Source organism: Gordonia aquimaris (genome assembly GCF_026262595.1).
Taxonomy (GTDB): Bacteria; Actinomycetota; Actinomycetes; order Mycobacteriales; family Mycobacteriaceae; genus Gordonia; species Gordonia tangerina.
Map to the genome: position 1 here is coordinate 57672 of NZ_JAPKFM010000001.1, position 372959 is coordinate 430630.

330 protein-coding genes, 4 tRNA genes and 3 pseudogenes (2 of these 337 cut by a window edge) are annotated in these 372959 nt (G+C 66.6%); 143 read left to right on the plus strand and 194 right to left on the minus strand.

Annotated elements, in window-relative coordinates:
• Position 1, minus strand: partial view of a tRNA (adenosine(37)-N6)-threonylcarbamoyltransferase complex ATPase subunit type 1 TsaE gene (gene tsaE / locus OSB52_RS00280; protein ID WP_266059592.1) — a 1-nt sliver only. 485 nt of this gene lie to the left of the window's left edge; a 1-nt sliver of its 486-nt coding sequence is all that appears in the window; the start codon is cut by the window's left edge — 1 of its three bases falls inside, at position 1; the stop codon falls past the left edge of the window.
• Positions 1-1104: the 5' portion of an alpha/beta fold hydrolase gene (locus OSB52_RS00285; protein WP_266059593.1), read on the minus strand. 27 nt of this gene lie to the left of the window's left edge; the window shows 1104 of its 1131 coding nt (coding positions 1-1104); it begins with the start codon at positions 1102-1104; its stop codon lies off the left edge, out of view. Before OSB52_RS00285 ends, tsaE begins: the two co-directional genes overlap by 28 nt.
• Positions 1097-2230, minus strand: coding sequence for an alanine racemase (alr, locus tag OSB52_RS00290; RefSeq protein WP_266059594.1), 1134 nt, complete (start codon positions 2228-2230; stop codon positions 1097-1099). Before alr ends, OSB52_RS00285 begins: the two co-directional genes overlap by 8 nt.
• Positions 2227-3687 (minus strand): NAD(P)H-hydrate dehydratase, encoded by a 1461-nt coding sequence (locus OSB52_RS00295; RefSeq protein WP_266059595.1) that lies wholly within the window; start codon positions 3685-3687, stop codon positions 2227-2229. Before OSB52_RS00295 ends, alr begins: the two co-directional genes overlap by 4 nt.
• A gap of 26 nt (positions 3688-3713) precedes the next feature.
• Positions 3714-5576: a glutamine--fructose-6-phosphate transaminase (isomerizing) gene (glmS, locus tag OSB52_RS00300; protein ID WP_235723693.1), complete on the minus strand. Its 1863-nt coding sequence runs from the start codon at positions 5574-5576 to the stop codon at positions 3714-3716.
• A gap of 23 nt (positions 5577-5599) precedes the next feature.
• Positions 5600-6547, minus strand: a complete 948-nt coding sequence (locus OSB52_RS00305; protein WP_266059596.1) for a dienelactone hydrolase family protein — start codon at positions 6545-6547, stop codon at positions 5600-5602.
• Between the two features lie 9 nt (positions 6548-6556).
• Positions 6557-6832, minus strand: coding sequence for a hypothetical protein (locus tag OSB52_RS00310; RefSeq protein WP_235723691.1), 276 nt, complete (start codon positions 6830-6832; stop codon positions 6557-6559).
• A 22-nt stretch (positions 6833-6854) separates the two neighbouring features.
• Complete coding sequence (locus OSB52_RS00315; protein ID WP_266059597.1) at positions 6855-7925, minus strand: hypothetical protein; 1071 nt, start codon at positions 7923-7925, stop codon at positions 6855-6857.
• Positions 7922-8251, minus strand: coding sequence for a hypothetical protein (locus OSB52_RS00320; protein ID WP_235723689.1), 330 nt, complete (start codon positions 8249-8251; stop codon positions 7922-7924). The genes OSB52_RS00315 and OSB52_RS00320 overlap by 4 nt, the downstream gene beginning before the upstream one ends.
• Before the next feature lie 157 nt (positions 8252-8408).
• Entirely contained in the window at positions 8409-9107 is a 699-nt protein-coding gene (locus tag OSB52_RS00325; RefSeq protein WP_235723688.1) for an HAD family hydrolase, read from the minus strand.
• Entirely contained in the window at positions 9104-10447 is a 1344-nt protein-coding gene (glmM, locus tag OSB52_RS00330; RefSeq protein WP_235723687.1) for a phosphoglucosamine mutase, read from the minus strand. Before glmM ends, OSB52_RS00325 begins: the two co-directional genes overlap by 4 nt.
• Positions 10448-10449: 2 nt before the next feature.
• Positions 10450-10998: a 30S ribosomal protein S9 gene (gene rpsI, locus OSB52_RS00335; protein ID WP_235723686.1), complete on the minus strand. Its 549-nt coding sequence runs from the start codon at positions 10996-10998 to the stop codon at positions 10450-10452.
• Positions 10995-11438, minus strand: coding sequence for a 50S ribosomal protein L13 (gene rplM, locus OSB52_RS00340; protein WP_235723685.1), 444 nt, complete (start codon positions 11436-11438; stop codon positions 10995-10997). Before rplM ends, rpsI begins: the two co-directional genes overlap by 4 nt.
• Before the next feature lie 190 nt (positions 11439-11628).
• On the minus strand, positions 11629-12936 hold the full coding sequence (locus OSB52_RS00345; RefSeq protein WP_308203645.1) for a type VII secretion-associated protein: 1308 nt from the start codon (positions 12934-12936) through the stop codon (positions 11629-11631).
• A gap of 6 nt (positions 12937-12942) precedes the next feature.
• Complete coding sequence (gene eccCa, locus OSB52_RS00350) at positions 12943-17019, minus strand: type VII secretion protein EccCa (RefSeq protein WP_266059600.1); 4077 nt, start codon at positions 17017-17019, stop codon at positions 12943-12945.
• Positions 17020-17134: 115 nt separating this feature from the next.
• On the opposite strand from eccCa, the gene eccD reads away from it, so the two are divergent.
• Positions 17135-18673, plus strand: a complete 1539-nt coding sequence (gene eccD, locus OSB52_RS00355; RefSeq protein WP_372475001.1) for a type VII secretion integral membrane protein EccD — start codon at positions 17135-17137, stop codon at positions 18671-18673.
• Between the two features lie 73 nt (positions 18674-18746).
• Positions 18747-20111, plus strand: a complete 1365-nt coding sequence (mycP, locus tag OSB52_RS00360) for a type VII secretion-associated serine protease mycosin (RefSeq protein ID WP_235723754.1) — start codon at positions 18747-18749, stop codon at positions 20109-20111.
• A 27-nt stretch (positions 20112-20138) separates the two neighbouring features.
• Here the strand turns inward: mycP and OSB52_RS00365 are convergent, their stop codons facing one another.
• Complete coding sequence (locus tag OSB52_RS00365; RefSeq protein WP_235723682.1) at positions 20139-21092, minus strand: 4-hydroxy-3-methylbut-2-enyl diphosphate reductase; 954 nt, start codon at positions 21090-21092, stop codon at positions 20139-20141.
• Between the two features lie 98 nt (positions 21093-21190).
• Here OSB52_RS00365 and OSB52_RS00370 point away from each other — a divergent pair, with 98 nt between their 5' ends.
• From OSB52_RS00370 to OSB52_RS00380, 3 genes are read left to right on the plus strand one after another with little or no spacing between them, the layout of a single operon-like run.
• The gene (locus OSB52_RS00370) at positions 21191-21970 is read left to right on the plus strand and encodes a lipid droplet-associated protein (RefSeq protein WP_266059601.1); all 780 of its coding nucleotides are present in this window, start codon (positions 21191-21193) and stop codon (positions 21968-21970) included.
• A gap of 13 nt (positions 21971-21983) precedes the next feature.
• Positions 21984-23246, plus strand: coding sequence for an exodeoxyribonuclease VII large subunit (gene xseA / locus OSB52_RS00375; RefSeq protein WP_266059602.1), 1263 nt, complete (start codon positions 21984-21986; stop codon positions 23244-23246).
• Positions 23247-23253: 7 nt separating this feature from the next.
• Complete coding sequence (locus OSB52_RS00380) at positions 23254-23496, plus strand: exodeoxyribonuclease VII small subunit (RefSeq protein WP_235723679.1); 243 nt, start codon at positions 23254-23256, stop codon at positions 23494-23496.
• Positions 23497-23505: 9 nt separating this feature from the next.
• Here the strand turns inward: OSB52_RS00380 and OSB52_RS00385 are convergent, their stop codons facing one another.
• Positions 23506-24066 (minus strand): DUF4245 domain-containing protein, encoded by a 561-nt coding sequence (locus OSB52_RS00385; RefSeq protein WP_266059603.1) that lies wholly within the window; start codon positions 24064-24066, stop codon positions 23506-23508.
• A gap of 113 nt (positions 24067-24179) precedes the next feature.
• On the opposite strand from OSB52_RS00385, the gene glpX reads away from it, so the two are divergent.
• Positions 24180-25172 carry a class II fructose-bisphosphatase gene (glpX, locus tag OSB52_RS00390; protein WP_235723677.1) on the plus strand — a complete coding sequence of 331 codons (993 nt, stop codon included), beginning with the start codon at positions 24180-24182 and terminating at the stop codon, positions 25170-25172.
• Between the two features lie 126 nt (positions 25173-25298).
• Positions 25299-26984 (plus strand): fumarate hydratase, encoded by a 1686-nt coding sequence (locus OSB52_RS00395; protein WP_266059604.1) that lies wholly within the window; start codon positions 25299-25301, stop codon positions 26982-26984.
• 55 nt (positions 26985-27039) lie between these two features.
• Here the strand turns inward: OSB52_RS00395 and OSB52_RS24930 are convergent, their stop codons facing one another.
• Positions 27040-27456, minus strand: a complete 417-nt coding sequence (locus tag OSB52_RS24930; RefSeq protein ID WP_308203646.1) for a putative endonuclease domain-containing protein — start codon at positions 27454-27456, stop codon at positions 27040-27042.
• A gap of 756 nt (positions 27457-28212) precedes the next feature.
• Between OSB52_RS24930 and OSB52_RS00405 the strand changes: the two genes are divergently transcribed.
• Positions 28213-29613, plus strand: a complete 1401-nt coding sequence (locus OSB52_RS00405; RefSeq protein WP_235723675.1) for a class II fumarate hydratase — start codon at positions 28213-28215, stop codon at positions 29611-29613.
• 8 nt (positions 29614-29621) lie between these two features.
• The gene (locus OSB52_RS00410) at positions 29622-30278 is read left to right on the plus strand and encodes a PIG-L deacetylase family protein (RefSeq protein WP_266059605.1); all 657 of its coding nucleotides are present in this window, start codon (positions 29622-29624) and stop codon (positions 30276-30278) included.
• Positions 30279-30366: 88 nt separating this feature from the next.
• On the opposite strand, the gene OSB52_RS00415 is transcribed toward OSB52_RS00410, so the two are convergent.
• The 5 genes from OSB52_RS00415 to OSB52_RS00435 form a co-directional block, all read right to left on the minus strand.
• On the minus strand, positions 30367-31350 hold the full coding sequence (locus OSB52_RS00415) for a L,D-transpeptidase family protein (protein WP_266059606.1): 984 nt from the start codon (positions 31348-31350) through the stop codon (positions 30367-30369).
• Between the two features lie 215 nt (positions 31351-31565).
• Positions 31566-32864, minus strand: coding sequence for an RNA 5'-3' helicase PhoH2 (gene phoH2 / locus OSB52_RS00420; RefSeq protein WP_235723672.1), 1299 nt, complete (start codon positions 32862-32864; stop codon positions 31566-31568).
• Positions 32865-33129: 265 nt separating this feature from the next.
• Positions 33130-34014 (minus strand): acyl-ACP desaturase, encoded by an 885-nt coding sequence (locus tag OSB52_RS00425; protein ID WP_235723671.1) that lies wholly within the window; start codon positions 34012-34014, stop codon positions 33130-33132.
• A gap of 87 nt (positions 34015-34101) precedes the next feature.
• Positions 34102-35379 (minus strand): serine hydroxymethyltransferase, encoded by a 1278-nt coding sequence (gene glyA, locus OSB52_RS00430; RefSeq protein WP_266059889.1) that lies wholly within the window; start codon positions 35377-35379, stop codon positions 34102-34104.
• 26 nt (positions 35380-35405) lie between these two features.
• Positions 35406-36638, minus strand: a complete 1233-nt coding sequence (locus tag OSB52_RS00435; protein WP_266059607.1) for a DUF885 domain-containing protein — start codon at positions 36636-36638, stop codon at positions 35406-35408.
• Positions 36639-36690: 52 nt separating this feature from the next.
• Between OSB52_RS00435 and coaA the strand changes: the two genes are divergently transcribed.
• A complete protein-coding gene (coaA, locus tag OSB52_RS00440; RefSeq protein ID WP_266059608.1) occupies positions 36691-37632 on the plus strand; it encodes a type I pantothenate kinase in 942 nt (313 codons plus the stop codon).
• A 20-nt stretch (positions 37633-37652) separates the two neighbouring features.
• Here the strand turns inward: coaA and OSB52_RS00445 are convergent, their stop codons facing one another.
• The gene (locus tag OSB52_RS00445) at positions 37653-38099 is read right to left on the minus strand and encodes a carboxymuconolactone decarboxylase family protein (protein ID WP_266059891.1); all 447 of its coding nucleotides are present in this window, start codon (positions 38097-38099) and stop codon (positions 37653-37655) included.
• A 35-nt stretch (positions 38100-38134) separates the two neighbouring features.
• Positions 38135-38890 carry an SDR family oxidoreductase gene (locus tag OSB52_RS00450; RefSeq protein ID WP_266059609.1) on the minus strand — a complete coding sequence of 252 codons (756 nt, stop codon included), beginning with the start codon at positions 38888-38890 and terminating at the stop codon, positions 38135-38137.
• A gap of 77 nt (positions 38891-38967) precedes the next feature.
• On the opposite strand from OSB52_RS00450, the gene pdxR reads away from it, so the two are divergent.
• Together pdxR and OSB52_RS00460 are read left to right on the plus strand one after the other, a co-directional pair.
• Positions 38968-40416 (plus strand): MocR-like pyridoxine biosynthesis transcription factor PdxR, encoded by a 1449-nt coding sequence (pdxR, locus tag OSB52_RS00455; protein ID WP_266059610.1) that lies wholly within the window; start codon positions 38968-38970, stop codon positions 40414-40416.
• Between the two features lie 549 nt (positions 40417-40965).
• On the plus strand, positions 40966-42897 hold the full coding sequence (locus tag OSB52_RS00460) for an HNH endonuclease signature motif containing protein (protein WP_266059611.1): 1932 nt from the start codon (positions 40966-40968) through the stop codon (positions 42895-42897).
• 44 nt (positions 42898-42941) lie between these two features.
• On the opposite strand, the gene OSB52_RS00465 is transcribed toward OSB52_RS00460, so the two are convergent.
• Positions 42942-43724 (minus strand): isoprenyl transferase, encoded by a 783-nt coding sequence (locus OSB52_RS00465; RefSeq protein WP_266059612.1) that lies wholly within the window; start codon positions 43722-43724, stop codon positions 42942-42944.
• A 92-nt stretch (positions 43725-43816) separates the two neighbouring features.
• Between OSB52_RS00465 and trhA the strand changes: the two genes are divergently transcribed.
• The 3 genes from trhA (at position 43817) to OSB52_RS00480 (ending at position 46428) form a co-directional block, all read left to right on the plus strand.
• Positions 43817-44443, plus strand: a complete 627-nt coding sequence (trhA, locus tag OSB52_RS00470; RefSeq protein ID WP_235723752.1) for a PAQR family membrane homeostasis protein TrhA — start codon at positions 43817-43819, stop codon at positions 44441-44443.
• Positions 44444-44546: 103 nt separating this feature from the next.
• Positions 44547-46163, plus strand: coding sequence for an alkaline phosphatase D family protein (locus tag OSB52_RS00475; RefSeq protein WP_235723663.1), 1617 nt, complete (start codon positions 44547-44549; stop codon positions 46161-46163).
• Positions 46164-46245: 82 nt separating this feature from the next.
• Positions 46246-46428 (plus strand): hypothetical protein, encoded by a 183-nt coding sequence (locus OSB52_RS00480; RefSeq protein WP_266059613.1) that lies wholly within the window; start codon positions 46246-46248, stop codon positions 46426-46428.
• A gap of 68 nt (positions 46429-46496) precedes the next feature.
• Here OSB52_RS00480 and OSB52_RS00485 read toward each other — a convergent pair whose 3' ends face one another.
• Together OSB52_RS00485 and OSB52_RS00490 are read right to left on the minus strand one after the other, a co-directional pair.
• On the minus strand, positions 46497-47570 hold the full coding sequence (locus OSB52_RS00485; RefSeq protein WP_266059614.1) for a 3-deoxy-7-phosphoheptulonate synthase: 1074 nt from the start codon (positions 47568-47570) through the stop codon (positions 46497-46499).
• Positions 47571-47817: 247 nt separating this feature from the next.
• A complete protein-coding gene (locus tag OSB52_RS00490; protein ID WP_266059616.1) occupies positions 47818-48264 on the minus strand; it encodes an Lrp/AsnC family transcriptional regulator in 447 nt (148 codons plus the stop codon).
• 97 nt (positions 48265-48361) lie between these two features.
• Between OSB52_RS00490 and rocD the strand changes: the two genes are divergently transcribed.
• Both rocD and OSB52_RS00500 read left to right on the plus strand, forming a co-directional pair.
• Positions 48362-50410 (plus strand): ornithine--oxo-acid transaminase, encoded by a 2049-nt coding sequence (rocD, locus tag OSB52_RS24745; RefSeq protein WP_277614775.1) that lies wholly within the window; start codon positions 48362-48364, stop codon positions 50408-50410.
• The gene (locus tag OSB52_RS00500) at positions 50407-51048 is read left to right on the plus strand and encodes a histidine phosphatase family protein (RefSeq protein ID WP_266059618.1); all 642 of its coding nucleotides are present in this window, start codon (positions 50407-50409) and stop codon (positions 51046-51048) included. Before rocD ends, OSB52_RS00500 begins: the two co-directional genes overlap by 4 nt.
• A gap of 71 nt (positions 51049-51119) precedes the next feature.
• Here the strand turns inward: OSB52_RS00500 and OSB52_RS00505 are convergent, their stop codons facing one another.
• The 5 genes from OSB52_RS00505 to mca form a co-directional block, all read right to left on the minus strand.
• On the minus strand, positions 51120-52094 hold the full coding sequence (locus OSB52_RS00505) for an SGNH/GDSL hydrolase family protein (protein ID WP_266059620.1): 975 nt from the start codon (positions 52092-52094) through the stop codon (positions 51120-51122).
• 64 nt (positions 52095-52158) lie between these two features.
• Positions 52159-52662, minus strand: a complete 504-nt coding sequence (locus OSB52_RS00510; RefSeq protein WP_266059621.1) for a GNAT family N-acetyltransferase — start codon at positions 52660-52662, stop codon at positions 52159-52161.
• 7 nt (positions 52663-52669) lie between these two features.
• Positions 52670-54682 (minus strand): thioredoxin domain-containing protein, encoded by a 2013-nt coding sequence (locus OSB52_RS00515; protein ID WP_266059622.1) that lies wholly within the window; start codon positions 54680-54682, stop codon positions 52670-52672.
• The gene (locus OSB52_RS00520; protein ID WP_266059895.1) at positions 54657-54983 is read right to left on the minus strand and encodes a hypothetical protein; all 327 of its coding nucleotides are present in this window, start codon (positions 54981-54983) and stop codon (positions 54657-54659) included. The genes OSB52_RS00515 and OSB52_RS00520 overlap by 26 nt, the downstream gene beginning before the upstream one ends.
• A 14-nt stretch (positions 54984-54997) precedes the next feature.
• Complete coding sequence (gene mca / locus OSB52_RS00525) at positions 54998-55900, minus strand: mycothiol conjugate amidase Mca (RefSeq protein WP_266059623.1); 903 nt, start codon at positions 55898-55900, stop codon at positions 54998-55000.
• 48 nt (positions 55901-55948) lie between these two features.
• On the opposite strand from mca, the gene OSB52_RS00530 reads away from it, so the two are divergent.
• The 4 genes from OSB52_RS00530 (at position 55949) to OSB52_RS00545 (ending at position 58446) form a co-directional block, all read left to right on the plus strand.
• The gene (locus OSB52_RS00530) at positions 55949-56419 is read left to right on the plus strand and encodes a DUF4307 domain-containing protein (protein WP_266059624.1); all 471 of its coding nucleotides are present in this window, start codon (positions 55949-55951) and stop codon (positions 56417-56419) included.
• Positions 56416-57171: a queuosine precursor transporter gene (locus OSB52_RS00535; RefSeq protein ID WP_235723653.1), complete on the plus strand. Its 756-nt coding sequence runs from the start codon at positions 56416-56418 to the stop codon at positions 57169-57171. Before OSB52_RS00530 ends, OSB52_RS00535 begins: the two co-directional genes overlap by 4 nt.
• 126 nt (positions 57172-57297) lie before the next feature.
• Positions 57298-57792 (plus strand): transcription elongation factor GreA, encoded by a 495-nt coding sequence (greA, locus tag OSB52_RS00540; RefSeq protein WP_160903146.1) that lies wholly within the window; start codon positions 57298-57300, stop codon positions 57790-57792.
• Between the two features lie 288 nt (positions 57793-58080).
• Positions 58081-58446: a hypothetical protein gene (locus tag OSB52_RS00545; protein WP_266059626.1), complete on the plus strand. Its 366-nt coding sequence runs from the start codon at positions 58081-58083 to the stop codon at positions 58444-58446.
• On the opposite strand, the gene OSB52_RS00550 is transcribed toward OSB52_RS00545, so the two are convergent.
• On the minus strand, positions 58344-59231 hold the full coding sequence (locus OSB52_RS00550) for a phosphatase PAP2 family protein (protein ID WP_235723651.1): 888 nt from the start codon (positions 59229-59231) through the stop codon (positions 58344-58346). The genes OSB52_RS00545 and OSB52_RS00550 overlap by 103 nt on opposite strands.
• Before the next feature lie 88 nt (positions 59232-59319).
• Here OSB52_RS00550 and OSB52_RS00555 point away from each other — a divergent pair, with 88 nt between their 5' ends.
• The 3 genes from OSB52_RS00555 to OSB52_RS00565 are packed head-to-tail and all read left to right on the plus strand — an operon-like array spanning position 59320 to position 62488.
• On the plus strand, positions 59320-60606 hold the full coding sequence (locus tag OSB52_RS00555; RefSeq protein WP_235723650.1) for a hypothetical protein: 1287 nt from the start codon (positions 59320-59322) through the stop codon (positions 60604-60606).
• Between the two features lie 56 nt (positions 60607-60662).
• Positions 60663-61655 carry an ATP-binding cassette domain-containing protein gene (locus OSB52_RS00560; protein ID WP_235723649.1) on the plus strand — a complete coding sequence of 331 codons (993 nt, stop codon included), beginning with the start codon at positions 60663-60665 and terminating at the stop codon, positions 61653-61655.
• Positions 61655-62488 carry an ABC transporter permease gene (locus OSB52_RS00565; RefSeq protein ID WP_266059628.1) on the plus strand — a complete coding sequence of 278 codons (834 nt, stop codon included), beginning with the start codon at positions 61655-61657 and terminating at the stop codon, positions 62486-62488. Before OSB52_RS00560 ends, OSB52_RS00565 begins: the two co-directional genes overlap by 1 nt.
• Before the next feature lie 13 nt (positions 62489-62501).
• Here OSB52_RS00565 and OSB52_RS00570 read toward each other — a convergent pair whose 3' ends face one another.
• A complete protein-coding gene (locus tag OSB52_RS00570) occupies positions 62502-65783 on the minus strand; it encodes an AfsR/SARP family transcriptional regulator (RefSeq protein ID WP_266059629.1) in 3282 nt (1093 codons plus the stop codon).
• A 103-nt stretch (positions 65784-65886) separates the two neighbouring features.
• Here OSB52_RS00570 and OSB52_RS00575 point away from each other — a divergent pair, with 103 nt between their 5' ends.
• Positions 65887-66405: an SRPBCC family protein gene (locus OSB52_RS00575; protein ID WP_266059897.1), complete on the plus strand. Its 519-nt coding sequence runs from the start codon at positions 65887-65889 to the stop codon at positions 66403-66405.
• Positions 66406-66409: 4 nt separating this feature from the next.
• On the opposite strand, the gene ilvA is transcribed toward OSB52_RS00575, so the two are convergent.
• Genes ilvA through OSB52_RS00590 form a run of 3 tightly spaced genes read right to left on the minus strand, consistent with a single transcriptional unit; the run spans position 66410 to position 70222 of the window.
• Positions 66410-67606, minus strand: a complete 1197-nt coding sequence (ilvA, locus tag OSB52_RS00580) for a threonine ammonia-lyase (protein WP_266059631.1) — start codon at positions 67604-67606, stop codon at positions 66410-66412.
• A 16-nt stretch (positions 67607-67622) separates the two neighbouring features.
• Positions 67623-68795 (minus strand): cystathionine gamma-synthase, encoded by a 1173-nt coding sequence (locus OSB52_RS00585; protein ID WP_266059632.1) that lies wholly within the window; start codon positions 68793-68795, stop codon positions 67623-67625.
• A 32-nt stretch (positions 68796-68827) separates the two neighbouring features.
• The gene (locus tag OSB52_RS00590) at positions 68828-70222 is read right to left on the minus strand and encodes a cystathionine beta-synthase (protein WP_266059633.1); all 1395 of its coding nucleotides are present in this window, start codon (positions 70220-70222) and stop codon (positions 68828-68830) included.
• A 123-nt stretch (positions 70223-70345) separates the two neighbouring features.
• On the opposite strand from OSB52_RS00590, the gene OSB52_RS00595 reads away from it, so the two are divergent.
• Both OSB52_RS00595 and OSB52_RS00600 read left to right on the plus strand, forming a co-directional pair.
• Complete coding sequence (locus OSB52_RS00595; RefSeq protein WP_266059898.1) at positions 70346-71284, plus strand: SGNH/GDSL hydrolase family protein; 939 nt, start codon at positions 70346-70348, stop codon at positions 71282-71284.
• Between the two features lie 10 nt (positions 71285-71294).
• Complete coding sequence (locus tag OSB52_RS00600) at positions 71295-72518, plus strand: acetyl-CoA C-acetyltransferase (protein WP_235723642.1); 1224 nt, start codon at positions 71295-71297, stop codon at positions 72516-72518.
• A 109-nt stretch (positions 72519-72627) separates the two neighbouring features.
• On the opposite strand, the gene OSB52_RS00605 is transcribed toward OSB52_RS00600, so the two are convergent.
• The 4 genes from OSB52_RS00605 to OSB52_RS00620 all read right to left on the minus strand — a co-directional run bounded on the left by OSB52_RS00605 (position 72628) and on the right by OSB52_RS00620 (position 78320).
• Entirely contained in the window at positions 72628-74148 is a 1521-nt protein-coding gene (locus tag OSB52_RS00605; protein ID WP_372475000.1) for an MDR family MFS transporter, read from the minus strand.
• 240 nt (positions 74149-74388) lie between these two features.
• On the minus strand, positions 74389-75246 hold the full coding sequence (locus OSB52_RS00610) for a Bax inhibitor-1/YccA family protein (protein WP_266059634.1): 858 nt from the start codon (positions 75244-75246) through the stop codon (positions 74389-74391).
• Between the two features lie 130 nt (positions 75247-75376).
• Entirely contained in the window at positions 75377-76063 is a 687-nt protein-coding gene (locus tag OSB52_RS00615; RefSeq protein WP_235723639.1) for a TetR/AcrR family transcriptional regulator, read from the minus strand.
• Positions 76017-78320, minus strand: a complete 2304-nt coding sequence (locus OSB52_RS00620) for an MMPL family transporter (protein WP_266059637.1) — start codon at positions 78318-78320, stop codon at positions 76017-76019. The genes OSB52_RS00615 and OSB52_RS00620 overlap by 47 nt, the downstream gene beginning before the upstream one ends.
• Before the next feature lie 179 nt (positions 78321-78499).
• Here OSB52_RS00620 and OSB52_RS00625 point away from each other — a divergent pair, with 179 nt between their 5' ends.
• Together OSB52_RS00625 and OSB52_RS00630 are read left to right on the plus strand one after the other, a co-directional pair.
• Positions 78500-79618, plus strand: a complete 1119-nt coding sequence (locus tag OSB52_RS00625) for a phosphotransferase family protein (RefSeq protein WP_266059638.1) — start codon at positions 78500-78502, stop codon at positions 79616-79618.
• Positions 79615-80739, plus strand: coding sequence for an Rv3169 family protein (locus OSB52_RS00630; RefSeq protein ID WP_266059639.1), 1125 nt, complete (start codon positions 79615-79617; stop codon positions 80737-80739). Before OSB52_RS00625 ends, OSB52_RS00630 begins: the two co-directional genes overlap by 4 nt.
• A 123-nt stretch (positions 80740-80862) precedes the next feature.
• Here OSB52_RS00630 and OSB52_RS00635 read toward each other — a convergent pair whose 3' ends face one another.
• The gene (locus OSB52_RS00635) at positions 80863-83130 is read right to left on the minus strand and encodes a hypothetical protein (protein WP_266059640.1); all 2268 of its coding nucleotides are present in this window, start codon (positions 83128-83130) and stop codon (positions 80863-80865) included.
• Positions 83131-83551: 421 nt separating this feature from the next.
• Here OSB52_RS00635 and OSB52_RS00640 point away from each other — a divergent pair.
• The 4 genes from OSB52_RS00640 (at position 83552) to OSB52_RS00655 (ending at position 85619) form a co-directional block, all read left to right on the plus strand.
• Positions 83552-83625: transfer RNA gene (locus OSB52_RS00640), tRNA-Leu, on the plus strand.
• 25 nt (positions 83626-83650) lie between these two features.
• Positions 83651-84280, plus strand: coding sequence for an amidohydrolase family protein (locus OSB52_RS00645; protein ID WP_266059641.1), 630 nt, complete (start codon positions 83651-83653; stop codon positions 84278-84280).
• 421 nt (positions 84281-84701) lie between these two features.
• Positions 84702-84872: a hypothetical protein gene (locus OSB52_RS00650; RefSeq protein ID WP_235723633.1), complete on the plus strand. Its 171-nt coding sequence runs from the start codon at positions 84702-84704 to the stop codon at positions 84870-84872.
• Between the two features lie 249 nt (positions 84873-85121).
• On the plus strand, positions 85122-85619 hold the full coding sequence (locus OSB52_RS00655; RefSeq protein ID WP_266059644.1) for a hypothetical protein: 498 nt from the start codon (positions 85122-85124) through the stop codon (positions 85617-85619).
• Between the two features lie 10 nt (positions 85620-85629).
• On the opposite strand, the pseudogene OSB52_RS25225 reads toward OSB52_RS00655, so the two are convergent.
• A pseudogene (locus OSB52_RS25225) lies at positions 85630-85764 on the minus strand (mycothiol transferase); the annotation flags it as partial.
• Positions 85765-86477: 713 nt separating this feature from the next.
• Here OSB52_RS25225 and OSB52_RS00665 point away from each other — a divergent pair.
• Entirely contained in the window at positions 86478-88034 is a 1557-nt protein-coding gene (locus OSB52_RS00665; protein ID WP_266059645.1) for a hypothetical protein, read from the plus strand.
• 379 nt (positions 88035-88413) lie between these two features.
• Positions 88414-89883, plus strand: a complete 1470-nt coding sequence (locus OSB52_RS00670) for an alpha/beta hydrolase family protein (protein ID WP_266059646.1) — start codon at positions 88414-88416, stop codon at positions 89881-89883.
• 29 nt (positions 89884-89912) lie between these two features.
• Here OSB52_RS00670 and OSB52_RS00675 read toward each other — a convergent pair whose 3' ends face one another.
• Positions 89913-90371, minus strand: coding sequence for a QcrA and Rieske domain-containing protein (locus OSB52_RS00675; RefSeq protein ID WP_266059648.1), 459 nt, complete (start codon positions 90369-90371; stop codon positions 89913-89915).
• 167 nt (positions 90372-90538) lie between these two features.
• Between OSB52_RS00675 and OSB52_RS00680 the strand changes: the two genes are divergently transcribed.
• The 8 genes from OSB52_RS00680 to OSB52_RS00715 all read left to right on the plus strand — a co-directional run bounded on the left by OSB52_RS00680 (position 90539) and on the right by OSB52_RS00715 (position 98681).
• Positions 90539-91429, plus strand: a complete 891-nt coding sequence (locus OSB52_RS00680; RefSeq protein ID WP_235723628.1) for an AAA family ATPase — start codon at positions 90539-90541, stop codon at positions 91427-91429.
• Positions 91426-92520 (plus strand): vWA domain-containing protein, encoded by a 1095-nt coding sequence (locus OSB52_RS00685; protein WP_235723627.1) that lies wholly within the window; start codon positions 91426-91428, stop codon positions 92518-92520. The genes OSB52_RS00680 and OSB52_RS00685 overlap by 4 nt, the downstream gene beginning before the upstream one ends.
• Positions 92521-92681: 161 nt before the next feature.
• On the plus strand, positions 92682-93161 hold the full coding sequence (locus tag OSB52_RS00690) for a (2Fe-2S)-binding protein (RefSeq protein ID WP_235723626.1): 480 nt from the start codon (positions 92682-92684) through the stop codon (positions 93159-93161).
• Positions 93158-95566: a xanthine dehydrogenase family protein molybdopterin-binding subunit gene (locus tag OSB52_RS00695; RefSeq protein ID WP_266059649.1), complete on the plus strand. Its 2409-nt coding sequence runs from the start codon at positions 93158-93160 to the stop codon at positions 95564-95566. Before OSB52_RS00690 ends, OSB52_RS00695 begins: the two co-directional genes overlap by 4 nt.
• Positions 95563-96417, plus strand: coding sequence for an FAD binding domain-containing protein (locus OSB52_RS00700; protein WP_266059651.1), 855 nt, complete (start codon positions 95563-95565; stop codon positions 96415-96417). The genes OSB52_RS00695 and OSB52_RS00700 overlap by 4 nt, the downstream gene beginning before the upstream one ends.
• 2 nt (positions 96418-96419) lie before the next feature.
• Positions 96420-97106, plus strand: a complete 687-nt coding sequence (locus tag OSB52_RS00705) for an SRPBCC family protein (RefSeq protein ID WP_235723623.1) — start codon at positions 96420-96422, stop codon at positions 97104-97106.
• A gap of 109 nt (positions 97107-97215) precedes the next feature.
• The gene (locus OSB52_RS00710) at positions 97216-98400 is read left to right on the plus strand and encodes an alpha/beta hydrolase (protein ID WP_266059652.1); all 1185 of its coding nucleotides are present in this window, start codon (positions 97216-97218) and stop codon (positions 98398-98400) included.
• Between the two features lie 50 nt (positions 98401-98450).
• Complete coding sequence (locus tag OSB52_RS00715) at positions 98451-98681, plus strand: hypothetical protein (protein ID WP_235723621.1); 231 nt, start codon at positions 98451-98453, stop codon at positions 98679-98681.
• A 24-nt stretch (positions 98682-98705) separates the two neighbouring features.
• Here the strand turns inward: OSB52_RS00715 and OSB52_RS00720 are convergent, their stop codons facing one another.
• Complete coding sequence (locus tag OSB52_RS00720) at positions 98706-99614, minus strand: alpha/beta hydrolase (protein WP_266059653.1); 909 nt, start codon at positions 99612-99614, stop codon at positions 98706-98708.
• A gap of 64 nt (positions 99615-99678) precedes the next feature.
• On the opposite strand from OSB52_RS00720, the gene OSB52_RS00725 reads away from it, so the two are divergent.
• A complete protein-coding gene (locus tag OSB52_RS00725; RefSeq protein WP_266059654.1) occupies positions 99679-100836 on the plus strand; it encodes an MFS transporter in 1158 nt (385 codons plus the stop codon).
• A gap of 18 nt (positions 100837-100854) precedes the next feature.
• On the opposite strand, the gene OSB52_RS00730 is transcribed toward OSB52_RS00725, so the two are convergent.
• Positions 100855-101991, minus strand: coding sequence for a TDT family transporter (locus tag OSB52_RS00730; protein ID WP_266059655.1), 1137 nt, complete (start codon positions 101989-101991; stop codon positions 100855-100857).
• 126 nt (positions 101992-102117) lie between these two features.
• A complete protein-coding gene (locus OSB52_RS00735; RefSeq protein ID WP_235723617.1) occupies positions 102118-102438 on the minus strand; it encodes a putative quinol monooxygenase in 321 nt (106 codons plus the stop codon).
• Between the two features lie 159 nt (positions 102439-102597).
• Between OSB52_RS00735 and OSB52_RS00740 the strand changes: the two genes are divergently transcribed.
• A complete protein-coding gene (locus OSB52_RS00740; RefSeq protein ID WP_266059900.1) occupies positions 102598-104022 on the plus strand; it encodes an aldehyde dehydrogenase family protein in 1425 nt (474 codons plus the stop codon).
• Positions 104023-104128: 106 nt separating this feature from the next.
• Here OSB52_RS00740 and OSB52_RS00745 read toward each other — a convergent pair whose 3' ends face one another.
• On the minus strand, positions 104129-105538 hold the full coding sequence (locus OSB52_RS00745) for a carotenoid oxygenase family protein (RefSeq protein WP_266059657.1): 1410 nt from the start codon (positions 105536-105538) through the stop codon (positions 104129-104131).
• A 304-nt stretch (positions 105539-105842) separates the two neighbouring features.
• On the opposite strand from OSB52_RS00745, the gene OSB52_RS00750 reads away from it, so the two are divergent.
• Positions 105843-107330 (plus strand): alpha/beta hydrolase, encoded by a 1488-nt coding sequence (locus OSB52_RS00750; protein WP_372512271.1) that lies wholly within the window; start codon positions 105843-105845, stop codon positions 107328-107330.
• Between the two features lie 18 nt (positions 107331-107348).
• On the opposite strand, the gene OSB52_RS00755 is transcribed toward OSB52_RS00750, so the two are convergent.
• Both OSB52_RS00755 and OSB52_RS00760 read right to left on the minus strand, forming a co-directional pair.
• A complete protein-coding gene (locus OSB52_RS00755) occupies positions 107349-108182 on the minus strand; it encodes an alpha/beta hydrolase (RefSeq protein ID WP_266059658.1) in 834 nt (277 codons plus the stop codon).
• A 13-nt stretch (positions 108183-108195) separates the two neighbouring features.
• Positions 108196-108612, minus strand: coding sequence for a hypothetical protein (locus OSB52_RS00760; protein ID WP_235723614.1), 417 nt, complete (start codon positions 108610-108612; stop codon positions 108196-108198).
• 136 nt (positions 108613-108748) lie between these two features.
• Here OSB52_RS00760 and OSB52_RS00765 point away from each other — a divergent pair, with 136 nt between their 5' ends.
• The 3 genes from OSB52_RS00765 to OSB52_RS00775 are packed head-to-tail and all read left to right on the plus strand — an operon-like array spanning position 108749 to position 110906.
• Positions 108749-109720: a pirin family protein gene (locus OSB52_RS00765; protein WP_266059660.1), complete on the plus strand. Its 972-nt coding sequence runs from the start codon at positions 108749-108751 to the stop codon at positions 109718-109720.
• Positions 109717-110169, plus strand: a complete 453-nt coding sequence (locus OSB52_RS00770) for a MarR family winged helix-turn-helix transcriptional regulator (protein WP_266059661.1) — start codon at positions 109717-109719, stop codon at positions 110167-110169. Before OSB52_RS00765 ends, OSB52_RS00770 begins: the two co-directional genes overlap by 4 nt.
• Entirely contained in the window at positions 110166-110906 is a 741-nt protein-coding gene (locus OSB52_RS00775) for a pirin family protein (RefSeq protein WP_266059662.1), read from the plus strand. Before OSB52_RS00770 ends, OSB52_RS00775 begins: the two co-directional genes overlap by 4 nt.
• 18 nt (positions 110907-110924) lie before the next feature.
• Here OSB52_RS00775 and OSB52_RS00780 read toward each other — a convergent pair whose 3' ends face one another.
• The 3 genes from OSB52_RS00780 to OSB52_RS00790 all read right to left on the minus strand — a co-directional run bounded on the left by OSB52_RS00780 (position 110925) and on the right by OSB52_RS00790 (position 113513).
• The gene (locus OSB52_RS00780; RefSeq protein ID WP_266059664.1) at positions 110925-111854 is read right to left on the minus strand and encodes an LLM class F420-dependent oxidoreductase; all 930 of its coding nucleotides are present in this window, start codon (positions 111852-111854) and stop codon (positions 110925-110927) included.
• Positions 111855-111881: 27 nt separating this feature from the next.
• A complete protein-coding gene (locus tag OSB52_RS00785; RefSeq protein ID WP_372474998.1) occupies positions 111882-112880 on the minus strand; it encodes a cation diffusion facilitator family transporter in 999 nt (332 codons plus the stop codon).
• Positions 112881-113012: 132 nt separating this feature from the next.
• Positions 113013-113513 carry a mycothiol transferase gene (locus tag OSB52_RS00790; protein WP_266059665.1) on the minus strand — a complete coding sequence of 167 codons (501 nt, stop codon included), beginning with the start codon at positions 113511-113513 and terminating at the stop codon, positions 113013-113015.
• Between the two features lie 82 nt (positions 113514-113595).
• Here OSB52_RS00790 and OSB52_RS00795 point away from each other — a divergent pair, with 82 nt between their 5' ends.
• Positions 113596-115005 (plus strand): YibE/F family protein, encoded by a 1410-nt coding sequence (locus tag OSB52_RS00795; protein ID WP_266059666.1) that lies wholly within the window; start codon positions 113596-113598, stop codon positions 115003-115005.
• 44 nt (positions 115006-115049) lie between these two features.
• Here OSB52_RS00795 and OSB52_RS00800 read toward each other — a convergent pair whose 3' ends face one another.
• Positions 115050-115910 carry a serine hydrolase gene (locus OSB52_RS00800; protein WP_372475003.1) on the minus strand — a complete coding sequence of 287 codons (861 nt, stop codon included), beginning with the start codon at positions 115908-115910 and terminating at the stop codon, positions 115050-115052.
• A 158-nt stretch (positions 115911-116068) separates the two neighbouring features.
• Positions 116069-116767 carry a TetR family transcriptional regulator gene (locus OSB52_RS00805; protein WP_372474997.1) on the minus strand — a complete coding sequence of 233 codons (699 nt, stop codon included), beginning with the start codon at positions 116765-116767 and terminating at the stop codon, positions 116069-116071.
• A 158-nt stretch (positions 116768-116925) separates the two neighbouring features.
• Between OSB52_RS00805 and OSB52_RS00810 the strand changes: the two genes are divergently transcribed.
• The 5 genes from OSB52_RS00810 to OSB52_RS00830 all read left to right on the plus strand — a co-directional run bounded on the left by OSB52_RS00810 (position 116926) and on the right by OSB52_RS00830 (position 122187).
• On the plus strand, positions 116926-118002 hold the full coding sequence (locus OSB52_RS00810) for a ferredoxin reductase (RefSeq protein WP_266059668.1): 1077 nt from the start codon (positions 116926-116928) through the stop codon (positions 118000-118002).
• A gap of 1 nt (position 118003) precedes the next feature.
• Positions 118004-119206, plus strand: coding sequence for a fatty acid desaturase family protein (locus OSB52_RS00815; protein ID WP_266059670.1), 1203 nt, complete (start codon positions 118004-118006; stop codon positions 119204-119206).
• Positions 119207-119243: 37 nt separating this feature from the next.
• Positions 119244-119732, plus strand: a complete 489-nt coding sequence (locus OSB52_RS00820; RefSeq protein WP_266059672.1) for a hypothetical protein — start codon at positions 119244-119246, stop codon at positions 119730-119732.
• Between the two features lie 57 nt (positions 119733-119789).
• The gene (gene recQ / locus OSB52_RS00825; RefSeq protein ID WP_266059903.1) at positions 119790-121622 is read left to right on the plus strand and encodes a DNA helicase RecQ; all 1833 of its coding nucleotides are present in this window, start codon (positions 119790-119792) and stop codon (positions 121620-121622) included.
• A 67-nt stretch (positions 121623-121689) separates the two neighbouring features.
• Positions 121690-122187, plus strand: coding sequence for a DUF4395 domain-containing protein (locus OSB52_RS00830; RefSeq protein ID WP_266059674.1), 498 nt, complete (start codon positions 121690-121692; stop codon positions 122185-122187).
• 1088 nt (positions 122188-123275) lie between these two features.
• Here the strand turns inward: OSB52_RS00830 and OSB52_RS00835 are convergent.
• From OSB52_RS00835 to OSB52_RS00865, 7 genes are all read right to left on the minus strand, one after another.
• Positions 123276-123833 carry an RES domain-containing protein gene (locus tag OSB52_RS00835; RefSeq protein WP_266059675.1) on the minus strand — a complete coding sequence of 186 codons (558 nt, stop codon included), beginning with the start codon at positions 123831-123833 and terminating at the stop codon, positions 123276-123278.
• The gene (locus OSB52_RS00840; protein ID WP_266059677.1) at positions 123834-124226 is read right to left on the minus strand and encodes an MbcA/ParS/Xre antitoxin family protein; all 393 of its coding nucleotides are present in this window, start codon (positions 124224-124226) and stop codon (positions 123834-123836) included.
• A 34-nt stretch (positions 124227-124260) separates the two neighbouring features.
• Positions 124261-125208, minus strand: a complete 948-nt coding sequence (locus OSB52_RS00845; protein WP_266059678.1) for a Ppx/GppA phosphatase family protein — start codon at positions 125206-125208, stop codon at positions 124261-124263.
• Positions 125205-125765, minus strand: coding sequence for a DUF501 domain-containing protein (locus OSB52_RS00850; RefSeq protein ID WP_266059679.1), 561 nt, complete (start codon positions 125763-125765; stop codon positions 125205-125207). The genes OSB52_RS00845 and OSB52_RS00850 overlap by 4 nt, the downstream gene beginning before the upstream one ends.
• Positions 125762-126442 (minus strand): FtsB family cell division protein, encoded by a 681-nt coding sequence (locus OSB52_RS00855; protein ID WP_372512274.1) that lies wholly within the window; start codon positions 126440-126442, stop codon positions 125762-125764. Before OSB52_RS00855 ends, OSB52_RS00850 begins: the two co-directional genes overlap by 4 nt.
• A gap of 13 nt (positions 126443-126455) precedes the next feature.
• A complete protein-coding gene (gene eno, locus OSB52_RS00860; protein ID WP_235725352.1) occupies positions 126456-127739 on the minus strand; it encodes a phosphopyruvate hydratase in 1284 nt (427 codons plus the stop codon).
• A 143-nt stretch (positions 127740-127882) separates the two neighbouring features.
• Positions 127883-128635 carry a lytic transglycosylase domain-containing protein gene (locus tag OSB52_RS00865; RefSeq protein WP_266059682.1) on the minus strand — a complete coding sequence of 251 codons (753 nt, stop codon included), beginning with the start codon at positions 128633-128635 and terminating at the stop codon, positions 127883-127885.
• 171 nt (positions 128636-128806) lie between these two features.
• On the opposite strand from OSB52_RS00865, the gene efeU reads away from it, so the two are divergent.
• The 3 genes from efeU to efeB are packed head-to-tail and all read left to right on the plus strand — an operon-like array spanning position 128807 to position 132269.
• A complete protein-coding gene (gene efeU, locus OSB52_RS00870) occupies positions 128807-129721 on the plus strand; it encodes an iron uptake transporter permease EfeU (RefSeq protein WP_266059683.1) in 915 nt (304 codons plus the stop codon).
• Positions 129718-130926: an iron uptake system protein EfeO gene (gene efeO / locus OSB52_RS00875; RefSeq protein WP_266059684.1), complete on the plus strand. Its 1209-nt coding sequence runs from the start codon at positions 129718-129720 to the stop codon at positions 130924-130926. The genes efeU and efeO overlap by 4 nt, the downstream gene beginning before the upstream one ends.
• The gene (gene efeB, locus OSB52_RS00880; protein WP_266059685.1) at positions 130926-132269 is read left to right on the plus strand and encodes an iron uptake transporter deferrochelatase/peroxidase subunit; all 1344 of its coding nucleotides are present in this window, start codon (positions 130926-130928) and stop codon (positions 132267-132269) included. The genes efeO and efeB overlap by 1 nt, the downstream gene beginning before the upstream one ends.
• 21 nt (positions 132270-132290) lie before the next feature.
• On the opposite strand, the gene OSB52_RS00885 is transcribed toward efeB, so the two are convergent.
• A complete protein-coding gene (locus OSB52_RS00885) occupies positions 132291-133229 on the minus strand; it encodes a nucleoside triphosphate pyrophosphohydrolase (RefSeq protein ID WP_266059687.1) in 939 nt (312 codons plus the stop codon).
• A gap of 222 nt (positions 133230-133451) precedes the next feature.
• Between OSB52_RS00885 and OSB52_RS00890 the strand changes: the two genes are divergently transcribed.
• Entirely contained in the window at positions 133452-133622 is a 171-nt protein-coding gene (locus OSB52_RS00890; protein WP_266059688.1) for a hypothetical protein, read from the plus strand.
• 57 nt (positions 133623-133679) lie between these two features.
• Positions 133680-133994, plus strand: coding sequence for a putative endonuclease domain-containing protein (locus tag OSB52_RS00895; protein WP_266059689.1), 315 nt, complete (start codon positions 133680-133682; stop codon positions 133992-133994).
• A gap of 213 nt (positions 133995-134207) precedes the next feature.
• On the opposite strand, the gene mfd is transcribed toward OSB52_RS00895, so the two are convergent.
• The 3 genes from mfd to OSB52_RS00910 are packed head-to-tail and all read right to left on the minus strand — an operon-like array spanning position 134208 to position 139138.
• Complete coding sequence (mfd, locus tag OSB52_RS00900; RefSeq protein WP_266059690.1) at positions 134208-137804, minus strand: transcription-repair coupling factor; 3597 nt, start codon at positions 137802-137804, stop codon at positions 134208-134210.
• Positions 137805-137858: 54 nt separating this feature from the next.
• Positions 137859-138392 (minus strand): GNAT family N-acetyltransferase, encoded by a 534-nt coding sequence (locus OSB52_RS00905; RefSeq protein ID WP_266059692.1) that lies wholly within the window; start codon positions 138390-138392, stop codon positions 137859-137861.
• Positions 138393-138436: 44 nt separating this feature from the next.
• A complete protein-coding gene (locus tag OSB52_RS00910; RefSeq protein ID WP_235725349.1) occupies positions 138437-139138 on the minus strand; it encodes a TetR/AcrR family transcriptional regulator in 702 nt (233 codons plus the stop codon).
• A gap of 46 nt (positions 139139-139184) precedes the next feature.
• On the opposite strand from OSB52_RS00910, the gene OSB52_RS00915 reads away from it, so the two are divergent.
• The 5 genes from OSB52_RS00915 (at position 139185) to OSB52_RS00935 (ending at position 143460) form a co-directional block, all read left to right on the plus strand.
• A complete protein-coding gene (locus OSB52_RS00915) occupies positions 139185-139598 on the plus strand; it encodes a nuclear transport factor 2 family protein (RefSeq protein WP_235725348.1) in 414 nt (137 codons plus the stop codon).
• Between the two features lie 235 nt (positions 139599-139833).
• Positions 139834-140478, plus strand: a complete 645-nt coding sequence (locus OSB52_RS00920; protein ID WP_235725347.1) for an ABC transporter permease — start codon at positions 139834-139836, stop codon at positions 140476-140478.
• Positions 140475-141746, plus strand: a complete 1272-nt coding sequence (locus tag OSB52_RS00925; RefSeq protein ID WP_235725346.1) for an ATP-binding cassette domain-containing protein — start codon at positions 140475-140477, stop codon at positions 141744-141746. Before OSB52_RS00920 ends, OSB52_RS00925 begins: the two co-directional genes overlap by 4 nt.
• Positions 141743-142480: an ABC transporter permease gene (locus OSB52_RS00930; protein ID WP_266059693.1), complete on the plus strand. Its 738-nt coding sequence runs from the start codon at positions 141743-141745 to the stop codon at positions 142478-142480. The genes OSB52_RS00925 and OSB52_RS00930 overlap by 4 nt, the downstream gene beginning before the upstream one ends.
• On the plus strand, positions 142477-143460 hold the full coding sequence (locus OSB52_RS00935; RefSeq protein ID WP_235725344.1) for a glycine betaine ABC transporter substrate-binding protein: 984 nt from the start codon (positions 142477-142479) through the stop codon (positions 143458-143460). Before OSB52_RS00930 ends, OSB52_RS00935 begins: the two co-directional genes overlap by 4 nt.
• Positions 143461-143466: 6 nt before the next feature.
• Here OSB52_RS00935 and OSB52_RS00940 read toward each other — a convergent pair whose 3' ends face one another.
• A complete protein-coding gene (locus tag OSB52_RS00940; protein ID WP_235725343.1) occupies positions 143467-144129 on the minus strand; it encodes a TetR/AcrR family transcriptional regulator in 663 nt (220 codons plus the stop codon).
• 96 nt (positions 144130-144225) lie between these two features.
• Here OSB52_RS00940 and OSB52_RS00945 point away from each other — a divergent pair, with 96 nt between their 5' ends.
• Positions 144226-145740: an MFS transporter gene (locus OSB52_RS00945; protein WP_266059694.1), complete on the plus strand. Its 1515-nt coding sequence runs from the start codon at positions 144226-144228 to the stop codon at positions 145738-145740.
• Positions 145741-145890: 150 nt separating this feature from the next.
• Here the strand turns inward: OSB52_RS00945 and OSB52_RS00950 are convergent, their stop codons facing one another.
• From OSB52_RS00950 to OSB52_RS00960, 3 genes are all read right to left on the minus strand, one after another.
• Entirely contained in the window at positions 145891-147864 is a 1974-nt protein-coding gene (locus tag OSB52_RS00950) for an HNH endonuclease signature motif containing protein (RefSeq protein ID WP_266059695.1), read from the minus strand.
• 413 nt (positions 147865-148277) lie between these two features.
• Positions 148278-149261, minus strand: coding sequence for a TauD/TfdA dioxygenase family protein (locus OSB52_RS00955; protein ID WP_266059696.1), 984 nt, complete (start codon positions 149259-149261; stop codon positions 148278-148280).
• Between the two features lie 101 nt (positions 149262-149362).
• Positions 149363-151708, minus strand: coding sequence for an arylsulfatase (locus OSB52_RS00960; RefSeq protein WP_266059697.1), 2346 nt, complete (start codon positions 151706-151708; stop codon positions 149363-149365).
• A gap of 240 nt (positions 151709-151948) precedes the next feature.
• Between OSB52_RS00960 and OSB52_RS00965 the strand changes: the two genes are divergently transcribed.
• The 4 genes from OSB52_RS00965 to OSB52_RS00980 are packed head-to-tail and all read left to right on the plus strand — an operon-like array spanning position 151949 to position 157094.
• Complete coding sequence (locus OSB52_RS00965) at positions 151949-153538, plus strand: ABC transporter substrate-binding protein (protein WP_266059698.1); 1590 nt, start codon at positions 151949-151951, stop codon at positions 153536-153538.
• A gap of 3 nt (positions 153539-153541) precedes the next feature.
• Positions 153542-154501 (plus strand): ABC transporter permease, encoded by a 960-nt coding sequence (locus OSB52_RS00970; protein ID WP_266059699.1) that lies wholly within the window; start codon positions 153542-153544, stop codon positions 154499-154501.
• Positions 154498-155442, plus strand: a complete 945-nt coding sequence (locus tag OSB52_RS00975; protein WP_235725336.1) for an ABC transporter permease — start codon at positions 154498-154500, stop codon at positions 155440-155442. The genes OSB52_RS00970 and OSB52_RS00975 overlap by 4 nt, the downstream gene beginning before the upstream one ends.
• Complete coding sequence (locus tag OSB52_RS00980) at positions 155439-157094, plus strand: dipeptide ABC transporter ATP-binding protein (RefSeq protein WP_266059700.1); 1656 nt, start codon at positions 155439-155441, stop codon at positions 157092-157094. The genes OSB52_RS00975 and OSB52_RS00980 overlap by 4 nt, the downstream gene beginning before the upstream one ends.
• Positions 157095-157115: 21 nt before the next feature.
• Here the strand turns inward: OSB52_RS00980 and OSB52_RS00985 are convergent, their stop codons facing one another.
• From OSB52_RS00985 to OSB52_RS00995, 3 genes are all read right to left on the minus strand, one after another.
• A complete protein-coding gene (locus tag OSB52_RS00985) occupies positions 157116-158750 on the minus strand; it encodes a cation:proton antiporter domain-containing protein (protein WP_266059702.1) in 1635 nt (544 codons plus the stop codon).
• 144 nt (positions 158751-158894) lie between these two features.
• Positions 158895-158966, minus strand: a tRNA-Gln gene (locus tag OSB52_RS00990).
• A gap of 112 nt (positions 158967-159078) precedes the next feature.
• Positions 159079-159834: an SDR family oxidoreductase gene (locus OSB52_RS00995; protein ID WP_266059703.1), complete on the minus strand. Its 756-nt coding sequence runs from the start codon at positions 159832-159834 to the stop codon at positions 159079-159081.
• A gap of 126 nt (positions 159835-159960) precedes the next feature.
• Here OSB52_RS00995 and glmU point away from each other — a divergent pair, with 126 nt between their 5' ends.
• The 3 genes from glmU to arsC are packed head-to-tail and all read left to right on the plus strand — an operon-like array spanning position 159961 to position 162841.
• Entirely contained in the window at positions 159961-161442 is a 1482-nt protein-coding gene (gene glmU / locus OSB52_RS01000; protein ID WP_266059704.1) for a bifunctional UDP-N-acetylglucosamine diphosphorylase/glucosamine-1-phosphate N-acetyltransferase GlmU, read from the plus strand.
• Between the two features lie 30 nt (positions 161443-161472).
• A complete protein-coding gene (locus OSB52_RS01005; RefSeq protein ID WP_266059705.1) occupies positions 161473-162450 on the plus strand; it encodes a ribose-phosphate diphosphokinase in 978 nt (325 codons plus the stop codon).
• A 49-nt stretch (positions 162451-162499) separates the two neighbouring features.
• On the plus strand, positions 162500-162841 hold the full coding sequence (gene arsC / locus OSB52_RS01010; RefSeq protein WP_266059707.1) for an arsenate reductase (glutaredoxin): 342 nt from the start codon (positions 162500-162502) through the stop codon (positions 162839-162841).
• An 8-nt stretch (positions 162842-162849) separates the two neighbouring features.
• Here arsC and OSB52_RS01015 read toward each other — a convergent pair whose 3' ends face one another.
• Genes OSB52_RS01015 through OSB52_RS01030 form a run of 4 tightly spaced genes read right to left on the minus strand, consistent with a single transcriptional unit; the run spans position 162850 to position 165397 of the window.
• Positions 162850-163293 (minus strand): limonene-1,2-epoxide hydrolase family protein, encoded by a 444-nt coding sequence (locus OSB52_RS01015; protein ID WP_266059709.1) that lies wholly within the window; start codon positions 163291-163293, stop codon positions 162850-162852.
• A 54-nt stretch (positions 163294-163347) separates the two neighbouring features.
• Positions 163348-163620, minus strand: coding sequence for a hypothetical protein (locus OSB52_RS01020; protein ID WP_266059710.1), 273 nt, complete (start codon positions 163618-163620; stop codon positions 163348-163350).
• On the minus strand, positions 163620-164135 hold the full coding sequence (locus OSB52_RS01025) for a hypothetical protein (RefSeq protein WP_266059711.1): 516 nt from the start codon (positions 164133-164135) through the stop codon (positions 163620-163622). The genes OSB52_RS01020 and OSB52_RS01025 overlap by 1 nt, the downstream gene beginning before the upstream one ends.
• Positions 164136-164149: 14 nt before the next feature.
• Positions 164150-165397 carry a WXG100 family type VII secretion target gene (locus OSB52_RS01030; protein ID WP_266059713.1) on the minus strand — a complete coding sequence of 416 codons (1248 nt, stop codon included), beginning with the start codon at positions 165395-165397 and terminating at the stop codon, positions 164150-164152.
• A gap of 524 nt (positions 165398-165921) precedes the next feature.
• Here OSB52_RS01030 and OSB52_RS01035 point away from each other — a divergent pair.
• The 7 genes from OSB52_RS01035 (at position 165922) to OSB52_RS01065 (ending at position 173954) form a co-directional block, all read left to right on the plus strand.
• Positions 165922-166554, plus strand: coding sequence for a 50S ribosomal protein L25/general stress protein Ctc (locus OSB52_RS01035; protein WP_235725326.1), 633 nt, complete (start codon positions 165922-165924; stop codon positions 166552-166554).
• A 19-nt stretch (positions 166555-166573) separates the two neighbouring features.
• Complete coding sequence (pth, locus tag OSB52_RS01040; RefSeq protein WP_266059715.1) at positions 166574-167140, plus strand: aminoacyl-tRNA hydrolase; 567 nt, start codon at positions 166574-166576, stop codon at positions 167138-167140.
• A gap of 61 nt (positions 167141-167201) precedes the next feature.
• Positions 167202-169016, plus strand: a complete 1815-nt coding sequence (locus OSB52_RS01045; protein WP_266059716.1) for an SLC13 family permease — start codon at positions 167202-167204, stop codon at positions 169014-169016.
• Positions 169017-169176: 160 nt separating this feature from the next.
• Positions 169177-170196: a beta-ketoacyl-ACP synthase 3 gene (locus OSB52_RS01050; protein ID WP_266059904.1), complete on the plus strand. Its 1020-nt coding sequence runs from the start codon at positions 169177-169179 to the stop codon at positions 170194-170196.
• Between the two features lie 284 nt (positions 170197-170480).
• Complete coding sequence (locus OSB52_RS01055; protein ID WP_235725323.1) at positions 170481-171497, plus strand: beta-ketoacyl-ACP synthase III; 1017 nt, start codon at positions 170481-170483, stop codon at positions 171495-171497.
• A gap of 143 nt (positions 171498-171640) precedes the next feature.
• Positions 171641-173254: a peptide chain release factor 3 gene (locus OSB52_RS01060; protein WP_235725322.1), complete on the plus strand. Its 1614-nt coding sequence runs from the start codon at positions 171641-171643 to the stop codon at positions 173252-173254.
• Positions 173255-173279: 25 nt separating this feature from the next.
• Positions 173280-173954: a hypothetical protein gene (locus OSB52_RS01065; RefSeq protein ID WP_235725321.1), complete on the plus strand. Its 675-nt coding sequence runs from the start codon at positions 173280-173282 to the stop codon at positions 173952-173954.
• Between the two features lie 9 nt (positions 173955-173963).
• Here OSB52_RS01065 and OSB52_RS01070 read toward each other — a convergent pair whose 3' ends face one another.
• Positions 173964-174968, minus strand: a complete 1005-nt coding sequence (locus tag OSB52_RS01070; RefSeq protein ID WP_266059719.1) for an enoyl-CoA hydratase/isomerase family protein — start codon at positions 174966-174968, stop codon at positions 173964-173966.
• Between the two features lie 199 nt (positions 174969-175167).
• On the opposite strand from OSB52_RS01070, the gene OSB52_RS01075 reads away from it, so the two are divergent.
• The 3 genes from OSB52_RS01075 to OSB52_RS01085 all read left to right on the plus strand — a co-directional run bounded on the left by OSB52_RS01075 (position 175168) and on the right by OSB52_RS01085 (position 178479).
• The gene (locus OSB52_RS01075) at positions 175168-176724 is read left to right on the plus strand and encodes an ABC-F family ATP-binding cassette domain-containing protein (protein WP_266059720.1); all 1557 of its coding nucleotides are present in this window, start codon (positions 175168-175170) and stop codon (positions 176722-176724) included.
• Between the two features lie 23 nt (positions 176725-176747).
• Positions 176748-177482, plus strand: coding sequence for an alpha/beta fold hydrolase (locus OSB52_RS01080; protein WP_266059722.1), 735 nt, complete (start codon positions 176748-176750; stop codon positions 177480-177482).
• A gap of 151 nt (positions 177483-177633) precedes the next feature.
• Complete coding sequence (locus OSB52_RS01085) at positions 177634-178479, plus strand: SGNH/GDSL hydrolase family protein (protein ID WP_235725363.1); 846 nt, start codon at positions 177634-177636, stop codon at positions 178477-178479.
• A gap of 10 nt (positions 178480-178489) precedes the next feature.
• Here OSB52_RS01085 and OSB52_RS01090 read toward each other — a convergent pair whose 3' ends face one another.
• Entirely contained in the window at positions 178490-180316 is a 1827-nt protein-coding gene (locus tag OSB52_RS01090; protein ID WP_266059723.1) for an ABC-F family ATP-binding cassette domain-containing protein, read from the minus strand.
• A gap of 109 nt (positions 180317-180425) precedes the next feature.
• Here OSB52_RS01090 and OSB52_RS01095 point away from each other — a divergent pair, with 109 nt between their 5' ends.
• The gene (locus tag OSB52_RS01095) at positions 180426-181166 is read left to right on the plus strand and encodes a glycoside hydrolase family 25 protein (RefSeq protein WP_372512275.1); all 741 of its coding nucleotides are present in this window, start codon (positions 180426-180428) and stop codon (positions 181164-181166) included.
• Between the two features lie 4 nt (positions 181167-181170).
• On the opposite strand, the gene OSB52_RS01100 is transcribed toward OSB52_RS01095, so the two are convergent.
• From OSB52_RS01100 to OSB52_RS01120, 5 genes are all read right to left on the minus strand, one after another.
• Positions 181171-182106, minus strand: a complete 936-nt coding sequence (locus tag OSB52_RS01100; RefSeq protein WP_235725316.1) for a 4-(cytidine 5'-diphospho)-2-C-methyl-D-erythritol kinase — start codon at positions 182104-182106, stop codon at positions 181171-181173.
• Positions 182107-182160: 54 nt separating this feature from the next.
• Entirely contained in the window at positions 182161-183054 is an 894-nt protein-coding gene (rsmA, locus tag OSB52_RS01105) for a 16S rRNA (adenine(1518)-N(6)/adenine(1519)-N(6))-dimethyltransferase RsmA (RefSeq protein WP_266059725.1), read from the minus strand.
• The gene (locus tag OSB52_RS01110) at positions 183018-184139 is read right to left on the minus strand and encodes a resuscitation-promoting factor (RefSeq protein WP_235725314.1); all 1122 of its coding nucleotides are present in this window, start codon (positions 184137-184139) and stop codon (positions 183018-183020) included. Before OSB52_RS01110 ends, rsmA begins: the two co-directional genes overlap by 37 nt.
• Positions 184140-184280: 141 nt before the next feature.
• Positions 184281-185192: a TatD family hydrolase gene (locus OSB52_RS01115; protein ID WP_266059727.1), complete on the minus strand. Its 912-nt coding sequence runs from the start codon at positions 185190-185192 to the stop codon at positions 184281-184283.
• Positions 185189-186034 carry a PhzF family phenazine biosynthesis protein gene (locus OSB52_RS01120; protein ID WP_266059729.1) on the minus strand — a complete coding sequence of 282 codons (846 nt, stop codon included), beginning with the start codon at positions 186032-186034 and terminating at the stop codon, positions 185189-185191. Before OSB52_RS01120 ends, OSB52_RS01115 begins: the two co-directional genes overlap by 4 nt.
• A gap of 178 nt (positions 186035-186212) precedes the next feature.
• Here OSB52_RS01120 and OSB52_RS01125 point away from each other — a divergent pair, with 178 nt between their 5' ends.
• The 7 genes from OSB52_RS01125 (at position 186213) to OSB52_RS01155 (ending at position 195361) form a co-directional block, all read left to right on the plus strand.
• Positions 186213-187127 carry an oxygenase MpaB family protein gene (locus OSB52_RS01125; RefSeq protein ID WP_266059907.1) on the plus strand — a complete coding sequence of 305 codons (915 nt, stop codon included), beginning with the start codon at positions 186213-186215 and terminating at the stop codon, positions 187125-187127.
• 228 nt (positions 187128-187355) lie between these two features.
• On the plus strand, positions 187356-188057 hold the full coding sequence (locus OSB52_RS01130) for a GntR family transcriptional regulator (protein ID WP_266059731.1): 702 nt from the start codon (positions 187356-187358) through the stop codon (positions 188055-188057).
• Positions 188058-188137: 80 nt separating this feature from the next.
• Entirely contained in the window at positions 188138-188848 is a 711-nt protein-coding gene (locus OSB52_RS01135) for an HAD family hydrolase (protein ID WP_235725309.1), read from the plus strand.
• A gap of 11 nt (positions 188849-188859) precedes the next feature.
• The gene (locus OSB52_RS01140) at positions 188860-191199 is read left to right on the plus strand and encodes a glycoside hydrolase family 65 protein (RefSeq protein ID WP_235725361.1); all 2340 of its coding nucleotides are present in this window, start codon (positions 188860-188862) and stop codon (positions 191197-191199) included.
• Positions 191200-191276: 77 nt separating this feature from the next.
• Positions 191277-192854: a methionine--tRNA ligase gene (metG, locus tag OSB52_RS01145; RefSeq protein ID WP_266059732.1), complete on the plus strand. Its 1578-nt coding sequence runs from the start codon at positions 191277-191279 to the stop codon at positions 192852-192854.
• The gene (locus tag OSB52_RS01150) at positions 192851-194056 is read left to right on the plus strand and encodes an aminodeoxychorismate synthase component I (RefSeq protein ID WP_266059734.1); all 1206 of its coding nucleotides are present in this window, start codon (positions 192851-192853) and stop codon (positions 194054-194056) included. Before metG ends, OSB52_RS01150 begins: the two co-directional genes overlap by 4 nt.
• A gap of 123 nt (positions 194057-194179) precedes the next feature.
• The gene (locus tag OSB52_RS01155; RefSeq protein WP_266059735.1) at positions 194180-195361 is read left to right on the plus strand and encodes a helix-turn-helix domain-containing protein; all 1182 of its coding nucleotides are present in this window, start codon (positions 194180-194182) and stop codon (positions 195359-195361) included.
• On the opposite strand, the gene rsmI is transcribed toward OSB52_RS01155, so the two are convergent.
• Positions 195261-196160, minus strand: coding sequence for a 16S rRNA (cytidine(1402)-2'-O)-methyltransferase (rsmI, locus tag OSB52_RS01160; protein ID WP_266059737.1), 900 nt, complete (start codon positions 196158-196160; stop codon positions 195261-195263). The two genes, OSB52_RS01155 and rsmI, sit on opposite strands and share 101 nt — an antisense overlap.
• 38 nt (positions 196161-196198) lie before the next feature.
• Here rsmI and OSB52_RS01165 point away from each other — a divergent pair, with 38 nt between their 5' ends.
• Positions 196199-197803 carry a dolichyl-phosphate-mannose--protein mannosyltransferase gene (locus OSB52_RS01165; protein WP_372475275.1) on the plus strand — a complete coding sequence of 535 codons (1605 nt, stop codon included), beginning with the start codon at positions 196199-196201 and terminating at the stop codon, positions 197801-197803.
• 30 nt (positions 197804-197833) lie between these two features.
• Here the strand turns inward: OSB52_RS01165 and OSB52_RS01170 are convergent, their stop codons facing one another.
• The 5 genes from OSB52_RS01170 to OSB52_RS01190 all read right to left on the minus strand — a co-directional run bounded on the left by OSB52_RS01170 (position 197834) and on the right by OSB52_RS01190 (position 202183).
• The gene (locus tag OSB52_RS01170; RefSeq protein ID WP_235725305.1) at positions 197834-198199 is read right to left on the minus strand and encodes a GntR family transcriptional regulator; all 366 of its coding nucleotides are present in this window, start codon (positions 198197-198199) and stop codon (positions 197834-197836) included.
• A 2-nt stretch (positions 198200-198201) separates the two neighbouring features.
• A complete protein-coding gene (locus OSB52_RS01175; protein ID WP_266059739.1) occupies positions 198202-199437 on the minus strand; it encodes an arginine deiminase in 1236 nt (411 codons plus the stop codon).
• Positions 199438-199475: 38 nt separating this feature from the next.
• Positions 199476-200702 carry an MFS transporter gene (locus tag OSB52_RS01180; protein ID WP_266059741.1) on the minus strand — a complete coding sequence of 409 codons (1227 nt, stop codon included), beginning with the start codon at positions 200700-200702 and terminating at the stop codon, positions 199476-199478.
• 109 nt (positions 200703-200811) lie between these two features.
• On the minus strand, positions 200812-201258 hold the full coding sequence (gene soxR / locus OSB52_RS01185) for a redox-sensitive transcriptional activator SoxR (RefSeq protein ID WP_266059742.1): 447 nt from the start codon (positions 201256-201258) through the stop codon (positions 200812-200814).
• A gap of 67 nt (positions 201259-201325) precedes the next feature.
• Complete coding sequence (locus OSB52_RS01190; RefSeq protein ID WP_266059743.1) at positions 201326-202183, minus strand: universal stress protein; 858 nt, start codon at positions 202181-202183, stop codon at positions 201326-201328.
• A 136-nt stretch (positions 202184-202319) separates the two neighbouring features.
• On the opposite strand from OSB52_RS01190, the gene OSB52_RS01195 reads away from it, so the two are divergent.
• A complete protein-coding gene (locus OSB52_RS01195) occupies positions 202320-202712 on the plus strand; it encodes a hypothetical protein (RefSeq protein WP_266059744.1) in 393 nt (130 codons plus the stop codon).
• A gap of 45 nt (positions 202713-202757) precedes the next feature.
• On the opposite strand, the gene OSB52_RS01200 is transcribed toward OSB52_RS01195, so the two are convergent.
• Together OSB52_RS01200 and mrf are read right to left on the minus strand one after the other, a co-directional pair.
• The gene (locus OSB52_RS01200; RefSeq protein WP_266059745.1) at positions 202758-203009 is read right to left on the minus strand and encodes a type B 50S ribosomal protein L31; all 252 of its coding nucleotides are present in this window, start codon (positions 203007-203009) and stop codon (positions 202758-202760) included.
• Between the two features lie 3 nt (positions 203010-203012).
• Complete coding sequence (gene mrf, locus OSB52_RS01205; protein WP_372512289.1) at positions 203013-204320, minus strand: ribosome hibernation factor-recruiting GTPase MRF; 1308 nt, start codon at positions 204318-204320, stop codon at positions 203013-203015.
• Positions 204321-204488: 168 nt separating this feature from the next.
• On the opposite strand from mrf, the gene rpmB reads away from it, so the two are divergent.
• From rpmB to rpsR, 4 genes are read left to right on the plus strand one after another with little or no spacing between them, the layout of a single operon-like run.
• Positions 204489-204725 (plus strand): 50S ribosomal protein L28, encoded by a 237-nt coding sequence (rpmB, locus tag OSB52_RS01210; RefSeq protein ID WP_235725297.1) that lies wholly within the window; start codon positions 204489-204491, stop codon positions 204723-204725.
• Positions 204725-204889 (plus strand): 50S ribosomal protein L33, encoded by a 165-nt coding sequence (gene rpmG / locus OSB52_RS01215; protein ID WP_235725296.1) that lies wholly within the window; start codon positions 204725-204727, stop codon positions 204887-204889. The genes rpmB and rpmG overlap by 1 nt, the downstream gene beginning before the upstream one ends.
• The gene (gene rpsN / locus OSB52_RS01220; RefSeq protein WP_235725295.1) at positions 204889-205194 is read left to right on the plus strand and encodes a 30S ribosomal protein S14; all 306 of its coding nucleotides are present in this window, start codon (positions 204889-204891) and stop codon (positions 205192-205194) included. Before rpmG ends, rpsN begins: the two co-directional genes overlap by 1 nt.
• A gap of 27 nt (positions 205195-205221) precedes the next feature.
• Positions 205222-205485, plus strand: a complete 264-nt coding sequence (rpsR, locus tag OSB52_RS01225) for a 30S ribosomal protein S18 (protein ID WP_372475271.1) — start codon at positions 205222-205224, stop codon at positions 205483-205485.
• An 8-nt stretch (positions 205486-205493) separates the two neighbouring features.
• Here rpsR and OSB52_RS01230 read toward each other — a convergent pair whose 3' ends face one another.
• Positions 205494-207302, minus strand: coding sequence for a cation:proton antiporter (locus OSB52_RS01230; protein WP_266059750.1), 1809 nt, complete (start codon positions 207300-207302; stop codon positions 205494-205496).
• A gap of 200 nt (positions 207303-207502) precedes the next feature.
• Between OSB52_RS01230 and OSB52_RS01235 the strand changes: the two genes are divergently transcribed.
• From OSB52_RS01235 to OSB52_RS01250, 4 genes are all read left to right on the plus strand, one after another.
• Positions 207503-208516, plus strand: coding sequence for an AurF N-oxygenase family protein (locus OSB52_RS01235; protein WP_235725293.1), 1014 nt, complete (start codon positions 207503-207505; stop codon positions 208514-208516).
• 34 nt (positions 208517-208550) lie between these two features.
• Positions 208551-210074, plus strand: coding sequence for a 4Fe-4S binding protein (locus OSB52_RS01240; RefSeq protein WP_266059751.1), 1524 nt, complete (start codon positions 208551-208553; stop codon positions 210072-210074).
• Positions 210075-210197: 123 nt separating this feature from the next.
• Positions 210198-211133, plus strand: coding sequence for an EamA family transporter (locus tag OSB52_RS01245; protein WP_266059753.1), 936 nt, complete (start codon positions 210198-210200; stop codon positions 211131-211133).
• A gap of 200 nt (positions 211134-211333) precedes the next feature.
• Positions 211334-212131, plus strand: coding sequence for a maleylpyruvate isomerase family mycothiol-dependent enzyme (locus OSB52_RS01250; RefSeq protein WP_235726209.1), 798 nt, complete (start codon positions 211334-211336; stop codon positions 212129-212131).
• A gap of 33 nt (positions 212132-212164) precedes the next feature.
• Here the strand turns inward: OSB52_RS01250 and OSB52_RS01255 are convergent, their stop codons facing one another.
• A complete protein-coding gene (locus OSB52_RS01255) occupies positions 212165-212776 on the minus strand; it encodes a helix-turn-helix domain-containing protein (protein WP_235726175.1) in 612 nt (203 codons plus the stop codon).
• 18 nt (positions 212777-212794) lie between these two features.
• On the opposite strand from OSB52_RS01255, the gene OSB52_RS01260 reads away from it, so the two are divergent.
• Entirely contained in the window at positions 212795-213529 is a 735-nt protein-coding gene (locus OSB52_RS01260) for an AzlC family ABC transporter permease (protein ID WP_266059757.1), read from the plus strand.
• Positions 213526-213846, plus strand: a complete 321-nt coding sequence (locus OSB52_RS01265) for an AzlD domain-containing protein (protein WP_235726177.1) — start codon at positions 213526-213528, stop codon at positions 213844-213846. Before OSB52_RS01260 ends, OSB52_RS01265 begins: the two co-directional genes overlap by 4 nt.
• 67 nt (positions 213847-213913) lie before the next feature.
• On the opposite strand, the gene OSB52_RS01270 is transcribed toward OSB52_RS01265, so the two are convergent.
• Positions 213914-215275, minus strand: a complete 1362-nt coding sequence (locus OSB52_RS01270) for a DEAD/DEAH box helicase (protein ID WP_266059759.1) — start codon at positions 215273-215275, stop codon at positions 213914-213916.
• A gap of 461 nt (positions 215276-215736) precedes the next feature.
• Between OSB52_RS01270 and OSB52_RS01275 the strand changes: the two genes are divergently transcribed.
• Complete coding sequence (locus OSB52_RS01275) at positions 215737-216225, plus strand: FBP domain-containing protein (RefSeq protein WP_266059760.1); 489 nt, start codon at positions 215737-215739, stop codon at positions 216223-216225.
• Between the two features lie 6 nt (positions 216226-216231).
• On the opposite strand, the gene OSB52_RS01280 is transcribed toward OSB52_RS01275, so the two are convergent.
• Both OSB52_RS01280 and OSB52_RS01285 read right to left on the minus strand, forming a co-directional pair.
• Positions 216232-217887, minus strand: coding sequence for a putative bifunctional diguanylate cyclase/phosphodiesterase (locus OSB52_RS01280; RefSeq protein ID WP_266059762.1), 1656 nt, complete (start codon positions 217885-217887; stop codon positions 216232-216234).
• A 353-nt stretch (positions 217888-218240) separates the two neighbouring features.
• Positions 218241-218313 (minus strand) — tRNA-Ala (locus tag OSB52_RS01285).
• Between the two features lie 139 nt (positions 218314-218452).
• Here OSB52_RS01285 and OSB52_RS01290 point away from each other — a divergent pair.
• Positions 218453-219211, plus strand: coding sequence for a hypothetical protein (locus OSB52_RS01290; RefSeq protein ID WP_266059763.1), 759 nt, complete (start codon positions 218453-218455; stop codon positions 219209-219211).
• On the opposite strand, the gene sepX is transcribed toward OSB52_RS01290, so the two are convergent.
• The 4 genes from sepX to OSB52_RS01310 form a co-directional block, all read right to left on the minus strand.
• On the minus strand, positions 219192-220640 hold the full coding sequence (gene sepX / locus OSB52_RS01295) for a divisome protein SepX/GlpR (RefSeq protein WP_266059764.1): 1449 nt from the start codon (positions 220638-220640) through the stop codon (positions 219192-219194). The two genes, OSB52_RS01290 and sepX, sit on opposite strands and share 20 nt — an antisense overlap.
• Positions 220641-220787: 147 nt before the next feature.
• On the minus strand, positions 220788-221444 hold the full coding sequence (locus OSB52_RS01300; RefSeq protein ID WP_235724691.1) for a GNAT family N-acetyltransferase: 657 nt from the start codon (positions 221442-221444) through the stop codon (positions 220788-220790).
• Between the two features lie 21 nt (positions 221445-221465).
• On the minus strand, positions 221466-222770 hold the full coding sequence (gene glp, locus OSB52_RS01305) for a molybdotransferase-like divisome protein Glp (RefSeq protein WP_235724692.1): 1305 nt from the start codon (positions 222768-222770) through the stop codon (positions 221466-221468).
• A 93-nt stretch (positions 222771-222863) separates the two neighbouring features.
• Positions 222864-223820: a UTP--glucose-1-phosphate uridylyltransferase gene (locus tag OSB52_RS01310; RefSeq protein WP_235724693.1), complete on the minus strand. Its 957-nt coding sequence runs from the start codon at positions 223818-223820 to the stop codon at positions 222864-222866.
• Between the two features lie 112 nt (positions 223821-223932).
• Between OSB52_RS01310 and OSB52_RS01315 the strand changes: the two genes are divergently transcribed.
• Complete coding sequence (locus OSB52_RS01315) at positions 223933-224511, plus strand: 5-formyltetrahydrofolate cyclo-ligase (protein ID WP_235724694.1); 579 nt, start codon at positions 223933-223935, stop codon at positions 224509-224511.
• Between the two features lie 43 nt (positions 224512-224554).
• Here the strand turns inward: OSB52_RS01315 and OSB52_RS01320 are convergent, their stop codons facing one another.
• Positions 224555-224866, minus strand: a complete 312-nt coding sequence (locus OSB52_RS01320; RefSeq protein ID WP_266059765.1) for an FmdB family zinc ribbon protein — start codon at positions 224864-224866, stop codon at positions 224555-224557.
• A gap of 188 nt (positions 224867-225054) precedes the next feature.
• Between OSB52_RS01320 and OSB52_RS01325 the strand changes: the two genes are divergently transcribed.
• Positions 225055-226602, plus strand: a complete 1548-nt coding sequence (locus OSB52_RS01325; RefSeq protein WP_266059766.1) for an alanine/glycine:cation symporter family protein — start codon at positions 225055-225057, stop codon at positions 226600-226602.
• A 130-nt stretch (positions 226603-226732) separates the two neighbouring features.
• Positions 226733-226924, plus strand: a complete 192-nt coding sequence (locus OSB52_RS01330) for a hypothetical protein (RefSeq protein WP_266059767.1) — start codon at positions 226733-226735, stop codon at positions 226922-226924.
• Here OSB52_RS01330 and nhaA read toward each other — a convergent pair.
• Entirely contained in the window at positions 226911-228161 is a 1251-nt protein-coding gene (gene nhaA / locus OSB52_RS01335) for a Na+/H+ antiporter NhaA (protein ID WP_266059768.1), read from the minus strand. The genes OSB52_RS01330 and nhaA overlap by 14 nt on opposite strands.
• Positions 228162-228450: 289 nt before the next feature.
• Between nhaA and OSB52_RS01340 the strand changes: the two genes are divergently transcribed.
• The 3 genes from OSB52_RS01340 (at position 228451) to OSB52_RS01350 (ending at position 230327) form a co-directional block, all read left to right on the plus strand.
• The gene (locus OSB52_RS01340; protein WP_235724699.1) at positions 228451-229128 is read left to right on the plus strand and encodes an SAF domain-containing protein; all 678 of its coding nucleotides are present in this window, start codon (positions 228451-228453) and stop codon (positions 229126-229128) included.
• Positions 229129-229291: 163 nt separating this feature from the next.
• Positions 229292-230008, plus strand: coding sequence for a large conductance mechanosensitive channel protein MscL (mscL, locus tag OSB52_RS01345; protein ID WP_266059770.1), 717 nt, complete (start codon positions 229292-229294; stop codon positions 230006-230008).
• A 193-nt stretch (positions 230009-230201) separates the two neighbouring features.
• A complete protein-coding gene (locus tag OSB52_RS01350; protein ID WP_266059771.1) occupies positions 230202-230327 on the plus strand; it encodes a hypothetical protein in 126 nt (41 codons plus the stop codon).
• A gap of 109 nt (positions 230328-230436) precedes the next feature.
• Here the strand turns inward: OSB52_RS01350 and OSB52_RS01355 are convergent, their stop codons facing one another.
• The 6 genes from OSB52_RS01355 to OSB52_RS01380 all read right to left on the minus strand — a co-directional run bounded on the left by OSB52_RS01355 (position 230437) and on the right by OSB52_RS01380 (position 236965).
• Entirely contained in the window at positions 230437-231105 is a 669-nt protein-coding gene (locus OSB52_RS01355) for an MspA family porin (RefSeq protein WP_266059773.1), read from the minus strand.
• Positions 231106-231179: 74 nt separating this feature from the next.
• Complete coding sequence (locus OSB52_RS01360; protein WP_266059775.1) at positions 231180-231839, minus strand: MspA family porin; 660 nt, start codon at positions 231837-231839, stop codon at positions 231180-231182.
• A 630-nt stretch (positions 231840-232469) separates the two neighbouring features.
• Positions 232470-233063: a MogA/MoaB family molybdenum cofactor biosynthesis protein gene (locus OSB52_RS01365; RefSeq protein ID WP_235724703.1), complete on the minus strand. Its 594-nt coding sequence runs from the start codon at positions 233061-233063 to the stop codon at positions 232470-232472.
• Positions 233064-233107: 44 nt separating this feature from the next.
• Positions 233108-234601 carry a S1C family serine protease gene (locus OSB52_RS01370; protein ID WP_266059778.1) on the minus strand — a complete coding sequence of 498 codons (1494 nt, stop codon included), beginning with the start codon at positions 234599-234601 and terminating at the stop codon, positions 233108-233110.
• A 160-nt stretch (positions 234602-234761) separates the two neighbouring features.
• Complete coding sequence (locus tag OSB52_RS01375; protein ID WP_266059779.1) at positions 234762-236231, minus strand: sensor histidine kinase; 1470 nt, start codon at positions 236229-236231, stop codon at positions 234762-234764.
• Positions 236232-236278: 47 nt separating this feature from the next.
• Positions 236279-236965, minus strand: a complete 687-nt coding sequence (locus OSB52_RS01380; protein ID WP_235724706.1) for a response regulator transcription factor — start codon at positions 236963-236965, stop codon at positions 236279-236281.
• Between the two features lie 279 nt (positions 236966-237244).
• Between OSB52_RS01380 and OSB52_RS01385 the strand changes: the two genes are divergently transcribed.
• Positions 237245-241363 (plus strand): bifunctional nitrate reductase/sulfite reductase flavoprotein subunit alpha, encoded by a 4119-nt coding sequence (locus OSB52_RS01385; protein WP_372512290.1) that lies wholly within the window; start codon positions 237245-237247, stop codon positions 241361-241363.
• Positions 241364-241830: 467 nt separating this feature from the next.
• On the plus strand, positions 241831-242709 hold the full coding sequence (locus OSB52_RS01390) for a type IV toxin-antitoxin system AbiEi family antitoxin domain-containing protein (protein ID WP_266059783.1): 879 nt from the start codon (positions 241831-241833) through the stop codon (positions 242707-242709).
• A gap of 59 nt (positions 242710-242768) precedes the next feature.
• Here OSB52_RS01390 and OSB52_RS01395 read toward each other — a convergent pair whose 3' ends face one another.
• The 5 genes from OSB52_RS01395 to OSB52_RS01415 all read right to left on the minus strand — a co-directional run bounded on the left by OSB52_RS01395 (position 242769) and on the right by OSB52_RS01415 (position 248765).
• Positions 242769-243086, minus strand: a complete 318-nt coding sequence (locus tag OSB52_RS01395) for a Rieske (2Fe-2S) protein (RefSeq protein ID WP_235724708.1) — start codon at positions 243084-243086, stop codon at positions 242769-242771.
• Positions 243083-245599 (minus strand): nitrite reductase large subunit NirB, encoded by a 2517-nt coding sequence (nirB, locus tag OSB52_RS01400; protein ID WP_266059784.1) that lies wholly within the window; start codon positions 245597-245599, stop codon positions 243083-243085. Before nirB ends, OSB52_RS01395 begins: the two co-directional genes overlap by 4 nt.
• The gene (locus OSB52_RS01405) at positions 245599-245946 is read right to left on the minus strand and encodes a molybdopterin oxidoreductase (RefSeq protein ID WP_235724710.1); all 348 of its coding nucleotides are present in this window, start codon (positions 245944-245946) and stop codon (positions 245599-245601) included. The genes nirB and OSB52_RS01405 overlap by 1 nt, the downstream gene beginning before the upstream one ends.
• Positions 245947-246234: 288 nt before the next feature.
• Positions 246235-247809, minus strand: coding sequence for an FAD-dependent oxidoreductase (locus OSB52_RS01410; protein WP_266059785.1), 1575 nt, complete (start codon positions 247807-247809; stop codon positions 246235-246237).
• Positions 247809-248765, minus strand: coding sequence for an AurF N-oxygenase family protein (locus tag OSB52_RS01415; RefSeq protein ID WP_235724712.1), 957 nt, complete (start codon positions 248763-248765; stop codon positions 247809-247811). Before OSB52_RS01415 ends, OSB52_RS01410 begins: the two co-directional genes overlap by 1 nt.
• Positions 248766-248945: 180 nt before the next feature.
• On the opposite strand from OSB52_RS01415, the gene OSB52_RS01420 reads away from it, so the two are divergent.
• Positions 248946-249716 (plus strand): SDR family oxidoreductase, encoded by a 771-nt coding sequence (locus OSB52_RS01420; RefSeq protein ID WP_235724713.1) that lies wholly within the window; start codon positions 248946-248948, stop codon positions 249714-249716.
• A gap of 80 nt (positions 249717-249796) precedes the next feature.
• Here the strand turns inward: OSB52_RS01420 and OSB52_RS01425 are convergent, their stop codons facing one another.
• From OSB52_RS01425 to OSB52_RS01440, 4 genes are all read right to left on the minus strand, one after another.
• Entirely contained in the window at positions 249797-251041 is a 1245-nt protein-coding gene (locus OSB52_RS01425; RefSeq protein ID WP_266059786.1) for a nucleotide disphospho-sugar-binding domain-containing protein, read from the minus strand.
• An 89-nt stretch (positions 251042-251130) separates the two neighbouring features.
• Positions 251131-252513 (minus strand): hypothetical protein, encoded by a 1383-nt coding sequence (locus OSB52_RS01430; RefSeq protein ID WP_266059787.1) that lies wholly within the window; start codon positions 252511-252513, stop codon positions 251131-251133.
• Between the two features lies 1 nt (position 252514).
• A complete protein-coding gene (locus OSB52_RS01435; RefSeq protein ID WP_266059788.1) occupies positions 252515-253969 on the minus strand; it encodes a hypothetical protein in 1455 nt (484 codons plus the stop codon).
• Positions 253966-255279: a glycosyltransferase gene (locus OSB52_RS01440; protein ID WP_266059789.1), complete on the minus strand. Its 1314-nt coding sequence runs from the start codon at positions 255277-255279 to the stop codon at positions 253966-253968. The genes OSB52_RS01435 and OSB52_RS01440 overlap by 4 nt, the downstream gene beginning before the upstream one ends.
• Positions 255280-255369: 90 nt before the next feature.
• Between OSB52_RS01440 and OSB52_RS01445 the strand changes: the two are divergent.
• Positions 255370-255462, plus strand: a pseudogene (locus OSB52_RS01445) (glycosyltransferase); the annotation flags it as partial.
• A gap of 183 nt (positions 255463-255645) precedes the next feature.
• Positions 255646-256656, plus strand: a complete 1011-nt coding sequence (locus tag OSB52_RS01450; RefSeq protein ID WP_266059912.1) for a glycosyltransferase — start codon at positions 255646-255648, stop codon at positions 256654-256656.
• Here OSB52_RS01450 and OSB52_RS01455 read toward each other — a convergent pair.
• From OSB52_RS01455 to OSB52_RS01465, 3 genes are read right to left on the minus strand one after another with little or no spacing between them, the layout of a single operon-like run.
• The gene (locus OSB52_RS01455; RefSeq protein WP_266059791.1) at positions 256636-257532 is read right to left on the minus strand and encodes a glycosyltransferase family 2 protein; all 897 of its coding nucleotides are present in this window, start codon (positions 257530-257532) and stop codon (positions 256636-256638) included. The genes OSB52_RS01450 and OSB52_RS01455 overlap by 21 nt on opposite strands.
• A gap of 1 nt (position 257533) precedes the next feature.
• The gene (locus OSB52_RS01460) at positions 257534-258349 is read right to left on the minus strand and encodes an ABC transporter permease (protein ID WP_235724720.1); all 816 of its coding nucleotides are present in this window, start codon (positions 258347-258349) and stop codon (positions 257534-257536) included.
• Positions 258346-259305, minus strand: a complete 960-nt coding sequence (locus OSB52_RS01465; protein ID WP_266059793.1) for an ATP-binding cassette domain-containing protein — start codon at positions 259303-259305, stop codon at positions 258346-258348. The genes OSB52_RS01460 and OSB52_RS01465 overlap by 4 nt, the downstream gene beginning before the upstream one ends.
• Positions 259306-260079: 774 nt before the next feature.
• Here OSB52_RS01465 and OSB52_RS01470 point away from each other — a divergent pair.
• The 3 genes from OSB52_RS01470 to OSB52_RS01480 are packed head-to-tail and all read left to right on the plus strand — an operon-like array spanning position 260080 to position 264502.
• Positions 260080-261564, plus strand: a complete 1485-nt coding sequence (locus tag OSB52_RS01470; protein ID WP_266059795.1) for a condensation domain-containing protein — start codon at positions 260080-260082, stop codon at positions 261562-261564.
• 15 nt (positions 261565-261579) lie between these two features.
• Positions 261580-263091 carry a condensation domain-containing protein gene (locus OSB52_RS01475; protein WP_266059796.1) on the plus strand — a complete coding sequence of 504 codons (1512 nt, stop codon included), beginning with the start codon at positions 261580-261582 and terminating at the stop codon, positions 263089-263091.
• Positions 263072-264502 carry a condensation domain-containing protein gene (locus OSB52_RS01480; RefSeq protein ID WP_266059797.1) on the plus strand — a complete coding sequence of 477 codons (1431 nt, stop codon included), beginning with the start codon at positions 263072-263074 and terminating at the stop codon, positions 264500-264502. Before OSB52_RS01475 ends, OSB52_RS01480 begins: the two co-directional genes overlap by 20 nt.
• Here OSB52_RS01480 and OSB52_RS01485 read toward each other — a convergent pair.
• From OSB52_RS01485 to OSB52_RS24750, 3 genes are all read right to left on the minus strand, one after another.
• Positions 264447-265073: a trimeric intracellular cation channel family protein gene (locus tag OSB52_RS01485; RefSeq protein ID WP_235724725.1), complete on the minus strand. Its 627-nt coding sequence runs from the start codon at positions 265071-265073 to the stop codon at positions 264447-264449. The two genes, OSB52_RS01480 and OSB52_RS01485, sit on opposite strands and share 56 nt — an antisense overlap.
• Positions 265074-265207: 134 nt before the next feature.
• Positions 265208-265381: a 50S ribosomal protein L32 gene (gene rpmF / locus OSB52_RS01490; protein ID WP_160903017.1), complete on the minus strand. Its 174-nt coding sequence runs from the start codon at positions 265379-265381 to the stop codon at positions 265208-265210.
• A 173-nt stretch (positions 265382-265554) separates the two neighbouring features.
• Positions 265555-266280: a DUF4190 domain-containing protein gene (locus OSB52_RS24750; protein ID WP_277614781.1), complete on the minus strand. Its 726-nt coding sequence runs from the start codon at positions 266278-266280 to the stop codon at positions 265555-265557.
• 153 nt (positions 266281-266433) lie between these two features.
• On the opposite strand from OSB52_RS24750, the gene OSB52_RS01500 reads away from it, so the two are divergent.
• Entirely contained in the window at positions 266434-267381 is a 948-nt protein-coding gene (locus tag OSB52_RS01500) for an AEC family transporter (protein WP_266059798.1), read from the plus strand.
• 3 nt (positions 267382-267384) lie between these two features.
• Here the strand turns inward: OSB52_RS01500 and OSB52_RS01505 are convergent, their stop codons facing one another.
• From OSB52_RS01505 to OSB52_RS01590, 18 genes are all read right to left on the minus strand, one after another.
• Positions 267385-268020, minus strand: coding sequence for a DUF1707 SHOCT-like domain-containing protein (locus OSB52_RS01505; RefSeq protein WP_266059799.1), 636 nt, complete (start codon positions 268018-268020; stop codon positions 267385-267387).
• A 99-nt stretch (positions 268021-268119) separates the two neighbouring features.
• A complete protein-coding gene (locus tag OSB52_RS01510; RefSeq protein ID WP_235724728.1) occupies positions 268120-270117 on the minus strand; it encodes a vWA domain-containing protein in 1998 nt (665 codons plus the stop codon).
• A 73-nt stretch (positions 270118-270190) separates the two neighbouring features.
• Complete coding sequence (locus tag OSB52_RS01515) at positions 270191-271636, minus strand: sigma 54-interacting transcriptional regulator (RefSeq protein ID WP_235724729.1); 1446 nt, start codon at positions 271634-271636, stop codon at positions 270191-270193.
• A gap of 60 nt (positions 271637-271696) precedes the next feature.
• Entirely contained in the window at positions 271697-272275 is a 579-nt protein-coding gene (locus OSB52_RS01520) for a DinB family protein (RefSeq protein ID WP_235724730.1), read from the minus strand.
• Between the two features lie 4 nt (positions 272276-272279).
• The gene (locus OSB52_RS01525) at positions 272280-272774 is read right to left on the minus strand and encodes an SRPBCC family protein (protein ID WP_235724731.1); all 495 of its coding nucleotides are present in this window, start codon (positions 272772-272774) and stop codon (positions 272280-272282) included.
• A complete protein-coding gene (locus OSB52_RS01530) occupies positions 272771-273148 on the minus strand; it encodes an ArsR/SmtB family transcription factor (RefSeq protein ID WP_235724732.1) in 378 nt (125 codons plus the stop codon). Before OSB52_RS01530 ends, OSB52_RS01525 begins: the two co-directional genes overlap by 4 nt.
• 206 nt (positions 273149-273354) lie before the next feature.
• Complete coding sequence (locus OSB52_RS01535) at positions 273355-274098, minus strand: sulfite exporter TauE/SafE family protein (protein ID WP_235724733.1); 744 nt, start codon at positions 274096-274098, stop codon at positions 273355-273357.
• Between the two features lie 12 nt (positions 274099-274110).
• Positions 274111-275688 (minus strand): bifunctional phosphoribosylaminoimidazolecarboxamide formyltransferase/IMP cyclohydrolase, encoded by a 1578-nt coding sequence (gene purH, locus OSB52_RS01540; protein ID WP_235724734.1) that lies wholly within the window; start codon positions 275686-275688, stop codon positions 274111-274113.
• The gene (gene purN, locus OSB52_RS01545; RefSeq protein ID WP_235724735.1) at positions 275685-276263 is read right to left on the minus strand and encodes a phosphoribosylglycinamide formyltransferase; all 579 of its coding nucleotides are present in this window, start codon (positions 276261-276263) and stop codon (positions 275685-275687) included. The genes purH and purN overlap by 4 nt, the downstream gene beginning before the upstream one ends.
• A gap of 134 nt (positions 276264-276397) precedes the next feature.
• Positions 276398-277894, minus strand: a complete 1497-nt coding sequence (locus OSB52_RS01550) for a cell division protein PerM (RefSeq protein ID WP_235724736.1) — start codon at positions 277892-277894, stop codon at positions 276398-276400.
• A 180-nt stretch (positions 277895-278074) separates the two neighbouring features.
• Complete coding sequence (locus OSB52_RS01555; protein ID WP_266059804.1) at positions 278075-279157, minus strand: RodZ family helix-turn-helix domain-containing protein; 1083 nt, start codon at positions 279155-279157, stop codon at positions 278075-278077.
• Between the two features lie 99 nt (positions 279158-279256).
• Complete coding sequence (locus OSB52_RS01560; RefSeq protein ID WP_372512291.1) at positions 279257-281200, minus strand: acetoacetate--CoA ligase; 1944 nt, start codon at positions 281198-281200, stop codon at positions 279257-279259.
• Between the two features lie 32 nt (positions 281201-281232).
• Positions 281233-282888: an AMP-binding protein gene (locus tag OSB52_RS01565; protein ID WP_266059807.1), complete on the minus strand. Its 1656-nt coding sequence runs from the start codon at positions 282886-282888 to the stop codon at positions 281233-281235.
• A 32-nt stretch (positions 282889-282920) separates the two neighbouring features.
• Positions 282921-283784 (minus strand): HpcH/HpaI aldolase/citrate lyase family protein, encoded by an 864-nt coding sequence (locus OSB52_RS01570; RefSeq protein ID WP_266059808.1) that lies wholly within the window; start codon positions 283782-283784, stop codon positions 282921-282923.
• Between the two features lie 2 nt (positions 283785-283786).
• Entirely contained in the window at positions 283787-284287 is a 501-nt protein-coding gene (locus OSB52_RS01575; protein WP_235724740.1) for a MaoC family dehydratase, read from the minus strand.
• Positions 284284-285429 (minus strand): acyl-CoA dehydrogenase family protein, encoded by a 1146-nt coding sequence (locus tag OSB52_RS01580; RefSeq protein ID WP_266059809.1) that lies wholly within the window; start codon positions 285427-285429, stop codon positions 284284-284286. Before OSB52_RS01580 ends, OSB52_RS01575 begins: the two co-directional genes overlap by 4 nt.
• Positions 285429-287477: an acetyl/propionyl/methylcrotonyl-CoA carboxylase subunit alpha gene (locus OSB52_RS01585; protein WP_266059811.1), complete on the minus strand. Its 2049-nt coding sequence runs from the start codon at positions 287475-287477 to the stop codon at positions 285429-285431. Before OSB52_RS01585 ends, OSB52_RS01580 begins: the two co-directional genes overlap by 1 nt.
• A 5-nt stretch (positions 287478-287482) precedes the next feature.
• Entirely contained in the window at positions 287483-289096 is a 1614-nt protein-coding gene (locus OSB52_RS01590) for a carboxyl transferase domain-containing protein (protein ID WP_266059812.1), read from the minus strand.
• 233 nt (positions 289097-289329) lie between these two features.
• Between OSB52_RS01590 and OSB52_RS01595 the strand changes: the two genes are divergently transcribed.
• Positions 289330-292908 carry an indolepyruvate ferredoxin oxidoreductase family protein gene (locus tag OSB52_RS01595; protein ID WP_266059813.1) on the plus strand — a complete coding sequence of 1193 codons (3579 nt, stop codon included), beginning with the start codon at positions 289330-289332 and terminating at the stop codon, positions 292906-292908.
• 113 nt (positions 292909-293021) lie between these two features.
• On the opposite strand, the gene OSB52_RS01600 is transcribed toward OSB52_RS01595, so the two are convergent.
• Positions 293022-293702 carry a TetR/AcrR family transcriptional regulator gene (locus tag OSB52_RS01600; protein ID WP_372512280.1) on the minus strand — a complete coding sequence of 227 codons (681 nt, stop codon included), beginning with the start codon at positions 293700-293702 and terminating at the stop codon, positions 293022-293024.
• A gap of 65 nt (positions 293703-293767) precedes the next feature.
• On the opposite strand from OSB52_RS01600, the gene OSB52_RS01605 reads away from it, so the two are divergent.
• Positions 293768-294538 (plus strand): NAD(P)-dependent oxidoreductase, encoded by a 771-nt coding sequence (locus OSB52_RS01605; RefSeq protein ID WP_266059816.1) that lies wholly within the window; start codon positions 293768-293770, stop codon positions 294536-294538.
• Here OSB52_RS01605 and OSB52_RS01610 read toward each other — a convergent pair.
• From OSB52_RS01610 to OSB52_RS01660, 11 genes are all read right to left on the minus strand, one after another.
• Positions 294486-295613: a LuxR C-terminal-related transcriptional regulator gene (locus OSB52_RS01610; protein WP_266059817.1), complete on the minus strand. Its 1128-nt coding sequence runs from the start codon at positions 295611-295613 to the stop codon at positions 294486-294488. The genes OSB52_RS01605 and OSB52_RS01610 overlap by 53 nt on opposite strands.
• Positions 295614-295841: 228 nt before the next feature.
• Positions 295842-296720, minus strand: a complete 879-nt coding sequence (locus tag OSB52_RS01615) for an alpha/beta fold hydrolase (protein ID WP_266059818.1) — start codon at positions 296718-296720, stop codon at positions 295842-295844.
• The gene (locus OSB52_RS01620) at positions 296717-297952 is read right to left on the minus strand and encodes an NAD(P)/FAD-dependent oxidoreductase (protein ID WP_266059819.1); all 1236 of its coding nucleotides are present in this window, start codon (positions 297950-297952) and stop codon (positions 296717-296719) included. The genes OSB52_RS01615 and OSB52_RS01620 overlap by 4 nt, the downstream gene beginning before the upstream one ends.
• 19 nt (positions 297953-297971) lie before the next feature.
• Positions 297972-298559 (minus strand): aromatic-ring-hydroxylating dioxygenase subunit beta, encoded by a 588-nt coding sequence (locus OSB52_RS01625; RefSeq protein WP_266059820.1) that lies wholly within the window; start codon positions 298557-298559, stop codon positions 297972-297974.
• Positions 298543-299919, minus strand: a complete 1377-nt coding sequence (locus OSB52_RS01630; protein ID WP_266059821.1) for an aromatic ring-hydroxylating dioxygenase subunit alpha — start codon at positions 299917-299919, stop codon at positions 298543-298545. Before OSB52_RS01630 ends, OSB52_RS01625 begins: the two co-directional genes overlap by 17 nt.
• A gap of 27 nt (positions 299920-299946) precedes the next feature.
• Positions 299947-300804 carry an alpha/beta fold hydrolase gene (locus tag OSB52_RS01635; RefSeq protein ID WP_266059823.1) on the minus strand — a complete coding sequence of 286 codons (858 nt, stop codon included), beginning with the start codon at positions 300802-300804 and terminating at the stop codon, positions 299947-299949.
• A gap of 12 nt (positions 300805-300816) precedes the next feature.
• Positions 300817-301827, minus strand: coding sequence for a sugar ABC transporter substrate-binding protein (locus OSB52_RS01640; RefSeq protein ID WP_266059825.1), 1011 nt, complete (start codon positions 301825-301827; stop codon positions 300817-300819).
• 30 nt (positions 301828-301857) lie between these two features.
• Entirely contained in the window at positions 301858-302208 is a 351-nt protein-coding gene (locus OSB52_RS01645; protein WP_266059826.1) for a bifunctional 3-phenylpropionate/cinnamic acid dioxygenase ferredoxin subunit, read from the minus strand.
• The gene (locus OSB52_RS01650; RefSeq protein ID WP_266059827.1) at positions 302201-303262 is read right to left on the minus strand and encodes an ABC transporter permease; all 1062 of its coding nucleotides are present in this window, start codon (positions 303260-303262) and stop codon (positions 302201-302203) included. Before OSB52_RS01650 ends, OSB52_RS01645 begins: the two co-directional genes overlap by 8 nt.
• A 107-nt stretch (positions 303263-303369) precedes the next feature.
• Positions 303370-304905: a sugar ABC transporter ATP-binding protein gene (locus OSB52_RS01655; RefSeq protein WP_266059828.1), complete on the minus strand. Its 1536-nt coding sequence runs from the start codon at positions 304903-304905 to the stop codon at positions 303370-303372.
• A 155-nt stretch (positions 304906-305060) separates the two neighbouring features.
• Positions 305061-306521 carry an MFS transporter gene (locus OSB52_RS01660; protein WP_266059830.1) on the minus strand — a complete coding sequence of 487 codons (1461 nt, stop codon included), beginning with the start codon at positions 306519-306521 and terminating at the stop codon, positions 305061-305063.
• A gap of 196 nt (positions 306522-306717) precedes the next feature.
• On the opposite strand from OSB52_RS01660, the gene OSB52_RS01665 reads away from it, so the two are divergent.
• Positions 306718-307719 (plus strand): aldo/keto reductase, encoded by a 1002-nt coding sequence (locus tag OSB52_RS01665; RefSeq protein ID WP_266059831.1) that lies wholly within the window; start codon positions 306718-306720, stop codon positions 307717-307719.
• A 108-nt stretch (positions 307720-307827) separates the two neighbouring features.
• On the opposite strand, the gene OSB52_RS01670 is transcribed toward OSB52_RS01665, so the two are convergent.
• The 5 genes from OSB52_RS01670 to OSB52_RS01690 all read right to left on the minus strand — a co-directional run bounded on the left by OSB52_RS01670 (position 307828) and on the right by OSB52_RS01690 (position 312188).
• Positions 307828-308883, minus strand: coding sequence for an alcohol dehydrogenase catalytic domain-containing protein (locus OSB52_RS01670; RefSeq protein WP_266059832.1), 1056 nt, complete (start codon positions 308881-308883; stop codon positions 307828-307830).
• Between the two features lie 177 nt (positions 308884-309060).
• Positions 309061-309675, minus strand: a complete 615-nt coding sequence (locus OSB52_RS01675; RefSeq protein WP_266059833.1) for a TetR/AcrR family transcriptional regulator — start codon at positions 309673-309675, stop codon at positions 309061-309063.
• A gap of 46 nt (positions 309676-309721) precedes the next feature.
• Positions 309722-310342, minus strand: a complete 621-nt coding sequence (locus OSB52_RS01680; protein WP_266059835.1) for a nitroreductase family protein — start codon at positions 310340-310342, stop codon at positions 309722-309724.
• Positions 310339-310761 carry an NUDIX hydrolase gene (locus OSB52_RS01685; RefSeq protein WP_266059836.1) on the minus strand — a complete coding sequence of 141 codons (423 nt, stop codon included), beginning with the start codon at positions 310759-310761 and terminating at the stop codon, positions 310339-310341. Before OSB52_RS01685 ends, OSB52_RS01680 begins: the two co-directional genes overlap by 4 nt.
• Positions 310758-312188 carry a carboxyl transferase domain-containing protein gene (locus OSB52_RS01690; protein WP_266059838.1) on the minus strand — a complete coding sequence of 477 codons (1431 nt, stop codon included), beginning with the start codon at positions 312186-312188 and terminating at the stop codon, positions 310758-310760. Before OSB52_RS01690 ends, OSB52_RS01685 begins: the two co-directional genes overlap by 4 nt.
• An 89-nt stretch (positions 312189-312277) precedes the next feature.
• Here OSB52_RS01690 and OSB52_RS01695 point away from each other — a divergent pair, with 89 nt between their 5' ends.
• On the plus strand, positions 312278-312754 hold the full coding sequence (locus OSB52_RS01695) for an SRPBCC family protein (RefSeq protein ID WP_235724754.1): 477 nt from the start codon (positions 312278-312280) through the stop codon (positions 312752-312754).
• Here the strand turns inward: OSB52_RS01695 and OSB52_RS01700 are convergent.
• The 4 genes from OSB52_RS01700 to sucC form a co-directional block, all read right to left on the minus strand.
• Positions 312742-313218 carry an RDD family protein gene (locus OSB52_RS01700; RefSeq protein ID WP_235724755.1) on the minus strand — a complete coding sequence of 159 codons (477 nt, stop codon included), beginning with the start codon at positions 313216-313218 and terminating at the stop codon, positions 312742-312744. The two genes, OSB52_RS01695 and OSB52_RS01700, sit on opposite strands and share 13 nt — an antisense overlap.
• Positions 313211-313906, minus strand: coding sequence for a hypothetical protein (locus tag OSB52_RS01705; RefSeq protein ID WP_266059841.1), 696 nt, complete (start codon positions 313904-313906; stop codon positions 313211-313213). Before OSB52_RS01705 ends, OSB52_RS01700 begins: the two co-directional genes overlap by 8 nt.
• Before the next feature lie 103 nt (positions 313907-314009).
• Positions 314010-314900: a succinate--CoA ligase subunit alpha gene (sucD, locus tag OSB52_RS01710; RefSeq protein WP_235724758.1), complete on the minus strand. Its 891-nt coding sequence runs from the start codon at positions 314898-314900 to the stop codon at positions 314010-314012.
• A 10-nt stretch (positions 314901-314910) separates the two neighbouring features.
• Positions 314911-316074, minus strand: coding sequence for an ADP-forming succinate--CoA ligase subunit beta (sucC, locus tag OSB52_RS01715; RefSeq protein ID WP_266059843.1), 1164 nt, complete (start codon positions 316072-316074; stop codon positions 314911-314913).
• Positions 316075-316491: 417 nt separating this feature from the next.
• Here sucC and OSB52_RS01720 point away from each other — a divergent pair, with 417 nt between their 5' ends.
• Positions 316492-317607, plus strand: a complete 1116-nt coding sequence (locus tag OSB52_RS01720; RefSeq protein ID WP_372475147.1) for a M23 family metallopeptidase — start codon at positions 316492-316494, stop codon at positions 317605-317607.
• Positions 317608-317828: 221 nt separating this feature from the next.
• Here OSB52_RS01720 and OSB52_RS01725 read toward each other — a convergent pair whose 3' ends face one another.
• Entirely contained in the window at positions 317829-320339 is a 2511-nt protein-coding gene (locus OSB52_RS01725; RefSeq protein ID WP_266059844.1) for a UvrD-helicase domain-containing protein, read from the minus strand.
• Between the two features lie 116 nt (positions 320340-320455).
• A complete protein-coding gene (locus OSB52_RS01730; protein WP_266059846.1) occupies positions 320456-322324 on the minus strand; it encodes a hypothetical protein in 1869 nt (622 codons plus the stop codon).
• On the opposite strand from OSB52_RS01730, the gene OSB52_RS01735 reads away from it, so the two are divergent.
• Entirely contained in the window at positions 322323-322706 is a 384-nt protein-coding gene (locus OSB52_RS01735) for a chorismate mutase (RefSeq protein ID WP_277614782.1), read from the plus strand. The two genes, OSB52_RS01730 and OSB52_RS01735, sit on opposite strands and share 2 nt — an antisense overlap.
• Positions 322707-322782: 76 nt before the next feature.
• Positions 322783-324474 carry a glucose-6-phosphate isomerase gene (gene pgi / locus OSB52_RS01740; protein WP_235725520.1) on the plus strand — a complete coding sequence of 564 codons (1692 nt, stop codon included), beginning with the start codon at positions 322783-322785 and terminating at the stop codon, positions 324472-324474.
• A gap of 90 nt (positions 324475-324564) precedes the next feature.
• Here the strand turns inward: pgi and OSB52_RS01745 are convergent, their stop codons facing one another.
• The gene (locus tag OSB52_RS01745; protein WP_235725518.1) at positions 324565-325116 is read right to left on the minus strand and encodes a hypothetical protein; all 552 of its coding nucleotides are present in this window, start codon (positions 325114-325116) and stop codon (positions 324565-324567) included.
• A 1-nt stretch (position 325117) separates the two neighbouring features.
• On the opposite strand from OSB52_RS01745, the gene OSB52_RS01750 reads away from it, so the two are divergent.
• Positions 325118-325783: a hypothetical protein gene (locus OSB52_RS01750; RefSeq protein WP_266059850.1), complete on the plus strand. Its 666-nt coding sequence runs from the start codon at positions 325118-325120 to the stop codon at positions 325781-325783.
• Between the two features lie 9 nt (positions 325784-325792).
• Here the strand turns inward: OSB52_RS01750 and OSB52_RS01755 are convergent, their stop codons facing one another.
• Together OSB52_RS01755 and OSB52_RS01760 are read right to left on the minus strand one after the other, a co-directional pair.
• Complete coding sequence (locus OSB52_RS01755) at positions 325793-326542, minus strand: SDR family oxidoreductase (RefSeq protein WP_235725514.1); 750 nt, start codon at positions 326540-326542, stop codon at positions 325793-325795.
• A gap of 106 nt (positions 326543-326648) precedes the next feature.
• Positions 326649-327542 (minus strand): Fpg/Nei family DNA glycosylase, encoded by an 894-nt coding sequence (locus tag OSB52_RS01760; protein ID WP_266059851.1) that lies wholly within the window; start codon positions 327540-327542, stop codon positions 326649-326651.
• Between the two features lie 25 nt (positions 327543-327567).
• Between OSB52_RS01760 and OSB52_RS01765 the strand changes: the two genes are divergently transcribed.
• A complete protein-coding gene (locus tag OSB52_RS01765; protein ID WP_235725511.1) occupies positions 327568-328308 on the plus strand; it encodes a 3'(2'),5'-bisphosphate nucleotidase CysQ in 741 nt (246 codons plus the stop codon).
• A gap of 18 nt (positions 328309-328326) precedes the next feature.
• Here OSB52_RS01765 and cobF read toward each other — a convergent pair whose 3' ends face one another.
• The 4 genes from cobF to OSB52_RS01785 form a co-directional block, all read right to left on the minus strand.
• A complete protein-coding gene (gene cobF / locus OSB52_RS01770) occupies positions 328327-329082 on the minus strand; it encodes a precorrin-6A synthase (deacetylating) (RefSeq protein WP_235725537.1) in 756 nt (251 codons plus the stop codon).
• 6 nt (positions 329083-329088) lie between these two features.
• Positions 329089-329907 (minus strand): SDR family oxidoreductase, encoded by an 819-nt coding sequence (locus OSB52_RS01775; RefSeq protein ID WP_372512283.1) that lies wholly within the window; start codon positions 329905-329907, stop codon positions 329089-329091.
• A gap of 35 nt (positions 329908-329942) precedes the next feature.
• Positions 329943-330875 carry a sunset domain-containing protein gene (locus OSB52_RS01780; RefSeq protein ID WP_266059853.1) on the minus strand — a complete coding sequence of 311 codons (933 nt, stop codon included), beginning with the start codon at positions 330873-330875 and terminating at the stop codon, positions 329943-329945.
• Positions 330876-331132: 257 nt separating this feature from the next.
• Positions 331133-331573: an SRPBCC family protein gene (locus tag OSB52_RS01785; protein WP_266059854.1), complete on the minus strand. Its 441-nt coding sequence runs from the start codon at positions 331571-331573 to the stop codon at positions 331133-331135.
• A gap of 56 nt (positions 331574-331629) precedes the next feature.
• Here OSB52_RS01785 and OSB52_RS01790 point away from each other — a divergent pair, with 56 nt between their 5' ends.
• Entirely contained in the window at positions 331630-333108 is a 1479-nt protein-coding gene (locus tag OSB52_RS01790; RefSeq protein ID WP_266059855.1) for an MFS transporter, read from the plus strand.
• Here OSB52_RS01790 and OSB52_RS01795 read toward each other — a convergent pair.
• Together OSB52_RS01795 and OSB52_RS01800 are read right to left on the minus strand one after the other, a co-directional pair.
• Positions 333068-333733, minus strand: coding sequence for a nitroreductase family protein (locus OSB52_RS01795; RefSeq protein WP_266059856.1), 666 nt, complete (start codon positions 333731-333733; stop codon positions 333068-333070). The two genes, OSB52_RS01790 and OSB52_RS01795, sit on opposite strands and share 41 nt — an antisense overlap.
• A gap of 43 nt (positions 333734-333776) precedes the next feature.
• Positions 333777-334274, minus strand: coding sequence for a MarR family winged helix-turn-helix transcriptional regulator (locus tag OSB52_RS01800; RefSeq protein WP_266059858.1), 498 nt, complete (start codon positions 334272-334274; stop codon positions 333777-333779).
• 70 nt (positions 334275-334344) lie between these two features.
• On the opposite strand from OSB52_RS01800, the gene OSB52_RS01805 reads away from it, so the two are divergent.
• Positions 334345-335463 carry an FUSC family protein gene (locus OSB52_RS01805; RefSeq protein ID WP_266059859.1) on the plus strand — a complete coding sequence of 373 codons (1119 nt, stop codon included), beginning with the start codon at positions 334345-334347 and terminating at the stop codon, positions 335461-335463.
• 72 nt (positions 335464-335535) lie between these two features.
• Here OSB52_RS01805 and OSB52_RS01810 read toward each other — a convergent pair.
• Positions 335536-335608, minus strand: a tRNA-Arg gene (locus tag OSB52_RS01810).
• 264 nt (positions 335609-335872) lie between these two features.
• Between OSB52_RS01810 and OSB52_RS01815 the strand changes: the two genes are divergently transcribed.
• Together OSB52_RS01815 and OSB52_RS01820 are read left to right on the plus strand one after the other, a co-directional pair.
• Complete coding sequence (locus OSB52_RS01815; protein WP_372512284.1) at positions 335873-337183, plus strand: acyltransferase; 1311 nt, start codon at positions 335873-335875, stop codon at positions 337181-337183.
• A 127-nt stretch (positions 337184-337310) separates the two neighbouring features.
• Entirely contained in the window at positions 337311-339482 is a 2172-nt protein-coding gene (locus OSB52_RS01820; RefSeq protein ID WP_235725498.1) for a glutamine synthetase III family protein, read from the plus strand.
• 186 nt (positions 339483-339668) lie between these two features.
• Here OSB52_RS01820 and OSB52_RS01825 read toward each other — a convergent pair whose 3' ends face one another.
• Complete coding sequence (locus OSB52_RS01825; protein ID WP_268900523.1) at positions 339669-340040, minus strand: TraR/DksA family transcriptional regulator; 372 nt, start codon at positions 340038-340040, stop codon at positions 339669-339671.
• A 10-nt stretch (positions 340041-340050) separates the two neighbouring features.
• Positions 340051-341652 (minus strand): PucR family transcriptional regulator, encoded by a 1602-nt coding sequence (locus OSB52_RS01830; protein WP_235725495.1) that lies wholly within the window; start codon positions 341650-341652, stop codon positions 340051-340053.
• A 105-nt stretch (positions 341653-341757) separates the two neighbouring features.
• Here OSB52_RS01830 and pruA point away from each other — a divergent pair, with 105 nt between their 5' ends.
• Positions 341758-343398 (plus strand): L-glutamate gamma-semialdehyde dehydrogenase, encoded by a 1641-nt coding sequence (gene pruA, locus OSB52_RS01835; protein WP_266059862.1) that lies wholly within the window; start codon positions 341758-341760, stop codon positions 343396-343398.
• The gene (locus OSB52_RS01840; RefSeq protein WP_266059864.1) at positions 343395-344348 is read left to right on the plus strand and encodes a proline dehydrogenase family protein; all 954 of its coding nucleotides are present in this window, start codon (positions 343395-343397) and stop codon (positions 344346-344348) included. Before pruA ends, OSB52_RS01840 begins: the two co-directional genes overlap by 4 nt.
• 23 nt (positions 344349-344371) lie before the next feature.
• Here the strand turns inward: OSB52_RS01840 and OSB52_RS01845 are convergent, their stop codons facing one another.
• Genes OSB52_RS01845 through OSB52_RS01870 form a run of 6 tightly spaced genes read right to left on the minus strand, consistent with a single transcriptional unit; the run spans position 344372 to position 349792 of the window.
• Complete coding sequence (locus OSB52_RS01845; RefSeq protein WP_235725490.1) at positions 344372-344917, minus strand: molybdenum cofactor biosysynthesis protein; 546 nt, start codon at positions 344915-344917, stop codon at positions 344372-344374.
• Between the two features lie 16 nt (positions 344918-344933).
• Entirely contained in the window at positions 344934-346529 is a 1596-nt protein-coding gene (locus tag OSB52_RS01850) for an AAA family ATPase (RefSeq protein WP_266059866.1), read from the minus strand.
• A gap of 4 nt (positions 346530-346533) precedes the next feature.
• Complete coding sequence (gene catA / locus OSB52_RS01855) at positions 346534-347409, minus strand: catechol 1,2-dioxygenase (protein WP_235725487.1); 876 nt, start codon at positions 347407-347409, stop codon at positions 346534-346536.
• A 57-nt stretch (positions 347410-347466) separates the two neighbouring features.
• Positions 347467-347751: a muconolactone Delta-isomerase gene (catC, locus tag OSB52_RS01860; RefSeq protein WP_235725486.1), complete on the minus strand. Its 285-nt coding sequence runs from the start codon at positions 347749-347751 to the stop codon at positions 347467-347469.
• A 2-nt stretch (positions 347752-347753) separates the two neighbouring features.
• The gene (locus tag OSB52_RS01865) at positions 347754-348860 is read right to left on the minus strand and encodes a mandelate racemase/muconate lactonizing enzyme family protein (protein ID WP_235725485.1); all 1107 of its coding nucleotides are present in this window, start codon (positions 348858-348860) and stop codon (positions 347754-347756) included.
• Positions 348857-349792, minus strand: coding sequence for a LysR family transcriptional regulator (locus tag OSB52_RS01870; protein WP_235725484.1), 936 nt, complete (start codon positions 349790-349792; stop codon positions 348857-348859). Before OSB52_RS01870 ends, OSB52_RS01865 begins: the two co-directional genes overlap by 4 nt.
• 231 nt (positions 349793-350023) lie before the next feature.
• Here OSB52_RS01870 and benA point away from each other — a divergent pair, with 231 nt between their 5' ends.
• The 4 genes from benA (at position 350024) to OSB52_RS01890 (ending at position 357669) form a co-directional block, all read left to right on the plus strand.
• A complete protein-coding gene (gene benA / locus OSB52_RS01875; protein WP_266059867.1) occupies positions 350024-351406 on the plus strand; it encodes a benzoate 1,2-dioxygenase large subunit in 1383 nt (460 codons plus the stop codon).
• Between the two features lie 238 nt (positions 351407-351644).
• Positions 351645-352178: a benzoate 1,2-dioxygenase small subunit gene (gene benB / locus OSB52_RS01880; RefSeq protein ID WP_272492746.1), complete on the plus strand. Its 534-nt coding sequence runs from the start codon at positions 351645-351647 to the stop codon at positions 352176-352178.
• 12 nt (positions 352179-352190) lie between these two features.
• The gene (benC, locus tag OSB52_RS01885) at positions 352191-354953 is read left to right on the plus strand and encodes a benzoate 1,2-dioxygenase electron transfer component BenC (RefSeq protein ID WP_266059868.1); all 2763 of its coding nucleotides are present in this window, start codon (positions 352191-352193) and stop codon (positions 354951-354953) included.
• A 46-nt stretch (positions 354954-354999) separates the two neighbouring features.
• On the plus strand, positions 355000-357669 hold the full coding sequence (locus tag OSB52_RS01890) for a helix-turn-helix transcriptional regulator (RefSeq protein ID WP_266059869.1): 2670 nt from the start codon (positions 355000-355002) through the stop codon (positions 357667-357669).
• A gap of 333 nt (positions 357670-358002) precedes the next feature.
• On the opposite strand, the gene OSB52_RS01895 is transcribed toward OSB52_RS01890, so the two are convergent.
• The 4 genes from OSB52_RS01895 to OSB52_RS01910 are packed head-to-tail and all read right to left on the minus strand — an operon-like array spanning position 358003 to position 361447.
• On the minus strand, positions 358003-358653 hold the full coding sequence (locus OSB52_RS01895) for a 3-oxoacid CoA-transferase subunit B (RefSeq protein ID WP_266059870.1): 651 nt from the start codon (positions 358651-358653) through the stop codon (positions 358003-358005).
• A gap of 9 nt (positions 358654-358662) precedes the next feature.
• The gene (locus tag OSB52_RS01900) at positions 358663-359460 is read right to left on the minus strand and encodes a CoA transferase subunit A (RefSeq protein WP_266059871.1); all 798 of its coding nucleotides are present in this window, start codon (positions 359458-359460) and stop codon (positions 358663-358665) included.
• Entirely contained in the window at positions 359457-360227 is a 771-nt protein-coding gene (pcaD, locus tag OSB52_RS01905) for a 3-oxoadipate enol-lactonase (RefSeq protein WP_266059872.1), read from the minus strand. The genes OSB52_RS01900 and pcaD overlap by 4 nt, the downstream gene beginning before the upstream one ends.
• Positions 360224-361447 carry an acetyl-CoA C-acetyltransferase gene (locus OSB52_RS01910; protein WP_266059873.1) on the minus strand — a complete coding sequence of 408 codons (1224 nt, stop codon included), beginning with the start codon at positions 361445-361447 and terminating at the stop codon, positions 360224-360226. Before OSB52_RS01910 ends, pcaD begins: the two co-directional genes overlap by 4 nt.
• Before the next feature lie 76 nt (positions 361448-361523).
• Here OSB52_RS01910 and OSB52_RS01915 point away from each other — a divergent pair, with 76 nt between their 5' ends.
• Positions 361524-362414 carry a LysR substrate-binding domain-containing protein gene (locus OSB52_RS01915; protein ID WP_266059875.1) on the plus strand — a complete coding sequence of 297 codons (891 nt, stop codon included), beginning with the start codon at positions 361524-361526 and terminating at the stop codon, positions 362412-362414.
• Between the two features lie 2 nt (positions 362415-362416).
• Here OSB52_RS01915 and OSB52_RS01920 read toward each other — a convergent pair whose 3' ends face one another.
• The gene (locus OSB52_RS01920) at positions 362417-364201 is read right to left on the minus strand and encodes a substrate-binding domain-containing protein (protein ID WP_372512285.1); all 1785 of its coding nucleotides are present in this window, start codon (positions 364199-364201) and stop codon (positions 362417-362419) included.
• A gap of 38 nt (positions 364202-364239) precedes the next feature.
• Positions 364240-364677 (minus strand): type II toxin-antitoxin system Rv0910 family toxin, encoded by a 438-nt coding sequence (locus tag OSB52_RS01925; protein WP_235725474.1) that lies wholly within the window; start codon positions 364675-364677, stop codon positions 364240-364242.
• On the opposite strand from OSB52_RS01925, the pseudogene OSB52_RS01930 reads away from it, so the two are divergent.
• A pseudogene (locus tag OSB52_RS01930) lies at positions 364655-365245 on the plus strand (DNA-3-methyladenine glycosylase); the annotation flags it as partial. The gene OSB52_RS01925 and the pseudogene OSB52_RS01930 sit on opposite strands and share 23 nt — an antisense overlap.
• A 22-nt stretch (positions 365246-365267) precedes the next feature.
• Here the strand turns inward: OSB52_RS01930 and OSB52_RS01935 are convergent.
• Genes OSB52_RS01935 through OSB52_RS01945 form a run of 3 tightly spaced genes read right to left on the minus strand, consistent with a single transcriptional unit; the run spans position 365268 to position 369215 of the window.
• The gene (locus tag OSB52_RS01935; RefSeq protein ID WP_266059878.1) at positions 365268-365528 is read right to left on the minus strand and encodes an antitoxin; all 261 of its coding nucleotides are present in this window, start codon (positions 365526-365528) and stop codon (positions 365268-365270) included.
• A gap of 10 nt (positions 365529-365538) precedes the next feature.
• Positions 365539-368043: an HAD-IC family P-type ATPase gene (locus tag OSB52_RS01940; protein WP_266059879.1), complete on the minus strand. Its 2505-nt coding sequence runs from the start codon at positions 368041-368043 to the stop codon at positions 365539-365541.
• Positions 368040-369215 carry an MBL fold metallo-hydrolase gene (locus OSB52_RS01945; protein WP_372475324.1) on the minus strand — a complete coding sequence of 392 codons (1176 nt, stop codon included), beginning with the start codon at positions 369213-369215 and terminating at the stop codon, positions 368040-368042. The genes OSB52_RS01940 and OSB52_RS01945 overlap by 4 nt, the downstream gene beginning before the upstream one ends.
• Before the next feature lie 195 nt (positions 369216-369410).
• Between OSB52_RS01945 and OSB52_RS01950 the strand changes: the two genes are divergently transcribed.
• The gene (locus tag OSB52_RS01950) at positions 369411-370034 is read left to right on the plus strand and encodes a TetR/AcrR family transcriptional regulator (protein ID WP_235725471.1); all 624 of its coding nucleotides are present in this window, start codon (positions 369411-369413) and stop codon (positions 370032-370034) included.
• 92 nt (positions 370035-370126) lie between these two features.
• Here the strand turns inward: OSB52_RS01950 and OSB52_RS01955 are convergent, their stop codons facing one another.
• Positions 370127-371839 (minus strand): purine-cytosine permease family protein, encoded by a 1713-nt coding sequence (locus OSB52_RS01955; RefSeq protein WP_266059882.1) that lies wholly within the window; start codon positions 371837-371839, stop codon positions 370127-370129.
• A gap of 406 nt (positions 371840-372245) precedes the next feature.
• On the opposite strand from OSB52_RS01955, the gene OSB52_RS01960 reads away from it, so the two are divergent.
• Positions 372246-372959, plus strand: a 714-nt coding sequence (locus tag OSB52_RS01960; protein ID WP_266059884.1) for a DUF222 domain-containing protein, incomplete at its 3' end; no start/stop codon positions are given.

Below are 372959 nucleotides of genomic sequence, written 5' to 3' on the forward strand. Positions count from 1 at the left end.
TCGGCGGTGCGGCTGCGGGGCGGCGGCCCGGGCCCGATCCACCAGGTCGGCGATGGCCTCGGTCACTTCCTCCGGGCGCTCCATCGGCACCATGTGCCCGGCCCCATCCACCACGACGAGGCGCGAATCGGGACCGAGCTCGGCGTACATGCGCACCGACCTCGGCAGCGGCGTGAGCCGATCCTGGTTGCCGCACACCACCACCGACGGAACATGCGCCAGAATCGGAAACGCCATCGTCTCGTCGTGGTCCTCCAGAGCGTGCAGAAAGTCCACGAGCGTTTCGATCGGTGTGTTCTGGATCATCTTCTCGACCGCACGACCCGCGTTCGGGCTGTAGAAGTCGGTGCCGAAACTCGCGGCGACCAGGACGGGTTCGAGCGCCTGCCGGGTGATTCCGCGACCCGCACGGACCAGGGCAGGGACGTGACGCACCGACATGCGGAAGGCGTCGACGAGCGGATTGTGCAAGCCCTCCCCGAGTCCCGCCTCGGTGATGCCGCGCGCCGCGGTCGCGATGAGCGCCACCCCGGTGACGCGGCCGTCCGGCCCGAATAGTGCCGGGTCACGGCGAGCCAGGCCCATCACAGACATACCGCCCATCGAGTGTCCGACCAGCACGATGGGCCCGCGCGGGGCCACCGATCGGATCACCGCGGCGATGTCGTCGGCGAGCTGGGTGATCGTGCACGTCTCCGACGGCGCCGGATCGCTACGCCCGTGTCCACGGTGATCGAAGAAGACCATGCGGACCGTCCGCTGCGACCACCATGCCTCCAGCGCATAGCGCTGGAAATGCCAACTCGCCATCCGCAGGCTGAAGCCGTGGACGAACACCACGGTGAGGTCGGGTTCGATCGAGGGGTCCTCGCGCCCCGGACCGGTGACGACGGTGCGCACGGCCAGCGATACGCCGTCGTCGGCGGTCACCGTGGTCGCGTCGTCGTCGTAGATCGTGGTGAAGTCCACGCCGGCAAATGGATCGACCCGCGCGGACCCACGTCGTCGTGCCGCGTTGCGGGCCACCCCACCGGCTGCGACCGCACCGATCGCCCCGACGCCGGTGACCCCGGCGAGCCAACCGAATCGCTCGGATCTACTCATCGACATCACCCACGTAGCGGCGTACGGCACGCGACCCGATACCGCTGACGATCTCGTAATCGATGGTGCCGATGGCGTCGGCCCAGTCGCCGGCCGTCGGCCCGCCGGTCCGTCCGGTGCCGAACAGCTCGGCCACGTCGCCCTCGCGCACCCCACCTCCGTCGGGTCCGAGGTCGATCACCAACTGGTCCATGCAGACTCGTCCGATGCCGGGGAAGAGCCGCCCGTTGATCGCGACCTGGAAGCGACCGGACAGCAGGCGGGGCACGCCGTCGGCATATCCGGCGGGTAGCACCGCGATCATCGTGTCGTGTTGCGCCACGAATGTGTGTCCGTAGGAAACACCTTGTCCGGCAGCGAGTTTCTTGACCAGCGCCACTTGAGCCGTCAGCGTCATCGCCGGCACGAGCCCGAAGTCACCGCGTTCGGGGATCGGGCTACGGCCGTAGAGGGCGATGCCCGGACGCACCAGATCCCGCGCGAGGTCCGGACGGGTCAGCGCCGCAGGAGAATTCGCGATATGGGTGACCTCGGGACCGGCGCCGAGCCGGCGCAGGTCGGCGGCTGCGTCGTCGAGTCGTCGTGCCTGCTCGGAATTGAGCGGATGTTCGGGCTCGTCGCCACGCGCGAGATGGCACATGATCGCACGCACCGCGACGGCCCCGCCGGCACGAGCTTTGCCGAGGACCTCACTGAAGTCCGGCCATTCATCGGCCGCCACCCCGCTGCGGTTGAGTCCGGTGTCGACCTTGACCGTGACGGTGGCCGGTTGCGACAGTCGTTCGGCTGCCGCCACCACCGAGTCCAGTTGACGCGTCGAGGACACCGCGATGTCGATGTCGTGCTCGATGGCAGATACGAAATCGGCGTCGGGTGCGTGTAGCCATGCGGTGAGGTGGGCGTCGACACCGGCACGGCGCAGCGCGAGGGCTTCGGTGATGTGGGCCACCCCGAGTTCGGCGGCGCCGGCGCCCAGCGCCGCCCGGGCGACGGGTACCGCCCCGTGTCCATAGGCGTCGGCTTTCACCACTGCCAGCACATCGGCGCCCGCGGCGGTACGCAGGACGTCGACGTTGTGGGCGATCGCGCCGAGATCGATGGTCGCGGTCAGGGCATGAGGGGTCATCGCGACCATTGTCCCAGACCGGCGCGCACATCCCTGACCGCGTCGCGGACCTCGGCCAGGAGGTCGGCGGCGCCGATCGGGGCTCCCCGGGCTGCCCGCGCGGCCGCCCGCGCATGCACCCGGGCCGCCGCGGCGCCCGCCAACTGCGGCGACAGGCCCGCCGCGAGCAACCCGCCGGCGATGCCGGTGAGCACGTCGCCGGCGCCGGCCGTCGCCGCCCACGACGATCCGGCGTCGTTGCCCAGGACCGTGCCGGTGGGATCGGCCACCAGCGTGATTCGGCCCTTGAGCAACACGGTCACCCGCCAGTCCCGGGCGAGGCCACGAACCGCACCGAGTCGGTCGGAACCGACGTCGGCGCCGGTCAGCCGGGCGAACTCACCGGCGTGTGGGGTCAACAGGGTCGGCGCGGCACGGTCGGCCACCAGTTCGGGGTGAGCGGCGAGGAGGGTGAGGCCGTCGGCGTCGACGAGGACCGGTAGATCGGTGGCCAGGATCTCACCCAACAGCGCCAGCGCGTCGTCGTCGGTACCCATCCCAGGCCCGACCGCCCACGCCTGCACGCGTCCGGCGTCGGCATAGCGCGCCACGGCGACCACCTCGGGGTGGTGGGAGACCACGTCCGCAGCGGCCGAACCGACGAATCGGGTCATCCCTGAGGTCGCGGTCACCGCGGCGCCGGAGGCGAGGATCGCCGCCCCCGGGTAGCGGGCCGACCCCGCGATCACCCCGACCACACCCTGGCTGTACTTGTCGTCGGACGGGCCGGGTACCGGCCACATCCGACCGACCTCGGCATCGGTCAGCTCCCACAGCGTGTCCACCTCGTCGGCACCCGAGGTGTCGATCCCGATGTCGACGAGTCGCACCCGACCGCACTGTGGGCCGGCCAGCAGATGCGCGAGACGCCGCACGCCGAACGTCACGGTGATGTCGGCGCGCACGGCCGGGTCGTGTACCTGTCCGGTGTCTGCGTCGACGCCGGACGGCACGTCGACAGCGACGACGATGGGTCCGCCCTGGTCGGCAGGCACCAGCGCGGCAAACACGGCAGCGGCCGCCGGACGCAGCGGACCCCGACCTCCGATGCCGACGACCCCGTCGAGCACCACGTCGAGTCCGGCGGGCAACTCGGCCACGACGCGACCGCCCGAGGCCCGGAATGCGGTGAGCCCCGCCGGGTGCGCCCGCTGCGGCGCGAGGAGCACCGCAACACACCGCACGCCGCGGCGGGCGAGCGCCGCGGCGGCATACAACGCGTCCCCGCCGTTGTCGCCGGCGCCCACGACGAGGCCGACATGACGGCCGTAGCAGCCGCCGGTGCGGCGCAACTCCTCGATCACCGTGGCTGCAACGCCCCCGGATGCGCGGCGCATCAAGGTTCCGTTCGCCAGCAGATCACCGGCCGCGTGTTCGGCGGTGCGGACGGCGTCGGCGGTGAGGTGGCGGATCGGCATCGGTGCTGCTCCTCCTCCGGGCCCGATTACTCGACGGTGACCGACTTGGCCAGGTTGCGAGGTTTGTCGACGTCATAGCCGCGGGCCTGTGCGACGGTGGCCGCGAACACCTGAAGCGGCACCGTGGACACCAGCGGCTGCAGCAGGGTCGGCGTCTTGGGGATTGGGATGAAGTGGTCGGCGACCACTGCGGCTGCGGTGTCGTCCTGCTCGGCGATCACGATGGTGCGTGCACCACGCGCCTGGATCTCGCGAATGTTACTGACCATCTTGGAATGCAGTACCGCCCGACCGTCGGCCGAGGGCATCACGATGATCACCGGCAGCCCGTCCTCGATCAGCGCGATCGGTCCGTGCTTGAGTTCACCCGCCGCGAAACCCTCGGCGTGCATGTAGGCGAGTTCCTTGAGTTTGAGCGCTCCTTCGAGTGCCACCGGATATCCCACATGGCGGCCGATGAACAGGACCGTGTTGTGGTCGGCCAACGAGCGGGCGAGCTGCTGGACCGGTTCCATCGTCTTGAGGACCTCGGTCACCGCACCGGACATCGCCTCCATCGCGGCGAACTCGCGCGAGACCTCGTCGGCGTATTTCGTGCCGCGCGCCTGCGCCAACGCGAGACCCACCAGGTAGGCGGCCACGATCTGCGCGAGGAAGCACTTGGTTGAGGCCACCCCGATCTCCGGGCCGGCATGGGTGTAGAGCACCGCGTCGGATTCCCGCGGGATCTGCGCCCCGTTGGTGTTGCAGATCGCCAGCACCCGGGCCTTCTGGTCCTTGGCGTGCCGGACAGCCTCGAGGGTGTCGGCGGTCTCGCCGGACTGGGAGATGGCGACCACCAGCGTCGATCGGTCCAGCACCGGGTCGCGGTAGCGGAATTCGCTGGCCAGTTCCACCTCGACCGGCAGTCGCGTCCAGTGCTCGATGGCGTACTTCGCGAGCAGTCCGGCGTGATATGCGGTGCCACACGCCACCACGAAGACCTTGTCCACGTCGCGCAGGTCGTCGTCGGTGAGACGTTGCTCGTCGAGCACGATGCGGCCACCGTCGAGATGACCGAGGAGGGTGTCGGCCAGCGCGGCCGGCTGCTCGGCGATCTCCTTGAGCATGAAGAAGTCGTAGCCGCTCTTCTCCGCCGCGGCGAGATCCCAGTCGATGTGGAACGGCTTCCCGGCCCGCGGGTCGCCGTCGAAATCGGTGATCCGGTAGTCGTCGGCGGTGATCACCACGACCTCGTCCTGACCGAGTTCCACCGCATCGCGGGTGTGCTCGATGAACGCCGTGACGTCGGAGCTGACGAACATCTCCCCCTCGCCGACACCGACCACCAGTGGGGTGGAACGGCGGGCGGCGACGATGGTATCCGGATGGTCGGAGTGAGTGAAGACGAGCGTGAAGGCGCCTTCGAGGCGCCGCAACGCGGCGTAGGCACTCGACACGAAGTCGCCGGCGGTAGGGCCGTCGGCGTAGAAGCTCTCGACGAGGTGCACGGCGGTCTCGGTGTCGGTCTCCGACGCGAACTCGATGCCGTCGGCCTCGAGTTCGTCACGAAGGGTGGCGTAATTCTCGATGATGCCGTTGTGCACCACCGCGAGCCGCCCGTCGGTACTCACATGCGGGTGGGCATTGCGATCGGTGGGCTTTCCGTGCGTCGCCCATCGGGTGTGCCCCATCCCGGTGGTGCCACTGAGCTTCTCCGGCCCCACGGTGGCGATCTGCTTGTCCAGGTTCTCCAGGCGACCGGCCTTCTTCTCGACCGCCGTGCCGCCCTTTCCGTCGAGGATGGCCACCCCGGCCGAGTCGTATCCGCGATACTCCATCCGCCGCAGCGCCTCGACCACGATGCCGAGCGCATCCCGCTGGCCGACGTATCCGACGATTCCACACATAGTCAGTCAGCGTACCTGTGAATTCAACGCTTCTTGAGCCGCCGCTTCCGTGGTTTGGCGCCGAGGAGGTGGGACACCGCGTCGACTGCCTGCACGGGCGGATCCGTGAGGTCGACAGCACTCAACTTGCCCACCGCACCGTCGGCGTCGGCGAATCCGCCGAACCCCTTCTCCCCGGCCACGCTGTGCAGGAGAAATCCGGTGCCAGCGGCGCGAATCATGGCGTGGAGCGCTCGGTCGGATCCGTTCATACCGACGAAGGACTTGATCGTGCGGCGCTCGAGCAGGTCGCGAGCCGCACCCCGAGGCACGGTGCGCAAGACCACATCTGCGCCGTAGGCCTGCGCCAGCGGAAGTGCGTTCGCATCCATCGTGTCGAGCTCACCCGCACCGGCGATGATCAGGCCCGGCGCACGGACAAGAGCCGCCGCGGGCAGCAGCGCCGACGTGGTCGGCGCCGGGAACGCCGCGACCACACCGCCCAACTCCGGCGCCCGGTGTCCGCGCAACGCCTGATCCGATGCGGCCAGCACCGCGGCCGACGCTCCGAAACCGTGCCCCACCAGGCCCAGACGATCGGGATCGACGGTCACCGCACCGTGCCCGAGTGGCACATGCGAGACGATGTCGAGTGCGGCCCGCAGATCAGCGGCCAGACCGATGTCGGAGGCGAAGAACCCGCTGTTGGCGTCGGGGGCGACCGTCACGAAACCCCAGGAAGCGAAGTGGTAGAGCAGGTCTCGATAGCGCTGGCTGTCGGCCATCCAGGTGTGTCCGACCGCGATCGCCGGCAATCGGCGCCCGCTGTCGGGCGAGAACACCTGCCCGCGCATACCCACGATCCCGAGATCACCGCGCAGCACACGGTAGGGGCCGCGACGCCCCAACTCCGACATCAGCTTGCCCGGCGAGCCCGATGGCAGCGGACGACGCGGTGCTGAACTGGACGGTCCTGGTTTGGTTGCCGGCACACCGACAGCCTATTCGCCCGAGACCGATTCGTCGGGGACCGGGGTGTGCGGACTCGCGGCGGCCTGGTCGGCGGGCAGCAGTATCCGGGGTATGGCCGTCTCGGCGACCTCGGACTCCCGATGCAGCTCGCCGCGCAACCGCTCGTCGGCTGTCGCGGTCGCCGCGCGGTGCTCGGCGCATGCCGCGACGAGCCGACGTTGCGTGGCAGAGAATTCGTTGGAGGCGGCGACCACGCGAGCGGTGGCCCGCCGTGCGATCGCCTCGATCTGATCGGCCAAATTCATCGCGCCTGCCCAGCGTCGGCCATCACTGCTCACCGGCCAGCGCGAGTTCGCCACCGGATGAGGGATGCGCCGGTGACGAACCCGACGGCGGAGAGGCAGGGGGCGGGGACTCGAGTGCCGGAGATGGCGGAGCCGGGGACTCTGCAGGTGCGAAATCTGCGGGCGGGGACTCGAGTGCCGGGGCGCCGGTGGCCACGGGCGACGGGTGCGAGGCGGCTTCCTCTGTCGTCGCCGACGGGACCTGATGAGGCTGCTCGGGATCGTCCTCGAGCGTCGGCGTAGTCGACGACCGCAACCGCAGCGGCACGTCGGTATCGCGGTCGGGGGTATCGCGGTCGGGGGTATCGCGGTCGGGGGTATCGCGGTCGGTCGACGCGGCAGTGTCTGTACCGGTGGGAGCGTTCGGTACTGACGCACGCGCGACAGAAACCGCACCGCTCGGCTGGTCCGTGTCACCCGGATAGGCGTCTGCCGCCAGGTCCTCGGTCGCGCGATCGAGGTGCTCAACGATCTCGTCGATCCCGGTGATCGTCGCCTCCGCTGTGGTGAAGTACAGGCCGACACGCGAGACGATGTCGTCGACGACCAGGTCGACGCGCAGGCGTCCGCTCGCCAGCGCCCCGGGCACCTCGCCGATCGGGACACCGGCGGCCAGCGGCACCGACAACCGCGCGACGGTGAGGTACCAGGTCCGCAACAATTGGTCGATTCCCGCCGCCGCAGCGGCAGTCGCCTCGGCCAGCGTCCGCAACACATGGAGGTCGGCCTCAGCTCGGCGTTGATGCTCGATCACCGCGATCACCGCACGCGAGCCGGTCTCGCCGGTCCACCCGCGGTCCAGGCGGACCTGCTGCTCGGGAAGTCGATGCAGCCGCTCGGCGACCGACCGATGTGCCGCCGACAGCCGCCTGCCCTCCGCCGCCATCAGGGCCGGGTCCACCCCACCGACCTGCCGGAACGGCCGCTGTATCGCCTCGGTTCCGGCCACTGCGGCACCTAGGCCGGCCGCCAACTCGAGCAGTTCACCGAGGTGCTCGAGTCCGCCGACGGCGTGGTCCCGCAGGGCGGGCAGGGAATCGGGCGATCGCGTCATCGGCGGCCTCTGCGCGCGATCGGATCGGCGATCTCGGTCGCGCCAATCTCGGTGTCGGTCGCCACCAACGCCGTCATCGCCTCGTGCAGCGCCTCGGCCAGGCGGTCGGCCGCGCGGGCCTGCGCACCGAGCCGCTCGGAGATGAGGCGACCCATCTCGCGGTAGCGCTCCCCGAGTTCGTGATACTCCTCGCCCACCGCCCAGTTGCCCAGATCATGACCGGCCAGATCTGTCGCGGCGGCATCGACCACGTCGGCCGCGGATCGATAGAACGCGATCACGCCGCTGATCTCGTCGACATCGACCGATGTCGGCACATCGACCATCCCGACCCCCTCGCCTCGTGTTCTCTCAGACCTTAGTGGCCCTGTCCGCAAATTCGTCGGGGGTCTTCGGCGTTCGATGAATACCCCGGACGAATTTACGAACAGCACCACTTAGACGCGCGACGACCCGATCAGGTTCCGTGGGGACACCGAGAAATCAGCGCGACAGGTCCACGCCGCGGGCTCGCACTGCGTCGATCAGAGCGGTCGACCGTTGCGCCGGTGGCACGTCGTGCACCAGAGCGAAGTCGCATCCGATGGCGCGTGCTCCCCCGTCGGCGTGCTCACTGTCGCCGACCATCAGTGCAGCCGCCGGCTCGATCCCCAGCGGGTCGAGCGCAGCGTGGAAGATCTCCGGGTTCGGCTTGATCGCGCCGACCTCGTACGACAGCGCATACTGCTCGACCAGGTCCTCGATGCCGTGCAGCGCGAGCACCTCACGCAGGTCGAAGGCGATGTTGCTCACCACGCCGACCCGGATGCCGGCCGCACGCACACCTTTGAGCACGGCGCAGGTGTCGTCGAAGATCCGCCACGAGTGCGGATCGAGTACTCGCGCATACAGCTGTTCAGCGTGATCGGCCACGCTGAGACCGGATGCGCGCAGCATCGACAGGTAGGCCTTGCGGTGTTGGGCCGGATCGAGATCACGCTGTTCCCAGGCGATCCGGTCCTCATCGGCCAACGCGGCGGGAATCCCCACCGGCTGCGTCATCCGGCGGATCAGTTCCGCCTGGGTGTCCAGATGCAGCGCGTTGCCGTCGGCGTCGTGCAGCTCCGCGAACCATTCGTCGCGCGCCTCGAAGCGGAAGAGCGTGCCGGAGAAGTCGAACAGCACCGCCTGTGGGCGGGTCATGTGCCCGCAGCCTCCACCACCGCGGCGATGCGCCGGGCCACGGTCTGCGCCGCGTCCGCCGTCGGTGCCTCGACCATCACCCGCACCAACTGCTCGGTGCCGGACGGGCGCAGCAGCACCCGGCCGTCCCCACCGAGCTCGGTCTCGGCGTCGACCACCGACTGTCGGACCTTCTCCGACCGTGCCACCATGTGTTTGTCGGCGACCCGTACATTGATCAGCTCTTGGGGCAGCACGGTCATGATCGCGGCGAGTTCGTCGAGGCGACGCCCCGTCGCCGCGATCTGCTCCATCAGCAGCAGGCCTGTGAGGACTCCGTCGCCGGTGGTTCCAGAAGCGGGGATGACGATGTGACCGGACTGCTCGCCGCCCAGCGAATACCCGCCGCGACGCAGCTCTTCGAGCACATACCGATCACCGACAGCGGTGGTGCGCAAGGTGATACCCGCATCGCGCATGGCGATGTGCAGACCCAGATTGCTCATCACCGTCGCGACGAGCACGTTGTCATGCAGCCGATCCCGGTCGCGCAGAGCGGTCGCAAGGACCGCCATGATCGCATCGCCGTCGACGATCTGGCCGGATGCGTCCACCGCGAGACAGCGATCGGCGTCGCCGTCGTGGGCCAAACCGAGGTCGGCGCCGTGCTCGAGAACCGCTGCCTGCAGCTTGCCCATGTGGGTGGAACCGCAGCCGTCGTTGATGTTGAGACCGTCGGGTTCGGCGTGGATCGCAATGACCCGGGCGCCGGCGGCGGCGTACGCACTCGGCGCGATATCCGAGGCCGCACCGTGCGCACAGTCGACGACCACGGTGAGGCCGTCGAGACGCTGGTCGATGGCGGCGGTCAGATGACGCAGGTACCGGTCACCGGCGTCGGCGGCGTCGATGATCCGGCCGACGGCCGCGCCGATCGGGCGGGCGAACTCGTCATCGGCCATCGCCGCCTCGATCCGGTCTTCGACCGCATCGGCGAGTTTGTGACCGCCACCCGAGAAGAATTTGATGCCGTTGTCGGGCATCGGATTGTGCGATGCGGAGATCATCACACCGAAGTCGGCGCCGTAGTCGGCGGTGAGGAACGCGACAGCCGGCGTCGGCACGACACCGACGCGGATCGCGTCCACTCCGGTGGCAGCGAGGCCCGCACAGACAGCGGCCTCCAGCATCTCACCGGATGCACGGGGATCACGACCGACGACCGCCCGCGGCCGGACGTCGGTGGTGGACTGGTGTTCGAAAACGACCGCGGCGGCCGAGGCCAGGCGCAACGCGAGCTCTGGGGTGAGCTCGTCGTTGGCCAGGCCCCGGACGCCGTCGGTACCGAAAAGGCGTGCCACTCTCAGCGCTTGGAGTACTGCGACGCCTTGCGGGCCTTCTTGAGGCCGTACTTCTTGCGCTCCACGGCGCGCGGGTCACGGGTGAGGAAGCCGGCCTTCTTCAGTGCCGGACGATCCTCGGGGGTGACCTCGATCAGCGCGCGGGCGATGCCCAGACGCAGCGCACCGGCCTGGCCCGAGGGGCCACCACCGACGAGCTTGGCGAAGATGTCGAACGACTCGGTGCGCTCGACGGTGACCAGCGGAGCCTTGATGAGCTGCTGGTGCACCTTGTTGGGGAAGTAGTTCTCGAGGGTCCGGCCGTTCAGGTTGAACTCGCCGGTGCCCGGCACGAGACGCACCCGCACCACGGCTTCCTTGCGGCGGCCGACGGTCTGGATGGGGCGATCGAGGACGACCGTCTCACGCACGTCGTCGCTCACAGCGACGGCGACATCGGTGTCGTAGTCGTCGGCGGCCTGCTCCACTGCCTCGACGCCGGTGTCGGCAGCAGCGGCCTGCACCTCGTCGTCGATCTCGACGGCCGGTTCGTTGATGTTCTCGTTGCTCACTGGGCCACCTGCTTGATCTCGAAGGACACGGGGCGCTGTGCCTCGTGGGGATGGTTCGGTCCGGCGTACACCTTCAGCTTTCCGGCCATCGCGCGACCCAGCTTGGTGGAGGGCAGCATGCCCTTGATCGCCTTCTCGACCACGCGCTCGGGGTGGGTCTCCAGGAGCTCGGCAGTCGTCTGGACCTTGAGCCCACCCGGATGCCCGGAGTGGCGGTAGTTCAGCTTGCGGTCGGCCTTGTTGCTGGTCAGCACGACCTTCTCGGCGTTGATGATGATGACGTAGTCACCACCATCGACATGGGGCGCATAGGTCGCCTTGTGCTTGCCGCGGAGCAGGTTCGCGCTCTGCACGGCGAGGCGGCCGAGCACCACGTCGGTGGCGTCGATGACATGCCACGCACGCGTGATGTCACCGGCCTTCGGGGTGTAGGTAGGCACAGTTGTCCTCAACTCTGTCGATGTGGGTGCTGGTCGGGCACGATGGCAGAGGTTGCTCCCGGCGACCAGTGGGGACCCGGGCCTCGACTATCCACATCCCTCACGGGGACCCAGATGCCATGCACCAGCGATCCAGGTTACGCGACCGCGCAGGTCAGGGTCAAAACGCTCCACCGCCCCAGGTGGTGGGCTACGTCGAGGGCTCGATTCTGATCGTCGAGACCGCCCGGGAACACTCGGCATCGACCGATTCACCGGCACTGCCGTCCTGACAGCCGACCGAGACCTGCAGACCGTCGGCGACCTGGACGTACCAGCGGATGGTGCTGCCCGACGCCGGCGTTTCCCGATAGCTGATCACATCGCGACCCATGAAACGTGTCGACGGCGAGAACTCGGTCACCACATCGTCACCGCGCTGCCGGATACGATTTCCCAGGCTGCGGGCCACCGAGTCCAGCGTCGAATCCGAGCGGACCTCGCTCTGCACCACCAGCAGGCGCCGGCCGGTGTCCGGGTCGGCGAACACCGTGCGTGTGGTCTGCACGCCGGCCTGTCCGTCGGAGGACTCCAGGTCGCTGCGCCGCCAGTCGGCCGGCACGACGATCGTGGTCCGCCCCAGGGCCACCGTGTTCTCCGCGGGATCGTCGGGGCCCACCTGCACCACCCCGACCGCGACCGCAACGATCGCGATCACCAGCGCGACGACACCCGAGGCCCACACCGCACGTCGTGAGGCTCGATCAGCGCCACCGGCGACCGGCTCCGGGGCGATCGGCCCGGCGGTGCCGTATCGACCGGTTTCGGACTGCGGACGACCGGTCCGCCACCCGTATCGGCCGATGAGGGCACGATCGACGTCGACCACGCGGCCGGCCAGGGCGTGCGTGCCGACGACCTCACGTGCGCGATCCCGCTCAGCCGGGTCGGCTCCATCGACGAAGACCGCCTCGACCGAGTCGTCGACGATCGACTCGGTCCGCTGCGCTATGTCATCGGCGTCGGGGGTGAGCACATCGGTGGCCTCGACCGACCAGCCGTTGACGGTCCGCCGCATCCGCGCGACATCCCAGTTCACGACGACCGATCGGGCGGGATCGTGCGGTGGCGCCGGCACGTGCGTGGTCTCTACCACCGCGCAGCGCTGCATCGCGCCGTCGCAGTGGCTGCGGGCGATCAGGACCGCACGCGCAACAAGTTCGACGGGCGCCGGCATCGGAGGCAGCGAGCGCGCCAACGCGGCGGTCCGCAGGCTGCCCCACGTGCTCGGATGTCCGACGACCATCGGCACCGGACCGTCCGGGCCGCGATCGGGTAGCCCCAGCTGCGCCCAGACGTCCCGCCATGCCTGCTCGGCGAAGATCCGCGATCCGCCGATCACCACCGTTGCGGAGTCGACCGCCTCGAGCAGCTCACCGACGTCGGCGCGACGACCGTCGGACAGCCGGAGATCGCCGTAGGCGAGATCGACCACGGTCGGGCGCGCAGCGGCGGTCACCAACCATCACTCCTGGGGTTCGACGTAGCCGACCTGGATCATCTCCTGGGGACGCGTCCGGGAGACGAGTTCGCCGCGGCCCGGGATGAGTTGTTGCATCCGCACCCGACCGGTGATGTAGCCCTCGTCCCGGTCGCCACTCATGAGCAGCATGTCGCAAGACAGGTCCTTCAGCCGACCGATGAGCGGATCGAACATCGCCCGTCCCACTCCGCCCGAGCGACGCGCGAGGATGATGTGGAATCCGATGTCGCGCGCGTGCGCGGCGAGTTCGACGATCGGGAACAGCGGATTGCCCGACGCCGTGGCCACCATGTCGTAGTCGTCGACGACGAGGTAGACATCGGCCCCCGTGTAGTAGGAGCGGTCCCGCAACTGTTGCGGCGTCACATCCTCCGGTGGGAGCCGGGCGGTCAGTATCTCCGCCAACTGCGTCATCATCGGACCGGCCTTGTTGGCCGAGCTCGCGTAGCCACCGAGGTGGTCACTGTCGATGATGCCGAGCATGGTGCGGCGGTAATCGACGAAGACGATCTTGACCTCGTCGGGCGTCGAGTTGCGCACCAGACCGCCGACGATGTTGCGCAACAGGGTCGTCTTGCCGTGCTCCACATCGGAGAACACCATGAAGTGCGGCTGGGTGGTGAAGTCCAGCACCACAGGCGCGAGCTCCAGTTCACCGACACCCACCGCGACCTGGTTGGCCACCAATTCGAGACCCGCGTCGGCCACGAGCGAGTCGACGTCGCGTTGGGCGATCTGCGCGCCGAGCTTGCGCACGGCCATCGCCTCCCGGCCGCGGTAGGCGGCGACCAGCTTGTCGACCGCATCCTGCACACCCGCCGGCAGCGTCTCGGCGACGCTGACCCCGTCGAGTCGGGGCAGGGCGATCAGCATGTGCAGCTCGTCGGGGGTCAAGCCGCGGCCGGGTCGATTGTGCGGCACCAGCGCAGCCGCACGCCGACCCATCTCCGAATCCATCGCGTCGCCGAGTTTCAATTCGATCCGGCTGCCCATCAGGTCCTTGACGGCGGGGCGGACCTCGGCCCAGCGGGTCGCGGTCACGATGACGTGCACGCCGTAGGACAGCCCCTGCGACACGATCGTGGTGACCTGCTCCTCGAGGAAGTCGAGTTCGTTGCGCAGCACACCGATACCGTCGATGACCAGGAACACGTCACCGTGGCGGTCGACGGCGAGCGGATCGTCGGCGCCACGCCCGGCGAACCAGTCCGCGCGACGCGCCCGGTAGTCACGCATCGACTCGATACCCATCCGGGAGAACAGCAGCTCCCGGTTGCGGACGATCGCGGCGACCTCGGCGACCGTGCGGCGCACCGCATCCATGTCCCCCCGCGAGGCGACCGAGCCGACGTGCGGCAGCCCCGCGATCGTCGACAGGCTGCCGCCACCGAAGTCCAGGCAGTAGAACTGCACCTGTTCGGGGGTGTGGGTGGCGGCGGCGGACATGATGATCGTGCGCACCGCGGTCGACTTACCCGACTGCGGTCCACCCACGACCGCGACGTTGCCCGCGGCTCCGGTGAGATCGAGTACCTGCATGTCGCGGCGCTGATCGTACGGACGGTCGACGTGACCCACCGCGAGCCGCAGGTTGCCGGCTCCCCCGGGCGTCGACCAATCCCGACGTCCGACGAGATGATCGACCGTCGGCGATTCGTTGAGCGGCTTGAGCCAGACCTCGTGTGCCGGCGGGCCGTGTCCGGTCATCCGGGCGACCAGCGTATCGAGCAACGTGGGCACGGAGGCGGCCGCCGGATCGTCGTAGGACGGGGTGTCGGGTTCTGCCGGCGGCTCTTCGTCCAGCAGTGCCTGCGCCTGATCCAGCACCGAGGCACTGGTGGCACCGTCGTCGAGCGGCACCGGCAGCGCGGTGAAGACCTTCATGCGCCCCCGCGGGCCGTTGTACACCGGCCCGTCGTCGATGACACCGTCGGCGGCGAGCGGCGGGTGATAGGGGCCCGACACGTAAGAGGTGTTGAAACGCACCGGCTCGGCCGAATCACACTTGAGATAGCCCGATCCCGGCACACTGGGCAGGTGATACGCGTCTGGCACACCCAACACGGAGCGGGATTCGTTGGCGGAGAAGGTTTTCAGACCAATGCGGTACGAGAGGTGACTGTCCAGGCCGCGGAGCTTGCCCTCCTCGAGGCGCTGGGAGGCGAGCAGCAGATGGATGTGCAACGAACGACCCAGCCGTCCGATCGCGACGAAGAGTTCGGCGAAATCGGGCTTCTGGGCCAGTAGTTCGGAGAACTCGTCGACGACGATGAACAGGGCGGGTAACGGTTCGAGCCGAACCCCTGACGCGCGGGCCCGCTCGTACTCGCTGACGTTGGCGAAATTGCCCGCCGACCGCAGCAGTTCCTGGCGGCGGTTCATCTCACCCGACAGCGCATCCTTCATGCGGTCGACCATCGACAGTTCCTGCTCGAGGTTGGTGATGATCGCCGCGACGTGCGGCGCCGACTCGAGCCCCAGGAATGTGGCGCCGCCTTTGAAGTCGACGAGGACGAAGTTCAACTCCGACGGTGAATGCGTGGCGAGCATCGCGAGCACCAGCGTGCGCAGGAACTCGGATTTACCGGAACCGGTTGCACCGATACACAATCCGTGCGGACCCATGCCACCGTGTGCGCTCTCCTTGATGTCGAGATCGACCGGTACCCCATCGGGCGTGATCCCGATCGGCACCCGCAGACGGTCGCGGCCGGTACGACCTCGCCAGCCGACCGCCGGATCGAACCGCGTGGCGTCGTGGATGCCGAGCAGCGCGGGCAATCCGGGATCGCTGGAGGTGGCCTCGCTCTCCAGGTTGGCCAACGCCGCCGCGGTGGCCAACCGGTACCGCGCCATCCGGCGCGCCAGCGTCTCCGCCTCCGGAATGCTCAGCGAGTCCATGTCGGCGATCTCCTCGACGCCGGCCGCACTGCGCGCGGACACCTTTGCGTTGCGGACCACCAGCTGCAGCCCGCGCCGGGCGGCCAGCCCGTCCGGGGGTGCGGTGAGGTCGAGGACGGTGACCCCCTCCATGCCGGCATCGTTGATCAACCGCTCATCGCCGGCGACATGACCGTCGTCGAGCACCACCACCAGGTGTGCGCGGCCGGGGGTCGGCGGGGCAGAACGGCTGAAGCGTCCTCGCTCGAGTAGATCGGTGGCCATGGAGTTCTCGAAATCCGCCAGCGTCGGATAGATCATCCGCATGGCGCCCACCCCGTCGCGCAGCGTCGGATGTCCCACGTGTGGAAGCCATTTGGCCCAGTCCCACGCCTCGCCGGCCGGATCGCCGGTGATGATCGCGACATGCAGGTGGTCAGGTCCGTGGAACGCGCACAACTCGACGATCATCGCGCGCACCAGATCTCGGGTCTCCTGCCGCGCGCCCTCGATGTTGACTGCCGGGAATCCGCGCAACGACACCGTCGTCGGCAGACGATGCACCGACGAGTACGTCCGGGAGAAGCGCCGCAGTGCCACCATCGACACCGGTTCGATGTCCTCGAGCGGGCCCGTCTCCGGCGGCATCAGCCGGGTCGCGAGTCGCTGCGTGCCCAGACCGATCCGGGCCCGGGCGAAATCGCTGTCGGTGGGGCGTCGTTCCCACATCCGCCGCGTCCCGATCACATCGAGCAACGATGTCGGGTCCGGGTGACTCCAGGTCGCCGCGGCCCGCTGGGCGGTCACCGTCTCGAGTACCTGTTGCCGGGTCTGGCCCAGATAGCGGAAGTAGTCCTTGCGTTCTTCGTTCAATTCCGCTGCACGCTTGCCGCCACCGCGCCCGCCGGCAGCGAACATGCCGAACATCGACATCAGCATCATCAGCGGAAACATCATGAACAGCGGGTTGGACAGGATGTTGCGTCCGCCGGTGACGAACATCAGCGCGATCATCCCGACGACGGCGACCACCATCACCACCGGCAGCAGTTTGAGCAGCATGTTGCCCGGCACCACCCGCGGCACATCCGGCGGCGGCTGCAGATTGAGTTCGCCGCCCGGCATCCGTGGCGGCGTGATCCGCGGACGGCGGACGAACCCCTCCGTAGTCGTCACCACGCGATCTCCCCCCGACCCCGATCCGGCTGCCCGAGTTCGTGCACTCGGGCGCCACTGGTACACAATTGACGCGGTTCGCATGGTAACCGCGAACCGGGCGGGGAGGATCCACCAGATGTCGACTCTGGATGCGCACACGAGGATGTCGCACGCGCCGAGCTTCGGGCCGACCGGAGGCGGACGCACCGATTCAGGTATCGAACCGGAACTGGTCCGGGTGTCGATCCTGGGCGGCAATACACAGCTGGATGTGGCTTTACCTGCGGCGATGCCAATCGCGGGACTCATCCCCGACCTCATCGCACAGATAGAGTCACGCAATCCGGCACGTCGGGATCCCGACGACCCGGACGGCGGGGACGACCGCCCGCATGACCGTCAGCAGCGCTGGACGCTGGCCCTGGTCGGACAGGAACCGATCGCCCCGAACCGCTGTCTCTCAGAGTCCGGAGTGCGCGACGGTGACCTGCTGGTTCTGCGTTCGACCCGCACCGGCGAGGCGCCCGCGCTGTTCGACGACGTGGTCGACGCTGTCGCTCGTTTGAATGAATCTCGCTTCGCCAGTTGGTCGGCCACGTCCGCCCGGATCGCGGGCTACACCGTCGCCGTGCTCGCGGCGATCGCGGCGGCCGTCGCCCTCGGCGCCTACCGATCCACCAGCGGGGCGGTGTGGGTGGCCGCATTGAGCGCGCTGGCCGGCATCGGCCTGATCACCGCGGGCAGTATCGTCGCGCGCTATTACCGTGACGAACTCAGCGCCACAGTGCTTGTCGCCGCCGCAACGCCACTCGTGTTCGTCACCGGCATACTGGTGACGCCGGGCAGCTACGGCGCCGCACACCTGACCTTCGGCTGCGCGCTGACTCTGGTCGCGACCGTGATCTCGTATCGACTCACCGCAGTAGGCGCCGCTGTCCACAGCGCGGTCACCACCGCGACGTTGCTGACCGGGGCCGGCTGTACCGCCGCCCTACTCCTCGACGCCGAGATCAGCGATGTCGCTGCCGTTCTCGCCGCCGTCGGCTTGCTGCTGGTGGCGTTGGCGCCGCGGTTGACCATTGTGCTGGCCAAATTGCCATTGCCTCCGGTACCGACCGCGGGCGCGCCGATCGACGTTGAGGATGTCGAGCCGAAACCGGCGATCGAAGGTATCGGCGCGATCGGCGCGATGGCGCTGCCCAAGGCCGATGCCCTGGAGCGACGGTCGTTCGTGGCCAATGCCTACCTCACCGGGATCGTTGCCGGCACGTCGCTGGTCACGGCGGTGTCGGCCTTCCTCGCGGCCGCCCCCCTGTCCGGATTCGCGCCGAAATCGGCCGCCTACGCGGCGATCGTCGCGGTGGTCCTGTGCCTGCGGGGACGCTCACACAGCGATCTGGCGCAGGCCGCCTTTCTGATCGGCTCGGGGGCACTCGCGCTCCTCGGACTGACCACCGGTCTGGCATTCGGCGCGGGCGGCTGGCCCATCACCGCCTTCGTGGTCGCGATGGGCATCATGGTCGCGGCGCTTGTGCTCGGTGTGGTGGCACCGAATCAGGAGTTCTCACCGGTCATGCGGCGCGCCGCGGAGATCGCCGAATATCTACTGGTCGCGATCATTGTGCCGCTGCTGCTGTGGATTCTCGATCTGTACCGGATCGTCCGGGAGATCTGACGTGCGCAGCAGCGCGCATTTCAGGACCTTCGGAGGCCGGGTTCGACAGCGGCACGTGGCGGTCGCCGCAGCGATGATCTCGACCGTCGTACTCACTCTCACGCTGTCGGGTGCACCCGCTGGCGCGATCACACCACCGACGGTGAACTCCTCAGCCCTCGTGCGTTCGGCCCCGGTTGCGCCACCGGAGCCGACCGAACAGCGCACGCTGTGCGCCAAACCGTTGGTAACGGGCAGCCACGACATCTCCAAACCAACTGCGGCACAGAAGATGATGAACCTTCCCGAGGCGTGGCGCTTCAGCCGGGGCAAGGGCCAGAAGGTGGCGGTGATCGACACCGGCGTCACACCTCATCCGCGCTTGGGCCGGGTTGCCGGCGGCGGTGACTACGTGTCGTCGGGCACCGGCCTGGCCGACTGCGACGCGCACGGCACCCTCGTGGCCGGGATCATCGCCGCACGGCCGAGCAGCCGCGACGCCTTCGCGGGGGTCGCCCCCGAGTCGTCACTCATCTCGATCCGACAGTCCAGCGGTGCCTACTCGGCCAAAGACCGCCGCAGCGCCGACGACACGGACCCCACGGTCGGCTCGGGCTACGGATCGGTGCGCACCCTGGCAAATGCGGTGGTCCGCGCCGTCGACCTCGGGGCCACGGTGATCAACATCTCCGAGGTCGCATGCGCACCCGCCGGCGACCGGCTCAACGACGCATCGCTGGGCGCGGCGGTGAAATACGCCTACGACCGCGACGTGGTGGTGGTCGTGGCGGCAGGCAACCTGTCGCAGAACTCCGGCTGCCAGCAGCAGAACGCGGAACCGACACCAGGTGGCACCGGCTGGGGATCGGTGAGCACCGTCGCCAGTCCGGCCTGGTTCACCCCGTATGTGCTCGCGGTCGGATCGGTGGACGCAGGCACCGGAGCCCCCAGTGGCTTCAGCCTGCACGGACCGTGGGTGGCGGTGGCCGCACCCGGCACCGACATCGTCAGCCTCGACAGCACGCGCGGCTCATCGAAACTGGTCGATGCACAACAGGGTCGCGACGGGCCGGTTCCCATCGGCGGAACGAGCTTCGCCACGCCCTATGTGGCCGGCACCGTGGCGTTGGTCCGCTCGCGCTATCCCGAGCTCAGCGCGAAGGAGGTCATGGCACGCATTGTGCGAACCGCTCATGGACCGGGGACCGGCCACGACACCGCGATCGGCTACGGGGTCCTCGACCCCGTAGCGGCGCTGACGAATCAGATTCCCCGCGACACGCCGGACGCGGCCCAGCCGAGGGCCATCGCCGCCCCCACACCGGAGGCACCCCCGGATCACACCGCGCGCAACGTGGCGATGATCGGAACCGGGGTGTGTGCCGCACTGATCGCCGCGGTGCTGGCGATCGCGCTACCCCATCGCCGTGTCACACGTCTCGATCCCGACGAGTTCTGACCGACACGCCGAGCGTTGCCGCGGGCCCTATCGCGCGGTGCGCGCGGGGCGCAACTCACGTGGCAGCGCGAAGGTGACCGTCTCGTTGGCGGTGGTGACCGACTCCACGGAGTCGAAACCGTGCTCGGCCAACAGGTCGATCACGCCACGCACCAGCACCTCCGGCACCGACGCGCCCGATGTGATCCCGACCGTGTCCACACCGTCGAGCCAGTCGAGGTCGATGTCGCGGGCGTAGTCGACGAGATGTGCGGCGCTCGCGCCTGCCTGCAACGCCACCTCGACCAGGCGGACCGAGTTCGACGAGTTCTTCGAGCCGACGACGATCACCAGGTCGCAGCGCGGCGCCATCGCCTTGACCGCGACCTGCCGGTTCTGCGTGGCATAGCAGATGTCGTCGCTGGGCGGGTCGTTGAGCAGCGGGAACTTCTCACGCAGCCGGTTGACCGTCTCCATCGTCTCGTCGACCGACAGCGTGGTCTGCGACAGCCAAACGATCTTCGACTCGTCGCGCACCGTCACGTTGTCGACACTGTCGGGGCCGTCCACGAGCTGCACGTGTTGCGGCGCCTCTCCCGCGGTGCCCTCCACCTCTTCATGACCCTCGTGCCCGATGAGCAGTATGTCGTAATCGTCGCGGGCGAACCGCTTGGCCTCCTGGTGGACCTTGGTCACCAGCGGACAGGTGGCGTCGATCGTTTTCAGGCTGCGTTCGGCGGCGGTGCGGTGCACCTCCGGGGACACGCCGTGCGCGGAGAACACCACAAGCGCCCCTTCGGGCACCTCGTCCGTCTCGCCGACGAAGATCGCGCCGCGCTCGCTGAGGGTCTCCACCACGTGCCGGTTGTGCACGATCTCCTTGCGCACGTACACCGGCGCACCGTGCTTGTCGAGCGCACGCTCGACGGTCTCCACGGCACGGTCCACCCCGGCGCAGTAGCCGCGCGGTTCGGCCAGCAGGACACGTTTGCGTTCAGACATGCCTCCCAGGGTACGGGGTCGGTCCGGGTCGGTTCGGTCCCCGACGCGACCGACTGGCGCCGGTGGACCCGTACCACCGGGAATGGCAGAGTATGGGCATGGTTCGCGCACCCTATCCGGCCCGCATCGCCGCCGGACTCGTCGTCACCGCGATCGAGGAGACCCGCAAACTGCCCACACTGGTTGTCACATTGCCCATGACGGCGGTGAGCCAAACCGTGCAGGCCGGCATGCGGATGCAGCAGAACATCGCCGAACTCGCGATCAAGGGCGACCTCGCCCTGGAGATGCTCTTCGACCGTCCGGTCGAGGAGCCCGAGTGGGCGCGCTTCGACGAGGACGACGACGCGCAGGCGGATGCCGAGGCCGCTCGCACCCCGATCGAGAGTGCCGCCCCACCGAAGAAGAAACCGGAACCCAGGAAGGCTGCGACGAAGACGACCGCGACCAAGAAGACCGCGGCGGAGAAGACTGCGGCGAAGAAGACTGCGGCCACTAAGTCGGCACCACAGCCCGCGAAGAGGTCGGTGACCGCGGCGGCGACCGACGCCGAGCAGACCGCCGGTCCGGACGCGTCCGCCGGTCGTTTCGCGCTCTACAGTGCCCCGCCGGAGGATCTGGTCGGTCGCGACGGCGACGGGACGTCGGATGGCGCAGTCGAGATGACCGGCGCCGGCGAGGTGCCCGAGATCGTCGAGTACATCGAGTACGACAACCTCACCCTGGCACAACTGCGCGCCAAACTGCGCGGGGTCGGCGTCGACGAACTCGAGGCCCTGGTCGCCTACGAACGGGCCACCAAGTCGCGGGCGCCGTTCGTCACCATGATCGACAACCGGATCGCCGCACAGAACAGCAAGCGGCAGCCGTCGACGTGACGCCCGCCGACTTGTGACCGACGCGAATTCGGCCGAGAACCCGTGGCCGGTCCGGACCGTCAACACGAAAATCGCCGACTGGATTCACCGCCTCGGGCAGATCTGGGTCGAGGGCCAGGTCACCCAGATCAACCGGCGTCCGGGCACCCGGGTCGCCTTCCTGACGCTGCGTGACCCCGCGGCAGACATCTCGATCTCGGTGACCTGCAGCCCAGACCTCTTGTACCGCACCGAAGTTCCCCTCACCGAGGGCAGTCGGGTCGTCATGCTGGGACGGCCGACATACTTCACCGGTCGCGGAACCGTCTCCCTGCGTGTCACCGACATCCGGCCGGTGGGGATCGGTGAACTTCTGCTCCGGATCGAACGTCTACGCCAGCTGCTGACCGCGGAAGGACTGTTCGATGCGCGGCTCAAGCGCCCACTGCCGTTTTTGCCGCGGTCGATCGGATTGATCAGCGGTCGGGCCAGCGCAGCGCAACGTGACGTGATGACGGTGGCCGCCGATCGGTGGGATGCTGTCCGATTCGTGGTACGCGACGCGCCGGTCCAGGGGCCGACGGCCGTTCCGCGAATACTGACACATCTCAGCGAGCTCGACGCCGAACCGGACGTGGAGGTCATCATCATCGCCCGCGGCGGCGGCAGCGTGGAGGATCTGCTGCCGTTCTCCGATGAGGCACTGTTGCGGGCGGTGGCCGCCTGCCGGACACCGGTGATCAGCGCCATCGGTCACGAACCCGACACCCCGCTGCTCGATCTGGTCGCCGACCTGCGCGCGGCGACGCCGACTGATGCGGCCAAGCGGGTGGTGCCCGATGTCGGCGCCGAACTCGAGGGGATCGACGAGCTGCGTCGGCGCAGCGCACACGCACTGCGCAACTGGGTGCGCCGCGAACAGCACGTGCTCGACGGATTGCGCGCCCGTCCGGTCCTGGCGCGGCCACTGACCATGCTCGACGCGCACGCGGAGACCATCGATCGGATGCGTCGTGACCTCCGCCGCGACATCCGCCGGCACATCGATGCCGAGGATCGCCGCCGTGATCATCTGTCCGCACGATTGGCCACCCTGGGTCCGGCACAGACGCTGGCCCGCGGGTATGCGGTGGTCCAGCGCACCGACGTCTCGCCCGCGCATGTCGTCGGGTCGGTCGCCGAGATGCCGGCCGGTGCACAACTACGCATCCGGGTCTCCGACGGGTCGGCCGCCGCGCAGGTGGCCGCCGCCCAAGCGCCACGGCAGGCGGAGTCGACGAACGCGAAGAAGGGATGACGAACACATGAGTCCGCAGAGTTCAGATACGCCCGATGACCAGACGCCGGTCTCGGAGCTGGGTTACGAGGCAGCCCGTGACGAGCTCGCCGAAGTCGTCGCGGCACTCGAACACGGCGGGCTCGACCTCGACGCGTCGTTGGCGCTCTGGGAGCGCGGGGAGGCGTTGGCAAAGCGATGTGAGGAGCATCTGGCCGGTGCTCGCGAACGGATCGAGGTCGCACTCAGCGAGGGCGAACCCGAGGACTGATCCCCTGCGTCAGCTCGTCGGCAACGGTTGCTTGGCCAGTACGCCGCGGGCGAATTCGGACATGTCCTCGTCGGGCCCACGCGACAGCACGGCGATTCGAACGTCACCGAGGTCGGTGATCCAGAACTTCTTGTCCCCGTTGGCATAGGTCACCCACTCGCGACCGCCTTCGGTGCGGGTACCCGTACCGAGCGCCTCTCCGTCGCCGAGGAACACCACCAGATCGTCCTCGGCGGCGTTCGTCTGGCTCAGCTGCACGTAGGCGCCCACATCTGAGATCCAGCCGACGTTGCTCACCGTCGTCCCGCCCACCGGAAGGGTCGAACCGGAGTTCGGCTTCCAACCGTCGGGGGTGTCGGGCAGACGGATCGGGAACGGCAGATCACGCGCGTCGGCCTGCAGTGCGTTCGACACATCGAACTCAGGTGTCTGGTCGTCGGAGGCCTGACCCGTCAAACCCACCGAGCAGTTCCCGGACGCGACCGCCACGATCGCGCAGATGATCAGCAGCGGGATCAAGGACCAGATCATGTCCTTGCTGCTGTGCAGGATACGGGGTTTGTCGGCCATGACGGCCAGTAAACCAGGCGGGGTGGCTGCTCAAACGCCGGGTGTGACATGCAAGGATGAGGACAATCGCTTTGTTGTCGAAGTGTCACCGCCGCCACGCCGAGGAGTCCGACATGTCCCCTTCCCCCCAGGCCCCCGACCGTAACCTCGCGATGGAATTGGTGCGGGTCACCGAAGCCGCCGCGCTCGCGGCCGGCCGGTGGGTGGGCCGCGGTGAGAAAAAGAAGGGCGACGGGGCGGCCGTCGACGCGATGCGCGAACTTCTCTCGACCGTTTCAATGCGCGGTGTCGTCGTGATCGGCGAGGGCGAGAAGGACGAGGCGCCGATGCTGTTCAACGGCGAGGAAGTCGGCAACGGTCAGGGCCCGGAATGCGACGTCGCGGTGGACCCGATCGATGGCACCACCCTGATGGCCGAGGGCCGACCGAACTCGATTGCCGTCATCGCGGTCAGCGAGCGCGGCACGATGTATGACCCATCTGCGGTGTTCTACATGGACAAGATCGCCGTCGGCCCGGAGGCCAAGGGCGCCATCAACATCGAAGAGTCCGTCGAGTGGAACATCAATTCGGTCGCCAAGGCCAAGGGCATCGACATCGCCGATCTGACCGTGGTGGTGCTCGACCGACCCCGCCACGCCGATCTGATCGGTGAGATCCGTCAGGCCGGCGCCAAGATCCGGCTGATCTCCGACGGCGACGTCGCCGGCGCGATCGCTGCAGCGGACAACTACAGCACCGTCGACATGCTGATGGGCGTCGGCGGCACCCCCGAGGGCATCATCACCGCCGTCGCGATGAAGTGCATGGGTGGCGAGATCCAAGGCAAGCTCTGGCCGCGTGACGACGCCGAGCGCCAGAAGGCCATCGACGCCGGCCACGATCTGGACCGCGTGCTCACCAACGACATCCTGGTCCGCGGCGAGAACTCCTTCTTCTGCGCGACCGGCGTCACCAACGGCGACATGCTGCGCGGCGTCACCTACCGCCCGAATGGCGCCACCACCCGCTCGCTGGTGATGCGCTCCAAGTCGGGCACCATTCGCCGCATCGAAGCCGTGCATCAGGTCACCAAGCTCCGCGAGTACGCGCGCCTGGACGTGTAGGTCCGGTGCAGCCGGAGCTGCACCGCGGGCCCCGTCGCCGGCCGCGGCCTCGGGCACCTGTGACTCAGGACACCGTCGGCACGGCAGCCGATCACCGCCGCTGACCGGCCACGATACGATTCGCGGGTGAGTACAGCCCCCACTCCTGAGTTCCGCTACAGCGACCTGCTGCCCACGGGCGCCGACGACACGCCCTATCGATTGATCACCACCGAAGGTGTGTCGACGATCGAGGTGGACGGTCAACGCTTCCTGAAGGTGACACCCGAGGCCATCACGAAGCTGACCGCCGAGGCGATGCACGACATCAGCCACTACCTGCGGCCGGCGCACCTCGCGCAGCTGCGCAAGATCATCGACGACCCGGAGGCGTCGAGCAACGATCGCTTCGTCGCGCTCGACCTGCTCAAGAACGTCAACATCTCCGCCGGAGGTGTCCTACCGATGTGCCAGGACACCGGTACCGCGATCGTCATGGGCAAGAAGTCAGAGGGTGTGCTGACCGGCGCCGACGACGCCGAGGCCATCTCGCGTGGTGTCTTCGACGCCTACACGAAGCTCAATCTGCGGTACTCGCAGCTGGCGCCGCTGACGACCTACGACGAGAAGAACACCGGCACCAATCTGCCTGCGCAGGTGGAGATCTACGCCACCGAGCAGGGGCCGAAGGGACCGGAGTACAAGTTCCTGTTCATGGCCAAGGGCGGCGGGTCGGCCAACAAGTCGTTCCTGTTCCAGGAGACCAAGGCCATCCTGAATCCCAAGCGAATGCTGGAGTTCCTCGACGAAAAGATCCGGTCGCTGGGCACCGCCGCCTGCCCGCCGTATCACCTGGCGGTGGTGATCGGCGGGACGTCGGCCGAATTCGCCTTGAAGACAGCGAAATACGCGTCGGCCCACTATCTCGATGCGTTGCCGACGGAAGGCTCTATGTCGGCGCACGGGTTCCGTGACACCGAGTTGGAAGACGAGGTCTTCAAGCTCACCCAGTCCTTCGGGATCGGCGCCCAATTCGGCGGCAAGTACTTCTGCCACGACGTCCGGGTGGTCCGCCTGCCGCGCCACGGCGCTTCCTGTCCGGTGGCCATCGCGGTCTCGTGTTCGGCCGACCGGCAGGCGCTCGGCAAGATCACCGCCGACGGTGTGTTCCTCGAGCAACTCGAGACCGACCCCGCCAAGTACATGCCCGCCGTCGGCGTCACCGAGGACATCGAGGGCGGCGAGGCGGTCGAGATCGATCTCAACCGCCCGATGCCCGAGATCCTGGCCGAACTGTCCAAGCACCCGGTCAAGACCCGGCTGTCGCTGACGGGCCCGCTCGTGGTCGCCCGCGACATCGCGCACGCCAAGATCAAAGAACGCCTCGACGCCGGCGAACCGATGCCCGACTACCTGCGCGACCATCCCGTCTACTACGCCGGCCCCGCGAAGACCCCGGAGGGGATGGCGTCGGGTTCGTTCGGTCCCACCACTGCCGGCCGCATGGACTCCTACGTGGAGCAGTTCCAGGCCGCCGGCGGCTCGATGGTGATGCTCGCCAAGGGGAATCGGTCCAAGCAGGTCACCCAGGCCTGCGGTTCGCACGGCGGGTTCTACCTGGGCTCGATCGGCGGCCCGGCCGCCCGCCTGGCACTCGACTGCATCAAGAGCCAGGAGGTCATCGAGTACCCCGAGCTCGGTATGGAAGCCGTGTGGAAGATCGAGGTGGAGAACTTCCCCGCGTTCATCGTCGTCGACGACAAGGGCAACGACTTCTTCACCGATCCGGGTGGCGCGGTCACCGTGCCGCTGGGGGTTCGCGTCCGGTCGTGAGGACAGTGCCGTAGATCGGTGTCGACATGTGGCCTCAAAGTACGGCGATATCGATCTACGACGCAGTCGGGCACGACGTACATGGAGTCACCGCGCCATCCCACCCACGGGCACGCAATACCTGTCCGATCTGGCGAGCCGTCTGACAAGGGCGGTCGAACACCTGCCCCCAACCGACGCGAAGCGTCTGGCGTTGAGCATCGACGGCGGCATCAAGGTCCCGCTGCAGGTCGAGATCTCGGTTCCGTGAGTCGTCATGGGCCGCACGACCATCGAGTTCGATCACCAACCCCCACTCCACATAGTCGACATCGCGGAACCCACGGCGACCGACTGTGGTCGCGGCCTGTCGCGCCGGCTCGGGCAGTCCATGCCTGCGTTCGACAGCCACCAGATATCCATGCTCGAGGACCGAGCACGTCCCGTTGGCCACATCGTCGAGAACGCCCGCCACAAACTCTCGACGGCGCATCCGTGGCCGACCCCAATCGCGCCTATCAGACGGTCCGCAGTCGTCTTCCGGGAGTTGACGGCGTCCGCCAGACATGCGATGACGTCAGTCTCCGACCGCGCTTCAGCGGCGACGTCGAGGACCGCCTGCTCCACTCGCATGCGCGGAGGATGCGTTTCCCACATCACCTTTGCTTCGAGTTGAGTCCCGTAGTGGACGACGACGCCGGGACGCCGTGTCACCCGACGTGAGCGATCCACGACGATGTGGATAGGACCGGAGTCGGGTGTGCCGTCGGAATTCAGTGCCGAGCGGTGGCTCAGCGCAGCAGGGTGAGCGTCGAGGACTGCACACCAGGCTCGCTGGCGCCACGTCAGCGGCCCGGTGTGGTTGACGTAGACGCCCGGATACACCCGAGCCCATTCCCGACAACGCACTTTGCGACGGATGAACGCGGCGGTGTACCCGCGCGCCGTCACCTGGTGCCGCGCGACAACGCCGTCTTGCTCGACAAGCAAGTCGTCGAGTTGCGACAGGGCGGGAGCGCAGGTCGGATCAATCACCCCCGAAGTCTGAGCGACTCACCCGCCGATATCCCCGTCCGCAGCGCCGCTGTGCATAACGTCCGTCGGCATCCCCAATCCGCCGACTGTTGCGCCGTACTTTTGTGTCAACTGACGACCCGAAAGTACGGCAGATCTCACAACACCATCCATGGCCCGGACGTATGGGGTGAGTACCGTGGTTATCACCGCCGATGAAGCTGGAGGAACACGAATGACCGAACAGCAGTACCGCATCGAGCACGACACGATGGGCGAGGTCAAGGTCCCGATCGATGCGCTCTGGCGCGCACAGACCCAGCGGGCAGTGGAGAACTTCCCGATCAGCCATCGACCGTTGGAGCGCACCCAGATTCGCGCGATGGGCTTGCTCAAGGCGGCGTGCGCCCAGGTGAACAAGGATCTCGGACTGCTGGACGCGGCACAGGCCGACGCGATCATCGCGGCTGCCAAGGAGATCGCCGACGGAGCGCACGACGACCAGTTCCCCATCGACGTGTTCCAGACCGGATCGGGCACCAGCTCCAACATGAACTCCAACGAGGTCATCGCCTCGATCGCCAAGGCCAACGGTGTCGAGGTGCATCCGAATGACCACGTGAACATGTCGCAGTCGTCGAACGACACCTTCCCCACGGCAACCCACGTCGCGGCAACCGAAGCCGTTGTCACCGACCTCGTCCCGGCACTCGATCATCTTCGCCTGGCCCTGCTCGACAAGTCCACACAGTGGCGCGAGGTGGTCAAGAGCGGCCGGACGCACCTGATGGATGCGGTACCAGTGACCCTCGGCCAGGAGTTCGGCGGTTACGCGCGCCAGGTGGAGGCCGGCATCGAGCGGGTCACCGCGACCCTGCCACGTGTCGGTGAACTGCCCATCGGCGGCACCGCCGTCGGCACCGGGCTCAACGCCCCGGAGGCCTTCGGCACCAAGGTCGTCACCGAACTGCGCCGGCTGACCGACGTCGACGCCCTCTCGCTGGCCACCGACAACTTCGAGGCGCAGGCAGCGCGCGACGGCCTCGTCGAACTGTCCGGAGCGCTGAAGACCGTCGCCGTCTCCCTCACCAAGATCGCCAACGACGTCCGCTGGATGGGATCGGGCCCGCTCACCGGACTCGGTGAGATCCTGCTCCCCGACCTGCAGCCCGGAAGCTCCATCATGCCCGGCAAGGTCAATCCTGTTCTCCCCGAGGCGGTCACCCAGGTGGCCGCACAGGTGATCGGCAACGATGCCGCGGTGACCTGGGGTGGCGGCAACGGCGCCTTCGAGTTGAACGTGTACATCCCGATGATGGCCCGCAACGTACTCGAGTCGCTGAAGTTGCTGGCCAACGTGTCTCGCCTGTTCGCCGACCGCTGCATCAGCGGACTGGTGGCCAACGAGGAGCGGTTGCGCACCCTCGCGGAGAGTTCGCCGTCCATCGTGACCCCGCTCAACAGTGCGATCGGGTACGAGGAGGCGGCCGCAGTTGCCAAACAGGCACTCAAGGAGGGCAAGACGATTCGCCAGACCGTGGTCGACCGCGGCCTGATCGGCGACAAGCTGTCGGAAGCAGAACTCGACGCACGCCTCGACGTGCTGAAGATGGCCAACCTCGATCGCGAACGCTGAGCACTGTCGTGGAGCAATTCCCCGAGAACTGGCAGACCGCACTCGTGCTGGTCGCCCATCCCGATGACCCCGAGTATGGGATGGCCGCGGCCGTCGCACGATGGACCGCGTCAGGCAAACGCGTCATCTACGCACTGGCGTCGAGCGGCGAGGCAGGCATCGAGGGCATGGACCCGGCCACGGCCGGGCCCGTCCGGGAAAACGAGCAGCGCACTTCCGCCGCCATCGTCGGGGTCGACGAGGTGGAGTTCTGGGGCTTCCCCGACAGCGAGATCCGCAATACCGCCGAACTCCGCGACCGTGTGCGCGACACCATCTGTCGCGTGCATCCCGACGTGGTCCTGTCGCTCTACGGCGGACCCGAGTGGGCTCCGGGGATGCCCAATCAGCGCGATCACATGGAGTTTTCCGCCGCCGTGCTCGATGCCTACGACAGCCTCGACGTCGAGCGGCCGCGGTGGCTCTTCGAAAACGGCCCCGCCGCCACGCACAGGGTCGACGTGGCCGATCAGATCGATCTCGCGGTGCGGTCATTGGCCGCACACGAGCAGTACCTCTCGGTGCTCGACCCCGACACCCCGGTGATCGAGCAGGCCCGCCGGCAGATCGACATGGTCACCGGTGGTGAATTCTGCGGCTTCGAACTCAAGCGTTCGCGACCCTGACCGAACCGGGACGTCGGTGGCGCTCTGAGTGCGCCCAGCGAAACGGGGACCGGCCGATCGCCGATCCCCGCCTCTGGTGTGCGGAGGCTCAGCCGCCCGCGGTGGTCTGCGACAGCGACGGCAGCAAGCTGACGAGCTGATTGAGCAATTGGGTCAGGGAATCCGCGCCGGGCATCGCCGACGTGCTCGGCAACGACGACTCCGGCACCGCCGACTGGGGTGTCGACGATTCGGGAGCCGACGATTCGGGCGTCTGAGGGTCGGATGCCCCCGATCCCGACGACGCAGATCCCGACGGTCCGGCCTGATTCACCCCGATCGCGATCTTTGGGTGCTTGGCCGGATCGAGCCAGGTCAACACCTTGCGCATCAGATCCTTGTCGATGGCGATGCACCCCATGGTCGGCTGGTTGTTGGTCACGTGCAGGAACATCGCCGACGCCTTACCCGGAATCCGCTGCGGGTTGTGCGCGATGTTGACCGCATAGTCGTACACCGGCCCGGAGTCGTAGAGGTTCTCACTGTCGCCGCCGGGACTCTGCACCTGTCGCACCATCGTGTTGTAGGTGGGCGACTTCATGTTCGAGTCCCACCAGTCCTGCCGATCGACCTGCTTGTAGGGCATCTTCGTGCCCGGGTTCGGCAGTCGACCGAAGGCCTGGTCCAGGTCGAAGGTGCCCTCTGGTGTGCGATAGACGTTGTCCTCGGGTTCACCCATCCCGAGCGATCCGAGGAAGGCCTTCGTGGGGCCGATGACCGGTTTCCACGCGTCGTCGGTGCCACGTTCGAAGGCGGTCAGGGTCGCCGTGGTGTCACTGGCCTCCGGCGCGGTGACGACGATCATCTGACTGCTGTCGACCTCGGAACTCCCGGCGCCCCCGAGCCCGAGGTTGCCGGCGAGGGTGTTCAATACCTCGTCGAGCATCGGGATACCGGTCTCGGGAATCGGCGATCCCGACGGCGCGGCCGGCGTCGTCGACGGTGTCGTTGTTGCGGGTGCGGCGAGTGCGCTACCGGCACCTCCGGCAACGGCGGCGACGACCGCGATCACCAGAAGTCCCAGAAACCTCATTCGTCTCATCAGTAACTTCAGCACCACACCAGTGTGCCAGCGAGTGCGAGCTTGTGAGTCTCGTGCCGGTCACGGTGCGATTGTGATCGGATCACTGCTGAACCCGATCGTTCGTGGACGCGGTATAGACGCCAACCGCGCACCCACCACGTTCACGCGCATGTCGGAGCATGCGCATGAACGCGACGAGTGCGCGGTTGGCGAAAGGGGCCCGGCTATGCGCCGGGGGCGAACTCCTCGAGCATGTCGGTCACCAAGGCCGCGATCGGCGAGCGCTCACTGCGAGTCAGTGTGACGTGCGCGAACAGCGGGTGGCCCTTCAGTTTCTCGATGACCGCCGCGACGCCGTCGTGGCGGCCGACCCGAAGGTTGTCGCGTTGGGCGACATCGTGCGTGAGCACCACGCGCGAGCCGGCTCCGAGCCGTGAGAGCACAGTCAGCAGCACGTTGCGTTCCAGCGATTGTGCCTCGTCGACGATCACGAAGGAGTCGTGCAACGAACGGCCGCGGATGTGGGTGAGCGGAAGCACCTCGAGCATGCCGCGGCTCAACACCTCCTCGATCACCTCGGGCGATGCGAGACCTTCGAGGGTGTCGAAGACAGCCTGCGCCCAGGGCCCCATCTTCTCCGCCTCACCGCCGGGCAGGTATCCCAACTGTTGGCCGCCGACCGCGTACAAGGGCCGGAAGACGACCACCTTTCGCTGGGTACGGCGTTCCAGAACTGCCTCGAGTCCAGCGCACAGCGCCAGCGCCGATTTGCCGGTGCCCGCCTTGCCGCCGAGCGACACGATCCCGACGCTGTCGTCGAGCAGGAGGTCGAGGGCCACACGCTGTTCTGCCGACCGGCCATGTAGACCAAAGGCCTCACGGTCGCCGCGGACAAGCTGCACCCGCTTGTCCGCATTGACCCGACCGAGCGCGCTGGACGAATGGCCGAGCAGCCGAATACCGGTGTGGCATGGCAATTCTCGCGCTTCGTCGATGTCCACGACGCCCTCGGCGAACAGGGTGTCGATACTCGTGCTCTCGACGTCCAACTCGGTCATCCCGGACCATCCGGACACCACCACGTCCTGTGCGTGGTACTCGTCGGCGGCAAGACCGACGGCGCCGGCCTTGACGCGCAGCGGGGTGTCCTTGGAGACCAGCGTGACGTCACTGCCTTCGGCGCGAAGATTCAACGCGCAGGCGAGGATTCGGGAGTCGTTGGTCTCGGTTCGGAAACCTGCCGGGAGCACCGCCGGATCGGTGTGGTTGAGCTCCACCTGGAGCGTGCCGCCCTCGTCACCGATCGGGAGCGGAATGTCGAGGCGGCCGTGCTCGAGTCGGAGGTCGTCGAGCAACCGGAGTGCCTCGCGAGCGAACCAGCCGAGTTCATGGTGGTGACGTTTGCCCTCGAGTTCGCCGATGACGACCAGCGGCAAGACCACATGGTGTTCGGCGAAACGCGTGACCGCCCAGGGATCGGAGAGCAGGACGGAGGTGTCGAGGACGTAGGTGCGTGTGGTCACGTAGGGCTCCTACGTTTGTGCGGGCCCCGCACAAACCAGTTGCGACGACCGGCGGGTTCTTGCCCGTCTTGGCTGGTCAGCCAAGGTGGACGAGGACCGGGGCCGGCCCTCTCGCGTTGCTGGTGCAAACCACGAATCGAACCTCCCGGACGAACCGCTTCCCCGCGGTCCGTCACTGGCCAACGTACGCCGAAACACCCCTGCCCGGCGCGGCGGACAGGGGTGTGTCGGCGTGAATTATGCGTTAACGCACGTTGCCTGGCGGCTACGTCGCGCTGGTTACACCGGCGCGATCAAGAACGCGACGTCGAGCCTCTTCTGCCTCGCCGTCGAGGCCTGCGACCGACGCGAGCTTGCATGCGTCGACGATGGCGGCTGCGACGCGAGTGCGGCTCTCGGCATCCTCGTAACCGGCGATGAGTGCGCGCTCGGCGTCGAAATCGGCGATGTCGGAGCCGATGGGCTCGGTCTCCAACCGGGCCAGCGCCTGGTCGACGGCGACCACCGTGGCGGCCGGATCGGCGACGAGTCCGGCGTTGAGGAAGGCGCCGAACGTGGCGGCCTGCACGGCGTCGTCGGCAGCGATCTTGTCGAGAATCTGTCCGAACACGTCGTCGGTGACCGCAGCACGGAGCTTCTCGATGTAGCCCACGCATTGGTTCTCGTGCACCGCCATCAGCGCGAGCACGTCGAGCGGTCCCAGATTCTCGATCGATTCGGGACGCTGACGGTAGCCGGCGGTCACGTGTATGCGGCGTCGCTCCTCGGCATCGACCGGGTCAATGGCGCGGGTAACGACAAGGAAGTCGCGCAGCACGATGGCGTGCCGGTTGTCCTCGGCGGTCCACACGCCCACCAACTGACGCCAGTCGGAGAACGCCGGGAAGTGCATGGCCAGCACCCGGTGGTAGGACGGCAGGTTGTCCTTGGTCAGCAGCAGTGCCAGGACACCCGCGCGGGCCTCGTCGGAGATCGTCGACTGCGTCGAATCCCAGTCCTCACCACCGAGGAAGGCGAAGTTGCGGCCCTGGTCCCACGGCACCCAGTCGTGCGGTTTCCAGGGACTGGCAGCCGCCTGATGGTCCTCGGCGATCTCCGGCAGCGCCTTGGAGAGCGCGATGATCAGCTCATCGGTGGTCAATGCATTCACCGGAGCAACAATAGAGAACCGCCCCGCAGTCTGGCCACCCTGGGTCCGGGGGCGCAGCGCCGTCGGCGCTGCGACGTCAGGTGGGATTCACCCGCGGCTCATCAGCCCCCAGTCCTCGAGTCCGTCGTAGAGCGGGAGGTCCAGCGCCAAGCGCGACACACGCCCACGCAGGGCGGAGACGTCGGCATCGGTACCGGCCGCCAGTGCGGTCGCGATGATGTCGGCGACCTCGGTGAACTCCGTGTCCCCGAAACCGCGGGTGGCCAGCGCCGGTGTCCCGATCCGCAGACCCGAAGTCACCATCGGCGGCCGCGGATCGAAGGGCACCGCGTTCCGGTTGACCGTGATGCCGACCTGGTGCAGCAGGTCTTCGGCCTGCTGACCGTCGAGCCGGCTGTTACGCAGATCCACCAGCACGAGGTGGACGTCGGTGCCCCCGGTGAGCACCGAGATGCCCGCGTCGGCAACGTCGGAGCCGGTGAGCCGGTCGGCCAGGATCTTCGCCCCCGAGAGCGTGCGCTGCTGCCGCTCGACGAATTCGTCGGTTCCGGCGATCTTGAGCGCGACGGCCTTGCCCGCGATGGCGTGCATCAGCGGCCCGCCCTGCTGCCCGGGGAACACCGCCGAGTTGAGCTTCTTGGCCCACTCCTGCTTGGCCAGGATGATGCCCGAGCGCGGCCCGCCGAGCGTCTTGTGCACGGTGGACGAGACGACGTCCGAGTACGGCACCGGCGACGGGTGCAGCCCGGCGGCGACGAGGCCGGCGAAGTGCGCCATGTCGGTCCACAGGTAGGCGCCGACCTCGTCGGCGATGGACCGGAACGCCTCGAAGTCCAGCGTGCGCGGATATGCCGACCAGCCGGCGCAGATCACTTTCGGCTTGCCCGCGAGCGCGATCTTGCGGACCTCATCCATGTCGATGCGGAAGTCCTCTTTGCTGACGCCATAGGACTCGATCTCGTAGAGCTTGCCCGAGAAGTTCAGCCGCATGCCGTGGGTGAGATGCCCGCCGTGTGCCAGGTCGAGACCGAGCATCTTCTCGCCCGGGGTCATCAGCGCCATCAGTACGGCGGCGTTGGCCTGTGCACCCGAGTGTGGCTGGACGTTGGCGAAGTCGGCGCCGAACAGCTCTTTGGCCCGGTCGCGAGCGATGTCCTCGACGACGTCGACGTACTCGCAGCCACCGTAGTAACGACGCCCCGGGTACCCCTCGGCGTACTTGTTGGTGAGCACGCTGCCCTGGGCCTGGAGCACCGCGCGCGGCACGAAATTCTCGGACGCGATCATCTCGAGGGTGTCCCGCTGCCGGCTCAACTCGCCGTTCATCGCCGCAGCCACATCCGGGTCGAGTTCGGCCAGGGACATCGAATTCAGGCTCATGGCAGACAAGTCTATTGTCCCGGCCTCGGGTCCTGGAGTTCGGCTCTCAGCAATGCCGGGGTGAGCGGTTCGTCGAGCAGGCGACCGAAGCGTTCCAACCGCTGCGTTTCGGGTGCGGCATCGAGCCACTCACCCAGCAGGCGGTACCCCTCGACATAGGTAGAGATGTAGGCGCGCCACAGCGGGGAGGTCAGGAATCTCAGCATCTGACACGCTCGCTCGGGCGGCGCGAGCAGCCATTGCTGCAGGAACTCGGCGACAGTGTCCTGATCTGCCCGACGGTCGTGCAGCAACAGCGCAGCGTCCTGACGGACCCCCACCAAGCCCGCCGACGCGCGCGCCATCCGCACAGCACGGGCACCGTCGAACCGCAGTCCGAGATCGGCGTAGATCTCCTGCGCCCACTGACCCCAGTCCGGGCCGATCGCCGCGTGCAGGGCGTGGTCGGCGAGGCCCTCGGCCATCAGGCACTGCGGGGTGTTGACCACGAACAGGGTCTGCTCCTGCTGCCCACCGCCCACCAGGATCTCCTCTTTGCGGCAGTGCTCGGTGTGATGTCCGGGGTACGCCTCATGCGCGATGAGGTGCGGCAACGTCGACATGTACTGCGTGAGGTCGAGGTTGATGGCGACCCGCGACCGGTAATCGCCGAGGTAGTAATTGAACCCCGACCACGGCTTGTCGGTGACGACCTCGAACTCGACGATCTCGCTATCCGGCAAGGGATGAGTGGACCGCACCCGTTCGCGCAGCGCACCGGCAAAGGCGCGCACGCACTCGTCGACACGGTCCGGCGGGATCTCGTCGGATCGCTTGTAGGCCGCATAGGCCTCAGCCAGCGCTACCCCCGACGCACCCGGAACACCGAGTTCGGCGGCCATCGCCGCGTGGGCATCTCGGTATGCCTGCTGATCGCCGAGGTCGATGTCCACGTCGAAGTAGGCACGCACCTCGTCGACGAACGCGATCTCCTCACCTGCGAACTTGCGCGCCGAGCATTCCAGCGCCGCGAGGTGCGCACGCAGGAATTCCACTCGCGCGGGGCCAAGCTCGGCGGGCAGCTCTGACGAAAGTCCGCGCGCCCGATCGGCTAGTACGGCCGGGTCGGGCGCGGGAGCGGCGGCCACCTCGGCCCGCAGCGCCGGGTCGCCGGTGTAGGCGTCCACAAAACCCTCCTCCAGCCTGTCGAAGGCCAGCCCCAAGCGCAGGTAGTCCGTGATCGGTGCGGACGCGGCAGTTGTCATGACCGGAGGCTACCGGTGGTGCGCGATTCCGTCCGCCCTAAGCTGTAGGACCATGGCACGCGACACGACCGGGCGCGATCCCAGTCTGTATCTGGAGCTCGACCGTCGGCAGTGGCGTGAACTCCGCGAATCCATGCCCATGGTGTTGACCAACGCCGAGCTGCAACAGCTGGTGGGCCTCGGCGAACAGGTCGACCTCGACGAGGTCGCCGATGTGTATCTCCCGCTGTCACGTCTGATCCACCTACAGATCGCGGCACGCCAACGACTGTTCGCGGCCACGTCCACCTTTCTCGGCGAACGCCAGACCAACCGGCAGGTGCCATTCGTGATCGGCATCGCTGGCAGCGTCGCGGTGGGTAAGTCCACCACCGCCCGCGTGCTGGCCGCCCTGCTCGCGCGGTGGGAGTCGCACCCGAAGGTCGACCTGGTCACCACGGATGGATTCCTTCTGCCGACCGCCGAGTTGGAACGTCGGGGAATCATGCACCGCAAGGGTTTTCCCGAGTCCTATGACCGACGCGCGTTGCTACGTTTCGTCACCGAGGTCAAGTCCGGCGCACGCGAGGTGACCGCCCCGGTCTACTCACACATCGCCTACGACATCGTCCCGGACGTGAGGCATTATGTGCGGCAACCGGACATCCTGATCCTGGAGGGGCTCAACGTCTTGCAGACCGGACCCACCCTGATGGTGTCCGACCTGTTCGACTTCTCGATCTACGTCGATGCCAAGACCTCCGACATCGAGCAGTGGTATATCTCACGCTTCCTGCAGATGCGCACCACCGCATTCGCAGACCCACAGTCGCACTTTCATTATTACTCGTCCCTGACCGACGAGCAGGCGACCATCGCGGCGCGCGACCTGTGGACCTCGATCAACCAGCCCAACCTGATCGAGAACATCCTGCCCACCCGACCGCGCGCCACACTGGTGCTACGCAAGGACGCCGACCACTCGATCAACCGGGTCCGCCTGCGAAAGCTGTGATTTGTCAGATACCGTTGAGCTCAAGGCATTCTGCGTTCATCCAGTCCCGCGGGGTAACGTCCGGCGACAGCGATCCGGTTCCACGCGTTGATCATGACGATGGCGGCGATCACCTGCCCGAGTTCGACCTCATCGAAAAGTACTGCGGCACGCTCGAACACATTATCCGGAACGCCATCGTCGCCCACCTGAGTCACGTGCTCGGCCAGATCGAGCGCGGCCCGCTCCCGATCGGTAAAGAGGTGCGGCGCGTCGGCCCACAGGGCCACCATCCCCACCGCCTCCGGCTCCACCTCGGCCGACCGGGCATCCGACAGGTGCATGTGCAGGCAGTAGGCGCAGCCATTGATCTGCGACACCCGAATCCTGATCAGTTCGGCCAGGCGCGGCGCCAGCCCCTCGGCCGAGGCACGCTGCAACGCCACCAGAGCCTTGTACACCGTGGGGTTTGTCCGCGGAATCCACATCCGCCGAGTGTCATGCGGCGCGGCGGTCGGCGCGCTCATGCCGCGCACTCCGCATCCAACCACTGGTCCAGCGTTGTGGTGGTGACCACGTCGGGACGCTCGGGGACGAGACCACCGTTCCGAATCGCAGTGCCGCCGAAGCGGATGCCCACCACCCAGCGTGGCGACCCCGATCGGCGAGCGATGGCCTTGCCGATGTCAGCGAGGTCGAGCACGTGTGGGCCGGCCACCTCGACGTCACCTCCCGGCGCGGTGGTCACCGCACCGACCAGCGCCGCGGCGGCGTCGGCCGCCGACAGTGGCCGGCAGCGCATATGGGGCACGGCGGCAACCGGACCCAACCGCAGAGTGCTCATCATCTGCCGCGCCAACTCGTACCATTGAGCCGAGCGCACGATCGTCAGAACATCGGCGGGCAGCGACTCGCGGTAGACCTTCTCCTGCGCAGCCTTGCCCTGGTAATAGCCGAACTTGGCGTTGACCGCCGGGTCAGCGGCATTGATGATCGACAAGCACACGACCCGCCCCACGCCGGCGGACAGCGCAGCGGTCGAGACGTTGCGAGCAACCGTGCCGAAGAAGTCGATCGCGGTGTCCGCGCTGGTCGTCGTCACGTTCACGCAGTCGACAACCACGTCGGCGCCACTGAACGCTTCACTGAGTCCAGTGCTTTCGTAGGCATCGACACCTGTCGACCGATGCGCCGCGGTCACCTCAATCCCCTGCGCACGCAGGCGATTGACCACCTCACTGCCGATCTCACCGCTCGCACCCAACACGATCACCTTCATGACCGCCCCTCTCCTCGATGTGGTATCGACTTCCACAGTAGGAGTGGATTGCACCAGAAAACTGGTTCAATTCAAGGGTGGACAAGAGTGTCAATCCAGATCCGTGGGAGCGGATCGCGCAACATCTGGGCGTCGATCTCTACCTGGATCTGCAGCCCGACCCGGCGGGCAGCACCCGCGGACGAGGCGCACGCCGTCGCCACTCGCTGGCCTCCGCGCTTCGTGAAGCGATCAGCGACGGCCGATTGGGACCAGGAACCCTGCTGCCTCCGTATCGGTCGCTGGCCGCCGACGTCGGGCTCGCGCGCGGGACGGTGGCCGCCGTCTATCAGGAACTGATCGCCGAGGGGTGGCTGGTGGCCCGCCAGGGGTCGGGCACCCGAGTCGCCGACACCCCACGCCCCGGTGTCTCGGCACCCACGCGCAGTGTGCGTCAGACACCCACCACCGACCACGATTTCGGACTCGGCCAACCCAATCCGTCGCTGTTCCCGCGTGCGGACTGGATCGCCGCGACGCGTCGTGCGTTGACCGACGCCCCGGACCGGACATTCGGACCCGGCGATCCACAGGGCAGCGAACGGCTTCGCAACTCCTTGGCCGGATACCTGGCGCGCGCCCGCGGGGTGCGGACCGACCCCGCCCACATCGTGTTGACGACATCGGTTCTGCGCGCGCTGGAGTTGCTGTCGCGCAACGTATTCGGTGACGTCCTCGCGGTGGAGAGCCATGGGTTGCCGTTTCACCGCGCGGCCGTCGAACGTGGCGGAACGGCGACCATGCCAGTTCCGGTCGACGGCGACGGCGCCGCGGTCGACCGACTATCCGACGAGGCGTCGGCGGTGCTGCTGACCCCGAGCCATCAGTACCCGACCGGTGTGCCCCTGTCCCCGTCGCGCCGTGCCCGAGTCATCGAGTGGGCGGGCGATCATGACGCGCTGGTCGTCGAGGACGACTACGACGGCGAACTCCGCTACGACCGAGAGCCGGTGGGCGCCCTGCAGGCCCTCAACCCCGACGTGGTGATCTACACCGGGTCGGTCAGCAAGAGCATCTCACCGGCGGTGCGCATCGCCTGGCTGGTCCTCCCGCCTCGCCTGGTCGAGGTGGTACGCGCGACGAAAGGCCTTCGGGAACCCGACGCCAGCATCATCGATCAACTCGTCTTGGCCGAGCTCATCGATTCCGGCGCCTACGATCGGCACATCCGCCGCAGCCGCCAGTACTACCGGCGTCGGCGAGATGTCCTCACCGATGCATTCGCCCATGCGGGCGTGACGATCCCGGGGATCGCCGCCGGGCTCCACGCAGTGATCCCACTCCCTTCCCGCGACGAGGACACGGTATTCGATGCGGCACTGCGCCGACGGTTCGCTCTGGCGAAGATGTCGCAGTTTCGCCATCCGGACACAAGCATCGACGACAGCTCGCCATCGGGCCTGGTGGTCGGCTTCGGCACTCCCCCTGCTTCGTCGTATCAGGCCGACGTCCGGGCGCTGGTGTCATTGGTCACCGAGCGTGTCTGAACCCGATGATTCCCCCGACCCCTACGAACGACCGAGCCTGCGAGGCCGCGCCCCCTTATCCCTGAGAAGCGACCGACCCTGCGAGGCCGCGTCACGAAGGGTCCACCCACATCCCTCCCGCGGCGCACAAATGGTGTCAGACCCACCCGCTAGTCTGACGGCAGTCCGATTCCCCGCCAATGTTTCCCGAACATCAGAGAATCGGAGAGGAAGCCCCAACAATGAATCACGAAGAGTGCAACGAAGAACAAGCGAAACTCCCCGAACCGAAGGAAAGAACCGAGAAACGAGCGCCACCCTGATCCCTGAGGAGCGCCCGAGCGCGCGAGGCCGCGTCACGAAGGGTCCACCCACGCAACCAATCTCACGCACGAAATGTTGTCACACCCCGCCGCTATCCTGAACTCAACACCTCACCGATCGAGTCCATCCACACCGCACCCGTAGCGCACCAAAGTTGTCAGACCCGCTCGATAGTCTGATAGCAGTTCGATTCCCCGCCAACCCATCCCGACCTCAGAGACCGTCTTCGCCGGAAAGGAGCGTTTCGTGTTCACCTTCACCGACCGTGCTGCCGACGACGCTCTGCTGGCCTCCAGCAGTCTCGATGAGTTGGCGCAGCATGGTCGTGACCTGTTGCGGTTGAGTAATCAAGCCCAAGCCCTGGCGATGCAGATTGCCCGTCAGATCGGGCAATCCACCTACAACGAGCGTCTCGCCGGATACAACGATTTCGTTCCGAACCGAGTCCGCAACGCCGCCGACAAGGCCGCGAAAGGCGAAATCTCACTGCAGTTGGGTATTTCTCGACGTCAAGCCGGCGAATGGGTCGGTCTCGACGAATTACTCGACGAGCACCCCAAGATCCGTGATGCCTTCCGCTCCGGAGATTTGAGGCCCCACCGGCTGGGTGTGGCCATCCGCGGCGCCGCCACCGGCCCCACCGGCGACCTGCGGGAGCGACTCGGCGAACTCGCCGACAACGCCTACACCGACGAACCCGACAGCAAGGATGTCGAGGAGGAACTCACCCTCGACCTCGACGACCCCGAAGCCGACCTCGATCCCGGCACCGATGGTGAGCGCACCGACGGCGACGGCACTGATGATGGCGGCTCCGATGAGGCTGCGTCCGAGACCGACCCTTCCGCCACCGACGATCCCGACGACGGCGATGAGCCGTGGGATTTCGACGATGTGGTGCTCGATCTGGCCAGCCGACCCACCACCGACACCGCCCTGCGAGATGATCTCGACGCCATCATCATCAGCCTCGACCCCGATCGAGCCGCCGAGACCCGGGAGGACATCACCGACCTGTTCGGGGATGTGACGATCGGTAACGAAGCGTTCGGGCACATGACCGTCGATGCCTGCATCCCCGCCGAACACGGCGTGCACCTGCGCGACCGCATCAGCGCCCTCATCGGACGACGGGTGTGTCGTCGTGATGGGCGCAGCATCAAAGCCCAACGCGTCGCCGCGTTCGCCGAGATCATCAAAGCTCCCGGCGCAAAACTGCGCTGCCACTGCGGCGACGACACCTGCCCCGCCACACCAACCCGCACCAGCAACCCGGGGCAGGCCACGCCCGCCACCCCGAGTTCGGTCACCGACGATGTCCGCGACTCCTCGGTCGACACCAGCACGGCGGACGACACCGACGCAGCCGTCGAGACCGCCGACGAACCCGCGGTGGGTGGGCCGGATGCGGCCGAAGAACAGCCGATCACCCTCGCCGACATCGACGACGACAGCGACATCGAGGTCGAGGTCGAGGTCGAGAGCGAACAATCCGACATCGGAACCGATGACGTCGACACCGCTGACGTCGCACCCTCCCTGCAACCCCGACGAGACTTCATCACCGCACCACCCGCCGAACACGACACCGACGTCGCCGACGCGGAACCAGCCGACGACACCGACTCCGACTCCGACCTCATCGTCCCCGGCCTGACCCTGCTGCGCGACCCGACCGGTCTCGACCCGACCCGCCTGATGGGCTACGGCGCCATCGATCCCGCCCACGCCGCACGAATCGCACCACACGCCACCACCATCACCGCCCGACCGAGTGAAACCCGCACCGCCAGCGGACTGATCATCTTCGGCAACCGCACACCGGCCCCACCGATCGACCTGACCGGGCACGGTGGGTTCGCCGCCCCACCACCGGGGGCACTGACCTACAGGCCGTCAGCCGCGTTGCGGGCGGAGATCATCCAACTCGACCGGCGCTGCCGCTACCCGTACTGCGGCAGACCGTCCGAGGAATGCGAACTCGACCACCTGCTCAAGTTCTGCCATGCTGACCCGGTGGCCGGTGGCTGGACCGTGGCCTTCAACCTCGCACCCCTGTGCCGCCCCGACCACGACCGCAAACATGACGGGCCGTGGATACCGACCATGCACACCGACCGCACCATCACCTGGCGCAACGCGCGCACCGGACAGATCATCGTCACCTACCCGCGCTGACGCCTCGGCCGAATCGCGGTCACCTATCGGACCGAATCCGCGGGTCACTTGCCGAAACGACGACTCCGTGCCGCATAGTCACGCAGTGCCCGAAGAAAGTCGACCCGACGGAACTCGGGCCAGTACGCGTCGGTGAACCAGATCTCCGAATAGGCGCTCTGCCACAGCAGGAATCCGGATAGTCGCTGTTCACCCGAAGTGCGAATCACCAGGTCGGGCTCCGGTTGCCCCTTGGTGTAGAGGTGCTCGTCGATCGCATCGACCGTCACCGCATCGATCATCTGTTCCCCGGTCGCGCCCGCAGCGAGACGGTCGGCCAGCAACGACTGCACGGCGTCGACGATCTCCTGGCGGCCGCCATAGCCGACTGCGACGTTGACGTTCATACCAACTCGATCGACAGTGCGCTCCGACGCCCGACGCAGCCGCTCGGCGACCGGCTCGGGCAGCCCCGCCAGATTGCCGACGATCCGCACACACCAGTTGCCGTCCGGTCCGGAAATCTCGTCGACGATGTCGGGCACGATTTCCATCAACGCGTCGAGTTCGTCCGACGTCCGCTGCAGATTCTCTGTGGACAACAGGTAGATGGTGACCGTGGAGATGTCGAGCCCAGCACACCAGGACAGCATTTCGGCGATGCGCTGCGCACCGACCCGGTGACCGTGGCTGACGTCCTCGAATCCGGCCTCGCGCGCCCACCGCCGATTTCCGTCGCAGATGATCGCGACATGACGGGGCAACCGGGAGGTGTCCATCAGCTGGATGAGCCGACGCTCGTACACGCTGAGCATGGGACGTCGGAGCCGATCGGGAAGAAGTTTCATCGCTGCCTGATCTTATCCGCTCCAAAAGTTACGGTACCGTAGGTTCCGTGACCTTCCTGGCGCATGAGACCTCGGCACCCGTCCCGCCGCGGATGCGGGGCGTGATCCATCAGTACGCGGCTATGGCCGCCATCTGCGCCGGGTTCGCCGTGGTCGTCGGCGCCGTGATCATGCGCGGCCCCTTCGCCGCCATGACATGTGCGATTTACGCGCTCACCACCTTCGGTGTGTTCGCGGTCAGCGCGAGCTATCACCGCATCCCCTGGCGCACGCCACGGGCGAGGGTCCGAATGAAACGCGCCGACCACTCGATGATCTTCCTGTTCATCGCCGGCACCTACACGCCGTTCTGCGCGATGGCACTGCCCGCAGATGTGCGCTGGTGGGTCCTGGGCATTGTGTGGCTGGGCGCAGTTGCCGGCGTCGCGCTCAAACTCGCGTGGCCGGCAGCCCCCCGATGGCTCGGCGTGTCGCTGTATGTCCTGCTCGGCTGGGTGATCGTGGTGGTCGCACCCGCCCTGGTCACCGAGGCCGGTTGGGCGGTGATCATCCTGCTCGCCGCCGGTGGCGTGTTCTACACCGTCGGCGGCATCCTCTACGCGGCCCGCTGGCCCAACCCGTGGCCATCCACATTCGGCCATCACGAGGTGTTCCACGCCTGCACCGCCGTCGCCGCGGCACTCCACTACATCGCCGTCTGGCTGGTGCTGGCCGCCTGAGCCTCGGGCCGCCGACCCTTCCCCAACTCGTCTTCACCGATCCATCACCCGCCGGCCAGGTGTCCGTCGCACCCCGTCCAGCCGCGCCTGATCGGGTGGCGCCATGCCCAGCGGCGTGCCGGACATCGAACTCTGCGGAGACCGCACTCTCCGAATCGGCATGACCCGCCGTCGATTCCTGAGCTGGAGCGGGGCCGTCGCCGCTCTCGCATTCACGCCCGGCATCCTCGGTGACACCGCCTCGTCGACTGGTGCGTCGGCACCAGACAGCCCCCTGTTCGCCCTCGGGGTGGCGTCTGGCGATCCGCTGCCCGATGGCGTCGTGCTGTGGACACGCCTCGCCCCGCGACCACTGGCCCGCGGCGGCGGGATGGGCGCCCGTCCGATCGAGGTGGCCTGGGAAGTGGCCGCCGACGAGGCGATGACGCGACCGGTGCGCCACGGACACGCTCCGGCCACCGCGGAGAACGGCCACGCCGTGCACGTCGACGTCCGGGGGCTGGAGCCGGGTCGGGAGTACTTCTATCGATTCGCCGCTCTCGGCGAGCGATCTGCGGTCGGTCGAACCGTCACCGCACACGCCGCCGGTACGGACGCACCGATGACCTTCGCGCTCGCCTCCTGCCAGTCGTGGGCCGACGGCTACTACGTCGCCTACGCCGACATGGCCACACACGCCCCCGACGTGGTGTTCCACCTCGGCGACTACATCTACGAGAAACCCATTAATCGCGGCGGCGGTCGTCGTCACACCACGGCCATGCCCGAATCCGCGGCACGTGAATGTCTCGATCTCGACGACTACCGCGATCGATACGCCCTCTACAAACTCGACCCGCACCTCCAGCAGATCCATCGGACCAGCCCATTCGTCACCACTTTCGACGACCACGAGGTCGACAACAACTGGGCGGCGGACATACCCGAAGACGGCATGACTGTCCCCGACTTCCTCGTCCGCCGCGCCCACGGCCTGCGAGCATGGTGGGAACACACACCGGTCCGCCTGGCCCACCGTCCGTACGGCGCCGACATCCGCGCCCACCGTCGCCTGCGCTTCGGAACCCTCGCCGAGTTCAGTGTGCTCGACACCCGCAGCCATCGCAGTGACCAGGTCAACGGCGACGTCGACGCCCCGCAGGACGCCGCCACTGCCGACCCGCGTCGTTCCATCCTGGGTCCCATCCAGGAACGCTGGCTGCTCGACGGATTCGCACGCAGCGAGGCCCGTTGGAACGTGCTTGCCCATCAGACACCGATCGCCGACCTCGCCCGCACCCTCGACGGTCGGCGCGCGGTCAGCATGGACGGTTGGAGCGGATATGAGGCATGCCGGGCCCGTATACTCGACGGTGCAAGAGAGCGCGGCGTGACCGATCTGGTGTCCGTCGTCGGCGACATCCACCGCAACGTGGTGACCGACCTCCGCACCAGCTATCGCGACGAATCCCCCACCATCGGTGTCGAGTTGGCCGGCACATCGATCGCATCGGGGGCCGATGGCCGCGATAGCGACGATTCCGACCGCGCCTTGAAGGCCGCATCACCCCACGTGCGCTTCGGCAACGCCCAGCGTGGCTATGTCCTCAACCGGCTGCAGCGTGACCGTTGGGACGCCGAATTCCGGGTGGCCGACTCGATCGGCAGCCCGGCCGAGCGTCTGCACACCCGGGCAGTGGTCACCATCGAGACGGGACGCCCCGAGGTCGACATCGTCTGACGGCCCGGCGTCCTGCCTGCCGACACCCGCGGGCTGGCGCTCTGGATCGCCCGCTATCGCAAGGGCCGCCGCCGATCAGGCGGTGCAGCTCGACCGCATGCTGACCGTGGCGCGAGACGCCGGCGTCACCAACAAGGTCGAGATCACCGCGCCGGCCGATGTGCAGACCGCCTACCAGGTGACCGAGACCCGCGAGGTGTGGCAACTCGGGTCTGCTGTTCGGGCTGCTCAGCCAACTCGCGCCGACAGGGCGCGGGCGAGCTGACGGCTGCGATCACCCGGTGAGTCTCCCCCGACCACCATCGGTCGGGGGCACTCACCTGCCGAGGTCGCTCAGCTACGGGCCAGCGTCGCTAGCACGGCGGCGCTGGCCTCCCAGCCCATGCACTTGTCGGTCACCGACTGCCCATAGGTCAACTGTTCGTCGTCCGGGGATTGCGCGCCAGGCTCGAGGAAGCTCTCCAACATCACACCGCTGATCGTCACCGGTGCGCCCGACGTCCGGGTCGCACGGATGGCGGTGGCGATCTCCTCGGCGACCTCGGCCTGGCGGATGTGGTCCTTGCCCGAGTTCGCATGCGAGCAGTCGATCATGATCCGTTCGGGCAGACCGGCCTTCGCCAGCGCGGCGACCGCAGACGCGACCGACTCGGGATCGTGATTGGGTCCGGTCGTGCCACCACGCAAGATCACATGGCACTCGTCGTTGCCCGCCGTCTCGACGACCGCACCGTGTCCGAAGTCGTCGACACCGAAGAAGACGTGCTGGGCGGCTGCCGCCTTGACGCCGTCGATGGCCACCTGCACGTTGCCGTCGGTGCCGTTCTTGAAGCCGATCGGCATCGACAGGCCCGAGGCCAGCTGCCGGTGCACTTGTGACTCGGTTGTGCGGGCGCCGATCGCACCCCAGGCCACCGCGTCGGCGATGTACTGCGGGCTGGTCGGCTCGAGGAACTCACACCCGACGGGCAGACCGAGGTCGATGATGTCGAGCAGCAGCGAGCGCGCGGTGCGCAGGCCACGCTCGACGTCGAACGAACCGTCCATCCCGGGATCGTTGATGAGGCCCTTCCAGCCGACGGTGGTGCGCGGCTTCTCGAAGTAGACCCGCATGACGATCTTCAGTCGGTCCGCGTGGTCGGCGGCCAACGGCGCCAGTCGCCGTGCGTAGTCGATGGCCGCGATCGGGTCGTGTACGGAGCAGGGACCAACCACCACCAGCAGGCGGTCGTCGCGGCCGGCGAGGATGTCGGCGACCTCCTCGCGGTCACGCTGCACGGTCAGCGCACGACGCGACGTCAGCGGCAACTCGGTGCGGATGGTGTCCGGAGACGGGATGGAGCGGAACGACTTGATCCGGCGGTCCGAGGTGGATTCGGCGGCGGTCAAGTCCGAGATGGTGGTCACGTCATGCCTTTCGGGGTCAGGCCCGGTCGTATCGGGTGGCCCCTGGTTGTTCGTACGTCACCGGAGGCCTGGAAATGACAAAAGCAGCAACCTGACGGTCGCTGCTCGGGGCTCCGGGTGTTACGCGCGCGGCGATTCAGCGCTTCATCGCGGCCCCACCCGGAGCCTCGATAAAGCGCCAATAGACGCGTGCGGTGTTCATCACGGCGACCAGGCTAGCACGACGCCAGATGACGACCAATCGCAGTCACGGATGACCTCGGTCGATCAGCTGACTCAGCACGATGATCGACTCGGAATGATCCACGGGACCGGCACTACGGATCCGCTCGAGCGCCTGCTCGAGATGACGGACGTCTCGGGCGCGCACCCGCAGGATCGCGTCTGCCTGACCGGTGATGGTGGCGGCGCTGACCACCTCGGGAATCGGCTCCCACGCATCCTTGAGCGCCTGCGGCGAGATGTTGCCGCGACACGAGACCTGCACATACGCCTCGGTGGTCCACTGCATCGCATATGGATCGATCACTATGGTGAATCCCTTGACCACACCATCCTCGACGAGACGATCCACCCGTCGCTTCACCGCCGGCGCCGACAGTCCCACCACGTCACCGATCTGCGCGTAGGTGGCCCGGGCGTCGCGGGTCAGGCAGGCGAGCACCTTCTCATCCAACTCATCGAGTTCACGCAACACATCTCCGTTTCACGACAGATGATGCACACTCTATTGCATAGAGCAGCAAGATTCGACGATTGTTTGCATCATCGACCCAGGCTAGCGTCGATTCATGACGATCACGAGCCCTGCCGCCGTGTCCGCGACCACCCGGTTTCCCCGGGTGCGCACCTATGCGATGACCCCGCCGATCCATTTCACTGTCGACTACGCGATCAACCCCTGGATGGACCCCACGGTGCCGGTGGACACCGACCGCGCAATCTCGCAGTGGCGCCACCTTCGCGAGGTCTACGAGTCACTCGGGCACACCGTGCTCGGGGTCGATCCCCAACCCGGCCTGCCCGACATGGTCTACGCGGCCAACGGCGGTCTCAGCGTCGCGGGTGCGACGATCGCCGCGCGCTTCGCGTTCGACGAGCGGGCGGCAGAAGGTGATCACTATGCCGACTGGTTCGCCGCCAACGGCCTCGGACCGGTACACCGCACCACCGGCGTCCAGGAAGGCGAGGGCGACTTCCTGGTGGTCGGCGACCGCATCCTTGCGGGCACCGGATTCCGCACCGACCCCGCCACCCACGCCGAGGTGGCCACGCTGACCGGGATACCGGTCATCACACTCGAACTCGTCGACCCACGCTTCTATCACCTCGACACCGCACTCGGTGTGCTCGATGACGATCTGATCGCCTATTACCCGCCCGCCTTCTCGCCTGCCTCGCAAGCGGTGCTCGCCGCACTGTTCCCCACCGCGATCATCGCCGCCGACGCCGACGCGTTCGCACTGGGTCTGAACTTCGTCTCCGATGGTCGCCGAGTCGTGATGACCGATGCGGCACCGGCACTCGCACACGCACTGCGAACGACCGGTTTCGAACCGGTGCTCGTCGACATGTCCGAACTGCTCAAAGGTGGCGGCGGAGTCAAGTGCTGCACCCTAGAATTGAGGGGCTCCGACAGGGAGGTGAACGTGGTGTCCGCGAGTGAACCACATGTGGCGCACAACTATTCGCCATTGCCGGTGACCGCCGCATCCGCCGAGGGCGCCTGGATCACCGACGTCGACGGACGCCGCTACCTCGATTGTCTCGGCGCCTACTCTGCGGTGAACTTCGGGCATCGCCATCCGCGGATCGTCGCGGCCGCTCTCGATCAGATCGGGCGGGTCACCCTCACCAGCCGCGCTTTCCGCTCTGCGGGACTCGAGCCGTTCTGCGCAGCGCTGGCGACCCTGTGCGGCAAGGACATGGTGTTGCCGATGAACACCGGCGCCGAGGCCGTGGAGTCCGCGATCAAGGTCGCCAGAAAGTGGGGATACGACGTCAAGGGCGTCGCCGACGGTGCCGCCACGGTCATCGTTGCCGGCGGCAACTTCCACGGCCGAACCATCAGCATCGTCAGCTTCAGCGACGATCCCGAGGCACGCACCGGATTCGGTCCCTTCACACCAGGTTTCATACAGGTCCCCTACGGTGACGCGGACGCGGTCGCGGCCGCCATCGATCAGAACACGGTGGCGGTGCTCCTCGAACCGATCCAAGGCGAGGCCGGCATCATCGTGCCGCCAGAGGATTATCTACCGCGTGTGCGAGACCTGTGCACCAGTCAGAATGTGCTGATGATCGCCGACGAGATCCAGTCCGGACTCGGCCGCACCGGCACCACCTTCGCCTGCGCGCACTGGAATGTCGAACCCGACGTCTACACCCTGGGCAAGGCGCTCGGCGGCGGCATCCTGCCGGTGTCGGCGGTCGTCGCCGACGCCGACGTCCTGGGCGTGCTGCACCCTGGCGAGCACGGATCGACCTTCGGCGGTAACCCGCTGGCGGCAGCGGTGGGCCATACCGTGGTCGACATGCTCGCCGACGGGACCTGGCAACACCGGGCGGCCGAACTGGGCGCACACCTGCACGCCCGACTGGGCGAACTCGTCGGCAACGGTGTGGTCGCGGTGCGCGGACTGGGGTTGTGGGCCGGCATCGATGTCGAGCCCTCCCTCGGCAGCGGAAAGGACGTCTGTCTACGACTGGCCGAGCGCGGCGTGCTGGCCAAGGACACCCACGGGTCGACGCTACGACTCGCTCCGCCGCTGGTGATCACCCGCGAGGAAATCGATTGGGCGGTGGACCAGTTGGCGGAGGCCGTACGCTCGTCCTCGTGACCGACCACAGCACCAGCGCATCGTCGCACATCACCCGCCGCGTCCTGCTCATCCGGCACGGACAGACCGAATGGTCGCTGACCGACCGCCATACCGGTCGCACCGACATCGACCTGACCGCGCGTGGCGAACAGGACGCCCGCGCGCTGGCCGGGATCACCGACCGGCTCGGGTTGACCGACCCTTACGTGTTCGCCTCCCCGCGCACCCGGGCACGGCGGACCGCCGAACTGGCCGGTCTCACCGTCGACGAGGTCGACGACCGGTTCGCCGAGTGGGACTACGGCGACTACGAAGGACTGACTCGCGCGCAGATCCACGCCGACGGCGATCCGGAGTGGACGATCTGGACCGCCGGTGGGCCGCGCGGTGAATCGGTGCAGGACATGACCCGCCGGGTCGACGGGGCCGTGGACCTCGTCGAGCAGCGTCTCACCGACGGCGACGTTGTCGTCGTCTCCCACGGCCATTTCTCCCGATCCTTCGTCTGTCGCTTCCTGGGCTGGCCGATCGGGCAGGGCTCGGCCATTGATCTACGGCCGGCCGGCGCGGCGATGTTGATGCAACTCGGCAGCGATCGCCGGCTGTGCACGCTGGTGGGCCCCGAAGGTGCGGCCGCCACCCACGCCGCGTTGTGACCACTGAGTCGCACGTGGGGCCCAACCATCAGCTCGGGCCCCCCACCATCAGCTCGACCCGGACCGTCAGCTCACGAGCCGGTGGGCTCTCGTAAACCGATGGCATCGAACAGGACTGTGGCGGTGGCCGACTGTCCCGCCCTTGTCGGGTGATAGCTGCCCAACGACCAGTTGCGCAACGACAGACTGTCCGGCTCGTACTGGGGCGCATGCAGTCGCGGCCCCCACACCCATGGTTGGGCGCTGCACAGATCGTGCCGCTGCGCGCGCCACGGCGAGTCGGCGCCGTCGAGGTCGACGAATGTCGCGCCGAAAAGTTGCGCATTGGTGCGTGAGATCTCGTCGATCTTGTCGATGAATGCGTTCAACAGCACCACTTCCCGATCCGACATGAACCAACCGCACCGAGCGTGATACTCCTGTCCCGGCCGCGGCACCACCTGCGGGGCGCTGAGAATATAGATCCGCGCCTGCGGTGCCCGTGCCCTCACCTCGCGATGGATTCGTTGCTCATGCCGCCGTTGTTCGCCATCGAGGACGGCCATCGACCGCTCGACTGTCCGCGCATCACATTCGCCGAGCTGTACGCACGCAACCACATTCAGAAACTCCGGATTGCCGATGACCTGCATCACGACGATGTCGGCGGCCCGCTCCAGATGGTCGATCTGACGTCCCTCGTCGAACTGCGCGATCTGATCGACGTGTCGCGGCTCGGCGGCCGCGCATGTCGCATTGGTCAGCTGCGCTCCCAGCCGATCCGCGACGATCTCGACGGCCGCGTGACGGCTCCGGAAACAGTAGTTGTTCGGGCCGGTGGTACCCGATCGGTACGACGACGTGTCGGCCGGCACCGATCGGTAGTCATCCGCACCCTGGCCGGAGATGTACGAATTACCCAGGGCCACCATCCGAATCGGTGGCGCCGCATTCCCGGTGACAGGTTGCGCGCCCATCGAACCCGCGCAGACGAGCACGACCAGCACCCAGATCACCGAAGATGTCGCCCTGATGGGACCCCGATGGTGCCGCGCGGCCCGGGACATCCTGCCACGATACTGTGCGCTCCCGGGGCCGGACAATGGTCCGCTCGGACGACACCGCACAGCACTACACCAGATGTAAACCCATCTCGAGCGCATCCCAGAGCTCACCGTTGCGACGACAGTACTGCGCGGGACGCAGACCTTCCCGGACGAATCCGTGTCGTTCGTACAGCGCGATCGCCGCATGGTTGTGCGGCCACACCTCCAGCACCACCTTGTGCGATCCACGTTCGCCTGCCCAGGCCAGCACTGACTGCAACAGCGCGGTCCCCACTCCGTGCCGACGCTGATCGATCGCCACATGCATTCCGAATGTGATCGGTGCGGGATGCTGATCGAAGCCGATGGCACTACCGATGATTCGGCCGGTCGAGGTCACCGCCACCACCGGATGTGCACTTTCCGAGGCGAGCGCATGCCGGAACTCGCCCATCGTCGCGTCGATGTCGAGCGGAGCTTCGCGCCGAATCCAGCGACCTTCGGCTGCGACGCCGCCCCACAACTCGACGACGGCCCGGGCATCATCGGCTTCGGCGGTTCGTACCCGGAATACCCTTGCCTCATCCATGACGCGGTCAGAGCTTGGCGGCCAGGGCATCTCGGTCGGTGACCGGGAGGTCACACACCGTTCCGCGGCAGACATATGCGGCGTCAGCACCATTGACCGGACCACGGCCATCCAGCAGCGGTATCGAATCCCGTTTTCCCGCTACCACGATGGCCCCACCCGGCGCGGCGATGCGTGCGGCCGCGGCGAGATCGCCGGAACTGTCGTCGGACTGGGCCACCGCGATCTGCAGCGGACCATGCAGCCGGGCGACCGCGGTGGCCAGCCAATGCCCTGCCGATCGGGGCACCTTCGCCAACAGCACGGTCGAGCGCGCGAGTGTCTGATCGAGCAGTTCGGCATAGCGACTGGCCGGACCGAACTTCGCGAGCGCAGAAGCAGCCAGCAACGCCTCGGCGATGAGGGAGGCGCCTGCCGGAGTCGCACCATCGACGGGATCGCGCGGACGGGCGACCAGGTCATGGCCTGCCGCGTCGTACCAGGCACCCGGTTCGGCAACGTCGGCGAACAGTTCGATCGCCGCATCGAGAACCGCCAAACCCCCGTCACGCCAGGTTGTCTGACCGGTGACCTGATGCAAGGTCAGCAGAGCGGTGACGAGCGCCGCGTGATCGTCGAGAGCCGCCACCGGTGCGCCGACATGCCCGTCGAGAGAGGAGCGCCGCAGGGTGCCGTCGACGAGGTGGGTGTCGAGCAGCGCCCGCGCACACCAGGCGCCGAGGTCGATCCAGTCCGCGCGGCCGAACGTGGCCCCCGCCTCGGCGAGCGCCGTGACGGCCATCGCATTCCATGCGGTGACGACCTTGTCGTCGCGGGCCGGTTGCGGCCGCTGCGCACGCGCGGCCAACAGCCGGGCCCGCACCAACGCGAGCCGGTCGAGATCGTCGACGTCATCGGGCAACCGCAGCGTCGACGTCCCGTGTTCGAACGTTCCCGTCTCTGTGACGCCGAAAACCTCTGCCGCCCAGAGTCCGTCGTCGGCGCCGAGCACGTCGGCGAGCTGCTGCGGGGACCACACGTAGGTGGAGCCCTCCACCCCGTCGGCATCGGCGTCCAGCGAAGAGGCGAAGCCACCGCCCACCGCGAGATCGCGACGGAGGAACTCGATGGTCTCTTCGGTGACCCGCCGCGCGAGTACGTCGCCGGTCCGACGCGCGAGGTGGGCGTAGACCCGGATGAGTTGCGCGTTGTCGTACAGCATCTTCTCGAAATGCGGCACCACCCAGTCATTGTCGACCGAATAGCGAGCAAATCCGCCGGCGAGTTGATCGTAGATACCGCCGCGCGCCATCGCCGCACACGTCCGGCCGACCGCATCCACAGCGGCGCGATCGCCGTCACGTTCCGAAGCGCGCAGCAGTCCCTCGAGCAACGCCGACGGGGGGAACTTCGGTGCCCCACCGAATCCACCGGCCGCGCGATCCTCGTCGTCGAGCGTGGTCGCGACGACATGGTCGACCAGGCGATCGTCGACATCCAGATCGGCGACGGGTAAGGCGGCACTGTTGGCGTGCAGATGATCGCGAACCTTGCGTCCCATCTCGGCGATCTCGTCGCGACGCTGGACCCAGGCCTCGCTGACCGCACTCATTATCTGCGGGAAGGACGGCATGCCGCCGCGCGCGGTCGACGGGAAGTAGGTGCCGCAATAGAACGGCTCACCGCTCGGCGTGAGGAAGCACGTCATCGGCCAGCCGCCTTGGCCGGTCATCGCCACCGTCGCGTTCATGTAGATCGCGTCGATGTCGGGCCGTTCCTCCCGGTCGACCTTGATGCAGACGAAATCGGAGTTCATCTGCGCGGCAATGACGTCGTCCTCGAACGACTCATGCGCCATCACGTGACACCAATGGCACGCGGCGTAACCGACCGACAGCAGGATCGGCACATCGCGTCGTGCCGCCTCCGCCAGCGCATCGTCGCCCCACTCCTGCCAGGCGACCGGGTTGTCGGCGTGCTGGCGCAGGTACGGACTGGTCGAACTGCCGAGCAGGTTAGGTGTCGGCTTTCCTTCGCTCATCGGCCTGCACCCCATCTGTTGTGTCCGGCCGACGCCCGGTTCTGCCGGCGCCCTCGCTCCCGGCGCCCTCGTCCGGATCCACGGAGTCAGTGCCGTCGTCGAACGCCTGATCCGGTTCCGGGTGGTCGGCATCGAACTTCTTGGGCAATTTCTTGAGCTGCGTGTTCATCGACCTGATCAGGAAGGCCGTGGCCACCAGCAGAACGATGATGACCAACAATCCGAGCGGCGAGGCCTTGCCGAATTCGGGTCCCTCGGGTTCCTGGGCCGCCAGCAACTGGACACCGGCGGTCAACGTCATCGGGTCCAGGACGCTCACGGCTCCTCGATTCCGGCGAACAGGTCGGTCTCCGGGATCGACGTCTTCACCCGCGTCCGCGCCAGCTCGAACTCCTCGGTGGGCCACAGCCGCTGCTGCCATTCCAGCGGAACGGCGAAGAACACCCCGTTCGGATCGATCTGGGTCGCGTGGGCACGTAGGGCATCGTCACGCTGCGGGAAGTACTTGGCGCACTCCACCTGCGTGGTCACCCGACCCATCAGGTCGCCGCGACTCGGGTCGCGCTCCCACCGCTCGAGCCATTCTTTGAACGGGCTCTCTTGGCCGTGGCGTTCGAACTCGTCGGAGAACAAGACCATGCGGTCTTTGATGAAACCGTGCGTGTAGTAGAGCTTCGAGACGGTCCACGGTTCTCCGGCATCCGGGTAGGCGTCGGGATCGCCGGCGCGCTCGTAGGCCGCGACCGAGACCTCATGATCGCGGATGTGATCGGGATGCGGATAGCCGCCGTGCTCGTCATAGGTGATCATCACGTGCGGCCGGAACTCTCGCACCGCGCGGACGAGCGCCTCGATCGGCTCCTCGATGTCGATGTCGGCGAATGAACCCGCCGGCACCGGCGGCAGTGGGTCACCCTCGGGCAGGCCGGAATCGACAAAGCCCAGCCAGGTCTGTGCCACGCCGAGCGCGGCTGCCGCGTTCGCCATCTCCTCCTGGCGGACCTCGCTCATCCGTTCCTTGATGCCCGGGCGATCCATCGCCGGGTTCAAGATGTCGCCGCGCTCACCGCCGGTGAGGGTGACGACGAGCACCTCATGTCCCTCCGCCGCGTACTTGGCGGACGTGGCGGCACCCTTGCTCGATTCGTCGTCCGGGTGCGCATGCACCGCCATCAGACGCAGACCGGCGTGGGGTCCACCTGTGTGAGATTCGGTCACGCTTCCTCACCTTCGGATCGTTACTCCTCCCATGGTAGGTATTGACGCGTGAACAGTTCAGACGGGGGCACCGGCACAGGTGACGCCGAGCCCCCTCGTAGTGGGCCGCGCGCCACCTATCCGGCAGCGCAGTCGGCACGGAGTCGGCGGTACTGGTTCATCGCACTCTCGGTGCTGGTGGTGGCCGCCGGCGTCGGCCTCGCGATCCTCGGCTACTCGCGGTTCGCCACGCCCGACGTGTCCGGTGAGGCCACCGGCTACGACCTCATCGACGAGTCCACGGTCGCGGTCCAGTTCACGGTGACCCGCGCCGATCCGGGAAGTCCCGTGGCGTGCGTGGTGCGTGGTCGCTCGATCGATGGTGACGAGACCGGTCGCCGCGAGATCCTGATCCCGGGTGGGACGCAGACTCAGGTCGGGATGCGAACCGAGGTCACCACCTCCAAACCACCGGTCATCGGCGAGGTATTCGGTTGCACCGCGGATGTACCCGCCTACCTCACGGATTCGACACCGTGACGCAGAAGCTCCGCGACCGGGCGGTGTTCGCCACCCTGTCGAGCCCGTACTACGCCTACCTGCTGGCGATGTTCGTCGGCGTGATGCTGATCAGCAACATCACCGGCACCAAGGGCGTCATTCTCTTCGACGACTGGCTGCATGTCTCGCTCGGCCCCATCCAGATGGACGGTCTGGTCACCGACGGCGCGTTCTATCTGTTCCCACTGGCGTATGTGCTCGGCGACGTCATCAGCGAGGTCTACGGTTTCCGCGCGATGCGCCGGGCCATCCTGGCCGGCTTCGTGGTGCTGGCCATCGCCTCACTCTGCTTCTGGCTGACCATCGAACTGCCCGCCGCCGAGTTCTACGAGGGGCAGGAAGCGTTCCGGACGGTGGCCGGAGTGGTACCCCAGTTCCTGCTCGCCGGCCTCGCGGGCTATCTCGCCGGGGAATTCCTCAATTCGTTCGTGCTGGTCAAGATGAAGGAACGGGCAGGTGAACGCCATCTGTGGGCACGTCTGCTCGGTTCCACGGTGGTCGGTGAGTTCGCCGACACGCTGGTGTTCTGTTCGATCGCGGCCACCGCGCTGGGCATCTCCACCTGGGGCGATTTCATCAACTACACCATCGTCGGATTCGTCTGGAAGACGTTGGTGGAGATCATCATCATGCCGCTGACCTATCTCGTCGTGGGGTGGTTGAAGAAGCGCGAACCGAGCTATCAGCAAGCGCTGAACGAGGCACGTTCGCAAACTTCGGATGTGCTTTAGCTCTCAACGACTGGTATCCTCGGTAAATACACGGCTCCGCGAGGGGTCGTGTTGCTGCATTTAGAGCAGTCCATATGCCCAGGTCAAAAATGTGCTGAGGGCGCGGACAACACAAAGGAGTAACCGATGACCGACACACAGGTGACGTGGCTGACCCAGGAGTCGCATGACCGCCTCAAGGGCGAGCTGGATTCCTTGATCGCCAACCGACCGGTCATTGCTGCCGAGATCAACGAGCGTCGCGAAGAAGGCGACCTCAAGGAGAACGGTGGATACCACGCGGCCCGTGAAGAGCAGGGCCAGCAGGAAGCACGTATCCGCCAGCTCCAGGAACTGCTGAACAACGCCAAGGTCGGCGAGGCACCGACCCAGTCGGGCGTCGCGCTGCCGGGTTCGGTGGTCAAGGTCTACTACGACGGTGACGAGAGCGACACCGAGACCTTCCTGATCGCCACCCGCGAGGAGAGCGCCAAGGACGGCTCCATCGAGACCTACTCGCCGAGCTCCCCGCTGGGCGCTGCACTGATCGACGCCAAGGTCGGCGAGACACGCGAGTACACGGTACCCAGCGGCGCCGTCGTCAAGGTGACGCTGCTCAGCGCCGAGCCATACCACAGCTGACCGGGCGCAGTACCGGTCCACACCACGGCGGCCGGTGTCGAGACGATGTCTCGGCACCGGCCGCTGTGGTGTGTGTCCGGCGAGAGCTGCGCCCTCCCCGATGCGCCGCCAGTTATAGACCAGAATTCGAACCATGCGGTGTTGATTTCCGGTTGCGTCCCATGGACCGGAAACCTAGCCCCATCCACCGGCGTTGCCGCGACGTCATCCACAGGCCGCCGAGGCATCCACAGCCACCTCACAGCAACGGCAGAGTTGGTCTCCAACCTGCGGCATCATCCTTGGATCATGATGAAGAACACACGCAGTCCCGATGTAGCACTGGTGGTCGTCGACGACGATCCGGCCGTCCTCGACCACGCTCGAGCCCTCTTCGCCCACGACATCCCCTTCGGCGTGGTCGGCAGTCAGTACTCTGCCGTCGTCCCGTTCATGCTCGGCAACAACGGACATACGGTGGCCCTCGTCGCCGACGTCGATGACCCCGACCAACTCGCCGGGGCGATCATGACCACCGAACGCCGACTCGGGCCGGTGCGCGCGGTGATCCGCTACGCCTCTGACCTGCCGGCCGGGATGGATGGGGCCGACGGGGCGTTCGGGGCCGGCGCGTCCGACGACGCCGGCCTGCGCAGTACGGCGCCCGCCGCCTGACGCCAGGGCGCGTAGACGATCACCATCGCCACCGCGATCACCGCCGCCACCGCGACGATGTCGAGGATGTAGTGGTTCGCGGTTCCCACCACGACGAAGAAAGTGGTGAACGGATACACGGCGCCGAGCACCCGCACCCAGGGCCGTCGTGCATAGAGCACGATCATCAGACCCGCCCAGATGGCCCACCCGCAATGCAGTGACGGCATGGCCGCGAATTGATTGGTCATCGACTCGGGCCCCGGCGAACCCGATGTCTCCCACCAGCCCCAGGTCGCCGTCTGCGCCATCACATCGTGGTACCCGTCGTACATGCGCGGCGGCGCGGTCGGGATGAGATAGAACCCGGCCAACGCGATCAGGGTGGTCAACGCGAGCACAAGCGACGCCCGCCGATAGCCCGGCCGGTTGGTCCAATAGAGCCACACCGCCACGCCGATGGTCACCCACCAATGCAGCGTGTGATAGTGCAGCGCACTGAGATCGGCGATCCAGCGATTCGCGTTGACCCAGTGGTTCACCGGCTGCTCGATACCGATGAACAGGCGCTTCTCGAGGTCCTCGATGGCCGTTCCGTTGGCGAAGGCAGGCGCGGAATCCTTGCCGCCGAGGTTCCGCACGAACGAGTACGTCTGATAGATCACCCAGATGAGGGCGATCTCGAGCCACCAGCGAGGCTGCGACAGGTATCCCCGAACCCTGGTCAGCGTCGGATTCAGGCGAAACCACAGGCCGGCCGGTGCCGACCGCTCAGTGGTGACGTCCTCCTGCGCCGTTGCGGTCATGGCCTCCCCATCGGTGAACGTTCGACCAACAGCGGTTGTTGCTAGGTACAACTAAGTGGTACCCCAGAGTAAACCCTGGGGGATTCACGTGGCGGACGACATCCGGCCGGACCGGGCCGAAACAATCGAATCGGTGGCCGACGGGCGTCACCGGCCCCGATGCGGCGAGTTCCTGCGACGAACCGCCCGACACCGCCCCGAAGCACTGGCCTATCTCGCCTTCGGGGTGACCGCCTACATACTGTTCCGGGTCTCCGGGCTGGACAGCCACATCACCTGGGCGCATTCGGCCGCAATCGGCTACGGCACCGCTGCGGGACTCTCGATGATGCCCGCCTCGATGCGGGTACCCCGGGTACGACTGGCGCGTGTTGCCGCGGTCACCGGAGCCGTCCTGGTGCCCTTCGTCACACTGTTGACCGGTCATCATCAGATGCAGGACGAGATCGCCGTGGTCTCCCGCTCGGGAAACCTGCTTCTCACCCACGGCATCCCGTACGTCCACGACGCGACCTCGGTGACCGACGTCAACCCCTACCTGCCGGTGATGGCCGTGTTCGGCCTGCCCGCAGCAGTGTTGACCCGGAGCGGGCTGGATCCACAGAGCGCATGGCAGATCGTCGGCGACCCGAGGATCTGGTGTGCCGCCATCGCCATCGCGGGCATCTGGGGATCGATCCGCCTTCTCCGGGTCGACTCGCGAAGCGCGAGCCACGTCGCCGTGCTGCTGATCGCGTCGCCCACCATCGCACTGGAGATGTGTGCGAGCGGCGTGGATCTGCCGCTGGCAGGCCTGCTGCTGTTCGGGCTGGCTGCGGTGGCCACCCGACGCCCACGCATGGGCGCCATCGCCATCGCAGCCGCCGTCGCCATCAAATGGGTGGCGCTGCTGAGCGTGCCGATCGTCATCGCCCTGCTGGTGACTCGCTTTCCGCGCGCGGTGACCCTCAGATTCGCCGGATGGTTCGCGACGGCGACCGCGGTGTTCGGACTGCCGGCCTTCCTGTCGGTGTCCGACACGATCGCCCAGGTCCTCGAATTCCCGACCGGTCGCGGCCCCATCCCGACACCGGCACACAGCCCCATGCCCGGGGTCCTGTTGGCCTCCTTCGGCTCCGCCGGACGCAACGCCGACATGATCCTGCTCGTGGCCTGCGCGATCATCTTGGCGGTCTGTGTGCTGAGGCGTCCGCCGCGCTCGTTCTCCTCGGCTGCCACCTTCACCGCAGCCGGGTTCACCTGCTTCTTCCTCCTCGCACCGGTGGGTCGGTTCGGCTACCTGTTGGTCCCGATGATGTTGTTCGGCGTGGCCTTCATCGCCCAGCGCAGCGCGGCTTCCCGACAGCTCACGACAGCAGGCGTCACCATGCCGTGACCGGCGTGCAAGCCGACGCAAGTCGCACGACAGAGCCGGCGGGCACTCTCGTCGGCATGACAACCTCGACCTCGACCGGCCTGGCGATCGACGCCCGCGGACTGGTCAAACATTTCGGAGCAACCCGCGCCGTCAACGGAGTGGATCTGGCGGTACCCACCGGCTCGGTGTACGGCGTGCTCGGGCCCAACGGGGCCGGCAAGACGACCACGGTCAGCATGCTCGCCACCTTGCTGCGCCCCGACGCCGGCTCGGCGAAGGTCTTCGGCTACGACGTCGTCGACGACGCCGTCGCCGTCCGTTCCCTGGTCGGTGTCACCGGCCAGTACGCGTCGGTCGACGAAGATCTCACCGCCGCGCAGAATCTCGTCCTCTTCGCCCGCCTGCTGGGCTTCGCACGCCCCGCCGCGCGCGCTCGCGCCGACGAGCTGCTCGAAGAGTTCTCCCTGACCGAAGCCGCGAATCGGCCACTGAAGAACTTCTCCGGAGGCATGCGCCGCCGACTCGATCTCGCGGCGAGTCTGATCGACACTCCCCCACTGCTGTTCCTCGACGAGCCGACCACCGGACTAGATCCGCGCACCCGCGCCCAGATGTGGTCCACCATCCGCAACCTGGTCAGCCAGGGGTCGACCGTGCTGCTGACCACCCAGTACCTCGACGAAGCCGACCAGCTCGCAGACCGCATCGCAGTGATCGACCATGGAGTGGTGATCGCCGACGGCACCGCCGACGAACTCAAGCGATCAGTGGGCGCCAACACTCTGCAACTCGTTCCGAGTGACCGCGCAGACGCGGCTTCCGCCTGCGAGATCGTGGCATCGGTGCTCGGCGAGACGCCCATCCTCAGCCCCGAGGCCGCGCGCATATCGGCGGGCCTGACCCGATCCGACCTCGTCCCCGATGTGCTGATCGCGCTGCGCGAGCGCGGCATCGACATCGACGAGATCACCGTGCAGAAGCCCAGTCTCGACGAGGTCTTTCTCACCATCACCGGCAAACCCGCCGATGACGCGGAGTCCGCCGCAAAACGCAAGGAGGTCGCCTGATGACCACCACCATCGAATCCGGGACGTCCCCGGCGATCACCACCACATCCGCTCGGCCGCAGGCGAAGACATCGGTGTCACTGGCCGAGACGATCCGCCAGTCGTTGTCCATGGCCTACCGCGGGGTGCTCAAGATCCGGCACAACCCGGAGCAACTCTTCGACGTCACCATCCAGCCCATCATCTTCACGCTGATGTTCACCTACATCTTCGGCGGGGCCATCAGCGGTGACGTGGCCTCCTACCTGCCGGTCATCATCCCGGGCATCATGGTGCAGACGGTGGTGATGACCTCGATCGTGACCGGAACCCAGCTTCGCGAAGACATGGACAAGGGCGTCTTCGACCGCTTCCGCTCGTTGCCGATCGCGCGTATCAGTCCGCTCGCGGGCGCGCTGGGTGCCGACGTGATCCGCTACCTGATCGCCAGTGTGCTCACCATCATCATGGGCGTCATCATGGGCTGGCGCCCCGACTTCTGGGGTGTGGTGGCCTCCGCGGTTCTGGTGATGATCTGCAGCTTCGCCGTCTCGTGGATCTTCGCCCTGATGGGCTGCCTGATGAGCAAGGCGTCTGCGGTGCAGGGCATCTCGATGCTGATCATGTTTCCGTTGACGTTCATGTCGAATGCCTTCGTGCCGGTGGGCACCATGCCCGGCTGGCTGCAGGGCTTCGTGAAGGTGAATCCGGTCAGCCACCTGGTCACCGCGGTCCGGGAACTGACCGCGGACGGCCACGTGGGCATCCATGTGGTGTGGGCGCTGCTCGGTGCGGCGGTGATCACCCTGGTGTTCGCCCCGCTCGCGGTCCGCGCCTACATGCGCAACACCTGACCCGAATCCCCGATCACCGACGTTGCGGCGCCAGGATGGAACGGACCTCGTCCACCGCCTGGCGCCGCGACAGTGTCCGACCCCGGGCCACGAGCGCCTGCCACTCCCCGGAGGTCCGGCCCGAGATCACATCCATCGTCGAGTACACCTGGTACAGAGACGGATAGTCCTGGCGCGCACCGAGTCTCATCGCCAATGCGAGTAGCCATGCCCCGTGCGGGACCGCGCGACCGGTCGCACACAGCAGATACCCGGCAGCCATCGCGGTCACGCCGGCCTGTGGTTGATCCTGCCATCCCGCAGCGCCGAACATCTGATTGATGCCGTCGCCGAGGAGTTCCACGAACTCCTCGGCGGCTGCGGCATCTCCGGCCCGGACCATACCGACCACCGCGGTGCCCAACACCAGCACCATCCCCGGATCCTGCGCACCCAGCGGATGATTGTTTTTGATGAGCAATGCTGCTCTGCAATAGATTTCACCGGCAACCTGGTGGTCGCCACGGGCAAAGGCGAGTTCCGCGTAGCCGAGCATCATCGCCCCGATCACCTCGGGATTGCCCTGCGGGTCCGGGTGCTCGGGCCGCCATCCGTCACCTGCGATCTCGAGCTCGCGCTCGGCCTCGTCCATGCGCCCGAGCGCGACGAGGGTGGCCACGAGGTAGCACCGGATCTGCATCTCCTCGTCGCGGGCGCCGAGGCGCGCGAGATCGGCGATCCCGTCCCGGTAGTAGCCGATGGCCCGGTCCCAGCCGCCGCGTTGTCCGTAGAGACTGGCGATGGTCACCTGCGTCATCCCCGACATCCACGAGTTGTGATGTTCACGACCGATGACGAGCAGCGAGAGTCCGTCAGACAGCGCCTGATCGAGGTTGCCGAAGTTCTCCCGGACATTCATCCGGATCGACAGCGCCGCGGTACGCACCTGATCATTGCTCGCCCGCGCGGCACGGGAGACGAACCGCATGGCTGCGAGCGGGTGACGCGCCAATGCGCACGCCGAGAGCAGTTCGGTCGGCTCGTCATGGATCCGGTCGGGCCGGTGCAGGCGACGAATGTAGTAGCGGCCGGTGGCCACCGAGCGATACTCGCGCCGCAGCAGCAGATGAGCCATCGACGCGAGCACCGTGAACTGCCAACGTCGCCGCATCGAGTCACTCAGGTCGACCGACGGTGTCGGTAGTACCGCGAGGATGCGCGGACCCCACGACATGACCTCACCGTGCAGTCCGCGGACCATCCAGAATCCGCTGAGAACCGGGAAGACCGACACGACGGTGTCGATCGCCTCCCGATCTCGCGTCGCCGACGCCGCGGTGGCAGACCGGCGCAATACCCATACGAGGTTCTCGACATCTGGTGCGACCCAACGCAACAGCCGGTCGTCGACCGCGTCCCGTGTCCGCGCTTCGGCCGCGTCGGCGAACTGGCGCGCCCACCGCGCCATCGCCCTGTCGACGACCTCGGATTCGTCGGTATCCGCGTACCTGCCGAGTTGTTCCTCGCCGAATTCCCGCACCATCTCCAGCATTCGGTAGCGAATCTGCCCATCGGACTCGGTCACGTTCAGCAAGGACTGATTGACCAGGGCCTCCAGCGTGTCGTCGAGCGCGACTCCCGATCGTCCGACGACGACCCCGGCGGCCTCAGCGGTGAAACCGGCGGGGAATCGGCAGAGTCGGCGCATTGCCGTCTGCGCGTCGGGATCAAGTAGTTCCCAACTCCATTCGATGACGGCGTAGAGGGTGCGGTGGCGATCGGGGGCGGTGCGGTCGGTGCCGCGCAGCAGCGCGAATCGTTCGCCGAGCCGGCGCGATATCTCGGCGACCGTCATCGTCCGGATCCGCGCGGCGGCGAGCTCGATCGCCAGCGGCAGTCCGTCGAGATGCCGGCACAGATGCGCGATCTCGTCGGCAGGGAGCTGTGCATCGGGTCGGATGGCGCGCGCACGCCGCCGGAACAACTCGACCGCCGAACCGCTGATCCCGACATCGAGGACCGGCAGCTGATAGATCTGTTCGGCCGCCAGCAACAACGGCGACCGACTCGTCGTCAGGATCGACAGCTGCGGTTCGGCGGCCAGCAGGTCGGCGACGACGCGCGCGCACCTCTCGACGACCTGTTCGCAGTTGTCCAGGATGATGACCGCACGCTGACTGCGCACCGCGTCGACGAGCCGATCGGCGAGGTCGCCCACCGTCACCCGCGGTCGAGCACCACTGCCGATCTCGGTCTCGCCGACGCCCAACGATGCAGCAATGGCGGCCACCACGTCGTCGTCGTTGCGGACCGGGGCCAGCGGAACGTAGAAGACCGGCCGCCCGGTGTCGGCGAGGTCGGCGCCGACCCGGTGCGCGACCCTGGTCTTACCGACACCTCCCGGCCCCTGCACGGTCACGAGCCGGTGCTGACCTAACAAATCGACGATCTCGCGGATGTCACCGTCCCGGCCGATGAGGTCGGATGCGTCCACCATCAGCCCCACGGTGTGCCCGCGCCGCGGAGCAGACGGGCTCCGCGGCACCGGTGCCGCGGCGTCGCCGGAGCGTTGGTCGGTCGCCAGCAGGTCTGTGTTGAGTGCGATCGCCTGCGGTCCCGGATCGACTCCGAGGTGCTGCGACAGCGTCCGTCGCAGTCGGGTGAATACCGCCAGGGCTTCGGCCACCCGACCCTGCCCGGCCAACGCCCGCATCAGATCCACATGCGCCGTCTCGTCCAATGGGTCAGCGCGACAACGCGAGTCGGCGATCTCGCGGGCCACCGCAAAGTCGCCCTCGGCCAGTGCACGCGCCACGCGTCGCTGGTCGAGCGACGACCGCAATCCGTCCGCGCGACGCCGGATCTCGGCGGTGAGACCTGATCCCGCATCATCGCCGAGATCGTCGCCGGGCACGCCTCGCCACCACCTGGCGACCGCATGCAACGCCGCGCTGTCCGGGTCGTCGAGCAGATCGGCGACGATGTCACAGTCGGTTCGGCAGTCGACGAGGCGATACCCGTTGACCCCACCCTGCAGGCGGCCGATGCCGAGTAGCGGTCGCAGCCGCGAGATCTGGGTGTGCAGCGCCGACATCGGAGACCGGGGCGCCGCATCTGTCCACACATCGTCGATGAGCCGTTCCGCCGATCGTGTTCGACCGTCCGCGAGCGCAAGCGACGCCAGCAGACGGCGGGCGCGCACACCTGCCACCGTCACCAATGTGTCAGGATCGCGAGCTCCGACGCCCACGGCCACCGGGCCCAGCAAGCCGATCACGGTGACCGCGTCGGGGGCCGGCGCCTCGGAGTCAGACACCCAGCCAGATTAGCGCCCGGTCGGATCGGTGCCACATCTCGTTGACCGGCGCAAGGACCGAGCGGCCACGGTGAGCCGAGGTGACCGTGTATGAATGAAGGCCATGGCGCGCAGTTACCCACTCGAGTCCATCGACCTCGACTTCTTCGACAACGCCCCGGTCACCTACCGCATCGACGTGCATCTTCCGGTCAGTCCCCGGCGAGCCTGGGTCGAACTGACGCGACAGCACACCCTGGATTGGTGTCGGGCGATCAAGTCGATCGAGTTCGTCTCACCCCCGCCCTACGGTGTCGGCACCAAACGCAAGGCAGCGCTGGGGCCCGGATTCGCCGGGTTGAACGAGCACTTCTTTGTCTGGGACGAGAACGCCGACACCGGCGAGTACCGCAACGCCTTCTACGCCGAGAATGCCTCCACCCCGGGCCTCAAGCGCTTCGGCGAGCTCACCGAGATCTCCCCCGCCGAGGTGGGCTGCCGGCTCGTGTGGTCGTTCGCGCTGGAGCTGTCGACGTCGGCGAAGGCGGTCACGGCCTTCTCCGGTCCGACCGCGGCCACGGTGTTTAAGACCGTCGAGACCGACACGATCCGACACTTCTCGACGCTGTCACCACAGGTCTGAGGCGTCACTCCCGCAAAAAACCGGCGTCGGCCAATGCGCGTCGCACCTCGCGCTGATGCTCGGGGCCGCGGGTTTCCACGCTGACCGTCACCTGCACCTCGTCGAGGTACAGGTCGTCGGCGACCCGAGAGTGCACCACGTCGACGACGCTGGCGCCACGGTCACGGAGCAGTTCGAGCAGGGCGATCAGACCGCCGGGCCGGTCGGAGACCGTCGCGGTGACCGTGAGAAATCGTCCGGCCGCGGTCAGTCCGTGGGTGGTCACATGGCTGAGGAGTAGTGGATCGATGTTGCCGCCCGAGACGACCACACACACCTTGCCCGACAGGTCGAGGGTCCCGGCCGCCAGTGCGGCGACGCCCGCGGCGCCGGCCGGTTCCACCACGAGTTTGGCGCGCTCGAGCATCAGCAGCAGTGCGGTGCTGAGCGATTCCTCGCTGACGGTGACGATGGAGTCGACCAGTTGGGTGATGTGCTCGAACGGCACGTCGCCCGGTCGGGCCACCGCGATGCCGTCGGCCATGGTGTTCATCGCCGCCAACGCCAGTGGGTGGCCGGCGGCCAGCGACTGCGGCCATGCCGCCGCCTGCGCCGCCTGCACGCCGATGACGGTGGTCTCGGGGCGTCGCGCCTTGACCGCCGAGGCGATCCCCGCGAGCAGCCCGCCCCCTCCGGTCGGCACGACGATGGCGTCCACGTCGGGCATCTGCTGCAAAATCTCGGCTCCGACGGTGGACTGACCGGCCACGATGTCACGGTGATCGAAGGGGTGGATCAAAATCGCACCGGTCTCGTCGGCGTACCGGCGGGCCGACTCGAGTGCCTCGTCGACGGTGGAACCCTCGAGGATGACCTCGGCTCCGTAGGCCTTGGTCGCGGCGATTTTCGGCAGCGCGGCACCGGTCGGCATGTAGACGCGCGCACGGATACCGAGTTCGGCGGCCGACCAGGCCACCCCCTGTGCGTGATTGCCGGCGCTGGCCGCGACGACGCCGCGGGCGCGTTCCTCCGCCGACAATCGGGAGATCCTCAAGTAGGCCCCGCGTGGTTTGAACGACCCGGTGCGCTGGAGGTTCTCGCACTTGAGCCAGACGTCGCAGCCGATCCGTTCGGACAGCACCCGCGAGGCGACCAGCGGCGTGCGTCGCATCACCGTGGACAGCGCGCGCACCGCGTCGTCGACGTCGGCACCGGTCAACATGGCCGCGGCCCTCGCCTCACCCCAGCGCGTTCTCGAGGTCGCCGAGCAGGTCGGCGATGTCCTCGATACCGACCGACAGCCGCACCAGGTCGGCAGGCACCTCCAACAGCGAACCCGCGGTCGACGCATGCGTCATCGCTCCCGGGTGCTCGATGAGTGATTCGATCCCACCCAGCGACTCGGCCAACGTGAAGACCTCGGTGCGGGCGCAGAACTCCTGGGCGGCAGCCTGTCCGTCCTTGAGCCGTACGGAGACCATGCCGCCGAATCGACGCATCTGCTTGCCGGCCACCGTGTGTCCCGAATGTGTCGGGATTCCCGGATAGAGCACACTGTCGATCTTCGGGTGCGACGACAGGAAATCGACCACCTTCTCGGCGTTGTCGCAGTGGCGATCCATGCGCACCGCGAGGGTTTTGATGCCGCGCATGGTGAGGTATGCGTCGAACGGTCCGGGCACCGCGCCGGCACCGTTCTGCAGGAACGCCACCGCCTCGTCGAGTTCCTCGCTGTTGGTGACCAGCGCACCGCCGACGACGTCGGAGTGACCACCCAGATACTTGGTGGTCGAATGCAGCACCACGTCGGCGCCCAGCGTGATCGGTTGCTGCAGATATGGCGAGGCGAAGGTGTTGTCAACCACCAACTGCGCCCCGGCCTCGTGGGCGACCCCGGCGAGCGCCTCGATGTCACCCACGTTCAGCAGCGGATTGGTGGGGGTCTCGATCCACACCAGCTTGGTGGCCGGCGTGATCGCCGCGCGCACCGCATCCACATCGGAGACCGGCGCCGCCGAGTAGGTGATACCCCACTGGCTGAACACCTTGTCGATGAGTCGGAAGGTGCCGCCGTAGGCGTCGTTCGGGATGACCAGGTGATCACCGGGCCGCAGGGTCGCGCGCAACAACGCATCGGTGGCGGCCATGCCGCTGGCGAAACCACGCCCGTAGGTGCCACGTTCGAGAGCGGCGATGTTGGCCTCGAGCACCCGCCGAGTGGGATTGCCGGTTCGGGCGTACTCGAATCCATCACGGAGCCCGCCGACCCCGTCCTGGGCGAACGTGGAACTGGCGTAGATCGGGACGTTGACTGCCCCGGTCTGCGGGTCCGGGTCGTACCCGGCGTGGATGGCCTGGGTGGAGAACCCCTGCCAGCGAGACGAATCCGCAGCGCTGCGCTGTTCACTCACTTCGATGCTCCTCGGGTCGGGTGATGGCCGGCTCAGCCGACGGTCGGATGGCTGCTGACGAAGGCCAGCAGATCGTGCCGGGTGATGACGCCGATCGGTTTGCCCTCTTCTACCACCATCAGCGCATCGCACTCCGACAACGCCTTGGTGGCCGCCGACAACGGCTCACCCGAGCCGATCAGTGGGAACGGGTCGCCCATGTGCTCGGAGACGGCATCGGCCAGATTGGCGCGACCCTCGAACACCGCACTGAGCAGGTCGCGTTCGGTGACGGCGCCGGCCACCTCACCGGCCATCACCGGCGGCTCGGCGCCGACGACCGGCATCTGGGAGACGCCGTACTCACGCAGGATCTCGATGGCATCGCGCAGGGTCTCCTGCGGATGGGTGTGCACCAGATCGGGCAACGCGCCCGTCTTCCCGCGCAGTACGTCACCCACGAGGGATTCCTTGGCCTTGCTGTCGAGCGGGGTACGCAGGAAGCCGTAGCTGCTCATCCACTCGTCGTTGAAGATCTTGCCGAGGTAGCCGCGTCCCCCGTCGGGCAACAGCACCACGACGACCGCGTCGGGACCCTCCCGCTCGGCGACCTGGAGCGCCGCCACCACGGCCATTCCGCAGGAGCCACCGACCAAGAGACCTTCCTCGCGTGCGAGGCGTCGGGTCATGTCGAACGAGTCGGCGTCGGAGACCGCGATGATCTCGTCGGGCACTGTCGGGTCATAGGCGCTCGGCCAGAAGTCCTCACCGACACCTTCGACCAGGTAAGGCCGGCCGGTGCCACCGGAGTACACCGAACCCTCCGGATCCACGCCGACCACCTGCACCGACCCGTCGGATACCTCTTTGAGGTAGCGGCCGGTGCCGGTGATGGTGCCGCCCGTGCCCACACCAGCGACGAAGTGGGTCACTGTGCCCTCGGTGTCGGCCCAGATCTCCGGGCCGGTGGTCTCGTAGTGACTCTGCGGTCCCGCGGGGTTCGAGTACTGGTCGGGCTTCCAGGCACCATCGATCTCGCGGACGAGCCGGTCGGAAACCGAGTAGTAACTGTCGGGATGCTCCGGCGGCACCGCCGTCGGGCACACCACCACCTCCGCGCCGTAGGCCCGCAAGACGTTGCGCTTGTCTTCACCCACCTTGTCGGGGCACACGAAGACGCACTTGTAGCCACGCTGCTGAGCCACCAGCGCCAAACCCACACCGGTGTTGCCGGAAGTGGGCTCGACGATGGTGCCACCGGGCTTGAGCGCCCCGGACTTCTCTGCCGCATCCACCATCCGCACCGCGATCCGGTCCTTGCTGCTGCCGCCCGGATTGAGGTATTCGAGTTTGGCCGCAACCAGTCCCGAACCGGGTTTGGTCACCGAGTTGAGTTTGACCAGCGGGGTGTCGCCCACCAGATCCACGACGTGATCAGCGATACGCATGTGTCCATGGTCCCAGAGGCATGGGAACGACTCGAACTCGGACTAAGCTGGCTGCCGTGTCGCGCAGGTGTCATCGGTCTCTTCTCCGGTCAACTCACCGGTTCGCCCGCAAGTCAGGTCAGCATGGACAGCAACCGAATCCTGCGTGACGTGGGCGCCACGGTGGCGGCGACCGCGGCCAGCGCCGGCGCCTCGTGGGCGGCCTACAACTATCTCAACGGTCAAGCGGCCGAAGCTCGTACGGTGATCCCCCATCGCACCGACGACGCCCCCAACGGCGACGGGATCTACTGGCCCGACGGCACCGGACCCCACCGCTACACGCGCGACGCCGCGGTCGATCTGTTCCTCGCTGTCTTCGGGGATTCCACCGCGGCGGGCCTGGGCGCCGACATCGCCGACGAAACGCCGGGGGTGCAGGTGGCGCGGCGGGTCGCCGCGGAGACCGGCAAAACCGTCCGGTACGCGAACAAAGCCATCGTGGGCGCCACGTCCAAGGGGTTGGCGGCGCAGATCGACGCGATGTTCATCACCGGCGAGCGTCCGGATCTCGCGGTCATCCTGGTCGGGGCCAACGATGTCACCGCCCGCAACGGCATCCGTACCTCGGCACGGCGCCTCGGCGAGGCAGTCGCTCTGCTGGTGGCGCAGGAGGCGGAGGTCGTGGTGGGCACGTGTCCCGATCTGGGCGTCATCACTGCTATCCCACAACCGTTGCGCACCGTCTTGCGCCGTTGGGGACTCTCGCTTGCCGCAGCCCAACGGGGTGCGGTGCGAGCGGCAGGCGGACGTGCGGTGCCGATGGCCGATCTACTCGCCAGTGAGTTCCTGGCCAAACCCGAGCACCTGTTCTCGCCTGATCAGTACCACCCGTCGGCGGCCGGATACGCGCTGGCCGCCGACATCCTGCTGCCCGAGGTCCTTGCGGCCATCGATGAGTGGGGCCCCACACCGTTGCCGCAACCCCCCGAGGTGTCCGAGGCCGTGGAGCAGCGTCGGATCATCACCCGGGTGCGCCACCTGCTCGGCCGGACTCACGACCGCGTAACGGCCGGGGAGTAACGTAACGCACATGCCTGAAGCAGTCATCGTCGCCCATGCCCGCTCCCCGATCGGTCGCGCCGGAAAGGGATCCCTCAAAGACGTCCGCCCGGATGAATTGTCCCGGCAGATGGTCGCCGCGGCCCTGGCCAAGGTGCCCGAACTCGATCCGCGCGACATCGAGGACATCCATTGGGGAATCGGACAGCCCGGCGGCCAGGGCGGCTACAACATCGCGCGCGTGATCGCGGTCGAGCTCGGCTACGACCACATCCCCGGGGTCTCGGTGAACCGCTACTGCTCTTCGTCGTTGCAGACCACCCGGATGGCGCTGCACGCCATCAAGGCGGGCGAAGCCGACGTGTTGATCTCCGGTGGCGTCGAGAGCGTCTCGAGCTTCGGAATCTCCGGTGGCGCCGACGGCGCACCGAACTCCAAGAACCCGGTGTTCGACGAGGCCATGGCCCGCACCGAGAAGTCCGCCGAGGGTGGTGCCGGAACCTGGCACGACCCGCGCCAAGACGACCTGATCCCCGACGTGTACATCGCGATGGGTCAGACAGCGGAGAACGTCGCGAGTTTCACCGGCATCTCCCGCGAAGATCAGGATCGCTGGGGTGTGCAGAGCCAGAACCGCGCCGAAGAGGCCATCAAGGCCGGATTCTTCGAGCGTGAGATCGACCCGGTCACGCTGCCCGACGGCACGAGCGTGACCACCGACGACGGCCCGCGCGCGGGCACCACCTACGAGAAGGTCAGCCAGCTCAAGCCGGTGTTCCGTCCGGACGGCACCATCACCGCGGGCAATGCCTGCCCGCTCAACGACGGGGCTGCCGCGCTGGTCATCATGAGCGACACCAAGGCAAAGGAGCTGGGGCTGACGCCGCTGGCGCGGGTCGTGGCGACCGCCGCGACCGGCCTGTCGCCGGAGATCATGGGCCTCGGCCCGATCGAGGCGATCCGCAAGGTGCTGCGCATCTCCGGGATGTCGATCTCCGACATCGACCTCGTGGAGATCAACGAGGCCTTTGCGGTGCAGGTGCTCGGGTCGGCGAACGAACTCGGCATCGACCACGACAAGCTGAACGTGTCCGGCGGCGCCATTGCTCTGGGTCACCCGTTCGGGATGACCGGCGCACGTATCACCACCACCCTGCTCAACAACCTGCAGACCCACGACAAGACCTTCGGAATCGAGTCGATGTGTGTGGGTGGCGGTCAGGGCATGGCGATGGTGCTCGAGCGGCTCAGCTGAGCGAGCGGCCACAAGCCCACCGCTGACGGTTTTTACCCCAGAAGTGGCCGAGCCCTCCACGCGTTTGTGGAGGGCTCGGTCATACCCGGGGGGAGAGAGAAGCCGCGGGTCAGCGGTCGACGGCCACCGATTCGGGTAGATCCGCGGTCGCGTGGGATTCCGGCTCGTCCACCGCGTGCGGCTTCCGCACGAAACAAACGATCGCGATCAGTACGAAGCTGAGCACCCCGGCGACCGTGAACACGCGCTGCACACCGTGGCTGATCGCTTCGGCCTCGACGATTCCGGCATCCTGATCCGCGGTGGCCACCACCGTCATCACCGTGATGAACAAGGCGGTGCCCGCTGCGCCGGCAACCTGCTGAAAGGTGCCCAGGACGGCAGAGCCGTGTGAATACAACCGCGGCTCCACCGACCCGAGCCCCAGCGTCATCAACGGCGTGAACGTGGCGGCAAGCCCGAGGCACAGCAGCGCGTTGGCACTCATCAACAGCCACGGCGATGTCGAGGGGTTCACGCCGACGAGCAACCACACACCCGCGCTCACCGTCATGGTGCCGGGGATCGCCAGCACGCGTGGACCCTTCGCGTCGTAGATGCGACCGACCAATGGTCCGGCCAAGCCCATGATCAGGCCGCCCGGCAGCGTCAGCAGCCCGGTGGTCAGCGGGTCCAGACCCAGCACCGTCTGCGCGAAGTACGGGACGACGATGAAGGTGCCCAGCATCGTGGCCATCGCGACCACCATCGCGCCCATGGCCAACGAGAACTGTGCGGAACCGAAAACGCGCAGATCCAGCAAAGCGCGATCACTGCGCTGCAGCACCAGCTGCCGGGTGAGGAACGCGGTCAGCGCCACGACGCCGACGGTGAACGGAATCCACACCGGCACGGCGGCATCGGCCTCGGCCGACTCACCGACCCCGGCCAGGCCGTAGACGAGACCACCGAAACCGAACACGGCCAACGGGATCGACAGGTAGTCGATGGGCGCGGCCACCCGCTCCCCAACCGGGCGGACCAACACCGCCCCGACGATCAACGCGAGCACTGCGATCGGCGCGACGAAACCGAAGATCCACCGCCAACCGAAATGATCCAGGATGAAGCCCGACACCGTCGGCCCCAGCGCCGGCGCCACCGCGATGACCACGGAGATGTTGCCCATCATCACGCCACGCCGATGTTCGGGCACCACGGTCATGACGGTGGTCATCAACAGCGGCAGCATGATCGCGGTACCCACCGCCTGAATGACCCTGGCCACCAGCAGGATCTCGAAACCCGGGGCGAGACCGGCCACCACCGTCCCGATGCTGAACGCAGACATCGCGACGATGAACAGGGTGCGCGCTCCCACGCGCTGGATGAGGAACCCGGTCAGCGGGATGACCACCGCCATGGTCAGCATGAACGCCGTCGTCAGCCACTGACCCACGCTGGGCGGGACGTCGAGGTCGCGCTGCAGCACCGGGATGGCGATGGTCATGACGGTCTCGTTGAGGATGACCACGAATGTCGCGACCAGCAGAACAGTGATCAGCAACAGGTCGGGTCGGGAGAGCGCGTCGGCGCGACGTGTGGGTAGAGGGTGAGCAGCAGTCACCGATGAGGTCCTTTCGTGCGGCATGAAGTGTTGACCGATGTGGCCGGCGCGATTCATCGCCGACCGGTGACTGCTCAGCACATGAGAGCGAACGCTACCAAGACCACACGATGTGATGCGAGAACATTTTGCGTGCCTCGGGTCGCCGGGCTGACCTCGGTGGTGGCGCGCGACCCGCTGTTTCCCATACGGCCGCCGAGCCGGACACGCAGCCGGGCCCCGCACCAACAGTGCGGGGCCCGGCTGTGCAGGGTCGGGTCGGACCTACTCGGAGTTGAAGTAGCTCAGCAGACGCAGGATCTCGACGTAGAGCCAGACCAAGGTGACCGTCAGGCCGAGTGCGACGCCCCAGGCGGCGCGCTCCGGTGCGCCGGCCCGGATCAGCCGGTCGGCGGCGTCGAAGTCGAGCAGGAAGCTGAAGGCCGCCAGGGCGATGCACACCAGCGAGAAGATGATCGCCAGCGGGCCGCCGTCACGCAGGCCGAACCCCTCGCCGCCGTTGAAGAAGCCGATCACGAGGTTGCCCAGCATCAGGACGATGACGCCGATCATGCCCGCGAAGAGCATGCGGGTAAAGCGCGGGGTGACGCGGATGGCGCCGACCTTGTACACCAGCAGCATCCCGAAGAACACACCAAACGTGCCGAGCACGGCCTGCCCGATCAGTGCTCCGGCCGACGTGTCACCGGACACCATCCAATTCGCGAACACAAACGAGATGGAACCGACGAACAGACCCTCGAGCAGTGCGTAACCGAGCACGATCGCCGGGTTGTCCTGCTTCCGGCCGAAGGTCGCGACGAGGACCAGGGCGAGGCCGCCGAGCGCGCCGACGAGCATCAGCGGCGTGGCGAGCGCTTCGTTGGAGTTCACCAGGAAGTACGAGACGATCGCGGAGATCGTCAGCACCCCCAGAGTCATTGCGGTCTTGGTGACCACATCGTCGATGGTCAGCTGGCGGCTGACCGACGGCGCCTGCTGCGTGTACGGGTCGGCTTGCTGCCCGTACTGATTCCACATGGCACCCTGACCGGCGGCGGCCGTCCCGGCGCCGAACCCGGCGGGGCCGGTCTGGTTATCGCGGACCACGCCGCGCATAACCGGGTTGCTGCTCTCTCGCACCTACGTGCTCCTTCGTGCTCGATTGGTCTGTGGTGACGTCTGCAGTGACAACGTGTACAGCTGCCGTCAGGTTCCGACTTTACCTTCTCTTGACCCGGACCGTCTCTCGCTGCTCCCCGCGGGCGCCCGGTCAGGGCTGCACACGCCGCAACGCACCCAACCAGCTGCGCGCTTCGTCGCACCGGAGGTCCAGGCCGAGCATGCCCAGGGTGGTCCGCCCCAGACACACCGAGCGCAGCAACGTCTCGGCCAGGCGGAGATCGGGGCCCCAGGACAGCTCTGGTTTTGCCAACATCAGCGACGCGACACCGTGCGCCGCGGCCCACAGCTCGAGCACCACCTCGCCGACGTCGGATTCCGGAAAGAAGCCCTCGTCAGCGAGCTCACCGACCGTCGCCGCGATGCGGGTGAAAGCCGACGCGGAGAGCACCTCGTCGACCTTCGACAACCCGGGCTCCGACTGCCGGAACGCAATCCGGTAGAGCACCGGGGTCGACATCGCGAACCGCACGTACGCCATGCCCAGTTGCAGTGCGCGTTCGAGCGGATCATCGAGCCCAGCGGCGACCGCTGCGAACTCGCCGTCGAGTTGCTCGAAGTAGCGGGCACACACCGCGTCGAGCAACGCGTCCTTGTCGGCGAAATGCAGATAGATCGACGGCGGTGTCACACCGACGCGCGAGGCAACGGCGCGGATCGACACCGCTGCGTCATCCCCATGCTCGACCAGCAACTCGGTTGCCGAGGAGATGATCTCCTCGGCGAGCAGTTCACCCGATCCGCGGGGTGATCTGCTCCTCTTCGGAATGCTCTGCACTGTGCTCCTGTGTCGATGGTCGGCGTGCGACCGGCGCGTCCGGCCCGGGTCCCTCCGACAACCCGATCCTGTCGTGCAGCTGTCGTAGCGGCCCCGGTGCCCACCAGTTCGCCCGGCCGGCCAGCCGCATGAACGCCGGCACCAACAGCATCCGGATGATGGTGGCATCCATGAGGACCGCGAGAGTCAGTCCCACCCCGAACATACGCATGAACGACACCTCGGATGCCGCGATCCCGGCGAACACGATGCTCATCAGTAGCGCCGCCGCGGTGACCACCCGGCCCGTGCGGGCCAGTCCCACCGCCACGGCGTGATCGCTGTCGGCCCGTGTGCGCTGCGAGGCGAGCCACTCCTCACGGATGCGCCCGAGCAGGAACACCTCGTAGTCCATCGACAGGCCGAAGGCGATACAGAACATCAGGACCGGCATCGTCGCGACCAGATAGCCGGTCGCCGTGGTACCCAGGCCGGCGGCATGTCCGTCCTGGAAGAACCAGACCATCGCACCGAACGTCGCCGAGAGCGACAAGATGTTGAGCACCAGCGCCTTCAGCGGCAGCACGACGCTGCCGGTGAACAGGAACAACAGCACGAATGTGGCCACCGCGATAGAGCCGAGCACCCATGGCAGATGCGCGTAGATCGAGTCGACCGTGTCGGCGTTCGTCGCAGCGAGGCCGGTGAACAGCACCTCCACGCCATCCGGCGACTCGACGGCCCGCAACGCGTCGAGCTGATCTCGTCCGTCTTCACGCATCGGTTCGGCGCTCGACGCCACCGAGACGATCGACACGTCACCGCGCTGGTTGCCGGTCGAGCCCGGCCCCACGGCCTTTCCGTCGACAAAAGTGCCTGTCGGGGTGGTCACCGAGTCGACGCCGGACACCTGGGACAGTTCACCGGCATACCCAGACAGCGAGTGCGGATCGCCGACGCCCGACGCCACGATCGTCACTGTTGACGACAGATCCTGGGCGAAATCGTCGCGGACCTCCTGCGCGATCACATGCGCCGACGCCGAGGGGGGCAGGACGCGATCGTCAGGGAACCCGAACCGGATACCCAGGAACGGCGCTCCCAGGACAAGCAAGATCGCCGTCACCACGAGCGCGACCGGTAGTGCGTGGCGCAACACGAACTGCACCATCCGATACCAGCGGGTCTGTTCGATCGGCCGCGGTGTCGGTGCCGCGCGGCCGAACAACCGCCGAACCGGTCGACGCACATCGAGGGCATCCACCCGCGGACCGAGCACCATCAGCAGTGCCGGGGTGAGGATGAGCGCGGCGGCCGCAGCGACCACCACGACACCGACGCCGGCATAGGCGAACGAGCGCAGGAAGTACATCGGGAAGATCGCGAGCGCGACGAGCGCCAGCGCAACGGTCACCGCCGAAAAGGCCACGGTCCGTCCCGCTGTCGCCATCGTCGTCACGATTGCGGCCCGGCGATCCGACCCCCGCGTGACCTCCTCGCGATAGCGGGTCACGAGGAGCAAGGTGTAGTCGATGGCCAGGGCCAGGCCGAGTGCCGTCGTGAGGTTGAGCGCGAAGATCGACACATCGGTGAGTTCGGCGATGACACGCAGCAACGCGAAGGTCCCGACGATGGCGACGATTCCGATGACCACCGGCAGGGCTGCGGCGACCAGACCGCCGAACACCACGATCAACACCAGGAAGCTGATCGGGATGGCAATCCCCTCGGCTATCGCCAGATCCCTCGTCGTCTGTTCGTTGACCTGATTGAACACCAGCCCCTGCCCGCCCACGCGAACCGAGATCCCGTCCCGGTCACCGGTGAGCTGCTCTTCGATCTCACTGGCATAGGCGGGGGCGTCCTCTTCCCCGCCGTCCAGCGTGGCGATCACGAGTGTCGACGACGAGTCCTCACTGACGAGCGCCGGTGCGAGTTCCGGGTTGCCCCAGACCGACAGGATCGGTTGCTGCACATAATTTTTGGCGGCGAGCTCGGCGACGATGGAGTTGCCCACCTGTTGCGCCTGCGGGTCGGTGGACATGTCCATACCCGGCGGGCCATCGAGTTTCACCACTACCTGCATGCCCCCACGACCGAATGTGTCATCCAGGATCTCGTCGGCGCGGGCCGAGGCCGACGTCGGATCGCTGTAACCGCCGGACAGCAGGTGCTGCGCGGCCGTCGCCCCATACAGCCCCGCCAGCACCAGCAGCAGCACCGCCCCGGCGAGCACCGCTCGCGGGGCGCGCAGGACCAGCGCCGTCGTCTTCGCCATATCACTACCCCCGAAGTGTTTTGTTATCGCCGTTAAGTTATCAGCATTAATCGAACGGGGTCAATCGTTCCATCGGACGAAAAAGCATGTGCGGTATCGATCACGCGGAACTCCCCCGCCGCTCAAGTGAAACGTGTTCTAATTCACTCCGCCCACCCCCTCGTCCGATGGATGTACCGATGCCCTCTATCGAGTCGCCCGATCCCAGCGAGATCGCGCGCCCCACGTCATCCCGCCGCGATCCGGGGTGGCTTCGTGACCGCCTCGACGATTGGCTCCCCGCGACAGTCGGCGGACCGGCGACCATCACCCGCCTTGAGATCGCCTCGGCCAACGGTATGTCCAGCGAGACGATCGTGCTGGACGCCCAGTGGTCGGGAAGCGCCCACGAACTGGTGGTACGCGTCGCCCCACTCCCGCAGAGCGATCCCGTGTTCCCCACCTACGATCTCGATCGGCAGTTCCGGATCATCGAGCACGTCGCTGCCACCACCGGCGCGGCGGTGCCCCCGCTGTACTGGTCCGAACCCGACCCGGAGCCACTGGGCGCGCCGTTCTTCGTGATGGGCCGGATCGACGGCCTCGTGCCACCGGACGTGATGCCCTACACCTTCGGCTCATGGTTGACCGAGGCCGACGACGACCAACGACGCACCCTCACCGAGACGACGATCGCCACTGTGGCGATGATCCATTCCGCACCGGTTCCCAAGGAGTCACTCGACCTCCCATGCCCGGGCGAGACGCCCCTGGCCGCACATGTTCGCCGGTTGCGCGAGTTCTATACCTGGTCCTCGGCCGGTCGCGCGGGTTCCCCGCTGATCGAGCGTGGATTCGATTGGGCGATGGCGCATCTGCCCGACGAATCGGACCCGGTGCTGACCTGGGGGGACGCCCGGATCGGCAACGTCATCTACCGGGACTTCACGCCGACCGCGGTGCTGGACTGGGAGATGGCGGCCTACGGCCCTCGGGAACTCGACGTGGCCTGGTTGATCTTCCTGCACAGATTCTTCCAGGACCTCACCGAGATGGCGGGCATGCCGGGACTTCCCGACTTCTTGGCACGCGACGACGTCGCGGCGACGTACACGCGAGTCAGCGGCCACGAGCTCCGTGACCTGGACTTCTATCTGACCTATGCGGCGCTGATCCACGCCGTCGTGATGTTTCGTATCCAGTCCCGCGCCATCCACTTCGGGCAGGCCGAACAACCCGATGACACCGACGACATGATCATGCATCGCGCCACGCTCGAGGCGATGCTCGCCGGAACATACTGGGAGAACGTGCGATGACGCTGTCCCCGATGGACGACTACCCCATTCATCAGGTCGCCGAGGTCATCCGGCATGTGCAGACCTCCGATCGCAACTTCTACGACCGCTACTACTTCAACTGCCACGGCCCGAGTGCGGATTTGCCGTGGTTGATCATCGGACTGGGCGTCTACCCGAATCTCGGTGTGGCGGACTGTTTCGCAGTGGTGCGTCATCACGACGAACACATCGTCGTGCGCGCATCCCGGGCGCTGGGAGCCGATCGCAGCGATCTGCGGATCGGCCCGTTCACCATCGAGATCCTCGAAGGGCTGCACCGTCTTCGGGTCGCGCTCGACCGCGGGCACGGCGACCTCGCGTTCGACCTCGTCTTCGACGCGGCCGGCCCTGCGGTTCTCGAACCGCGCCATTTTCAGCGGCAGATCGAGCGGGTGTTCTTCGACACTCAACGATTTGTACAGACGGGCACCTGGCGCGGGGCATTGACCGTCGACGGCGAGTCGTTTGAGGTCACCGGCCCCGACTGGCGCGGCAACCGCGATCGATCCTGGGGTGTGCGACCGGTGGGCGAGGCAGAGCCACCCGGCCGGAAGGCCGACGCGAACGTGTCCGGGACGTTCTTCTGGATCTACTCGGTGATGCGGTTCGCCGACTTCTCGATCGTCGTCGTGGTTCAGGAGACCGAGACGGGCGAACGAGTGATGGACGACGCGCGCCGCGTCTGGGATGACCCGGATCGCGAACCCGAGTGGCTCGGCCATGTGGCCCATGACATCTCGTTCGTTCCGGGTACCCGCGACGTCGCCGCCGCCACCCTCCGCTTCACCCGCCCGACCGGGGTGGTCACGACCGTGGCCTGTCGGCCCCAGCTGGCCAATCACCTCGCGTTCGGCACCGGCTATGGCCTGGAACCGGATTGGCGTCACGGTATGTGGCAGGGCGAGCTGAAGGTCGAAGACCTCCACCTCAAGGTGTCCGAACTCGATCCCACGATGAAGATGTTCTGTGTCACCGACCATCTCACCCAGTTCGTCGCAACGATCGACGACGCAGCGGTCAGCGGCGATGGGCTGTTCGAATTCGCCGCGATCGGGCCGCACGAACAATACGGATTCACCGACTACACCGATACGGCGTAGCGAGGCCCGCGGCCAACAAATCTACGACGGTGTGGGGATCGCCACGATAAATCGCGCCCCCTGACCAGAGGTCAACGCCGACACGACCGATCAAAGCGTGTCGGCGTTGATCCCCGCCACCGATCAGGCGGCAGCACCGTCACCGCTGTCGGAGCCACTGCTGTCAGAGGTTCCGACGTCCGCGCTGCCGTCGGGGCCGGCAGCGCTGGAGCTGCCGGTATCCGAGCTGCTGCTGCCTGCGTCCGCGGCGTCTGCGCCGGCGGTGTCTGCGCTGCCGCTATCCGAGTTGCCCGTGTCGGACCCGGCGGTGACGGTGCCGGCATCCGAGCCCGTCCCCTCAGAACCGACATCGGTGGTGGCGTCATCGTTCGCGGCGTCTGACGACTCCCCATCATCGGCACGGTGGCGCCCGACGTATGTCGTCGAGGCATCCGTTGTGTCGGTCGGTGCGTACCGTTCGTCGGGCAAGGCATGGCGACCCACGCTCGACGGTACGGCGGTCTCGACCGCGCTCGGTTCGACAACGTCCTGCGGAGTCACCGCCAACTGACTGGCACTCTCTGTGGCGTCAGCGAGCTCGGAGGTGACGTCGGCGGCCTTTGCGGAGGCTGCGGCGATGGCGCTCGAGCCCTGGTTGACGGCCTCGGTGGCGGCGTCGGCGATGGCCTGAGACACCTCGGTGGCCGTCGGGGTCACGTACTTGGTGAACAGCGGGCTGAGTACCGACTCGAGCGTGCCGATCGGGTCGCTCAGGACTCCGCCGGTCGGATCTTCGATCTGTGCCAGCTGGAACAGCATCTCCGGTGTGAGAGTGATGACCGAGGTGGGAACGTCGCCGAGCAGTTGGGAGATGGCATCTGGGATGGTCGACGATACGGAGCCAGAGGGGGCGGACCCCACTTGGAATCCCGGTAGACCCACACCCATGATCGACGGCCCGCTCACGCCGAACCCGTTGGGACCGACGTTGACCGAACCCAGCGAGTACACCACCGGCACCGTCACATCACCGAGAGTGATGGCCGCGATCGTCCATCCCGAGTTGTAGGAGAAACCATCGGGTCCGAGGTGCGAGGACTCCAGCAGGGACGTCTGTTGGGCACCGACTCCCAACGCGGGAAGTGACCAGGTGGAGGTGCTACTCCCGAGAACCGAGTCCACCGACTGTCCGCTGGTCGTCACCAGGCCGGGGCTGAGCTGCATGCCGGTGGTGAACAGGCCGTCGGGCAGGCTGATGCCTGCGGCGTAGACGGGGACCGTCGCGACATAGTCGTCGGCTCCGCTGCCCCCGGGCACCACCACCTGGGTCGCGGCGGCCAACCATCCGGCCTGGCCGCCGAGCGCTCCGGTGTAGGAGCCGCCGGCCTCACGCTGGGTGATGGTGAATCCGCCGACATCGATGCCGTCGAGAGCCGACAACGCGTCAGCGACTCCTGCGTTCGGATCGTAGATGGTGGTGTGCACCTGGTTACCGTCGCCGTCGGTCTCGCCAATCCACACGTAGTCGTACTTGGGTATACAGATGCCCCACCTGCAGGTTTCACCGACCTTGACCAGTTCCTTCGCTCCGTTGGAGACCACCAGCGCATCCGGCTGATTCAGATTCTGCCCGAACAACGCCGTGAGCTGTTCGGAGGTGATTCCGTCCATCCTCACCTGGTCCTGGCTGATCCAGGTGGTACCGCTGGCGCCCAACCAGTTGACGGTTCCCGTCCAGTTCGAGGTGGTGCGGCTACCGGTCCAGAAGCCCAGCGCGTCGTCGATCGACGGAATTCCGGTGAGCTGACCGGCATCCTGGTCGACTTTGTTGCCGCCGAGGAGCTCCGCCGCGTCGGCGAGGCCGTTTTGGATACCCGTGTCGAGGTTGACGAGGTTCAGTCCGACCAGCGCCGTTCCCATCTTCGAGTACACCGTCGCCCCGCTGCCGAGCGTGTCGGCCAGCGGCAGCGCCGACAACGCCTGCGCCACCTGCGGGCTGATCCCCGACAGCGCAGTAGACGCGCCGGGGACGTGACTGGTGTCGGGCACGGCGAGCAACAGCTGCCCACCCTGGGTGAGCGCCTCCAGGAAGTTGAGTTGCTCGGTGCTGGTCGAGTACTCGCTGGTGACGACCGGAACCCAGCCATCGGGCAACACTGATGCGGCCGGTGCCAGCATGGCAACCTGGGTACGCCCGAGGTTGTCGGCGATGACGATCAGATTCTCAACAGTTGTGTAGCTGTTCTCGGCGATCGCCTGCGACCCGATCGTCTCGGCACCAGCGGCTCCCGCAGCACCGACGCCCACCGCGATACCGGCGCTCAGGGCCACCACCGCCTTTTGCACCCGACGCGACTTACGCGCTTCGCTCCGCTCCCGCGCCCGCCGCTGTTTCCGGTTGTCTGCCAACATGATCGTTCCCTCCGCACCGCCGCTTCACGCGCCTCAACACGCGCGATTGAAGATATACAGCACCGAGTTAGCAATCGGAAACTTCGGGCAGCTAATTAGATCCTTTGGGGAACGGGCCGGGTCGCGAACTGGCAAACGATCCAGACGCAAGGACCCGGCAATCAGCCGATGGAACGTCACACCTGCTGACTTGTATCGATTCGCCTTTGGTTTACTGGCGATCTGTGATCAGCCCCTCCCGGGAGGTGATCAACAAGAGGAGGAAGAGGCTGCCGCCATGTGGGTCGGCAATCTGGTGTGCGTCTCGGAATCATGCAGCCATTCGCAGGAGTTCTCCCGCTCTGGGAACGCGCCGCACCGTCGAGCGCCTGGGCGCGCCCGGAGGCGGCTCATTCTTCGTGCATGGCATGCTGTCATCCGGGCCCCCATAGCCCAATTGGCAGAGGCAGCGGACTTAAAATCCGCCCAGTGTCGGTTCGAGTCCGACTGGGGGCACCGCATCAGCGCAGGTAGAAGGACTATGAGCCTGGCCAGGGCGCTCAGCCTCCGCGACCGCGGTCCTACCCCGGCGCGTAAGCGGTTTGCGCCGTGGATTGTCGGTGGCGCGTGGCAGCATCTGGTGAAGTGGCTTCTCCGCCGACAAAGAAGGAGCGCCAGGTGCTCAACCTCACCGCCGCGGCGTACGACGTTCCTGCGTAACCGGCGTGTCGGAAGCTGTGCGTCAGAAACCAGCCTTCGACACCTTAGATGCGATCGCTCCAGATCCGCGCGGAGAAGATGGACGATCGCATCGCGCACCGGCGCGAGCAGGCAGCCCGAAAGCCAGTCGGGCAACGTGGCCGCCACCGACCTTCTCGACCGCGGACTGCTGCACATTCTGTCGTCCGACTATGTGCCGTCGAGCCCACTGCAAGCGGTGTTTCAATTGGCTGCCGACGGCGTGCTTCAGCTGACCGACGGCGCCCGACTGGTCAGCGGGAACCCGGCTCCAGCAGTCGGCTTGCACGACAGAGGGCAGATTACCGTCGGTAAGCGCGCCGACTTGGTTCGTATTGCGGCGCATACGGTGTCGACGACACCCAGCCACCTGCGCGGACGGCAGGTACCGGTCGTTCGAGCGGTCTATCGCGAAGGCATCCGAGTCTCGTGAGTGCGCTGGGGCCGGGAGCGTTCGTAGCTGTCGTGGGCGCCAGCGGCGTCGGCAAGGACTCGCTCATCGACTACGCCAAGGCCCGTTGCGACGCCACGTTAGTGCGCAGAGTGATCACCCGCCCTCCCGGTGACGGTGAGGTGCATCAACCGGTGAGCGTCGCGGAATTTGAAGCACGTTGTGCGCGTGGCGAGTTCGCGGTCCGCTGGACGGCTCACGGCTTGCGCTACGACATCCCACACACGTCGACGATGCCGTGCGGACCGGACGCACCGTCGTCGCCAACGTGTCACGCGGTGTGCTCGAGGAGCTGGCGACACGCTATGCACGGCTGGCCGCGTGCGGGTGAGCGTGTCCGACCCGGTGCGCCGAGCGCGCCTGCAGGGCCGCGGACGCGAATCGGCGCGACGTCACCGACCGCTTGGCACGACCCGACCCGGCACCCGAGCACAGTGGCGACTTCGTCATCCACAACGACGGCGCTCTCGACGATGCCGGCGACGAGTTCGTGCGAGTGCTACGCACGGTTTCCCACCCCGTGCAGGCCGTCGGTGACACCCGACTGAACACCCCGCGTCGACCACTCGAATGACAGACCCGATTCGGGTATAACGCCACCGCCTCGCGCGTCGATATCCATCATGAGCGACCCAACCATCCCGCACCGGAGGCACTCATGCACCATCGCAGAGTTTTTGCCGCAGTCGTTGTTCTGACGCCGCTCATTGCGGCCGTCGCAGCCTGCAACACAAGTCAGCCCACCCCCGCGGCTGAACCAGCGCACACGGTCACCGTTACCGAGTCCGGCGCGCCCGACACGGCGGCTACATCCGGCGCTCCGGTGGCTCCGACGTCTGCCGACTCGACCAAGTTGGCACCGGGGACAACACGTACCGACCAGCAGCAACACCGTCCCGTCACCGGCACACCGACAAAACCATCGCGCGACGACGCCAATGTCGACGCCCGCGATTTCGAAACGGCACCGGGGCAGTACTTCTTCCGCTCCCCCAGCGGCAACGTGTGGTGCGCCATCCGCGTCGACGGCGACGGCAACCCGCCCTTCGGCTGCCAGGCGGCGTCGTCGGTGCCGGCTTCTTCGGGAGTCACCTGCCGCAACACGGCCAACCATTCGTATGCCGTTCGCATCGACGGTGACAAAGTCACGCAGTTCTGCACCTCTCAGGGCATCTTCACCGCGCCGAGTCCACGCACCCTCGCCTACGGCCAGACGATCATGGTGCGTGGCAACTCATGTACCTCAACTACGGCGGGCATGACCTGTTATGGGCGCAGCGGTTTCATCATCTCGCGCGATGTGAACCGGGTGCTGCCCTAAATACGGACACCTACAGCAGCCCACGAATGTAGGCGGCCTGCCCGATGTGTTGCGCGTCGTCGTCGAGCACACTGACCAGTCGCACCCCCATGGTGACCGCGGGAGTCCAGTTATCGTCGACGACGACGTCGAGGTCGGCGTCGGTTGGGTCAGCACCCGAATGGCCGGTGAAACCACCGGGCGGTGGTGACTTTTCGCCCGGTGGGAGCGGTATCACGCCGGGCCACCCCGGATTGCGATAGACCGGCGCAGCCGCGCCGTAGCCTGACACGTTCTCGTGTAGGGTGAATTATGTTGGTGTGCACTGATTTCAACCGAGCGGCGGCGCTTCGGCCCTGGCGTAGAATTCATGAACGAGCCTTCATAGATGTTGGCTTGAGTTTCGGCTGGTAACCGGTGGGCACGGCCCCAGGTATGGGTAAGCCCCTGGTGTGGTGGGGTTTCGGCCCTAAGCCTCGATCCACCGATCGAGGTTAAGATGCCCTGGAGACCGTCTGCCGTCAGCACAACTGCTGCCAGACAGAGTTTATGGCGCCCATGCGGGGACGAAGTCGCAGGTTCGGACGGTTCGCTCGCGAGCGGGTCGTAAGTACTTAAGATCCGCCCAGTGTCGGTTCGAGTCCGACTGGGGGCACTGTGTTGGCGTCCGATCCACGATTGTTCGATCGGGCGGCAACGGAGCCGACGACCATTGCTCCAACTATTGTCGTACCCCGTCGATACTCTGGATTTGTTCGATGACGCCGCGCCGGTGCCGCATCCTCCGATGCTGGTGGATCGTTGTTGTCGGACCCCATCGTTAGCCTGATGGTAGTTCCGGTTTCGTTGTCCGCCGCCGTCTCATAGAAGGGTCGTCTGGTGTTCTCCTTCACCGATCACGACGCCGATGACACCGTGTTGTCGGCGCCGCTCGATGGTGTCGCCGAACAGATGGCCTACGCCGACGGAGTGCGCGACACGCTGCGCTTGAGCCGCCAGTCCGAGGCCCGCACCGTGCTCGGTGCCGGCATGATCGGCGACCGCGCCTACAACGACCGCATGAACAGCCACGGCCCACACGCCAACTCCGGCTCCCACACCACAGCCCACAAATACGCCATCGGCGAGATCTCCCTGCAACTGGGCATCACCCGCGGCAAAGCCGGCGAATGGTCCTCGCTGGCACACATGCTGGCCGACTTGCCCAAAATCCGGTTGGCCTACCTCGCCGGAGACTTCAGCACCCACCGCGTCACCGAACTGGCCACCAGCTCGCAGACCGCCCCGAAAGGCAACCTGCGACCACGCCTCAACGACATCCTCGACCAAGCGCTCGGTCCCCGACCCGACACCCCAGTCGAGGAACCCACCCCAGACGCAGACGCGTGCGCCGACGGTGACGGTGACGCGTGCGCTGACAGTGACGGCGACCCGGATTGCCCCGACGAGACGCCCGAGGATCCGGCCGAAGCCCCCGTCGATTTCGAAGACATCGCCCTGGAACTGGCCTACCGGCCCACCCCCGACACCGTGCTGCGCGACGAACTCGACAGCGCGTTGATCAGTCTGGACCCCGACGCCCACGCCCAGGCCCGCGAAGACGTGGCTCAAGCCTTCCAGAACGTCACCTTCGCCAAAGAAGCCTTCGGCCACATGCAAATGTCGGCCTGCCTGAGCGCCGAACACGCCATCCACCTGCAACACCGCATCGCCGACCTCATCGCCGAACGGGTCTGCCGCCGCGACCCGCGCCGCGTCGGACACCGACGCGCCATCGCCCTCGCCGAAATCCACGGCGTCCCCGACGTGCGCCTGGAATGTGAATGCGGCTACGACACCTGCACCGCCCGCACCCGCAAGCGGGCCGCCGACGCGACCCCCACGGTGGCGGCCGACGACAACGCGGTCACACCCGAGACCACGGCCACGCCCGTCGACGAGAGCACGGACTCCGCCGGCCCCGATGAGCCCATCGAACCCGACACCACTACGGTCGAACCCCCTGCCGCACAGTCGACTTCCACCGACACCGCCGCTGATCCGACATCCGACGACGACCCCGGCGACGGTAGCGAATCAACAACGTGGACCGCGCGATGCGATGCACCGACACCCGATGTGCGCGGACCGTCAGCCGACTGCCCCGACAACGTGGGGTCTGCACACAACCCCACCGAGGTCGACCCGCTCGCACACCACCACGTCGCCGAACACACAGTCGACGACGAAAGCCCAGGCCACCAAGGCCCACTCGACGGAAAACGACGCCCAGTCAACGGGAAACAGCGCACACTCGACGTGCGGCGGGTGCGCTGGAACGAGTCGGTACCTGCCGTCCTCGCACCGGCACCGGCGGTGCTCGAGCCCCGCTGCGCGGCGACCCCGCGCGTCCACCGGATCTTTCGCTACCGCGACTATCGCTGCCGACACCCGTAGGCGCAGGGCCGTCTCGCACGCGAGGCACAGCTATGCGCGGCGTCCACACCCGACCGCAATGGCCGGGCGTTGACGCATGCACATCTGACGGCCATGACCCGACTACGAGCCCCCAGAAATGGGGTCAGTCATCTACATTGACGATTCAGGTTCATACATTTGGTCGATAGATTTGCGATTTCGAATCTCCGTAACGTCATCAGAAGTATCGGGCATCGCACGGTACGAAGCATTGCTGCACTCAGCCCCGCAGCACGTATGTGACGGAGAAATGACATTGGCGCACCGCGGTAAGCATCGCCGACCAGCACAGTTGTCAACGAACCGATTCCGGAGCACATCGACGCGCGCGACAGCGGTATCGGCCGTCGCCGGAGCCGTGTGCATCGCGACGCTCGGCCCCCTCGGACCCGCATCGGCGGGCGCCACCGCCGTCGTCGACGACCTGATCGACGACGGCATCGTCTACGACGCGACCGACGACACCAACGGTCTCGACTTCCTGGACGACGTGCCCGGAAACGCGATCATCGTCGTGACCCCGGGGACCGATGACGCAACGCTCTTCCCGCGCATCTATCCACTCATGGGCAGCCGGACCACCCTGGTGGTCAACTATCCCGAGTCGTTCGGTCCCATCATCGCCGGCAAGACCGGGACACTGCCCTTCCTGGCGCCGCTCTATGACGACTCGAAAGACGTGGCAGTCGACCGCAATCTCGACGTCATGCGCGCGTTCGCCGGCGCAGCGCCGGGAGGGCCTCCGATGGTGGTCTACACCGGCTACTCGCAGGGCGCCGACGCCGTCGGCAATGCAGCCGAGATCGCCCACGAGGATGGCGACCTCGATCCCACACGGACACGGATCGTCTTGGTCTCCGATCCGCGCAGCCCGTGGGGGATCAAGTCGTGGCTGGCCGATACGCCGATTCTGCCGCAGATCGCCGGCGTGATCGGCATCGAATCCGACGGGGCCCGCAACCCCGGCGCGACCGGGAACACTCCCGTGACGTCGGTGATCGTCGTCGGCGACCCCGTCGCCAACTTCCAGTGGGTGTGGTACCGGCCCGTGTCGTCGCTGATCGTCGACGCCGCAGGGTTTCTCACCGTCCACAGCGGCAACGGACCGCAGACATACGCCGACATCAACCGGTTCGACGACCCGACGGTCTACCACAGCGTCGACGGCAACACACGCTACGAGGTGTACGACGTCGGACATCCACTCGCGCTGGCCACCCAATGGGTGCACGACGAACTGGGCATCCCATACACCGCCGACGATGTCGAGGACTGGAACCGGGCGGCCGAAGCCTTCTATCCGATGCAGCGACCTGGAGTCGAGAACTCGGCCGTTCCGGTCACGGCTGCCCCCACCCCATACAGCGTGACGATGACCTCGGCCGCGGCCACCGGTGCGCCTGACACCGGAGCCGACCAGAGTCAGTCTCTCGCTGCCACAGACACATCGACGACTGATCCCACCGATGATCCGTCTCCCGCATCCGCCCGAATCAGTCCGAGCACGTCGGAGATCGCCGCGGCACCAGACCCGGTACCGCAAGCACCAGAGCCGACGCCGCCCACGACACAGTCCACGCCGCCGTCCGTCGACACCGGGCCGAGCGTCGACAACCAGGTACCGGCCCAGACCGTCGTCGCGGACTCCCCGGACGACCACGCCGACAACACGCCGGACACGACCGGGCCGAGTGCTGAGTCCGCGTCGGGCAGTGCCGATCCGGACAGCGGGGTCGCGCCCGACACCGTCAGTTCACCGGAGACGGACACCTCGCCGGAAACTGCGGCGTCCACCGACGACGCCTCGGCGGGCTCGACCGAGAACTGACCGGCGGCGACGAACAACGCCGCCGGGCGTCAGCCCAGTGTGACCTTCCCGTCGGCGACGCTGATCGGTCGCGATGCCAACGGCTCGGTCGCGGGGCCTTCGATGACACTGCCGTCCTCGGCGGAGAACTTGCTGCCGTGACAGGGGCAGATGATCTCGTTGTCGGTGACATCGCTGACCGTGCAGCCCTTGTGGGTGCAGACCGCGGAGAATGCCTTGTACTCCCCGTCGGCAGGGTGGGTGACGACCGTCTTCACCGCCTCCATCACCACACCCCCACCGACGGCGATAGAGGCGGCATCGGGCAGCAGCCCGCCATCCCCGGACGATTCGGCACCGGACGAATCGGCATCGGCCGTGGTGGTGGACGCCGAATCGGTGTTGTCGTCAGACCCGCAGGCCGCGAGTGCGGCCGCACCGGCAACGGCGGCCGCACCGCCGAGCACCTTGCGTCGTCCGATCGTAATGGGCATGTTGACGTTGCTCATGACTCTCCCGGGCTGTGGGTAACTGGCATGACCTCGCGTTCATCGTGCCAAACATCCGGAGCCGCCACACCCGGGCCGCAGGATAGGCCGCGACGCGATCTCCCGGACGTCACGGCGATGTGCGCGGTCCCGACCTACCGGGCCGCGTCTGGGCATAGGCTCGCGAGGTGACCGACGCACGACCCGCCGCCGGATCGCCGCGCGAACTCGCGGCGGCTCTCGAGTCCACCGGCTATCTCGCCGATGACGGTCTGGCCATGGCCGCCTTCCTCGCCTTGCGAATGGGACGACCCCTGTTCTGCGAGGGCGAACCGGGCACCGGCAAGACCTCACTCGCGGTAGCACTGGCCGAGGCGTTGCAACTGCCACTGATCCGGCTGCAATGTCACGAGGGCATCGATGCCTCGCAGGCTCTCTACGACTGGGACTTCCCGCGTCAACTGCTGCACCTGCGCACACTCGAAGCGGCCAGCGGCGGCGCTCTGGACGCCGACGCAGCCGAATCCTCGCTCTACACCGAACGTTTCCTGCTCGCCCGGCCGCTCCTTCAGGCACTTACCGACGCGCCCTGTGTACTCCTCGTCGACGAGATCGACCGCGCCGACGACGAGTTCGAGGCGTTCCTGCTCGAGTTGCTGGACGAGAACGCGGTGACGATCCCCGAACTCGGACACATCCGGGCCGCAACGCCGCCACTGACGATCCTGACCTCCAACCGGACCCGTGAGGTGCACGACGCGCTCAAACGCCGATGCCTCTATCACTGGCTACAACACCCCGACCTGGACCGCGAGATCGCCATCATGCATCGCCGGGTACCGGGCATTGCCGACGACCTGGCCACCCAGGTGGCACAGGCAGTGCACGTCCTGCGCGGCCTGGAGTTGCTGAAACCACCGGGCGTGGCCGAGACCCTGGATTGGGCACGCGCCCTGCGCGAACTCGATCGTGATGTGCTCGACGCCGAGATCGCCGCCGCCACCCTCGGTACCGTCCTGAAGTACCGCGAAGATCTCGATCGCGTCGCCCGCGCCGGGCTGGACCGTCTGCTCGCATGACCGGCGAGCTGGTCGGCGTCGCTGGGTTCGCGCGGACCCTGACACACGCCGGGCTGCCGGTCGCGACCGACTCCGTCGAAACGTTCCTCCGCGCGCTGCGCGAGATCGACCTCGCCGACGTCGACGCGGTGTATTGGGCCGGCCGGGCAACCCTGTGCCGTGACCCGGACGACCAGCCGCGCTTCGATCTCGCCTTCGACGCCTGGTTCGGCGATCAGGTCCCACGCGCCACCCGACGCCCCACCCAGCCCAAGCACAGCCCGATGGCCGCGCTTCAGACCGCCGGCGAACAGCGCACGGACGGATCGGGGCCACAGCTGGCGGTGGCCGCCGACGACACCGAGGTGCTGCGCCACCGCGACATCTCCTCGCTGTCGGCGGCCGAACGCGCCCACCTCGCCGAACTCATCGCGGAGTTGCGGCCGCGCCCGCCGCGGCGGGCCGCCCTACGTCGTACCCCGGCCCGGCGGGGACGGGTCGATCCACGACGCACCGTGCGCGACATGCTCGCCGCCGGGGGCGAACCGGTACGTCCGAGCCACCATCGATCCGCCACCCGGCCACGCCGCGTGGTACTGCTGTTGGATGTCTCCGGATCGATGAGCCCCTACGCCGATGCCCTGCTGCGCTTCGCGCATGTGGTGACCCGCGCGAACCCGTCCGGGACCGAGGTGTTCTCCCTCGGCACCCGGCTCACGCGACTCTCGGTGGCGTTACGCGCCCGCGATCCCGAACTGGCACTCGCCGCTGCCGGTCGCGCCGTGCCGGACTGGGCGGGCGGAACCCGGCTCGGCGACACACTGCAGGCTTTTCTGGACCGGTGGGGTCGACGGGGATTGGCGCGTGGCGCGGTGGTGGTGATCTTCTCCGACGGTTGGGAGCGCGGCGATCCGGCGCTGCTCGGGCAACAGATGGCACACCTGCATCGCCTCGCCAAGGCTGTGTTGTGGGTCAACCCGCACGCCGGTGCGCCCGGCTATCAGCCCGTGCAGGGCGGGATCGCCGCCGCACTACCCCACCTCGACCTGCTGCTCGCCGGACACTCGCTGGCGACGTTGCAGGAACTGCTGGTTGCGGTCCGCGAGGCCTGATTCGTGTCCCGCAGGACACCAGCTCATAACGGCGACGAATCCGAGGCGCCGAGTACGGATTCCGCGATTTCGGTGATCTGGGACACAGTGGTGGCGCAGAGTGACGGTGGAAGGTTTCGCCCGGCGCCAGCCCACGATTGCCGGCATGCATTGGAGGCCCCATGCGCATCACCCTCACCGTCGACGGCACAACCTACACCGACGACGTCGAACCACGGACGCTACTCGTCCATCACCTACGCAATCAGCTGGGCAAGGTCGGCACCGTGGTCGGTTGCGACACGAGCAACTGCGGCGCCTGCACCGTCCTGCTGAACGGACACAGCGTCAAGTCCTGCTCGGTCCTGGCCGTGCAGGCCGACGGCGCCGACGTCACCACCGTCGAAGGGCTCGCCCGCGACGGCGCGTTGCATCCCGTGCAGGCGGCATTCCGCGACAACCACGGCCTGCAATGCGGTTACTGCACTCCCGGCATGATCATGTCGACGATCGATCTGCTCGGCGACAACCCGAGTCCCGATGAGCACGCGGTACGCGAAGGCCTCGAAGGCAACCTGTGCCGCTGCACCGGCTACCAGAACATCGTCGCCGCCGTCCTCGACGCCGCCGACAAAATGCAGGCCACGGGAGGTGCCCAGTGACCGCGACCGTCGAACCGAGCGCTGCCGCCGAACACGAGATCGGCAAGGCCCGCGTCCGCAAGGAAGACGACCATCTCATCACCGGCCGTACCCGCTGGACCGACAACATCGTGCTGCCCGGCATGCTGCACATCGCGATCCTGCGCAGTCCGATGGCGCACGCACGCATCGCAAGCATCGATGCCGAGGCGGCCAAGCAGATGCCCGGCGTCGTCGCCGTCTACACCGGTGCCGACCTCGCCGAGGAGCAAGCCTCCCTGCCCAACGCGATGCAGATCACTCCGGATATGAAAGTCCCGCCGGCCCCGTCGCTCGCAGTCGACACCGTCCGGTTCGCCGGCGAGGCGGTCGCGATCGTCGTGGCCCGTGATCCGTACGCCGCGCACGACGCGTTGGAGAGCATCGACATCGACTACGACGACCTGCCTGTCGTCCTCGATCTGGCCGCCGCCGCGCAGGACGGAGCCGACCTGGTCTATCCGGACATGGGCACCAACGTCCAGGCGGTGTGGGTGTTCGACTCGGCCGAGGCGGGCACCGGCAGCAGTGTGGAGGACGCGATCCGCGATTCCGAGGTCGTCGTGGAACGCACGCTGCGCCAACAACGCCTGATCCCCGCGTTCATGGAGCCGCGGTCGGTGGTCGTCGACCCGACGGGCCCCCAGATCACCATGTGGTCGGCCACCCAGGTCCCGCACATCCTGCGATTGATGCTCGCGATGACACTCGGCATCCCCGAACACAAGTTGCGCGTCATCGCCCCCGATGTCGGCGGCGGATTCGGCGGCAAGCTGCAGGTGTGCCCGGAAGAGGTGCTCGCACTGCTGATCGCCCGGCGCCTGGGCAAGCCGGTGAAATACACCGAGTCGCGCAGTGAGTCGATGCAGGCCGCCCACCACGGCCGCGACCAGATCCAGAAGCTCACCCTGTCGGCGAAACGTGATGGCACGGTCACCGGCATGAAAGTCGAGTTGCTCGCCGACATGGGCGCCACCCTGCGGGTGTTCACCGCTGCGGTGCCCATCCTGGGCGCGTTCATGTACAACAGCATCTACAAGTTCCCGGCTTATCACTTCTCCTGCACCAATGTCTTCACCAACAAAGTGCCCACCGACGCCTATCGCGGTGCCGGACGTCCGGAGGCCACCTTCGCCATCGAGCGGATGATGGACGAGCTCGCCACCGAACTCGACATGGATCCACTCGCGCTCCGCGAGAAGAACTGGATCCGCCACGAGGAGTTCCCGTTCGACACCGTCGCCGGATTGACCTATGACACCGGCAATTACGAGGCGGCGACCGAAAAGGCGAAGGAGCTGTTCGACTACGAGGGACTACGTCGCGAACAGGCGCAGCGCCGCGAACGCGGCGACACGGTGCAACTGGGCATCGGCGTATCCACCTTCACCGAGATGTGTGGCCTCGCGCCGTCGCGGATCATGGGTCAGCTCGGCGGCGGTGCCGGCGGGTGGGAACACGCCGCGATCCGGATGCTGCCGACCGGCAAGGTCGAGGTGGTCACCGGCAGCTCAGCCCACGGCCAGGGTCACGAGACGGCGTGGAGCCAGATCGTCGCCGACCGACTCGGCGTGCCCTTCGAGGACGTCGAGGTCTTACACGGCGACACCCAGACCTCGCCACGCGGACTCGACACCTACGGTTCGCGCTCCCTCGCGGTCGGTGGCATGGCCGTCGTCAAGGCAGCCGAGAAAGTGGTCGACAAGGCGCGTCCCATCGCCGCGCACCTGATGGAGGCGGCCGAGGACGACCTCGAGTTCACCGACGGCAAGTTCACGGTGAAGGGCACCGAGAAAGCGGTCGGCATCACCGATGTGGCGCTCGCCGTGTTCGCCGCGCACGACATGCCCGAAGGCGTTGAGCCGAACCTCGATTCGGAGGCGACATTCGATCCGGAGAACTTCTCGTTCCCACATGGCACGCATCTGTGCGCCGTCGAGGTGGATACCGAGACGGGGTTCGTGAAGATCCGCAAGTACGTGTGCGTCGACGACATCGGCAGCGTGGTCAATCCACTCATCGTGGAAGGACAGGTGCACGGCGGTCTCGCCCAGGGCATCGCGCAGGCCCTGTACGAGGACGCGATCTACGACGAGTCGGGCACGCTGCTGTCCGGATCGTTCGCGGAGTATCTGGTGCCGGGCACTCCGGATCTGCCGCACTTCATCACCGACCGCACCGAGACCCCGGCCACCGGAAATGTGCTGGGCGTCAAGGGGGTCGGCGAGGCAGGCACCATCGCCTCGACACCCGCGGTGGTCAACTCGGTCCTCGACGCGCTGCGCCACCTCGGGGTGACCGAGGTCGAGATGCCGTGCAGTCCGATGCGGGTGTGGAAAGCCATCGAGGCGGCCCGCTCCTCGTCCACCCAGGGAGGTGCCAAGTGATTCCGTCCGAGTTCGAGTACGTCGCCCCGACCAGCCTGGCCGAGGCGCTGTCCGCACTGGCCGACGCCGGCGAGGACGCCAAGGTCATCGCCGGTGGGCAGAGCCTGATGCCGGTGTTGCGGCTGCGGTTGAACTCACCCAGCACGATCATCGATCTCGGCCGGATCGAGGAACTGCGTGGGGTGCGCGATGACGGCGACGCGCTCGTCGTCGGGGCGATGACCACCCATCACGACGTCATGACCGATGCTCTCGTCGGCCAACACGCCACGCTGCTCGCCGAGGCCACCGCGACGGTGGCCGACCCGCAGATCCGCCACCGCGGCACATTCGGCGGTTCACTCGCCCACGCCGACCCGGCCGGCGATCTCGGCGCGGTGGCCGTCGCTCTCGACACCACCATGACCGTCGCCGGGCCCAACGGCCGACGCAGCCTCGGTGCCGAAGAGTTCTTCACCGACATCTTCACCACCGCACTCGAACCCGACGAGATCCTGGTCGACATCCGCATCCCCAAGCACACCGGTTGGCGCGCCCACTACGAGAAGTTCCACCGGGTGTCACAGAGTTGGTCGATGGTCGCGGTCGCCGCGACCGTCGACGTCGACGGCGGGACCATCCGCAACGCCGCGGTCGCACTGACCAACATGGGCGCGGTACCGGTCAGGGCCCGCGGAGTGGAGCAGGCGCTGGTAGGGCAGTCCGCAGACATCGACGTGATCCGGGCGGCCGCCGACCATGCCGCCGAGGGCGCCGAACCGATGAGCGACACCAACGCCGACGCCGAGTACCGCACCCACCTGGCGAAGGTGCTCACACGCCGAGCCGTCGTCACCGCAACGGGAGTCTGACCATGCAGCTTGAACACGCCTTCTCCGTCGACGCACCGATCGACGACGTCTGGAATGCCCTGATCGATCCCGAGAGGGTCACCGGGTGCATGCCCGGTGCCAGCCTGACCGGGGTCGATGGGGACAGCTTCACCGGCCAGATCAAAGTGAAGATCGGCCCGGTTGCCCTGGTGTACAAAGGCACCGGGACCTTCGTCGAGAAAGACGAGAGTGCCCACCGCGCGGTGATCGAGGGCAACGCCAAGGAATCCCGCGGCCAGGGCACCGCCAAGGCATCGGTCACGATGACGCTGAAGGATGAGGGCGACCAGACCACCGGGACCGTTGTCACCGACCTGGCCATCACCGGCAAACCTGCCCAGTTCGGTCGGGGCATGCTGTCGGATGTCGGCGGCAAGATCATCGACCAGTTCTCGTCCTGCCTGTCGAAGAAACTCGGTGAACCGGCGCCGGCCGCGCAACCGGCAGCCACACCACCGTCGGGCGGGCAGCCGGCTGAATCCGAGGGCGCCGGGGCTGCCGCAGCCACCACCCCGGTCCAGCCGTCCACCGAGCCGCACGCCGAGGCAGAGGCGCTTGACCTCATGCAGTACGCCGGCGGCTCGGTGGCCAAGCGCGCGGCACCGCTCGTCGGTGCGTTGGTTCTCGGCGCGATCGTGTTCATCCTGGTACGCCGTCTCCGTAGCTGAGATCGATTCCCCCATCCGGTTGAATCGCGCGGACAACGGCCCGCCGCCGGTGTAGCGTCCGGTCGCAGACCCTGCAGGTCCGGAACCGGGTGGGGACACGGGGGTGATCGTGGCAATTCGGACGACGTTGTGCCGCATGGTCGCCGGCGGTGCATCGATCATGGTGGCCTGGGCCGCCGCCGCGCCGACACAGGCGGCGCCCACGCAGGCGGTACCCACCGTTGTCGCCGCGGAGGTGATCGCCGACGGCCCGATGGTCGTCGACGGCGCGAGCACCACCTCACGCATCCGATACACCTCCACCTCGGTGCGCGGCGTGCGCACCGAGATGACCGGCACCCTCACGCTGCCGAGCGCACCGGCCCCGGACGCCGGATGGCCACTGGCGGTGTGGAATCACATGACCGTCGGCGGCGCGGATCACTGCGCCCCGTCTACCGCGACCACCACGCATCCGGAGCTGCCTCGGATGACCTCCGGTGATCGGGTCATCGCCCATCTGCTCGACGCCGGATTCGCGGTGGTGCGCCCGGATTTCGAGGGTATCGGTGGTTCCGGACCGCATCCGTACCTCATCGCGGGATCATTGGCGCGTTCGACCATCGACGCAGCGGTCGCGGTCTCTCGGTACGACTCCCGGATCAGCCACGACGTGGTGGTCGCCGGCCACTCGGAGGGCGCGGTCGCCGCGTTGTCGGCCGGCGCCCGCGAGGCGGCACAGTGGAATGGGTTACGGCTTCGTGCCGTCGCCGCACTGGCCCCACCGACGGAGGTGGCCGCAATCCTCGACGCATTGTCCGGCGTACCGCTGGCGGGCCCCGCGATCAACGAACTGGTCGGCCTGGCCGCGCTGTTGGGCAGTGGCGCGGCAGCAGCGGATCCGGATTTCGCCGACCTGATGACGCACGGTGGTCTCAGTCGATCCGCGACCGTGCTGCTGCCCCACTTCGAGGATCGATGCTATGCCGAACTCACCGAGCCCGGCTCCTTCGGCGGACTCGCACCGACCCAGCTACTCGGCCCCGCGGGCGCGCAGATGAAGGCGAAGCTGGTGGAGATTCTCGAGCGCAACGACGTGCGGAATCTGCATATCCCCGCGCAGATTCCGGTTCGCGTGGATGCCGGATTCACCGACACGGTGGCACCGCAGCCTCTCGTCACGCGATTGGTCGACACCTACCGCCACAACGGAATGTCGGTGACCTACGTCGAGCATCCGGTCGGCCACGCCGGCGTGGCAACCGAGCCGGGTGCGGCCACCGACATCGCGCGGTGGTTGATCGCACAGGTGTGAAGCCCGGGCAGCACCCGAGCACCGCACCACCCGCGTGATGTACTCGTGCGATGACCACGTTCCCCGCCCTGACAGAGACACCGCTGGCGATGGCGGACGCGAATGCCGCCGGGCTCACCCTCGGCATCGCCGTCTATGCTGCGGCGATCCTGATCGGCATCGGCGTCGGCATCAACGCCGTGACCACCGGGCGCCGACGTCGTGCGGTGATCGCCGCGACCGTGGTGCTGGTGCTCACACTCGCCGGCCTGGTGATCGCGATCGCGAGCAGTATCGGCTAGTCGGGTCGCCCGGGCCGGTGCACCTCACGCCGATGCGGCGAATGCCGCGCGGAGCGCCGCCGTCTGCATCCGGAAGAACTCCTTGGACACCGGCGCGTTCGTCTGGATCAGGTCGAAGGCGTGATAGGCGCCGGGGATCACCTCCAGCGCGCAGTCCACCCCGGACTCGCGTAGGCGCTTCGCGTAGGCCACATCTTCATCATGGAAGAGGTCGAGTTCGCCGACGCCGATCCACGCCGGTGCAAGTCCGGTGAGATCGTCGCGACGAGCCGGCGCGACGATCTCGGGCGCGGCGCCGCCCAGGTAAGCCCCCCACCCGAACCGGTTGGAACTGCTGTTCCACATCCTGAATCGGTTCTCGATCGGCGACGGTCCGGCGGCGCCGGTGCGGTCGTCGAGCATCGGGTAGGCCAGCAGCTGCAGGACCGGTGCGCTCTCGCGACGTTCTTTGACCCGCAACGCCACCTGGGCGGCCAAACCACCGCCGGCACTCGCGCCGCCGATCGCCACCCGGGACGCATCCACACCATCGATCTCGTAGGCGAGCTGCAGGGCCTCGTGGCAGTCGTCGAGTGCCGCCGGGAACGGATTTTCGGGCGCCAACCGATAGTCCACCGAGATCACGACGGCGCCGATTTCGGCGCACAATCGCCGGCACAGGTCGTCGTCCTGCCGGGCCTCGCCAAGCACGAATCCACCGCCGTGAATCCACACCAGGGCCGGCGCCACCGCACGCCCACCGGTAGGCCGGAAGATGCGCACCCCGCCGCCGGAGGGCAGTGACCTCACCTCGACACCGCGATCACGCTGCAGCCGGGCGAGCCCGCCCTGTAGGAAGCGGACGATCCGCAGGCTTCGCGGGCCGGCGAGCCCGCGCGGCAACACACGTGCCGAACGCGCCAGGTCGGGATGAAACTCGTGCTGTGCGGTCATGGTCGACGCTCACCTTTCGCTGCGATTGGTTGAATCCAGGTATAACGCGGCAGAATCTCGCCCGATGAACATCGACGAGATCGGCACACGACGCTTTGCCCTCCCCGCGGTTCTGCTGGTGCTGTTCACCACTGGATGGGGCGCCAATCACTTCGCGTCGATGATCCCGGTCCTGCGGGTCGACAAGGGATTGTCCTCAACTGTGCTCACCGGCGCGTTCGGCATCTACGCACTCGGGCTGCTGCCGGGCCTGTTCGGCGGCGGCACGTTGTCGGATCGGACCGGCCGGCGGCCGGTGGTGTTGACCGGCGCGGTCCTGGCCGGGATCGGAAATCTGATGATGATCGTCTGGCACGAGGAGGCCGGAGTGCTCGTCGGTCGCCTCGTCGTCGGGCTCGGGGCCGGACTCACCATCAGCGCCGGCACCGCCTGGGCTGCGGACCTGCGCGGCCGATCCGGAGCGACGCTGGCCGGGGCCATCCTGACCACCGGCTTCGCCCTCGGCCCCGTCATCACCGGTCTGCTCGCCGAGTTCGTCCCGCATCGACTCGAGATGCCGTTCGCGGTGTCCGGGATCGCGTCGATCGCCGTGGCCGCGGCGGCAGTGGCACTCACGCCCGCGACCCCGGCACCCACCGCGCACGGCGCATCCGTCGACGATCCAGGGCGACGATCTGTGGGTGCCGCGTTGTCCTGGTCGGTGCCGATGGCGCTGTGGGTGTTCTCGTCGGTGACCGTCGCCGTCGTGGTGATGGCCGAGCGCATCGCCGACCGCTACGACGGCGCGTGGGTGCCCGGCCTGGCGGCCGCGTTGAGTCTGGGGTCGGGAGTGATCATCCAGTTCGTGGTGCGCCGACTGCACAGCGGCCCGTCGGCCGGGGTCGTGGGGGCAGCGCTGGCAGCCGCAGGCTTCCTGCTCGCAGCCGCGGGAGGCGCGCACCCGAGTATGGCCCTGTTCGTGATCACCGCGATCGTGTTGGGTCTTGCCTACGGTCTGTGTCTGCGCGACGGACTGATGGATGTCGAGACGATGACACCGTCGGAGAACCGGGGTGCGGTGACCGGGATGTTCTATGTCGCCTGCTACCTGGGGTTCGGATTGCCGGTGCTACTCACCAGCATTCGGCCCTCGACCGGTGTCGTCGCCCCGCTGGTCGTCCTGGCGGCCGCCGCCGCAGTGGCGTCGCTCGCCCGTGCCCTGCGCCTGCGCCGCCGCGTCTGACCGGCTCGCGACGCAGCGTCACGCAGGCAAGAAGACGCGACCACCGATCGCACCCCGTACGGTCCGGGCGGCAACGGTCACCCAGGCCGCGAGCAGAACGACGTAGAGCGCGGCACCCAGATCGCGAATCGGCGTGGAGTCCAGGGCGAACCCCAACGCGCACAGGCCCGTCACACAGGTGCCGACGGGAAAGGTGAAGCTCCACCAGGTCAGCGCAAACGGCAGCCCGCGGCGCACAGTTCGTACGGTGACGGCCACGGCGAGTGTGAACATGGCGATGCCGAAGCCACCCATCACCAACCCGTAAACGATGCCGAACACGGTCAGACCGACCGCGATCGGTGCGTGCCCACCGGTGAACACCAGATGCGACTGGACTGCGAGGAGGTTGGCCGCGGTGATCGACTGGCCGACCATGCCGAGCGTGATCCAGATCGTCGGGGCCGACCGCGACACCGGCACCCCACCGCGGAGCAGTCGGGCATAGATCAACGTCATGGTCATCAATCCGAGGATCAAACTCATGCCGAACAGTGCATAACAGCCGGCCAGCATCGTCAGTCGCAGCTGTCCAGCCGGAACGTAGGCCACCAGTGCGGCGCCCGTGGACGCCGACACCATCGGGGGCACCACCGGCATCAGCCAGGCGGGCAGGGCCGCGTGTTCGGACTTCTGCTCGGCGGTCATCATCGCGAACGGCACCCAGACCGCGGTCGCCACGCCGATCGCGGTGCCGGCTGCCCACAGCACGCCACTGATCGACAGTGCGACCGCGCCGCCCAGGATCGGCTCACCGAGATGCAGGGTGCCCGCGCCGACGGTGAGCAGAGCCATCGGCAACGCACCGTAGAACTGCGACATCACCGGGTCGGTGGCATACCGGCGCGCGGTCTCGCCGTGGCGACGCCAATGCACGGCGAACGCGACGCTGATCGCGACGAGCAGCACCGACGCGAGCAGCCAGATCGCGGTCGCGAACGCGGTGATGATCGCCGACTGCACCGGCAGCACGATCGCCGCGTTCGCGACGATCCCGGTGCCCATCACCGCAGCGAACCAGTTCGGCGTCAGGTGCTCGAACACCTGACGCGGATGGTCGAGATCGGGAAGGAGACGACGACGGACAACTCCGGTGCGCTCGAGCGTGGCGGTCATGGCTCCACTGTCGAGGAATCGCGCGTCCTCCGGCAGAGGGCCCGACCTTGTGTGCCCACAACCACCAATTGTGGGGCGCCACCGTCCCCGCTTGTGACCTCCGCACCGTATCGGCGGCAGACGGGATCAGTCCACCGACATCTCCCCCAGCTCCGACCAGCCGTCCTGATCGAGCGTGACGTTGATGATGTCGGGCGTGCGCTGCAGATACTTCGGCAACTCGGTCGTCGCGACCTGGAAGTGCGAGCTGTTCACATGCGCCTCGGCGGCGTCATCGTCGAACGCCTCGGTGAGCACGTAGGTGTTCGGATCGTCGAGACTGCGCGCCCACTCGAAGAACCTATTGCCCGGCTCGGCGCGGGTGGCCTCGGTAAAACTCTGTACGAGATCAGGCCATTGATCGGCGAATTCGGGCTTGATGGGCCACTTTGCCACGATGAAGATCATGCTCCCACTGTAATGATCCCAGCCCTGTCCACCACCTCGTCGCCGTCTCAATCAGAGACGGATATATCTGACAACCACCGTTTCCCGGAAGCCTCGTCGGCGATACCCGGAGGCGGCATAGTGTGGTGGAGACAACACGTGTCGAGTCGGAGGTACTACATGCGCGAGATCACCAAGTTCTACATCGACGGTTCGTGGGCCGAGCCCGCCGAGCTCAACCTCATCGACGTGATCAATCCGGCCACCGAGAAGGCCGCCGGCCACGTCGCCCTGGGCACCGCCGCCGACGTCGACAAGGCCGTCGACGCCGCCCGCAAGGCGTTTGTGACCTGGAGCCAAACGTCGGTGGACGAACGGGTCACCATCCTCAACGCCGTCGTCGCCGAGTACCAGAAGCGGATGCCCGATCTCGCCGCGGCAGTCACCGAGGAGATGGGCGCGCCCAGCGGCCTGGCCAACAACGTCCAGGTACCGATCGGACTGGCGCATTTGATGACCGCGGCCGCCCAGCTACCCACCTTCAGCTTCAGTGAGGATCGCGGGACCTCGCGGATCGTCAAGGAGCCGATTGGCGTGTGCGGCTTCATCACCCCGTGGAACTGGCCGCTCAACCAGGTCATGTGCAAGGTGGCCCCGGCGCTCGCGACCGGCTGCACCATGGTGCTCAAGCCGTCAGAGGTGGCCCCGTTCAGTGCCGCGATCGTCGCCGAGATCTTCGATGCCGCAGGCGTTCCCGCCGGCGTGTTCAACCTTGTCAACGGCGACGGCCCGGGCGTCGGCACCGCACTGGCCGCGCACCCGGGGATCGACATGGTCTCGTTCACCGGTAGCACCCGCGCCGGCATCGAGGTGGCCAAGAACGCCGCACCGACCGTCAAGCGCGTGGCCCAGGAACTCGGCGGCAAGAGCCCGAACATCATCCTCGACGACGAAGATTTCGCCGCCAACGTTGCCGGCGGTGTCGCAGCGATGATGATGAACTCCGGCCAGTCCTGCAACGCACCCACCCGAATGCTGGTCCCCTCGTCCCGGATGGCCGAGGCCGAGGAGGCGGCGAAGTCGGTCGAGGCCACCCTCACCGTCGGCGACCCGAGCGGTGACGTCCGGTTGGGTCCGGTGGTGTCCGAGCCGCAGTTCACCAAGATCCAGGGACTCATCGACCGCGGTGTAGCCGAGGGTGCCAAGGTGGTGTTCGGCGGGCCGGGACGCCCCGACGACCTGCCCACCGGCTACTACGTCCGCCCCACCGTGTTCTCCGAGGTCACCAACGACATGGAGATCGCACGCACCGAGATCTTCGGCCCGGTGCTGGTGATGATCGGCTACGACTCGCTCGACAATGCGATCGAGATCGCCAACGACACCGAGTACGGACTGGCCGGCTATGTGTCCGGCAAGGACGTCGACGAGGTACGCAAGGTGGGCTCACGCATCCGCGCCGGTTCCATCTCACTCAACGGCGCACAACTCGATCCGGTGGCGCCGTTCGGCGGCTACAAGCAGAGCGGCAACGGCCGTGAGTGGGGCGACTACGCCTTCGACGAGTTCCTCGAGGTGAAGTCGCTACTCGGCTACGACGCCTGACGCACCTGCTCGGGTCCGCCTCTCACGACCCGGGTTCTCCTCTCCCGACGACCGTTCTCGTGTCACCTGCGAGGGCGGTCGTCGTGCGTCTCGGGTCGTCTCGGCGTCACGTTCCGGGCAGCCACGCCCCGTGCAGCCCGGCCGGCACCCTGATCGGCATGTGCACGGTCGCGAGCGGACCGGCGGCCGGATCGTCGGCGGGCAGGATGTAGAAGTGCGACGACATGTCTGCCGGATCGGTGCCGAACGCGCCCCAGTAGTCGTGCTCGGTCCCGGGCAGATAGATGGGCTCGCCGATCGCCACCCCTGGGCGCCAACAGGACTCGCTGCCGGAGGAGAGGTCGTGAAACCAAAGGCTGTCGAGGTCGCCGGAATCGCCGTCACTCTTGCCGACCGTCGCCACCTGCGCATGTGACCGGGTGAGCATCCGGTCGTCGACTCGTGGGAATTCGACGTTCACACTGGCGCCCATGGTGGTCCGGACGATGGTGCCGCGGGCCGGATCGAGTACCGCCCGAACCAGAGCGGAGGTCGCCGGAGTCGGCATGTCGGCGAAGCCACCCGGGTAGGTCCACTCGACGTAGTCGACGGTCACCGTGTCCGCGCCCGGCGTGTCGAACCCATTCGCGAAGTGCCACACCCACATCGGCTCGGCGTCGATCCAACCGATCGCGGAACCGTCCCGCGGGATCAGCGCGATGCGGGTACCGGAGTCCGGTTGCCACTGCAGCAACCCGCCACCACTGAGCAGCGCCTCGATGTCGAAGACCAACGGGCACAGGAACAGCACGATGTAGCGCGACGTCAAGGCCATGTCATGGATCATCAGGGGTCGGTCCACACCGTCCACCGGTGTCGGCGGTCGGAGTGTCTGACCGTCGCGGCCGATCACCGCCCACGTGAGGTACGGCGCCTCCAGTACGTAGTTGAACAGCACCAGCTCACCGGTCTCGGGGTCGAGTTTCGGGTGCGCGGTACTGCCGACCGCCATCGCGCCGTCACAGTCGTCGCGCGCGATGGTGGCCAGATCGGCCGGGTCGAGCCGGTAGGGCTGATCGGATTCGGCCATCGCGAGCAGCCGGCCACCGTGTTCGACGACGTTGATGTCGGGCAGCTGACGGAACGTCCCGGCGAGCTCTGGCCCCACCTCGGAGGCGGGCGGCGTGTATCCGTCGGTCAGGCCCGACCAGATGGCATGGTCGGCCTTCTCCTCGGCCACCACCATCGGTGTGCGGACGAAACGGTTGCGATAGTGCGCGGCGCCGTCGCCGATGTCGAGTCGGTGCACCATCGCGTCGCCGTCGAGCGGATAGACGTAGGAGCCGATCGGATCGAACCGAGGATTGGGTCCGTTGCGCAGATAACTGCCCTGCAGGTCGTCGGGGATCTCGCCGGACACCGAAAGATCGCTGACGTCGACCTCTTGGCGTTGCGGCGCGAAGACACCGGACAGATGCGCGTGGTGCGCCATGTCCACGGGTGCGGGGCGAGTTGGTGCAGTCTGCTCGGCGGACATCTGGATCCCCACTGTCGTTGCGATCGCCCACGACGACGTCCGGTCCGGCGCCACCGGGGCACGGCCGCCCGAAGGGTACGGCCGCTCTCAGTGTCCCGCCTGGCACAGGCGTGCGCTGGTCAATCGCGAAACGCTCGCCGCTGCCCGCCCGGTGGTCGCTGCTTCGCAGCAGATGCGCAGTCGACGGCATGCAACGATCAGTAACGCCCGCCTGCCCGGCAACGACAGACCGGGCAGCGCACGCCAGGACCGCCGCGAGGTGAGTCGTCGTGCATCGGGGGAAGTCGTAGATGTCAGGAGTCACATGCCCAGCCAACCGGAACAGCCGGATTCGTCCATGATCGCCGACGGGTGGCGGATGGCGCCCGACGCCACTGCCCCGGCGCCCCGGCGCAGTATCCGACGTCGGGTCGCGGGCCTGTCCGCCGTGGTGGTGCTGAGCCTGGGCCTGTTCGGCGTGGGATCGCTGTTCTCCGGTGGCAACACGGCATCAGCCATGGCGGGACATCCCGAGGTGTTACGTGAGGGCTGCACCTGGGATTCTTCGGGCAATTACGTGCAGAACTGCAAGGTCTGGTCGGAGTCGCAGAACAAGTTCGTCACCGTCCAGATCCGAGCCTCCAACGGCAGCGACCAGGGTATCTACCTGCTCGACGGCATGCGCGCGCAAGAGGATCGCTCCGCGTGGACCAACGATGTGCAGGCCGCCCAGGTATACGACGGCAACACCGACACCACCCTGGTGATGCCGGTCGGCGGAGCGTCGTCGTTCTACACCGATTGGGAAGGCGGTGCCGGCGCGGAGAACACCACCATCGCGCAGGAGACCTTCCTCACCGAGGAGCTCCCCGACTACCTCGCCGAGAACTTCGGCGTCAGCAAGAACAACAACGCGATCGTCGGCCTGTCCATGTCGGGTGGCCCCGCGGTGACACTCGCCGAGCGTCATCCGGACCAGTTCAAGGTCGTGCAGGCGATGTCGGGTTACTACCAGACCGACAACCCGATCGGTGCGCTCGGCGTGTTCGCCAGCCAGACAATCGTGTCGAACTACACCAACGGCATCGTCAACATGTGGGGCGCGCCCGGTAGTCAGCGGTGGACCGACAACGATCCGTCGAAGAACGTCAACAAACTCAACGAGAACGGGCAGGTGCTGATCATCTCGTCCGGCAACGGATTCCTCACCTCGAGCGAGATGGCCAAACTGTCCCAGCAGGATCAGATCAGTGCGATGGCCCTCGAGATGCTCTCCGCGGTGTCGACGGTCCTCATGCAACTACAGGCCGCACAGAGCGGCGCATCGGTGATCTCGCTGCCCAACTACGGGGGCCACACCTGGGAGAACTGGGGTCGCGGTCTCGCCGACGGCAAGGACCACGTTCTCGAGGCGCTGCGCAACAACCCGCCGGTCACCGAGAAGGTGCAGGTGGTCGACGCCTCCGGTACCCCCGACCCCGAGGGTTCCACCAAGGCCACCCGGGCCGCCCTGCTCGCCGCTGAGTCCACGCCGGTGCTCGACACCGTCGACCTATCGGCCGACCCGAGCACGTCGGCACAGTCCGCGGCATCGAGCACGTCGACCGATTCGACGTCGGCGTCGGCCACCGAGCCCGGGGTGTCGTCGACATCCTCGGCCGCCGACGACACCCAGCCCAGCGCGTCGAGTTCGGAGTCGCCGACTTCCGAGTCCGGTGCCGACACCGGTGAGTCGACGGTCCCGCCGAGTACTACCCCGTCGGTCCCGATCCCGGCACAGTCATCGATCCCGACGACGACGCCGGTGCGCTGATCCGGACTGCGATGACGCTCAGGCCGGGGTGTGCGCCGCCAGCCAGTCGACAACGTCGGTGATCACCCGGTCGCGCTCGGGTTCGTTGAAGATCTCGTGATACAGGCCGTCATAGATGGTCAACGTCTTGTCCGACGACCCGGCGAGGCGATCGACCAGTTCGCTGCCCGCCGGGCTGGTCAGCACGTCGTCGCCGCCGTGCATGACCAGCAGAGGAAGCTGCAGTCGTGGTAGTCGGCGTGGAAAGGACTGCATGGTGGTGAGCATCGCGGCCCCGAGGTCGGCCGGGATCTTGCTGCGGATGACCAGCGGATCGGCGTTGTAGTCGGCGACCACCTGCGGATCACGCGAAATGGCGCTCGCGTCGAGTGCCGTGGTGGGCAGCCCCGGGGCCACCCGGGCGAGCACCGGCGCCAGCTTCATCGCGATGGGCGACATGTCGTCGCCCGGCACCACGGCCGCGCCGGACAGCACGAGCCCGGCCAGTCGATCCTGGTGGTCGAGCGCATAGTCCAGCGCGATACACCCACCCATGCTGTGCCCGACCAGAAAGGTCGGCCGGTCCGCGACGGCGGTCTCGCCTATCACGCGGTCGAGATCGTCGGTGAAGTCGGCAAAGCGCCGCAGTCGCAGACGTTTGCCGCCCGAGCGACCGTGACCCAGATGGTCGGGCACCACGGTCCGGTTGCCCGCAGCCACCAGTCGATCGACGACGTGGGTGTAGCGGCGACCGTGTTCGCCGAGGCCGTGCGCGATGACGACCACCGCCCGCGGCTGATCGATCGGGTCGATGACGTCGTAGGTGATCGTCTCGCCATGGCCGCCGACAAAATTGTGTTCCGCGCGCTGCATATCCACTCCCGTCTCAGCTTCCGATGCCGAGCCTCGACGCGACGCTGCGGCCCGCCGACTCGATCGCGCCCAACGGCCGCAGCGCGGCCTCGCCGATACTTACGAGCGCCTCCACCCTGGTGACCACCTGTTCCAACCGCGCGACGATGTCTCCCATCGACGCCACCGTGCTGTCGACCTGATCAAGCGTCACCGACAGCTTGGACAGCGTGTCGTCCATCGTGTCGATGGCCCCGTCGAGACCGCTGATGGTCTTGTTCATGTCGACGAGCGTCTCCCCGAGGTCGGCGAGAATCCCCTCGACCTGATCGACGGTCATGTCCGCGTTCAACGCCGCCTGCGCGAGCTTCTTGAACCGCTGGCGTTCGGGTCCGCGCGTGTCGGCGCCCCTGCCCCCGATGTCCCGATATCCCAGTCCCTTGTCGGCCATGGCCTCGATTATTCACGCTCGACCGTCTGCGGCGAGACGTTATGAACCCGTCAGGGCATTCGCCTGGAATAAGTCTCGACACGGCCGGGTTGAGCACGATATAGCTCAGATTTGAGCTACCTGGAAGGAGTTGGACATGCCTGCTGTCACCGCCGATACCCTCACCCTGCCCCGTGTGCGCACCGCCGCCCCCGACGAGGTCGAACGCCCGGTGAAGTCGGTCACCACCGGTCCCCGCGGCCACGAAGGTGAGGGGTTCCCCGTCGTCCGTGCGTTCGCCGGTGTCTCGTCGGCCGACCTCGACCCGTTCGTCCACATGGACCAGATGGGCGAGGTCGACTACGAGCCGGGCGAACCGAAGGGAACCTCGTGGCATCCGCATCGTGGCTTCGAGACCGTGACCTACATGATCGACGGACGGTTCCAGCATCAGGATTCCACCGGTGGCGGCGGGCTCATCGAAAATGGTGCCACCCAGTGGATGACCGCAGGTGCGGGCATCCTCCACATCGAGACGCCACCGGCCGAACTGGTCGACTCCGGCGGCCTGTTCCACGGCATCCAGCTCTGGGTGAATCTGCCGGCGGCGGACAAATTCCTGGCACCCAAGTACCAGAATTTGGAGGGCGCCCAGGTGGGACTGCTCAGTTCTGATGACGGCGGCGCCTTGATCCGTGTTGTTGCAGGCGACGTCGACGGCCACACCGGTCCGGGATCGACCCACACCCCGATCACGTTCGCGCACGCCACCGTCTCCCCCGGTGCGCGGCTGTCGATCCCGTGGCGCCCCGATTTCAACGCACTGGTGTACGTGCTCTCCGGCCGCGGTACCGTCGGCGCCCAGGCACGCCCGATCCGGCAGGGCCAACTCGCTGTGTTCGGCACGGGTGACCGCATCACCGCGACCGCCGACGCCGGCCAGGACTCGAATCGTCCGGCGCTGGAGCTGCTGATACTCGGTGGACGCCCCATCCGCGAGCCGGTGGTCCAGTACGGGCCGTTCGTCATGAACACGCGTCAGCAGCTGATGGAGGCCATCGAGGACTTCCAGGCGGGCCGTCTCGGCGTCATCCCGCCGGACGCGTTGATGCCCCACACCAGCCGGTGAGCGCCGATCCACGCCCGGCGGCCTGGCAGAACTTCATCGAGACCAGTGCCCGCCTGCAGACCATCCTCGACGAGGATCTCAAGACCACCGCGGACATGTCGCTGGCGGACTATCAGCTGCTGATGTTGCTGTACAACGATCCGCAACGCCGGCTACGCATGCGCGAGTTGTCCGACCGACTTGTCTTCTCCACCTCGCGCTTGTCGTATCAGGTCGACACGCTCGTCCGACGCGGCTGGCTGTGTCGCGAGCGCGCCGACGAGGACAGACGCGGCAGCTATGCCGTGCTCACCGCAGCCGGAGCCGCGGCCTTCCATTCCGCCGCAACAGATCACTTGCGCTGCGTGCAGAAGCTCTTCTTCGACGCGCTGTCCATGGACGACGGTGCGGTCCTGCTCGACATCATGATGCGACTGTCTGCGCACCTCTCCGAGAAGGCAGCCCGATGACGCAGATCATTCGCGCCCACGAGCGAATCCACTGGCGCAACGAGTGGCTCGATTCGCGACAGTCCTTTCCGGCCACCGGCAATTTCGATCTGGCCGCCAACGCCCACGGCGTTCTGTTGGTGCACAACGACGACCGGGTCGACGCCGCCGAAGGGCTCGACATGCATCAGCACGTCGACACCGAGATTCTCACCTGGGTGGTTCAAGGCGTTGCCGCACACCGCGACTCCACCGGAACGGAGACGACCATCCGGCCCGGCGAGATCCAGCGGATGACCGCGGGACACGGTATCCGACACAGTGAACGCAATCCCGCACCGCGTGCGGACCCCATTGCGCTTCGGGTGATCCAGATGTGGATCGCCCCGGACCGCTTGGGCCTCGAACCCGGCTACGCCCAACGCGATGTCAGCGCAGTCCTGGACTCGGGCGAGCCCGTGGTAGCGGCATCGGGCATGCCCGAGCACGCCGACGGGCCCGGCATCGCCCTGTCCAACCGTCACGCCGCACTGCACGTTGCGCGGCCCACGGCCGGGCGGTCCATCACCCTGCCGGGCGCGCCATTCGGACACCTGTTCGTGGCCGTGGGACACGTATCCGTCGCTGATATCACCGGCAACATCAACCTGGAGGCCGGCGATGCCATCCGGTTCACCGGCCACGATGATATCCGGCTCACGGCACAGAACGACGCAGAGATCCTCTACTGGCAGATGGAGTCGACAGTGGCCAGGTGACGGGACCGGGCCAACACATCAGCCGAGGTGCGGCATGACGTCGGCCGCCACCACGGCCAGGTGGTCGAGGTCGCTCAGGTCAAGGGTCTGCAGGTAGATGCGGCCCACACCGGCCTCCCGGTACCGTTGGATCTTCTCCACGACCTCGCCCGGGGTGCCGGCCGCCCCGTTCTCGCGCAGCTCGTCCACCTCCCGGCCGATCGCCTCGGCTCGGCGCGCCAACTCGGCGTCGGTCCGCCCACAGCACAGCACGAGCGCAGCGGAGAAGGTCATGGTCTCGGGACGACGGCCGGCGGTGGCGCATGCCGCCCGCACCCGACCGATCTGCTCGGTAGCGGTATCGACGGGTGCGAACGCCACATTGAATTCGTCGGCGAAACGGGCGGCCAACGCCGGGGTGCGCTTCTTTCCGGCGCCGCCGATGATGATCGGCGGCCGTGGTTGCTGCTCGGGCTTGGGCAGGGCGGGCGAATCGGACAGCGCGAAGTGTTTGCCCCGGTGGTCAAATCGACGGCCCGCCGGGGTGCCCCACAGACCGGTGATGATCTCCAGCGACTCCTCGAGCCGGTCGAAGCGTTCGCGCAGCGGTGGGAAGGGAATGCCGTAGGCGGCATGTTCGGCCTCGAACCAGCCGGCTCCGAGCCCCAGTTCGACTCGCCCGCCTGACATCTGATCGACCTGCGCAACCGAGATGGCCAGCGGGCCGGGCAGCCGGAAGGTCGCCGAGGTGACCAGCGTTCCGAGCCGGATGCGCGACGTCTCGCGCGCGAGCCCGGCCAGCGTCAGCCATGCATCGGTCGGTCCCGGCATGCCCTCGACGTTCATCGCCAGGTAGTGGTCCGAACGGAAGAAGGCGTCGAACCCCAGATCCTCGGTCGCCCGCGCCACACGCAAGAGGTCGTCGTAGGTTGCACCCTGCTGGGGTTCGGTGAAGATGCGTAAGTCCACGGTTGCCAACCTACGCGCCGGGCGATGTCACGGCATCAGCGATGGTTCGGCCGTGGTGGACAGGGTCAGTACCGCCTCGACGATCGGCTCGTGCGCCTCGATCTCACGCTCCACTCGACGCAAACGTTCGGCAAGTTCGTGCTCGGCGAGATCCCCGACCATGTCGACGGCGGCGACCAGGTAGTACTGCATCGGTCCCACATACTCGATGTGCAGATAGGTGATCCGCTCGATGTCGGGATGCTCGAGCATCTTTCGGAGGATGGACGATCGAGTCCGCGGCATCGCCGTCTGCCCCAGCAGGAACTCGCTGTTGCGTTTGATCAGGAAGATCGCGATCACGCCCAGCAGGGTGCCGACGAGTATGGACCCGATCGCATCCCAGACCGCCGACCCGGTGATCTGATGCAAAGCCATACCGAGCGCAGCGATCGCGAGCCCGGTCAACGCCGCGGCGTCCTCGAAGAACACCGCCCGCAGGGTCGTGTTGGACGTCCGGTTGAGGAAGCGGAGCGGATGGATGGCGAACCGCTCACCCGCCACCCGCGCCTGACGAATCGACTGCGCAAACGAAACACCTTCCAGTACAGCCGATATCGCCAAGACGAGATAGCCGATGAGATAGTTGGCGTCGGGCTCGGGTTCGGTCAACGACGTGATGCCGTGCATCACCGACACCGCCGCGCCGACGGCGAACAGTCCGAAGCCGGCGAACAGCGACCAGATGTAGGTCTCTCGCCCGTAGCCGAAGGGATGGCGTTCGTCGCGGCCACGCGAACCGCGACGTTCGGCGATCAGCAGAAACACTTCGTTGCCGGCGTCGGCCCACGAATGCGCGGACTCTGCCAGCATCGACGCCGACCCGGTGATGGCCGCCGCAATCGTCTTGGCGATCGCGATGAGCACGTTCATCACGAACGCGATGACCACGGTCAGCATCGAGTCGCCTGACGCTCCCGAGTCGTCGTCGACAGTCGGTTCTGCCGCCGATTTGACCGACTCGGGCGGCGTGGAGGGCTCGGTCATGCGCCGATCGTCTCACGGGCCTGCCGACCTCTCACGCCCTGATCCGGCAGACCCCGTCCGATTCGCCGATACCTCGTCGAGGCCAGATGCCCTGGCACCCATCCATCTCGACAGCTGCCGGCAGCTGTCGACTCAGCCCACCAGACCTCGGATGTAGGCGGCCTGCCCGACGTGTTGGGCGTCGTCGTCGAGAACGCTGACCAGACGGACGCCGAGGGTCACCGGCGGATCCCAGTTCTCGTCGATCACCCGTTCGAGATCGTCATCGGAGAGTGTGCGCAGGTAGCCGACCGTCGCGGCGTGGGCGGAGTCGTGGTATTCCGCGAGCAGCCCGGGCTCGACGATGACCTGAGCCACCTCGTCGGGGGATTGGCCGTAGCCGGATGCCGACCGGTCGAAGGGCAGCGCGAATCGGTCATAGAAGCCGGCCGAGGTCCACACCTCGTCGGCGACGGCGACGTCGGCGACCTGCGCGTCTTGGACCCGGGAGATGTGCCAGATCAGCCAGGCGATCGTGTTCGCCTCAGGCGCCACCCGTTCGACGAGCTGTTCGGAGGTGATGCCGTCGAGGACGGCGTGGACGTTCTCCGACACGCGGCCGAAACCGTCGATCAAGATGTCTGTAGAGCGCATACTTCCACTTCTACTCCTCGATTCACGCCCGCATGGCCGTCTGCGAGGGCCGCGGGCGACGACCCACCGCTAAGGTGTCGACGTGAGTCATCCAGGTCGCGGACACGGTCACGGTCATTCGCACAACCTGTCGGAGATTCCCGCGGTGCTGTCGCCGTTGGCACGATGGTTCGTGATCGCCACGCTCAGCGCGATCGGCGTGGGTGTGGTGGTCGGCGCCGTCGTGCTGTGGCCCTCGGACGGCGAGCACAGCATTCCCATGCAATTCCGCTCCGCCGACGGTGGATCGATCCAGACCGTCGACGCCCATGTCGTCGACACCCAACGAGCGGACTGCCTCAATCCGCTGACCGGCACCGTGCAGGACGGCGCCGAGTTCCAGCTGCCCGGCGCCTCGCCGACCGGGCCGTGTATCGCGGCGACCGTACAGCTCGACGACGGCGACGATCGGGGACGGCACACGCTGCTGGAGATCCCCACCAACCGAGCGCAATCCGGATCCGAACCCGGCGCGCTCGCCCCGTCGGCAGACCAGCTCGACCAGCCGCAGGCGGGACAACCCACCCTTGCGGTCGGGGACAAGATCCGGCTCAGCGTGGTCCCGGGCCCGGATGGCAACACGCGCTATACCTTCTTCGACTATCAGCGCACGGTATCGACCATCATCTGGGCGTTGCTGTTCGTCGGTGCGGTGGTGCTCGTCGCGGCCTGGCGCGGGCTCCGGTCGATCATCGGGCTGGTCTTCGCGTTCCTGGTCCTCGGCATCTTCACCCTGCCGGCCATCCTGGACGGGAAGTCGCCGGTGGCGGTCGCGGTGGTGTCGTCGGCGGCCATCTTGTTCGTGGTGCTCTACCTCGCGCACGGCATCAGCCTGCGAACGAGTTCGGCACTGTTGGGCACCTTGATGTCGTTGGTGCTCGCCGGCGTGCTGAGTTGGCTGTCCATCGAGACGATGCATATCACCGGTCTGTCGGGGGATCAGACTGTCAACCTGCAGGTGTATCAGAGCAGTATCTCGATCAGTGGGCTGCTGCTCGCCGGGTTCATCATCGGCACCCTCGGCGTGCTCAACGACGTCACGATCACCCAGGCCTCGGCAGCGTTCGAACTCGCTGCCGCCGGTGAGCCCACTCGGCTGGCGACCTTCCGCGCGGCGATGCGGGTGGGCCGCGACCATATCGCCAGCACGGTGTACACGCTGGTGTTCGCATACGCGGGCAGTGCGCTGCCCCTGTTGCTGCTGTTCTCGGTGGCCCAACAACCCTTCGGCTCGCTGGTCACCACCGATGCGATCGCGGTGGAATTGGCCCGCTCGTTCGTGGGCGGCATCGCGATCGCGTTGTCGGTTCCACTCACCACGGTCATCGCAGCCGCGCTGACCCGCCCCGCCGGCGCCACACCGGCCGGTCCGGGATCGGAGCCGCCCCCGCCGCCTCCTGCGCCGACAGCGACGCCACGCCCGGGTGGCCGCCACGCACGCCCCGACCTCTGACCGTCACGCAGCCGCCGTTGGTCGACACCTTTTGCGTGCGCGAGTCAGCATCGTCCCGTCGGCAGTTGTGGGAGGTTGCGCTCCAGCCAGTCCCCCACCCGATTGAGCATCCGGGTGCCCGTGGTGAACGAGCCGTTGCGCGGAATGGCCGCCATCGAGACCGCGACATCACCGCGGGTGGTCGTGATCACCGCGAGCTGCCGGACCAGGTACCCCGCCGACCGGGAGGTCGCCGGTCCCCAGCCACCCTTCACCGCCGTCACCGCCCCCTTGTTCGGCGCCATCGTCGCCACACCCCACTGCTGGTTGGCCGCCACGTTGCTCATCAGCCGGATCACATCCTCGCTACCAGGCATACAGGGCAGATGCGCCCCGAAACGTGCCTGGTCGGCCAACGCCCACGGGGTGTAGCCGGGGTAGGACGGCGGGTCATCCGCCTCCGAACTGACCTGCGTGCGGGTGTCATGCCCTTCGCGCAGTACCGCGGTCACCGCGTCGACCGAACTCTGGCCACCCCCTAACGCACCCCACAGCTCGCCGGCGGCGTCATTGTCGGAGAACGTGATCGCCTTGTCTTCCTCTGCGGCCACGGCCGCACCGTACCGGCGCTGCGCGGCCAGCGACACCGGCACTTTCAAGGTCGACCACGCACGGCCGGTGGTGAGGTCACCCATCGTGATGACGCGATCGGAACCAACCGCCACGATCGCCAGTCCCACCTTGCCCGGTTGTGATCTGCGCATGCTCTTCTGCATCTTCGCGAAACTGCTGATGAGCTTCTTCTCGGTGGGCACCGGCGGCTCGAGGAACTTCGCGATCTGCGGCGGCAGCGGCGGGAGTTGAGGTGGCCACCACGCGGGTGAGGCAGCAGCAGTCGCCGATCCGAGGAGCAACGAACCGGCGATTGTCACGGCGGTCACCGTGACAATCAACTTCACACGAGTCACTTGCGTCTCCCTAGTCACATCAGTAACAGGAGACTAAACGGGATCACCCCTCGATGCCCAGCTCGATACGAAGTTGTAGTAATCCGCTCACCTGCCACGCTCGTGGCGATACGACACTAATCCGTACGAACTCGCCACTGCCCCATGCCGAGGAACACCATGACCAACTGGCGCTCGGTCCGGGCGACGATATCGCGCTCGGCCTCTCGACCGCGGTAATCGTTGTCGAGGAGGTCGGCGACCGCGGTCAGCATGATCGTGACGATGAGTTCGGCGGCCAGTTCCAGATCTTCCGGCGACCACTGCGCCAGGTCGGGCAGCCGCGACAGATCGATGGCGAGTTCCTTGGAGAACAACCGCAACTCGGTGTCGATGGCGCGACGGATCTCGGCGATACCGCCGTGCTGCTCGCGTACCAGAAACCGGAACTGCGCCTCGTTGTCGTGGACGTGGCGCAGCAGGATCGCCAGCGAGTTCTGCGCCGTCGGCAGAGCTTGCCGAGCGGCGAGATCGCGCCGTCCTTCGCGCAGCGTGCGCCGCAACACCCGCATCGAATCCTCGACCAGCGTGACGCCCAGATCCTCCATAGAGGCGAAATGCCGATAGAACGCGGTCGGCACGATGCCTGCACCCCGCGCCACCTCGCGCAGACTGATGCTGCCGAAGCTGCGCTCGGCGACGAGTTCCATCGTCGCGTCGAGCAGACCCTGCCGGGTACGACTCTTACGCTCGGCCCGACTCTCCGAGGTCCGCCCATCCGGCTCGCCGACAGCACGTGACGGACGCTGCCGCGCGGTGTGTCGAGACCTGGTCACGGTCCGAGTCTAGGGCGAGATGACTCCGCCGCCGGAGACCGCGTCAGCCCCAGTGACAGCCGTCACAACAAAAGTCCTTGACGACACCGGCGCTGAACATGCCACACTGTTTTGTGTACATATGTTCACTCAAGTGAGCACACGAACGGAGCCAGCCCATGAGCATCCGCCTTCCCTCGGTCCTCGGGACCATTGTCGAGAGCGCCCTCTCGCCACATCCCGTCGACCGCTATCTCGAACTGATCGATCCGATGCTGACCTGGCGCGACATCCGTGCCAAGGTCGTCGCGGTGGACCGCCCGACCAGCCGGGCCGTCCGACTCACTCTTCGCCCCACACACCAGTGGACCGGCCACCTTCCCGGACAGTATGTCCAGCTCAGTACCGTTATCGATGGCGTCCGGCACACCCGGTGCTTTTCCCCCGCGAACGCTCCGTCACCCCGCGGGGATCTCGAGTTGACGGTGACCGCCCACGAGGGCGGGTTCGTCTCGCGGCACCTGTTCGACCACGCGCACGTCGGCATGGTCGTCGGACTGTCGGCGGCGACCGGCGAGTTCGTCCTACCTGCCGAGCGCCCCCGTTCGGCAGTCTTCATCAGCGGCGGCAGTGGTATTACACCTGTACTCTCGATGATGCGAACGCTCGTAGCCGAGGGCCACCAGGGAGCCATCACCTTTCTGCACTACGCACGCACACCGGATGACGTGGCCTACCGGACGGACCTGGCCGCGATCGCCGCGAACCACCCGAGGGTCGACCTGCGGGTGCACTACACCCGCGACGCCCACGGCGAGCATTTCACCGGCGCACATCTCGACGAGATCGACCATTTCGCAGATGCCGAGTTGTTCGTGTGCGGACCGGCCGCACTGATGGACGCCGTCGAGCGCCATCACGACGCGGCCGGACTGACCCAACCGCTGCACCGCGAGGCGTTCACGCTGGCAGTACCGATCTCCGTCGACCCCGACGCACCCATCGACGGCGAGCTGACCTTCCTGCGATCCGGCAGATCGGCGACCAACGACGGCCGCACCATCCTCGACCAGGCGGAATCGGCCGGGCTCCGGCCCGACTCCGGCTGCCGGATGGGGATCTGTTTCTCCTGCACTGCGATCAAGAAATCCGGTTGCACCCGCAACGTGCTGACCGGAGACACCGACAGCGAAGCCGACACGCAGATCCAACTCTGTATCAATGCGCCCGTCGGCGACGTGGAAATCGAGGTTTGACATGACCATCATCGACCACCCCACCACCGGCACCGCCCTGGTCGGTATCGACGCACCCGTCCCGGACGAGCCCACCACCGTCGACGACCCCAAACACATCGTGCTCAGCTACGAGCAAGTGGAGGCACTGGGCCGCGAACTCGACGAACTCAAGGCACGGGTCGTCGCCGACCTCGGCGAGAAGGATCGCGAATACCTCTACTCGGTCATCCGCGCCCAGCGTGGCTTCGAGATCGCCGGTCGCGCACTGATGTATCTCGGCTTCTTCCCGCCCGCCTGGATCGCGGCGGTCGGCGCACTGTCGGTGTCGAAGATCCTCGACAACATGGAGATCGGCCACAACGTCATGCACGGCCAGTACGACTGGATGCGTGAGGACACCTACAACTCACGCGAATTCGAATGGGACACCGTGTGCCCGGCCGACCAATGGCGCCACAGCCACAACTACATGCACCACACCTTCACCAACATCATCGGCGAGGACCGCGACATCGGCTACGGCATTCTGCGGATGGATCGCGACCAGAAATGGAATCCCTACTACCTCGGTAACCTTGGCTATGCGACCGCGCTGATGCTGCTGTTCGAATGGGGCGTGATGCTCCATGACCTCGAGGTCGAGAACATCGTCGCAGGCAAACGCAAATGGTATGACGTCAAAGGTCTCGTCAAGGGTATGTGGCGCAAGGCCGGTCGACAGGTCCTCAAGGACTACGTGGTGTTCCCCGCCCTCACCGGCCCCCTGTTCGTGACCACGCTGCTGGGTAACGCCTCAGCCAACCTCGTTCGCAACCTGTGGACCTTCTCGATCATCTTCTGCGGCCACTTCCCCAGCGGCGCCCAGACCTTCACCGCCGACGAGTGCGCCGACGAGACGCGCGGACAGTGGTACCTGCGGCAGATGCTGGGCTCGGCGAACATCACCGGCAGCCCGCTGTTCCACATCATGAGCGGCAACCTGTCACACCAGATCGAGCATCACCTGTTCCCCGACATCCCCGCCAGCCGGTATCCGGAGATCTCCGGCGAGGTTCGCGAGATCTGCGAACGTTACGGTCTGCCGTACAACACGGGTTCGCTGAGCCACCAGTTGGCCTCGACCTGGAAAAAGATCGCCAAACTCTCGCTACCGAACTTCCTGACCCGCGACGACAACGACCTGGTGGTGACCGTGGAGCGCTCGCCGTCGGCTGTTGCGTGAGGCACGGTCTGCCGGTCCCGGTGGCAGAATACTGACCATGGTCGACAGCATCGAACGCAACAAGGACCTCGTCCAGGAACTCGTGGAGTCGACGGCCACGCACGTCGGCCGGATCGCCACCATCATCACCGGCGCTGTCGCCGATGTCGCCCGCGAGATCGGCGATCTCGTCACCGACGGCTTCGAGATGCGCGACGCGGCGCGTCGGGCCCGCGACGACGAAGAGCGCGGCATCATCGACGTCGAGGAACACAACGACATCGGCGACGGGCCGGTCGTTCTCGAAGAGGTCGAGCTCGAACAGGCCCAACTCGAAGCCACCGACCCCGGCGTCGGCGATCCCGAGCGCGTTGCACCCGGAGAGGCCGAACCCGCGGCCGACCTCGAATCGTTCGAATCCGCCGAGGACGTCCTGCCCGGTGATCCGGTGGATCTCGGCGAGATCAACGAAGCCGAGATCGGCAGCGCCGAGGCGGTCCCGGAAGAGCCGGTCGATCTCGGGGAGATCCCGGGGCAGGCGCCCTGAGGACCGGCCGGCCGGTTCGGTCGGCTCCCGCCGGTAACGTGGTGCCCTGTGGCGGACATGTGGCACGTACTGGCATCGACCTTCGGTTACGAGTCGTTCCGCGGTGATCAGGAACAGATCGTCGATCATGTGGTCTCCGGCGGAGATGCAGTTGTCCTGATGCCCACCGGCGGCGGCAAGAGTCTCTGCTACCAGGTGCCCGCACTGGTCCGGGAGGGCTGCGGGGTCGTCGTCTCACCGCTGATCGCGTTGATGTCCGATCAGGTCGCCGCGCTGCGCGAACTCGGGGTGCACGCGGCGTATCTGAACTCAACGCAGACTTCCGAACAGCGCGCCGAGGTCGAATCGGCTTTTCGCAGCGGTGAACTCGACATGCTCTATGTCGCACCGGAACGTCTCAACACCGCAGGCTGCCGGGCCTTGTTGCAGAGCGGTCGGATCTCGCTGTTCGCGATCGACGAGGCCCACTGCGTCTCGCAATGGGGACACGACTTCCGGCCCGATTACCTCGCACTCGGCGAGCTCGCCGAACTGTGGCCGGATGTCCCGCGCATCGCGTTGACCGCGACCGCCACCCGCCGCACGCACGCCGAAATCACCGAACGCCTGCACCTCGCCGACGCCCGGCACTTTGTCGCCGATTTCGACCGTCCCAACATCACCTACCGCATCGTCACCAAATCTGAACCCCGCAAACAACTTCTCGACTTCATCCGCACCGACGGCCACGTCGACGGGCAACCGGCCACCGGGATCGTCTACGCACTGAGCCGCGCCTCGGTGGAGAAGACGGCGGCGTTCCTGGCGGCCAACGGCGTCGACGCGATGCCGTATCACGCCGGCCTCGATCGCGAAGTCCGCCACGACACCCTGGAGCGATTCCTGCGCGCCGACGGCGTCGTCGTGGTCGCGACCATCGCCTTCGGCATGGGTATCGACAAACCCGACGTGCGGTTCGTCGCCCACATCGATCTACCCAAGAGCGTGGAGGGCTACTACCAGGAGACCGGTCGAGCCGGGCGCGACGGTCTGCCGTCGGTGGCGTGGATGACCTACGGGTTGGCCGATGTCATGCAGCAGCGTCGACTCATCGACCAGTCCGACGGCGACGCGAATCACCGGCGGGTCCAACAGCAGCACCTCGACGCGATGCTCGCGCTGTGCGAGACCGTGGACTGCCGACGCGCTCAACTACTGCGGTACTTCGGCCAGGACGCGCAATCCTGCGGCAATTGCGACACGTGTCTCACCCCACCGAAGACCTTCGACGGCACGGTGCCCGCACAGAAGTTGCTCTCGACGATGGTGCGACTGCAGCGGGATCTGGGCGATCCGCCCTACGGCGCCGGCCACCTCATCGACATCCTGCGCGGCGCCGACACCGCCCGCATCCGAGAGCGCGGACACACGCGGCTGACCACCTACGGCATCGGCACCGACCTCGACGCCGCCGCCTGGCGCAGCGTGATCCGTCAGCTGGTGGCCTCGGGGATCATCGCACCCCAGGGCGACTACGGGGTGCTGACCCTGACCGACAAGAGCGGGCCCGTGCTGCGCGGCGAGACCACCGTGATGTTGCGGACCGATCCGGCTCGGCCGGCCGGCGGGCGCAGCACCCGCGGGTCACGCTCGGCACCCGATTTGCCCGACGCCGACCGCGGGCTGTTCGAACATCTGCGTGCGTGGCGCAAGGCCGATGCATCGCGGCGCGGTGTGCCGCCGTATGTGGTGTTCAACGACGCCACCCTGCGTGAACTGGCGGCGCTGCGGCCGGCGTCGACGACGCAGTTGCGATCGGTATCGGGCATCGGCGACGCCAAACTCGAGCAGTACGGCGACGACGTACTCGCCGCGATCTCGGGGTTCGATGCGGAATCCGAACCGGCGTGAGCGGAATCATTGCCCGGGGTCGCGACGTTGTCTACCTTCGGCAGAGCTGTTCTTCAGGAGGTTTTCGGTGTCCCCAACGTTGCCGTCGGCGCTGACGTTTCCCAATCCGGTCAACGACTACGCGGCCCGTTCGACCGCGGGTCTGGTGATCGTGCTCGCCGTGGTGGCGATCGTGGTCGACCACCCGGTGCCCTACGCCCTGCTCGCGCTCGGCTTTCTGCTGCGGGTGATGGCAGGTCCTCGGTTCTCTCCGTTCGGCCAGCTGTCGGTGCGGTTCATCGCACCGAAGGTCTGGCGCAAGACCAAACTCGTGCCCGGCCCGCCCAAGCGGTTCGCCCAGACCATCGGGCTCGTGTTCAGCGGCAGCGCGTTGGTGCTGTCGCTGCTCGGCCTCGGCGTCGCGGCCCAGATCGTAACCGGCGTGCTCATCGTGGCGGCGTCCCTGGAGTTCGTGTTCGGCCTGTGCCTAGGGTGCGTCGCCTTCGGGTTCCTGCAGCGACGCGGGATCATCCCCGAGACAGTGTGCGAGGCGTGCAACGATCTCTCGCTGCGCTTGGCTGCGTAAACCGCACACTCCAACCGCGGGTGCAGCCGTCCGCGCACACCCGCATTCGCTGGTCGAGTAGCCCGCGAACGAGGTGAGCGAGCGTATCGAGACCTCCGGCGCCTGACAGCATCTCACCAAATCTCGATACGCCGACTCGCTGGCGCTCGCCGACTACTCGATCACCGGGTAAGTCGCGGCCACTCGATCAACGAACAGCCCGCGCACCCCAACCGCTGGTCGAGTAGCCCGCGAACGAAGTGAGCGAGCGTATCGAGACCTCCGGCGCCCGACAGAATCTCACCAAATCTCGATACGCCGACTCGCTGCCGCTCGCCGACTACTCGACCAACGGGTAAGTCCCGGCCACTCGATCAACCAGCGAACAGCCCACGCACCCCAACCGCTGGTCGAGTAGCCCGCGAACGAAGTGAGCGAGCGTATCGAGACCTCCGGCGCCTGACAGCATCTCACCAAATCTCGATACGCCGACTCGCTGCCGCTCGCCGACTACTCGACCAACGGGTAAGTCCCGGCCACTCGATCAACCAGCGAACAGCCCACGCACCCCAACCGCTGGTCAAGTAGCCCGCGAACGAAGTGAGCGAGCGTATCGAGACCCCCGGCGCCCGACAGCATCTCACCAAATCTCGATACGCCGACTCGCTGCCGCTCGCCGACTACTCGACCAACGGGTAAGTCCCGGCCACTCGATCAACCAGCGAACAGCCCACGCACCCCAACCGCTGGTCAAGTAGCCCGCGAACGAAGTGAGCGAGCGTATCGAGACCTCCGGCGCCCGACAGCATCTCACCAAATCTCGATACGCCGACTCGCTGCCGCTCGCCGACTACTCGACCAACGGGTAAGTCCCGGCCACTCGATCAACCAGCGAACAGCCCACGCACCCCAACCGCTGGTCGAGTAGCCCGCGAACGAAGTGAGCGAGCGTATCGAGACCTCCGGCGCCTGACAGCATCTCACCAGATCTCGATACGCCGACTCGCTGCCGCTCGCCGACTACTCGACCAACAGTTGGGCCGACTCGCTGCCGCTCCATCACCGGTTGGGTTGCAGCTACTTGATCAACGGTGGGGTCCGCCAGTGTCCTACCGCTCCACCGGTCGCAGGAGCGACTCGGCGGCGTCGACGATCGCCGGATGATCGAGGTCCAGTTCGTCGACGGCCACCACCTCCGGACGTACCCACGACGCGAGCACACTCCATTGCGGCCGGTGAAACGACCACCACGACACCGCGTCCCAGGCACGATCACCGCGCGCATCGGCCTCGGTATAGATCTGCTGACCCCACCGCTGAGTGACGGTCAGATTCCGTACGACGACCTGCGACGGTCGTAGCCCCAGGCGCACCAGGTGGGCGGGGTCGTCGAGGTCGAGTATGCGCAGGTCATCGGGCAGCCGAAACGTGCCGAGGGCACGACGAGCTCCCGGCAGCTGGGGGAACTCGAACATGTCATCCACCCAGGCACGCAGGTTGCCAAAGGATTCGCCGCAGGCGGCCTCCGCATGACGCGACAGATACCAGACATGCCGGTCGGGGTGATCGATACGTCCCCCGATCTGTGGCCGATGCTCGTACAGCGGGTGGCCGGGCCGTCCCGCGGCCGCCGAGTCGAGGTAGGGAAAGACCCGGTAGACCAGCACTCAGGCCGCCCCTCCCCACGCCTCGGCGTCGAGAGCCGTCAGGACCGCGGCCGCGCCGGACAACCGCAGCGCGTCGATCGGGCGCGCCCCGCCGAGGTGAACGTTCTGACTGATCAGCCACGTCTGTGCAGCTCGTTCACCCCAGATCAGCCGCGCGCGGGCGAAGATGTGCTCGAGGTCGATCAGCAGCGGCCCCGCGATCGGTCCCGGATACTCCTCACCGGAGATCCATCGGGTCGGCTGCGATCTGCTGACGCCGATGAGCTCGGCCAACCGCGCCTTGCCGAAACTGTCGGCGAGGTAGCTGACGCGGGCGGGTGCCAACGGATCGGCGGGATCGGCGCCTCGTGGTCGTCGCGATCGAGGCATGGCGCGGACACGTGCTGAGGTCATGTCCCCATGCTACCCAACAGAATTGTTGGGTGGGTCAGTTAACGAGGCCCATCGCGATGCCGTCGAGGATGTCGTGTTCGCTCACCACCAGTTCACCGACGGCGGACCGCTCGGCGATCTCCCTCGCAAGTTCCGCCGTCACCAGCGCGCCGCCGCCGATCACGTCCACACGGCCCGGATGCATCGGCCCCAGTGCGGCGCGCTGCGCCCGGGTCATGTGCACCAGACGCTCGCACACCGCGCCGAGATCGGCGAAGGACATACGTGACAGGTGGATCGCCTCCGGGTCGTAGTCGACGAGTCCGGCTCCCACCGCCGCCAGTGTTGTCATCGTGCCGGCCACACCGACCCAACTGTGCACGCCGTCGACGGCAACCGCGTCGAATGCCGGCGCCAACCGTGCGCGGGCGAACTCACGCGCCGCCGCGATCTCGGATTCGGTGGGCGGGTCGGAGGGCAGACACCGTTCGGTGAGCCGAACACAGCCGATGTCGGCCGAATGCGCGGCATGGACGCCACCCGCGTCACCGACGACGACCTCGGTGGAACCGCCGCCGAGGTCGGTCACCACGAATGGCCCGCGGGCGGGGTCCAACTCACCTACCGCACCAGCGAAGGAGAGTCGCGCCTCCTCGTCACCGGTGATCACCTCGGCCCGTGAACCCGGTACCACCGCACCAAGCAGCTCCGCGGTCATCGCGAAGAACTCATCACGATTGGCCGCGTCCCGCGTTGCCGATGTCGCGACCATCCGCACTCGTTCGACCCCCAGCGCGGACATCGTCGTCACGTAGTCGGCCAACGCGCTGCGTGTGCGTTCGATGGCCTCTCCGGCGAACCTGCCGGTCGCATCGACACCCTGCCCGAGCCGGACGACCCGCATCTCGCGGTGCAGATCGATCAGACGCCCGGTGTCGTCGGGCCGCGCCACCAGCAGTCGGATCGAATTGGTGCCGCAATCGACGGCGCCGACCACCGTCACCGGGCCACACCTCCGCTTCCCTGCTCCCCGTCGGCGCCGTCGGTGGCGTCGGTGGCGTCGGTGGCGCGCGGCCAGGCCTCCGGGATGGCGCTGCCGCGCAGTCCTTGCTCGGCGGCCAGCGCGACCGCCTCATCGCCGAGCGGATTGACTCCCGGGCCCTTGGCGAGCGAATGGGCCATCAACACGTGCAGACACTTCACCCGGTCGGGCATTCCGCCGCCGGAGAAGTCGGTACCCAGCGGTTCAAGCTCGTCACGCTCGGCCAGATACGACTCGTGCGCGCGCCGATAGGCCGCCGCCAACTCGGAGTCGGTGACCAGACGCGCCGTCATCTGCTTCATCACCCCGGCCGACTCCTGCCGACTCGCCTCGGCCGTCAACCGCGGGTCGGTGAGGTAGTAGAGCGTCGGGAAGGGAGTGCCATCAGGCAGCCGGGGCGACGTCTTGATCACCGCCGGGCGGCCGTCGGGCGTGTAGAAGCTCACCTCGATCACGCCACGCGGTTCGCGTCCGAGCTGTTCGGCGATGGTGGCGAGATCGGCGTCGGAGACACTCACTTGATGGTCGGTGGGGTCGACACGGACTCCCACAGATTGCCGTACCACGGGCTCCGGGCCCGCTCCTCCGCCTGCTTCTCGGCAGCAATGCGCGCATCGTCGCCGGGGAACATCATCACCAACGCCTTCTCCCCTGGCCGGACGAACTGTAGCCGCTCACGCGCCTCCGCTTCGATATAGGCCGGATCACTTTGTTCGTTGACCTTCTGCTGATAGTCGCTCACCTCAGACCGGAGCTGGTCGTTGCTCGCACGCAGTTGCTCGAACTCCGCCCGCTGCGAGAAGTACGTACGCACCGGCATCGCCAGCGTCAACGCCACGACGCTGACCACAAGCGCGAGCACGATCGCGCGCTTCGCGTCGAGCCCCTCCCAACGGGCGACCCACGCCGCACGGTCGATCCGACGCCGCGTGGCTCGCGACCGGTTCGACACCCGCGGGGCCCGCCGCACGACCGGCTGTTCGACCATGTCGTCGACGCCGACGTCATCGACGTCGACGCCGTCGTGCACCTCGTGCTCACCTGTCTCGGTGACCGAGAAGCGATGGGAGCGAGCCGACGCAGAACGAGCCGCCGTGGACCGGGACCGGGCCGGACCGCGCGTCCTGGTGCCGCGACGGTCCGCCCGCGTCCGATTACGCCGATCGCCTCGCTCCCGGCGCCCGCCCGATGTCATGGGTTCCAGCTAATCACGAACCAAACGAGAATCGTGGGAAGGCGAGGTCGCCCGCGTAGCGTGCCGCATCGCCCAGACCTTCCTCGATGCGCAGCAGCTGGTTGTACTTGGCGACACGCTCACTGCGGGCCGGTGCACCGGTCTTGATCTGGCCACATGCACATGCGACCGCGAGGTCGGCAATGGTGGTGTCCTCGGTCTCACCGGAGCGATGACTCATCATCGTCTTGTAGCCGTTGTTGTGCGACAGCGCCACGGCATCCAGCGTCTCGGTGAGCGAACCGATCTGATTCACCTTGACCAACAGCGCGTTGGCGACACCCTCGGAGATGCCGCGCTCGAGGCGCTCCGGGTTGGTGACGAACAGATCGTCGCCGACGAGCTGCACCTTGTCGCCGACCGCCTCGGTGAGCTTCGCCCATCCGGTCCAGTCGTCCTCGGCGAGTCCGTCCTCGATCGACACGATCGGGAAGTCGGTGACCAGCTTCTCGTAGAACGGCACCATCTCCTCGGTCGAGTAGTCGCGACCCTCGAGCTTGTACACACCGTCGCGGTAGAACTCGGTGGCCGCCGCATCGAGTGCGATCACCACGTCCTTGCCGAAGGAGTACCCGGCCTTCTCGACCGCCTCCCCGATCACGGTGATGGCCGCGTCGGTGTTCGGCAGATCCGGCGCGAAGCCGCCCTCGTCACCCAGCGCGGTGGCCAGGCCCTGCTTGGACAGCACCGACTTCAACGCGTGATAGACCTCGGCGCCGCAGCGCAGCGCCTCCTTGAACGTGGGCGCACCGACCGGGGCGATCATGAATTCCTGGAAGTCGATGCCGTTGTCGGCGTGCTCGCCGCCGTTGATGATGTTCATGCACGGCACCGGCAGGATGTGCGCGTTCGGGCCGCCGATGTAGCGGAACAGCGGCAGGCCGGCCGATTCCGCGGCGCCCTTGGCGACCGCCAGCGAGACCCCGAGAATGGCGTTGGCGCCGATGCGCCCCTTGTCGGGAGTGCCGTCACAGTCGAGCAGGGCCTGGTCGACGAGGCGCTGCTCCTCGGCCTCCAGGCCGATCACGGCAGGCGCGAGTTCGGCCAGCACACCTTCGACGGCCTTCGTGACACCTTTGCCGGCATACCGGTCACCGCCGTCACGCAACTCGACCGCCTCGTGTTCGCCGGTCGACGCGCCGGAGGGAACCGCGGCGCGGGTGAAGGTGCCGTCATCCAGAACAACTTCGACCTCGACGGTCGGATTGCCTCGCGAATCCAGGATCTCGCGCGCACCGACCTGCTCGATCATTGCCACAGTTCTAGCCCCTTTGTCCTCGACGGAACGACGCCACGTCGGCGCCGACAGGTACGCGTCAAAGCCTAATCGCTGCGCGCAACGCACACGCGGCAAGGGAGGGACTCGCGCGCTTACCGCTCGGTAGGGATCGCCGCCGAAGGTCAGTAGCGGATGTTGATCGAGTACGCGTTGGCACGATCGCGCACGTCGAGGACATACGGGGTCGAGTTGTTGTAGACCTTGACGGCCTTTTCCCACCCTTCCGGCGTGGTCATGTCGCCGCCGGAGGACACACACAGGTACCGCGCAGCCGACAGCGCCGCGTCGTCGATGTTGTCGGGGTCCGGTCGTCCGTCTCCGTTGGCGTCGACGCCGTAGCGCTTCCATGTCTCCGGGATGAACTGGAATGGGCCCATCGCGCGATCGTGGACGGCGTCTCCGTCCATCGTGCCGCCGTCGGTGTCGTGGATCTGCATGTTGCCGCGCGTGCCGTCGAGAGCGACCCCGCGGATCGGCGGCGAGGTGTCGCCGTTGGCGGCGATGTCGGTGCCGCGATGGGTGCCGTGTTTGCTCTCCACGGCCGCAACCCCCGCCAGCGTCGTCCAGGCCAGCCCGCACTCGGGATGTTGCTGGCGCTGGATCTCGGCGGCGTTGCCGTAGGCCTCCATGGCGATCAGCGGGATGCCCGTCGACTCCGAGATCGGCCGCGCCCAGTCACGCAGCTGTTCGGCCGTCCGACCGGGTGCGTTGATGTCGATATACGGAGTCGGCGCTCCGGCGCCCGGTGGGATGCCGTCGGGGATGTCGGGGCGATTCAGCGACGGCAGATCCAGGCAGGCCGTTGCGGCCAAGGCCGTCACACCGACGATCAGCGGAGCGAGCACCAGCCGCCGCGTGGCCGAAAGCCGACCCATCCTCTGTCCTCCACTCACTACGCCACTCACGGGACCGGGCCCCCGTCGACTGAACAACTTCCGACCAAGACTTTCGGTTCCCGGTGCCCGGAGGTTACTGTCACGTGGTTAGCCTCACCAAACGACGCCGCGCGGGGTGACGGTGGCAACGACGCGAGACAGAGAGTCGGCATGGAGTACCTGGCTGCGGGTGGTGCACCCTCGGTTTTTGCACAGATGTTCGGCAGCGGACTCATCGGACTCCGCGAAGGCCTCGAAACGGGCATCGTGGTGATGGTCCTGATCGCATTCGCCGTCAAGTCCGGCCGCCGCGACGCCCTGAAATGGATCTGGGCCGGCGTGGCCGCGGCCGTGGCGATGGTCATCACGATCTTCCTGATCATCCACCTGGGCACGTCGACGGTCACCTCACTGACCGCCGAACTCATCGCGGGTCTGGCATCGCTGGTCGCCGTTGTCATCGTCACCGCCATGGTGTTGTGGATGAGCAAGGCCGCCGCACACATCTCCGCCGATCTGCGGACGGAGATGTCGGACGCCCTGCTCACCAGCGCCGCCTCGGTGTTGGGTCTGTCCTTCCTAGCGGTCGGCCGGGAGGGTTTCGAGACCGCATTGCTGATGGTGGGCTACGCCGAGAGTGTGTCGGGTGGCCTGTGGCCACTGCTCGGCCTGCTCGTGGGCATCGTGGTCGCGATCGTGCTGACCGTGATGCTCTACCGAGGGGCGGTCCGCCTCAACTTCCACACGTTCTTCCTCTACACCGGAATCTTCCTGATCTTCGTCGCTGCCGGCATCCTCGCCTACGGCATCCGTGCGTTGCAGACGGTCGGCTGGCTTCCCGGCGGCAACACACCCGCCTTCGACATCAGCTCGGCCTACGACCAGTCATCCTGGTACGGCACGATCCTCGCCGGCATCTTCAACTTCCGGCCCGATCCCACCGTTTTCCAGGTCGTGGCGTGGTGTGTGTACGTGGCGGTCGTGCTCACGTTGTTCCTACGCGCCAATCGTCGACCACCACCCGCCAAGCAGAACGCGGACACCCCGGCGCACTCCGAGCCGGTATCGGAAAGGAATCCCCGTTGAACCCGAGAAGTTCCACCGCGGTTGTGTTGCTGGCGCTAACCGTGTCCGCTCCCCTGCTGCTGGCCGGCTGCACATCCAAGGCCGGTTCCGACGGCGCGATCGCGGTCACGTCCTCCAACGACGCCTGCGATCTCGACGGCACCGACGCCCAGACCGGCGACGTGAACTTCACGGTCACCAACAATGGTTCCAAGGTCACCGAGTTCTACGTGTACGGCAACAACAATCGCGTCCTGGGCGAGGTGGAGAACATCGGGCCGGGCCTATCCGGCAACCTGACCGTCGAGGTCACCGACCCGGGCACCTACACGGTCGCGTGCAAGCCCGGCATGGTCGGCACCGGTATCCGTGAGGAGATCACGGTGTCCGGCGAGAAGAAGGACAAAGAAGAGGTCCCGGCGGATGTCAACGCCGCCAAGGAACGCTACCTCGATTATGTCCGCGGGCAGGTCGCCGGACTCGCCGCACAGGCCCAGATCTACGTCGACCACATCAAGGCGGGCCAGCTCGATGAGGCTCGCGCGATGTTCGGACAGGTGCGCACGTTCTATGAGCGCGTAGAACCGGTCGCGGAGTCGTTTCCCGACCTCGACCCGGCGATCGACATGCGTTGGGATGACACCGAGGGCGGCGAGCAACCCTTCACCGGCTTCCACCGCACCGAGCGAATCCTGTGGCCCCCGCAGGCACAGGAGGTCGGCGAGGGGCCGGGTCAGATCGCTCCCGATGACGCCGCCGACGCCACGGCCAACGACGATCAGGCTGCTGCCGACACCGCCGCGGGCGAACTGCTGGCCAACATCAACTCGTTGAAGGACGAGGTCGACAAGCCCGACTTCACCTTCGAGACCCGTCAGTTCGTCCAGGGACCGCAGGCGCTCATCGACGAGATCGCCGCCACCAAGGTCGGCGGCGAAGAGGACCGCTACTCGCACACCGATCTGTGGGACTTCGCGGCCAATGTGGACGGCGCCGAGACATTGATCGCGGAGATGCAACCGATCATCTCCGCCAAAGACCAGGCACTCATGGACCGGATCACCGCCCAATTCGCCGACGTACGCACCGCGATCGACCAGTATCGCGAGGGCGACGGATACGTCACCTACACGCAGGTGAGCGACGCGGAGCGCAAGGAACTGTCCAACAAGATCGACGCCCTGTCGGCCACACTGTCGCAGGTGCCCGGACTGGTACTGAGCTGATGACCGATCCCACCCCGACGCCGGACGAGTCGGCACCAGCGGATTCGGATGCATCCGGAACACCGACGAGGCAGCGCTTCTCGCGGCGGGCGTTGCTCGGTGGGGCCGGTGTCGGAGTGGTGGCGGCGGCCGCCGGCGGGGTCGCGGTGGGCCGTGCAACGGCTGCCGAGCAGGTGCCGCACACCTCGGGGGTCGTCCCGTTCCGCGGTGAACGACAGGCCGGGATTGTCACCGCCGTCCAGGATCGGCTGCATTTCGCCAGCTTCGACGTGATCACCGACTCCCGCGACGACCTGATCGCGATGCTCAAGACCTGGACGTCGGCGGCCGAGCGGATGACCCGGGGTGAGACCACCGTCGAGGACGGGGCTGTAGGACTCGGCGACTACACGCCGCCGGCCGACACCGGTGAGGCGCTCGGCCTCGGTGCCGCCAACCTGACCCTGACCATCGGTTTCGGGCCGGGACTGTTCGGCCCCAGCGCCTCGGATCCGCATCGTCGTGACCGATTCGGTATCGCCGACCGGAAACCCGCCGCGCTGGTCGACCTTCCCGCCTTCGCGGCCGAGAAGATCGAGCCGTCACGGTCTTTCGGCGACATCTGCATCCAGGCGTGTGCCGACGACCCGCAGGTGGCGGTGCACGCCATCCGCAACCTCGCGCGGATGGGGATCGGCGTCGTCGCGGTACGGTGGTCCCAGCTCGGGTTCGGGCGCACCTCCTCGACCACCCGGTCGCAGGAAACACCCCGCAACATGTTCGGGTTCAAGGACGGCACGGCCAACATCCGTTCCGACCAGACCGATGTGCTGGATCAATGGGTGTGGGTGGGCAAGGACGACAATCCCGCATCCGCGCAGTGGATGACCGGCGGCACATATCTGGTGGCCCGTCGAATTCGAATGGACATCGAGCCGTGGGACCGGGCCAACCTGCTCGAGCAGGAACAGATCATCGGCCGCACCAAAGGATCCGGCGCCCCGCTCGGGCAACAGGACGAGTTCGACACCCCCGACTTCAACGTGACCTCCTACGGCGCGCCGATGATCCCTCGAACCGCGCACGTGCGGTTGGCGCACCCGGACAATCTGGGCGGCATCCAGGTCCTTCGGCGCGGCTACAACTTCACCGACGGTTCGGACGGGTTCGGACACCTCGACGCCGGGTTGTTCTTCATCGCGTTCAACCGCGACAACGGCAAGCAATTCGTCCCGATGCAGCAAGTCCTGTCGCGGCAGGATGCGATGACCGAGTACCTGATCCCAAACGGATCGTCCACATTCGCCATCCCACCCGGGCTGCAACCCGGCGAATGGTGGGGTCAGGGCTTGTTCGAGGGGTGATCCGGCCCGTCACCGTCACTGTCACTCGCTGACCGGGCCCTGCCCCTCGCCGACCGGGTCCTGCCCCTCGTTCAACACCGACAGCCAGCCGTCACGGTCGCGCAGCGTCATCCCGGCAGCGTCAGCCCGCTTTTCGGCGTTCTGCACGTCCGCCATGAGGTCGCGAACGCGTTGCCGGACGACTTCTTCGATGCTCTCACCGCCGGGTTCCACCGCGACCCGACGGATTTGCTGATCGACAGTGTCCACCGGAAAGCCGGCAGCGTCGAGTCGCTCGAGCACCTTCTGTGCCAATGCCAGGGCCGGTGCGGTCGTGGCGATGCCATCGAGCACCGAACCCCGCTTCTTCTCGGCGGCCTTGCGTTCCTCCCACTCCCGGATCTGAGTCTCGAGATCGGCATGGGCACCCGAGAGCACCCCGGGGGTGCGTCCCCGCACCTTGTCGGTGAAACTGCGTGCCACATCGTCGATGTCGAAGGGACGGTCGGCGTCGTCGGCAGCGATACGCGCGTGAAAGAGCACCTGCAACAACAAGTCACCCAGTTCCTCGCGGAGCAGGTTCCGGTCCCCGTCGTCGATCGCGTCGAGGAGTTCGTAGCACTCCTCGAGTAGATAACGCCGCAAGGAGACGTGCGTCTGGGTGCTCTCCCACGGGCCGTTGCGCCGAAGGGTGTCCATCAGCGCGACGGACTCGAGCAGCGCCTCACCCGGCAGACGGGTGGCGCTGATGACTTCGTCGCCACGTTCGATCCGCACCCGCACCAATCGATGCGTCCGGTCGGAGGACAGCAACGTTGCGCCAGGGTCATCGCGTTCGGCCCACGAGGCCCCGGTGATCCCGAGGTCCCACAGGGTGGATGGATGGATGTCCTCGGTCACCGCGAGCGCTCCTGCCAGCAACGGCACCGCGCGAGTGGGCAACACGTCGGGGCGCATCGGGTCGAGCAGGATCACTGTCATCGGCGATCGGACTCCTTCGGACGCAGGTGCATCGAACGTATCCCAGGATGCGCCGAGACCGCTTCGGGACCCGCCGTTCCCGCATCCTGACCAACACCAGCAATCGCCGACCGTGCGCCCGCATTCGCCGACCGTGTCCCACCGTTCGCCGACCGTGTCCGAATTCCACAGGTCGTCCGCATTATCCACAGGTCATCGCCGATTCCGAGGAGCACGAAACCGATGCCCCTCGGTACACGTCTGATGGCCATGACACGAAATTCTGAAATCCAGGAAAAGCGGCTCGTCAGAAGACAGCGGGTGATCGAGCGCAGCGGCATGACGGTCGACGGTATCGAGGTGACGACTCCCGTTCGCACCGCGTATGACCCGGGTCGACAAGCACCGGACTGACGCGCCCTCGGCCGGCTCGACGATCTGGCGCGCGCGACTGACTTCTCGATCGCCGAGTTGCACACGTACGCCGACGAGCACAATGGTCACCGCGGCATACGACAACTGCGGTTACTCATCCCGCTCATCGACGGGCTGTCGGAGTCCCCACCGGAGAGTTGGCTTCGTCTGCTCACGATCCGTGCCGACCTCCCGACTCCGGAACTGCAGATTCGGGTGGCAGACAAGACCGGTCGGATCTACGCGCGAATCGACCTCGGCTACGAGAAGTACCAGATCGCGATCGAATACGACGGCGAGGACTTTCACTCGACTCCGGAACAGCGAGCTCACGACGCAGCCCGGGATGCCCAACTCGACGACGATGGTTAGATCGTCATCCGGCTAACCGCAGAGGATCTCCGAGTCCGGCCGTGGGAGGTCATCATGAAGATCGAGAGTGCACTCCGGTCGCGCGGTGCCTACTTCTGATCACCAACGAACGGAATCACACGCACGATCGACCCAACGCCCAACACGATCGACGCAACGCCGGACACGATCGACGCAACGCTGAGCACGATCGACGATCAATCCGGAGTCAGGTCAGGACGATTCGGGACGCAAGCCGAGCAGGAACGTCGTCAGGTAGTCGATCAGCTCTTCGTCGCGCAACCTCGCGGAGCCGACGCCCCCCGTGCGCGGGATGGGCAGGGTGATGACCGAGGTGGTCGCCCGGTAGCCCGCCGACGGATACAACCGCTTGAGCCGCACCTGCTCGCTGTCGAGCAGCGTCATCGGCGAGATCTTCACGCCCGTGCCCGCCAGCCCCACCTCGGTGACGCCACGCTCGCGACAACGCAGCCGGAACCGGGCAATCGACGCCAACCGGCGGGTCTCCTCGGGCGGCTCGCCGTACCGGTCGGCGAGTTCGGCCAGCACGCCGTCGACGGCGGCGTCATCAGTGGCCCCGGCCAGCTTCCGGTAAGCCTCCAGCCGCAGTCGGTCGGAGTCGACGTACTCGACCGGGATGTGCGCGTCCACCGGTAGGTCGATGCGAACCTCTGTGGGCTCACTCGACGCGACGGGCTTTCCGTCGGCGGCCGCCCGGTAGGCCTCCACCGCTTCACCGACCAGACGCACATACAGGTCGAATCCCACGCCGGCGACGTGACCGGATTGCTCCCCGCCCAACACATTTCCGGCGCCGCGCAATTCGAGATCCTTCAGCGCCACCGCCATGCCGGCACCGAGTTCGTTGTTCTGCGCGATGGTGGCCAGCCGGTCGTATGCCGTCTCCGTCAGCGGCCGCTCCGGGCTGTACAGCAGGTATGCATAGCCCCGCTCCCGGCTGCGTCCCACCCTGCCCCGCAGCTGATGGAGTTGCGAGAGACCGAGGTTCTCGGCCCGGTCGACGATCAACGTGTTCGCGTTGGAGATGTCGAGGCCGGTCTCGATGATCGTGGTGCACACCAGGACGTCGTACTCGCGGTTCCAGAACCCGGCGACGGTTCGCTCGAGCTGGTCCTCGTTCATCTGCCCGTGCGCCACCACCACCCGCGCCTCGGGCACCATCGCCGCGATGTCGCGGGCGGTCTTGTCGATGGTGGATACGCGGTTGTGGACATAGAACACCTGGCCGTCGCGCAGCAGTTCGCGCCGGATGGCCGCCGCGACCTGTTTCGACGAGTATCCACCGACGTAGGTGAGCACCGGGTGACGCTCTTCCGGCGGCGTCAGGATCGTCGACATCTCCCGGATGCCGGCCATCGACATCTCCAGCGTTCGCGGGATCGGTGTGGCCGACATCGTCAGCACATCGACGTGGGTGCGCAGGGACTTGATGTGTTCCTTGTGCTCCACACCGAAGCGCTGTTCCTCGTCGACGACCACCAGGCCTAGGTCTTTCCACGTCACACCGGTCTGCAGCAGTCGATGGGTGCCGATGACGACGTCCACGTCACCGGCCGCCATGGCATCGACAATCCCCTTGGACTCCTTCGCGTCGGTGAAGCGCGACAGTCCGCGCACCTTCACCGGGAAACCCGCCATGCGTTCGGTGAAGGTCTGCAGATGCTGTTGCGCGAGAATGGTTGTCGGCACCAACACCGCGACCTGCTTGCCGTCCTGAACCGCTTTGAACGCGGCACGAACCGCGATCTCGGTCTTACCGTATCCGACGTCGCCGACGATGACGCGATCCATCGGGACCGGTCGCTCCATGTCGGCCTTAACCTCCGCGATGACCGTCAGCTGGTCGACGGTTTCGGTGAAGTCGAAGGCGTCTTCCATCTCGCGCTGCCAAGGCGTGTCCGGGCTGAACGCGTGCCCGGGTGCCGCGTGCCGGGCCGCATAGAGTTGCACGAGCTCCCCGGCGATCTCCCGAACAGCCTTGCGCGCCTTACGTTTGGTGTTCTGCCAGTCCGATCCGCCGAGCTTGGACAGCGACGGTTGTTCCCCGCCGACATAGCGCGAGAGCTGGTCGAGCGCGTCCATCGGCACATACAGGCGGTCGCCGGGCTGACCGCGCTTGCTCGCGGCGTATTCCAGAACCAGATACTCGCGACGGGCTCCCGACACAGTTCGCTCGATCATCTCGACGAACTTGCCGATGCCGTGCTGATCGTGCACCACGAGATCGCCGGCACTCAATGCCAGCGGGTCCACCTGGTTACGACGTTTGGCCGGCAATCGTCGCCCGTCGCGCACCCCCGCGACCCGGTTGCCGGTCAGATCGGTCTCGGTGACGATGACCAATCCCGCATCGGGACAGACCAATCCGGCTCGCAAGGTGCCACCGAACACCGACACCTGGCCGGGCTCGGGACGGGTTCCGGGCTCGACGATGACGGCGGGTACCTCGGCGTCGGCCAGACGCTCGCCGACGCGCTGCGCCGTGCCCTTACCGGCCACGACGATGGCGGCGGACCCGCCGGTCCGCACATGCGCCCGCAGGCTCGCGAAGGTCGCGGCGATGTCGTCGTCGTTGCCGCGCGGAGCGGGTCCCGCGGCGAGGTCGAGCGACACCTCGTCGTCACTGCCGGTGGCGAGCGGACTCATCGTCCACCAGGAGCGTCCGGCCGCCACCGTGGTCTTCTCGACATCGTCGATGGCGCGATAAGCACTCGCCTGCAGGTCGATTCCGCCGCCGCCCGCCTCCCTCCCGTCGATCGGCGCATCGGCGCCCAGCGCCGCCGCGGTCCACGACGCCTCCAGGAACTCGGCGCCGGTCTGCGCGAGATCGGCGGCGCGCGTGCGGATCTTCTCTGGATCGAGCAAGAGGACTCCGGTACCGTCCGGCATGACCTCGGTGAGCAGCTGCATCCGGCCGTCGACCAGCATCGGGATGAGGGCCTCCATGCCCTCGACGGGGATGCCTTCGGCGAGCTTGGCGAGCATGTCCGCGAGAACCTTCTCACCGGCGTGCTCGGTGGCCAGATCGGCGGCGCGGGCACGCACCTGCTCGGTCAGGATCAGCTCGCGGCCCGGATGAATCCGCACCGACGACGCGTCGATCTCCGGCTGGCTACGCTGATCGGCCACCGAGAACGCCCGCATCTCGGAGATCTCGTCGCCCCAGAACTCGACACGCACCGGATAGTCGGCGGTGGTCGGAAAGACGTCGAGGATGCCACCGCGCACCGCGAACTCACCGCGCCGCCCGACCATGTCGACGCGCTCGTAGGCCATCTCGACCAGGTCGACGAGCAGTTGGTCGAAGTCGAGTTCGATGCCCTCGCGCAACTCGATGGTGCGCACCGACCCGAGGCCCGGCGCCATCGGCTGCACCAGCGAACGCACCGTGGTGACCACCACGCGCAGCGCGCTACCGGCGTCGGGCTCGGCGAGTCGATGCAGCACCGCGAGTCGTTGCCCAACGGTGTCGGCGCTGGGCGAGAGCCGCTCGTGCGGCAGCGTCTCCCACGACGGGAACTGCGCCACCGCGGCCGGGTCGTCGAGCAGTTCGGTCAGCTCGGTGGTCAGATCATCGGCTTCACGGCCGTTGGCCGAGACCACGAGCAGCGGCGCCCGCACGGAATCGTGCTGGGCGGCGGCCGCCAGACAGGCGACCACGAAGGGGCGGGCGGCGTCGGGCGCGGTGATGTCGAGTCGTTCCTGACCGCGACGTCCCAGCAGGTCCGCGATCGCCTTGTCGGCACACGTCAGCGCGGCAAGCCCGTGCAGGGCGGGGGTAGTCGACACTCCTGCGATTCTAACGGCGCGGTTTCGGCCCTCTCCGCACCACCCGCGACCTGGTCAGTCCACTGATCGTTGCAGGTAGACGCAGTCGATCCACTGGTCGAATTTGTATCCGACCGCAGGTGTGCGGCCGACCTCGACGAAACCGTTCTTCAGGTGCAGTGCGATCGACGCCTCTCCCCCGGTGGCGGCGATGACCGCGATGATCTGCCGAACATTGCCGGGTTCGGCGGCGTCGAGGAGCGCTGCGAGCAGACTCGTCCCGATACCACGCCCGCCGGCGCCGGGCCGTAGGTAGATGGTGTCCTCGGCCGTCCGGTCATAGGCTCGCTTGTCGCGGAACGGACCGAGGTAGGCGAATCCGAACACGTCCCCGGCGACGCCGACCTCGACACCGTCGGCCCCCACTCCGCTGCCCTCGGCGACGAGGAAGGGTCGACCCGCCGCGCGGATAGCTGCGATCTTGGCTGCCCAGTCCGCCGCGGTCGGTGCCTCGTAGTCGAAGGTGGCGACCGTGTGTTCCACGTAGTGCCGGTAGATGTCGGCGATGGCGCCGCAATCGGTGTCGGCGACGGGACGGATGGTGACCATGGTGTCGATGATGCCCGACAGCAGATCGGTCGGTCTCGCTCCGCTCAGGCCTGACCTTCGGCGGTGGTTCGATCGCGCGATTCCACGTAGTCGGGGCCGACGAGGTGCGGCGCCGGGTCCAACCGGGTCAATCCGTTCCAGCAGAGGTTCACCAGATGCGCGGCGACGACCTCTTTGGACGGTTCTCGCACATCGAGCCACCACTGCGCGGTCACCGACACCATCCCGACCAGGGCCTGGGCGTACAGCGGCGCCAGTGCGGGATCGAAGCCGCGACGTTCGAAGTCGCCGGCAAGGATGTGTTCGACCTGGCTGACCGCATCGTTGAGCAGACTCGAATAGGTCATGGTGTCGGTGGCGTCGGTGCGGTCACCGCGCACCAGGATGCGGAAGCCGTCGGTGCGTTCCTCCATATAGGTCAGCAGGGCCAGGGCGACCTGTTGGATGCGATACAGCGACCGGTTCTTGGTGAGCGAGGAGGTCACCATCTCCAACAGGGTCTCCATCTCCCGGTCGACGACGACCGCGTAGAGACCTTCCTTACCGCCGAAGTGTTCGTAGACGATGGGCTTGGATACTCCGGCGCGCTGGGCGATCTCCTCGACGGAGGTGCCCTCGAATCCTCGCTCGGCGAACAGTCCGCGGGCCACCTCGATCAGTTGGAGCCTGCGTTGGGCACCGGTCATGCGCGCCCGAGGCGCGCGCTGCACCTCTTCGGACGGATCGGTCGGCCGGCTCACTGCCATGCCCCAACCCTAACGACGACGGCCTCGGGTGGGGTAATCAATAGAGATGCTGACCTTGGAAGAAATCTCTGCACGCCTGGAGATACAGCAGGTGTTGACCGATTACTCGACCGCCGTGGACGCCGGACATTTCGATGACCTCGGAAAGGTCTTCACCGACGACGCCACCATCGACTACAGCGCGATGGGCGGTATCACCGGCGGTCTCACGGAGGTGAAAGCGTGGCTGGCCGAGGTACTCCCGGCCTTCTCGGCGTACTGCCACCTGCTGGGCAATCACGACATGCTTGTCGACGGCCACACCGCGTCCACGCGCACGCTGTGTCTCAACCCGATGCAGACGCCGGACAACTCGACCTTTCTGTTGGGACTCTGGTACGTCGACGCCTGGCGACATACCGAGGCGGGGTGGCGGATCACCGGGCGTCGCTTGGAGAAATGCTTCGACAAGCAATTGTGACCGTTTCGTCACCCGTGGACCAATTCTTTCGAGAATTGTTATCCGAAGATCATCAGCACAGCTCAGACGGCATTGTCGACGACCTGAACGAAAGCTTTCCGGCTACTGAGCATTCGCAAAACCCTCAGCGCAATGCATTCCGGCGTTAGGGTTGTGTGCGGTTCAGCTCCGGACGCCAGCCAGCGGTCTGCGACTGACAGGCCAGGCGTCGGGGTCGACGACGAGGGGGTTCGGTGTGCAGCTGTGGGACTACATCCAGGGTCACGCGGCGAATCTGACGTTCCTGACGTATCAGCATGCGTCACTGGCGTTCCAGACCGTCCTGGTGGGCACGATCGTCGCGGTGCTGACCGCGGTGGTGGTCTATCGGGCGCCATTCTTCTCCGCGTTCACGCTCACCACCAGTCGCGTCGCGCTGACGATTCCGTCGCTGGCGTTGCTCGCGCTGCTGATCGTGCCGTTCGGGCTCGGTGTGGTGCCGTCATTCATCATGCTCGCGTTCTTCGCGACGATGCCGATCATCGGCAATGCGATCGTCGGGTTGCGCTCGGTTCCACCGTCGGTCATCGAGTCCGCACGCGGAATCGGCTTGCCGCGTTGGCGCATCCTGGTGTCGGTCGAATTGCCGATCGCGTGGCCGGTGATTCTCACCGGCATCCGGGTGTCCACCCAGATGATCATCGGCATCGCGGCGATCGTGGCCTATGTGCTCGGTCCGGGGCTGGGGTCGCTGATCTTCAGCGGCCTGTCGCGCCTCGGTGGAGCCAATGCGCTCGAGATGGCCCTGACCGGAACGATTCTCATCGTCATCATCGCCCTGGTGTTCGACGGACTGCTGGTCCTGCTCGGCCGCCTCACGATCTCCAAAGGACTGCAATGACTGAATCGTCAACCGCGTCAACGGCCCCCGCGCGTACGGTCACCGGGGCGTCGATCCACCTCGACGGCGTGATGAAACAGTACCGCGGGCAGGACAAGCCGGCGGTGGCCAGACTCGACCTGGAGATCGAGGCCGGCAACATCGTCACCTTCGTCGGCCCCTCGGGCTGCGGCAAGACCACCACGCTGAAGATGATCAACCGGCTGATCGAGCCCACCGAAGGCCGCATCCTGATCGACGGCCGCGATGTGACCCACGAGAACCCGGACAAGCTTCGCCAGAGCATCGGCTACGTGATCCAGTCCGGCGGTCTGTTCCCACACTGGTCGGTCGCCAAAAACATCGGTGCCATCCCGCGTGTGCTCGGCTGGGACAAGAAGCGGATTGCCGAGCGTGTCGAATACCTACTGGATCTGGTCGGGCTCGACGCGGCCGAATTCGCCGATCGCCTGCCCAAGGACATGTCGGGTGGCCAGCAGCAGCGGGTGGGTGTGGCACGAGCTCTGGCCGCCGACCCACCGATCCTGTTGATGGATGAGCCGTTCGGCGCGGTCGACCCGATCACCCGAGTGCGGCTGCAGGACAGCCTCATCGGCATCCAGCACGAGCTCGGCAAGACCATCGTCGTCGTCACCCACGACTTCGACGAGGCCACCAAGCTCGGCGACAAGGTCCTGATTCTTTCCGAGGGCGGCCACATCGAGCAGTACGCGCCTCCGGAGGACATCCTGGCCAACCCGGCCACCCCGTTCGTGGAGGATTTCATCGGTTCCGGTGCCACATTGGCGCACCTGACGCTGTCGCGGGTACGCGACGTCGAAGCAGCGCCGGTCACCACCGCCCGGGTCGGCGAGGATTCCCAGACCGTGCTGGGGCGCGCACACGCCGCCGGGCACACCTGGGTCGTGGTGGTGGACAACCACGGTCACCCGCGCGCCTGGCCGTCGCTGGATGAGCTGGCCGCGAAACCTCAGGTCTCCGACTACATCGATCGCCGTCTGCCGGTGGTGGCGCGATCATCGACGCTCAACGATGCCCTCGACTCGATGCTCGCCGCGAGCCAGGGCGGCACGCTGGTGACCGACGGACGCGGCGCCGTGGTCGGATCGTTGTCGATCGACACTGTCATGGAAGTGATCCGCGGCCAACTCTCCGAGGCACGTCCCGAGGAGGAACGCGACGGCTACATCGAACATGCCGAGGGTTCGTCGACCGACGAGATGCCGGTGATCGTGGCGGCCGATGACGAGGTCGACGAGCACTCATGAAACGACTGAGACGCCTCCCGATGGATGTGTGGTTCGAACCGCTCATCATCGTCGTGCTGCTGGTCGGTTACATCGTCTGGTATCAGGTGACGACGCTGACCGATACCGAGCAGGCTGCACTCGCCTGGGACAACCTGCGTGTGACCATCTATGACCACATCAAGCTGACCGTGGTGGCGACGGTGATCGTGGTGGCCATCGCCATCCCGTTGGGCATAGTGCTGACGCGGCCGTCGATGAAGTGGCTCAACCCGATCGCGGTCAACATCGCCAACATCGGCCAGGCCGCACCGGCGGTCGGTTTGCTGGTGCTGTTCACGTTCTGGCTGGGCACCGGATTCCGGACTGCGGTGGTCGGTTTGGTCGTGTACGCCGTGCTGCCGATCCTGCAGAACACGATCGTCGGTCTGCGTCAGGTGGATCAGCGCACCGTCGAAGCCGCGCGCGGTATCGGGTTGTCCGGCCTGCGCACCCTGGTGCAGGTGGAATTGCCGCTGGCAGTTCCGGTGATTCTCAACGGCGTTCGGACTGCGCTGGTCATCCTGGTCGGCACAGCAACACTGAGCACGTTCATCGGTGCGACCAGCCTGGGCACACTGATCACCACCGGCGTGACCCTGTTCCTTCCGAAACTCCTGATCTCTGGGGCGGTGCTGGTGGGTCTGCTCGCGTTGACCATCGACTGGCTCGGTCGCCTCGTCGAATTGGTCGCGACACCGAGGGGGATCGCGTGATCCGGCGGCGCCGCGGCGCGCGCATTCTCGTCGCCGTACTCGTTGCGGCGCTGGCGTTGGCCGGATGCGGTCTGGTCAGTTCATCGGGCACGTTCCGCAAGGCGTCGCTGCCGGACGGCGCCACTCCTCTCGCAGGCGCCGAGATCACGGTCACCTCGAAGAACTTCACCGAGAGCATCATCCTGGGCAAGATCGCCGCCACCTATCTGGCAGCCGCGGGTGCCGACGTCAACGACATGACCAATGCGCCCGGCTCCGCCTCGTCGCGGCAGGCGATGCTCAACGGCGCCGCGGACCTCACGTGGGAGTACACCGGCACCGCGTGGGTCACCTATCTCGGCGAGACAGAAGTCATCGCCGATCCGCAGGAACTGTGGCAACGGGTCCACGACGTCGAGCTGGCCGAGAACGACCTGGTGTGGTTGCCGCCGGCCAACTTCAACGACACCTACGCATTCGCGGCATCAACGCCGGCGGCCGAGCGGCTCGGGGTGGCCACCATGTCCGACATCACCCGATTGCCGGTGCCGGATCGCACGTTCTGCATCAACGATGAGTTCTTCAGCAGGCCTGATGGATTCCTACCGATGTTGCAGACCTACGACATGCCCTACAACACTCCGAATGGGGTCCCGACCGGCAATGTGACACAGATGGATTCGGGTGTGGTCTACACGTCGACCGCCAACAGCGCGCCATGCAACTTCGGCATGGTGTACACCACCGACGGCCGGATCAAGAACCTCAATCTTGTTGTGCTGGAGGATGACAAGAAGTACTTCCTGCCCTACAGCGGAACCGTGGTGGTACGCAAGGAGATCCTGGACGCACACCCGGAGATCGCTCCGCTGATGGAGGAAGTCTCGGGCCGGTTGACCGATGATGTCATGCAGGAACTCAACGGCCAGGTCGACATCGACGGCGAGGATCCCTCCGATGTCGCCTACGAGTGGCTCAAGAACGAAGGACTGATCGAGTAGGTACGTTCACCGATCCCGACTCGCACCCTTCTGAATCTGCACGATCTGCGCATCGGTGAGCGGCGCTCCCCACAGCGGATCGCGACCGTCGGCGCGGATGCCGTCGAGGATCAGGCCCAGGTATCGGCGCCAGGTACCCGGCGCCGTCGGGGCGAGACTCTCGGCAACCGTCCTGAGCATGGTGAGAATCGGAAAGAAGTCGTTCGCTTCGAGGTCTGGTCGGATCACCCCGGCCGCATGCGCCCGCGCCAGGACCTGCTGCAGCCGCTCGGTCAGCACCGCCTTCGCGGCGAGGATGTCCGGATGTGAGTGATCGATCGTCATGATCATCGTCGCGAGGCCGCGGTCGGCGGCCATCGACGACACCACGAGGGTCAGGATGTCGACGACGGCCTGCCACGGGTCCGACTCGTCGAGAGTCTCGCGAGCTCGTTCGGCGACCTCGGTGAGGTGTTGGGTGAGCACGCCGACGATCAGTTCGTCTCGATTGGCGAATCGTCGGTAAACCGTCCCCACCCCGACACCCGCATGTGCCGCCACATCGTCGAGCGTGACCTCCAGACCTCGCTCGGCGAACAGCTCGCGGGCGGACGCGATGATGCGCTGCCGGTTGCGTTCGGCGTCGGCGCGGAGTTTGCGTCCGCCGACCTCACCGTCGGTGGTGTTCATGCTCACAGAATAACAAGTGGAGGAATGATCTCCACATGACGTACGTTGGAGCCAACAACCGGAGGAACCACCTCCGCCTAAGACCTGGAGGCTTGGATGAGCATTGTCTACGACGACCTCGACGATCCATCCGTCGAGAAGGAAACCCACGAGGCGCGTCAGCATCGGCTGCGCTGGGTGGTGCTGGGCGTCCTCGCTCTGGCGCAGTTGATGGTGGTGCTGGACGCAACCATCGTCAACATCGCCCTGCCGCATGCGCAGGAGTCGTTGGGCTTCGGCAACGAGGACCGGCAGTGGATCGTGACCGCGTACGCACTGTCGTTCGGCAGCCTGCTACTGCTCGGCGGTCGCCTGTCCGACCTGTGGGGGCGGCGCACCACTTTCATCGCCGGTCTGATCGGTTTCGCGGTGATGTCGGCGATCGGCGGTGCCGCCGTGAACTTCGAGATGCTGGTCGCCGCGCGAGCCGGCCAGGGCATCTTTGGCGCCCTGCTCGCTCCTGCCGCATTGTCGCTGCTCACCACCACTTTCACCGATCCGTCGGAGCGCGGCAAGGCCTTCGGCATCTTCGGTGCGATCGCCGGCGGCGGGGGCGCTTTGGGGCTGCTGCTCGGCGGAATGCTCACAGAGTGGGCCGATTGGCGTTGGTGCCTGTACGTGAACTTGGTGATCGCAGCCATCGCACTGGTCGGTGCTGTCCTGTTCCTCGGACCGCACAAGGCCGATCACCGTCCGAAACTCGACCTGCCGGGCGTGGCCCTCGCATCGTCAGGCCTGTTCTCGATCGTGTACGGATTCTCCAATGCCGAGTCCAACGGCTGGGGTGACTGGGCCACGATCACCTGGCTGGTCGCCGGGGCCGCACTGCTGGCAGCGTTCGTCTGGTGGCAGTCACGCGCCGAGCACGCGCTGTTGCCGCTACGCGTGATCACCGACCGCACCCGCGCCGGGTCGTACCTGGTGGTGTTCATCGCCGGGATCGGCATGTTCGGCATCTTCCTGTTCCTGACGTATTACCTGCAACAGAACCTGGGATTCAGCCCGATCCGCACGGGCCTGGCGTTTCTGCCGATGATCGGCATGCTGGTGGTCACCGCCACCACCTCGACCGGTGTGTTTCTCCCCCGGTTCGGTCCGCGCTGGTTGATGGCGGCGGGCATGTTCATCGCGGCGGCTGGCATGCTGTTGCTCACCCAGATCACCGCGACGAGCTCATACGCCAGCCATGTGCTGCCGGCGCTGCTGATCATGGGAGTCGGCATCGGCGCATCGATGGCTCCGGCGATGCAGGGCGCGATCTCTGGTGTCTCGTCGGAGGACGCGGGCGTCGCATCCGCCACCGTCAACACCATGCAGCAGGTGGGCGGCTCGGTGGGCACTGCGCTGCTCAGCACGATCGCCGCGAGCTCTGCGGCAACGTTTGTGAGCGGCCACGCATCGCTGGCCACCGATCCGGCGCAGTTGGCCCAGCTGGCCGCTGTGCACAGCTACACGACCGCGTTCTGGGTGGCCGCTGCGGTATTCGCAGTCGGTGGACTCATCGCCGCACTGCTGGTTCGTAGCGGCGAGCTCCCGGTGGCTCCTGAGGGTGCGGCCGCCATGGCGCACTGATCCCGAGACTCACCCAGCAAGCGGTGCCCTTGCTCTCCGCGGAGAGCAAGGGCACCTTCTGTTTGGTTCTCGACGCGTAGGGACTGTTCCGGCGACCGCCCGCCACTCCGACGGCTCGTCAGTAGTTCCGACCGCAGGATCGCCGACGAGTCACCGCGGGTAGGTGACGATGACCTGTCCGGTGCGCGCGTTGCGCCAGGAGATGGTGCGGTCGGTGTGCATGGTCGGTATCCACGGCCCGTCATGCTTACGGTCGTGGTCGGGCCGGCACAGCGGTGCGAGATTGAACGCCACGGTCCAGCCACCGGCCACCGGGTCGGCATGGCAGAACTTGAGCAGGTGGTCGAGTTCGCACTCCTCGGACGGTCTGCCGCAGTACGGGTAGCGGCAGCGTCGGTCCAGTTGGATGATCTCCGCGCGGAGGGCCGCCGACGGCTTATAGGTCAGCGCCCCCGGTGGTGGGGTGGCGAAACCACCGTGCCCGGTCGGGTCGATCGGTGGGGCCGGTGCGCGGTTGCCGAAGATGATCAACCCGCTGGCGGCGCGGGTTTCACTCGGTCGGGCGGTGATGGTGGTGGCGTGTGGTGCGATTCGTGCGGCGTGGGCGGGATCGATGGCGCCGTAGCCCATCAGGCGGGTCGGGTCGAGACCGGTCGGGTCGCGCAGCAGGGTCAGGCCGGGCACGATGAGGTCGGAATCGGTCTCTGTATCGGTGTCGGTGTCGGTGTCGGTGTCGGTGTCGGCGGGATCATGTTCAGCGGGTGGTGCGGTGATGAAATCTCGTCGCGATCCCGGGGAGGGCGCATCCTCAGCGGTGTCATCGGCATCGATTCCGGTACCGGATTGGCCAATTTCACCGTTCTCGTTGTCGTTGTCGTTGTCGCGGTCGATGTCAATGTGATCGTCAATGTCGGCGAGGGTGATCGGCTGTTCTTCGGCCGCATCAGGCCCACCCAGCACGGGTTCGACGGTGGTCTGGCCGGATGCAGCGGTGTTGTCCGCCGTGGTGGTGTCGACCGACGAGTCACGGACACCGCCGGTGACCGGACTCGGGGTGGTGGCGGGTGCTGGGTTGTTGGTGCGGGTTGGTGTGGCGGGGCAGGTGTCGTCGCCGCAGTGGCAGCGTAGTTTTGCGCCGGGTGCTTTGATGATTTCGGCGAACGCGGTGACGCGTTGGGCTTTGATGCTGCGCCCATCGCGGCGGCACACCCGGCGGCTGATCAAGGCGCTGATGCGGTCGCGCAGGTGTACGCCGTGTTCGGCGGGGATGCAGGCATCGACGGTCATGTGCCCGAACGCTTCGGCACCGATCGTCACATCCCCGAACAGGTCGGTGATGTCGTCGCGGGTCTCGGCGGCTCGATCGGGGTCGAGGCTGATGATGATGGCGTCGAGATCATCTCGCAGGGCGGTGTCGGTGGTGGGTCGGCTGGCCAGATCGAGCACCACATCGTCGAAATCCCACGGCTCATCCTCGTCGGCATCGTCGGCGGCGGGATCGTCGGTGGCGGCAGGGTCGGTCTCGGACGCAGCATCATCGGAGCCGCCATCATCAGTGCCGTCGCCGTCGGAGCCGTCGCCGTCGGTGCGCTCACCATCGGTGCCGGGATCGAGGTCGGCTGCGGGGTCGTCGAGGTCGAGGGTGAGTTCCTCCTCGACATCCTTGCTGTCGGGTTCGTCGGTGTAGGCGTTGTCGGCGAGTTCGCCGAGTCGCTCCCGCAGGTCGCCGGTGGGGCCGGTGGCGGCGCCGCGGATGGCCACACCCAGCCGGTGGGGCCTCAAATCTCCGGAGCGGAAGGCATCACGGATCTTGGGGTGCTCGTCGAGCAGTTCATCGAGACCGACCCATTCGCCGGCTTGACGTCGAGAAATACCCAACTGCAGTGAGATTTCGCCTTTCGCGGCTTTGTCGGCGGCGTTGCGGACTCGGTTCGGAACGAAATCGTTGTATCCGGCGAGACGCTCGTTGTAGGTGGATTGCCCGATCTGACGGGCGATCTGCATCGCCAGGGCTTGGGCTTGATTACTCAGCCGCAACAAATCGCGACCGTACTGCGCCAACTCGCCGAGACTGCTGGAGGCCAGCAGAGCGTCGTCGGCGGCACGGTCGGTGAAGGTGAACACGAAACGCTCCTTTCCGGCGAAGACGGTCTCTGAGGTCGGGATGGGTTGGCGGGGAATCGAACTGCTATCAGACTATCGAGCGGGTCTGACAACTTTGGTGCGCTACGGGTGCGGTGTGGATGGACTCGATCGGTGAGGTGTTGAGTTCAGGATAGCGGCGGGGTGTGACAACATTTCGTGCGTGAGATTGGTTGCGTGGGTGGACCCTTCGTGACGCGGCCTCGCAAGCTCGGACGCTCCTCAGGGACCAGGGGACGCTCCCTCGCAAACGTGGTCGTTACTCAGCCCCGGGGGACAGCATGTGGGTTCGCACGTACTCGCTGCGCCCCTCCATTTCTTCAACTACGGCACGGAGGCCACAAAAGGCCCCGGCCCTGAGCAGTTGATGCTCAGGGCCGGGGCCTCGTGATGATTCAGGCTGCGAAAAGGGGAAGTCGAGCTGACTTCTCGACGCTGGAGTAGTGCGAGGCGTCGCCCTGCAGCACCTGGCTCCGTTGCCCTCGAACGTCAACCGGAACGTCACCGGCGAGGGTGATCCGGTGTAGCTCGCGCTGCTGATTGCCGTAGTCGGAGATGCCATAGTGCTGGGTCGCCCGGTTGTCCCAGATCACCACATCGCCGAGTCGCCAGTTCCAACGGAAGGTGTTCTCCAGCTTCGTGATGCGACTCTGCAGAAGCTGATACAACTCACCGAACTCGGCGGACTTGAGTCCTCGGAACTCCTTGGCGAAGTGACCGAGCAGCAGGCTGCGCTCACCGGTCTCCGGGTGTACCCGTACCACCGGATGCAGCGTCTGGTACTCCGCGCTGGTGAACTCCTTGTAGTGCTCGGACTTTCGGCTGATGTCGACGCCGCCCGACGGCTCGGACTGATTGACGTAGTCGTACAGATTGGTATGCGTGGCCCAGAGCTCTTCGGCCAACGCCCGCAGCGGTTTCGGTAACTGTTCGTAGGCGGCGACCGTCGAGGCCCAAGTGGTCGCGCCGCCGTAGGACGGCAGGGTAACCGCCCGCAGAATCGACGCCTTGGGGATGCGGTCGACGAAGGTGACATCGGAATGCCAGCTGTTGGCTGCACCCTCGATCGTCAGCAGCTGCGTCCCCCGCGATGTAACGGTCGGGTGGGGCGCGGTCTGCTCGCCGAGCAGGCCGGCGAACGCGTACTGCCCCGCGTCGTCGAGGTGATGTTGCCCCTCGAACACAACGGTCTTGTTGACTGCCAGGGCGAGCCGGATCGCCTCGACCTGCTCGGTCGGGAGATCAGCACCGAGCCGGACCTGCCCGATCCGGGCACCGATGTGCTCTCCCAGCTTCTCGACGGTGATGCCCCCGTCGGCGTACACCTGCTGCGCCGCGCGCTCACGTTCCGTGCGGTCGTCGATCTGAGCCAGCGTCATTCCTAGAAACCTCTCGTGAATTCTTTTGTTTCAACGTTTTTCATCTCAGCACCGATGACACCGACAAGGCGAGGTAACAATCATGCTGATCGCAACGCCGATCAGTCCGCCGACCGTTCGGCCGCCTCGTCGAGACCCCGCCGCACATTCACACCCACCCGCGTGGGGCCCGGGCGATACGTGACGGCCCGCAGCGCCGGACCGAATCGGAATACGCCACGGCGCTGGCGCAGTTCGGGGTCGACCGGACCGCGTGCGTCGAGTCCCACCGAGATGCCTGTCCAGGGCGCCATACCGACCAGCTGGACCTGGTCGTCGAGCTTCACAATCGTCGACGCCTCGCCGTCACACACCGCCTCGACCGTGAGGTTCCAGCGCACCGACGGTGTCGCGGAGGCGCGCAGACACAACGCGGTCGCGCCGTCCGGCAGCCGACCCGACTCCCGCCGGACGCGGCCATAGGCGTTGTACACCAGGTGCACGGCTGCCGATTCCACGTACAGCAGATAGCCGCCCTGCTGGTCGCCGTGCGCGACGATCACCCCCTCGTCGTCGGCGGTCCAGCCCTCAAGTTCCGCCTCCACCACGAAGTCGCGGTAGGCGATCAGGCGGCTCGACCGGTAGCGCTCCAACGTCGGTGTGCCGGCGAGAATCCGGATCGGATCGCTCAACCGCGCCTCCGCGGGCCGTCGACGTAGCTGATCTGCGGGACGGTCGTACAGCGGGAACACCGTGTTGCGCCAGGCCGCGGCATCCCACGCGGCGGCCAGCTCGGCAACCTTGTCGGGATGTCGGGCGGCGAGATCGGTGGTTTCGGCCGGGTCCGTGGTCACGTCGTACAGTTCCCACGCCGGATCGTCGACGGAGGCCGGGTCCCGGTGTAGTGACACCAGTTTCCAGCCGTCCCGGTAGTAGCCGCGGTGCCCACCGAACTCCGCGTACTGCTCGGTGTGCGGTGACTGGGCATCACGGTCACGCAGGACGTCGGCGATGCTGACACCGTCGCGCTCCTGAGCGGGCCGCCCGTGGCGGTGGTCCGGTGTGTCGACCCCGGCGAGTTCGAGCAGGGTGGGCACGAGATCGGTGACGTAGGAGAACTGACGACGTACACCGGTGTCGTCGGCCGCCCGGGGCAGTCCGTTCGGCCAGGACACGACGAATGGAACCCGCACGCCGCCGGCGAAGGTCTGCCCCTTGTAGAAGCGGAACGGGGTATTGGACGCCTGCCCCCAGCCGCGTGGGTAGTGCACCCCGAGTGCGGCCGAACCGATCAGATCCTGGTCGTGCGGCACGTCGCGTTCCCAGTCGGGTGGCACCGGACCGTGCACGAATTGGCTGAAGTACGAACGCGTCCCAACCGGTCCACCCTCGGCGGTGCCGCCGTTGTCCGAGGTGAACACGATGATCGTGTTGTCGAGCTCACCGAGTTGCTCAAGGGTGTCGACCACTCGTCCGACGCTCTGGTCGACGCTGTCGACCATCGCTGCGTACACCTCCTGGTAGCGCTGGAATCGCTCCTGCTCTGTGGGTTCGAGGTCATCCCACAGCGGTGCGTCGAACCCGGGCTCGGTGTTGCGTTCCGCCATCGGGGTGTCCGGGTCGAACAGCCCGTTCTCGATCTGTCGCTGCAACCGTTGCCGCCGGACCTCATCCCAGCCCTGGCCGTAGCGACCGCGATACTTCGCGAGATCGGCCTCCTTCACCTGGTGCGGTCCGTGCATCGCGATGTGCGCGAAGTACAGGAAGAACGGCTTCGTCGGGTCCTGCGCGCGCAACGCGGTGATCTGGGAGATCGCACGGTCGGTCAGGTCATCGGTGACGTAGTAGTCATCGGGGTACTCGGCGACGTCGACGACGGTGTTGTCGGCGATCAGCTGGTTCGGGTAGAAGAACGAGTTGAGTCCCTCCAGTGAACCGTAGTAGCTGTCGAAACCGCGCTGCACCGGCCACGAGCTGCGGTCGCGTCCCGGGCCCATGTTCGCATCTCGCACCAGATGCCACTTCCCCACCGCATACGTGGCATATCCACCGGCACGCAGGATCTCCGGCAATGTCAGCACATCGTCGGCGAGTTCGAGTCGTAGCCCCGGAAACCCGGGATCGGAGTTCGCCACACTGCCATAACCCGCCCGATGCGGGTTCAGCCCGGTCAGCAGCGCCGCGCGCGCCGGTGAGCACACCGGGGTGGTGTGGTAATTGGACAACCGGAACCCGTTGCGCGCCAGCCGGTCGATGTTGGGTGTGTCGATCTCCGCGCCGAACGGCGAGATGTCGGAATAGCCCATGTCGTCGACGAGGATCACCACGATGTTCGGAGCACCGGCCGGGGCCGTCGGTTCCTCCGGCCACCATGGCCGCGACACCGAACTCGTGCGGCCGATCACCCCGTCGAAGCCGTCGTAACCACGCGCGCCCGCCGGCAGATCAGTTCTGTCCGCTTGTGCCATCGCTTGTCTCCCTGCACATCACATCGAGCCTCGCGCCCGAACACCGAGCACGTTCGGCCAAGGTCAACCGCCTGTCAAGGGTTCGATCCGAGCGAAATTCAACGACGCGGACCACCCGTTCGATCCCCATACTGGATGTCGATTCCTCGCCCGTGCACACGTTTTCGATTCCGATGAGTGTACGGATCCCGTGTGGTCGGCCATCACCGATCACCTCGACCCGACAGAGATGTGATCACCATGCCCCGACACCGAGGTGCCCGCGCCGCTGCGGTCATCGTCGCCATCTTGCTCGCGCTGGCCGCTGTAGGATGCGAGTCCGCGGTTTCGCAGCAGCAGCACTCGACCGCGCCCGCCGCACCCGGAGACCCCACACCCCGCGGCGGCGACCTGCGGGTCGGCGTGCTCGGCGACCTCTCGCCGAAGGCGTTCCTGCAGATCGGGACCGGGTCGATGAACGGTCAGGTGGTGGCCAATGCCTTCGACACCCTCATCCGGTACGCCCGTGACTCACTGACCGTCGAACCGTCGTTGGCGACCGCCTGGCAACTCGCGCCCGACGGCCGCTCCCTCACGCTCGATCTCCGAACCGACGCCACCTTCCACGACGGCCGTCCGTTCGTGTCGTCGGATGTGGAGAACTCGATCAAGGCATATCTGGGTGGACCGTGGACGCCACAGTTCAAGCGCACCGCCGCCGCCATCGACGAGTTCGACACGTCTGATCCCCACCGAGTGATCCTGCGCTTCGCACACCCGTTGAGCAATATCTTCGATCTGCTCGACTCAGCGCCCATCATCGACCAGAACACCCTGCCCGCATTGAAGGCCGGCACCGCATTCAACGGCACCGGGCCGTTCCGTTTCGAGTCGTGGCAACCGAATTCCACTGTCCGACTCGTCCGCAATGAGCACTACTGGGGCGGGTCACCGGCTCTGGATTCGGTAACTTTCGTCGTCGTCCGCGATAACCAGTCACTGTTCACCCGCCTACGCACCGGGCAGATCGACGTCGCCGACGGCCTGAGTTATCACGATCAGCAACTGGTGACCCAGCGGTATGGCTTCACCGGGATCACCCTGACCGGCGCCGAGTCGCAGGAATACGTGGGGATCAACGTCACCAACCCGGCGCTCGCCGATGTCCGCGTACGCCAGGCGATCGCGTACGCCATCGACCGTCCACGCATCATCAACGACGTCTTCCGCGGCAGCGGATACACCGTCAATCTGCCGTGGCCGAAGTGGTCACCGGCGTATCGCGCGAACGCGAACACCACCTACACCCGCGATCTCCAAAAGGCCCGTGCGCTGGTGAGCCAGGTCGGCTCCATACCTCCCTTGACACTGGACTATTCGACCCAGGGCAACGACAGGGTGATTGCCGAGATCGTCCAGTCGAATCTCGCCGCTGTCGGCATCGAGGTGCGCTTGGTGCCCAACGACCAGACCCAGCAGGCGTCGAAGCTGATCGGTGGCAAGTTCGACGGACTCTGGCTGCTACAGCACGCCTTCGCCCAGTTCACCCCGTCAACTCTCGCCGTGTCCGCCTATCCGTTCAACGCGGCGAAGAACTCGTCGAACTACTCGAACCCGGAGTATTCCGCGGCTGCGGAGGAGGCATGGACGGTCCGCGACAGTTCCTCTCCGGAAGCGCTCGCCGCTTACCGCGAACTCGACGAAGCCTGGCTGCGTGATCTGTTTCTCATAGAGATCGGCGTGGTGCTGCGCCAGGTGGCCACCGCACCGTCGGTCGGCGATGTCGACTGGGACCGTCGCAACCAATTGCACTTCGCCGGAACCTATCTCACTTCGCCAGGAAAGCAGTAACCAATGACCGGATACCTTCTGCGCCGCGTTCCCACGGCCCTCGTCGTGCTCGCGGTCGCCTCGATTCTGATCTTCGCCGTCCTCCGACTGATCCCCGGTGGGCCCGAGGCAGCACTGGCCGGTCCGGATGCATCGCCCGCCCAACTGGCGGCGATCCGGCACGACCTGGGTCTCGACCAGGCGTTCATCACCCAATACCTGTCCTGGCTCGGTGACATCCTCACCCTCGACCTCGGCACGAGTTACCAGGTCGGCGGCAGCATCACCGACCTCATCGGGTTCGGACTCACCAACACACTCATCCTCACCGGTGCGGCACTGGTCATCGCGATCGTCCTCGCGCTGGCCCTCGGGCTGACCGCAGTGCCGTTCGAGAACCGCTATGTCAACGCGATACTCACCGTCGTCAACGCGGCCGCGATCGCATTGCCCACGTTTGTGGTCGGCACCGTGCTCATCCTCGTTTTCGGCGTGCGGTTGCGTCTGCTGCCGGCCGGTGGCATACCGCCGAACGGATTCACCGACTCGCTACAGATCAGCGCGCAGTACCTCATCCTGCCCGCGCTCACCCTCGGGCTACCCGCGGGCGCGATGCTCGCGCGGTTCCTGACCGAATCGCTGCGCACCGAGCTGCAGCAGCCATACGTGCTCACCGCGCGGGCGCTGGGCGCGTCCCGGACCGACATCGTGCTCAAGCACGCGCTGCGAAACGCGCTGCCACCCACGTTGACCGCCCTCGGTATCACCGTCGGCGCACTTCTTGGGGGCGCCGTGCTGGTCGAATCCATCTTCGGGTGGCCCGGGCTGGGGCTGCTCACCGAGGAGGGCATCTTCGCCCGTGACTATCCCCTCGTCCAGGTCCTGATCCTCTTGTCGGTCGCGGTGTTCGTGATCATCCAGCTCCTCGCCGACATCGTCCACGCCTGGCTCGACCCCCGAATCCGACTGGCAGGTGACCGATGACCACCCATCCCAGCAGTGTGTCCACCACCGACACGTCGCCGACGACCTCGACCCAGCCCGATCCCGATCTGGTTCCCGGCCTGCTCCCGGAGAGTCCCGGCGACCGGGAGGCGCGACATCCTCGAACACCGCTGTGGCGCAGCCTATTGCACGGCACCGGACTGGTCGGCAGCATCCTCGTGCTCACCGTGATCCTGGTGGGGACGCTCGGTCCGCTGTTCACCCCATACGGGCCCACGCAGCAGATCGACGGCGCCTACCTGCTGCAGCCCGGCCTCGATCACTGGTTCGGTACCGATGACGTCAACCGCGACATCGCGACCCGGGTCCTCTACGGGATCCGTACCGACCTGCTGATCATCTTCCTCGCGGTCCCGATCGGTGCCGCGCTGGGTGTGATCGCGGGTCTGCTCACCGTCGCCCACCCCGTCACCGACGTGATCGCCCAGCGCGTGTTCGACGTGATCCTCGCGTTTCCCGCGCTCATCCTGGGGATCACCATGACCGCGGTACTCGGGCCGGGAGCCGTGACGGTAGGGGTCGTGATCGCGCTCGCCGAGATCCCGATCTTCGGCCGTCTCACCCGCACCTCGGTACTGCGCGTGCGGGAACTCCCCTACGTGGAGGCGGCCCGGGTGAGCGGTGCGACCACGTCACGCATCCTGCTGCGCCACGTTCTCCCCCACTCACTGGAGGCGTTGTCGGTGCAGTTCGCCCTGTCGCTGTCGCTTGCAGTCTTCATCGAGGGCGCGCTCAGTTATCTCGGTGTGGGCGTGGTCGCCCCGGCCCCGTCGCTGGGGTCGATTCTGGCCGGGGGCAACGGATACCTGGAAACCAACCCATGGTTCTCGCTCGGACCGCTGATCGTCGTCTCGATCCTCGTGCTGGGCTTCTACTTGATCGCCCAATCGATTTCACATGACCGGAGGATTCGCCGATGACCGCCGACCTGACCCCGCCCGCGCTCACCGTCGACGACCTGCGCGTCCGCTTCGACTACCCCCGACCGGCCGTATCGGGTATCAGCCTGTCGGTCGATCGCGGCGAGATCCTCGCACTGGTCGGCGAATCCGGCTCCGGCAAGACGATCACCGCACAAGCGGCCATCGGCTTGCTGCCGGCCGCCGCGCACGCGTCAGGGTCGGTGAAGGTGGACGGGATCGAGGTACTCGACGCAACGGAACCACAGTTGCGAGCGTTGCGTGGCAATCGTGTCGCGATGGTCTTCCAAGAACCGCAGACCGCCCTCAACCCGTCGCAGACAGTGGGATGGCAGCTGCGACAGGCCCTCCGCGCACACCGGCGGGTGACACGGACGCAGGCACGCCGACGAGCAGTCGAGCTGCTGACGCTGGTCGAGATCGACGAACCGGAGGTTCGGGTCGACCAGTATCCCCACCAGCTGTCCGGTGGGCAGAAGCAACGCGTGGTGATCGCGCTCGCGTTGGCGAATGATCCGGTGTTGCTGCTGGCCGACGAACCGACGACGGCGCTCGACGTGTCGGTGCAGCAAGAGATCCTGGGACTCCTACGTCGGCTGCGCGACCGTACCCGCGCCGGAATCCTGTTGATCACCCACAACCTCGGCGTCGTCGCCGACATCGCCGACCGCGTCGTGGTGGTGCAGCTCGGTGAGGTCGTCGAGACCGGCGACGTGCACGAGATCTTCGCACGCCCCACGCAGCCCTACACCCGACAACTGCTTGCCGCCGTGCCGAGACTGCCCGACGGTCTCGACGACGACCCGATATCCGACACCTGCGCGCCGACGATCACCGATGTCACAGAGCAGCCGGTCCTCACCGTCGAGAACGTCACGGTCACCCATCCCGGTCGTCTCGGTTCGCCACCGCGCACCGCGCTCGATGCGGTGTCGTTGAGCATCGGTCGCGGCGAGGTGGTGGGCGTGGTGGGTGAATCCGGCTCGGGCAAGACCACACTCGGACGTGCCATGGGCGGTCTCGTTCCCGCCCGCGCCGGCCGTATCCTGATCGACGGCGAGGACATCGCAACATTGTCCCGAACGCGGCTGCGCGAGTTACGCCGCAAGCTCGCCTTCGTACCGCAGGACCCGAGCGCGTCCCTCGATCCGCGATTCACCGTCGCGGAGTCCATTCGCGAACCACTCGAGATCCAGGACATCGGCACGCGCGCCCAGCGCGACACGCGGGTCGCCGAACTCCTGTCCGCGGTGGCACTCCCCCGCCCGTTCGCCGACCGTCTGCCGCACGAACTGTCCGGCGGTCAACGCCAGCGGGTGGCGCTGGCCCGTGCACTCTCGGCCGACCCGGAACTGCTGATCGCCGACGAACCGACCAGCGCACTCGACGTGTCGGTGCAGGCGCGGGTGCTCGACCTCTTTGCCGACCTACAGGAGGAGTTCGGGTTCGCGGCCGTCTTCATCAGCCACGACCTCGCCGTGGTCGAACGGGTGGCCGATCGAGTGGTGGTGTTGCGCGGTGGCCGGGTGGTCGAGACCGGCGATGCGCGAACTGTACTCACCGTCCCGACCGACCCGTACACCAAGGCTCTCGTCGACGCGGTGCCGTACCCGGATCCGGTGGTACAGCGCCGAAGTCGGGTTACGGCGTGACGATCGTGGCGCGCCGGCGGATCACGAGTTCTCGCCGGAGCGTCTCTCCGTCGTCGGCGGGTCCGGCGGTTCGTCGCCGCGATCGCCATCGCCGGCGACCTGATCGGCCAGCTCCAGGCCGGCGCCCGCATAGACGTTGAAGGCGATGCCGACGCCGTGGTCCTTGGCCCACTGCACCTCATCGTCGTAGCGGGCCACCGCGGCAACCCGGCCGCTGAATCCCGACTCGCGCAGGCATTCGAGCGCAGTCACGTTGGCGCCGTGACGCGGCATCGCCAGCACGGCGATGCGCACCGAATCCGAATGCCGCAATTGGTGCCAGAAGTCCAGGTCGGTGGCGTCTCCCTCGATGACCCGCAGGCCTGCGTCGGCGAGTCTCCCGATTCGTGGCCCGTCGTAGTCGACACCCACCACCCGTAGGCCGTAATGGTCGGTCAGCCGCTGATATGCGGCGAAGCCGACGCGTCCCATCCCGATCACCACGACCTCGGCATCGCCGGCGTCGCCGGGACGCTCCTCCGGGTGCAGGGTGCGTTCGTCCTGGGCGGGCAGGCGAGTGGCGATCTTCTCCACCATCAGGTGGCCGCGCCCGTTGACCAGCGCCGATACCACAAAACTCAGGGCCACCGCGATCGACATCTCCACCAGCCAGGCCTCGGCGAGCAGCCCGGTGGTCACCCCGACGGACACCACGATCAGGCCGAACTCCGAGTAGTTCATCAAGCCGAGCCCGGCGAGGATTGCGGTGCGATAGCGAAGCTTGAGCATCGACAGCAACGCCACGTACCAGGCCGCCTTGAACGGCAGCAGCAACACCATCAGCAGTGCGACACCGATGGTGGGCAGATCCGGCAGACCCGTCAGACCGATCGACACGAAGAAGGCGACGAGCAGCAGTTCCTTGAGATGGAACAGCGACCGCGCCAACTCCGATGAGGCGGGATGCGAGGCCAGCAGAACGCCGACGATGAGTGCGCCGAGGTCGCCCTTGAGCCCGACGGCGGTGAACCACGCGTAGCCCGGGACCAACGCCATCACGATGCCGAACAGCGACTGCATCTCGCCGTGCCCGAGGCGCCCCCAGATCTTGCGCAACACCTGGGTCAACGGCCACAACGCGATCAGGGTCAGCGCCCACGGACTCGGCGGGTGCCCGCCACTCACGGTCAGGAATACCACCGCCACGATGTCCTGCATCACCAGGATGCCGATGGCGATGCGGCCGTACAGCGAATGTGATTCGCCACGTTCCTCGAGGATCTTGACCACGAACACCGTGCTGGAGAACGACAGCGCGAAGGCGAGAAGGGCGATCGTCTGCACACTCTGACCGGCCAGCATCGCCATCCCTGCCACGGCCGCCACCCACATCGCGATGCTGCCGAGCACCACGCTGATCACCATGTGCACCGACGTCGTCAACCACACCTCGCGCCGGAGCAGGATCCGGACGTCGAGTTTGAGTCCGATCGCGAAGAGCAGCAGGGTGACACCCAGATCCGCCAGCACGTCCAGCTGGGGCAGATCCTCGACGTTCATCGCGTTGAGCACGAATCCGGCGGCCAGGAAGCCGACCAACGGAGGCAGCCGCAGCGCCATGGCGAGGCCGCCCAGACCGAAGGTGACGACGAGATAGACGGCGATAACCTCTGTCACGCATTCCCCTGTTCCTCGGGCGCGGGCGATCGCCGGGGCCGGCGACGGCGCTGGTGCTGTCGGAGGTCTCAGTATCCCGACAAATGTCGGATTCCGCTGTGGACCGTCCGCCTCGAGAAATTATGGATGCGACGAAAGTCAGTGCTCCCCCACCAGGACTCGAACCTGGAATGCCTGAACCAAAATCAGAAGTGTTGCCGATTACACCATGGGGGATTACGCGCAGACGATTGTGCCACAGGCACCGCCCACGCTTCTGGCCGCACCTGCAGGGTCTGGCCGCGGTGTCCACCGCAAGCCGGAACCCGCAGGTGCGGCCGAAACGAGATCAGCCCTTCGGACCGCCCGCGGCGTAGACCACCTGGCCGGAGATGAAGCCGGCGCCTTCGCTGACGAAGAACGAGGCGAGGTGCGCGATGTCCTCCGGTGCGCCCACGCGGTTCACCGGGATCTCCTTCGCGGCGGCGGCCTTGAAATCGTCGAACGACACCTTCATGCGCTCGGCGGTCGCGGCGGTCATCTCGGTGGCGATGAAGCCGGGGGCGATCGCGTTGGCGGTGACGCCGAATTTGCCCAGCTCGATCGCGAGGGTCTTGGTGAAGCCCTGCATGCCCGCCTTGGCGGCCGAGTAATTGGCCTGGCCGCGGTTGCCCAGCGCCGAGGTGCTCGACAGGTTGACGATGCGACCCCAGCCGGCGTCGACCATGTGCTTCTGGCAGGCCTTGCTCATGTTGAACGCACCGCGCAGGTGCACACCCATGACCGCATCCCAATCGTCGACGGTCATCTTGAACAGCATGTTGTCGCGGATGATGCCTGCGTTGTTGATCAGCACCGTCGGCGGGCCCAGTTCCTCGGCGACCTTCGCGACGGCCGCGGCTACCGACTCTTCGTTCGACACGTCGGCGCCGACCGCGATGGCCTTGCCGCCGGCGTCGGTGATGGCCTTGACGACATCGGCGCAAGAGTCCGCGTTCAGGTCGAGAACGGCGACGGCGAGCCCGTCGGTCGCCAGACGCTTGGCGACGCCCGCGCCGATGCCCCGCGCGGCTCCGGTGACGATCGCGACTTTCTGAGTGCTCATGGGTGTACCTCCGTTGGTCTGGGGCGGTCTGTCGCCTCACTGTTTCTATCAGGCCCGATCAATCGCTCGGTATCGCGTGGCGGGTCCGGGCCTCGGCGGTACGGCGACTGCGTACTATCGGGCCACATGACGGAGACGTCCACCCCCTCGACCGCTGTCATCGTCCTCGCCGCCGGCGCAGGCACGCGGATGAAGTCGAAGACCCCGAAAATCCTGCACAGCCTGGCCGGACGGACACTGGTCGGGCACGCGCTGCATGGCGCCGCCGGGATCGATCCGTCGGATCTGATCGCTGTCGTCGGGCACGAACGCGAACGGGTGACCGCAGCGGTCACCGAGATCGGCGCACATCTGGCCTGCACTGTCTCGGTTGCCGTGCAAGAGCAGCCACTCGGCACCGGCGACGCGGCGCGGGCGGGTCTCGCCGGGCTGCCCGACGATTTCGCGGGGACCGTCGTCGTCACCGCCGCCGATGTGCCACTGCTCGACGCGGCGACCCTGCGCGCGCTCGTCGCCACCCACACCGCCGATGGTGGCGCCGGGGTGACCCTGACGAGTTTCATCGCCGACGACCCGACCGGGTACGGCCGCATCATCCGGACCAACGATTCCCTCGTGCAGGCGATCGTGGAGCACAAGGATGCCAGCGCCGAGCAGCGCGCAATCACCGAGGTGAATGCCGGGATCTACGCCTTCGACGCGGCATTGTTGCGGTCAGCTCTCGCCGAACTGTCGACCGACAACGTGCAGGGCGAGTTCTACCTGACCGATGTCATCGAGATCGCCCGCGCCGGTGAGCACACGGTCCGCGCGTTCACCGTCGAGGACCCGATGCTCGTCGCCGGCTGCAACGACCGCGCGCAGCTCGCCGACCTCGCCGCCGAGTTCAATCGGCGCATCATCCGCCGCCATCAGCTCGCCGGGGTGACCGTGGTGGATCCGGCCACCACATGGATCGATGTGGAAGTGAGCATCGGTACCGATGTCCGGATCGAACCGGGCACCCAGCTGCACGGTGCCACCGCCATCGCCGACGACGCGCATGTCGGCCCCGACTCCACCCTGCGCGACGTCACCGTCGGGTCCGGCGCCTCGGTGATCCGCACACACGGCAGTGAGTCCGAGATCGGCGCCAACGCCACCGTCGGACCGTTCGCTTATCTGCGCCCCGGCACCCGCCTCGGAGTGGGCGGCAAGATCGGCACTTTCGTGGAAACGAAGAAAGCCGACATCGGCGCCGGCTCCAAGATCCCGCACCTCACCTACGTCGGCGACGCGACGATCGGTGAGCAATCCAACATCGGCGCGTCCAGCGTGTTCGTGAATTATGACGGCGTGGCGAAACACCGTACGGTGATCGGGTCCCATTGTCGTACCGGGTCTGACAACATGTTTGTCGCACCCGTGCAGGTCGGGGACGGCGCCTACACGGGAGCGGGTACGGTCTTGCGGGACGATGTCCCGCCCGGCGCGCTCGCGGTGTCGGCAGGACAACAACGCAATATCGAGAACTGGGTGGTGCGTAAGCGCCCGGACACCGAGTCGGCGCGCGCTGCACTCGATGCCCAACAGACCGACCGCCCGGCGGGTCACCAGCCCGGTGCCTGACCGCAGCACACCTCTAGCAGAAGAGTTTTCATGACCTGGACCACGGACAACCAGAAGAACTTGATGCTGTTCTCTGGCCGCGCGCATCCCGACCTCGCTCAGGCCGTCGCCGACGAGCTCGGCATCAAGGTGACCCCGCAGACCGCGCGCGACTTCGCCAACGGTGAGATCTTCGTCCGGTTCGAGGAATCCGTCCGCGGTTCCGACGCATTCGTCCTGCAGAGCTGCCCGTACCCGTTGAACCAGTGGGTGATGGAGGCGCTGATCATGATCGACACGCTCAAGCGTGGATCGGCCAAGCGCATCAGTGTGATCCTCCCCTTCTATCCGTACGCGCGTCAGGACAAGAAACATCGCGGTCGTGAGCCGATCTCCGCGCGCCTGATCGCCGATCTACTCAAGGCCGCGGGCGCCGACCGCATCATCACCGTCGATCTGCATACCGACCAGATTCAGGGCTTCTTCGACGGCCCCGTCGATCACATGCACGCACAGGGCCAGCTCGCCGAGTACGTCCGGGACAACTACGGCACCGACAACGTCACCGTCGTCTCGCCCGACTCCGGTCGTGTGCGGGTGGCGGAGAAGTGGGCCGACTCCCTCAACGGGGCGCCGCTGGCCTTCATCCACAAGACCCGTGATCCGCTGGTGCCCAACCAGGTGAAGTCCAACCGGGTGGTCGGTGAGGTCGAGGGCCGCACCTGCGTGCTGATCGACGACATGATCGACACCGGCGGCACCATCGCCGGCGCCGTCAAGGTCCTCAAGGATGCCGGTGCGGGCGACGTCATCATCGCCACCACCCATGGTGTGTTTTCCGACCCGGCCGCCGAACGACTCGCGAATTGCGGCGCCAAAGAGGTCATCGCCACCGACACCCTGCCGATCGGCGAGGACAAGCAGTTCGAGAACCTGACGGTGTTGTCGATCGCGCCACTGCTCGCCCAGACGATCCGCGAGGTCTTCGAGAACGGTTCGGTGACGAGTTTGTTCAACGGCAGCGCCTAGGTCACACACTCACGACTTGGCTGGCGCCGCACCAGGTATGGTGTGCCTCGTGGACGCGACGATCTATCACAACCCGAAGTGCACGACCTCCCGCAAGGCGCTGGAGAAGTTGCGGGAGGCGGGCGTCGAGCCGACCATCGTCAAGTACCTCGATCAGCCCTACACTCGCGAACAGTTGTCGACGATGTTCGCCGACGCGGGCATCACGGCTCATCAAGCCGCACGCAAGCGTGAGTCGCTGTACAAGGAACTCGGACTGGCTGATGCCTCCGAGGACGCGGTTCTCGACGCGATGGTGGCGCATCCGGTTCTCGTCGAGCGCCCGTTCGTGGTGACCGACAAGGGAACCCGGTTGGGGCGACCGCTGGAGACGATCGACGAGATTCTCTGACGACTGCCCTATACGGCAACGACTTTCGGCGGCAGCGGTTTGCGCAGGGGCGGGATCACGGCGCCGAGCAGTCCCCGTACGAGCGCCTTGGTCATGTCGTAGTAGTCGAAGTAGTCCCGCCACACGGTGATCCGCCCCTCGCGAACCTCAAAGCGACCGCAGACCCAGAACTGCATGACGACCGGTCCGAACCGGAGTTCATCGACGCGTTCGGTGAGCACCACCGGACCGTCGGCCGTGACGTTGACCATCCGGTAGTTGAAGCCGGCCCATGAATACCTGTCCATCCCGGAGAAAATGCCGGCCACCTTCCGCTTGCCGTGCACGGTCGGCAGCGAGACGTTGGTGTAGGCGATGTTCTCGTCGACGTTCTCCAGAGCCGCGGCCGTGTCGGAGCGCGCGAGGTCGTCGAGGAAGGTCGTGACGATGTCGATCGGTGTCTGCGATGTCATGGGGTCAGTATGCCTGTGACGGCGGGTTGCGGATAGGTTCCGCGGAGCCATACCTCACTCGGAGGAAAGCCAGCCTCCCCGGCGCGCGTTGCGGTAGGCCTGTTCGGCCTCGTCCTCGAGTTGGGACTGGGCGAGCGCTGCTCGCCGTTGCGCCTCGCGCTGCTCACGCTCGTGCGCCCCGCGTTCGGATCGTTCACGCTCGCGTCGCTCAAGTTCGAGGCGGTCGGCATGGGCGTGTGCACGGGCAGCAGCGGTGTGTAGCCGGTCCAGGGAATCGAACAATTTCCGCTTGGCGGCTTCCATCTCCGGTGGCAGAGACGAGGTCATTACGTCCACCCCAAACCTTCGACGATCTTCTCCACCTGTGGGAGCGCGTGGCTGCAGACCGCACCGTCATCCGGCGCCAACTCGGAAGTCACAGTCTCGGCCGGTGTGATTTCCAATTGGATGTACTCCGACGAACCGTCCACGGCAACATCAGCGACACAGTCGATGTGGTCAGACAACGCTGCGTTGAAGTACAGAACCCCGCCGGCAAATCTCAGCGCTCGGTCATCGGCATCATCTGCTTCAGCTAACCCGGGCCGGATTTCGTAGCGCGCGACCCCTTCGTCGTTGCCGACGACCCACGTGCACCCCTGCTCAGTGACATCTGCGCTCGTCAGCGGAATATTGCCCAAGAGTTCGGCCAGATCTGACCCGTCTAGGACGGCGCATTTGCCAGCCACGTGCACATCTGGCCCATCGATCGCGGTGACGCTGTTCGATTGTGAAGCGCCCGAGCTCGTCTCGGCACCTGACGAGCAGGCGACAAGCGATAGCCCAATGAAGCCGAGAATCATATACCGCCGAAGTCTCATGCAATGCCTTCCCTTGCGTCGCCCCCGGTCTCGGGCTCGTATGGCGCCTGAGGTCTGTCGCGCAGGTCGTCGACACCCATCAGTGTGTCGACATCACGGAGCACCTGCACTCTGTGACGCCCTCGTTCCAGTTCCTCCTTGTAAGGGGCCAGCTTCTCGTTCACCGCATCCTGCCCCTTTTCCTTTGCGAAACCTACCGGGTCCTGTGCGAACTCGATGAACTCTTGGAACGCCTCAACACCCCGGCGGACTTCCTCGATCAGTGGAAGGACTTCTTGACCGATGGCGATGAGCGCCTTTGCCAGATCACCCAGCTGCGCGGCGGTGCCGAGCAATGGGATGGATTTGGCGAGTGCCTTGACGACTCCCGAGGTGCCCCTGACTGTGATCACTTTCTCGAATTCGTTGATGATCACTCGCAGCGCGGCCCCGACTGCGTTCTCGAACTCCGCGGCCGCTTTCTCGAAACCCTCGCGAAGCATGCGCCCCAGCGCCGCCTCCCATTCCATGTAGTCCGTGGCATTGCGGGAGTAGTCGGCGAATGCGTGGGCTGCCTTGCCATCCCACGACCCATCGATCCTCGCGGTCTGGGCGGCGACGTCGTTGCCGATCGTCCCGACAGCGGTGCCCGCCTTGCTGTACACCTCGCCGATACGGCGAAGCTCCTCCCAATTGCCCGAAATTGGTTTTATCGCTTGCCGGATAGGACTCCAATGCCCATATTGCTCGACCGTGGCGTCGATCTCAGCGAGCCATCCCGATGTCTCCTCGATCAGGCCACGAATGTCGGGCTCGGAGTGGGGCGGAGCGGAGACGTCGATCGGCGTCGGCGATCCTGTGTTCACGGCACCCGGGTAGGGGTCCACCACGATCTTTCGCCGACTGTTCGCCGGGTCGACGTCGATGTCGAACCCGTTCTCTCCGGGCCCACGTTCCACCGACCGGACATGTTGGCGGAAGATCTCCGCATTCTCCGCCTCGGCCCCGTGGAAGATCCACGCTGATTTAGCCAGTCCAGAGGCGATCGATCCTAAAGTCTCCCCCATGTCCACCCATCGACTCTGGGTGGCCAGTTGCAGCGTGACCACCGGATCGGTCAGCGCAGACATCAGACCGGAGAAGTCGTTGGTGGTACCGGCCTCACGCAGCAGTCCCATGATGCGCTCGTAATCCGCGACGTTCTCCCCGACGAAATTCCCGAAACCAGCAATCTCCGCAGGCTCGGCTCTGAACGTTTCCCCCATGCCCCCGCTTGTTCCCCCAACTCGATCTGCCCGATTCTCACTCGCTCACAGACTTGGACGCACCGTACCCGCGATCGGTTCCATCGATTTCGGCGGACGCACCGTGGACCGCCAAATGGGTGACCTCGATGCGCCTCCTCGCGGGCTCGTCGGCTGCTCGACCAGCGCCTCACGTCCTACCGCCCTTCCCGCGCGCCGATTTGCCTCCCGCGCGTGAAGGTTCGCGCGCGGGAGCACGACAGCCGCGCGAGAGATAAACCGCCGCGCGCTAAGGGGGTCGGGGGCACCCCGCGACCAGCAGACCGTCCCGACCAGCGCGCATGTGACATTCGCCCTGACCATCGGCTATCCTTGCCGTCGTTGTCACGGCGAGGGTGGGCATCCACCGTTATCGGCGCGACCACCGCGAATCTTCTCCGCAGGTCATATGACTCCTGCATGTTGGTTCGGGGTCGTCGTCGCTCGCCGCGACCGACCCGAACAACCACGGTTCACCCCGAACCGACCGAATGAGGAGAAGAACAATGGCGACTCAGGCCTCCAAACTGACTGTCACCACCCGTACCGAAAAGGGCAAGGGCGCGGCTCGTCGCGCACGCCGCGAGGGTAAGGTTCCCGCCGTACTGTACGGCCACGGCACCGACCCGCAGCACCTCAGCCTGCCGGCGCTCGAGTTCGCCGCCATCCTGCGCGCCAACGGCGTCAATGCGGTCGTCGACCTCGACATCGAGGGCTCCAGCCAGCTCGCACTGACCAAGCAGGTCGACGTCCACCCGATCCGCAACTACATCGAGCATGCGGACCTGCTCGTCATCCGCCGCGGCGAGAAGGTCACCGTCGAGGTCTACGTCGTCGTCGAGGGTGAGGCAGCGCCGGGCACCCTGGTCACCCAGGACGCCAGCACCATCGAGATCGAGGCCGACGCGCTCTCGATCCCGGAGCAGATCACCGTCGACGTCGAGGGTGTCGAGGCCGGCAACGCCGTGCACGCCTCGGATCTGGCCCTGCCCGAGGGCGTCACGCTGATCAGCGATCCCGACACCCTCGTCGTCGCCATCAACGAGGCCCCGTCGGCCTCGGCGCTGGAAGAAGAGGCCGAAGAGGCCGGTGCCGAGACCCCCGGTACCGATGAGGCCGCCGAAGAGTCGGCCGAGTAGTCACCGGCGTCCGTCGAGAATGAAATTCATTGTCGGGCTGGGTAATCCCGGTCCGAAGTACGAGAAGACGAGGCACAACATCGGCGCGATGGTCGCCGATGGCCTCGTCGCCTCGGCCGGCGAGCGGTGGAAACTGCACAAGAAGTCGGGCGCGCAACTCGCCCCGATCACCCTCGCCGGCCATCAGGCGCTCGTTGCGAAACCACGCAACTACATGAACGAGTGCGGCCGTCAGATCGGCCCACTCGCGAAGTTCTACTCCGTACCGGCCGCCGACTTGATCGTGCTGCACGACGAACTCGACATCGACTTCGGGCAGCTACGTCTCAAGCAGGGCGGTGGCGAGGGCGGGCACAACGGTCTGCGCTCGATCAGTCAGGCCATCGGTTCACGCGACTACCTCCGAATTCGCCTCGGCATCGGGCGGCCCCCCGGACGTCAAGACCCGGCCGACTTCGTGCTGAAGCCGTTTCCCTCGGCAGCGCGCACGGAAGTGGAGTTGCTGATCGGCCGCGGCATCGACGCCGCCGAACTCCTGGTCTCACACGGGCTCGAAGCCGCACAGAACACCGTCCACGCGTGGTGAGTGTCCCCGGTCCTGCGTGACATCGACTGCGGACAGGCGACCGTGATGCAACGATGAGACGGTGTCCGACGCCACGCTGAGCCTGGTGATCCTCGCCGTCACCATCGTGCTGTTCGTCTGGAATCGGCTGCCCGTCGGCGTGGTCGCCATCGCCTCGGCGCTGGCTCTCTACTTCTGCGGACTGATCGACCTGGCCGGTCTCACCACCGGCCTTGGCGACAACGTGATCGTGTTCATCGCGGCGTTGTTCGTGGTGAGCGAAGGACTCGAGGCCTCCGGCATCACCGCGTGGGCCGGACGACTACTGACCCGGGCGGCCGGTACCGGCCGGGTGCGGGTGCTCGGAGCGATCACCATTCTGTCGGCGATATTGTCCGCGCTCATCACCATCAATGGTGCCGCCGCCGCATTGGTGCCGGTGACCGTCGCCGTGGCACGGCACGCATTCATGCTGCCGTCGAAAGTGCTGATCCCACTGGCCTATGCGTGCAGCGCCGGGTCGATGCTCACCCTCAGCGGCAGTCCGGTGAACGTCATCGTCAACGACGCGGCCCGCACCGCCACCGGCAACGGATTCTCCTACTTCGAATTCGGCCTCATCGGCATTCCCCTGGTCATAGTCACGTTCGCGGTGATCGCGATCTTCGGCGGTCGGCTGCTTCCGGACCGCCGCTCCACGGCGCTGCCCGCCGACTTCAGCAACTATCTCGGCACCGTGGTGGACCATTACGGACTCGGTGAACGCGTCTACCGTCTGCATGTCGGGGCCGAGTCGAGCTGCGTCGGCACGCCGGTACGCGATGCCGTGGCGTCGGACACCCGCGACGTGCTGCCGATCGCCGCGCAGGGCGGTCTCGGCGCCGGTCTCGTCGAATCCGGGCATCGGCTCCAGAACGGCGATGTCCTGGTGGTGTCCGGATCCGGGCAGGCAGTCGACGACTTCGCGCGCAGTTGCGAGTTGACCGTCGAGGACGTGGCCGGACGGCATGCCCGGTCCGGACGACTGATCGATCGCGATGCCGGCGTGAGCGAGGTGGTCATTCCGCCACGTTCGGAGTGGATCGGCAGCAAGGTGTGCCCCGGAATGGTGCGTTCCGAGGACGGCCTGCTGGTCATGTCGATCCGCCGGCGCAACAAGGACGTCGGCCCGCGGTCGGTGGAACTCGTCGAGGGCGACACCATGTTGGTGCACGGCCCGTGGCGTGCCATCGATGCCCTCGCCGACAACCAGCAGGTGTTGGTCGTCGGCTCCTCCGAGCAGCTACGCCGCCAGACCGTCGCTCTCGGCCACAGCGCGCCACGTGCGGGCGTGATCCTGGTGGCGATGATCGCCCTGCTCGCCAGCGGTGCGGTACCTCCGGTGGTGGCCGGGCTGCTCGCCGCGCTGGCCATGGTCGTCAGCAAGGTCATCACCTCCGAACAGGCGTATCGCGCAGTGTCATGGCCGACGGTGGTGCTCATCGCGGCACTCATCCCGATGTCGTCTGCGATCACCGACAGCGGCGGAGCAGAACTGATCGCCCAGCCGATTGTGGACCTGGTGGCCGACCGCAGCGCCTACCTGTTGCTGATCGTGTTGTTCCTGCTCACCGCCATTCTCGGGCAGTTCATCAGCAACGCCGCCACGACTTTGATCGTGATCCCGATCGCGCTGGCCGCAGCAGCCGACATCGGTGTCGATCCCCGGCCGATCCTGATGCTGGTGTGTACCGCGGCCGCCGCGGCGGTGCTGACACCGATCGCCACTCCGGCGAACATGATCGTGATGAATCCCGGCGGATACCGGTTCGGCGATTACTGGCGACTCGGCGTGATCGTGATGGCGTGCTGGCTGGTCATCGCGGTCCTGCTGATACCGGTGTTCTGGCCGCTGTAACAGGTCGCGCATGCCGCACACCCTCCCGAACACAGATCTGCCGCTGGCCGGCGGCGTGGTTACTTCCCGGTAAAGACATGCCTACAATCGCAGCGTCCGATCAACGACGAACGGAGTCAGCGTGGGCATTGCGGCAAACACCGGCCACCAGAACGTAGCGATGCTGGGCATCGGCGCCTACCGGCCGCGCCGGCTGGTCTCCAACGACGAGGTCTGCGAAGTACTCGACTCGAACGACGAGTGGATCTTTGAGCGCAGCGGTATCCGCAACCGTCGATGGATCAGCGGCGATGAGTCGGCGCGCTCGATGGCGGCGGCCGCCGCCGAGCGGGCGATCCGCAACTCCGGGGTGCCCAAGGAGAAGATCGGCGCCCTCATCCTGGCCACCAACAGCTGGAAGACGAAGATCCCGCACGGCGGCCCGATCGTGGCGTTCGACATCGGGCTCAACGGCATTCCCGCCTACGATGTCGCGGCCGGCTGCGGCGGCTTCGGCTACGGCCTGGGCATCGCCGCCGACACCGTGCGCGCAGGCTCCGCAGAGTATGTCCTGGTGGTCGGGGTGGAGACCATGTCGGTGGTGATGGAACCCACCGACCGCAACACCGCCTTCATCTTCGGCGACGGGGCCGGCGCCGTCGTCGTCGGGCCAAGTGAACTCAACGGAATCTCGCCCGCGGTCTGGGGTAGCGACGGTGAGAATGCGGAGGCCATCGGTCAGAACTACGACATCCCCGAGTACATGGACCGTGCACAGGAGTTCCAGCACAAGGACCCCGCCACCGACCCGGTCGGGCGGATGGTGGTGACCATGCAGGGGCCACGTGTTTTCCGCTGGGCCGCCATCACCCTGCCCAAGGCCCTGACGACCGTGCTGGAGACCTCCGGCGTCGGCATCGAGGACATCGAGGTCTTCGTGCCACATCAGGCCAATGCCCGGATCAACGAGCTGATGAAGAAAAACCTTGGTCTGGCCGACGAGATCCCCATGGCCAACGACATCGAGAACACCGGCAACACGTCGGCCGCCTCGATCCCGCTGGCGATGGAAGAGATGCTCGCGACCGGCAAGGCCACCGGCGGCCAGATCGCCCTGCTCCTCGGGTTCGGTGCCGGACTGAGTTACGCCGGCGCGGTCGTGACGCTTCCGCCGGCGCCGACGGAGACGAGCTTGCGCTGAGGTGTGGGGTGGGTTTCGATACGGCTCCTCGCTACGCTCGTCACCTACTCAACCCAAGGGTTTCGATACGGAGGACTCGCCGCCACCCGGTGATCGAGTAGACGCGAGCGAGCGCAGCGAGCCCGCGGCGTATCGAGATCACGAAACCCGCCCGCTCCCCGTCCAGCACACGGCCGTGTCCCCCGCAACACCGTGTACACGCCGGCAACGACGAACGGGCTACTTCCCAGTAGGGCCGCAATGTGAGACCGTCTATGTCGGGTCGCATAGGGAAAGGGACACGCATGGCTGTCATCGCGGACACCACCGGGATCAACAACATCGGGATGCTCGGCATCGGTGCCTATCGGCCCGAACGGGTCGTCACCAACGACGAGATCTGTGAACACATCGACTCGTCGGACGAGTGGATCTACACCCGGACCGGCATCAAGACCCGCCGCTTCGCCCGCCGCGACGAGGACGTCACCGAAATGGCCGTCCACGCCGGCCGCACAGCGATCGCCAACGCCTTGCTGTCCGGTTCCGACATCGACGCGGTCATCCTCGCCACCAACACCCACCTGCTGCTGACGCCGGCCGGAGCGACCAGGGTCGCCACCGAACTGGGCGCCAACGGCGTTCCCGCATTCGACGTGACCGTGGGCTGTGCGGGCTTCGGCTACGCGATGGCGTTGGCGTCGGACATGGTGCGCGGCGGAAGCGCGACCCACGTCCTGGTGATCGGCGCCGAGCAGCTGTCGGTGACGCTCGACATGACCGACCGCAGCAACTGCTTCATCTTCGGCGACGGTGCCGGCGCCGTGGTGGTCGGGCCGACCGAGGACCAGCAGCTCGGGCCGGTCGTCTGGGGCAGCGACGGCTCGCAGTTCGACGCGATCCGCCAGGACATCGACTGGGTGACCTTCCTCGACAGCGACCGCACCCAGCGGCCGTACGTGCGGCTGCAGGGAACTGCGGTGTTCCGCTGGGCCGCTTTCGAGATGGGCAAGGTCGCGCAGCGCGCGCTCGAGGCCGCCAAGATCGGCTCCGAAGACGTCGACGTCTTTGTCCCCCACCAGGCCAACACGCGCATCAACGACCTGCTTGCCAAGACGCTGCACCTGCGCGAGGGGGTTCCGGTCGCCAACGACATCGAGCACACCGGCAATACCTCGGCCGCGTCGATCCCGTTGGCCATGGAAGAACTGCTGTCCACCGGTGCCGCCAAGCCCGGCGACACCGCGCTGCTGCTCGGCTATGGCGCCGGCCTCAGCTACGCCGCACAGGTCGTCAAGATGCCGCCGGTCCCGTTCGAATAGCCACCACCTTCCTCGCGCGTCCACCACTTGTTCGCGCGCGCAGCGTCGTGCGCGCGACCACGGTGGACGTGCGAGAACCGAACCATGTTCGGACCCGGCGCGCGATTTTGCCCGGTGAGCGCGCCGGGCGGTAGCCTCGTCGGGTGAGTTCAGATGCTGCCACCGTGTCCCACGAGGTGAAGCGGCGTCGCACCTTCGCCATCATCAGTCATCCCGACGCCGGTAAGTCGACGATGACCGAGGCGCTGGCGCTGCACGCGCGCATGATCAGCGAGGCCGGCGCCATCCACGGCAAGGCCGGCCGCAAGTCGACGGTATCGGACTGGATGGAAATGGAGAAGGCGCGCGGAATCTCGGTGAGTTCCACCGCGCTGCAGTTCAACTACGCCTCCGAGCACTCCACCGACGACGTCCCGAACGTCATCAACCTCGTGGATACCCCCGGTCACGCCGATTTCTCCGAGGACACCTACCGGGTGCTGACAGCCGTCGACGCCGCGGTCATGCTGATCGACGCCGCCAAGGGCCTCGAACCGCAGACCCTCAAGCTGTTCCAGGTCTGTCGCCATCGCGGCATCCCGGTGATCACCGTGATCAACAAATGGGACCGGCCCGGCCAGACGCCGCTCGAACTCATCGACGAGATCACCGAACGCATCGGCCTCATCCCCACACCGCTCTACTTCCCGGTCGGCATCGCCGGCGACTTCCGAGGACTCCTCGACCGCCGCAGCGGCGAGTACATCCGTTTCACCCGTACCGCCGGTGGGGCGAAGGTGGCCCCGGAGGAGATCCTCGACGGCGACGCGGCTGCCGCACGCGAGGGCGACGAGTGGACGGCAGCGCTCGAGGAGAGTGAATTGCTCGGCGAGATGGGCCAGGACCACGATCAGGAGATGTTCCTGGCCGGCCAGACGTCGCCGATGATCTTTGCGTCGGCCATGCTCAATTTCGGTGTGCGACAACTGCTCGAGACGCTGGTCGAACTCGCACCACCCCCGGCCGGTCGCGCCGATATCGACGGATCGGTTCGGTCGGTCACCGACCCGTTCAGCGCCGTGGTCTTCAAGGTGCAGGCGGGAATGGACACCAGTCATCGAGATCGCCTGGCCTACATGCGGATCGTGTCCGGCGAATTCGAGCGCGGCATGGTGGTGACACACGCACAGACCGGAAAACCCTTCGCCACCAAGTACGCCCAGGCGGTATTCGGTCGGGACCGCTCCACCGTCGACCGAGCCTACCCGGGTGACGTCGTGGGCCTGGTGAACGCGATGGCGTTGGCACCCGGCGACACGTTGTACATCGATTCGAAGGTGCAGTACCCACCGATCCCGTCGTTTGCGCCCGAGCACTTCTCGGCGATCCGCGTCAACACCGCCGACAAGTACAAGCAGTTCCGCAAGGCGATGGAGCAGATGGACAGCGAAGGCGTGGTTCAGGTCTTGCGCAACGAACTGCGCGGCGACGCCTCGCCCGTCCTCGCCGCCGTCGGGCCGATGCAGTTCGAGGTGGTCACGGCCCGGATGAAATCCGAGTTCAACGTCGACACCACCATCGAACCGCTCGGCTACTCATTGGCCCGGCGTACCGACGCCGACAGCGCCGCCGATCTCGGCCGCCAACGCGGAGTTGAGGTGTTCACTCGCACCGACGGAGCGCTCCTGGCTCTGTTCAGCGACAAGTGGCGACTGCAGTTCATCCAGAAGGAACATCCCGACCTGATGCTCGAACCCCTTGTCGCCGCTGCGGACTGAGCCCGCACGACGGGTTTCGACACCGGTGATCGCGCTTGCGGCCGCGGCGGTCACGCTCGGTCCGCTCACCGGATGCGGGTCCGGCGATCACGACCCGGACGGCCCATCGAGTTCGAGACCGGCCACGGCCGCGGTTGCCCCGGTCGACGCCGCCGAATGCCGCGAACGACCGGCCGGGGGACGAATCGACCGAGCCGGCCATGATCTCGAGTTCCGTTCCGGCAGTATGCACGTAGCCATCGCCGGCACAGGTGCCGACGGTGCGGCCGGATCGGCCTGCTACGGATTCACCAAGTGGGGTAACGCCGATCCGTCGGTGCCGCCGGACAGCCTGTTGTTCGTGTTCACCGGACCGGGTGACGACGGTGCACAGCTGGAACTACTGGTGGGTGACCTCACCGGTGGCGTCCTGCCACCGATCGGCGGCGTTCGTCCGCGGGTGGGCCCGCTCGACGCCCCCATCGATTCGTCGGTCGGCGTCACGGTGGGGGGCACGTACTATCACTCCGCGACATGTCCGCTGACGGTCACCGCGATGTCGTCGGAGCGGGCCGCCGGCACCTTCACCTGCTCGGCGGCCACACGATCGCACAGCAACCCGTTCGCACCCAACGAGGACATCGACGAGGACTCCGAAACCGAAACCACCGTCAGCGACGCCAGTGTGACACTCTCGGGGTGGTTCGAGACGACGCCGTGACCGAGCGGCTCAGGCCGCTCCCACGATGCGCGCCACCGATTCCGGATCGACGTCATCGATGGATGCCGGATCGAATCGGGGCCGACGATCCTTGTCCACGAGGACGGCGCGCACACCTTCGGCGAAGTCGGCGGTCGCGGTGATCTGCTCGGCGGCATGCAATTCGCGCTCCAGGCATTCGTCGAGCACCGAATGCGCACCGGCGGTGAGCATTGCCGCGGTCACCCAGAGACTCGTCGGTGACGCCTGTTCGATCATGTCGACCATCCGCTCGGCCCACGGGTCGCCGAGGGCACCCCGCAAACCGCCGACGATGCCGGTGACGTTGTCGTCGACGAAGTACTCCTTGATCTTGGCCAGCGGCAACTCCGCGGCCGGACGATGCCGCCGACCACCGAGGACATCGATCAGCGGCACCCCGGTGCGGATTTCCTCGGTGACGTCGTCGATCTCTGCCGAATCGACGAAATGCGTTGCCATACCGACCTCGACGGCATCGGCGCCACCGATCCGTGAGCCGGTCAGCCCGAGCCACATGCCCACTCCGTCCGGTAGCCGGGGCAGGAAGTAGGTGGAACCGACATCGGGGACGAACCCGATCGCGGTCTCCGGCATGGCGAGTACCGCCCTCTCGGTCACCACGCGTACCTCTCCGTGCACACTGATGCCGAGTCCACCCCCCATCGCCGCGCCGTCGATCACACTCACATACGGCTTGGGATACTCGGCCACGAGCTGATCGAGCCGGTACTCACTCGCGAAGTAGTGGCTCACCGCGTCTGCCTGTCCCGCCAGCGCATGGTCGCGGATCGCGCGGATGTCGCCGCCGGCGCAGAAAGCGCGTTCGCTCGCCGAGGTGACCAGGACCGTGTCGATGCCGTCGTCGTCTCCCCAGTCCGACAACACTCGGTACATGTCGTCGATCATGGTCTGATCCAGCGCGTTGAGGGCGGCAGGCCGGTCGAGAACGATCTCACCGACCCGGTTGACGATCGATGTGCGGATGAACGACATATCGGCCACGTTAGCGTCTCGGTCGGCAGAAAAGAGTTGGCGTCTTCCGGACCTGCGGCGCTATCGTGAGGTCATCGGCATCACGCCACCACCGACAACGAGGAGTGTTCACCGGTCATGAACCGCTGAGGTCGGCCCGACTCGCCCGCGTGCTCATCACGCCACGCCGGCTACCGTTCACCACCTCAGGGAGCTCTCCATGACCGCATCCACCCATCAACCGTCGCCGGCCGTCACCCTGTCCGACGTCTCGTTCGCGTGGCCCGACGGCACCGTCGTTTTCGACCATCTGACGATGCACGTCCCCACCGGGGTCTGCTCACTCGTCGGAGCCAATGGCGCCGGGAAGTCCACCCTGCTGCGATTGATCGCCGGCGACCTCGTGCCGCGCACCGGCAGCGTCACCGTGGCCGGAGACGTCGGTGTGGTGACGCAGCATCCCCACGATGCACCCGAACGCACCATCGCCGCGGTGCTCGGCGTCGACGCCATCCGAGACGCGCTGCGACGCATCGAGAGCGGTTCTATCGACGAACACGACTTCGCGGTCGTCGGCGATGACTGGGACATCGAGGAACGGGTCGCAGCGAGCCTGGACGCGCTGGGGCTGCCCACCGACACCGATCGCACGGTCCGTTCGTTGTCGGGAGGAGAGGCGACGTTGCTCGCGATCGTCGCCGAGCTCATCCGACGCCCGTCGATCTTGCTGCTCGACGAACCGACGAACAACCTGGACACACCGTCGCGCGCCCGCCTCTTCGACGCGTTGGACCGATTCGGGGGCACGGTCATGGCGGTCAGCCATGACCTCGAGCTACTCGAACGGACCGATTCGACACTGGAGTTGTATCGGGGCTCGGTACGCGTGTTCGGCGGCCCCTACTCGCTGTATCGAGAGACCCTCGACGCCGAGCAACAGGCAGCCGAGGCCGCAGTCACCAACGCAGCCTCCGACCTGCGCAAACAGCGCCGTGAACTGAAGGAGGCGCAGATCAAGCTCGACCGGCGGGCCCGAACGGCCGCCACGGCCGAACGGGAGAAGCGGGTACCGAAGATCGTCGCCCACCTGCGCCGGGACGCCGCACAGGTGTCGGCGGGAAAGCTGCGAAACGCCCACCGCGACGATGTATCCGCCGCATCGGAGCGACTCGACACCGCACGCGACGGGGTGCGCGACGACCGCACCGCCCGCATCGTGATGCCCGTGGCGCAGGTGGCGACCCGGGCCCGCATCGTCGACGACGACCAGCTGACGATCGACGGACCGGAGCGGGTCGCGCTGGTGGGCGCCAATGGCTCGGGAAAGACCACGTTGATCGCCGAGTTGATCACCGATGGACGCATACTGGCTCCGTATGCGTATGTGCCGCAGCAGATCACCTTCGCCGACCCCCGGCAGGGCATCGCCGACGCGATTGCCGTCACGCACCCGCAGGTCGACGAACAGACGATCCGCGCGCATCTCGCCCGATTCTTGTTCCGCGGCAAGCGTGCCGACCGAGCTCTCGGTGAGTTGTCCGGCGGTGAGCGGCTACGGGTGGCCATGGCGATGTCGCTGCTGGCCGATCCCGTCCCCGCACTGCTGATACTCGACGAGCCCACCAACAACCTCGACGTCGACACCACCGAAGAGCTCGTCGCGGCCCTGCGGCAGTGGCAAGGTGCGCTGCTGGTGGTGTCGCATGACCACGGGTTCCTGGACCGGATCGGCATCGACCGGAGCGTCGAGCGGCCCGCCGGCCGCGACAAGCCGTGACGCCCACGGCATACTGGCCTCCGATGAGCGCAGCGCAGGAAGTCTCACCTACTCCCGTGGTCTGTGTCCACGGACTCCGAGTCAGCGGCTCGGCCCTCCACCGCATCGCGGCCGGTATCACCGACCGCCCGGTGGCCACCCCCGATCTCCCCGGGCACGGAACGCGAGCCGACGAACGATTCGACATCGACGGCGCGGTGCAGGCGGTGCTCGACGCCATCGATTCACTCGGCAGACCTGCGGTGGTCGCCGGTATGTCGCTCGGCGGCTACGTCGCGATGGCCACGTCCGGCCGCCACCCCGATGCGGTGGCCGGACTGGTGGTGATGTGCGCGACCGCGCAGCCCAGCCGTCTGCTCGCCTCCCCCTTCCGCGCCTTCGGCGCCGCGACGAGCGTCCTGCCCCGGCAGGCGGCGGCGATCAGCAAGGCCCTGACCCGGATGGCCGTGGGTGGTCAGGTCGCCCGTGACATGGAGGCCGGCGGCCTTGCGCTGCACTCTATTCGCGATGTCGTCGACGCCCTGGCCGATCTCGATGCGCTGAGCGAGGTCGCACAGTATCCGGGTCCGATCGAGTTTCTCAACGGCGGCTGGGACCAGTTCCGCATCCATGAGCGGCGCTTCGCCTCTGTCTCACCGCTGGCGCAGGTGCACGTGGTTCCGCGGGCCAGCCACCTGTTCCCGTTGATCCAGCCCGCCGAGACGGCCGCGATGATCACGCGATTCGCCCACCGGTGCGACGCGTTGCGAACCGTGTGACCCCGCGGCGGATCCGGATTACGGCCGCGCGAACGAAGTGATGTCCCCTACAATCCCAAAGAACATTCAGGGGGTTGCACCACACATGGTTTCTCGTCACTTGCCCACCATCCCGGCCGGGAGGCGGCGAGCCCGCCTCGTGCTGACGTCGATGCTGTTGGCGGTCGTGCTGCTGACCGGTCTGAGCACCGTGGTGGCTCCGGCGGCGGATGCGACACCGGCTCGCTACACGGGTGGCACCTACGTCGCGATGGGCGATTCCCGCGCGTCCGGCGGCTTCTTCTCCCCTACCCCCGACTACTTCCTGGGCTGCAAACGCTCGGCGTTCAACTATCCGGCGATAGTCGCGGTGATGACGTTACCGCGCCGGTTCATCGACACCTCGTGTGCCGGCGCGCAGGCGCCGGATCTCTACCGCACCACCCAACGCACCAACCGTGGAACCAAGCCACCCCAAGCACACCTGGTACCGCGTGATGCACAGGTCATCACGGTCAGCATCGGTGGTAACGACATGCGCTGGGGTGCGATCCTGGTCCACTGCAACACGACACCGCTCAACGATCGTCGGTGTCGACACAATCCGCGCCTCGAGAACGAGGTTCGATGGCGGATCGCGCGGATGGAGAACCGCGTGCGCCCCGCGCTGCGGGCCATCCGCGCCAAGGCGCCCCACGCCCAGATCATCGTCGTCGGCATCGGCGGGTTCATGGGCAGTCACGGTTGCTGGCCGATGGTGCCGATCAGTGATCCCGACGTCCGATGGATGAATCGGGTGTTCGACCGCGCCGGTGATGCGTTGCGGCGGGCGACGTCCACGGTCGGCGGGACATTCATCGACGCCAACCGCCGATCGGCCGGTCACGACCCGTGCAATCTGATCGCCCCCTGGTATGAGAGCTCACTGTCCAACGGCAGTCTGGCCTACCCTTATCACATCAACCAGCAAGGCGCCGTGGCGATTGCAGCGATGGTCAACGGCGCCATCCGTCGCTGACCACCGGCGCTCACTCGACTTTCTCCGCGGCGTCGAGCCACTCGGCCTCGGCAGCTTCCTTGTCGGCAACCACCTGACGCAGTTCGGAGTTGAGCTCCTGAAGGCGTTCGGGATCGGTGGCCGCCTCGGCCAGCGAGACGTGCAGCTTTTCCTCACGTTTGGTGAGCTGATCCATCTGGCGCTCAAGACGATTCATCGTCTTGCGTGCCTCGCGGTGTTCGGCGGCGCTGACGGTCGGCGTGGCCACCGCAGATGCCGTCGCACCGACGTCTACGGAATCCGCCTCCGACGCGGACGACTTCTTGGGGCGTGCTGCGGTGGAACCGATCTCGCGACGACGCCGTAGATACTGTTCGATGCCGCCGGGCAGATTGGTAAGCGCGCCGTCGCCGAACAGCGCCCACGTGCTGTCGCAGATTCGCTCGATGAGATAGCGATCGTGGCTGATGACGACCAAGGTGCCCGCCCAACTGTCGAGCAGGTCCTCGAGTTGCTGCAGGGTGTCGATGTCGAGGTCGTTGGTGGGCTCGTCGAGCAGCAGGACGTTGGGCTCGGCCATCAACACCCGCGTAATCTGGAGGCGTCGACGTTCCCCGCCGGAGAGATCGCCCACCGGTGTGCGCTGCCGCGCCGGGCTGAACCCGAGCCGTTCGGCGAGCTGCGATGCCGACATCTCTTTGTCGCCCACCATGATCCGCGTGGCCACATCCTCCACCGCGTCGAGCACCCGCTGGTCCTCGTCGAGGTCGTCGAGCTCCTGGCGCAGCCATCCGATCGTCACCGTGGTGCCCTCGACGCGGCGCCCGGGGGCCACGTCGACCTCTCCGGCCAAGGCGCGCAGCAGGGTGGTCTTGCCCGAACCGTTGACCCCGACCAGGCCGATGCGCTCGCCGGGCGCCAGCCGCCAGGTCAGATCGTCCACCAACGTCTCACCGGCGGGTGTGGCGATCCGGGCGTCCTCCAGCTCCACCACCACTCGTCCGAGCCGGCGCTTGGCGAACGCCGACAGCGTCACGCTGTCCCGCGGCGGCGGGACGTCGGCGATGAGCCGTTCGGCGGCCTCGATCCGGTAGCGCGGCTTGGATGTACGCGCGGGCGGTCCACGTCGAAGCCAGGCCAGTTCCTTGCGGGCGAGGTTGCGGCGACGCTCTTCGGCGGCGTCGGCGAGCCGGGATCGTTCGGCGCGCGCGAAGATCCAATCGTTGTAGCCACCCTCGTACTCGTCCACGCCACCCGAGTGCACTTCCCAGGTCCGGGTGGCGACGGTGTCGAGGAACCACCGATCGTGGGTGACCACGACGAGGGCACTGCGGCGCGCCACGAGGTGCTCGGCGAGCCACTGCACGCCCTCGACATCGAGATGGTTGGTCGGCTCGTCGAGGATCAACAGGTCGGCCTCCGAGATCAGCGCGGCTGCCAGTCCCACCCGACGGCGTTGCCCGCCGGACAGTTCGTCGACCTTGGAATCGAGCAGCTCATCGACGCCGATGCCCGCGAGGATGCCCCGGATCCGGGGATCGCCCGCCCACTCGTGGACTGCGACCTGCGGTCCGCCGACCACCACGTCGGACACGGTCGCGCCGGCCGGCAGCTCACCTCGCTGGGTCACCGTGGCGACGCGGATGTCGCCGGCGCGTGAGACCCGCCCACTGTCCGGTTCGGTGATTCCACCGAGGATCTCCAGCAACGTGGTCTTGCCACCACCGTTGAGTCCGACGACCCCGATCCGCTGCCCTTCGTGAACGCCGAGGGACACCGAGTCCAACAACGGCTTGATGCCGTAGCTCTTGCTGATTCGGTCCGCGTTGATCAGCGCGACGGGATTTGCGGGTGCCACTCGGACGACCCTAGCAACGGACCCCCGGTGACCGGCGACACCGCCCGGGCATCAGATCCAGTCGACAAACATTCTGCGCGATCCTGCATCGATGCAATAGCGTGGAGCCGTGATCCTCCGGCGACTGATCGTGGCCACGGTGACCGCGGCCTCCGTCGGACTCTGCGCTGCGATGACGGATTCGCCGCAGGCCGGTGCCGCCCCACAGGTAGGGCCGGACGTGTCCAGTCATCAGCATCCCGACGGCGCGGCCATCAACTGGTTCGCGGTGCGCGCCTCCGGACAGCAGATGGCCATGGTGAAGGCCACCGAGTCCACGTGGTACGTGAACCCGCATTTCGTGCCCGACAGTCTGGCGATTCGCGCTGCAGGTCTCATCCGCGGCACCTACCACTACGCCGATCCGAGCCGGCCGGCCGGACAACAGGCACTCTTCTATGCCGCGACAGTGCTCGGCCAGAACGGCATTCTGGACCTTCCGCCGGTACTCGACCTCGAACACTCCGGCGGCCTCGGCCCGCGCGCGCTGGCCGCCTGGGTCCGCGAGTTCTTCGCTGTCCTCGAGCCGTTGACCGGGCGAAAGACGATCCTCTACACCTACCCGAACTTCTGGAACACCGCGATGGGTGCCACCCGGGAGTTCGCCGACCACCCGCTGTGGATCGCCTCGTACAACGGCGCCGCGGCACCGCAGATGCCCCGTGGGGGTTGGCGGACATGGACCTTCTGGCAGTTCACCAGCTCGGGTCGACTACCCGGTGTGTCCACTCCGGTGGATCTCAACCGATACAACGGATCCGTCGCTTCGCTGCGCGCCTACGGCAACGCCATCAACGTCTTCGGCAGTTGACTGGTCAGGCCGACAGAATCCGGGCACCGGGGACCGGCCCGGTGGCGGTGCGTACCGCACGAGCCACCCCGGCACCGGACAGTTCCGCGGCGACGTCGACCGCCGACGTCTCGTCGGCGCACAGAAAGGCGCAGGTGGGCCCCGACCCGGAGACGATCCCGTTGAGCGCACCCGCATCGATACCTGCGCGCAAGGTGCGCCGCAGTACCGGCTGCAGGCTCAGCGCGGCGGGTTGGAGATCGTTGTGCAGCAGCGGTGCCACGGTATGCGGATCGCCCGAGGTGAGCGCGGCCATCAGGTCATCGGGTCGCCGCGCCGCGACATCGGTGTCGGCGCGGTTGTCCCGCAGTCGATCGAGTTCGCGGTACACGGCGGGCGTGGACAGTCCCGATCGTGCGATCGCGAGCACCCAGTGGAATTCACCGCGGGCGAGGATCGGCATCAATTGTTCGCCGCGACCGGTTCCCAACGCCGTCGCACCGTGCAGGGCGAAGGGCACGTCACTACCGAGACCGGCCGCGATCTCGGTGAGTTCGTCACGCCCGATGTCCAGTCCCCACAGATTCACGGCCCCGACCAGGGCGCCGGCGGCGTCGGCACTTCCGCCGGCCATTCCGCCGGCCACCGGTATCCGCTTGTCGATGTCGATGGCGACCCGCGGGCTCCGGTCGGCGCGCCGCGCCACCTCGGCCACCGCACGGGCCGCGAGATTGGTGCTGTCGCCGGGTACGTCGGCGGACCCTTCCCCGCGGGTGGTCACCCGGAGCTCACCGGCGGGGCTCAGCCGCACATCGTCATACAGCGACAGCGCCTGATACACCGTGACCAGATCGTGGAATCCGTCATCGCGTAGCGGACCCACGCCGAGGTGCAGATTGACCTTGGCCGGCACCCGCACGGTGACCGCATCGGACACCACCGACAACGACGCTCGAGACACAGGTAATCAGGGTAATCGAGAGGGCATCGCGGGTCGCGGACGCCGACGCGGCGATCAGGAGGCGTCGACGGCCGCCAGCCGGACGAAGTCGTCGATGTCGAGGCGTTCACCACGGATGCCGGGATCGATGCCGGCGGCCCGGAGTCGTCGTTCCGCCTCCACCGCGCCGCCGGCCCAGCCGGCCAGCGCCGAGCGCATCGTCTTGCGGCGCTGCGCGAACGCCGCGTCGATCACCGCGAACACGCTGCGCCGCACTCCCGGGTCGTCGGGGTGGGCTTGGGTGCGATCGATCCGGACCAGGCCGGATTCGACCTTCGGCTCAGGCCAGAAGACGTTGCGTCCGACGGCGCCGGCGCGGCGGACGGTACCGAAGTAGCGGGCCTTCACGCTCGGCACCCCGTAGACCCGGCCACCGGGCCCGGCGGCCAGCCGGTCGGCCACTTCTGCCTGCACCATCACCAGAGCAGTTGCGATGGTCGGGAATTCGGCCATCAGGTGCAGGAGCACCGGAACGGCGACGTTGTAGGGCAGGTTCGCGACGAGCGCGGTCGGGGCGACGGGGAGATCGGCCTGCCCCACGGTCATGGCGTCCGCGGTGACGACGGTGAAGCGATCCGCCTGCACCGGTGCGAACTCCTCGATGGTGGCGGGGAGCCGGGCGGCGAGGACGGGGTCGATCTCGACGGCGACCACGCGCCCGGCCGCGCCGAGCAACGCCAGGGTCAGCGACCCGAGGCCGGGCCCGACCTCGAGAACGGTGTCGTCGACGCCGACACCGGACTCGGCGACGATGCGCCGCACCGTGTTGGCGTCATGGACGAAGTTCTGCCCCAACGTCTTGGTGGGGCGCACCCCGATCTCCGCGGCCAGTGTGCGGATCTGGGCGGGCCCGAGGAGGCGTGGTGAGTCGCTCAGCGCAGTCCCAGCTTCGATGAGCAGGACGGCCATGCGCCCCACCCCTGGGCTGCCTGGGTCTTCTTGGCGATGGCGATCTGCTCCTCGCGGGATGCGAGGTCGGCACGCGGGGCATACTCGGTGCCACCCCACCGTTCCCAGGTGTTCTGGTCGAACTGCACGCCGCCGTAGAACCCGTTGCCGGTGTTGATCGCCCAGTTGCCGGTGGCTTCACACTGCGCCAGCGCATCCCAGACCGAACCCGAAGGGACGAACGGTGCGCCGGGCTTGGTGCCGATGCGGACGGTGGCGGCCAGTGGTTCGGTGAGCATTTCGGAGTCGAGCTTCTCGCGCTTGACGACCTTGCCGTTGACCGTGGTGACCGAATAGGTGACCTTGGCCTCACCCGGTTTGCCCGGGTTGACGACGACCTTGCGATCGCGGACCAGGTTGGGGTCCTCCTTCTCGATCTCCGGCGGGGCCACATCCTCGGTGACGGTCGAGTCCGCGGTGCGGATACGGGTCACCGTGATCTTCATGTTCTCGGTGACCGGAGTGTCGGCGGCGGGTTCCACCTCGTCGTCACCGGACAATGGTTTGCCGGTCTCGGCGAGGAGTTCACCGACGGTCTTGGCCGCGACGACCGGACGGAAGCTCGTCACGCCGTCGGTCAGCCGAACCGGCTTGGGAGTGGTGACGTCGACGACCGCGCCGTCGACCGGCAACGCGTTGCCGCTCGGGAAGTTCGTGTCGGTGGCGGTGTCGGTGAGCCCCTGCTCGGTGAGCAGGTCATCCAGGTCGGCGGCGGTCGTCTCGACCATCTGCCGTTGCCCGTCGACGTCGAGGGCCACTTCCTTGAGCCGGTTGAAGGTGATGGTCTGTCCGTCACCGACCCCGGCGTCGAGCGGCGGGGAGACGTGGTCACCGGACTCCGGGTCGAAACCCTGCGACCGCAGCACCGAGTCGACCGACATCGACATGGTCGAGACGTTGCGGACCTGACCGTCGACGTTGAGCTCGACGTCCTTGTGCATTGCGACACCCATGACGCCGCCCGCGGTGAGGGTGGTCAGCACGGCGCCGACAGCGACCCGCGCACGGGTGGACTTCGAGTTGTTGATGTGGGCGAGGAGAGACAAGGCGGAACATCCTGGTCGGGGACAATTGCGTCCGCACTGCGCTCATCAGCGACCCCGAAACCCCCGGACGGCACAGCCCTCTCTGGCCGGAATCGCTGCCCCCAGGCAGCGGGATCACAATACGATAACGAACGGGCGTGATTACCGCAAAGGCAGTCGGTAGACGCGTCGTGCGTTGGCGCCCAGGATTCGCGCCATCGCCGCATCGTCGACACCCCGGACCTCGGCCAGCGCGCGGGCCGTATACGGCAGGCAATAGGACTGATTTGGCTGGCCACGATAGGGATGCGGCGTCAGAAACGGCGCATCGGTCTCTACCAGGACCTGCTCATCGGGCACGATTTCGGCGGCCACACGCAGTTCGGCGGCGTTGGCGAAACTCACAGTGCCGGCGAAACTCAGGACGTAACCGCGATCGACGCATTCCTGTGCAACGTTTCGGTCACCGGAGAAGCAGTGCATGATCACGGTCTCTGGCGCCCCCTCCGCGGCGAGGATGTCGAGCAGATCGGCGTCGGCCTCGCGGTTGTGGATCATCAACGGCTTGCCGGTGCGCTTGGCGAGGTCGATGTGCCACCGGAACGCCTCGGCCTGTACATCGGGCGCAGCACAGTCGTCGGACCGACTCGGCCAATAGTGGTCCAGGCCGGTCTCCCCCACTGCGACGACCCTCGGGTCCGCCAGCATCCGCTCGAGTTCGGCCTTCGCGTCGTCGTCGAGTTCGCCGGCATGCGTCGGGTGCAGGGCCACCGCGGCAAACGCCCGGTGGTCCCATGCAGCGGCCTCGACGGCCCACCGCGCATCGATCATGTCGTCGGCGACCGTGATCACCTGCCCGACGCCGACCTGTTCGGCGTGATCGAGGATCGCGCGCACCGATTCCGGGTCGCGGCCGCCGCATGCGGCCAGGTGGGTGTGTGCGTCCACCAGCCCCGGCAGCGGCACCGGGTCCGGCGGTGGTTCCCGCCGACGACGTTTGCGTGCGGCCTTGTTGCTCTCGGTAGCGGCGACTCCGGCGGCTTCCGCGTCGGCGATCTCGGCTGTCTCGCTCACAGCACCACTGTGCCAGCGATGACCGTGGTGGTCGCACCGCCCACCCAGATGTCGGTACCGTCGTCGGAGACGTGAACGCGCCCTGCCCGGTCCAGCGCGGTGCCCTGAGCGGTGACGTAGCCGGCGGGCGCACGGCCTGCCTGGCGCAACCAGACGGCCAGGCCCGCGTTCAGACTCCCGGTCACCGGGTCCTCGGGAATGCCGCTACCGGGAACGAACGCGCGGACCTCGAACAGCACCTCGGGTTCGTCGGGCAAACCGCCCGAGTACGGGCCGATCAGGCCCACGTCGTGTGTGCCGAGCGCGGCCATGTCGGGTCTGACCTTTAGCACCCGGCCCCCGGACGGCAGCAGCAATGCCAGGAAATCGGGGCCGTTGGAGACCCATTCGGCCGCGATCACCTCGTCGGGGTCGAGGCCGAGCGCATCAGCCACCGACCGCACCGTCGCCTCGTCGACGGGTCCGGAGCGGATGCGGGGCGGGGCGACGAACGCCAGTCGACCCTGCTCCGACCGGATGGACACCAGCCCGACGCCGCATTCCTGCACGATGCGGTCACCACTCGGCACGCCGCCGGCCTCCAGCCACGCGTGGGCCGAGCCGAGGGTGGGATGCCCGGCGAACGGAAGTTCACCGGATGGGGTGAAGATGCGCAGACGATAGTCGGCGGCGGGATCGCTCGGCGGCAGCACGAACGTCGTCTCCGAGAGGTTGGTCCAGCGCGCGAACGAGGCCATCTGCTCGTCGGTCATCCCCTCGGCATCGAGTACGACCGCGACCGGGTTGCCGCGGACGGGCACGGTCGAGAAGACATCCACCTGAGCGAAGCGACGAGTCGTCATCGCTCCATCCTCACGATCCGGCCATCGCACATCCAGTTCTTTATCCAGCGCCGATGGCCGGTTTCGCGGTTTCAGGTTTCATATATGAAACCTGGTGGGATAACCTGCCAGGTACGCGACATAGATCACAGTCACGGTCGGGGTGACTGTGCGGTATGCAGAACAGGGGGGCCACATCATGTCGGGGCGATATCTGGCGTCCATGGCGGACACCACACCGGAGCTGACGAACGCACAGACGCGGATCACGATCCCCGCGCGTAGGCAACGGGTGACCACCGGTCGCAAGCCTGCACGAATTCAGGAGGCGGTCGACTTCTGGGCCTTCGCCGGCGCAGCGGCCAATGTGGTCATGCAGCTCGGGTGGCCCGAGGTCGCCTACGGCGTGATGGAGAGCAAGGTCGAGTCCGGTTCGCTGATGAAACATCCGTGGAAACGGGCGCGCACCACCGCGCAGTACCTGTCGGTGGCGATCCTCGGCGACGACGAGGAGAAAGCGGCCTTCCGGGACGCGGTCAATGCCGCCCATCGACACGTCCGCTCGGACGAGAAGAGCCCGGTGGCATACAACGCATTCGATCGCGAACTCCAGATGTGGGTCGCGGCATGCTTGTTCGTCGGGATCGAGGACACCCATCAACTGCTGCACGGGATCATGAGCCCGGCCGACGCTGAGGAGTTCTACCAATCGGCCAAGACTCTGGGGACCACGCTGCAGGTGCCCGACGACATGTGGCCGGCCACCCGAACCGAATTCGATCACTACTGGAACGTCGCCAGCGGTCGCGTCGCCATCGACGAGACGACGAAACGGTTCCTCAACGATCTAATCGACCTGCGGATGATCAGTCCGGCGCTTCGGGTCCCATTCGCCCCGCTGTTGCGCTTCCTGACGATCGGGACCCTTCCGCCGCTGTTCCGCGAGCAACTCGGACTCGAGTGGAGCGCGCGAGACCAACGACGTTTCAACCGACTCTTCGCGACAGTTTCCACCGCCAACCGCGCGTTGCCGAAGCCGATCCGGTTCGGCGGGAACCGCCTGCTGATGCGCGACCTGCGCCTTCGCATCAAACACGATTGGTCGGTGGTCTGACACCGGGCGGCCCTGCAAAGGGCGCTATGTCCGGCAGTCCTCGATCGATCCAGCAGATCTCGACGACCCACCGAACTCGATCACCCATTCGGGCGCCGGAAAAAGTACCGTTGTCGATGGACCCGTGGTCGCCGGGCGACGACGGGCGCAACGGCGATGCACGACGGCGGCATCACGAGTGAAAGAGAAGTTCGTGGATCACGATTCCCGCGACGGGCAGCAGACGGCATGAGTCGCGTGTCGCTACGCCGCACCCAGCTCACCGACGAGGTGGCCGATCATCTGCGCAACCGGATCATGACCGGCAGCCTCCGTCCCGGCGAGTACATCCGCCTCGATGACACCGCGTCCACGCTCGGCTGCAGTGTCACGCCGGTGCGCGAGGCGCTGGTGACCCTGCGCGGCGAGGGCCTGGTCAGATCGTCGCCACATCGCGGATTCATCGTCGAGCCGCTCAATCGCGGCGACATCATCGACATCTTCTGGATCCAGGCCGAACTCTCCGCACGGTTGGCCTGCCACGCCGTCGACAACTCTGAACTCGGGGTGCATCTGGCCGAGATGCAGACCATCGTCGATCAGCTGGAGCTGGCGGTGGACACCGGTGACGACGCGCAGGTACTCAATCGGGAGTACGCATTCCATCGTCAGGTGAACCTAGCCGCCAACAGCAAGAAACTCGCGTGGTTCGTGTTCTCGGCCAGCAAATACAACCCCTACGACCTCTACGCCCGCGATACCGAGTGGGGGCACGAGGCGGTCGCCAGTCATCGCCGCCTGATCGACTACTTGCGATCGGGCGACACCCGAGCGATTCGCGAGGAGATCCACACCCAATTCGCCGACGCGCGCGACCGATTGGTGCAGCGGTTGGAGTCGATCGGTTTCTGGGACAACATCGATTCCGACACCGCCGCCTCCTCCGCCTGAGTCACGGCCCGCACGTGCGCTGAGTCCGAATACCCGCGCACAGCGCGCCAGCACCCGCTCGGACAGGTAGCGTTCGTGGGGTGTTGGGTTTGCCAGAAAGCACCTCGGTCGCACTGTTCGATCTCGACGGTGTGCTGACGTCCACAGCCGTCCTGCATCGCGACGCATGGAAGCAGGCGTTCGATGCCTTCCTCTCCGAACGGGATCCCGAGAACTTCGAACCGTTCACCGAGCAGGACTACCTCGACCACGTCGACGGCCGACCGCGCGACGACGGTGTGCGCGCATTCCTGCGGTCGCGCGGGATCGACGACGTCGATGACGACACCGTCGCCGCGATCGGGAACGGCAAGAACGCGATGTTCGTGTCGACCCTGGAGACCAACGGTGTCGATCCCTACCCTGGGTCGGTGCGATACCTCGAAGCAGCCCGGACCGCCGGCCTGCGGATCGCCGTGGTGACGTCGTCGAAGAACGGAGCAGCTGTGTTGGATGCGGCCGACCTGACGAAGTTCGTGGAGGTGAGGGTGGACGGCCTCGACATCGTGTCGCGCGGACTGCGCGGTAAGCCGGCGCCCGATTCCTTCCTGCTCGGCGCCGAACTCATGGGGGTGACCCCCGATGAGGCCGTGGTGTTCGAGGATGCGATCTCCGGTGTGCAGGCGGCCGTGGCCGGAAAGTTCGGCTATGTCGTCGCGATCGACCGGGTCGGCGGCGGACAAGCCGCAGCGATGCGCACGGCAGGTGCCGACCGGGTCGTGACCGATCTCGACGAGTTGGTCTCCGCGTGAGCCCGGGCGCCATGGAACACGGGTTCGACGTCCACCCGTGGCAGCTGCGCTGGCGTGGCGTCGACGTCGACATGCTGGGTCGCACCGAGACGCTGTTCGCACTGTCCAACGGCCACATCGGTTTACGAGGCACGTTCGAAGAGGGCGAGCCGATCGACCACCCGGGGACCTATCTGAACGGTTTCTACGAGCTGCGCGGACTGCCCTATGCCGAAAGCGGCTACGGCTACCCGGAATCCGGGCAGACCGTGGTGAACGTGACCGATGGCAAGATCATCCGGTTGCTCGTGGAGGACGAGCCGATGGATCTGCGCTACGGCCGCACCGTCGAACACGAACGAACGCTGGATTTCCGCACGGGCACACTGCGCAGGCACACCCTGTGGACCTCGCCGACCGGCCGCACGGTCCGCATCCGCTCCGAACGGCTCGTCTCCTTCACCAAGCGCACCATCGCTGCCATCCACTATGAGGTGGAGCCGATCGACGAGGACATGAAGCTGGTGCTGCAGTCGGACCTGCTCGCCAACGAGCCGGTGCCGGCGCCGGGCAACGATCCCCGGCTCGCGGCCGCGCTCGAGGCCCCGCTGGTCTCCGACCTCTCGGCGTGCCGCAACTACTGGGGCATGCTGGTTCACCACACCAAGCAGTCGGGTCTGCACATCGCGGCCGGAATGGATCACGAGATCGAGTTCCCCGACCGCGCCGACGCCTTCATCCGCGCAGACGACGACCTGGCCCGCCTGACCGTGGCGGCGAACGTCCCGCAGGGCACCAAGCTGTCGCTGACCAAGTACATGGGTTACGGCTGGTCGGCGCGCAGATCGGTACCGGCCCTGCGCGCGCAGGTCGACGCCGCCCTGGCGATGGCGATGGAAACCGGTTGGGAGGCACTCAAAGCCGACCAGATCGAGTATCTGGAGGACTTCTGGCGCGACGCCGACGTGGAACTCGACGGCGATCCCGAACTGCAGCAGGCGGTGCGTTTCGCGCTGTTCCACGTGCTGCAGGCCGGTGCGCGCGGCCAGTCCCGTTCGATCCCGGCGAAGGGCCTGACCGGTCCCGGCTACGACGGCCACACCTTCTGGGACACCGAGAGTTTCATTTTGCCGATGCTCACCTACACGGTGCCCGCCGCGGCCGGCGAGGAGCTGCGTTGGCGGCACTCCACAATGGACAAGGCCAAGAGTCGCGCGGCCGAACTGGGACAACGTGGTGCCATGTTCCCATGGCGATCAATCAACGGCGACGAGTGCTCGGGGTACTGGCCGGCGGGCACGGCAGGCGTGCACGTGAGCGCCGACATCGCCAACGCGACGGCCCGGTATCTGCGCGCCACCGACGACGAGCAGTTCGAGACCGAGTGCGGCGTCGAACTGCTCGTGGAGACCGCCCGGCTGTTCGCGGGTCTGGGACACCACGACGTGAACGGCAAGTTTCGTATCGACGGCGTGACCGGCCCGGATGAGTACACCGCGGTGGTCAACAACAATGTGTTCACCAATCTGGCTGCGCAGCAGAATCTTCGGGATGCGGTGGCCGCTGTGCACCGACGACCCGACCTGGCGCGCGAATACGGGGTGACCGACGCCGAGGCCGCCCACTGGGAGTCCTGTGCCGACGACATGTCGATCCCGTTCGACGACGCCCTCGGCGTCCATCAACAGTGCGAATCATTCACACTGCTCGGCGCATGGGATTTCGAGTCGTCGGTGGGGCGTTACCCGCTGCTGTTGAACTACCCGTACTACGACCTCTACCGCAAACAGGTTGTCAAGCAGGCCGACCTGGTGTTCGCCATGTACATGTTCGGGGCGGCGTTCACCCCGGAACAGAAGCTGCGCAACTTCGACTATTACTATCCGTTGACCGTGCGGGACTCGTCGTTGTCGGCGTGCTGTGAGGCGGTGGTCGCCGCCGAAGTCGGCTACCTCGACCTGTCCTACGACCTGATGTGCGAGTCGGTGTTCACCGACCTGCACGATCTGCACAACAACGTGTCGAGCGGGTTGCACATCGCAGCGCTGGCCGGCGCGTGGACCGACTGCGTCGCGGGGTTCGGCGGGATGCGTGACTTCGGCGGCCAGATCACCTTCGCGCCGCGGTTGCCGAGTCGTCTCACCTACCTGTCGTTCCGGATGGCGGTCGGCGACTCGAAGATCGTCGTCGCGATGGATCGCGACAGTGCCACCTATCGGCTGCTGTCAGGCCCCTCGATCGACCTCGCCCATCACGGCGAGAAATTCTCCCTGCACGAGGCACATCCGGTCACCAAGGAGATACCCGAACTTCGCAAGCGTGACGCACCGAAGGCCCCACCGGGCTGCGAGCCGTACCGTCGCAACGAGTGAGCAGGCGACGACCGGGATCCGTCGATGGCGGTACGGGCGATGCGCGAGACAGGCCACCAAGTATCCTTGGCGACACCATGACCGACTCGACCCGCACCGAATCCGCTGATCACGCCTCATATGGCGCCGGCCGGCCGTACTACATCACCACGGCCATCGCCTATCCGAACGGCGTCCCGCACATCGGCCACGCCTACGAGTACATCTCGGCCGACGCCCTCGCCCGATTCAAGCGTCTCGACGGCTATGACGTCCGCTTCCTCACCGGCACCGACGTGCACGGCCAGAAGATGCAGCAGACAGCGGCAGCCGAAGGCATCGCCACCGCGGAGCTCGCCGACCGCAACTCAGACCGGTTCCAGGCCCTGCAGGAGCGGCTCGGGTCGAGCTTCGACCGCTTCATCCGGACCAGCGACGCCGACCACAAACGCGCATCGGAAGCCATCTGGCAGCGGATGACCGACGCGGGCGACATCTATCTCGACACGTACTCCGGCTGGTACGACGTCCGCGACGAACTGTTCTACAGCGACGCGGACACGACGATCGCCACGGACGGCAGCCGGGTCGCCACCGACAATGGGCACGTCCTGACCTGGACCGAGGAACAGACCTATTTCTTCCGGCTCTCGGCATATCAGGACAAGTTGCTCGACCTGTTCGCGACCAACCCGGAATTCCTCGGGCCCGAGGCCCGCCGCAACGAGATCGTGAGTTTCATCAAGGGCGGTCTCACCGATCTGTCCATCTCCCGCACCACTTTCGACTGGGGTGTTCCGGTCCCCGGTCATCCCGAGCACGTGATGTATGTGTGGGTCGATGCGCTCACCAACTATCTGACCGGTGTCGGATTCCCCGACGACGAGGCCGCATTCGACCGGTACTGGCCCGCCGATCTGCACGTCATCGGCAAGGACATCATCCGGTTCCATTGCGTCTACTGGCCGGCATTCCTGATGAGCGCAGGTATCGATCTGCCCCGACGGGTGTTCGCCCACGGCTTCCTGTTCAATCGCGGGGAGAAGATGAGCAAGTCGGTCGGCAACGTCGTCGACCCGGATGTGCTGATCGACGAGTTCGGCCTCGATCCGGTCCGGTACTTCTTCCTGCGTGAGTTCTCCTACGGGCAGGACGGTTCGTACTCCACCGAGGCCATCATCAGTCGGATCAACGCCGATCTCGCCAACGAGTTCGGCAATCTCGCCCAACGCACGCTGTCGATGATCGGCAAGTACTTCGACGGTGCAGTGCCTGCGGCCGGTCCCCGCACCGACGAGGATGCGGCGCTGCTGGACCGGGTCGCGCAACTCCTCCCCCGGGTCCGCGATCACTTCGACGCACAGGCCATCCACCTCGGCATCGAGGCGCTGTGGTCGGTACTGGCCGAGACCAACCGCTACATCTCCGCCAACGAGCCGTGGAAGCTCGCGAAGACCGACCTCGAGCGCACGGCGACCGTGCTCTACGTCTGCGCCGAGGTGGTTCGCGTGGTGGCCCTGCTGGCCCAGCCGGTGATGCCCGCCTCCACCGGTCGCATGCTCGATCTGCTCGCGGTTGCTGCCGACGGACGACAGTTCAGCGCGGTCGACGACCATCTCGTCGCCGGTACCGCTCTGCCCAAGCCGGCGCCGATCTTCCCGCGTCACGAGGCGTGACGACCCCGGCGCTCGATGTTCTGCGTGCGCTGCACGCACATACGGCCGCGGCCGGAATGCCACCACCGGCCGCGCTCGTCGGCGACTGGTGGGATGCCGACGCGGTCATCGCACCGTCGATCCGACTGCGACCGGGATTCGCCCCGCCCGATGACCCGGACCGTTTCTGGCTCGGCTATCTCGGCTTTCCGGTACGCGCCACCGAGTCGCCGCTGCCACCGGCCGTGGGTGGGATGACCGACGAGATCCTGGTGTTGCGCGGGGGCCGCTGGACCCACCAGCACGTCGACGGAGCGGCGTGCGCGTCGTGGATCGCGAACGCGCTGGACTCCGGCCCGACCAATGCCGACCCAGAAAATGCCACCGCGGCCTGGTCGGCGCGGTGGCAACCACCGGCACGCGAACCCCATCTGGCCGCCATCGATGCCTGTCTCGAGGCGATCCGCGCCGGTGAGGTCTACCAGGCCTGCGTGTGCACCCACTTCACCGGCGTTGTCACCGGCGAACCACTCGAGTTCTTCGGCGACATCACGGCCGCCACTCTTCCCGCGAAAGCCGCTTTCCTACAAGGAACGTGGGGGACGGTGGCAAGCTTTTCACCCGAGTCGTTCCTGCGCCGGACCGGCAATCTCGTCTCGTCGGCACCCATCAAGGGCACTCGGGCAGCCTCTGCCGACCCGAGCTCACTGGCCGACTCAGCCAAGGACGTCGCCGAGAACGTCATGATCGTCGACCTCGTCCGCAACGACCTGGGCCGGCTCGCGCGTACCGGATCGGTGCGTGTCGCCGATCTGCTGTCGGTGGTCGCCGCGCCCGGGGTGTGGCATCTGGTCTCGCGGGTGGAGGCGCTGGTCGATCCCGGGGTGGGCAACACCGAGTTGCTGCGGGCTACCTTCCCACCGGCGTCGGTCACCGGTACGCCCAAGTTGCGCGCAATGGAGTTGATCGCCGACTGGGAGCAACAGGCGCGTGGCGTGTATTGCGGCGCAGTCGGAATGGCCGGGCCGGGCCACGCGCTCGATCTCAATGTCGCCATCCGGACCGTCACGGTGACCCCCGACGGATCGGCCGCTCTCGGTGTCGGCGGTGGCATCACCATCGATTCCGACCCGCACCACGAATGGCAGGAGTGCCTCGACAAGGCTGCCAGCATCGTCGGCGAGGTCGGTGGCCGATCCGGCCGAGCGAACTCCCTGCGATAGCATGTGAGAATGCGAGGTTCCATACTTCCCGGTACGGGAGGTACGGGGTCGGCTCGCGGTCGGGGTGATGAATCAGCGATAGAGGTCACTGCCGAATTGCCGGTGCCGACCGAACGTACCGAAGTGGCAGCGTCCTGGCGGCGTGTCAGTGCGGCCGGCGCGCGGGCAGATCAGCATGCTCCGGTCCATCTCGAGACTTCCGACGTCGAGATCCGACAGGCGGCCAATCCGTTGGCTGTCGGGGTCGAACGGCTGCAGCAGATCTTTGCCGACAGCGCCGACGACTCCGAACTGATGATGGGGGTGTTCGACGCCGATGGAGTGTTGCTGTGGCGCGGCGGAACCCAACGCTGGCTCGACGTCGCCGACACCCTGGAGTTGGTGGAGGGCAGCCGGTGGGACGAGCAGTCCACCGCCACCACCGCCGTCTCGTTGGTGATGACCGAACACCGCTCGATCCGTGTGTTCGGCACCGAACACTACAACCACGCGCTGCAGTCGCTGTACTGTGCCGCGGCCCCTGTCCACGACCCCCGGACCGGGGTCTTGACCGGCATCGTCGGCTTGGCCGGGCCGGCGACCGCAGTTCAGCCGTCCTCCACCGCCTTCGCCACCAGTCTCGCTGCGCTGGGTGAACACGAGATCGCCGCCGCCCACGCCCGTTCGCTCGCGGAACTGCGCCGGAGCGCCGGAGCGAGCCTCGCCGGAATCCGCGGGCCCGCTCTGCTGGTCGATCGCGATGGATGGGTCGCCGACAGCCGGGGCTGCAGTTCGCCTGCGGCCGTCGCGGCACCGTCGGAGGACGTGCCGCAATTCGTCCCCGGCATCGGGAGCTGCATCGCCCAGCCGGTCGGCACCGGGTGGCTGTTGCGCCGCGTCGGTCCGGCGAACCCGATCGTGGCCTCACTCGACCTGCGTGGGGAACCGTCGCTGACCGTCGAAGGTGACGGCGACGAGTGGCGCACGGTGTTGACCCGACGTCACGCGCAGATCCTGCTCCTGCTGGCCGAGGCCGCTGATTCGGGTCTCACGTCGGCCCGACTGAGCCGACTGATATTCGGCGACACCGGCCACACGGTGACGGTGCGCGCCGAGATGTCCCGGTTGCGGCGTGCGGTGGGAGCCCTCATCACCAGCCGGCCTTACCGACTCGCACCCGGGGTCACCCTGCACGTCGCGACCGACCAACCCGACCAGGGCGCCGTCATCGATCGGGCTCCTGCCGACGCCGCTCCAGCACCGCCTGGTACACCTCACGTCGGGAAGCACCGCCGGCGTGGGTCACCTGCGCACACGCATCCTTGAGGCGCATGCCGCCGGCCACGAGGCGCTCGACCTCGTCGACCAGTTCGGTGGCGTCGGGCGCCCGCGCGATGGCTCCCTCGACGACCACGGTGATCTCCCCGCGCACGCCGTCGGATGCCCACTGCGCGAGTTCGGCCAGTGTGCCGCGGCGGATCTCCTCGTAAGTCTTGGTCAATTCCCGGCACACCGCGGCGCGGCGATCGGGTCCCAGCACGTCGACCGCGTCGGCCAGGGTGTCGGCGAGCCGATGGGGTGAGTCGAAGAAGACGGTCGTGCGAGGCTGGTCGGCGAGGCCGGCGAGCCAGTCACGCCGCGCACCCGGGCGTCGGGGCGCGAAACCGTCGAAGCAAAAGCGCTCCGACGGCAGCGCCGACACCGCCAACGCCGTCGTCACCGCCGACGGCCCCGGTAGGCAGGTGACCCGAAGCCCGGCCTGCGCGCATGCGGCGACGATGCGGTAGCCGGGATCGCTCACCGAGGGCATGCCCGCGTCGGTGATCAGCAGCACTGTCGCCCCCTCGGAGACAGCGCCGACCAACCCGGGCGTGCGGGATGCCTCCACCTGGTCGTAGTAGCTCACCAATTTGCCGCCGATCGACACTTCCAGCGCGTTGGCCAACGCCCGGGCCCGGCGGGTGTCCTCCGCGGCCACGATGTCGGCCGACGCCAGCGCGGCGCGAAGTCGCGGCGAGGCGTCCTCGACCTGCCCCATCGGAGTCGCCGCCAACAACAGGCAGCCCTCATCGTCGTCGGATGGGTGTGGTGTCGGTGCGCCGGCCGGGTGTCGTCCTGCATTCATCATCAGTCAGCTTACGAGGGACCACTACGATCGATCGGGTGACCGACTCCGCCGTCCTCGACCGAGACTCACCGACCGACGGCGACCTCCCCGCACCTGTCGACCACGGCCGGGCCGAGGACCTGGGCACCGCGCCCGGCCCGTCGATCCCGACCCCGGTGTTCGGGGCCCCCGACCGCCGGCGCGGTCTGCTGGTCGGGGTGGTGATCGCGGCCGTGGCCACCATCACCCGACTCTGGGGGCTGGCCCGGCCGACCGATCAGGGCACACCGGTCTTCGACGAGAAACACTATGTCCCCCAGGCCTGGCAGGTACTGACCGGCGGCAACTGGATCGAGGACAACCCGGCCTATGGGCTCGTCGTCCATCCCCCGGTGGGCAAATGGTTGCTAGCGGCCGGTGAGGCGATGTTCGGCTACGGGCCCGTGGGCTGGCGGATCGCCCCGGCTGTCGCCGGCATCGCCATCGTGGTGATGATCTACTGCACGGTTCGCCGTATGACGCGCTCGACGCTGGTCGGCGCCATCGCCGGGGTGTTCGCCATCTGCGACGGCGTGCTGTTCGTCCAGTCCCGGATGGGGATGCTCGACATTTTCCAGGCGGCGTTCCTGGTGGCGGCGTTCACCGCGCTGATCGCCGACCGTGATCAGGTCCGAGCCCGGATGCATCGGGTTTACGTTGAGGGCCGGATCACCGACAGCGCGTTCGGCCCCCGGCTGGGGTTTCGCTGGTACCGCTTCACCGCCGGGGTCATGCTCGGTCTGGCCTGCGGTACCAAGTGGTCGGGCGCGTACTTCGTGGTGTTCTTCGCACTCCTCGCAGTCGGTTTCGACGTGGCAGCGCGCAAGGCCTATCACGTACGACGCCCCTGGCTCGGGGTACTGCGGCGCGATCTGTTCCCGGCCGGGATGAGTCTCGCAGTGCTGCCCGTCGTCCTGTACTTTGTCACCTTCATACCCTGGTTCAACAGCGAGACCGCGGTCTACCGATACGAGGTGGGCAATCAGATCGGGGTCGGCGGCTCGTTCTCCTGGGTACCGGGCGCGTGGCGCTCGTTCTGGTTCTACGAATCGGGCATCCTGCAGTTCCACGCCGGCCTCACCAACTCGGCGGGAAACCACCACCCGTGGGAATCCAAGCCGTGGACCTGGCCGATGAGTTTGCGGCCGATGCTGTACGCCATCGAGAACGGCCCCGACCAGTGCGGGGCAGGCGAGTGCGTCCGCGCGCAGATGCTGATCGGGTCGCCCGCGATGTGGTGGTTGGCCCTGCCGATGGTGCTGTGGGGGTTGTGGTCATGGATCGTGCGCCGCGACTGGCGATATGCGGCGGTACTCACCGGCTACCTGGCCGGACTGCTGCCGTGGTTCGCCGACCTCGACCGCCAGATGTACTTCTTCTACGCAACGGTGATGGCACCATTCCTGGCGATGGGCCTGGCACTGGCCTGCGGCGACCTGCTCCGCACCGCAGGACGAACGGCCCGATGGCGCCCCGAACGCCGCACCCTGGCGGTGCTCGTCGTTGCCGTCTACGTGGCACTGGTGGTGGTCAACTTCATCTGGCTGTGGCCGATCCTCACGGCCAGTCCCATTTCGCCGGCGCAGTGGCAACAGCAGATCTGGTTGCCCAGCTGGGGCTGAGTGGTGCTGTTTACCGACGGGGCCACTGGGTCACCCGTTGACGACCTGACGCACCAGGGCCACGATGGCGTCGTCGTCGATACCCAGTTGCCGCAATGCTGCGACATGGTCCACGGTCGCCTGTTGGGCCCGGTCGCGGGCGGTGTCCTGTCCGGCCTTGATGAACGAACCGTGCCGACCACGGGTCTCGATGACCCCGGCGGACTCCAGTTCGCGGTAGCTCTTGGCCACCGTGTTGGGCGCCAGATCGAGATCGGCCGCCAACCGACGGACGGTCGGGATGCGTTGCCCCACCAGGAGGTCGCCGCGCCGGATGAGTTCGATGATGCCGCTGCGCACCTGTTCGAACGGCGGGCCACCGTCGGGATCGATCGTGAGACTCTCACCCAGATCCATTGTCAGGTCCCGCCCAGCTCGTCGCGGGCCAGCGGACACGACATACACCGCGGTCCACCGCGGCCCGACCCGAGCTCACGGCCCTCGATCTCGAACACCTCGATCCCCGAATCCCGCAGGCGGCGGTTGGTTTCCACGTTCCTGTTGTAGGACACCACGACGCCCGGGCTCAGCGCCAGCGTGTTGTTACCGTCATCCCACTGTTCGCGTTCGGCGGTCACCGGGTCGAGCCCGGTGTCGATGACCCGCAGCTTCTCGATTCCCATCGCCTCGGCCGCCGCGTCCACGAAGGGTCGGGGCCCGGACACGCTCACCACGTCGCCGACCGATCGGATCGTGAACGCCGACATCGTCTCGGCGATGTTCGGATACATCACCACCGCGTCGACATCGACCATGGTGCACACCGTGTCGAGATGCATGAACGCACGGGCCTGTTCGATCGGGACCGCCAGCACGGTGTGCGCCAACTCGTCGTCGAAGAGACTGCGGGCCAGCGCTTCCGCGCCGGCCGGGGTGGTTCGCTCCCCCACCCCAACCGCCACCACTCCTGGTGCGAGCAACAGCACGTCGCCACCTTCGACGGGCGCGACCTGCGACTCGTAGGCGCGGCGCGCGCCCCGGAACCGCGGATGATGGGCGTAGATGATGTCGGTCAACGACGTCTCCCGCACCCGCGCAGGAAGTGCCAGCGAGGTGATCGCGAAACGCGGACCGATCCAGAACGAGCTGTCCCGGGTGAACAACAGATTCGGCAACGGTTCGATCGCGAATTCGGGGCCGTGGTGCATCCGTCGAACCAACGACGACGACGCAGCCGCCGGGGTCACCGGCAACTCGTCGAAGGTCATCCCGGCCGTCAGCACATGCGCGAGTTCGGCCGCCGGCAGACCCCGTAGGTGAGCAGCGAGGTCCTCGGCGAGATGTGTCCCCAGACGGCGCGGACTGACCGCCGAACTGATGCCCTGAATGCGCGCGGCGCCACTGTGTCCGATCGTCTCGGTCAGCAGGTCACCCAGCAGGTGGACGTCGACGCCGTTGGCCCGCAGCACGTCGGCGAAGGCATCGTGTTCTTCCTGAGCCCGCGCCACCCAGGGCAGTCCGTCGAAGAGCAACTGATCGTTGTTGCGCGGGGTGAGCCGGAGCAGTTCGTCGCCCGGACGATGCAGCATCACCGCACGCAGCCTGCCGACCTCGGACCGCGATCCCAGCGAGTAGTCGGCTGCCATGGCACTCATGGCTCAACGGTAGTTCGTCACCGGCGATCTCACCCGGATTAGGGATCGTTCGGGTCGCGTTCCACCTCGGTCAGGTGTGGGCCGCTGCCCACCACCGCGGGGGCGGTCTCGCCGGCGAACGACCACAGGACGAACGCCACCGCCGTCACGATACCGGTCAACAGAAATGCCGGGCCGAATCCGGCGCGGTCGGCGACGAAACCGGCCACCACGGGTCCGCTCACCGCGCCGAGGTCCGAGGACATACCGTAGGCGGCCAATGCCGACCCGCCCTGCTGCCGATTGCCCAACACGTCGGCCAGCGCCGCCTGATGTGTCGGTGCGAACAGGCCGGAGCCGACGCCGGCGACAAGACAGAGTCCCAGCGCCACCAACAGATTGGGCGACAGGCCGAGCGCACCGGTGGCGATCGTGGCGATGGCGAGGCCGGGCAGCATCACCGGCCGCCGACCGAAGGTGTCCGACAGTCGTCCGGCCACGACGATGGCGGCGACGTTGCCGACCGCATAGACGGCCAGCGCCACCCCGGCCATCGCGGCTCCCTCGTCGAGTCCGTCGGTGATGAACAACGGCACCACCGCGACCCGAACCCCCATCGACGCCCATCCCTGCGCGAAGTTCGACGCGAGGACGGCCCGGTAGGTGCTGTTGCGCAGTGCGGTCCGAAATGCGATGACGCCGGCGCTCGGAGCCGACGACGGGTCGGGTCGCCCACCCTGGTCACGCAACTGGGTGGCCACCACCGCCGCCGCGATCATCAGGGCGATCGAATACACGACGAACGGCATCCGTAGACCGAAATTGACCAGGGCGCTGCCGATCAGCGGACCGGTGATGTTTCCGATCAGGAATCCGGCGGAGAAGTATCCTGATACTCGTCCACGGATCTCGCCGGGCGCCATCCGGATCAGCAGCGCCATTGCCGACACCGTGAACATGGTGGAACCGACCCCGCCGGCCGCGCGGAACAGCAGCAGTTGCCAATAGCCCTGGGCAAAAGCACATGCGAACGTGCTACCCGCGACGATGAGCAGTCCGATGAGATAGATCCGACGCTCGCCGAAGACGGTGACGAGGCGACCGGTGGTGGGGGCGAACAGCAACCGCATGACCGCGAATGCGGAGACGACCGCCGATGCCGCGGTGAAGCTGACGTTGAAGCTGCGCGCGAATGCCGGCAGTGCCGGCGCGATGAGGCCGTATCCGAGTGCGATGACGACGTTGGCGGCCAGCAGAACCCAGATTCCGCGGGGGATCTGTCTCACGATGCCGGTCTTGTCGTGTCGATATCTGGGGCCATGATGATCACGACACTATCGACCCGCGACGTCACGATGCCCGGCGGCATCGATCATCGTCGGCGCTCAGGAGCACTCAGTCACGTATCAGCCGCCGCGGTCCGGGACCGAGTTTGTTCATCTCGTCGCCGGGGTTGAGCAGATGGCACTCCCCCAGCGACAGACAACCGCATCCCACGCAGGAGCCGATCATGTCGCGCATGTTCTCCAGCAGGGCGATGCGGTTGTTGATGTCGTCGATCCATCGTTTGGAGGCGGCCTCCCACATCGACTTCGGCGGCGACTCGTGGTCACCGAGTTCGCCGAGCACATCGGCGATCACGGCCAACGGAATGCCGGCGGTCTGCGAGGCACGGATGAAGGCGACGCGGCGCAGCATCGCACGATGGTACCGGCGCTGATTTCCCGAGGTCCGTCGACTGAAGATCAGTCCCTGGTCCTCGTAGAAGCGCACCGCCGACGGCGCGATGCCGGCCCGCTGCGCCAGCTCTCCCACCGACAGTTCCAGCTTCTTCAGCGACACGCCACCATGGTAGGTCGGCACCCACCGAACCCGAGAGCGTCCGGTATGCGGCGCCCTAGAGGTGAGATCACTCCCGCACGACCATCACCGGGCACTCGGCCTGGTGCAGGATCTTCTGGCTGGTCGAGCCCAGCAGCAGCCCGGTGAAGCCGCCGCGGCCTCTGCTCCCGACCACGATCAGTTGTGCATCGCCGGCCGAATCGAGCACGGCTTTGGCCGGTTCCTCCGGAATCACCACCCGTTCGACGACGACGTCGGGATGGTCGGCCGAGTAGCCGGCGAGGCGTTCGGCGACGGCCTCGACCGCTTCGCCCGACATCCGGGTGACCTCGGCGGGCTCGATGCCGTAGCCGTGCAGGGCGTCCACGTCGAGGGGAGTCCAGGTGTGCACGGCCACGAGCTTGGTGTTGCGCAGCGCGGCCTGTCGAAAGGCTTCGGCCACCGCCACATCGCTGACCGGCGAATCGTCGACACCCACCACAACCGGCCCGTCCCCGCCCGCACCGGCAACCACGACGACGCGACCGTGGAAGTGTGCGGCGACACTGACGCTGACCGACCCCAGGAACAAGCCCTTGATCGAGCCCAGTCCGCGAGTACCGAGCACGATGGTGCCGGCATCCTTCCCGAGCTCGAGCAGCACACGCGCGGCGTCACCTTCGGCGGTCGAGGTGTGCAGGGTCACCTCTGGAGCCGTCTGCTTGGCCAGCTCGGCGGCGGCGTGTACCGCGTCGGTGGCGTCCTGTCGGATCGCGTCGACGACGTCTTGCGGGATGATCAGACCCGGTGCGTAGTTGCTGGTGCTGATGTCGTAGACACCGACCAGCTTCAGTTCCACGCCTTCGGTCACGGCCGCCTTCGCAGCCCACCGGACGGCGGCGTCCGAGGCATCCGATCCGTCCACACCGACGAGAATCGCGCTCATTTCGGTCCACTCCTCACTCGTGTCCACCAAGGTCCTCCTCTGTCATCCTGCCCCTGCGCGGCCGTTCGAGCAAAGGGCAGAAAGTCCCGGTCACAGGAGGTTTCATCGACCGCGTAGGGTGGAGTTGAGGTGAGCGATGACCAACCATGAGCAACTACACCGCGAGCGGGGGACACCGGGCGCACCGTCGAACACCGACGAAAACCGTGCGACACCCAACGACTTCGGGCGGACCGGACCGGCACCGCGCGGAAACGAGGTGCGTTCGGCCATCGTGCACGGTGTCGCGACACTGGTGATCGCACTGATCGTGGCGACGGTCGCCGGTGCCACCGACGGCACCGCCGAGACCGCACTGATCGTGCTCGCGCCGATCGTGGTGCTGATCGGTGCGCTGACCGCGTTGTGGCGCACCTATCGAAGTTGGCGCTCCGGTGGACGGTGGCAGATCTGGCAGGGCGCCGGGTGGTTCCTGCTGGCGATGTTCATCTTCTTCTTGTCCGGGGTGGGCCCGCTGATCACCTCGTGACCAGAACCGCTTCGACGCTTCGACAGGACGCCTCTCCAGCCGGCGTCAGCGACCGTACCTCGGGTAGCGCCGGTTGAACTTCTCTACTCGGCCGGCCACATCGCGTACGCGTGCCACGCCGGTGTAGAACGGATGCGATTCGCTGGTCACGTCGACGGTGATGCGCAGATAGGTGTTGCCGTCGGTCCACTCGACGTGATCGTCGGACGTGGCAGTCGATCGGGTGAGGAACTGCGAACCCGTGGACGCATCGCGGACGACGACGGGATCGTAGTCGGGGTGGATGTCTCGTTTCATCGGTCAGGCCTCTCGTTGGTCGGTGTTGTCGGTGATCGACACGGCGTCGACGGTCTCGGTGTCGGACAGATCGAGATCGTCGCAGGGATCGGTATGAAATCCGCCGAACGGATCGTCGAGGGTCGCCCAGAACTCCTGTCCGGCGGCGAATTCGACTTCGTTCAGACACGCATCCCGCAGTGCGTCCTGGATTTCGGATGCGTCTGCGCGATGAACCAGGGCCACCAGAGATGTGTGCCGATCGCCGTAGCGCTCGTCCCACCGCAGGGCCGCCATCGCGCGCCGTTCCGCGGGCTCCCGGTCGACCTCCGACTCGTCCATCGCGGCAAGCCATGCGCCACCGCGGGCAACCTGCAGGGCACCACCGGCCGACTCGAGCCATAAGGCCTCTGCGGGCTGGGTCGCGATCCACAGCCTGCCGCGTGCGGTCACCACCCCGTCGAGCAGGGCGTCGATGGCATCGTGCAGTCGCCCCGGGTGCATGGGCCGTTCGGAGTGGAATTCCACCCAGGACACGCCGCAGTCGGCGTCCAGTGGCGGCTCGCCGCGCAACAACGGGTCGTGTGGGGCGTCCACACGGCCCCGGCGCGACATCGGCGCCACCGCGGCGAGCAGGCGCTCCACGAGAATCGTCGTCACCGGACGCTGCGGCAACTCGATCATGATGGGCGCGTTCGGGGCGAGTCGCTTCAGCACAGCGGTCAACCGCGCGGACTCCCACGCGTCCCGCATAGCGGGATCGCAGCCCGCCACCACGAGCGCGTCGGCAAATGCCACCTGGCCGACTGCCACCTGCGCCAGTGTGCGGTCGTCGTCGACATGACCGAACCCGGCCTCGGCGAGAGTGTTGTCGCCGGTTGCCGACTCGAGCCAATCCTGCTCCGCGACGCAGGCTATCGTCGCCTCGATCCGGACATCACGCGATGCCGGACCGTCGACGAAGCCGGGCATTGACTCGACCACGACCTCGTCGATCGCCCAGGCGATGCGCTCGGGTTCGAGGATCGGATCCAGGGTCAACACGATCCGGCGCACCGACGAACGTCGATTGAGCCTGCGCAACAGCGGGAGCAGATCCTCACGAAGCGTGCAAGACACGCATCCGTGGGCGAGTTCGACGCCGATGGTCCGTTCGCGTCGCCGCCCATCCGGGTCAACCCAGCTCATGAGCCGAGCCACCCTGCCGTCAGCGACGTGCGAGAAGTCGTGATGCACCAGGACGGTCCCTGCGGTATCCAAACTCATCTCACCCGTGAGAGCATCCCCGACCCGCGATACCGCCGCCGCCTCAAGCCCCGTCACGAGCACGATCGGCGTCCGCTCGTCGGTCGTCGATGGCGCGCCACGTCGCCGAGCCGGTCCTCCGTCGTTCACCGTCTACCACCTTCTTGACAACAATTTCCATTTAGTCGAGACCGACGGTACCGTGACAGCCACACAAACGCCAATCATTTCCAATAGCACGAGAGGAGCACCTCAATGTCCCAACGCTGTCAGGTGACCGGCCGCGAACCCGGGTTCGGCAAACAGGTGTCACATTCGCACGTCCGCACGTCGCGGCGGTGGAACCCCAATATCCAGCGCCGGCGCTACTACGTGCCCGGCGAGGGCCGCTACGTGACCCTGCGCGTGAGCGCCAAGGGAATCAAGACCATCGACAAGGTCGGAATCGAGTCGGTTCTCGCGACGATCCGTGCGCGCGGAGAGAAGATCTGATGGCCCGCAACGAGATCCGACCGATCATCAAGCTGCGGTCGACGGCCGGCACCGGCTACACCTACGTCACGCGCAAGAACCGGCGCAACGACCCCGACCGGATGGTGTTGCGCAAGTACGACCCAGTCGTGCGCAAGCACGTCGACTTCCGAGAGGACCGCTGATGGCCAAGAAGTCCAAGATCGTCCGCGACCGACAACGGCGCGAGATCGTCGCCCGGTATGCGCAGACCCGCGCCGAGCTCAAACGGACCATCGCCGCGTCGACGTCGTCCCCCCGGCAACGGGGAGACGCCCAGCGCCGGTTGCAGCGACTACCCCGCGATGCGAGTCCGACGCGGCTGCGCAACCGCGATGCCGTCGACGGACGCCCCCGCGGCTACATCGGCAAGGCCGGGCTCTCCCGGGTGCGCTTCCGCGAACTCGCCCACCGGGGCGAACTCCCCGGCATCCAGAAGTCCAGCTGGTGATCACCCATTCGAACCCGAGGTAACACAGTGGCCCGCAAACCAACTCGACCGTCCCGAGACATCCCGACGAAACGCGCGCGCAATCTGTTGCACGGTCACGGCATCCATGTCGACGGCAACAACCCCGTCGACTACAAGGATGTGGCCCTGCTCCGACAGTTCCTGTCCGACAAAGGACGCATCCGCAGCCGCCGGGTGACCGGCCTGACCCCCCAACAACAGCGCCAGGTCGCCACCGCGATCCGCAATGCCCGGGAAATGGCCCTACTGCCCTACGACACCCGACGCTGACTGCGAGCTCAATCGTCGTCGACGCGCATGTCCAGACTGATCTCCTCCGCGTCGAGTTGCGCCAGTTCGTGACTCAGCAGGTTGGAGTGGTAGGTGCCGGTCGACCGCATACGCATGAGGGTTTCCCGCTGAGCGTCGATGACCTCGCGGCGGGTCTGCTCGAACGCGGCCCGGAATGCCAGGTTGGTGCCGATCACGGTGTCGTCGGCATCGGCCTGGCGTTCCATCTTCTCGATCCGTTCACGAATCCAGGGAAAGCGTGCCGCGACATCGGATCCAGCGAGGGTTTCCGACGCCGTGCGCGACAGCTCGGCATGCAGACGAGTGCGTTCGGCCGCGCGGTCGTCGGACACATCAGCCAACCGCAGCACCCGGATCAGCCAACCGAGAGTTCCACCCTGCGCGATCAGCGAGGCCGCAGCGACCACGAACGCAATGAGCACCAACAGTTCTCGCGACGGAGTGTCGGCGGGGAGGGTCTGCGCTGCCGCCAGGGTCACGACACCACGCATCCCAGCCCAGACGATGATCGCGCCTTCTTTGGGGCCCATCGGCGAGGCGGTGTAGTAGTCGATATCGGCCATTGCACGGGTGATCCGGTCACGCACCCGCTGCGCCGATTCGGGGTTCTCGGCGAATGCGGCCGTCGACAGCTGTTCGGCTCTCGCCCGGTTCCGTTTTGCCCGACCGAACCGTAGCGAGGGCCGTCGTCCCCGCTCGGCACTGGTGGCCGCGACCCCGGTGCCATCTGCGGCCGCCCGGCGGGACTTCTCGACAATGGAGGCGTCCATGTTCTCCAGATATGGCCGCATTGCCGTACGTCGACGTGCGACCCGGTCGAGCCATACGATCAGCGGGGTCACGTAGAGCGCCCGCACCACCGCGGTCATGGCCAGCGCCGACAACCCGATCCAGACAGCTGTGACGATGCCGCCGTGGTCATTACGGACGTCGACCAACAGAGCCCACAACTCCAACCCCATCAAGAGAAAGACCCCACCTTCGGCCAGAAACTCCACCGTTCGCCAATTCTGCGCGTCCGAAACCCGATGACGGGGCGAGAGGTAGCGGACCGCGCCGGCACCGGTGATCAGGCCGGCGGTGACCGCCGCGACGAGCCCGGAGGCCCCGAGCTCCTCGGCCGGCAGGTAAGCCAGATAGGGCACTGTGAACGAGATCGCGGTGTTGACGGTGGCGTCACCGACCCGGCGCCGAACCCAGAGGTTTCCCCAACCGACTACGGCACCAATCGCCACCGCGGCGATGACCGCCCAGAGAAAGCTGACGGCCACGTGACCGAACGAGAAACCGGCAGCGGTTGCCGCGACCGCAGCCCGAAGCAGCACAAGTGCGGTGGCGTCGTTGAGCAGGCTCTCACCCTCCAAGATGGCGATCACCCGACCAGGCACGCCCAGTCGTTTGGCGATCGACGTCGCGACCGCGTCGGTCGGCGAGACGATGGCCCCCAACGCGATCCCGGTGGCCAGATCCACGCCGGGAATGATCTGGTCGAAGAAGACACCCAAGACCACCGAACTGATGACCACCAGCACCACCGACATCGCACTGATCGCCGCGAAGTCTCGCCGGAAGTCCATCGTCGGCATGGACACCGCCGCCGAGTAGAGCAGTGGCGGTAGCACGCCAATCAGGATCCATTCCGGATCGACCTCTACTTCCGGCACGAACGGCAGCACACCAATGATGGCGCCGGCAACGACCAGCAGCAATGGCGCTGCCACGCGAATCCGCGGGCCGATGACGTGCGCGGCGGCAATGCCGAGCACCGCGAGGATCACGAACAGGATTTTCTCCATGCCGACCATCCTGTCGCAGCATCGCCGATGCCGGTGCGGCACGCAGTGCCATTGCGAATTGTGACATTGAATGTTGACATATACCTGCCGTCGAACTACGTTCAGAAACCATTGACCGAGCTCTCGGCCACCTGAGTCGAGATCTTGGTCAACCGACCCGGACAGCAGGATTCTGAGCACGCAAAGGACCCGCAGCCATCATGACGAACGCCATCGACCGCATCGGCGCCACCTACGTCCCCGAGGCCCCCCAGGCGCCGGCAGACGACTACACACAGGTGCTCGACGACCTGTCGAGCGCGTCAGTGCATCGGAATTTCGACCCCTACATCGATATCGACTGGGACTCCCCGGAGATGGCCATCGTGCCCTATGACGAGCGCTGGATTCTGTCCGCCGAGGTCGACCCGGTCGGTCGACACCCCTGGTACCAGCAGCTACCCCGCGACAAGCAGATCGAGATCGGCATGTGGCGACAGGCCAATGTCGCCAAGGTCGGACTGCAGTTCGAATCGATTCTGATCCGCGGCCTCATGCAGTACAGCTTCAAATTGCCCAATGGCGCCAAGGAGTTCCGCTACACCACGCACGAATCCAAGGAGGAGTGCAATCACACCCTGATGTTCCAGGAGTTCGTGAACCGCTCCGGAATGGACGTGCCCGGCGCCAAGATCGGTTATCGCCTGATCTCGCCGCTGGTACCTCTGGCGTCGACGATCTTCCCGACGGTGTTCTTCTTCGGTGTGCTCGGCGGCGAGGAACCGATCGACCACATCCAGAAAGATTTCCTACGCACGCGCGCCAACCTGCATCCGACCATGGCCGCGGTGATGCAGCTGCACGTCGCTGAGGAGGCCCGCCACATCTCCTTCGCGCACCACCTCCTGCGCGAGACTGTGCCGCAGAAGGGTCGCGTCCAGCGATTCCTGCTGTCGTTGATGTTCCCGCTCACCATGCGCATCCTGTGCGGTGCCATCGTGGTGCCGCCGAGGTCGTTCCAGCGGCGTTTCGACATCCCGAATGAGGTGATGCGCGACATCTTCTGGCGGTCACCGGAGTCAAAGCAGTTCCTACGAAACGTATTCGGCGATGTCCGGATGCTCGGCGAGCAGTGCGGGCTGATGAACCCCGTCTCGCGCCTGTTGTGGAAGCTGCTGGGTATCGGCGGACGCCCGTCACGGTTCCGCAGCGAGCCCACCTACACCGCGGCCTGATACCGCACCCGCCCACTGCTGCAACGGAACCGAAATGCCTCACGTCGTCACACAGGCGTGCTGCGGAGATGCCTCGTGTGTCTACGCATGCCCGGTGAACTGTATCCATCCCACTCCCGAGGAGCCCGGGTTCGGCACCTCGGAGATGCTCTACATCGATCCGTCGACGTGCGTCGACTGTGGTGCCTGCGTGAGCGCATGTCCGGTGAGCGCCATCGTGCCCGGCCATCGACTCCCCGATGAACAGGCACGGTTCGCCGACATCAACGCCGCCCACTTCGATGGGCCCGCCGCAGATGCCGTCCGCTTCCCGGTCGACACCGCGCAACGACTCCCACTGGCCCCCATCAGCAAGCCGAGGCAACTGAGTGTCGATGCGCCGTTGTCGGTGGGCATCGTGGGCTCCGGCCCGTCGGCGATGTACGCGGCCGACGAGTTGCTGCGGCATCCACAGGTCTCGGTGACCATCTACGAACGTCTGGACCGCCCGTTCGGCCTGGCCCGCTTCGGGGTGGCACCCGACCACCTCGCCACCCGATCGGTGATGAGACTGTTTGATGACATCGCACGCGAACCGCGCTGCGACATCCGGCTCAACGTCGCCGTGGGGGCTGACGTCACGTTGGATGCACTACAGCGCCGTCATCAGGCCGTCATCTGGGCCGGCGGCGCGCCCACCGACCGGCGGCTCGACATCGAGAATGCCGACGCCCCAGGCGTCCTGAGCGCAACCGCGCTGGTCGGCTGGTACAACGGCCATCCCGATCACGCCGATCTCGATGTGGACCTCTCCAGCCGACGGGCCGTGGTGATCGGCAACGGCAACGTCGCCCTGGACGTGGCCCGAATCCTCACGGCCGATCCGGCGTCTCTCGCCGTCACCACGATCTCGCGGCGCGCGTTGGCGGCCCTGCGACACTCCGCGATCGACGAAGTGGTGGTGCTGGGTCGCCGCGGTGCCGCGCACGCCGCATTCACCCTGCCCGAGCTGGTGGGATTGGTCGACACCGGCGTCAACGTGGTCATCGACCCCGCCGATCTCGGCTCGGCGGCCGACCTGGTCGTCGACGACGCGACGACGCGAGCGAAACTGGAAGTGTTGGCAGAGGTGGCCGGTCGGCCACCCGGTGACGGACCTCGCATCCGGCTGGCCTTTCACCGTTCGCCGTCGGCGGTCCGCCTCGGCCCCGACGGCCACGTCAGCGGCCTCGTCACCGACCACACACGCATCGGAGATTCCGGGGCCGTCGAACCCACCGGCGTCTCCGAATCGATCGACACATCGCTGATTCTCACGTCGATCGGATATCGCGGCGTGGCCATCGCGGGCCTGCCTTTCGACGACGTCCGCGGCGTCATCCCGCACGATGCCGGCCGCGTCGTAGACGACGGTGTGCCCCGCCCCGGCATGTACGTGACCGGGTGGATCAAGCGCGGTCCCTCGGGCTTCATCGGCACCAACAAGACAGACTCCGCCGAAACCGTCGCATCGTTGCTGCGCGATCACGAATCGGGGAAACTCGCGGCAACGTCCGACGCACTGAGTCCGCTCGGCTGACCGGTCGTGCCGATGTGCACGCTCGCCCTGTGACGAGGTTCGCCCGCACCGTCGGCTTCGCTACATTGTGCCGATGAGCCAATGGTGTCCCCGTACCGGGCATGATGCACGCCGACCGGTGTCGTGACAATCCGGTCACGCACGTCGACGGGTCTGGTGCTCGGCCTGGGCTCCTCGGCCGCCTTCGGGTTGTCCGGCGTGCTCGCCCGGGCAATGATCGATGCCGGGTGGACCGCCGGCGCCACCGTGACCGTACGGATCGCGCTCGGCGCGGCGATTCTTCTCGTTCCCGGAGTCGTCGCACTGCGCGGCCGCTGGGGTGCGATGCGCCACGCATGGCCGATCCTGCTCGCCTACGGCGCTCTCGCCGTGGCCACCTGCCAGCTCGCCTACTTCTACGCGGTGACCTACCTACAGGTGGGGGTCGCGCTGCTGATCGAGTACACCGCACCCGTGGCCGTCATCGGTTGGATGTGGCTGCGTCACCGCCAACGCCCCGGGCGGCTGACCATCATGGGTGCGGTGATTGCGCTGGCAGGTCTCGCACTCGTGCTCGATCTGCGCGGTGACGTCGGCACCGACGTGATCGGTGCCTTGTGGGCCCTGATCGCGATGGTGGGTGCGGCGGCATACTTCGTGATCTCCGCCGACGACCGGATCGCGCTACCGCCGTTGACGCTGGCGGCGGGCGGGCTCACGGTTGGTGCGGTGATCCTCGCAGTGGCCGGCCTGGTGGGGGTCTTGCCGATGGCGACGTCGTCACTCGACGTCACGCTCGCCGGCCGGTCGATGCCGTGGTGGGTACCAGCTGTCGTGTTGGGGGTGGTGAGCGCGGCTGTTGCCTACTCCATGGGTATTGCCGCCGGCCGACGCCTGGGGTCGCGGGTGATGAGTTTCGTCGGACTGTCCGAAGTGCTGTTCGCAGTCGCCTTCGCCTGGGCAGCACTCGCCGAACTACCCACCGCTGTGCAACTCGTCGGTGGTGTGTTGATCGTCGTCGGCGTGATTGTCGTGCGGTCCGGCGAAGCATCGACCCGAGGCGAAGAGTCGGTGATCTGACGAGGCAGGCAGCGCCATCGGGGACCACCGACTGAGACAACTGTCCCAGATCTCGCACTGCGGCGGCGCACACCAGATCACTGACAGCAATTGAGTTCACCACCGCACATTCCAGGTGAACAGTCGTGATTCCCCTGTCCGCCAAACGGTTCCGAGATATCCTGGCATCCACTTGTTCAGGGGGTGCACGGGTGAGGACAATGTACTCGCGCTTCGATTACATCGACGCCGCGCGCGATTCGGGGGAACGTTTCGCCGAGTTGGTGCGGACCGTCGCCGAACCCGACGCCCGCCTCACGAGTACCCCGGGATGGACCGTGGTCGACTGCCTCGGCCACGTGGCCGCCACGCCGGGCCGCTACCTCGAACTGATCGAGGGCACGGGTTCGTGGCCGCACCGGCCCAAGGACCTACCCGATTTCAACGCCAAGCAGATAGCGAACATGTCAACCCGGGACATCCATCGGCTTACCGAGCGATTCCTCGACGACCTCGACCGCCTCCTCTACGCCGTGTCACATTTCGGCGCCCGGGTACCGGTGATGAACTTCGATGCGGATTCACGGGTTCGGTCCGACGCGGCACTGGGCATCCTTATCGGCGAGTTCCTCATCCACGGTCACGACGTGGCCACCGCCGTCGGCGCGTCGTGGCAGATCGACCCGAAGGTGGCGCCCCTCGTGGCGCGCGGGCGCCATCAGGTGCTGCCTCGATGGCTGGTGGAGTCATCGTGCGGCGGACATTCGGCGACCTACGACATCCGCCTCCGCGGGTGCGACGAAAGGTACGTCTACGAGTTCACCGACGGCCGACTCGTGATCGACCCACCGCAGTCGCGCCATCCCGACGTCCACATCAGTGTCGACCCGGTGGTAGCCATGCTGGCGGCGTACGGACGGATGTCGCCGACGTGGGCGGCCGTGACCGGCCGGGCGTTCGCCTGGGGCGCGCGCCCGTGGCTGGCCGCCGGCCTCTGCCGCCGCTTCGCACCGGCGTGATCAGATCCTTCGCCGATAGGCATCATTCCGCGATCAGGTCGATTCACTGATCATGACGGCAACGGTTTCGGGTTCGAGCGCGGCGAACACGTGCTCGACATCGCCCGCATACGACACGTAGTCACCCGCGGCCAGTTCCACCTCGCTGCCGGTGGGCCCGACTTTCGCTCTACCGCTACTGATCACCACCAGTTCCACCACGCCGCGGGCGTGCGGCGCGGAGATTCTCGGCTCACCCGGCTGCGCACGGATCAGATACAGGTCGCGCCGCGTTCCGGGCCGTGCTGTCGACAGCAGGGTCGCCGAGTAGTCGGCTGCGGCAGCCGGGATGAGTGGACCGTCGCCGAATCGAATCACCTCCACCGACCGGGTCGGTGTGTCCAACAATGCCGAGAACTGCACTCCCAGCGCCGTCGAGAGTGCCCAGAGCGTCTCTACACTCGGGTTCCCCTCGCCGGTCTCCAGCTGCGACAGGGTCGACTTCCCGATCCGGGCGCGCCGAGCCAGTTCGCCGATCGACAATCCCGCCCGGGTCCGTTCCCGCTTGAGCGCGGCAGCAACGACGCGTTTGGGATCCGACGGAGCAACATCCGTCGGATCGTTCGATTCATAGGACGATCGTCCATCTTGACGAACACCTGGCATAGGTCCACTATAGTGGACATGCGTTCGCTTCGGAGAACACTTGATCGTGCCACTGTTCGCACAGTGCTCGTCATGAGCATGTCCGTGCTGGTCATCGGCGCGTCGTATGGCGTCACCGCCCACTCCGCAGGCCTGGATTGGTGGCAGATCGTCGTCATTGCGACTGTGGTCCTCGCCGGCTCCTCGGAGTTCGTGTTCGTCGGCATCATCGCGGTGGGCGGTGCGCCCCTACTCGCCGCGCTCGCCGGTCTGGTGGTCAACACACGCAATTTCGGCTACGGACTGTCGATGGGGCGCTTCCTTCCACGCGGATGGCCGACAGCGCTCGCCGCCCACCTGATCAACGATGAGACCGCCGCGGTCACGGCCGTCGAAACCGATCAGCGGCGGGCTCGCGCCGCCTTCCTTCTCTGCGGCGCCGGAGTGCTGGTCAGCTGGCCACTCGGGTCGGCCATCGGGGTCGCGATCGGCGAGATCGTCGCGGACCCGGCGTCGCTCGGTCTCGACGCAGCCTTCCCCGCACTGCTCGCCACACTCGCCATCCCCGCACTGCGCGAACGAAAAACGCTGTGCGCCGCCCTTGTCGGCGGAGCAGCAGCCGTGGCGGCGACACCGCTCCTACCGGCCGGGGTGCCCATCCTGTGCGCCTTGGCCGGTCTGGCCGTGATCGCACGCGACCCCGGAGACAGACGTGGCACCCCGGCCGCCAAGGGCACCCCCGTCGACCATCAACTGCAGGAGTACGCACCATGAGCACCATCGACCTGCTGGCCGGAGCGGCACTGCTCGCTGTCGGTACGTACCTCATCCGGGTGGCCGGACCGGCGTTACGCAACCGCTACGAGGTGAGCCCGACCGCGGCCGCGTTGCTCGACCGGGCGGCGATCCTGCTGCTCGTCGGCGTCGCGGTGACGGGCGCGGTGTTCGCCGGTCAGGAGTTCGCCGGCTGGGCCCGTCCGGCCGGAGTGGCCGTCGGCGTGGTCGCAGCAGTCTGCCGGGCACCCCTGATGATCGTGATCCTGCTCGCGGCCGGCGTCACGGCCGGCATGCGAGCGCTCGGCGTCGCGTGATCTCTCGCGAAGCCGAACCGGCAGATCGGTCGGCCTCACGGTCCGGATGACGCTGGTGCCCCGCGGTCTACCGAGCTCCCGCGCCGCTCCGGCTACCCGCAGTGGCAGCGCCGCGGCCACCACGGCGGGCGGCGCCACCACGGCGCCGCTGGCCGTCACTCGGGCGACGCGCGCCCTGCCCACGTCCCCGTCCGCCGTTGCCGCGCTGGCCACGGGGTGCGGCGTTACGGGGCGGATTCTGCACCGGCTTGGGTTGCGGCGCCACGAACTCGGCGCGGGCACCGATGAGGTCGTCGACCTCGACGGAGGCCGCGTCGACGCGGGTCGGCGCCACCTTGATGTTGGCCTTACGCAGCAGTCCCGCGACGTCGCGGCGCTGATCCGGCAGGCAGATGGTGACCACGTCGCCACTACTGCCCGCGCGTGCGGTACGTCCCGAGCGGTGCAGGTAGGCCTTGTGCTCGGCGGGCGGGTCGACGTGAACCACGAGTTCCACACCGTCAACGTGCACGCCACGCGCCGCGACGTCGGTGGCCACCAGCACGCGGACCCCGTCGCCGCCGAAGGCCTTGAGGTTCCGGTCGCGTTGGGCCTGGCTGAGGTTGCCATGCAGGTCGACGGCCGGGATTCCGCCGTCGGTGAGCTTCTTGGCCAGCTTCTTGGCCTGATGCTTGGTGCGGGTGAACAGGATTCGACGCCCGCGCCCGGAGGCGAGCTCGCGCACAAGATCGTTCTTGGCGCCCGGGTCGACCTCGAAGACGTGGTGGGTCATCTGAACAGGAGCCGTGGTCTCCTCGGTGGAATGCACAGTCGGCTTGCTCAGGAAGCGCTTGGCCACCTTGTCGACCCCGTTGTCGAGCGTGGCGGTGAACAGCATGCGCTGCCCGTCGCGCGGGGTGGCGGCAAGAATGCGCGTGACACCGGGAAGGAAGCCGAGATCGGCCATGTGATCCGCCTCGTCGAGCACGGTGATCTCGACATCGTCGAGTCGCACGATGCCCTGGCCCATCAGGTCTTCGAGCCGACCGGGGCACGCGACCACGATGTCGACCCCACGGCGAAACGCCTCCTCCTGCCGATTCTGGCGGACGCCACCGAAGACGGTGGTCACGGTCAGGTTCAGCGCTTTGGCCAACGGGGTGAGCACCGCGGCGATCTGGGTCGCGAGTTCGCGGGTGGGCGCCAGCACCAGGCCGGTGGGTGCGCCCGGTCGTCGGGTGACCTCCATCTCGGCCAACCCGGCGACCATCGGGATGGCGAATGCGAGGGTCTTACCGGAGCCGGTCTTGCCGGAACCGATCACATCTTTGCCGGCCAGGGTGTCGCCGAGGGTCTCGGCCTGGATCGGGAACGGCTCGGTCTTGCCCTCGGCAGCGAGGACACGGACGAGTTCGGCAGGTACGCCGAGTGAAGCAAAAGTAGTGGACAAGGTCCGTCTTTCTCTGTGGACACCGAGCAGCGTCAGACCGCGGGTCGGGGTCGGATGGCGAAGACGCATCTGTGCGTGTTCGTTCGCCGTATGAAGTCAAAGAGCAGGCGCTTGAAGCCTGTCGAAGAAGCGTTCTACGACGCGTTGACCGCACCTGATCGGTGCATCAATGAGACCAGGCTACGCGAGGCCCGTCGACCCGGCCAAATCATCGTGATGCGCGTCATGCCTGTTGCTCCTGGTGACATGCGCGGCAGCCGAAATGACGTTGACACCTCAACCGTCGACGACGACGATGACCCACCGTGTACTCATTCGTGTCGTTGCCCACCGGGTGTGCGGAGGTTGCCGGCGTCGTGCGCGCCGACAACTGACCGCCCTGCCCCGTCGACGTGACTCCGCTCGGACCACGTCGGCAGACGCATGCCTTCACACCCCACGACATGAGGTCATCGATACACATGTATGCACTTACCGAATCCGCTATCCGTTCCTCGCTCGTCAACGCCTCGGTCCGCGAACGCAAGGCGTTGAGCCTGCCCCTCGGTTATGCCGAATTGCGTTGGGAGGAAATGGATTTCCTGGGTTGGCGGGATCCGAAACTGCCGCAGGTCGGCTATCTCGTCATTCCACACGACGACACCGACGTCGGAATCATGCTGCGCCTGGGCGGTCGGCAACCACGAACCCGGCCGCAATGCTCGTTCTGCCAAGATGTCCACCTGCCCAACGAAGTGTCGTTCTACAGCGCCAAACTCGCCGGAGCCGCGGGGCGCAAAGGCGACACGGTGGGCATTCTCATGTGTTCGCGGTTCGAGTGTTCGGCGAACGTTCGGACCAGGCCGTCGGCGATCTTCGCCGGCGACGACCCCGAAGCGGTTCGGCAACAGCGAATTGCCACCTTGCGCAGACACCTGAATGGATTTGCGCGGCGCATCCTGGTGCACTGACCACACTCAGTCGATGTCGACCAGCCGCTGCGGGAAGGCGTAGAAGAACCCCTGGGCGAAGTCGCACCCGGCGCGCACGATCGCCGCAGCCTGCCGAGACGTCTCCACCCCCTCGGCGATCACCGTGATCCCCAACGCGTGCGCGGCGGATGCGATGCCGGTCAACATCTGTTCGGCGCGGTCGGCCTCGTCGGCCGCGCCGTCCTCCATGTCGTCGACAAACGCCTTGGCCGTCTTGATGGTGGTGATGGGCATTTGGTATAGGTCGCTCAAACACATTCCGCCCGTACCGAAGTCATCGATGGCGAGCTGGCATCCGAGGTCGCGGATCGACGTCATCGTCGCCCGGATGCCCGTGCGGTCCCCGGCGGCGAGATCTCGCTCGGAGACCTCCACGCACAAGCGGCCGGGGTCCAATCCGGCGTCACCGAGCGCCAACTGCAGGCGCGGTACGAAGTGACGGTCGGCCAGTTCACGACGAGTGAAGTTCAGACACAACGTCAGTCCATCGGTCGTCCGCTCGTTCACGACGAACTCACGCATCGTGGTGTCCACGAGGTGTGCTCCGAGTTGTTCGATCAGATCGGTGCGCCGGGCGATCGCGATGAACTCACCGGGCGACACCTGGCCCAACTCCGGGTGGCGCCAACGCATCAGCGCCTCCAGCGCGACCCGCCCGTGCCCGCGCCCGACATCCACGACCGGGTGATAGTCGAAGTACAGCTGGCCGGGGTCGGAATTCACCGAGTTCCGTAGTTCGTACTCGATGCGTTGCCGCCGCAACCGGTCCGAACGGTACTGCGGGCGAAACGAGGTGTACGGCCGGCCGGCCGAGTTCGTCCTCGCCTCCTGCAAGGCGATCTCGGCGTCGCGCAACATGTCTACCGGTGCGGGATCATCCACCAAATGGCGGGCCACGGCCACCCCCACCGACGCGGTGATCCGTTCGGTTCGCCCGTCGAGCGCAATGGGCTGGTCCACGAGCTCTCGGATGCGCGAGACCTGGTTCTCGAGGCGCGCGCTCAGGTCGTCGCGGATGAGCTCGACCACCACGAACTCATCGCCACCGAGTCGGCCGATGGCGGCATCGGTGCCCAAGGCGTCCCGCAACCGGCCGCCCACCGCGGTGAGGATGTCGTCGCCGACCGTCCGCCCCAGCGAATCGTTGATCACCCTGAAACCATCGAGATCCACGTAGTACACGCCCACGCTGTCCTGCGGCGCCGAACGCGTCGCCAAGTGATCGCCGATGGCGGCGAGTGTGCCTGCGCGGTTCAGCAGATCCGTCAGATCATCGTGAAACGCCCGCCATTCGAATCGACTCACGTCCCACTCGAGTCGAGCGGTTTCCTGGTGACGTTCGGTGATATCGGTGAACGTGACCACCGCCGCGAGCGTCCCGTCGTGCGCGATCTGGCGGCCGCTGCACGACAGCCAGCGCCGTCCCTGCGGCGCGATGATCGTGGCGATGTGATCGTCGAAGGGTTCCCCGGCCTGTACGCACCGGAGGATCGGTGACATCTCGGTGGCGGCGAAGTCGAGGCCGACATCGTCGATTCGCGCCCTCGTGATGTCAGATCCCAGATCCAACACGCTGCGCGCGGCCGCGTTGGCGATCTCGACGCATCCATCAGCGCCGATAACGATCACCGGTTGCGCCATGGATGCGACCACGAGCATCGCTCGGCGCCCGGTCTGCTCGTCACCCTGACCTGTATGGTCACCCCGACGGTCTGCCATCCAAGATCACGCCCCTCTGGGCGGTGACGCCAACGAGGCGACGCACTGCCTGCACGTCGAACTCATCAACGAACTTCCGGCGCGGGGCACTAATTCACACAGCACACCGGAGAATATACGTCGCTCGCGGCGGAGCGGATCGACGATCGGCCAGGCGTGAGTACCCTCACCGCACTCGACACCGAAATGCTCCAGACAAAAGCGCCCGACGCAAAGCCGCCGTCGACATTGTGTCGGCGGCGGCGCTGTGCCGGGTGCTTCCAAGGCGGATTCTGTGGAGCTAAGGGGAATCGAACCCCTGACCTACTCGATGCGAACGAGTCGCGCTACCAACTGCGCCATAGCCCCGGGCGGTCGTGTGACCGGCCGTTGGCCACTCTAGCAGCCCACACCCCGCTGCAACCAAACCACCGCACCGCCACGAAACCGGCTCGCTCACGGACTCGGCGAAATGTTTGCCGGCCCGGGAGCGGGCTAACCTCGCGGCATGGCGAAAATGTCCGATGACCAGGTCGCGGGGGTGCTCGACCGGGCCGTGGCCGGTATCAACCCGGTGCTCGACACGCTGTCCCGGCGCGACCCACTGGGGCTCAAGAAGCACACCTTCCACGACGACCCCCACCCCGACTCCCGAGTACAACGCGCGCTGCATCTACTCGCCCAGGGCCTCGACGCCGCCGACTGGCCGGGCACGCAGGGCTGGACGCGCCGCTCGATGCACGACCGCGCCGATTGGTGGGTCAATCGGATCGGCACCGTCAACACAGTGGCCGTGGCCTACCCCGGCGTCTTCGGCGGCTGGACGCGTCGACTTCCGTTGGCCTCCGTGCTCGGCTTCGCCAATCAGGCCATCGTGCTCATCGCCATCGCCCGCGAGTACGGGGTCACCGACCGCGCCCACCAGGTGCAGCTGCTGGCGTCGGTGCTGTGCAACCGGGAGATGTCGGCCACCACGGTCGACCACGCTGCCGATCGCGCCGACACCGACGCGCACGACGCCGACCAGCACCACGGCGCCACGCTGATCGGCGCGATCTGGGAAATCGCCACGATCCTGCGCGGTCTTTCCGACGAGTTCGATCGACGTCCGCAACCCGTCCTGCCATTGCGGATGCTCGCCTACATCCCGGTGGTCGGGGCTCCGGTGACCTATGTGGGGGAACGCCTCGCGTTGTCGCAGGCAACGCGTCGCGGCCGCAAGTGGATCGCCGATCACCCTGCGGCGATCAGCCGGCGACCCGCCTGAGGCCGTCGTCCTCGCGCATGATGCGCCGACGCTGGAACGGCGGCAGATGGTCGAAGACCGGGTCCTCGTCGTCGATCTCGAGAACTGTGGCACCCCCGGGTCGCCGCAACCGGGGCGGCGGCGGTGCGGATTCGAACGCCGCCGCCGCGTCGGCCCGACGCCGACGCGACGCGAGTTCACGTTCGGACCGGCGCGCCCGGGCGGCCCGCTGAGCGCGAATCTTCTGCTCCAGCGCGACGGTCCGGCGCAGGTAGCCGAGGTAGGCCACGAGCATCACGGCGAGGACACCGGTGGCGATCCAGCCGGGTAACCCGACGAAGAAGCCGACGCCACCGGCAATCACCAGCAGCGTCAGCAATCCGATCAGAACACGCTGACGTTCCCGGTAGCGGAGTTCGGACTGGCGGGCATCCGGCGAGTACACCGAACGTCGTCGCGACCGCGAAGCGGTATCCGCGCTTCGCCGCCGGGAACGGGCGGGTGCCTCGGCCACACCGTCGCGGTCGGTCTCGACGTCATCCGCCAGATCCTCGTACTCGTCGGCGTCCGCATAGTCGTCAGCGTCATAGTCGTCGGCGTCATGGTCGTTGGCGTCCGAGTCGTCGGCGTCCGAGTCGTCGAACCCGGCCTCGTCATACTCGTCGTCGGCGCCATACTCGTCGTCCACGTCGTAATCATCTTCGTAGTCATCGGCGTCATCGGCGTCGTCGGTCGCGAACTCGGAATCGCTGTCCACGAACTCGTCGTCGAACTCGTAATCGTCAGCCGAGTCCTCCAGGTCACCGTCATCCAGGTCGGCCGGCTCGTGCTCCCCGGTCGCCATCTCCTCCATCGAGGCGATCTCGGCATCCTCCACGTCGTCGAGTTCCTCGTCGACCTCGTCACGCTCGGCGTCGACGAATTCTCCGTCGAGGGTGATCTCCTCGTCGTGATCGGCATCGTGGTCCGCGTCCGACTCGTCTTCCAGGTCGCAATCGGCGGAGATATCGGAACCGTCGGTGTCGTCGACGCTCGGCGCAACGGTGTCGGCCACCCTCGCGCGCCGCATCGTCGTCTGGACTGCGTCGTCGTCGGCGTCCGCATCGGCAGAGATCGTGTCGTGGTCAGCGTCGAACCGACCGGAATCGACGTTCTCGACGTCGGACTGGTCGCCTTCGGCCCGCTCGTCATCCTCCTCGTCGACGACCGTGGTGGCCGACTCGGCGCCGTCGGACTTCGCGCGCCGCGACGTCCACGACGGGTCATGCGGGTGAGATCCGGCCGAGCGTCGACGGTCGCTGCGGGTTCGCGTCCCGCCGCGGTGCAACAGACGCGTCTCCTTCGCGGCCACTGTGGATTTCCGCATCTGCGGTCGGCCCTTGATGACCATCGGAACCAGCACGAAAAGCCATACGGCCACGAGGCAGACCCACAAGACTGAGTTCGGCATGCGACTCTCCCTTCTTTCACTCTGGTTACACGACGCCACCTCACAATTTAGGCGCGCAGCGAGTGCACCCAGCGCAGACGCGCCGAGGCCCATGAACATTCGACGGATTCACAGGGCGTTCTCAGCCCGCCGCGCCCGCGACCGGGCTCAGTGAAAGGAGGCGCGCCCGGACCGGACGAGTGTCTCTGCGGCACTGCCGGTGACCTCTTCGGCGGTCAACGCGAACAGGATGTGATCACGCCAGCGCTTGTTGACGTCCATGTAGCGCTCCAACAAGCCCTCGCGACGGAAGCCGACCTTCGTCAGGACCGCTTGGGAAGCGACGTTGGCGGGCTGCACGGTGGCATCGAGACGATGCAACCCGACCTGACCGAAACAATGATCCACGCCGAGTGCCACTGCCGCGGTGGCGATTCCCTGGCCGACATGTGATGCGTCGACCCAATACCCGATCCACGCGCTGCGCACCGCACCGCGCTGCACATTGCCGATGGTGAGCTGCCCGATGTAGACGCCGTCCAGCTCGATCACGAAGGGCAACACACTGCCGCGTTTGGCCTCCGACCGGAGCACCGAGTACAGCGGTGGCCAGGCACTGGGTTGGTGACGTTCGGCCCACGACCCGATCCCGGTCGGCTCCCACGGCATCAGCGTGTTCTGGTTTCGGATGCGCAACGTGCTCCAGGCCTTGGCGTCGCGCATCTTGACCGGGCGCAACATCACCGCGCCCGCCTGCGTATGCAGGGGACCCAATGTCGCGGGCCAGCCAGGATTGATCTGCGCCCCCGACAACCACCTCAACACGAGAGTGAGTTTATGTCCGCGTCAACCGCGCTGCGCCAGGAACGCGACCTCGACCTCATCGCCGATGGCCAGTTCCTCCACATCCGGTTCGACGATGATCAGACAATTCGCCTCGGCGAGTTCGGCGAGCAGGTGGGAACTGCCCGTGGGCGACGCGCCGATCACCTGCACCAGGTACTCACCGGAACGCTCGTCGCGCATCAACTGGCCGCGCAGATAGCCTTTACGGCCCTGCACCGAGGCGATCGGTCCGATGGTCCGGGCGGTGATGACCCGTCGCATCGGCTGACGTTTGCCGAGTGCGATCCGGATCAACGGGCGCACCATCACCTCGAAGGTGACCAATGCACTGACCGGATTGGACGGCAACAGGAAGGTCGGCACCTCGTCGCGCCCGAGACGACCGAATCCCTGTACCGACCCCGGGTGCATCGCCACCCGGAGGATCTCGAGCTCACCCAGATCACTCAGCGCCTCGGCGACGGCCCGCGACGCACTGCCTCCCACGGCCCCGCAGATCACCACGATCTCGGACCGGATCAGTTGCGCCTCAACGACTTCCCGCATTCGGGAGATCTCCCGTTCGGCGATGCCCACCCGGTTGACGTCGGCACCGGCGTCGCGGGCCGCGGCCGCCAAGGCGTAGCTGTTGACATCGTAGATCTGTCCCGGCCCCGGCGAACGATCGATGTCGACGAGTTCGCTGCCGATCGAGATCACCGACAGCCGCGGCCGCGGATGGACCATCACGCGCGCCTGGCCGACCGCTGCCAGCAGACCCACCTGCGCGGGCCCGATGATCGATCCGGCACGCACCGCGACGTCGCCGGGCTGCACGTCGTCGCCGATCCGGCGAACATAGTCACCGCTCTCGACTGCGTGGCCGACCTTGACCTTCTTCTCGCCGCCGTCGGTCCACCGCAGCGGGACGACGGCATCGGCCAGTGTGGGCATCGGCGCGCCGGTCTCCACGCGGACCGCCTGGCGCGGCTGCAGCCGGGTGGGTGTGCGTGCGCCGGGTTCCACCGACCCGACCACCGGCAGGGACACGATCATCTCCGTGCCGGGTTCGAGATCCACCAGCTCCGCCCCACCGGGATCGAAGTCCTCGATGTCTTCGGGTGCGATCGTGCCGGCCAGGTCCACATCGACCGCCCGCACCGCATAGCCGTCGATCGCGGCCTGGTCGAAGCCGGGCATGGGCCGTTCGGTGACCACCTCTTCGGCACACATCAGGCCCTGCGCCTCAGAGATCGCGACACGCACCGGCCGGGGCGCCACCGCGGCAGCGGTCACCCGGGTCAGATGATCTTCGACCGAACGCATCTCACCTCTCGCCCCATCTCGGCTGACAGACTTGACCAGACATTAGCCGGAGGTTGCCGCCGAATGGCGCAGGCGCGCTGTCGTCGCCGTCGGTCAGCTGTCGGCGAGGCGCTTGCCGAGCCAGTCGCGGAGGTCGGGCCCGTAGTCGTCGCGATCGAGCGCGAAGTCAACCGCGGCCTTCAGGTACCCGCCCGGATTGCCCAGGTCGTGCCGCGTCCCGTGATGGACCACGACGTGAACCGGCTCGCCCTCCTCGATCAGCAGCGCGATCGCGTCGGTCAGCTGCAATTCCCCACCCGCGCCCGGTTCGATTCGACGCAACGCGTCGAAGATCTTGCGGTCCAGGATGTATCGCCCGGCGGCGGCGAGATTCGACGGCGCGTCCTCGGCGGCCGGCTTCTCGACCATGCCCTTGAGCCGCTTGACGTTCGGGTTGTTGGCGTCGGGCAGGTCCTCCACCTCGAAGACCCCGTATGCGCTGATGCGATCTTCGGGCACCTCGATCGCGCACAGCACCGATCCACCACGACGTTGTCGCGTACGTGACATCACTTCCAGCACCCCGCCCGGCAGCACCAGGTCGTCGGGCAGGAGCACCGCGACGGCGTCCTCATCGTCGTCCAGGTACGGCTCGACACAACCGACCGCGTGTCCGAGTCCGAGTGGCTTCTCCTGAACCACCGACGCCACCTCGAGTAGAGAGGGAGCCTTGCGCACCTTCGCGAGCATCGCCGCCTTCCCGCGCGTGGCAAGGGTGTTCTCCAGCACCAGGTCTTCCACGAAGTGCGCGACCACGCCGTCCTTGCCTGGCGAGGTGACGATCAGGAGTCGCTCGGCGCCCGCCGATTTCGCCTCCTCGGCGACGAGTTCGATTCCGGGAGTGTCCACCACCGGCAACAACTCTTTGGGAACGGTTTTGGTTGCTGGAAGAAACCGCGTACCCAGACCCGCTGCGGGAACCACCGCGGTTCGCGGGATCGGTGGGGTGTTGGGCACGGATTCGTATTCGGTGAACACGTCGGTATTCTGGCTCACGTCACTGGTGCTCATGCGACCACCCTAGTGCTGTTTGCCGGCAACATCCTGTCGTGTGGCCAGCAGATTCCCGGGTGCGATGTTTCACGGCGTGGTCCGACGAGGCGGACGAGGAGAGGGCGGTCGGGTGCGATCCACCAAGAGACGTTTGCGAGCCGAACTCGAACAGCGCCGGGTGGCGCGACCGTTCGCGGCACGCAAGCAGGCGGCCGACAACCTGGCCGGATGGGTCTCATCGGCACCCTTCCGGCTCGAGTACGACGTCACCGTCGCCGCCTATGTCCCGTTCGGCGCCGAGCCCGGCTCACCGGGTCTGCTGGACGCGCTCATCGACCGCGGGGTGTCCGTCATCGTGCCGGCGGTACCGGCAGGCGAACCCACCGCGCTCGACTGGGTGCGTTACGACGGCGCCGAGTCGTTGGCGCGTGGACGCTGGGGGTTGTTGGAACCGATCGGACATCGATTGGGCTCCGACGCCGTCGAGGCGGCGTCGGTCATCTTCGTGCCCGCCTATGCCGTGGACAAGACGGGAAACCGACTCGGCCGCGGAGCCGGGTATTACGACCGGACGCTGACCGGGCTGACCGCCGAGATCATCGCGGTGGTCTACGACGACGAACTCGTCGAATCATTACCCGCCGCGCCGCACGACGTCCGTGTCCGGTGGGCTCTGACACCCGACGGTGGGTTCCGCGAGCTGGGTTGACCCGTCGTTGCGTTGTGCCGCGCGGAGCGGGAAGCAGGTCAGGTCAGGACGCGGCCGGCGCCGTGGCCGACGTGCTGTCGGACTTCGCCGACGAACTGCTCGACGAATCCGAGGAGCTGCCGGACGACGAGCTGCTCGACGATTCCGACGTCGACGATGATTCGCTCGCCGACGACGACTTGCGCGAATCCGTGCGATAGAAACCGCTGCCCTTGAACACGATGCCGACGGAATTGAACAGCTTGCGGAGTCGGCCAGTGCACTGCGGGCACTCGGTGAGTGCATCGTCGGAGAACGACTGCACGATGTCGAACTTGTTGTCGCACTCCGTGCACGCATACGAGTAAGTGGGCACCGATAACCTCCGGAAGACTAGTGATCGTTGCACAGTGTAACCGATTTTGGCACTCCGCCATTCCGAGTGCCAACGATGTCCGTTCATCGTGCGGCCCGCCGGTCGACATGCGATTGTGTTACGCACATGAACTCCGGGTGCGGGGACCCGGGACCGGTCATCTGACTCCGAGAGGGCGGACTCCGCCGATGAGCGATTTTCTCAGCGATATCAACGGCTACATCTGGAGCAACGCACTGGTGTTCCTCTGCCTGGCCGCAGGCGTCTTCTTCTCGATACGAACCCGGCTGGTCCAGGTTCGTCAGATCCCGGAGATGATCCGGCTGATGTTCCGCGGCGAGAAGTCACCGTCGGGGGTCTCCTCGTTCCAGGCACTGACCATCTCCCTGGCGGGCCGCGTCGGCACCGGCAACATCGCCGGTGTCGCCACGGCCATCGCCTTCGGCGGTCCGGGTGCGCTGTTCTGGATGTGGGTGGTCGCCTTCCTCGGTGCGTCCACGTCGTTCGTGGAGTGCACCCTCGGCCAGATCTACAAGACCAAGGACCGACTGACCGGCGAGTACCGCGGCGGTCCGGCCTACTACTTCAGCCGGGCGATGGCCCACACCAACGCGAGCGGCGCATTCAAGGTCTACGGCCTGGTCTTTGCCGCGGTCACCGTACTCGCCTGCGGACTGCTGCTGCCCAGCGTCCAGTCGAACTCGATGGCGGTCGCCATGAACGAGGCCTGGGGACTTTCCGAATGGGTCGTGGCGGTCGGGTCGGTGATCGTGTTGGCGTTCGTCATCATCGGCGGGGTCAAACGCATCGCCAGCTTCGCCTCGATCGTGGTGCCGTTCATGGCCGTGCTCTACATCTTCTTCGCCATCATCATCGTGGCTCTCAATGCCTCGGAGGTTCCCAACGTCATCAGCACGATCTTCGCGAGCGCCTTCGGAGCGGATGCGGCGTTCGGCGCCATCGTGGGCTCGGCGATCATGTGGGGCGTCAAGCGCGGTATCTACTCGAACGAGGCAGGTCAGGGCACCGGCCCGCATGCAGCGGCCGCCGCCGAGGTCTCACACCCGGCCAAGCAGGGACTGGTCCAGGCGTTCGCGGTCTACGTCGACACCTTGTTCATCTGCACCGCGACCGGGTTCCTGATCCTGTCCACCGGTGCCTACCGGGTGTTCGAAGGTGAATCCGCCGACGGTTCGGTCATCGCCGAGGGCGGCATCCTGCCGGCCGACGTGGCAGTGGGCCCGACCTTCGTCCAGACCGGTTTCGACTCGTTCTGGGGCGGCGCCGGTTCCTCGTTCGTGGCGATCTCGCTGCTGTTCTTCTGCATCACCACGATCATCGCCTACTACTACATGGCCGAGACCAACCTGCGGTTCCTCATGGGCAAGGCTGCGACGATCGAGATCAAGCCACTGCGTAGCACGCTCGGCGCCAACCTGACACTACTGCTGCAGGCGCTGATCCTGGTGTCGGTGGTCATCGGATGCGTGTCGACCGCGTCGGAGGCCTGGACACTGGGCGACATCGGCGTCGGGTTGATGGCCTGGCTCAACATCGTGGGCATCATCATCTTGCAACAGCCCGCCTTCAAGGCGCTTCGCGACTACGAGCGTCAGCAGAAGTTGGGCCAGGACCCAACCTTCGATCCGAAAGCGCTCGGCATCATGGGCGCGACCTTCTGGGAGAACTACGACCCGGTCACGGGCAAGACCCGCGAGACTGCCGACGCTCCCTGAGCGCCCAACGGGCCATCGACCGACGAATCAACGGCCGTCTACCTCACGAGGTAGACGGCCGTTGTCGTTGCGGGACACGGTGAGGACCTGCGGGAGTTCGATGGTGGCTCGTCGTCGACGGTGCAGGCATGTGGGTTCCGTCGACGCAATTGCAGGTTCGGTCAACGGCATGGTGGGTTCCACCGGCGCAGCCACGGGTGCCGTCGGCGCAGCCACGGGTGCCGTCGGCGCGGCCGCGGGTGCCGTCGGCGAGAAAGAGGGTTCCGTCGGCGAGAAAAAGGGTTCCGCCGGCGCGAGCCGGTGGGAGGTCAGCCGCCGATGACGTCGATGTCGCGGTCGGGCACGTTGTCCCGGTTCATATCCGCCGCACGTGTCTGCCGCGCGTCCCACCGCAGCCACAACGCGGCCAAGGTCGCCGCGACCAGCGAGCCGACCAGAATCGCGGTCTTGGAGGCTTCGGCGTGCGGATCGGTGTCCACGAAGGACAGCTCGTCGATCAGCAACGCCACGGTGAAGCCGATCCCGGTCAGGAAACCGACCGGCAGCAGGTCACGCACCCCGATCGAGTCGGGCAACCGCAGCGGTGTGAACCGAGTCATCAGCGCGGTCACCCCCATCGCACCGATCAACTTGCCCACCACGAGGCCGAGGAAGATCCCGATCGACACCGGCTGGATGAGCTCGGCATCGGTACCCACCACGGTGACCCCCGCGGCGAGGAAGGCAAAGATCGGCAGCGCCACCGCCGACGACACGGGTCGTACCGCGTCGTCGAACCGGTGCGTGCGCGATTCCTTCTCTCCGTGCACATATTTGGCCGGCACCACGAAACCGAGGAGAACCCCGGCGACCGTCGAGTGCACGCCCGAGGCGTGCATGAATCCCCACGCGGCCACTGCGACCGGGATGAGCATCCACCAGTGGGTTTTCCGCATCCGCACGAGGAACGCGAACACCACGACCAGCGCGAGCGCGATCACCAACATCAGGAAGTCGATGGTCTCGGTATAGAAGGTCGCGATGATGGTGATGCCCAGCAGATCGTCCACCACGGCCAGGGTGAGCAAGAAGGTACGCAGCGCCAGCGGCAGCCCGCGCCCGAAGATCGCCAGCACGGCAAGCGCGAAAGCGATGTCGGTTGCCGTCGGGATGGCCCAGCCGTTCAGTGCGTCGGGGTCGCCGGCGCCGACGATCACGACGTAGAACAGTGCGGGCACCACCATCCCACCCAGAGCCGCAGCGATGGGCACACCGGCCTGTTTCGGTTGGCGGAGGCTGCCCATCACGAATTCTTGTTTGAGTTCAACTCCGACGACGAAGAAGAAGATCGCAAGAAGTCCGTCTGCGGCCCACTCCTCCAGCGACAGATGCAAGTGCAGGCTCTCCGGCCCGAACTCGAATTCGGCGAGGGAGTGATATGCCGCCTCCCACGGTGAGTTCGCCCAGATCACCGCCACGACCGCGGCGATGAGCAACAGGGCCCCACTAGGGGTGTCGAGGGAGATCCACCGACGGAAGCGATCGGCGGCGGACGAATGTTGGTCACCAACTGTGGACATCAACTCTCCTGGTCATCGGTCGCAGGCCGGGCACACATGTACTACATCCCTGCCCACTCGACGACAGGAGCCGACCAGACTTCCCGGCACACCGTTGGGTCATTCTCCCCGAAGCCTGCAACCGGGTCCAATCGGCCCACGACCCCGATGGGTATCGGCGTCCGGCTGTGACCATCTCGGTGTGCACGCGTCACCTGATGGCGGCAGCGACCTGTGAACGGTGCGGCCGCTGTCCACAGATCCCTGTCGAGCCCGCGGGTCGCGGGACCGGCGGGCCTACCGTGACCGCATGCCGGCCTTGTTCCGCAGCGAACTGTCCCCTCGCCTTGTCGACCGCGTACGACATCTGACGCATCCAGGGTGGGCTCGGTCGATCATCATCCGCAGGGCGGTGTCGACAGCATTGGTGATCGCCGCGATCATCACGGCTGTCGTGGATCATCGCAGCGACGAATCGCGCGCGGTGGTGGTGGCGGCTCACGATCTGCTCCCGGGACACACCGTCGCTCCCGAAGACCTGACCGTGACCAGCGCGCCGGGTGGACTGGTCCCGACAGGCGCATTGCGAATGACTGCCGACGCCATCGGTCGCACCCTGGTGGGGCGTGTCCGCGGCGGCGAGATCCTCACCGACGTCCGACTCCTGTCCGCACACCTGCCCACACAACTCACCGGACGGCGGGACGCGCGGCTGGTGCCCGTCGCGCTCGCCGACGACACGGTCGCATCGTTACTACGCGAAGGCGACGTCGTGGACGTACTCACCGTGCGCGACAACGACTCCGCGCCGAGCGCTGTGCTCGCCCGTGGCGCGATCGTCGCCCTGACCGTCGGGCCGGGCAGCGCCAGCGCACTCTCCCCGGGGAGCGGACCCGGTCGACCCGTGTTGCTGGCCATGGACGAGGGCGACGCCCACCAGGTCGCCGCCGCCGGACTAGATGGCCCACTCACCGTCGTCGTGCACTGACCTGCCAAAACGGCGCGCTTCCGGCGAAACAGTGCAATGGTCGTTTACGATCCTGGATAGGTTTGCCGAACGCGGCCTGCGTCTGGCGCACTCATGACCGTTGACCTGCAAGCGAAGTGAATACCGGACAGAGCGGGAACTGAACACGAGAGGACCGCACACCGTGCTCAAGGGCTTCAAGGACTTCATACTCAAGGGCAATGTCGTCGAGCTGGCCACCGCGGTCATCATCGGAGCGGCTTTCACTGCCATCGTCTCCGCCTTCACCGATCAGATCATCCAGCCGCTGATCAACGCGATTCCGATCGGGACCGACGCCGCCGAGGGTCTCGGCTTCCAGATCACCGACAACCCCTCGACCTTCGTCAACATCGGCGCCCTCATCACCGCGGTCATCAACTTCCTGATCATCGCGGCCGTCGTGTACTTCCTGATCATCGTGCCGTACAACAAGCTCTCCGAGCTCGGCGGATTCGGGAAGAAGTCGGAGGTCAGCGAGGTCTCGTTGCTCACCGAGATCCGGGATCTGCTCGATCCGGAAGGCACATCGAAGGCCAAAGAAGAGGCCCAGAGCGATCTGCCCGAGCATCTGCGGGAGCCGGGCGCACCGTCTGATCGCGCGGAACCCGGTGCGACACAACGACTCACCACTCCCCCGCCGGCAGCCGTGGAAGCCCAGTCCCGCCCGGCCACCAATCCGCCGTATCCCACACCGCAACCCGCACCGGGGTCGTATCCGCCGCCGGGCAGTTTTCCGCAGGGGAACTACCCTCCTGGCGGCTATCCGCAGGGCACCTACCCGCCGGGAAGCCATCCGCAACAGGGACAATTCCCCGGCGAGTACCCGCCGCCGGATGCACCGGGACGTCACTCCCGCTGAAACCTCAACGACTTCGGGCCGCGCTCTCCTCGAGCGCGGCCCGAAGTCGTTGCGGGGCACCCGCATCGGCTTCCCAGCTCATTGACAGCCGATCCGGCAGCCGACGACAAGGTTGCCTCCCTACTGTCGCAGGAGTCGACGGAGACATCCGCCGACACCGACAACAAACAATCGACACGGAGGTTGCACCAGCATGCCGCAGAAGCCGGGCCAGAAGGGCCGCACCAACAATCGCTCCACACGTCGCACGCCGAGCCCCCAGCCGCGTCGTCGCCAGCAGCCGCAGCCCTTCTTCCCGTTCCCGTTCTTCGGGAGCTGATCTGCGCCGGAAGTCCGGCAACGCAGACGCGCAAGGGGCGGGATCGGATTACCCGATCCCGCCCCTTGCGGAATGTTTGTGGTGTCCGCGATCGCGGACCCCGATGCGATCAGCCCAGGCTGAACGGCTGGCCGTACAGGGTGATGACACCCTTGACCGAGTCGGTGCTGACCGTGACCTTGATCTTGGCCTTGGCCTCGGCGTAACCACCACAGCCGGTCACACCGAACTTCTCCTGGCTGTAGGCGACACCGCCACGATTGCCGGTGAAGGTGTAGGAGTTGACGGCGTCATCGTCGCTGTCGGCTTCCTGCACGATCGGCACGTAGCCGGCCTCACCCGGGCCGAGCGAGATGCTGGCGCCTGCGGTGCCCGCACCGTCCGGAGCGACGTCAACGCCGCCGTCGGTGTTCGGGGTCGCCTCAGCACCGCCGGTGACGCCACCCTCGGCGCCGAGTCCGACACTGACCTGGCAGCCCACGATGTAACCGGCGGACACGGTGCCGCCTTCGGCCTCGCCACCGACGGTGACGCGGACCTTGCCCGACACCCAGACCTCACGGGTGGTCGGGAACGGGATGAGCGGCTGGGTGATGTTGGCGTTCTGGCCGAACAGCTGGATCGTGACGGGGGTGCCATCGACGAGGGTCTTGGTGATGGTGGTGTTCGGCACCGGAGCCGCCGCGGCGCCACCGGCGCCGAGGCTGGTCACGCCCATCACCGCGACGCCGGCGACACCGGCGGCCGCGGCTGCGCGACGCGTGATGATGTTCTTCATGATTCCCCTTAGTGGAAGGTCGATCTGCGCGGAGCAGATAAGTCTCGAGAGTTGTGGCTGGTATCTGCTACCGGTCAGCTGACGAAGAACGGCTGGCCGTACAGCGTCGACTGCATGAGGGTGCCTTCGCCGGTGGCGACGTCATCGTCGTCACTGACCTCGTAACCCTTGGCCGCGATCACCTTGGTGACGCTGCGTGCCGATGCGTAACCGCCACAGTTGGGGAACGTGATCTCGAAATCCTGGAGCTGGATCTGAGCCAGACCGCTGTCCGAGAGGTCCTTGTCGGTGACGTCGTAGAGTGCTGCCTCGCCCGGCCTGATCGGGAACATCAGACCACCGCTGATGGAGATCGACGGGGTGGCCGACAGGGTGATGCCGCCGGAGCCACTGGCTCCGATGTCACTGACGTCGATCTGGCAGCCGGCCAGGATCTGGACCTTGAGGTTGCCTCCGACGCCGGCACTGGCCTGTGCCTTGTACAGGCCCGAGATCAGCGCGGTGCGTCCGAGGCCGCCGTTGTAAGCAACACGCGCAACCGAGTACTGCGACTCGCCGGTGCGCTGGGTGAAGACCCGCTCACCGTCGATTCCTTCGATGACCTTGCTGCCGTTGGCCAGCGGAGCTGCTGCTGCAGTGCCCGCCCCCACACCGGCCAGGCCGACAGCCGCCACTGCGGCAACTGCGCATGCACCGGCCGCGCGACGCAGCCCAAGCTTGCTGAACTTGCTCATTCGTTCCCTCTCACAGGATTCGGTTGTTGCCCCGCAGCGCACACCTCTGTACGCACGGGTCGACCCTCGTGGGCTGCGGACCCCCGCCCCGCAACCGAACCCATGTCGGTTTCGGTTCGCTGGAAGTCACCTTCCGCACACCCCTGGTCACTGCTGCGTCGTCACTCGCGACAGATCGCAGGACTCCCCGTCGGTGCCCCCTCGAGTGCACCGCGCGCTTCGTCGTTGCGAACGTTATCGGAGCGATATCCAGCGGGGCAACAGCTACGTTCAGCCGTGTCTCAGGTTCCACACTGCCGATCTTGAACTTCACATTCGCCATCGCTAGATATGAGAATGTTAACGGAGGGAAAACACGCTGGGTCGGCTATGTCGCAGGTGGCTCGCTTATTCCCAATGAGGGGGACGATTCACCTCATACCAATCGCGCGTTACCCCCTTGTGACCTTCCTCACACTCGTCGGAAGTCACGTCCGGGAGATCGGTACCGAACACGTCGTCGATCCGCCGACGGGCACGCCAGCCGGACCGGCGACGTGGTTCATCGCCGGAACCGCCGGTCTCTTGGGGATCCGGTGACTGTTCCACATCGCCGTTCACGGGTCTGGACAGGAGGAATCGGCGTCGACTCTAGAACTCGCTGATTTCCTCGATCACGTGCTTGGCCAGCGGGGCGACGGTCGCCATCCCGTCGCGGACGGCGGCGCGCGAGTTGGACAGGTTGACCACCAGGGTCTGACCGGAGATGCCGGCCAACCCGCGGGAGAGCCCCCCGTCCGCGGAACCCGCTGCCAGACCAGAACTGCGCACCGCTTCCTCGATGCCGCGCAGACGCCGGTCGAGCAGCGGCTCGGTGGCCTCCGGCGTGACGTCGCGCGCACCCACGCCGACCCCGCCGACGGACACGACGAGATCCACGCCGCCGATCACCGCGGTGTTCAGCGCATTACGGATCTCCACCTCGTCACCCGAGACGGCGACGGTGGCATCCACGTGGAACCCGGCCTCGGCCAGCAACTCACCTACGAGTGGCCCCAGCAGACTCTGTTCCTCCCCGTGCGCTGCGCGATCATCCACGACCACGACCAGTGCGCGCCCGATCTCGTCGCCGCTCTCGGTGGGCCGGATGTCGTCGTCACGATGACGTGCGACGAACTCACGGGCAGCCGCGTCTGCGGCGACCACGTCGTCGGGGTCGATGGCGGTGGATCCGGTGTCGCTCATTGTCTGCCTTTCTGCTCCCGTTCAGGAAGATCGTGCTCCGGGCGTCACCCGACCTGCAAGGTCTCCAAGGTGACCTGAGTGGTCTTCGTCTGCCCGTTGATGACATAGGTGATGGTGACCGTGTCCCCCGGGGCGTGCGACCGGATGGCCGCGACCAGCGCGTCGCCGCTGGCGACGTTGCGGTCGTCGACCTTGGTCACCACCGCGCCCTGCGGGATACCCGCCTTGTCCGCCGGGCCCCCCGCGGTCACATCGGAGATGTAGGCGCCGGGCTGGTCGACCTCGGTGTTGGCCCGCACCGACACGCCGAGGCCTGCCTGGGTGGCCTGGCCGGTCTCGGTCAGCTCATCGGCCACCCGCTTCGCCTGATCGATGGGAATGGCGAAACCCAGGCCGATGCTGCCGCCCTGCTGCTCGGCGGACGCCCCGAGGGTGGCAATCGCGGTGTTGACCCCGATGAGCGCCCCCTTGGCGTTGACCAACGCGCCACCCGAATTGCCAGGGTTGATGGCCGCGTCCGTCTGGATCGCGTCGATCACCGATGTGGTACCCGATTCGCGCGAGGTCGACACCGGCCGATTGAGCGCACTGATGATGCCGGTGGTGACGGTGCCCTCCAGGCCCAGCGGCGCGCCGATCGCGATCACATCCTGTCCGACGGCGAGGTTGTTCGAGGTGCCCACGGTGATCGGCTTGAGACCGCTCTTGTCCACCTTGATGACGGCGATGTCGGAAATGGGATCGGCACCGAGGACGCGAGCCGGAGCGCGCGTGCCATCCGAAAAGATCACCAGCACCTGACTCGCGGTGGCGGCACCGGCCTCGGAGACCACGTGATTGTTGGTCATGATGACCCCGTCCTCGGACAGGATTACCCCGGATCCGCCGCCCTCGGCATTGCCGGACCGCACGATGATGGACACCACCGAGGGCAACACGTTGGCCGCGACTTCCTGAACCGATCCGGCCGGGGCCGGCACCACGCCCTGGTCACTGCTGTTCGGGTCACCACCCAGCGGGCCGTTGTGCGCCGACGACGAGCTGTCGTCGAGCACATTGGCACCGACCACACCGCCGATCCCACCTGCCACCAGTGCCAGCACCAACGCGCCGACGACCAGTGCCGCCTTGCCGCCTCCGGACTTCTTCTCAGGAGCTGGCCCCGCGGGCGGCGATCCGCCGACCCCGGGGCCGGGATACGGCTGCGCAGGCAGCTGACCGGTCGTCGGCTGCGTGTACGCCGGCGCAGTGTAGGCCGGTTGAGTGTAGGCCGGTTGAGTGTAGACAGGTTGGCCGTATGGGTTCTGCTCATACGGGTTCGTCGGCGGCCCGCCATAGGGGTTCGTCTGCGGGGAGGACGCGGCGGCGTGGTGCCCATAACCGCCCGGGTCCTGCGCGGCAGGCCCATACGGCGACGGTGATGCGTACGGCCCGGCTCCGTATCCCCGGTCGGGATCAGAACCTTGAGCGGCGTGCGCCCTGTGGCCCGAACCGTGTCCGGTGCCATACGGATCGCCGTGCGAACCGCCACTGGTCATGTCCTGGTCCTCAGCTCTCTCGTACCTCGCCGCGGCGGCGGGTGTCCCGATCGATGTGCAGGTCTCGGCTCGCGACGACCCTGGCCCTCAACCCTAAGTGATCGAGGTGGTGGGTCGATGACCGAATGCCGGTCGGTCTGCGCGGCCGCGACCGTCACCCTTATTGACGAACGATCAGCGGAGAAGGTTCCTCAGGGGTGGGACTTCCCGGCAAGGTCATCCGGATCAGGGTTCCGCCCAGATCGGATTGCTCGGCCTGCACACTTCCGCCGTTGCGAGTGACCACCTGACGAACGATCGCCAGGCCCAGACCGGAACCGGGCATCGACCTCGACTGGGTCGATCGGTAGAACCGTTCGAACACCAATTCCCGGTCCTCCTCGGGGATCCCTGGCCCGGCGTCGGCCACCGTGAGTTCTGCTGTGTTCGCGTCGATCTGACTCAGGCTCACCAGCACTGGCCGACCACGCGGACTCCACTTCGCGGCGTTGTCGAGCACGTTGAGCACTGCCCGATTGAGGCCGTGTTCTTCCCCGAAGACGAACCACGGCGTCACCGTCGTGTGGAAGTCCACGTCGGTTCGGCGGCGACGCACCCGGTCCAACGATCGCGTGATCACCTCGACGAGATCGACCTCCTCGTGCACCACCTCCGGCGCGTCCTCACGGGCGAGGTCGACGAGATCTCCGACCAGCGTGGACAGTTCCTCGATCTGGGCCATCACATCCGAGCGCAGCTCGATCATGTCCTGCGGCGGCATCGCGGGTGCCCCCGGCTCACTCGCGGCGATCAGCAGCTCGAGATTGGTCCGCAGGGAGGTGAGCGGCGTCCGCAGCTCATGACCCGCATCGGCCACCAGCCGGGCCTGCCGATCACGTGAATCGGCCAAGGCGCGCAGCATCGTGTTGAAACTCTCGGTCAGGCGCGCCAACTCGTCGTTGCCCGAGACCGGGATGGGCGTCAGATCCTGCGTGCGCGCGACCCGCTCGGCAGCGCGGGTCAGGCGGGCCACCGGCCGCAGACCAGCTCGTGCAACGGTGGTGCCTGCCAGCGCGGCCAGTGCGACACCACCGCCGCCGACGACCAACAAAACCCAGGCCAGCCTCTTGAGGACCCGATCGGTGTGCAGCAAGCTCTGTGCCAACACCAAGGTGTTGCCGTCGGCGAGCTTGCGGGCGAGCACCCGCTGGTTGTCCACGGTCCGTAGGCTCTGCATGTTGTTGACCGGCCGCGGCGTCGACCGCGCGATGCTGCGCTCGACGTCTTCGAAGGGCACATCCCCGATGAGGTAGGTGCTGCCGTCGGGGTGCACGAGCGCCAGGGAGATGTTGGTGGAGAACACCGTGCCGGTGACCAGCGATTCGGGTCGTTCGTTGAGCAGGCCGGTCTTGGCGAGTACCGTCATGCCGTCGGCGCGGCTCTCCAGTTGCGAGTCGACCTCGTTGTACATCGCGCGGTAGACGACGAAGTAGGCGGCCGCGGCCATCAGGCTGACCGAGACGAGCACGACGGTAGCCGACAGCAGAGTCACACGCGTCGTCAACGACACAGCTCGGGTCAGCGGCATGGGCGCCCGCATCTCCTTGCGGTCATGCCGACGTATTCGGGCGATGGACCGTCGTCCCGGCATCGTCGTCGGTGCCGACCGAGGGGTCGAATCCGATGCGTCGGGGACCACTACGGCGGGGTCTCCCGCAGCACATAGCCGACGCCGCGCACCGTGTGGATTAGCCGGGGCTCACCTTCGGCTTCGGTCTTGCGCCGCAGGTAGCCGACGTAGACTTCCAGGGCATTGCCCGAGGTCGGGAAATCGTAGCCCCACACCTCTTCGAGGATGCGACTGCGGGACAGGACGCGGCGCGGGTTGGCCATCAGCATCTCGAGCAAAGCGAATTCGGTCCGAGTAAGACTGATGCTGCGTTCACCGCGTGCCACATCGCGGGTCACCGGGTCCAGCGTCAGGTCCGCAAACGACAGTTCCTCCGACTCGGCCGCATCGTCGGGACTGGCACGTCGCAGTAGCGCACGTAGCCGCGCGAGCAGTTCCTCCAGTGCGAACGGTTTCGGCAGGTAATCGTCTGCCCCGGCGTCCAGACCCGACACCCGCTCGGAGACCGTGTCCCGGGCGGTGAGCACCAAAATGGGCAGATCGTCGCCGGCCGACCGCAGCCGACGACACACCTCCAGCCCGTCCAGACGCGGCATCATGACGTCGAGAATGGCCACGTCCGGACGCTCGGCGACGATCTTCTCCAGGGCCTCGAGACCGTCGGCCGCGATATCGACGGTGTAGCCGTTGAACGACAGCGACCGGCGTAGCGACTCGCGTACCGCCCGATCGTCGTCGACCACAAGGATGCGCATGCCTACAGTCTTATCGCGAACTGCTGAGATGTGTCTGAGGACGTACCGCCGTGTCCCGCGTCGATTGCTGCAGGTCGGGGCGCGCCGAGTCGAATGCAACGCCGCCGGTCGCGTCCGCGACCGGGCTGCGCACATGTGCGACCCACCCCTGTGAGGTCAAGTTGATAGGCGTGTAACTGGCCGATTCGCATCAGGAAACACACCCCGTCGAATGTGGAGATCGTGAAGTCCGTCGACATCGTGCATTCGCTGTGTGCCTACTGCGGGGTGGGCTGTGGAATGGACCTGGCGCTCGGCGCCGACGGTCAGGTCGCCAAGACCGTGGGCCGCAAGGATCATCCGACCAACTTCGGTCGGTTGTGCACCAAGGGTTCGACCACCGCGGACATGCTGGCCGCCGGCGGGCGCCTGGTCACGCCGATGGTGCGCGACGAACGCGGCGCTCCAGCGCGGCCCGGCGACATGGATCAGGTGATCACCGAGACCGCGGCACGACTACGCGCCATCGTCGACGAACACGGACCGGACGCCCTGGCCCTCTACGTGTCGGGACAGATGTCGATGGAGGCGCAGTACCTCGCGACCAAACTCGCCAAGGGCTACATCAGGACCACGGCGATCGAATCGAACTCGCGGCTGTGCATGGCAAGCGCCGGCACCGGTTACAAGCAGTCCCTCGGCGCCGACGGTCCGCCCGGTTCGTATCAGGATTTCGATCACGCCGACGTGTTCTTCGTGATCGGGTCGAATATCGCCGACTGCCACCCGATCCTGCACCTGCGCATGATGGACCGGATCAAGGCGGGTGCGAAGCTCATCGTCGTCGATCCGCGCCGCACTGCCAGCGCCGACAAGGCCGACCTGTTCCTGCAGATCACACCCGGTACCGACCTGGCACTGATGAACGGGCTGCTGCATCTGCTCATCACCGGCGGCCACACCGACGACGACTTCATCGCGTCGTTCACCGACGGCTTCGAGCAGATGCCCGAGTTCACCGCGCAGTATCCGCCGGAAGTGGTCAGCGAGATCACCGGCATCCCGGCCGACGACATCCGCCGCGCGGCGGAGCTGATCGGGTCCGCGCAGAACTGGATGAGCTGTTGGACGATGGGCCTCAACCAATCCACACACGGAACCTGGAACACCAATGCACTGATCAACCTGCATCTCGCCACCGGCGCGATCTGCCGGCCGGGCAGCGGACCGTTCTCGCTGACCGGGCAGCCCAACGCCATGGGCGGCCGCGAGATGGGGTACATGGGCCCCGGCCTCCCGGGACAGCGGGCGGTGATGTCCGACGACGACCGTGCGTTCGTCGAGGATGTCTGGGGGTTGGCGCCCGGAACCGTGCGCACCGAGGTGGGCGGCGGCACCATCGACATGTTCCGCCAGATGGCCGACGGAGACATCAAAGCGTGCTGGATCATCTGCACCAATCCGGTCGCATCCGTGGCAAATCGGTCGACCGTCATCTCCGGGCTCGAGCAGGCCGAGCTCGTCATCACGCAGGACGCCTTCGCCGACACCGAGACCAACGCCTACGCCGACGTCGCGCTGCCCGCCGCACTGTGGACCGAGTCGACCGGCACCATGGTGAACTCCGAACGCAACGTGACATTGTTCGAGCCCGCCCTGACCGCGCCCGGTCAGGCGCTGCCGGACTGGCAGATCATCGCGCGCATCGCCTGCGAGATGGGTTATACCGAGGCCTTTTCCTATACCGACGCCGAACAGATCTTCGACGAGATCCGCCGGTTCGCGAACCCACGCACCGGCTACGACCTCCGTGGGATGACCTACGAGGGGCTGCGTCGCACCCCGATGCAATGGCCCAGCCCACCGGCCGATGCCGGGGTGACCCCGAACGGTCAGGGCCGCAACCCCATCCGCTACCTCAACGACGGCGTAAGCCAGACATTGCACACCGCCGAGGACGGGACCGTGCCCGCGCTCGCGTTTGCGACACCGAACCGTCGGGCCCAGTTCTTCGCACGGCCGCACGTCGATCCCGCCGAGATGCCCGACGATGCATACCCCATCCTGCTGAACACCGGCCGTCTGCCACATCAGTGGCACACGATGACCAAGACCGGTCGGGTCACCAAACTCAACAAACTCAACCCGGGCCCGTTCGTGGAGATCCACCCCGAGGATGCGCAACGATTCGGCATCGGCCCCGGGGACCGGGTGGAAGTGGCATCGCGGCGCGGGCGTGCGGTGCTACCCGCGACGGTCTCCGATCGGGTTCGACCGGGCAATTGTTTTGTCCCGTTCCACTGGAACGACGTGTTCGGCGAGCACCTGACCATCAACGCAGTGACCTCCGACGCCGTCGACCCGATGTCGCAGCAGCCGGAGTTCAAGGTGTGCGCAGTCACCCTCACCAAAGTCGCGGGTGCGCCTTCGGCTCAGCATTCGTCCACCGAGGGTTCCGACAGCCTCACGACCGAGGCTCACCACGGTCTCGCCGGGCCGGTCGATGCCCTGGCGTCAGCGCTCGGGGTCGCCGACGTAGACATCAGGCCATCGGAAGCGGAACGCACGTACCTCGCCGGGATGATCGCCGGGCTCCGGACGCATCCACCTGTCGACGACCGTCCCGTGCTGCCGCCCGGGGCGCCGCTGCGCAGCGACGTCCACGCGTGGGCGTCGGGAGTGCTCGACGGAATCTTTGCGCGGGCACCGCTGTCGGGCGTCGGTACCGCCGGTGCACCGGGCGGCGCCGATGACGCGGTGCAGGCGGTGCGCGAGTCGATCACCGTCCTGTGGGCCTCCCAGATGGGCAACGCCGAAGAGTTCGCCACCGAGACGGCAGATCACATCCGGGCCAAGGGATATGACGTCACGGTCACCGAGATGGATGCCGCCGACGTGGGATCTCTCAGCGGCACGACGCTGTTCGTCAGTTCCACCACAGGTGACGGAGAACCGCCGGACAACGGTTCGGCGTTCTGGGATGCGCTCAGCGGCGATACAGCGCCGGATCTGTCGGGACTACGCTATGCGGTGCTCGCCTTCGGGGACTCGAGTTACGACAATTTCTGTGGTCACGGGCGCAATCTCGACGAGCGCCTCGACGAACTCGGGGCCCGACGAATCCTGGAACGGGTCGATTGCGAACCAGACTTCGAGGAACACGCCGGGCAATGGCTCGACCGGGTCAATACGGTGATCACCGCAGACGAGAGCGCGGGACCATCGACGGATGGCGAACGGGTCACCGTCCTCAGCGAGCCGGCCGACTCATCTGCGCAGCCGTCGGTGCGTACCGCGCCCGCGTTCTCGAAGAAGAAGCCACTGGTCACCCAGCTGTCGCGCAATGTCAGACTCAACGGTGACGGTTCGTCGAAAGACGTGCGCAACTTCGGGTTCCATCTGCCCGGCGACACCTTGACCTACAAGGCCGGTGACGCCCTGGGCGTCTGGCCGCTCAACAGCAACACCCTCATCGACGAATGGCTCGACGTGACCGGCCTCGATGGCGGCGAGATCGTCAACGCGCCGGGTGGCGACGACATGCCGCTACGACGCGCACTGCGGGAACGTCTCGAGTTCGCCAAGGTCACCCCGGATTTCATGCGTTTCGTCGCCGACCGCAACGGTTCGGCGCATCTGCATTCCCTTGCGGCGGCAGGCAACAAGCAGGAGCTGGAGGCGTGGACCTGGGGCCGGCAGTCGGTGGACGTACTCACCGAGTATCCAGTGAAGGCCGACCCCGAGGAATGGGTGTCTGTCCTGAAAACCCTTCAGCCCCGGTCATATTCGATATCATCGAGCCCATTACACAACCCCGGAGAGGTCGAGCTCACCGTGTCGGCCGTCCGGTACAACCTGCACGGCAAGGCTCGCGGCGGCGTGTGCTCAACGTTCCTGGCCGACCACTGCGAAGGTCAGGACATCGGAGTGTTCGTCACGTCGACAACGCATTTCCGACCTCCGTCGGACCCCGATACCCCGATGATCATGATCGGTCCCGGTACGGGCGTCGCCCCGTTCCGCGGATTCCTCCGCGAACGGCAGGCATTGGGCCACGAGGGCAAGAACTGGCTCTTCTTCGGCGAACAGTATTCGGCCACCGACTTCTACTACCGCGACGAGCTCACCACCATGCTGTCCGATGGCCTGCTGACGCGCCTCGACGTCGCGTTCTCACGGGATCAGGACCGCAAGATCTACGTCCAGGACCGCATGCGGGAGCACGGCGAAGAGCTCTACCGCTGGCTGCACGACGGCGCACACGTCTACGTGTGCGGCGATGCCACGCGGATGGCCAAGGATGTCGACGCGACCCTCAAGGAAATCGTGGCTCATCACGGGCGTCGGTCGCCCGCCGGTGCGGAGTCCTACGTGAAGGCATTGGCGGCCGACAAGCGGTACGTGCGGGACGTGTACTGAGGCGTCGTCGGGACACGCGCTGCCCAGGTGTCCGGCAGGGCGCGCGGGCCACGGTAGCACCAGCGAGGTGGCATCGAGTTCGACCTCCAGCGAGGGGCGCAAGCTCTTCCTCCGCGAGCGCGTACGCCTCACCCGCGACGAGCGCATCGGCGCAGCCGGCCGTCCCGGCATCCCTTGCACCGTTCGGCACCGGCTCACCATCCTGTCGATCCCGATCGGAGAGGCCAACCCTCACCTTCGGGCCCGAGCGATACATCGTGCCGGACGCCACCGTCAACTGACCACGTGTCCCAGATGACACGCCAGCCGACCACCACCGGGCAGTGGAAATCTGCCGGGCTGCTGAGGTGTCATCTGGGACAGGGGTTATGGGTGCGCTCTGCACATTCTCGGATCTGTCCACAGATATCGTCCGGGAACCAGCCGACCACCTCGTCCGCGCCTCACCGGATGTCAGGCTGCACCCCATGGATCAACCCGACTACTCCGAGGTCCTCGCTGCTGGGTTCGGCGTCGCTTCGTGGAAACAACTGCGTGAGGCCGGCATGACGCGAACCGAACTCCGGGCCGCCCTCAAGAACGGCACACTGCGATGTCTGCGGCGAGGGTGGTACGCCACACCGTGGGCCGACAGTACTGTGGTGTCGGCGGTGGCCGGTGGCGGCGTGCTGAGTTGCCTGTCGGCACTACGACTGCTCAAGGTCTGGGTTCCCGGTACATCCGATACCGTTCACATCCGGGCCCGCGCCTGTGCGCACCGCACGCCCGGCGCGACGTTCTGCGAACAGTACGGCCGACCGGAATCGGAGATCACGTCCGTCGACGAACTGGCAGTCGCGCTGCGGCACGCACTGAAATGCCTGGACGACGAAGGCATCGTGGTGGTCTGCGACTCCATCATGAATCTGGGGCTGCTCGAACCCTCCGACCTCCGGGTCGTGTTCCAGTCCGCACCCGCGCGGATCCGCCGCCTGCTGGACCGATGCGACGGCAGTTCTCAGTCCGGTACCGAATCGATGTGCCGATTCCGGCTCCGATCACGCGGTATCGGTGTGCGCTCACAGGTCGACATCCCGGGAGTGGGCATCGTCGACCTGGTGGTCGGCACTCGCTTGATCATCGAGGTGGATGGATACGAATTCCACAGCAGCAAAGAACAATTCGAGAAGGACCGCGAGCGCGACCGCACAGCTGTCGAACTCGGATACCTGGTCATCAGACTGACGTATCACCAAGTGGTGCACGAGTGGCCGGCCGCCGAAGAGACGATCATGGACCTCGTGCGTCGGCGCGAACACCTCAAGCCACTGATGCCCACCAGGGAACTCGTCTCAGATGACACCTGAGCGCGACACGATCGCTGCTGAGACGACCGCGCGGCGCTGAGGTGTCAACTGGGACAACCTCACGGCCAGACCACGATACGTCCGTCGCGATCCTCCACGCGGTACACGCCCAGCGAGCCGATCCCATCGGCGGTACAGCCGCCGTCGGAGAAGCGGAACACGTACTGATGCAGTGGACACACCACGTGGCCGAGGTCGAACTGGCCGTCGGCGATCGGGCCTCCCCGATGGGGGCAGACCGCGTCGGTGGCCCGCAGGGTGCCGTCGGTCATCCGGAACACCGCCACCTGGCGGCCGTCGACCGGGTAGGCCCGCCCTTCCCCCGGGAGAAGATCATCGATCGGACCGACCGGGACGCCGGTGTCGACGCTGGTCATCGGACCGGCACCTGCGGTAGCGGCAGCAGCGGCAACGCGGAGGTGAACTGGGCGGGCGATCGCGGCTCGTCACGGTCGAGCCACGGGTCGACGTAATCGGCGACCGCCTCGTCGATGCGCTCCTGCAGACCGCCGACGAGACCGTCACGATCCTCGACCAGGATCGCCCGCAGCTCCTCGATACCGATCCTCGGCACGAACGCGTACGTGCGCTCCAGCCACTTAGCCTGCTCACGGTAGTACTGGATGAAGATGCCGCACAGGCGGATCACCTCCTCCGGTGAGTCGACCGTCGCCAGCAGGTCACCCTTGCGGATGTGCGCCCCCGCGGCACCGCCGACGAGGATCTCCCACTTGCCGTCGCCGATCGCCACCACGCCGAAGTCCTTGCAGAGGGCTTCGGCACAATTGCGGGGGCAGCCGGTGACCGCGAGTTTCAGTTTGGCCGGCGACTCGAGACCCTGGTATCGCGTCTCGATCGCGATGCCCAGCGCCGTCGAATCCCCGAGTCCGAACCGGCAGTAGTCGGTTCCCACACAGGTCTTCACGGTCCGGAAGGACTTGCCGTAGGCGTAACCCGACGGCATGCCGAGGTCGTCCCAGACCTTGGGCAGATCTTCCTTCTTCACGCCGAGCAGGTCGAGGCGCTGGCCGCCGGTCGCCTTGATCATCGGGATGTCGTACTTCTCCGCGACGTCGGCGATCTTGCGCAGCTGCTGCGGCGACGTCACGCCGCCCTTCATCTGCGGTACGACGGAGAACGTGCCGTCCCGTTGGATGTTGGCGTGCACTCGATCGTTGACGAACAGCGCACCCGGTTCGCGATTCCACCCGGTTCCCCAGATCACCCGCAGCAGCGACGACAACGGCATCTTCGCGGTGGCGTCCTCACCGTCGGGCGCCAAGTTCTCGAAAACCTCTGACACCGAACGGAGATCCTGCCGCTTGATGGCGTCGATCAACTCCGGCTTGGTCAGCGGGATGCACGGCACGTACCAGTCCGCCGACTTGTCGACGGTCAGCGCATCACCCGCGGCGAACTCGACGATGTCGCCGACGAGTGGCTTGCACGAGCCGCACCCCTTGCCGGCGCGGGTCTTCGCGCAGACCTCGCTGACGCTGGTGCACCCGGATTGTACGCAAGATACGATGTCGCCCTTGGTGACACCATTGCAATTGCACACCTGCACGTCGTCGGCGAGCTCGGCCGCACCGGTCTCCGCACTGGGCGTACCCATGTCGAAGAGCATCGAGATACGTTCTTCGGGCAGCGGCACCTTCTCGTCGAAGGCCTGGGTGAGGAAGTTGGCCTTGGAGATGTCGCCGAGGAGCATGGCGCCGATCAGTTTGTTGTCGCGCACCACCACACTCTTGTAGGTGCCGCTGCGCGGCTCGTAGAACTGGACGAACTCGTCGTCCTCGCGTTCGGGACCCTTCACACCCATGGCCGCGACGTCGACCCCGGCAACCTTGAGCTTGGTGGTCAGTCGCGAACCATGGTACTCCGCATGGGGATTCGCACCCGTGATGACGTCGGCGAGCACCACCGCCTGCTCCCACAGCGGCGCGACCAGCCCGTACACCTCGCTGCGGTGCTGGCAACACTCTCCGACGGCGTAGATGGAACCCTCGTCCTCGCAGCGCATCTGGTCGTCGACGACGATGCCGCGTTCGATGACGAGCCCGGCACTGCGTGCCAGTTCGACGTTGGGCCGAATTCCGGCGGTGACCACGATCATGTCCGCCGGCAGCGATTCGCCGTCGGCGAATCCGACTCCGCTGACGGTGCCGTCGTCAGTGCGCAGCACGGCGGTGGTGCGTTTGCCGGTGTGCACGCCGACCCCGAGTTCCTCGATCTTGTTGCGCAGCACCTTTCCGCCGCGTTCGTCGAGTTGCTGATTCATCAGGTGACCGGGCGAGTGCACGACGTCGACGTCGACCCCCTGGGTCTTGAGTCCATAGGCCGCCTCGAGCCCGAGCAGTCCGCCGCCGATGACCACAGCACGGACGTCGTCGCGCGCCGTCGCCATCTGCAGCATGCCGTTGGTGTCGGAGATGGTCCGGAATCCGAAGACGCCGCGCGCCAGTCGCCCATCGGACTCGCGCAGCCCATCCATGTTGGGGAAGAAGGTGTTGGACCCGGTGGCGATGATCAGGACGTCGAAGTCGATGACACGGCCGCTGGCGCAGGTGACGGTCTTGGCGAAACGATCGATGCCCTCGGCGCTGTCGCCCGAGTAGAGGGTGACCCCGTTCTCCCGGTACCAGGCCATCGGATTGAGCATCAGGTCGTCGTCGTCGAGTGTGGCCTCGCCGGAGAGGACGTGGCTGAGCATGATCCGGTTGTAGTTGCCGTAGGGCTCGTCGCCGATCATCGTGACGTCGAACAGTTCACTGCCACCGCGGGACAGGATCTCCTCGACGGTCCGTGCGCCGGCCATACCGTTGCCGACCACCACCAGCTTGCGCTTGGCGGTGGTTGCATCGTCGTGCGGCGTGACGTCGACAGGCATCAGAAGATGACCATCCCGAAGTCGATGACGACCTCACCGCTCGTCGCTTCCGGCGCCGCCAGGACCAACTCCAAGGTGGTGTCGGGATCGACGTCCTCCACCACACGCAGCGGGACGTTGACCGAGGACCGCGCCCCCATCGGGAAGATGCGCATGGGCTGGCCGTCCCGCATCAGCGTCACATAGATCAGTTCGCCCGAGCTGTTCCCGCCACGAAAGTAGAGGGGCTGTGCCGTCATGCCGGGGGGCACCACGTACGTCAGGGACGGGTCGATGGGCGCCGGTTTCGTCAGCCCCGTTCCGGTGAACGCGTAGACGCCTTGCAGGAACCGCGGTGTGCTGGACATACGGCCACTATCGCTACCGCGCGTGAATCGCTTCTTGCCTGAGTGTTACAAGGCGATTGTCAGGACCTCACCGCGAAGGTCGGCCGATGTGATCTCGAGGTCGGGTGGTCGAGCCCCGCCGCCGATCGCGCGCCCCCTTCGCTGATCGAGCGTCCCCCCGCTGATGAGTAGCGACGAACGGAGTGAGGAGCGTATCGAGATCGCGTGCGGTGGTTTCGATACGGTCTCGGCTGGCGCCTCGGCCTACTCAACCACCAGAGCAACCAGGCCGCCTAGATCGCCGGTGGCCTACTTCTTCCGCCACCCGGCTGCGCCGACCATCTCCGACAACTCGGTGTATTTGACGCGGGGCCGACCCTGTGCGAGTCCGCGACGCCGTTCGCTGGCGTCGATCGCACGGACTCCGCGGTAGCCGATGACCTGTCGGGTGCGACGGCGCAGCAGGGCGGTGAATGCCTTGGCCGGATGCGTTGTTCGCGGGAGATGCCCGGCGGCTGCATCGCGAATGAAGTCCTCCACGGTTGCCTCGGCGCAGACCTTGTTGGTGCCGATGCCGCCACTCGGCCCGCGTTTGGCCCATCCCAGGACATAGACACCAGGGATGACATCGCCGCTCTCGGTGGTCATCCGGCCGTCCACATTGGGGAACACCCCACGTTCGTCGTCGAACGGGAGCCCGCCGATCGGCGTCGAACGGTAACCGATGGAACGAACCATCAGATCGGCGGCGATCTGGTGTTGACGTCCACCGGTCGCAACGGTGACCCGCTCGACGCGCGACTGTTCCGAGATCTCCTCGGGGGTGGTGTGGAAGAGGAAGGTGATCCGACGGTTGTCCGGATCGGCGGGCGCGCTGAAGTCCGGGAGGTCGGCGTCGGGGTCGTCGTGGACCACCACCTCCACCCCCGGGATCGTCGACAGCGCCCGGTACTCGGCAGATGTGTACGCGGCGTGCGCCTGGTCGCGGCGACCGAGCACCACCACCTCGTGGATGTTCTGTTCTTCCAGGATGCGCAGCGCACGATCGGCGATGTCGGTGGTGGCGAGCATCTCCGGCGGGGACACCAGGATGCGTGCCACGTCGAGTGCGACGTTGCCCGTGCCCACGACGACCGCGCGTCCCGTGCCGTCACGGGGGATCGGCGGAGCCTCCATGCCCGGCACCGCGTTGTACCAGGCGACCAGATCGGTCGCCGACGTCGAGCCGGGCAGGGCTTCCCCGGGGATGCCGAGTCGACGTGACTCACTGGCACCGACCGCATAGAACACCGCATCGAAGTGTTCGGCCAACTCGTCCGGCGTGATCTGGCCCTCGCCCGTGCCGACCTCGACGTTGGTCGCCATGGTGACGCGCGGATCGCGATAAAGAAGATCGAAACCCCGCAGCACGCCCTTGGTGCCCGGGTGATCCGGCGCGACGCCGGCACGCACGAGACCGCCTGGAGTGGGAAGCTTGTCGATGACGGTCACCGACGCCTCGGTGCGATCCAGGATCGTCCGCAGCGCATAACCGCCCGACGGCCCGGTGCCGACAAGCGCAACCCGTAGACCGGCCGGCAGTTTCGGGATGTCCGGATACGTGACCGACGACCACCCGGAGGTCACGTCCGGGTTGTTCTTGTAGTAGTCGGCGTTGATGTCGATGAACACCTTGTCGCGAGTGCCGAGCTTGTCTGCCGGATAGATCGCGTCCACCGGGCAGGCATCAGCACAGGCACCGCAATCGATACACGCCTCGGGATCGATGTGCAGAATGTCCGAACTGCCGAAGCCGCGCTCCTCGGGTGTCGGGTGGATACAGTTGACCGGGCACACCGACACGCATGCCGCGTCGCTGCAGCAGGACTGGGTGATGACGAACATCAGAGCATGTTCGCTTTCCGGTAGTAGTACATGGCCGGCTTGGTGAGCAGGCCGACTTCGTCGAGGAACTCCATGAGGTGAGCGCAGCTGCTGCGGATCATGGACTGGAAGTGCGAGTTGGAGCGCATCTCGGCCATGGCCCGGTCGGCGTCGAGCCCGGCATCGGCAAACGCCTTCTTCTGCACCAGGCTGGTGACGATGAAGTAGGCGCCCAGCGCAACGTAGAGAGCGCTGAACTGCCGACGCGCCCACCCGACGCCATCCATCGACTCACGCACCTCTTCTCGCGCGAAGCGCATGTGCCGCGACTCTTCCAGCACGTGGATCTCGTTGACGGTGCGGATGAACGGCAGCACCCGATCGTCGCGCATGCAACCGCGCTGAAAGACGTCGAGCACCTCTTCGGCGACCAGAATGCCGGCGTAGGCGACCTCGTTCTTGGCGGTGCGCTTGAACAGCTTGCCGAGTCGCCCGACCTTCTTGGTGGGCTTGTAGGAGGTACCGACCATCTTCTCGGATGCCTTGGCGAACATGATCGAGTGGCGGCACTCGTCGGCGACCTCGGTCAGCGCGAATTGGAACTCCGGGCTGTGGTAGGCGCCGAGGTACTGATCGCGGATGACCATCTCCTGCAGGATCATCTCGAACCAGATGCCGATGTTCATGATCGACGCGAACTCATGGCGGGTCACCGAAATGCGCTGGGACTCGGAGAGTTCCTCCCAGTAGGCGGTGCCGTACAGCGACGACCATTCCGGGCTGCACCCGTACTTGGTGGGGTCCATCGGGGCCGACCAGTCGATCTCGGTCATCGCATTGCGCGAGAGCCGAGCCGCCGAGGCGAGCAGGCGTTCGGAGACCTCGTCGGTCCCTTGGTCGCGCATGCTGACCACGTTCTGCGCTTCGTCGACACCATGGTGGGTATCGGCCTGCGTGCGATCCATCGCTGCAGTCATCGAGTCTCGACCTCCGGGCCGTTGGTGAACAACTGTTCTTTCATGACAATGAGCACTGTTATGACAATGCGTGTTGTCACGATAGCATCGGAACGCGCGGAAGTGAACAAGGTCGGATATATACTCGCCAGTAAGTTTCGCGTGGGACACGTACATGCAGGTCAAAAGCAGGAGAAGCACATGTCATCGATCTTCATCACGGGCGGCGCCGCGGGCATCGGATTGGCTACCGCGGAACGATTCGGGCGCGCCGGATGGACGGTCGGTGTATTCGACGTCGACACCGATGCCCTGGCAAAAGTCCAGGCCAACCACCCCGGATTCATCACCGGGACGCTCGACGTACGCGATCCGAAGCAATGGGAGACCGCGCTCGCCGAGTTCACCTCCCACACCGGGGGCACCCTGGACGTCCTCGACAACAACGCCGGCATCCTGGTCGAGGGTCCGCTCCACGAGATCTCCCCCGACGCCGTGCGCCGACAGATCGACATCGATGCGCTCGGCGTCGCACTGGGCGCGCAAGCCGCCTACCCGTACCTCCGGGCGACACCCGGCGCGCACCTGGTGAACATCGCCTCGGCGTCGGCGATCTACGGACAGCCGGGCATCGCGACCTACAGCGCCACCAAGTTCTTCGTCGCCGGCCTGACCGAAGCGCTTGAGTTGGAATGGGAGGACGACGACATCCGGGTGGTCGGGATCTGGCCACTCTGGGCGAAGACCGCGCTCGCCATGAACGAGGCGAAGTCGACGAAGACGCTCGGTGTGCGGATCACACCCGACCAGGTCGCCGACAAGGTGTGGGAGTCAGTCCATCCCACGCGTCAGGACAAGCTGCTCCACCGCACCAGCTACTCGGTCGGCGCGCAGACACTGGTGCTCGGCAATGCGGCGAAATTCATTCCCAACTTCCTCAACCGGGCGGTCAACAAGCTGATCGCCCAGTAACACCCAGACCGGTTCGGGTGCGCGTCGCCCGGGTTCACCGCGGCCCGGGGCGTCACCAGTCGTCACCCGATTTCCGCTGACTACTCGGCAGCGACGGCCTGTTCGACGATGTCGGCCGCGGTGGCGACCGCTTTGTCCGGCGCCACCATCTGCGCCGCAACGAGTTCGGCCGCTTCCCGGACCGGCGCCGACAGGATCGTAGCGAGCGCTTCGGCGGCCATCGTCTCGGTGAGAGCCGACGGTCGCATCGCGCAGCCCACCCCAAGGGTTTGTACACGGCGCGCCCAGAACGGCTGGTCGGCGGTCACCGCACAGATCAGTGATGGCAGACCTGCGCGCAGGGTTGCCGCGGTGGTGCCCGCACCCCCATGATGTACCGCGGCCACGCAGCGCCGCAGCACCGACTGATGGTCGATCGCGGCGACGACGAAGATGTCGCGGTCATCGCCGACGGCTCCTCGGTACTCGGGTCCGGCGACCAGACAGCGTAGACCCAACCGCCGCGCGGCGGCGCACAGCGTCGCGATGACGGTATCGCGGTCGGGCAGGGTCATGCTGCCGAAACCGACGAACAGCGGTCGGTCTCCCTCGGCGAGCCAGGTCGCCAACTCCGGTGTGGTGACGTCGATCTCGGCGAGGTCGCGCCGATGCTCGGTGTCGAGGTCCAGGAACCCGACGACCGGCTTCGCGTCACGCCATTGTTCCGCCAGTCCGGGTATGAGCGCTCCATCGAAAGCCTGGATCTGCACGATTCCGCGGTCACGAAGCCGCAACGACAATGGTCGCCGTGCTCGGCGAAGCTTCATCCGGCGCCGAAAAGAGTTCTCGTTCCAGCCGGTCGCAACCCAGGTCACCCGGTCGGCCCATCGCCACGACCACCGCCGAAGTGCAGGTGACATGTATCTGGAGAGAACGGGTACGGCGCCAACGACACCGTTTTCCGACATCGGCGCGTATCGCAGTACCACCAGTTGGGCCCCGATGCGTTGCGCGACCGCCAACGCACGGTCCTGGCACAGCGGTGCGGCCACGAGGATGTCCACATCGGACAGCGGAGCTCCGGGGACGGTGAACTCGTCCGCCATCGACTCGTCGAACGCGGCGAAGCCTGATCGTATGGTGCGTACGGCAAACCTCATCTGCGCCAACCTGCTTCCCTCTCGCGCAACGCTCAGCGCGGTATCCGACGACCAGGCCACGTGGGAGTCGAGCCCCACTGCCACCACCGACGCGACTCCCGCGCTTCGCGCGAAATCCACCAGGTTCGGCGGAACCAGCACGGTCACCCGATGGCCCCGGCCCTGTAGTTCCAGAGCAAGACACACGCCGGGTTGGATGTCACCTCGACTGCCGTACAAGACAATTGCAACTCGAATCCGACTCCGGCACTGGCGCGACCACATCGGCATCGACCTCACCAGAATTCGTGGTCGAGTCGCCAGGAGGACAACTGCTCGGCGATGAGTTTCCGGACGAGCTCCGGATCTCCGAAATGATCGGGATGGATACCGAAGAAGGTGAGGGTGATCCGCTCGTCGTACTCCACCGCCCACGCCGCGATCGCCGGCCCCTGGATGCGCCGGCGCTCCGCGGGCATGCCCTGCATGAGGGCACGGATAGCGAACGAGTTGGCGTGTACCCCACCGAGTCCGAGCGCAGTCTCCGGCGCCACCCCAAGGTTCGACACCGTGGTGTCTGGACCTGCAATCCCCGCCATCATCCTGGCGATCAGCCGACGCGGCAGCAGCCGTACGATGGGCTGAAGGTTGTCGGCCACCTGCTCCGCACCCGACTGCGCGTACTCGACGAACGCCTGTTTGCTCAATGCTCGGATTCCACCGAGCGGACCCGGCGCGTCAACCCTGTCGGACAACCGGATCCACACACCGCCCGACGCGTTCGCCCGCTCGTCGGGTTCGCCGGCCCGGTTGTCGACAGCGATACACACCCGTAACTCCGGCCCCGTGGGGTACCCCGAACGCTGCACGACGCCCGCCAACAACGCGGTGAACAGGCTGTTGGCCGTACCACCGTGCTCCCGGGCCCGAGCATGCCATTGACCGCGGTCGACATTCACGATCGCCAGCGTTGTCTCCGGCCCATCGGACGGCACGGGCCGCGGCGCGCTCGGCACCGGTGACGTCGGCGTCGGCGCCGGCGTCGGCGTCGGCGTCGGCGTCGACCCACGATTGCGCCACGCCTCGCGAAGCACGATCCGCAGCGACGATGCGGCTGCGGCAAGTTGCCGACCTGCATCGACGACATCCTCGGTGACCGCACGTGCGCCACGAGCCGATACCGGGTCCGGCAGTGCGCCGGAGTTGCCCGCGTGTGCTGCAGCGAGCGCACGGTAGACCCCCTGACCGTCGGCGATCATGTGCGACACGAGTAACGACACCACTCGACGTCCATCGCTGGTCAGCGCGGAGTCCAGCTGCCACCCCGCGCCGTCGATAGGCCGCAGCGTCGTGTCGCGTACGTGCGCGTCGGCCCAGGTCCCGACCTCGTCATCACCGATGCGATCGGTGTCGGAACCGACAGCAGGCAGATGCGATCGCACCCAGCGGTGCCGCGCCATCGGGACCCTGGTGCGGTGAACCGCCCGGTGTATCGACCCGGCGGCCAGCCTTGCGCGCAGTTGCTGCACCGCCGGAACTCCGGGATCGCGATCGAAGACCCAGACGAAATGCATCGGCGCGCTCAGCCCGAACAATTTCTCCGCCAACAGATACGCCTCGTCGCCACCGGCCACCCGGGGCATCGCGGACACACGCTCATACCAACTCGTCACGGTCACCTCACCAGACCTCGTGCACGAGACCCCAGGCGGTCAGCTCGTCGTCGAGCAACGTCCGGAGGTGCTCATCGGAATCGAAATACTCTTCATCACAACCGAAGACGGCGAAGGTGACCCGGTCATCGGTACGCGTCAACCAGGACTGCACCCCGTCGCCGAACCGGTACGGCAGGTTCGGGTCGACTCCCTGCGCCATGCCCCGGAACACGAATCGACACGCGGTTGCACCGTCGAGTTGCCCCGCTGCCGCGGGTACCGCGCCGAGGTTGGACACCATCGCGTCGGGCATACCGTCACCCGCAGTCACCATGCCGACCAGCCATGCGGGTGGAATCAACCACACCATCGACTGCAGATGGGCGATCGCCGGCCGTTGTCCCGCTGCCAATGCGACGAACGCCTGCTTGCAGGCACGCCGGATCGTGTGCAGGGTGCCGCCGGGCACCGGTTCGTCGGTCAGCACGATCGACACCCCGGCGGTGGCATTGGTACGCGGATCGTCCTCGCCGTCACGTCGATCCACCGGGATGCCGACCTTGATCGGGTCACCCACGGGCGCATACCCACTCGACCGCAACAATCCGGTGACCGTGGCGATGAACAGGGAGTTCGCTGTTCCGCCTGCGTTCGCCGCGACCCGGTCCCACTCGGACGTGGGCACGGACGCGGTGGCCCGGGCCCAGCGAGCCTGCGGTGATCGCTCGACGATCGGCGCCCGGTTCGCCGCGACCGGCTCTACGACACCGGCGCCGCCCCGCAACGTGGAGCCCGCGACACGCGCGAGCCCGCCTGCCGCAGCATGGACCTGGGCCGCGGCGTCGCGGGCGTCGGAGACGAGGCTGTGCGCGAACCGGGACCATCGCCGCTCCGCGGCACCGGCGGGCGGGGCCGGGGCCGGCGCGCCGCGGTCGGTGGCCGCCATGGCCGCCGCAGCCGCGGTCACCAAGGTGCGGCCGTCGGCGACGAGGTGCAGTGCGCACAACGAGATCACCGTCGCTCCTGATGCACACCGAATCGCGCGCAGGCGCCAGCACCGTCCCGCCTCGGCATCGAGGCGCACGGTGGCCATCTCCTCGGCGGCCCAGTCATCTGCCTCGGCCTCGTCGATCTCCGCGTGATCGACGACCAGCGCCGGGGCCTGGTATGCGTTCGTCCAGACCGGACGCGCCCCTGGCATCCGCGGGACGATGAGGCGTCGATGGAGCCGACCGGCGGCCAACTGCCGGTTGAGCAGCGCCAGCGTGTCTGCCGCGATCGGCCCGTTCATCACCCACACGAGTTGCAGCACCACGTCCCACCCGAGTGCACGGTGCAGAAACCAGTAAGTGGTGTCAGCGTCACCGAGGCGGATGTCACGCCGCGACAGGTCGGTTCGATACCGGCCATGCGAAGCGGAGCCGTCATCGACAAGCTCGGCGGTGTGATCTGTCGCGCGGATCGCCGACGCGGCCCTCATGCGACGATCCGCATCGGTCGGACCGAACTCTCGACCACGTCCGCGGCGTGGTCGGCGGCCTGCTGCGCACCGACCAGCGCACTCGGCATCGCCCGCGCACGCTCGACGCAGGCGGGATCCAGCGAGGCACGCAGGCCGGCGGCCAGTCGCATCGCGTCCAGCTTCCGAAACCGAAGCGAAACACCGACTCCGAGTCGCGACACTTCGGCGCCCCAGAACGGTTGGTCCGAGCTGAACCAACACACGACTGACGGGACACCGGCCCGCAGCGTCGCCGCCGTGGTCCCCGCACCACCGTGATGGACCACCACCGCGCACCGCGCCAACACGGCGTGATCGATCGAATCCACCACCTGCACAACACTGGTGTCGCACACAGCTGCCGCCATGTCGTCGACCCGGTTCCAGCCGGCGCAGATCAGCGCACGTCGACCGACGCTGCGGCAAGCCCATTCGACGATGCCGACCACTGCGGCCGGGTCGCGTAGCGGCATGCTGCCGAATCCGACATAGACCGGCGGCTCCCCGCGGCCGATCCAGGACATCACATCGGCAGACGCGGTGCCGCGCATCTGGCTACCCATGCGTTGCCGAAGCCGGCCGGGAATGTCGAGGAACCCCACCACCGGCCGCGGTCTGCGGCGGGAGTCGCGGTCCCATACCGGGTCGTCGTGCACCGCGAACATCGGGTCGTACGCCTGGATGTCGGCGCCAGGCGCCCGACGCACCCTGGTCCAGCCGGGGCCGTCGTCGGGCACGCCACCCACCCTGCCGGCCAACTCCCGGTCTCGCCGCCGGGTCATCGCGGTCAGAGCGCGGTCGGCGAGCGCCCATTGCAGACGGTTCAACGACGTCGAACGTGCGCCGATCGCGGGTAGCGGGCCCACACTGAGATTCGGACGGATCGGCGCGTGGTGCAGCGAGATGACCGGGATCGCCGCACGTAGCGCGTACATGGCGGCGACCTGCTCGGTGGTGAACCCGGTGACCACGACGTCCGCGCCCTCGACCACACCCGCCATGTCACCGACGATCTCGGCCCAGCCGAGATCTCGGACCTCGGCGAGCATGCGCTGCAACTTGATCGGATCACGCCCGGCCGCAGCTCGTGCTCTCGACACGTGGTCGAGTTGCGCCTGGGTGTCGAGTCCCAGTCGGCGAACGTGCATCCCGGACCCAGCGATGGCGTCACCGAGGTTGGGCGGTATCCCCAGGATCACATCGTGGCCCCGTTCGGCAAGCCGATGCGCCAGCACCGCTGCCGGCTGCACGTCTCCGCGAGTTCCATTGACTGCAAAAGCAATTCTCATCTCGTATCCGTCCCATGGTCATCGGTCGGTGGCGCGCCGTCGAACTCTTCGCCCCCTACACTGGTCGCCATCGGAAACAGGAGGGGCCCGATGAGATATGTGTTTGCAGCCGGCGGCAGCCGTGGAGATGTGCAGCCTGCGGCCGCTTTGGCGACCGAACTGCGCGTTCGCGGACACGAGGTCACGCTCCTGGTTCCGCCAGACAGTGTCCCATTCGCCTCTGGCACAGGCATTCCCACTCTTTCCTACGGCGAGAGCACACGATCCGCGCTCGATTCCCCCCTGGTGCGCGAACGGATGCGGTCCCGTGATCCGCTCACTCGGGTGCGGGCTGCGACCGAACTGACCATCCGCGGAGGAAGCGTGATGCAACGACAACTGCTCGACGCGACGCAGAACGCCGATGCGATCATCGCCGGTAGCGCGGGGCAGGAACGGGCGCACAACGTCTCGCGGGTCCGTGGAATTCCTCACATACCACTGCATCTGTGCCCGATCCGGCGCAACGGGTCGACGACGCTGCTGGCCCACGCCGGCATCGATGTCGGCCCACGCACGGCTCGGATGAGTTGGCGGCTGGTGGAGCAGGTGCTGTGGCGGGCGGGCCGGCGTGCCGAAGACGCGCTGTGCGCAGATCTGGGACTGGATCCGATACCGGCCACCTTCGCCGCCCAGATCGCCGCGACGGGCGTGCCGGAGATCCAGGCCTATGACCCTGTCTTGTTCCCGACGCTGACATCCGAGTGGGGGCCGGCGCGTCCGCTCGTCGGCTTCTTCACTCTGCCGCACGATCAGCGATCCGGCGTCGGCGACGATGCCGGGTCCGACCTCATCGAGTGGATCGACCGCGGCACACCACCCGTGTACGTGGGATTCGGCAGCATGATGGTGACCGATCCCGATCATCTCGCGACCACCGTGCTCGCCGTCGCAGCCGAACTCGATGTGCGTCTGCTGATCGCCGGCGGCTGGAGCGACTTCATGTCGGGGGTGTCCGACGACCGAATCCGGGTCGTCGGGCATGTCGACCACGATGCGATTCTGCCCCGATGCGCAGCTGCAGTGCACCACGGCGGCGCAGGTTCGGTGGCCGCCGGCCTGCGTGCCGGCATCCCAACCGTGGTCACCTGGGTGGGCGCCGACCAGCCGATCTGGGGGCGGGCCGTGATGGCATCGCATGTGGGCACCTCCCTTCCGATGTCACGGGTGAACACCACCCGACTCGTCACAGCCGTGCGCTCAGCGCTGTCACCATCTGTTCGTGAGGCCGCAACCACGCTGCGTGACAGCATGATTCCCCCATCGCTGGCGGTCTCACATGCGGCCGACATCGCCGAGCGTGTCGCCGATCGCCACTCACGGCAAGACGCGATCTGAGGCCAGTTGCCGCGGTGACGTCGAGAAGCGACCGGTCTCGACGTCATACAGTCGGATGGCCACCAACCGCATCGCGTGGACAACCGTCAGAGCAGGGACGTAGACCAGCGCTGTCCCGGCCGCGAGAGCAACCCGCCGGTGAAGAGCAAACGTGCGTGGCAGAAAGCTCATGTAGGTGACGAACGACATCACGCCGGTCTCCATCCGGCGCGAGGAGACGCCCACCGTCAACGAAGCAAGGAAGGCGTTGCGTCCACCGCTCTCAGTGACGCACAGGCCCATGTCGACATCTTCGAAGATGTCGCGCCGCATGCTCACCCGGGTCCGGATCGTCGCCCAGACCTCCCGCCGCAACACCATGTTCGATCCGTACAGGACGGGGATCTCGGTGACCGCGCGATGTGCCTGCCTGCGACCGAGCGGATGTACCCGGATCTTCCACCGATCGAACCTCCCTGCCAGTGGCACGCCATAGGCTTCGCCACGACCGCACAGGGCCGACCAGCTGCGCGCGGTATCGGCCGTGAAAAAGTCGATGATCGTCTGCGCCCAGGTCGGACCGACCCGTGTGTCCGCATCGATACGCGCGATGAGGTCTCCGGTTGCCGCGTCCAATCCCCGGTTACGCGCGAACACCAACCCCTGCCGGGGCTCCGTCACGACGTGAATCCTCGTGTGCTCGAGGGCCAAGGAGTCGACGATCTGCCTGCTGCGGTCGGTGGAGTTGTTGTCCACCACCACGATCTCGGTGATCTCCGGCTGGGCGACAAGTCTGCCCAGGCACTCCGCGATGGACTCCTCCTCGTTGTAGGCCGGCACCACCACCGACAGAGTGGGCCGCGGGGCATCGGTCGATTCCGGAACGCCAGGGGGCACGTCACGTCCTTCGCATGTAGGTTCGCAAGGTCACGGGTACAAAGATTGCGAGTACGGCCGCAGCCCCGATCAGGGTGGCGGCGATCTGCGGACCTGCCGCACCACCGGAGGCCAGCTCTCGGGCGGCCGAGACCAGGTGTGATACGGGATTGGCGGTGGCGCACTTGCGCATCCACTCCGGCATGGTGTCGACAGGCACCAGGGCGTTGGACACAAACGTCAACGGCATGAGGACCAGCATCGAGACGCCCTGAACCGTCGACGCCTTGTCCAACAGCACCCCCATCAGCGCGAAGATCCAGCTCAATGTGAAGGCCACGATCACGATCAACACACATGCCATCGCCAGGCCCACCGCGCTTTCCGGGCGGTAACCCATCGCGACACCGACCGCCACGGTGATGACCGTCGCCACCACATAGCGCACGGCGTTGGCCAGCAATGCCCCCGCCAGTGGCGCGATCCGGGCGATCGGCAGCGATTTGAAGCGATCGAACACTCCTCGATCGAGATCCTCGCGCAGTTGCACACCGGTCGTCACCGACGCCGCGACGGCGACCTGAACCAGAACGCCCGGGATCAGCAGAGGCAGGTATCCGGCGACATCACCGACGATGGCGCCACCGAATATCGTCGAGAACATGACTGTGAAGACGATGGGCAGCACGATCACGTCGAAGAGTTGCTGAGGATTGTGTTTGATCTTCAGCAGACCCCGGAAAGCCATGGTGAGTGACTGTCGGACCGTGGCACGCAATGGCACACGATCGCTACCAAGGCCGGGGTGTTCCACCACGAATGTCGCGGCCGCGCTCATGCCGCGACCCCCGGTTCGGCATCCCCGGTCAGCGCAAAGAACACTTCGTCGAGGGTGGGCCGCTCGACGTTGACCGCCACCAACTCGATCTGTGCGGCGCGCAGGGCCAGCAACATCTCAGGTAGGGATTCGAGGTCGGGCATCGGTACCATCACCCGCCGTTCGGCCCCCTCGAGCAGCACATCCTCCTGTGCGAACACCGCACAGACGGCAGCGGCGGCGGGCGCCAGGTCCGGATCTCGCAGATCCAGCCGCACACAGTTGTCCCCGATCCGCGCCTTCAGTTCGTCGGCCGTCCCGTCTGCCACGATGCGGCCGTGATCCATCACCGCCACACGATCGGCCAGTTGGTCTGCTTCCTCGAGATACTGAGTGGTGAGTAGGACCGTGGAACCGTCGGCCACCATCCGGCGAACCGTCTGCCACATCTGCTGACGCGTGCGTGGGTCCAGGCCAGTGGTCGGTTCATCGAGGAACAACAGTCGAGGCCGGGTGATCATCGAGGCGGCGAGGTCCAGCCGTCGCCGCATCCCGCCGGAGAAGTGACGCACAGCGCGGTCGGCGGCCGCACCGAGACCGAACTCCGCGAGCAGTTCGTCTGCGCGTCCACGCGACTGCCGACGGGACGCGCCCACCAATCGGGCGAAGATCGTCAGGTTCTCCGTAGCGGTGAGATCCTCGTCCACCGAAGCATACTGGCCGGTGACCCCGATCAAGGAGCGAACTCTGCCCGCGTGCGCGACCACGTCGAGGCCGAATACGCGCGCAGTGCCGGCGTCCGGACGAACCAGCGTCGAGAGCATGCGTACCGTCGTCGTCTTACCCGCCCCATTGGTACCGAGCAGCGCATAGACGCCCCCGGCAGGGACCTGCAGGTCCACACAATCGACCGCAGCCGCGCGGCCGTACGTCTTGGTTAAACCCCTCGTATCGATTGCGAGCAACGGACCCGTCATCTGCACTCTCCAGAACACTCGACGTACCACCGACCTGAAAGGTGCTCGCTCACCCGTCGACGATGACGAGCAGTCAGAATCCGAGAAGCAAGAATCCGGTCAGAGAACCCGGGCGCCATCGCCCTCGCACCGATCGGTGAGCAGTGCGGACCCCTCCCCTTGCCAAGCCCCGCCCCCCGACAGCTGCTGAGGCCAGGCTATAGCCGCAATCCCGCACGGCGCAAGGGACACCGAGCCCGCGTCGGGTTGATTCGACATCCCATCGGTGAAGCGATCCGCCTTCGGCATCCACGACCGGAAGTACGCACATTGTGCGTCTGACGTCGGATGATTCTGTGCGGTGCGATCTTTCACAGCCACTGCGGTCCACGGAAGTTAACCGAACGGAAACACTGAGGCCATCGCGACCCTCCAGAGGAGGATATAAAGCTGAATAATGCTGTGTGACTGCACCTTTCGAACATTCAACGTATTGCATCCGATTGTTAGTGTGACGAACGACACCGTGCCCGGCCAGTGTGCCCACTCCTCCGACGTGCCTACTATCGAGTCAGACCCGAGGCGGGACCGTTTACGCCTCAGACTCCCAACCACCTCTCTGCGCGTCGTCGCGCAGCGGGCGCATACCACCGGCGTGCCCCCAAACAGAGGCATCGCTGAAAGATCTGCACGAACCAGGCGTTACGTTCCATCCGGATGCTGCCGACCAGGCTCCAACGGACGGGCGAACCGCCGAAACATGAAACGGCGTTGTGGGAATATGGATATACACCAATGAAATTCACTGAGCTGTCCGCCTGTGAACTGACCGGGGGAACAGTCACCGAATGGTCGGCGCACACCGAACTCACTCCCGACCACTGGGCCGTCGACCACCGACCTCTGACGTATGAGCACGAAGCGCTCGTGACTCGCGCGGCCGACGCCGAGACCCACGGCCGGCGCCAGACGGATTGGCTCGGTGCCGCTTTCGAAGTCGAGGGCGAACTGGACCAGAACGCGATGGAGCGCACACTGCTCATCTGGACCGTGCGCCACGAAGCCTTTCGGACGACGGTGACGATGGACATCGACATCCATGGTGACCCACGCCCGACACGGCGCACCGCCACGCCCGAGATGGTATCGGTGCAGCGCCGCTTCCACGGTCGTGTCGCCGACCACGACATCGACGCGCACGTCGGCGACGTCTTCGACTCCCGGGTCACCTCGCTGGTGTGGCCACACTGCACGGTGATGACCGTCACCGACGCGAGTACCGGAACCGGCCGACCCACTTGCTTTCGTGTGGTGTTCGCCGCCGATCACAGTGTGATGGATGCCTATTCGATGCTCCTGTCCATCAACGAGCTGCAGCGGATCTACGAATCGGAGGCGGCGAACCACCGAGTCGAGGCGCCTGCGGTCGGCAGCCATGTCGACTACAGTTCGGCCAATCGCTGCGTGGGAGAGCAGATCGACACCGCCCACCCCGCGCTGGCCCAGTGGCACGGGTTCTTCGCCGAGTCGGACGGACGCTTCCCACGCTTGGGTATGCCCCTCACCGAGACCCTGTCCGCAGTGGCCGACTCCGCCCGACCGATCGGTCGTCGACAGCGCGGCTCCGCGGAAGTCGTCGCGACCGCCGACGAGGCGGCTGCCGTCGAGGCCGCCTGCCGGGCTGCCGGTCACAGCATCCAGACCGGCATCGTGGCCGGGCTCGCGCTGGCACATCAGGAACTCACCGGCGATCGGCGCCTCCGGGCCGTGATGCCGATGCACACCCGGCACGAACCTCAGTTCGTGGAGTCGGTGGGCTGGTATGTCGGCCTCGGACCGCTGGATGTGGATCTGTCCTCGGCCGAGACGCTCAGTGACGCACTCTCGGTTGCGGCTGCCGCCACCCGTTCGGCCAAGACATTGGCGCGGCTACCGTTTCCCCGGTTCGCGCAGCTGTTGGACATCACGCAGGAGCCACAGTTCGTGGTGTCTTATCTCGATCTCCGCATGGTTCCCGGGGCCGCCCACTGGCCCGATTGGCGCGCGCAGACCATACGCAGTGCCACTCACTCCGATTCCGAGGTCTACGTGTGGATCGCACGCACTCCCACCGGTATCACCGTCTCCACCCGCCATCCCGACTCCGATGCGGCTGCGGCCAGCATCCGGCGGCTGATCGACACGACGTTCACCATCATCGCCTCGGTGGTGGACGGCGATGCCGGTCGCGGTTTGGCCCCCGACCCCCTACCCGGTCGCGACGAGCGCCGACCGGCCTGAACACGAAGGGTACACATGGAGATCACGGCGATGGGTTGGTGGCATCCGCCATCCGGTACCGCTCTGCGCTGGCGACCGACGCGGCACTGTGCGCAGGCGGCCGCGGCCACACCCGCGGGACCCGGTGCGACCACGTTTTTGGCCGAAAACCACGTGCGGAGCGCTCATCTCGCGCGCTCTCGCGGCGACGCCCATCGTGCGTACCTCGGTTCGGGAACCGAGGTGGACGGGGAGCTCGATGCGGCCGCGATGACCCGCGCGCTGCACACCTTCGTTTCCCGCCACCCGATACTGCGTACCTGGTTCGACACCGACGGCAGCACTGTGCGCACCCATGTGGTGGCTCCCGAGGACATCGCGTTCGTCGTCGAAGACCTGGGCCACATCGAGTCCGGCGAGCAGTTCTCCGATCACCTCCGCCAACGTTTCGAATCCGAGGCCGTCAGCGACAGCTTTCCCGGTTTCGCATTCGGGGTGATCAGCCGGCCGGGCGGATTCGCGATCTTCCTGGGGTGCGACCACGCATTGAGCGACGGCGCCTCGCAGGCACTGGCACTCTCCGAGATCATCGAACTGTACGCGGCATCTGTGGGAGTCGATGCCGAGCCCTGCCCGGCCGCCCCGGCGGTCGACGGACACGGCGATTACGCTGTGATCGAGCATGAGCTCGCTGCTCAGTGCGCGGCAGGTACCGACGAGACCACCGAGTGGAGGGAGACGTTCATCCGCAACGGTTTGCGCATGCCGGGTTTCCCGCTGGACCTCGGCCTGGCCCCGGGTGAGACCGCGCCGGTCCGGCCGTTGGAGATGACCATGCTCGACCGCGACGGGATCGCCGCTTTCGACTCGGCGTGCAGGTCGGCCGGCGGCAGCGTGGTGTCCGGCATCTACGCCGCGCTGGCGATCACCGGCCGCGAGTTGGCCGGCCTCACCACCTACTACGGGATGACCGTGCTCAACACCCGGGCGATGCTGCCGCGCTTCGCGACATCACAGGGATGGTTCTGTTCCTTCGCACCGGTCGAGATCGACACCACCGGCGCGACCCGGTTCTCCGACCTCATGGCTGCCTCGCGCGCCGCACAGCAGCGGGCCAAACGCCTTGCGATGGTGCCGGTCCAATCCGTGCTCGCGGAGATGATATCGGCCGGAGCATCCATGGATGCGGTGGTTTCGGCGCCGAACCTGCTGTCCTACATAGATTTCCGGAAGTTCCCGGCGGACGGCACGCCCGCCTACGATCGGGGCGTCATCTTCACCGGTGAGGGGCGGACCGCGAACGCCTCGACGTGGATCAACCGGGATCACGATCGGCTGTACCTGGGCAGCCAGACCCCGGACACCCGGTTTGCCCAAGCACAGGTCAATCGCTACTACGCGCACCTGTGCGCCGTCGTCGCGGCCGTGGCCGCAGACGGAGACCATGTCATCACCTCGCCGCCGGCCCCTGCCCGCATCCCCATCCACGACCATGATCTCCCGACAGCAGTATCCCAGGAGCGCGCACTTGCACGTCACCACCATTGACCGCTTCCAGCCGGACCCGGGCGAGCTGCTGATCTGGTCGGTGGACTCGTCCGAGGCGAAGCCCGAACGTTCCCGGATACCCCCGTCTTTCAACCAGAGCGTCCACCTCGCCGGGGCCGAGGACCACAGCACGTGGCTGGCCGCCTCCTTCCGGGTCGACGGCGCAATCGATCGACGCGCCCTCGGCCTCGCCTACCACGCACTGATCGCCCGTCACGGGACACTGCACAGCGCGTTCACGAAGTGCGGCGACGGCATCGTGCGCGAGGAGTTCGATCCGCATGCGCTCAGACTCGAGGTCGCCCCGGGCGTCCGGGCCGCCTCCGACACCGCGATGCAGCAGATCCTCTGGGCAGCACTGGACGCCGCCTGCCACCCGTTTGGCTTTCCCGCCTACCTGCTGGGCGCCATCGACCGGCCCGAGAGTTCGACGATTCTCTGCGGGTTCGACCACTCACACGTGGACGCCTACTCGATGTCGATCATCGTCAACGACCTGCACCACCTCTATCACCGATTTCGACACACTCGCAACCACGTTGCTGCCGAAGATCTCCCGATGATCGGGAGCTACGTCGACTACTGTGCCGCCGAGGCCGAGATGACCGAGATCAGTGCCTCGGATCCGAGACTACTGGCGTGGCTGCGATTCTTTGACGAGCACGACGGTCATCCCCCGACGTTCCCGCTCGACCTCGGTGTCGGTGAAGGTGAGACCGCGCCCCAGGGGGTGGATGTGCGCCGGTTGCTCGACCCGACGCAGACCGAGGAGTTGACGGACTTCTGCCGCCGCAACGGCTCGAGTCTCTACGGGGGCGTGCTGTCTGCGATGGCGCAGGCTGTCCATCGTCTCGGCGGGGGCCCGCAGTTGGCGCTGTTGTTCCCGATGCACACGCGCCGCGGTGAGCCCTGGCGCAATGCCGTCGGCTGGTTCACCACCAACGCACCGATCCGCGTGGTCGGCACCGGAGATCTCGGTACGGGCGCCCAGCGCACCGGTCCCGAGTTGCGTCGCGCGGTACGACTCGGCGGCGTCCCCATTGCGCAGGTGATCGCGGCACTCGGCGGGTTCACACCGGTCCGCAACGACATCTTCATGGTCTCCTACGTCGATTACCGCGGTCTGCCGGGAGCCGACCTACACGACGAGATCGACGCGCACCACATCTCCAATGTCACCACCGCCGACGATGCACAGTTCTGGATATCCCGGACCAACCACGGGCTGGCCATCCGGAGCCGGTTCCCCGACACCGCGGCGGGCCGCGCCTCGGTGGGCGGGTTCCTCGACCAGGTGGACAGCATCCTGTCGTCCGCGACGCGCGCCGCTGGGCAGGTCGCGTTGGTCACGCCCCTCAACGGCGGCGGCGCCGCCCGGCCGGCGCCGTCGGAAGGCGCCACCCGAAGATGAGGCCCGCAATGCGCAAGCCGGTCGCCACGATCGTGCCGGCGACAAGCCAGATCCACATCGGCACCGATGTGTACCCACCACCGACAGCGACGACCGCCGCACCCAGTAGGGCGGGGACTGCATAGAGGTCGGCGGGTTGCAGCAGCAATGGGATCTCGTTGGCGAGCACGTCGCGCAGGATTCCACCCCCGACAGCGGTCAGCAGGCCGACCAGCGTGGCGGCGAAGGCACTGACCTGTTGATCGACTGCGATCGCCGCGCCGCTGGTCGCGAAGACGCCCATGCCGACGGCATCGAAGAGCAGGACGCTTCTGCGCAGCTGCGCGAACGCCGGATGAAAGAAGAAGACGAGGACGCTGGTGGCCGCAGCGATCACGATCGGCGGCCAGTTCTGCAGGGACGACGGTGGGGTGATCCCCAATACGACGTCGCGCAGGATCCCGCCGCCTACGCCGGTGAGGGCGCCGACGGTGACGATCCCCCAGAGGTCGAAGTCCTTGCGAACCCCCAAAAGCGCCCCGGATGCGGCGAACACCGCGATGCCGACGTCGTTCAGAATCTCTTGCAGCATCGGCTCACCGTGATGATCGTTGTCGGCTCGGTGGGTTACCCGGGCACGACGACGACCGCCTCGGAATTCCGAGGCGGTCGTCGATGCAGGTCTATAACGTGCCGCGACTCCCACCGGGAGTCAGCAGACAATGCTCAGCGACGATCCAGGTCGATGACGCCGGCCTTGGCAGCCTTCACCAGCCGACGGGGAATGCGCTGCGCAACGCCGTTCACCTTCACCTCTTGCAAAGCGGGGTTGTCCGCCTTCCACTGCGAACGACGGCTGCGGGTGTTCGCCCGCGACATCCGGCGCTTGGGTACAGCCATTGTTGAGCCCTTCTCCTACGTATGAGTCCGCTGGGGTCCGCCGACATCGGTCGGACCCGCCGATCGGTGTACCCGGTCTGTCACAGCCTTGGCCGGTCAGACGCGGAACACAACCCGATCAGACTACCGGTCGCACACCGTATCCTCCAAAACGCCTCCTCATCAGTGTGATCTCACACCGAGGCGACCGCGCCGATGATCAGTGCCATCAGCACCACGAGCAGGGCCGCCACGACCAGCGCGATCGAGATCCACCCCAGGATGACACCGGCCTTCGCCATGCCCTCGCCTTCCTGGGTCCCCGCCGAACCGGCGATTTCGTCGCGGGCCGAATTGCCGAGGATCACCGCGACCACACCGAGTACCCCCGGACATGCCAGGAACGAACCGATCCCACAGATCAGCGCCGCGATCGCCTTGGCGTTGGTCTGCCGGACCGGTGCGAAACCGCCCGGTGCATACGGCGCCCCGTACGGCGCTGACCCGTAAGGCGCCGCACCGTATGGCGCAGCCCCGTAGTTCTGGGCCCCGTACTGGCCCCCGTACCCCGGTGACCCGTACGGCTGGTCTGGGTACGAGGTGCCGCCGGATTGGGGAGCGCCGTACTGCTGAGCCCCATACTGCTGGCCGCCGTACTGGTGAGCCCCTGACTGCGGCGTCCCGTACGCCTGACCCTCGTACTGCTGACCCCCGTACTGCTGACCCCCGTACTGGGGCGTTCCGTATTGGGGCGTTCCGTACTGCTGGCCCGCGTCCTGTTGGGCCGCGTCCTGTTGACCGCCGAACTGCTGGGAACCGGACGGCTGGCTCCGGGTGTCTTCCGGGTGCGGTCGCCAGTCGTGTTCGGCAGCGTCGGTTTCACCCTCGCGATCGGGTATTCCGTCAGTCGGGTTGCTCATCGGCTGTCCTTCCCCGGGTTTCGCCCGGCGTCGGGGATCGTCGGCGGTCTCGGCCCACGCATACGGGCCGAGGTGGTCGTTCCAATGTAGGGCAGGCCCGGGTCAATCCGCGGCCGCCCACGTCGGCGACATGGTGCCCAATACACTCGACCGGTGTCTGGCGTGGTCTCGGGTTTCACCGTCATCTTCATCGTGGTGGGTGTCGGTTACCTGCTCGGCCGCACCAGGGTGCTCGGCGACGGCGCCCACGAGGTCCTGTCACGACTGGTGTTCTTCGTCTGCACACCGGCGCTGCTGTTTCATTCGCTGGTCACCTCCGACCTGTCGGCGATCTTCTCCACGACGCTGGTCATCGCCGGCGGCAGCGCGGCCGCGATCGGCGTGATCTACGTACTCATCGCTCGTCTGTGGTTCCACCGCGACATACCCGAACTGGCGATCGGAGGGCTCGCGGCGTCCTACGTCAACAGCGTCAACCTGGGCCTTCCCATCGCCATCTTCGTGCTCGACGACGCGTCGTTCATCGCCCCTCTCCTGCTGTTCCAGATCTTGATCTACTCACCGATCGCGTTGATCACTCTCGACCTGACGGTCACCGACCCCGCGCTCGGCCATGCGTCCCGGTCGACCACGATGCGTGACGCCGTCGTCGCCCCGCTCACCAATCCGATCGTGCTCGGTGGCGTCGCTGGGCTCGTCGTGTCGGCATGGGGTGCGCAACCACCTGCTGCGGTACTGGAACCGATGAAGATGTTGGGAAATGCCTCCGTGCCATGTGCCCTGCTGGCCTTCGGCCTGTCGCTCACCGGTGTGGCGGTGTTCAAGAAGGGCGAGAGCCCCCGCCGTGACATCGCGCTGGCCAGCGTGTTGAAGATCGTGGCGATGCCGGTGGTGGTCTACGCCATCGCGCGCTGGGGTTACGGTGAGACGGGACATGAGCTCTTCGCGCAAGTGGTGATCGCAGCATTGCCCACCGCTCAGAACGTGCTGGTGTACGCGACCCGATATCGACGGGCGCAGATCTTGGCTCGCGACACCGCGTTGATCACCACGCTGGGGTCGATCCCGGCGATCGCCGTGATCGCAGCGCTACTGGCCTGACTGTCATCGCCGCGGCTCGCGGTCCTTGCGCTTGACCTCGACCGCTCCCATCAACGCCAGGCCGACGACGCGAACGGTCGGCGCACCGGGCGTACCGGGGCCGGCCGCCCGTCCGCCAAAGCCTCCCATGACCGCCCAACCGTCGACGTCGACCCCCACATCAGGGGGCACTGTGATGTCGATGCCACCCATCAACGCAGTGCAGCGAATCGTCAACATTGGCGCGGTGAACTCGACCTCGCGCAGGTCGATGTCGATGCCACCCATCACCGCGGTCGCCGTGAGGCCGTCGCCGACGGTGGCATGGCCGCGTAATTCGGTGCCCGACATCAGCGCGAATTTGTGTTGTACCGGTCTACGGTCGGCAGACGAGTGGATGTGGGTGACGGTCGTCGCCCCGACGAAGGGCATCGGTACGCCGAGTTGCCCCACCGGCAGATCATCGGTGAGCGCGTCGAGGTCCCCGAATGTCTTGGCCGCCACGGCTTTTCCGGCACGTTCCTCGTACTCGCCCAGAGTCAGACTGCCCCGCTCCATCGCCGCGGACAGAATCCGATGCACCAATTCACGATCGGCATCCGCCGCACGCAGCCGAGCCCGAGCATCATCTGGCGTCGGAGGATCATCAGGAGCGTTCACACCGGTGAGCCTACCGACGATCGCCTCCGGCAACCACCCTGATCTTCGCTGTGCGTCAACGCTTCCGAGGCAGGGAAAACCCTGAGACCCCACCCTGACTCAGCCGCGCCGACCCCGCCGGGCACGCAGGTAGTCGCCGACGACGGCCGCGCCGAGCCCGTCGATGTCGGGGGCCACCACACGACCGCCGATCCGGCGGGCGATCTGATCCATGAAGTGCGCGAGGCCGGGGTCGTCGCCCAGCCGGAAGAAGGTGACCTGCGCACCGAGCCGGGAGACGTGATCGAGCTCGCGAACCGTGAGCGCGATGGTCTGCGGGTGCGGCGGGTAGAAAAAGAACGGTTCACCGCTGGGATCGAGATGCGCGGTGGGCTCGCCGTCGGTGACCACCAGCACCACCGGCTGGGCGTTCGGGAACCGACGCAGATGCCGCTGGGCCAGCAGCAGCGCGTGATGCAGGTTGGTGCCCTGTTCCATCCGCGGTTGCAGGCCGGTCAACTCGGCGATGTCGATCGAACGTGCGTAGCGGCCGAAGGCGATCAGATGCAGCTCATCGCTGCGGAACCTGGTGGATACCAGGTGGTTCAGCGCGATAGCGGTACGCTTCATCGGCGTCCATCGACCCTCCATCTCCATCGAGAACGAGGTGTCCACGAGCAGCACCACCGCGGCCTGGGTGCGGGCCTCGGTCTCGGCGGTCTCCACGTCGCGCACGTCGATTCGGACTCCGCCGCGCGCCATCTCGCCGGCGGCCAGCGTCGGCTCCGCGCTCTCGGAGATAGTGCGAAGCACCGCGTTGGAGACCGTGCGGGTCACATCCCAGGGGTCTGTGTCGCCGAACTCCCACTCGCGCGACGCCCCGGTGGGCTCGCCGAGCGCGCCGCTGCGCCGCGTCTGACGGTCACCCCGACCCGACAGTTGCTCGGCGATGTCGCGGAAGATCGACTGGCCCAGTTGCCGCATGGCCTTCGGGCTCAGCCGCAGCTGCCCATCGGAGGTCCGATCGAAGAACCCCTGCTCCGACAACGCCTTCTCGAGCTCTTGCAGCGTACGGACGTCGACACCGGCCTGCTCGCCGAGCTGACGTTCCAGCGCATCGATGTCGATGTCGTCCATCTGCGCGCCGGCATACTGCTGAGACAGCTGTTCACTCAGGGCTTCCAGTTCGGAGATGTCGCGCAACGCGGCCGCGCCCTCACCGAGGCCAATCGGACGATCACCGGAGAACGATTGGGCGTTGTCCCAGTCCAGACCCGGCCGCGCCTGGCGCAGCGCCGAATCCATCTGGGCCAGTTGGCTCATCAGGTCCGGTGAACCGAATGCCTGCTGAGCCAGCTGGTCGAGTTCGGCACGTTGCTCCGGACTCAGCGAGTTGTAGAACTGTTGCGCTGCCGCCGCTCGCTGCGCCAGCGAGTCGATGAGTTCCTCGGTGTTGCGCGGGTTCTCCGGAAAATACTCGCCGTGCTTGCGCATGAAGTCGTCGAACTTCTCGGTGGTGTCGTCACCGCGGTTGTGCGCGTCGAGGAGCTCGTTGAGGTCGGTGAGCATCTCCGAGATACGTTGGCGGTCTTGTTCGCCGGCACCCTCGAGCGCTTCTTTCATACCGGCGAACCGCTGATCGAGAAGTTCGCGGCCCAGCAGATCCTTGATCTTGTCGTAGTCCTCGCGCGCCTGCGGGCTACGCCAGTTGTACTCCGAGAGTTCCTCGACGGCTTGCGCGGTCGACGGCGGCAGGCTGCCGATCTGCATCTCGGCGAAACGCGCGTCGTCGTCGAGATCACGCGCGAGTTGCTTGCGCTCCTCCAGAACCGCCCGGTCGAGCAATTCGCGGATCTCGGCGAATGTGCCGTCGAGATTGCGATTCTTGAGCATCTCCTGACGACGACGGTTGACCTGCTCACGCAGCCGGTCCAGTCCACGCATGTCCTGGGTCCCGCGTCGCAGAAACTCGCGCAGGGCACGTTGCGGGGAGGCGCCGGCCATCACGTCGTCACCGATGTCGCGCAGCGCTTCGCGCAGGTCGACCGGCGGTGCGAGTGGGTCCGGACCACCTGTAAAGCGCTGATATCGGGATCGGTGCGAGGTTCTCCGGGCCATGCGGTGCCCCTTACTTCTGTTGCAGCGACTTATTTCTGTTGCAGCGAGGGTATGGACGGGTTCGCACACCCGTTCAGCCGTAGATCGTCTGGCCGCTCTCGTCGGCTTCCTTGCCGATGCGTCGGGCCAGGTAGAGACCTTCGAGGGCGAGCTCGACGGCACTGGCGCGTTCTCCCTCGGCCTCGGCATCGAGGCGTTGCGCGATCTGGTCGAGGACATCGGCGGTGCTATCGGGATCCGGGATGGAGTCGAGGAGATCATGCGCGGTCACCCGGTCTCCGGTGACCACGGGCTCACCGTCCTCCAGGGCAGTCACCAGCGACGCCATGTCGATCCCGCCGAGGTGGGCGCGAACGGTGTCGGCCACCGACTTGCGCATCAGATGCTCGAGGATCTCGAGTTCGCGACCTTCCTCGCCCGACTCGAACTCGATCTTGCCGCGAAGCACCTCGACCACCGACTCGAGGTCCACCACACGCGCCACCGCGACGTCTTCACCGGTGACCGTCGCGCGATGCAGGGCGGCGGCGGCCACCGTCTCGGCGCCCGCGATGGAGAATCGGGCCGACACCCCGGACCGCTGATCGATCGAGGGGTGATCGCGCGCATACCGGGTGAATCGCGCCAGGATCTCGGTGATGAAGGTCGGCACCGTCGCGGTCAGATCGGCCTCCTGCTCGATGACCGCGATCTCGTCGTCGAGCTCCAACGGGTAGTGCGTACGGATCTCCGCCCCGAACCGGTCCTTGAGTGGGGTGATGATGCGACCGCGGTTGGTGTAGTCCTCGGGGTTGGCGCTGGCCATCACCATGACGTCGAGGGGCAGGCGCAGCGTGTAGCCGCGCACCTGGATGTCGCGCTCCTCCATCACGTTCAGCATCGACACCTGGATGCGTTCGGCGAGGTCGGGCAGCTCGTTGATGGCGACGATTCCGCGGTGCGCACGCGGGATGAGCCCGAAGTGGATGGTCTCCGGGTCCCCGAGACTGCGGCCCTCGGCGACCTTCATCGGATCGATGTCACCGACGAGGTCGGCCACCGAGGTATCCGGTGTTGCCAGCTTCTCGCTGTAGCGCTGGCTGCGGTGACGCCACTCGATCGGCAGGTCGTCGAGCAGGTTGGCCGCTTTGCGGATCGACGCCGGGGTGATCGGCTCGTAGGGATGTTCACCCAGATCGGAACCGGCGATCACCGGGGTCCATTCGTCGAGCAGGCCGACCAGGGTACGTAGGATGCGCGTCTTGCCCTGCCCGCGTTCGCCGAGCATCACGACATCGTGGCCGGCGATCAGCGCGCGCTCGAGTTGCGGGATGACCGTCGCCTCGAATCCGACGATGCCGGGCCACGGATCGCGGCCCTCGCGCAGCGCGGTCAGCAGGTTGTTGCGGATCTCGTCGCGCACATCACGCTCAACGTGGCCGCTGGCGCGCAGTTCACCGACGGTGCGGGGCGACGGGTGGCGGGTCTCGGTGGTCTGGGAGGCGTGGGTGGTGAAGTTCTCCTCTGGCACCTTGTCCACGGTACTCCGGTGACCGCGAAGTGCACGGGCGGTTGTCGGAGGCCCCGACCGGGCGAGGACTCAGCAAACGGGCTGCCAGGCGGGATCGCGACCGATGAAACCGATCAGCCGGGTGACCGCATCGGCATCGGCGGCCACGGGCACGGCCGGTCCGTACTGCCCGGACGAGCGCAGCAGGTCCTCAATACCCGACATGCCGTCGAGCAGACTCTGGGCAAAGTCGGGATCGAGACCTGCGCCGCGGCCGGCTGCGGCCGCCAGATCCCAGGTGTGCATGTACACGTCGGCGGTGTAGAACCGGTCCACGGCATCGGCCAGACGGTGCTCGCCTGCCATCGGGTGGGTGAACGTGTCCTCGGCCGACGGGCCGCCGAGCAAGGCCTGTACCACGGCGGCGTGTGCCCGCCATGCGGAGACCGGATCATCGGCGACGGCCGGCCCCGTCGGCAGCGTCACTCCACCGCCGGCGAGGAAGCCGGGCAACCACTCGACAAGGTGGGTGACGACGTCACGCGCCACCCACCCCTCCACCGGCGCTGGGGAGTCCCAATCCGACACGGCAGCAACCTGTTCGGCAAACCCTTCAGCGACGACGCGATGACGGTCCGCCGGCGCCAGCGCGACGATCGACTCGGCCATCAGCTCAGATCTCGCCCGCGCCGAGGAGCTTGTCGAGTGCGGCATAACCCTCGTTGACTCCGACCTCCATGCCGGAGGCCAGCCAGCCGTCGCGCGCCTCGAAGCTGTCGCACAACGACTGTGCGTGCAGCCGGGTGCTTCCATCGCCGAGGTCCTCGAACCACAACGTCTCCAGTGCCACCTGGTCGGGCATGCCCTCGAAGGTAAAGGTCTGCACGATTTTGTCGTCGGAGACGGTGTGGAAGCATCCGCGGAAACCGAATTCTTCACCGTCCCTGGAGGATACGTACCGCCAGCTACCACCGTCGCGGACGTCCCAGTCGATGATGCGGCTCCCGATGGAGTCCGGGCCCACCCACCGGACGAACAACGCCGGATCGGTGTGCGCTTTCATCAACTGGGCGGGCGTGCCGCGGAAGTCGCGGGTGATCCGGATGATCGGGACCTTCGGGTCGGCTTCGATGGCCGCCTCGCTGTACCGGCTCTGCACTGCACTCATGACGCCTTTCCTCTCTTTCGGGGTTTCTCGTCCTCGCGACGGTGCGCCGCGGGTCCGTCGTTCATCTCCACGAGCAGGTCATCGAGACGCTGATAGCGCTCTTCGGCCTGCCTGCGGTATCGCTCGATCCACTTGGTCATGAGGTCGAACACCTCCGCTTCCAGGTGGACCGGACGGGTTTGCGCCTCCCGGCCACGGCTCACCAGCCCGGCGTCCGCCAGCACCTTGAGGTGCTTGGACACCGCCTGGATGCTGACGTCGTAGGGTTCGGCGAGCTGACTGACCGTCGCATCGGAGACCGCCAGCCGCGCGACCATGTCGCGTCGTGTCGGGTCCGCGAGCGCGGCGAACACCTTGGACAACTCGTCTGCCACGCGCCCTCCTCAACCATCCGGTTGAATAAGACTGTGCGCCGAATCGAGGGTTTTGTCAACCTCTTGGTTGAATACGAGGGCAGTGTCTGTGGGCGGGCAGGTCCGTTTTCTGCGCGCGGGTTGTTGTGGGTCGCGCATGTGGTCGCGGTCCGCGTAAACCGAGCCGACCCGCGCGCACCGAGTCGGCCCGCGCAATCACTTGGTGATCAGCCGAGCGCCAACCAGACCGCGAGTCCCAATCCACCGAGTCCGACGACGATGCGCAGCGGCTCGGCCGGAAGACGTTTGACCACCGGCGGCCCGCACCAGCCACCGGCCAGGCAGCCGATCGCCATCGCCAGGGCCGCAGTCCAATGCACCGGTCCGAAGAGCATGAAGCCCACCGCCGCCACGGTGTTCGCGATACCCAGGAACAGCGACTTCGACAGCGTCGCACGCCACAACGGTTCGCTGGTCAGGACCAGCATCAGAGCGAGCACCATGATGCCGGCGCCCGCACCGAAATACCCGCCATACACCGAGATCACCACCAACCCGAACATCCACACGCCCGGCCGGTCCTGGTGACGAGTGGCCCAGCGACGCAGCATCGGCTGCGTCAGCAACGCCACCGCGGCCAGCGCCACCAGGAACGGCACGATCGCCTCGAAGGCGTCGGCCGGGGTGAGCAGCAAGGTCACCGCGCCGATCGCGCCGCCGACCAGAGACGCCACGGCACCACCGATCAGGCGACGGCGGTCACCGTCGAGCAGCACCCGCCCGGACTGCGCAGTACTGCCGATCCCGACGGCGACGAGCGACACCGTGTTGGTGACGTTGGCCGAGATCGGGCTGAGCCCGACAGCAAGCAGCGCAGGGTAACTCACCACCGACGCGAGACCGGTGATGTAACCGATCAGACCCGCCCCGAATCCAGCGGCGATCAGGAAGACGACGTCGACCGGACTCACCGGTCGGCGAACTCAGTGCGCGAAATGGCGTGCACCCGTGAGATACAGGGTGACACCGGCCTCCGATGCCGCCTCGATCACCTCGTTGTCGCGGATCGAGCCACCGGGCTGGACCACGGCCCGCACCCCGCCGTTGAGCAGGACCTGCAAACCGTCCGGGAACGGGAAGAACGCGTCGGAGGCCGCGACACTGCCGGATGCGCGCTCGCCGGCGCGGTTGACGGCGAGATGTGCGGAGTCGACCCGGTTCACCTGGCCCATACCCACGCCCACCGACGCGCCGTCGTGCGCAAGCAAGATCGCGTTCGATTTGACCGAACGGCATGCACGCCAAGCGAACAGCAGGTCGGCGAGCGTGTCCGGGTCGGCGGGTGCGCCGGCCGCGAGGGTCCAGTTCGCCGGATCGTCGCCCTCGGCGTCGAGCACATCGCGCTGCTGCATCAGCAGTCCACCGGAGATGGGTCGGGTCTCGACGCCGGCGCGATCCGGCGCCGCGGCGGTGAGCACGCGAATGTTTTTCTTGCGCGTCAGCACCGAGAGGGCACCGTCGGCGAACCCGGGGGCGATGATGACCTCGGTGAAGATCTCGGCAACCTGCTCGGCCATCTCCACCGTGATCTCGCGGTTGGCGGCGATCACCCCGCCGTAGGCGCTTACCGGGTCGCATGCGTGGGCCTTGCGATGCGCTTGCGCGATGTCGGCGCCCACGGCGATGCCACAGGGGTTGGCGTGCTTGATGATCGCCACGGCTGGAGCATCGAAGTCGTGCGCGCTACGCCATGCGGCGTCGGCGTCGGTGTAGTTGTTGTAACTCATCTCCTTGCCGTGCAACTGCTCCGCAGACGCCAGGCCGCCACCGGCTCCGGCGACGTAGAGCGCCGCAGCCTGATGCGGGTTCTCGCCGTAGCGCAACACGGCCGACCGATTCCAGGTCGCGCCGACCCAGTCGGGGAAGGTCGACGAATCGGCGGGCGGTGCCACCACACTCGACATCCAGGACGCGACCGCGACATCGTAGTCCGCAGTGTGGCGAAATGCCTGTGCCGCCAACTGACGACGCTGGGCGAGATCGAACCCGCCGGCACTGACGGCGTCGCGGACCCGGCCGTAATCCGCGGGGTCGACGACAACGGCCACCGACGGGTGATTCTTCGCGGCCCCGCGCACCATCGACGGGCCGCCGATGTCGATCTGCTCGACGCACTCGTCCGGCGTGGCACCCGAGGCGACCGTCTCGGTAAACGGATAGAGATTGACGACGACGAGATCGAATGCCGCGACACCGAGTTCGGCCAGCTGCTCGACGTGGGTGTTCTTGCGGGTGTCGGCCAGGATTCCCGCGTGCACCTTGGGGTGCAGCGTCTTCACGCGTCCGTCGAGACACTCCGGAAAACCGGTCAGCGCCGACACCTCGGTCACCGGCACACCCGCGTCGGCGATCTTCTTGGCCGTCGAACCGGTGGACACGATTTCGACGTCGGCCGCATGCAGGACGGTGGCGAGTTCGTCGAGGCCACTCTTGTCGTAAACGCTGACCAGCGCGCGACGGATAGGCCGGCGGGTGTCGTCGGCGGGGCTCTGTGTGTTCACGGGATGTCGGCCTTTCGTCCGTCGATCACTACACCTTTGGTGACGAGCTTCGTCACCACGTCGGCGAGCAACTCACGCTCTACCGATTTGATCCGTTCATGCAGGGTGGCCTCGGTGTCGTCGGAACGGACGGCGACCGGCTGCTGCGCCAGGATGGGGCCGGTATCGACACCTGCATCCACCAAATGCACCGTGGTACCGGTGACCTTCACGCCGTGCGCCAATGCGTCGGCCACACCGTGGGCGCCGGGAAACGAGGGCAGCAGTGCGGGATGCGAATTCACGATCCGTCCGCCGAAGCGGGACAGGAAGGTGCTCCCGAGGATCTTCATGAAGCCCGCGGTGACCACCCAAGCCGGCGCGTGGTCGGCCACCTGATCGGTCAGCGCCGAGTCCCAGGCGCCACGATCGGGATGATCGCCGACCCGGCAGTCGATCACCGGGATGCCGTGCCGGCGCGCGATGTCAGCGGCGGGACACTGTCGGTCCACCACGACGGCCACGATCCGGAAGGGTGCCGGCTCGTCGGCGCGGGCGATCAACGCGGCGAGCAACGATCCGGTGCCCGAAGCCATCACGACGATCGGCACACGAGCCTCAGAGGGTACGCGAACTGCGGACTCCGATGGCCCTGCAGCTGCGTTCACACAAGGGAGCCTAGTGGTCGACGCCGATCCGCTGGTCGCCGGGGTTCGCCGCGCGAACGAACTCAGCGAGAGTCGGCCGAGTACTCGTCGGCGAAGTGGGCGTCGGACTCGGAGTCGGCAACCCGATCGCCGCCGACCATGTCATCAGCGGCGTGGTCATCGTCGAAGTACTCATCATCGTCGGCGCCGGAGATCTCATCGGTTCCGACATCGGCGACCTCGAGATCATCGAACCCGAAGTCATCGGAAAAGTACCCGTCGGTGAGGTACTCGTCGGTGAGGTACTCATCATCCGTCAGGTATTCGTCGTCGTAGCCGCCGTCCGGGTCGACGTCGAACTCGTCCATCCCGCCCAACGCGGCCGATCGGCGGGCCTGCCGCGTCGCCGGCAACGCCGCATGGATCACGCCGACCACGAGTCCGACCACCACGAACCAGCCCAGAGTGAACACGCCGGCGGTCGGCACCGTGACCCCGGCCATGCCGAACTCACCGAGTTCACCGCCGGCGAGAGTGCACATGACGACCATCGCGGTTGCCGCCACCGCTCCGGCCAGCGCCACCGAACGCAGATTGGCCATCGGATCGAGGTCGCGACAGCGCAACCCCACCACCACGGCGATCGATGCCGGGACCACGAATCCGAGGACACCCAGGGTGCCGACACCTGCCTCGGGCAATGCCCCGAGCAGTGGCAGTGGTGGGACGGGACCGCCCTGCACATCGACGAGGTCGATGGATGCCGTACCCAAGTGCACATCGGCGCCGACCAACACTGCCGCGGCGCCGACGATCACGTTGGGCAGATACAGCAGCGACAACACGGCCAGTCCAAGGTATCCGTCGAAATCGTTGCCGCCGGCGATGAGGTCGCCCACGGTCTGCCACCGCATCACGAGTCGGACCACCACCACCGCTGCTGCCGCGGTGAGCAGCGCGCACACCCCGGCCGCGCCGTACCGTATCCCCCGCCGCACCGAGGGCGGAACGGCGAGGCGTTCGTAGATGTCGGTGCGATATCGCCAGCCGATGCCGGCCAGCGCAGCACCCCCATGGATGCCGAGGGTGGCGCCGAAGGCGACGAGCGCCGGTGGACTCTGTACCGGCAGCACCGACGTCCCGTCCATGACCACCGCCAACGACAACGCGGTCACGAGCAGCGGTCCACCGATGGCCGAGAACACGATGGCGATCAGTTCGCTCGGTGGACGATGTGGACCGGAGGCCGAACCGGCCATCCGCACGGTGCCCGCGGCGACCAGGAGCGTCGGCAACAAGGGCAGTACGCCGATCGTGACCCCGCTGATGGTCACCGGCACCTGGTGAATCGCCAGCCACATGCTGCCGACGGCGGGACCCAGACCTTCCAGTCCGCTACCTGCGAAGAGCAGCACGGTGAGGGTGACCACCGCGATGGTCAGCATGGTGACCACCGGTACCGCGAACGCCACCACGACGAGCTGACGTGCGGAGCCTTCGCTCACCGCACGCTGCGCACGGTTGTGTTGTCGCATCTGTCGAAGACGCGACGCAAGGCTGTCGGCAGTCGGTGAGGGCATCGGCTACGAGCGTGACACGGCACCGGCCGTGCGCCGAGCTGACGCGCCGCAAGGACCTCAGAAAGCGACAGACGCCTCAGCCGTCGCAGGTCTCGCCGACCCTGTTCGGGCTATCGAAACGACCCGATGCCCCACCGGTGAGGCCGGGGCATCGGGTCATATACGAGCTGACGCTGTCTGTCAGCGGCCGCCGTGCTGTTCGGGGCGGCTGATCTTGGTCGTCGCGTCCGACCCCTCGGCGGCCTGCGGGTAGCCGGCCGACGATCCACCAGCATCGGCGGCTCCTGCGGTGGGTTGGTAAGGGTTGGTCTCCGACGAGGTCCCGGACCCGGGGGTGGGCGTCGACGGGCTCTGCGTGTAGGCCGACGGATCGTAGGTCGGCTGGGCCACTGAGCTCGCGGTGGCCGACGTGCCATACGCAGTGGCCTGGGCATCACCGAAGGCTGTCGTCTGCGGCGCCGGCGTCGGCGTGGCGCCCGTGGGCTGCGCCGCCACCCCGGCGGCGTCCGCGGTGACGTCGTCCGACGCCACCTTCAGGGTCCCGACGACGACGAGCAGCCAGAACAACGCGAGTCCCGCGGTGATGATGCTCAGTGTCAGCTGGGCGTAGTCGACACCCGAGTTGGTGATGATGCCGGCGCCCTGAGAGGACGTGTAGATGACGTCGTAGATCTGCGTGATTGCCGTCGCCACGGCCGCGGCGGCCACCACTGGGGCCACGACCTTGGCCTGGATCTTCGGCAGCAGTGTCAGCAGCGCCAGCATCGCGATGAACACCAGGTAAGGCAGGTAGGAACCGCGGTTCCAGAAACTGACCAACGCGTCGACGGCGGCGACCGCACCGATGGCGATGGCCAGCAGCTGGCCGATGTTGCCCGGCAGGCCCTGTCCGGCCGGCTTCGGCGCGGTGTATCCGTGCTGGCCGTAACCCTGGGGATAGTGCTGGCCGTAGCCCTGCTGGGGATACTGCTGGGTCTGGCCCGCGTACTGCTGGCCGTATCCGGCTTGTCCTTGACCGTAGCCGGGCTGGCCATATCCCTGCCCGTAGCTCTGCCGGCCCGCCCCGGGCTGGCCGTACCCCTGCTGGCCGTACCCCTGCTGAACGGAACCCGGCTGCGACTGACCAGCTTGCTGACCATATCCGGGAGCGCCGCTCGGCTGACCTTCGGCCGCTCCCTGGCCGTAGTAGCCCGGATATCCCTGCTGCCCGTATCCCGGCTGCTGGCCGTGCTGGCCGTACCCGCCGCCTTGCTGGTAGGTCATCGCATCTCCTGCTCGGTCGTCTTCGCCCCCGCGGTGAGCGCGTGTCGCGCCCCACGGTAGTACATGCCCGGGTCGCGGCCTGGTGGCGTGCGCACCCGCTCACCACCGATGAGTTCGACCCTGTTCGGCATACCAGTCGATGAGGCCGTAGTCGTCCACCGACTTCGGATCGATGGCGACCTCGGCGCGGCCGGCGAGGATGCCGGTGACCGGAACCTCGAGCTTCTTGCCGGTGCGCGTGTGTGGGATACCCGGCGCCTCGATCACCTCGTCGGGGACGTGGCGGGGCGACAACCGCGATCGCACCTCGGATGCGATGCGTCCGCGCAGCGCGTCGTCGAGGGTCGCGCCCGGCACCAGGGTGACGAACAACGGCATCCAATATTTTCCGTCCGGCCCGTCGACCCCGAGTACAAAGGCCTCCGCGATCTCCTCGATGCCCTCGACCACCTCGTAGATGTCGGCCGACCCCATCCGGATGCCGTGGCGGTTCAGGGTGGCGTCGCTGCGACCGTGGATGACCAGCGAGCCGCGGTCGGTGACGGTGACCCAATCGCCGTGACGCCACACCGGACGGTCGGCGGGAGAGTCCCACTCGTGCTCGAAATACGCGCGGCGATACCGCGCCCCGTCCGGATCGTCCCAGAACCGGACCGGCATGGACGGCATCGGTGCGGTGACCACCATCTCCCCCACCTCCCCGACCAACGGCGTGCGGTCGGGAGCCCAACTCTGCAGTGCCACGCCGAGGTAGCGGACCGACAGTTCACCCGCGACCACCGGAACCCCGGTGGAGCCGCCGGCGAAAGCACTGACGACATCGGTGCCGCCGCTGATCGAGGAGATTGGCATGCCTGCCTTGACGTTCTCCTCCACCCAGGTGAACAGGTCGGCGGCCAAGGTCGATCCGGTGCTCCCCAAGATGCGCAACGGCGCGAGATCGTGCTCTTTGCCAGGAACCAAACCCGCCTTGCGGGAGGCCTGCAGCTGCCCCGGGCTGGTGCCGAAGTAGGTGACGCCTTCGGATTCGACGAGCTGCCACAGCCGGTCGGCATCGGGATACAGCGCCGAGCCGGAGTAACAGACGATGCGCGATCCGCACAGCAGTCCGGCGACCTGGAAGTTCCACATCATCCAGCTCAGCGCGGTCTGCCAGAAGAAGACATCGTGTTCGCCCAGATCACCGTGCAGTCCGGCCGCTTTGAGATGCTCGACGACGACCCCGCCGTGCCCGTGCACGATTCCCTTGGGCTTGCCGGTGGTACCGGAACTGAACAGCACCCACAACGGGTGGTCGAACGCCACGGGTTCCGGCTGGAGTCCGGAGCCGTCGGCAGGGCGCGCCGCGTCGAAAGGGATCTGTTCGACGCCGCCTCGCGATGCACTCGTCGAGTCACCGACCACGATGTGCGCCACCAGGTCCGGCAGCAGCCGCGCCAAGGCGTCGCTGTCGGCGACCTTGTCCACGTCCTTGCCGTTGTAGCGGTAGCCGGTCGCACTGACCAGCACCTTGGGTCGCAATTGGGCCAGCCGTCCGGCCGCCCCCTCCGGTGCGTAGTCCTGGCCACATCCCGACCAGATGGCACCCACGTATGCCGCACCGAGGAAGGCGACGACCGCCTCCGGGATATCCGGCAGGTATGCCGCGACCACGTCACCGCGTCCCACACCGAGATCGGTCAGAGTCCGCGCGAACCCGGCGGTGGCATCTGCCAATTCGGACCAGGTGAGCTCGCTGCGTCGCCCATTCTCATCCAGTCCGACGACTGCCGCACCGGGCAGTCCGCGATGCCGCAGCACAGCTGATACATAGTTCAGCTTCACATGCGGAAACCATTGCGAACCAGGCATTGCTGCGTCCGCGAGGACGTCGTCGTCGGTTGCCACCGACGGCGAATCGCCGGCGATGGCCCCGAGATCGTAGAAGTCCCACACCGCCCGCCAGAACGCGGCCGGTTCGTCGACCGACCACTGCCACAACGATGCATAGCCTTCGATCGCCCGATCGGTACGTGAAGTGATGAATCGGGTGAATGCGTCGATCTGGGTCTGGCCGGGCCGCGAGTCCACCGCGGTCACCGACGTCGCTCCGCTACCGATCCGATGCCCAAGATCTCGACGGCTTCCGCACGCATCTCGACCTTGCGCACCTTGCCCGTGACCGTCATCGGGAACTCCTTGACCACATGGACATAGCGCGGGATCTTGTGCCGCGCGATCTTGCCGTCGGCGAACGCACGCAGATCGTCGGCGGTGAAATCTGTTGCCTCGTCACGGAGCCGCACCCACGCCATCAGTTCTTCGCCGTACTTGTCGTCGGGCACACCGATCACCTGGGCATCGAGGATGTCCGGGTGGGTGTAGAGGAATTCCTCGATCTCGCGCGGGTAGATGTTCTCGCCGCCGCGGATCACCATGTCCTTGATCCGTCCGGTGATGCGCACGTAGCCGTTGTCGTCCATCACCGCCAGGTCGCCGGTGTGCATCCACCCCTCCTCATCGAGGGCTTCTGCTGTCTTCTCGGGCTCGTTCCAGTATCCCGTCATCACCGAGTAACCTTTGGTGCAGAACTCGCCGGTCTCACCCCGCTCCACCGTGTCGCCGGTCACCGGGTCGATCACCTTGATCTCCAGGTGCGGTCCCACCCGACCGACGGTACCGACCCGCAGTTCCAGCGGGTCGTCCACACGGGTCTGGGTGGATACCGGCGACGTCTCGGTCATGCCGTAGCAGATCGACACCTCACGCATGTGCATCCGCTCGACGACCTGACGCATCGTGTGCTCGGGACATGGCGATCCGGCCATGATGCCCGTCCGCAGGCTTGACAGATCGAATCGGTGGTCATCGCCGAGTTCGTCGAGCAGCGCGAGCTCGGCGATGAACATCGTGGGCACCCCGTACAGACTGGTGCACCGATACTGCGACACCGCCGCCAGGGTGGCCTGCGGGTCGAAGGCAGGCGCCGGGATCACCATGGCCGCACCATGACTGGTGGCCGCCAGGTTGCCCATCACCATGCCGAAGCAGTGGTAGAAGGGCACCGGGAGGCAGATGCGGTCGGCGTCGGTGTAGTCGAGCAGTTCACCGACCAGATAGCCGTTGTTGCCGATGTTGCGGTGCGTGAGCGTCGCCCCTTTGGGGAAACCCGTTGTACCCGAGGTGTATTGAATGTTGATGGGATCGTCGGGGCCGAGAGACCCGGCGATGTCGGAGAGCCGACCCATCTCGGCGGCAGTGGGTTCGGCGAGGAGTTCGGCCCACTGTGGCGACTCGAAGAGCACCACCTCGCGCACGTCCGGACACCGTGGGCGGGCCTCGGCGAGCATCGACGCGTACGCGGAATCCTTGAACCGCTCTGCGGCGAAGACCACTGAGGTACCCGACTGGGTCAACGCGTACTCGATTTCGTTCTGCCGATAGGCCGGGTTCAGGTTGACCAGGACGGCGCCGATCTCTGCCGCCGCGTACTGGGTCAGCACCCATTCGGCCCGATTGGGTGACCACAGTCCCACCCGGTCGCCGGGATTCACCCCGAGCCGCAGCATCCCTGCGGCGAGGGCATGCACATCGCGGTGGAACTGCGTGTATGTCCACTGCCGTGACGTCGCGGCGTCGACGAGTGCCAGGTTGTCGCCGTACGACTCGACCGTGCGGGCCAGGGTTGCGCCGATTGTCTCCGTGAGCAGGTCGGGGACGCTCTCCCCGTGAGAGTAGGCCGGTTGCGCCATGATGTGCTCCGATTCAGGGTTGTCGCCGCCCGTCAGGCGGAATGTTCCGGGAGGTCGCCAGAAGCTCCGGCCCGGGTCAGCACGGCCTCGGCCTGGCGCAGCACCGGGCCGTCGATCATCTGACCGTCGAGGGTGAACACGCCACCGGCGTGCTCGGTCGAGCCGTCCACCACACGTCGTGCCCAGAGGACCTCGTCGTCGGAGGGCCGGTAGCCCGCGCGGATGTGCTCGACCTGCGACGGATGTATGCATGCCGTTGCCGTGTAGCCGAGGGCGACGGCATCGCGGACCTCCGCGACGAGACCGGACACGTCGTCGATGTCGAGGTGGACGGAGTCGACCGCGAACTTCTGGTGCGCAGCCGCCGCGATGCGCACGGTGGACCGGACCCAGCGCGCGACGTCGCGGTACTGGCCGGCTCGCTCCTCCCCCGGCCCGAACCGACTCGATTTGCCACCGAGCCCGGCCACCAGATCCTCGGCACCCCACATCAGTCCGATGCAATTGACCGCCGCAGCGATCTCATTGACCCTTGTCGCGCCCAGCGGCGTCTCGATGAGCGCCACCGTCTGCAGGGCGGTGTCGATGATGGAGTCGACGTCCTCGGCTTTTGCCTGCATCACCACGCGGTAGTTGGTGTCCAACACCGCAGTCAGATCGCGGCGATAGTCGCCGGTCCCGGCCGGGTTGATCCGAACGATCGTGCGGTCGGGGTCGATCGGGTTGGCCACCAGGGCTTCGCGGGCGGCGACACGACGTTCCGGCGCGACCGCGTCCTCCAGGTCGAGGATCACCACGTCAGCGCGGTCGAGGGCTTTCTGATATCGCTCCGGACGGTCGGCCGGGCAGAAGAGCATTGCCGGTCCGGGTGGTGTCCAGGCGTTCGCGAATTGCATCATCACTCCGTTGGCTGTCGTCGCACCAGCGTGGCCCTTGCGGCGCGCGCAACGACCTCGCCGTGCTGATTGCGTCCGATGTGGGTCAAGTTCACCACGCCCTCACCCGGCCTTGACCTGGATTCCCGTTTACCGGTGCATTCGGTCTCGGCGTACAGTGTGTCGCCGGCGAACAACGGGGCCGGGAAGGCGACCTCACTGAACCCGAGATTGGCCACCAGGGTCCCCTGCGTCAGTTGCGACACCGACAGCCCGACGATGGTCGAGAGCGTGAACATCGAGTTGATCAACCGCTGCCCACCGAAGCCCGGTTGCTCCGCCGACCATGCAGCATCGAGATGCAGGGCCTGGGTGTTCATCGTCAGCGTGGTGAACAGCACGTTGTCGGCTTCGGTCACCGTGCGTCCGGGACGGTGTTCGTAGACGGTACCCTCGGCGAACTCCTCGAACCACAGGCCGCGCTGGATCACGCGGACGCGTTCGGCCGCATCCTGCTCGGTCATGCGAATCCCAACTGCCGCGCGATGAGCATGAGCTGCACCTCGGTGGTGCCCTCCCCGATCTCGAGGATCTTGGAGTCGCGGTAGTGCCGGGCGACGGGGTACTCGTTCATGAAGCCGTAGCCGCCGTGGATCTGCGTCGCCATCCGAGCGTTGTCCATCGCGGCCTCACTGGAGATCATCTTGGCGATGGCCGCCTCCTTCTTGAACGGCTTGCCCGCCAGCATCTTCGCGGCGGCATCGTAGTAGGCGGTGCGGGCCACGTGGGCGCGCGCCTCCATCCGGGCGATGGCGAACGACACCGACTGGTAGTTGCCGATCGGTTTACCGAAGGACTGTCTTTCCTTGGCGTACTTGACGCTTTCGTCGACGCAGCCCTGCGCTGCACCGGTGGCCAGCGCGGCGATCGCGATTCGCCCCTCGTCGAGGATGGACAAGAAGTTGGCGTATCCACGGCCACGTTCGCCGAGCAGGTTCTCGGCCGGAACCCGCGCATCGGCGAAGGTCAGCGGATGGGTGTCGGAGGCATTCCACCCGACTTTGTTGTAGGCGGGTTCGGCGGTGAAGCCCGGGGTGTCCGACGGCACGACGATCGTCGAGATCTCCTTGTGCCCGTTGTCTCTTGTCCCGGTCACCGCGGTGACGGTCACCAGAGAGGTGATGTCGGTACCGGAGTTGGTGATGAACTGTTTGGCACCGTTGATGATCCAGCTGTCGCCGTCGCGCCGTGCGGTGGTCGCGGTGGCACCGGCATCTGACCCGGCACCGGGTTCGGTGAGGCCGAACCCGGCCAGCGCGGCGCCGGAGGTCAGGTCCGGCAGCCACTTCTGCTTCTGCTCTTCGGTGCCGAACTTGTAGATCGGCATGGCGCCGAGGCCGACCCCGGCTTCGAGGGTGATCGCCACCGACTGGTCGACCTTGCCGAGTTCCTCGAGCGCAAGCGCAAGCGCGAAGTAATCGCCGCCCATGCCGCCATACTCCTCGGGAAACGGCAGACCGAACAGTCCCATCTTGCCCATCTGGGACACGACCTCATACGGGAAGCTGTGTTCTTCATCGTGTTTCGCCGCCACCGGCGCCACCACCGACTGCGCGAAGTCGCGCACCGTGTGGATCAGGTCGATGTGGTCCTGGTTGAGTTCCATCAGTTCTCCTTCTGTACGTCTGCGAGCGTCTGGCCGGCAGCGACCTTGTCGCCGACGCGGACCGAGACGGCCACCACACCGTCGATCGGGGCGGTCAAGGTGTGTTCCATCTTCATCGCCTCCACGACGACGACCGGATTTCCGGTTGCGACGACGTCGCCCGCCGTCGCCGGTACCGCGACCACGGTGCCGGGCATCGGACTCAGGATCTCCCCGGCATTGTCGTCGGCCGCCTCGTCGAGCAACGCACGTGCGGGTTCGAGCTGCCAGGTGCCGTGCGGGCCCGACACCCACCACGTGCCGGCGATCTGCACCTTCGACCAGGACTGGCTGACCCCGTCGACGATGAGCCGCCGAGTGCCATCACCGTCGGTGCCGCCGCGGCGAATGCGGCGATACTCGATATCGGCGCGCCACGGGCCGCGGTCGGCATCCTCGTAGGTGACCTCGGCCCGACCGGACACACCGTCCTCGGTCGCCGTGCTCACCGCGATGGCAACGGTGAAATGCTGCGCACCCCAGGTCAGTCGGGTGGTCACCGGTGCCACGTCGCCGAGTCGCCAGCCCACCGCCGACTGCCATACGTCTGCGCGGTCGCGGGGTCCGATGCGGGCGACGGCCGCCAGCACGAGCGCCTCTGGTTCGGGCTCGGCCACCGCGTAGTCGACGACGAGCCGGTCGAGCAGTTCGGTGTCGAGGTCGGCGTTGCGGACCTCGGGTCGGGCGAGGACGAACCGACAGAAGTCGACATTGGTGACCACACCCAGCACCCGGGTGTGTGCAAGCGCCTGATCCAGCCTTTCCAGGGCCTCTTCCCGGTCGCCGCCATGGGCGATGACCTTGGCCAACATCGGGTCATAATCACTGCCGACAATCAGCCCTTCAGCCATCGCCGAATCGACGCGGATACCGCCGCCGGGTGCGGTATCGGGCTGGACCAGGCGGGCGATCGTGCCGCCGGTGGGTAGGAAGCCGTTGGCAGCGTCCTCGGCGTACACGCGTGCCTCGACTGCGTGACCGGTCAGGGTGATGTCGTCCTGGGCCAGGCCCAGCACCTCACCGCGCGCGACGCGAATCTGCTGTTCGACGAGGTCGACGCCGGTGACGAGTTCGGTGACGGGGTGCTCGACCTGCAGGCGGGTGTTCATCTCCATGAAGAAGAACTGGTCGGGGTGGTGGGCGGAGACGATGAACTCGACGGTGCCGGCACCGGAGTAGCCGACGCTGCGGGCGGCGTCGCAGGCCGCCTCACCGATCCGCGCGCGGGTCTGCGCATCGAGCAGCGCCGAGGGCGCCTCCTCGATCACCTTCTGATGGCGGCGCTGCAAAGAGCATTCGCGTTCGCCGAGGTGGATGACGTTGCCGTGGTCGTCGGCAAGGATCTGTACCTCGATGTGACGGGGCGTATCCACGAAGTGTTCGAGGAACAGGCTGTCGTCGCCGAACGCGGAGCCCGCTTCGCGACGCGCGCGTTGCAGCGCCGCGGGCAGGTCTGCGGCGTTCTCGACCCGATGCATGCCTTTACCGCCGCCGCCGGCACTCGGCTTGATCAGCACCGGGAATCCGATGTCGGGTGCGGCGGTGATCAGGTCGTCATCGGACAGGCCGGGTCGCGACAGTCCCGGCACCACCGGGACATCGCGCTCGGTGACCGCGGCGCGCGCGGTGATCTTGTCGCCCATCGTCGCGATCGCCTCGGCCGGAGGTCCGATGAAAATGATCCCGGCGTCGTCGAGGACGGCCGCGAATTTCTGGTTCTCCGAAAGGAATCCGTACCCGGGATGCACCGCGTCGGCACCGGTGTCGAGCGCGGCACGCACCACCGCGTCGATGTCGAGGTAGCTCTGTGTGGCGGCGGCGGGGCCCACCCGCACGGCGACGTCGGCCTCTCGGACATGGCGGGCGTCGGCATCGGCGTCGGAGTAGATGGCGATGCTGCGGATACCCATGCGCCGCAGGGTGTCGATGACACGGCAGGCGATCTCGCCACGGTTGGCGATCAGCACACTGCGGATGGGGCGGGCGATGGTGGGGCTGGTCTGGTTCATGGTCATCACATCCGGAAGACGCCGTAGCGGGGTTCGGTCAGCGGTGCGTATCTGCATGTCTCCAAGGCGAGTCCGAGGAGTGTGCGGGTCTGCGCGGGATCGATGATGCCGTCATCCCACAGCCGCGCGGTGGAGTAGTAGGCATCGGACTGGTGCTCGAACTGCTCTCGGATCGGCGCCTTGAAGGCTTCCTCGTCGTCGGCCGGCCAGTCGTCACCGGAACGTTCGATCTGGTTGCGACGCACCGTGGCCAGGGTGTCGGCGGCCTGCGGTCCGCCCATCACCGAGATCCGGGCGTTGGGCCACATCCAGAGGTAGCGCGGCGAATAGGCGCGCCCACACATCGAGTAGTTGCCGGCGCCGAACGATCCACCCACCATGACCGTCAGTTTGGGTACGCGTGCGCATGCAACGGCGTTGACCATCTTGGCGCCGTTCTTGGCGATGCCGCCTTCTTCGTAGGCGCGGCCGACCATGAAGCCGGTGATGTTCTGCAGGAATATCAGCGGGATGCGTCGCTGGTCGCACAGTTCGATGAAATGCGCACCCTTGAGCGCGGATTCGCTGAACAACACGCCGTTGTTGCCGATGAAGCCCACCGGATGGCCGTGTACGTGTGCGAAGGCGGTGACCAAAGTGGTGCCGTAGTTGGCCTTGAACTCGGTGTATTCTCCACCGTCGCTGATGATCTCGATGACCTCGCGGACATCGTACGGGGTGCGCGAATCGGTGGGTACCACGTCGTATAGGTCAGTCTGCGGCCGCAACGGTTCCCGGACGGGAACCGTCTCCCACTGATGTTGCTCGCGCGGCCCCAGCGTGGCGACGATCTCACGCACCTTGGCCAGTGCCTGTTCGTCGTTGTCGACGAGGTGGTCGGTGACGCCGGAGACCGACGAGTGCATGGCACCGCCGCCGAGCTCCTCGGCGGTGACGTCCTCACCGGTCGCGGCCTTCACCAGCGGCGGACCGGCCAGGAAGATGGTGCCCTGATTCCGCACGATCACGGTCTCGTCGCTCATCGCGGGCACGTAGGCGCCACCGGCGGTCGACGAGCCGAGCACGGCGGCGATCTGCGGGATGCCCGCGGCACTCATCGTGGCCTGGTTGTAGAAGATGCGGCCGAAGTGTTCGCGGTCGGGGAACACCTCGTCCTGCTGTAGCAACATTGCTCCGCCGGAGTCGACGAGGTAGATGCAGGGCAGCCGGTTCGCGGCCGCGATCTCCTGGGCGCGCAGATGCTTCTTGACCGTCATCGGGTAGTAGGTGCCGCCGGAGACGGTCGCGTCGTTGGCCACGATCATGCATTCGCGGCCGGCCACCCGCCCGACACCCGCAACGACACCGGCCGACGGCACCCGGCCGTCATACATGTCGTGGGCGGCCAGCGGCGCCACCTCGAGGAAGGGAGAACCGACGTCGAGGAGTCGATCCACACGGTCGCGGGGTAGCAGTTTTCCGCGGGAGATGTGACGCTCCCGGGCCTTGTCGCCGCCGCCGCGACGCGCCATCGCGAGGTGGTCGCGCAGCGTCTCGACATTCGCCAGGTGCGCAGCCCGTGGGCCGGGCGCGTTGCCCTCGACTCCGGGAGCCTCGGCGTTGAACGTGCTGGTCACCATCGACCTTTCAGTTAGCCGTCATTAACTGAATGCATCGTACGACACAACAGGTCGCCTTGTCACGCACTGATCGAGCCGCCATCACATTGTCGCAGCCAACGTGACGTGGCTCACGACTATTGCGTACTGTGAAGGCAGGCCCACCACCCCTCGGGCCGCGACAACCGATGCCCGCAGCGCCCACACCCACGGCGTCTGCGGACCGATATATGAAGAGAAGGCCAGGTAATCCCATGACCCTCGCAGATGATCGCGCGCACCGCCTCGGTGCGCCCACCGACGAGACCGCGACGTTCTCCCGGACCTCGTCCTCGGCTGCCTCGTTCTCCCTCGACGACCGCTACACGCGCGAAACCGGGACCATCTATCTGACCGGCATCCAGGCCCTGGTCCGTATGGTCCGTGACCGCGCCCGCATCGACCGCCGCCAGAATCTGCGCACGGCCTCCTTCATCTCCGGCTACGAGGGCTCCCCACTGGCCGGCTACGACCTCGAGATCGCCCGCCGAGCTGCCTACCTCGAACCGTTCGACATCGTCCACCGGCCCGGGCTCAACGAGGAGATCGCCGCGACGTCGGTGATGGGGTCGCAGGTGGCCGGCCAGGTGGCAGACCTCTCGCCCGACGCCGACGGGACGGCACGCGACGGGGTCGTGGGCTACTGGTACGGCAAAGCGCCCGGCCTCGACCGCGCTACCGACGCGCTGCGGCACGCCAACATGATCGGCACCCACCCGTCCGGTGGAGCGGTGGCACTCGTCGGCGACGACCCCGGCGCCAAGAGCTCCACCATTCCGTGCGCGTCGGAGATGGCGCTGGCCGATCTGTACATGCCGATCCTCTATCCCGCCGACTCGCAGGACATCCTCGATTTCGGCGTGCACGCCGCGGTGATGAGCCGGGTCAGCGGACTGTGGACGTCGATGAAGATCTCCGCGCATGTCGCCGACGGAGCGTCGACAGCACTGGTCGACGCCAACCGGATCATGCCCGTGTACGGCGACCTCGGTCGCAGCCCGCACGTCCCGAGCGGACGATTGCTGGGCGCCAGCCTGATGGAGCTCGAGCAGAATCAGCTCACCACCCGCATTCCGCGAGCGCTGGAATACGCTCGGCTCAATGGCCTCAACCGCATCGTCACCTCCAGCCCGGACGACCGGATCGGCATCGTCGCGGCCGGCAAGACGTATCTGGACCTTCGGGAGTCGTTGCGGCTCATCGGTATCGACGATGATCAGCTCAATCGACTGGGCATCCGCATCCTCAAACTGGGCATGGTCTATCCGCTCGACCGCGACATTCTCGACCGGTTCATGTTCGACACTGCCACCGGCGACCTCGACGAGGTCATCGTGGTGGAGGAGAAACGCGACTTCATCGAGACGATGATGCGCGACATCCTGTTCCGTCATCCCCGCGCTCCCCGCATCGTCGGCAAGACCAATGAGGACGGTTCGACCTTGTTCTCGAGGTTCGGCGAACTCGATGTGGACGCGGTGTCACGCGGTCTGGCCACCCGGCTGGCGCGTCACCACCATGTCGATGCCGCGCAGGACTGGTTGGAACGGAAATCCAAGCGGCGCGGCCGGATCGAACTGCCGCTGGCCGTCCGCACGCCTTACTTCTGCTCCGGCTGCCCCCACAACAGCTCCACCAAGGTCTCCGACGACACGCTGGTGGGCGCCGGGATCGGCTGCCACGCCATGGTGCTGTTGATGGACGAGCGTCAAGTCGGCGACATCGCCGGCGTCACCCAGATGGGCGGCGAGGGCGCACAGTGGATCGGGATGGCGCCGTTCGTGACCGCGGATAATTTCGTACAGAACGTCGGTGACGGCACGTTCATGCACTCCGGCTCGCTGGCGCTACGCGCCGCGGTCGCCTCCGGCGAGAACATCACCTACAAGCTGCTCTACAACGGCACCGTCGCCATGACCGGCGGTCAAGACCCGGTGGGCGCGATGAGTCTGCCGCGGCTGACCTCGCTACTTCTCGACGAAGGTGTTAACCGCATCGTGGTCACCTCCGACGACGTGGCACGCACGAAAGCGCTCGGCCTGCCGAAGGACGTCACCATCCGGCATCGCGAGGACATGCTCGACGTGCAGACCGAGCTGGCATCCGTTCCCGGCGTGACGGTTCTGGTCCACGACCAGCACTGTGCGGCGGAGAAGCGTCGCAAGCGCAAGCGCGGCACCATGAGCACGCCGAACCGACGAGTGATGATCAACGAACGCATCTGCGAGGGATGCGGTGACTGCGGCGAGAAATCCAACTGCCTGTCCGTACACCCGGTGGACACCGAATTCGGCCGCAAGACGCACATCGACCAGAGCTCATGCAATCTCGACTTCTCTTGCCTGAAGGGCGATTGCCCGTCGTTCGTGACGGTGACGCCGGGAACCGAGCGGGAACGTCGCCGTGCCGACAACATCGCCGCGTCACTGATGCCCGCGCCGCGGGTGCCCGCGGTGCGCGAGTCGTTCGCGATCCGCGTGACCGGGATAGGCGGGACAGGGGTGGTGACCGTGTCCCAGGTGCTGGCCACGGCCGCGGTGCTCGACGGCAATGCTGCGCGCACCGTGGACATGACCGGCCTGGCGCAGAAGGGCGGTGCGGTGGTCAGTGATGTCAAGATCACCCCGCAGATCGTGGAGCAGGCAGGCAAGGTGGCTTCCGACGACTGCAACCTGTACCTGGCGTGCGACCCCTTGGTGGGCACCGATCCGGTTAACCTCAAGGTCGCCGATGTCGACAAGACGGTCGCCGTGGTGTCGACCACCAAGATCCCGACCGGTGCGATGGTCATCGACACCACAGTCGGTTTCCCCGCCGACGCCCAGGTCCATTCGGCCATCGACGACAAGGTGCGTCGCGCGGTGTACCTCGATCCCGGGGAACTGTCGACGGACCTGTTCGGCGACGAACAGTACGCGAACATGCTGATGGTGGGTGCGGCATATCAGGCAGGTGCGCTGTCGATCTCGGCCGAGTCGATCGAGCACGCCATCGAACTCAACGGCGTGGCCGTAGACGCCAACATCCAGGCATTCCGCCGCGGACGTCAGGTGGTGGACAACCCGGATGCGGTGGCGCACACACTCACCGGGCTGCACGGTGCCACCTCTGCCGAGATCGAGCCGAGTGAGTATGCGATGTCCGTCGTCGGTGAGTTGGGCTCGCTCGAGGCCGACCTGGCACGCACTATCGCCATCCGCTACGACGAGCTGATCGCTTATGCCGACGAGCGTTATGCACGTGAGTATTTCAAGTTCGTCTCCCGGGTCCAGCGCGCCGGTCACGGTCCCGCGTTCACCGGCGCGGTTGCTCGGAACCTGTACAAGTTGATGGCCTACAAGGATGAGTACGAGGTCGCGCGGCTGACCCAGGACCCGACGTTCGCGGCGCAGATCGCGGAGCAGTTCGGCGACGACGCGCAGGTGGCCGTCCGCCTGCATCCGCCGACGCTGCGCAGCATGGGGATGAGGGAGAAGTTGTCGCTCGGCGGCTGGGCAGACCGGCCGCTCTCGGCGCTGGCAAAGATGAAGCGTTTGCGGGGCACCAAGCTCGATCCGTTCGGCCACAATGAGGTCCGGCGGACCGAACGTGCTCTGATCGGCGAGTACCGCGAGACCGTCGAGGATCTGCTGGCCGGCTTGGCCGATGGCCGCGTCGGCGCGGATCGGGTGGGTTCAGCCGTGGAGCTGGCTGAGCTGCCCGACATGATCCGTGGCTACGAGGGCATCAAGATGGCCAACGTCGCGCGCTACCGCGCGGAGGTCACGGCCCGCCGACAGACCCTCGGCATCTGAGGCGTCACCCCGGCGATCTGTTTGCGCGAGCGCGCACCGGTCCCGCTCGCGCGCATGTCGAGACATGCGCGCGAGCCGATCGGGCGCGCGCAGGCGGATCGTCGCGGCGGCCCTCACTCCCAGCGGGTGCGGTTGCGTTCCAGGCCATCGAGCACCACCTCGAGGCCGAGGTCGAACTCGTCGGCGTAGGAATACCCCGGCGCCATGACATGCGCGGTGGTCATCTCGGTGAGATGCGGGAGGTCGGCCGGGTCGATTCCGGATTGGATCGATTCGGCGACCTCCCGCGTGTCGGCCGCATCAGTGGAGTCGAACGGCATGGTTGTCTCCTGCAAGACAAAGCCGTAGAGGTAGCTGTCCAGCAGGGAGAACGCGTGTGCCGCGCCGCCGATCGTGAAGCCGGCTCGACGCAACACCCCGATCACGGCGTCGTGATGCCGCAGTATTTGCTGCCCGGGACTGCGCCGAGAGTCCATCAACCCCAACGCCCACGGGTGGCGCACCAATGCGTCTCGCGCAGAAGCGGTTCGCACCCGCAATGCCTCGCGCCAGTCGGCCTGGGTCGGGATCTCGATCTCCGCGAACACGTGATCGACCATCACGTCAAGAATGCCGTCCTTGTTGCGGACGTGGTGGTAGAGCGACATCGCCTCGACTCCGAGTTGTTGGGCGATCTTGCGCATCGTCACCGCGCCGATCCCCCCCTCGTCGGCCATCTGCACCGCGGTAGAAACAACCGCTTCACGGGTCACCGGCTTTCGTGTGGTCACCAACTTTCCTCCTCCTCTGGACATCGGTCCACCTTACCGCGTAAGGTACCTTACATCGTAAGGATGATCGCCATCGAGAGGACCGCCCAATGACCATCGACGACACCCCCGACACTCGCCCGCTGCGGGTATGCATTGTCGGCGCATCCGGGAAGCTGGGGCGCTACATGATCCAGCACTGCCTGGATCGTGGCTACCAGGTGGTCGGCGTCTGCCGGCCGCAGAGCGTGCCGAAACTCGACGACGTCGCTGACCGCATCGAGATCATTCCCGGCCGCACCGACGATCGTGCGGTGATCGCCCGCGCTGTCGCCGGTTGCGATGGCGTTTTGACCGTGCTGGCCCCGTGGGGTGTGCACGACTACTCCTCGGGCACCGCCCGAGCGGTTCTCGAGTACGCAGAACCCGATGCGCGACTGATCTTTTCGTGCGGGTGGCACATCACTCGTGATGGCCTCGACCGATACTCGTGGCAGCTTCGCTACATTGTGCCGATCGTGAGCACGCTGGCGAGGTGGGCGCGCGTGGTCGACGTTGACGATCAGGTACGGGCGGCCCGACTGATCTTCGACTCCGACACCCGCTGGACCGTGGTGCGCGGCAGCGATCTCGAGGAAGGAGAGAGCCAGGGCCTGCCGGTGTGGCGCCGGCACGTCGGCGATCCGATACTCGCCGGCAACCTCACCCGGCGCATCGACTTCGCACTGTTCATGGTCGCCGCTCTCACGGACGATTCACTGATCCACGAGGCGCCCGCGATCAGCGGATGCGCGACGGCGGCGGTTGCACGCGCGGCCTCCATTCCGCTCAGCCCCGCGACGAGTCCGACCTCGCCGACATCCCGTGGTAGATCCTCGTGAGATGGACGCGGCTGCTGATGTCGAGCTTGCCGTAGATGTTCTTCACGTGCTGTCGCACCGTGTGCAGGCTGAGTACCAGTTCGTCGGCGATCTCGCGGTCGGTGAATCCGGCAGCCACCAGTCCGGCGACGTCGTACTCGCGCGCGGACAACACGTCGAGGCCTGTCGCATCCGGCCGATCGCGCGAGGATTCCAGTTGCAATTCGAAGAGCTGCGCGCCGGGCTCCCCGGGCACCGGGCGAGACGTGCACTCCAACACGTCCTTGACACCGTTGCGCAGCCGGATGAGATACGACCGATGGACGACCGAGGTCGCTCCGCCGACATCGCGGAGGAGACGATGCAAGATGTCGGGCCCTTCGTGGAGTTCCCGCAGCAACTCTGCCGCCCCACGGCTGATCGACGGGTCGATCGAGTTGGCCGCGAAGTACACCACGGCCGCCGAACTCGTCTCCAGCGCAAGCTGATAGACGTCCACTTGGTGCTGCAGCCGCTGGCGGGTGCGCAACGTGGTCACCGCTGAGCTGACCACCTGGGCGATGGCCGACGCCATACGGATGTCGTCGGACTCGACCTCGGTCGCCACCGAGTCCGACGCGAAGTCCACCGTGCCGATGATCGAGCCGCGGTGCATGATCGGCGCCTTGAGCACGTGCACCATGTTCTCGAGGCAGTCCACACGCCGGTAGACCTCGGACCGACGCCACTGCGCGAGCGTCTGGCCGGCGAGGTTGTACACCGGACCCGCACTGTCCAACAACGATCGCAGCTCGCCGTCGATCTGCCGTCCACACCGCTCGTATGTGGTCATGAACCGGTCGCTGACGTTGCGGGATGCGTACCAGTCGGGGGTGGGTCCGGCGTCACCGAACAAGTAGACCGCGCTCATCGGCAGGTCCATCACCGAGCCGATCTGACCGAAGTACGCCTCGCCGAGTTCGGTCAGATCGGCGATCTCTGTGAGCGACGCACTCAGACTCATCAGTGCCGTCATCCGCGTTCCCAGGTCCGGTGAGTACCGGTCGATGACACCGCCACCCGCCGGACCGACAGGACCACCTGAAGGTGAACTCATTCGCGAAGAACTCCGTACTCGACAACGGCCATCAGACCGCGATTTCCGGGGAACGCAGCACACCGAGGACTCGGGCCGCCGCCAACGTGGACGGGGCCCGCGCCGCGCCAGGCATCATTGCGTGGCACTTGAGCGCACGGGTTCCCCGACCGTGTCCCCAATTTTAGGCTGCCGGCACGCTCCTCGCCCGCCACGAGCGCAGCGTCACACGACGGGCGGACAGCCGCATCACACCGACGCAGATCGCAGGTGTGCGAGCACGGCGTCGACGAACGCATCCGGCCGCTCGAACGGCGGCCAGTGTCCGCACCGGCCGAGCAGTCGGATGTCCGCGTGCGGAATGTACGAACCGATCGCGAGAGCCTGTTCGTAGGGCACCATGCGATCGTTTCGGCCGTGGACGACAGTCACCGGCAGTCTCAGTCCGCTCAATGCCACCATGTTGCTGTGCGGCACGCTCACCGAGGCGCGATCGGCGACGCCGTGCTCGGCACGCAGCCGCCGCATGTCGCTCATCTCGCGCACGATCTCGTCGGTGACGAGACTCTCGTCGAACCACAGTGCCCTGAGCATCCGGCGCAACCGGTCGGTGTCGTCTGGTTCCTCGTCGAGTTCGGCGGCCAGACGCCACACCTCGGACGGGAACGGTGCGAGCAGGTAGGGATCCCCACCGGTGGATGCATGACACGCACCGACCACCAGCGACTCGACGCGCTCCGGATGTGCCAGCGCCACGTCGATGGCGGTCGTCGCGCCCATGGACGACCCGATCAATGGTGCACGCTCGATACCCAGATGATCCAACACGGCCAGTACTGCCCGCGCGGCCACATCGTGGACAGGCTCCCGGTACTGCACCGGGCCGGTCAGCCCGTAGTTGGGCAGTTCCACCACCACACACCGAAACCGCTCGGCCAGTGCGTCACACACAACCCGGTAGGCCAGGGATGCGGTGGCGCCGGGCCGCGGCCCCCACACCCCGATCATCACCAGCACCGGACCGGTCCCCCGGTCGTGGTAGCCGACGGTCATCTCATCGGTCGACACGGTGGCGAAGGAGGTCGGATCGACCAGTCCGACGGGCAGGTCGGAGGTCACGGCGCTCATGCGGCGACCTTCTTCGCCAGCGCCCGCAGGTCTGATCCCGTATCGGCGAGTTCTGTCTCGGTGACCTCCACACCTCGGTCCATCAGCACCATCGCCGCGCGGACGTCACGAGGCACGTTGATGCCGACGGCCCCCACCACCCGGTGGTCGCGCACATAGAGCCAGCTCACCGAGTCGCCGCCGTGTTCTCGCGCGACTATCGACGCGGTCTCGTCGATATGACCCGCCATCTGCACATTGAGGCCCAGATGATCCGACCAGTACCACGGGACCTGCCGGTAGGCGGCAGTGTCGCCCATCATGGACCGCGCCACGAATTGTCCCTGGTTCTGCGCGTTGAGCCACATGCCGTAGCGCACCCGACCACCGACGAACGGGTCGACGAAGTTGGCGACGTCGCCCGCCGCGAAGACTCCCGGGGTGTCGGTCTCGAGTCGGGCGTCGACGGCGAGTCCATGCTGTGTGTCGAAGACCGTCGGATCGAGGAAGTCGAGTGCCGGACGCTGGCCGACCGCAGTCAGGACTACGTCGGCGGGTAGCGTTCGGCCGTCGTCGAGCACGACGCCGCGCACACGGTCGACGCCCTCGAACCCCACCACCGACACCCCGGCGATCAGGTCGAAGTCGGCATCACTGTAGTGCGAGCGGAGGTGGGCGGCCGCATGCCCGCCGACCGCCCCGGTCAGCGGGTGCCGCGACCGGCACAGCCACACCACCTCGTTGCCGAGTGCGGCCGCCGCGGCGGCCGCCTCCACCGCCAGCAGCCCACCGCCGACCACCGCCACCGTCGACCGGCCGCGACGGAGACGGTCACCCACCACCTCGCAATCGTCGGCGGTCCGCAGCGTGTGGATTCCCGCCAACTCGGCGCCCGGCACATCGACCGTGCGGCACACGCCGCCGGTGGCGATCAACACCTTGTCGGCGACGATGTCGATCCCGCTGGCGAGCCGAACGGCACCCGCCGATGTGTCCAGACCCGTCACCGGATCGTCCAAGACGAGGTGCACGGCCAGCTCCATCCAGGAATCCCACTCCCGAAGAGTCGTGGAGAACAACGATTTCGATCCCTGCAAGCACTCCTTCGACAGCGGCGGCCGCTCGTAGGGCAGCTTGCCCTCATCTCCGACCAGGAAGATCCGATCGTCGAAACCATTCGCCCGCAGCGATTCTGCCGCACGTGCGCCTGCCATTCCGGCGCCGACGATCACATACGATCGCTTGTTCACCACGTCTTTTCACCCTTCGATATCAGAAGAAGACACTCAGATTCTTTGCCAGGATCAGATTCTGGTCGAGCAGAATGATGCGATCGGCGATCCGGAAACTCCCGTCCACCAGCCGCAGTACATCTCGCCGTTCACCGGCCCACAGGTCCACCTCGGCCTCGAGCCGGTTGCGGTAGACGAAAAAGTTGGAGCGCACGAAGTACTCTCCGTCGACATCCGCCGGCTGCACCCGCACATTGGTCACGAGGTGGCGCGACCGCGACGGCGGGTCCTCGGCCCAGTGCATTCCGCTCTCCAACTGTTCGATCCGCATCTCCAACGACGCCTTGTCGTCGTCGAAGTGCGCGACCTCCAAGCCGTTGAGGTCGTCGGCCTCATCGATCTTGCGCTGACGTCGCAACCGGTTGCGACGGATGGGCATCCGGTAGTGTGCGTCGTCGGTGAACAGGTCGAACCAGGTCCGCCACTGCCACTCGTCGATCAGCTCCGCCTCGGCGAACAGGAACTGCTCCACCGCATGCTGTTCCTCCAGACTCACCGATGTCATCCCCAGGGAACGGAACATCGGTGCCGACCGCTTCTTCGTCGTCTGCTCACCGGTTGTCAGCACCGGCCACTCCCTTCATGATCGCGGCCGCGCGCGGGCCGATACCCGCGCCCATCGTGGTGGCCTCGTGTTCGTGTCGCTCCGGGGAGACCGCCGGCGCGATCGGCCATTGCTCGCTGGTCATGAACTCGAGCCAGCGTCGATAGAAGGTGCGCTGTGGCCCCTCACCGAAGTAGTTGCGCAGCACGCGACCCGGGTAGATCGGGTCGTCGTCTGTCTCGTGCCCGCGGCCCATCTGATAGTTCCACGACATCTTCCGGGTCTGGGTTCCTCGCTCCAACATCTGTCCGATGAGATCCCAGTTCTCGCCGTCGTCGGTCTCCACGACGCCGGCGGCCCCCTCGGTGAACGACGCCGAGGTGCGCTGGGCGCGTTTGACCTCCTCTGGCGCATCGGCGTCCACAATGGTCCACGACCAGATCTCGAATTCGTTGGGGCCCTTCGGGTGCCATACACGAAGATTTGCCGATCCGGGCAACCCGGAGAGATTCGGGAAGACGGTGAAGTTGCCGACGGTGTTGGCTCGGTCCTCGCCGAGACGGTCGAGCCGGGAATCGAACTGATCGTTGTTGTAGCGTCCGAGCGGGTCATCGGCGAAGCGGGTCATCCGGTCGAAGATCATCGAGTAGCCGTGCCCCTGACGCGAGGCGAACTCGATGCCCTTGATGTCGCGCAGAAAGCCCGGATCGAAGGTACCCAGTGAGGACGCGTGGGTGATGATCGCGTGGTAACCGTCACCGCCGAACTGTTCGGCGCCGAGTTTCCAGTTGCCGTGGATGGTCCACTTGATGACGCCCGGCAGCATCTCGATACCGCTGGGCGTGCGGTCGACCCAGCTGTCGATGTAATAGGTCATGTCGCCGAGGAAGTCGATGAGCGGCACCGCGTTCTCGTCGAAGGTCGCGAACCACATGCCCTTGTACTGGTCGATCTGCGCGACCTCCACGAGACCCCAGCGCTTCTGATCGAGATCGTTGAAATAGGCGGTGTCCAGGTTCGGCACGTTGATGAGCTCACCGGCGGTGTTGTAGGTCCACCCGTGATAGGTGCACATGAAGTTGCGCGCATTGCCGTCCTCGGCGCGGCAGATCTTCATCCCGCGGTGACGGCAGGCGTTCAGGAACACCCGGACACTGCCGTCCTTCTGCCGGATGGCCAGAACGGGGTCGCCACCCATGTAGGTGTTCACGAAGTCACCGGGCTTGGGCAGCATCGAGTCGTGCGCGATGAACAACCAGGCACGGCCGAAGACCTGCTCGAGTTCGCGGCGATAGATCTCATCGTCGATGAAGATCTCCGGTCCGATGAGTCCGTTCTCCCAATCCACGAGCTCCTGGAGCCGTTCGTTGATGTCGAGTGTCATGTGTTCTCCCTTGTGTGCTGGGCTGGTTCAGGAATCGAGGAAGGCGGTCGCGACCGCGGCGAACTCGTCGGGGCGCTGCTCCTCCATGTGGTGTGCACCGTCGGCCATCACGTAGACGGAACCTGCCGCCACCTCACGACTGAGCTCGAGTGCGTACTCGGGCACGGCGAAGGCGTCGGAGTCGCCCCAGAGGAACAACGTCGGCGCGGTCACCAGGGGAAGATGGTCGCTGAGGTCCTGCGGGATGCCACGACCACCGCCGGCGGTCCAATCCGGTCCGAGCGCGAGCAGATCCGGCAGCAGGCTCAGTTCCCAGCGGAGGTCGAATGTCCACTGCGGGATATCATCTCCGCCTTTCCACTCCAGCTCTGCCATGATGTCGAAGAGTTTCTCTTTGGTGGGCCCACCGTCCGCGTAGTAGGTTGTCCACGCCTCACGGCCCGCCCGACCGAGTTCGGGGGTCAGCGGCTCGGCGCCGCGTACTGGCTCGCTTCCGGTGACGATGAGCCTGCCCACGAGTTCCGGGCGTTCTGCGGCCAGGGCGATCGCGGTCGACCCGCCGATGGAGTTGCACACGAAGTCGGCCTGCTCGATTCCGATGGCGTCGAGCGCACCGCCGATGACCTGTGCATGATAGCTCCACCGCGGCGCACGAAACGGCTCCTTGCTGGAGCGGCCGTAGTGCAGCATATCCATCAACAGGACTCGCCGGTCTTGTGCGAATGTTGCTGCCACGGTGCCGAAGTCGGTCCAACTCGAGCACCCCGGTCCGCCGCCGTGGAGAAAGACGGTGGGCCGCCCACTCCCCATGTCGATGTAGTGGATCAGATGGTCACCCACCTGGACCTGTTTGCCTTCTGGTTCAGTCAACTGGATGTCACGCATCGCCTTGTCCTCTCAGTTGTTTCCGTCGGTGTCCACGAGTGGGAGATCATCGAGCGAGCACTGGCGATCGGCCGGCGCCACGTAGTCCGCGATGGTCTCGCCGTCGACGATGGTGCTCGCGACGACGTACTCCGGTTGCGCGGAACCGTCGAGCGCATCGCGCGCGGCGGCGACCAACGCCCATCCGGTGCAGACGGGGTCGGTGTCGATGGTGGCCGTGATACTCCCGTTGCGGACCGCGGCGATGGCGGCCTCGTCACCGTTGTTGCCCGTGACAACCACCCCGTCGGGGTTGTCGGCCGAATACGCGCTCATACCACGCGCCTGGAGCGCGGATCCGATGCCGATCGCCGATCCGTCGTTGTACGCCCAGAACCCATCGATCGAGGAATTGGCCGAGAGCATGTCCTGGGCGAGCGCCGAGGCGCTCGCGGAGGTGTCGGCGGTGTTGTCCTGGCGCACTGCGATGGTGAGCCCCTTGCTCTCGGCCGCCTGTGTGAAACAGTCCGTCATCGTGACGATCGACGGCGCCGGCGGTCCCGACATGATCGCGATCGTGCCGTTCGGTTTGGCGTCCGCGTAGTAATCGGCGAGCCGGTCGATGACCCCGCCCGGCTCACAGGTGGTGCTCTCGGTCCACACCGAGGTGTCCACGCCGGTACCTCCCGAGTTCACCCCGATGACCGGGATGTCGGCGGCATCCGCACGTGCATAGGCGCCGGAGATCGCGCCCTCGTCCAGGGCCCAGGCACCGATGGCCGAGGCCGGGCGATCCACGAGCGTCTGGATGTTGGACACCTGGGTGTCCGGCGACAGGTTCGCGTCGTACACCTGTGACTCCCAACCGAGTTGGGCCGACGCATCCTCCACACCCTGCGCGGTGAACTTCTGTCCCTCTTGCGAGAGCACCGGAGAGGAGAAACCGAAGAACTCGCTGCCGGAGTCGCTATCACCGCATGCGACCATGCTGAGTCCGAGGGTGACGGCCAGCGCTGTCGTGGCCAGCGGTTTGATTACCTTCATTACGATGTGATTCCTTCTGTCATCCGATGGTCAGATCCGGGAGCGCGCTATGACGCATCGTTGCGCCGCCGCGACGTGAATGTGGCCGTCCTCCAAGCGGACCGGGTAGGTGCCGACGGGATCGGTGGCCGGCGCGGTTAGAGCCTCGCCGGTCCGCACCGAAAAGGTCGCGAAATGCAATTCGCATTCGACCGTGTCGCCGTCGACGTATCCCTCGGAGAGCGAGTACTCGGCGTGCGAACATGTGTCGTCGATGGCGAAGTACTCGCCCTCCACGTTGAACACCGCGATCGGTGGGCAGGTGCCGGCTATCTTGAGGCCCGAACCGGGGTCGAGGTCGTCGGTCGAGCAGGCGACGATCCAGGTGTCGATGTCAGCCATGCGACACCGCCTGACGTCGAGGCGCAACCATCCGCCGGACCCGATCGAATCCGCCTGATGTGCGCGCCACACCGAGGCCGACGGCGGCGATCAGCAGGATGCCGTTGACCGCTTGCCGCCAGAAGCTGGAGATGTCGGCCAAGGTCATCGCGTTCTGCACCACACCCAGAAACAGCACGCCGATCACCGTTCCCCACACGCTGCCCTTTCCGCCCTTGAACGACGTGCCACCGATCAGAACGGCGGCCAACACGCCGTTGAGCAGGGCTGGGTCGATCTGCGGCGACGCACCTGTCAACCGCCCGACCTGCACGATCGCGGCCACGCCGGCCGACAGCCCCGCGAGCGCGTACACACCCGTCTTGATGTTCTTGATGTTGATCCCGTTCAGGCGGGCCGCGTCGGCATTGGACCCCACTGCGAAGACCGCACGCCCGAAGCGGGTGTAACCGAGAACTCCTGCTGCCACCAGGACCAGCGCGATGTCGAACAGAAGGATGATCGGGACCGAGCCGATCCGGCCGGTGGCGAAGGTGTTGATGGCGCTGAATGCGGGTACGTCGAAGACGTTGACGGTGGCGCCGTCATCGGCCAGCAGCGCGATACTGGCCGCGATGGAGGCCATACCCAGAGTGACGACGAGGAACGAGATCTTCGCGCGTGCCACCAGCAAACCGTTGATGATGCCGAGAACGGCGCCACTGGCCAGCGCACCGAGGACGCAGATGATGGCGGGTGCTCCCGATTGGAGGAGCAGTCCGAATCCCATACCCGCGGCCGCAGTCATCGACACGATCGACAGGTCGATGCCGCCGGCGATGATCACGAATGTCGACCCGAGCGCCAAGGACAGCGCAACGCTGTTGGCCCCGACGATGTTCATCAGGTTGGACCAGGTCAGGAAGTTCGGTTGGCTGATCGCGGCGACCACGACGAGGACCGCGAAGGCAGCCAGGACCCCGCCGGTGTCACCGAACGTCGGTGCCGCGCGCTTCTTGGCGGGTGGTCGCGCAGTGACCTCGGATATGTCAGTGGTTTCTTCGATGGTGGTCACATCGTTCTCCTCGAGAAGTTCGAATCGGTTGCGTAGGAGGTTGATCTGCGGAGTTACGGCCCCGGACGATCGGCGACTCGGGCGGTCGGCAATTCGGGCGGGGCCACTCAGGTGGCCACGGACGAACGACCGGTCACCATCGCGGTGTTGATGTTGTCCTCGGTGATCTCGTCACGCGCGAACTCCGCCACAGCCCGTCCCTGGTGCATGGTGAGCACCCGGTCACACATGCCGCACAGCTCGTTCAGTTCCGACGAGATGAGCACGATGGCAGCACCTCTCGCCGCCTGCTCACGCAGCATTCCGTAGATGGCGCTGCGGGCACCCACGTCGATGCCACGGGTCGGCTCACTCATGACGTAGACAGGCAGGGCGAGCTCGAAGAGCCGGCCGATGATGATCTTCTGCTGGTTACCGCCGGACAGCTGCCCTACCGGCAACTGCGTCGACGCGGTCCGCACGCTGAAGCGCGCCACGGCATCTGACACCATCCGACTCTCCACCGCGGAGCGTCGCAGACCACTACGGAAGACCTTCGAACGCCAGGCGAGCGCAAAGTTCTCCGCGACGGATCTGTTGAGCAGCAACCCCATCGCCTTGCGATCCTCCGGCACGAAGCCGATACCGCCCGCGAGCACCCGGTCGGGCCGGCCACTGGCCACCGGAACGCCGGATACGCTGACGTCGCCCGCGGCCGCCACCGCGCCCCCGAGGGCGTGGCCCACGATCTCCTTGCCCGAGCCCGCGAGTCCGGCGATACCGAGGATCTCGCCTCGCGCCACGGCGATGTCGATCGGATGCAGATCCCGCTCGGCGACCGCAAGCGCCGCCGCCCTCAACACGATGTCGTCCGAGTCGACTGTGTGAGTGGATGTTCCGTAGTAGTCGCCGAGCTCACGGCCAACCATCTGACGCACTATCTCGTCTTCGGTTGTCGTCGCGACGTCGAGTTCGGCGACGATGCGACCATCCCGGAGCACAGCTGCAGTGTCGGCGACCCGGAAGATCTCGTTCATGCGGTGGGTGATCATGATGACCGTCGTCCCCGCGGCACGCTGCAGCCGAACGAGTTCGAGGAGCCTCTCGGCGGCCTTCTCCGAGAGCGAACTCGTCGCCTCGTCCAGGATGAGGACAGCCGGGTCTGTCGACAGGGCACGCGCGATCTCGACCTGTTGCTGCGTCTCGATCGGCAGGTCCGCGACCCGTGCACGCGGGTCGACTTCGATCCCACACGATTCCAGGACCGTCATCGCATCGGCGCGCATCCGTCGCCAGGAGACCACCGACGAGGCATGCGACGGCAGCCGTCCCATGAAGATGTTCTCGGCGACAGTCAGATCGGCTGCCAGTGTCAGCTCCTGGCTGATCAAGGCGATGCCCTGGCGTCGTGCGGCGTTCGGGTCGTTGAGCCGGCGCACCACGCCGTCGATGATCACCTGACCGGCATCAGGGGCGAGAAGCCCTCCGACGATCTTGGCTATGGTCGACTTTCCCGATCCGTTCTCCCCGGTCAGTGCGGTCACCGTTCCGTGCCGGAACGACAATGAGACGTTCTCCAGCGCAACGGCATTGCCGAAGCTCTTGGCGATTCCATCAAGACGCAGTACGGGCTGGTCCATCTCGATCGGCTGTGGGCTGGTCATGAACACGAGTCAAACAAGATCGACACGGGACCGGAATACCGCTCTGCGGTGAAACTTTCGACTACCTCATTTGCGTCAGGCGGCGCAGAATCAGACACATCTGTGTGGTGGTGACTGCATTTTCGTTACGCGCGTGTGTCGTCTTGAGCGCCCTGTTACGAACCGATGACATCGCCCGCCCATCGGCGACTACAGACCGCGAGAACACAGGTTCCGGCAGCGATGACGACTCCGATCACAAAAAGTGTGCGGTAGCCGACATCGAGGGCCGCCCCACTGGAACCGAATGCTTCGAGGACCGCGACGACGAGCGCTGAGGCCACCGCGGTGCCGGCAAAGCGCGCCACCACGTTGAGAGCTTGGCCGGCCGCCATGCGGGCGGATGGCGTCGACGCCGAGATCATCACCGGTGTCGCCGTCATGGCCATGCCCACACCGGCGGACACAACCGTGACACCGACCGAGATCTGCCACGGCGCACCGTGCCAGAAGAGCAGGAAGAGATAGCCGAGTACGACGATAGACGTCCCCACCGCCAGTGTGAGCGGGGCACCTATCGCGCGAACGAGCCGGGCCGCCAGTGGGGTGCTCACGAGCATCGACAACCCGCCCGGGGTGAGCAGGACTCCGGCAACCAGGATCGACTGGCCCATGCCGGCGAATGGCGGCACGGGCGGGGTCTGCAGAAGCTGCGATGCCGACAACGTGGCCATCATGTACACCAAGCCGACCAGACCCGACGCCGTGTTGGCCGCCGCGATCGCGGGCGAGGCCACGGCGCGGATGTCGACGAGCGGACACCGATGACGCAGCTCGAACAGAAGCCAGAGCGCTGTCACGACGGCACCCGCACCGAGTAGGCCCAGCACCAGCGGGGAGGTCCACCCCCATCTCGCCCCCTGCGCGACCGGGATGAGGACACAGAGCATCAGCACGACCATGCCGACGGCTCCGAACGCGTCAAAGGGTTCCCCCGAGCGTTCGACATCGGGGGGAACCGCCATGGCCACGGCCGCGGTGAGTGTCAGCGCAGCTCCCGCCGCGGTCCAGAACAGCGCCGGGATACCGAGGTCCTGAATGGTCCAGGCCGCCAGCGGAAGCCCGGCACCACCACCGAGACCGACCGCGATGGACATGGTGGACGCACCGACCGCGGCGCGACTCGGTCCGAGCAGGCGGCGAATGATACTCATCCCGACCGGGATGACCCCTGCCCCGCATCCCTGCAGGGCTCGGCCGACCACCATCGGAACCAAATGGTCGGCGAAAGCGCAGAAGATCGAACCCACAGCAATGACGGCGACCAACGCGGTGAGCACACGACGCTCGCCGGCGATATCGGCTGCCCGACCGGCGATCGGCGTACTTGCTGCGGCCGCGAGGAAGGTTGCGGTCAGCGCCCAGGATCCGCTGGTCGCGCTGACCCCGAGGTAGTCGCCCAAAGAACCGGCGGCCGGGACGAGTGCGGTGGCCAGAAAGGACGCCAGCATCCCACAGCAGCACAGCAGGAAGACGATCAGCGGGTGCGCCCCACTCTGTCCCGCAGTTCCTCTCCCGGTGCCGTCACGTGCGTAACGACTGATCACATTGGGGGCACCACGGCGAGAACTGGGCATCGAATCAGTTCATCAGCGCCGGACATCGGCCCGCCATCGCCACGATGGGGTATCCCCACAGATACCCCATCGTGGGTATGTACCCCGCCACCGTCGCCTCGTAGCATCGCACCCGGATGCGCTCCGGACCTGCCGGCAACAGCCGCCACACTCACCCTGGCAGCGGCTATCCGACCTGCGAAAGCGAGAGTGCCCCATGCCAACACTTTTCGACACCGCGTCGAGGATCGTCCTCGGTACCGCCACGTTCGGCGTGGCTCCCGTGGCCGACGATGTGCCCACCCTGGTGCACGGTGCCCTCGAGCGCGGCATCAACTTCTTCGATACCGCGAACTCTTACGGCAACCAGCCCGAGTACGACCAACCGTCGATTGCCCCGCACACGATGCGTCAGTCGTCCGAAGAGCTCCTCGGCCCCGCGATCAGCGGGATACGCGACGAGGTGTATGTGGCGTCCAAGGTCGGTGAACCTCTCGGCGCTGCGCGAGCCGATGGGCCGTTCGTCGGGCTGTTGACCCGCGAGCACATTGTCGAACAACTCGATTCCAGCCTCCGCCGACTGCGCACCGACCGGATCGACCTCTACTACGCCCACCTGCCGGACCTGCGTACCCCGCTGGAGGAGACGGTGTCGGCGTTCGATGACCTCATCACCGCGGGCAAGATCGGCGCGTGGGGGATCTCGAACTTCTCGGCTGCACAGACCGAGCGCGTGGTTCGCACTGCGCGGGAGATCGGTGCACGACCTCCGGCCGCTCATCAGGTCCGGTACAGCCTGGCCGAGCGAGAGGCGGAGGACACCGGTGTCACCGCCGCGGCACAAGCATTCGGCATTCCGATACTCGCGTACTCGCCGATGGCCGGCGGGTTGCTCGGCGGCCGGATGGCCGCCGATCGAAACTATATCGGTCACAAGCGCTGGGGTGGAGAGGGTTTCACCGCTCACCAGATCGCGCGCGGACGCCGGTTCGCGGCCCTCGCCGATGAGTGGGACCTGACACCCTCGTCGGTCGCCTTGGCCTGGTTGCTCGGGCGGCAGGGCGTGGCGGGAGCCGTGGTCGGCACCAGCTCACTGTCGAATCTCGATGAAGCGTGTCGGGCCGTGGGCTGCACCCTCGACACCGAGCAGCTACGAATGCTCGACGAGCTCCGGTTCGACGACGATCACCTGTATCCGGCCACTGCTGAACGCACCTGACCCGCACGGGCCGGCGGAGATCCACGACGCGGCGCACCATGTGAGGAGATGCGCAAAGCCACACACGGCACCGCCCAGAAGCGGTGGGCGAAGAGCTCGTCGGTCAGATCATGTCTGCGAGATGATCACCTTCAGGGCGTGTTCGTCGGCCGCGTGTGAGAAGGTCTCGTAGGCAGCATCGATCTCGTCGAAGGTGAATCGGTGGGTGATGAACTTCTCCGGTTGGATCTCGCCCTGTTGGATCCGCTCGAGCAATTCGGGGGCGGTGGTGGCGTTCACCAGACCTGTAGTGATGGTGAGGTTGTTGATCCAATCACGTTCGATGGGGAACTCGACGCTCTCACCGTGCACGCCGACGTTGGCCACGTGACCGCCCGGCCGGACGCTGTCGAGCGCCAGAGTGAAGGTGGCCGGTATCCCGACAGCCTCGATCGACACGTCGACGCCGAGTCCATCGCGACTGAGTTCCTTGAGCTTGGCGACGACGTCGTCTCCCGCATTGACGTCGATGGTGTCGGTGGCTCCGAAGTCCCTGGACTGTTCCAGCCGAAACTTGTTGCCGTCCACCGCGATGACTTTGGCCGCACCTTGGGCCGATGCCGTCATTACCGCAGCCAGACCCACCGGTCCGACACCGACCACGGCGACCACATCACCCTTCTTGACCGCGCCGTAGAGAACACCGATCTCGAATCCGGTCGGCAGGATGTCGCTGAGCATCGTCCCCTGTTCTGCGGAGACGCCATCCGGAAGCGGGATGAGTCCGTTGTCGGCAAAGGGGACTCGGACGTACTCGGCTTGCGTTCCGTCGATCAGATGGCCGAAGATCCAGCCGATCCCGCCGACCGTCTGACAGTGCGAGGTCATCCCGGAACGGCAGTACTCACAGGTCCCACATTTGGTGACGCACGAGATGATCACCCGATCTCCGACCTTGACCTTGCTGCAGTCAGGACCGACCTCGGTGACCACGCCGACGCCCTCATGGCCCAGGACACGTCCAGCGGTGACCGCGGGGACATCGCCTTTGAGAATGTGCAGATCGGTACCACAGATCGTGGTGGTCTCCATGCGTACGACGGCGTCGGTCGGGTCGATCACCGTCGGGTCCGGAACGTCTTCCCAGGCTTTCTGCCCAGGGCCGTGATACACGAGCGCCTTCATGTCGGGGTCCTCCGTCGTGGTCGAGGCGCGCAATAGTGCACGCAGTCCCACGATTGCGCTCGGATCCGGAAGCCGCACGGGATTCGCGCTGTCGTCTCATATTGCGACGGTTGCAGGGTCCCGGCCGTTCGCCGAACAGCAAGCCCGACCTGGCCCACGCACACCACGAGACGACCGCTACGCCAACAACGCCGACCATGCCATCGTCGTCAGCACCGATCGCAGATCGTCGGCCCCGAATGCCGGCAACCGCGGCGATGAGTTCAGCAGCCCGAACGTCGCGTGGACTCGTACCCGCGCCTCCGCCCGGGTCAGATCCACGCCACGTTCGCCGGCGAGCGCGAGCAGCACGTCCACCCACTGTTCGACGTAGCGACGTTGCAGTGACCGCACCTGGTGGTTCGCGGAGTCGGTCATCGATGTGAGATCTCGGTCCTGCACGGTGATCAGATCCGGTTTGGTGACCAAGACGTCGATGTGGAAACCGATCAGGTCACGCAGCGTCTGGCCCGGTTCGGCGGCGCGGCCCACCACCTCCGCACCCCCGTCGTGCAACCGCTGGCTGATGTCCACCAACATCTGATCGAGCAGGTCGGTCTTCGACGAGAAGTGCCGATACATGGCCGGGCCGCTGATACCCACGGCGCGTCCGATGTCCTCGAGGGTGACGCCGGCGAAACCGCGCTCGGCCATCAGCCGGGCCGCGGCCTCGAGGAGCTCGGCGCGGCGCGCGGCCTTCGCCTGACCTCGGCGCGTACGCGGAGGCTGCTCGGACGACGGGGACGTGGTCATGGTGACATCGGACTCTACCGCGCCCGAACTCACCGCGACCGTCCGCTCACCACCCGTTGACGTGCAGGATGTCCTCGAGGGGCTTGCGGCCGGCCGGTTTGAAGTCGGTGCCGGTGTAATAGGCGACCGGAAGCAGCACACCCTGGTGGATGTTCGCCGGTATACCCAGGATCTCGGCGACCTCTTTTTCGTAGACCAGGTGCAACGTGGTCCACGCCGAACCCAATCCGCGGGCACGCAACGCCAGCTGCAGACTCCACGCGCCCGGCAGCAACGACCCCCACAGGCCCGCCTGGTTGCCGTCGGGCAGCTCTCCTCCGCTGTAGATGGCGCCGATGACCAGAACCGGCACCTGCGCCATGGTGTCGGCGAGGTACTGGGCGCTCGACGCCACGCGGCGAGCGGTGTCGTCGCGGCGGGATTGGTTGGCGGAGTATGCGGCGAACGACTTCGCGTACAGGTCGGCGACCTTCTGCTTGAGCTCCGGATCGGTCAAGACGATCCAATGCCAGGTCTGACTGTTGCTACCGGTCGGCGCCTGCAGCGCCACCTCGAGTGCTTCCTTGACGACCTCCAACGGTACCGGCCGCGCAAGGTCGAGACGTTTGCGCACCGACCGGGTGGTGGTGAGCAGCTCGTCGGGATTCAGGGGTAGCAGGTCGGTCATGTCGTCCTCTCCGTTGCGGCTGTGCGCATCAAACCATGTCGTTCGAGGTGCTCGATCAGTCCGGCGGTCAGCGGTAGCTCGCCGAGTTCGGCCACCGACACCCATCGTGCATCGGCCGCGTCGTCGCCGGCCCGCAACGTGCCCGCACGCACCTCGGCGACGAAGTCGTGCACCTCGAACACCACATCGTCGTCGGCGGGAATGTCGACCACCCAGGCCTTCTCGCCGACGTCGACGCGCAGGCCGGTCTCCTCGGCCACCTCGCGGGTGACGGCCGCGGATAGGGTCTCTCCGGGTTCCAGCTTGCCGCCCGGAACTGTCCACCGCCCAGCCTGCGGCGGGTGTCGCCGTTGCACCAGCAGCAACCGATCGTCGGCGTCCCAGACGATGGCGCCGACACCGACGATCCGGCGGGTCACCGGTCTGCTCCGGGTGTGCGGGTGCGCCGTCGCATCGACGGACGCGTGCGGGTGGCCAGCTCTTCGGCGACGACGCTTCGTAGTGCTCGGACACCGCTGTCGGCAGTGACGTCGACGATCCGATCGACGGTGCCGTTCGCAGACAATGCGGCAGCGGCGATGCCTTGGTGATCCGCGAGCTCGGCGGCGTGCACGGTGTCGTGGTGGACGATGACGCTCGCACCCTCGGGGGGTAGTGGCGACAGCCACGCGTCCGCGGCGGCTATCCGCGTATCCGCGGGGAACAACGCGAGGGCGGCCCCACCCGCTCCCTGCCCGAGCAGCACCGACACGGTCGGCACCGTGAGCTGCACCAATTCAGATGTGCAACGGGCGATCTCACCGGACAGTCCGCCTTGTTCCGCGTCAACCGACAACTCTGCGCCCGGGGTGTCGATGATCGTCACCACCGGCAACCGCAGATCAGCGGCCATCGCCATGCCGCGGCGAGCGACGCGCAGATCGGCCGGCCCGATGAGTTGCCCGGCCGCCTGACGCACCCGATCCTGCCCGACGACAACCGCTGTCCGACCGCCGAATCGACTCAGCGCCAGCCAGATCGGAGCATCACCGCGGAGCACCACCGAATGGTCGGGATCGAGGACCTCGGCGAGCCCGGGCCGTCCCGGCGACCGGGTGGCTACCACCGCAGACCAGGCGTCGGACATCGGCGGGTCGTCGGGCAGCGCGGACACGGGCTCGACGGCGACGGGTGCGAGCAGCGCCAGTAGCCGTCCCGCATGGCTGCCGAGCCTGTCCAATCCGAACACGGCGTCCACGAGTCCGTGTGCGAGAAGATTCTCCGACGTTTGCACCTCGGCCGGAAACGGCTCACCGTAGAGCCCCTCGTACACGCGCGGGCCCAGAAAGCCCACCAGCGCCGACGGCTGGGCCCACGTGATGTGGCCGAGCGAACCCCAGGAGGCGAACACACCTCCGGTCGTCGGATGACGTAGATACACCAGATAGGCGAGCCCGGCGGCCCTGTGCGCGTTGACCGCACCGGTGATCGCCACCATCTGCAGAAAGGCCGGGGTACCCTCCTGCATCCGGGTGCCGCCCGACGACGGCAGCGCGAGCACCGCAATCCGTTCCCGGGTCGCCCGTTCGACGGCAGCCACCACGCGCTGTCCCGCGGCCCGACCGATCGACCCGCCGAGGAATCCGAACTCGCTGATCACCATCGCCACGCGATGTCCGCCGATCAGACCGCAGCCGGTGACAACCGATTCGTCGACACCGGTTCGGTCCCGCGCGCGGTCACGTGCGGCTCCGTAGTCGGATTCGTCCGACCCCGGATCGGCTGGTCCGTCCCAGGACTGCCAGGTGCCCCGGTCGACAACGAGGTCGACCACTGTGCGGGTATCGACGTGGCGTTGGTCGGTCACGATTCCACCCTACGGGCGCGTCGACCGATGAACTCCCGCATCCCCCTCGGTCATACTGCATGCACCTACCCCCGAGCAGGAGAAACACCATGGGCGAGTACACCGTGACCCGGAACACGACGATCGCGGCGCTGCCAGATCGGATCTACCCGCTCCTCGTCGATCTGCATGAGTGGCAACGGTGGTCACCGTGGGAGGACCTCGATCCCGATTTGCACCGCGACTATTCAGGCGCCGACAGCGGAGTCGGTGCGAAGTATGCATGGTCGGGAAACCGCAAGGCGGGCAAAGGCACCATGGAGGTCATCGAGGTCACCGAACCCACGCGAGTGGCCGTGGCGGTGGCGTTCGAGAAGCCCATGTCATCGACCAGCACCAGCGTGTTCACCATGGCACCCCGGGGCGCCCAAACCGAGGTGACGTGGACAATGACCGGCCCGCACTCGATGTTCTCGCGCATCGCCGCACCGCTGGGACTGTTCGACCGGATGATCGGCAAGGATTTCGAGAAGGGGCTGGCCGCCTTGAAGTCCGTGGCCGAGGTGTCGGGCGGTCAGCGCGAATAGACCACGCGGGTGCGCAGAACCATGTCGGCCACCGATCGCCGCTCCGGATGCACTGCCACCCAGGCCAATCCGACGGCGAAGAACACGCATAGAAAGGCCCGCAGCAGCGCGGTGACCGGGCGCATGCGTCCCCCCTTACGCCCGACCACACGCAGACCCATCGCCACACACCCGAGAGTGCGTCCCGACACCGCCCAACACAGCGCCAGATAGCCGACCGACACGACGATGAAGCCGGTTGCGGTGAAGACCGCATTCGGTTGCGGGAACGCGAAATCGCGGATGCTGAACAGCAACCGCACCATGGCGTACCCGAGATAGGCGCTACTCAGAATCGCCAGCACCACCAGCAGATCCAACGTCGCAGCGACACCTCGACTGACGATGCCGGCGCTCTTGGTGGTGTCGTGGATCGCAGGCATGTGCGTGTGCCGAAGCGGTCCGACCCGATCGGTGTCACTCATCGGCGTGACTGCTCTGAGCTGCGTCGACGACGCGCCGCCGCAGGATGCGGCCCACCACGTTGGCGACCGCGTCGTCGGCGCGCTCGCTGGTGCTGCGCACGTCGGTCATCACATCCGCGGTCACCGACGTGGACGCCTCACGGATGATGTCGGGCAGATCGACACCGTCGATGATCTCGTCGGCCAGCCCGATCATGTCCACCCGACCGAGGATGGCTTCGATGTCGATCCGCGCTGCAATGGCGTCGATGTCGAGCGTGGCCGCGATGGCGTCAAGGTCCACCAGGGCGACGGCGCCGTTCAGATCAACGCGGTCACGGATCACGGCATCCAGGTCGACTCGATTCAGGATCGCCTCGATATCGAGGGCTGCGGCGACCTCGTTCAGGTCGACGTTGTCCCGAACCAACCCGGTCAGATCCATTTCGGCGATGATCGCGGACACCACGGCGACCACCAGCTTCTTGCCGAGGTCGACCACCGTCGGCATCAGCTCCGCGACGCGCTCGCCTTCGGCCTCGAGGCGATCGAGGCCGCGGCGGCCGGCAGGCCCGATGACCGGAAGACGAAGCGCCGTACGCACCGCAGACCTCGACAGCCGGGCGGACATCGCGACCGCGCGAGCACCGACTGCCGCCGCGCCGAGGGCGAGCACGACCTCCCGCGGCACCTCGTTGTCTTCACCCACGGATGAATCGTAGTCGCCCGCAGGGACAGTGCACTGCACAAAACGAGGTGGCCGTCATCCACCGGACGGGGACAACGGCCACCTCGTTGTCGAAAGCGTTACGTCACAGGCCCTGGTAGAGCTCCCGAGCCAGCTTGGCGGTCTCGCTCGGCGTCTTGCCGACCTTGACGCCGGCGGCCTCGAGGGCCTCCTTCTTGGCCTGCGCGGTGCCCGAACTGCCCGATACGATGGCGCCGGCGTGACCCATGGTCTTGCCCTCGGGCGCGGTGAAACCGGCAACGTAGCCGACGACCGGCTTGGAGACGTTGGCCTTGATGTAGTCGGCGGCGCGTTCTTCGGCATCGCCACCGATCTCGCCGATCATGACGATCACTTTGGTGTCGGGGTCCTTCTCGAACGCCTCGATGGCGTCGATGTGGGTGGTGCCGATGACCGGGTCGCCGCCGATGCCGATGGCGGTGGAGAAGCCGATGTCACGCAGTTCGTACATCATCTGGTAGGTCAACGTGCCCGACTTGGACACCAGACCGATCGGGCCGGTGCCGGTGATGTTGTTCGGCGTGATGCCGACCAGCGATTCACCCGGCGTGATGATGCCCGGACAGTTGGGTCCGATGATGCGGGTCTTGTTGCCCTTGGACTGGTTGTAGGCCCAGGCGTAGGCGCTGTCCTGCACCGGGATTCCCTCGGTGATGACCACGAGCAGCGGGATCTCGGCGTCGATGGCCTCGATGATGGCGTCCTTGGCGAACTTCGGCGGCACGAAGGCGATCGACGTGTCGGCGCCGGTCTCCTTCATGGCCTCCGACACCGAACCGAACACCGGCAGCTCCACGCCGCCGTCGTGGCTGACGGTGGTGCCGGCCTTGCGGGCGTTGACGCCGCCGACGATGTTGGTGCCGGCCTTGAGCATCAGCGCGGTGTGCTTGGTGCCCTCACCGCCGGTGATGCCCTGGACGATGACCTTGTTGTCTTTGTTCAGAAAGATGGACATTCTGCTGCTCCTACTTGCTCGCCAGTTCGGCGGCCTTGTCGGCGCCGGAGTCCATGGTCTCGGCCAGCGTCACCAGCGGGTGGTTCGCGTCGGCCAGGATCTTGCGGCCCTCTTCGACCTTGTTGCCGTCCAGGCGGACGACCAGAGGCTTGTTCGCCTCGTCGCCGAGCTTGTTCAGTGCGCCGACGATGCCGTTGGCGACCGCGTCGCACGCGGTGATGCCGCCGAAGACGTTCACGAAGACGCTCTTGACCTGCTCGTCTCCCAGGATGACGTCGAGGCCCGCAGCCATCACCTCGGCCGAGGCGCCGCCGCCGATGTCGAGGAAGTTGGCGGGCTTGACACCCTGGTGAGCCTCACCGGCATAGGCGACGACGTCGAGGGTCGACATGACCAGACCCGCGCCGTTGCCGATGATGCCGACCTGGCCGTCGAGCTTGACGTAGTTGAGATCGTTCTCCTTGGCCTTGAGCTCGAGCGGGTCGGTGGCCTCTTTGTCCTCGAACGCCTCGTGGCCGGGCTGACGAAAGTCGGCGTTGGCGTCGAGGGTGACCTTGCCGTCCAGAGCGAGGATCTGGTCGTCGGGGGTGCGGACCAGCGGGTTGACCTCGACCAGGAGAGCGTCCTCGTTGATGAAGACCTCCCACAGCTTCTGGATGGTGACCGCTGCGGCGTCGAGCACCTCGGCGGGCAGTTTGCCGGCCTCGGCGATGCTGCGCGCGAACGCGAGGTCGACGCCCTTGACGGCGTCGACGGGGATGCGGGCGAGGGCGTCGGGGTTCTCCTCGGCGGTGACCTCGATCTCGACGCCACCCTCCACCGAGCACATGGCCAGGTAGGTGCGGTTGGTGCGGTCGAGCAGGAAGGAGATGTAGTACTCCTCGGCGATGTCACTCGCCTCTGCGACCAGCAGCTTCTTGACGACGTGGCCCTTGATGTCGAGGCCGAGGATCGACTCGGCGTTCGCGACGGCTTCGTCGACGTCCTTGGAGTACTTCACGCCGCCGGCCTTGCCACGGCCACCGACCTTGACCTGGGCCTTGACCATCACCGGCTTGCCGATTTCCTCGGCAATCTCACGTGCCCCGGCGACCGTGTCGGTAACGCGGCCGGCCGAGGTGGGCACCTCGTGCTTGGCGAAAAGTTCCTTCGCCTGGTATTCGAAGAGATCCATTCAGCTCACCATCTCGTAGATTTGTCCGCAGAAGGATGTAACACCGCAGGGGTGTTGTGCGGGCCATATCGGACTCTAAACCTGCCGCGTATGGGCTTTGTCGGCGCACCCACCGCTTGTGCGACAGATCACTCGGTCGGTCGGCGATCCGGCACCCTCATGACCCCTGCACCGACCTCGCCGCGAGGCCTGTGCTCTGATAGGTCGTCCGCCGATGGACCGACAGTGGGTACACGATGGCGAAGTCTGCCTTCGCGACACCTGAGCGCGCAGGGTTTTGTTGTGACCCGCCTCACAGAACACGGGGTTTTGGGCCCACACCGTTGGACTTGCCGCAATCATTTCGTTACCGTCGGCTGGCAGATCACAAAAGGATTACAGGCGGTAACGGGTAGTCCTCGCTAACAGAGAGATGAGGTGGACGATTTGACGGGACGTGGCTACTCCAGCCGGCCGGTCGCGACCACCGGGCACCCAACCGCCCGCGACGAGGACAACGGCACCGAGGTCACCACGATCATCCCGATCGATGAGTTCGCCGACGCCGCACCTGCGTGGGAGTCCACCGACGAGACCTGGGATTCGAGCACCTGGGACCGCTACTACCGCCCCACTCGCTCCGAGATCACCCAGGACATCCTGATCCCGGAGAGCGAGTTCGACGGCTACGAGTACGACGAGCCGTTCGACATGGAGGGCGCTCGCCCCGACACCTTCTCCCTCACCAGCACCGAGAGCGGCGAGCTGCCGCTACCGCTTTCCGACGGTGAGAAGCCGTTCCGTACCCGCCCGTCCTCCGGCGCGACGCGTAAGGGCGGCAAACACCGCATCAGCGCCCCGCCGACGGCCCTCAAGGGTGGGCGGGCCGCACTCATCGCGATGGCGGCAGGCGCTGCGGTCGCCGCCGTGGCGCAGGTGGGCTCCGCCGACAACGCCTCGGCTCCCGCACCCTCCAACACGGCCAACGTCGGCACCACCGGCCAGACACCCGACCTCGGGCCGGGCCTGGCCGCCACGACGCCGACCAAGGACCTGAGCACCTTCACCGACCAGCTGGCTGTCGGCGAGGCCCGCGCCGCCGCCGAGGCGAAAGCGGAGGCGCTCGCTCGTCGGCCGATGTTCGAATCACCCATCCCGCTCGGTGCCTACGACTTCACGTCCACCTTCGCGATGCGCTGGGGAACCTTCCACGGCGGCATCGACCTGGCCGCCCCGCTGGGTACTCCGATCCATGCCGTTACCGACGGCGTCGTCGTCGAGGCCGGGCCGGCCTCCGGTTACGGCAACTGGGTCCAGATCCGCGCCGACGACGGCACCATCACTATGTACGGCCACATGTCCTCGTCCGGGGTTCTGGTCCAGCCGGGCCAGCACGTCACCGCAGGCGACGTCATCGCGCTGGTTGGCAACGAAGGCTTCTCCACGGGCCCGCACGTTCACTTCGAGGTGTGGAAGAACGGCACCACCAAGATCGACCCCGCCCCCTGGCTCGCCCAGCACGGCGTGACGCTGTCCGGCTACACCGGCGGTTAGTCACCGCGCTCCCCCGGCTCCCCAACGCGCCCAGCACGGCAGCCGACAGAACCCAAGAATTCGCCGACAGAACCCTCCCCGAGTTTCCAGCGAAAGTTTCGCCAGAACCTGAGGGTTCTGTCGGCGAATTCTTGGGTTCTGTCGGCGCGAAACCGGGTTGGTTCTGTCGGCCTCCGTGCTGAGCGCGCTGGGAGCCTGTGGTGCGTTTGCGGGAGGCCGGGCTAAAGTTTGTCGCCGGGGAGACCACCAGCGGTCAGTAGCGTGACCCGCCCGACGTTGCCACCGAAGTCGAAGGTGATTCGCTCGGTCGCACCATTGCCCTGCTTCTCCACTGCTTTGCCCATCCCGTACTTGGGATGATTGATGCGGTCGCCGACGTCATAGTGGACCTGTTTGTTGCGACCGCGGGTGGGATCCGAGGAGTACGAGGACCGGCCGAGTCGATCGCTGCCGAAACCCGAGTCCCCGCGCCCGAATACCCCACCGGAAGAACCGAGATGGCGGCTTGTCGATCGGCGTGGCTCGGTGCGTCGCCAGTCGAGCAGATGCTGCGGTATCTCTTGCAGGAAACGAGATTCCGGGTTGGACACCGGCTGCCCCCAAGACGCCCGGGTCATCGACCGGGTGAGATACAGACGTTCCTTTGCACGCGTGATACCCACATAGGCGAGACGGCGCTCCTCGCTGAGTTCGGCCGGATCGCCAAGGGCGCGCATGTGCGGGAAATGTCCATCCTCCCAACCGGTCACGAAGACGACCGGGAACTCGAGACCTTTTGCGGTGTGCAGCGTCATCAACGTCACCACGCCATCACCCTCGTCAGGCACCTGATCGGCGTCGGCGACGAGTGACACCTTCTCCAGGAAGGCGGCCAGCGATCCGGGTTCCGGCTGCCCTTCGGCGGCCTCGGCGGCCTCGGCGGCGTCCGCGTCGAGGCCATCGAGGTCGATGCCGTCGGCTGCGGCCAGCCCTGCCGCATCTGCACTGAATTCCCTTGCGACGGCAACGAGTTCGTTGATGTTGTCGAGGCGGGCACCATCCTGCGGGTCCCGGGATGCCTCGAGTTCGGCGCGATACCCGGTGCGCTCGACGATTGCGTCGACCAACTCACCGATGTCGGCACCCTCCTCCGTGGCGTCCACGACGGCAACATCCTCACCGGCCTCGCCCGCTCCACCGAACCTCGCCACGAAATCGTTGCGGAGCCCCTCGATGAGATCGACGAATCCGCCGATCTGTTTCACCGCACGCGTGTTCAGCAGCGGAACCTTACCCTCGGCCCCCTCCAGCAGCGCTTCATAGAAGCTGATCCCCATGTTCTCCGAATGCACGGCCACACATGCTTCGGCACGATCGCCGATGCCGCGGCGCGGGGTGTTCAGGATGCGCCGCAGACTCACCGAGTCGTCGGGATTGGCCACCACACGAAGGTAGGCGACGACGTCACGTACTTCCTTGCGCTCATAGAACTTGGTGCCACCCACCACCTTGTACGGGATTCCGTGCCGGACGAACACCTCCTCCAGTGGCCGGGATCCGGTGTTGGTGCGATAGAACACGGCGATGTCGGAGTACGAATGGCTCGACGAGCCGCCGATCGAGTAGTCGGTGAGATCCTCGATCTCCTTGGCGATGAACAGCGACTCGTCGCGGTCGGAGTCGGCCACATACCCGACGATCAGCTCGCCGTCACCGGAATCGGTCCAGAGTCTCTTGTCGCGCCGATTCTGGTTGCGGGCGATCACTGCATTGGCCGCGGACAGAATCGTCTGTGTGGAGCGATAGTTCTGCTCCAGCAGGATCGTCTCGGCATTCGGGAAGTCCCGCTCGAATTCCTCGATGTTGCGGATGGTGGCGCCGCGGAAGGCATAGATCGACTGATCCGCGTCACCGACGACGCACAGCTCCGACGGGGACACCGTCGAGTCCGTGTTCTCGTCCCCCACGAGCTCCCGGACGAACACGTACTGGGCGTGGTTGGTGTCCTGGTACTCGTCGACCATCACGTGCCGGAAGCGCCGGCGATAGTATTCGGCCACCTCCGGGTGACGCTGCAGCAACGACACCGTCTCGCCGATGAGGTCGTCGAAGTCGAACGCATTGGCCGACAGCAGCCGCCGCTGGTACTCCGCATAAATCTGGGCGATCACCAGGGCCGCCGGCTCGTCGTCGGTCGCCGCCGCCAGGGCCTCATCCGGGGCTATCAACTCGTTCTTGAGGTTGGAGATGCTGACCGCCACGCCGCGTGCACTGAACTTCTTCGGGTCGAGATCCATGTCGCGGATGATCATGCCCAGCAAGCGTTTCGAGTCATCCGAGTCGTAGATCGAGAAATTAGAGTTCCGCTTGCCCAACAGCGCCGACTGCGCCCGCAGTATCCGCACGCAGGTGGAGTGGAAGGTCGAGACCCACATGTAGGCCGCACGCGGACCCACCAGGTCGATGACCCGCTCACGCATCTCGGCAGCCGCCTTGTTGGTGAACGTGATCGCGAGGATCTGCCCGGGAGTGGTGTCTCGCTCGGCGAGCAGGTAGGCGATCCGCCGGGTGAGCACCGCGGTCTTGCCCGATCCCGCGCCGGCCACGATGAGCAGGGGCGATCCGGCGTGCAGCACCGCCGCGCGCTGTGGCGGGTTGAGACCGTCGAGCAGGCGGGCGGTGGGGTCATCGGGCGCGGCCTCGTCACGGGCTCCTGCGGAGCCCCCGGCCGTCTCGCGGATAGAGCTTGTCATCAGGAAACAAGGCTACCCCCGACTGCCGACAGACCCGCTGAGCCTGTCGAACGACGTCGCCGGCGCGCCCTGACCAGGACCGTTGGACCGTACCCGTCCCTGCGCGCTGCGTCGCCTCAGCCGACGAGACGGGCGTCGGCCACCTCGCCGACCCGCCCCTCCCCGGTGTGCAATGCCAAGTCGGGGGTCAGCGGCCGCACGGAGATTCCGCGCCCACGGCCTTCGAGCTGGACGTAGACGACGTGCAGACCCGCTTGCACATCCACCCGCTGAGCAGGTCCGTCGTCGAGGGCCATCTCGATCTGCCCCGGCATGTTCGCGCAGTAGCCGACCGCGATCGTCCACCGCCACTGCAGCAGCGGCCCGGACAGGGACAGCTCCGTGGGACCGTCGATCTCCGGTCGGTCACAAGCGCCGCTGCCGGGCTCGATCGTGCGGGCCGGCGTCACCGCTCCCTCGACCATGTGGCCACTGTTGTCGAGCACCATGAGCCGGTCGGTGGTCACGCCGAAGTCCGGACGCTCGCGCAGACGTCCGAACGTGTGGCTGATCTGGTTGTTCGGGTAGGCCACCGGCAGCAGTACCTCCAACGGCAGGGCCTGATCGAACATGGTGTGGTCCTGGTTGCGTGCCAGACCCTGTTTGGCGTTGGCCAGGTAGTCGCCGGTGGGGTCGTCGCGCCACGACGACGAGAAGGACGCCAGCGAAACCATCGCCGAGGCCACTGCAAACGCACCGACGAGCGCGACGACTGCGACACCGGTCTGCCCACGCTCGGATCGTTCACCGACATGTCGCCCCGCCGGATGCTGCCGTGCGCCCGACCCGACGATCAGCGCGATCGCGATGGTGATCACCACTGCGGTGTCGGGTAGGTAGCGCATCGTCTGGGCCAGTTCCAACGCCGTGTTCGCGCTCGAACGGTTCCACATAACCGGGAGCTGCGCCACCACGACATAACCGGCTGCGCAAGCCACCACCGCTGCCGCACCGTGCCGGGTCCTGACCGCCCACACGACCAGCGCCGCGATCACCAGCCACCCGAGCACGATCATCCACACGGGCGCGAAACCCATCGGCGGGCTCGGCACCCACCGCTCCCACTCCCACGGTCCGCCCGCGAACGACGGGACCACGGCATTGTTGATCGATCGCCACACCAGGCGCAGGGTCTGACTGATCGAGTGCTCACCGGCGGTGGCGTCGGACACCGAGAAGAAGACGATCAGCCAGACCACGAACACCCCACTGAGCACCACCCACAGTGTGCGGGCCCCGGTGAAGGCACGGATCAATGCCGAATCCGCTGCCGGGACGTCCCGGCGGTCCGATTCGGCACCCGGCGCGGTGCCGGTCGGGGGTGTTCGGACGGCGGTCCGGGCGCTCAATGTGGCGGCCGCGAACGCGACCGGCAGGATGAACAGCGATTTCTCGAAGAACGCCAGTGCCACGACGAAAACCACCGCGGACCGGATCACGATCAATCGGGCATCGGGCCGGCGACCACGCGACCGCACCAGCAGCACCGCGTCGGCGACGATCCACGCCATCGCGGCCTGCAGCGGCAACGAGTTCAGTGCTGCCGCCCACCACGCGAAGGCCGGCACCGTCATGGGCGTGAACAAGTAGAACGCCAAGGCCGCCAGCGCACCGATCCCGGCCCGCGGCGCCAACACCCGGATCATCCGCCACACAGCCAGCGAGGCGAGCGCCTGCAACGCCACAAGGGTCACCGCCGGTATCAGCCAATCGACCGGCGCGACCACCGTGGACACCCCGGCCACCAGAAAGGCGGCCGGCATGAAATGCCCGTCATGACTGTGCCCGAGGTAGTCCCAACTCAGGATCGGATTCGACGACGCACGGCCGATCAGCACGAGGTCGTCCCAGTAGAAGTTGCCCGTCGCGGCGAGCCAGCCACGAACCACCAGTTGTGCCACGATCAGCGCGATCGCCACCGACGAGATCGTCCGCCTGCTCAGCATGCGGTCCAGTCTCACGTCGCGGCGGGCACGTGGCAAAATCGACCGGGTGACCGACGCCAACACCCCCGACGAGCGAGCCACCGCAGCCACCCCGTTCGATGTGGACGCCTATGACCTCTCCGACGACGTGTCGACGTTGGCCGATGACATCGAAGAACTGCGCCTGGAGATCGACCGACTCGATGCGATGATCCTCGCCGCCATCAAGCGACGGTCAGCGGTGTCGAAGAAGATCGGCGCAGCGCGGATGGCCTCCGGCGGCCCACGGTTGGTGCACAGTCGTGAGGTGAAGGTTCTCGACCGCTTCGCCGAGCTCGGGCAAGAGGGCCACACGTTGGCAATGCTGTTGTTGCGCCTGGGACGCGGACCGCTCGGACGCTGACCGAACGCCGCATCGCCCCACCGGGTGGCGTGGCCGGCACGTCGCGAGGCGGGTCCCGACAGCATAGGGTGAAACCATGAGCGACGTCTCCGGCAGCGACCTCGAGATCAGTGACCACGACGACATCACCGCCACCGCATCCTGGCAGGCTCTCGCCGCACATCAGCCCCACGTGTTCGCCATGCACCTGCGTGAGGTCTTCGCGGTCGACCCGGACCGCGGACGCGAATTGACCCTCGACGTGGGCGACCTGCACATCGACTACTCCAAGCATCGGGTGCTTCGGGAGACCATCGAGCTGCTGTGCAGTCTGGGGCGCGAAGCCGGTCTCGAGGAGCGCCGCGACGAGATGTTCGCGGGCGCACACATCAACACCTCCGAGGACCGTGCGGTCCTGCACACCGCACTTCGACTGCCCGCCAACGCCACCCTCACCGTGGACGGTCAGGATGTGGTCGCCGACGTACATGAAGTCCTCACCGCGATGGGCGAATTCACCGACCGCCTCCGCAGTGGCGAGTGGCGGGGCCACACCGGCAAGAAGATCACCGACGTCGTGAACATCGGTATCGGCGGCTCGGACCTCGGACCAGTGATGGTGTATCAGTCACTACGGCACTACGTCGACACCGACATCCGGTGTCACTTCGTCTCCAATGTCGATCCCGCGGACATGGTCGGGACCCTCGCCGACCTCGATGCGGAGACAACGCTGTTCATCATCGCCTCCAAGACGTTCACGACCCTGGAGACGTTGACCAATGCCGCCGCCGCACGTACCTGGCTGCTCGACGCCCTGGGCGCCGGCCCCGATGCGGTGGCCAGACATTTCGTCGCGGTCAGCACCAACGCCGACGAGGTCGCGAAGTTCGGCATCGACACGGCAAACATGTTCGGCTTCTGGGACTGGGTGGGCGGGCGCTATTCGGTGGACTCCGCGATCGGGTTGTCGGTGATGGCGGCGATCGGCAAGGAGCGGTTCGCCGAGTTCCTCGACGGCTTCCACATCGTCGACGAACACTTCCGGACTGCCCCGCTGGAACGCAACGCGCCAGTCCTGCTCGGTCTGATCGGACTCTGGTACAACAACTTCTGGGATGCGCAGACTCGGGCGGTACTCCCCTACTCCAACGACATGGCGCGCTTCGCGGCATACCTGCAGCAGCTGACCATGGAGTCCAACGGCAAGTCGGTCACCGCCCACGGGCATCATGTGACCACCGAGACCGGTGAGATCTTCTGGGGCGAGCCCGGAACCAACGGACAGCACGCGTTCTACCAACTACTCCATCAGGGCACCCGGATGGTGCCGGCAGACTTCATCGGCTTCGCCGAACCCACCGACGACCTACCCACCGCCGACGGCACCGGCTCCATGCACGACCTACTGATGAGCAACTACTTCGCGCAGACCAAGGTGCTCGCCTTCGGCAAGACCGCAGACGAGATCGCCGCCGAAGGTGTAGCTCCGAATGTGGTGGCCCACAAGGTGATGCCCGGCAATCGGCCGTCCACCTCGATCCTCGCCCCGAAGCTGACGCCGTCGGTGATCGGGCAGCTGGTGGCTCTCTATGAGCATCAGGTGTTCGTCGAAGGAGCGATCTGGGGCATCAACCCGTTCGATCAATGGGGTGTCGAACTCGGAAAGACCCAGGCAAAGGAACTGCTTGGCGTCATCGTCGATGAGGCATCTCCGGCGGCACAAGGCGATTCGTCGACCGACGAGCTGGTGCGGTGGTACCGCACCCACCGCGGCCGCTCGGCCTGAGTGCCCTTCGTGACACTCGGCTTGCGCCTCGTTCCTCAGCGATCAGGGCAAGGGTCGGCCAGCGCATGGCTCGTCAGGAGTCAGGGGACGCTACTGCCAACGGGATTCGTCGAAGACTTCGTCGGGTATCTCGTCGCCCGGCTGTACCCCGAGCTGTTCGAGGCGCCCCATCAGTGCGGCGGCCACCGCGATGAACGTGACCAGATCCTGGGGTTCGGTTGATCGCTCGGCGGGGTCTCCACCCATGAATTCGTGCACCGACGGCGGCACACAGTCGCCCATGTCGATCGAGCGTTGACCGGTGGCGGTGCGCCACGCGTCGAAACTCGCCGCATCCACCGCATCCGCGATGTCACCGTTGCGGACCGCAGCGAGGACCTCGCCCACCGACGCGAGCGGGCCACTGCTGCCACTGGACGGATCGAAGCCGACCACCGTGTCCGCCGGGATCTCGTCATCCTCGTCGAGGGTGAAATAGACGATGCCCCGCCAGTCCGCACCCAACGCCGAGACGTCATCGCGCCCGAAGACGTCCGTCAACACCTCGCTGACCTCACCCTGGCGCCGCTCCCCGAACACCTGGAACGCGCCATGAGCCACAACCTGTCCCTGCTTGGCCGACACATCGGCTACCTTACGCATCGTGAGGCCACTTACGAGGACCCTGTCGCCGACGCGGCGTGTGGTCGTCGCCATGATCGCAGCCGGCACGCTGGTCGTCCCCGGCTGCGCCACCTCCACATCGACCGAAACACCCACACCGACGTCGGTGCCCACCACCGCAGCGGTGACCGTTCCGGCCGGTCCGGTCGAGGGCACCGCCCCCGGCACTGCCCTGGACTTCGGGGACACCGCCGTACTACCCGCGGATGCGTTCGACGCAACCGGGCCGCGTGCGATGTTCACCGTTACCGGAATCACCCCGGCCGAAGGCGTCCCAGACGACATCAGCGACGGGGGCACGCCGTACTTCCTCTACGTGACGGTGACGTCGCTGACCCGGCGGCCGACGGCGGCCCCGTCGGTCATCGGACTCAGCGGCAGTCCCGACGGTCGGGCGCCCACCCTGACCCGCGCGCCGGTCCCGGGGCTCACCGACTGTCCCGACACCGCACCGCCCGAACGGATGCGCCGCGGCGAGTCGTACAGCACCTGCCTGATCTCGGTGGCCGACGCCGGCGAGCGAGTCGAGCAGGTGATCTATTGGGCCGACACGACATCGGACGTGTCGCTGGACTACCAGCGGGCGCCGGTGTCATGGGCACTGCCCGGGGCGTCCGCGGCACCGTCGACGTCGGGCGCGGGTTGATCTGCCTTGTCACACCATTCGGCGAGTGATGGCTGACGGGAGATGGCGCAATGCCAGCGCAATCGGTCGCCATGGCCACGCCGGAACCGGAGCCCATGCCGATTCCTTCTCGATGGCCGCGACCATCGCGGCGACGCCGGTGTCGGTGTCGGTCATCAGCGCGGTCCGCACACCGCGGTTGATGTCGGTCTCGATGTAGCCGGGCAGCAGCACGGAGACGCTGATGGGCGAATCGGCGAATTCGGCTTGGAGGCCCTGCCCCAGAGCGGAGAGTCCCGCCTTTGATGCCGAATAGGCGGCTTGGGCTTTCGGCAGACCGCGGATCGCGCTCATCGAACTGACCAGCACCAGATGCCCGCGGCCCTGTGCCCGAAAGATCTCGAGAGCGGCCTCGACCTGTGCCAGCGCACCCACCAGGTTCGTCTGCACGGTCTCGATGTTCGCGGCCGCATTGCCCGTACCGATGGGCGCTCCCTTGCCCAACCCGGCATTGACGACGACCCGGTCCAGACCACCGAGTTCGTCGGCGAGCCGCGCGAAAACCGATGCAACCGATTCGGTATCGGTCACGTCGAGCTGCGCGGTGACCACCTGGGCAGCGGCGGGTTGCAGCTCGGAGGCCAGCTCGTCGAGACGATCGAGCCGCCGGGCACACAATGCCAGCGCGCGGCCCTCTGCGGCGAACCGGCGGGCCATTCCCTCGCCGAGTCCGGAACTCGCGCCGGTGATCAGGATCCTCTGCCGTGTCGTTGCGGTCACGGTTCCCCAACCTACCGGGGAGACCTGGTGTTGCCGTCGCGGAGCATGCGCGGGTCGGTCTCGACGATTCCGGTGCCGTCGACGACGAGGAGCCGTACACCGCGACTCATTTCAGCAACCGCGACATCCGACGGTCGGCCAATACCTTTCCGCCGGTCTGACACGTCGGGCAGTACTGGAACGACCGGTCGGCGAAGGCGACTTCGCGAATCGTCTCACCGCACACCGGACACGGCAGTCCGGTACGGGCGTGCACCCGTAAGCCGGTGCGTTTCTCCGACTTCAGCCTCGCCACCGTCTGACCTTCCAGACGCCCGATGGCGTCGGTCAGCACTGAGTGCACCCCGTTGTACAGGGCATCGATCTGCTCGGGGCTCAGCGACTTGGCCGACGCGAACGGTGACAGCTTGGCCGTGTGCAGGATCTCGTCGGAGTAGGCGTTGCCGACGCCGGCCAACACACGCTGATCGGTCAGCACGTTCTTGATCCGTCCGGTCGTGCCGGACAGAATGGCGCCGAATTCGTCGCGACCGACAGCGAGCACGTCCGGTCCCAGTGTGGCGATGCGATCCACCTCGCCGACGTCACGCACGATCCAGACGGCCAGACGTTTCTGCGTGCCGGCCTCGGTGACGTCGAAACCCTCCCCCGGCAGCCCGCAATGCACGCGCAACGCGATCGGCCCCTTGCCCCCGGGTCGCGGTGGCGTCTGCGAGAGGCCATCACTCCAGCGCAGCCAACCGGCCCGCGACAGGTGGATCACCATCACGATCACCGGGTCGGGAGAGTTCGCGGTGTCGGGTCCCGGCATGGTCCGGATGATCAGGTACTTACCGATCCGGCTGACCGATTCGACGATGCGTCCGGCCAGTGCGCTGTACGGCGGGTCTGCGGTCTTCAGCACGGCCAGCGAGGCCACGTCGACCCGTCGGATCGGAAGTCCGGCGGCTCGTCCGTCGACGTAGTCGGCGATCGCCGCCACCTCAGGAAGCTCAGGCATGTCTCCAGTGTGCTCTAGTAGACGGATGATCTCGCGCCTTTCCGACGCCGACCTGGCGGCTCACATCGCCGAGGGCGCGGGTCAGATCCTTCTCGGCGTCCGACATGGTGACCTACTGACCGGACGCCATCTCGGGGACGTCGGCGACGCGATGGCCCAGGCGTGGATCGCCAATGTCGTCGTGCGCCATCGTCCGCATGATGCGGTGCTGTCGGAGGAAGGCGCCGACATCGGTGACCGAGCCACCACCGAGCGGGTGTGGATCATCGATCCGCTCGACGGCACGCGCGAGTTCGCCGCCGGCTCCGCTGACTGGGCTGTCCACGTCGCGTTGACCCACGACGGACGGGTGACCGATGCCGCCGTCGCACTGCCGGCGGTGGGCGAGGTTTTTCGATCCGACACCGTCACAGCGCCCGATGGTCCGCTCACCGGACGCATGGCGGCGTCTCGGTACGGTGGCTCGTACGAGAGCGCATGGGTGTCGCGGCGACTGTCGCTGAGCATGATCGGCATCGGTTCGGCCGGTGCCAAGGCGATGGCGGTGGTGCGCGGTGACGTCGACGCGTATGTGCACGCCGGCGGACAGTACGAGTGGGACAACTGCGCGCCGGTGGGTGTCGCCCAGGCTGCGGGTCTGCATTGCAGCCGTCTCGACGGGACGCCCATCGTCTACAACCGACCCCAGCCTTACATGCCGGATTTTGTCATCTGCCGCAAGGAGATCCGCGATGACCTTCTCGGTGTGATCGACGAGATCTGGTGAGGGCGGCGGCCGCGGAAGTCACGACTTACGCAGCAGATAGATGTCCATGATCCATCCGATCCGCTCGCGGGCCTGCGCACGGGCGGTGACGATCCGCTCGGCGACGTCGGCGACGCGACCGGAGATCAAGATCTCGTCGTCGGTGCCCACGTAGGCTCCCCACCAGATGTGGTCGTCGGGGTCTGCCGTGTGCCGGAAGGTCAGATCGCCGTCGAGCATGACGATCTGGTTGGCGTCCGCGCCCACCGGAGTATCGGCCAGCCGTCGCCCGGTGGTGATGTGGATGGGTTCCCCGATGCGGTTGGCCGTGATGCGATGTGCGGCGGTGAGCGCACTGGCGCTGGTCACACCGGGCACCACCCGGACATCGATGTCGAGTTCGGAGTGTTCGCACAGATCGTCGACGATCCGCAATGTGCTGTCGTAGAGGGCTGGGTCACCCCAGACCAGGAAGGCGGCGACCCCACCGTCGACGAGTTCGTCGGTCAGCACGTCGGAGAGGACGGCAGCGCGAGCCCGATGCCAGCGCCTGACCTCGGCGTCGTAGTCGTCAGGGCTGCGATCACGAGGCGGGTCGACGACCTCGACGACGCGGTGGGTCGGCGCGGCGTGCCGGGCCAGGATCTCCCGTCGCGCATCGGCCAGCGACTGCTTCGTCTGTCCCTTGTCGAGAAGCAGGAACACATCGACGTCGGCCAGGGCGTCGACGGCCTCGAGCGTGAGTTGGCGCGGGTTGCCGGGCCCGATGCCGATGACCCGCAGCGTGATCCGCATCATTGCTCAGCTCCGCACCCTGGGAAGACCGTGTTTGCGTGCGGTCATGTCCAGGATGAACTGGCGCGGCAGCAAACGACGCAAGGCGAAGACCAAGCCGGCTTGATTGCCTTTGGCGTAGAAAGGTTTCGGGTGTTCGGCCAGAGCTGCGTCGACAATGACCCGGGCCATCGTGGCCGCATCGATCCCCGCGTCTTCGTTCTTGCGAGTGGCGGCAGCCAACGTCTGGTATTCGGCGGCATACGGCGAGTGCTCGCCGATGTGGATGCTGCGCCGGTCGCCGATACCGGTGGCGATCGTGCCGGGCTCCACTGAGATCATTCGGATGCCATACGGGGCGACCTCGCGACGAGTCGCGAAGGCAAACGCTTTCAACGCGGATTTCGTTGCGGCGTAATTGGACCGGAAGGCCACCGGGAAGCTGGACAGCATCGACCCGACCATCACCACGGTGCCGGCGCCACGCTCCCGCATACCGGGCAGCACCGCTTTCGTCAATGCGATCGGCCCGAAGACGTTGACCGCGAACAGTTTCTCGATCGACTCCATAGAGGTGTCTTCCAGTGCACCGGCTTGGCTCTCGCCGGCGTTGTTGATCAGGATGTCGATCACCCCGACCTTCGCCACACATGCCTCGGCACTTTCGTAGTCGGCGTTGTCGAGTGCGACATAGTTGACACCGCGGATCGGGTCGGCCACGGTCTCGGGATGTCGACTGGTGCCGTAAACGGTGTGACCCCGTTCGACGAACGCTCGCGCGACGTCGGCCCCGATGCCGCTCGATGCCCCGGTGACCAGCACGACCTTGGAATGTGATGCACCCACGACGAACACCGTAGCGCGTCGGTCGCCGACGCCGGTCAGTCGGCGTCGGACCTACGAAAGCGCGCCGCGGCCGCCGCCGACTCGCTGGCGAACCAGATGTCGGGCGCCACCGCATCGTAGGTCGACGACCCCGGTAAGTGATACGTGCCCGAGGACGCCGATGCCTTCACCGGGTAGCCGTCGGGTGCGCGGTCGGAGTCGACGAGGGGCAGGTGCGCACCGAGCGGCACCGGGGTCTTCTCACCGTCGCGGTAATACGACCCGACACCGTCTCCGGAGGCCGACTGTGCCGAACCGAATCCCAACTCCGCGTCGTCGGGCGGGGCCATGACCTCGCTGAGGTCCTCGGCCATGAGCTCTTCCAGGGACAGCGGCATCGTCAGATCGCTGACCTCCGTGGCGGGCCCGTCACCCGAGCCCGACGCCGCCACCGCACCGGAGGCTGATTGCGCGGGCGCCGGTCCGGTGGCCGCTGCCACCGTGTCCGCCGTCCCGCTGTCTGCCGCGGACGACTCCACCTCCGATGGCAGCCCTGCGGGCGGTTCGCCCATCGTCACCTCATCATCGGCCGCGGATTCTGCCTGCTCAGCCGGCTTCGTCCGGAAGCTCTCGACTGGCGCGGCGGCCTCCGGACCGACCTGGTCGAGACGTTGGGCGGCGGCCGCGACCGGTTCACCGTCGGGCTGCTCCGCGGTGGCGGCCGCCCGCGGCGCTGCAGACTGCCGGAACGTGGTGAACAACCAGATCAGGAGCAGACCCACGAGAATGAGCAGGAACGGGACCAGCAGCCACCACCAGTCGCTGCCCTCGGTCTCGTCGGCGGCATTCGTGTCAGCGCCGGAGGCACCAACACCGATGGGATTCGCGCCGGCCTGCGACGCCACGAAGAGCACGTGACTCGCCACGATCGTCGCGCCGAGCACGATTCCGGCCGTCCGCTGTGTTCGTCTGCGCGTTCTCGTCATCATGGCACCCCGACTCCGTCATCATCGAAGTTCTATCGGTCCTGTCATCCACGGCGGCACGAACCGCCCAAGATACCAATCTGTTTCATTTGCCAGTCGAACATACACCGATATCACTCCGACAACCGGTAAACGCGCGCAGGCAAATTCGCACCAAGACGTAAGGACTTGTCATTGCACTGCTGCGCGTAGGCGGATTTTTGGCCGATCTGTGACGCAAATACATTCTGCGACGCCATTTCCGGACCGCAGCACCTGCGTCAGGCGAGCCGGGAAACCTGCTCGACGAGATTCTTGTCGGTCTGCCGGACAGCTTGGCCGGCGAACGGTTCCACCAGGCTGCCGAGGGCACGTCCGGCCAGGCCACCCGGCAATGTGTAGACGAACTCGACATCGACCTGAGTCCCGGCCCCGGCGTCGACGAAGTTCCAGGTGGTGTTGGCCGAGAATCCCTCGACCGATTCAAGCCGAATGAGTTCGTTCTCGACCCATTCCACGGTTTCCACAGTCGAGGCCAGAGTCTTGGGACCCACTTTCATGGTTACCGCGAACTGCGATCCGACGCCGTCGGTGGCCTCGGTCACCGGGACGAATCTGGTGACCCCGAAGAAGAAATTCGGCACATTCTGATGATCGTTGATGTAAGCGAACACCCGATCACGTGGCACCTCCACCGACGAACTGTGGCGGATCGTCCCCATTGTTTCCTCCCGGTTGCTTCTTGACCACACCCCGACGGTCCGATATCCGTCGGAACATGCCGGATCAGGATCGCTCGACGCCCCCCGGTTCCGGCGCACCCGACTCTGCCACACCCGGAACCTGGCGGGAACTGTTTGACCGTGGTCACCGCGCTGCGGTCACGGTGTTCGCAGGCGGCATCGCCGTGTTCGCCATCAACACCTACCTGACTGCGGCATCATTGCCGACCGCCGTTGCCGAGATCGGCGGCCAGCGCCTCTACGCCTGGGTGATGACGGTCTTCCTGATCACCTCGGTGTTCTCGTCGATGTTGGTGACGCGAACGCTGTCCCATTGGGGCGCGCGGGGTGCATATCGCGTGGCCTTCGGACTGTTCGGTGTCGGCTCGCTGGTGTGTGCCCTGAGTCCGGTGATGCCGGTCATGCTGCTTGGCCGCGGATTGCAGGGACTGGGCGGCGGACTGCTGACGGGCCTGTCCTTCGCTGTCATCCGGGTGGCACTGCCCGAACGCCTCTGGGTGCGAGCCGTGGGTTTCGCATCAGCGATGTGGGGTGTCGGCAACCTCATCGGGCCGCTGCTGGGCGGCTTGTTCGCCCAGGTCGGGTTTTGGCGGGGTTCCTTCTGGCTGCTGGTGATCGCGTCTGCCGCGATGGGCGGATTGGTGCGGGCGTTGCCGGCGGGACGGCGCGCTGAGTCCGACGCCGCATCACTGCCGGTGGCCTCGCTGGGCTGGCTCGTAGCCGCCACCGTCTGCGTGTCGGTGGCCGGCATCGTAGACGGGTTACGGGTGCCACTGATCCTCCTGGGTGTGGCGGCCGCGCTGTCGATCGGCTTCATCGTGGTCGACCGTCGCGGTGACGCCGGATTACTGCCGCGGTTGACCTACCGTATCGGCAACCCCCTCAAGTGGATATACGTCTCGATCGCGGTGCTGGCCATCGGCTCGACCGCCGAGGGTTTTGTTCCGCTGTTCGGCCAGCAGATCGCCGGGATGCCACCGCTGGTCGCCGGCATGCTCGGGGCGGCCCTGTCCTGGGGATGGTCGAGTGCGCAACTGACCAGCACCACGTGGGCCAACGGCGAGCGGGCCACCGCGGTGCGGATTCTGGGCCCGGGCGTTCTCGGCGCCGGTCTCGCGGGGTACGGAGCGCTCCAATTCGCTTCGACCCCTGGGGTCATCGCCGCCTGGTTCCTCGCGCTGTTCGTCGCCGGAGCAGGCATCGGCATGGCGTTCCCGCACATCGCGACCGCCGCCATGACCATCACCCGCGACGACACCGAGGCGGCTCGGGCGTCGGCCGGAGTCAACACGGTGCAGATGGTCGCCAACACCTTCGGATCCGCGGTGGCCGGACTGCTCGTGAGCGTGGGTGCGACGGTCTCCACAGGCGCGAACCCGGCGGTCACATCGGCACGGTTTCTCGGATTCGGGTTTGCCGCGATTGCTGCCGCAGGCGTTGTCGCTGCGATCGCATCGGTGCGGCCTGCCACGGTCAGCCCCGGAAAGCAGGTCCGTCGTACTGATCGATCGTGACGAACTCGTCGATCGCCTGTCGACGCAGTTTCGTCAACTGTTTCACCGGTTTTCCGATCGGAACGACGGCTGCCACCGCGTGGTCGGCCGGTAATCCGAGCAGGTCCCGGACGGCCGGCTCCTGGGCGATCGCCATGGACGTGAGATTGCCGCCGTACCCCTCCGCTCTGGCACCCAGCAGGATGTTCCAGACCAGTGGGTAGACGCTCGCCCCACTGACCACACCCACCCGGTCGAGGAACTGATCCACCGCGGCAACGCGTCCCAGATCCACCGACACCACAAGCACCACCGGAGCTCGGCGAATCGGCTCGACGAAACTCGCTGGGACAGCGGTTTCATCGATGATGTCAGGCGCAACTGCGGTCGGTACAACAGGATTCCACGGGTTCTCGCCCGCGTTGCGTTGCGCCACATAGCGTCGGACCGTCGGCTCACCCAGTTCGCTGAGACGCTGCTTGATCGATGCATCACGGACGACGACGATGTGGGCTCCCTGACGGTTGCCGCCGCTGGGGGCGAACCGCGCGTTGTCGAGGATGCGCCACAGCACGTCGTCGGGTAGCGGGTCGTCGGTGAACTGTCGCGCCGCGAAGGTGGTCCGCATGATGTCGTAGAGCTCCATGCGTCCACTATGCCCCGCAGGCCGGGCGCAGTCAGCGATCAGATTAGCCGTGCACCGCCGCCGACACTTTTCGCAACAGCACGGTCAGCGACTCCCGCTCATGCGCAGTCAACCCCGACAACGCAACCTCGTCGTCGGCGAGGCGACGAGGGAGTTCGGCGTCGACCAGTGCCCGCCCGGCGTCGGTGGGTTCGAGCAGCACCACCCGCCCGTCGCGCTCGGACTTCCGGCGCACCAGCAACCCGCGGCGGGCGAGATTTTCGGTGATCTTGGTGATCGAGGCGCCGCTGAGCATCGTCGTGGAGACCACCTCGCTGGCCCGGAGCGGCCGCGGAGAGCGAGTCAACGCTCCAAGCACGTCGTACTCCGATCTCGACACCCCATGCGGCTCGAGCTGGCGGTCGAGGTGGTGGCTGCTCGCGGTGGCAATATGCTGGATGCGGCCCAGGATGCCGATCGGGCGCATATCGAACTCGGGGTATGCCTTCGCCCACTCGGCTTGGATCCGATCGACGAGGTCGGGCACTTCTGGGCCGGTCACAGCCGCCATCGTAGGCCCTGCCGGCTCGCGTCAATTTATTTCACTACTAAAATAGTGATAAAGTAACGACATGACCACATCCCTCGCCGAGCACGCGCGCGCCCGTCACGACGCGCTGACGCATGCGCTCCGGCCGTCGGTGTGGCGGGCCACGCTGTCGGCAGACCTCGCACGTCTGAGCGTCGCCGCGCCGCTACGGGTGGGATTCGCGGTGGCCTGCACACTCGTCATCGGCGGGATGACCGGGCACCGCGACGTCGCCGGCCTCGCTGCGTTGGGCGCTCTGATCGCCGCATTCTGCCGCGCGGATCCATTTCGGGTCCGCGCCGGTCGTCTCGCAGTGCTCGCGATCGGGATCGTCACGTCGGTGGGCGTCGGCGCAGTCCTGGGCCTCACCGACGCACCGGTGGCAGCCGAGATCGCCGCCATCTCGGTACTGGCAGGCGCGGCCGCGCTCGGGGTCGCCGCCCTGCACATCACCGGCCCTGGCGCGATCGTCTTCGTGTTCGCGGCCAATGCCGCCACGGGATTCACTGACGACGCAACGGATCTCACGCGCGCACTTTCCGCGACAGCACTGGGCACCGTTGTCGGCGCGGGGGCATCGCTGGCACCGTGGATCTGGCGCCGGTACCGCGCGACGGCCATCGACTCGACACCGGTGCACTACCACTCCCTCTGGCGCACGTTGCGCCGTCGGCCACAGCCCGACTTGCTGATCAACAGCGGTCGAATCGTGGTTGCCACTGCGGCGAGTGCCGCCATCGCCGTCGGTATCGGTTTCTCACATCCGATGTGGGCCGCGATGGGCGCCCTCGCCGCGATGCAGGGTGTCTCCTATCACCTGACCGTCCAGCGCGGCGTACAACGCCTCCTCGGCAACATCGTCGGCGCCGTCGTCGCCGCGGCATTGCTGGGTATGGGTCTCGGCTACTGGGGTGCGGTGATCGCGATCGTGGCGTGTCAGGTCATCGCGGAGATCTGGGCGCCGGTGAACTACGCGGTCACCTCGCTGGCGGTGACTCCGATGGCGCTGCTGCTCATCGCCGTGAGTGCCGGCCTCAGCCCGCAAGCAGCGATCGACCGGGTCGCCGACACTCTCATCGGGGTGGTGTTGGGGATCGTGGTGGCTGCGATGACGATCTCGGTCGGCGACCACCCGGGCCGGAGGTCGGCAGGGATGTCATAGTGCGCCCGCGTGAATCTCTGTCAAACTACACAGTGGGCGCACACCGACCGGAGGTCGGCAAGAATGTCACAGTGCTCCCGGCAGGATTCGAACCTGCGACACCGGCTTTAGGAGAGCCGTGCTCTATCCCCTGAGCTACGAGAGCGGATCGACCGGACCGATCGAACACAGTGGAGTGTACGGCACCCCACACCCGACCCTGATGGACGCGTCCGTGGGCTGCGGACACCCGGGGAGCGCGTCGATCGCCAGTCCCCGGCCGCACCTCGAGGCGCGGCTGCAACCGCCACCTCGCCTGTGTCCCAGACCACAACTACGGTGCGGTTCACCGCTGTGACCAGCGAAAATCTGCCAGGCTGTGAGATCTGTTGATTCTCCTGCCAGGAAATGCCCGTAAACTGCGCGACGCATGACCGTCGAAAGACCAGGAGGGGTGGAGTTGCACAACGGCGCCGATACGACGCCGACGGAGACACGTGGCAGCGTCTCCGCTCCCGGCACCACCACGATGGCACCCAGCCCAGCCACAGCCGCCACTGCGCCGCCGTCGGCGAAGGCTGCGCGCGCCCACACCGCCGACCTGGTCCGTGTCCTGCTGTTCACCGGCGTCGTGATCGCGCACAGCATCAACGGGATCAACACCACCCCGGACGTCATCCGGTCCAGCAACCTCGTCGGCACCCTGCTGCACCTGACGCGCTACGGCTTCGTCGCGGTGACCCTGTTCGTGCTGGTGCTCAGCACTCGCGACCGGCCGATGGCGCCGCGCACCTTCTGGCGTCGCCGCTTCGGGCTCGTCGTCTGGCCCTATCTGCTGTGGACGATCATCTACGCGATCACCGATCACCTGGTGATCGCCGGCAACCCGTTCGGTTCACCCGGTCAGTTCTTCGGCGACCTCGCCGTGAACATGGTCGACGGGCAGGGCAAATATCAGCTTTACTTCCTGCTGATCTCGATGCAGATCTATCTGGCCTTCCCGGCCATCGCGTGGCTGTTGCGTCGCACCGAGAACCGCCACTGGGCAGTGCTCGGGGCGGCCGGGGCCATCCAAATGTCGATGTTCGTGGTGTATCAGTATCTCCCCCGGCCCAGCGGCGACGCGTGGACAGTCGTCTACGAGAACCTGTGGAAGACGCTGCCGATGTACGCCTTGTTCGTCGCGATCGGCGCGCTCGCGGCTTACCACCATGAGGCCGTCGAGCGGTGGCTGCGCGACCATGTCGTGTGGGTGATCGCAGCGGGATTGATCGGCACCGCGTTCAGCGTCTCCGCCTATCTGCTGGCCACGGCCCCGGGCGACGTCCCGCTGCAGGCCAACACACCGTGGAATCCCGCCACCCTGCCGTGGCTGATCGGCGGGCTCGCACTGTTGTGGCTGGCGGCGATGGGCTGGGACGACCTGCGAGCCGCCGGCCGCTCGGTGGGCGCGCGGGCGGTCAGCATCGCGACGATTCGCGCATTCGGTGTGTTCGCCGTCCACCCACTGATCCTGGACGTGCTGGCACGGATCGGGTTCATGTCCGCACTGTTCGACTGGTTTCCCAACTCGGCCGCGCTGCGGTCTATCGCGTTGGTGGTGGTCACGTTGGCATTGTCATTGGTCGTCGTCGACCTGCTCTTGCGGACGCCGCTGAGCCGCTGGCTGGTGGCCCGGCCCCGCATTCCACTCCGCCGCGCCGAGCGATCTTCAACGATCGTTCAGAATTCACACAAGTGACGCCAGTTTTCCTGGTCGTCACATCTGCGAAATAGCTCAGGTACCTCCTGCTCATAGCGTCATATCGCTTGCACAACGAGCTTGTCGGGTGTCCGTGGTCCGGCAGGCGACGAACCCAGGAGTGACCATGAGTGGCAGCATGTCTCGCCGTCAAGCCATCGAAGCAGTGACCACCTACGAGGTGGAAACCGACGGCTTCCCCGAACCCTTGGCAGATACCTTCGGACGCAACGTCTTCACGCTCGGGGTGATGAAGAATCGGCTTCCCAAACATGTCTTCAAGGCGGTGTCGGCGACCATCGACAAGGGTGCGCCGCTCGACCCGGCATTGGCCGATTACGTCGCGGTGGCGATGAAGGACTGGGCCATCGAGAAGGGCGCCACCCACTACGCGCACGTCTTCTACCCGCTGACCGGTTTCACCGCCGAGAAGCATGACTCCTTCCTGGAGCCCGACTCCAGCGGCGCGTCGCTGGCGGAGTTCCAGGGCAAGACCCTGCTGCAGGGCGAACCGGATGCGTCGAGCTTCCCCAACGGTGGACTGCGCGGCACGTTCGAGGCGCGCGGCTACACCGGTTGGGATGTGACCAGCCCGGCCTACATTCTGGAGAACCCCAACGGCAACACCCTGTGCATCCCCACGATCTTCATCTCGTGGACCGGTGAGGCGCTCGACAAGAAGACTCCGCTGCTGCGCAGCCAGCAGGCGATGAGCAAGCAGGCCATGCGGGTGCTGGAGCTGTTCGGTCACACCGACATCGACACCGTCGTCTCCTACGCCGGCGCCGAGCAGGAGTACTTCCTGATCGACCGCCACTTCTACTTCTCGCGTCCCGACCTGATGTCGACCAACCGCACCCTGTTCGGCGCCAAGCCGTCGAAGGGTCAGGAGTTCGACGACCACTACTTCGGCGCCATCCCCGACCGGGTGCTGGCGTTCATGATCGAACTCGACCGTGAGCTCTTCAAGCAGGGCATCCCGGCGAAGACCCGGCACAACGAGGTCGCGCCAGGCCAGTTCGAGATCGCGCCGGTGTTCGAGAAGTCCAACCTCGCCCACGATCACCAGCAGCTCATGATGACCACCATGAAGAAGGTCGCCGAGCGTTACGGCATGGTGTGCCTGCTGCACGAGAAGCCGTTCGCCGGTGTCAACGGGTCAGGCAAGCACGTGAACTTCTCGCTGGGCAACAGCAACCAGGGTAACCTGCTCAACCCGGGCGACACCCCGCACGAGAACGAGCAGTTCCTGGTCTTCTGCGCCGCCATCATCCGCGGCGTGCACAAGTTCGGCGGGCTCCTGCGCTCCTCGATCGCCTCGGCGTCCAACGACCATCGCCTCGGCGCCAACGAGGCGCCGCCGGCCATCATCTCGATCTTCCTCGGCGACCAGCTCGCCGACGTCTTCGACCAGATCGCCAAGGGCGGCGCCAAGGAATCCAAGCAGACCGGTGTGCTCGAACTCGGCGTCGACACCCTGCCGCCGCTGAAGGCCGATGCCGGCGACCGCAACCGCACCAGCCCGTTCGCCTTCACCGGCAACCGCTTCGAGTTCCGTGCCCCCGGTTCCAACCAGTCGATCGCCGACCCGATGATCGCGATCAACGCGATGCTCGCCGACTCCCTCGACTACGTCGCCACCTTCCTGGAGAAGGAACTCTCCGACGGCACCGAGTTCAACTCTGCTGTGCAGAAGCTGCTCTCCGACATCATCGTCGAACACGGCAAAGTGGTGTTCAACGGCAACGGTTACTCCGACGAGTGGCAGGAGGAAGCGGCCTCACGCGGCCTACTCAACCTGCGCACCACCGTCGACGCGATGGCGCAGCTCGACGAGCCGGCCATCAAGTCGGTGATGAGCGATTACGGCATCCTGAGCAACCGTGAGCTCGAGGCGCGCAAGGAGGTCGTCCTCGAGCAGTACGCGCTCGCGCTGCTCGTCGAGGCGAAGGAGTCCCTCGAGATCGCGAAGACGATGATCCTGCCCGCCACCAACCGCTACCAGGGAGAACTGGCCGCAACCGCGGCGAGCCTGAAGGCCGCGGGCGTGGAGACCGACCATCCGGTGATGCTGACGGTGACCAAGAACCTCAAGGATCTCTACACCGCGATGGTCACGCTCGAAGAGGCCATCGACCAATTCCACGGCGACTCGGTCGAGGCCGAAGCGGAGTACGCGCTGAAGTCGTTGATCCCGGCGATGACCGAGGTCCGGGAGGTCGCCGACAAGCTCGAGACCATGGTGGCCGACGACCTGTGGCCGTTGCCGACCTATCACGAGATGCTCACCATCCTCTGATCACCGCCCGCTGATCAGCGCCGGGCGGCGCTCGGCCGCCCGGCCACGCTTCGGCGACAAGTGCCTCAGAGAACAACCCGAACAGCGGGTGTTCTCTGGGGCACTTCGCTTTCCGTACGGGGTTCGTATCCGAGTGGGGTGCGCTTCGATGAGCGCAGCGTGGTTCTGCGTTGCCGGAGCGGCAGATCACCACCGACGCGTCGAACCTCGCGACGCGCAACCGATGCACAACCGCGCGGCCGGAAGGGCCTCGAGCCGGGCATCGGAGATCGGCTCACCGCAGCGCTCGCACCGCCCATAGGTACCAGCGTCCGCGCGGCTCAGCGCGGCGTCGAGTTCGTCGAGTCGCACCCGCGACCGCTCCAGCTGCGCGACCAGTTGGCCACGCTCCACCGCGAGTGTCGACCCCTCCGGGTCGTGCTCGTCGTCGGAGCTGGAGTCCGCGGTCGCCTCGATCACCGCCGCCAGACGCGCCGAGAGCTGTTCGATGAGCCGCGTCGTCTCGGTTCGTTCACTGTCCAGCACGCGCCTGATGGCGTCGCGGGCGTCGCCGGTCATCTCGATCCCCTCATCCACGTATAGCCCTCAACGACAGCGCCACCACGAGCCGCGTCGCGGGATCGTCCAGATCCATTCCGGTGAGCGCCTGTAACCGACGAATGCGGTAACGCAACGTGTTCGGGTGTACATGAAGCGCCGCAGCCGCCGTACGGACGTCGCCGAAGTGGTCGAGGTAGGTGCGCAGAGTGATGGTGAACTGGCTTCGCGTGCGTTCGTCGGTGTCGGCCAGCTCGACAACCCGACTGTCCACGAGTTCGGGGTTGGCTGCCAGATGCGCCACGATCTCACCGAGCAACACACCCGTCTGCGATTCCTCGACGGTGGCGACGTCGCCGATCAATTCGCCCTCACGTTCGGCCGCATCGAGGACCCGATCGACCTGGCCGCGCAGCCTCGGCACCGATTCGAGTCCGACGTCCGGGCCGGCGACGACCACCCGCAGGCGGGCGCCGAACTGTCGCTCGGCTGCGTCGATCGCCGCTCGCGCCCACGCCACCGTCGCCTGGGCGGCCACCCGGGGCGCGACCACATATATCCGGGAGCCCAGCGTCCCGGTCACCGACAACGGGCTGAATGCGCTGGCGTGCAGGGTGACCGCCGAAAGCTCGCCTGGGCCGATCGATCCGGCCGGCGACGACGCGAGACCGGCCACCACTACGGTCGCGTCAGGCACCATTCCGAGTTGCGCCGCAAGGTACTCGGGGTCCACGATCTCACCGCGTACCCCGAGTAGCCGGCGGACGGTCACGGCGTGGTCGTTCCCGCGGGCCCGGCCACGCGAGATCACCCGCGCCGCGACGGCGGCCGCGCCGGTCAACACGTCGTCGGTATCCTCGGCGAAGTCGACGGCGCCTCGTTGCAGCCAGATGGCCCCGAGGAACTCCCCCACCGCCGAGCCCGCCGCCCGGATCGCCACCGCACGCCGCGCGCGGATGCCGAGGTCGGCGTGTTCGTCCACCCGAATCACCTCCGACGACGTGCGCAGCGTGTCCATCACCCCCCAGGTCCGCAGCCAGGCCATCATCTCCGGCGGACCCTCGCGGCCCAGGATCGAAAGCCTGCGCAATTCGTCCGCTTCGTCGCCGGCGCGGCTGTAGGCCAGTACATGCGACCGTTCGTCCTCGATACTCACCAGAGCACGGGTGCGTCGAGCTAGTTCGGCCGCAAGGTCGAAGAGGTCGCCGGTGGCGCCCGTCCGCATCGATTCGCCCTGCGACTCACCGCCCGCCTCGGCCTCCAGCACGCGCATGATGAGGTGATAGATCCGCTCCCATCGGGCATGCGGGTCGACGGCGACTACCGCGGTTCCGGTGGCCTCTGCACGTACCACGACCTGCGCCGATGGCGATTTACAGAACACCGCGACCGGCGCGCGGGAGTCGAGGCCGCACAGCCAACTGTGCAGCGTGTCGTCGGGGACCCCGACGAACAGGAACATGTCCGCTCCACGCGCCGCGCGTCCCAGACCGAGACGGACGTCGTCGACATCCAGCAGCGCTGCGGAGGAGACGATCGCGTCGAGACCCGCGGGTGCGGTGATCAACTGCGCGACCGTACGGTCCAAGGCCAGTAGCAGCCGTCCGATGGATACACCTGCGGACACGGACATGATTCCAGTATGCCTGCGGTTCGTTGTTCGATCCGACAAAGAGTCCGATATCGCGTTGGCCGATGAGCCATGTCCTCGTCGCCGCACACGCGGTGAAGTAAGCGCATGGATGCCGTCACCAGTCCCCCTCGACCGACCAACGAACCGGTACACACCTATGCGCCGGGTAGCGCCGAACGCAGCCTGATCGTCGCCGAACTCGACCGCTGCTCCGCCGCCGACCCGCAGCACCTGCCGCACATCATCGGCGGGCGTGAGTGCTCCGGCACCGGCCCACTCGTCGATGTAGTCCAGCCGCATGCCCACCACGAGGTCCTCGGCACCATCACCAACGCGACCCACGACGACGCCCGCGCGGCGGTCGATGCCGCGCTCGTGGCGGCGCCGCAGTGGGCGTCCACCACATTCGACGAGCGCGCCACCGTACTGCTGCGCGCGGCCGATCTGTTGAGCGGTCCGTGGCGTGAGCGCATCGCCGCGGCAACGATGCTCGGACAGTCGAAATCGGTGCAGCAGGCCGAGATCGACGCACCCTGTGAGCTGATCGACTTCTGGCGATTCAACGTCGCCTTTGCCCGTGAGATCCTTGCCGAGCAACCGATCTCATCACCGGGGGTGTGGAACCGCCTCGACCACCGGCCGCTCGACGGTTTCGTGTATGCCATCACCCCGTTCAACTTCACCGCCATCGCCGGCAACCTGCCGACGGCTCCGATGTTGATGGGCAACACCGTGATCTGGAAACCCTCACCCACCCAGGCATATGCCGCTGCCGAGACGATGGCACTGTTACGTGCCGCCGGACTGCCCGACGGGGTCATCAACCTCGTGCACGGCGACGGGAAGGAACTCTCCGAGGTGGTTCTACCCGACCAGAATCTGGCGGGCATCCACTTCACCGGTTCCACGGCGACATTCCAGCACCTGTGGCGCGAGGTGGGCGGCCACATCGACCGCTACCGCAACTATCCTCGCATCGTCGGGGAAACCGGCGGCAAGGACTTCATCGTCGCCCACAGCTCGGCCGACCCGGACGTCGCACGCACCGCCCTGATCCGTGGCGCCTTCGAATATCAGGGGCAGAAGTGTTCGGCCGCCTCACGCGCCTACGTGGCCCGCTCGGTGTGGGACCGCATGGGTGATGACTTCCTCACCGAAGCAACAGAACTGACCTATGGAGATGTGCGTGACCTGTCGAACTTCGGTGGCGCGGTCATCGACCGTCGTGCGTTCGCCAAGAGCGTTGCCGCCATAGATCGCGCCAAGACGGTACCCCATCTCACCGTGGCCACCGGTGGCGAATGCGACGACAGCGAAGGCTATTTCGTCCGACCCACCGTTCTGCTGGCAGATGATCCGACCGATGACGCATTCGCCACGGAATACTTCGGTCCCATCCTGGCGGTCCATGTCTTCGACGACGACACGTTCGACGACACCTTGCGCCTGGTGGATACGACCGCCAAGTATGCGCTGACCGGCGCAGTGATCGCCACCGACCTCGACGCCATCGCGAACGCGTCCGGCGTCTTGCGGCAGGCGGCGGGCAATTTCTACATCAATGACAAACCGACCGGGGCCGTCGTCGGCCAGCAACCCTTTGGAGGCGCCCGCGGATCGGGAACCAACGACAAGGCCGGCTCCAAGGCGAACCTGATGCGGTGGACCTCCACCCGCACCATCAAGGAGACCTTCGTGCCACCGACCGCATCGTCGTATCCGCACATGCGCAGCGATCTGTCATGAGTCTGTTCGACGCCACCCTGCGACCGATGATCCTCGCGGCCGCCGGCAGCAACCGGATCCGGGAGACCGCACAGCGGACGGCGATGACCCGGCAGGTGGTCGAGCGGTTTGTTCCCGGGGAGACGCAGGCCGACGTCCTCGCCGCAATTCACGGGTCGCTCGATGCGGGACTCGCGGTCAGCGTCGACTTCCTGGGTGAGGACACCACCGACGACGCGCAGGCCACGGCCACTGTCGAGGCCTACCTCGACCTCATCACAGCGATGGGGCGGCTTTCCCTGGCCGGGACCGCAACCACTGCCCTGGAGGTGTCGGTGAAACTCACCGCGCTGGGCCAATCCCTGTCCGACCACGGCGCCAAGATCGCCGAGGAGAACGCCCGTAGGATCGCCGCCGCGGCACACGACGCGGGTGTGCTGGTCACCATCGACGCCGAGGATCACACGGGCGTGGAGACACGTCTCGGCATCGTCCGCAGCCTGCGCAGTGATTTCCCAGAAGTCGGCACCGTCCTACAGGCATACCTGCGCCGCACCGAGGACGACTGTGTCGAGTTCGCCAGATCGGGTGCGCGGATCCGGCTGTGCAAGGGCGCCTACGCCGAACCTGCGTCGGTCGCCTATCCGACTCGCGAACTCACCGACGAGTCCTACCTACGCTGCCTGCGAATCCTCATGAAGGGCGACGGGTATCCGATGGTCGCCAGCCATGATCCGGTCATCATCGACGCGGCGCAGACGATGGCCGATGAACTCGAACGTACCCCGGACTCGTGGGAACACCAGATGCTCTACGGAATTCGCTCCGATGAACAGAAGCGGCTGGCGGCCACGGGTCGTCGTATACGCGTCTACATCCCGTACGGCAGCGAGTGGTACGGATACTTCGTTCGCCGACTCGCCGAGAAGCCGGCCAATCTCGGATTCTTCTTACGCGCGCTGGCCGGCTGATTGCACACAGAGAACCACGGCCATCACCGCAGCGGCTGAGCCCGTTTCACCTGATCGGCGGCCCGAGCAGCGTCGAGATCGACATCGGCGGTGAGGACGGCCGGACCTACGTGCAGAACACCTGAGGTCAGCGGTTGCGTCCGCAGGCCGCCGCGACCGATCAGCGCCTTGCGCACCCCTTCTCCGGCAACGGTGTCCATCCAGGAACACGGGTGTGCCGGGCGGCCGCCACGGAAGCGAATCGGGCCGCTCCCGGAGTTGATGGTGAACTCGTGTGCTCGCAACGGGTCGAGTTCGAGGCCGCGTACCACCACATTGCGTCGCGCCACTGAGGGGTCGACGTCTCCGGCGGCGGCCTGCCACGCCTCGAGTGCGAGAAAGGTGACCGCGGCCTCGGTGTGCGCACGGACGCCGAAGAAGCGATCGCCGCGAATTCCCTTGTCTGCGACGATCTCCACTTGTTCTGGCGTTGACGTCTGCACCAGCACGGCCGGACCGTCTTTCGGTCTGCCGAAGTACGCGTGGGCCGGTGAGACCAACAGCGAGACGATCTCGAAAGAGTACTCCACGCCCTCGAGAGTAGAGTCACCCGCGCTCGCGCGCCGAGACGTAGTGCAGCCCGCGGAACACCGCACTGCTCGCGAACACCGACGCATCGAGTTCGACCTCGCGGTGCCGCGCCATCCGCAGTGCCAGCCGCAACAGCATCTTGATGTCGCGCGGCGTGATGTCGGGGAAGCCGCCGACGAGGTCGTCGAGTAGATCCTCGCCGAGCACCACATCGTTGCCGGCCGCGAGGATCTGCCAGATCTCCCGGGCGTGTTTGGGCCCCGGCGGCTGATACTCGATGACAGCGGCACAGCGCGCCAGGATCGCCTCGTCGACACCGTCGACGCGATTGGTCGTCAGGAACAGCAAACCGTCGAAATACTCCAGAGTGCGCAGGAATTCGGCGACTATGGCGTTCTGCGCCAGATCCAGGCCGCGCTCCATCACGAACACGTCCGCCTCGTCGAGCAGCAGCACCGCATCCCAGCGCTTGGTCCGGTCGAAGATCACCTCGAGATTCTTGCGCACGAGTTCGGCGGTGGTGCCGAGTGAGCCGGAATGGATCGAGTACAGCGGGCGCCCCGTCACCTCTGCGTACACCTCGGCGGTGAGCGTCTTCCCCACGCCCGGTCGCCCCTTGGCCAGGATCACGTTACCGGCCGACTTGCCATCGATGATGTCTCCGGTGAACACCGAGATGTCTGTGGTCAAGATGTTCAACAGTTCCCGCTGCTCGTCGGGCAACACCAGCTTGTCCTGCAGATGCACATCGTAGACATAGGTATCCAGGTCGGCGGTGTTGACGTCCAGGAAATCCTGCGCCCCGAGATCGAAGACGCGCACTGCTGTGATGACCGGCACCGGACCGTAGTCGGTGCCGGACTCGTCGTCACCGAACAGGATCGACGGCGCGACCATCCGCAGCGCGGCGATCTCGCCCGGCGCGACGTCCTGGATCACCTTGCGGTTGTCGCGTTTGTTCGGTGCACGGTAGTCGTCGGTGCGGATCACCCGGCCGGTGAACCGGAACTGGGTGCCGAACCCGGTGTCGATCACCTCGTGGTATCGGTCGCGCCGAATCTCATACGCCGCCTTGAGCTCCGGCGTCTCCTTGTAGGACCCGCCGGCGGCCAGGACATCGGCAGGTACCTTGCCGACCACCTCGGTCTCCTCGAACACCAGCAGCCGGGGTGCACGCGACGGGCGCTTGACCGTCGCGTTGTCGGCCTCCATCGTCACCTTGATGCGCGGCCCGTGGGTGCGGTCGGCGTGCTCCAGGGTGATGTCGGTGACCAGATACGGATGCAGATGTCCGTCGGATTCCCGCACATAAAGCCAGCCGTCGATCATGTCCGCACGCAGGAAACTGCGGAAGATCTCGGTGGCGGCGTCGATGTGCGGGATCACCGGGAACCTACCGGCGCGGGCCGACTGGATCGCATTGACCGCGCGGGCGAAGGACTCCGCCCCGTGTGCCTGCGCGGTCTCGGCCAGGTCGGCCAGCGCCGCGTCGGTCAGATCCCGATCGGCGATCGCCAATTCCGCGGACCGCCACGACTGAGCCTGGTGTCGCACGCCGGCGAGGTCAGCGCAGGACGTGGCACCGACCACCGCGGTGGGTGCGACGAGCATCCGTTCAGCGCTCGGGGTCGAGGACGAAGTCGTAGTCCACCACGACGCCTTCGCCGTTGGGGTTCTCCCTCGGATCCAGCATGAGTTCGGGCTTGACCGCCGACGCGATGTCGTCGTCATTGTGCGGATCACCGGGGAAGTACAGCTGGGTGGTGATCAGCTCATGGCCGGGTGCGCTCACCTTGAAGTGTAGGTGGGCCGGGCGCCAGGCGTGCCACCCGGCGGCCGCGATGAGCTGGCCGCACGCACCATCGGTCGGGATCTGGTAGGGCGCCGGACGCAGCGTGTGGATCTCGAATCGGCCGTCCTCGTTGACAGTCCAGGTACCGCGCAGATTCCACTCCGGCAAGCCCGGGGCGAACTGGGAGTAGAAGCCGAGGTCGTCGGCATGCCACAGTTCGACTTTGGCGCCGGTGAGCGGAGTGCCGTCGACGGCCCGCACCTGGCCCGCGAACACGAGTGGCGTGCCCGGTTCGTCGTCGCGCATCGGGATGGTGCCGTTCCACTCCAATTCCGGTGAGCCGTCCAGATAGTAGGGCCCCTCGATGGTGCCCTTGCTGCCCTCTCGGTGCTCGCTGGCGACCTCCTCGACGGAGTGCTCGAGCCAGACGTCGAGGAACAGCGGCCATTCGCCGTCCTCGCCGACCTTGATCAGCCACGCCTTGAGTGCGTTGTACTCGGCGTAGCTGACCTTGTCCTCGAGGATGATGTCGTTGAGGCCCTTGATGACCTTGGAGGCCAGGTAGTCGACGCGGGCGGTGTCGACGACACCCTCGCGGGTACCCGCCGATGCCATCCGTTCGCGGAATCGCGCCGAAGCGTTGGCGCCGGATTCGGCGGCCTTGGCGGTGACCTCGGCGTCAAAGCTGATGTCGGTCATGGGTCGTGCTCCTTCTTGATCGGCCGGTGGGCTGACGCATGCGGAATGAGGGCCGTCTCAGCCCGCTGCGATATCCGAGGGGTGGGTGGCCAGCGGGGTCACCGCGATGTCCATGTAGGCGAACAGCGGGAGCCCGGAGAGGATCTCGTGCAGTTCGTCGTTGTCGGTCACGTCGAAGATCGAGTAATTGGAGTACTCGCCGACGATCCGCCAGATGTGCGGCCATTTACCGCTGCGCTGTAGATCCTGCGAGTACCTCTTCTCGCGTGCCACGATCTCTGCGCGCACGTCGGGATCGAGGTCCCCGGGGATGTGGACATCCATCCGTACGTGGAACAACATCGTCAACTCCGATCGGTTCGATAGTGGGCGAGTTTGTCCGGGTCGATCTCGATCCCGATTCCGGCGGAGGCGCACCGGTGCAGGTGGCCGTCACTGATCTGCAGCGGATGCGCCAGCAGGTCATCGGTCATGTCCAGAAAGTTCGACAGCTCACCGGCATTGCGCGAGGTCGATTCGAACGCCGTCCCGAATGCCAGCGCGCAGGCCGTGCCGACCTGACCGTCGATCTGATTGCCGATCACGACCTCGAGTCCGAGTCCTTCGGCGAGATGATGGACGCGGCGAGACGCGGTGAAGCCGGTGCGAGCGGTCTTGATGCTGATGGCGGTGGCGGCTCCCGCGAGGATTTCCCGCGTGACATCGGCGGCAGTCGGCACCGACTCGTCGGCGATGAACGGCACATCGAGCTGCCCGACCAGCCATCGCCGGCCGATCACGTCGTCGGCCGGACACAGTTCCTCGGCGAACAGCAAACCGAGGTCGGCCATCTCCTTCATCGCCCGCGCCGACTCCGACGCCGTCCAGCCGCGATTGCCGTCCACGTAGAGATCGACATCGGCACCAAATCGGTCGCGTAGAGCGCGCACCACCGCGGTGTCGAGGTGTACCGGCCGACGCCCCACCTTCACTTTGAAGGTGGTGATGCCGTAGGTATCGCGCATCTTCTCGGCCTCGGCGACCATGGTGGCCGGGTCGTCGAAACCCAGCATGTGACTGACGCGCATGCGGTCGGTGTAGCCGCCGAGCAACTCGGCCACCGGTAGTCCCAGCGACTTTCCCAGTGCATCCCAGATCGCCATGTCCACTGCAGATTTCGCTGTGGGGTTACCCACGGTTCGGGCGAGCCGGCCGGTCACCACCTCACGCTCGAGCAGGGTCAGACCGATCACCTGCGGTGCGAACACCTTGTCGATCACCGCGACGATCCCGTCCTGAGTCTCGCCGTAGGTGAATGGGCGCGGTGGAGCTTCGGCGACCCCCACGATGCCGTCGTCGGTGTGCACCCGCACCAGCACATGTTCGGCGATATGCACTTCGCCGGAGGCGAACCGCAATGGTTTCGAATACGGGATGGCGAATGGTATCGCCTCCACTGCAGTGATCTTCATAGCTGTTCTCCAACGTAGGTGTCGTTCGGGGAGCGACGGGGCACGACCGAGTCCGCGGCGAATGCCGCCGCGATGACCTCGGCTACGCTGTGCACCACCGGGTTGTCCTGGCCGCCACGCCAGGCGAGGGCGAGTTCGACGCTGCCGGCGTCCACCAGGTCGCGAATGACCAACCCTTCCAGCGGAAGTGATCGCACCGACGCCGGCACCACCGCGACGCCCATCCCGGCGGCCACCAGCGCGAGCAGCACCGCCGTGCCCGGCGCCCGGTGCGCGCGGTGTGGCACGAAACCCGCGCGGTGGCAAGTGCGGACCGCCGCATCGTTGACCGCGGAGTCCTGGCTGTCGTACATCACGAACATCTCGTTGCGCAGATCCTCCACGGCGACCACCGGTTCCACCGCGAGGCGATGGTCCACCGACACCGCGAGCACCATCGGTTCCACGTCGATCAAACGCATGGCGATACCGTCGCCCACCACCGGCGGCCGTAGCACGCCGAGGTCGATGGACAGAGCACGCAGGCTGTCGCACTGCACCGGCGTCAGCATGTCGGATTGGATGTGCAGGTCGACATCCGGCAACTCCCGCTTGACCACCCGCGCGATGCGAGGAAGGTGGGAGAACGCGGCGATGCCCGTCAGACCCAACCGGATGACGCCACTGCGTCCCGCGGCGATGCGCCGGACACCTTCGACGGCATCGTCGACACCCGCGAGGATTCGTGCCGCCTCCCCCTGCAGATACTCGCCAGCGGGTGTCAGCGACACCTGCCGGGTGGTGCGTGTGAACAGGGTGACGTCGAGTTCGGACTCGAGTTGGCGAATGGCATACGACAGAGCCGGCTGAGCCACGTGCAGCTGGGTTGCCGCCTGCCCGAAGTGGCAGGTGTCGGCGACCGCTGCAAAGTAGCGAAGATGCCGTAGCTCCATGTCGTGCGACTCTCTGTCTCTCTCACCATTGAAAGTGGTCCGCTGTGATCGGCACCACGTCTGTCCCAACGGTAGGCCGATGATCCATACCAGACAAGAACATGATTTCCCGTTATTCATGAATGACATCGATCAATAGGATGCTGGGTCAGGACTGGCAATGTTCCTGGGGTGACAGAGGCCACGCGATGCGAGAGTGCAGAGGACAGCCCACACTCTTGGAGGTAGGACATGACCGCGTCGATCACCGACAACCTGCAGCATGTGCACTCGGTTCTCACCGATGCCGTCATCGACGACCGCGAAGCCGGCATCTACCGGGCCAACCGCCGTATCTTCACCGACGAGGACATCTTCGAACTGGAGATGAAACACATCTTCGAAGGCAACTGGATCTACCTGGCGCACGAGAGTCAGGTGCCCAACCCCGGCGACTACTTCACCACCTACATCGGCCGGCAACCGGTGATGATCACGCGCGACAAGAACGGCGAGCTGCACTGCCTGATCAATGCGTGCGCGCACCGGGGCGCGATGATCTGTCGGCGCAAGACAGACAATCGGATGACTCTCACCTGCCCCTTCCACGGCTGGACCTTCCGCAACGACGGCACGTTGCTCAAGGTGAAGGACCCCGACGACGCGGGCTACCCGGACACGTTCAATGTCAACGGCTCGCACAACCTCACCAAGGTCGCACGCTTCGACAACTATCGCGGGTTCCTGTTCGGCAGCCTCAACGACGATGTGCAGTCGCTCGACGATCACCTCGGCGACACCCGGCTGATCATCGACATGCTGGTCGACCAGTCTCCCGAGGGCCTCGAGGTGCTGCGCGGTGCCTCCACCTATACCTACGACGGCAACTGGAAGGTGCAGGCGGAGAACGGCGCCGACGGCTACCACGTCACCGCGACACACTGGAACTACGCGGCTACCACCTCGCGACGCTCCACCGGCGAGTCGAAGAACGACACCAAGGCACTCGACGCGGGCGGCTGGGGCAAATCCGGTGGCGGGTACTGGTCGTACCCGAACGGGCATCTGTGCCTGTGGACGTGGGCGGCCAACCCCCAAGACCGGCCTCTCTGGGACAAGATGGATGAGCTCAAGAAGGAGTTCGGAGACGCCAAGGGCGAATTCATGGTGAAGGGCTCACGCAACCTCTGCCTGTACCCGAACGTATATCTGATGGATCAGTTCTCCACTCAGATCCGTCACTTCCGGCCGATTGCGCCGGACAAGACCGAGGTCACCATCTACTGCATCGCCCCGAAGGGAGAGAGCGATGCCGCCCGCTCCCACCGGATTCGGCAGTACGAGGACTTCTTCAACGCCTCGGGTATGGCGACCCCCGACGATCTCGAGGAGTTCCGGTCCTGCCAGCTCACCTTCCGCGCGCAGGCCGCGCCGTGGAACGACATGAGCCGCGGTGCCGAGCACTGGCTCAGTGGCCCCGATCCCGTCGCGGAAACCCTCGGCATGACCGGTGTCATCTCCGCAGGAGTCAGGAACGAGGACGAAGGCCTGTATCCCGTCCAGCACGGCTACTGGCTGGAGACAATGCGCAAGGCGGCCGCCCAGGAAGAGAACAGTCCTTCGGCGGTCGAGTAGCCCGAGGCGCCAGCCGAGAGCGTATCGAGCCCCGCCACCCCGCGATCTCGATACGCCACTCACTCCGTTCGCGGCTACTCGATCAGCAGTCGACCGCCGGTCGAGTAGCCCGAGGCGCTAGCCGAGGGCGTATCGAGACCCCGCCCCATCCCGCCGGTCGAGTAGCCCGAGGCGCTAGCCGAGGGCGTATCGAGACCCCGGCGACCTGACCCGCCAAACTCCGAACAGGACCCACCCCATGACCTCCACCCAGCCCGAAACCTCCACCACCACTGGAGAAAAGCTCATCACCCAGAACATGATCGAGCAGTTCCTCTACCGCGAGGCCCGGTACCTCGACGACCGCGAGTTCGAGAAATGGCTCGACTGCTACGCCGACGACGTCGTCTACTGGATGCCGTCGTGGGACGACGCCGACCGTCTGACCGAGAATCCGCAGCGCGAGATCTCGCTGATCTACTACGGCAACAAGGGCGGCCTCGAGGACCGGGTGTTCCGCATTCGCACCGAACGGTCGTCGGCCACCTCACTGCCGGAGCCGCGGACGAGTCACAACATCACCAATGTCGAGGTGATCGAACGGCGTGGCGACCTTGTCGACGTTCGGTTCAACTGGCACACCATGTATTTCCGGTACAACACCGTCGACCCGTACTACGGGACCTCGTTCTATACCATCGACTTCTCCGGTGAGCAGCCACTCATCCGTCGCAAGACGATCGTGCTGAAGAACGACTACATCCACCATGTGGTGGACGTCTATCACTTCTAGGAATTCGAGCAGATGACTGTCACCACCGACCGAGACCTGTCCGCGCCCACCGGCGCCGACGACCGCACCCACCAGGTCGCGCTGGCCTTCGAGGACGGTGTCACCCGGTTCATCACCTGTCGTGAGGACCAGACCGTCGCCGACGCCTCCTATCGTCAGCGCATCAACATTCCACTCGACTGCCGGGACGGCGCCTGCGGAACGTGCAAGTCGTTCTGCGAATCCGGCGATTACGATGGCGGCACCTACATCGAGGACGCACTGTCAGCCGAGGAGTCCGCCGAGGGCTATGCACTCCCCTGCTGCATGAAGCCCACATCCGATCTGGTGCTGCAGATCCCGGCGACCTCCGACATCGCCAAGACCCAGGCCTCGACGTTCACCGGTACGGTCGTCGAGATCGAACGCCTGTCCGAGTCGACGATGCGGCTGGTGATCGAAATCGCTAACCGCGGCGATCTGGCCTTCCTCCCGGGCCAGTACGTGAACATCGCCGTACCCGGCACCGACGACGGCCAGGGCGAACTGCTCACGCGCTCCTACTCGTTCGCCAACGGACCCCATGAAGAACGACTGGTCTTCCTGGTGAAGCTGACGCCGGGCGGCGCGATGTCGACGTACCTGACCGAACGCGCCGCCCGCGGGGAGGCGATCACCTTCACCGGACCGCATAGTTCCTTCTTTCTGCGCGAGGCCGCCCGACCGGTGCTGCTGTTGGCCGGCGGTACCGGGTTGGCACCCATTCTGTCGATGTTGCGCAAGTTGCAGGACGACGACAGTCGTCGCAAGGTGCACCTCATCTACGGTGTGTCCACCGACACCGATCTGGTGGCATTCGACGAGATCGAGTACTTCGCCCGCGAGTTGCCCGGATTCACCTGGGACCACTGCGTTTCCGACCCGGACAGCACCGCTCCCAACAAGGGCTATGTGATGAGTCTTATCTCTCCGGACCACCTCTACGACGGTGACGTTGCGATCTACCTGTGCGGACCCCCACCGATGGTCGAGTCGGTCCGCACCCACGTGGCCGACGCCGGCATCGATCCGACCGGTTTCTATTACGAAAAGTTCGCGCTCGCGGTTCCGTCGGCATCCACCACTTCGGTCGCCCAGACTCCGGCAACCGACGTGGCACAGACTGTGATCACCGTCGAGGACAGCGTGATCCCCACGGGCGATGCACGCGCGATCGCCGGGCAGATCACCTTGCCGGCGGTCGAGCTCTCGCCGTGGTGGGGGCCGGTTGCCGAATCCACCGACGACGAAAGCCGATTCCGCATCGCGGGCCAGCAGGTGTGGCGTTCCACCGGGAACAACGCGGATATCGACCCCGACGATGGTCGACTCATCTTCGTCGACGCGCGGGGCATCGCGGGCCACGAGGTGTTCGTCCCCAGCGACATCGAGCCGCTCTCGGTACCCGAAACGGGTTCGGCGTCAGCGGTGGCCGACGACACGCCGGCGGTCGGCACTCCCGACACGACGACGATCACGCCCGAGGGCTACCAGATCGGCGAGGAGCATCCGGAGATCCACGAGTCCGACGCGCTCTTCGAGGCCAGGGCCGCACTCGAACTCGGCGCTTTGGAACTGACTTTCGGACGACTGACCAGTCAACAGCTCGCCGGGTACCGACTTCTGGCAGAGACCACGTTGCCGTTCGTAGACGGCGATCGATTCGTCGATGCCGCCGAGTACACCGAGACCAATGCCAACTTCCACGACTACCTGTTCAGCCTGACCGGCAACACTCATCTCCTCGACGCATATCAGGCTCTGGGCGTGAAAGGACGTATGAGTGAGGTGCTGCGCAACGCCACCTGGTGTCATCCGCTGTGTGCCCGCGACCACGTCGACATCGTCGCCGCTTTCGAGTCGGGCGACCGCGACGCCGCGCGGGCTCTGATCGCCGCGCACGCCGACCGCTCCAAGCAGACCATGCGGCGTGCGATGGCCGACGAGATGGCCGCTCGTCGGCCGCGTTTCGTCACCCCCGGTCGTTTCGCCGGCAAGGTCGTCGTGGTGACCGGCGCCGCGCAGGGCATCGGCGCGGCCACCGCGCGCCGCATCAGCGCCGAGGGCGGCAAACTGGTGCTGGCAGACCGGTCGGACCTGGTGGCCGAGTTGGCCGACGAACTGACCGCGTCCGGCGCCGCCGCCGTACCCGCGATCGCCGACCTCGAGGATTTCGGTGGCGCGGAAGCGGTGATGTCCTCGGCGCTCACGGCCTTCGACCGGGTCGACGTGCTGATCAACAACGTCGGGGGCGCCATCAATTTCAAGCCGTTCACCGAGTTCACCGACGGCGAGATCCGCGCAGAGATCGACCGTTCACTGATGACGACGCTGTTCGCGTGCCGGGCGGTATTGCCGTCGATGGTGGCCCACGGCGGCGGCGTCATCGTGAACGTGTCGTCGGCGGCCACCCGCGGTATCAACCGCATTCCATACTCCGCGGCAAAGGGCGGCATCAACGCGATCACCGCCTCGCTGGCGATGGAATATGCGGAGTCGGGCATCCGGGTGGTCGCCAGCGCGCCGGGTGGCACCGAGGCACCACCGCGCCGGGTATCGCGCGGCACTCCGACGCCGGCCAATGCGACCGAACAGGACTGGTTCCAAGCGCACATCGACCAGACGTTGTCGTCGTCGTTGCTCAACCGCTATGGCACACTCGATGAGCAGGCTGCGGCGATCTGCTTCCTGGCCTCCGACGAGGCCTCCTACATCACCGGCACGGTGCTGCCGGTCGCGGGTGGAGATCTGGGCTGACGGTGTTCGGCACCGCGGGACCCCGGTTCGGACATACGATGGGGCGATGATGGTCGTCGCCGCCTGCGTCGGGCGGGAGCAGGAGATCGCGACCATCCTCGCCCGCAGCCACGCCGCCCGCCGGACCGAGTTCATGATGATCATCGGCGAGCGGGGCATCGGCAAGTCGACCTTGCTCACCCATCTTGCGAACCGGCACAACGAGTCTGCGGACACCGCACGCACGCTGTACGCGCAGGCGTCGGCTTCCGATCACCAGTCCGCGGGTGGTGTGCTGCGTCAGCTCACCCAGTCGTCCGACGCCAGCAGGGCGGCACTGGCCGACGTGCTCGGTGACCTCGACGCGCCCACCCTCATCACGATCGACGACGCCGAGTTCGTAGACGAGGAGTCGATGCAAACGTTGCTCGCGGTCATCCGCGAACAGCGCGATCGTCCGACGCTGGTGGTGATGTCGATGACGCCGTCCACTATCGGCCGACCGCCCGGTCTCCTCGCCGACGAGCTGCGACTTCGTGGTATCGCTGCTCCCGCAGTGGCCGAACTCGCAGCGCAGCGAGGAATCGTGCTGCACCCGGCGATGCTCGAGAGCCTCACCCGCCACACCGGCGGGAATCCTCGGCACATCGTGTCCCTGCTCGATGAGCTGCCTGCCGGGACGTGGTCACGCACCGGGATCGCGCTGCCGGCACCGAGTTACCTGGTCGACGACGTCCGAACGCGGCTGCACAAATGCTCGGCGCCCGCCCGTGCGCTGGTGGAGTCGCTGATGATCGTCGATGAAGGCGAACCGCTCTCGACGGCGGTCACGCTCGCCGGACTCGACGCCCCGCTGGCGGCGCTCGACGAAGCCGGCGACAGTGGGCTCATCACCCTCGGGGCGGCGCTGACACCCGCCGACGCACAACCGCGACCGACCGATCCGCTCATCCGTGCGGCAGTGCTCGAGATCATGGGGATGGAGGCCGTCGGTGCCGCACACCGGCGCGCAGCCGAGTTGGTGAGCGACCCGGCACGTCGGATGCATCACCAGGTGTCCGCCACCCCGACAACCGATTCCGAACTGGCGAATGACCTCGATGACCTTGCGCGTCGTCGCTCTGCCGACGGCGCCTGGGCCGAAGCGGCCGGATTGTTCCGCCAAGCGGCCCGACTCACGTCCGACCCGGTCCCGCGTGACACCCGCGTCACCCTCGCGGTTGACGCCCTGCTCGCCGCAGGCGACTGTGTTGGCGCGGCAGCACTGGTACCCCTGGTGGAGAGCCTGCGTGAAACCCCCTTGCGCAACGCGACTCTCGCCTATCTGGCAATCCTCCGCGGTCGAGCCGCAGAAGCCCGGGTTCGTCTGGATCGCGCATGGGACATCGTCAACTTCGACCGTGAACCAGACATCGCAGCCCTGATCGCCCAGCGTTACGTTCTTCACAATCTGGTCCGCTGTCAGGGCGACGAACTCGTCGAATGGGCCGACCGGGCAATCACCATGGCGGGCAGCCAATCCCCGGCCGGGGTCGAGGCTGCGGTGATTCGCGGTCTGGGCCTGGCATGGTCGGGGCGACCGGCCGAGGCGACGGCCGAGTACGCCGATCTCACCGATCGGATCCGGTTCGGGGCGCAAGCGCAGCGGGCCACCATGGGTCGCGGCTGGCTTCAGTTGGGTCTCGACGATGTCGGGGCCGCGCGTAGCAATCTGGAGACTGCGGTCTCGATGGCAACACTCGGTGGTTCCACCCGCATCTCGTTGTGGGCACTGGCGTGGCTGGCGCGCACACAATTCCTCACCGGCGACTGGGAAAGCGCCCTGCACAACGTCGAGCAGGGTCGAGCACTGGCCCGCAGCAGCGGTATCGAGCTCGCGAGTCCGCTGTTGAACTGGACCGCAACCGCCATCCATTCGCTGCGCGGCGATTGGCCCGACGCCGAGCTCAGCGTTGCCGACGCCGCCACCAGCGTCGGCGACTACGAGATCATGCGTATTCCAGAGCTGTTGGCCCGGGCACAGATCGCCGAAGCGGCTGCCGATTACGAGAAGGTGCGACGCATCCTGGAACCGTTGGTGACGATGGCCGCCGACGTGCCCGGCCTGGCCGAGCCCGGCTGGTGGCCGTGGGTCGACGTGCTGGCCAACGCCCTGGTCATCGGCGGCGAACTCGAATCCGCCGATGCTCTGCTGACGCCCTACGAGACGCTCGCCGAGCAGCGCGGGCATCGGTCGGCGAGTGCGCGACTGAAGTACGCGCGCGGACGGTATCTCGGCGCCATCGGCGACATCCACCAGGCCAAACGCGCCTTCTCCGAAGCACTCGAACTGCTCGACGGCCTGCCGTTGCGATACGACCGCGCCCGGGTCAACTTCGCGTACGGTCAGACCTTGCGCCGAGCCGGGAAGCGACGCGCGGCCGACGCCGTGATCGGTACCGCCCGGGAACTGTTCGTCTCGCTTGGCGCGACCACCTACGTCGAGCGTTGCGAGCGAGAACTCAAGGCGGGCGGTCTGAATGTCAGCCGCGGCGAACGCGGTGATGTGGAACTGACGCCACAGGAGGAGGCGGTCACCGCACTCGTCGCGCGCGGACTGTCCAACCGGGAGGTGGCCGCGGAACTGTTCATCTCACCAAAGACCGTGCAATACCACCTGACCCGGATCTATGCGAAGCTCGGCGTACGCTCCCGATCCGAGCTCGCCGCGTTGCGCCGGCCGTCGACCGCCGAGTGAGCCAGCGGCTCGACAGCCCGAGCCGATGGTCGAGTAGTCCACGACCCACACAATCGCTGGTCGAGTCGACGAGCCGCTAGGCGAGTCGACGTATCGAGACCGAGTCACCCCACGTGGCCTCGATACGCTGCCTCGCCTGGCGGCTCGGTAGCTACTCGACCAGCGACGAAACCGCTCAGTAGCTATCCTTGGATCGAGTCGGCACTGAGCCTGCGACAGGTCGGCTCGAGATCCGCCCAACCAATGGACGAATAGTCCACCATCCGCCCAACCGATGGTCGACGTATCGAGATCGACGAGCGACAGAACCACTCGACCAATGGGCCGCACGGCTCAGTTGACCAGAGCAGAGGTCCGATCAGTGAGTGGGGCACCGGTTTTGGCCTGCGCATCGGCGAGCGTCACGTCCGGCGCCAGCTCGGTGACATCGAAACCCGAACCGGTCACGTCGAATACGCCGAGATCGGTGATCACCCGGCTGACGACCGACCGTCCGGTGAGGGGCAGCGAGCATTCGGCCACCAGTTTGGGGTCGCCCTTCTTGGTGGTGTGTTCCATCAGGACGATGACCTGACCGGCCCCGTTGACCAGGTCCATGGCGCCGCCGATGCCCTTGACCATGGCGCCGGGCACCATCCAGTTCGCGAGGTCGCCGTTGGCGGCCACCTGCATCCCGCCGAGTACCGCGACGTCAACGTGTCCACCGCGGATCATCGCGAAACTCGTTGCGGAGTCGAAGAAGGAGGCGCCCGGTAGGACGGTCACGGTCTGCTTTCCGGCGTTGATGAGATCCGGATCGACCTGGTCGTCGTAAGGGTACGGTCCGACGCCGAGGATGCCGTTCTCCGCGTGCAAGGTGATGCCGGAGTCATCCGGCAGATGATCGGGAATCATCGTGGGAAGCCCGATTCCGAGGTTCACATAGTCCCCGCGGCGCAGCTCTCGGGCGGCCCGCGCGGCCATGTCGTTGCGTGTCCAGGTCATGGTTGTCTCCTAGGTGAGTGCCGGCTCGGCGTCTGCGGCGCTCGGCCGTACACGCGTGGTGCGCTGCTCGATCTCTTTGCGGGCGGCCTGTTCCGGGGTCAGTTCGACGACCCGCTTGACGAAGATTCCTGGCAGATGGATGTCTTCGGGTGCGAGTTCGCCCACCTCGACGACCTTCTCGGCCTCGACTATGGTGGTGCGTCCCGACATGGCGGCGGGAGGGTTGAAGTTTCGTGCGGCCGCATGGAATTTGCAGTTTCCTGCCTTGTCCACCACCGCGGCCCGGATCAACGCATAGTCGGTGACGATGGCTTCCTCGAGCACCATGTCCTGACCGTTGAAGGTCCGCACCTCCTTCGACGGCGACGCCAACGCGACGCTTCCGTCGGGGTGGTAGCGCCACGGCAACCCACCATCGGCGACCAGGGTGCCCACACCCGTCGGGGTGTAGAAGGCGCCGATGCCACTGCCGCCGGCACGCATCCGCTCGGCCAGAGTGCCCTGCGGGGTGAGTTCCACAGTCACCTCGCCGGCCAGGAACTGCCGCCCGAACTCCTTGTTCTCACCGATGTAGGAGGCGATGACCTTGTCGATCTTGCGGGCTTCCAACAGAAGTCCGAGACCGGCCCCGTCCACACCGCAATTGTTCGACACGATGGTGAGGTTGCCGGCGCCCTGCTCTAGCAGTGCCTCGATCAAGAACCAGGGGATGCCGGCGAGTCCGAAGCCTCCCACCGCCAGACTTGCCCCGTCGGGGATGTCGGCGACGGATTCCGCCGCCGACGCGGCCAGTTTGTCGATGCTCATGCCTGCTCCAGGTGTTCGATGAGTGCGGGAGTGATGATCTCGGGTTGTTCTGCATTGGCCAGGTGTGCCGACTGCTCGACGACCAGCAACCGGGCGTCCTTCACACTGTCGGCGATCTCGGCCAGTTTCGGCGGCGGAGTGGCCGGGTCGTCGGCGCCCGCGATGGCCAGGGTTGGCGCGCTGATCGTGGCCAGGTCACCGCGTTGGTCCATCATCGCGATGGCCTCGCAGCAGCCGGCGTAGCCTTCGGCGGGCGTGGCAGCGACCATGTCCTCGTAATAGCCGGCCGAAGCCGGGTTGGCAGCGAGGTATGCCGGAGTGAACCACCGCTGCACCACAGCCTCGGCGACAGCACCGGTCCCGTGCTCGCGCACGGTGGCCGCCCGGTCGGACCACGCCGATGACGGCGTGAGCTGAGCTCCGGTGCACAACAGCACGAGCCGGTCGACCCGCTCCGGATTGCGGGCGGCGAGCCGCATCGCGGTCATTCCGCCGAGCGAGAGTCCCACGATGTGTGCGTGCGTAACCCCGAGCCGATCCAGCAGCGCCACAACGTCGTCGGCGAGATCGTCGATGGTGTACGGCCCTGCCGGTACCGGCGTTTCACCGTGACCGCGGGTGTTGTAGCGGACGACCCGGAACCGTTGTTCGAGCGCCGGCACTTGGGCGTCCCACATGCGGTAGGTGGAGCCGAGCGAATTGGACAGCACCACCACGGGTCCGTCCGGACGCCCGGTGACGACGTGGTCGACCTCGACGGCGCTCACTCGCCCACCTCGAAGATGGCAGCGAGTCCCTGTCCGCCGCCGATACACATCGTCTCCAGCACGTGGCGGGCATCGCGGCGGCGGGCCTCGTGCGCGGCGGTGGCCAGAATGCGTGCCCCGGTGGCGCCGATCGGATGTCCCAGTGAGATCCCGGAACCGTTGGGGTTCAGTCGATCGTCCTCGGGGTCAACCTTCCACTCGGCCAGCACGGCGAGCACTTGCGCGGCGAACGCCTCGTTGAGCTCGATCAGGTCGATCTCGTCAAGGGTCAGGCCGGCCCGCTCGAGCGCTGACGCGGTGGCGCTCACCGGCCCGATACCCATCGTCTCTGGCGCACAGCCGGTGACCGCCCACGACCGCAGCGCGAGAACGGGGTCGAGACCACGCCGCTGCGCCTCGTCGCGAGTCGTCACCACGCACATGGCTGCGCCGTCGTTCTGGCCGGACGCGTTTCCGGCGGTGACGGTCGACTCCGGATCGATCTTGCCCCGGATCGCCCGCAGCTCGGCCATGGATTCCACGGTGGCATCGGGGCGGGGATGCTCGTCGCGATCGACCACCACGTCCGATTTACCTCGTCGCCCGGGTACGGTCACGGGTACGAGCTCCTCGGCGAAGCGGCCTGCCTTGTGCGCGGCGATCGCACGCTCATGTGATCGCACCGCCAGGTGGTCTTGTTCGGCACGCCCGATGCCGTATCGCGCACGGAGATTTTCGGCGGTCTCGATCATGCCACCGGGCACCGGATGGCGCTCACCGCCGGCGGTGAGCCGCCCTCGGTCGAGCCGGTCCATCAGCTCGACGCCGCCTTGACGCACGCCGGTCCGCAGCCCGAGTGCGTAGTGCTCGACATTGGACATCGACTCGGCGCCACCGGCGATCACCAGGCGGGCACCCCCGGTGGCAACCTGAGCTGCGCCGTTGAGCACTGCCTGCAGTCCGGACCCGCAACGCCTGTCCACTTGCATTCCGGGCACTCCGGTGCCGAGGCCCGCGTCGAGCGCCGCGATCCGGCCGATCGCGGGGGATTCACCGTTTGCATATCCCTGCCCCAGCACCACGTCATCGATGTCGCCATCGCCCAGGCCGGTCCGCGTCGCGAGCTCACGCAGCAATCCGGTGGCCAGGTCAGTGACCGTCAAGCGAGCGAGCGCACCCCCCATGCGCCCGACGGGTGTGCGCAGTGGCGAGCAGATGACGATGTCGGTTCCGGAGGTCATACAACTACGATAAGAACCGGCTTCGATATTGAGAAGTATCTATTTCGAGCACAGTGATATGCGTAAAGTCTTAATGATGGAATTGCGCCATCTCCGATATTTCCGCGCGGTCGCCGAGGAACTCCACTTCGGCCGAGCCGCAGAGCGCCTGCACATCGCACAGCCGCCGTTGTCGCAACAGATCCGACAGCTCGAGGCCGAACTCGGGGTGACCCTGCTGGTTCGATCGACCCGCCGGGTGGAACTCACGCCGGCTGGGCACGCCTACCTCGAGCGCGTGGAGTCGATTCTGGACGCGGTCGACGTCGCGGGAATCCAGGCACAGCGAGTCGCCGAAGGTCGGGCGGGCACGCTCGCGGTCGGCTGTGTGGGCTCGGCGACGTACTCACTGCTGCCGCGGCTGGTGCGGGCGCTACGCGAGGAGCTACCCGACCTCGAGGTCAGCGTGCACGGCGAGATGCTGGCCCCGGCGCAGCTGTCGGCGCTGGAGACCGGGGAGATCGACATCGCGCTACTGCGTCCACCGGTGGGTAGCTCCGATCTGGTGGTGGACATCATTCGCCACGACAAACTGTTCGTCGCGGTCCCCGAGGACCTGCCCATCGGCGCCGCCGATGGCGTGCACGCCGAGGACCTGCGTGATGCCGAGTTCATCGCCCACGTCGGTCATGGCCGATCGGTGATGAACGGGGTGCTGGCGACGATCTGCGCCGGAGCCGGATTCGTGCCGCGTATCCGCCACGAGGTGGCCGAGACCTCGACGCTGGTCACGCTGGTGGCTGCCGGGCTCGGTGTCGCCCTGGTTCCCGAACCCACCGCCGCGCTGGGGATCGCCGGTGTGCGCTATCTCCCCCTTCGGCCGGGCGCCCCGACCGTCGAGCTCGCGGTGGCCCGACTCGCCGGTGAGCCGTCGCCGGCGATCGAGCACGCGCTCACCGTCCTACGCCGTGTCGCGGTTGGCTCCTGACTTCAGCGGCCGGCTGCGGCAACGCGCGCCTGGATGGCGTCGACGAACACGTTCTGGATGTCCTCGGGGGTCTCCGCGACGTAGGTCGACCCGCCGGGCGTGGCCTCGGCGATCTGCTCGAGCGCGTCGGTATCGGCGTCATCGGAGATACCGATGGTCAAGATCAACACCGGGCGGGCGGGATCCTCCAGCGACTTCAGCTCCGACAACAACTCGTCGAGGCTGATGCTGTCCGGATCCTCGTTCTGACCATCGGTCATGATGATCACCGAGTTCGAGTAGTTCGGGTCGTAGCTGTTCTGAACCTCTTTGAAGGCCGCGAGGGTTGTGTCGTACAGGCCCGTACCACCGCCGAGCTGCGATGGCGCCAGACCACGCTGCACCGCGCGGCCGAGCTGGTCACGATGCGTTCCGCCGCCGGCCGAGTTCGCGTCGAGACGCTTGATGGGCGACATCCACTTCCAGTCCTGACCGGGACCACCCTTGTCGATACCGAACGCCCACCCCCCGATCGAGGCGTTGTTGGGGAACAGATTCAGCCCGGTCATCGACGCGTCGATGAGCAACTCGGCGCGGGTGGTATCCCCGGCAGGCGCGGCCATCGAACCGGAGGTGTCCTGCACCACCAACGTGCGGATCGGCACGCCGAGCACCTGCCATTGCCGAATGGCCTTGTCGACCTGGGAGGGATCGTCGAGCTGCAGTCGCTGCACCTGCCCCACGCCGGCGTTGTCGGGCAGCGGGTCACCGTCCGGATTCCGGTAGCCGGATTCGTTGAGCGCCGCGAGTCCGTCGTCGGAGGCGAGTCGGTCCATCAGCGCCTGTCCGGCCTCGGCAGCCGTGTCCTGACGGGACGTGCTCGCCGTGTTGACCATCGGATAGTCCAGCATCACGGTTCCGTCTGCCGGCACCGACGCGGTCAGGCCGGCATCACTGTGTGTCCGCATGTACAGCAGATACTGCTGCTCGGTGGTGACCACCGGAACACCCGTGGCGTTCGCGAGGTTCAGCCGGGCGCCGTCGCTGTCGTTCTCCAGACGTGCGTTGTTCTGCTGGACCGCGAGCACCGTCATCGCCGACGTCAACTCGTCCTCGGTCAGTGCGCCCCCGTTGACCTCGGTGAGTGCACCGACGATGGGGGCATCCCCGGTGCTCGTGTCGATTGGGCTGCCGGTACGCAGATCTGGCAGCTTCATCACGTCGACCCAGCTGTTGAGTTCTGGAACGTCCTTGCCGACGACGACTGTCGGCGAGGTGGCGATCGACGGGGAGACCAGATTCAGGTCCCGACGCACCTGGGTCAGGACCCGGCGAGCCTGGATCTGCGAATCGGCCACCCACAGGTCCGGCGCCTGCTCGCCACTGGTGAGCTGCCCGGGAACCTCCGCGCCGGCAACCCCGCTGACCTGATAGTCGAAACATGAATCCGCGGACGCCTGCTGCGCGACCGACTGCAGTGCGCTGGTCATCGCCGGATCGGAGGCGACCGCCACCGATGTCCGGTCGCCGCAGCCGACCGCGCCGGTTCGCCACAGGACGAACCCGGTGACCAGCGCGACCACCAGGATCAGCGCCGCGATGCCCCAGATCAGGCCCCCGCGGCGACCCGACGATGACCGGCGATGTTCGAAACCGAACTCATCGTCGCCAGATGCGCGGCGCGCAGGCGCGGCAAACGGTCCACTGGCCGGCATGTCGATCGGACCGCTGCGTGATGCCGACGGTTCATTCGGCCCGCCCGATCGCGGCGAGCGCGGTTGATCCCCGTCCGAACTATGACGCCCCACGCCGTCTCCCCCTTGTCACGCAATCAATACGCGGTGGATCAGCCGAAAACCGTGCGGAATGTCGTCAACGACTTGCGCAGATCCCCGGACACCGCCATCGCCGCCGCCTTGCCTGCGGGGCCGATGAGCGGCAGACCACCCAGATCGACAGTGAACGTTACTGTCGAACCGGCATCGGTGGGAAGGATGCCGAGATCGAGCTTGGCCTTCACCCCACCTTTGCCATTGCCTTTGAGGCGCACCTGCTCGAACGGTCGGTACGTCTCGATCAGCCAGTCGAACCGGACCCTGGTGCCCTTGACCTTCACCACCGACGCCAGCGTCACGCCGGCCGCGAGTTCATCAGCACTGGGCACTGGCGAACGCCACCCGTCGTGCAGCAGCAGCCACTCGGAGAACCTCGACAGATCCGACGCTGCCGCCCAGGTATCCTCGACGGACAAGTCCACGTCGATGGAGTCACTCGTCTTGGCCATGGTCAGTGAGCCTAGCGTCAGCCTCGAGGCCCGAGCCCTACTGGGCACCGTTCTCGTCGGTCACGGAGTCGCCGCCCGCATCACCGAGGTCGAGGCCTACGGCGGCCGCGACGACCCGGCGTCACACGCGTACCGGCGTACCCCCCGCTCGGAGATCATGTACGGGCCGCCCGGACGCCTGTACGTCTACCGCATCCATGGCCACCACTGCGCGAACGTGGTGACCGGCCCCACCGAGCAGGGGGCGGCGGTCCTGATCCGCGCCGGAAAGATCGTCGACGGCCTGGCGACCGCGCGCGACCGACGGCCCACCGCCGGCAACGACGCTGCGCTGGCGCGCGGCCCCGGCAACCTGACCCGCGCCCTCGGGATCACGATGGCCGACCTCGGCACCGACCTCGGCGAACCCCACCCGGTTCACCTCGACGCGACGGGGCGACCGGCAGGTGTGCACATCGCGGTCGGCCCGCGGGTCGGGGTGCGGTTGGCCGCCGACGTCGCATGGCGCTACTGGATCGTCGGCGACCCCTCGGTGTCGGCCTACCGACGCCACCCGCGCGCTGCTGCCGCCGGCGATCCCGAGGCAGGCCTCACTGCTGAGGCGGATTCGGGTTCTGCTGGGTCGGGTTCTGCTGGGTCGGGTTCTGCGGGTTCCGCTGGGGCGGTTGCGAATTCGGATCATTCGACGACTCGGCGCCGACGGCCTTCTTGACCGCGTCCTGCGCCTTGTCGACGTGACCGGCATACTTGCCGCCGGTCGCTTTGTCGATGTAGGAGCCACCCTTTTCGATCAGGTGCGGGTTGCCCCGGAGCGTGTTCTTGGCCTTGTCCACGAGTCCCTTGAGATCCATACGGACCACCCTAGTTATTTCTCGGCGAATGCGACGCCCGCGCATCCCGAACCGCGATCAATCCGGGTACCACTCGTGACACCGCTTCGACGGCGGCCACACCGACGGCGCCCACCATGACCGCCACCGAGACCATCTGTACGTTCGACGAGTCGAGTCGGAAGAGTTCCTGAGTCCACGACCAGGTGAAGATGAGCACGTAGGCCCCCACCGACAGCGCCAGCAACACGACTTTCCACCAGGTGTACGGGCGGGCCACCACCGCGAGCACATAGAGCGCAACCATCAGCAGGGTGATCAGCGCGGCAGTGGCGGCCTGCGTCTGTTCCGGGGTGAAGTCGATCGAGTCCTTGGCCCCGACAGCCATCTCGTTGCCGCCCGGGTTGACGATGATGTAAGTCGCGAAGGTGGCGAGCCCGACGATGATCCCGTTGGGTACCGCCTGCGCCAGGACCCGGCGGACGAATCCGGTTCGTGCGCGCTCGGAGTTGGGCGCCAGGGAGAGGACGAACGCCGGTATCCCGATGGTGAACCATGCCGAGATGGTGACGTGGATCGGCTGGAACGGATAGCTGATCGACCCGAATCCGAACACCTCACCGCACACGCCGGCCAACCCCACCAACAGGGCAAGCAGGACGGCGTACACCGTCTTGGTGAGAAACAGGTTCGAGACGCGCTCAATGTTGCCGATGACCCGACGTCCCTCGGCCACCACGTATGGAAGGGTCGCGAACTTGTTGTCGAGCAACACGATCTGGGCCACCGACCGCGCCGCGGAACTCCCAGAGCCCATCGCCACCCCGATGTCGGCGTCCTTGAGTGCCAGCACGTCGTTCACGCCGTCACCGGTCATCGCCACCGTGTCCCCGCGGGACTGCAACGCGGCAACCATGGCCCGTTTCTGATCGGGCCGCACACGGCCGAAGGTGACGCCGCGGCCGACGACGTCGGCGAGTTCGTCGGTGTCGGTGGGCAACGACCGTGCGTCCACCGAAGTCGCCGGGCTACCGAGCCCGAGCGAGGCCGCGACGGCTCCGACCGACGCAGCGTTGTCCCCGGAGATGACCTTCACCTGTACCCGTTGTCCGGCGAAATAGTCGAGTGTGTCGCGTGCGTCGGGTCGGACCCGCTGTTCGAGCACCACCAGCGCGATCGGTGTCACGGTTCCCGGCGCCACCCGGTCATCCGATGGAGGTGTGTCCACGGCGACGTCGGTGCGCGCCAACAGCAGCACGCGCAGGCCTTGCACACCGAGCTCGGCGGCGTCGGCGGCGACGTCGCTGTCCGCATCGAGCAGAACGTCGGGAGCACCGATCAGCCAGTTACCCATGTCGGCGTCGGTGGTGTCGTCGCGGAACGACATCCCGCTCCACTTCTTTGCCGAGGTGAATGGCTCGAGCGCGCTCATCGTCCAGCGAGGCGGATCGGGATAGGCCTCGGCAAGTGCTTGGATGCTCGCGTTGGGGCGCGGGTCATGCGCCGCGATCGCTGCCAGCACACGGTCGACCTCGCCGACTTCGGTCGCGTCGACGGCGTCGACTCCCCGGGTCAACCGAACATCGGCGAGGCGCATCCCGTTCTCGGTGAGCGTCCCCGTCTTGTCGGCGCAGACCACGTTGACACGCGCCAGTCCCTCGATGGCGGGCAGCTCGTTGACGAGACACTGCCGCTGACCGAGCCGGACCACGCCAACCGCGAACGCGATCGAGGTCATCAGCACCAGCCCCTCGGGCACCATCGGCACGAGTGCGGCAACCATGCCGAGCAGCGCCGCGCGAATGCCGTTGTCACTGATGAACAACTGATTGATGATCGTGAGGATGCCGGCCGGGATCAACAGCCAGGTGATCACCTTGAGGATCTGATCGATACCCGATCGCAGTTCCGAGGAGACCAAGGTGAACTTCGACGCCTCGGCGGCCAGCTGCGCGGCATACGCGTCCGCACCGACCCTGGTGGCGCGGTAGGCGCCCGCCCCCGCGACCACGAAGCTGCCGGACAGGATCGGGTCGCCGGGCGTTTTGTCCACGGCATCGGCTTCACCGGTCAGCAGCGACTCGTCGACGTCGACGGCGAGCGCCTCGACCATCTCACCGTCGACCACGATCTGATCGCCGGGGCCGATCTCGATGATGTCGTCGAGCACCACCTCGTCGGGAGCGACGTCGGTCGACTCACCGTCGCGACGAACGACAGGCCGGGCCTGACCGACGATCGCCAGTTTGTCCAGCGTCCGTTTGGCCCGGACCTCCTGGATGATTCCCACACTGCTGTTGGCCACGATCAACAACCCGAACAGGCCGTTGATGAGCGAACCGGTGGACGCGACGATGACGAACAGCACGCCAAGGATGGCGTTGATGCGGGTCAGCACATTGGCGCGGACGATGTCGAAGACCGTCCGCCCGGAGCGGTCCGGCCGGTCGTTGACCTGGCCGTCGGCTACCCGGCGCGCGACCTCGGCAGCGGTCAACCCGGGGTTGTCGGCAGTCTCGGTCGTAACCTGTGTCACGCGCTCTTCTCCCACCAGCGCGGCATCTCGAGCCCCGTCCCGGTCCGGTGGAGCAGATGCACGGTGCCGCCCGGCGGCGGAATCAGTACGTCGGTGGGATTGACCACTGCCGCCGGCAGCAGCCGTGCGATCGGATCCCCCCAGGAATGTCGGGCCAGGTTGAAGGTGCCCCAGTGGATGGGGATCATCACCGATTCGCGATCACGTGCAAGCATCCGGTGCACCACGACGGCCTCTTCCGGCGTGACGTGCACATCGGGCCACACCGGGTCATAGGCACCCACTGCCGTCAGCGACGCATCGACCGGGCCGAGCCGGGCAGCGACATCTTCGAAGTGTTCCGAGAACCCTGTGTCGCCCGAGAAGAAGACACGGTGTACCGGGCCGGCCATCACCCAGCTCCCCCAGAGCGCCAGATTGCGGGACAGCGAACGTCCGGAGAAGTGCCGCGCCGGGCAGCAGATGAAGGTGATGTCGCGTCCACCGGCCGACACCGTGACCTCGCCCCACCAGTCGGCCTGATCGATCCGGTCGGCGGCCACGCCCCAGGCGATGAGATGTGCGCCTACCCCGATCGGTGCGACGAACCGTGCCTGCGGATGCAGCAGCGCCAGGTCGACAACGGTCGCCATGTCGAGGTGGTCGTAGTGGTCGTGGCTGATCAGCACCACATCTATGGAGGGCAGGTCGGCGACGGTGACCGGCGCCGCATGCATCCGGGCCGGTCCAACGGTCTGCGACGGCGAGCAGCGACGACTCAGGACCGGGTCGGTGAGCACCCGCACCCCGTCGATCTCGACGAGCACCGACGCGTGCCCGAGCCAGGTGATCTGTAGGTCTTCGACGTCGCCGGAGAAGGCGGGCGCCAACACCGGAACGGGCCGACGCGGCTTGCCCGGGCGACGGGCCATGTCGAGCACCACGCGCAGATCGGCGTCCACCTGCGACGGCGCATGGTCGAGGTTGCGGAAGAACCCGTCGCGCAGATTCGGTGAGCCATGCGTGAAAGCGCCGATCTCAGTGGCACTTGCACCAAGGGCGCGTGCCGCCGGCACGCCCCCACGGGCCAGGGAACCGGTCGCCGACTCCAGCGCAGTCCGTCCGGCCGCCGCCAGGGTCGTTGCGGCGCGTCGTGCCAGGCCCGGGGACACTGAGCCGATCGTCGAGGTCACGGACCCAGGGTAATGCCGTCGCGCCCGATGCCGCGGATGGATCGCCCGCCACGGCGTTCATGGCGCCGCGCCAGACGAAACTGTCCCCATTCATGGGGCCATCCAGCACATCCGGTCCGATCTGCACTGATAGTCTGCTCCGGATATGTTCACCGCGCATGCGCAGGTCGCAGGCGCTCAGGGGGGTAATGCGGTTTGGCACGGATGTCAGTCGAGCAACGACGGACGGCGTTGATCGAAGCCGCCTACCGGGTCATCGCCGACCACGGTGTGGAGGGGGCGACGACCCGCCGCATCTGTTCGCACGCCAATATGCCGCTGGCGAGCTTTCATTATGCGTTCGACAGCCGCACATCGTTGTTGAGCGCGGTCATGGAAACCGCGGTCCCCTCGGACATCGGCCGGATGCTCGAGGCGATCCTCCCGATGACGGCCGACTCCGAGGCGCGCGGCGTCGAGGCGATGCGCAAGAACATGCAGGCTCACCTCGAGGCCTTCTACCGGCTGCTCAAGGCCGACCCCGGGCGCATGCAGGCGACGATCTCACTCGGCATCTACGCCCACAATCACGCCGAGCTGCAGGCTGTCGGCAAGCAGATGTACCAGCGGCTCTACGAGGTCGCCACGATCGGCCTCGAGGTTGCTGCCGAGCGGTCCGGAGTGCGCTGGATCGAGCCGACAGCGAACCTCAGTCCGGTGATCATCGCGACCACAAACACGATCACCTTGACCTATCTGAGCACGTCTGACGACGTGGCCATCGCGAAGATCATCGAATTGATGGTGACCGCACTCAGCGCTTACCTCATCGAGGACTGACCGAACGGAGATGTCGAGGCGCTGCCGGATCGTTCGGTGAACGATCCGGCAGCGACCACAATCAACGTGTGATGACGCTCAGTGCGATGTCATCAGGCCGGCGGTTGAGCGGGCAGCACATGTTCGCCGGTCTTGTCGCAGGACAGAGCCAGCGAACTGATGTACTGCTTCTCGCCGTTGGGCCCTGGCACGTTGGAGGCGATCATGTCCGGACGCTCGAAGTCGATCCCGGTCACGCAGCATGTGAGGCGAACGTCGGTGGGGTTACCGTGCTCGTCGTACATCGGGATGTCGATCCCGTCGTCGGTGCGGCGCAGGTAGTACTTGCCCTGTGTCGCCGTGGCGATGATAGGCGGCAGCACCAGCGCGAGGATCAACGCGACCAACGGTGAGTACGGCTGGATGGCATCGCCGAACACGTGGAAGTACACCATGATCGACACGCCCCCGGCCACGATCACCGACACGAAGCCGACCGGGTTCACGTTGTAGAGCATGCCGCGCCGGAACTCTGGCTCCTTGGGCGAGATCTTCAGCAGATACTTGTTGATCGCGATGTCGGAGGCGACCGTCACGATCCACGCGATCGCGCAGTTGGCGTAGAAGTTCAACAGTTCGTTCAGGAAGCTGAACATGTTGGCTTCCATCAGCGCGATTGCGATGGCGACGTTGAACACCAGGAAGACGAGCCGGCCCGGGTAGGTCTTGGTGACCCGGGTGAAGCTGTTGGTCCACGCCAGCGAGCCCGAGTAAGCGTTCGTGACATTGATCTTGACCTGGCTGATCACCACCAGGATCACGGCGAGGGTCATTGCCAGCCAGTGCGGCATGAACTCTTCGTAGACGGCGAGGAACTGCTGGACGGGCTCATTGGCCACACCCGCCTGTTCGGCGAAGTTCATGATCAGATAAACGGCCAGGAACAACCCGACGATCTGCTTGATGGCGCCGAAGATGACCCATCCGGGGCCGGCCGTCAGCACAGCGGTCCACCATTTGCGATTGTTCTCCGGCGTCTTGGGCGGCATGAAGCGCAGGTAGTCGATCTGCTCGGCGATCTGGGCGATCAATGAGAGACAGACACCGGCGGCGAGCATCGTTCCGGCAAACGACACGCCATGGCCTGCTTGGCCATCGGTTCCGCCGCTGAACGCGAAGAAGTCACCGATCGCGTCGGGATGCTTGATCACCAGATAGAGGAACGGGAAGACCATCATGATCAGCCACAGCGGAGTCGTCCAGACCTGCAGCTTGGCGAGGGTGTTCATCCCGTAGATCACCAGCGGGATGATCAACACCGACGACAGCAGATAGCCAAGCCACAGTGGGATATTGAGACCCAGTTTGAGACCTTGAGCCATGATGGAGCCCTCGAGCGCGAAGAAGATGAACGTGAAGGACGCGAAGATGACGTTGGTCAGGACCGATCCATAATAGCCGAAACCGCTTCCGCGCGTGATGAGGTCGAGATCGATGTTGTAGCGCGCCGCGTAGTAGGCCAGCGGATAGCCGGTCAGCACAATGACGATCGCGAAGAACGCGATCCCGAGCAGTGCATTGCCGGTACCGTTGGCGATGCCGACGTTGGCACCGATCGCGAAGTCGGCCAGGTAGGCGATGCCACCCAGGGCAGAGATGGCGACAACACCCGGGCCCCACTTGCGATAGCTCCGTGGAGCGAATCGCAGTGTGTAGTCCTCGAGCGTCTCGCGTGCGGCGGCGGCCTGCGCACCGGTCGCGACGATACTGTGTTCAGCGCTCTCGATCTCACCGATGTCCTCGGTGAATTCCGATTCTCTCGACATACCTCTCCCTCACCGGACCCGGCATCAACCAGGGCTGGTCAACGCCTTGGCTGAAAGTAGGGACCAAGGGTTTCGGTCACTTGATCGATATGTTTCGTCTGTGAAAACTGCGGCGCGGCATGGAGTTCGAGGCTCTTAATGTCCGATTTGGGCGTATTTTGGGATTCATGGGACACGCATTCGTGGCGATGCGCACGTGTCCAGTCGCGCGCATGTCGAACCGACGAGATCTACCGCTGACCTGTGCGAACGTTCTTGTCGGTGCCGTGTCGTAGGTTGGTTTCAGCGAGATCGACGAAGTGATGTGAGCCAGGTCGGGCCGGTGATTGAGCGGTCTGTTCCTTTCGGAGATATGTGGGTTGTGGTCTCATGCTGCCCCTGTTGCTGTCTCTGGAAGGTGTGTCTCGTGTCGGGTCCGGGTTGGTCGATCGTGTCGTGGTGGAGTGACCCGTCGCCGTGGCCGGACCTACCGTCGCTGTTCACCGGCGGGTTACCGGCCGAGCAGGTCGGGTCGCGGGAGACGAATGATCTGCTCGGCGCGCTGGTCGCCGATGCACGCGGTGAGGCATTCCTGGCGTGGCATCGCTATCAGATCGCCGCTGAACTCCACACCCGCCTGGTCGGTGCTGAATCCGATGATCACGCCCTGTTGCTGCATGACGGGTTCGCCGACTGCGCCGCCCGGATCGCGGTGAGCCAAGCCATCAGTCAGGGTGCGGCCGAAAAGTTCCTGCATCAAGCGGTCGCGTTACGCGACCGTCTGCCACAAGTGGCGCAGCGGTTGCGCGAGGGGCGGATCACTGCCGAGTTGATCGTCAAGATCATCTCCCGCACCGAACTGATCGACGGCCAACCCTATGCCGCGGCGGTCGATGCCGAGATCGCCGCCGAACTCGACGCCCACACCACCGCCTGGTCAGCGCACCGGCTACGCGACATGATTGATCGCATCATCTTCCGGCATCACCCGGATGCGGTACGTGAACGCCGCCGCCAGGCCCTCGACAAACGTGGTGTGCACTCCACGAACACCGGTGACGGGATGGCCGAGATCTCGGCGACGATGGCCGCCGAAAACGTACGCATCGCCGCCGAGGCGGTCCGTGCACTCGCCGACGCA

Excerpts from the sequence above, each read along its gene's own strand:
- OSB52_RS01360 (WP_266059775.1), bottom strand. The coding sequence starts at position 231,839 with ATGAGCAAGTTCAGCAAGCTTGGGCTGCGTCGCGCGGCCGGTGCATGC.
- OSB52_RS00510 (WP_266059621.1), bottom strand. The coding sequence starts at position 52,662 with ATGGATGAGGCAAGGGTATTCCGGGTACGAACCGCCGAAGCCGATGAT.
- OSB52_RS00445 (WP_266059891.1), bottom strand. The coding sequence starts at position 38,099 with ATGTGGATTCCGCGGACAAACCCCACGGTGTACAAGGCTCTGGTGGCG.
- OSB52_RS01030 (WP_266059713.1), bottom strand. The coding sequence starts at position 165,397 with ATGGGGGAAACGTTCAGAGCCGAGCCTGCGGAGATTGCTGGTTTCGGG.
- OSB52_RS00590 (WP_266059633.1), bottom strand. The coding sequence starts at position 70,222 with ATGCGTATCGCTGATCACGTCGTGGATCTGGTGGGCGACACCCCGCTG.
- OSB52_RS01170 (WP_235725305.1), bottom strand. The coding sequence starts at position 198,199 with ATGGATCTGGGTGAGAGTCTCACGATCGATCCCGACGGTGGCCCGCCG.
- OSB52_RS01120 (WP_266059729.1), bottom strand. The coding sequence starts at position 186,034 with ATGACGACTCGTCGCTTCGCTCAGGTGGATGTCTTCTCGACCGTGCCC.
- OSB52_RS01665 (WP_266059831.1), top strand. The coding sequence starts at position 306,718 with ATGCCAACACTTTTCGACACCGCGTCGAGGATCGTCCTCGGTACCGCC.
- OSB52_RS00760 (WP_235723614.1), bottom strand. The coding sequence starts at position 108,612 with ATGGCCGACAAGGGACTGGGATATCGGGACATCGGGGGCAGGGGCGCC.
- OSB52_RS01915 (WP_266059875.1), top strand. The coding sequence starts at position 361,524 with ATGGAATTGCGCCATCTCCGATATTTCCGCGCGGTCGCCGAGGAACTC.
- OSB52_RS01925 (WP_235725474.1), bottom strand. The coding sequence starts at position 364,677 with ATGGCCAAGACGAGTGACTCCATCGACGTGGACTTGTCCGTCGAGGAT.
- OSB52_RS01840 (WP_266059864.1), top strand. The coding sequence starts at position 343,395 with ATGAGTCTGTTCGACGCCACCCTGCGACCGATGATCCTCGCGGCCGCC.
- glmU (WP_266059704.1), top strand. The coding sequence starts at position 159,961 with ATGACGGAGACGTCCACCCCCTCGACCGCTGTCATCGTCCTCGCCGCC.
- OSB52_RS00730 (WP_266059655.1), bottom strand. The coding sequence starts at position 101,991 with ATGACCGCCACGCTCGAGCGCACCGGAGTTGTCCGTCGTCGTCTCCTT.
- OSB52_RS01935 (WP_266059878.1), bottom strand. The coding sequence starts at position 365,528 with ATGGATCTCAAGGGACTCGTGGACAAGGCCAAGAACACGCTCCGGGGC.
- OSB52_RS01350 (WP_266059771.1), top strand. The coding sequence starts at position 230,202 with ATGCCGCAGAAGCCGGGCCAGAAGGGCCGCACCAACAATCGCTCCACA.
- OSB52_RS01695 (WP_235724754.1), top strand. The coding sequence starts at position 312,278 with ATGGGCGAGTACACCGTGACCCGGAACACGACGATCGCGGCGCTGCCA.
- coaA (WP_266059608.1), top strand. The coding sequence starts at position 36,691 with ATGGCACGCGACACGACCGGGCGCGATCCCAGTCTGTATCTGGAGCTC.
- OSB52_RS00975 (WP_235725336.1), top strand. The coding sequence starts at position 154,498 with ATGACCACCCATCCCAGCAGTGTGTCCACCACCGACACGTCGCCGACG.
- OSB52_RS01260 (WP_266059757.1), top strand. The coding sequence starts at position 212,795 with ATGCGTTCGCTTCGGAGAACACTTGATCGTGCCACTGTTCGCACAGTG.
- metG (WP_266059732.1), top strand. The coding sequence starts at position 191,277 with ATGACCGACTCGACCCGCACCGAATCCGCTGATCACGCCTCATATGGC.
- OSB52_RS00475 (WP_235723663.1), top strand. The coding sequence starts at position 44,547 with ATGCCCAGCGGCGTGCCGGACATCGAACTCTGCGGAGACCGCACTCTC.
- OSB52_RS00755 (WP_266059658.1), bottom strand. The coding sequence starts at position 108,182 with ATGCAGCGCGCGGAACACAATTTTGTCGGCGGCCATGGCGAGACGATC.
- OSB52_RS01050 (WP_266059904.1), top strand. The coding sequence starts at position 169,177 with ATGCTGGGCATCGGCGCCTACCGGCCGCGCCGGCTGGTCTCCAACGAC.
- OSB52_RS01765 (WP_235725511.1), top strand. The coding sequence starts at position 327,568 with ATGATCTCGCGCCTTTCCGACGCCGACCTGGCGGCTCACATCGCCGAG.
- OSB52_RS00365 (WP_235723682.1), bottom strand. The coding sequence starts at position 21,092 with ATGTCTGAACGCAAACGTGTCCTGCTGGCCGAACCGCGCGGCTACTGC.
- OSB52_RS00720 (WP_266059653.1), bottom strand. The coding sequence starts at position 99,614 with ATGACCGCACAGCACGAGTTTCATCCCGACCTGGCGCGTTCGGCACGT.
- OSB52_RS01615 (WP_266059818.1), bottom strand. The coding sequence starts at position 296,720 with ATGAGCGCCGTGACCTCCGACCTGCCCGTCGGACTGGTCGATCCGACC.
- glmS (WP_235723693.1), bottom strand. The coding sequence starts at position 5,576 with ATGTGTGGAATCGTCGGATACGTCGGCCAGCGGGATGCGCTCGGCATC.
- OSB52_RS00550 (WP_235723651.1), bottom strand. The coding sequence starts at position 59,231 with ATGACCGCAACGGCGCAGGAGGACGTCACCACTGAGCGGTCGGCACCG.
- OSB52_RS00620 (WP_266059637.1), bottom strand. The coding sequence starts at position 78,320 with ATGGCGAAGACGACGGCGCTGGTCCTGCGCGCCCCGCGAGCGGTGCTC.
- benC (WP_266059868.1), top strand. The coding sequence starts at position 352,191 with ATGACTGTCACCACCGACCGAGACCTGTCCGCGCCCACCGGCGCCGAC.
- OSB52_RS01610 (WP_266059817.1), bottom strand. The coding sequence starts at position 295,613 with ATGAGTTCACCTTCAGGTGGTCCTGTCGGTCCGGCGGGTGGCGGTGTC.
- eccD (WP_372475001.1), top strand. The coding sequence starts at position 17,135 with ATGTCGACTCTGGATGCGCACACGAGGATGTCGCACGCGCCGAGCTTC.
- OSB52_RS01390 (WP_266059783.1), top strand. The coding sequence starts at position 241,831 with ATGGATCAACCCGACTACTCCGAGGTCCTCGCTGCTGGGTTCGGCGTC.
- OSB52_RS01440 (WP_266059789.1), bottom strand. The coding sequence starts at position 255,279 with ATGAGAATTGCTTTTGCAGTCAATGGAACTCGCGGAGACGTGCAGCCG.
- OSB52_RS00600 (WP_235723642.1), top strand. The coding sequence starts at position 71,295 with ATGCCTGAAGCAGTCATCGTCGCCCATGCCCGCTCCCCGATCGGTCGC.
- OSB52_RS00545 (WP_266059626.1), top strand. The coding sequence starts at position 58,081 with ATGATGAAGAACACACGCAGTCCCGATGTAGCACTGGTGGTCGTCGAC.
- OSB52_RS01175 (WP_266059739.1), bottom strand. The coding sequence starts at position 199,437 with ATGAGTGCCATGGCAGCCGACTACTCGCTGGGATCGCGGTCCGAGGTC.
- OSB52_RS01870 (WP_235725484.1), bottom strand. The coding sequence starts at position 349,792 with ATGGAGCTACGGCATCTTCGCTACTTTGCAGCGGTCGCCGACACCTGC.
- OSB52_RS01250 (WP_235726209.1), top strand. The coding sequence starts at position 211,334 with ATGTACTCGCGCTTCGATTACATCGACGCCGCGCGCGATTCGGGGGAA.
- OSB52_RS01525 (WP_235724731.1), bottom strand. The coding sequence starts at position 272,774 with ATGAGTGCAGTGCAGAGCCGGTACAGCGAGGCGGCCATCGAAGCCGAC.
- OSB52_RS00625 (WP_266059638.1), top strand. The coding sequence starts at position 78,500 with ATGCCCTCTATCGAGTCGCCCGATCCCAGCGAGATCGCGCGCCCCACG.
- OSB52_RS00765 (WP_266059660.1), top strand. The coding sequence starts at position 108,749 with ATGCCTGCTGTCACCGCCGATACCCTCACCCTGCCCCGTGTGCGCACC.
- OSB52_RS00370 (WP_266059601.1), top strand. The coding sequence starts at position 21,191 with ATGGTTCGCGCACCCTATCCGGCCCGCATCGCCGCCGGACTCGTCGTC.
- OSB52_RS00905 (WP_266059692.1), bottom strand. The coding sequence starts at position 138,392 with ATGGTCACCATCCGTCCCGTCGCCGACACCGATTGCGGCGCCATCGCC.
- OSB52_RS01125 (WP_266059907.1), top strand. The coding sequence starts at position 186,213 with ATGTCGGGGCGATATCTGGCGTCCATGGCGGACACCACACCGGAGCTG.
- OSB52_RS00785 (WP_372474998.1), bottom strand. The coding sequence starts at position 112,880 with ATGACCGAGCCCTCCACGCCGCCCGAGTCGGTCAAATCGGCGGCAGAA.
- OSB52_RS01005 (WP_266059705.1), top strand. The coding sequence starts at position 161,473 with ATGACCTGGACCACGGACAACCAGAAGAACTTGATGCTGTTCTCTGGC.
- OSB52_RS01565 (WP_266059807.1), bottom strand. The coding sequence starts at position 282,888 with ATGGCGCAACCGGCCTACTCTCACGGGGAGAGCGTCCCCGACCTGCTC.
- OSB52_RS00725 (WP_266059654.1), top strand. The coding sequence starts at position 99,679 with ATGAACATCGACGAGATCGGCACACGACGCTTTGCCCTCCCCGCGGTT.
- OSB52_RS01605 (WP_266059816.1), top strand. The coding sequence starts at position 293,768 with ATGACCATCGACGACACCCCCGACACTCGCCCGCTGCGGGTATGCATT.
- OSB52_RS01890 (WP_266059869.1), top strand. The coding sequence starts at position 355,000 with ATGATGGTCGTCGCCGCCTGCGTCGGGCGGGAGCAGGAGATCGCGACC.
- OSB52_RS01820 (WP_235725498.1), top strand. The coding sequence starts at position 337,311 with ATGAGTGGCAGCATGTCTCGCCGTCAAGCCATCGAAGCAGTGACCACC.
- OSB52_RS01670 (WP_266059832.1), bottom strand. The coding sequence starts at position 308,883 with ATGAAGGCGCTCGTGTATCACGGCCCTGGGCAGAAAGCCTGGGAAGAC.
- OSB52_RS01405 (WP_235724710.1), bottom strand. The coding sequence starts at position 245,946 with ATGTCCAGCACACCGCGGTTCCTGCAAGGCGTCTACGCGTTCACCGGA.
- OSB52_RS01795 (WP_266059856.1), bottom strand. The coding sequence starts at position 333,733 with ATGGAGCTCTACGACATCATGCGGACCACCTTCGCGGCGCGACAGTTC.
- OSB52_RS00505 (WP_266059620.1), bottom strand. The coding sequence starts at position 52,094 with ATGTCCCGGGCCGCGCGGCACCATCGGGGTCCCATCAGGGCGACATCT.
- glpX (WP_235723677.1), top strand. The coding sequence starts at position 24,180 with ATGTCCCCTTCCCCCCAGGCCCCCGACCGTAACCTCGCGATGGAATTG.
- OSB52_RS01595 (WP_266059813.1), top strand. The coding sequence starts at position 289,330 with ATGACCCTCGCAGATGATCGCGCGCACCGCCTCGGTGCGCCCACCGAC.
- OSB52_RS00815 (WP_266059670.1), top strand. The coding sequence starts at position 118,004 with ATGACCATCATCGACCACCCCACCACCGGCACCGCCCTGGTCGGTATC.
- rsmA (WP_266059725.1), bottom strand. The coding sequence starts at position 183,054 with ATGGCCGTCCTGCTCATCGAAGCTGGGACTGCGCTGAGCGACTCACCA.
- OSB52_RS00565 (WP_266059628.1), top strand. The coding sequence starts at position 61,655 with ATGACCACCACCATCGAATCCGGGACGTCCCCGGCGATCACCACCACA.
- sepX (WP_266059764.1), bottom strand. The coding sequence starts at position 220,640 with ATGCCGAACTCAGTCTTGTGGGTCTGCCTCGTGGCCGTATGGCTTTTC.
- greA (WP_160903146.1), top strand. The coding sequence starts at position 57,298 with ATGACCGACACACAGGTGACGTGGCTGACCCAGGAGTCGCATGACCGC.
- pth (WP_266059715.1), top strand. The coding sequence starts at position 166,574 with ATGAAATTCATTGTCGGGCTGGGTAATCCCGGTCCGAAGTACGAGAAG.
- OSB52_RS00980 (WP_266059700.1), top strand. The coding sequence starts at position 155,439 with ATGACCGCCGACCTGACCCCGCCCGCGCTCACCGTCGACGACCTGCGC.
- glyA (WP_266059889.1), bottom strand. The coding sequence starts at position 35,379 with ATGTCCCTGGCCGAACTCGACCCGGATGTGGCTGCGGCGATGAACGGC.
- OSB52_RS01375 (WP_266059779.1), bottom strand. The coding sequence starts at position 236,231 with ATGCCGGGACGACGGTCCATCGCCCGAATACGTCGGCATGACCGCAAG.
- OSB52_RS00380 (WP_235723679.1), top strand. The coding sequence starts at position 23,254 with ATGAGTCCGCAGAGTTCAGATACGCCCGATGACCAGACGCCGGTCTCG.
- OSB52_RS01675 (WP_266059833.1), bottom strand. The coding sequence starts at position 309,675 with ATGACCACGTCCCCGTCGTCCGAGCAGCCTCCGCGTACGCGCCGAGGT.
- OSB52_RS01575 (WP_235724740.1), bottom strand. The coding sequence starts at position 284,287 with ATGACCGAGCAGGATGCGGCCGAACGCGTCCGCGTGATCCAGCGCGGC.
- OSB52_RS01825 (WP_268900523.1), bottom strand. The coding sequence starts at position 340,040 with ATGACCGGCGACGCCCGCGACGCCATCAGGCGCGTGCTGGACAGTGAA.
- OSB52_RS00645 (WP_266059641.1), top strand. The coding sequence starts at position 83,651 with ATGAGCCTGGCCAGGGCGCTCAGCCTCCGCGACCGCGGTCCTACCCCG.
- OSB52_RS00890 (WP_266059688.1), top strand. The coding sequence starts at position 133,452 with ATGCCCCTCGGTACACGTCTGATGGCCATGACACGAAATTCTGAAATC.
- OSB52_RS00515 (WP_266059622.1), bottom strand. The coding sequence starts at position 54,682 with ATGAGCGAAGGAAAGCCGACACCTAACCTGCTCGGCAGTTCGACCAGT.
- OSB52_RS00635 (WP_266059640.1), bottom strand. The coding sequence starts at position 83,130 with ATGTTGGCAGACAACCGGAAACAGCGGCGGGCGCGGGAGCGGAGCGAA.
- OSB52_RS00675 (WP_266059648.1), bottom strand. The coding sequence starts at position 90,371 with ATGAGCAACGTCAACATGCCCATTACGATCGGACGACGCAAGGTGCTC.
- OSB52_RS01195 (WP_266059744.1), top strand. The coding sequence starts at position 202,320 with ATGACCAACCATGAGCAACTACACCGCGAGCGGGGGACACCGGGCGCA.
- OSB52_RS01815 (WP_372512284.1), top strand. The coding sequence starts at position 335,873 with ATGACCGTCGAAAGACCAGGAGGGGTGGAGTTGCACAACGGCGCCGAT.
- OSB52_RS01680 (WP_266059835.1), bottom strand. The coding sequence starts at position 310,342 with ATGACCGACCTGCTACCCCTGAATCCCGACGAGCTGCTCACCACCACC.
- OSB52_RS01190 (WP_266059743.1), bottom strand. The coding sequence starts at position 202,183 with ATGAGCGCGATTCTCGTCGGTGTGGACGGATCGGATGCCTCGGACGCC.
- OSB52_RS00735 (WP_235723617.1), bottom strand. The coding sequence starts at position 102,438 with ATGATCTTCATCGTGGCAAAGTGGCCCATCAAGCCCGAATTCGCCGAT.
- nhaA (WP_266059768.1), bottom strand. The coding sequence starts at position 228,161 with ATGTCCACAGTTGGTGACCAACATTCGTCCGCCGCCGATCGCTTCCGT.
- OSB52_RS01655 (WP_266059828.1), bottom strand. The coding sequence starts at position 304,905 with ATGACCAGCCCACAGCCGATCGAGATGGACCAGCCCGTACTGCGTCTT.
- OSB52_RS01640 (WP_266059825.1), bottom strand. The coding sequence starts at position 301,827 with ATGAAGGTAATCAAACCGCTGGCCACGACAGCGCTGGCCGTCACCCTC.
- OSB52_RS01240 (WP_266059751.1), top strand. The coding sequence starts at position 208,551 with ATGCCTCACGTCGTCACACAGGCGTGCTGCGGAGATGCCTCGTGTGTC.
- OSB52_RS01660 (WP_266059830.1), bottom strand. The coding sequence starts at position 306,521 with ATGCCCAGTTCTCGCCGTGGTGCCCCCAATGTGATCAGTCGTTACGCA.
- sucC (WP_266059843.1), bottom strand. The coding sequence starts at position 316,074 with ATGGATCTCTTCGAATACCAGGCGAAGGAACTTTTCGCCAAGCACGAG.
- OSB52_RS00970 (WP_266059699.1), top strand. The coding sequence starts at position 153,542 with ATGACCGGATACCTTCTGCGCCGCGTTCCCACGGCCCTCGTCGTGCTC.
- OSB52_RS01420 (WP_235724713.1), top strand. The coding sequence starts at position 248,946 with ATGTCATCGATCTTCATCACGGGCGGCGCCGCGGGCATCGGATTGGCT.
- OSB52_RS01805 (WP_266059859.1), top strand. The coding sequence starts at position 334,345 with ATGACCACATCCCTCGCCGAGCACGCGCGCGCCCGTCACGACGCGCTG.
- OSB52_RS01370 (WP_266059778.1), bottom strand. The coding sequence starts at position 234,601 with ATGACCAGTGGCGGTTCGCACGGCGATCCGTATGGCACCGGACACGGT.
- OSB52_RS24930 (WP_308203646.1), bottom strand. The coding sequence starts at position 27,456 with ATGCGCCGTCGAGAGTTTGTGGCGGGCGTTCTCGACGATGTGGCCAAC.
- nirB (WP_266059784.1), bottom strand. The coding sequence starts at position 245,599 with ATGCCTGTCGACGTCACGCCGCACGACGATGCAACCACCGCCAAGCGC.
- OSB52_RS01275 (WP_266059760.1), top strand. The coding sequence starts at position 215,737 with ATGTATGCACTTACCGAATCCGCTATCCGTTCCTCGCTCGTCAACGCC.
- OSB52_RS01080 (WP_266059722.1), top strand. The coding sequence starts at position 176,748 with ATGAGCGCAGCGCAGGAAGTCTCACCTACTCCCGTGGTCTGTGTCCAC.
- OSB52_RS01850 (WP_266059866.1), bottom strand. The coding sequence starts at position 346,529 with ATGCTCGTCGCACCCACCGCGGTGGTCGGTGCCACGTCCTGCGCTGAC.
- OSB52_RS01510 (WP_235724728.1), bottom strand. The coding sequence starts at position 270,117 with ATGGCCCGGAGAACCTCGCACCGATCCCGATATCAGCGCTTTACAGGT.
- OSB52_RS01035 (WP_235725326.1), top strand. The coding sequence starts at position 165,922 with ATGGCGACTCAGGCCTCCAAACTGACTGTCACCACCCGTACCGAAAAG.
- catA (WP_235725487.1), bottom strand. The coding sequence starts at position 347,409 with ATGACCGACATCAGCTTTGACGCCGAGGTCACCGCCAAGGCCGCCGAA.
- pgi (WP_235725520.1), top strand. The coding sequence starts at position 322,783 with ATGAGCGACGTCTCCGGCAGCGACCTCGAGATCAGTGACCACGACGAC.
- OSB52_RS01520 (WP_235724730.1), bottom strand. The coding sequence starts at position 272,275 with ATGGCCGAGTCGATCGTCGCGCTGGCGCCGGCGGACCGTCATCGCGTC.
- OSB52_RS01015 (WP_266059709.1), bottom strand. The coding sequence starts at position 163,293 with ATGACATCGCAGACACCGATCGACATCGTCACGACCTTCCTCGACGAC.
- OSB52_RS01200 (WP_266059745.1), bottom strand. The coding sequence starts at position 203,009 with ATGAAACGAGACATCCACCCCGACTACGATCCCGTCGTCGTCCGCGAT.
- OSB52_RS00320 (WP_235723689.1), bottom strand. The coding sequence starts at position 8,251 with ATGGTCGATGTGCCGACATCGGTCGATGTCGACGAGATCAGCGGCGTG.
- OSB52_RS01900 (WP_266059871.1), bottom strand. The coding sequence starts at position 359,460 with ATGAGCATCGACAAACTGGCCGCGTCGGCGGCGGAATCCGTCGCCGAC.
- rpmG (WP_235725296.1), top strand. The coding sequence starts at position 204,725 with ATGGCCCGCAACGAGATCCGACCGATCATCAAGCTGCGGTCGACGGCC.
- OSB52_RS01280 (WP_266059762.1), bottom strand. The coding sequence starts at position 217,887 with ATGGCGCAACCGGTGATCGTTATCGGCGCTGATGGATGCGTCGAGATC.
- OSB52_RS00705 (WP_235723623.1), top strand. The coding sequence starts at position 96,420 with ATGCAGCTTGAACACGCCTTCTCCGTCGACGCACCGATCGACGACGTC.
- OSB52_RS01460 (WP_235724720.1), bottom strand. The coding sequence starts at position 258,349 with ATGAGCGCGGCCGCGACATTCGTGGTGGAACACCCCGGCCTTGGTAGC.
- OSB52_RS01760 (WP_266059851.1), bottom strand. The coding sequence starts at position 327,542 with ATGCCTGAGCTTCCTGAGGTGGCGGCGATCGCCGACTACGTCGACGGA.
- ilvA (WP_266059631.1), bottom strand. The coding sequence starts at position 67,606 with ATGTTGACCGGTGCCGACGTCGACGACGCGGTGCGCGCGCTGTCCACG.
- OSB52_RS00465 (WP_266059612.1), bottom strand. The coding sequence starts at position 43,724 with ATGAAACTTCTTCCCGATCGGCTCCGACGTCCCATGCTCAGCGTGTAC.
- OSB52_RS01830 (WP_235725495.1), bottom strand. The coding sequence starts at position 341,652 with ATGTCCGTGTCCGCAGGTGTATCCATCGGACGGCTGCTACTGGCCTTG.
- OSB52_RS01865 (WP_235725485.1), bottom strand. The coding sequence starts at position 348,860 with ATGAAGATCACTGCAGTGGAGGCGATACCATTCGCCATCCCGTATTCG.
- OSB52_RS01470 (WP_266059795.1), top strand. The coding sequence starts at position 260,080 with ATGAAATTCACTGAGCTGTCCGCCTGTGAACTGACCGGGGGAACAGTC.
- OSB52_RS01450 (WP_266059912.1), top strand. The coding sequence starts at position 255,646 with ATGCAACGACAACTGCTCGACGCGACGCAGAACGCCGATGCGATCATC.
- OSB52_RS01600 (WP_372512280.1), bottom strand. The coding sequence starts at position 293,702 with ATGTCCAGAGGAGGAGGAAAGTTGGTGACCACACGAAAGCCGGTGACC.
- OSB52_RS01780 (WP_266059853.1), bottom strand. The coding sequence starts at position 330,875 with ATGATGACGAGAACGCGCAGACGAACACAGCGGACGGCCGGAATCGTG.
- OSB52_RS01635 (WP_266059823.1), bottom strand. The coding sequence starts at position 300,804 with ATGCGTGACATCCAGTTGACTGAACCAGAAGGCAAACAGGTCCAGGTG.
- OSB52_RS01310 (WP_235724693.1), bottom strand. The coding sequence starts at position 223,820 with ATGAGCACCAGTGACGTGAGCCAGAATACCGACGTGTTCACCGAATAC.
- OSB52_RS01265 (WP_235726177.1), top strand. The coding sequence starts at position 213,526 with ATGAGCACCATCGACCTGCTGGCCGGAGCGGCACTGCTCGCTGTCGGT.
- OSB52_RS01070 (WP_266059719.1), bottom strand. The coding sequence starts at position 174,968 with ATGTCGTTCATCCGCACATCGATCGTCAACCGGGTCGGTGAGATCGTT.
- OSB52_RS00450 (WP_266059609.1), bottom strand. The coding sequence starts at position 38,890 with ATGAAGGTGATCGTGTTGGGTGCGAGCGGTGAGATCGGCAGTGAGGTG.
- sucD (WP_235724758.1), bottom strand. The coding sequence starts at position 314,900 with ATGTCCATCTTTCTGAACAAAGACAACAAGGTCATCGTCCAGGGCATC.
- OSB52_RS00325 (WP_235723688.1), bottom strand. The coding sequence starts at position 9,107 with ATGACCCGCCCACAGGCGGTGCTGTTCGACTTCTCCGGCACGCTCTTC.
- OSB52_RS00810 (WP_266059668.1), top strand. The coding sequence starts at position 116,926 with ATGAGCATCCGCCTTCCCTCGGTCCTCGGGACCATTGTCGAGAGCGCC.
- mycP (WP_235723754.1), top strand. The coding sequence starts at position 18,747 with ATGATCTCGACCGTCGTACTCACTCTCACGCTGTCGGGTGCACCCGCT.
- rsmI (WP_266059737.1), bottom strand. The coding sequence starts at position 196,160 with ATGAATGCAGGACGACACCCGGCCGGCGCACCGACACCACACCCATCC.
- OSB52_RS01550 (WP_235724736.1), bottom strand. The coding sequence starts at position 277,894 with ATGCCCTCACCGACTGCCGACAGCCTTGCGTCGCGTCTTCGACAGATG.
- purN (WP_235724735.1), bottom strand. The coding sequence starts at position 276,263 with ATGGCTTCGGGCACCGGATCGTTGCTCGCCGCGTTGATCGCCCGCGCC.
- rpmF (WP_160903017.1), bottom strand. The coding sequence starts at position 265,381 with ATGGCTGTACCCAAGCGCCGGATGTCGCGGGCGAACACCCGCAGCCGT.
- OSB52_RS01365 (WP_235724703.1), bottom strand. The coding sequence starts at position 233,063 with ATGAGCGACACCGGATCCACCGCCATCGACCCCGACGACGTGGTCGCC.
- OSB52_RS01735 (WP_277614782.1), top strand. The coding sequence starts at position 322,323 with ATGCGGTCCAGTCTCACGTCGCGGCGGGCACGTGGCAAAATCGACCGG.
- rocD (WP_277614775.1), top strand. The coding sequence starts at position 48,362 with ATGACGATCACGAGCCCTGCCGCCGTGTCCGCGACCACCCGGTTTCCC.
- OSB52_RS01055 (WP_235725323.1), top strand. The coding sequence starts at position 170,481 with ATGGCTGTCATCGCGGACACCACCGGGATCAACAACATCGGGATGCTC.
- OSB52_RS01790 (WP_266059855.1), top strand. The coding sequence starts at position 331,630 with ATGCCGGATCAGGATCGCTCGACGCCCCCCGGTTCCGGCGCACCCGAC.
- OSB52_RS01910 (WP_266059873.1), bottom strand. The coding sequence starts at position 361,447 with ATGACCTCCGGAACCGACATCGTCATCTGCTCGCCACTGCGCACACCC.
- OSB52_RS01645 (WP_266059826.1), bottom strand. The coding sequence starts at position 302,208 with ATGGCTGACATCGACACCTGGATCGTCGCCTGCTCGACCGACGACCTC.
- OSB52_RS00775 (WP_266059662.1), top strand. The coding sequence starts at position 110,166 with ATGACGCAGATCATTCGCGCCCACGAGCGAATCCACTGGCGCAACGAG.
- rpsN (WP_235725295.1), top strand. The coding sequence starts at position 204,889 with ATGGCCAAGAAGTCCAAGATCGTCCGCGACCGACAACGGCGCGAGATC.
- catC (WP_235725486.1), bottom strand. The coding sequence starts at position 347,751 with ATGTTGTTCCACGTACGGATGGATGTCCACATCCCCGGGGACCTCGAT.
- OSB52_RS00740 (WP_266059900.1), top strand. The coding sequence starts at position 102,598 with ATGCGCGAGATCACCAAGTTCTACATCGACGGTTCGTGGGCCGAGCCC.
- OSB52_RS01410 (WP_266059785.1), bottom strand. The coding sequence starts at position 247,809 with ATGTTCGTCATCACCCAGTCCTGCTGCAGCGACGCGGCATGCGTGTCG.
- OSB52_RS01745 (WP_235725518.1), bottom strand. The coding sequence starts at position 325,116 with ATGCGTAAGGTAGCCGATGTGTCGGCCAAGCAGGGACAGGTTGTGGCT.
- OSB52_RS01020 (WP_266059710.1), bottom strand. The coding sequence starts at position 163,620 with ATGACCTCGTCTCTGCCACCGGAGATGGAAGCCGCCAAGCGGAAATTG.
- OSB52_RS00630 (WP_266059639.1), top strand. The coding sequence starts at position 79,615 with ATGACGCTGTCCCCGATGGACGACTACCCCATTCATCAGGTCGCCGAG.
- OSB52_RS00945 (WP_266059694.1), top strand. The coding sequence starts at position 144,226 with ATGAGCATTGTCTACGACGACCTCGACGATCCATCCGTCGAGAAGGAA.
- OSB52_RS01340 (WP_235724699.1), top strand. The coding sequence starts at position 228,451 with ATGCCGGCCTTGTTCCGCAGCGAACTGTCCCCTCGCCTTGTCGACCGC.
- OSB52_RS00930 (WP_266059693.1), top strand. The coding sequence starts at position 141,743 with ATGAAACGACTGAGACGCCTCCCGATGGATGTGTGGTTCGAACCGCTC.
- OSB52_RS00295 (WP_266059595.1), bottom strand. The coding sequence starts at position 3,687 with ATGCCGATCCGCCACCTCACCGCCGACGCCGTCCGCACCGCCGAACAC.
- pruA (WP_266059862.1), top strand. The coding sequence starts at position 341,758 with ATGGATGCCGTCACCAGTCCCCCTCGACCGACCAACGAACCGGTACAC.
- OSB52_RS00965 (WP_266059698.1), top strand. The coding sequence starts at position 151,949 with ATGCCCCGACACCGAGGTGCCCGCGCCGCTGCGGTCATCGTCGCCATC.
- OSB52_RS00405 (WP_235723675.1), top strand. The coding sequence starts at position 28,213 with ATGACCGAACAGCAGTACCGCATCGAGCACGACACGATGGGCGAGGTC.
- OSB52_RS01580 (WP_266059809.1), bottom strand. The coding sequence starts at position 285,429 with ATGGAACTCAACCAGGACCACATCGACCTGATCCACACGGTGCGCGAC.
- OSB52_RS01325 (WP_266059766.1), top strand. The coding sequence starts at position 225,055 with ATGAGCGATTTTCTCAGCGATATCAACGGCTACATCTGGAGCAACGCA.
- OSB52_RS00745 (WP_266059657.1), bottom strand. The coding sequence starts at position 105,538 with ATGTCCGCCGAGCAGACTGCACCAACTCGCCCCGCACCCGTGGACATG.
- OSB52_RS01290 (WP_266059763.1), top strand. The coding sequence starts at position 218,453 with ATGGCGAAAATGTCCGATGACCAGGTCGCGGGGGTGCTCGACCGGGCC.
- OSB52_RS01255 (WP_235726175.1), bottom strand. The coding sequence starts at position 212,776 with ATGCCAGGTGTTCGTCAAGATGGACGATCGTCCTATGAATCGAACGAT.
- OSB52_RS01085 (WP_235725363.1), top strand. The coding sequence starts at position 177,634 with ATGCTGTTGGCGGTCGTGCTGCTGACCGGTCTGAGCACCGTGGTGGCT.
- OSB52_RS01025 (WP_266059711.1), bottom strand. The coding sequence starts at position 164,135 with ATGATTCTCGGCTTCATTGGGCTATCGCTTGTCGCCTGCTCGTCAGGT.
- OSB52_RS01435 (WP_266059788.1), bottom strand. The coding sequence starts at position 253,969 with ATGAGGGCCGCGTCGGCGATCCGCGCGACAGATCACACCGCCGAGCTT.
- OSB52_RS01630 (WP_266059821.1), bottom strand. The coding sequence starts at position 299,919 with ATGACACTCGACATCAACGAACGGCTCCAGGAGCTCGTGGATTGGGAG.
- OSB52_RS00435 (WP_266059607.1), bottom strand. The coding sequence starts at position 36,638 with ATGACAACTGCCGCGTCCGCACCGATCACGGACTACCTGCGCTTGGGG.
- OSB52_RS00385 (WP_266059603.1), bottom strand. The coding sequence starts at position 24,066 with ATGGCCGACAAACCCCGTATCCTGCACAGCAGCAAGGACATGATCTGG.
- OSB52_RS01415 (WP_235724712.1), bottom strand. The coding sequence starts at position 248,765 with ATGACTGCAGCGATGGATCGCACGCAGGCCGATACCCACCATGGTGTC.
- OSB52_RS01730 (WP_266059846.1), bottom strand. The coding sequence starts at position 322,324 with ATGCTGAGCAGGCGGACGATCTCGTCGGTGGCGATCGCGCTGATCGTG.
- OSB52_RS01230 (WP_266059750.1), bottom strand. The coding sequence starts at position 207,302 with ATGGAGAAAATCCTGTTCGTGATCCTCGCGGTGCTCGGCATTGCCGCC.
- OSB52_RS01895 (WP_266059870.1), bottom strand. The coding sequence starts at position 358,653 with ATGACCTGGACACGCAACGACATGGCCGCGCGGGCCGCCCGAGAGCTG.
- OSB52_RS01725 (WP_266059844.1), bottom strand. The coding sequence starts at position 320,339 with ATGACAAGCTCTATCCGCGAGACGGCCGGGGGCTCCGCAGGAGCCCGT.
- cobF (WP_235725537.1), bottom strand. The coding sequence starts at position 329,082 with ATGCGGATCACGCTGCGGGTCATCGGCATCGGGCCCGGCAACCCGCGC.
- alr (WP_266059594.1), bottom strand. The coding sequence starts at position 2,230 with ATGACCCCTCATGCCCTGACCGCGACCATCGATCTCGGCGCGATCGCC.
- OSB52_RS00955 (WP_266059696.1), bottom strand. The coding sequence starts at position 149,261 with ATGACGCTGGCTCAGATCGACGACCGCACGGAACGTGAGCGCGCGGCG.
- trhA (WP_235723752.1), top strand. The coding sequence starts at position 43,817 with ATGCGGGGCGTGATCCATCAGTACGCGGCTATGGCCGCCATCTGCGCC.
- glp (WP_235724692.1), bottom strand. The coding sequence starts at position 222,770 with ATGCGTTCGGTCGAAGATCATCTGACCCGGGTGACCGCTGCCGCGGTG.
- OSB52_RS00575 (WP_266059897.1), top strand. The coding sequence starts at position 65,887 with ATGGCGCGCAGTTACCCACTCGAGTCCATCGACCTCGACTTCTTCGAC.
- OSB52_RS00415 (WP_266059606.1), bottom strand. The coding sequence starts at position 31,350 with ATGAGGTTTCTGGGACTTCTGGTGATCGCGGTCGTCGCCGCCGTTGCC.
- OSB52_RS01485 (WP_235724725.1), bottom strand. The coding sequence starts at position 265,073 with ATGCTGCAAGAGATTCTGAACGACGTCGGCATCGCGGTGTTCGCCGCA.
- OSB52_RS01385 (WP_372512290.1), top strand. The coding sequence starts at position 237,245 with ATGGACCTGGCGCTCGGCGCCGACGGTCAGGTCGCCAAGACCGTGGGC.
- OSB52_RS00995 (WP_266059703.1), bottom strand. The coding sequence starts at position 159,834 with ATGAGCACTCAGAAAGTCGCGATCGTCACCGGAGCCGCGCGGGGCATC.
- OSB52_RS00915 (WP_235725348.1), top strand. The coding sequence starts at position 139,185 with ATGCTGACCTTGGAAGAAATCTCTGCACGCCTGGAGATACAGCAGGTG.
- efeB (WP_266059685.1), top strand. The coding sequence starts at position 130,926 with ATGACCGATCCCACCCCGACGCCGGACGAGTCGGCACCAGCGGATTCG.
- OSB52_RS01130 (WP_266059731.1), top strand. The coding sequence starts at position 187,356 with ATGAGTCGCGTGTCGCTACGCCGCACCCAGCTCACCGACGAGGTGGCC.
- OSB52_RS01140 (WP_235725361.1), top strand. The coding sequence starts at position 188,860 with ATGGAACACGGGTTCGACGTCCACCCGTGGCAGCTGCGCTGGCGTGGC.
- OSB52_RS00605 (WP_372475000.1), bottom strand. The coding sequence starts at position 74,148 with ATGCCGCACGAAAGGACCTCATCGGTGACTGCTGCTCACCCTCTACCC.
- OSB52_RS24750 (WP_277614781.1), bottom strand. The coding sequence starts at position 266,280 with ATGAGCAACCCGACTGACGGAATACCCGATCGCGAGGGTGAAACCGAC.
- OSB52_RS01465 (WP_266059793.1), bottom strand. The coding sequence starts at position 259,305 with ATGACGGGTCCGTTGCTCGCAATCGATACGAGGGGTTTAACCAAGACG.
- OSB52_RS01555 (WP_266059804.1), bottom strand. The coding sequence starts at position 279,157 with ATGACCTACCAGCAAGGCGGCGGGTACGGCCAGCACGGCCAGCAGCCG.
- OSB52_RS01380 (WP_235724706.1), bottom strand. The coding sequence starts at position 236,965 with ATGCGCATCCTTGTGGTCGACGACGATCGGGCGGTACGCGAGTCGCTA.
- OSB52_RS00885 (WP_266059687.1), bottom strand. The coding sequence starts at position 133,229 with ATGACAGTGATCCTGCTCGACCCGATGCGCCCCGACGTGTTGCCCACT.
- OSB52_RS01590 (WP_266059812.1), bottom strand. The coding sequence starts at position 289,096 with ATGGTGACCAGCACGTTCAACGCCGAGGCTCCCGGAGTCGAGGGCAAC.
- rpmB (WP_235725297.1), top strand. The coding sequence starts at position 204,489 with ATGTCCCAACGCTGTCAGGTGACCGGCCGCGAACCCGGGTTCGGCAAA.
- OSB52_RS01075 (WP_266059720.1), top strand. The coding sequence starts at position 175,168 with ATGACCGCATCCACCCATCAACCGTCGCCGGCCGTCACCCTGTCCGAC.
- OSB52_RS00685 (WP_235723627.1), top strand. The coding sequence starts at position 91,426 with ATGACCGGCGAGCTGGTCGGCGTCGCTGGGTTCGCGCGGACCCTGACA.
- OSB52_RS00910 (WP_235725349.1), bottom strand. The coding sequence starts at position 139,138 with ATGGCAGTGAGCCGGCCGACCGATCCGTCCGAAGAGGTGCAGCGCGCG.
- OSB52_RS00925 (WP_235725346.1), top strand. The coding sequence starts at position 140,475 with ATGACTGAATCGTCAACCGCGTCAACGGCCCCCGCGCGTACGGTCACC.
- OSB52_RS00560 (WP_235723649.1), top strand. The coding sequence starts at position 60,663 with ATGACAACCTCGACCTCGACCGGCCTGGCGATCGACGCCCGCGGACTG.
- OSB52_RS00520 (WP_266059895.1), bottom strand. The coding sequence starts at position 54,983 with ATGACGTTGACCGCCGGTGTCCAGTTGCTGGCGGCCCAGGAACCCGAG.
- efeU (WP_266059683.1), top strand. The coding sequence starts at position 128,807 with ATGGAGTACCTGGCTGCGGGTGGTGCACCCTCGGTTTTTGCACAGATG.
- OSB52_RS00715 (WP_235723621.1), top strand. The coding sequence starts at position 98,451 with ATGACCACGTTCCCCGCCCTGACAGAGACACCGCTGGCGATGGCGGAC.
- OSB52_RS01785 (WP_266059854.1), bottom strand. The coding sequence starts at position 331,573 with ATGGGGACGATCCGCCACAGTTCGTCGGTGGAGGTGCCACGTGATCGG.
- OSB52_RS00940 (WP_235725343.1), bottom strand. The coding sequence starts at position 144,129 with ATGAACACCACCGACGGTGAGGTCGGCGGACGCAAACTCCGCGCCGAC.
- OSB52_RS01235 (WP_235725293.1), top strand. The coding sequence starts at position 207,503 with ATGACGAACGCCATCGACCGCATCGGCGCCACCTACGTCCCCGAGGCC.
- OSB52_RS01355 (WP_266059773.1), bottom strand. The coding sequence starts at position 231,105 with ATGAAGAACATCATCACGCGTCGCGCAGCCGCGGCCGCCGGTGTCGCC.
- OSB52_RS00960 (WP_266059697.1), bottom strand. The coding sequence starts at position 151,708 with ATGGCACAAGCGGACAGAACTGATCTGCCGGCGGGCGCGCGTGGTTAC.
- OSB52_RS01700 (WP_235724755.1), bottom strand. The coding sequence starts at position 313,218 with ATGAGTGACACCGATCGGGTCGGACCGCTTCGGCACACGCACATGCCT.
- OSB52_RS01570 (WP_266059808.1), bottom strand. The coding sequence starts at position 283,784 with ATGCAATTCGCGAACGCCTGGACACCACCCGGACCGGCAATGCTCTTC.
- benA (WP_266059867.1), top strand. The coding sequence starts at position 350,024 with ATGACCGCGTCGATCACCGACAACCTGCAGCATGTGCACTCGGTTCTC.
- OSB52_RS01585 (WP_266059811.1), bottom strand. The coding sequence starts at position 287,477 with ATGAACCAGACCAGCCCCACCATCGCCCGCCCCATCCGCAGTGTGCTG.
- OSB52_RS01475 (WP_266059796.1), top strand. The coding sequence starts at position 261,580 with ATGGAGATCACGGCGATGGGTTGGTGGCATCCGCCATCCGGTACCGCT.
- OSB52_RS00820 (WP_266059672.1), top strand. The coding sequence starts at position 119,244 with ATGGTCGACAGCATCGAACGCAACAAGGACCTCGTCCAGGAACTCGTG.
- OSB52_RS00840 (WP_266059677.1), bottom strand. The coding sequence starts at position 124,226 with ATGACCTCAGCACGTGTCCGCGCCATGCCTCGATCGCGACGACCACGA.
- OSB52_RS00690 (WP_235723626.1), top strand. The coding sequence starts at position 92,682 with ATGCGCATCACCCTCACCGTCGACGGCACAACCTACACCGACGACGTC.
- recQ (WP_266059903.1), top strand. The coding sequence starts at position 119,790 with ATGTGGCACGTACTGGCATCGACCTTCGGTTACGAGTCGTTCCGCGGT.
- OSB52_RS00595 (WP_266059898.1), top strand. The coding sequence starts at position 70,346 with ATGGACAGCAACCGAATCCTGCGTGACGTGGGCGCCACGGTGGCGGCG.
- OSB52_RS01395 (WP_235724708.1), bottom strand. The coding sequence starts at position 243,086 with ATGACCAGCGTCGACACCGGCGTCCCGGTCGGTCCGATCGATGATCTT.
- OSB52_RS00315 (WP_266059597.1), bottom strand. The coding sequence starts at position 7,925 with ATGACGCGATCGCCCGATTCCCTGCCCGCCCTGCGGGACCACGCCGTC.
- OSB52_RS00865 (WP_266059682.1), bottom strand. The coding sequence starts at position 128,635 with ATGGGTCGGCTTTCGGCCACGCGGCGGCTGGTGCTCGCTCCGCTGATC.
- OSB52_RS00750 (WP_372512271.1), top strand. The coding sequence starts at position 105,843 with ATGCCCAGCCAACCGGAACAGCCGGATTCGTCCATGATCGCCGACGGG.
- OSB52_RS00790 (WP_266059665.1), bottom strand. The coding sequence starts at position 113,513 with ATGCGCTCTACAGACATCTTGATCGACGGTTTCGGCCGCGTGTCGGAG.
- OSB52_RS00310 (WP_235723691.1), bottom strand. The coding sequence starts at position 6,832 with ATGAATTTGGCCGATCAGATCGAGGCGATCGCACGGCGGGCCACCGCT.
- OSB52_RS00855 (WP_372512274.1), bottom strand. The coding sequence starts at position 126,442 with ATGACATCGGGCGGGCGCCGGGAGCGAGGCGATCGGCGTAATCGGACG.
- benB (WP_272492746.1), top strand. The coding sequence starts at position 351,645 with ATGACCTCCACCCAGCCCGAAACCTCCACCACCACTGGAGAAAAGCTC.
- OSB52_RS01955 (WP_266059882.1), bottom strand. The coding sequence starts at position 371,839 with ATGTCGAGAGAATCGGAATTCACCGAGGACATCGGTGAGATCGAGAGC.